The organism is Streptomyces dengpaensis, from assembly GCF_002946835.1.
GTDB lineage: Bacteria > Actinomycetota > Actinomycetes > Streptomycetales > Streptomycetaceae > Streptomyces > Streptomyces dengpaensis.
This window is the reverse complement of sequence record NZ_CP026652.1, coordinates 2,292,716-2,754,088: the sequence shown is the minus strand read 5'-3', so window position 1 is coordinate 2,754,088 and position 461,373 is coordinate 2,292,716. Positions and strand designations below refer to the sequence as shown.

General features: G+C 69.7%; 379 protein-coding genes, 6 tRNA genes, 3 rRNA genes, 11 pseudogenes and 2 riboswitches (2 of these 401 only partly in view). Of the genes and pseudogenes, 249 read left to right on the top strand and 150 right to left on the bottom strand.

The features are described from left to right. Positions 1-188 carry the 3' portion of an ATP/GTP-binding protein gene (locus C4B68_RS12350; RefSeq protein ID WP_099499957.1) on the top strand. 145 nt of this gene lie to the left of the window's left edge, so the window shows 188 of its 333 coding nt (coding positions 146-333); its start codon lies beyond the left edge, outside the window; the stop codon is at positions 186-188. Between the two features lie 159 nt (positions 189-347). Here the strand turns inward: C4B68_RS12350 and C4B68_RS12340 are convergent, their stop codons facing one another. From C4B68_RS12340 to mce, 7 genes are all read right to left on the bottom strand, one after another. Then, on the bottom strand, positions 348-1,196 hold the full coding sequence (locus C4B68_RS12340) for an ABC transporter permease subunit (RefSeq protein ID WP_099499958.1): 849 nt from the start codon (positions 1,194-1,196) through the stop codon (positions 348-350). Then, positions 1,193-2,479, bottom strand: coding sequence for an ABC transporter ATP-binding protein (locus C4B68_RS12335; RefSeq protein WP_099499959.1), 1,287 nt, complete (start codon positions 2,477-2,479; stop codon positions 1,193-1,195). Before C4B68_RS12335 ends, C4B68_RS12340 begins: the two co-directional genes overlap by 4 nt. 638 nt (positions 2,480-3,117) lie before the next feature. Then, positions 3,118-3,888 (bottom strand): ABC transporter permease, encoded by a 771-nt coding sequence (locus C4B68_RS12325; RefSeq protein WP_167459077.1) that lies wholly within the window; start codon positions 3,886-3,888, stop codon positions 3,118-3,120. Between the two features lie 2 nt (positions 3,889-3,890). Further along, positions 3,891-4,847, bottom strand: a complete 957-nt coding sequence (locus C4B68_RS12320; RefSeq protein WP_099499961.1) for an ABC transporter ATP-binding protein — start codon at positions 4,845-4,847, stop codon at positions 3,891-3,893. 122 nt (positions 4,848-4,969) lie between these two features. Beyond that, on the bottom strand, positions 4,970-5,905 hold the full coding sequence (locus C4B68_RS12315) for a coiled-coil domain-containing protein (protein ID WP_099499962.1): 936 nt from the start codon (positions 5,903-5,905) through the stop codon (positions 4,970-4,972). Between the two features lie 183 nt (positions 5,906-6,088). Then, on the bottom strand, positions 6,089-9,937 hold the full coding sequence (scy, locus tag C4B68_RS12310; RefSeq protein WP_099499963.1) for a polarized growth protein Scy: 3,849 nt from the start codon (positions 9,935-9,937) through the stop codon (positions 6,089-6,091). 241 nt (positions 9,938-10,178) lie between these two features. Continuing rightward, positions 10,179-10,619: a methylmalonyl-CoA epimerase gene (gene mce / locus C4B68_RS12305; protein WP_099499964.1), complete on the bottom strand. Its 441-nt coding sequence runs from the start codon at positions 10,617-10,619 to the stop codon at positions 10,179-10,181. A gap of 148 nt (positions 10,620-10,767) precedes the next feature. Here mce and C4B68_RS12300 point away from each other — a divergent pair, with 148 nt between their 5' ends. Both C4B68_RS12300 and meaB read left to right on the top strand, forming a co-directional pair. Then, positions 10,768-11,970 carry an acetyl-CoA C-acetyltransferase gene (locus tag C4B68_RS12300; protein WP_099499965.1) on the top strand — a complete coding sequence of 401 codons (1,203 nt, stop codon included), beginning with the start codon at positions 10,768-10,770 and terminating at the stop codon, positions 11,968-11,970. 120 nt (positions 11,971-12,090) lie between these two features. Continuing rightward, complete coding sequence (gene meaB, locus C4B68_RS12295; protein WP_099499966.1) at positions 12,091-13,047, top strand: methylmalonyl Co-A mutase-associated GTPase MeaB; 957 nt, start codon at positions 12,091-12,093, stop codon at positions 13,045-13,047. Positions 13,048-13,188: 141 nt separating this feature from the next. Here the strand turns inward: meaB and C4B68_RS12290 are convergent, their stop codons facing one another. Further along, positions 13,189-13,623 carry a PepSY domain-containing protein gene (locus C4B68_RS12290; RefSeq protein WP_099500040.1) on the bottom strand — a complete coding sequence of 145 codons (435 nt, stop codon included), beginning with the start codon at positions 13,621-13,623 and terminating at the stop codon, positions 13,189-13,191. A gap of 21 nt (positions 13,624-13,644) precedes the next feature. Here C4B68_RS12290 and C4B68_RS44400 point away from each other — a divergent pair. Both C4B68_RS44400 and C4B68_RS12285 read left to right on the top strand, forming a co-directional pair. Beyond that, a pseudogene (locus C4B68_RS44400) lies at positions 13,645-13,767 on the top strand (ATP-binding protein); the annotation flags it as partial. A gap of 157 nt (positions 13,768-13,924) precedes the next feature. Further along, on the top strand, positions 13,925-15,175 hold the full coding sequence (locus tag C4B68_RS12285; protein ID WP_099499967.1) for an MFS transporter: 1,251 nt from the start codon (positions 13,925-13,927) through the stop codon (positions 15,173-15,175). A 125-nt stretch (positions 15,176-15,300) separates the two neighbouring features. On the opposite strand, the gene C4B68_RS12280 is transcribed toward C4B68_RS12285, so the two are convergent. The 4 genes from C4B68_RS12280 to C4B68_RS12265 form a co-directional block, all read right to left on the bottom strand. After that, positions 15,301-15,777 carry a MarR family winged helix-turn-helix transcriptional regulator gene (locus C4B68_RS12280; protein WP_099499968.1) on the bottom strand — a complete coding sequence of 159 codons (477 nt, stop codon included), beginning with the start codon at positions 15,775-15,777 and terminating at the stop codon, positions 15,301-15,303. A gap of 90 nt (positions 15,778-15,867) precedes the next feature. Next, complete coding sequence (locus C4B68_RS12275; protein ID WP_099499969.1) at positions 15,868-16,668, bottom strand: AIM24 family protein; 801 nt, start codon at positions 16,666-16,668, stop codon at positions 15,868-15,870. Next, complete coding sequence (locus C4B68_RS12270) at positions 16,665-17,315, bottom strand: AIM24 family protein (protein ID WP_099499970.1); 651 nt, start codon at positions 17,313-17,315, stop codon at positions 16,665-16,667. The genes C4B68_RS12275 and C4B68_RS12270 overlap by 4 nt, the downstream gene beginning before the upstream one ends. A 1-nt stretch (position 17,316) precedes the next feature. Then, positions 17,317-17,949 carry an AIM24 family protein gene (locus C4B68_RS12265; protein ID WP_099499971.1) on the bottom strand — a complete coding sequence of 211 codons (633 nt, stop codon included), beginning with the start codon at positions 17,947-17,949 and terminating at the stop codon, positions 17,317-17,319. 263 nt (positions 17,950-18,212) lie between these two features. On the opposite strand from C4B68_RS12265, the gene C4B68_RS12260 reads away from it, so the two are divergent. The 5 genes from C4B68_RS12260 (at position 18,213) to C4B68_RS12240 (ending at position 21,761) form a co-directional block, all read left to right on the top strand. Next, positions 18,213-18,557, top strand: a complete 345-nt coding sequence (locus C4B68_RS12260) for a DUF3817 domain-containing protein (RefSeq protein ID WP_099499972.1) — start codon at positions 18,213-18,215, stop codon at positions 18,555-18,557. Then, a complete protein-coding gene (locus C4B68_RS12255) occupies positions 18,554-18,847 on the top strand; it encodes an MTH1187 family thiamine-binding protein (protein ID WP_099499973.1) in 294 nt (97 codons plus the stop codon). The genes C4B68_RS12260 and C4B68_RS12255 overlap by 4 nt, the downstream gene beginning before the upstream one ends. Before the next feature lie 192 nt (positions 18,848-19,039). Beyond that, a complete protein-coding gene (locus tag C4B68_RS12250) occupies positions 19,040-19,549 on the top strand; it encodes a MarR family winged helix-turn-helix transcriptional regulator (RefSeq protein WP_099499974.1) in 510 nt (169 codons plus the stop codon). A gap of 55 nt (positions 19,550-19,604) precedes the next feature. Beyond that, positions 19,605-19,943, top strand: coding sequence for a DUF3817 domain-containing protein (locus C4B68_RS12245; protein ID WP_099499975.1), 339 nt, complete (start codon positions 19,605-19,607; stop codon positions 19,941-19,943). A gap of 117 nt (positions 19,944-20,060) precedes the next feature. Continuing rightward, entirely contained in the window at positions 20,061-21,761 is a 1,701-nt protein-coding gene (locus C4B68_RS12240; RefSeq protein ID WP_099499976.1) for a coenzyme B12-dependent isobutyryl-CoA mutase large subunit, read from the top strand. A gap of 172 nt (positions 21,762-21,933) precedes the next feature. Here the strand turns inward: C4B68_RS12240 and C4B68_RS12230 are convergent, their stop codons facing one another. Further along, the gene (locus C4B68_RS12230) at positions 21,934-22,560 is read right to left on the bottom strand and encodes a TetR/AcrR family transcriptional regulator (protein WP_099499978.1); all 627 of its coding nucleotides are present in this window, start codon (positions 22,558-22,560) and stop codon (positions 21,934-21,936) included. 283 nt (positions 22,561-22,843) lie between these two features. Here C4B68_RS12230 and C4B68_RS12225 point away from each other — a divergent pair, with 283 nt between their 5' ends. The 4 genes from C4B68_RS12225 (at position 22,844) to C4B68_RS12205 (ending at position 27,144) form a co-directional block, all read left to right on the top strand. Beyond that, on the top strand, positions 22,844-23,827 hold the full coding sequence (locus C4B68_RS12225; protein ID WP_099499979.1) for a tetratricopeptide repeat protein: 984 nt from the start codon (positions 22,844-22,846) through the stop codon (positions 23,825-23,827). A gap of 619 nt (positions 23,828-24,446) precedes the next feature. Next, positions 24,447-25,079: a DUF6230 family protein gene (locus C4B68_RS12215; RefSeq protein ID WP_099499980.1), complete on the top strand. Its 633-nt coding sequence runs from the start codon at positions 24,447-24,449 to the stop codon at positions 25,077-25,079. Positions 25,080-25,199: 120 nt separating this feature from the next. Continuing rightward, positions 25,200-25,820, top strand: a complete 621-nt coding sequence (locus C4B68_RS12210) for a DUF6114 domain-containing protein (protein ID WP_099499981.1) — start codon at positions 25,200-25,202, stop codon at positions 25,818-25,820. Beyond that, positions 25,810-27,144 carry a hypothetical protein gene (locus C4B68_RS12205; RefSeq protein ID WP_099499982.1) on the top strand — a complete coding sequence of 445 codons (1,335 nt, stop codon included), beginning with the start codon at positions 25,810-25,812 and terminating at the stop codon, positions 27,142-27,144. Before C4B68_RS12210 ends, C4B68_RS12205 begins: the two co-directional genes overlap by 11 nt. Positions 27,145-27,240: 96 nt before the next feature. On the opposite strand, the gene pyk is transcribed toward C4B68_RS12205, so the two are convergent. From pyk to pta, 3 genes are all read right to left on the bottom strand, one after another. Continuing rightward, positions 27,241-28,671, bottom strand: a complete 1,431-nt coding sequence (gene pyk / locus C4B68_RS12200) for a pyruvate kinase (protein ID WP_099499983.1) — start codon at positions 28,669-28,671, stop codon at positions 27,241-27,243. 73 nt (positions 28,672-28,744) lie between these two features. Then, a complete protein-coding gene (locus C4B68_RS12195) occupies positions 28,745-29,989 on the bottom strand; it encodes an acetate kinase (RefSeq protein WP_099500041.1) in 1,245 nt (414 codons plus the stop codon). 47 nt (positions 29,990-30,036) lie between these two features. After that, positions 30,037-32,127 (bottom strand): phosphate acetyltransferase, encoded by a 2,091-nt coding sequence (gene pta, locus C4B68_RS12190; RefSeq protein WP_099499984.1) that lies wholly within the window; start codon positions 32,125-32,127, stop codon positions 30,037-30,039. Between the two features lie 399 nt (positions 32,128-32,526). On the opposite strand from pta, the gene C4B68_RS12185 reads away from it, so the two are divergent. After that, on the top strand, positions 32,527-33,552 hold the full coding sequence (locus C4B68_RS12185) for an ATP-dependent 6-phosphofructokinase (protein WP_099499985.1): 1,026 nt from the start codon (positions 32,527-32,529) through the stop codon (positions 33,550-33,552). Between the two features lie 53 nt (positions 33,553-33,605). Beyond that, a complete protein-coding gene (locus C4B68_RS12180) occupies positions 33,606-34,085 on the top strand; it encodes a PPOX class F420-dependent oxidoreductase (protein WP_099499986.1) in 480 nt (159 codons plus the stop codon). Between the two features lie 17 nt (positions 34,086-34,102). Here the strand turns inward: C4B68_RS12180 and C4B68_RS12175 are convergent, their stop codons facing one another. From C4B68_RS12175 to C4B68_RS12155, 5 genes are all read right to left on the bottom strand, one after another. Beyond that, positions 34,103-34,963, bottom strand: coding sequence for a carbohydrate ABC transporter permease (locus tag C4B68_RS12175; protein WP_099500042.1), 861 nt, complete (start codon positions 34,961-34,963; stop codon positions 34,103-34,105). A 58-nt stretch (positions 34,964-35,021) separates the two neighbouring features. After that, positions 35,022-35,828: a carbohydrate ABC transporter permease gene (locus tag C4B68_RS12170; protein ID WP_240634314.1), complete on the bottom strand. Its 807-nt coding sequence runs from the start codon at positions 35,826-35,828 to the stop codon at positions 35,022-35,024. A 131-nt stretch (positions 35,829-35,959) separates the two neighbouring features. Then, positions 35,960-37,321, bottom strand: coding sequence for an extracellular solute-binding protein (locus tag C4B68_RS12165; RefSeq protein WP_240634313.1), 1,362 nt, complete (start codon positions 37,319-37,321; stop codon positions 35,960-35,962). A gap of 458 nt (positions 37,322-37,779) precedes the next feature. Further along, positions 37,780-38,478, bottom strand: coding sequence for a response regulator (locus C4B68_RS12160; protein ID WP_099499988.1), 699 nt, complete (start codon positions 38,476-38,478; stop codon positions 37,780-37,782). Then, entirely contained in the window at positions 38,475-40,232 is a 1,758-nt protein-coding gene (locus C4B68_RS12155) for an ATP-binding protein (protein ID WP_099499989.1), read from the bottom strand. The genes C4B68_RS12160 and C4B68_RS12155 overlap by 4 nt, the downstream gene beginning before the upstream one ends. 300 nt (positions 40,233-40,532) lie before the next feature. Here C4B68_RS12155 and C4B68_RS12150 point away from each other — a divergent pair, with 300 nt between their 5' ends. Next, positions 40,533-41,939, top strand: coding sequence for a cation:dicarboxylate symporter family transporter (locus C4B68_RS12150; protein ID WP_180289187.1), 1,407 nt, complete (start codon positions 40,533-40,535; stop codon positions 41,937-41,939). A 72-nt stretch (positions 41,940-42,011) separates the two neighbouring features. On the opposite strand, the gene C4B68_RS12145 is transcribed toward C4B68_RS12150, so the two are convergent. Continuing rightward, entirely contained in the window at positions 42,012-42,629 is a 618-nt protein-coding gene (locus C4B68_RS12145; RefSeq protein WP_099499990.1) for a TetR/AcrR family transcriptional regulator, read from the bottom strand. Positions 42,630-42,805: 176 nt separating this feature from the next. On the opposite strand from C4B68_RS12145, the gene C4B68_RS12140 reads away from it, so the two are divergent. Next, positions 42,806-44,488 carry an MFS transporter gene (locus C4B68_RS12140; protein WP_099499991.1) on the top strand — a complete coding sequence of 561 codons (1,683 nt, stop codon included), beginning with the start codon at positions 42,806-42,808 and terminating at the stop codon, positions 44,486-44,488. A 26-nt stretch (positions 44,489-44,514) separates the two neighbouring features. Here the strand turns inward: C4B68_RS12140 and C4B68_RS12135 are convergent, their stop codons facing one another. After that, on the bottom strand, positions 44,515-44,955 hold the full coding sequence (locus C4B68_RS12135; protein ID WP_099500045.1) for a MarR family winged helix-turn-helix transcriptional regulator: 441 nt from the start codon (positions 44,953-44,955) through the stop codon (positions 44,515-44,517). A 292-nt stretch (positions 44,956-45,247) separates the two neighbouring features. Between C4B68_RS12135 and C4B68_RS12130 the strand changes: the two genes are divergently transcribed. From C4B68_RS12130 to C4B68_RS12120, 3 genes are all read left to right on the top strand, one after another. After that, complete coding sequence (locus C4B68_RS12130) at positions 45,248-45,889, top strand: maleylpyruvate isomerase family mycothiol-dependent enzyme (protein ID WP_099499992.1); 642 nt, start codon at positions 45,248-45,250, stop codon at positions 45,887-45,889. A gap of 106 nt (positions 45,890-45,995) precedes the next feature. Next, positions 45,996-46,358: a thioredoxin family protein gene (locus C4B68_RS44055; protein ID WP_276311573.1), complete on the top strand. Its 363-nt coding sequence runs from the start codon at positions 45,996-45,998 to the stop codon at positions 46,356-46,358. Between the two features lie 137 nt (positions 46,359-46,495). Beyond that, positions 46,496-48,751 carry a HelD family protein gene (locus tag C4B68_RS12120; protein ID WP_240634312.1) on the top strand — a complete coding sequence of 752 codons (2,256 nt, stop codon included), beginning with the start codon at positions 46,496-46,498 and terminating at the stop codon, positions 48,749-48,751. 176 nt (positions 48,752-48,927) lie between these two features. Here the strand turns inward: C4B68_RS12120 and glgB are convergent, their stop codons facing one another. The 5 genes from glgB to C4B68_RS12095 form a co-directional block, all read right to left on the bottom strand. Further along, the gene (gene glgB / locus C4B68_RS12115) at positions 48,928-51,405 is read right to left on the bottom strand and encodes a 1,4-alpha-glucan branching enzyme (protein WP_099499995.1); all 2,478 of its coding nucleotides are present in this window, start codon (positions 51,403-51,405) and stop codon (positions 48,928-48,930) included. Positions 51,406-51,440: 35 nt separating this feature from the next. Next, positions 51,441-52,841 (bottom strand): maltokinase N-terminal cap-like domain-containing protein, encoded by a 1,401-nt coding sequence (locus tag C4B68_RS12110; protein WP_099499996.1) that lies wholly within the window; start codon positions 52,839-52,841, stop codon positions 51,441-51,443. A gap of 110 nt (positions 52,842-52,951) precedes the next feature. Continuing rightward, on the bottom strand, positions 52,952-54,652 hold the full coding sequence (gene treS, locus C4B68_RS12105) for a maltose alpha-D-glucosyltransferase (RefSeq protein ID WP_104879976.1): 1,701 nt from the start codon (positions 54,650-54,652) through the stop codon (positions 52,952-52,954). Next, positions 54,649-56,790, bottom strand: a complete 2,142-nt coding sequence (locus tag C4B68_RS12100) for an alpha-1,4-glucan--maltose-1-phosphate maltosyltransferase (protein ID WP_099504790.1) — start codon at positions 56,788-56,790, stop codon at positions 54,649-54,651. The genes treS and C4B68_RS12100 overlap by 4 nt, the downstream gene beginning before the upstream one ends. A 198-nt stretch (positions 56,791-56,988) precedes the next feature. Continuing rightward, positions 56,989-58,185: a S8 family peptidase gene (locus C4B68_RS12095; protein ID WP_099504789.1), complete on the bottom strand. Its 1,197-nt coding sequence runs from the start codon at positions 58,183-58,185 to the stop codon at positions 56,989-56,991. Between the two features lie 408 nt (positions 58,186-58,593). Between C4B68_RS12095 and C4B68_RS12090 the strand changes: the two genes are divergently transcribed. Further along, the gene (locus C4B68_RS12090) at positions 58,594-61,215 is read left to right on the top strand and encodes a glycosyltransferase family 1 protein (protein ID WP_099504788.1); all 2,622 of its coding nucleotides are present in this window, start codon (positions 58,594-58,596) and stop codon (positions 61,213-61,215) included. Positions 61,216-61,266: 51 nt separating this feature from the next. On the opposite strand, the pseudogene C4B68_RS43170 reads toward C4B68_RS12090, so the two are convergent. Next, positions 61,267-61,924, bottom strand: a pseudogene (locus tag C4B68_RS43170) (helix-turn-helix domain-containing protein); the annotation flags it as partial. A 225-nt stretch (positions 61,925-62,149) separates the two neighbouring features. Between C4B68_RS43170 and C4B68_RS12080 the strand changes: the two are divergent. Further along, positions 62,150-62,347, top strand: coding sequence for a hypothetical protein (locus tag C4B68_RS12080; RefSeq protein ID WP_099504787.1), 198 nt, complete (start codon positions 62,150-62,152; stop codon positions 62,345-62,347). A 476-nt stretch (positions 62,348-62,823) separates the two neighbouring features. Continuing rightward, positions 62,824-63,411 carry a Uma2 family endonuclease gene (locus C4B68_RS12075; protein ID WP_099504786.1) on the top strand — a complete coding sequence of 196 codons (588 nt, stop codon included), beginning with the start codon at positions 62,824-62,826 and terminating at the stop codon, positions 63,409-63,411. Here the strand turns inward: C4B68_RS12075 and C4B68_RS41845 are convergent. Continuing rightward, positions 63,408-63,710 (bottom strand): hypothetical protein, encoded by a 303-nt coding sequence (locus tag C4B68_RS41845; RefSeq protein WP_167458940.1) that lies wholly within the window; start codon positions 63,708-63,710, stop codon positions 63,408-63,410. The genes C4B68_RS12075 and C4B68_RS41845 overlap by 4 nt on opposite strands. 43 nt (positions 63,711-63,753) lie before the next feature. Here C4B68_RS41845 and C4B68_RS12065 point away from each other — a divergent pair, with 43 nt between their 5' ends. From C4B68_RS12065 to C4B68_RS12015, 9 genes and pseudogenes are all read left to right on the top strand, one after another. Next, on the top strand, positions 63,754-68,079 hold the full coding sequence (locus C4B68_RS12065) for an RHS repeat-associated core domain-containing protein (protein WP_107475414.1): 4,326 nt from the start codon (positions 63,754-63,756) through the stop codon (positions 68,077-68,079). Then, positions 68,076-68,498: an Imm10 family immunity protein gene (locus C4B68_RS12060; protein WP_167459075.1), complete on the top strand. Its 423-nt coding sequence runs from the start codon at positions 68,076-68,078 to the stop codon at positions 68,496-68,498. Before C4B68_RS12065 ends, C4B68_RS12060 begins: the two co-directional genes overlap by 4 nt. Before the next feature lie 1,054 nt (positions 68,499-69,552). Continuing rightward, positions 69,553-70,806 (top strand): helix-turn-helix domain-containing protein, encoded by a 1,254-nt coding sequence (locus C4B68_RS12040; protein WP_240634692.1) that lies wholly within the window; start codon positions 69,553-69,555, stop codon positions 70,804-70,806. Between the two features lie 2 nt (positions 70,807-70,808). Then, positions 70,809-71,108: a 4a-hydroxytetrahydrobiopterin dehydratase gene (locus C4B68_RS12035; protein WP_099504780.1), complete on the top strand. Its 300-nt coding sequence runs from the start codon at positions 70,809-70,811 to the stop codon at positions 71,106-71,108. Between the two features lie 430 nt (positions 71,109-71,538). Continuing rightward, positions 71,539-72,891, top strand: a pseudogene (locus C4B68_RS43155) (RHS repeat-associated core domain-containing protein); the annotation flags it as partial. Between the two features lie 372 nt (positions 72,892-73,263). Continuing rightward, positions 73,264-73,737: a restriction endonuclease fold toxin gene (locus C4B68_RS44705; RefSeq protein ID WP_373682254.1), complete on the top strand. Its 474-nt coding sequence runs from the start codon at positions 73,264-73,266 to the stop codon at positions 73,735-73,737. A gap of 173 nt (positions 73,738-73,910) precedes the next feature. Then, a complete protein-coding gene (locus tag C4B68_RS12025; RefSeq protein WP_240634311.1) occupies positions 73,911-74,210 on the top strand; it encodes a hypothetical protein in 300 nt (99 codons plus the stop codon). 606 nt (positions 74,211-74,816) lie between these two features. Continuing rightward, positions 74,817-75,635 carry a hypothetical protein gene (locus C4B68_RS12020; RefSeq protein ID WP_099504777.1) on the top strand — a complete coding sequence of 273 codons (819 nt, stop codon included), beginning with the start codon at positions 74,817-74,819 and terminating at the stop codon, positions 75,633-75,635. A gap of 44 nt (positions 75,636-75,679) precedes the next feature. Continuing rightward, on the top strand, positions 75,680-76,603 hold the full coding sequence (locus C4B68_RS12015) for a hypothetical protein (RefSeq protein ID WP_099504776.1): 924 nt from the start codon (positions 75,680-75,682) through the stop codon (positions 76,601-76,603). Positions 76,604-76,787: 184 nt separating this feature from the next. On the opposite strand, the gene C4B68_RS12010 is transcribed toward C4B68_RS12015, so the two are convergent. From C4B68_RS12010 to glgX, 5 genes are all read right to left on the bottom strand, one after another. Further along, on the bottom strand, positions 76,788-77,291 hold the full coding sequence (locus C4B68_RS12010) for a DUF1990 family protein (RefSeq protein ID WP_099504775.1): 504 nt from the start codon (positions 77,289-77,291) through the stop codon (positions 76,788-76,790). 99 nt (positions 77,292-77,390) lie between these two features. Further along, positions 77,391-79,451, bottom strand: coding sequence for a M4 family metallopeptidase (locus C4B68_RS12005; RefSeq protein ID WP_240634310.1), 2,061 nt, complete (start codon positions 79,449-79,451; stop codon positions 77,391-77,393). Positions 79,452-79,778: 327 nt separating this feature from the next. Further along, a complete protein-coding gene (locus tag C4B68_RS12000) occupies positions 79,779-81,638 on the bottom strand; it encodes an ABC transporter ATP-binding protein (protein ID WP_099504773.1) in 1,860 nt (619 codons plus the stop codon). Continuing rightward, positions 81,635-83,491: an ABC transporter ATP-binding protein gene (locus C4B68_RS11995; RefSeq protein ID WP_099504772.1), complete on the bottom strand. Its 1,857-nt coding sequence runs from the start codon at positions 83,489-83,491 to the stop codon at positions 81,635-81,637. The genes C4B68_RS12000 and C4B68_RS11995 overlap by 4 nt, the downstream gene beginning before the upstream one ends. Positions 83,492-83,752: 261 nt before the next feature. Next, entirely contained in the window at positions 83,753-86,008 is a 2,256-nt protein-coding gene (glgX, locus tag C4B68_RS11990) for a glycogen debranching protein GlgX (protein WP_099504800.1), read from the bottom strand. A gap of 295 nt (positions 86,009-86,303) precedes the next feature. On the opposite strand from glgX, the gene C4B68_RS11980 reads away from it, so the two are divergent. The 6 genes and pseudogenes from C4B68_RS11980 (at position 86,304) to C4B68_RS11950 (ending at position 93,102) form a co-directional block, all read left to right on the top strand. Beyond that, the gene (locus C4B68_RS11980) at positions 86,304-87,536 is read left to right on the top strand and encodes a L,D-transpeptidase (protein WP_099504770.1); all 1,233 of its coding nucleotides are present in this window, start codon (positions 86,304-86,306) and stop codon (positions 87,534-87,536) included. 293 nt (positions 87,537-87,829) lie between these two features. Further along, a complete protein-coding gene (locus tag C4B68_RS11975; protein ID WP_240634309.1) occupies positions 87,830-89,077 on the top strand; it encodes a L,D-transpeptidase in 1,248 nt (415 codons plus the stop codon). Positions 89,078-89,326: 249 nt separating this feature from the next. Next, a complete protein-coding gene (locus tag C4B68_RS11970) occupies positions 89,327-90,094 on the top strand; it encodes an enoyl-CoA hydratase/isomerase family protein (RefSeq protein WP_099504768.1) in 768 nt (255 codons plus the stop codon). Positions 90,095-90,321: 227 nt separating this feature from the next. Continuing rightward, positions 90,322-90,930 carry an ATP-binding protein gene (locus C4B68_RS11965; protein WP_167459302.1) on the top strand — a complete coding sequence of 203 codons (609 nt, stop codon included), beginning with the start codon at positions 90,322-90,324 and terminating at the stop codon, positions 90,928-90,930. Between the two features lie 790 nt (positions 90,931-91,720). Then, positions 91,721-91,855, top strand: a pseudogene (locus tag C4B68_RS11955) (polysaccharide deacetylase family protein); the annotation flags it as partial. 5 nt (positions 91,856-91,860) lie between these two features. Further along, positions 91,861-93,102, top strand: coding sequence for a YncE family protein (locus C4B68_RS11950; protein ID WP_099504799.1), 1,242 nt, complete (start codon positions 91,861-91,863; stop codon positions 93,100-93,102). A 31-nt stretch (positions 93,103-93,133) separates the two neighbouring features. Here C4B68_RS11950 and C4B68_RS11945 read toward each other — a convergent pair whose 3' ends face one another. Continuing rightward, on the bottom strand, positions 93,134-93,769 hold the full coding sequence (locus tag C4B68_RS11945) for a GNAT family N-acetyltransferase (protein ID WP_099504766.1): 636 nt from the start codon (positions 93,767-93,769) through the stop codon (positions 93,134-93,136). A gap of 46 nt (positions 93,770-93,815) precedes the next feature. On the opposite strand from C4B68_RS11945, the gene C4B68_RS11940 reads away from it, so the two are divergent. From C4B68_RS11940 to C4B68_RS11930, 3 genes are all read left to right on the top strand, one after another. Further along, the gene (locus tag C4B68_RS11940; RefSeq protein WP_099504765.1) at positions 93,816-94,730 is read left to right on the top strand and encodes a helix-turn-helix domain-containing protein; all 915 of its coding nucleotides are present in this window, start codon (positions 93,816-93,818) and stop codon (positions 94,728-94,730) included. 47 nt (positions 94,731-94,777) lie between these two features. Continuing rightward, positions 94,778-94,990, top strand: a complete 213-nt coding sequence (locus tag C4B68_RS11935) for an EF-hand domain-containing protein (RefSeq protein ID WP_099504764.1) — start codon at positions 94,778-94,780, stop codon at positions 94,988-94,990. Between the two features lie 147 nt (positions 94,991-95,137). Further along, the gene (locus C4B68_RS11930; protein WP_257217459.1) at positions 95,138-95,857 is read left to right on the top strand and encodes an NADPH-dependent F420 reductase; all 720 of its coding nucleotides are present in this window, start codon (positions 95,138-95,140) and stop codon (positions 95,855-95,857) included. 3 nt (positions 95,858-95,860) lie between these two features. Here the strand turns inward: C4B68_RS11930 and C4B68_RS11925 are convergent, their stop codons facing one another. From C4B68_RS11925 to C4B68_RS11905, 5 genes are all read right to left on the bottom strand, one after another. Next, positions 95,861-96,400 (bottom strand): MOSC domain-containing protein, encoded by a 540-nt coding sequence (locus tag C4B68_RS11925; RefSeq protein WP_099504762.1) that lies wholly within the window; start codon positions 96,398-96,400, stop codon positions 95,861-95,863. Between the two features lie 79 nt (positions 96,401-96,479). Further along, the gene (locus C4B68_RS11920; RefSeq protein ID WP_099504761.1) at positions 96,480-97,037 is read right to left on the bottom strand and encodes a glycoside hydrolase family 25 protein; all 558 of its coding nucleotides are present in this window, start codon (positions 97,035-97,037) and stop codon (positions 96,480-96,482) included. Between the two features lie 530 nt (positions 97,038-97,567). Next, positions 97,568-98,362 (bottom strand): hypothetical protein, encoded by a 795-nt coding sequence (locus tag C4B68_RS11915; RefSeq protein WP_099504760.1) that lies wholly within the window; start codon positions 98,360-98,362, stop codon positions 97,568-97,570. Next, positions 98,362-100,674 carry an HAD-IB family hydrolase gene (locus tag C4B68_RS11910; RefSeq protein ID WP_240634689.1) on the bottom strand — a complete coding sequence of 771 codons (2,313 nt, stop codon included), beginning with the start codon at positions 100,672-100,674 and terminating at the stop codon, positions 98,362-98,364. Before C4B68_RS11910 ends, C4B68_RS11915 begins: the two co-directional genes overlap by 1 nt. Then, positions 100,674-101,501: a hypothetical protein gene (locus tag C4B68_RS11905; RefSeq protein WP_099504758.1), complete on the bottom strand. Its 828-nt coding sequence runs from the start codon at positions 101,499-101,501 to the stop codon at positions 100,674-100,676. The genes C4B68_RS11910 and C4B68_RS11905 overlap by 1 nt, the downstream gene beginning before the upstream one ends. A gap of 884 nt (positions 101,502-102,385) precedes the next feature. Between C4B68_RS11905 and C4B68_RS11900 the strand changes: the two genes are divergently transcribed. From C4B68_RS11900 to C4B68_RS11890, 3 genes are read left to right on the top strand one after another with little or no spacing between them, the layout of a single operon-like run. Next, positions 102,386-103,177, top strand: coding sequence for an SDR family NAD(P)-dependent oxidoreductase (locus C4B68_RS11900; RefSeq protein ID WP_099504757.1), 792 nt, complete (start codon positions 102,386-102,388; stop codon positions 103,175-103,177). Positions 103,178-103,216: 39 nt separating this feature from the next. Next, the gene (locus C4B68_RS11895) at positions 103,217-103,945 is read left to right on the top strand and encodes a lysophospholipid acyltransferase family protein (RefSeq protein WP_099504756.1); all 729 of its coding nucleotides are present in this window, start codon (positions 103,217-103,219) and stop codon (positions 103,943-103,945) included. Beyond that, on the top strand, positions 103,942-105,642 hold the full coding sequence (locus C4B68_RS11890; RefSeq protein ID WP_206337076.1) for an FAD-binding oxidoreductase: 1,701 nt from the start codon (positions 103,942-103,944) through the stop codon (positions 105,640-105,642). The genes C4B68_RS11895 and C4B68_RS11890 overlap by 4 nt, the downstream gene beginning before the upstream one ends. A 124-nt stretch (positions 105,643-105,766) precedes the next feature. On the opposite strand, the gene C4B68_RS11885 is transcribed toward C4B68_RS11890, so the two are convergent. The 5 genes from C4B68_RS11885 to gcvT form a co-directional block, all read right to left on the bottom strand. Beyond that, entirely contained in the window at positions 105,767-105,961 is a 195-nt protein-coding gene (locus tag C4B68_RS11885) for a hypothetical protein (RefSeq protein ID WP_240634307.1), read from the bottom strand. 98 nt (positions 105,962-106,059) lie between these two features. After that, positions 106,060-107,427 carry an L-serine ammonia-lyase gene (locus C4B68_RS11880; protein WP_099504755.1) on the bottom strand — a complete coding sequence of 456 codons (1,368 nt, stop codon included), beginning with the start codon at positions 107,425-107,427 and terminating at the stop codon, positions 106,060-106,062. A 159-nt stretch (positions 107,428-107,586) separates the two neighbouring features. Next, positions 107,587-108,846 (bottom strand): serine hydroxymethyltransferase, encoded by a 1,260-nt coding sequence (glyA, locus tag C4B68_RS11875; protein WP_099504754.1) that lies wholly within the window; start codon positions 108,844-108,846, stop codon positions 107,587-107,589. 13 nt (positions 108,847-108,859) lie between these two features. After that, positions 108,860-109,237, bottom strand: a complete 378-nt coding sequence (gene gcvH, locus C4B68_RS11870) for a glycine cleavage system protein GcvH (RefSeq protein WP_099504753.1) — start codon at positions 109,235-109,237, stop codon at positions 108,860-108,862. A gap of 189 nt (positions 109,238-109,426) precedes the next feature. Then, positions 109,427-110,545, bottom strand: coding sequence for a glycine cleavage system aminomethyltransferase GcvT (gcvT, locus tag C4B68_RS11865; protein ID WP_099504752.1), 1,119 nt, complete (start codon positions 110,543-110,545; stop codon positions 109,427-109,429). A gap of 34 nt (positions 110,546-110,579) precedes the next feature. Continuing rightward, a riboswitch (glycine riboswitch) is annotated at positions 110,580-110,692 on the bottom strand. Beyond that, positions 110,693-110,793: riboswitch (glycine riboswitch) on the bottom strand. It lies immediately after the preceding riboswitch. Between the two features lie 177 nt (positions 110,794-110,970). On the opposite strand from gcvT, the gene C4B68_RS11860 reads away from it, so the two are divergent. The 10 genes from C4B68_RS11860 to C4B68_RS11815 all read left to right on the top strand — a co-directional run bounded on the left by C4B68_RS11860 (position 110,971) and on the right by C4B68_RS11815 (position 122,131). Then, on the top strand, positions 110,971-111,648 hold the full coding sequence (locus C4B68_RS11860; protein ID WP_099504797.1) for an AAA family ATPase: 678 nt from the start codon (positions 110,971-110,973) through the stop codon (positions 111,646-111,648). 113 nt (positions 111,649-111,761) lie between these two features. Further along, a complete protein-coding gene (locus C4B68_RS11855; RefSeq protein ID WP_099504751.1) occupies positions 111,762-112,529 on the top strand; it encodes an enhanced serine sensitivity protein SseB in 768 nt (255 codons plus the stop codon). Positions 112,530-112,778: 249 nt separating this feature from the next. Next, positions 112,779-113,537 carry an enhanced serine sensitivity protein SseB C-terminal domain-containing protein gene (locus C4B68_RS11850; protein WP_099504796.1) on the top strand — a complete coding sequence of 253 codons (759 nt, stop codon included), beginning with the start codon at positions 112,779-112,781 and terminating at the stop codon, positions 113,535-113,537. Positions 113,538-113,991: 454 nt separating this feature from the next. Further along, positions 113,992-114,990, top strand: a complete 999-nt coding sequence (locus C4B68_RS11845) for an ABC transporter permease (protein ID WP_099504750.1) — start codon at positions 113,992-113,994, stop codon at positions 114,988-114,990. Positions 114,991-115,047: 57 nt separating this feature from the next. Next, positions 115,048-116,799, top strand: a complete 1,752-nt coding sequence (locus C4B68_RS11840) for an ABC transporter substrate-binding protein (protein WP_240634306.1) — start codon at positions 115,048-115,050, stop codon at positions 116,797-116,799. Between the two features lie 72 nt (positions 116,800-116,871). Beyond that, complete coding sequence (locus C4B68_RS11835) at positions 116,872-117,879, top strand: ABC transporter permease (RefSeq protein WP_099504748.1); 1,008 nt, start codon at positions 116,872-116,874, stop codon at positions 117,877-117,879. Beyond that, positions 117,876-118,973, top strand: coding sequence for an ABC transporter ATP-binding protein (locus C4B68_RS11830; protein WP_099504747.1), 1,098 nt, complete (start codon positions 117,876-117,878; stop codon positions 118,971-118,973). Before C4B68_RS11835 ends, C4B68_RS11830 begins: the two co-directional genes overlap by 4 nt. After that, positions 118,970-120,430: an ABC transporter ATP-binding protein gene (locus C4B68_RS11825; protein WP_099504746.1), complete on the top strand. Its 1,461-nt coding sequence runs from the start codon at positions 118,970-118,972 to the stop codon at positions 120,428-120,430. Before C4B68_RS11830 ends, C4B68_RS11825 begins: the two co-directional genes overlap by 4 nt. A gap of 64 nt (positions 120,431-120,494) precedes the next feature. After that, positions 120,495-121,160 (top strand): trimeric intracellular cation channel family protein, encoded by a 666-nt coding sequence (locus tag C4B68_RS11820; RefSeq protein WP_099504745.1) that lies wholly within the window; start codon positions 120,495-120,497, stop codon positions 121,158-121,160. 83 nt (positions 121,161-121,243) lie between these two features. Continuing rightward, entirely contained in the window at positions 121,244-122,131 is an 888-nt protein-coding gene (locus C4B68_RS11815; protein ID WP_099504744.1) for a thioesterase family protein, read from the top strand. On the opposite strand, the gene C4B68_RS11810 is transcribed toward C4B68_RS11815, so the two are convergent. Together C4B68_RS11810 and C4B68_RS11805 are read right to left on the bottom strand one after the other, a co-directional pair. After that, positions 122,124-122,396 (bottom strand): hypothetical protein, encoded by a 273-nt coding sequence (locus C4B68_RS11810; protein ID WP_099504743.1) that lies wholly within the window; start codon positions 122,394-122,396, stop codon positions 122,124-122,126. The genes C4B68_RS11815 and C4B68_RS11810 overlap by 8 nt on opposite strands. Further along, positions 122,393-123,016, bottom strand: a complete 624-nt coding sequence (locus C4B68_RS11805; protein ID WP_099504742.1) for a TetR family transcriptional regulator — start codon at positions 123,014-123,016, stop codon at positions 122,393-122,395. The genes C4B68_RS11810 and C4B68_RS11805 overlap by 4 nt, the downstream gene beginning before the upstream one ends. A gap of 183 nt (positions 123,017-123,199) precedes the next feature. On the opposite strand from C4B68_RS11805, the gene C4B68_RS41840 reads away from it, so the two are divergent. The 4 genes and pseudogenes from C4B68_RS41840 to C4B68_RS44700 all read left to right on the top strand — a co-directional run. Further along, the gene (locus tag C4B68_RS41840; protein ID WP_099504741.1) at positions 123,200-123,367 is read left to right on the top strand and encodes a hypothetical protein; all 168 of its coding nucleotides are present in this window, start codon (positions 123,200-123,202) and stop codon (positions 123,365-123,367) included. A 22-nt stretch (positions 123,368-123,389) separates the two neighbouring features. Continuing rightward, positions 123,390-123,656, top strand: coding sequence for a DUF4190 domain-containing protein (locus C4B68_RS11800; RefSeq protein WP_099504740.1), 267 nt, complete (start codon positions 123,390-123,392; stop codon positions 123,654-123,656). Positions 123,657-123,917: 261 nt separating this feature from the next. Continuing rightward, positions 123,918-125,087: a cysteine desulfurase family protein gene (locus tag C4B68_RS11795; RefSeq protein ID WP_099504739.1), complete on the top strand. Its 1,170-nt coding sequence runs from the start codon at positions 123,918-123,920 to the stop codon at positions 125,085-125,087. Positions 125,088-125,130: 43 nt separating this feature from the next. Next, positions 125,131-125,601, top strand: a pseudogene (locus tag C4B68_RS44700) (PASTA domain-containing protein); the annotation flags it as partial. 135 nt (positions 125,602-125,736) lie between these two features. Here C4B68_RS44700 and C4B68_RS11785 read toward each other — a convergent pair. Beyond that, entirely contained in the window at positions 125,737-126,456 is a 720-nt protein-coding gene (locus tag C4B68_RS11785; protein WP_099504795.1) for an N-acetylmuramoyl-L-alanine amidase, read from the bottom strand. A gap of 60 nt (positions 126,457-126,516) precedes the next feature. Here C4B68_RS11785 and mnmA point away from each other — a divergent pair, with 60 nt between their 5' ends. Next, positions 126,517-127,638 carry a tRNA 2-thiouridine(34) synthase MnmA gene (gene mnmA, locus C4B68_RS11780; protein WP_099504794.1) on the top strand — a complete coding sequence of 374 codons (1,122 nt, stop codon included), beginning with the start codon at positions 126,517-126,519 and terminating at the stop codon, positions 127,636-127,638. A gap of 99 nt (positions 127,639-127,737) precedes the next feature. On the opposite strand, the gene C4B68_RS11775 is transcribed toward mnmA, so the two are convergent. Next, on the bottom strand, positions 127,738-128,061 hold the full coding sequence (locus C4B68_RS11775) for a DUF427 domain-containing protein (RefSeq protein WP_099504738.1): 324 nt from the start codon (positions 128,059-128,061) through the stop codon (positions 127,738-127,740). A gap of 50 nt (positions 128,062-128,111) precedes the next feature. Here C4B68_RS11775 and C4B68_RS11770 point away from each other — a divergent pair, with 50 nt between their 5' ends. The 14 genes from C4B68_RS11770 to C4B68_RS11705 all read left to right on the top strand — a co-directional run bounded on the left by C4B68_RS11770 (position 128,112) and on the right by C4B68_RS11705 (position 144,463). After that, positions 128,112-128,675 (top strand): LOG family protein, encoded by a 564-nt coding sequence (locus C4B68_RS11770; protein WP_099504737.1) that lies wholly within the window; start codon positions 128,112-128,114, stop codon positions 128,673-128,675. Positions 128,676-128,682: 7 nt separating this feature from the next. Continuing rightward, the gene (locus C4B68_RS11765; RefSeq protein ID WP_099504736.1) at positions 128,683-129,381 is read left to right on the top strand and encodes an SDR family oxidoreductase; all 699 of its coding nucleotides are present in this window, start codon (positions 128,683-128,685) and stop codon (positions 129,379-129,381) included. A 91-nt stretch (positions 129,382-129,472) separates the two neighbouring features. Further along, the gene (locus C4B68_RS11760; protein WP_099504735.1) at positions 129,473-130,480 is read left to right on the top strand and encodes a methionine synthase; all 1,008 of its coding nucleotides are present in this window, start codon (positions 129,473-129,475) and stop codon (positions 130,478-130,480) included. A 15-nt stretch (positions 130,481-130,495) separates the two neighbouring features. Continuing rightward, positions 130,496-132,688, top strand: a complete 2,193-nt coding sequence (gene ligA, locus C4B68_RS11755; RefSeq protein WP_099504734.1) for an NAD-dependent DNA ligase LigA — start codon at positions 130,496-130,498, stop codon at positions 132,686-132,688. A 260-nt stretch (positions 132,689-132,948) separates the two neighbouring features. Next, the gene (locus C4B68_RS11750) at positions 132,949-135,189 is read left to right on the top strand and encodes a putative bifunctional diguanylate cyclase/phosphodiesterase (RefSeq protein ID WP_099504733.1); all 2,241 of its coding nucleotides are present in this window, start codon (positions 132,949-132,951) and stop codon (positions 135,187-135,189) included. A gap of 442 nt (positions 135,190-135,631) precedes the next feature. After that, positions 135,632-135,928, top strand: coding sequence for an Asp-tRNA(Asn)/Glu-tRNA(Gln) amidotransferase subunit GatC (gene gatC, locus C4B68_RS11745; protein WP_015036350.1), 297 nt, complete (start codon positions 135,632-135,634; stop codon positions 135,926-135,928). Between the two features lie 5 nt (positions 135,929-135,933). After that, positions 135,934-137,427 carry an Asp-tRNA(Asn)/Glu-tRNA(Gln) amidotransferase subunit GatA gene (gatA, locus tag C4B68_RS11740; RefSeq protein WP_099504732.1) on the top strand — a complete coding sequence of 498 codons (1,494 nt, stop codon included), beginning with the start codon at positions 135,934-135,936 and terminating at the stop codon, positions 137,425-137,427. Positions 137,428-137,432: 5 nt separating this feature from the next. Then, positions 137,433-137,666, top strand: coding sequence for a hypothetical protein (locus C4B68_RS11735; RefSeq protein ID WP_167459301.1), 234 nt, complete (start codon positions 137,433-137,435; stop codon positions 137,664-137,666). Between the two features lie 13 nt (positions 137,667-137,679). Then, a complete protein-coding gene (gene gatB / locus C4B68_RS11730; RefSeq protein WP_099504730.1) occupies positions 137,680-139,194 on the top strand; it encodes an Asp-tRNA(Asn)/Glu-tRNA(Gln) amidotransferase subunit GatB in 1,515 nt (504 codons plus the stop codon). Positions 139,195-139,381: 187 nt separating this feature from the next. After that, positions 139,382-139,957: a GNAT family N-acetyltransferase gene (locus C4B68_RS11725; protein ID WP_099504729.1), complete on the top strand. Its 576-nt coding sequence runs from the start codon at positions 139,382-139,384 to the stop codon at positions 139,955-139,957. 35 nt (positions 139,958-139,992) lie between these two features. Further along, positions 139,993-140,595, top strand: coding sequence for a hypothetical protein (locus C4B68_RS11720; RefSeq protein ID WP_099504728.1), 603 nt, complete (start codon positions 139,993-139,995; stop codon positions 140,593-140,595). Between the two features lie 174 nt (positions 140,596-140,769). Beyond that, positions 140,770-140,967 carry a hypothetical protein gene (locus C4B68_RS11715; protein ID WP_099504727.1) on the top strand — a complete coding sequence of 66 codons (198 nt, stop codon included), beginning with the start codon at positions 140,770-140,772 and terminating at the stop codon, positions 140,965-140,967. Positions 140,968-141,149: 182 nt separating this feature from the next. Then, positions 141,150-144,233, top strand: coding sequence for an ATP-binding protein (locus C4B68_RS11710; protein ID WP_099504726.1), 3,084 nt, complete (start codon positions 141,150-141,152; stop codon positions 144,231-144,233). Positions 144,234-144,271: 38 nt separating this feature from the next. After that, positions 144,272-144,463 (top strand): DUF6191 domain-containing protein, encoded by a 192-nt coding sequence (locus tag C4B68_RS11705; RefSeq protein WP_099504793.1) that lies wholly within the window; start codon positions 144,272-144,274, stop codon positions 144,461-144,463. Between the two features lie 78 nt (positions 144,464-144,541). On the opposite strand, the gene C4B68_RS11700 is transcribed toward C4B68_RS11705, so the two are convergent. Together C4B68_RS11700 and C4B68_RS11695 are read right to left on the bottom strand one after the other, a co-directional pair. Continuing rightward, positions 144,542-145,759 (bottom strand): PQQ-dependent sugar dehydrogenase, encoded by a 1,218-nt coding sequence (locus tag C4B68_RS11700; protein ID WP_099504725.1) that lies wholly within the window; start codon positions 145,757-145,759, stop codon positions 144,542-144,544. Positions 145,760-145,861: 102 nt separating this feature from the next. After that, positions 145,862-146,878: an aldo/keto reductase gene (locus tag C4B68_RS11695; RefSeq protein WP_099504724.1), complete on the bottom strand. Its 1,017-nt coding sequence runs from the start codon at positions 146,876-146,878 to the stop codon at positions 145,862-145,864. 76 nt (positions 146,879-146,954) lie between these two features. On the opposite strand from C4B68_RS11695, the gene C4B68_RS11690 reads away from it, so the two are divergent. The 6 genes from C4B68_RS11690 to serA all read left to right on the top strand — a co-directional run bounded on the left by C4B68_RS11690 (position 146,955) and on the right by serA (position 157,141). Beyond that, entirely contained in the window at positions 146,955-147,905 is a 951-nt protein-coding gene (locus C4B68_RS11690; RefSeq protein WP_099504723.1) for a 2-hydroxyacid dehydrogenase, read from the top strand. A 243-nt stretch (positions 147,906-148,148) separates the two neighbouring features. Beyond that, complete coding sequence (locus C4B68_RS11685; protein ID WP_099504722.1) at positions 148,149-151,481, top strand: putative bifunctional diguanylate cyclase/phosphodiesterase; 3,333 nt, start codon at positions 148,149-148,151, stop codon at positions 151,479-151,481. Positions 151,482-151,707: 226 nt separating this feature from the next. Continuing rightward, on the top strand, positions 151,708-153,564 hold the full coding sequence (locus C4B68_RS11680; RefSeq protein ID WP_099504721.1) for an acetolactate synthase large subunit: 1,857 nt from the start codon (positions 151,708-151,710) through the stop codon (positions 153,562-153,564). 20 nt (positions 153,565-153,584) lie between these two features. Continuing rightward, on the top strand, positions 153,585-154,112 hold the full coding sequence (gene ilvN / locus C4B68_RS11675) for an acetolactate synthase small subunit (RefSeq protein ID WP_099504720.1): 528 nt from the start codon (positions 153,585-153,587) through the stop codon (positions 154,110-154,112). A 149-nt stretch (positions 154,113-154,261) separates the two neighbouring features. Beyond that, a complete protein-coding gene (gene ilvC, locus C4B68_RS11670; RefSeq protein ID WP_099504719.1) occupies positions 154,262-155,263 on the top strand; it encodes a ketol-acid reductoisomerase in 1,002 nt (333 codons plus the stop codon). Between the two features lie 288 nt (positions 155,264-155,551). Continuing rightward, a complete protein-coding gene (gene serA / locus C4B68_RS11665) occupies positions 155,552-157,141 on the top strand; it encodes a phosphoglycerate dehydrogenase (RefSeq protein WP_099504718.1) in 1,590 nt (529 codons plus the stop codon). Between the two features lie 266 nt (positions 157,142-157,407). On the opposite strand, the gene C4B68_RS11660 is transcribed toward serA, so the two are convergent. Then, positions 157,408-160,374 (bottom strand): helix-turn-helix transcriptional regulator, encoded by a 2,967-nt coding sequence (locus C4B68_RS11660; RefSeq protein WP_373682253.1) that lies wholly within the window; start codon positions 160,372-160,374, stop codon positions 157,408-157,410. A gap of 419 nt (positions 160,375-160,793) precedes the next feature. Continuing rightward, the gene (locus C4B68_RS11650; protein WP_099504792.1) at positions 160,794-162,020 is read right to left on the bottom strand and encodes a helix-turn-helix domain-containing protein; all 1,227 of its coding nucleotides are present in this window, start codon (positions 162,018-162,020) and stop codon (positions 160,794-160,796) included. Between the two features lie 164 nt (positions 162,021-162,184). On the opposite strand from C4B68_RS11650, the gene C4B68_RS11645 reads away from it, so the two are divergent. Both C4B68_RS11645 and pruA read left to right on the top strand, forming a co-directional pair. Next, positions 162,185-163,111 (top strand): proline dehydrogenase family protein, encoded by a 927-nt coding sequence (locus C4B68_RS11645; RefSeq protein WP_099504715.1) that lies wholly within the window; start codon positions 162,185-162,187, stop codon positions 163,109-163,111. 237 nt (positions 163,112-163,348) lie between these two features. Further along, entirely contained in the window at positions 163,349-164,980 is a 1,632-nt protein-coding gene (gene pruA / locus C4B68_RS11640) for an L-glutamate gamma-semialdehyde dehydrogenase (RefSeq protein WP_099504714.1), read from the top strand. Between the two features lie 161 nt (positions 164,981-165,141). Here the strand turns inward: pruA and C4B68_RS11635 are convergent, their stop codons facing one another. Next, the gene (locus tag C4B68_RS11635; RefSeq protein ID WP_099504713.1) at positions 165,142-165,348 is read right to left on the bottom strand and encodes a DUF5988 family protein; all 207 of its coding nucleotides are present in this window, start codon (positions 165,346-165,348) and stop codon (positions 165,142-165,144) included. A 347-nt stretch (positions 165,349-165,695) separates the two neighbouring features. On the opposite strand from C4B68_RS11635, the gene C4B68_RS44050 reads away from it, so the two are divergent. Continuing rightward, the gene (locus C4B68_RS44050) at positions 165,696-165,824 is read left to right on the top strand and encodes a hypothetical protein (RefSeq protein WP_099504712.1); all 129 of its coding nucleotides are present in this window, start codon (positions 165,696-165,698) and stop codon (positions 165,822-165,824) included. 65 nt (positions 165,825-165,889) lie between these two features. On the opposite strand, the gene C4B68_RS11625 is transcribed toward C4B68_RS44050, so the two are convergent. Beyond that, entirely contained in the window at positions 165,890-167,449 is a 1,560-nt protein-coding gene (locus C4B68_RS11625; protein WP_099504711.1) for a purple acid phosphatase family protein, read from the bottom strand. Between the two features lie 142 nt (positions 167,450-167,591). Here C4B68_RS11625 and C4B68_RS11620 point away from each other — a divergent pair, with 142 nt between their 5' ends. The 3 genes from C4B68_RS11620 to cimA all read left to right on the top strand — a co-directional run bounded on the left by C4B68_RS11620 (position 167,592) and on the right by cimA (position 172,087). Then, complete coding sequence (locus tag C4B68_RS11620) at positions 167,592-168,635, top strand: 3-isopropylmalate dehydrogenase (RefSeq protein WP_099504710.1); 1,044 nt, start codon at positions 167,592-167,594, stop codon at positions 168,633-168,635. 251 nt (positions 168,636-168,886) lie between these two features. After that, positions 168,887-169,975 carry a branched-chain amino acid aminotransferase gene (locus C4B68_RS11615; RefSeq protein ID WP_099504709.1) on the top strand — a complete coding sequence of 363 codons (1,089 nt, stop codon included), beginning with the start codon at positions 168,887-168,889 and terminating at the stop codon, positions 169,973-169,975. A gap of 507 nt (positions 169,976-170,482) precedes the next feature. Continuing rightward, positions 170,483-172,087: a citramalate synthase gene (gene cimA / locus C4B68_RS11610; RefSeq protein WP_099504708.1), complete on the top strand. Its 1,605-nt coding sequence runs from the start codon at positions 170,483-170,485 to the stop codon at positions 172,085-172,087. A gap of 157 nt (positions 172,088-172,244) precedes the next feature. On the opposite strand, the gene C4B68_RS11600 is transcribed toward cimA, so the two are convergent. Next, on the bottom strand, positions 172,245-174,122 hold the full coding sequence (locus C4B68_RS11600; RefSeq protein ID WP_338059734.1) for a ricin-type beta-trefoil lectin domain protein: 1,878 nt from the start codon (positions 174,120-174,122) through the stop codon (positions 172,245-172,247). A 348-nt stretch (positions 174,123-174,470) separates the two neighbouring features. Here C4B68_RS11600 and C4B68_RS11595 point away from each other — a divergent pair, with 348 nt between their 5' ends. Beyond that, positions 174,471-177,506 (top strand): glycoside hydrolase family 3 protein, encoded by a 3,036-nt coding sequence (locus C4B68_RS11595; protein ID WP_099504707.1) that lies wholly within the window; start codon positions 174,471-174,473, stop codon positions 177,504-177,506. Positions 177,507-177,669: 163 nt separating this feature from the next. After that, positions 177,670-179,013 (top strand): hypothetical protein, encoded by a 1,344-nt coding sequence (locus C4B68_RS11590; protein ID WP_099504706.1) that lies wholly within the window; start codon positions 177,670-177,672, stop codon positions 179,011-179,013. A gap of 573 nt (positions 179,014-179,586) precedes the next feature. Here C4B68_RS11590 and C4B68_RS11580 read toward each other — a convergent pair. Then, positions 179,587-180,201: a YceI family protein gene (locus C4B68_RS11580; protein ID WP_099504705.1), complete on the bottom strand. Its 615-nt coding sequence runs from the start codon at positions 180,199-180,201 to the stop codon at positions 179,587-179,589. A gap of 286 nt (positions 180,202-180,487) precedes the next feature. On the opposite strand from C4B68_RS11580, the gene C4B68_RS11575 reads away from it, so the two are divergent. The 3 genes from C4B68_RS11575 to C4B68_RS11565 all read left to right on the top strand — a co-directional run bounded on the left by C4B68_RS11575 (position 180,488) and on the right by C4B68_RS11565 (position 183,117). Further along, positions 180,488-180,985 (top strand): hypothetical protein, encoded by a 498-nt coding sequence (locus C4B68_RS11575; protein ID WP_099504704.1) that lies wholly within the window; start codon positions 180,488-180,490, stop codon positions 180,983-180,985. Between the two features lie 254 nt (positions 180,986-181,239). After that, positions 181,240-182,868, top strand: a complete 1,629-nt coding sequence (locus tag C4B68_RS11570; RefSeq protein WP_240634304.1) for an acyl-CoA carboxylase subunit beta — start codon at positions 181,240-181,242, stop codon at positions 182,866-182,868. Positions 182,869-182,925: 57 nt separating this feature from the next. Further along, the gene (locus C4B68_RS11565) at positions 182,926-183,117 is read left to right on the top strand and encodes an acyl-CoA carboxylase subunit epsilon (protein WP_099502673.1); all 192 of its coding nucleotides are present in this window, start codon (positions 182,926-182,928) and stop codon (positions 183,115-183,117) included. 146 nt (positions 183,118-183,263) lie between these two features. On the opposite strand, the gene C4B68_RS11560 is transcribed toward C4B68_RS11565, so the two are convergent. The 8 genes from C4B68_RS11560 to C4B68_RS11520 all read right to left on the bottom strand — a co-directional run bounded on the left by C4B68_RS11560 (position 183,264) and on the right by C4B68_RS11520 (position 193,692). Next, positions 183,264-183,845: a GTP-binding protein gene (locus C4B68_RS11560; RefSeq protein ID WP_099502672.1), complete on the bottom strand. Its 582-nt coding sequence runs from the start codon at positions 183,843-183,845 to the stop codon at positions 183,264-183,266. Further along, a complete protein-coding gene (locus C4B68_RS11555; protein WP_099502671.1) occupies positions 183,826-184,407 on the bottom strand; it encodes a DUF742 domain-containing protein in 582 nt (193 codons plus the stop codon). The genes C4B68_RS11560 and C4B68_RS11555 overlap by 20 nt, the downstream gene beginning before the upstream one ends. A gap of 94 nt (positions 184,408-184,501) precedes the next feature. After that, positions 184,502-184,915, bottom strand: coding sequence for a roadblock/LC7 domain-containing protein (locus C4B68_RS11550; RefSeq protein ID WP_005479603.1), 414 nt, complete (start codon positions 184,913-184,915; stop codon positions 184,502-184,504). 10 nt (positions 184,916-184,925) lie between these two features. Further along, complete coding sequence (locus C4B68_RS11545; protein WP_180289286.1) at positions 184,926-188,126, bottom strand: sensor histidine kinase; 3,201 nt, start codon at positions 188,124-188,126, stop codon at positions 184,926-184,928. A gap of 352 nt (positions 188,127-188,478) precedes the next feature. Further along, the gene (locus C4B68_RS11535) at positions 188,479-189,054 is read right to left on the bottom strand and encodes a GTP-binding protein (RefSeq protein WP_099502669.1); all 576 of its coding nucleotides are present in this window, start codon (positions 189,052-189,054) and stop codon (positions 188,479-188,481) included. Further along, positions 189,035-189,436, bottom strand: a complete 402-nt coding sequence (locus C4B68_RS11530) for a DUF742 domain-containing protein (protein WP_099502668.1) — start codon at positions 189,434-189,436, stop codon at positions 189,035-189,037. The genes C4B68_RS11535 and C4B68_RS11530 overlap by 20 nt, the downstream gene beginning before the upstream one ends. A gap of 110 nt (positions 189,437-189,546) precedes the next feature. Beyond that, positions 189,547-189,960: a roadblock/LC7 domain-containing protein gene (locus C4B68_RS11525; protein ID WP_099502667.1), complete on the bottom strand. Its 414-nt coding sequence runs from the start codon at positions 189,958-189,960 to the stop codon at positions 189,547-189,549. A 9-nt stretch (positions 189,961-189,969) separates the two neighbouring features. Then, entirely contained in the window at positions 189,970-193,692 is a 3,723-nt protein-coding gene (locus tag C4B68_RS11520) for a sensor histidine kinase (RefSeq protein ID WP_099502666.1), read from the bottom strand. A 595-nt stretch (positions 193,693-194,287) separates the two neighbouring features. Here C4B68_RS11520 and C4B68_RS11515 point away from each other — a divergent pair. The 10 genes from C4B68_RS11515 to C4B68_RS11470 all read left to right on the top strand — a co-directional run bounded on the left by C4B68_RS11515 (position 194,288) and on the right by C4B68_RS11470 (position 199,045). Beyond that, positions 194,288-194,476 carry a hypothetical protein gene (locus C4B68_RS11515; RefSeq protein WP_167459072.1) on the top strand — a complete coding sequence of 63 codons (189 nt, stop codon included), beginning with the start codon at positions 194,288-194,290 and terminating at the stop codon, positions 194,474-194,476. Between the two features lie 110 nt (positions 194,477-194,586). Beyond that, positions 194,587-195,363, top strand: coding sequence for a fumarylacetoacetate hydrolase family protein (locus C4B68_RS11510; RefSeq protein WP_099502665.1), 777 nt, complete (start codon positions 194,587-194,589; stop codon positions 195,361-195,363). Continuing rightward, entirely contained in the window at positions 195,356-196,831 is a 1,476-nt protein-coding gene (gene gltX / locus C4B68_RS11505) for a glutamate--tRNA ligase (protein ID WP_099502664.1), read from the top strand. The genes C4B68_RS11510 and gltX overlap by 8 nt, the downstream gene beginning before the upstream one ends. A 136-nt stretch (positions 196,832-196,967) precedes the next feature. Then, the gene (locus tag C4B68_RS11500; protein ID WP_099502663.1) at positions 196,968-197,642 is read left to right on the top strand and encodes a DUF4241 domain-containing protein; all 675 of its coding nucleotides are present in this window, start codon (positions 196,968-196,970) and stop codon (positions 197,640-197,642) included. Between the two features lie 50 nt (positions 197,643-197,692). Beyond that, the gene (locus tag C4B68_RS11495) at positions 197,693-198,439 is read left to right on the top strand and encodes an HAD family hydrolase (protein WP_099502662.1); all 747 of its coding nucleotides are present in this window, start codon (positions 197,693-197,695) and stop codon (positions 198,437-198,439) included. 90 nt (positions 198,440-198,529) lie between these two features. Continuing rightward, positions 198,530-198,601: transfer RNA gene (locus tag C4B68_RS11490), tRNA-Gln, on the top strand. Positions 198,602-198,643: 42 nt separating this feature from the next. Then, positions 198,644-198,716 (top strand) — tRNA-Glu (locus tag C4B68_RS11485). 62 nt (positions 198,717-198,778) lie between these two features. Further along, positions 198,779-198,851: transfer RNA gene (locus C4B68_RS11480), tRNA-Glu, on the top strand. A 21-nt stretch (positions 198,852-198,872) separates the two neighbouring features. Beyond that, positions 198,873-198,944, top strand: a tRNA-Gln gene (locus tag C4B68_RS11475). Positions 198,945-198,972: 28 nt separating this feature from the next. Beyond that, positions 198,973-199,045 (top strand) — tRNA-Glu (locus C4B68_RS11470). Between the two features lie 99 nt (positions 199,046-199,144). Here the strand turns inward: C4B68_RS11470 and C4B68_RS11465 are convergent. Together C4B68_RS11465 and ndgR are read right to left on the bottom strand one after the other, a co-directional pair. Continuing rightward, positions 199,145-199,612 (bottom strand): annotated as a pseudogene (locus tag C4B68_RS11465) (MerR family transcriptional regulator); the annotation flags it as partial. A 184-nt stretch (positions 199,613-199,796) separates the two neighbouring features. Further along, the gene (gene ndgR, locus C4B68_RS11460; RefSeq protein WP_015036427.1) at positions 199,797-200,513 is read right to left on the bottom strand and encodes an IclR family transcriptional regulator NdgR; all 717 of its coding nucleotides are present in this window, start codon (positions 200,511-200,513) and stop codon (positions 199,797-199,799) included. A 191-nt stretch (positions 200,514-200,704) separates the two neighbouring features. Here ndgR and leuC point away from each other — a divergent pair, with 191 nt between their 5' ends. From leuC to C4B68_RS11440, 4 genes are all read left to right on the top strand, one after another. Further along, complete coding sequence (gene leuC, locus C4B68_RS11455; RefSeq protein ID WP_099502661.1) at positions 200,705-202,129, top strand: 3-isopropylmalate dehydratase large subunit; 1,425 nt, start codon at positions 200,705-200,707, stop codon at positions 202,127-202,129. Between the two features lie 6 nt (positions 202,130-202,135). Further along, entirely contained in the window at positions 202,136-202,729 is a 594-nt protein-coding gene (leuD, locus tag C4B68_RS11450; RefSeq protein ID WP_099502660.1) for a 3-isopropylmalate dehydratase small subunit, read from the top strand. A 300-nt stretch (positions 202,730-203,029) separates the two neighbouring features. Continuing rightward, positions 203,030-203,260 carry an SCO5555 family protein gene (locus C4B68_RS11445; RefSeq protein WP_099502659.1) on the top strand — a complete coding sequence of 77 codons (231 nt, stop codon included), beginning with the start codon at positions 203,030-203,032 and terminating at the stop codon, positions 203,258-203,260. 138 nt (positions 203,261-203,398) lie between these two features. Next, the gene (locus tag C4B68_RS11440) at positions 203,399-204,031 is read left to right on the top strand and encodes an HU family DNA-binding protein (RefSeq protein WP_099502658.1); all 633 of its coding nucleotides are present in this window, start codon (positions 203,399-203,401) and stop codon (positions 204,029-204,031) included. Positions 204,032-204,163: 132 nt separating this feature from the next. Here C4B68_RS11440 and C4B68_RS11435 read toward each other — a convergent pair whose 3' ends face one another. Together C4B68_RS11435 and cofC are read right to left on the bottom strand one after the other, a co-directional pair. Then, entirely contained in the window at positions 204,164-204,367 is a 204-nt protein-coding gene (locus tag C4B68_RS11435) for a hypothetical protein (RefSeq protein ID WP_099502657.1), read from the bottom strand. A 354-nt stretch (positions 204,368-204,721) separates the two neighbouring features. Continuing rightward, positions 204,722-205,360 (bottom strand): 2-phospho-L-lactate guanylyltransferase, encoded by a 639-nt coding sequence (gene cofC / locus C4B68_RS11425; protein WP_099502656.1) that lies wholly within the window; start codon positions 205,358-205,360, stop codon positions 204,722-204,724. Positions 205,361-205,503: 143 nt separating this feature from the next. Here cofC and C4B68_RS11420 point away from each other — a divergent pair, with 143 nt between their 5' ends. The 3 genes from C4B68_RS11420 (at position 205,504) to C4B68_RS11410 (ending at position 208,664) form a co-directional block, all read left to right on the top strand. Then, positions 205,504-206,295, top strand: a complete 792-nt coding sequence (locus C4B68_RS11420; protein ID WP_099502655.1) for a lysophospholipid acyltransferase family protein — start codon at positions 205,504-205,506, stop codon at positions 206,293-206,295. After that, the gene (locus C4B68_RS11415) at positions 206,292-207,302 is read left to right on the top strand and encodes an NAD(P)H-dependent glycerol-3-phosphate dehydrogenase (RefSeq protein WP_099502654.1); all 1,011 of its coding nucleotides are present in this window, start codon (positions 206,292-206,294) and stop codon (positions 207,300-207,302) included. Before C4B68_RS11420 ends, C4B68_RS11415 begins: the two co-directional genes overlap by 4 nt. Before the next feature lie 204 nt (positions 207,303-207,506). Further along, a complete protein-coding gene (locus tag C4B68_RS11410) occupies positions 207,507-208,664 on the top strand; it encodes a D-alanine--D-alanine ligase family protein (RefSeq protein ID WP_099502653.1) in 1,158 nt (385 codons plus the stop codon). Positions 208,665-208,719: 55 nt separating this feature from the next. On the opposite strand, the gene C4B68_RS11405 is transcribed toward C4B68_RS11410, so the two are convergent. Both C4B68_RS11405 and C4B68_RS11400 read right to left on the bottom strand, forming a co-directional pair. Beyond that, positions 208,720-209,229, bottom strand: a complete 510-nt coding sequence (locus tag C4B68_RS11405; protein ID WP_099502652.1) for a DUF3515 domain-containing protein — start codon at positions 209,227-209,229, stop codon at positions 208,720-208,722. 20 nt (positions 209,230-209,249) lie between these two features. Next, a complete protein-coding gene (locus C4B68_RS11400; RefSeq protein WP_028802415.1) occupies positions 209,250-209,483 on the bottom strand; it encodes an Lrp/AsnC family transcriptional regulator in 234 nt (77 codons plus the stop codon). Positions 209,484-209,689: 206 nt separating this feature from the next. Between C4B68_RS11400 and C4B68_RS11395 the strand changes: the two genes are divergently transcribed. Continuing rightward, positions 209,690-210,655, top strand: coding sequence for a thiamine-phosphate kinase (locus tag C4B68_RS11395; protein WP_099502651.1), 966 nt, complete (start codon positions 209,690-209,692; stop codon positions 210,653-210,655). Between the two features lie 17 nt (positions 210,656-210,672). Continuing rightward, positions 210,673-211,512 carry a bifunctional hydroxymethylpyrimidine kinase/phosphomethylpyrimidine kinase gene (thiD, locus tag C4B68_RS11390; RefSeq protein ID WP_099502650.1) on the top strand — a complete coding sequence of 280 codons (840 nt, stop codon included), beginning with the start codon at positions 210,673-210,675 and terminating at the stop codon, positions 211,510-211,512. 269 nt (positions 211,513-211,781) lie between these two features. Here thiD and rpmB read toward each other — a convergent pair whose 3' ends face one another. Further along, positions 211,782-211,967 (bottom strand): 50S ribosomal protein L28, encoded by a 186-nt coding sequence (rpmB, locus tag C4B68_RS11385; RefSeq protein ID WP_003993230.1) that lies wholly within the window; start codon positions 211,965-211,967, stop codon positions 211,782-211,784. 258 nt (positions 211,968-212,225) lie between these two features. Here rpmB and C4B68_RS11380 point away from each other — a divergent pair, with 258 nt between their 5' ends. Beyond that, positions 212,226-213,974: a DAK2 domain-containing protein gene (locus tag C4B68_RS11380; protein ID WP_099502649.1), complete on the top strand. Its 1,749-nt coding sequence runs from the start codon at positions 212,226-212,228 to the stop codon at positions 213,972-213,974. Positions 213,975-214,105: 131 nt separating this feature from the next. On the opposite strand, the gene C4B68_RS11375 is transcribed toward C4B68_RS11380, so the two are convergent. Continuing rightward, a complete protein-coding gene (locus C4B68_RS11375; protein WP_099502648.1) occupies positions 214,106-217,138 on the bottom strand; it encodes a hypothetical protein in 3,033 nt (1,010 codons plus the stop codon). Then, positions 217,135-218,982, bottom strand: coding sequence for an HSP90 family protein (locus tag C4B68_RS11370; protein ID WP_099502647.1), 1,848 nt, complete (start codon positions 218,980-218,982; stop codon positions 217,135-217,137). The genes C4B68_RS11375 and C4B68_RS11370 overlap by 4 nt, the downstream gene beginning before the upstream one ends. Before the next feature lie 166 nt (positions 218,983-219,148). Between C4B68_RS11370 and recG the strand changes: the two genes are divergently transcribed. The 8 genes and pseudogenes from recG (at position 219,149) to mutM (ending at position 226,667) form a co-directional block, all read left to right on the top strand. Further along, entirely contained in the window at positions 219,149-221,362 is a 2,214-nt protein-coding gene (gene recG, locus C4B68_RS11365) for an ATP-dependent DNA helicase RecG (RefSeq protein WP_099502646.1), read from the top strand. 30 nt (positions 221,363-221,392) lie between these two features. Continuing rightward, a pseudogene (gene rsmD / locus C4B68_RS11360) lies at positions 221,393-221,989 on the top strand (16S rRNA (guanine(966)-N(2))-methyltransferase RsmD); the annotation flags it as partial. A gap of 26 nt (positions 221,990-222,015) precedes the next feature. Continuing rightward, entirely contained in the window at positions 222,016-222,495 is a 480-nt protein-coding gene (coaD, locus tag C4B68_RS11355; RefSeq protein WP_180289289.1) for a pantetheine-phosphate adenylyltransferase, read from the top strand. 99 nt (positions 222,496-222,594) lie between these two features. Continuing rightward, a complete protein-coding gene (locus C4B68_RS11350) occupies positions 222,595-223,698 on the top strand; it encodes an ATP synthase F0 subunit B (protein WP_099502643.1) in 1,104 nt (367 codons plus the stop codon). A 190-nt stretch (positions 223,699-223,888) separates the two neighbouring features. Continuing rightward, a complete protein-coding gene (locus C4B68_RS11345) occupies positions 223,889-224,527 on the top strand; it encodes a YceD family protein (protein WP_099502642.1) in 639 nt (212 codons plus the stop codon). A 2-nt stretch (positions 224,528-224,529) separates the two neighbouring features. Then, entirely contained in the window at positions 224,530-224,703 is a 174-nt protein-coding gene (rpmF, locus tag C4B68_RS11340) for a 50S ribosomal protein L32 (RefSeq protein WP_028802425.1), read from the top strand. Between the two features lie 19 nt (positions 224,704-224,722). After that, positions 224,723-225,553 (top strand): ribonuclease III, encoded by an 831-nt coding sequence (gene rnc / locus C4B68_RS11335; protein WP_099502641.1) that lies wholly within the window; start codon positions 224,723-224,725, stop codon positions 225,551-225,553. A gap of 253 nt (positions 225,554-225,806) precedes the next feature. Further along, on the top strand, positions 225,807-226,667 hold the full coding sequence (mutM, locus tag C4B68_RS11330) for a bifunctional DNA-formamidopyrimidine glycosylase/DNA-(apurinic or apyrimidinic site) lyase (protein WP_099502640.1): 861 nt from the start codon (positions 225,807-225,809) through the stop codon (positions 226,665-226,667). 16 nt (positions 226,668-226,683) lie between these two features. Here mutM and C4B68_RS11325 read toward each other — a convergent pair whose 3' ends face one another. Both C4B68_RS11325 and C4B68_RS11320 read right to left on the bottom strand, forming a co-directional pair. Beyond that, a complete protein-coding gene (locus C4B68_RS11325; protein ID WP_099502639.1) occupies positions 226,684-227,118 on the bottom strand; it encodes a winged helix-turn-helix transcriptional regulator in 435 nt (144 codons plus the stop codon). Between the two features lie 235 nt (positions 227,119-227,353). Beyond that, a complete protein-coding gene (locus C4B68_RS11320; RefSeq protein ID WP_099502638.1) occupies positions 227,354-228,301 on the bottom strand; it encodes a CAP domain-containing protein in 948 nt (315 codons plus the stop codon). A 142-nt stretch (positions 228,302-228,443) separates the two neighbouring features. Between C4B68_RS11320 and C4B68_RS11315 the strand changes: the two genes are divergently transcribed. From C4B68_RS11315 to C4B68_RS11295, 4 genes and pseudogenes are all read left to right on the top strand, one after another. Further along, positions 228,444-228,725: an acylphosphatase gene (locus tag C4B68_RS11315; RefSeq protein WP_099502637.1), complete on the top strand. Its 282-nt coding sequence runs from the start codon at positions 228,444-228,446 to the stop codon at positions 228,723-228,725. A gap of 380 nt (positions 228,726-229,105) precedes the next feature. Continuing rightward, a complete protein-coding gene (locus C4B68_RS11305) occupies positions 229,106-229,309 on the top strand; it encodes a hypothetical protein (RefSeq protein ID WP_028802434.1) in 204 nt (67 codons plus the stop codon). A 219-nt stretch (positions 229,310-229,528) separates the two neighbouring features. Continuing rightward, entirely contained in the window at positions 229,529-233,203 is a 3,675-nt protein-coding gene (locus C4B68_RS11300; protein WP_099502636.1) for an AAA family ATPase, read from the top strand. Between the two features lie 137 nt (positions 233,204-233,340). Then, positions 233,341-233,670: pseudogene (locus C4B68_RS11295) on the top strand (MFS transporter); the annotation flags it as partial. 88 nt (positions 233,671-233,758) lie between these two features. On the opposite strand, the gene C4B68_RS11290 reads toward C4B68_RS11295, so the two are convergent. Both C4B68_RS11290 and C4B68_RS11285 read right to left on the bottom strand, forming a co-directional pair. Beyond that, positions 233,759-234,748: an LLM class flavin-dependent oxidoreductase gene (locus tag C4B68_RS11290; protein WP_099502635.1), complete on the bottom strand. Its 990-nt coding sequence runs from the start codon at positions 234,746-234,748 to the stop codon at positions 233,759-233,761. Between the two features lie 47 nt (positions 234,749-234,795). After that, a complete protein-coding gene (locus C4B68_RS11285; protein WP_099502634.1) occupies positions 234,796-236,280 on the bottom strand; it encodes a cytosine permease in 1,485 nt (494 codons plus the stop codon). A gap of 143 nt (positions 236,281-236,423) precedes the next feature. On the opposite strand from C4B68_RS11285, the gene ftsY reads away from it, so the two are divergent. Continuing rightward, the gene (gene ftsY, locus C4B68_RS11280; RefSeq protein ID WP_099502633.1) at positions 236,424-237,626 is read left to right on the top strand and encodes a signal recognition particle-docking protein FtsY; all 1,203 of its coding nucleotides are present in this window, start codon (positions 236,424-236,426) and stop codon (positions 237,624-237,626) included. A gap of 156 nt (positions 237,627-237,782) precedes the next feature. On the opposite strand, the gene C4B68_RS11275 is transcribed toward ftsY, so the two are convergent. Continuing rightward, positions 237,783-238,445, bottom strand: coding sequence for a bifunctional DNA primase/polymerase (locus C4B68_RS11275; protein ID WP_099502632.1), 663 nt, complete (start codon positions 238,443-238,445; stop codon positions 237,783-237,785). 447 nt (positions 238,446-238,892) lie between these two features. Here C4B68_RS11275 and nsdA point away from each other — a divergent pair, with 447 nt between their 5' ends. Beyond that, complete coding sequence (gene nsdA, locus C4B68_RS11270; RefSeq protein ID WP_099502631.1) at positions 238,893-240,368, top strand: transcriptional repressor NsdA; 1,476 nt, start codon at positions 238,893-238,895, stop codon at positions 240,366-240,368. Between the two features lie 45 nt (positions 240,369-240,413). Here nsdA and C4B68_RS41835 read toward each other — a convergent pair whose 3' ends face one another. Continuing rightward, positions 240,414-240,554: a hypothetical protein gene (locus C4B68_RS41835; protein ID WP_167459071.1), complete on the bottom strand. Its 141-nt coding sequence runs from the start codon at positions 240,552-240,554 to the stop codon at positions 240,414-240,416. Between the two features lie 128 nt (positions 240,555-240,682). On the opposite strand from C4B68_RS41835, the gene C4B68_RS11265 reads away from it, so the two are divergent. The 5 genes from C4B68_RS11265 to ftsH all read left to right on the top strand — a co-directional run bounded on the left by C4B68_RS11265 (position 240,683) and on the right by ftsH (position 248,707). Next, positions 240,683-242,020, top strand: coding sequence for an ammonium transporter (locus C4B68_RS11265; protein WP_099502630.1), 1,338 nt, complete (start codon positions 240,683-240,685; stop codon positions 242,018-242,020). Further along, positions 242,017-242,355 carry a P-II family nitrogen regulator gene (locus C4B68_RS11260; protein WP_099502629.1) on the top strand — a complete coding sequence of 113 codons (339 nt, stop codon included), beginning with the start codon at positions 242,017-242,019 and terminating at the stop codon, positions 242,353-242,355. Before C4B68_RS11265 ends, C4B68_RS11260 begins: the two co-directional genes overlap by 4 nt. A 66-nt stretch (positions 242,356-242,421) precedes the next feature. Next, entirely contained in the window at positions 242,422-244,866 is a 2,445-nt protein-coding gene (locus C4B68_RS11255; RefSeq protein WP_099502628.1) for a [protein-PII] uridylyltransferase, read from the top strand. Between the two features lie 191 nt (positions 244,867-245,057). Further along, the gene (gene ffh / locus C4B68_RS11250; RefSeq protein WP_099502627.1) at positions 245,058-246,608 is read left to right on the top strand and encodes a signal recognition particle protein; all 1,551 of its coding nucleotides are present in this window, start codon (positions 245,058-245,060) and stop codon (positions 246,606-246,608) included. Positions 246,609-246,769: 161 nt separating this feature from the next. Next, the gene (gene ftsH / locus C4B68_RS11245) at positions 246,770-248,707 is read left to right on the top strand and encodes an ATP-dependent zinc metalloprotease FtsH (protein WP_099502626.1); all 1,938 of its coding nucleotides are present in this window, start codon (positions 246,770-246,772) and stop codon (positions 248,705-248,707) included. Between the two features lie 127 nt (positions 248,708-248,834). Here ftsH and C4B68_RS11240 read toward each other — a convergent pair whose 3' ends face one another. Further along, positions 248,835-249,692, bottom strand: coding sequence for an SAM-dependent methyltransferase (locus tag C4B68_RS11240; protein WP_099502625.1), 858 nt, complete (start codon positions 249,690-249,692; stop codon positions 248,835-248,837). 199 nt (positions 249,693-249,891) lie between these two features. Between C4B68_RS11240 and proS the strand changes: the two genes are divergently transcribed. The 13 genes from proS (at position 249,892) to C4B68_RS11175 (ending at position 259,544) form a co-directional block, all read left to right on the top strand. Beyond that, complete coding sequence (gene proS / locus C4B68_RS11235; RefSeq protein ID WP_099502624.1) at positions 249,892-251,337, top strand: proline--tRNA ligase; 1,446 nt, start codon at positions 249,892-249,894, stop codon at positions 251,335-251,337. Positions 251,338-251,597: 260 nt separating this feature from the next. Next, positions 251,598-252,194, top strand: coding sequence for a hypothetical protein (locus C4B68_RS11230; RefSeq protein WP_099502623.1), 597 nt, complete (start codon positions 251,598-251,600; stop codon positions 252,192-252,194). Positions 252,195-252,451: 257 nt separating this feature from the next. Beyond that, a complete protein-coding gene (rpsP, locus tag C4B68_RS11225; protein WP_099502622.1) occupies positions 252,452-252,871 on the top strand; it encodes a 30S ribosomal protein S16 in 420 nt (139 codons plus the stop codon). Between the two features lie 2 nt (positions 252,872-252,873). Further along, a complete protein-coding gene (locus C4B68_RS11220) occupies positions 252,874-253,113 on the top strand; it encodes an RNA-binding protein (protein WP_003973401.1) in 240 nt (79 codons plus the stop codon). 84 nt (positions 253,114-253,197) lie between these two features. Then, positions 253,198-253,785, top strand: a complete 588-nt coding sequence (gene rimM / locus C4B68_RS11215; RefSeq protein ID WP_099502621.1) for a ribosome maturation factor RimM — start codon at positions 253,198-253,200, stop codon at positions 253,783-253,785. Further along, positions 253,785-254,618, top strand: a complete 834-nt coding sequence (gene trmD / locus C4B68_RS11210) for a tRNA (guanosine(37)-N1)-methyltransferase TrmD (protein ID WP_099502620.1) — start codon at positions 253,785-253,787, stop codon at positions 254,616-254,618. The genes rimM and trmD overlap by 1 nt, the downstream gene beginning before the upstream one ends. A 132-nt stretch (positions 254,619-254,750) precedes the next feature. After that, positions 254,751-255,101 carry a 50S ribosomal protein L19 gene (rplS, locus tag C4B68_RS11205; RefSeq protein ID WP_030675924.1) on the top strand — a complete coding sequence of 117 codons (351 nt, stop codon included), beginning with the start codon at positions 254,751-254,753 and terminating at the stop codon, positions 255,099-255,101. Between the two features lie 45 nt (positions 255,102-255,146). After that, positions 255,147-255,878: a signal peptidase I gene (lepB, locus tag C4B68_RS11200; RefSeq protein WP_099502619.1), complete on the top strand. Its 732-nt coding sequence runs from the start codon at positions 255,147-255,149 to the stop codon at positions 255,876-255,878. Continuing rightward, complete coding sequence (gene lepB, locus C4B68_RS11195; protein ID WP_143674359.1) at positions 255,871-256,962, top strand: signal peptidase I; 1,092 nt, start codon at positions 255,871-255,873, stop codon at positions 256,960-256,962. The genes lepB (C4B68_RS11200) and lepB (C4B68_RS11195) overlap by 8 nt, the downstream gene beginning before the upstream one ends. After that, entirely contained in the window at positions 256,847-257,782 is a 936-nt protein-coding gene (lepB, locus tag C4B68_RS11190; protein ID WP_099502618.1) for a signal peptidase I, read from the top strand. Before lepB (C4B68_RS11195) ends, lepB (C4B68_RS11190) begins: the two co-directional genes overlap by 116 nt. Before the next feature lie 104 nt (positions 257,783-257,886). Next, the gene (gene lepB, locus C4B68_RS11185; protein ID WP_099502617.1) at positions 257,887-258,660 is read left to right on the top strand and encodes a signal peptidase I; all 774 of its coding nucleotides are present in this window, start codon (positions 257,887-257,889) and stop codon (positions 258,658-258,660) included. Next, positions 258,650-259,180, top strand: a complete 531-nt coding sequence (locus C4B68_RS11180) for an NUDIX hydrolase (protein ID WP_240634302.1) — start codon at positions 258,650-258,652, stop codon at positions 259,178-259,180. The genes lepB (C4B68_RS11185) and C4B68_RS11180 overlap by 11 nt, the downstream gene beginning before the upstream one ends. A gap of 55 nt (positions 259,181-259,235) precedes the next feature. After that, entirely contained in the window at positions 259,236-259,544 is a 309-nt protein-coding gene (locus C4B68_RS11175; protein WP_003965949.1) for a DUF2469 domain-containing protein, read from the top strand. A 30-nt stretch (positions 259,545-259,574) separates the two neighbouring features. Here the strand turns inward: C4B68_RS11175 and C4B68_RS11170 are convergent, their stop codons facing one another. The 3 genes from C4B68_RS11170 to C4B68_RS11155 all read right to left on the bottom strand — a co-directional run bounded on the left by C4B68_RS11170 (position 259,575) and on the right by C4B68_RS11155 (position 261,686). Continuing rightward, positions 259,575-260,465 (bottom strand): cytochrome c biogenesis CcdA family protein, encoded by an 891-nt coding sequence (locus C4B68_RS11170; protein ID WP_099502616.1) that lies wholly within the window; start codon positions 260,463-260,465, stop codon positions 259,575-259,577. A 7-nt stretch (positions 260,466-260,472) separates the two neighbouring features. Next, the gene (locus C4B68_RS11165) at positions 260,473-261,060 is read right to left on the bottom strand and encodes a redoxin domain-containing protein (protein ID WP_099502615.1); all 588 of its coding nucleotides are present in this window, start codon (positions 261,058-261,060) and stop codon (positions 260,473-260,475) included. 224 nt (positions 261,061-261,284) lie between these two features. Beyond that, entirely contained in the window at positions 261,285-261,686 is a 402-nt protein-coding gene (locus C4B68_RS11155) for a heavy metal-responsive transcriptional regulator (RefSeq protein WP_099502614.1), read from the bottom strand. A gap of 100 nt (positions 261,687-261,786) precedes the next feature. Between C4B68_RS11155 and C4B68_RS11150 the strand changes: the two genes are divergently transcribed. The 6 genes from C4B68_RS11150 (at position 261,787) to C4B68_RS11125 (ending at position 267,963) form a co-directional block, all read left to right on the top strand. After that, entirely contained in the window at positions 261,787-262,791 is a 1,005-nt protein-coding gene (locus C4B68_RS11150) for an alkylmercury lyase family protein (protein ID WP_240634301.1), read from the top strand. 178 nt (positions 262,792-262,969) lie between these two features. Continuing rightward, positions 262,970-263,383, top strand: coding sequence for a YraN family protein (locus C4B68_RS11145; protein WP_099502613.1), 414 nt, complete (start codon positions 262,970-262,972; stop codon positions 263,381-263,383). After that, the gene (locus C4B68_RS11140) at positions 263,383-265,008 is read left to right on the top strand and encodes a YifB family Mg chelatase-like AAA ATPase (protein WP_099502612.1); all 1,626 of its coding nucleotides are present in this window, start codon (positions 263,383-263,385) and stop codon (positions 265,006-265,008) included. The genes C4B68_RS11145 and C4B68_RS11140 overlap by 1 nt, the downstream gene beginning before the upstream one ends. After that, positions 265,005-266,156, top strand: a complete 1,152-nt coding sequence (gene dprA, locus C4B68_RS11135) for a DNA-processing protein DprA (protein ID WP_099502611.1) — start codon at positions 265,005-265,007, stop codon at positions 266,154-266,156. The genes C4B68_RS11140 and dprA overlap by 4 nt, the downstream gene beginning before the upstream one ends. Before the next feature lie 263 nt (positions 266,157-266,419). Next, positions 266,420-267,262 (top strand): RNA polymerase sigma factor WhiG, encoded by an 843-nt coding sequence (gene whiG, locus C4B68_RS11130; RefSeq protein ID WP_099502610.1) that lies wholly within the window; start codon positions 266,420-266,422, stop codon positions 267,260-267,262. Positions 267,263-267,405: 143 nt separating this feature from the next. Then, positions 267,406-267,963, top strand: coding sequence for a TetR/AcrR family transcriptional regulator (locus C4B68_RS11125; RefSeq protein ID WP_099502609.1), 558 nt, complete (start codon positions 267,406-267,408; stop codon positions 267,961-267,963). Between the two features lie 135 nt (positions 267,964-268,098). Here C4B68_RS11125 and C4B68_RS11120 read toward each other — a convergent pair whose 3' ends face one another. Then, positions 268,099-268,770 (bottom strand): murein hydrolase activator EnvC family protein, encoded by a 672-nt coding sequence (locus C4B68_RS11120; RefSeq protein WP_240634300.1) that lies wholly within the window; start codon positions 268,768-268,770, stop codon positions 268,099-268,101. A 269-nt stretch (positions 268,771-269,039) separates the two neighbouring features. Here C4B68_RS11120 and rpsB point away from each other — a divergent pair, with 269 nt between their 5' ends. The 11 genes and pseudogenes from rpsB to C4B68_RS11070 all read left to right on the top strand — a co-directional run. After that, the gene (gene rpsB / locus C4B68_RS11115; protein ID WP_099502608.1) at positions 269,040-269,942 is read left to right on the top strand and encodes a 30S ribosomal protein S2; all 903 of its coding nucleotides are present in this window, start codon (positions 269,040-269,042) and stop codon (positions 269,940-269,942) included. Positions 269,943-270,037: 95 nt separating this feature from the next. Beyond that, a complete protein-coding gene (tsf, locus tag C4B68_RS11110; protein WP_099502607.1) occupies positions 270,038-270,874 on the top strand; it encodes a translation elongation factor Ts in 837 nt (278 codons plus the stop codon). Positions 270,875-271,064: 190 nt separating this feature from the next. Continuing rightward, on the top strand, positions 271,065-271,835 hold the full coding sequence (pyrH, locus tag C4B68_RS11105) for a UMP kinase (RefSeq protein WP_099502606.1): 771 nt from the start codon (positions 271,065-271,067) through the stop codon (positions 271,833-271,835). Positions 271,836-272,007: 172 nt separating this feature from the next. After that, positions 272,008-272,565: a ribosome recycling factor gene (frr, locus tag C4B68_RS11100; RefSeq protein ID WP_028802465.1), complete on the top strand. Its 558-nt coding sequence runs from the start codon at positions 272,008-272,010 to the stop codon at positions 272,563-272,565. Beyond that, on the top strand, positions 272,565-273,704 hold the full coding sequence (locus C4B68_RS11095) for a phosphatidate cytidylyltransferase (protein ID WP_099502605.1): 1,140 nt from the start codon (positions 272,565-272,567) through the stop codon (positions 273,702-273,704). The genes frr and C4B68_RS11095 overlap by 1 nt, the downstream gene beginning before the upstream one ends. 89 nt (positions 273,705-273,793) lie before the next feature. Further along, positions 273,794-273,970, top strand: coding sequence for a hypothetical protein (locus tag C4B68_RS41830; protein ID WP_167459070.1), 177 nt, complete (start codon positions 273,794-273,796; stop codon positions 273,968-273,970). A 43-nt stretch (positions 273,971-274,013) separates the two neighbouring features. Beyond that, positions 274,014-275,120, top strand: a complete 1,107-nt coding sequence (rlmN, locus tag C4B68_RS11090; RefSeq protein ID WP_099502604.1) for a dual-specificity RNA methyltransferase RlmN — start codon at positions 274,014-274,016, stop codon at positions 275,118-275,120. Between the two features lie 239 nt (positions 275,121-275,359). Continuing rightward, entirely contained in the window at positions 275,360-276,445 is a 1,086-nt protein-coding gene (locus C4B68_RS11085; RefSeq protein WP_099502603.1) for a thiamine ABC transporter substrate-binding protein, read from the top strand. Between the two features lie 44 nt (positions 276,446-276,489). After that, positions 276,490-278,091: an ABC transporter permease gene (locus C4B68_RS11080; protein ID WP_099502602.1), complete on the top strand. Its 1,602-nt coding sequence runs from the start codon at positions 276,490-276,492 to the stop codon at positions 278,089-278,091. Further along, complete coding sequence (locus tag C4B68_RS11075; protein WP_099502601.1) at positions 278,092-279,132, top strand: ABC transporter ATP-binding protein; 1,041 nt, start codon at positions 278,092-278,094, stop codon at positions 279,130-279,132. Between the two features lie 10 nt (positions 279,133-279,142). Beyond that, positions 279,143-279,472 (top strand): annotated as a pseudogene (locus C4B68_RS11070) (maleylpyruvate isomerase N-terminal domain-containing protein); the annotation flags it as partial. 82 nt (positions 279,473-279,554) lie between these two features. Here the strand turns inward: C4B68_RS11070 and C4B68_RS41055 are convergent. The 7 genes from C4B68_RS41055 to C4B68_RS11035 all read right to left on the bottom strand — a co-directional run bounded on the left by C4B68_RS41055 (position 279,555) and on the right by C4B68_RS11035 (position 286,700). Beyond that, the gene (locus C4B68_RS41055) at positions 279,555-280,238 is read right to left on the bottom strand and encodes an LAETG motif-containing sortase-dependent surface protein (RefSeq protein WP_107475408.1); all 684 of its coding nucleotides are present in this window, start codon (positions 280,236-280,238) and stop codon (positions 279,555-279,557) included. 168 nt (positions 280,239-280,406) lie between these two features. After that, entirely contained in the window at positions 280,407-281,531 is a 1,125-nt protein-coding gene (locus C4B68_RS11060) for an LOG family protein (RefSeq protein ID WP_099502600.1), read from the bottom strand. A gap of 70 nt (positions 281,532-281,601) precedes the next feature. Then, positions 281,602-282,009, bottom strand: coding sequence for a VOC family protein (locus C4B68_RS11055; protein ID WP_099502599.1), 408 nt, complete (start codon positions 282,007-282,009; stop codon positions 281,602-281,604). Positions 282,010-282,162: 153 nt separating this feature from the next. Next, the gene (locus C4B68_RS11050) at positions 282,163-283,893 is read right to left on the bottom strand and encodes a hypothetical protein (protein ID WP_099502598.1); all 1,731 of its coding nucleotides are present in this window, start codon (positions 283,891-283,893) and stop codon (positions 282,163-282,165) included. Further along, positions 283,875-284,612, bottom strand: a complete 738-nt coding sequence (locus C4B68_RS11045) for an ABC transporter ATP-binding protein (protein WP_099502597.1) — start codon at positions 284,610-284,612, stop codon at positions 283,875-283,877. The genes C4B68_RS11050 and C4B68_RS11045 overlap by 19 nt, the downstream gene beginning before the upstream one ends. A 205-nt stretch (positions 284,613-284,817) precedes the next feature. After that, entirely contained in the window at positions 284,818-286,200 is a 1,383-nt protein-coding gene (locus tag C4B68_RS11040) for an aspartate aminotransferase family protein (protein WP_099502596.1), read from the bottom strand. Beyond that, positions 286,185-286,700, bottom strand: coding sequence for an Lrp/AsnC family transcriptional regulator (locus C4B68_RS11035; protein ID WP_099502595.1), 516 nt, complete (start codon positions 286,698-286,700; stop codon positions 286,185-286,187). Before C4B68_RS11035 ends, C4B68_RS11040 begins: the two co-directional genes overlap by 16 nt. Before the next feature lie 212 nt (positions 286,701-286,912). Here C4B68_RS11035 and C4B68_RS11030 point away from each other — a divergent pair, with 212 nt between their 5' ends. Then, on the top strand, positions 286,913-288,352 hold the full coding sequence (locus C4B68_RS11030; protein WP_099502594.1) for a gamma-aminobutyraldehyde dehydrogenase: 1,440 nt from the start codon (positions 286,913-286,915) through the stop codon (positions 288,350-288,352). Positions 288,353-288,911: 559 nt separating this feature from the next. Continuing rightward, positions 288,912-289,406: a MarR family winged helix-turn-helix transcriptional regulator gene (locus C4B68_RS11025; protein ID WP_099502593.1), complete on the top strand. Its 495-nt coding sequence runs from the start codon at positions 288,912-288,914 to the stop codon at positions 289,404-289,406. A gap of 224 nt (positions 289,407-289,630) precedes the next feature. Here C4B68_RS11025 and C4B68_RS11020 read toward each other — a convergent pair whose 3' ends face one another. Continuing rightward, entirely contained in the window at positions 289,631-290,038 is a 408-nt protein-coding gene (locus tag C4B68_RS11020; RefSeq protein WP_099502592.1) for a winged helix-turn-helix transcriptional regulator, read from the bottom strand. A gap of 84 nt (positions 290,039-290,122) precedes the next feature. Here C4B68_RS11020 and C4B68_RS11015 point away from each other — a divergent pair, with 84 nt between their 5' ends. Continuing rightward, positions 290,123-290,797 carry an NADPH-dependent F420 reductase gene (locus tag C4B68_RS11015; protein WP_099502591.1) on the top strand — a complete coding sequence of 225 codons (675 nt, stop codon included), beginning with the start codon at positions 290,123-290,125 and terminating at the stop codon, positions 290,795-290,797. A gap of 85 nt (positions 290,798-290,882) precedes the next feature. Here the strand turns inward: C4B68_RS11015 and C4B68_RS11010 are convergent, their stop codons facing one another. Next, positions 290,883-291,566 carry a glycerophosphodiester phosphodiesterase gene (locus tag C4B68_RS11010; protein WP_099502590.1) on the bottom strand — a complete coding sequence of 228 codons (684 nt, stop codon included), beginning with the start codon at positions 291,564-291,566 and terminating at the stop codon, positions 290,883-290,885. 35 nt (positions 291,567-291,601) lie between these two features. Further along, a complete protein-coding gene (locus C4B68_RS11005) occupies positions 291,602-292,663 on the bottom strand; it encodes an adenosine deaminase (RefSeq protein WP_180289285.1) in 1,062 nt (353 codons plus the stop codon). Positions 292,664-292,825: 162 nt separating this feature from the next. Between C4B68_RS11005 and C4B68_RS43145 the strand changes: the two genes are divergently transcribed. Further along, positions 292,826-294,109 (top strand): DUF4190 domain-containing protein, encoded by a 1,284-nt coding sequence (locus C4B68_RS43145; protein WP_240634299.1) that lies wholly within the window; start codon positions 292,826-292,828, stop codon positions 294,107-294,109. A gap of 149 nt (positions 294,110-294,258) precedes the next feature. On the opposite strand, the gene C4B68_RS10995 is transcribed toward C4B68_RS43145, so the two are convergent. Further along, positions 294,259-294,840 (bottom strand): NADAR family protein, encoded by a 582-nt coding sequence (locus C4B68_RS10995; protein WP_099502588.1) that lies wholly within the window; start codon positions 294,838-294,840, stop codon positions 294,259-294,261. A gap of 174 nt (positions 294,841-295,014) precedes the next feature. Between C4B68_RS10995 and C4B68_RS10990 the strand changes: the two genes are divergently transcribed. From C4B68_RS10990 to C4B68_RS10955, 8 genes are all read left to right on the top strand, one after another. Next, positions 295,015-296,538, top strand: a complete 1,524-nt coding sequence (locus C4B68_RS10990) for a gamma-aminobutyraldehyde dehydrogenase (protein WP_099502587.1) — start codon at positions 295,015-295,017, stop codon at positions 296,536-296,538. 70 nt (positions 296,539-296,608) lie between these two features. Beyond that, a complete protein-coding gene (locus C4B68_RS10985) occupies positions 296,609-297,856 on the top strand; it encodes a polyamine ABC transporter substrate-binding protein (RefSeq protein WP_099502586.1) in 1,248 nt (415 codons plus the stop codon). A 5-nt stretch (positions 297,857-297,861) separates the two neighbouring features. Next, positions 297,862-299,040, top strand: a complete 1,179-nt coding sequence (locus C4B68_RS10980) for an ABC transporter ATP-binding protein (protein WP_099502681.1) — start codon at positions 297,862-297,864, stop codon at positions 299,038-299,040. Next, positions 299,040-299,963, top strand: coding sequence for an ABC transporter permease (locus tag C4B68_RS10975; protein WP_099502585.1), 924 nt, complete (start codon positions 299,040-299,042; stop codon positions 299,961-299,963). Before C4B68_RS10980 ends, C4B68_RS10975 begins: the two co-directional genes overlap by 1 nt. Then, positions 299,964-300,764 (top strand): ABC transporter permease, encoded by an 801-nt coding sequence (locus C4B68_RS10970; RefSeq protein ID WP_099502584.1) that lies wholly within the window; start codon positions 299,964-299,966, stop codon positions 300,762-300,764. Positions 300,765-300,784: 20 nt separating this feature from the next. Further along, on the top strand, positions 300,785-302,212 hold the full coding sequence (locus tag C4B68_RS10965; protein ID WP_099502583.1) for an NAD(P)/FAD-dependent oxidoreductase: 1,428 nt from the start codon (positions 300,785-300,787) through the stop codon (positions 302,210-302,212). Positions 302,213-302,541: 329 nt separating this feature from the next. Beyond that, the gene (locus C4B68_RS10960) at positions 302,542-302,994 is read left to right on the top strand and encodes a hypothetical protein (protein ID WP_099502582.1); all 453 of its coding nucleotides are present in this window, start codon (positions 302,542-302,544) and stop codon (positions 302,992-302,994) included. 236 nt (positions 302,995-303,230) lie between these two features. Beyond that, positions 303,231-304,961, top strand: a complete 1,731-nt coding sequence (locus C4B68_RS10955; protein WP_099502680.1) for a chitinase — start codon at positions 303,231-303,233, stop codon at positions 304,959-304,961. Positions 304,962-304,989: 28 nt separating this feature from the next. On the opposite strand, the gene C4B68_RS10950 is transcribed toward C4B68_RS10955, so the two are convergent. The 4 genes from C4B68_RS10950 to gabT all read right to left on the bottom strand — a co-directional run bounded on the left by C4B68_RS10950 (position 304,990) and on the right by gabT (position 309,047). Next, entirely contained in the window at positions 304,990-305,496 is a 507-nt protein-coding gene (locus tag C4B68_RS10950; RefSeq protein ID WP_240634298.1) for an McrC family protein, read from the bottom strand. Beyond that, positions 305,493-305,885, bottom strand: a complete 393-nt coding sequence (locus tag C4B68_RS42430; RefSeq protein ID WP_180289284.1) for a hypothetical protein — start codon at positions 305,883-305,885, stop codon at positions 305,493-305,495. Before C4B68_RS42430 ends, C4B68_RS10950 begins: the two co-directional genes overlap by 4 nt. Before the next feature lie 19 nt (positions 305,886-305,904). Then, positions 305,905-306,627, bottom strand: a complete 723-nt coding sequence (locus C4B68_RS10940) for a phosphatase PAP2 family protein (RefSeq protein WP_240634297.1) — start codon at positions 306,625-306,627, stop codon at positions 305,905-305,907. Between the two features lie 1,085 nt (positions 306,628-307,712). Then, positions 307,713-309,047 carry a 4-aminobutyrate--2-oxoglutarate transaminase gene (gabT, locus tag C4B68_RS10930; protein ID WP_099502581.1) on the bottom strand — a complete coding sequence of 445 codons (1,335 nt, stop codon included), beginning with the start codon at positions 309,045-309,047 and terminating at the stop codon, positions 307,713-307,715. Between the two features lie 400 nt (positions 309,048-309,447). Here gabT and C4B68_RS10925 point away from each other — a divergent pair, with 400 nt between their 5' ends. The 13 genes from C4B68_RS10925 to C4B68_RS10860 all read left to right on the top strand — a co-directional run bounded on the left by C4B68_RS10925 (position 309,448) and on the right by C4B68_RS10860 (position 329,671). After that, complete coding sequence (locus tag C4B68_RS10925) at positions 309,448-311,574, top strand: ATP-binding protein (RefSeq protein WP_099502580.1); 2,127 nt, start codon at positions 309,448-309,450, stop codon at positions 311,572-311,574. A gap of 210 nt (positions 311,575-311,784) precedes the next feature. After that, positions 311,785-313,464 carry a PucR family transcriptional regulator gene (locus C4B68_RS10920; RefSeq protein WP_099502579.1) on the top strand — a complete coding sequence of 560 codons (1,680 nt, stop codon included), beginning with the start codon at positions 311,785-311,787 and terminating at the stop codon, positions 313,462-313,464. 259 nt (positions 313,465-313,723) lie between these two features. Continuing rightward, positions 313,724-315,169: an aldehyde dehydrogenase family protein gene (locus C4B68_RS10910; protein ID WP_099502577.1), complete on the top strand. Its 1,446-nt coding sequence runs from the start codon at positions 313,724-313,726 to the stop codon at positions 315,167-315,169. Between the two features lie 689 nt (positions 315,170-315,858). Continuing rightward, the gene (locus C4B68_RS10905; protein WP_099502576.1) at positions 315,859-316,164 is read left to right on the top strand and encodes a hypothetical protein; all 306 of its coding nucleotides are present in this window, start codon (positions 315,859-315,861) and stop codon (positions 316,162-316,164) included. 641 nt (positions 316,165-316,805) lie between these two features. Then, positions 316,806-318,737, top strand: coding sequence for an acyl-CoA dehydrogenase family protein (locus C4B68_RS10900; protein ID WP_099502575.1), 1,932 nt, complete (start codon positions 316,806-316,808; stop codon positions 318,735-318,737). Positions 318,738-318,956: 219 nt separating this feature from the next. Then, a complete protein-coding gene (locus C4B68_RS10895; RefSeq protein ID WP_206337075.1) occupies positions 318,957-319,325 on the top strand; it encodes a hypothetical protein in 369 nt (122 codons plus the stop codon). 35 nt (positions 319,326-319,360) lie between these two features. Continuing rightward, positions 319,361-322,102 (top strand): preprotein translocase subunit SecA, encoded by a 2,742-nt coding sequence (gene secA, locus C4B68_RS10890; RefSeq protein WP_099502573.1) that lies wholly within the window; start codon positions 319,361-319,363, stop codon positions 322,100-322,102. A 205-nt stretch (positions 322,103-322,307) separates the two neighbouring features. After that, positions 322,308-323,564 carry a 1-deoxy-D-xylulose-5-phosphate reductoisomerase gene (gene dxr / locus C4B68_RS10885; protein WP_099502572.1) on the top strand — a complete coding sequence of 419 codons (1,257 nt, stop codon included), beginning with the start codon at positions 322,308-322,310 and terminating at the stop codon, positions 323,562-323,564. A gap of 8 nt (positions 323,565-323,572) precedes the next feature. Then, entirely contained in the window at positions 323,573-324,865 is a 1,293-nt protein-coding gene (locus tag C4B68_RS10880) for a M50 family metallopeptidase (RefSeq protein ID WP_180289287.1), read from the top strand. 163 nt (positions 324,866-325,028) lie between these two features. Continuing rightward, the gene (gene ispG / locus C4B68_RS10875; RefSeq protein ID WP_099502570.1) at positions 325,029-326,186 is read left to right on the top strand and encodes a flavodoxin-dependent (E)-4-hydroxy-3-methylbut-2-enyl-diphosphate synthase; all 1,158 of its coding nucleotides are present in this window, start codon (positions 325,029-325,031) and stop codon (positions 326,184-326,186) included. Between the two features lie 237 nt (positions 326,187-326,423). After that, positions 326,424-327,272 (top strand): GNAT family N-acetyltransferase, encoded by an 849-nt coding sequence (locus C4B68_RS10870; RefSeq protein WP_167459068.1) that lies wholly within the window; start codon positions 326,424-326,426, stop codon positions 327,270-327,272. Between the two features lie 63 nt (positions 327,273-327,335). Further along, the gene (locus C4B68_RS10865; protein ID WP_099502569.1) at positions 327,336-327,905 is read left to right on the top strand and encodes a GNAT family N-acetyltransferase; all 570 of its coding nucleotides are present in this window, start codon (positions 327,336-327,338) and stop codon (positions 327,903-327,905) included. A gap of 71 nt (positions 327,906-327,976) precedes the next feature. Next, positions 327,977-329,671 (top strand): proline--tRNA ligase, encoded by a 1,695-nt coding sequence (locus C4B68_RS10860; RefSeq protein WP_099502568.1) that lies wholly within the window; start codon positions 327,977-327,979, stop codon positions 329,669-329,671. A gap of 128 nt (positions 329,672-329,799) precedes the next feature. Here the strand turns inward: C4B68_RS10860 and C4B68_RS10855 are convergent, their stop codons facing one another. The 3 genes from C4B68_RS10855 to C4B68_RS10845 are packed head-to-tail and all read right to left on the bottom strand — an operon-like array spanning position 329,800 to position 331,811. After that, positions 329,800-330,711, bottom strand: coding sequence for an aminoglycoside phosphotransferase family protein (locus tag C4B68_RS10855; RefSeq protein ID WP_099502567.1), 912 nt, complete (start codon positions 330,709-330,711; stop codon positions 329,800-329,802). A 27-nt stretch (positions 330,712-330,738) separates the two neighbouring features. Next, positions 330,739-331,230, bottom strand: coding sequence for a ferritin-like domain-containing protein (locus C4B68_RS10850; RefSeq protein WP_099502566.1), 492 nt, complete (start codon positions 331,228-331,230; stop codon positions 330,739-330,741). Next, positions 331,227-331,811 (bottom strand): hypothetical protein, encoded by a 585-nt coding sequence (locus C4B68_RS10845; protein ID WP_099502565.1) that lies wholly within the window; start codon positions 331,809-331,811, stop codon positions 331,227-331,229. Before C4B68_RS10845 ends, C4B68_RS10850 begins: the two co-directional genes overlap by 4 nt. 320 nt (positions 331,812-332,131) lie before the next feature. Here C4B68_RS10845 and rimP point away from each other — a divergent pair, with 320 nt between their 5' ends. The 9 genes and pseudogenes from rimP to C4B68_RS10800 all read left to right on the top strand — a co-directional run bounded on the left by rimP (position 332,132) and on the right by C4B68_RS10800 (position 343,978). Next, entirely contained in the window at positions 332,132-332,647 is a 516-nt protein-coding gene (rimP, locus tag C4B68_RS10840) for a ribosome maturation factor RimP (protein WP_099502564.1), read from the top strand. Between the two features lie 2 nt (positions 332,648-332,649). Continuing rightward, positions 332,650-333,636, top strand: coding sequence for a transcription termination factor NusA (gene nusA, locus C4B68_RS10835; protein WP_099502563.1), 987 nt, complete (start codon positions 332,650-332,652; stop codon positions 333,634-333,636). A 113-nt stretch (positions 333,637-333,749) separates the two neighbouring features. Beyond that, on the top strand, positions 333,750-334,028 hold the full coding sequence (locus C4B68_RS10830) for a YlxR family protein (protein ID WP_099502562.1): 279 nt from the start codon (positions 333,750-333,752) through the stop codon (positions 334,026-334,028). Between the two features lie 147 nt (positions 334,029-334,175). Next, complete coding sequence (gene infB / locus C4B68_RS10825; protein WP_099502561.1) at positions 334,176-337,307, top strand: translation initiation factor IF-2; 3,132 nt, start codon at positions 334,176-334,178, stop codon at positions 337,305-337,307. A 272-nt stretch (positions 337,308-337,579) separates the two neighbouring features. Further along, the gene (locus C4B68_RS10820) at positions 337,580-337,873 is read left to right on the top strand and encodes a DUF503 domain-containing protein (protein WP_099502560.1); all 294 of its coding nucleotides are present in this window, start codon (positions 337,580-337,582) and stop codon (positions 337,871-337,873) included. A 33-nt stretch (positions 337,874-337,906) separates the two neighbouring features. Beyond that, positions 337,907-338,356: a 30S ribosome-binding factor RbfA gene (gene rbfA, locus C4B68_RS10815; protein ID WP_099502559.1), complete on the top strand. Its 450-nt coding sequence runs from the start codon at positions 337,907-337,909 to the stop codon at positions 338,354-338,356. After that, on the top strand, positions 338,353-339,258 hold the full coding sequence (gene truB / locus C4B68_RS10810; protein WP_099502558.1) for a tRNA pseudouridine(55) synthase TruB: 906 nt from the start codon (positions 338,353-338,355) through the stop codon (positions 339,256-339,258). Before rbfA ends, truB begins: the two co-directional genes overlap by 4 nt. Before the next feature lie 259 nt (positions 339,259-339,517). Then, a pseudogene (locus tag C4B68_RS10805) lies at positions 339,518-342,905 on the top strand (trypsin-like peptidase domain-containing protein). 113 nt (positions 342,906-343,018) lie between these two features. Beyond that, positions 343,019-343,978: a bifunctional riboflavin kinase/FAD synthetase gene (locus tag C4B68_RS10800; protein ID WP_099502557.1), complete on the top strand. Its 960-nt coding sequence runs from the start codon at positions 343,019-343,021 to the stop codon at positions 343,976-343,978. Between the two features lie 67 nt (positions 343,979-344,045). On the opposite strand, the gene C4B68_RS10795 is transcribed toward C4B68_RS10800, so the two are convergent. From C4B68_RS10795 to eccE, 8 genes are all read right to left on the bottom strand, one after another. Further along, complete coding sequence (locus tag C4B68_RS10795) at positions 344,046-345,032, bottom strand: ABC transporter ATP-binding protein (RefSeq protein WP_099502556.1); 987 nt, start codon at positions 345,030-345,032, stop codon at positions 344,046-344,048. Next, positions 345,029-346,060 (bottom strand): ABC transporter ATP-binding protein, encoded by a 1,032-nt coding sequence (locus C4B68_RS10790; RefSeq protein WP_099502555.1) that lies wholly within the window; start codon positions 346,058-346,060, stop codon positions 345,029-345,031. The genes C4B68_RS10795 and C4B68_RS10790 overlap by 4 nt, the downstream gene beginning before the upstream one ends. Beyond that, positions 346,057-346,980 (bottom strand): ABC transporter permease, encoded by a 924-nt coding sequence (locus tag C4B68_RS10785; protein ID WP_240634687.1) that lies wholly within the window; start codon positions 346,978-346,980, stop codon positions 346,057-346,059. Before C4B68_RS10785 ends, C4B68_RS10790 begins: the two co-directional genes overlap by 4 nt. A 23-nt stretch (positions 346,981-347,003) precedes the next feature. Beyond that, positions 347,004-348,071: an ABC transporter permease gene (locus tag C4B68_RS10780; RefSeq protein WP_180289283.1), complete on the bottom strand. Its 1,068-nt coding sequence runs from the start codon at positions 348,069-348,071 to the stop codon at positions 347,004-347,006. 66 nt (positions 348,072-348,137) lie between these two features. Next, entirely contained in the window at positions 348,138-349,991 is a 1,854-nt protein-coding gene (locus C4B68_RS10775) for an ABC transporter substrate-binding protein (protein WP_099502553.1), read from the bottom strand. A 307-nt stretch (positions 349,992-350,298) separates the two neighbouring features. After that, positions 350,299-353,700, bottom strand: coding sequence for an SCO5717 family growth-regulating ATPase (locus C4B68_RS10770; RefSeq protein WP_099502552.1), 3,402 nt, complete (start codon positions 353,698-353,700; stop codon positions 350,299-350,301). A 366-nt stretch (positions 353,701-354,066) separates the two neighbouring features. Beyond that, positions 354,067-354,894 (bottom strand): hypothetical protein, encoded by an 828-nt coding sequence (locus C4B68_RS10765; RefSeq protein WP_373682233.1) that lies wholly within the window; start codon positions 354,892-354,894, stop codon positions 354,067-354,069. Further along, positions 354,894-356,165: a type VII secretion protein EccE gene (eccE, locus tag C4B68_RS10760; RefSeq protein WP_099502551.1), complete on the bottom strand. Its 1,272-nt coding sequence runs from the start codon at positions 356,163-356,165 to the stop codon at positions 354,894-354,896. Before eccE ends, C4B68_RS10765 begins: the two co-directional genes overlap by 1 nt. A gap of 254 nt (positions 356,166-356,419) precedes the next feature. Here eccE and eccB point away from each other — a divergent pair, with 254 nt between their 5' ends. From eccB to C4B68_RS10715, 9 genes are all read left to right on the top strand, one after another. Then, positions 356,420-357,949: a type VII secretion protein EccB gene (eccB, locus tag C4B68_RS10755; RefSeq protein ID WP_099502550.1), complete on the top strand. Its 1,530-nt coding sequence runs from the start codon at positions 356,420-356,422 to the stop codon at positions 357,947-357,949. Positions 357,950-357,961: 12 nt separating this feature from the next. Beyond that, positions 357,962-359,212, top strand: coding sequence for a type VII secretion-associated serine protease mycosin (gene mycP / locus C4B68_RS10750; RefSeq protein ID WP_099502549.1), 1,251 nt, complete (start codon positions 357,962-357,964; stop codon positions 359,210-359,212). 229 nt (positions 359,213-359,441) lie between these two features. Continuing rightward, the gene (locus tag C4B68_RS10745) at positions 359,442-359,843 is read left to right on the top strand and encodes a hypothetical protein (RefSeq protein WP_099502675.1); all 402 of its coding nucleotides are present in this window, start codon (positions 359,442-359,444) and stop codon (positions 359,841-359,843) included. Positions 359,844-360,104: 261 nt separating this feature from the next. Next, a complete protein-coding gene (locus tag C4B68_RS10740) occupies positions 360,105-360,575 on the top strand; it encodes a hypothetical protein (RefSeq protein ID WP_240634296.1) in 471 nt (156 codons plus the stop codon). Beyond that, positions 360,575-362,317 (top strand): mediator complex subunit 15 domain-containing protein, encoded by a 1,743-nt coding sequence (locus C4B68_RS41825; protein ID WP_167459066.1) that lies wholly within the window; start codon positions 360,575-360,577, stop codon positions 362,315-362,317. The genes C4B68_RS10740 and C4B68_RS41825 overlap by 1 nt, the downstream gene beginning before the upstream one ends. Before the next feature lie 222 nt (positions 362,318-362,539). Then, positions 362,540-363,619 (top strand): S8 family serine peptidase, encoded by a 1,080-nt coding sequence (locus C4B68_RS10730; protein WP_240634295.1) that lies wholly within the window; start codon positions 362,540-362,542, stop codon positions 363,617-363,619. Positions 363,620-363,732: 113 nt separating this feature from the next. Next, positions 363,733-364,071 (top strand): WXG100 family type VII secretion target, encoded by a 339-nt coding sequence (locus C4B68_RS10725; protein WP_099502546.1) that lies wholly within the window; start codon positions 363,733-363,735, stop codon positions 364,069-364,071. Between the two features lie 59 nt (positions 364,072-364,130). Next, entirely contained in the window at positions 364,131-364,433 is a 303-nt protein-coding gene (locus C4B68_RS10720) for a WXG100 family type VII secretion target (protein ID WP_099502545.1), read from the top strand. Positions 364,434-364,785: 352 nt separating this feature from the next. Continuing rightward, positions 364,786-365,811, top strand: a complete 1,026-nt coding sequence (locus C4B68_RS10715; protein ID WP_099502544.1) for a hypothetical protein — start codon at positions 364,786-364,788, stop codon at positions 365,809-365,811. Positions 365,812-366,056: 245 nt separating this feature from the next. Here C4B68_RS10715 and C4B68_RS10710 read toward each other — a convergent pair whose 3' ends face one another. Next, positions 366,057-366,251 carry a DUF397 domain-containing protein gene (locus C4B68_RS10710; RefSeq protein ID WP_099502543.1) on the bottom strand — a complete coding sequence of 65 codons (195 nt, stop codon included), beginning with the start codon at positions 366,249-366,251 and terminating at the stop codon, positions 366,057-366,059. Positions 366,252-366,263: 12 nt separating this feature from the next. After that, a complete protein-coding gene (locus C4B68_RS10705; RefSeq protein ID WP_099502542.1) occupies positions 366,264-367,115 on the bottom strand; it encodes a helix-turn-helix domain-containing protein in 852 nt (283 codons plus the stop codon). 163 nt (positions 367,116-367,278) lie between these two features. On the opposite strand from C4B68_RS10705, the gene C4B68_RS41050 reads away from it, so the two are divergent. Next, complete coding sequence (locus C4B68_RS41050; RefSeq protein WP_107475407.1) at positions 367,279-367,749, top strand: ATP-binding protein; 471 nt, start codon at positions 367,279-367,281, stop codon at positions 367,747-367,749. A 206-nt stretch (positions 367,750-367,955) separates the two neighbouring features. On the opposite strand, the gene C4B68_RS10695 is transcribed toward C4B68_RS41050, so the two are convergent. The 4 genes from C4B68_RS10695 to C4B68_RS10680 are packed head-to-tail and all read right to left on the bottom strand — an operon-like array spanning position 367,956 to position 370,820. Further along, positions 367,956-368,468, bottom strand: a complete 513-nt coding sequence (locus tag C4B68_RS10695) for a hypothetical protein (protein ID WP_099502540.1) — start codon at positions 368,466-368,468, stop codon at positions 367,956-367,958. 60 nt (positions 368,469-368,528) lie between these two features. Then, complete coding sequence (locus tag C4B68_RS10690) at positions 368,529-369,026, bottom strand: hypothetical protein (RefSeq protein ID WP_099502539.1); 498 nt, start codon at positions 369,024-369,026, stop codon at positions 368,529-368,531. A gap of 44 nt (positions 369,027-369,070) precedes the next feature. Continuing rightward, positions 369,071-370,405 carry a hypothetical protein gene (locus C4B68_RS10685; RefSeq protein ID WP_099502538.1) on the bottom strand — a complete coding sequence of 445 codons (1,335 nt, stop codon included), beginning with the start codon at positions 370,403-370,405 and terminating at the stop codon, positions 369,071-369,073. A gap of 10 nt (positions 370,406-370,415) precedes the next feature. Then, positions 370,416-370,820, bottom strand: a complete 405-nt coding sequence (locus C4B68_RS10680) for a hypothetical protein (protein WP_099502537.1) — start codon at positions 370,818-370,820, stop codon at positions 370,416-370,418. Positions 370,821-371,042: 222 nt separating this feature from the next. Between C4B68_RS10680 and C4B68_RS44695 the strand changes: the two are divergent. After that, positions 371,043-371,135, top strand: a pseudogene (locus C4B68_RS44695) (MurR/RpiR family transcriptional regulator); the annotation flags it as partial. A 76-nt stretch (positions 371,136-371,211) separates the two neighbouring features. On the opposite strand, the gene C4B68_RS10675 reads toward C4B68_RS44695, so the two are convergent. The 3 genes from C4B68_RS10675 to eccCa all read right to left on the bottom strand — a co-directional run bounded on the left by C4B68_RS10675 (position 371,212) and on the right by eccCa (position 376,050). Next, positions 371,212-371,562, bottom strand: coding sequence for a DUF4333 domain-containing protein (locus C4B68_RS10675; RefSeq protein ID WP_099502536.1), 351 nt, complete (start codon positions 371,560-371,562; stop codon positions 371,212-371,214). Between the two features lie 262 nt (positions 371,563-371,824). After that, complete coding sequence (locus C4B68_RS10670; RefSeq protein WP_099502535.1) at positions 371,825-372,076, bottom strand: hypothetical protein; 252 nt, start codon at positions 372,074-372,076, stop codon at positions 371,825-371,827. After that, a complete protein-coding gene (eccCa, locus tag C4B68_RS10665; protein ID WP_099502534.1) occupies positions 372,076-376,050 on the bottom strand; it encodes a type VII secretion protein EccCa in 3,975 nt (1,324 codons plus the stop codon). Before eccCa ends, C4B68_RS10670 begins: the two co-directional genes overlap by 1 nt. Before the next feature lie 322 nt (positions 376,051-376,372). Between eccCa and eccD the strand changes: the two genes are divergently transcribed. Beyond that, positions 376,373-377,881, top strand: coding sequence for a type VII secretion integral membrane protein EccD (eccD, locus tag C4B68_RS10660; RefSeq protein WP_373682234.1), 1,509 nt, complete (start codon positions 376,373-376,375; stop codon positions 377,879-377,881). Between the two features lie 66 nt (positions 377,882-377,947). On the opposite strand, the gene C4B68_RS10655 is transcribed toward eccD, so the two are convergent. Then, positions 377,948-378,244, bottom strand: coding sequence for a DUF397 domain-containing protein (locus C4B68_RS10655; RefSeq protein WP_099502532.1), 297 nt, complete (start codon positions 378,242-378,244; stop codon positions 377,948-377,950). A gap of 295 nt (positions 378,245-378,539) precedes the next feature. Here C4B68_RS10655 and rpsO point away from each other — a divergent pair, with 295 nt between their 5' ends. From rpsO to C4B68_RS10630, 5 genes are all read left to right on the top strand, one after another. Next, complete coding sequence (rpsO, locus tag C4B68_RS10650) at positions 378,540-378,827, top strand: 30S ribosomal protein S15 (RefSeq protein WP_033529274.1); 288 nt, start codon at positions 378,540-378,542, stop codon at positions 378,825-378,827. A gap of 385 nt (positions 378,828-379,212) precedes the next feature. Continuing rightward, entirely contained in the window at positions 379,213-381,429 is a 2,217-nt protein-coding gene (locus C4B68_RS10645) for a polyribonucleotide nucleotidyltransferase (RefSeq protein WP_099502531.1), read from the top strand. Next, positions 381,426-382,805 carry a M16 family metallopeptidase gene (locus C4B68_RS10640; protein WP_099502530.1) on the top strand — a complete coding sequence of 460 codons (1,380 nt, stop codon included), beginning with the start codon at positions 381,426-381,428 and terminating at the stop codon, positions 382,803-382,805. Before C4B68_RS10645 ends, C4B68_RS10640 begins: the two co-directional genes overlap by 4 nt. Before the next feature lie 26 nt (positions 382,806-382,831). Beyond that, complete coding sequence (gene dapB, locus C4B68_RS10635; RefSeq protein WP_099502529.1) at positions 382,832-383,584, top strand: 4-hydroxy-tetrahydrodipicolinate reductase; 753 nt, start codon at positions 382,832-382,834, stop codon at positions 383,582-383,584. 31 nt (positions 383,585-383,615) lie between these two features. Continuing rightward, positions 383,616-384,068, top strand: coding sequence for a hypothetical protein (locus tag C4B68_RS10630; protein WP_099502528.1), 453 nt, complete (start codon positions 383,616-383,618; stop codon positions 384,066-384,068). 121 nt (positions 384,069-384,189) lie between these two features. Here C4B68_RS10630 and C4B68_RS10625 read toward each other — a convergent pair whose 3' ends face one another. Next, positions 384,190-384,747, bottom strand: a complete 558-nt coding sequence (locus C4B68_RS10625; protein WP_099502527.1) for a hypothetical protein — start codon at positions 384,745-384,747, stop codon at positions 384,190-384,192. Between the two features lie 90 nt (positions 384,748-384,837). Continuing rightward, positions 384,838-385,077 carry a hypothetical protein gene (locus tag C4B68_RS10620; RefSeq protein WP_099502526.1) on the bottom strand — a complete coding sequence of 80 codons (240 nt, stop codon included), beginning with the start codon at positions 385,075-385,077 and terminating at the stop codon, positions 384,838-384,840. A gap of 256 nt (positions 385,078-385,333) precedes the next feature. Between C4B68_RS10620 and thyX the strand changes: the two genes are divergently transcribed. The 8 genes from thyX to C4B68_RS10575 all read left to right on the top strand — a co-directional run bounded on the left by thyX (position 385,334) and on the right by C4B68_RS10575 (position 395,886). Then, positions 385,334-386,074 (top strand): FAD-dependent thymidylate synthase, encoded by a 741-nt coding sequence (gene thyX / locus C4B68_RS10615; protein ID WP_099502525.1) that lies wholly within the window; start codon positions 385,334-385,336, stop codon positions 386,072-386,074. Positions 386,075-386,308: 234 nt separating this feature from the next. Next, complete coding sequence (gene dapA, locus C4B68_RS10610; protein WP_099502524.1) at positions 386,309-387,208, top strand: 4-hydroxy-tetrahydrodipicolinate synthase; 900 nt, start codon at positions 386,309-386,311, stop codon at positions 387,206-387,208. A gap of 137 nt (positions 387,209-387,345) precedes the next feature. Next, complete coding sequence (locus tag C4B68_RS10605; RefSeq protein ID WP_099502523.1) at positions 387,346-389,031, top strand: ribonuclease J; 1,686 nt, start codon at positions 387,346-387,348, stop codon at positions 389,029-389,031. 728 nt (positions 389,032-389,759) lie between these two features. Further along, positions 389,760-391,285 (top strand): 16S ribosomal RNA (locus C4B68_RS10595). A gap of 318 nt (positions 391,286-391,603) precedes the next feature. Continuing rightward, a 23S ribosomal RNA gene (locus tag C4B68_RS10590) occupies positions 391,604-394,722 on the top strand. Positions 394,723-394,814: 92 nt separating this feature from the next. Continuing rightward, positions 394,815-394,931: ribosomal RNA gene (rrf, locus tag C4B68_RS10585) — 5S ribosomal RNA — on the top strand. Together the 16S, 23S and 5S rRNA genes form the textbook arrangement of a ribosomal RNA operon. Before the next feature lie 114 nt (positions 394,932-395,045). Next, complete coding sequence (locus C4B68_RS10580; protein WP_099504007.1) at positions 395,046-395,708, top strand: DegT/DnrJ/EryC1/StrS family aminotransferase; 663 nt, start codon at positions 395,046-395,048, stop codon at positions 395,706-395,708. A 105-nt stretch (positions 395,709-395,813) separates the two neighbouring features. Continuing rightward, positions 395,814-395,886, top strand: a tRNA-Thr gene (locus C4B68_RS10575). 86 nt (positions 395,887-395,972) lie between these two features. Here the strand turns inward: C4B68_RS10575 and C4B68_RS10570 are convergent. Next, positions 395,973-398,720: a SpoIIE family protein phosphatase gene (locus C4B68_RS10570; protein WP_099504005.1), complete on the bottom strand. Its 2,748-nt coding sequence runs from the start codon at positions 398,718-398,720 to the stop codon at positions 395,973-395,975. Between the two features lie 343 nt (positions 398,721-399,063). On the opposite strand from C4B68_RS10570, the gene C4B68_RS10560 reads away from it, so the two are divergent. The 10 genes from C4B68_RS10560 (at position 399,064) to C4B68_RS43135 (ending at position 414,150) form a co-directional block, all read left to right on the top strand. Continuing rightward, positions 399,064-404,565 carry a HAMP domain-containing protein gene (locus tag C4B68_RS10560; RefSeq protein ID WP_099504003.1) on the top strand — a complete coding sequence of 1,834 codons (5,502 nt, stop codon included), beginning with the start codon at positions 399,064-399,066 and terminating at the stop codon, positions 404,563-404,565. A 398-nt stretch (positions 404,566-404,963) separates the two neighbouring features. After that, the gene (locus tag C4B68_RS10555; protein WP_099504001.1) at positions 404,964-405,647 is read left to right on the top strand and encodes a response regulator; all 684 of its coding nucleotides are present in this window, start codon (positions 404,964-404,966) and stop codon (positions 405,645-405,647) included. A gap of 124 nt (positions 405,648-405,771) precedes the next feature. After that, positions 405,772-408,504, top strand: coding sequence for a DNA translocase FtsK (locus C4B68_RS10550; RefSeq protein WP_240634293.1), 2,733 nt, complete (start codon positions 405,772-405,774; stop codon positions 408,502-408,504). Positions 408,505-408,806: 302 nt separating this feature from the next. After that, positions 408,807-409,661 (top strand): helix-turn-helix domain-containing protein, encoded by an 855-nt coding sequence (locus tag C4B68_RS10545; protein ID WP_099503999.1) that lies wholly within the window; start codon positions 408,807-408,809, stop codon positions 409,659-409,661. Positions 409,662-409,753: 92 nt separating this feature from the next. Continuing rightward, the gene (gene rimO / locus C4B68_RS10540) at positions 409,754-411,229 is read left to right on the top strand and encodes a 30S ribosomal protein S12 methylthiotransferase RimO (RefSeq protein WP_099503997.1); all 1,476 of its coding nucleotides are present in this window, start codon (positions 409,754-409,756) and stop codon (positions 411,227-411,229) included. Then, positions 411,226-411,939 carry a CDP-diacylglycerol--glycerol-3-phosphate 3-phosphatidyltransferase gene (gene pgsA, locus C4B68_RS10535; protein ID WP_099503995.1) on the top strand — a complete coding sequence of 238 codons (714 nt, stop codon included), beginning with the start codon at positions 411,226-411,228 and terminating at the stop codon, positions 411,937-411,939. The genes rimO and pgsA overlap by 4 nt, the downstream gene beginning before the upstream one ends. Then, positions 411,936-412,481, top strand: a complete 546-nt coding sequence (locus tag C4B68_RS10530; protein WP_099503993.1) for a CinA family protein — start codon at positions 411,936-411,938, stop codon at positions 412,479-412,481. Before pgsA ends, C4B68_RS10530 begins: the two co-directional genes overlap by 4 nt. 109 nt (positions 412,482-412,590) lie before the next feature. Then, complete coding sequence (locus C4B68_RS10525; protein WP_028802355.1) at positions 412,591-412,968, top strand: helix-turn-helix domain-containing protein; 378 nt, start codon at positions 412,591-412,593, stop codon at positions 412,966-412,968. 388 nt (positions 412,969-413,356) lie between these two features. After that, positions 413,357-413,827 (top strand): Dps family protein, encoded by a 471-nt coding sequence (locus C4B68_RS10520; protein ID WP_099503991.1) that lies wholly within the window; start codon positions 413,357-413,359, stop codon positions 413,825-413,827. A gap of 110 nt (positions 413,828-413,937) precedes the next feature. Further along, a complete protein-coding gene (locus C4B68_RS43135; RefSeq protein ID WP_099503989.1) occupies positions 413,938-414,150 on the top strand; it encodes a hypothetical protein in 213 nt (70 codons plus the stop codon). A gap of 533 nt (positions 414,151-414,683) precedes the next feature. Here C4B68_RS43135 and C4B68_RS10510 read toward each other — a convergent pair. From C4B68_RS10510 to C4B68_RS10500, 3 genes are all read right to left on the bottom strand, one after another. Further along, a complete protein-coding gene (locus C4B68_RS10510) occupies positions 414,684-415,445 on the bottom strand; it encodes an SDR family NAD(P)-dependent oxidoreductase (protein WP_099503987.1) in 762 nt (253 codons plus the stop codon). 32 nt (positions 415,446-415,477) lie between these two features. Continuing rightward, positions 415,478-416,338 carry an Fpg/Nei family DNA glycosylase gene (locus C4B68_RS10505; protein ID WP_099503985.1) on the bottom strand — a complete coding sequence of 287 codons (861 nt, stop codon included), beginning with the start codon at positions 416,336-416,338 and terminating at the stop codon, positions 415,478-415,480. A gap of 171 nt (positions 416,339-416,509) precedes the next feature. Next, complete coding sequence (locus C4B68_RS10500; RefSeq protein WP_099503983.1) at positions 416,510-421,534, bottom strand: ATP-dependent helicase; 5,025 nt, start codon at positions 421,532-421,534, stop codon at positions 416,510-416,512. A 207-nt stretch (positions 421,535-421,741) separates the two neighbouring features. Between C4B68_RS10500 and C4B68_RS10495 the strand changes: the two genes are divergently transcribed. From C4B68_RS10495 to C4B68_RS10485, 3 genes are read left to right on the top strand one after another with little or no spacing between them, the layout of a single operon-like run. Next, complete coding sequence (locus tag C4B68_RS10495; RefSeq protein WP_099503981.1) at positions 421,742-422,704, top strand: AraC family transcriptional regulator; 963 nt, start codon at positions 421,742-421,744, stop codon at positions 422,702-422,704. Beyond that, the gene (locus C4B68_RS10490) at positions 422,623-423,369 is read left to right on the top strand and encodes an AzlC family ABC transporter permease (RefSeq protein WP_099503979.1); all 747 of its coding nucleotides are present in this window, start codon (positions 422,623-422,625) and stop codon (positions 423,367-423,369) included. The genes C4B68_RS10495 and C4B68_RS10490 overlap by 82 nt, the downstream gene beginning before the upstream one ends. Beyond that, positions 423,366-423,674: an AzlD domain-containing protein gene (locus tag C4B68_RS10485; RefSeq protein ID WP_099503977.1), complete on the top strand. Its 309-nt coding sequence runs from the start codon at positions 423,366-423,368 to the stop codon at positions 423,672-423,674. The genes C4B68_RS10490 and C4B68_RS10485 overlap by 4 nt, the downstream gene beginning before the upstream one ends. An 85-nt stretch (positions 423,675-423,759) precedes the next feature. Here C4B68_RS10485 and C4B68_RS10480 read toward each other — a convergent pair whose 3' ends face one another. Beyond that, a complete protein-coding gene (locus C4B68_RS10480) occupies positions 423,760-424,701 on the bottom strand; it encodes a hypothetical protein (protein WP_099503975.1) in 942 nt (313 codons plus the stop codon). A gap of 80 nt (positions 424,702-424,781) precedes the next feature. Here C4B68_RS10480 and C4B68_RS10475 point away from each other — a divergent pair, with 80 nt between their 5' ends. Together C4B68_RS10475 and C4B68_RS10470 are read left to right on the top strand one after the other, a co-directional pair. Then, positions 424,782-424,976 (top strand): DUF3046 domain-containing protein, encoded by a 195-nt coding sequence (locus tag C4B68_RS10475; protein ID WP_099503974.1) that lies wholly within the window; start codon positions 424,782-424,784, stop codon positions 424,974-424,976. Between the two features lie 82 nt (positions 424,977-425,058). Continuing rightward, positions 425,059-426,273 carry an AI-2E family transporter gene (locus C4B68_RS10470; protein ID WP_099503972.1) on the top strand — a complete coding sequence of 405 codons (1,215 nt, stop codon included), beginning with the start codon at positions 425,059-425,061 and terminating at the stop codon, positions 426,271-426,273. A 45-nt stretch (positions 426,274-426,318) separates the two neighbouring features. Here C4B68_RS10470 and C4B68_RS10465 read toward each other — a convergent pair whose 3' ends face one another. Then, the gene (locus C4B68_RS10465; protein WP_180289323.1) at positions 426,319-427,113 is read right to left on the bottom strand and encodes a hypothetical protein; all 795 of its coding nucleotides are present in this window, start codon (positions 427,111-427,113) and stop codon (positions 426,319-426,321) included. Positions 427,114-427,487: 374 nt separating this feature from the next. On the opposite strand from C4B68_RS10465, the gene recA reads away from it, so the two are divergent. Together recA and recX are read left to right on the top strand one after the other, a co-directional pair. Then, positions 427,488-428,612, top strand: a complete 1,125-nt coding sequence (recA, locus tag C4B68_RS10460; protein ID WP_099503970.1) for a recombinase RecA — start codon at positions 427,488-427,490, stop codon at positions 428,610-428,612. A 3-nt stretch (positions 428,613-428,615) separates the two neighbouring features. After that, positions 428,616-429,572 (top strand): recombination regulator RecX, encoded by a 957-nt coding sequence (recX, locus tag C4B68_RS10455; RefSeq protein ID WP_099503968.1) that lies wholly within the window; start codon positions 428,616-428,618, stop codon positions 429,570-429,572. Between the two features lie 209 nt (positions 429,573-429,781). Here recX and C4B68_RS10450 read toward each other — a convergent pair whose 3' ends face one another. From C4B68_RS10450 to C4B68_RS10420, 8 genes are all read right to left on the bottom strand, one after another. Then, positions 429,782-430,180 (bottom strand): rhodanese-like domain-containing protein, encoded by a 399-nt coding sequence (locus tag C4B68_RS10450; RefSeq protein ID WP_373682245.1) that lies wholly within the window; start codon positions 430,178-430,180, stop codon positions 429,782-429,784. Beyond that, positions 430,177-430,713, bottom strand: coding sequence for a cupin domain-containing protein (locus tag C4B68_RS10445; protein ID WP_240634291.1), 537 nt, complete (start codon positions 430,711-430,713; stop codon positions 430,177-430,179). The genes C4B68_RS10450 and C4B68_RS10445 overlap by 4 nt, the downstream gene beginning before the upstream one ends. Before the next feature lie 76 nt (positions 430,714-430,789). Further along, entirely contained in the window at positions 430,790-430,876 is an 87-nt protein-coding gene (locus tag C4B68_RS44390; RefSeq protein WP_313960178.1) for a putative leader peptide, read from the bottom strand. Between the two features lie 362 nt (positions 430,877-431,238). Next, on the bottom strand, positions 431,239-432,945 hold the full coding sequence (locus C4B68_RS10440) for an FAD-dependent monooxygenase (protein ID WP_099503962.1): 1,707 nt from the start codon (positions 432,943-432,945) through the stop codon (positions 431,239-431,241). 197 nt (positions 432,946-433,142) lie between these two features. Beyond that, entirely contained in the window at positions 433,143-434,036 is an 894-nt protein-coding gene (locus C4B68_RS10435) for an amino acid ABC transporter permease (RefSeq protein ID WP_099503960.1), read from the bottom strand. Further along, positions 434,033-434,701 carry an amino acid ABC transporter permease gene (locus C4B68_RS10430; RefSeq protein WP_099503958.1) on the bottom strand — a complete coding sequence of 223 codons (669 nt, stop codon included), beginning with the start codon at positions 434,699-434,701 and terminating at the stop codon, positions 434,033-434,035. Before C4B68_RS10430 ends, C4B68_RS10435 begins: the two co-directional genes overlap by 4 nt. Positions 434,702-434,833: 132 nt before the next feature. Beyond that, on the bottom strand, positions 434,834-435,679 hold the full coding sequence (locus tag C4B68_RS10425) for a glutamate ABC transporter substrate-binding protein (protein ID WP_099503956.1): 846 nt from the start codon (positions 435,677-435,679) through the stop codon (positions 434,834-434,836). Positions 435,680-435,825: 146 nt separating this feature from the next. Beyond that, complete coding sequence (locus tag C4B68_RS10420; RefSeq protein ID WP_099503955.1) at positions 435,826-436,602, bottom strand: amino acid ABC transporter ATP-binding protein; 777 nt, start codon at positions 436,600-436,602, stop codon at positions 435,826-435,828. A 285-nt stretch (positions 436,603-436,887) separates the two neighbouring features. Between C4B68_RS10420 and C4B68_RS10415 the strand changes: the two genes are divergently transcribed. Further along, positions 436,888-437,574 carry a response regulator transcription factor gene (locus C4B68_RS10415; RefSeq protein WP_099503953.1) on the top strand — a complete coding sequence of 229 codons (687 nt, stop codon included), beginning with the start codon at positions 436,888-436,890 and terminating at the stop codon, positions 437,572-437,574. A 9-nt stretch (positions 437,575-437,583) separates the two neighbouring features. Then, positions 437,584-438,981, top strand: a complete 1,398-nt coding sequence (locus tag C4B68_RS10410) for a sensor histidine kinase (protein WP_099503951.1) — start codon at positions 437,584-437,586, stop codon at positions 438,979-438,981. 95 nt (positions 438,982-439,076) lie between these two features. Here the strand turns inward: C4B68_RS10410 and C4B68_RS10405 are convergent, their stop codons facing one another. Beyond that, positions 439,077-440,075: a TAXI family TRAP transporter solute-binding subunit gene (locus C4B68_RS10405; protein ID WP_099503949.1), complete on the bottom strand. Its 999-nt coding sequence runs from the start codon at positions 440,073-440,075 to the stop codon at positions 439,077-439,079. A 93-nt stretch (positions 440,076-440,168) separates the two neighbouring features. Here C4B68_RS10405 and C4B68_RS10400 point away from each other — a divergent pair, with 93 nt between their 5' ends. From C4B68_RS10400 to C4B68_RS10385, 4 genes are read left to right on the top strand one after another with little or no spacing between them, the layout of a single operon-like run. After that, on the top strand, positions 440,169-440,573 hold the full coding sequence (locus C4B68_RS10400) for a pyrophosphohydrolase domain-containing protein (protein ID WP_099503947.1): 405 nt from the start codon (positions 440,169-440,171) through the stop codon (positions 440,571-440,573). 40 nt (positions 440,574-440,613) lie between these two features. Next, a complete protein-coding gene (miaB, locus tag C4B68_RS10395) occupies positions 440,614-442,137 on the top strand; it encodes a tRNA (N6-isopentenyl adenosine(37)-C2)-methylthiotransferase MiaB (protein ID WP_099503945.1) in 1,524 nt (507 codons plus the stop codon). Between the two features lie 36 nt (positions 442,138-442,173). Next, positions 442,174-442,443 carry a hypothetical protein gene (locus C4B68_RS10390; protein WP_099503944.1) on the top strand — a complete coding sequence of 90 codons (270 nt, stop codon included), beginning with the start codon at positions 442,174-442,176 and terminating at the stop codon, positions 442,441-442,443. A gap of 34 nt (positions 442,444-442,477) precedes the next feature. Beyond that, the gene (locus C4B68_RS10385) at positions 442,478-443,221 is read left to right on the top strand and encodes a class III extradiol dioxygenase subunit B-like domain-containing protein (protein ID WP_099503942.1); all 744 of its coding nucleotides are present in this window, start codon (positions 442,478-442,480) and stop codon (positions 443,219-443,221) included. A gap of 99 nt (positions 443,222-443,320) precedes the next feature. Here the strand turns inward: C4B68_RS10385 and C4B68_RS10380 are convergent, their stop codons facing one another. Both C4B68_RS10380 and C4B68_RS44690 read right to left on the bottom strand, forming a co-directional pair. Beyond that, positions 443,321-443,584 (bottom strand): antitoxin, encoded by a 264-nt coding sequence (locus tag C4B68_RS10380; protein WP_099503940.1) that lies wholly within the window; start codon positions 443,582-443,584, stop codon positions 443,321-443,323. 24 nt (positions 443,585-443,608) lie between these two features. Further along, on the bottom strand, positions 443,609-443,866 hold the full coding sequence (locus C4B68_RS44690; protein WP_099503938.1) for a hypothetical protein: 258 nt from the start codon (positions 443,864-443,866) through the stop codon (positions 443,609-443,611). 183 nt (positions 443,867-444,049) lie between these two features. On the opposite strand from C4B68_RS44690, the gene miaA reads away from it, so the two are divergent. The 6 genes from miaA to hflX all read left to right on the top strand — a co-directional run bounded on the left by miaA (position 444,050) and on the right by hflX (position 452,598). After that, on the top strand, positions 444,050-444,988 hold the full coding sequence (miaA, locus tag C4B68_RS10370; protein ID WP_099503937.1) for a tRNA (adenosine(37)-N6)-dimethylallyltransferase MiaA: 939 nt from the start codon (positions 444,050-444,052) through the stop codon (positions 444,986-444,988). Between the two features lie 107 nt (positions 444,989-445,095). Next, positions 445,096-445,605: a hypothetical protein gene (locus C4B68_RS10365; protein ID WP_099503935.1), complete on the top strand. Its 510-nt coding sequence runs from the start codon at positions 445,096-445,098 to the stop codon at positions 445,603-445,605. A 129-nt stretch (positions 445,606-445,734) separates the two neighbouring features. Beyond that, positions 445,735-446,604, top strand: coding sequence for a diaminopimelate epimerase (dapF, locus tag C4B68_RS10360; protein ID WP_099503933.1), 870 nt, complete (start codon positions 445,735-445,737; stop codon positions 446,602-446,604). Positions 446,605-447,012: 408 nt separating this feature from the next. Next, the gene (locus C4B68_RS10355) at positions 447,013-449,247 is read left to right on the top strand and encodes a RelA/SpoT family protein (protein ID WP_099503931.1); all 2,235 of its coding nucleotides are present in this window, start codon (positions 447,013-447,015) and stop codon (positions 449,245-449,247) included. Between the two features lie 189 nt (positions 449,248-449,436). Then, positions 449,437-450,933 carry a M1 family metallopeptidase gene (locus tag C4B68_RS10350; RefSeq protein WP_099503929.1) on the top strand — a complete coding sequence of 499 codons (1,497 nt, stop codon included), beginning with the start codon at positions 449,437-449,439 and terminating at the stop codon, positions 450,931-450,933. 171 nt (positions 450,934-451,104) lie between these two features. Next, positions 451,105-452,598 carry a GTPase HflX gene (gene hflX, locus C4B68_RS10345; RefSeq protein WP_099503927.1) on the top strand — a complete coding sequence of 498 codons (1,494 nt, stop codon included), beginning with the start codon at positions 451,105-451,107 and terminating at the stop codon, positions 452,596-452,598. Positions 452,599-452,742: 144 nt separating this feature from the next. On the opposite strand, the gene C4B68_RS10340 is transcribed toward hflX, so the two are convergent. From C4B68_RS10340 to C4B68_RS43130, 3 genes are all read right to left on the bottom strand, one after another. Beyond that, on the bottom strand, positions 452,743-453,936 hold the full coding sequence (locus tag C4B68_RS10340; RefSeq protein ID WP_099503925.1) for a trypsin-like serine peptidase: 1,194 nt from the start codon (positions 453,934-453,936) through the stop codon (positions 452,743-452,745). A gap of 188 nt (positions 453,937-454,124) precedes the next feature. Then, positions 454,125-455,354 carry a trypsin-like serine peptidase gene (locus C4B68_RS10335; protein WP_099503923.1) on the bottom strand — a complete coding sequence of 410 codons (1,230 nt, stop codon included), beginning with the start codon at positions 455,352-455,354 and terminating at the stop codon, positions 454,125-454,127. Between the two features lie 231 nt (positions 455,355-455,585). Then, positions 455,586-455,789: an SDR family oxidoreductase gene (locus C4B68_RS43130; RefSeq protein WP_240634289.1), complete on the bottom strand. Its 204-nt coding sequence runs from the start codon at positions 455,787-455,789 to the stop codon at positions 455,586-455,588. Between the two features lie 13 nt (positions 455,790-455,802). Here C4B68_RS43130 and C4B68_RS43125 point away from each other — a divergent pair, with 13 nt between their 5' ends. Then, positions 455,803-455,955 carry an aldehyde dehydrogenase family protein gene (locus C4B68_RS43125; RefSeq protein ID WP_240634288.1) on the top strand — a complete coding sequence of 51 codons (153 nt, stop codon included), beginning with the start codon at positions 455,803-455,805 and terminating at the stop codon, positions 455,953-455,955. A gap of 153 nt (positions 455,956-456,108) precedes the next feature. Here the strand turns inward: C4B68_RS43125 and C4B68_RS10325 are convergent, their stop codons facing one another. From C4B68_RS10325 to C4B68_RS10305, 6 genes are all read right to left on the bottom strand, one after another. Continuing rightward, positions 456,109-456,708 carry an antibiotic biosynthesis monooxygenase gene (locus tag C4B68_RS10325; protein WP_099503919.1) on the bottom strand — a complete coding sequence of 200 codons (600 nt, stop codon included), beginning with the start codon at positions 456,706-456,708 and terminating at the stop codon, positions 456,109-456,111. Positions 456,709-456,724: 16 nt separating this feature from the next. After that, a complete protein-coding gene (locus C4B68_RS10320) occupies positions 456,725-458,206 on the bottom strand; it encodes an aldehyde dehydrogenase family protein (RefSeq protein ID WP_099503917.1) in 1,482 nt (493 codons plus the stop codon). Positions 458,207-458,297: 91 nt separating this feature from the next. Then, entirely contained in the window at positions 458,298-458,633 is a 336-nt protein-coding gene (locus C4B68_RS41305; protein ID WP_143674376.1) for a hypothetical protein, read from the bottom strand. Between the two features lie 45 nt (positions 458,634-458,678). Continuing rightward, the gene (locus C4B68_RS10315; protein WP_099504032.1) at positions 458,679-459,947 is read right to left on the bottom strand and encodes an FAD-dependent monooxygenase; all 1,269 of its coding nucleotides are present in this window, start codon (positions 459,945-459,947) and stop codon (positions 458,679-458,681) included. A 47-nt stretch (positions 459,948-459,994) separates the two neighbouring features. Next, entirely contained in the window at positions 459,995-460,639 is a 645-nt protein-coding gene (locus C4B68_RS10310) for a maleylpyruvate isomerase family mycothiol-dependent enzyme (RefSeq protein WP_099503915.1), read from the bottom strand. Continuing rightward, positions 460,636-461,373: the 3' portion of a fumarylacetoacetate hydrolase family protein gene (locus C4B68_RS10305; RefSeq protein ID WP_099503914.1), read on the bottom strand. Its footprint extends 99 nt past the window's final position; the window shows 738 of its 837 coding nt (coding positions 100-837); the start codon falls outside the window, past its right edge; the stop codon is at positions 460,636-460,638. Before C4B68_RS10305 ends, C4B68_RS10310 begins: the two co-directional genes overlap by 4 nt.

Genomic DNA, 461,373 nt, shown 5'->3' with positions numbered 1-461,373 from the left:
GCGCCGAGGGCAAGACCTACCGCTGCCCCGGCTGCGACCAGATGATTCCCTCCGGCGTCCCGCACGTGGTGGCCTGGCCGGAGCACGCGGGCGTCGACGACCGGCGCCACTGGCACAAGGCCTGCTGGAACGCGAAGGACCGCCGCACCTCAAGGGTGCGGCGGTCCCGTAATGCTCCCAGGTCCTAAGGCCTGTTGGGCGGATCAGACGCCGGCCTGCCGGACGGATCAGACGTCGGCCCGTCGGACGGATCAGACGTCGGCCCGTCGGACGGATCAGACGTCGGCCCGTCGGACGGATCAGACGTCGGCCCGTCGGACGGATCAGACGTCGGCCCGTCGGACGGATCAGACGTCCCGGCGCTCCAGCAGCACGAACGCGCCGACGATCGCCGCCGCTGTGATGCCGGCGAGCAGACCGAGCTGCGCGCCGCCGTTCCCGGCCTCGCTGTCCAGCTGGAAGATCTTGGCGAGGGCGCTGGGAGCGTTGTACTCCTGCATCTTCTCGCCGGCGGTGCGCATGCTCTCGGACAACATCAGGAAGGCGGGCATGATCGCGGGCACCAGTACGACGCCGAGCATCGTGGTGATCGCGCCTGCCGAATGACGCAGCATCGAGCCCACCGCGAGCGCGAGCACGCCGAGCAGCGAGACGTACAGCGACCCCCTCAGCACCGTGCCGCCCCACGGGACGGCCGAGGAGCCGTCGCCGTGCATCCCCTCGGTGACCATGCCGACCAGTCCGATCGCGAAGGCCGACACGGCGAACGCCACCACGAAGAAGATGATCAGCTTCGCGGCGAGCACCCGGTGACGTTGCGGTGAGGCCGTGAACGTCGTACGGATCATGCCGGTGCCGTACTCGGAGGAGACCACCAGGACGCCCAGCGTGATCAGGCAGATCTGGCCGAGCATCAGCCCGAAGAAGGCCGGGATCGTGTACGGGGTTTCGGTGTAGTCGGCGTTCGTGGTCTGCGCCGCGACCAGGAAGCCGATGCCGATCACCAGGAGCAGGAAGATGCCGAGCGTCCACATCGTGGAGCGCACCGACTTGATCTTGGTCCACTCGGAGGAGAGCGCGTGACCGAGGTGGGTGCGCACGACCGGGATCGGCGAGGTGTACGAAGTGCCGGGCGCCGCCTGCCAGTTGGGGGCAGGGGCGGCCTGCTGCGGCATCGGGGGCTGGGGCGTGCTCATCGGGCGTCCTCGGGCTTGGTCAGGTCGGGGGCGGCGGCGGGTGCGGCAGGTGCGGCGGGCGGCTGCGCGGGGGCCTGGGGTGCGCCCTGGGCGTACGGGTTGGCGGCCGCGGCACCCGGAGCGGCCGGGGCGCCGTACGGGCCCGGCTGGCCCGCGCCCGGAGCCGCGGCACCGTAGGCGCCGGGGGCGCCCGGAGCGCCGTACGGCCCCGCCTGCGGCGCTCCCTGCGGCATCGCGAACGGCTGCCCGCCCTGCTGGGGCGGCGGCGGTGCGTACCAGCCCGGCTGGCCCTGGCCCGGGACCGGCATCTGGGGCGGCGGCATGGCGCCCGGCGGCAGCTCCTGCTGGAGCCCGGCCCTCTGGTCGATGGTCGAGCGGTAGTCGACGGCGCCCTGCGTCATCCGCATGTACGCCTCCTCCAGCGAGGCCTGGTGCGGCGACAGCTCCCACAGACGTACGTCGTGGGAGTGCGCCAGGTCACTGATGCGAGGCAGCGGCAGACCGGTGACGCGCAGCGCGCCGTCCTGCTCGGGCAGCACCTGGCCGCCCGCCTCGGTCAGCGCGGCCGTGAGCTTCTCGCGCTGCTGCGGCTCGGTGTCCGGGGTGCGGACCCGTGCGAAGTCGGCCGAGTTGTGGGAGATGAAGTCCTTGATGTTCATGTCGGCCAGCAGCTGGCCGCGGCCGATCACGATCAGGTGGTCGGCGGTCAGCGCCATCTCGCTCATCAGGTGCGAGGAGACGAAGACCGTACGGCCCTCGGCCGCGAGGGACTTCATCAGGTTGCGGACCCAGAGGATGCCCTCGGGGTCGAGGCCGTTGACCGGCTCGTCGAACAGCAGCACCTGCGGGTCGCCGAGGAGCGCGGCGGCGATGCCGAGCCGCTGGCCCATGCCGAGCGAGAAGCCCTTGGAGCGCTTCCTGGCCACGTCCTGGAGTCCGACGACGCCGAGCACCTCGTCCACGCGGCGGGCCGGGATGCCCGACAGCTGCGCCAGGCACAGCAGGTGGTGGCGGGCGTGCCGGCCACCGTGCACGGCCTTGGCGTCGAGGAGCGCGCCGACCTGGCGGGGCGCGTTCGGCAGCTTGCGGTACGGGAAGCCGCCGATGGTCACCTGCCCCGATGTGGGGTTGTCCAGTCCGAGGATCATGCGCATCGTCGTCGACTTGCCCGAGCCGTTGGGCCCCAGGAAGCCGGTGACGGCGCCGGGCCGCACCTGGAAGGAAAGGTTGTACACGGCCGTCTTGGCGCCGTAGCGCTTCGTCAGGCCGACTGCCTCGATCATGCTCCGCACCCATCGAAAGGTTCAGGACGTCGGGGCGCACGCCCCCGTAAGGGTTAGGAGGATATCCGGGCGCTGACGGTTCCACTCAAGAGAAAGTAAAAGCGCGCAGGTCACACGACCCGAATTGTCAGGTACGCCTCCTGTCTGGTCAGACGCGGAACGAAATTTTTTCGCCGGAACATCGAATGGCGTACGGAACCCTCGCGCCCACGACCGGCCCTCGCGGGCGCCCCCGGACGAGGACGCCGAGGCTCCCGAGTTTCCTTAGGTATCCGTGATGATGTGTCATGGGGATGTGCCGTGCCGTGTGTTCGGTGCCGGCTTCGGTTTCGTCTGTGGGTGCGGGGATCGAATGCGTGACCTTTTCGCGGGTGTGTCGTTGATCGGATGACAGCACCGCGGGTGGGAAGGGGGGCCGGTGAGCCGGAGAGTGCCGCTCGGTGAGAGCGAGACGGCCCGTGCTGCGTGTGCCCGTGGTCTGCTGCGGGCGGGTGTGGTGGAGAAGACGGGCGAGGTTTTGTCGGCCGCTGTGCTGGCGCAGCGGGTCGGCTGGGTGGCTGAACGCCACCCCCACCCGGTGGAGAATCCCACCGCCAGACACCATGTCTGGCACAGGATCACCAAGCTGATCAGAGACGCTACGCGTCCCGTTTCTTGAGCACCGCGTACCCCCCGATGAGCGCCGCGACCACCCACAGCACCATGATCGCGAGGCCGCCCCAGGGACCGTACGGGGTGTCGTCGTCGATCGGGGTCACGACCTGCAGGATCTTGCTGCTGGCCTGGTCGGGCAGATAGCGGCCGACCTTCTGGGTCGCGGAGACCGCGCCCAGGACGTTGGAGATCAGAAAGAAGAACGGCATCAGGATGCCCAGCGACAGCATGGGGCTGCGCAGCATCGCCGCGACGCCCATCGAGAAGACGGCGATGAGCGTCATGTAGAGCCCGCCGCCGATCACCGCGCGCAGCGCCCCGGGATCGCCGATCGACGCACCGTGCGGGCCGAGCATGGCCTGGCCCAGGAAGAAGGTGACGAAGCTGGTGACGATGCCGACCGCGAAGGCGAGGCCCGTCGCGACCGCGATCTTGCTGAAGAGGAACTCGGCGCGCTGCGGCACCGCGGCGAGCGAGCTGCGGATCATGCCGGTGCTGTACTCGTTGCCGACGACCAGCACCCCGAACACGATCATCGCGAGCTGACCGAGGCTCATGCCCGCGAAGCTGATGTACGTCGGGTCGAAGGCGAGCCGGTCCCGCACGTCCATCGTGTCGAACTCGTTCCTGGACAGCAGCGAGATCACGATGCCGAGGGCGATGGTGACGACCGCGGCGAGACCGAGTGTCCAGACCGTGGACGAGACGGACCGGATCTTGGTCCACTCGGACCTGAGGACCTGGGTGGCCGCCATGGTCAGCCCCTCTTCCAGTCGCCGCCCCAGGGCGCGGCCTGCGGATGCGGGGTGTCCGCGTGCGCGTGGTACTCGACCGACTCCGCGGTCAGCCGCATGAACGCATCCTCCAGGGAGGCCTGCTGGGGGCTGAGCTCGTGCAGCACGATCTGGTGCCGCGCGGCCAGCTCCCCGATGAGCTCGGGCTTCCCGCCGTCCACTTCGAGCGTGCCGCTGCCCGTCTCGACGACGGTGATGCCCGCACCGTGCAGCACGTCGAGGAGCCGCTCGCGCTGGGGGCAGCGGATACGGACGTACGACCGCGAGTTGCGCTGGATGAAGTCGGCCATCGAGGTGTCGGCGAGGAGCCGTCCCTGGCCGATGACGACGATGTGGCCGGCGGTCAGCGCCATCTCGCTCATCAGGTGGGAGGAGACGAAGACCGTACGGCCCTGCGCGGCGAGGGATTTCATCAGGTTGCGGATCCAGTGGATGCCCTCGGGGTCGAGACCGTTGACCGGCTCGTCGAACATCAGGATCCGCGGGTCGCCGAGCAGCGCGCCTGCGATGCCCAGCCGCTGGCCCATGCCGAACGAGAACCCCTTGGCCTTCTTCCTCGCGACCGGGGTGAGCCCCACCGTGTCGAGGACCTCGTGCACCCGGGCCTTCGGGATGCCGTTGCTCTGCGCGAGGCACAGCAGGTGGTTGAAGGCGCTGCGCCCGCCATGCATGGCCTTCGCGTCCAGCAGGGCGCCGATGTACTTCAGCGGGTCCTTGAGGTGGTCGTAGTGCCGCCCGTCGATGCGTACGTCACCGGTGGTGGGGTGGTCGAGCCCGAGGATCATCCGCATGGTCGTGGACTTGCCGGCGCCGTTGGGGCCGAGGAACCCCGTGACGATCCCCGGTCTGACGGCGAAGGTGAGGTTGTTGACCGCCACCTTCTCGCCATACCGCTTGGTCAGCCCCTCGAGCTCGATCATGCCGCAACGCTAAAACGGGACAAAGCCCCCCGCCACCGGAGTGACAGGGGGCTTCGCCGTTGTTCGGCCGGCGTACGTCCCGCGTTACCGCGTACGTCCCGCGTTCTCGCGTACGTCGTGTGTTACCGGGACTGCTGGGCCGGAACCCCGCGCGAGATCGGCTCGTCCTCGGCCGGCGTGCCGGTGGCGGCCACCGCGGCGCCCGTGAGCGTCGCGAGCATCTCGCGGACGTTCGTGAGCTGGGCGTTGATCGAGTCGCGGCGGTTGGTGAGGGCCGCGAGCTCGCGCTCGGATTCCGAACGGATCCGGTCGGCCTTGGCGTTCGCGTCGGCCACGATGTCCTCGGCCTGGCGCTGAGCCGTCTCCACCGTCTGGCGGGCGCGGCGCTCGGCGTCCGTGCGCAGCTTCTCGGCCTCCAGGCGCAGCTGCTCGGCGCGGTGCTCGATCTCCGCGAGGCGCTTCTCGGCCTTGGCCTGACGCGAGGCCAGGTCGCGCTCGGACTGCTCGCGGCGCTTGGCGAGGTTCGTCTCGAAGTCGGCGGCGGCCTGGGCGGCCTTGGCGCGGGTCTCCTCGAAGAGGGCGTCCGCCTCCTCGCGCTTGGACTGCGCGTCCTTCTGCGCGTCGGAACGCAGCTGGGAGGCGTCGCTCTTGGCCTTCTCGACGATCCGGACGCCCTCGTCCTCCGCCTTGGCCTTGCGCTCAGCGGCGAACGACTCCGCGTCGTTGCGCACCTGCTGGGCGGCCGACTCGGCGAGCTCACGGTGCTGCTCGGCGGCGCGACGGGCCTCCTCGCGCAGGTCCTTCGCCTCCTCCTCGGCGAGGCGGAGGATCTTCTCGACGCGCGCGCCGAGACCCGCGTACGACGGCTCTGCGTCGTTGACCTGGGCCTGGGCGTTCTGCGTCTCGAGGTGGAGTTCCTCGATGCGCTTTTCCAGAGCAGTGATGCGGGCCAGAGCGCTGTCACGGTCGGAGACGAGCTTCGAAATGCGTTCGTCCACCTGAGCGCGGTCGTATCCACGCCGCACAAGCTCGAAGCCGTAGGGGGAAGTGTCGCTCATGGGGTTCCTGTCGAATGAGACCGGTGAGGTGATAGGGGGAATCCTAGGGGTCAAAGCGGTGTGTCATCGAGCGGATACGTGTTTGATCTGGAGAATGACACTCCTTTCGGGTGGCTAACGGTCGGAGGGCTTGCCAGAGGCTGTACCAAAGGTCCCGGCAAAGCATGGAATCCGTGCTTCTGGCTAGCCCTCTGACGACTTGCCACTCGAACGAGTCGCGCCCGCGGCCGCGCCCGCCTTGACCCCGCCGTCCTTGCTTCCGGACGGGGCCTCAAAGGACTCCAACGCCTCCAGGACGTCCTGGACACGGGAGATCTCCGCATTGATGTCCTCCCGGCGGCGCACCAGGACCTCCAGGTCGCGCTTGCCCTCCTCGACCGCCGCCTTCGCCTCGCGGATCGCCTCCGCGCGGATCTTCTCCGCCTCGCCGACGAGCGAGTTCTTCTTCTGCTCGGCCTCCTTGAGGAGCCCCTCCGCCTTCTTGACCGCGGCGATGCGCACCTTGCTCGCCTCGGAGTTGGCCTCCGACACCAGCTCCTTCGCCTTCGCCTCGGCGTCGGCGAGCTGCTCCTCGGCCGCCTTGACGAGCGCGTCACAGCGCTCGCCGGCCGTCTTCATCGCCTCGGCCGACTCACGGCGGGCCCGCTCGTGCAGCTCCTCGATCTCCGTGGTGATGCGGTCGCGCAGCTCCTCCGCGCGGTCCCGGATCGCCGTCGCGTCCCGGCGCGCGCCGACCAGCAGCTCGTCCGCGTCCGTACGGGCCCGCTCCACCAGGGAGTTGCCCTCCACGGTCGCCTCGGAGACGAGCCGCTCGGCCTCGTTGCGCGCCGCGCCGACCATCGTGTCGGCCTGCGCCTCGGCGTCCGCCGTCGTCTTCTGCGCGGACTGCTGCGATTCGGAGAGCAGCTTGTCCGCCTCGGCGGCCGTCTCCGTGATGAGCGTGTCGACCTGCTCGGCCGCCTCGGAACGCCGCTTGTTGGCGTCCTTGCGGGCCTCGTCCAGCATCCGCTCGGCCTCTTCGCGCGCCGACGACGTGAGCCGCTCGGCCTCCGCCGCCGCCTCGTCCTTGACCCGCTCCGCCTCGGTGCGGATCCGCTCGGCGTGCTGCTGCGCGGAGCCGATCGTCTCGGCGGCCTCGGCACGCAGCCGCTCCGCGTCCCCGGTCGCGTCCGCGATGAGCCGCTCGGCCTTGGCCACGGATTCGGACCGTACGCGCTCGGCCTCGGCGGCGGTCTCCTCGGCGAGCCGCTCGGCCTCCGCGGCCGCCTCGGTGATGAGGGTGTCCGCCTGCGTGGCCGCGTCCGAACGGATCCGGTTCGCGTCGTCCCTGGCTTCCGCACGGCTGCGCCCGGCGTCCTGTTCGGCGGTCGCGATGACGTCGGACGCCTCGGTGCGGACGCGCTGGGCGTGCTCGGCCGCGTCCGAGCGCAGCCGCTCCGACTCGGCGATCGCCTCCGAAACCGTGCGCTCCGCGAGGGACTTGGCGGCCTCCGACTCCTGGGCCGCCTCCCGCCGGATCCGGCTCGCGTCCTCGGCGGCCCGCTCCCGCTCCGCGTATGCGTCGGCGCGGACGCGGTCCGCCTCCTCCTGCGCCTCGGTCCGCGTACGCTCCGCGGCGTGCTCGGCGGCCGAGCGCAGCCCGGCGACCTCCTCCTGAGCCTGCTCGTGCAGCCCCGCCACGGAGTCGCGCACCTGCTGCGCGGTCTGCTCGGCGCTCGACACCATCTCGGTCGCGCGCCGGTCGGCCTCCTCGACCAGGCGTACGGCCTCGGTCTGGGCCTCCTCGACACGGTTGCGCGCCGAGGCGAGGAGCTCCTCGCTCTGCTCGCGGGCCCGCTCCCGCTCCTGGTCGGCCTCCTGGCGCGCGGAGCCGAGGAGTTCCTCGGCCTCGCGGCGGCGCCGGGCGGCCTCCTCCTGCGCGGCCGCCAGCGTCTCGGCGCCTTCGGTCGCCAGACGCTCGGCCGCGGCCTGCGCCTCCGCGCGGACCCGGTCGGCGCTGTCCTGGGCCTCCGACTTCAGCCGCTCGGCCTCCGCCGAGGCCTCCGAACGCAGCCGTACGGCGATGGCCTCGCCCTCGGCCCGGGACGCGGAGGCGTCCGCCGCGGCCTCGTTGCGCAGCCGCTCGGCCTCGGCCTCCGCCTGCGCCTGCAGCGTACGGATCCGCTCGGCGGACTCGGAACGCAGCCGCTCGGACTCCTCGGCAGCCTCACGGCGGATGCGCTCGGCCTCCGCGCGGGCGTCGGTCAGCGCCTGCTCGGCGGTGGTGAGGCGGTCCTCGGCCTCCGTGTGCAGCCGGGTCAGTTCCTCGGCGGCCTCGTCCTTGCGGGCCGCTATGGCGCGCTCGGTCTCCTCGCGCAGCTGCTCGGCGGCCCGCTCGGCCTCCGCCTTGATCGTCTCGGACTGCTCGAGAGCCTCTTCGCGATGCCGCTCGGCCTCGGCGCGGGTGCGCTCCAGGGTCTCCTCGGCCTGACGGCGCAGCGTCGTGGCGCGCTCGATGGCCTCGGTGCGGACCTTCTCGCTGTCCGTCGTCGCCGTCGTGCGCAGCTCGTCCGCGTCCGCCCTCGCCTTGGCGAGCAGCTCCTCGGCGGTCCTGGCCGCCTCCTCGATCTGCTGGACCGCCTCGCGCCGGGCCTCGGCGCGGATCTTCTCGCCCTCGTCGACCGCGTCGGCGCGCAACTGCTCGGCCTCGCCGCGCAAACGGCGAGCCTCCTCCTGCAGTTCGACCGTCTTGGCGCGGTACTCCTTGGTGTCGTCCTTCGCCGTGCCCTTGAGCTGCTCGGCGATGTCGTGCGCCTCGGCGCGCAGCCGGTCCGCCTCGGCCTCCGCCTCGGTGCGGATCCGCTCGGCCTCCTCGGCGGCGGCCCTGGTGGTCGTCTTGGCTTCCTCGGACGCCTTGTTGAGCACGTTCTCGGCCGTACGGGCCGCCTTGGCGAGCTGGGACGCGGTCTCCTCGGCGGTGAGGCTGCGGGCGTTCTCCTCGGCCTCCGCGATGATCGTCTCGGCCTTGGCGCGGGCGTCCGCGATGACCTGCTCGGCCTCGGACTTGGTGGCTTCGGCCTCCTGGTTGGCCTCGGTGACCAGCCGGGCGACCTGCTCCTTCGCCGTACGCGTGCGCTGCTCGTTCGCCGACTCCGCGCCGGAGAGCGTCTTGGCCGCGGACTCCTTCGCCTCGGCGACCACCTTGTCGGCCTCGGCCCGCGCCTCGCGCAGCGCCGTCTCGGCCTGCGCCATGCGCTGCTCGGCTGCCCGGCTCACCTCGGTCGCCTGGCGGCGGGCGGCCTCCGACTCGCTCGCCGTGGAGCTGCGCAGCTGCTCGGCGTGGTCGGTGGCCTCCTGCGCCTGTGTGGACGCGGCGTTCAGCAGCCGTTCGGCGTCCGTGCGGGCCCGGCGCAGCAGCGCCTCGGCCTCCGCGCGGGCCGCCTCGGCGTCGTTGGTGAGCCGCTGGCGGGCCTCGGCGGCGATCCGCTCGGCCTCGGCGCGGGCGACGGCCAGCGCCTGGTCGGCCTCGGCGCGCGACTCATCCAGCAGACGGCGGGCCTGCGACTCGGAGCGGGCGCGCAGCTGCTCCGCCCACGCCACGTTCTCGTTGACGTGCGCCTCGACCGTCTGCCGGCGCTCGGCCAGCTCCTGGTCGAGCTGCTGGCGGCGGGTGACCGCCTCCTGGTGCAGTTCCGCCTGGAGCCGGGCGGCCTGCTCCGCGTGCTCCTGGAGGATGCGCTGCGTCTGCGCGCGGGCCTGGCTCATCTCGCGCTCGGCGTCGGCGCGCAGCTGGTCGGCCTGGATCTGGGCATTACGAAGGAGCTGCTCGGCCTGATAGCCGATGTCGCCGCCGTCGTAGGCAGGACGGGTCGCCAGACTGCGCCGAGCCTCGTGCAGCTTGGCGCGCAGCACCTCGACCTGATAGCCGAGGTCCTCGGCGTGCTGGACGGCCTTCTCCCGCTCGGTCTTCAGCCGCTCCATCTCGGCCTCGAACCGAGAGAGGTGGTCGACGTCAGCCGCCGGCTCTCGCTCCTGGCGTTCGTAGCCCCGCACTGCGCGGTCCCATCCGTCCCCTGGTCGCAACTCTCTCCAAACGGGCTCCGTCCATCCGCCGAACGGTGCCCCCGGGGAATGGTGTCAGATCCACGGCGGAGCATGGGCTGCCCCGACGCTTGTCCCCCGAAACCTGGACCCCGGCCCTCGGTCCTGGCGCGCTGAAAAGCGGCAGGACCTCGACCGTCCCCGTGTGAAGGCGACGGCCGACCCCAACCCTACCGGCCCAGATATACGGAGGTCAGTGCTCAGGTGACTCAACCGCCGCCGAAGTGACCAGTTCTGTCAGAACACCATGGCAGTCCTTCGGATGCAGGAAGGTGATCCGGGACCCCATGGACCCGATCCGGGGCTCTTCGTAGAGCACCCGTACGCCCTTGTCCCTGATGGCGGCGGCGTCACCGTCGACGTCCGCCGTGCCGAAGGCGATGTGGTGCACTCCCTCGCCGTTCTTGGCCAGCCACTTCCCGACGGCGGAGTCCTCACGGGTGGGTTCGAGCAGCTGGAGGTAGGAGGCGCCGCCGTCGGACGTCTCGTTGATCTTGAGCATGGCCTCCCGTACGCCCTGCTCCTCGTTGACCTCGGAGTGGAAGACCTCGAAGCCGTACGTCGCCCGGTAGAACTCGACGGTCTTGTCGAGGTCGAAACAGGCGATCCCGATGTGGTCGATTCGCGTCAGCATGGAGTCAGTGCAGCGCTCCCGGCGTGGTTACGCAACGTGCGCGCCGTCACACTGACAGCCGGATGACGCGGTGGACTACCGGTCAGTACATTCGAAGTAAACCCTCGTTCACTCCTCGGCTGTGCAGCCGGTAAGGGGATCGCACCTCATGTCTGGAACGAACAGCAGTACTTCGGTGATCGTCGCGGGCGCGCGTACGCCCATGGGCCGGTTGCTGGGCTCGCTGAAGTCCTTCTCCGGAGCCGACCTCGGAGGCTTCGCGATCAAGGCGGCCCTCGACCGTGCGGGGATCGGCGGCGACCAGGTCCAGTACGTGATCATGGGCCAGGTGCTCCAGGCCGGCGCGGGGCAGATCCCGGCACGCCAGGCCGCGGTCAAGGCGGGCATCCCGATGAGCGTCCCGGCGCTCACGATCAACAAGGTGTGCCTGTCGGGCCTGGACGCGATCGCGCTGGCCGACCAGCTGATCCGCGCGGGCGAGTTCGACGTGATCGTGGCGGGCGGCCAGGAGTCCATGACCAACGCCCCCCACCTGCTGCCGAAGTCCCGCGAGGGCTTCAAGTACGGCGCGATCGAGATGCTCGACGCCATGGCGTACGACGGCCTGACCGACTCCTTCGAGGGCATCGCCATGGGCGAGTCGACGGAGAAGCACAACACGCGGCTCGGCATCGCGCGCCCCGAGCAGGACGAGATCGCCGCCCTGTCCCACCAGCGCGCCGCCGCCGCCCAGAAGAACGGCATCTTCGAGGCCGAGATCACCCCGGTCGAGATCCCGCAGCGCAAGGGCGAGCCCGTCGTCTTCAGCAAGGACGAGGGCATCCGCGCGGAGACGACGGCGGAGTCGCTGGGCAGGCTGCGCCCCGCGTTCACGAAGGACGGCACGATCACGGCGGGTACGTCGTCGCAGATCTCGGACGGCGCGGCGGCCGTGGTGGTCATGAGCAAGGCCAAGGCGCAGGAACTGGGCCTGGAGTGGATCGCGGAGATCGGCGCCCACGGGAACGTGGCCGGACCGGACAACTCTTTGCAGTCGCAGCCGTCGAACGCGATCCTGCACGCCCTGAAGAAGGAGGGTCTGGAGGTCTCCGATCTGGATCTCATCGAGATCAACGAGGCGTTCGCGGCGGTCGCGGTCCAGTCAACGAAGGACCTCGGGGTGTCCACGGAAAAGGTGAACGTCAACGGCGGCGCCATTGCCCTGGGTCACCCGATCGGTATGTCGGGCGCCCGGCTCGTCCTGCACCTGGCCCTTGAGCTGAAGCGGCGGGGCGGCGGGGTCGGCGCTGCGGCGCTGTGCGGTGGCGGCGGGCAGGGTGACGCGCTGATCGTGCGGGTATCCAAGGCCTGAAGCACCTGATCATTTCCGTACGGCTCGGATTCCGTACGGCTCGGATTCCGTACGGCTCGGATTCCGTACGGCTTTGATCCCGTTCGACACTGATTCTGTACGACTCTGAACGGAGCTGTGATGCAGGACGTCTCCTCGCTGGTGGCCCAGGCCAGGGAAGGACGGCCGCGGGCGGTGGCCCGGCTGATCTCCCTGGTGGAGGGGGCGGCACCACAGCTCCGTGAGGTCATGGCGGCGCTGGCGCCCCTGACCGGCAACGCGTACGTGGTCGGGCTCACCGGCTCCCCGGGCGTGGGCAAGTCGACGTCGACCTCGGCGCTGGTGACGGCGTACCGGCGCCAGGGCAAGCGCGTCGGCGTGCTGGCCGTGGACCCGTCGTCCCCCTTCTCCGGGGGCGCGCTGCTCGGCGACCGCGTCCGCATGTCCGAGCACGCCTCGGACCCCGGCGTCTACATCCGCTCGATGGCGACCCGAGGACACCTCGGCGGACTCGCCTGGGCGGCGCCCCAGGCGATCCGCGTCCTGGACGCGGCGGGCTGCGACGTGATCCTCGTCGAGACGGTCGGTGTCGGCCAGTCCGAGGTCGAGATCGCGTCCCAGGCGGACACGTCGGTGGTGCTGCTGGCCCCAGGCATGGGCGACGGCATCCAGGCGGCCAAGGCCGGGATCCTGGAGATCGGCGACGTGTACGTGGTCAACAAGGCAGACCGGGACGGTGCCGACGCCACCGCCCGCGAGCTCAACCACATGCTGGGCCTGGGCGAATCCCGGGCGCCGGGGGACTGGCGGCCGCCGATCGTGAAGACCGTCGCATCCCGGGGCGAGGGGATCGACGAGGTTGTCGAGGCCCTGGAGAAGCACCGGGCGTGGATGGAAGAACACGGCGTCCTCGCCGAACGCCGCCTGGCCCGTGCCTCCCGAGAGGTGGAGACCATCGCGGTCACGGCCCTGCGCGAACGGATCGGCGACCTGCACGGCGACCGCCATCTGGACGCCCTGGCCGAGCGCATCGTGTCCGGCGACCTGGACCCGTACCGAGCGGCGGACGAACTGGTGGCGAGCCTGACAGAGGGCTGACGCGCAGTCTCCTTGGCCAACTCCCGGACCGCGTTGGTCCGGAGCGGCCGTGCTGCTGACGGCGGCCCTGGCCGTGGGGAGGGTCGCCCCTCCCCACGGCTCCACGGCTCAGGAGGCCGTGCCTGACGTGCGACGGCTTCGTCAGTCGTCGTCGCGGTCGTCGCGGTCGTCGCGGTCGTCGTGGTCGGCGTCGTCACCGCCGCGCTGGTCGTCCGCGTCGTCGTGGTCCTGGGTGACCTTGCCCGTGCGGACGTCGACCTTCCACTCGCCCTTCGTGGTCTCCACGTTCCAGGCCAGGGCGCGGCTGTCGTCATCGTCGTCGAGGCCGACCTCGGTGACCGTGCCCTTGGCCGCGCCGGCCAGCGCGGCCTCGCGGGCGTCGACACGGGCATCCCTCAGCGCGGAGCGCTCGTCGCGGTCGTCGTCATCGTCGTCGTCACGGTGGGCGCCGAGCACCTTTCCGGTGTCCGGGGCGACCTTGACGGCGTACTCGGCGCCGTCGCCCTTCACGACGTCCACCTCCCACACTTCAGCGTCTTCGTCCTCCCGGTCGTCGGAGACGGCGGTGCTCGGCATGTGCTTCAGCACGGCGGCGATGGCCTCGGCAGCGGCCTCTCCATCGCCCGCGATGTCGCCGTACGCCACGGCGGCACGCTCACGGTCCGGGACGCGCCGGCAGGCGGAGCCGAGTTCGAACTCCGCCTGCCGCTCGCCCAATAGGCGCCACGTGGTCGATCCCCCGCTGGTAGGTTGAGCCGCATGTTCCTCCTCTTGGCATAGGGCCCGCCCAGGCCCGCGACGGCCAGGCAGCACTCGGCTGCACCGTCGCGGCACTCAGGCGTCCCCTGACCCGCCTCGCTGTTGAGGAGCCCTTTCCATGTCTGCGTCACCTTCGCGGCCCTCGTACGCCGCGCTCTTCCGCATCCCCCATACCCGCCGCACCTTCATCGCCGCCCTGACCGGCCGGCTGTCGTACGGCATCGTCTCCCTGGCCATGATGCTGACGGTGACCCGGGCCACCGGGTCGTACGCGGTGGCCGGCACGGTCATGGCGCTGTTCGGCGCCATGAGCGTGTTCCTGTCGCCCGCGCGGGCGGCCCTGATCGACCGGTACGGCCCCCGCCGTGCCCTCCTCCCGATGGCCTCGCTCTACGCGGGCCTGCTCGCGGCCTTCGCGGCGGCGGCCTGGCGGCCGGGAGCGCCGGCGGCGGCGCTCGGCGCGCTGGCGGTCACCGCGGGCACCTGCACACCGCCCCTCGGCCCCACGATGCGTGCCGTGTGGGGCGAAGTCGTCGAGGACAAGCTGCTGTTGCAGCGCGCGTACAGCCTGGACGGCGTCGCGGAGGAGATCCTCTTCGTCTCGGGGCCGCTGCTGGTGGGCGCGGTCGTGCAGTGGGCGCCCCCGGCCGCCGCAGTCGCGCTCAGCGCCCTGCTGGTGTGGACCGGAACCGTCGCGTTCGTCCTGTCGCCGGTCGTGGCGGGCGTATGCCCGACCGGCGCTCAGCGTCGCACCCGCGCCGGACGCCGGCTGCGGGGAGGGCGCGCGCTCGTGCAGCCCGTCGTCGTCGCGGCGGGCGTCGGCCTGTCCCTGGGGGCCATCGACCTCCTGGTGATGGCCTTCGCCGAGCAGCGCCGTCACGGGGACGACGTGGTGGCCTGGGTGCTCGCCGCACTGTCGGTGGGCAGCGCGCTGGGCGGCCTGCTGAACGGCGCGGTCGACTGGCGCACCTCCGCGCGGGTACGGCTCCCCCTGCTGGCCGGCGGCCTGGGCCTCGCCCTGTTCGCCGCGGGCCTCGCGCCCGGCCTCGGCACGCTGATCGTCGCCGTGGCCTGCGCGGGCTTCTTCGTCGCCCCGGCCCTGACGACGTCCTACCTGATCGCCGACGAGGCGGCCCCGCCCGGCTTCCGCACCCAGGCGGGTGCCTGGGTCAACACCGCCGTGAACGCGGGGAATTCGGGTGGCGCCGCGGCGGTGGGGATCCTCGTGGGCCACCTGTCCCTGGGGCTGTGCTTCGCGATCGCGGGGGCGGTGGCGATGACGGCGGGCCTGCTCTCCGTACGCGTCGGACGCACCGCGCACGCGGAGCGCGAAGCCCCCGAGAAGACCGCGGAACCGAGCCGCGTCTGATCAGCTGCCCCGCGCCCCGGCAGGGGCGCGGGGCAGTGACACTCGCTCCCGAACCGCGAACCGCGAGCGAACGGCGAACCGCGAGCGAACGGCGAACCGCGAACGGCGAAAAAAACCGCGAACCGCTACGCCTTGCCTCGCTGCCCCCGCAAATGATCGGCGATCGGCGTCAACGACTTGTGCAGGTCCTCCAAGGCCTCCGGCGACAGCAGATCGATGAAGTGTCTCCGCACCGACTCCACATGGTGCGGCGCGACCTTCTTCATCGTCTCCAGGCCGTGATCGGTGAGGACGGCGTACAGTCCCCGCCGGTCGGACTCGCAGTTCTCGCGGCGCACCAGATTCGCGTTCTCCATGCGCGTGATCTGGTGCGAGAGGCGACTCTTGGACTGGAGGGTGGCGGACGCGAGGTCGCTCATGCGCATCCGTACGCCCTCCGATTCGGAGAGGTTCACCAGGATCTCGTAGTCGTTCATCGTCAGTCCGAACGGCTGCAGGTCCCTCTCGAGCTGGTACGTCAACAGCCTGTTGACCTCCAGGTGGGTGCGCCAAGCGCACTGCTCCGCATCGGTCAGCCAGCGCGTGGCCGTCTCGGTCTCCATGAATGAAGTCTACCTAAAATGTTGAAAGGCGAACTAGTGAGTGGTGTGACTGTGCGCACGCGTTCGATGTCACACTCCGCAGACTACCGCTCACAGCCCGAAGCGACGCTGGAGGTCCCCCAGCTGTCCGGGAAGGCGCGGTGTGCCGGACTGCTGTCCGTACTGACTGGGTACCCCGCCCGGGCCGGGTACTCCCGCCTGCTGCGGGACCGCTCCCGTGGCCTGCTCGGCCATCAGGGTTTCGGTGGACTGGAGCAGCACCGTGCCGGCCCCCACGAACTCGAACTGGTGCTCCTCTCCGGAGGCCCCGCCGAGGCCCGTCATCGCACGTAGACCGCCCATGACACCTGTCATGTAGCCGTGGTCGTAGTGATGGCACGGAGAGGGGCAGTCGGCCCAGCCGACCAGGGCCTGTGGGTCCACCCGGATCGGGGGTTCCATGAACACCACCGGACCGTTGGACGTGGCCACGAACTTGCCGGTTCCGATCAGGGTCAGAAAGCCCGGCACGATCGACTGCTTGAGCGAAAGACTTGGCTGAAAAGCGAGCAGGTTGCCCGAGCGAATGGTCAGGTTGCCGTTGTCCAGGTCGTACGAATTCACGTCGAAGGCCCGGTCGGCGAGGAGCATCTTGCCCGTGCCCTCCGCCACGACCCAGTCGCTCGCGTGCAGAGGCGAATGGAACGACGTACGGACGAGGCGGTCGAGCCGGCCGTGTCCGATGCCGTTGAAATCCATCGACCCGTAGTAGGCGATCATCTTGCCCTTCTGCAGGAACCACTGGCTGCCCCTGAGCTCCACGCAGAAGGTGTAGTTGTTGACGTTGTCGTCGACCGGCAGCGTCATCGGGTCGTAGATCACCGGGCCGCCGGGAGTTCCGTACGCGCTCACAGCTTCTCCTCCGAGGCCTGGACGTACACCGCGCCACTGCCGCTCAGCTCCAGCTGGAACGCCTCGCCCGAGCCGCGGCCCACCATGTCGCGCCAGCCCAGCGCCGTGGACAGCTTGTTGCGTACGTCGCCGTGGTGGGCGACGTACGCCTGCGGGTCGACATGGACCGGGCGCTGCGGGGCGATCGGGACCTCGATCACACCCCCGTGCGCCATGACGGCGACCGCGCCATGACCCTTCAAGGTGGTCGTGAAGAGCCCCTGACCGGTCACCTGGCCGCGCACCATGCCCATCACGCCGCCCTGCGCGCCCAGGAACATCGTGCCCTGCTGGAGTGTGCCGTCGAAGGCGAGCAGCCGGTCCGCCTCGACGTACAAGGTGTCGCCCGTGAGGTTGATCACCTGGACGTGATGGCCGCCGTGCCCGAAGAGCACCGTGCCGGAGCCCTCGACAGTCATCAGCGGGGTGGCCTCGTTGGCAAGGCGGCGGCCGATCATGGACATCACGCCGCCCTGGCCGCCGTGGATGTCGGGTGTGAAGGAGACCTCGCCCTTGTAGGCGAGCATCGCGCCGCGCTGGCTGAACATCCGCTGGCCCGGCAGCACCGTGGCCTCGACCATCTTCGAGTTCACCTCACGGAACGGCATGTCAGACATCCCCCGCGATCGTGTTGCGCTCACTGGGCTGCACGTAGACCAGGCCGTCGCCCTCGAAGCGGATCTGGAACGCTTCGCCGCCGCCCTCCCCGAGCAGCGTGCGGAACGTCACACCGGACTGGAAGGACTGCCGCACATTGCCCTGGTGCGCGATGTACGCGCCCGGATCGACCGTCAGGGGGTACTCGGAGCTCACCCGCAGCACCACCGCCGGGCCGTCGGACGTGATCGCGGCCTGGCCGTGCCCCTCGACGGTGGTGGTGAACAGCCCGTTGCCCTGCGAGGCGCCCCGCAGACCCGTGAAGGTCGTGCCCGTCCGCAGTCCCGCGTCCGTCGCGAGCAGATTGCTGGACTCCACGTAGAGCTTGTCCCCTTGCAGACTGACGAGGTTGATCTCGGAGGCCCGGTCCGCGAACCAGCAGGTCCCGTGCCCCTTCACCTCCATCACCGTCATCTGCTCGCCGGTGATGCGCCGGGTCACCATCCCCCGTATGCCCTCACCGCCCCCGCTCAGCTTCTTGAAGGCCATCTGGCCGTCGTACGCGACCATCGAGCCGTTCTTCGCCTTCACGGCGTCCCCGGTCATCTCGACGGCCAGCACCTTGCTGCCTTGAAGTCGGAACATCGCCACGCTTGCGAAGGTAGCCGCCGACCGGGGTCACCAACAGAGCCTTCGGGATGATCCGGACCCTTAGGACACCCTGAGACGCGCTGCGGGAACCCCGGGAGGACATGCGGACAACCTGAGACGCCCTGCAGGGGGCCTTGCGACACCCTGAGACCCCCTGCCCGGGTGGCAGGACCTCAAGTGCCACAATGGCCCGACGCTTGTGCTTGTGTTCACAAAGCGGCATCCCCCGACAGCGAAACTCTCACCGAAGGTGACCCGTGGACATAAAGACCGCCGCCGCGCTCCGCCGCCTCCGCCTGGTCTCGGCCCCCGAGGCCGTCTCCTTCCTGCTGCTGCTCGTCTGCTCGGTCCTGAAGCGGACCACGGACTTCAACGCGGTGCCCGTCATGGGCGCGATCCACGGCGTCCTCTTCATCCTGTACGTGATCTTCTGGGCGGACGCCTGGAACCGCGCCAAGTGGAGCGCGGGCACCGGCATCCTCTACCTCGTCCTCTCCGTCCTGCCGACCGGCGGCTTCTTCGCCGACCGCAAGCTCAAGCGCGAGGCCGAGAACGCGGTCATCGCGTCCCGCGCCCGCAAGGAAGGGATCGTGAACGCGTGATCGTCGCCTTCTCCGTGACGCCGCTGGGCGTCGGCGAGGACGTGGGCGAGTACGTCGCCGACGCCGTCCGAGTCGTCCGCGAGTCGGGCCTGCCCAACCGCACGGACGCGATGTTCACCTCGATCGAGGGCGAGTGGGACGAGGTGATGGACGTGGTCAAGCGTGCCGTCGCCGCCGTCGAGAGGCGCGCGCCGCGCGTCTCGGTCGTCCTGAAGGCGGACATCCGCCCCGGGGTGACGGACGGTCTGACCTCCAAGGTCGAGACGGTGGAGCGGCACCTGTCGGCCTGATTTCCAGCCCGTCCGGCGTTTGAGGACGAGCGCGAAGCGCGGTACGGGGGTCTGGGGGGCGGGGCCCCCGGGTACGGGACGGGCAGGGGCGGAGGGGGCGAAAAACGTCCGCAGCCGCCCCCGGCCCGGCGGTCGGGACCGAAAGGCGAGACAGGGCTGACCGCGATATGACCGGCCGGTAAGGTCGTTGCCGTGCCGAAGCCGCTCAGTCTTGCCTTCGATCCGATCGCCCGCGCCGACGAACACTGGAAGCAGCGCTGGGGATCCGTGCCGTCCATGGCCGCGATCACCTCGATCATGCGCGCGCACCAGATCCTGCTCGCCGAGGTCGACGCGGTCGTCAAACCGTACGGACTGACCTTCGCGCGATACGAGGCGCTGGTCCTGCTCACCTTCTCCAAGGCGGGCGAGCTGCCGATGTCCAAGATCGGCGAGCGGCTCATGGTGCACCCGACGTCGGTCACCAACACCGTGGACCGGCTGGCGAAGTCCGGGCTCGTCGCCAGGCGGCCCAACCCCAACGACGGGCGCGGCACGCTCGCCTCCATCACCGAGAAGGGCCGCGAGGTCTGCGACGCGGCCACCCGCGACCTGATGGCCATGGACTTCGGACTCGGGGTGTACGACGCGGAGGAGTGCGCGGAGATCTTCGCGATGCTGCGGCCGTTGCGGATCGCCGCGCAGGACTTCGAGGACGAGTAGCCGAGAGGCGGGGGCGCGCGAAGATCGCGCATAAGGGGTCGATACGCTCGTTTCCATGAAACGAAGCGTGCTGACCCGCTACCGCGTCCTGGCCTACGTCACCGGCGTTCTGCTGGTCCTGCTGTGCCTCGGCATGATCGCCAAGTACGGGCTGGATGTGAACGGCGCCGCCGACGTCACCCGTGTCGTGGCCATCGCGCACGGCTGGCTGTACGTCGTCTACCTGGTCTTCGCCTTCGATCTGGGCTCCAAGGCGAAGTGGCCGGTCGGCAAGCAGCTGTGGGTGCTCCTGGCCGGGACCATTCCCACGGCCGCCTTCTTCGTGGAGCGCAAGATCTCCCGGGAGCTGGAGTCCAAGGTCGCGGACACCTCTCCCGCGGTCGCCAAGGCGTAATCACCGCCGTAGCGCCGGGTACCACCGGGGTACCGCCCTCGTACCACCGCCGCCGTACGGCAACGTACGGCGGTTTGCCATCGACATTTACTAGGACGTCCTAGTAAATTCATGGGTATGGACGCTGACGCCATCGAAGAGGGCCGCCGACGCTGGCAGGCCCGCTACGACGCCTCGCGCAAGCGCGAGGCCGACTTCACCACGCTCTCCGGCGACCCCGTGGAGCCGGTGTACGGTCCCCGGCCCGGGGACACCTATGAGGGCTTCGAACGGATCGGCTGGCCCGGGGAATACCCCTTCACCCGCGGGCTCTACCCGACCGGCTACCGAGGGCGTACGTGGACCATCCGGCAGTTCGCCGGGTTCGGCAACGCCGAGCAGACCAACGAGCGCTACAAGATGATCCTCGCCAACGGCGGCGGCGGACTGTCCGTCGCCTTCGACATGCCCACGCTCATGGGGCGCGACTCCGACGATCCCCGCTCGCTCGGCGAGGTCGGCCACTGCGGCGTCGCGATCGACTCGGCGGCCGACATGGAGGTCCTGTTCAAGGACATCCCGCTGGGTGACGTCACGACGTCGATGACCATTAGCGGGCCGGCCGTTCCGGTCTTCTGCATGTACCTGGTCGCGGCCGAGCGGCAGGGTGTCGATCCGTCCGTGCTCAACGGCACGCTCCAGACCGACATCTTCAAGGAGTACATCGCGCAGAAGGAGTGGCTCTTCCAGCCCGAGCCGCACCTCAGGCTCATCGGGGACCTGATGGAGCACTGCGCGTCCGAGATCCCCGCGTACAAGCCGCTGTCCGTCTCCGGCTACCACATCCGGGAGGCCGGGGCCACGGCCGCGCAGGAGCTGGCGTACACGCTGGCGGACGGTTTCGGGTACGTGGAGCTGGGTCTGTCGCGCGGCCTGGACGTGGACGTCTTCGCCCCGGGGCTGTCCTTCTTCTTCGACGCGCACGTCGACTTCTTCGAGGAGATCGCCAAGTTCCGGGCGGCGCGGCGGATCTGGGCCCGCTGGATGCGGGATGTGTACGGGGCACGGTCCGAGAAGGCGCAGTGGCTGCGGTTCCACACGCAGACGGCGGGTGTCTCGCTGACCGCCCAGCAGCCGTACAACAACGTCGTCCGTACGGCCGTGGAGGCGCTCGCGGCGGTCCTCGGAGGTACGAACTCGCTGCACACCAACGCGCTGGACGAGACCCTCGCCCTGCCGTCCGAGCAGGCCGCCGAGATCGCCCTCCGTACGCAGCAGGTGCTGATGGAGGAGACCGGCGTCGCCAACGTCGCCGATCCGCTGGGCGGATCCTGGTACGTCGAGCAGCTCACCGACCGGATCGAGGCCGACGCGGAGAGGATCTTCGAGCAGATCAAGGAGCGGGGGCTGCGGGCGCATCCCGACGGGCGGCACCCGATCGGGCCGATCACCTCCGGGATCCTGCGGGGGATCGAGGACGGGTGGTTCACCGGGGAGATCGCGGAGTCGGCGTTCCAGTACCAGCGGTCCCTTGAGAAGGGGGACAAGCGGGTGGTGGGGGTCAATGTCCACCATGGCTCGGTGACCGGGGATCTGGAGATTCTCCGGGTCAGTCACGAGGTGGAGCGGGAGCAGGTGCGGGTGCTCTCCGGCCGCAAGGCCGGGCGGGAGGAGGCGGTCGTTCGCGCCGCCCTCGATGCGATGCTCGTGGCTGCGCGCGACGGGTCCAACATGATCGGGCCCATGCTGGACGCCGTGCGGGCCGAGGCCACGCTCGGCGAGATCTGTGATGCCCTCCGGGAGGAGTGGGGGGTGTACACGGAGCCGGCGGGCTTCTGAGGGCTTTCTTCGCCCCCTCCGCCCCTGCCCTCCCCCACTCTCGGCTTCTCCCCCAGTGCCTTAAGGGCCTGGGAGGTACCCCCAGAGCGGGGGGACCCCCATCGTTCCTGGGGGCTGCCGCCCCCAGACCCCGCATCGGCCTGAACGGCCTCGTCCTCAAACGCCGGACGGGCTAAGAATCAGCGCCCGCCCCCGTCAGGCCCACCAGCAGCACCCTGGTGAAGCTGCGGACCCACTCCTCGTCCGCGGGTTCGGCGCTGACGAGGGTGCGGTGGACCACCGTGCCGGCGACCACGTCGAAGATCAGGTCGACGGTGCGGGCGGCGGCCGCCGGGTCGGGCTCCGGGGGGAGTTCGCCGCGGGCTGTGGCGCGGGCGCGGCCCTCCAGGACGAGGCGCTTCTGACGGTCGACGACCGACGTGCGGATGCGTTCGCGCAGCGGCTCGTCGCGGGTCGACTCGGCCACCACCGCCATCAGGGCCGTTTTCGCCTCGGGCCGGCTCAGGATCGCCGCGAACTGCAGCACCACGCCCTCGATGTCGGCGGCCAGGCTGCCCCGGTCGGGGAGCTCCAGCTCGTCGAAGAGGACGGCCACCGCGTCGACCACGAGTTCGTTCTTGCCCGCCCAGCGGCGGTAGAGGGTCGTTTTGGCGACCCCGGCGCGGGTCGCCACGTCGCCCAACGTCAGCTTGGACCAGCCCAGTTCGACCAGTGCCGCGCGCGTCGCCTCCAGGATCGCGGCGTCCGCGGCGGCGCTGCGCGGGCGCCCGGTACGGGGGGCGGTAGTGCGACTCTGCATGTCAGGACCCTATCCGGCGGGGTGGTGCGCGGCGGTGGGGTGGCTCTGTGAGGGAGATCACCGGGAGGTGGCGTCCATCGGTGCCCCCCGGCAGTTACGCTACGGGTCGTAGCGAAAGCTGGCGCACCCTCTGTGTGCGTGAGCGACAACCACTGGCGCCAGGTGGGGACCCGGCGCCTGGCATGGCTTTTGTCCTGCTTCACGGCCTTGACGGCCGGGGGTCCGGGGGGCGCCCCCGGGGTGATGCCGCCACGCGTGCGCGCGAAAGGGGGAGTATGTACTCATGCAGCCACGGAACATGTCCATGAGCGGAGTCGTCGACCTCGCCGCGGTGAAGGCGGCCCAGGAGGCCAAGGCGAAGGCGGAGCAGGCGCGCGCCGAAGCGGCCAGGCGGGGCGGCGGGAGTGGGAGCGGGGCCGTGTCCCCCGCCAGTCTCGTCATCGACGTCGACGAGGCGGGTTTTGAGCGCGACGTCCTGCAGCGTTCCAACGAGGTGCCGGTCGTCATCGACTTCTGGGCCGAGTGGTGCGAGCCCTGCAAGCAGCTGAGCCCGGTCCTCGAGCGGCTGGCCGTCGAGTACAACGGGCGCTTCGTCCTCGCCAAGATCGACGTCGACGCCAACCAGATGCTGATGCAGCAGTTCGGGATCCAGGGGATTCCGGCTGTGTTCGCCGTCGTTGCCGGGCAGGCGCTGCCGCTCTTCCAGGGGGCGGCCGGCGAGGCCCAGATCCGCGGAACCCTCGATCAGCTCGTGCAGGTCGCCGAGCAGCGCTTCGGCCTCACCGGCCTGACCGTCGACCCGGACGCCGAGCCCGGCGCCGCGCAGGCGGCGCCCGAGGTGCCGGCGGGACCGTACGACGCGCTCCTCGAAGCCGCCGTACAGGCCCTGGACGCGGGCGACTTCGGCGGTGCCGTCCAGGCGTACAAGAACGTACTGGGCGACGACCCGGGCAATACGGAGGCCAAACTGGGCCTCGCCCAGGCCGAGTTGCTCCAGCGGGTGCAGAGCCTCGACCCGCAGCAGGTGCGCAAGGACGCCGCCGGCAAGCCCCGTGACGTACAGGCGCAGATCGCCGCCGCCGACCTGGACTTGGTGGGCGGGCATGTCGAAGACGCCTTCGGGCGGCTCATCGACACGGTGCGGCAAACGGCGGGCGACGACCGTGATGCCGTACGGCTGCGGCTGCTCGAACTGTTCGAGGTGGTCGGGGCCGAGGACCCGCGCGTGGCCACGGCGCGGCGGGCGTTGGCGCGGGCGTTGTTCTGACCTGTCGCTAAACGCCGGGGCCTGTGATGCCCGGGTGAAACATTGGCCGAGGGAGCGACATGCGGCCGCGCTTTGCCAAATCTTGGTAAACGCGGCCGCTGTTACTGGGAGTAAGTCGAGGGCGTTGATCTGTCGGATTCCGTCCAAGGATCAATGGTTTTGTTCCGCACCAGGTGACACCCTCCGTCGTCGACCGATACCGATGGGTCGTTGTTCGGTTATCCGGTCGTTACTAGTCGGTAACGAACCCCCTTGTGCGGGCGGCGAGAATGCACCACGATCGGCGACGCTCGGTCCATTCCCGTCCCCCGACAACCAGTTGGGCCAACGGGTTTTCAGGGTCCCCACCGAGTAGAGCCGGCGGCAGTGGCGGCGGCTCTTGGACAGGGGGGTCTTTGCCGTTCGGCAGAGCCTGTCCAGCAGGTTGTGCGTGATGTGTGTCAGGCGCGACCAGTGGTTGTCGCTCGGGGGTGATCGCCGGTGACTCGGGCGCTGTTCGCGCCTCCGAGTACGGGCGCTCTCCTTCCCGAGGACGTAGCACTTCTCCCATCCCTGCCCGGCTGAGCCGTCGACATGGGGCAGTCAGGGCCAGGAGATGTACGTCCGAGAAGGAGGAAATATGGAGTCCCAGGTGCGTGGCGGGACCAGATGGAAGCGGTTCGCGGTCGTGATGGTGCCCAGCGTGGCCGCCACGGCAGCGATAGGTGTCGCCCTCGCGCAGGGCGCTCTCGCCGCGTCGTTCAGCGTTTCCGGCCAGTCGTTCAAGGTGACGGCGGACCGGCTCGACGGTACGGGCTTCTCTCAGTACGGAGCCATTGACTCGGGTTACACCCTCAAGGGCGAGAAGACGGCGCACCCGGTGGCCGTCTCCGCGTTCAAGTCGGCCAGTATCCAGGGCATGTGCCAGTCCGTGGTCACCCCTGACGTCCCGTTCATCGGGTCCGTCAGCCTGATGCTGAAGGCCGGCGGTGGCAGCACCCCGGTCAAGGCCGAGAACCTGTACATCGACGTCGAGGAGCTCGAGGCCGACGCGACGTTCCGCAACATCGACATCGGTGTTGCCGCCAAGGACGCCAGCAAGGGCCCGGGCATCGCCAAGGGCGACACGGCGAACCCGTACGGCTTCGCGCAGCAGGCCGACTCGGCCACGCTGACCGACGTCAAGCAGACGGCGTGGGCGACCACCGCCGGCACGTTCAAGCTCAGCGGCCTGAAGATGTCGCTGTCCAAGGGCGTCAAGGAGTGCTACTAGGCACTCCAGGGGCGGGCGAGGAGGCCCCGGCTGCCTTGCCCGCCCCGCTCTTTCCCCTGTGACGCGTGCTCGCGTCACGCGTACTTCTCACAGCAAAGCCGTTCCAGGGAGCCTTTTTCCATGAGCGCCGCATCACCCGGGCAGAACGAGCACTACCTCACAGTCTTCCGGCGGCACTTCCGCACCTGGAGGGGTGATCGCCCGTTCTGGGCCGGCCTGTTCGTCCTGCTCGGCGGATTCCCCATCGCCTACTTCCCGTACGCGAACCTCCAGCTCGGCCATCTGACGCTGGCCATGTCGACCACCGCGGGCGCGGGCTCCCTGATCATCGGCGTCCTGCTCGTCGTGCTGGGCGTCAGCCTCTGGTTCCAGAAGCACGTGCGGACGTTCGCCGGTGTGGCGGCGATCCTCCTCGCGCTGGTGTCCATCCCGGTGTCCAACCTGGGCGGCTTCCTCATCGGCTTCCTGTTCGCCATGATCGGCGGCGCGATGGCGGTCTCCTGGGTTCCGGGAGAGCCCGCCGAGGAGCAGCGGCCCGCGCCGGCTCCCCGCAGCGAGGCGCCGGAGCCCGTCAGCGACGTGCCGGCCCCCCACGGCGATGCGTCGGATCCCCTCAGCAAGGGTGAGGCCTCCGAGAGCGCGGCCGCCGGGCCCGCGGCGGCGAACGGTGTGGGCGAGCCGAACGATCTGTCAGGAACGAGCCCGAGCAACGGGGCGAACGGGAGGCAAAGTGCCGGCTGACGAGGTGACCCACGGGACTGAAGTGGATGAGTCCCGTGTGAGAACCGGGCCGCGCCACGCGGCCCCCAGGAAGCCGCTGTTCACCAGGTTCCACGTGCCGGCCGGCAAGGCGATCGCGCTGGCCGCGATGCCGACAGCGGTCCTCATGGGGATGGGGCTCACACCGACGCTCGCGCAGGCCAAGGACCAGCCGACCTCGAAGAGCCTCACGGCCGACGAGTACCAGGCGTGCGTCGAGGCCATCGAGGGTGCGGAGGACGGCAAGGACGCGTCGGACACGGCGTCGCCCTCCGCCTCCGCGTCGGCCGACGCGAGCGAGCCCGCGGACCAGCCGACGCCGGCCCCCTCGGCGTCCTCGGGCGCGTCCTCTTCGCCGGATTCAGGTTCCGACGACGAGGCGACGCCCGCGCCGTCCGCGTCCTCCTCGTCCTCCGCGCCGTCCGCGGGTACGTCGAACCAGCCGTCGGGCGGCGGTACGTCGAGCGGTACGTCGGCCACCCCGGCCCCCTCGGCGTCCGCGAGCGACGGCAACGTGCTGGAGGACATCGGCAACGCGATCGGCGACGTCCTCACCGGCGGCGAGTCCTCCGCGAGTCCCAGCCCCACGCCGTCCGCTTCCGCGTCCGCGTCCCCCTCGGAGAGCGCGAGCAAGGACACGCCCGACAGCGGCTCCGGCACCGTCGAGGACACGGCCGACAAGGTCACCGAGACGGTCGAGGACACCGTCAAGGACGCCACCGACACGGCGTCCGAGGCAGCCTCGGACGCCCAGGACGCGGTCACGAAGGCGGCCGAGGAGGCGGCCACCGCGTCCCCCAGCCCCTCCGCGAGCTCCACCGTGGACCCGTCGGACTGCCCTGTCGCGACCGACGAAAAGGGCGGCATCGACAACCCGGTGACCCTGCCCGACGACCCCTGGTACCTGGACGCCAGCTCCCTGCTCCTCAAGGGCGCCGACTACCAGGGCATCGTGAAGGTGAAGACCGCCAACGGCACGGTCAAAGACGTCCTGAAGTACGTGATATCCGACGGCACGGACATCGGCGATCTGCACCAGACGGTGAAGGACAAGCAGTCCGGCAAGACGTACCACGTGCAGGCGGCGAGCGGCTCGACGTCGACGATCCGCGACGGCGAGACGGTCATGTACACCGAGAGCATCTCGGGCAACCTGCTCGGTCTGGTCCCGGTCACGTTCAGCCCGGAAAACCCTCCGCCGCTGAACATCCCGCTGATCTACTTCACCAAGGTGAAGGTCGTCCAGGCCGGCCAGTTCGGCGGAACGCTGACCGTACCCGGGCTGCACTCGTACCAGACGGACTGAGCGCCCACCGGAGCCCGTCCGGGAGCCGCAACAAGCTGAGGGCGCCCCCTGCGAACAGGGGGCGCCCTCAGCGGCGTATCAGGGCGTCCTGGCGTATCAGTCGCGCTCTCCGCCGCCCAGGTGGTGCACCCGGACCATGTTGGTGGTGCCGGGGACGCCGGGGGGCGAGCCGGCGGTGATGATGACGATGTCGCCGTCGTTGAACCGCTTGAGCTTGACCAGCTCCTGGTCGACCAGGTCGACCATCTCGTCGGTGCTGTTCACGAACGGCACGATGTGCGACTCCACGCCCCAGCTCAGCGTCAGCTGGTTGCGGGTGCCCTCGTCCGTGGTGAAGGCGAGGATCGGCTGGGACGCGCGGTAGCGGGACAGCCGACGGGCGGTGTCACCGGACTGGGTGAAGGCGATCAGGCCCTTGCCGCCGAGGAAGTCGGCGATCTCGCAGGCGGCGCGGGCGACCGAACCGCCCTGCGTGCGCGGCTTCTTGCCGGGGACCAGCGGCTGCAGGCCCTTCGACAGAAGCTCCTGCTCGGCCGCGACGACGATCTTCGACATCGTCTTCACGGTCTCGATCGGGTACGCGCCCACGCTCGACTCGGCCGACAGCATGACCGCGTCCGCACCGTCCAGGATCGCGTTGGCGACGTCGGACGCCTCGGCGCGCGTCGGGCGGGAGTTGGTGATCATCGACTCCATCATCTGGGTCGCGACGATCACCGGCTTGGCGTTACGGCGGCACATCTCCACGAGGCGCTTCTGCACCATCGGGACCTTCTCGAGCGGGTACTCGACGGCCAGGTCGCCACGGGCCACCATGACGGCGTCGAACGCGGCGACGACGCCCTCCATGTTCTCGACCGCCTGCGGCTTCTCCACCTTGGCGATGACGGGGACCCGGCGGCCCTCCTCGTCCATCACCTTGTGGACGTCCTTCACGTCGTTGGCGTCGCGCACGAAGGAGAGGGCGACCATGTCGCAGCCCATCCGCAGGGCGAAGCGCAGGTCCTCGATGTCCTTCTCGGACAGCGCCGGTACGTTCACGGCCGCGCCGGGCAGGTTGATGCCCTTGTGGTCGGAGATCACGCCGCCCTCGATGACGACCGTCTTGACCCGCTGACCGTCGACCTCGACGACCCGCAGCTCGACGTTGCCGTCGTTGATGAGGACCTGGTCGCCCTTGGAGACGTCACCGGGCAGGCCCTTGTAGGTCGTGCCGCAGATGCTCTTGTCGCCGGGTACGTCCTCGGTGGTGATGGTGAACTCGTCACCGCGCACCAGCTCGACGGGACCCTCGGCGAAGGTCTCCAGCCGGATCTTCGGGCCCTGGAGGTCGGCGAGCACACCGACGGCCTTGCCGGTCTGGGCCGAGGCGGCCCGGACGCGGTCGTACCGCCCCTGGTGCTCGGCTTGCGTGCCGTGGCTGAAGTTGAAGCGGGCGACATTCATGCCGGCTTCGATCAGCGCGACGAGTTTCTCGTGGGAGTCGACCGCGGGGCCGAGAGTACAGACGATTTTCGAACGGCGCATGGGGCGATCCTATCGGTTTGTTTCGCTACGGAATATTCCGTCTGGCGGAAGATACGAATGAGCGCCCATGGGCTCAGTCGTCGCTCTTTCCGACCAGCGCATACGTCTGTGTGGCGATCTCCAGTTCCTCGTCCGTCGGCACCACGGCGACCGCGACCCGCGCGGACCGCGGCGAGATGAGCCGCGACTCGTCACCGCGTACGGCGTTCAGGTCGCTGTCGACCGCGAGCCCCAGCCCCTCCAGGCCCGCGATCGCGGCCTCGCGCACCGGGGCGGCGTTCTCGCCGACCCCGGCGGTGAAGGCGATGGCGTCCACCCGGCCGAGGACCGCGTAGTAGGCGCCGATGTATTTCTTCAGCCGGTGGATGTAGATGTCGAAGGCGAGCCGGGCCTGCTCGTCACCCTCGTCGATACGGCGGCGGATCTCCCGCATGTCGTTGTCGCCGCACAGACCGATCAGGCCGCTCTTCTTGTTGAGCAGAGTGTCGATCTCGTCCGTGGACATCCCGCCGACGCGCATCAAATGGAAAATGACCGCGGGATCCATGTCACCGGACCGTGTTCCCATCACGAGCCCCTCCAAGGGCGTGAGCCCCATGGAGGTGTCGACGCAGCGGCCGCCCTGTACGGCGGACGCGGAGGCGCCGTTGCCGAGGTGCAGCACGATGACGTTGACGTCCTCCGGCGCCTTGCCGAGGAGCTTCGCGGTCTCCCGGGACACGTACGCGTGCGAGGTGCCGTGGAAGCCGTACCGGCGGATGCGGTGCTCGTCGGCGGTCTTCACGTCGATCGCGTAGCGCGCCGCCGACTCCGGCATCGTCGTGTGGAACGCGGTGTCGAAGACGGCGACCTGGGGGAGGTCGGGGCGCAGCGCCATGGCGGTGCGGATGCCGGTGAGGTTCGCCGGGTTGTGCAGCGGGGCGACCGGGATGAGCCGCTTGATCTCCGCGAGGACGGCGTCGTCGATGACGATCGGGTCGGTGAAGTGCATCCCGCCGTGCACCACCCGGTGGCCGATCGCGGCCAGCTCGGGGGAGTCCAGGCCGAGCCCGTCCTGGGCCAGCTCCTCGGCGACGGCCTTGAGGGCGGCGTCGTGGTCGGCGATGGGGGCGATCTGCTCGCGGGACTCCCCGCCGGTCAGCGGCGTGTGCTTGAGCCGGGAGGTCTCCTCGCCGATCCGCTCCACCAGGCCGACCGCGAGGCGAGTGCTGTCCCGCATGTCGAGCAGCTGGTACTTCACCGACGAGGAGCCGGAGTTGAGGACGAGGATGCGACTGGCAAGGGGGGCCGAGCGATGGGGGTCCCCCCAGGCGTCCAGCTCTGAGGGATCGTCGGGCAGGGCGGAGGTGGGAGACGGGTGGGCGCTCACTGCTGGGAAGCCTTCTGCTCGTGGGTCTGGGCCTGGATCGCCGTGATGGCGACGGTGTTGACGATGTCCTGGACGAGCGCGCCGCGGGACAGGTCGTTGACGGGCTTGCGCAGGCCCTGCAGGACCGGGCCGACGGCGATCGCGCCGGCCGAGCGCTGCACGGCCTTGTAGGTGTTGTTGCCGGTGTTGAGGTCCGGGAAGATCAGCACGGACGCCTGCCCGGCGACCTCGGAGCCCGGCAGCTTGGTCGCCGCGACCGTCGGCTCGACGGCGGCGTCGTACTGGATCGGCCCCTCGATCCTGAGGTCGCCGCGGCGCTGCCGCACCGATTCGGTCGCTTCGCGCACCTTGTCGACGTCGGCGCCGGAACCGGACGTACCCGTCGAGTACGACAGCATCGCGATCCGCGGCTCGACGCCGAACTGCTCGGCGGTGGCGGCCGACTGGATGGCGATGTCGGCGAGCTGCTCGGCGTTCGGGTCGGGGTTCACGGCGCAGTCGCCGTAGACGAGGACCTTGTCGGCCAGGCACATGAAGAAGACGGACGACACGATCTTGGCGTCCGGCTTGGTCTTGATGATCTCGAAGGCGGGCCGGATGGTCGCGGCCGTGGAGTGCACCGAACCAGACACCATGCCGTCGGCGAGGCCCTCCTGGACCATCAGCGTCCCGAAGTAGTTCACGTCCGAGACGACGTCGTACGCCAGCTCCTCGGTGACGCCCTTGTGGGCGCGCAGCAGGGCGTACTTCTCGGCGAAGGAATCCCGCAGCTCGGAGGTCTGCGGGTCGATGAGCTGGGCGTCGCCGAGGTCGATGCCGAGGTCGGCGGCCTTCTTGCGGATCTGTTCGACGGGCCCCAGCAGCGTCAGGTCACAGACACCGCGGCGCAGCAGCACCTCGGCGGCGTGCAGGACGCGCTCCTCGGTGCCCTCGGGCAGCACCACGCGGCGCTTGTCGGAGCGGGCCTGCTCCAGGAGCTTGTGCTCGAACATCATCGGGGTGAGCCGGTCGCTGCTCGGCGCCGAGACCCGGTCGAGGAGGTCGCTGGTGTCCACGTACCGCTCGAAGAGGCCGAGCGCGGTCTCCGCCTTGCGGGGCGTGGCCGCGTTCAACTTTCCCTCCAGGCCGAAGAGTTCGGCCGCGGTCGGGAAGGAGTTCCCGGCCACCGAGACGACCGGGGTGCCGGGCGCGAGGCGGGCCGCGAGGGTGAGGATCTCCTCGCTGGGCCGCTCGTTCAGGGTGAGCAGCACGCCGGCTATCGGGGGAGTGCCGGCGCTGTGCGCGGCGAGCGAGCCGACGACCAGGTCGGCGCGGTCGCCGGGGGTGACCACCAGGCATCCGGGGGTCAGCGCGTTCAGGAGTTTCGGCAGCATCGCGCCGCCGAAGACGAAGTCGAGCGCGTCACGGGCGAGCCCCGAGTCGTCGCCGAGGAGCACCTTGCCGCCGAGGGCGTGGGTGATCTGCGCGACCGTGGGCGCGGAGAGCGCGGGCTCGTCGGGCAGGACGTAGCAGGGCACGGGCAGGCGCGCGTCGAGCCGCTCGCGCAGCTCCGCCCGGTCGGCCGGTGTCACCCGGTTCACGACCATGGCGAGGACGTCGCAGCCGAGGCCGTCGTACGCGCGGTAGGCGTTGCGCGTCTCGGCCCGTACGGACTCGGCGGTCTGGCCCCGGCCGCCGACGACCGGGATGACCGAGGCGCCGAACTCGTTCGCGAGGCGGGCGTTCAGCGCGAGCTCGTCGGGGAACTGGGTGTCGGCGTAGTCGGTGCCGAGGACGAGGACGACGTCGTAGTCCCGCGCGACCGCGTGGAAGCGGTTCACCAGGGAGGAGACCAGCTCGTCCGTGCCCTGCTCGGCCTGGAGCGTGGACGCCTCGTGGTAGTCCAGGCCGTATACCGTCGACGGGTCCTGCGCCAGCCGGTAGCGGGAGCGGAGCAGCTCGAACAGCCGGTCCGGGCCGTCGTGCACGAGCGGACGGAACACCCCCACCCGGTCGACCTGTCGGGTCAGAAGCTCCATGACCCCCAGCTCGACGACCTGGCGGCCGTCGCCGCGGTCGATCCCGGTCACGTACACGCTGCGGGTCACGCGTGCTCTCCGTTTCCTCGCTCTGGATGGCTTTTATACTTTTTGGGGCGCGGAAAAATAGCCCGCCTAGGTGGGCGGAACGCTCTTGACAATACCTCTGCGGGTGGATAAGGCGCCCGTCAGTGTCAAGGCCCCGAGCGTAGACCGGGGCGGGGCTCCGAGGGCAGACCGGGACGGGCCCCGCGCGCGGGCCGGGCGGGGCGTCGAGGGCAGACCGGGGCATTCCTCGCGCGCCGGCCGGGGCGTCCTCGCGGGCAGACAGGGGCGGTCCCCGCAGGCGGACAGGGGCGGTCCTCGCGGGCGGAAGGGGGCGGACGGTGCGGAAGCGACGCTCCCGATGAGCCGTGAAACAATCGGATCGGCTCACCGGTACCAACAGCGAGCAGGAGACACAGCACGATGCGCATCGGAGTTCTCACCGCAGGCGGCGACTGCCCGGGCCTGAACGCAGTGATCCGGTCGATCGTGCATCGAGCGGTCACCAACTTCGGGGACGAGGTCATCGGCTTCGAGGACGGCTACGCCGGCCTGCTCGACGGCCGCTTCCGCAACCTCGACCTGAACGCTGTCAGCGGCATCCTCGCCCACGGCGGCACCATCCTCGGCTCCTCGCGGCTGCAGCGCGACCGGCTCCGCGAGGCCTGCGAGAACGCGCAGGACATGGCGCGCGAATTCGGCATCGACGTGCTGATCCCGATCGGCGGCGAGGGCACCCTGACCGCCGCCAGCATGCTCTCGGACGCGGGCCTGCCGGTCGTCGGCGTCCCCAAGACGATCGACAACGACATCTCCTCGACCGACCGCACCTTCGGCTTCGACACCGCGGTGGGCGTGGCCACGGAGGCCATGGACCGGCTGAAGACGACGGCCGAGTCCCACCAGCGTGTGATGGTCGTCGAGGTCATGGGCCGGCACGCCGGCTGGATCGCCCTGGAGTCCGGCATGGCGGCCGGTGCCCACGGCATCTGCCTGCCCGAGCGCCCCTTCGACCCGGCCGACCTGGTGGCGATGGTCGAGGACCGCTTCGCGCGCGGCAAGAAGTTCGCGGTCGTCTGCGTCGCCGAGGGCGCCCACCCCGTCGAGAGCACCATGGACTACGGCCACGGCGAGATCGACCAGTTCGGCCACGAGCGCTTCCGGGGCATCGGCACGGCCCTCGCGTACGAACTGGAGCGCCGCCTCGGCAAGGAGGCCAAGCCGGTCATTCTCGGCCACATCCAGCGTGGCGGCACGCCGACGGCGTACGACCGCGTGCTCGCCACCCGCTTCGGCTGGCACGCCGTCGAGGCCGCGCACCGCGGCGAGTTCGGCAAGATGACGGCGCTGCGCGGCACGGACATCGTGATGGTGCCGCTCGCGGAGGCGACCACGGAGCTGAAGACGGTCCCGAAGGACCGGATGGACGAGGCGGAGTCGGTCTTCTGACCACCTGGTGCGTCCCTCTGGTGGGAGGCGGTACGGGACGCCAGGATGGGCGCATGTATCAGGTGGACCGTACGGGCAAGCTGGACGAGCACATCCGCGAGCGTCTTCTGGCGCCGAACTTCTGGCACTTGGCCACCGTCGGACCGGACGGGGCGCCCCAAGTCTCCCCGATGTGGGCCGACATCGAGTACGACGACGGCTCCGGCCGCGAGTACGTCATGGTCAACACGTCCATCGGGCGAGTCAAGGAGCAGAACCTGCGGCACAACCCGTACGTCTCGCTCTCCCATCACGATCCCGGGAACCCGTACGACCGCGCGGAGATCCGGGGACGGGTGGCGCGGTTCGTGGAGGGGGAGCAGGCCGGGCAGGCCATGGACCGGCTCACCCGGAAGTACATCGGGGAGGAACGGTATCCGTGGCTCCTGCCGGGCGAGCGGCGCGTGATGCTGCTGATCGAACCGGTGACGGTGCGGCGGGTGGTGGGTGTTGAGCCGTTCCGGCCGGGGGTGTTGCCGGAGGCTTCTTCCTGAGGTGAAGGTGACCGCCTTCAGCCCTTGACGGCCCCGCCCAAAGCAAACCCCCCACCCAGCCGCCGGGCGACCAGCACGTACAGCAAAATCACCGGCGTCGAGTAAATAATCGAGAACGCGGCCAACTGCCCATAAACCACGGTCCCTCGATTCCCGAAGAAGTCATTGATGCTCACCGACGCGGGCATCTGGTCCGGTGTGAGCAGCAGCATGAACGGCACAAAGAAGTTGCCCCACATCATCACGAACGAGAACACCGTCACCACTGCCACGCCCGGCCCCATCAGCGGCAGCACGATCCGCACCAGTGACTGAAGCGGCGAAGCCCCGTCCGTCCAGGCGGCCTCCTCCAGCTCCTTCGGCACCCCGTCCATGAAGTTCTTCATCAGCCAGATGGCGAAAGGGAGTTGAGAGGCCGCGAAGAAGAAGATCGTCCCCTGCATGGTGTCGATCAGATTCACCTGGACGAAGAGCGCGTACACCGGAACCATGATCGCCGTGATCGGCAGACATGTCGCGAACAGGATCGTCAGGAGGAACGGCCGGTTGAGACGCGACCGGAACCGGGACAGCGGATACGCCGCGAGCGCCGCGCACACCACCGTCAGCAGCGTCGCGCCACCGCACAGGATGAGGCTGTTGAGCAACGGCGTGAACGTGATGTCCGGCTTCAGGACCGCGTCGAAGTTGTCCAGCGTCAGGCCGTCCGGCACCTTCACCTGGAGGTTAGCCTGCGGGTCGAGCGCGGACAGGACCACCCAGGCCAGCGGCAGCGCGAACGCGGCCGCGACGAAGAGGAGGCCGGCGTCCGCGGCCAGACGCCGGTTGGTACGGCGGGACTTGGGGGACGCGGAAGGGAACTTGAGGCCAGTGGGGATCGACTTGAGGCCAGTAGGGCGCGACTTGAGGGGCGTACGAGCGCTGTGAAGTGCCACCTCAGACCTCCATCCGCAGCAGCCGCATATACACGAGCGAAAACAGCGAGCCGACCACCAGAAGCAGCAACGCCACCGCCGTTCCGTACCCGATCATGCTCTTCTGGAAGGCCTGTTCGTACATGAAGAGGGGGAGCGTCTGACTCCGGCCGCCGGGACCGCCCCTCGTCATCACCCAGATCAGCCCGAACACCGACAACGTCTGCAGCGTATTGAGCATGAGATTCGTACCGATCGAACGGCGAATCATCGGCAACGTGATGTGCCACATGCGGCGCCAGCCGCCCGCCCCGTCCACCTCAGCCGCCTCCGTGATCTCCTTCGGGATTTCGTTCAGCGCCGCCGAATAGACGAGCATCGAGAACGCGGTACCCCGCCACACATTCGCGAACGACACCGCCAGAATCGGCAGCGTGAACAGCCAGTTCTGAGACGGCAGATGAAGCCAGTCCAGAATGGCGTTCAGCGTCCCCTCCCGCCGGAAGAAGGCGTACAGCAGAAACCCGGCGACGACCTCTGGCAGCACCCACGCCGTGATCACGACTCCGCCCACCAGCGTGCGAACCGGCTTCGAAGCCCGCTGCATCAGCGAAGCCAGCGCCAGCCCCAGCGTGTTCTGGCCGACCAAGGACGACAGCACCGTGAAGACCAGCGTCAGCCAGACCGCGTTCAGGAACGCCTCGTCCCCGAACGCCGTCCGGAAGTTGTCGAACCCGACGAACGACGACTGCGCCTGGCCCGTCAACTGCAGGTCCGTGAAGGCGATATAGGCGCAGTAGCCGATCGGGCCCGCGAGGAAGAGACCCATGAGGACGACGGCGGGCGAGACCGGAAGAGCCCTTACGAGGGAGCGGAGGAGGCTTCCCCGGCGCGGGGCGGCGACCTTCGTACCCACCGACGGGTGGGCCGGGGGCGCGGCCCCGGCCCGCGTGCCGACACTCACTTCGTGATCACTTGGTTGTCGGTCGCCGTCTTCAACTCCTGGTCGTAGCCGCTCGCCGCCTCCTCGACCGAACTGTCACCCGTCGTCACGCCCTCCATGGCCTCCTGGATCGCGGTCGAGACCTTCGGATACGCCGGGTACGCCGGCCGGTAGTGCGTGCTCGCCACCAGATCCGTGAAGAACTTGATGCCGGGCTGCGCCTGCGCGTACGCGGGGTCCTCCGCGACGTCCTTGCGTACCGCGATGCCTGAGTTGGCGATGTACCACTTCTGGGCGTTGGCCTTGGTCTGCATGGTCTTGATGAACTCGAAGGCCAGGTCGGGGTTGGCCGCCTTGGACGGGATCGCCCAGGTCCAGCCGCCGGACATGCTCACCTTGCCGGGGGCCTGCCCGTTCTGGGTGGGCATAGGGGCGAGGCCGAGCTTCTCGGACCACTCGGGCCATTCGTGGCCGGCACCCTTCAGCCAGTCCTGCGGGAGCCAGCTGCCGTCGAGGTCGATGCCGAGCTTGCCCTTGGGCAGCAGCTCACCGCGGACGGTGGTCCCGAAGTTCGGGTCGAGGGCGTCGGAGACATCGGGGCCGAGCTTCTCCTTGTAGACCGTCTCCACGAAGGTGAGGGCGTCCTTGAATTCCCGGCTCCCGGCGATCCACTTCTTGGAGGCCGTGTCGTACAGGGGGTCCGTCTTCCCGTCGCCCGTCCCGTACAGCAGCATCTCGAAGCCCTGCATGGTGGCCGCCTCGCCGGCGGGCTTGCCCGTGTAGACGTTCAGCGGGGTGACGCCCGGGACCTTCTTCTTGATGGTCCGCGCGGCGGCGAGCACGTCGTCCCACGTCTTCGGCTGCCAGTCACCGGGCAGCCCCGCCTTCTCGAATATGCCCTTGTCGAACCAGAGCCCCCGGGTGTCCGTCCCGTCCGGAACGCCGTACGTCTTCCCGTCCTGGCCCTTGGCCGCCGCCTTCGCCGTGTCGATGAACTGGTCCCAGTCCGACCACTTGTCGAGATACGGGTCGAGGGGCTTCAAGTACCCGCTCGTGATGTCCGAGTTGATGAGAAAGGTGTCCTCGTAGACCAGATCGGGGGCCGTCTTGGGCGACCTCAGCATCTGCTGGAGCTTCGTGTAGTACTCGGAGTCCGGGGCCTTGATCGGGACGAGTTCGACCTTCTTTCCCGGGTTGGCCTTCTCGAACTCCTTCTTCATCTCGCCCAGGAAGGTGTCCATCACCCTGATCGAGTTGTCCGTCGACTGCTTGAAGGAGACCTTGAGGGTGTCCGGATCATCCCCGGATCCGGATCCGCATGCGGTGAGCGTTGTCGCGGCGAGCAGCGTTGCGAGGAGCAGTGGAGCGGTGGAGCGCACGGGCACGACCTCCTACTGGCCGACGTCGTCGGTGGCCGAGATTGTCTGCCGGTGAACGTAAGAGGTGTTCGTATGTCAGGTCAATGACCTTGCAGCGGCCAGGGCTTGGGCGGCTTCCTTTGTGGCATCGGCTCGCGTGAAGTCATCTGCGGGCGGTCGACCTCCCCATCGGATGCCTTGCTCGCTACGGAACTTGGCGGGTTCGCATCGCCGGTACGGCACTAGAGTGAAACGGTGCGGTGGCACGCCGGGTGAGTTTGGCGACTTGGGGCCGGTGGGCAGGGGGCGGCCGGGTGGAGGCGGGGTGGGGCTACTGGGTGGACGCGGAATCCGGCCGGGGGAGCCAAGGCCTCCACCCCCAGCTGTCACACCAGCCCCACCGCACCGCACATGGCACCCGTGGCCGAATGATCACCCACGGCGGTTGCCTCGAAGACCCCTCGGCTTGCCACAACGCACTAACGCCCCCGCCCAACCCCCCGCACCCACCGATAAACCAACTCCGGCCTCCCCACCTGCCCGTACTGCGGGCTCCGTTCCGCGCGCCCCGCGTCCACCAGGTGTTCCAGATACCGCCGGGCGGTGATCCGCGAGATGCCCACGCCCTCTGCGGCCTCCGCGGCCGTGAGCCCCTCCGCGGTCTCCCGCAGTGCCCGGGTCACCCGCTCCAGGGTCGGGGCGCTCAGGCCCTTGGGCAGGGCGGCCGGGCCCGGGGCGCGGAGGGTGGCCAGGGCGCGGTCCACCTCGTCCTGGCCGCTGGCCTCGCCCGCCGCCGCGTGGAACTCGGCGTACCGGATGAGCCGGTCCCTCAACGTCGCGAAGGTGAACGGCTTCAGGACGTACTGGACGACCCCGAGCGAGACCCCTTCCCGTACGACCGCCAGATCCCGCGCGGACGTCACCGCTATCACGTCCGCGTGGTAGCCGGCAGCGCGCAGGGAGCGGGCGAGCTGCAGTCCGTGCACGTCCGGCAGGTGCAGGTCGAGCAGCAGCAGGTCCACGGGCGTACGGTCCAGCGCGCGGCGCGCCTCGGCGCCCGTATGGGCCTTGCCGACCGCCGTGAAGCCGGGCACCCGGCCGACGTACATGACGTGCGCGTCGGCGGCGACCGGGTCGTCCTCGACGACGAGTACGCGGATGGGCTCGCGGTCGGTCATACGTCGCCTCCAGGCACGGCGGGGTGGGCCGGCTCGGCGTCCCTGCGCGAGGGGGACTCCGCGGGGTCGTGATCGGCGTCCCCGCCGGCTGCCGTGGCCGAGGACACCGTAGGCAACGGCAGCCGCACCTCGAACTCCGCCCCGCCGGAGGCCGCTTCCCGTACCGTCAGGGTGCCGCCGTGACGGCTCACGGTCTGCCGTACGAGGGCCAGGCCGAGGCCCCGGCCGCCGGGTCCCGCCGGTTTGGTGGACCAGCCGCGCTGGAAGACGCGCTCGGCGTGGGCCGGGTCCACCCCGGCGCCGGTGTCGGCGACGCGCAGCACGAGGACGGGCGCCTCCCTCCGTACGTCCTCGTCTCTCGGTACGTCCTCGTCCGTCCGTACGCCCTCGTCCGTATACGCCGTCACCGTCACCCGCGCCCCGACCGTGCCGACCGCCGCGTCCACCGCGTTGTCGATCAGGTTGCCCAGGACGGTGACCAGGTCGCGGGCGGAGACGGAAGCCGGAAGCAGGCCATCGTCGATGGCGCTGTCGTCGGACACCACCAGCTCCACGCCCCGCTCGTTCGCCTGCGCCGTCTTGCCGAGGAGCAGCGCGGCGAGGACCGGCTCGCTGACCGCCGCGATCACCTGGTCGGTGAGCGCCTGGGCCAGTTCCAGTTCCGCCGTGGCGAAGTCGACGGCCTCCTCGGCGCGGCCCAGCTCGATGAGGGAGACCACGGTGTGCAGCCGGTTCGCGGCCTCGTGCGCCTGCGAGCGCAGCGCCTGGGTGAAGCCGCGCTCCGAGTCCAACTCGCCCATCAGAGCCTGGAGTTGGGTCACGTCGCGCAACGTCACCACCGTGCCGCGGTGTTCGCCGCCCGAGACCGGGGACGTGTTCACGACCAGGACGCGTGACGCCGTCAGGTGCACCTCGTCCACCCTCGGCTCCGCCGACACCAGCGCGCCCGTCAGCGGCGCGGGCAGCCCGAGTTCGGCGACGGAACGGCCGACCACGTCGTCCGTCACGTCCAGCAGCTCCCGCCCGCCGTCGTTGATCAGCGCCACCCGGAACTGCCCGTCGAGCATCAGCAGCCCCTCGCGTACGGCGTGCAGAGCGGCCTGGTGGTAGTCGTGCATCCGGCTGAGCTCGGTCGCGTTCATGCCGTGGGTGGAGCGGCGCAGCCGGGCGTTGATGACGTACGTGCCGATGCCGCCGATGACCAGGGCGCCGCCCGCCACCCCGATGAGGGTCGTGACCTGCTCCTGGGCGCGCTTGGTGATCGCCTCGACCTTGATGCCGGAGCTGACCAGGCCGACGATCTCGCCGTTGTCCCGGATCGGGGCGACGGCGCGTACGGACGGGCCGAGGGTGCCCGTGTACGTCTCCGTGAAGGGCCTGCCGTTCTGGGCGGGACCGATGTGGCCGATGAAGTGCTTGCCGATCTGGGTCTTGTCGGGGTGGGTCCAGCGGATGCCCCGCGGGTTCATGATCGTCACAAAGTCCACGTCGGTGTCGCGCTCCACCTGGAGGGCGTACGGCTGAAGGGTCTTCGTGGGGTCGGCGGTGCGGATCGCCTGCCGCACCGAGGGCGCGTCCGCGATCGTACGGGCGACCGACATCGCCTGGCGGCCCGCCGCCTGCTCGGCCTGGCTGCGGTCGCCGGCGTAGGAGAACAGCGCGTACCCGGCGACGAGCACCGCGATCAGCACGGCCTGCATGGCGAACAGGTGGCCGGCCAGGCTGCGGGGTCGCGGGACGCGGGGGAAGCGCATGTCGTCAGTCTGCCTCTCCTGATCAGGCTCCTTCTGATCAGCTCTTTCAGGCCAGTGTGCTTGTAAGTGTGAACTAAATGAACGGAAGGGTGACCGCCCTCACAGGCCGGGAGATAGTCACCCCATCCCCCGGGAGCGCCCAAGGCTCCCGGATCTCCCCGGGCGTGAGCCGCACACCTGGGTCCACCGGACGTGAGCCGCACGCCGGGTGCCGCCGGACGTGCGTCACACGCCTGGTTCCACCGGGTGCGTGCCGCACGCCTGGGCCACCGGACGTGAGCCGCACGCCGGATGATGCCGATGACGTCGTCAAGGAGGGCAGCCGTGGCCAGCACACCCGACATGGCACCTGCCGCGCCCGCAGTGAAGCGGGACCGCACGCACTATCTGTACATCGCCGTGATCGGGGCGGTGATCCTCGGCATCGCCGTGGGCCTGATCGCCCCCGACTTCGCGGTCGAGCTCAAGCCGATCGGCACGGGGTTCGTCAACCTGATCAAGATGATGATCTCGCCGATCATCTTCTGCACGATCGTCCTGGGCATCGGCTCGGTGCGGAAGGCAGCCAAGGTCGGAGCCGTCGGCGGTATCGCGCTCGGCTACTTCCTGGTCATGTCGCTGGTCGCGCTCGCCATCGGTCTGGTCGTCGGCAACGTCCTGGACCCGGGCAGCGGCCTGGCCGTGACCGACGCGGTCAAGGAGGCCGGACAGGGGCAGGTCGCGGCGGAGGCGCTGCCGCCGGTCGAGTTCGTGCTCTCGATCATCCCGACCACGATGGTCTCCGCCTTCACCGAGGGCGAGGTCCTGCAGACCCTGCTCGTCGCCCTCCTCGCCGGCTTCGCGCTCCAGGCCATGGGATCGGCGGGGCAGCCCATCCTCCGTGGCATCGATCACATCCAGCGGCTCGTCTTCCGCATCCTCGCCATGGTGATGTGGGCGGCCCCGATCGGTGCCTTCGGCGCCATCGCCGCGGTCACCGGTTCGGCCGGTCTGGACGCGCTCAAGAGCCTCGCCGTTCTGATGCTGGGTTTCTACATCACCTGCTTCCTGTTCGTCTTCATCGTGCTCGGCGCGCTGCTGCGCGCGGTCACGGGCCTGAACATCTTCACGTTCTTCAAGTACCTGGGCCGTGAGTTCCTGCTGATCCTGTCGACCTCGTCCTCCGAGTCCGCCCTGCCGCGGCTCATCGCGAAGATGGAGCACCTGGGCGTCGGCAAGCCGGTCGTCGGCATCACCGTCCCGACCGGCTACTCCTTCAACCTCGACGGCACCATGATCTACATGACCATGGCCTCGCTCTACATCGCCGACGCGATGGGCACGCCGATGTCGATCGGGGAGCAGATCCCGCTGCTGCTCTTCCTCCTCATCGCGTCGAAGGGCGCGGCGGGCGTCAGCGGGGCGGGTCTCGCCACCCTGGCCGGTGGTCTGCAGTCGCACAAGCCCGCCCTGGTGGACGGCGTCGGCCTCATCGTCGGCATCGACCGCTTCATGAGCGAGGCGCGCGCCCTGACGAACTTCGCGGGCAACGCCGTGGCGACGGTCCTGATCGGTACGTGGACGAAGGAGATCGACAAGGACCGGGTCGCGCAGGTACTCGCGGGTCAGCTGCCGTTCGACGAGAAGACCCTGCTGGACGACCACCAGGACGGCGTCCCCGCGGAGGTGCCGGAACAGGGCGGCGAGAAGGAGCTGGCGAAGGCCTAGACCTGGGGCCTGTCCGGCATGATCCGCCGGACAGGCCCCAGCCTCGCCGCCCGGTCACTCGGGCTTTCTCCCTCAATCGCTCAGCTTCGCCACCAGTTCGGTGGCACGAGAGGCGGGTACGCCCGCCGCGGTCAGCATGGTGACCGCGGCGGAGCGGCCCGCCTCTTCCGCTGCCAGCAGGCCGTCGTTCACCGCCTCCATCAGGGCGAACAGCATCTGCTCGTGTACGTACGCCAGTGCCGGCGCCGGCAGCGGGGACTCGAACACGCCCTGGTCCAGACCGCGTTGGAGCAGCTCCACGCAGGCCTCGCGCACGGGAGTGAGCCGTTCACGGATGCCCTGGACCGTGACGCTGCGCTGGGCGAGCCCGACCAGCAGCCGGTAGCGGTCGGCGATCTCCCATACGGACAGCACCGAGCGGACGACGGACTCGGCCGGGTCCTCGACGCCTTCGCGGCCCTCCGCGTGCGCCGCCGCCACCGTCGCCACCGCCTCGTCGACCAGAACGCTGATCAGGGCGTCACGGTTCTGGAAGTGCCCGTACACCGTGCGCCGTACGACGCCCGCGGCCCGCGCGATCTGGTCCATCGACGCGTCGGGGTCGCGCAGCAGCTCGGCGAGCGCGACGTCGAGTATGCGGCGGCGGTTCACATCCGCGCGGCTGGGGTTACCCGTGGTCATGGCTGCCATTGTGCACGCCCTTCGCCGACGGCCGGGGCGCGACCGCATGGCGCACCGGGCGCCCGAGTGTCCTCACCGCCACCATCTCCTTCATTTGCACAGCGCTGTGCAACCACGTACATTGCACATGGTTGTGCAATTGCACGCCGCTGTGCAAATCGAGCGAGGAGAGGGCGACCGTACCCATGCGTCTCGTCATGAACGAACCGGTCGAGAGGATGGACCGGCCCTACGCCCGGCGCTGGTGGGCGCTGCTGGTGCTGTGCCTGAGCCTGCTGATCATCGTGATGGCGAACACCGCCCTCACGGTCGCGGCCCCCGACATGACCCAGGACCTGGGCCTGTCCAGCGCCGACCTGCAATGGGTCATCGACGGCTACACCGTCCCGTACGCCGCGCTCATGCTGCTGCTCGGCGCGGTCGGCGACACATACAGCCGCCGTGGCGCGCTCGTGCTCGGGCTCGTCGTCTTCGGCGGCGGTGCGGTCGCGGGCTCGCTCGTCGACAGTTCCACGGGGGTGATCGCGGCCCGCGCGGTGATGGGCGTCGGCGCCGCCCTGATCATGCCCGCGACGCTCTCCCTGCTCGCCGCGACCTTTCCGCGCGCGGAGCGGGCGAAGGCGATCACCCTGTGGACCGCCACCGCCGGACTCGCGATCGCGGCGGGGCCGCTGGTCGCGGGCGCGCTCCTGGAGCACCACGGCTGGTCGTCCACATTCCTGATCAACGTGCCGATCGCCTTCGTGGCCGTCATCGGTGCCTTCGTCCTCGTGCCGCCGTCCAGGGCCGCGCACCACCACCGCATCGATTACGTGGGCGGCCTGCTGTCCGTCGCCTGGATCGGTTCGCTGGTCTACATGATCATCGAGGGCCCGCACTTCGGCTGGGGCGTGAAGGCGGTGACCGCCGCGGTCGTCGCGGGCGTCGGTCTCGCGCTCTTCGTGGTCTGGGAGCTGCGCCACCCGCGCCCGGTCGTCGACGTACGCCGCTTCGCGAACCGCCGCTTCGCCGGCTCGAACCTCGCCGTCGCGCTCTTCTTTCTGGCCGTCTTCGGTGCCTTCTACTACCTCACCCAGCACCTGCAGTTCGTCCTCGGATACGACGCGCTGGACACCGGGGTGCGCATGCTGCCGATCGCCGGGGCGGTCTTCGCCGGCTCGGCGCTCACCGGCTACCTCACCCCGCGCATCGGCATGAAGATCACGGTCACCGCGGGGATGGCCGGCGGCACGGCCGCGCTGGCGCTCCTGACCCAGGTGGACCATTCGTCCTCGTACGGCGACTTCGTCCTGCCCCTCGTCATCCTGGGCCTCGCGATCGGGCTCGCGCTGTCGCCCTGCACGGACGCGATCATGGGCGCGTTCCCCGAGCCCGAACTGGGCGTCGGCGGCGCGGTGAACGACACCTCGATCGAACTCGGCGGCTCGCTCGGCATCGCGATCCTCGGCTCGGTGCTCGCGAGTTCGTACTCCTCCCACCTCGCGGACGCGACAGCGGGCAGCAAGCTCCCCGCCGGCGCCCTCTCCACGGCCCAGGACTCGGTCGGCGCCGGATATGCCGTCGCCCAGGGCATCGGCGACAAGGCCCGGCGGCTCGGCGAGCAGGCCGCGCAGGCGGGGAGCGGCGAGCAGGCGGCCCAGCTGAAGGCCCAGGCCGGCCAATTAGCCCACGGTGCCGGGCAGATGGCGGACGCGGTCGGTTCGTCCTTCGCCGACGCGGTGGCGCACACGAGCCTCATCGGCGCGGTGATCCTGGGCGTCGGCACGGTGCTGGTGGCTGTGCTGCTGCCGTGGAAGGAGCGTACGTCCTCGGGGGCCGCCGAGGCGCCGGTGGAGGAACCGGCGGAACTCCAGTCGTCCCACGCGTAGCGCCCGACCCGGGCCCTGCCCCTGGCCTACGCGTACGGATCCGTAATCTCCCGCAACATCGTCAGCGCCTGCCGCATCTGCGTCATCCGCCGCTTGCCGAGGTGGGCTTCCCACTCCCTCTCGACCTCGGCGACCACCGCGGCGGCGACGGGCTGTGCCGCCAGCGCCCGTTCGGCGAGGCACACCAGCCGGGCCCGCTTGTCCGTCGGGTCCGGCACGCGTCGTACATAGCCCGCCTTCTCCAGCTGGTCGACCAGGAAGCCCGCGGTCTGCTTGGTGACCTGGGCCTGTTCGGCGAGGTCGGTCAGGCGCGTGCCGTACGGGCCGATGCGCTGCAGGACCCGGGCCTGGGCGGGCGTGAAGTCGTCGAAGCCCGCTGCGGCGAGCGCGGCGAAGACACGGTTCTCCAGGGCCCGGTACGGGATGAACAGGAGCAGCCCCGTGTTGAGCTCGCTCTCCGCCACCATGGTCGCCACCTCTTGAGCCATTCCTTTGACGGTCAGTCCTGACGGCAGTCCTTGACGGCAGTCCTTGACGGCAGTCCCTGACGGTCAGTCCCTGACGGTCAGTCCCTGACGGTCAGTCCCTGACGGTCAGTCCCTGACGGTCAGTCCCTGACGGTCAGTCCCTGACGGTCAGTCCCTGACGGTCAGTCCCTGACGGTCAGTCCCCGACGGTCAGTCCTTGACGGTCAGTCCTTGACAGTAGTCAGAGTCTCTGACTACTTTTGTCAGGGAAGCTTACCACTTTGAGTAGGTGGTGATCCCTGTGAGCGGTGTTGTGCTGGGCGTGGACGAGCGCTGGCAGATCATCGACCGTGAGCGCGCCGGTCTCGCCGAACTCCTGGCGAGTCTCGGCCCCGACGAGTGGGAGCTGCCGACGCAGTGCGGCGACTGGCGCGTCCGGGACGTCGCCGCGCATCTGACGATCGCCCCGCGCATCACCTACGGGACCGCCGTACGGGAATTCGTCCGCGCCCGCGGCAACCTGGACGGGATGATCCACGACACCGCCGTCCGCGCGGCCGAGCGCCCCGTCGCGGAGATCGTGTCGAACCTCCGCTCGGTCATCGGCTCCCGCCGCCTCGCCCCGGGCACCACCCGCCGCGAACCCCTCCTGGACATCCTCGTCCACGGCCAGGACATCGCCCTCGCGCTCGGCCGGGAGCGCACCATGCCCGCCGAGGCGGCCCGCGACGCCGCCGACCGGGTGTGGACCATGCGCTTCCCGCCCCGGCCCTGGCCGCTCCCGCGCCATCGGCTCGTCGCCACGGACGTGGAGTGGACGCGGGGTGAGGGGGAGGAGATCAGCGGCCCGATTTTCGCGCTGCTGCTCCTGCTGACGGGACGTACGGCGGCGGCGCTTCCCCGGCTCAACGGAGCCCTGGCCAGGGACGAGTAGGCGTCAGTGCCCGCTTCGGCGGGCCCAGCGGCGCCTGGGGGAGGCGCCACGGGGGAGCGAGGCGGCGGGCCCGGTCAACGGGCCCGCCCCGCGCTCGCCGAACCCAGTGACCTTGTGGCGCTACCAGCCGCCGTCGGCGAGCGGCCAGCGACCTGCGGCAGCCGCGTCCAACCGCGTCAGTTCCTCCCCGTCCAGCACCAGATCCGCCGCCCTCGCCGAGTCACGGATCGTCTCCGGACGGCTGGCGCCCGGGATCGGGATGACGACGGGGGCTTTGGCGGGACCGTCTAAGGGCGACCGGCTCAAGATCGTGCAGCTGGACGTGGACAGGAATCCGGGGACCACCGTCGCGTACGGCGTGCTCTCGACGCCCACGCTCATGGTGTTCCAGGGCGGCGAGCCCGTGAAGTCGATGGTGGGCGCCCGGCCCAAGCGGCGGCTGCTGGAGGAGCTGTCCGACGTGCTGTGAGCCGCCGTAGACCGAAGAAATCCCCCGAGCAATTGCGCTCGGGGGATTTCTTTGCGTATATTCGATGATTCGCGACTTCAAGAGGATTGGGTCGTGAAAAAGTTCACTGAGCAAAGCATATCCGGGCGGGAGCGGAATTGTCAAACATCGATTTTCCGGACGATGAATTGCGCCAGGAGCAGGAATTCATCGACGGACTGTATGCGCGCGTGGACGCCCTGCGCGGCGACACCGAGACCTCCGTGACCGACGCGCTCGCGCAGGGCAACACGCCCATGCAGGCCAGGCTGGAGCGGGACATCCTCGTCGCCGAGCGCTCGGGTCTGCTCGCCGCGCTGAACGCCGTGGACGGCTCGCTGTGCTTCGGCCGGATCGACCCGACCTCGGGCGCCCGCCACCACATCGGCCGCATCGGCATCCGTGCCGGCGACGCCGACCGCACTCCGATCCTGATCGACTGGCGGGCCGACGTCGCCCGCCCCTTCTACCTGGCCACCGGCCACACCCCGATGGGACTGCGCAGGCGCCGGCACATCACCACCGACGGGCGCCGGGTCACCGCCCTGCACGACGAGATCCTCGACCTCGGCGACCACGAACGCACCGGTCACGAGGACCCGACCGGCGACGCCGTGCTGCTCGCCGCGCTCAACTCCGCGCGCACCGGCCGCATGGGCGACATCGTGCAGACCATCCAGGCCGAACAGGACCGCATCATCCGGGCCCCGCACCGGGGAGTGCTGGTGGTGGAGGGCGGCCCCGGCACCGGCAAGACGGCCGTCGCCCTGCACCGCGCCGCGTATCTGCTCTACGAGCACCGCGAGCTGCTGGCCAAGCGCGCCGTGCTGATCGTCGGCCCGAACCCCGCCTTCCTCGGCTACATCGGCGAGGTGCTGCCCTCCCTCGGCGAGACGGGCGTCCTGCTCGCGACGGTCGGCGAACTGTTCCCCGGAGTGAAGGCGACGGCGAGCGACACCCCCGAGGCGGCCGCCGTGAAGGGCCGCGCCGACATGGCGGAGGTGCTCGCCGCCGTGATCCGTGACCGCCAGGCCCTGCCCGACCCGGTGATCGCGATCGCGCACGACCGGGACATCCTGATGCTCGACGCCGGGCTCGTCCAGGTCGCCCGCCAACGCACCCGCGAGGCCAGGCTCCCGCACAACGTGGCCCGCGAGCACTTCGAGGGCCACATCCTCAACACCCTCACCGACATGCTCGCCGAACGCATCGGCACCGACCCCTTCGACGGCTCGAACCTCCTCGACGCGAGCGACATCACGCAGATGCGGGACGAGCTGGCCGACAACCCCGAGGTGTGGGACGCGATCGACCAGCTGTGGCCCCGGCTGACCCCACAGCGCCTGGTCGCGGACTTCCTCGCCGATCCGGAAGGCTATGTGTCCGACGAGGACGCGGACGCGATCCGTCGTCCCCTCACGCGCGAGTGGACCACGGCGGACGTGCCCCTCCTCGACGAGGCCGCCGAACTGCTCGGCGAGGACGACCGGGTGGTCAGGGTGCTGGCGGACCAGGAGCGCCGCACCCAAGTCGCGTACGCGCAGGGCGTACTGGACGTCTCGTACGCCTCCCGGACGTACGAGTTCGAGGACAAGGACGAGGAGGACTCCGAGGTCCTCTCCGCCCACGACATCATCGATGCCGAGCGGATGGCCGAACGGCACAAGGAGGAGGACCACCGCAGCGCCGCCGAGCGGGCCGCGGCCGACCGGACCTGGGCCTTCGGCCACATCATCGTCGACGAGGCGCAGGAGCTGTCGCCGATGGCGTGGCGACTGCTCATGCGGCGCAGTCCCACGCGCTCGATGACGCTCGTCGGAGACCCGGCGCAGACCGCCGAGGCGGCGGGGGTGGGATCGTGGTCGGAGATCCTTTCCCCCTACGTCGAGGACCGCTGGGAGCACACGCGTCTGGGCGTGAACTACCGCACCCCGTCCGAGATCATGGACGTGGCGGCCGCCGTCGTCCGCGCGGAGCATCCGGACTTCGAGCCGCCGAGTTCGGTGCGGTCGACGGGTGTACGGCCCTGGGCGCGCGCCACCGACGATCTGCCCGGTGCCGTGGCTAAGGCGGTGGAGGAGCTGACCCCTGCGGAGGGCCGGTTGGCCGTGATCGCCCCGCGCGAGCTACACCGCAGGCTGGCGGCGCGGCTGGACGGCGTCACGGCCGGGGCCGAACCCGACCTGACGCGGACCGTCGTCCTGCTCGCTCCGCGCCAGGCGAAGGGGCTGGAGTTCGACTCCGTACTGGTGGTGGAACCGGGCGGCTACGGCACGAGCGACCTGTATGTCGCCCTGACCCGGGCCACGCAGGTGCTCGGGATCCTGCGCACAGGGGAGTTGCCGGAGTCGTTGCGGGGGGCCGGGCTGGCATAAGGCGGGTTTTCGCCCCCTCCGCCCCTACCCGTCCCGACCTGGGGCTCCGCCCCAGACCCCGCTCCTCAAACGCCGGAGAGGCTAATTCCAGCCTCTCCGGCGTTTGAGGAGCGGGGGTTTGGGGGCGGAGCCCCCAAGTGACGGGAATGGGTAGGGGCGGCGGGGGCGAGAACGTCTTACGCGGGTCGCAGCCACACGGTGGCGAGGGGAGGCAGGGTCAGCTGGATGCTGGCCGGCCGGCCGTGGGCGGCGGTCGGTTCCGGTTTCACCGGGTCAGGATTGAGGACGTCGCTACCCCCGTAGCGAAGGGAGTCGGTGTTGAGGACCTCGTGCCAGGCGGTGATGTCCTCGGGCACGCCCAGCCGGTAGCCGTGCCGGACCGCGGGGGAGAAGTGCGAGACGGCAAGCAGCGGCGTGCCGTCGGCGGCATGGCGGAGGAAGGCGAAGACGTTGTCCTCGGCGGCGTCCCCGACGACCCACGCGAACCCGGCGGGATCGGTGTCGCGCTGCCACAGGGCGGGTTCCCGCCGGTAGACGGCGTTGAGGTCGTGGACCAGATCGCGCACACCCCGGTGATCGGCCTCGGCCCCGTACGAGGGATCCAGCAGCCACCAGTCGGGCCCGTGCGCCTCGGACCACTCGGCCCCCTGGGCGAACTCCTGCCCCATGAAGAGGAGTTGTTTGCCGGGGTGGGCCCACATGAAGCCCAAGTACGCCCGTACGTTGGCCCGTTGCTGCCACCAGTCACCCGGCATCTTCGACACCAGCGACCGCTTCCCGTGGACGACTTCGTCGTGGGAGATCGGCAGGACGTAGTTCTCGCTGTAGGCGTACACCATCGAGAACGTCATCTCGTCGTGGTGGTACTTGCGGTGGATGGGATCGTGGGTCACGTAGCCCAGCGAGTCATGCATCCACCCCATGTTCCACTTCAGCCCGAAGCCGAGACCGCCGAAGCCGCCGGGACCGTGGTGATGGGTGGCCCGGGTGACGCCGTCCCACGCCGTGGACTCCTCGGCGATCGTCACGACACCGGGGCTGCGGCGGTACACGGTGGCGTTCATCTCCTGGAGGAACGCGACCGCGTCCAGGTTCTCCCGGCCGCCGTGGACGTTCGGGACCCACTGCCCCGGCTCCCGCGAGTAGTCCAGGTACAGCATCGAGGCGACCGCGTCGACACGCAGCCCGTCGATGTGGAACTCCTCGCACCAGTAAACGGCGTTGGCGACCAGGAAGTTGCGCACCTCACGGCGCCCGAAGTCGAACTCCAGGGTGCCCCAGTCGGGGTGCGCGGCCCGCAGTGGATCCTCGTGCTCGTACAGCGGCCTCCCGTCGAACTCGGCCAACGCCCAGTCGTCGCGCGGGAAGTGCGCGGGCACCCAGTCCATCAGGACGCCGATCCCGGCCTGGTGCAGCGCGTCCACCAGATACCGGAAGTCGTCCGGACCGCCGAGGCGTGCGGTCGGCGCGTAGAAGCCCGTCACCTGGTAGCCCCACGACCCGCCGAAGGGATGCTCGGCCACCGGCATCAGCTCCACATGAGTGAAGCCCAAGTCGGCGACGTACGCCGGAAGTTGGTCTGCTAACTGGCGGTACGTCAGACCTGGCCGCCAGGACGGCAGATGCACCTCATAGACCGACAACGGCGCCGCATGAACCGCCGGCCGCTCCGCCCGCCCGGCCATCCACACCGCATCGCTCCACTCATACGACGACGACGTCACGATCGAGGCCGTCGCCGGAGGCACCTCGGTGCGGCGGGCCATCGGGTCGGCGCGCAGCGTGCGCGTACCGTCGGGGCGGGTGATCTCGAACTTGTACAGTTCGCCCTCGCCGAGTGCCGGCACGAACAGCTCCCACACCCCGGAGGAGCCCAGCGACCGCATCGGAAATCCGGTGCCGTCCCAGAAGTTGAAGGTTCCGGCGAGGCGCACGCCGCGTGCGTTCGGGGCCCACACCGTGAAGCGGGTTCCGGCCACGCCCTGGTGCACCATCGGCTCCGCACCCAGCGCCTGCCACAACTGCTCGTGGCGGCCCTCGCCGAGCAGATGCAGATCGAACTCGCCCAGCGCGGGCAGGAAACGGTACGCGTCCTCGGTCTCGTGCTCCGTCCCCTCGTACGCCACGATCAGGCGGTACGACGCCGGGACCGCGCGCAGCGGCAGCAGTCCCGAGAAGAAACCGTCCCCGTCGTCGTGCAGCTCGGCGCGCAGGTCGTCCGTCACGACGGTCACCGCCAGCGCGTACGGGCGGAAGGCGCGGAAGGCCACCCCGCCCGGCACCGGATGGGCGCCCAGCACCCCGTGCGGATCGTGATGCGTGCCGTCGAGCAGCCGCTCCCGGTCACCGGGGCCGACACCGGCGAAGACAGCGGGCGCGCTGACGGCGACGGGCTCCGGCGCCTTCTTCGCAACCGCGTCCTCCGGACCCGACTGCTTCGGCACGGTCGTCCTGCCGACCGCCTTCTTCGCGACGGCCTTCTTCGAAGCCTTCGCGGCAGCCTTCTTGGCCGCCGCCTTCCCCTCGGCGGCCTTCTTCTCCGCAGTCTTCTTCTCCGCTGTCTTCTTCACAGCCGTCTTCTTCGCACCGGTCTTCTTCGGACTGCCGTCGGACGTCGTCTTCGGACTGTCGTCGGACGGTGGGCGGGGCGTCACGGGCGGGGCCTCCTCGGGGGGTGAGGTCGGGAACGTCAGGCGGATGCGGCGGCGAGTCGACGTGTCGCCGCCAGCGGTACCGACAGCCAGTCGGGCCGGTGCCGGGCCTCGTACAGGACTTCGTAGACCGCCTTGTCCGTCTCGTAGGCACGCAGCAGTACGGGGTCGGCGCGCGGATCGCGGCCCACGACCTCGGCGTACCCGGCGCAGTACGCGGCCCGGCAGGCGTCGGCCCAGCCGGGTGTGGGCGGGCTGTGCGAGTGGGCCGCGTAGTCGAAGGACCGGAACATGCCCGCGATGTCCCGTGCCGGAGGCTGCGGCAGGCGGCGTTCGGTGAGCGGTTTCGAGGGCTCGCCCTCGAAGTCGATGAGGGACCACTCCCCGGACGGGGAGCGCAGGCACTGGCCGAGATGCAGATCGCCGTGGATGCGCTGCGCGGTCCAGGTGTGGCCCGAGGCAGCCAGATCGGCCAGCGCCCCGAAGGCGGTACGCAGCCCGGGAGCGTACGGGCGCAGCGCGGGCACCGCCTGCGCGGCCGCCTCCAGACGCTCGGTCATGCCGTCGACGAGCAGCTCCATCTGGGCGTGCCCAAGCGTGACCGTGGGCAGCGCGCGGGCGAGCACCGTGTGCACCTCGGCGGTGGCCCGGCCCAGCGCCCGCGCCTCGCCGTCGAAGCCCTCACCCTTGGCCGGCGCGCGCAGCGCCAGCTCCCAGCCGTCCGCGGCGCCCCGCACGAAGGGCTGCAGCACACCGAGTACGTACGACTCGTCGCCGAGGTCCGCCATCATCCACGCAGCCGGAGCCGGGACGCGCGGGCAGCTCTCCCGGGACAGCATCAGCGGAAGCTCCAGGTCCGGGTTGATCCCCGGCACGATCCGGCGCAACAGCTTGAGAATGAACGTATCTCCGTACACGATCGACGAGTTGGACTGTTCCGACGTCACCAGGCGTGGCACGAGATCGTCCCGGATCGCGTGCCGCCGGTCGCGCTCGAAGCGCAGCTCGCCGATGCGGGCCCGCGTACGCAGGGCTTCGAGGAGTACGCCCGCGGGGCGCGGGTCGTACAGCGCCTCATACACCGTACGACCGGCGAGTGGCCCCTCCTCCAGATGCCCGATGAGCGCGGGCGCGAGCCGTGGCGGCAGCGCCTCGCGTACGCCGATCAGCAGCTGGTAGCAGTCCCCGGGGTGTGCGGTGGCACCCTGGGCCGGGGTGAGCGGCTGATGAGCGCGTACGAGGAGATGGAGCAGGCCCAAGTGAGCCGTGAGCGGCAGTAGTTCCACCGCCCCGACCAGCGAGAAGCCCGCCACCGGACGCCCTTTGCCCGCGAACCAGCGCTGCCGGGGCAGCCATTCCCGCAGCAGTGGATCGAGCGACGCGAGCAGTTCGGGGCGTGCGACGTGGGCCGTGGAAGAGTGCGTTGCGGCTTCCGACATGGCGTCGCGTCCTTTCCCCAGAGACCCGGAAGACCGGGCAGATCGGGGTGTTACTGATGCGTGCCCAGGGCGGGGCGGGAGAAACCGCCCCGCCGGAGTTCTCCGCGGTTCTATGCGACGTCCTTGCGGAGCCTGAACCAGTAGAAGCCGTGGCCTGCGAGGGTGAGCAGGTAGGGGAGTTCGCCGATGGCGGGGAAGCGGACTCCGCCGATCAGTTCGACCGGATGCCTGCCGCTGAACGCCCGTAGGTCCAGTTCGGTGGGCTGGGCGAAGCGGGAGAAGTTGTGGACGCACAGGACGAGGTCGTCCTTGTACTCGCGCAGGAACGCGATCACCGCCGGGTTCGAGGACTGGAGTTCCGTGTAGGAGCCCAGTCCGAAGGCCATGTTCTGCTTGCGGATCTCGATCATGCGGCGGGTCCAGTGCAGCAGCGACGACGGGGACGACATCGACGCCTCTACGTTCGCCACTTGATACCCGTAGACGGGGTCCATGATCGTGGGCAGGAACAGGCGGCCCGGGTCGCAGGAGGAGAAGCCCGCGTTGCGGTCCGGCGTCCACTGCATCGGGGTGCGGACCGCGTCGCGGTCGCCGAGCCAGATGTTGTCGCCCATGCCGATCTCGTCGCCGTAGTACAGGATCGGCGAGCCGGGCAGTGACAGCAGCAGGGCTGTGAACAGCTCGATCTGGTTGCGGTCGTTGTCCAGCAGGGGCGCGAGACGCCGGCGGATACCGATGTTGGCGCGCATGCGCGGATCTTTGGCGTACTCCGCGTACATGTAGTCGCGTTCCTCGTCGGTGACCATTTCCAGGGTCAGCTCGTCGTGGTTGCGCAGGAAGATGCCCCACTGGCAGCCGGACGGGATGGCGGGGGTCTTCGCGAGGATCTCCGACACCGGATAGCGCGATTCACGGCGTACGGCCATGAAGATGCGCGGCATGACGGGGAAGTGGAACGCCATGTGGCACTCGTCGCCGCCGGAGGGGAAGTCGCCGAAGTAGTCGACGACGTCTTCCGGCCACTGGTTGGCTTCCGCCAGCAGCACCGTGTCGGGATAGTGCGTGTCGATCTCCTTGCGCACCCGCTTCAGGAACTCGTGCGTAGCCGGAAGGTTTTCGCAGTTGGTTCCCTCCACCTGGTAGAGGTACGGCACCGCGTCCAGCCGGAAGCCGTCGATTCCCAGGTCAAGCCAGAACCGCAGCGCGGAGATCATCTCCTCCTGCACCGACGGGTTCTCGTAGTTGAGGTCGGGTTGGTGGGAGAAGAAGCGGTGCCAGTAGTACTGCTTGCGGACGGGGTCGAAGGTCCAGTTGGAGGCTTCGGTGTCGACGAAGATGATGCGGGCGTCCTGGTACTGCTTGTCGTCGTCGGCCCAGACGTAGTAGTCGCCGTAGGGGCCGTCGGGGTGGGCGCGGGACTCCTGGAACCACGGGTGCTGGTCGCTGGTGTGGTTCATGACGAAGTCGATGATCACGCGCATGCCGCGCTGGTGGGCGGCGTCGACGAACTCGACGAAGTCGGCGAGGTCGCCGAACTCGGGCAGCACGGCGGTGTAGTCGGAGACGTCGTAACCGCCGTCACGCAGGGGCGACTTGAAGAACGGGGGCAGCCACAGGCAGTCGACGCCCAGCCACTGGAGGTAGTCCAGCTTGGCGGTCAGGCCCTTGAGGTCGCCGACTCCGTCACCGTTGCTGTCCTGGAAGGAGCGGACCAGCACCTCGTAGAAGACGGCGCGTTTGAACCATTCCGGATCGCGGTCCTTGGCCGGGGTGTCCTCGAACGTATCCGGGACGGGCTCGTTGACGATCATGTTGTGGGTGACCCTCCGATCTGCGGTGAGGACGGTCGCAGGACGGTGAGGATGTGCGCGGGACTATACCCAGGCTCGAGACGCACATAGTTGGCCCTGCCCCAGTTGTAGGTCTCGCCGGTGAGCTCGTCGCGCACCGGCACGGACTCGTGCCAGTCCAGGCCGAGTTGCGGCATGTCCAACGAGACCGTGGCCTCCTGGGTGTGGTGAGGATCGAGGTTCGCCACCACCACAACCGTGTTCGAACCGCGTGCGTCGGTGACCGTTTTCGAGTAGGCGATCACCGCCTCCTTGTCCGCGTGATGGAAATGGAGGTTGCGCAACTGGCGCAGCGCGGGACTGCGCCGCCTGATCGCGTTGAGCGCACCCACCAAGGGCGCGATGCTCCGTCCGTCGCGCTCGGCCGACTCCCAGTCGCGCGGCCGCAGTTGGTACTTCTCGGAGTTCAGATACTCCTCGCTTCCCGCGCGCAGCGGGGTGTTCTCGCAGAGTTCGTACCCGCTGTAGATCCCCCATGTCGGAGACAGCGTCGCGGCGAGCACCGCCCGCAGTTCGAAGGCCGGACGGCCGCCGTGCTGGAGGAACTCGTGCAGGATGTCGGGGGTGTTGGCGAAGAAGTTCGGCCGCATGTACGAGGCGGCCTCGCCCGACAGCTCGGTCAGGTACTCGGTGAGCTCCGCCTTGGTGTTGCGCCAGGTGAAATAGGTGTACGACTGCTGGAAGCCGATCTTCGCGAGCGTGTGCATCATCGCCGGGCGGGTGAACGCCTCCGCCAGGAAGATCACGTCGGGGTCGGTGCGGTTGATGTCCGCGATGACCTGTTCCCAGAACACCACCGGTTTCGTATGCGGATTGTCGACGCGGAAGATCCGTACGCCGTGGTCCATCCAGTACCGCAGCACGCGCAGCGTCTCCTGGACCAGGCCCGGCATGTCCCTGTCGAAGGCGATCGGGTAGATGTCCTGGTACTTCTTCGGCGGGTTCTCGGCGTACGCGATCGTGCCGTCGGGACGGTGATGGAACCACTCGGGGTGTTTGTCCACCCACGGGTGGTCCGGGGAGCACTGGAGGGCGAAGTCGAGGGCCACCTCCAGGCCTTCGCGCGCGGCCCGGCGTACGAACGCGTCGAAGTCGTCGATCGTGCCCAGGTCCGGATGGACCGCGTCGTGCCCGCCCTCCGGGGAGCCGATCGCCCACGGCACGCCGACGTCGTCCGGGCCCGCGGAGAGCGTGTTGTCGGGGCCCTTGCGGAACGTGCTGCCGATGGGGTGGACCGGCGGGAGGTAGACGACGTCGAAGCCCATCTCCGCGATGGCGGGCAGGCGTTCGGCGGCCGTACGGAACGTGCCATGAGGCCGCTCCCGGGTTCCCTCCGAGCGTGGGAAGAACTCGTACCAGGAGCCGTACAGCGCCCGCTCGCGCTCGACCAGGAGCGTCAACGGCTCGGAGGACGACACGAGTTCGCGCAGCGGATGCCGCGCGAGGATCTTGTCCACCTCGGGGGTGAGGGCGGCGGCGAGGCGGGCCGCGGCGGGCCGGGCGGCGTCGCGCAGCGCGTCGGCGGCGGCGAGCATTGTGTCCCGGCGCCCCTTGCTCCTCGGCACCCCGGAGGCCGCCCGCTCGTAGAGGCGCGCGCCCTCCTCCAGGACGAGTTCCGTGTCGATACCGGCCGGGATCTTGATCCCCGCGTGGTGCCGCCAGGTGCGGATCGGATCGCCCCACGCCTCCACCGTGTACGTCCAGCGGCCCTCCCGCCCGGCGGAGACCGTGGCGCCCCAGCGGTCGGTGCCGGGGGCGAGTTCGCGCATGGGGGTCCAGGGGCCGGTGCGGCCTTCGGGATCGCGCAGGACGACGTTGGCGGCGACCGCGTCATGACCCTCACGGAAGACCGTGGCCGAGACCTCGAAGGACTCACCGACCACCGCCTTCGCGGGCCGTCGCCCGTGATCGACGACCGGGCGGACGTCGAGGACGGGAATGCGGCCGATGGCCGTGACGGCCGGGTAAGCCGCGTCGGTGCTGGTGCCGGTCGTGGCGGAGGGTTTCTCCTGGGTGCGGGAACCGGTGTCGGTCCTGGGGAAGGGGGCCGCTTCGGAGGTGGTCGTCGGGGGTGGCGACGTGTGGTGCGTGGCGGGCATGGCCGCTCCTGTCCGCGTCAACTCGGTGGGCGGATGAGGGTGTGGGAGGCAGGGCCTGCGGGGCGTACCGGGGGAGCCTTCCCACCCTATGCGGGTGGGCATTCCGGTACTTTGTTAACTACTCACGCGTATGTCTACACGGAAGACCGGCCTCGTCCGTGAGGTCGAGGCCGGTCCCGTGTGGCCCGTTCGGCCGAGTCAGCCGACTTGCAGGAGTTTGTTCGGCGAGCCCAGTCCCGCGCCCGAAATCCTGCCGCTCACCGCCTGGTTCACCAGTGCATTGCCCACTTCGGCGGGCGTCGCGTTGCGGTGGTCGGCCAGATAGAGCGCGGCCGCGCCCGCGACATGCGGGCCCGCCATCGACGTACCGGAGAAGGTCGCCTTCCCGGTGTCACTCACGTACGACGCCGAGGTGATCGCCACGCCGGGCGCGAACAGGTCGAGCGAGAAACCGAAGTTCGAGAAGCTCGCCCGCCGGTCCGTCCTGTCGCTCGCGCCGACCGTGAGGGCCGGGCGGACCCGGGCCGGAGAGTACAGCCCTGCCGGAAGTCCGTCATTGCCCGCCGCCACCGCGTAGGTCACGCCGGAGGCGATGGAGTTGCGTACGGCGGCGTCCAGTTGGGCGTTCGCGTAACCCCCCAGACTCATGTTCGCCACGGCCGGTTTCTGTGCGTGCTTGGTCACCCAGTCGATGCCCGCGATGACCTGCGCGGTGGTGCCGGAGCCGGCGTTGTCGAGAACGCGGACGGCGACGACCTTGGCCTGCTTGGCGACGCCGTACTGCGTGCCCACGATGGTTCCGGCGACGTGCGTGCCGTGACCGTTGCCGTCCCCCGCGGTCTTGTCGTTGCCGACGAAGTCCCAGCCGTAGCTCGCCCGGCCGCCGAAGTCCTTGTGCGAGATGCGGATGCCGGTGTCGATGACGTACGTGGTCACGCCGGCGCCCGCCGACTCGGGCCAGGTGTAGCCCTTGTCGAGCGGCAGGTCCGGCTGGTCGATCCGGTCCAGACCCCAGGACGGCGGGTTCTTCTGGTAGTGGCCGGCCGTCATCCGGGTGTCCTGTACGACCGAGGCCACGCGGGAGTCCGCCGCGAGCCGCCGGGCCTGCTTCTCGTTGACCTTCACGGCGTAGCCGTTGAGGGCCGTGCCGTAGGTGTGGCTGATTTTCGCCCCGTACTTCTCGGCGATGCTCTTTCCGGCCGAGGACGGAGCCTTGGTGCCCCCCTTGAGTGTCACGATGTAACTTCCGCTGACGGAGCCGGGGTCGCCGGCGCCGAGTATCTGCCCCTCCGGGGCGGCGTGCGCGGGCAGGGCGGTGGCCGAAAGCACCGCGGCCGTCGTGACCGCGGCGAGACCCCCCGCCCAGCGCAGACGCCTCTCTCTCGTCTGTGCCATGACCTGAGTTCCCCTCCTCAACACGGCGTACGGAGGCCGGAGCCGGCCGACGCGGGCCGGGACCGGCCGTACGCCACATGGCGAGATGCCGGGACCGGCGGTACGCCACGTGGGTGAGCCTCTCGTGTGGTGTGAAGCACCACAAGGCCGCCCAGGAGGGCGGAATCGGCCATATCGTCCGTGGGGTACACGTGAAGGTTGCGGCGATTTTCCGCCTACGTCACGTGGGCGGCCCGATCGTTCGGCGGGCCGCGATGCCCTGTAGTTCCCGAGGCGCTCGTGCCGCTACCGTCGAGGGCGAGTGGTCGTTGAAGGACCACTCGGCGCAACCACCCATTGAGGTACCCCGACGGCGATCAGCCAGGTCCGCGAGAGCGGCGCCGGCTCAGGCGCAAAGAGGTGTGCACCGTGAAGGCCATCCGCCGATTCACCGTACGACCCGTCCTCCCCGAAGCCCTTCACCCGCTCAGCGAACTGGCGCGCAACCTCCGCTGGTCCTGGCACGCCGAGACCCGCGACCTCTTCCAGTCCGTCGACCCCGAGCGCTGGGCCGCCTCGGACGGTGACCCCGTACGCCTGCTCGGCAGCGTGTCGGCCGAACGCCTCGCGGAACTCGGCGAGGACCGCCGCTTCCTGCGCCGCCTCGCCGCGGTCACCGACGATCTGCGCGACTACGTGACCGGCGACCGCTGGTACCAGGCCCAGACGGCCTCCGAACCGCCCGCCGCCATCGCCTACTTCTCGCCCGAGTTCGGCATCACGGCCGCGCTGCCGCAGTACTCCGGAGGCCTCGGCATCCTCGCCGGCGACCATCTGAAGGCCGCCAGCGACCTGGGCGTCCCGCTGATCGGCGTGGGCCTGCTCTACCGGCACGGCTACTTCCGCCAGACCCTGTCCCGCGACGGCTGGCAGCAGGAGCACTATCCGGTCCTGGACCCGCACGAACTCCCGCTGGTGCCCCTGCGCGAGGACGACGGCACCCCCGCCCAGGTCTCGCTGGCCCTCCCCGGCGGGCGGGCGCTGCGGGCCCGGATCTGGCTGGCCCAGGTGGGCCGGGTCCCGCTGCTCCTGCTCGACTCCGACGTCGAGGAGAACGACCTCGGCGAACGCGGGGTGACCGACCGGCTGTACGGCGGAGGCAGCGAGCACCGGCTGCTGCAGGAGATGCTGCTGGGCATAGGAGGGGTGCGCGCGGCACGGACGTACTGCCGTCTCACCGGCCACGCACAGCCCGAGGTGTTCCACACGAACGAGGGACACGCGGGCTTTCTCGGCCTGGAGCGGATCGCCGAACTCGGTGACGAGGGACTGGACTTCGCGGCGGCGCTGGAGACGGTCAGGGCCGGCACGGTCTTCACGACCCACACGCCCGTGCCCGCCGGAATCGACCGCTTCGACCGTGAGCTGGTCGCCCGCCACTTCGGGCCGGACGCCGAACTCCCGCGCATCGACGTGGAACGCATCCTCGGCCTCGGCATGGAGACCTACCCGGGCGGCGAACCGAACCTCTTCAACATGGCCGTGATGGGCCTCAGGCTGGGCCAGCGGGCCAACGGCGTCTCGCTGCTGCACGGCCAGGTCAGCCGGGAGATGTTCTCAGGACTCTGGCCGGGCTTCGACCCCGAAGAGGTCCCGATCACCTCGGTGACCAACGGCGTGCACGCGCCGACCTGGGTGGCACCGGAGGTCATCCGGCTCGGGTCCCGCCAGCTCGGCCCGCAGCGCACCGAGGACGCGCTCGCGGTCGGCGGCACGGAGCGCTGGGACGGCGTGGCCGAGATCGCGGACCAGGAGATCTGGGATCTGCGCCGGGTGCTCAGGGAGCAGCTGGTCCTGGAGGTACGGTCGCGGCTGTACGCGTCCTGGCGTCAGCGCGGCGCCGGCACGGCGGAACTGGGCTGGATCGACGGCGTCCTGGACCCGGACGTCCTGACCATCGGCTTCGCGCGCCGCGTCCCCTCGTACAAACGCCTGACCCTGATGCTGCGCGACCGGGACCGGCTGATGGATCTGCTCCTGCACCCCGAGCGCCCGATCCAGATCGTGCTCGCGGGTAAGGCGCACCCGGCGGACGACGGCGGCAAACGCCTGGTCCAGGAACTGGTCCGCTTCGCGGACGACCCCCGCGTCCGCCACCGCATCGTCTTCCTCCCCGACTACGGCATGGCGATGGCGCAGAAGCTGTACCCCGGCTGCGACATCTGGCTCAACAACCCGCTGCGCCCGCTGGAGGCGTGCGGGACGAGTGGCATGAAGGCGGCGCTCAACGGCTGTTTGAATTTGTCGGTCCTGGACGGCTGGTGGGACGAGTGGTTCCAGCCGGACTTCGGCTGGGCGATCCCGACGGCGGACGGCACGGCGACCGACGACGACCGCCGTGACGACCTGGAGGCGGCGGCGCTGTACGACCTGCTGGAGCAGCGCGTGACCCCCCGCTTCTACGAGCGCGGCCAGGACGGCCTGCCCGACCGCTGGATCGAGATGGTCCGCCAGACGCTGACGCATCTGGGCCCGAAGGTGCTGGCCGGCCGGATGGTCCGCGAGTACGTGGAGCGCCTGTACACGCCCGCGGCGCACGCCCACCGCTCCCTCACCGCGGACGCGGCCCGCGAACTGGCCGCCTGGAAGTCCCGCGTCCGCGCCGCCTGGCCCCAGGTCACCGTCGACCACGTCGAGGCCTCCTCCGCCACGACCACCGCCGAACTCGGCACCACCCTGTCCCTCCGCGTCCGCGTCGGCCTCGGCGCCCTCGCCCCCGACGACGTCGAGGTCCAGGCCGTCGCCGGCCGCGTCGACTCCGACGACCGCATCGAGGACGCGACGTGCGTCCCGCTGAAACCGGCGGGGGGCCCGGACGTGGAGGGGCAGTGGGTGTACGAGGGCCCCCTGTCCCTGGACCGCACGGGCCCGTTCGGCTACACGGTGCGGATTCTGCCCACGCATCGGCTGCTGGCGTCCAGCGCGGAGGTGGGGGTGGTGGCGGTGCCTTCGGAGGATGGGCGGGAGGGGGCGGGGGTTTTGCTGCGGTGAGGTGGGGTGAGGTGGGGTGGGATTCGGCGGGGGCGCCCGGCAGTGAAGTCTCAGCCGGAGGAACATCGTGGCGGTGTTCATCAGGCCATGAGGGCCCGCGCTGGACGGCAGCACGTGGAGCGTGATGTTCGGTCGCTCCGCCGCCTCCGCCAGATACTCCCAGCTGCCCCGCCACTCCTGCGGGTCGCGCAGCCGCGTACGCAGGACGGCCTCGGAGAGGATGACGCGGAACGGCGGCGGGTCGTTCCCCTCCAGCAGTTTGCGCCGCCCCAGGCGTGCTTCGACCTGCTGGTCCCGCTCCTCACCTCTGAGGCCGCCCGCCGCGAGCGCCTCGTGCGCGTACCCGGCCGTCTGGAGCAGGCCCGGCGGCGCGCTCACGGCGTAGTGCCACAGGCTCACCGCCTCGGCCTCCAGCATCATGTACCGCCGGTACTGTTCGCGGAACTGCGCCGGATCGCTGACGGCCAACTCCCAGAGTGCCAGCAGCAGTCCCGGCGTCCCGTAGTACGTGTCCAGCGCCTGTACGACCTCCGGGCCGCCCAGCGTCTGCCCGCTCTCCAATTTGCCGAACTGGGACGGGTCCCACCCCACCACCTTCGCGAGCTCCCGCAGGCTCACACCCCCGCGCGGTACGTAGTAACCGCAGCTCCTCCGCGAACCGCCGGCGCGGTTCCTGGCTGCGTCCCGTGATCACGCGTCTCGGCGGCATCGCGCTCCTCCGCGAGGGTTGTGAGGGGGCATGAGAGCCGTGAAGGCCGTGAAGCCCCTGAGGCGTGGAAGGTGTGGAATGTGCGTCGCGTTGCCGAGAACGTCGGCTCGCCTGCCGTGTTCGCCCTCAAGTCCGGGGCCATTCTCGTAATGGTCAGAACACGCAGAGTAGTCCAACCCTCGCCGTACGAGCAGGGGTTCTGCGGACGGGGACGGAGGCGGAGCCTTGAGTACGCAGCACCGGACGGCGACGGCGGCCCACACGATCAGGGATGCCGAGGACGCGCTGCCGGGCCCGGCGTACTGCGGGATGGTCGTCGCGGGCAAGGGCGGCTCGGGTGGTGATGGCGCAAGGGTCGTGATGGGCATCGAGGTCACGGCCCGGCTGTCATCGGGGCGGCCGTCCATCTTGCGTTCCGCGTAGCGCGAGATGGGGGACCTAACCTTGCGGGTGCTGACGCGGAGGCGGCGCCCGGGCAGCAGGGCCGACAGGAGTCGGTGGCCGATCTCCCCGAGCCGCTGCTCGGTGATTCCTTCCGCACGAATGAGCAGGTCACGGGCGCTCTGGAAGGCGATGGTGAAGCCGCAGCGATCGGGGTTGGTGCCCGGCCGGGACTCCGCTGCCTCTACTATCGTGCGGCGCAGGAGCTGGTAGAGGGTGAGCAGGGACCACATCTCCTGCTCGACGCCGGCCGGGTCGTGACGGCACGCACCCGAACGCGAGCGGCGAACACAAGATCGCGGAAGGCTTCGCGGAGGCGATGTACCAGGCGTGGCACCTGGGCGAGCCGTACCCGGCCGGAACCGCCTGACCGAATCTGGGCGTACCCCGGTCACCATACGTATCGTTGAACTGCGCGGCTGCACTCGACCGAGTCGCGGCCGGGGAGGAGCGCCACGATGACCGTCCTTGAAGACAGGATCGAGATGGCCGAGGAAAGCGGCGAGCTGACTCTGGACGTCATGTTCGAGTGGCTCGAGAAGATGCCCGTCCCCGAGGGAACGAAGGTCGAGATCGTCGGGGGGAACATCTTCATGTCACCACAGCGGCAAACGCACTGGGAGATCATCCTCGGCATCGCGGAGCAACTCCGCGGCAGGTACGACCGCAAGCGGCTGGCGTCGGACGTGCGGATCGACTTTCCCGGGCACCTGAACGGTTTCGCCTGCGACGTGGCGGCGATGGCCGATCAGTCGGTGAAGGACAGCAAGGGCCGCTGGCGCTACCAGGATGTCGAGTTCGTGGCCGAGGTCATCTCCAAGGACACCGCCGCCAATGACTACGGCACCAAGAAACTCACGTACGCGCTCGCTGAAGTCCCCGTCTACCTCATCGTCGATCCCTACCAGGCCCGGTGCCGCCTTTTCACTCAGCCCAAGGACGGCGACTACACCACCGAGACGAAGATCGCGTTCGGCGACCCGGTGGACCTCACTGACCAGGTGGTCGGCCTCACCCTCAAGACGGACGAGTTCCCTCGCGACTAGTGTCTCGTGATCCGGTTCGTGTCACCTTCCGCGATCCCCGTCCCGGCGACCCACCGCGTGGACACTGCGGCCGGGCGCGAAGAGGCCACGTCCTGCAGGTAGTTGGTGGTGCCCTGGGAGCTCAGCAGCTGCCCGGTGGCGTTGTACTTGTAGCTGACCATCTCGGTGGCCAGCCCGCCGACGGCGGGCTCAGTGGCCCCGCCGAGGGTGCCGTCCAGGTTGTAGTCGCTCGGTCGGCGAACAGGACTTCGGCGTTCTCCGCCTTTGCCCTGGCCAGATCGTCGGCCAAGTCTCCTCACACCAGACGCGGACGGCTTCCGGGTCCTGTTCGACGGGGAAGCGGTGCAGCACACCTACCTGTACTCCGGCGGTGGAGCCTGGCACTACAACGAGGACCCGCTCACTCCGGAGAAGGAGCGCACCTGGTCGGTATGGCGAGGCTTCGGCGAGGTCACCCACATCACCGGCGCACCGAACGGCACACAGTCCAAGGCCGTCACCGTCTACCTGCGCGGTATGAACGGCGACCGCGTCCTGGGGCCGGACGGCAAGACCCCGGACAAGGACCAGCGCAAAACCGCCACCGTGACCGGTATCAAGGCCGGCGAGATCACCGACTCCGACCAGTACGCCGGTTTCACCCGGGAGTCCGTCACCTACAACGGCGCGGACGAAGTCTCCGGCACGGTCAACGACCCCTGGTCACAGAAAACGGCCACCCAGCACAAGTCGTACGCGGATACCGAGGCGTACTACGTGCGCACGGGCGCCACCCACACGCGTACCAACATCACGAGCGGCATCACTCCGCGGGATCGCGTCCGCACCATCGTGACCACGTATGACAGCTACGGGATGGCGTCCAGGGTCGATGACAGCGGCGACGACGCTGTCGACGGGGACGAGAAGTGCACCCGTAACACCTACGCCCGCAACGACACGGTCGGCATCAACGGGCTGATCTCCCGTGTCCGCGTGGTGGCCAAGCCCTGCGCGACGCTGAACGCGGACCTGGATCTGCCGACCGACTCCACTCGCGCCGGCGACGTCATCTCGGACACGGCGACCGCCTACGACTCCAAGACCTATACGACCACCCAGACCCCGACCAAGGGCGAGGCCCAGTGGGCGGGCCGGGTGAAGTCCTACGCGGCCGATGGCACCCCGAGCTGGCAGAGGATTGCCACCACCGACTACGACACCCTGGGCCGTCCCACGGTGGTCAAGGACACCAACGACCTGACGGTGGCCACCACCGCCTACACCCCGGCGGCTGTCGGCCCACTGACCTCCACGACCGTCACCGACGCCAAGACCTACCAGACGACAACGCTGGTGGACTTCGCGACCGGCTCTCCGACCAAGGTCACCGACCCCAACAACAAGGTCACCGAGACCACGTACGACAGCCTCGGGCGCACCACCCAGGTCTGGCTGCCCAATCGGCTGCGCGTCCTGAACGCCACGCCCAACTACGTCTACGGCTACCACGTCACGAGCAACGCCACTGACATCTCCTGGGTGTCGACGGGTGCCATCAAGGGTGACGGGTCGGGCTACAACACGACCTACGAGCTCTACGACTCCCTGCTGCGACCCCGACAGGTCCAGACCCCCACACCACGTGGCGGACGGCTCGTCTCCCTGACGCTCTACGACTCGCGCGGCCTCGTCGTCGGCACCCGCAGCGACATCTGGGACTCGACCACGGCGCCCAACGGCCAGTTCGTGGAGACCGACGGGGGCCAGGCGCCGATCGAGACCAACACCACGTACGACGCGGCGGGCCGTGTCAGCCAGACGGTCACCAGCGGTCGGGACCTCTCCACCAACGGCGACCCGCTCGTGCGCCGGGTGACGATCAACAACACGTACACCGGTGACATAGTGTCCACCTCGGCCGCCACAGGCGGCCAGGCCACCTCGGTCATCACCAACGCGCTCGGCCAGACCACGCAGCGCCGTGAGTACGCCGGCCCGCAGCCCACGGGCACCTCGTACACCGCGACTGACTACACATACACCCCGGCCGGTCAGCAGAAGACCATCACGGGTCCGGACGACGCCCAGTGGTCATACGCGTATGACCTTTTCGGTCGCCAGGTGGATGCCGTTGACCCAGACAAGGGTGCGTCGCACACGGCGTACGACAGTCTCGACCGGGTCGACTGGACGACGGACGCGGCGGGCAAGAAGCTGCTCTACGGCTACGACGAACTCAGTCGCAAGACTGCCAAGTGGCAGACCGAGCGGACGGACGCCAACAAGCTGGCGTTCTGGGGCTACGACGCCGTGGCCAAGGGCCAGCAGGACACGGCCGTACGCTACGACGGCAGCCTCACCAAGGCGTACACCCAGAAGGTCAAGACCTTCGACAGCCTCTACCGCGCCACCGCCAGTGAACTACAGCTCCCCGACAGTGAACCGCTGGTCGCGGCGGGCGTGGCCAAGATGCTGTCCTTCAGCGGCAACTACAACCTGGACGGCACTCTGAAGGGGGCCACCGAGCCAGCCGTCGGCGGCCTGGCAACCGAGACGGTCAGCTACAAGTACAACGCCACCGGGCAGGTGCTGAGCTCCCAGGGCACCACCAACTACCGGCAGGACGTGGCCTATTCACCGCAGGGCGACCTGACCCAGCTCATCCTCGGCACCGACCCGACCAGCTCGGCGAAGAAGGCGTACGTCAACTACACGTACGAGCCCGGCTTCCGTCGCCTGACCCGCGCGTACGTCACCGACGACGTCCACGCCTACATGCCCCAGGACCTGAACTTCACCCAGGACGACGCGGGCAATGTGACGTCGGTCTTCGACGGCACGACCCAGGGCGGCACGACCAAGGCCGACTACCAGTGCTTCACCTACGACGGGTACCGGCGCCTGACGGAGTCCTGGACCCCGAAGACGGCGGACTGCGCGGCCTCGGGCCGCGCCGTGGGGAACATTGACGGTCAGGCTCCGTACTGGACTTCGTACACGTACAACGACGCGGGACAGCGCAAGACCGAGACCAAGCACGCCGCCTCGGGCGACAGCACCACGACATACGAGTACGGCACAACCGCGGGGCAGCCGCACCCGCTGGCCAGGACCACCGGCGCCACGGCGGGAACGTACACATACGACCCGACCGGCAACACCACCGGGCGCCCGGGTACGGCGGCTCAGCAGACCCTGAACTGGAACAGCGAGGGCAAGCTCGCCACAACCACCGAGGGCGCGAAGGAGGCGGGCTACCTCTACGACGCCGGCGGTGAACTCCTCATCCGCCGCGCGAAGGGCGACGGCGACACGATCCTCTACCTCGGCGGCACGGAAGTCCGCCTGACGGTCAAGGGCACCGCCAAGACCCTGTCCGGCACCCGCTACTACACGGCCGCGGGCCAGACCATCGCCGTCCGCACCGCCGTGTCGGGCACTCCGGGCACCAAGCTGAACTTCCTGGCCGCCGACCACCACGGCACCTCCAGCATCGCCCTGGACGCCACGACGTACGCGGTCACGAAGCGCTACACGACACCGTTCGGCGCCTCACGCGGCCCGAAGGCCACCAACTGGCCCGACGACAAAGCCTTCCTGGGCAAGCCCGCCGACGAAGCAACAGGACTGACCCACATCGGAGCCCGCGAATACGACCCGGGAATCGGCCAGTTCATCAACGTCGACCCGGTCCTGTCGGTCGACCAGCACCAGTCGCTCAACGGCTACAGCTATGCCGGCAACTCGCCTATCACCCAGTCCGACCCCACCGGTCTGTGCTTCGCAGACGTCTGCGGAGTCGGCACCCCCAAGGGCGACGGATCAGGCGAGATCATCACGGACGGCCCCATCGACCCGAACAACCCGGGCGGCGGCAGCTGCCACCACGGCTCATGCTCGACTGTCTACGCAGACCCTGATAGCAGCGGCACAGCTTCCACCAGCAGTTCAGGAAACACCAGCAGTGGTGGCGGCGGGCTCAAAAAGGGGCCTGGGGATTCAAAAGGGTGTGGATCCTGGGGATTTCTCGCCAGCTTTTGCTCAGGTACCGGCGAGCTGTTTTACGGCGCGGTCAGCAACGTTCCGCATATGGCGGAATACGCCGGATGGATTTTCGACAGTGACTGCCGCGGATACGGCGGCCCAGGAATGCCCGGCTGCGATTACGGAAACCAGTTCGACAACTGGGTAGCGAGCGAGGCCGGATATGACCTCAACAGTGATTACTATCGAGTCCCCAGCGCGCTCGCAGCGATCTTCGGGCACAGGCCCAGTTATGGGCGCCCAAACAAGCCTTACGCTGGCAGTATCGTCGGGCCGACATCGAAGACCACTCACTGGGCAGGGGTGGAGGTCCGAAGCGCGGAGGGCAAGTTGACGAACTCATACTCCCTTCGGAGCGGGACCCAGACGCCAGAGGAGAAGGCCCTCGGGTTCCCCAACAATTCACAAGCCAGTCATACCGAGAGTCGTGTGACGCGCATGTCGGGTGCAAGTCCACACGTCAAGATCTCGGGAGATCGCTACGCGAACCTGGCCCCGGTGAAACCTGGTGACATCGTGACGATCGCGGGCACCAATCCGCCATGCACGCAGTGCCAAGGCTCCATGAGGCGCGCGGCCGCCGAAACAGGAGCAACGTTCGTGTACGTTTGGGAGCAAGAAACCTGGAGCAGTGCGGGGTGAGCAACGCGGTGAACCGTCCTGAGTGGCTCGTCAGAGTCGTGGCCGTACAGGAGAATGTGCCGGATTCCTGCTTTATTGTAGGAATCGCCGAGGATGAATACGGCGAGGGGCGCTATCTCACCCTCCAGAGCGGCTTGGAAGAACCTGGCGAGCAGGAGCGAAGGCTAGGCCTGGACAGCTACTGCGTCGTCAACGAGACAGGGGGAGTCCACTACGGAGGAATCGAAAGTGTCGCCCTGTCGGCAGATCAAATCTCCTTCCGCTTCACCTCTGAGGCAGTTGGCGCACTCTCCCTTCCGGACCAGGAAATGACTCTCGATATCGCACCCGGTTCTGATGTACAGAACCTCCGCGATGGGCTGCGCAGAGTGCTAACTTACGGAAACCCGGATAAGTTTCCGGCGGAACTGCATATTTGAGAATTGGAAATGGCCAACATGAGGTCCCAGGAGCCCGCTCCTGGGACCTCATGTGTTCTGTCTATCGTAGATCGCGCTCCCGCCTGGCAGCAGGACGCGGGGCGGACGGCCGATCAGGGCGGTTACCGGGCGCGGGGCCCGTTCCCGGTGCGGCAGCGCGGGCACTGGCACGCAGGCCATGTGAGAGGGGTGGCGAGCCGTTCCGGGTCTGGGTCGGCCGTGACCGTGATCCGCTTCGACGGCATGGTGTGTTCCCCATCGGGGCCGATCCGGTACGTGACGATGGTCATGCGTGAGGCACCCGGCTCGGGCCGCTTCCCCGCGTTCACCGGCCGTCTCCCGGTGTGTGGCAGGAGCACGGACAGCGCCGCACCAGCAGCACGCCGACCGTGTGGGGCAACGGCACATCCGCCGTCCGGCGGCACTCTTCGTGTAGATCTTCATAGCCCGGCCGCGTGGCCACCGTGCATTCCGCCGACCGCCACCCCGGCTCCTCGACCTGGCCCCCGGTCCGCTGTGGCCGCATTCCCGTCGACCCCATCACGCCACTCCTTCAGCGCCGACCACATGCTGGTCAAGGTCCACGCCGAAGTCCGCTGCGAGGACCAAGGCAACACGGCGCCGGTGCTGCCGCGCCGGCTCCCGCTCGACCTCAAGCACATACGGCCGCAGGGCCGCAGCACGGCCGTCGAGCGGCGCATCCTCCCCGGACGGAGAAACGCGGGGTGGGAAGTCGCGAAATCGGGAAGTCGGGATACGGGGTGCCTCTGGGCGGGTGGCGGGGGCGGATGCGGCGGGGCGGGAGTCGGCCCGGCGCTTGCCCCTGCCAGTCGCGAACACGCCCAGCACCCACCGCACGTACGTGTGGATAATGCTCACTGTCGTCAGCTCCTCGATAGCTGGTGGCCACGCCCACGGACCGGTCGCACGGTCGCGGGGGTCTTGTGGGTTTAGCCCTCTGTCCAGGAAAGCCGGGCAGTTGGTTTTGGGGAGGAGCCTGTCTACGGGCCAATTGGGGGGCCAGAATGGGGGCCAGGACGGAGGCACCGTGGTGATGGAGACCATTGGCCAACTGCTCAAGCGGCTACGCAACGAGCGCGGTTGGACGCAGCAGCAGACCGCTGATGATTATTGCCGGGTGTCCGGTACGGTCACGAAGGACGCACGCGAGGTCGGACGCTGGGAGCGCGACAGGCGCATCCCGACCCCGGAAACCCGCAGACATCTTGCGATCGTGTTCGGTGTCCCGCTGGCGATGCTGGATCGAGCGGCGGCAGTCGCCCGGCAGACACGGCGGGAAGCGCATGCCGAAGTGAGCAGGTCACCCCGCGAGGAGGTGGCCGACGTGGACCGCCGGATGTTCGTCGGCACCGCTGCAGCCATGGTGCTGACCACGAGAGTGATCGCTCCCCGGCACGTCGACCCTGCGTTGATCCCGTACTTCGAACAGCAACTGGATGGCCACTACCGCGCGGACATGCTGCTCGGACCACGTGCTCTTATCGGCACGATCGTCGCTCAGTGCGACCTGATCTGCCAGCTCGTCAACACGGCGGAGTGGCCGACTCGTCAGCGAATGGCGCGCGTCGGGGTGGCGTACGCAACGTTCGCCGCTTGGCTCCATCTCGACGCAGGCGATCCGGTAACGGCGCTGCGCTGGCACGACGTCGCACAGGAACTCGCGCACAGATCCCGCGACCGGGAAGCGGTCGCCTGTGCCCTGGTGGACCGTGCCATGGCGCGCACCGATCAGGGCATGGGCACGGCCGTGATGGATCTCTGTGAGAGCGCGCTGATGGACGCCCGGAACCTGTCGCCGGAAGTGCAGGTGTTCGCGCTACAGCAGCAGGCGCACGGTGCCTCCCTCATCAACGACCGGCGCCAGGTCGACGAGCTGCTCGACAAGGCCGCGCGGCTGCTCGGCAGGGTCGACGTCGAGGTGTGGGGTACAGCTTGCCTGCGTACTCCGCACTACGTCGAGGTGCAGCGCGCTACGTGCTACGGACGGCTTGGCCTGGCCCACGAAGCTGAGCATGTGTGGCAACAGGTCATCCCGTCAGCTCCGCCGACGTCCCGGCGGGATGTCGGCGTATGGACGGGGCGACAGGCTATGGCTGCCGCTGCGATGCGGGAGCCGGAGCGCGCGGTAGAGCTTGCGCGGCACGCGGCCGGAATCGTGGTGGAAACGGGTTCGGAACGGGCCCGGCGGGAGTTGGCGGCGCTGGAGGTGGCCATGGCGCCGTGGCAAGCTGAGCGGATCGGCCAGGACCTGGCGGAGGTGCTGGCGCCCATCGGAAAGGGGGTTTGACCGTGGCTGAGGCTCTGTCGACGGAACAGATCGAAGAGCGCATCAGTAACCTGAACGGTTGGTCTACAGACGGCCGCAAGATTGTGCGCTCGTACTCGATCCCGCACATCCAGGGCGCGGCGTTCATCGTTCACATCGCGGCCATTCAGGATGACCTCGGGCACCACTCGGACGCGACTCTCGGGTACAAGACCGTGCGCGTCTCCATTAGCTCAAGCGACCTTGGCGGGTACGTAGCCGAGCACGACATCGAATTGGCCCGGCGCATCGAAGCTGCCGCAGCAGCACACGGCGCAACCTGATACCAGCAGCACCGCACGTCTGCCCCGGCACGGACTCGCCGCTGGGGGCTTGGCACGCTTCCAGCCGGTGAGGGCATGGTGCTGACCTGCAACTGCCCGGCTGCGTCCTCACCAACCAGTCCGCCTCGATGTGCCGTACCTGCGAGCCCCTCGACTTCACCAACGACCGTTCCGCGCACGAGCTTTCGGCGCCCGTCACCTTCTCCGGCCGGTGGCGCGCCGACCGTTCTTGCGGTGGCCGCGGGCACCAAGTCGGGTGGCGGCGACTACAAGGCGACTCCGCTGTCGTCGTCAGCGACCTGGGATGTCGGTGGCTCGTCAGGCAACTTCACCTGGTGGTACCCGCTGCGGGTGCCGCCGTCGGCTGCGGGTCCCTGGCCCGACCTGACGATCTCGTACGACTCCGGCACCAGCGACGGCCAGACGGCCAGCAGGCGTGGCCAAGACGCTGTCCTTCAGCGGCAACTACAACCTGGACGGCACTCTGAAGGGGGCCACCGAGCCAGCCGTCGGCGGCCTGGCAACCGAGACGGTCAGCTACAAGTACAACGCCACCGGGCAGGTGCTGAGCTCCCAGGGCACCACCAACTACCGGCAGGACGTGGCCTATTCACCGCAGGGCGACCTGACCCAGCTCATCCTGGGCACCGACCCGACCAGCTCGGCGAAGAAGGCGTACGTCAACTACACGTACGAGCCCGGCTTCCGTCGCCTGACCCGCGCGTACGTCACCGACGACGTCCACGCCTACATGCCGCAGGACCTGAACTTCACCCAGAACGACGCGGGCAACGTGACGTCGGTCTTCGACGGCACGACCCAGGGCGGCACGACCAAGGCCGACTACCAGTGCTTCACCTACGACGGGTACCGGCGCCTGACGGAGTCCTGGACCCCGAAGACGGCGGACTGCGGGGCCTCGGGCCGCACCGTGGGGAACATCGACGGCCAGGCCCCGTACTGGACCTCGTACACGTACAACAACGCGGGACAGCGCAAGACCGAGACCCAGCACGCAGGCTCAGGCGACAGCACCACGACGTACGAGTACGGCACAACCGCGGGGCAGCCGCACCCGCTGGCCAGGACCACCGGCGCCACGGCGGGAACGTACACATACGACCCGACCGGCAACACCACCGGGCGCCCGGGTACGGCGGCTCAGCAGACCCTGAACTGGAACAGCGAGGGCAAGCTCGCCGCAACCACCGAGGGTGCGAAGGAGGCGGGCTATCTCTATGACGCCGGGGGTGAACTCCTCATCCGCCGCGCGAAGGGCGACGGCGACACGGTCCTGTACCTCGGCGGTACGGAAGTCCGTCTGACGGTCAGGGGCACCGCCAAGACCCTGTCCGGCACTCGCTACTACACGGCCGCGGGCCAGACCATGGCCGTCCGCACCGCCGTGTCGGGCACCTCGGGCACCAAGCTGAACTTCCTGGCCGCCGACCACCACGGCACTTCCAGCATCGCCCTGGACGCCACGACGTACGCGGTCACGAAGCGCTACACGACACCGTTCGGCGCCTCACGCGGCCCGAAGGCCACCAACTGGCCCGACGACAAAGCCTTCCTGGGCAAGCCCGCCGACGAAGCAACAGGACTGACCCACATCGGAGCCCGCGAATACGACCCCGGAATCGGTCAGTTCATCAGCGTCGACCCGCTGCTGGAAGTCGACAAGCACCAAACCCTCAATGGCTACAGCTACGCCGCCCAAAACCCCCTCACCTACTCCGACCCCACCGGTATGGGGCTCGCGTGCGGAGGAGCCGGCGGTTCCCAGGAAGGCTGTCCGACACGCCCGGACGGACAACCAGGCAATGGGCGACCCAACGAAGCCGTCGACGATTCCAAACCGGCTCCGGATCATCCCTGCAACAGCAACTGCGGCACCTCGAATACGAGCAGTGGCCCCTACTACTCATGCTCTGGCACGGGCCCAGCCGAGATCTGCAGGCCGATCACTGGCCCCGGAGATTCGAACACCAACGCTGGCAACTATCTCGGCAGCTTGTTGTCGAACGGAGACTTCTGGTCGGGGCTTATTGAGACGATCGGGGGTGCCTTCAGCGGAGGCGCAGGGCTTGTCCTCGTCGGCTCCGGAGCCGTCGAATGCGGGACCGGGGTCCTGTGCCCTGTGGGCGCACCATCAATGGCAGTCGGCGCGGGCCTCGTCGCCGCCGGCGTGCCTTGGATCCAATCAGGTTCGGACAAGCTGGGGCAGGCCTTTCGGGAGGCAGACGGGGCGGCTGCCGGAGACGGTTCAGCCAATGCCGGTATGGGTTCCTTGGTAAAGGTGAATAAACCCGACCCATCAGCAGATGCCTTGGCGGAGCGCCTCCGGGGCGAATCGCGGGTCAAATTCGAAAACGATCCTGCGGGGCGGGAGTTCGACGCCGTCAGTGATACGTACGTCGCGCAGGCGAAACCCGCGAATTTTCAACTCGGGAAGGCGTTCCGGCGGCAGGCCCAGGCAACCTTCAAGATGGCTGGGGCCACTGGCCGAGTTCCTTACTTCCAGTTCGACGGTGCCCCGGGGCCCGGGGTGGTCGATGCGATCAGGAGATACTCTCAGCGCTATCGCTTGCCAGCGGTAATCGACACGGAACCGATTATCCTGCCTTAAGGCCTCACGGACAGGGACCAGTAGGGGGTACTGTATGGTTGTTTGCCCCGGTACCCATTGGGGTGCCGGGGCAATATTGTTCCTTAGCGGATCGGAATGATGCTGTGGCCGTGTATGTGTCTATCAGGGGATGGATCGAGTGCGACCGAGAGCAATTGACTCATATTGAGAGCGTGATCTCGAAGAATGTTGACGGTCACTACTCTGGTGGGTGGGGATTCCCTGATCGCCCGTTTAACTGGACGTCATTTGTCTTTTATGGTGGCGATATTCAAGAGGGCGATGTTCCTTGGCTGTATGATCAATTGAAAGAGATTGCTCGCCTTTCTGTCTCGGATGTAGATGGCCCCGGCATTCAGGGCCTATTTGTTGCAACGTCTGAAGTTAAAGGTGCAGTCGAGTGGCAGATTCGCGATGGTGGTGTCCATATCGTGCCCATCGGTGAAGAACTCCGTTACCTGGGTCCTGAATGAGTTGCCATTGAACCCTTCTCCGTAACGTGTCGTGGTGGTTCGTGATTTTTTGGTGCACTCCCCGTTCCGGGTTGTCTGACTGCCTATGGACGAGTCACCAGCCGTGACACCGAAGTGAACCTGCTCTGAGCCTGGAGCCACCGATCGGTGTCGTCGTCAGCGTGTAACTGGCCCAACCTTGCTGATCAGTTGGGCCCATGCTGTCTTGCCTCTTCGGTCAGTGGCGGGAATGGTTCCCCGGTTCGCCGCGAGCGCCGCGACCAGGGTCAGGCCGCGCCCATGGTGAAATCCCCGCCGAAAAATCCCGGTTTCGATCACCTCCGTACGCAAGCTTCCCTTTTGCGTGACCAGTTGACACGCCGTGATGGCCCTGACTAGAAATCCGCACGCCACACAGGCAGATCACGGCGAGGACGGGGCGAAGGCGCCTGGTCGGCGTGCCTGCGCGTGGCACGGGTCGCGGCAGTGCTCGGTCGGGAATTCCCGGCTCGTCAACCTACCTTTGGGGGAATGATGAATTTGCGCGTGCGGTTAGGCGCATTCACCCGGCTGCCCAGAACCATCGGGGCATCCCTGGTCGTCGGGGCGGCGGCCATGGGATTGCTGGTGAGTTCGCCGGCGAATGCCGTCGAAGTGGAATCCGGGACGCTCGATGTCGTCAGCGAAGTCGGGGACCCCGTCGGCGGTGGATACTCGTATGCGTACAGCGACGGTGAAAGTTCGGCCGACGCCATGTACGCAGGCTGGGACAACGACGGGAACAAGGTCACCGTCATCGTCCAAGGCGCCAACGGCGATCGCTGGAGTGTCGTCATGGGAGCCGAGTACGGGGAGCAGTTGGTCCCGGGTACTTACACCGGCGCCTCCGACACGCCGGCGCTCGGTGCGCCGAGGCTCTCCGTCAGCGGCACGTTCTACGGCTGTGAGTCCGAGGGATCCTTCACCATCGACCGCATGGTGCTCGGACCGCGCGGCTATGTGGAGTCGCTGGACGCGAGCTTCGAGCAGAACTGCGTGGGCGTGGCCCCCGGGCTCACCGGCCAGGTCCACCTCACCAACCCGCCGCCCCCCGCGGAGCTGACGCTCGGCGTCGACATCGCCGCGTCCGGCACCGTCGGAGCGGACGGGAAACCCGCCGTGCACGGCACCGTGACCTGCACCGAGCCGGTCAACGTGCTGGTGAACGGCAGCCTCAGTCAAGTAGTGGCCAAGGGCAGCCTTGCGACTGCCTCGTACCACACCCGGGTCGACTGCACACCGGGCACGCCCGCCGCCTGGGCGGCGGACGGGACCGTCACCGGCGGCGTTCCCTTCGAAAAGGGCGATGCCGCGGTCGAGTTCAAGGCACAGGCAACTGACCCGGTGTACGGGCACACAGTCGTCACCGACCTCGGGACAGCCAGCGTGTCCCTCAGTAAGAGCTGAACGGCCGCCGTACTTCACCACCCCTCTTCACATTTGGAGTTTTCTTGAGATTCCTTGCACGCAAAAGCACGTACACGCGCATCACCCCCGGCGTCGCTGCGACGCTGGCCCTTACGGCGGTTGTGTCGGGCCTGCTGGGCGGCACGGCACAGGCGTATGAGGTCGAGTCCGGAACCTTCGCCTTCAGCGGGGATGCGGGCGAATACATCAGCGCCGGACAGTCGTACTCGTACACCGATGGCGATGGCTCCCAGGACGGAATGACCGTCCAGGGCTTCACCACCAGCGACGGTGTCGGAACCGGCGTCGGTGTGTTTGTCGACAGTGCCAACGGCGACACGTGGTCCTTGCATCTCGAGGCGCCGTGGGGCCCGTCCCAGCCGCTGGTGCCCGGCACCTACACCGGAGCCAAGGCCAATCCGGCCCCCGGTGAGCCCCGGATCGAGCTCCGGGGCAACGGCCGGGACTGTCTTGCCGAGGGCTCCTTCACCATCCGCTCCGTGGAGTTCGCGACCCGCGGTTATGTGAAGGCTCTCGACGCTTCCTTCGAACAGCGGTGTCCGGGAGCCACGGAATCGGTGCGCGGCGAAGTCCGCCTGACCAATCCGGAGCCGCCCGCCGAGACCGCGGTGGGGCTGCAGGTCGCCGCCGATGCCGTCGCCGACAGGGACACCGGGAAGGCCGTCGTCCACGGCACGGTCACCTGCAATGCGCCTGTCACGGTCCAGTCGTACGGCACCGTGAGCCAGACCGTCGAGGGCGCCACCGTCCGCGGCTCGTACAGCACACCGGTGGCATGTGTGCCGGGCGAACCCACGCCGTGGACCGCGCAGGCCACGCCCACGGGCAGCGTGCCCTTCCAGCGCGGCGAGGCCAGCGTGCTCGCCCGCACCACCGGTACGGACCCGTTCTACGGCCACACGATCACGGCTGACTACAGCGGCTTGCTCCAAATCGACAAGAAGTAACGGCTGGAAACACCAGATCAGAGGTCCTCCCGTCCAGCGGACGGGAGGACCTCTGCGCTCGCACGGAATCCGCGGTGCGAAGGACACGGGGCGGCAGCCTGTGACAGGCCCGGCGGCAACTTGGGAGGCGCTCGTCGCTCACGTCCGGCGGCCGGTAGGGGACGTCAGGCCCCTGCCGTTCACGTCACATCGGGTCCAGCCCCGCGCACAACCGCCGCAGCACCTTCCCGCACCGTTGGGCGTACGCGTGCTGCAGCCCCCTCGTCGCGGCGCCGCCCGCGCGGGCGTACCACTTGGCCGGGCGGCTGAAGGCGGTGATGGTGAGCCAGACGGTGCCGTCGCCGGTGCGGGTGATGATGAAGGCCTCCTCGCCGGACTCGGGATGGCCGGAAAGGGTGCCGTAGGCCCAGGCCGTGCGGCGGTATTCCTCGGCTGTCCAGACCACGCGGCAGGGGGCCTTGATGGGGCCGAGGGTTACGGTGACGTCGACTCCGGGGGCCGCCTTGTCCGCGGTCGCGGAGATGCCGACGCCCATGGCCCGGTGCAGCTCCCAGGTCATCAGGGCCTCGGAGGCGCGGCGGAAGACGGCCTCGCCCTCGCCTATGCGGGTGCGGACGTGCAGTCGGTGGAAGCCCGGCGGGCAGCGGTCCTCGCGGGTCGCGCCCACGTCCTCGTACGTGTAGGGCATGGGGCAAGAGTAGGGCGGCACCCGGAGCTGCCTCTTTCCGGGTGCCGCCTTCGTTCGTCTACCGGGACGTCAGCCCTTGAGCTCGGGCCGGCAGACGGTCTACGGGAACGTCAGCTTCCAGCTGTTGATGGTGCCGACGTCCTGCGCCGCCTGGTCCTGGACCCTCAACTTCCAGGTTCCGTTGGCGACTTCGGAGGACGCGTTGACCGTGTAGGTCTCGTTGACGTTGTCCGCCGAGTCGGAGGAGCTGAAGTTCTTCAGGCGGTACGCCGTCCCGTCCGGGGCCAGCAGGTCGATGACGAGGTCGCCGCGCCAGGTGTGGGTGATGTCCACGGCGACCGCGAGGTTCGACGGGGCGTTGCCGGTGCGGCCGGTGACGTTGATCGACGAGGTCACCGCCGCTCCGTTGTCCGGAATCGCCACGTCGGCCGTGTTCTCGAAGGACGTACCGCCACCGCCGCCCCCGGAGCGCGAACCGACGGCGACGGCCGCCCACGCGTCCTGCACCGCCTTGTACTCGGCGCTCGTCGTGCCGTACAGCTCACCGGCCACCGCGAGGGTGCCGGTGCGGGCGCCCGCGTAGTTGGTGGTCGAGGTGAACTTCGTGGTGAGCGCCTTGAACCAGATCTGCTCTGCCTTGGCGCGGCCGATCCCGGTGACCGGAAGGCCGTCCGAGGTGGGCGAGTCGTAGGTGACACCGTTGATGGTCTTGGTGCCACTGCCCTCGCTCAGCAGGTAGAAGAAGTGGTTCGCGGGACCCGACGAGTAGTGCACGTCGATCGAGCCGATGCCCGAGTACCAGCTGTCCTTGGACGCGCCGTCCTTGCTCGGCTTGTCCATGTAGCGCAGCGGCGTGCCGTCACCGTTGATGTCGATCTCCTCGCCGATGAGGTAGTCACCGACGTCGGAGGAGTTCGCCGCGTAGAACTCGACCGTCGAGCCGAAGATGTCGGACGTCGCCTCGTTCAGGCCACCGGACTCGCCGCTGTAGTTGAGGCCCGCGGTGACCGAGGTGAGGCCGTGCGTCATCTCGTGGGCGGCCACGTCGATCGACGTGAGCGGGTTGGCGTTGCCCGAGCCGTCGCCGTACGTCATGCAGAAGCAGCTGTCCGACCAGAAGGCGTTGACGTAGTTGTTGCCGTAGTGGACGCGCGAGTACGCGCCCACGCCGTCGCCGCGGATGCCGCTGCGGCCGTGCACGTTCTTGTAGTAGTCCCAGGTCAGCGCCGCGCCGTAGTGCGCGTCGGCGGCGGCCGACTCCAGGTTGGAGGGGCTGCCGTTGCCCCACACGTCATCGGGGCCCGAGAAGAGCGTGCCGGTGCCGGAGGTGCCGCGGTTCAGGTTGTACGTCTTGTGACCGCCGCGCGCGCCGTCGGTGAGGTTGTACGTCGACCCGGACTGCGTGGTGCCGAGCGTGACCGTGCCGCTGTACACCGTGTTGCCGGTGCCGGTCTCGATCGCCTCCCACTCGTACAGCTTCTTGCCGGTGGTGGCGTCCGTGATGACGTGCAGCTCCTGCGGGGTGCCGTCGTGCTGGAAGCCGCCGACGACCGTCTCGTACGCGAGCACGGGCGTGCCGCTCGCCGCCCAGACGACCTTGCGGGGCGCGCGGTTGACGCCGGGGCTCTCGGCCTCCTCGGCCTTCGCGGCGCCCAGGGCCTGCTGTTCGGCCTTCGCGGCGGCGACCGCCGGCTTCAGCGACGCCACCTTGATGGTGGACTTGCCGGCCTTGGTGATGGCCTCGGTCGCACCCGACTTGGCCGTCTCGACCACCAAGTCGCCGCCGAGGACCGGGAGTCCGTCGTAGGTGCGCTCGTAGCGGGTGTGGAGGGTGCCGTCGGCGTCCTTGACGACGTCACGGACGACGAGCTTCTCCTTGGCGCCGAGGCCCAGGTCCCTGGCGGTCTCCGCCTTGGTGGCCTCGGCCTGGCGTATCAGCTCGGCGCGCTGGGCGGGGGAGAGCTTGACGGGCACAGCGCCCGGGTTGGCCTTGCCCGCCGCCGACGGTGCCTTCTCCGGTGCGGCGGCAGCGGCGCCCGACTGGACGGCCGCGGCCAGCAGGGCGGACACGCCGACGAGGGCGACGCCCGCGATACGGCGCTTGGTGATGGCAGACGTGGGTCTGTGGGAGGTGCGTCTGTCGGAGGAACTGCTGTTCAACACTGACTCCTTCTGCGTGGCCACGGGTCGCGCGGCCAGTGGGGATCCGGACGGTGGGTTCCCTGTCCGGGCAGAACGGGGTGAACGCGGAACCAGGTGCATGGGGGGAGCACGGCGAACACAGCGATGGTGCTGTGGGGTTGCTGTGATGCAGCCGTGGGAAGAGTCGCAGGTGATCTGGCTCTCTGTCAGGAGCGCATCAACAACTTGGCTGGAAATGGTCCGTTGTCCGGACGGTCATGTTCGGTATACGGATCGTTCGGCGGCCGTACACGGAGATCGTCGGGGCGCCGGTCACGTCCTCTGCCACTTGCCCGCCGTCCGCCGCTAAACGAGGCTGTCGCGCCACGCCCGGTGCAGGTCCGCGAATCTGCCGGTGCCCGCGACGAGTTCGGCCGGTGTGCCGTCCTCGACGATCCGTCCGTGCTCCATCACCAGGACGCGGTCGGCGATCTCCACCGTCGACAGCCGGTGTGCGATGACCACCGCCGTACGGCCGCGCAGAACCGTCGACATGGCGCGCTGGACGGCCCGTTCGCCGGGGATGTCCAGGGAGCTGGTCGCCTCGTCGAGGACGAGGACCGCCGGATCGGCGAGCAACGCCCGTGCGAAAGCAACCAGTTGGCGCTGGCCTGCCGAGATGCGGCCGCCCCGTTTGCGTACGTCCGTGTCGTAGCCGTCGGGCAGGGCGCTGATGAAGTCGTGGGCGCCGATCGCCTTCGCGGCCCGCTCGATCTCCTCGCGGGAGGCGTCGGGGCGGCCGATCGCGATGTTCTCGGCGACCGTGCCGGAGAACAGGAAGGCCTCCTGGGTCACCATCACCACACCGCGCCGCAGTTCGGGCACGGAGAGGTCGCGCAGATCGACGCCGTCGAGCAGGACCCGGCCGTCCGAGGGGTCGTAGAAACGGGCCAGGAGCTTGGCCAGGGTCGACTTGCCCGCTCCCGTCGAGCCGACGACGGCCACCGTCTGTCCGGCCGGGAGCGTGAGGTCGAAGCGGGGCAGCACTTCGCCGCCGGTGCGGTAGGCGAACCGCACGCCGTCGAAGACGACCTCGCGGCCCGGGTGTTCCGACCGGAGGTCCGGAAACCGCTGGGGGGCTGACGGCTCCGGCACGGACGGCGTCTGGGCCAGCAGGCCGGCGATCTTCTCCAGCGAAGCCGCCGCGGACTGGTACGAGTTGAGGAACATGCCGAGGCGGTCGATCGGGTCGTACAGGCGGCGCAGATAGAGCACCGCCGCCGCCAGGACACCCAGCGCCAGCGAGCCCGAGGCCACCCGGTAGGCGCCCCACAGGACGATTCCCGCGACCGCCGTGTTGGCGACGATCCGGGAGCTGACGACATAGCGGGCCATCTCCAGCAGGGCGTCGCCGTTCGTCCGCTCGTGTCGCTCGTTGAGCACCCGGAAGGCGGCGTCGTTGGCGGCCTCGCGGCGGAAGGCGCGCACCGGGCGGATGCCGTTCATGGTCTCGACGAACTTGACGATCACGGCGGCGATGGCGGTCGACCGGATCCGGTACACCCGCCCCGCGCGCCGCTGGTAGATCCGTACGAGCAGATAGAGCGGCACGAACGACGCCACCGCGAGCGCGCCGAGTCCCAGGTCCAGCCAGAGCAGCATCGCCGAGATGTACACGAAGGACAGGACGACGGTCACCAGCTCCTGCAGGCCTTCGTTGAGCAGCTCGCGCAGCGACTCGACATCCGTCGTGGAGCGGGAGATGAGCCGGCCCGAGGTGTAGCGCTCGTGGAAGTCGATGCTCAGCGCCTGCGCGTGCCGGAAGATCCGCCCGCGCAGATCGAGCAGCACGTCCTGGTTGACGCGGGCGGCGGCGATGACGAACGCGTACTGGAGTCCGCCCGAGGCGAGCGCGCACACCAGGTAGGCGACGCCCACGGCGATGAGCGGACCGAGGTCGTCGCGGCGGAACGCGGGTACGGCGCCGTCGATGGCGTACGCCACCAGCAGCGGGCCCGCCTGCACGGCCGCCTGCTGGAGCAGCAGCAGGAGCGTGGTGAAGGCGACCCGGGATTTCATCGGGGCGAGCAGGGAGCGCAGCAGGGTGGTCGTCGCACCCGGGGGAGTGGGCAGGACATCGCGGTCGAACGGGTCACCCGGGCCGCTGGGCTGGGAGGGCTCCTGCTGGTCGTCGGCGCCGGGCACGGATGTGGTGGGCGCCGTCATCGCGGGTTCTCCCCTTCTTCTCCGGACATCAGGTGGGCGTACTCGGCGTTGGTGCGCAGGAGTTCGTGGTGGGTGCCCACGGCGGTGATACGGCCGCCGGAGAGCAGGGCGACACGGTCGGCGAGCAGGACCGTGGACGGTCGGTGGGCGACGATCAGGGCGGTGGTGTCCGCGAGCACGTGCCGCAGGGCGGCCTCGACGGCGGCCTCCGTGTGGACGTCGAGGGCGGACAGGGGATCGTCGAGCACCAGGAAGCGGGGCCGGCCGACGACGGCCCGCGCCAGGGCGAGCCGCTGCCGCTGGCCACCGGAGAGGCTGAGTCCTTGCTCGCCGACCTGGGTGTCCGTGGCCTGCGGAAGCGCGTGCGCGAACCCGGCCTGGGCGACGGCGAGCGCCCGCTCGAGCTCATCGGCCCGGGCGTCGTCGCCGGCGCCCATGAGCACGTTGTCGCCGACGCTCGCCGAGAAGAGGGTCGGCTCCTCGAAGGCGACGGCGACGAGGGTGCGCAGCGTTTCTCTGGGCAGCGCCGCGACGTCCTGGCCGTCGAGGGTGATCCGCCCCGAAGTCACCTCGTGGAGGCGGGGGATGAGCGCGGTGAGGGTGGTCTTCCCGCTTCCGGTGGCACCGACGAGGGCCATGGACTCGCCGGGGCGAATGTGGAGGTCCACGCGGTCGAGGGTGGGAGGGGAGCCGGACGGGGCGTCGGGGTACCGGAAGGTGACGGCGTCGAACCGAAGCCCGCTGTCCTTGACGCCGGCCGCGGCAGCCGTCGTCACCGCGCGGTCCGGGGACGCGTCCTCCGGCTCCGCGTCCATCACCTCGAAGTACCGCTCCGTCGCCGTCGCCGCCTCCTGACTCATCGCCAGCAGGAAGCCGATGGAGTCGACGGGCCACCGCAGCGCGAGTGCCGTCGACAGAAACGCCACCAACGTCCCCGCCGACAACTCCCCGTCAGCCACCCGCACGGTCCCCAGCACCAGCGCCGCCCCGATCGCCACCTCCGGCAACGTCACGATGACGCCCCAGATCGTCGCCAGCAGCCGTGCCTTCCGCAGCTCCGTTCCCCGCAGCGTGCGCGACAGCTCACGGAACGCCCGTGCCTGACTCCGGTGCCGCCCGAACCCCTTGATGATCCGGATGCCGAGCACGCTCTCCTCGACGACGGTCGTCAGATCCCCGACCTGGTCCTGCGCCCGCCGCGCGACCTCGGAGTACCGCCGCTCGAAAATCACGCAGGTGATCATCACGGGCACGGCGGGCCCCAGGATCACCAGCCCGAGCGTCCAGTCCTGCATCAGCATGATGGCCATGCCGACGAGGATCGCCACCCCGTTGACCAGCAGGAATGTCAGCGGAAACGCGAGGAACATGCGCAAGAGCATCAGGTCCGTCGTGGCCCGGGACAGCAACTGCCCCGAGGCCCACCGGTCGTGGAAGGCGACCGGCAGCCGCTGCAGATGCCGGTACAGATCCGCCCGCATCTCCGCCTCGACATGCGACAGCGGCCGCGCCACCAGCCACCGCCGCAGCCCGAACAGCAACGCCTCGGCGAACCCGAGCAACAGCAGATACAGCGCCCCGAGCCACACCCCGGCCGGATCCCGGCCGGCGACCGGCCCGTCGACCATCCACTTCAGGACGAGCGGAATCACCAGCCCCACGCATGACGCGATGATCGCGATGCCGGCGGCGGTGAACAGCCGCACCCGTACCGGCCGCACGTACGGCCACAGCCGCAGCAGGCTCCGTACGGTCGCATGCCCGCCACGGCCTTCGACAGTGGCACGGCTCTCGCTGTCAGTGCACTTCTCGTTCCCGGCCCGGTTCTTGGTCACCGCGTCTGTAGTGGACATCACCGGCGAGCCTACGGTTCGCCACTGACAGCGCCCACCGAGTTTTGGCCGGACGTGAATCGTTCGATGGCCCTGGGCCTGCGGATGGTTTTCGCCCCCTCCGCCCCTACCCTCCCCCACTCTCGGCTTCTCCCCCCAGTGCCTCAAGGGCCTGGGAGGTACCCCCAGAGCGGGGGGACCCCATCGTCCCTGGGGGCTGCCGCCCCCAGACCCCGCATCGGCCTGAACGGCCTCGTCCTCAAACGCCGGACGGGCTGAGAATCACCCCACCACCCGCAGCAGCAGAACAGCCCGACCCGGCACCGTGACCGCCACCCCCGCCCGGTGCACCACGCCCGGCGCCTCCCCCTGCTCCTCCCGCGAGGTGTCGACGACCACCTCGTACCGCTCGGCCCACGGCGACCCGGGCAGTACGAAACTCACCGGCCGGTCCCCGGCGTGCAGCACGGCGAGGAAGCTGTCGTCCACGACGGGCACCCCTCGCGCGTCGCGCCCGGGAATGTCCCGCCCGGACAGATACATCCCCAGCGTCGCGGCGGGCGCGTACCAGTCCCGCTCCGTCATCTCGGTGCCCCGCGCGGTGAACCACGCCAGGTCCCGCAGTCCGTCGGCCGAATGGGCCCGCCCGGAGAAGAACGCCCGCCGCCGCAGGACGGGATGCTCGTGCCGCAGGGCGATCAGCCGGGACGTCAGCTCGAACAGCGCCCGGCACCCGGGGTCGTCGAGATACGACCAGTCGACCCAACTGATCTCGTTGTCCTGGCAGTACGCGTTGTTGTTCCCGCGCTGGGTCCGCCCGAACTCGTCCCCGGCGACCAGCATCGGCACCCCGGTGGACAGCAGCAGCGTGGTCAGGAGATTCCTCAACTGACGCCGCCTCAGGGCCCGTACGCGCTCGTCGGTCGTCTCTCCCTCCGCCCCGCAGTTCCATGCCCGGTTGTCGTCGGAACCGTCCCGGTTCCCTTCCCCGTTCGCCTCGTTGTGCTTGCGCTCGTACGACACGAGGTCCCGCAGCGTGAACCCGTCATGGGCGGTCACGAAATTCACCGAGGCGTACGGCCGCCGCCCACCCCAGGCGTACAGGTCACTCGACCCCGAAAGCCGGTACCCCAGATCCCGTACGTCGGGCAGTGCCCCGCGCCAGAAGTCCCGTACGGCGTTGCGGTACCGGTCGTTCCACTCCGTCCACAGGGGCGGGAAGGACCCCACCTGGTACCCGCCGGACCCGACGTCCCAGGGTTCCGCGATCAGCTTCACCCGCCGCAGCACCGGATCCTGGGCGATGACCGCGAGGAACGGCGAGAGCATGTCGACGTCGTGCATGGAGCGGGCCAGCGCGGCGGCCAGATCGAAACGGAAGCCGTCCACCCCCATCTCCGTCACCCAGTACCGCAGCGAATCGGTGATCAGCCGCAGCACATGCGGCTGCACCACGTGCAGCGTGTTCCCGCACCCCGTGTAGTCCGCGTACCGGCGGGCGTCCGACTGGAGCCGGTAGTAGCCACGGTTGTCGATGCCGCGCAGCGACAGCATCGGGCCCAGCTCGCTCGCCTCCGCCGTGTGGTTGTAGACGACGTCGAGGATGACCTCGATGCCGGCCGCGTGCAGCGCGCGCACCATCCGCTTGAACTCGCCGACCTGCTGCCCGGTCGTACCGGAGGCGGCGTAGCCGGCGTGCGGCGCGAAATAGCCGATCGAGTTGTAGCCCCAGTAGTTCCGCAGGCCCTTGCTCAGCAGATGGTCCTCGTGCGCGAACTGGTGCACCGGCAGCAGCTCCACGGCCGTCACGCCGAGCCGGACCAGGTGCTCGATCGCGGCCGGGTGGGCGAGCCCCGCGTACGTGCCCCGCAGCTCCTCCGGAATCCCGGGGTGCAGGCGCGTGAACCCCCGTACATGCAGCTCGTAGATCACCGAGTCCGCCCACGGGGTCTTCGGGCGGTGGTCGTCCGACCAGTCGTCGTCATCGTGGACGACGACACCCTTCGGAACGTACGGCGCCGAGTCCCGGTCGTCGCGCACGGTGTCGGCGACCTGCTGCTGGGGCCAGTCCCGGACGTGCCCGTACACCTCGGGCGGCAGGCTGCTGTGTTTGATTTTTATGGCGCCGTCGACGGCACGGGCGTACGGGTCGAGGAGCAGCTTCGCCGGGTTCCAGCGGGCGCCGGTCCACGGGTCCCAGCGACCGTGCACGCGGTAGCCGTAGCGGCGGCCCGGCAGCACGCCGGGGACGAAGCCGTGCCAGATCTCATGGGTGAGTTCGGCGAGCGGGACACGGGTCTCGGCGCCCCGCTCGTCGAAGAGGCACAGGTCCACGGCTTCCGCGCCGCCCGCCCAGAGGGCGAAGTTGGTACCCGCGGCGCCGTCGGGGCCGACGCGGAAGCGCGCCCCGAGCGGGGTGGGGGCGCCCGGCCACACGGACACGGCGGGCGCCGCGCTCCGCTGGGCGCCGTTCAGCGCGGAGCCCGGCTGCGCGGGCAGCGCGTCGCCCGCGGCGGGGATGGTCTCCTGCTCGGGCAGGCCGCCCCCCGTGGCGAGGATCGTGTCCTGCTCGGCCGGCCCGCCGTCCGCGGCCGGGGCCGCCTGTTGCCCGGGCAGCCCGCGGCCCGCGGCCCGTCCCTCCTGGGCTGCCTCGACTGCCTCCTGCTCGGGTGCGCTCGACACCGGTCAGCCTCCCGCGGCTCGTGGAACCACGCGCAAGGGGGCCCAGAGCGTCCCGGCCACGGCTCCCCGTCACGTCGTCCTCCCCACTGTTCTGCCCAGAGGGTGGCTCGCACTCACGTTTCCCCAGCGGGGCACAGTCGTTGGGCGTGGTGTGAAGCACGCACAGACGCGCGCGCGGCGCGCAGGGGCCGCGTTGGCCGCCGTACTGACCTGGACCGGCCTGCTGGCCGGAGCCTCCGGCTGCACCGCGGGCGGATTCGACGACGTATTCGGCAAACCACCGTCGGCCGAGGACGTCATCCGCGTCTCGCCGGACGACAACAGCAAGGACGTAAGCCCCCAGAAGAGACTCGAAGTACGGGTGCCCAGCGGGCGCCTGGAGTCCGTGAGGGTTGTCAGATCCCAGGACGCCGAGGAGTTCGACGTGCCCGGGCGCATCAGCGCCGACGGCCTGCGGTGGACGCCCGACGCCAAGCGGCTCGCCCATGCAGCCAAGTACACCGTCGACGCGGTGGCCCTCGACGGACGCGGGCGCCGCTCGGCGCGGCACACGACGTTCACGACGTCGGTCCCCGAGGAGCGGTTCATCGCCTACGTCGCCCCGGAGAACCGGTCCACCGTCGGCACCGGAATGATCGTTTCGCTCGAGTTCAACCGGGAGATCGAGAACCGGGCCGCCGTCGAGCGGGCCATCCAGGTGACGTCCCAGCCCCCCGTCGAGGTCCGCCCGCACTGGTTCGGCAACGGCCGTGTCGACTTCCGCCCCCGGAAGTACTGGAAGCCGGGCACGAAGATCACGGTCTCGCTGCGGCTGCGGGACGTCGAGGCGGCACCTGACGTGTACGGACTCCAGCACAAGACCTACTCGTTCACCGTCGGCCGCAGCCAGGTCTCCACCGTCGACGTCGCCGCGCACACCATGGAGGTACACCGCGACGGTGACCTCTTCGCCAGCCTTCCGATCACCGCGGGCGCCGCCAAGACCCCCACGTACAACGGGAAGATGGTGGTCAGCGAGATGCTTGAGATGACCCGGATGAACGGCGCCACGGTCGGCTTCAAGAAGTCCGACGGCAAGAGCGAGTACGACGTCCCGGACGTCCCGCACGCCATGCGGCTCACCACCTCCGGCACCTTCCTGCACGGCAACTACTGGATTTCCAAGGCCTTCGGCGCCTCGAACGTCACGCACGGGTGCATCGGGCTGCGCGATGTGAAGGGCGGCAAGGAGGACACCCAGGCCGCTTGGTTCTTCGACCGGAGCCTCGTCGGCGACGTCATCGAGGTCGTCAACAGCAAAGACAAAACGGTGGCTCCCGACAACGGGCTCGGAGGGTGGAATATGACCTGGAAGGAGTGGAAAGCGGGTGGGGCGGTGTACTAGCCGGACATAGGGGTACGCACACAGTGCACTCCAGCGGCGCCCCGCACGACCGAAGTTGGAACGGAACGGTGACAATCTTGGGGGAGCCATTTCCCCAGGTCGTGTGATTGATTAGCGCGATACGCGCGTGGGACACGCCGTGAGCAGCAGGGGTGCCAGTGGCGGGACGCCGAGCGCGCGGAGGCCCGCAGGGCCGAGCACGGTCGGGCTCTCGCCACTGGCTCGGGTGCCCCGGCGGCGGACAATTGATGGGGAGTGCGGGCCTGATCAGGCCGTGCGAGGGGAGAACGAACTTGAACGGGCGACCGATATCGGGGGCGTCGGTTGGCGCGCGGACACGCGGGAAGCGGGGAGCTCTGGCACTGCTCCTTGCCGCCCTGCTGCTCGCCGTGACCGCCTGCGGCGGGGGAGGGGACTCGGACTCCGGGTCCGGTTCGGGTGACGGCAAGGGCAAGGGCTCCGCCACGGCGGACACGAAGGCCTCGCAGGCCGTCGTGACCATCGCCCCCAAGGACGGCACCGGCGACGTGAAGACCAGCGGCGCCCTCAAGGTGACCGCCGCCAAGGGCAAGCTGACCGAGGTCACGGTCGAGGACACCAAGGGCAACCCGGTCGACGGCGAGATAACGGACGGGGGCGCCACCTGGACGCCCTCGACCCACCTCTCCTCGGCCACCAAGTACAAGGTCCACGCGGTGGCCAAGGACTCCGCCGGCCGCGAGGCCGCCGAGGAATCCGCGTTCACCACGCTCACCCCGAAGAACACCTTCGTCGGCATCTACACGCCGGAGGACGGTTCCAAGGTCGGCGTGGGGATGCCCTTCTCCATCAACTTCACGCGGGGCATCACGAAGCCCGACGACGTCGAGAAGGCCATCAAGATCAAGACCGAGCCGGCGGTCGACGTCGAGGGTCACTGGTTCGGCAACGACCGCCTCGACTTCCGTCCCGAGCAGTACTGGAAGGCCGGGACGAAGGTCACCGTCACCCTCAACCTCGACGGCGTCGAGGGCCGCCCCGGCGTCTACGGCAAGCAGTCCAAGACCGTGAAGTTCACGATCGGCCGCAGCCAGGTCACCACCGTCGACGCCAAGACCCACAAGATGGTCGTCAAGCGCGACGGCAAGGTCCTCAAGACCATCCCGATCACCACGGGCAAGCCGGGTTACGACACCTGGAACGGCCAGATGGTCATCACCGAGCGCCTCCCGGTGACCCGCATGAACGGTGAGACGGTCGGCTACGGCGGCGAGTACGACATCAAGGACGTTCCGCACGCCCAGCGCCTGACCCAGTCGGGCACCTTCATCCACGGCAACTACTGGGGCGGCGGTGCCTTCGGCAACTACAACGCCAGCCACGGCTGCATCGGCGTACGCGACGTCCGCGGCGGCTACGACCGCAAGGTGCCGGCGGCCTGGTTCTACGACAACTCGATCATCGGCGACGTGGTGATCGTGAAGAACTCCAAGGACAAGACGGTGGCTCCGGACAACGGCCTGAACGGCTGGAACATGTCCTGGTCGGAGTGGACCGCCTAAGCGACCCCAGGGAAGTTCAGGCACGCACCCACGCCGCCCGGCACGCACTCTCGCCGCACCGGGCGAAGGCCCAAGTAGCTCCGCTACGAGGACCTTCGCCCGGCACGCCGAGAGCACGCACCGAACGACGCGGGAACGCACCCGCACTTCCCCGGCGCCGCTTAGATCCTCCTGACCGCGGGCCCGGTGTGCGTGTTGTGACCGACCACACCGGGCCCGTTGTCGTTAACGCCCACTAACCTGCTGTCCATGACTGTGCATCTCGAAGTGGCCGAAGGTGTGGGCACCATCCGTCTGGACCGCCCGCCCATGAACGCGCTGGACGTCGCTACCCAGGACCGCCTCAAGGAACTCGCCGAGGAGGCCTCGGGCCGGGCGGACGTGCGGGCGGTGGTGCTGTACGGCGGGGAGAAGGTGTTCGCGGCGGGCGCGGACATCAAGGAGATGCAGGCCATGGACCACGCCGCGATGGTCGTACGGTCCCGGGCCCTGCAGGACTCCTTCACCGCCGTCGCCCGCATCCCCAAGCCGGTCGTCGCCGCCGTCACCGGCTACGCGCTCGGCGGCGGCTGCGAACTGGCCCTCTGTGCCGACTACCGCATCGCCGCGGACAACGCCAAGCTGGGCCAGCCGGAGATCCTCCTCGGTCTGATCCCCGGCGCGGGCGGCACCCAGCGGCTGTCCCGCCTGATCGGCCCCTCCAAGGCCAAGGACCTCATCTTCACCGGCCGCATGGTCAAGGCCGACGAGGCGCTGTCGCTCGGCCTGGTGGACCAGATCGTCCCGGCCGACGAGGTGTACACCGCCGCGCACGCCTGGGCCGCGAAGCTCGCACAGGGCCCGGCGATCGCGCTGCGCGCCGCCAAGGAGTCCATCGACGCGGGCCTGGAAACGGACATCGAGACCGGGCTGGCCATTGAACGGAACTGGTTCGCGGGCCTGTTCGCGACGGAGGACCGTGAGCGGGGGATGCGGAGCTTCGTGGAGGAGGGGCCGGGGAAGGCGAAGTTCGTCTGACGGTGGCCTCGGGCGAGGGGGCGTGACGCCTTCACCGCTACGGCGAGAATCACTCCCGAAGTTCCGCTGAACCACTTGCAGTTGACGCGATGTATTACCCGCGTCCCCCGAAGGGGCGGTTTATGCGAGCCTTAAGGCAACCTTAAGCCTGACCCCTGGGGGGACGGCGGCGATTGCCTCCAAGTGGCCGGAAAGGGCAGGTCGGACGGGCTCCGAGGCGCTCCGACCTGCCTGCGGCATATGCCTACCGAATGGTGCGGAATGGCGCGTTCCGGGGGGCTTATTCCTGCGGAACGGCCCCGAAGGGGGCTCTGGGCGGCCATGATGGGGGCATGGCGGGGCTGGAGGGTATCGAACAGCCGCGGCGGCACGGGAGTGCGACCGCGGCGCGCTGGACGCCTGCGGTCGAGGACGAACGGGCTCTGAAGGCCTTGGAGTTGTTCGGCAATCCGACAGAGGCGGAGGTGCCGTTGCCGTCCCGCCCGGAGTCCGCGGCCACTGCGCGGCGGCTCACGCAGGTCGTGGTCCTGCGGCACTGGGGGCTGTCGCCGAAGCTGACGGAGGACGCCGTCTTACTCGTCTCGGAGCTCGTCGGCAACGCCGTGCGGCACACCGGCGCCCGCGTCTTCGGGCTCCGTATGCTGCACCGCCGGGGCTGGATCCGCATCGAGGTCCGTGACCCCTCGCGGGGTCTTCCCTGTCTGATGCCGGTCCAGGAGCTGGACCTGAGCGGGCGCGGCCTCTTCCTCGTCGACAAGCTCTCCGACCGCTGGGGCGTCGACCTGCTGCCGCGCGGCAAGACGACGTGGTTCGAGATGCGGGTCGCCGACCGCTGACCCCCTCGCACGCGGAAACCCCGACCGCTGAGCGGCCGGGGGTTCCGGGGCACCGTGGAACGAGTTGGGGTGTGAACCACGGCACCGGCGACAACCATGGCCCGGGTCAATGGGTGGAGGTCGCACCGCCGACTATCGCAGACGACCCTGCGTGATCCAAAAGATCCGCCCCTCCGGCCGTTTCCCTATGCACGACCTTCGCCCCGGGTACCCCCCCCGGCGCGGGCGCGTCCAGAACGTCTTTCGCCCCCGCCGCCCCTACCCATTCCCATCCCTGGGGGCTGCCGCCCCCAGCCCCCCGCTTCGGCCTGAACGGCCTCGTCCGCGAACGCCGGACGGGCTGAAAGATCTGGACGCCCGCCCCCACGCACCCGCACCCGCCAGCGCGCGGGAGGGGCCGTGCCGGTACATCACATGCCCGTCGCCCCGTTCGGATCTGGAGACGGTTCCTGTATTCCCACGTCTGATCCACCGGCCACGACGGGCGGATGTACCGGCACGGACCCGACCCACCACCGGCGGAAAGCGAACCGACGGCAGCCGCGCCCGCCTCGCCCCCCAAGAGGACTAATCGCCCCTATCGGGCCCGACTCACCCTTAAATGGTTCGGGTGACCACGCCCCCAACCCGCCGCACCGCACTCCGCACAGGCATCGCCCTGGCCACCGCAACCCTGGCCACCGCAACCCTGGCCACCGGCTGCTCCCCCACAGGTGCGGTCGCACCCCCAGCCACCCACACCGCATCCCCCCGCCAGGTGGGGGCGCCCCCGCCATCACCCGAGATCATCGGCGAGATCCGCAACGGATCCGTGGTGAGCCTGCACTTCGGATACGCGGACACGGTCGCCGCGCTCCCCGCCGTCCTGGAAGAACTAGCCCACCGCGGCCTGCGCGCGGTCACCACCACGGAGCTGCTGAGCTGATGCAGATGCCCCCGACGCCCCCTGCGCCCCCCACCACCAAGCGCGTACTGATCGCCCTCGCTGCCCTCGCCGCTCTCGCGGCCTGCGGCACCGAACCCGCCTCCGACCCCCAGCACAAGCCCAAGGACCACGCGAACGAAGCCCACGGCAGCAAGGTAGCCCCACCCGCTACACCCGCCCCGCCGAGGAAGCACCCGCCGAAGAAGCAGACGATCCGGGGCCTGCCCGGCATGCCCCCCGTGCTGGACCCGAAGGACGTCTACGCCGCCGACCGCCCGAACCGGCTCTCCCCCGTGGTCAAAGACTTCCCGTCCCGGGTCTACGTCCCCAACACCGAGTCGAACACCATCACGGTCATCGACTCGAAGACGTACAAGGTCATCGAGACGATCCCGGTCGGCGCCCAGCCCCAACACGTCGTCCCCTCCTGGGACATGAAGACGCTGTGGGTCAACAACAACAAGGGCAACACCCTCACCCCCATCGACCCGAAGACCGGCAAGCCGGGCAAGAGCGTCGACGTGCACGACCCGTACAACCTCTACTTCACGCCCAACGGCAAGCACGCCGTCGTCATGGCCTCCCTCGACCGCGAACTGGTCTTCCGCGACGCGCGCACCATGAAGCACGTCAAGACCGAACCGGTCAGCTGCTACGGCGTCAACCACGCCGACTTCTCCCTCGACGGCCGCTACTTCGTCGTCTCCTGCGAGTTCAGCGGCGACATCCTCAAGGTCGACACGGAGAACATGAAGGTCGTCGGCCAAATGAGGCTGCCCTTCGGCGAATCCATGCCGCAGGACGTCAAGATCTCCCCCGACGGCAAGAGGTTCTACATCGCCGACATGATGGCGGGCGGCATGTGGGTCCTGGACGGCGACAAGTTCACCAAGCCGACGCTGCTCCCCACCGGCGCGGGCTGCCACGGCCTGTACGTCAGCCGCGACTCGCGCGAGATGTACATCTCCAACCGCGGCGAAGGCAGCATCTCCATCTTCGACTTCACCCGGAACAGGCTCACCAAGAAGTGGCACCTGCCCGGCGGCGGCAGCCCCGACATGGGCGGCGTCTCCGCCGACGGCAAGGTTCTGTGGCTCTCCGGCCGTTACGGCAACGAGGTGTACGCCATCGACACCCGCACCGGCGCCCAGCTCGCCCGCATCCCGGTCGGCGGCGGCCCGCACGGCCTCGCGGTCTATCCACAGCCGGGCCGCTACTCGCTCGGCCACACGGGCATCTTCCGCTAGGGCCTGTCCGGACAACGGGCACTGACCTCGGTCACGGGGCGATGAGCAGCGCCTCCGCCCCCACGGGAACGTAACCGGCCGCCTGGAACGCCCGCAGACTGCGGGCGTTCCCCGGCGAGACCTGCGCCCACACCGGCTCGCCCGCGCTCAGCTGCCGCGCCGCCGAGGCGAGCGCCCGCCCCAGCCCCCGCTGCCGTACGCCGTCGTCGACTTCGACCGCGACCTCCAGCCGCCCGGCGATCCCGCGCCCGAGGACGAGTACGCCGCCGTCCGCGGTCCACACCCGCACGTCGTCCCGCCGCCTGCGGGAACTGACGACCCGGGGATGGCCGGGGTCGTCGATCTCCGTGAGCGCGAGCGGCGGCTCGCCCGGAAGCGGGGAACCCACCGTCATCACGTCGATGGTGTCCGTCGTGCGTCCCGTGCGCTCCATGAAGGCCGCGAGGAACCGCGCGTTCATGGTGGCGGCGAGCGCGTCGCAGCCGACGGCGCTCAGCGTCGTGCGTACCCAGCGGGGATCCTCGTCCGTGAAGACCACGGAGTGCGCGGTGAAGGCCAGGACGCCGGCGTCCCGGGGGGAGGCCTGGGGCACGATCGTCGTGCCGCCGTCCGCCGGCGGGAAGACGCCTTGTGCCGCCGCGTCGAGAATGTCCCGCAAGCTCTCCATCGCGCTCCTTGAGTCTCCACCCACTGGAAGGCCCACACTCGCAGACATGATCGAAGACAGCACCGGACTTTTCACCATTGGCGAGCTGTCCCGGAGCACCGGCCTGTCCGTCCGCACCATCCGCTACTGGTCGGACGAGGGCGCCCTGCCCCCGGTGACCCGCTCCCCGGGCGGCTACCGCCTGTACGACGCCGCGTCCGTCGCCCGCCTTGAACTGATCCGTACCCTGCGCGAGTTGGGCCTGGGCCTGGACGACGTACGCAAGGTGCTGGCCGGCGAGACGACGGTCGCGGAGGTGGCCGCGGCCCATGTCACGGCCCTGGACGCGCACATCGCCTCGCTGAAGGTGACCCGGGCGGTGCTGTCGACCGTGGCGCGACGCGGCTCGACCGCAGAGGAGATGACACTCATGAACAAACTGGCGCGGCTGTCGGCCGCCGAGCGGAAGCGGATCATCGACGACTTCATGGAGGAGACCTTCGGAGGCCTCGACACCGCGGACCCCGACATCCGCACCCGGATGCGGTTCGGTCTCGCCGAGCTGCCCGACGATCCCACGCCCGAGCAGGTGGACGCCTGGGTGGAGATGGCCGAGTTGATACAGGACCGGGGCTTCCGCGCGCGGATGCGGAAGATGGTCGAGTTCAACGCGGCGGACCGGGGGCCGGACGTGCCGGCAGGTACGTCCCTCTGGTTCATGAGCCGCCTGGTGCAGCTCGCGGGCGAGGCGCTGGAACGGGGCATCGCCCCCGAGTCGCCCGAGGCGGACGAAGTGCTGGGCCAGTTGCTCGGCAACGCCGACAGGGCCGCCGTACTGGAACGCATGGAGTCCGCGGCGCACGTCGAGGTGGCCCGCTTCCGGGAGCTGAACACGCTGATGCGCGGCACGGAGCCGCTGCCGGCGCACCGTGAGGAGTTCACCTGGGTGGTCGCCGCACTGCGCGCTCAGCTCGCCAGATAATCTGACCTTCGCACACATGGCGTAATGCACTACGAAGGGGCGGACCGGTGGCGGACATCGACGAGGCACGCAAGCAGTTCGAGCGGATCGACACGGACGGTGACGGATTCGTCACCGCTGCCGAGTTCAAGACCGCCCTCGCCCAGGAGGGCGACTGGAACGTCACCGAGACGGTGGCGCAGGCCATCATCGACAGCCGTGACGTCAACGGCGACAAGCTCCTCTCGTTCGACGAGTTCTGGTCCCACCTGAACAAGTAGCACCACCGAAGGGCGCCCACCGGGGAACCGGTGGGCTCCCTTCGTTTTCTGGCCCAGACGGCGGCGCTGGCGGCGGCCCGGCGGCGGTCTTGACCGCGGCCCTGGCGGCGGTCTCCCGGATGCCGTACATGCCGGAATAGTGATGCCGTGCCCGGGGTTGGTAAACCGCATCAGGAGCATCAATCCCGGAAGGGCCTGGAACTCATGAAGATCGGCATCATCGGCGCGGGCAACATCGGCGGCAACCTCACGCGGCGGCTCACCGCCCTCGGACACGACGTCTCCGTCGCCAACTCCCGCGGGCCCCACACGCTCACCACGCTCGCCGAGGAGACCGGCGCGACGCCCGTCAGGGCCGAGGAGGCGGCGCGCGGCGCCGAGCTAGTGATCGTCACGATCCCTGTGAAGGCGGTACCGAACCTGCCGTCCGGGCTGTTCGACGAGGCGGCGGACGGCGTCGCCGTCATCGACACCGGCAACTACTACCCCCGGGAGCGCGACGGCAGGATCGCCGCGATCGAGGACGAGGGCCTCACCGAGAGCCGCTGGACGGCCCAGCAGATCGGCCACACCGTCATCAAGGCCTTCAACGGCACCTACGCCCAGGACATCCTGGACCGCCCCCGCCCGGCCGGCGCCCCGGACCGTATGGCCCTCCCGGTCGCCGGCGACGACGAGGCCGCCAAGCGTGTCGTCCGCGCCCTGATCGACGACCTCGGCTTCGACACCGTGGACGCGGGCAGCCTGGACGACTCCTGGCGCCAGCAGCCCGGCACCCCGGTCTACGGCCTCCAGGAGGGCCTCGACGCCGTGACGAAGGCCCTGGCGGAGGCGTCCCCGGAGCGCCCGGCGGACTTCCGGGCGTAGCCCTCAGACGATGTCCAGCGGCCGGTGCGGCCCGTCCGGCAACTCGACGTCGACCGAGTCCCCGGGCCGCACCACACCGCCTTCCCGTACGACACTCATGACACCGGACTTGTAGACGATGCCGCTGTCGTCCCTCCCCACCACCTGCTTGAGCAGCCCCTCCTGGAAGTTGTCGATCTGCGCGCAGGGATTGCGCAATCCGGTGATCTCGACCACGGCCTCGTCGCCGAGGCGCAAGAGCGCCCCGACCGGCAGCCCCAGCAGGTCGATCCCCCGGGTGGTGACGTTCTCCCCGAGCTCCCCGGGAGCGACGGCGAACCCAGCCTCCCGAAGCTCGTCGAACAACTCCTCGTGCATGAGGTGCACCTGACGCGGATTCACCTGCGAGGGATCCTTCTCCATCCGGAACCGGTGCTTCACCGTCGTCCCGGCATGCACATCCCCCTCCACCCCGAGCCCGGCGAGCAGCCGGATGCTCTCGCGGTTCGGCTTGGTGAACGAATACGTCCCGTTGCTGCTGACCGCCGTGACCTTCCCACCCATGACAGAAGCTCCGCTCTTCCCTGCGGTCGCCGTTGAACCGCAGGCCAGAGCCTAGTCGGAGGCCAGCCGAGCCTTGTCGTCAGGCGCTCTCGGCCCACTCCCGCAATGCGGCCTTGCTTGCGAAGTCGGCCACGTCCTTGTCCAGCGGCTCGTCGGTGTACTGGTGGAAGCGCCACTTTGCCTTGATGCGCGGCTTGCCTGCGGTCACGTAGTCGGCGATCCAGAGGCCGTCGCCGCTGTATGACGTGGTGTCGATGTTCAGCCAAAAGTGCCGGTTCGAGTACAGCACGACCCGGTTGTCCGGCCGCAGCTCCTTCACCTTGCGGATGAAGCGGTCCTTCTCCGCGTTGCTCGCATGCGTGCCGTCGCCGGTCGTCTCCCAGTCGACGGCCAGCAAGTCGCCCGCTCTTTCCGGGGCCCTGCTCACGAAGTACTCCGCCTGGGCCGTGATGTTGCCGGGCCACAGGAAGTGGTAGAAGCCGACGACGCAGTCGGCGTCACGAGCCGTCTTCACCTGGGCGGCGAGTTTCGGGTTGACGTACGAACGGCCCTCCGTCGCCTTGATGAAGACGAAGGAGAGGCCGTCGGTGTCGTAGGCGGACGACTGGTAGGCACTGACGTCGATGCCGCGCAGCATGGGGGACTCCCTCAAGTGCTTGTGGGGTGACAGGAGTTGTACCTGGTTTCTGCCCCGACTTCGCACGGTTGATCCCCGTGCGTCAGCACTCGATGATGTTCACCGCAAGGCCGCCCCGGGCCGTCTCCTTGTACTTGACGGTCATGTCGGCCGCTTTTGATCATGATGTTGACCTGGTGTTCTGGCGCGGCAAACGCGGCTCGCGTGGCGCCGGGGATTTTTCGGGGACTTCTTGCGGATGCTTACCTACAAGGTATCCGGCGGCGCTCGACATCCGTTGTGCAGGGCTCCTGTGGGCCCTGGTCCGTGACCGACGGCGGTACCACGTCACGCCCTCAGTGACTAAGCGGCCCCGGGGAAGTTCAGGCACGCCCCCACGCCGCCCGGCACGCCCTCTCGGCGCACCGGACGAAGACCCAAGTAGCTCCGCTACGAGGGCCTTCGTCCGGCACGCCGAGAGCACGCACCGAACGACGCGGGAACGCACCCGCACTTCCCCGGAGCCGCTTAGAGCCGCTTCGACAACAGCATCAGGAGGCGATGCCGCGCTTGTCCATGGAGTCCTCGACTATGCGCAGCCCGTCCATGCCCGGCAGCTTCGCGATGTGCGAGTCGATGTCGCGGATGAGTCTGCGGCCCTCGGCGCCTGCGAAGAGGTGGGTCATGACGTGCGTGACCTCGCTCTCGGACATGACGCCCGAGCCGACCGGGCCCCAGGCCTTTTCGAGCGCGAACCGGGCGAGCACGCGGGCCTTGTTGCTCGCCGCGAGCCGTTCACGCGCCTGCGACGCGTAGAACGCGACGTGCTTCGTCTCCTGCTGCGCGATCCGCTTCAGCAGCGGTACCAGCACCGGGTGGTTCTCCAGCGCGGCAAGCCGGTGGTACGCCGCGGTCGCCGACCACTCGTTCGCCGCGCCCCACGCCATGTGCACGGCGACGAAGTCATTTCCGATGAGCCGGCTCATCGCCGTCTGCTTCACCGTCCCCAAGCGGTCCCTCCAGCCGAGCTTCAGACGAGTCGCCTTGAGCTCGTCGAAGTCGATTCGGACGCCGTGGCGCTCGAGCACGGCCGCGAGCGCTTCGCCGTGCCAGAACTCCTCGCGGTTCCACATCGTCATGAAAGCGCCCACCGCGGGCTCGTTGTGAGACGGGGTCGTCAGCAGATCACGCATGTAGCAGACCGTGTGGTATTCGATGTCGCACATGTAGCGCAGCGTGCGCAGCGTCTCCTCGGGCAGCGGGTTGCGCTCGAACTCGTCGAAGTCGAGGTCGGCCCACTGCACCCCGGTGGAGTTCTGCGTGTACTTGTCTATGTCGAAAGCCATCAGTCACTCTTCTCGTCGATGCGCGCCGGAATCGTCGCCCGTGCAGCGATGACCTCGCGGCGCACACCCGAACCGCCGCTCTTCCATCGGTAGATGTCCCAGTTCCTCTTGTGCGACTCGCGCGCCAGTTCGGCGTCGGGGTTGATCGCCGAGGGCTTGCCCAGCAGCGACAGCCACGGCAGGTCGGAGTGGCTGTCGCCGTATCCGTAGGAGGCCGCGAGGTCGTAGCCGCCCTCCTCGGCGTACCGCCGAAGCCACGCGGCCCTCGCCTCGTCGACGAGCGGCGGCTTCGCGAGGTAGCCGGTGAGCACACCGTCCTTCACGTGCATGGAGCTCCCGACGACCTCGTCGAACAGGCCGGCCAGCGGAGCGGCGAGCAGGCCGATGGAGCCGGTGACCAGGACGGTGCGGTGACCCGCCGCACGGTGCTCGCGGATGCGCGCCAGGGCATCCGCGCTCGTGTGCCGCAGCATCGTGTCGGCGTAGCCGCGCCGCACGACCTCCTCGAGACGGGCGACGGGCATTCCGCGGTAGCGGCGCAGGAACGCACGGATGAACTCGCCGCGGTCGCGCTTCTCGGCGCGGAGGTAGCCGGGCAGCGAGGCGAGCAGGTCCGCGACCTCCTTCGGCCAGGCCGCCTTGCGGAAGCCCGAGGTACGCACCCAGAGGTACTGCTCGACGATGTTGGAGTCGACGACGGTCCGTTCGAGGTCGAAGACGGCGAGCACGTCGGTACGCTGCGGCAGCTCGGGTTTCAGGCGGGCGTTCGCCGGCTGGGCGGCCGCGGCCTTCCGGCGACGGTAGGCCGCTGTCAGCTCGCTCATGGAGGGGAGGTGCACCTTCTGCAGGTACACCTCCCAGTCGATCCGCTCCACATCGAAGCCACGGTCCTCGCGCACCTCGGCCGGAAGGGCGTTGTTCAGCGCGCGGGCGTTGCGGTCGTCGAAGATGATCTGGGTCTGCACATACGCGCGGTAGAGGTCGGTGAAGTTGCGGAGGGTGGCGATGCCGGCGCGCAGCTTGGCGTTCTCGGCCGTGAGAGCGCGCTTACGCTCGTCGTTCGGCATCAGCCGCAGCCCGGCGTCCCACAGGTCGGCCTTTTTCTTCGCCAGCAGAAGACGTCGGTTGAACTTGCGCTCGCCCGCGAACTTCCAGGTCGGTACCTTGACGAAACCGTCGTCCTTGGGCAGCGGGTGCTGCATGTAGTAGTCGCGTACGTTCTCGTACATGCGGTGGAAAGGCAGCGGATTCGACGCGCCCGAGGCGATGTGGAAGTACTTCGGCTCGTCGACAGGGGTCGGGTTGGCCGCCGCGGCGAGGATGGCGTTGACGACGAAGTCGACGGGGATGACATCGACGATCGAGTCGGGCAGCCCCGGGAAGTCCGGCAGCTGGCCGCGGCCGTAGGCGAAGATCAGCGGATCGGCGACCTTGAAGCCGTCGATCCAGCCGGGGAACGGATGCTGGAGGGCGCTCTCGATGATCGCGGGCCGGACCACCGAAAGCCGGTGTCCGGCCTCGCCCCAGAGGTCTTCCGCGGCACGTTCGGCGAGTGCCTTCGTCAGTGTGTAGACGTCGGTCCACCCCAGGCTCTGGGCGCGCCGCCGGCCGGCGTCGACGAGGTGGGAACGCACCCACTCGCGCCGCGCGTTCTCGCTCGCGCGGGCCGCCGCGATCGGGCCCTCCTTGCCGTGGTTGCCGCGGGCGCGGGACATGAACCGCTCGAGCTGCGCCGGTTCCCGCGAGGTGAGCTCGGTGCGCTCGTGGGCCTGCGTTGCCGAGGCCCACTCGGTGCGCCAGTCGACGTCGTGCTCGAGCTTGGCCTCGGGCACCACACCGCGACGGAGTCCCCCGACGTAGCAGGTCGACACGTGGACGACGTGCGGGTCCGATCCGGAGGAGAGCAGGGCCTGGTAGAGGCTTACGGCGCCGTTGACGTTCGTGTCGAACGCCTCGTGGATGGGAGGGTCGAACGAGACGGTCGACGCCGAGTGGATGACGACGTCAAGGTGTGAGGGCAGCTCAGGAATGCTGGTCATGCTGCCGTCGAGCACCGTGATCCGCTCACGGACGATGCGCTCGGCCTCTTCGGCCCCCACAGCATCCCGCCAGCGCTCGAACACGGGCTTGCGCAGAAGTTGCCGGAGCCGGTCCTGCCCGGTCTGTCTGCCCTTCCCGCGCACGAGGAGCGAGATGTGGGTGGCGGGGTGATCGGTGAGCAGCCGCTCAAGAACGGCCTGCCCGACGAAGCCGGTCGCGCCGGTGAGCAGGACGTGCGCGTTGCCGAGTTCGGTCTTCGCACTGTGCGGCATCACGGAAGGAGCCTCGATTCCACGGTGGATGCGACACCGGGACCGATGCCGGGGAGCGCGGCGACCATCGCGCGGATACGGCCCGCCTCGGCCCGTCCGCTCTGGTCGCCGAAGACATGGCGTTCGAAGAAGGTGCGCTCGTGCTTGGAGCGATCGACCGAGCCGAGCGGCCAGGCGGAGTGCCGGAGGGCGCGACGGGTGATGCGCTGGGCGCGGACCGAGCGCCCGAGCCGCCGCTCCGACTCCTCGGCGAGGAAGCGGATGTGGCGCTGCTTGATCTCCACCACGGGGTTGATGATCGACGCCACGGCGGGGGACACTCCGGCCAGACGCCGGTAGGCCGCCTGCGTGATCCATTCGTCCACGAGGCTCGTCGTCACGTGTTCGGCGACGATCTGCGTGCCGGTGATGTTGGCGATGAGGGAGCGACGGATCGGGCCACGGCGCTCGCGGCGCTCCGCCAGTACCCACCGTGCCGGGCCGGCGCTCGAAGGGAGGTCGCGGGCGGCGGGAGAAGCATCCAGGACGGCATCGAGGGCGTCGGCGATCCAGAATCTCTCGAACATCCACGTGGTGAGGAACGCGGTGACCCGGGCGTCCTTGTGTGTCGCCGTGACGAGGACGTCGCGCACGCGGGGCAGCGTCGCACGTTCCATGTCGCGCAGCGCGCGAACGAGCCGGACGGATTCGGTGTCGAGCGGCTCTTCGGCGAACGACCCGAGGTCGAGCGTTCCGCGGTGGCTGCCGTGTGCAGTACGGGCGAACTCACGCACGTCGAAGCCCGCTGTCTCGGGCGGCGCGGTCGTCGCCTCGTCGTTTGAGTTCATGCACGGGCTTTCTGGGGCGGGAGCGGGGGGTAACTCTGCAGAGGCCCCGGAACGTGCGAAAGCTGTCGGGGGCTATCACGTGAGACCGGGCAACCGGCGGATCTGTGACACGTGGCCCGGTTCCGCATGGAGGCGGATGGTGCTGCTGCAGGGACGATTCGGGGCAGACCGACCGATCATGACGGCGCCTGGTGTCGGTGTCGAGGCCTTTCACACTGATGGGCGGGGCAGTGCCGCGATCACGAGGGCCGGCCTGCAACCGGGGCGTTGCCGGATACAGCGCAGGTGGATCCAGTCGGCTGCCGGGTTCGACACCTCTGGCAACGGCGCCGACCGCCGCAACGTGAGCCCTGCATTTACCGGCCCCTGCCGGGAAGAACGGGAGATCCTGCGGTATCGGAGCAGCGTCTCGGCGTGTCAGTGCAGGCAGCGTGCGCCGGGCCTTGCTGGGCATCGCTCAGCTGCGCGGCCTCGTCCCATCGGAGAACTGCGCACTTTCGGCGGGACACCCACGCCGGCACAGCGCGCGATGAGGGCCTGTGGTCATAGGGCGATTCCTGAGTCCGCATGAGCATGTGCGGAAACTCGTGTCACAGGATCGATGCCTGCCCGGTCTAACGGCATGAGCCGAGAAAAGAAGGGTGTGTCATGCGCGAGGAGTCAGCCATCGGCTGCTGCACGACCGTAGCGATTCACCTGGGTTGGCTCGTCGGACATCGCACACGGAAGCTTTCTCGGATCTTCGAGTTCCCGTGCAGAAGCGGGTTGTTGACCAGGTGGCTCGGAAGGCCGGTGTCGGGCTCGACGGCGTGGACCCCGCTCGCCACCCCATGCAATAGCTACGAGCGGGGAATTCGGATGTCGAGTAGATGTCGTATGAAACTATGCTGAACCGTACGGGAGTCGCACTTGTCACCGGTGCTACGTCGGGTATAGGAGCAGCGTTCGCGCGCGCTCTGGCAGACCGGGGATGGGACCTTGTCCTGGTGGCGCGCGACAGGGAGCGGCTCGGCCGGATGGCGGTCGAGCTCGAATCCCGGGGCCGTGCCGTCGAGGTGCTGTCCGCCGACCTGTCCGATCGCGCCGACGTCGAGCGTGTCGCCGCCCGGCTGGAGGACCCCGCCCGTCCGGTGGACATGCTCGTGAACAACGCCGGTTTCGGCGTGCACGCACCGATGACCTCGGCCGACACCGCTCCGCACGACCGGGCGATCGAGGTCATGGGGCGCGTGGTGCTGGTGCTCGCCGGCGCCGCTGGGCGGGCCATGCGCGAACGCGGGCACGGTGCGATCGTCAATGTGTCGAGCACGGCTGGGTTCGTCACGATGGGGAGCTATTCGGCCGTCAAGGCCTTCGTGACCTCGCTCACAGAGGGACTGGCGAACGAGCTGCATGGAACGGGCGTCACCGTGACGGCACTTTGTCCGGGCTGGGTCCGCACGGAATTCCACACGCGTGCCGGAATCCGGTCGTCGAGCATTCCGAACTTCCTCTGGCTCGACGCCGAGCGACTCGTCGAGACGAGTCTGCGCGACGTGCGGCGCGGACGGGTGATCTCCATGCCGAGTTTCCGGTACCGGTTGCTCATCTGGTTCACGCGTCATCTTCCGCGCCGCACGGTGCGGTGGATCTCGCGACGGATCTCGTCCAGCCGCAACGACAGTCGCACTCACTGAAGGAATCAGTGCGGGCGAGCCCGCACGGGAAGGAAGCGGATGCCCGCGACGATGCGCGACCGTTTCACCTCACGCCCTCACGCCGCGGCGCGTTTCGTCGCGCAGCGGGGGCTGCTGAAGCCCGTCGTCTGGAGGGTGACCAGCGTCACGGTACTTGGGCGCGAGCGCTTGGAGAACGTCGAGGGCGTGTATGTCGTCGTCGCCAATCACACTTCGCACCTCGACACGCCACTCATCATGGGCGCGCTGCCCCGCCGATTGGCGCGCTACCTCGCGGTGGGAGCCGCCGCCGACTACTTTTTCGACGTGTGGCGGCGGCGCGGCCTCACGGCTCTCTTCTTCAACGCCTTCCCGGTCGACCGCACCGGAAAGAACGCGCGCAGAGTGAGCGCCAAGGCTTTGCTGAACCGGGGAGTGCCGCTCCTGATCTTTCCCGAGGGAACCCGCTCGCGCGACGGATCACTCGGGACGTTCAAGCCGGGGGCGGCGGCGCTCGCCTCGTCGGCCGAGGTGCCGGTGCTCCCCGTCGCGGTCATCGGCGCGCACGCGGCGCATCCTCGCGGATCGAAGTGGCCAAAACCGGGCCGCCTTCCCGTCGGGGTTGTCTTCGGTGAACCGCTCACTGCCTTTCCCGGAGAGTCGGTGAGCGAGTTCACCGAACGCATCCGCACGGCGATTGTCACCCTGACCGAGGAGAACTCCGACCGCATCCTCGGCGCGATTGCCGCCTCACCCCACGTCGTCATACCTGAAGGAGACCGTCCGTGACCGAACCCACCCGCCGCACCGACGCAATTCGCACGGGCGATGTGAAACACATGAAGTGGTGGGGCTGGGGCGTGGAAGGCGTCGGCTTCCATCACGAGGACAAGCCCGGTTTCGCACCGTTCGTACAGAAGGCCGTCGGTCTCGATCTCTGGGCGGGCGAGCGCACCGAACGGCCCGACTTCTCGGAGTTGAAGGTGCCGGCCTCAAGGGCACCGGAGGAGTTCGTCACGGTCCTGAGCGGCATCGTCGGAGCCGGGAACACCGTCGTCGACGACCTGTCCCGGGTCGTCCACACGTACGGCAAGAGCCTGCGTGACCTGGTTCGCATCCGAGCCGGCGAGATCGCGCGCAGTCCCGATGTGATCGTCTACCCGGCCGACGAGGCGGAGGTGCAAAGCGTCGTCGACGCGGCCGTCGAGGCGGACGCCGTGATCATCCCCTTTGGGGGCGGCAGCAATATCGCGGGCAGCCTCGAGCCGCACCCGGACGAGTCGCGGGTGGTCGTTTCACTCGACCTCGGCCGCCTGGGCCGGGTGCTGGAGATCGACGCCGACTCCGGCCTGGCGCGCATCCAGGCCGGGGCGCTGGGCCCTGATCTTGAGGCTCAACTCAACCGGGACGGCTGGACGATGGGGCACTTCCCCGACTCGTTCACCCACTCGACGCTCGGCGGGTGGGTCGCCACGCGCTCGTCCGGCATGCAGTCGGACAAGTACGGCGACATCGCGGACATCGTCAAGGGACTGCGTGTCGTGCGGGCCGGCGGAGTCCTCGTGATCCGTGCCGTTCCGAGCGCGTCAACCGGGCCGAGCGTGCGGGAGATGGTAGTGGGCTCGGAGGGGCGGCTCGGCGTCATCACCGAGGTCACGGTGCAGGTGCACCGGCTCCCCGAGAGGCGTGGCATCTACGCCTACTTCTTCAAGAACCTCGACCACGGCCTCGCCGCGATGCAGGAGATCGCCGAGAGCGACGTCTCGCCCTCGGTCACCCGTATTTCGGACGCGCACGAGACGGGCTTCTCCCTGGCGACGAGCAAGGAGTCGAAGGGCATCCAGAAGAAGGCACAGGCCGGCCTCATGGCGTATCTCAAGAGGCGTGGCTGGAACCTCGACGAGATGTGCCTCTCCTTCATCGGCTTCGAGGGCGGCGAGGCGCACGCGAAGCGGCAGAAGTCGCTCGCTGACCGGATCGTGCGCAAGCATCACGGCATCGGCGTCGGTAAGGGACCCGGTGCGCTCTACGACCAGAAGAAGTTCGACACGCCGTACATCCGCGACTTCCTGCTCGACCGCGGTGCCGCCGGCGACGTGAGCGAGACCGCCGGTCCGTGGTCGAAGCTGCGCGGCATCCACGCGGCGGTCTACGAGGCGGCCGACCGCGCCTACGAGAAGATCGGCCGCAAGGGCTGGACGATGTCGCATATGTCGCACTCGTACCACTCTGGAGCCTGCCTCTACTTCACTTTCGCCTTTGTGTTCGGTGACGACCCGCTCGGCGAGTACGACACGGTCAAGCGCGCGATCCAGCAGGCGTTCCTCGATGCCGGCGGCACAATCTCGCACCACCACGGGGTGGGCCTGGAGCACGCGCCGTGGCTGGAGGAGGACATCTCGACGCAGGGCGTCGCGATCATGTCGGGCCTCTTCGGCGCCGCCGACCCGGGCGGCAACTTCAACCCGCGCAAGATCGTGGTCTGAGCGCGGCGGTCCATGGGCCCGCGCGCGTGGGCGGTTCCCGATCACGACCAGGTCGGCGCCGCGGTCGCGGCGTGGCCGCGCCGATGCCCGCTGCCGGTGGTGGTGTCGCGGGTGGGGTTGGCCATCAGGCGAGCACCGCCTCCACGGCGGGGCGGACGACGGAGAGAGAGCGCAACTCGCGTGCGATGTACTGGAGTTCGCTGACCCCGCCGCGTCCGCTCCGGCGCAGGTGGCGGCCGAGCGCGGACAGGGCGATGGTCTCGCCGATGCGGCTGCGGTGGCGCATCGCGTCGACGACGCTACGGGCTGCGTTGTACACGGGGATGGTCTCTAGATTCCAGGGACTTTCCGCCGCGTGAGCAGGGAAGGCCCTGACAGCGCCGAAAGACTCGAACACGCAGGTCAGGGCCCATCTCCTCAGCACTCGATGATGTTCACCGCCAGCCCGCCCCGCGCCGTCTCCTTGTACTTGACGCTCATGTCCGCGCCCGTGTCCTTCATGGTCTTGATGACCTTGTCCAGGGACACCTTGTGGGAGCCGTCGCCGCGCATGGCCATCCTGGCGGCCGTGACGGCCTTCACCGCGGCCATGCCGTTGCGCTCGATGCAGGGGATCTGGACGAGGCCGCCGACCGGGTCGCAGGTCAGGCCGAGGTTGTGTTCCATGCCGATCTCGGCGGCGTTCTCGACCTGTTCGGGGCTGCCGCCCAGGACTTCGGCGAGCGCGCCCGCCGCCATCGAGCAGGCCGAACCGACCTCGCCCTGGCAGCCGACCTCGGCGCCCGAGATGGACGCGTTCTCCTTGAAGAGCATGCCGATCGCGCCCGCCGCCAGCAGGAAGCGGACCACCCCGTCCTCGTCGGCGCCCGGCACGAAGTTGATGTAGTAGTGCAGGACCGCGGGGATGATGCCGGCAGCACCGTTCGTCGGGGCCGTCACGACCCGGCCGCCCGCCGCGTTCTCCTCGTTCACCGCCATCGCGTAGAGCGTGATCCACTCCATGGCGTGGGCCAACGGGTCGCCCTCCGCCCGGAGTTGGCGGGCCGAGACGGCGGCCCTGCGCCGGACCTTCAGGCCGCCCGGCAGGATGCCCTCGCGGGACATGCCGCGCGCGACGCAGGACTGCATCACGCGCCAGATGTCCAGCAGACCCGACCTGATCTCGTCCTCGGTGCGCCAGGCCCGCTCGTTCTCCAGCATTAGGGCGGAGATCGACAGGCCCGTCTCGCGGGTCAGCCGCAGCAGCTCGTCGCCCGTGCGGAAGGGGTACTTCAGGACCGTGTCGTCCAGCTTGATGCGGTCCTCGCCGACCGCGTCCTCGTCGACCACGAAGCCGCCGCCCACGGAGTAGTACGTCTTCTCCAGGACCAGCTCGCCCGCGGCGTCGTACGCGAAGACCGTCATGCCGTTCGCGTGGTACGGCAGGGCCTTGCGGCGGTGCAGGATCAGGTCGTCGGAGAAGGAGAACGCGATCTCGTGCTCGCCGAGCAGGCTGAGGCGGCCCGACGACTTGATCCGCTCGACGCGGTCGTCGGCTCCCTCCACGTCGACCGTCCGCGGTGAGGCGCCCTCCAGGCCGAGCAGCACCGCCTTCGGGGTGCCGTGGCCGTGGCCCGTCGCGCCCAGGGAGCCGTACAGCTCGGCGCGGACGGAGGCCACCGACGGCAGCAGGTCCTCATTGCGCAGACGGCGGGCGAACATCCGCGCAGCGCGCATCGGCCCCACCGTGTGGGAGCTCGACGGGCCTATGCCGACCGAGAACAGGTCGAAGACCGAGATGGCCACGGGACTCCTCACAGCGGGGGTGGCGCGGGGGGTGGTGCAGGGGGCGGGCGCCGCGCACGGATCCAGTGTGCGTGGCGATCCGGGCGCGGCGCCCCGTACATTCGTACATTTCGTACGAATGTACGTACGGAATGCTCGTATACGTACGGAATGTATGAACTACTTCAGGCCGGGGTACAGCGGGTGCTTGTCCGCCAGGGCGGACACCCGGGCCTTCAGGGCTTCCGCGTCGTAGGACGGCTTCAGCGCTTCGGCGATGATGTCCGCGACCTCGGTGAAGTCCTCGGCCGTGAAGCCGCGGGTGGCGAGGGCGGGCGTGCCGATGCGCAGGCCGGAGGTGACCATCGGCGGGCGCGGGTCGTTCGGGATGGCGTTGCGGTTGACCGTGATGCCGACCTCGTGGAGGCGGTCCTCGGCCTGCTGCCCGTCCAGCTCGGAGTTGCGCAGGTCGACCAGGACCAGGTGCACGTCCGTGCCGCCGGACAGGACCGACACGCCGTGCTCGGCGACGTCGGCCTTCACCAGGCGCTCGGCCAGGATCCGCGCGCCGTCCAGCGTGCGCTGCTGGCGCTCCTTGAAGTCGTCCGAGGCGGCGACCTTGAAGGAGACGGCCTTGGCGGCGATCACATGCTCCAGCGGACCGCCCTGCTGACCCGGGAAGACGGCGGAGTTGATCTTCTTCGCCAGCTCGGCCGTCGAAAGGATCACGCCACCGCGCGGGCCACCGAGCGTCTTGTGGGTGGTGGTCGTGACGACGTGGGCGTGCGGCACCGGGTTCGGGTGCAGGCCCGCCGCCACCAGGCCGGCGAAGTGCGCCATGTCGACCATCAGGTACGCGCCGACCTCGTCCGCGATGCGACGGAACGCCGCGAAGTCCAGCCGGCGCGGGTACGCCGACCAGCCGGCGACGATCAGCTTCGGCTTGGACTCCTTGGCGAGGCGCTCGACCTCGTCCATGTCGACGACGCCGGAGTCGTTCACGTGGTAGGCCACCACGTTGTAGAGCTTGCCGGAGAAGTTGATCTTCATGCCGTGGGTCAGGTGCCCGCCGTGCGCGAGGTTCAGACCCATGATCGTGTCGCCCGGCTTGAGCAGCGCGAACATCGCGGCCGCGTTGGCCTGGGCGCCCGAGTGCGGCTGCACGTTGGCGTGCTCGGCGCCGAAGAGCGCCTTGACGCGGTCGATGGCCATCTGCTCGACCACGTCGACGTGCTCGCAGCCGCCGTAGTAGCGGCGGCCCGGGTAGCCCTCGGCGTACTTGTTGGTCAGGACCGAGCCCTGGGCCTCCATGACCGCGACCGGAGCGAAGTTCTCCGAGGCGATCATCTCGAGGGTGGACTGCTGGCGGTGCAGCTCGGCGTCGACCGCGGCGGCCACGTCCGGGTCGAGGTCATGCAGGGGCGTATTCAGAAGCGACATGTTCTACGACTCCTCAGCCGGCGGAAAAGGCGGTGTACTCGTCGGCGGAGAGCAGGTCCTCCGGCTCGTCCGTGACGCGTACCTTGAACAGCCAGCCACCCTCGAACGGGGCGGAGTTCACCAGCGACGGGTCGTTGACCACGTCCTCGTTGATCTCGGTCACCTCGCCCGTGACCGGGGCGTACAGGTCGCTCACCGACTTGGTCGACTCCAGCTCACCGCAGGACTCGCCCGCGGTCACCGTGTCACCGACCTCCGGAAGCTGGGCGTAGACGACATCGCCGAGCGCGTTGGCCGCGAACTCGGTGATGCCGACCGTCGAGACGCCGTCCTCGGCGACCGACAGCCACTCGTGCTCCTTGCTGTAGCGCAGCTGCTGGGGGTTGCTCATGGCCTGAATTCTCCTGTACGCGGTGGAGTGGTGATGAACGGGCGGTCTTGGGATACGAGACCCGGCGCGGCGATCTACGTCACGTCGACTCGCCTGTACGGCGTGAGCCGTGTCTGCTTCCGATGCTTGTGGACGTGCCCGCCTCGTGCACCGGCGGACGTGTCTGCTTCGGGCGCTTGCCGGAGGTGTCTACTTCTGGCGCTTGTAGAAGGGCAGCGCCACGACCTCGTACGGCTCGTGGCTGCCCCGGATGTCCACACCGACCCCGGCCGTGCCCGGCGCGGCGTGCGCGGCGTCGACGTACGCCATCGCGATCGGCTTGCCCAGCGTCGGGGAGGGCGCGCCGGAGGTGACCTCGCCGATCACCGTGCCGCCGGCGACGACGGCGTACCCGGCGCGCGGGACGCGACGGCCCTCGGCGACCAGGCCGACGAGGACGCGCGGAGGGTTCTCCTGAGCGCGGGAAGCGGCCTCCCGCAGGGCCTCGCGCCCCACGAAATCGCCCTCCTTCTCGAACTTCACGACCCGCCCGAGCCCCGCGTCGAAGGGCGTGAGGGACGTCGAGAGTTCGTGCCCGTACAGCGGCATGCCCGCCTCCAGGCGCAGCGTGTCGCGGCAGGACAGACCGCAGGGGACGAGCCCGGCCGGGGCGCCCGCCTCGGTCAGCGCCTGCCACAGCTTCTCGGCGTCGGAGGGGGACACGAACAGCTCGAAGCCGTCCTCGCCGGTGTAGCCCGTGCGGGCGATGAGGGCCGGGACGCCCGCGACCGTGCCGGGCAGACCCGCGTAGTACTTGAGGCCGTCCAGGTCGGCGTCGGTGAGCGACTTGAGGATGCCGGGGGACTCGGGGCCCTGCACCGCGATCAGCGCGTACGCGTCACGGTCGTCGCGGACCTCGGCGTCGAAACCGGCCGCGCGCTCGGTCAGCGCGTCGAGGACGACCTGGGCGTTGGACGCGTTGGCGACGACCATGTACTCGGTCTCGGCCAGCCGGTACACGATCAGGTCGTCGAGGATGCCGCCGTCCGCCCGGCAGATCATGGTGTAGCGGGCGCGGCCGACGCCGACGGAGGCGATGTTGCCGACCAGCGCGTAGTTCAGGAGCTCGGCCGCCTGATGGCCGGTGACCGTGATCTCGCCCATGTGCGAGAGGTCGAAGAGACCGGCCTTCGTACGGACGGCGAGGTGCTCGTCGCGCTCGGAGCCGTACCGCAGGGGCATGTCCCAGCCCGCGAAGTCGGTCATGGTCGCGCCGAGCGAGCGATGCAGGGCATCGAGCGCGGTGTGACGGGGTGCGTTGCTGCTCATCGGTGGTGCTCCCAAGGCATGACGGCGAGGTCGTTCCTCCCCATCTGTCATCGGAACCTGAGAGGTTCGTCACGACCCCGGCAAACGGTGGTCCTGACTTGCACCTTGGGTGGAGCCACCGGTCAGCGGCCCGCTTTTCAGATGTGCCTCGCCCGCGCGGTAACGGTGCCTGAGAGATTCAAGGGAGGGACTTGCTCCTTCGGCGCCCGGGTACGCGTACGTCCCCGGAACTCTCCCGCGCGGATTCAAGCGGCCGGTATGCAGTTGGCGGGCACATCATTGCACGCATCCGTCCGGCGCGGCAGGGGCACCCTCGGGGACCTGTAACCGGCCTGTGGCAGTCCACGTACCGAAACGAGAAGCGAAGGTCATTACCTTCTCTTTACACTCAACGGGGATGGGACTCCACACCCAAGGGGAGGACGATCACGGTGAACAGGACCACGGCGTACGCGACGACCTCGGGCATCGCGCTGCCCAAGCCGCCCGGCGCCGCCCGCGCCCGGGAGGCGTGCGGACCGCTGCCGACGGCTGTCGTCCGCGACCTCCGAGCCCGCGCGGGACGCAGCCCGCACGGGCTCCACTTCGGCGCGTCGGACCTCGTCGTGGTCACCGGGCTGCCCGGCAGCGGCAAGTCGACGCTGATGCGCCGGGCCGTCACGGGCGCGCGCATCGACTCGCAGGACACCCGCGACCGCTGGGACGGCCGGATGGTCCACTGGCTGCCGTACGCGGTCTACCGCCCCCTCGTCCGTCTCGCGCACTACGCGGGGCTGCGCCGCGCGCTGCGCTCCGGCGCCGGAGTCGTCGTGCACGACTGCGGTACGCAGGCCTGGGTGCGCCGCTGGCTCGCCCGCGAGGCCCGGCGCCGGGGCGGCGCGCTGCACCTGCTGCTGCTCGACGTCCCGCCCCGCACCGCCTTGGAGGGCCAGCGCGAGCGCGGCCGGGGCGTCTCGCGGTACGCGTTCGCGCGCCACCGCGGCGCGGTCGCACGGCTGCTGCGCTCCGTCGAGCGGGGCGACCTGCCAGAGGGCTGCGGCTCGGCGGTCCTCATCGACCGCGACGCGGCGGACGTGCTGCGCCGGATCGACTTCGGCGGCTGAGCGGTCGTACGAGACCGGCTTGGCCGTCGTGCGAGCTCAGCCCCGCCGCGCCGGTCTCGTGAGCCCATTAACCTTGCGAGCCGGAACAGCGGTTCGGAGCAGGCGGTAGAGAGATGGACTTCCCGGCACAGGCGCACCCCCATCCGCACGGCGGATGGCCCGGCAACGAGCTGGAGGAGGTGCTGTCCGCGTCCCTCGGCGTGCCCTCCGCCGGTGGCCGCATCGTCGAGGTCCTCGGCCGCAGCTTCGTCTGGGTGCCCCTGCCGAACGGCGGCGGTCCGCAGAGCGGCCCGCTCGACCTGCCCATGCTGGAGATCGAGGGCCAGGCGTACGTTCCCGTCTTCAGCTCCGAGGAACAGTTCCGCCAGGTCGTCGGCGGCCACATGTCGTACACGATCGCGCCCGCCGTCGAGTTCGCCCGCGGTCTGCCTCCGCAGGTGGGCATCGCGGTCAACCCGGACGGCGTGGTCGGCGTCCCGCTGCCGCCGCCCGCCGTGGCCGAGCTGTGCCGCGCCGGGCGGACCCCGCTGGACGGGCCCGCGAGCGGCGGCCGGGTGCGGCTGTTCGAGCCCGACTGGCAGGACGACCCGGTGGACTTCCTGTCCGCGGCCTCGGCCGAGTTCGCCGAGACCGGCGTCGTGGTGACCGCCCGCCGCTGCCTGGCCAGCATCGAGGGCGGCGACCCCGTCATGTTCATCGGCGTCGAACTCTCCCTGTGGGAGGGCGATGCCCGTACCCTCCCGCTCGACGCGCTCGGCCGCGCGCTCGGCCGGGTCCCGGTCGACCGCCCCGTGAACCTGGTCCTCCTCGACGTGGCCCAGGATCCGGTGGGCGAGTGGATGCGCGCCAAGGTGCGGCCCTTCTACCAGCAGGGCCACTGAGCTCGGCCGACAGGGCTGCTGAGCCCGTGCCCGAAGGGGGGCGCGGGGTGGTGACAGCGTGCGGCTCCGCCGCGTGGGCGCGACCGGCCACGAACACGACGCACGCGCGCAACAGCGGTAAGCCCACGAGCTCTTGGGCGCTGCTGTGGGCAGAGCCACCTAAGCTGGTTTCATATCCGGGGTCCAGGTTTCACGAAGGGGCGGTTAAAAGTGAGCGCAGGCACGGCCGCGGCCGGGCAGGTCGAGCACATGCTCCGCCAGGTGACGCCGGGGCGTTACGACGCCTATGAGGCGCTCCTGCGCGCGCTCGCGACCCCGTCGTCCGGCCAGGTCTGGATGCTGCTCTGGCACGGCCAGGCCGGCGCCCCGGACGCCCAGTACGGGAACATGGAGGTGGACGGCTTCGGCTACGCGCCCTGCGTCACCTCCGCCCAGGAACTGTCGGCCAGCGGCTGGAACCGCTCGTACGAGGTCGTCGACGGCCTCGACGTCGCCCGCACCCTGTACCCCGACCACTTCGGCCTGTGGCTCAATCCGCACGCCCCGGGCGGCGGTGTCGGCATCCCGTGGCTGGATCTGCGCCGCATCGCGACGGGCCTGGAGCGCCAGCCCGCGGGCCCGCTCCGGCTCTCCGAACCGGGCATCGCGATCCCGCAGTTCTACGCCCTGCTCACGCAGAACGCGCACCGCACCCCCGCCGTACGCTCGCTGCGCCGCGCCTGGGTGCAGCCCTCGCTCGGGGCGCCCTATCTGGCCATCGGCCTTGACGTGTACGACACCTCGCCGCCGGCCGTCGACTCGGTGCGCGCGATGATGCAGCAGTCCATCGGCGCGGTCCCGGACGGGCTGCCCGTATCGACCGTCGCGATGTCCGACGAGTACGACCCGGTGGCGATGTGGCTGCGGGCCAACGCCCGGCCGTTCTACGACCGTGAGGCCCACGCGGCCCCGGCCCAGGCGCCGTTGGCGGGCGGCTACGGCTATCCGCCGGCCGGCGGCGGCTACTGACGGCCCACTCAAGGCGGCCTCCCGCCCGGCCCTGTCGTGCACCCCTGTCGTGCGGCCGTGTCATGCTGTCCGCGCCTTCCGCCTGACCTGCGCGTCCGCGGACGTAAGGGCCGGATGTCCCGCTTGGGGGCGAAAGCGGCCACCATGGCCCCTTCCGGCCCAACTGCCCCCGTCCGCCTCGCGTTACCCAGTGTTCGGATAACGGAATCCCCCTACAAGCATCACGGTTGCGCATACTTTCTCCATCAGGCCTGGCACGTGATCGTGGCGGCACTGAAGACTCGCCCATCAGACATGGGGTCATCGATCCTGTGAGCGAGCGCAAGTCGAAGGACCAGCCGGGTCATCGGGCCGCACCATCTGCGGCCGGCTTCCTGGCGTGCAAGTGAACCAAGCCGCAGACAGCGGCGGGCGTAGGCCGGTCACCACCGGCGAGAGAAGGGGTCGGGTCACTGTGACCGCACCGATCGAGACCACCGGGGCGACATCGGAAGCGCAGCCTGAGGCCGTGCTTGCCGGTGTCGACAAGGGCCAGATCGAGGGCCGTTCCCTGGGACAGATCGCCTGGACGCGCTTCAAGCGTGACAAGGTGGCGGTCGCCGGCGGTGTCATCGTCGTGCTGCTGATCCTGATGGCCGTGCTCTCCCGGCCCATCCAGGCCCTGTTCGGGCTCGACCCGAACGCCTTCAACCAGGATCTGATCGACCCCAACACCTCGCTGCCCACCGGCGGCATGGGCGGTATGAGCGCGGACCACCCGCTCGGTGTGGAGCCGAAGTTCGGGCGCGACATCGCCACCCGTATCCTCGAGGGCTCCTGGGTGTCCCTGGTGGTCGCCTTCGGGGCCACCGTCCTGTCGAACGCGATCGGCGCGATCCTGGGCGTCGTCGCGGGTTACTACGGCGGACGGGTCGACTCGATCATCAGCCGCCTGATGGACACCTTCCTCGCCTTCCCCCTCCTGCTCTTCGCCATCGCCATCTCCGCCACTCTCCAGGGTGGCGCCTTCGGCCTCGAAGGGCTTCCGCTCCACCTGAGCGTGCTCATCTTCGTCATCGGCTTCTTCAACTGGCCGTACCTGGGCCGCATCGTCCGAGGCCAGACGCTCGCCCTGCGCGAGCGGGAATTCGTGGACGCCTCCCGGGGCATGGGCGCCAAGGGCCCGTACATTCTCTTCCGGGAGCTGCTGCCCAACCTGGTCGGCCCGATCATCGTCTACTCGACGCTGCTCATCCCGACCAACATCCTCTTCGAGGCGTCCCTGAGCTTCCTCGGGGTCGGCATCCAGCCCCCGCAGGCATCGTGGGGCGGGATGCTCAGGGAAGCGGTCACCTACTACGAGGTGGACCCGCAGTTCATGATCGTTCCTGGTCTCGCCATCTTTGTGACCGTGCTGGCGTTCAACTTGCTCGGCGACGGTCTCCGCGACGCTCTGGATCCGCGCAGCCGCTGACGACGGCGCGACGAAGAGCCCATCAAGTTTCCGACAATGGAGGGGAACCCGCTCATCATGCGAAGGTCAGCGCTGGCCGCTGTAGCGGCCATCGGCTCCGCGAGTCTGCTTCTCGCAGGCTGCAGCAAGGCCGATGACAACAAGAACGACGACACCACCCAATCAGCTGGAGCCAACGCAGCGACCAAGGACGTCGTCAACGCCTCGACGAAGAAGGGCGGGACGGTCACCTTCGAGTACTCCGACGTCCCGGACTCCTTCGACCCCGGCAACACGTACTACGGGTACATGTACAACTTCAGCCGGCTGTACGCCCGCCCGCTGATGACCTTCAAGCCCGCCGCGGGCGACAAGGGCAACGAGCTGGTCCCGGACCTCGCCGCGAGCCCCGGTGTGCCGAGCGACGGCGGCAAGACCTGGACGTACAAGCTGCGTCCGGGCCTGGAGTACCAGGACGGCACGGCGATCACGTCCAAGGACGTCAAGTACGCCGTCGAGCGCTCCAACTTCGCGCGTGACGTGCTCTCCCTCGGCCCGAACTACTTCCAGCAGTTCATGGAGGGCGGCGACAAGTACAAGGGCCCCTACAAGGACAAGAGCGACAAGGGCCTGGCGTCCATCGAGACGCCGGACGACACCACGGTCGTCTTCCACCTGAACCGCGCCTTCCAGGAGTTCGACTACCTGGTCGCGACGCCGCAGACGGCTCCGGTGCCCAAGGCCAAGGACAAGGGCATCGACTACGTCAAGAACATCGTGTCCTCGGGCTCGTACAAGTTCCAGAGCTACGAGGACGGCAAGGGCGCCGTCCTCGTCCGCAACGAGAACTGGGACGCGAAGACCGACCCGCTGCGCAAGCAGTACCCGGACAAGATCGTCGTCAACCTGAAGGTCAACGCCGCCACGATCGACAAGAACGTCCAGGCCGGCGACTCGATCGACCTCGGCGGTTCGGGTGTCCAGGCCGCGACCCAGGCGCAGCTGCTCAGCTCCGCCGCGAAGAAGGCCAACACGGACAACACCTTCGGTGGGCGTCTCGTCTACATGGCGATCAACACCAAGGTGAAGCCGTTCGACAAGGTCGAGTGCCGCAAGGCCGTGCAGTACGCGATCGACAAGGCCTCGGTGCAGACCGCCGAGGGCGGCCCGATCCGCGGTGACATCGCCTCCACCGTCCTCCCGCCGGACATCCCCGGCTACGAGAAGTCGGATGTCTACGCGACCCCTGGCAACAAGGGCGACGCGGCCAAGGCCAAGGAGCAGCTGAAGGCCTGCGGCACGTCGTCGATCAAGACGAACATCTCGGCGCGCAGCGACCGCCAGCCGGAGATCGACGCGGCCACCGCGATCATCGACTCGCTGAAGAAGGTCGGCATCGACGCCAGCCTGAAGCAGTACCCGTCGGGCAAGTACTTCACCGACTACGCGGGTGTCCCGAAGTTCACCGAGAAGCAGAAGATCGGCCTGATCATGATGCAGTGGGGTGCCGACTGGCCGTCCGGCTACGGCTTCCTGCAGCAGATCCTGCACGGCAAGGCGATCGGTGACTCCGGTAACACCAACCTGTCGCAGTACAACAACAAGGATGTCAACGCCCTCCTGGAGAAGGCGATCGGCACCGAGGACATGACTGCGCGCAACGCCCTGTACACCGAGATCGACAAGAAGACCATGGACGACGCCGTCCTGGTCCCGCTGACCTACTTCAAGGTGCTGCTGGCCCGCCCGACGAACTACACCAACCTGGTGTCGACGGCGGCCTTCAGCGGTCAGTACGACTACCTCAACATCGGCACCACGAAGAAGTAGCAGCCCCGGAAGGCAGGTGAAGGCATTGGTGCCCGCGGGCTTCGCGGCCCGCGGGCACCAGCGCCGATCCCCGTGATCTCGTACATCCTCCGTCGGACGGTCGCAGCGGTGATCCTGCTGCTGGTCGTCTCCGCGGTCACCTTCGGCATCTTCTTCCTGCTGCCACGGATGGCCGGTCAGACCGCCGACCAGCTGGCCCAGCAGTACATCGGAAAGAGCCCGTCGGCAGCGGACATCGCCGCGGTCAAGCACAACCTCGGTCTGGACCAGCCCCTGTATGTCCAGTACTGGCACTTCATCAAGGGGATCGTGGCCGGCGCCACCTATGACATCGGCCCCACCACGGTGCAGTGCAACGCGCCGTGCTTCGGCTACTCCTTCAAGACCCACGTGGAGGTCTGGCCGCAGCTCACCTCGCGCCTTCCGGTGACCATCTCGCTGGCCGCGGGTGCCGCCGTGCTGTGGCTGGTGTCCGGTGTGGCGGCCGGTGTGATCTCCGCGCTCAAGCCGCGCTCGGTCTTCGACCGGACCTTCATGGGCGTCGCGCTCGCCGGTGTGTCGCTGCCCATGTTCTTCACGGGCAACCTGGCGATCCTGCTCTTCACCTACCAGTGGCCCATCTTCGGCCGCACCTATGTCCCGTTCGCCGAGAATCCGGCGCAATGGGCCAACACGCTCTTCCCGGCGTGGTGTTCACTCGCGCTCCTGTACTCCGCCATCTACGCGCGGCTCACCCGCTCGGGCATGCTGGAGACGATGAACGAGGACTTCATCCGCACGGCCCGCGCCAAGGGCCTGCGCGAGCGCAGGGTCGTGGTCCGGCACGGGCTGCGGGCCGCCCTCACTCCGATCATCACCGTCTTCGGCATGGACCTGGGCCTGCTGCTCGGCGGTGCCCTGATCACCGAGACGGTGTTCTCGCTGCACGGCGTCGGCGAGTACGCGGTGCAGGGCATCAAGGACAACGACCTTCCCCCGATCCTCGGCGTCACTCTGCTCGCCGCCTTCTTCGTCGTGATCGCAAATCTTCTGGTGGACCTGCTGTACGCCGCCGCCGACCCGCGGGTGAGGCTCTCGTGACCGAACTGTCAAAGACCGGCGCCGCGGTGGGCGAGCCGGTCAACGCTCCCTCGGACGCGCCGAGTGCCTTCCTCGAAGTCCGCGACCTCAAGGTGCACTTCCCGACCGACGACGGCCTGGTCAAGTCCGTCGACGGGCTCAGCTTCGCGCTGGAGAAGGGCAAGACCCTCAGCATCGTGGGCGAGTCGGGCTCCGGTAAGTCCGTCACCTCGCTGGCGATCATGGGCCTGCACCGGCTCGGCGCGCGCGGCAAGAACGTCCAGATGTCCGGCGAGATCTGGCTCGACGGCCAGGAACTGGTCGCCGCCGAACCGGACGAGGTGCGCAAGCTCCGCGGCCGCGAGATGGCGATGATCTTCCAGGACCCGCTCTCGGCGATGCACCCGTACTACACGGTCGGCAGCCAGATCGTCGAGGCGTACCGCGTCCACCACAAGGTCGACAAGAAGACCGCGCGCAAGCGGGCCATCGAGATGCTCGACCGGGTCGGCATCCCCGAGCCGGCCAAGCGCGCCGACAGCTACCCGCACGAGTTCTCCGGCGGTATGCGCCAGCGCGCGATGATCGCGATGGCGCTGGTCAACAACCCCGAGCTGCTCATCGCGGACGAGCCGACGACCGCCCTCGACGTGACCGTCCAGGCGCAGATCCTCGACCTCATCCGGGATCTGCAGAAGGAGTTCGGCTCCGCCGTGATCCTCATCACCCACGACCTGGGCGTCGTCGCCGAGATCGCCGACGAAGTCCTGGTGATGTACGGCGGCCGGTGCGTGGAGCGCGGCAGCGTCGACACGATCTTCGAGCAGCCGCAGCACCCGTACACCTGGGGGCTGCTCGGCTCGATGCCCCGCATCGACCGCGAGACGTCCGACCGGCTCATCCCGGTCAAGGGCCAGCCGCCGAGCCTCATCAACGTCCCCTCGGGCTGCGCCTTCCACCCGCGTTGCCCGTACGCGGACCTGCCCAAGGGCGATGTCACCCGTACCGTGCGCCCCGAACTGCAGCTGGTCGGCAGCGGGCACTACACCGCCTGCCACCTCTCGCAGGAGGACCGTACGCGGATCTGGACCGAAGAGATTGCGCCGAAGCTGTGAGTGAGACGAAGAAAACGGACGCCGCCGACGCGGTGGTCCCGCAGCAGGCAGCGGCCGCCGAGGACCGTGCGGACGTGACCCCCGAGGGCCGCGCGGACAGGGCGAAGGGCTCGGACGACCGCGAGGTTCTGCTCAGGGTCCAGGGGCTGCAGAAGCACTTCCCCATCCGGAAGGGTGTCCTCCAGCGCCAGGTCGCCGCGGTCAAGGCGGTCGACGGCATCGACTTCGAGGTGCGCAAGGGCGAGACCCTCGGCGTCGTGGGCGAGTCCGGCTGCGGCAAGTCGACCATGGGCCGCGTCATCACCCGGCTCCAGGACCCGACCGGCGGCACCATCGAGTTCGAGGGCAAGGACATCACCTCGCTCAGCGCGGGGAAGCTGCGTCCGCTGCGCCGCGACATCCAGATGATCTTCCAGGACCCGTACGGGTCGCTGAACCCCCGGCACACCATCGGCTCGATCGTCTCGGCGCCCTTCCGGCTCCAGGGAGTTGAGCCCGAGGGCGGGGTGAAGAAGGAGGTCCAGCGGCTGCTCGAGCTGGTGGGCCTGAGCCCCGAGCACTACAACCGCTACCCGCACGAGTTCTCCGGCGGCCAGCGCCAGCGCATCGGCATCGCCCGCGCGCTCGCCCTGAAGCCGAAGCTGGTCGTCGCGGACGAGCCGGTCTCCGCGCTCGACGTGTCGATCCAGGCGCAGGTCGTCAACCTGATGGACGACCTCCAGTCCGAGCTCGGCCTGACGTACGTGATCATCGCGCACGACCTGTCCGTCGTACGCCATGTCTCGGACCGCATCGCGGTGATGTACCTCGGCAAGATCGTCGAACTCGCCGACCGCACCTCGCTGTACGAGGCGCCGATGCACCCGTACACCAAGGCCCTGATGTCGGCCGTGCCGGTGCCGGACCCCAAGCGCCGGGGCACCAAGAGCGAGCGGATCCTGCTCCGCGGCGACGTGCCCTCGCCGATCTCGCCGCCGAGCGGCTGCCGCTTCCACACGCGGTGCTGGAAGGCGACGGAGATCTGCAAGACGGCCGAGCCCCCGCTGCTGGAGCTGAAGCCCGGCCAGCAGGTGGCCTGCCACCACCCGGAGAACGCGGAGGACCAGGCACCGCAGGACACGGTGCTGCTGTCGGTGGCGAAGGCCGCGGTGGAGTTGGTGACTTCGGAGGAGACGCCGGCTGAGACCGAGGGCTCCGCCGAGGTCGAGGAAGCCGAGGCCGAAGCTGCCGCTGTGGCTGAGGCTGACGCGCCCGAAGCTGAGGTCGAGGCCGAGGTCGAGGACGCCGAAGCCTCTGGTGAGGCCGAGGCCGATGAGTCTGAGGCCGCCGCCGAGGGCGACGAGCCCGAGGCCTCCGGTGAGGCCGAGGCCGCGAAGCCCGAGGCCTCCGCTGAGGCTGAGACTGCGGCAGAGGCCGATGAGCCCGAAGCCGATCGGCAGAAGTCGACCGGCAAGTAGGCCGTAGCCGGGCGTGGGCCTTGCTTTGTAAGGTTCACGCCCGTCGGCGGGTGAGAATGTTCGGGTGCTCCAGGAACTGTTCACCCCCTCCGTCCAGCATGTGCTCGACCTCGTCGGGATCTTCGTCTTCGCGATCTCCGGCGCGCTGCTGGCCGTCCGCAAGAACTTCGACGTCTTCGGCATCGCCGTCCTCGCCGAGGTCACGGCGCTGGGCGGAGGGCTGTTCAGGGACCTCATCATCGGGGCCGTGCCCCCGGCCGCGTTCACCGACCTCGGCTACTTCAGCACCCCGCTGCTCGCCGCCCTGCTCGTCTTGTTCCTCCACCCGGAGGTGGAGCGGATCCAGGGCGGCGTCAATGTCTTCGACGCGGCTGGGCTCGGCCTCTTCTCCGTCACGGGCACGACGAAGGCGTACGAGTACGGGCTCGGCCTGACCCAGTCGGCCGCCCTCGGTCTCGCCACCGCGGTGGGCGGCGGTGTGCTGCGCGACGTCCTCGCCAACGAGGTGCCCTCGCTGCTGCGCTGGGACCGGGACCTTTACGCGGTCCCCGCGATGGTCGGCGCCACCATGGTCGTGGTGTGCATCCGCTACGACGCGCTGTCCCCGTTCACCAGCGGACTCGCGGCCGTCACCGCCTTCGTCCTGCGGCTGCTCGCGATGCGGTTCCACTGGCGAGCGCCGCGTGCGTGGCACCGCCGCTCGTCGGCGACGGAGCCGGAGACCCCGTAGCGCCAGGCGCGCTCGCGCAGATGACACAGGGGCCGAAACGCTCAAAGCTACCGCTTAGTAATTTCCTGTTGTACCGTTCATCCATGCCAGAAGCAGCTTCGGTACAGGCCGCACGGGCCACGATCGGCGACAGCGAGTTCGACCGCGACACCGCGGTCACCCTGCGCAAACCCGGCGTCTACGACATCGACCTCTCCGCCGGGTGGACGATCATCAACGCGGTCAACGGCGGCTATCTGCTGGCCGTCCTGGGGCGCGCCCTCGCGGACGCCCTGCCGCACTCCGACCCGTTCAGCATCTCCGCGCACTACCTGACCGCCTCCCGGCCGGGCCCGGCGGTCGTCCGCACGGACGTCGTCCGCTCCGGCCGGACGCTCTCCACCGGCCAGGCGTCCCTCTTCCAGTACGACGACGAGGGCCACGAGGTCGAGCGGATCCGCGTGCTCGCCTCGTACGGCGACCTCGACGCCCTCCCCGACGACGTCCGTACGACCGCGACACCGCCCGCGATCCCGCCGATGGACCAGTGCTTCGGCCCCGAGACTGCACCTGATATCCGACTTCCGTCGGGTGGCCCGGCTCCCGTGCAGGGCAGCTCGGCGATCACCGACCGGCTGTTCCTCAAGCTCGACCCGTCGACCCTGGGCTGGGCGCTCGGGGCGCCGTCCGGGAAGGGCGAGATGCGGTCCTGGTTCGGGCTCGCCGACGGCCGCGACGCCGACCCCTTCTCTCTGCTCCTCGCGGTCGACGCGCTGCCGCCGACCGCCTTCGAGCTCGGGCTGTCCGGCTGGGTGCCGACTGTCGAGCTGACGGTGCATGTGCGTTGCCGTCCGGCGCCCGGCCCGCTGCGCGTGTCGATCACCACCCGCAACCTCGCCGGCGGCTTCCTGGAGGAGGACGCCGAGGTATGGGACAGCGCGGACCGGCTGGTCGCCCAGTCCCGGCAGCTCGCGCGGGCCCGGCTCAGCTGAGCGGACGCCTGCCGAGGCGGGCCGCCAACCGCCCGTAGACGCCGGCCCTTTCGGGGGCCGGCCGGCCCGGTTCGCACGGGCGCCCGTCGCACGGCACGCGCAGCGTCGCCGCCATGTGCTCGTCGCCCTCCCGGGCCTTCAGCGCCCTCGCTCCGACTTCGTTGTACGCCACAGCCCTCGCGTCGCCTTCGACGGTGTCGGCGAGGAGCGTCCTTGAACCGCGGGCCTTCCCGGGGATGCCGCACACGGTGAACGGCGGCGTCACCCCATCCAGTTGCGGCGGCCGATGCTGATCAGGCGCATCTGCCGGCTGGTCACGCGGGCCACACGCGCCCGCTCCTCCTCCGGTGCGTCCAGCGTCTCCAGGAACGCCGATGCCGCCGCCAGCATCTGGTCGACGTACAGGCTCGCGAGCATCATCAGGTCGTCGTCGCTCCACCCTCGCGACTCCGGGCCTTCGGCCAGCGCGACCTTCACCTCCGAGGCGAACCGGGCCAGTTGTTCGCTGATCGCCTCCCGCACCGGCTGGACGCCGCCGTGCCGCTCGCGCGCGACGAAACGGACGTGCGCCGGGTGCGCCTGGACGTGGTGGCGAATCAGATCGACGGCGCGCGTGATGCGTTCTTCGTCCCCGGCCGCGGCCACCGTGTCCTCGATCATCGGGTGCAGGCTGCCGAGCGCCTCCTCGACCAGCGCCACGCCGAGATCCGCCGTCGAGCGGAAGTGCCGGTAGAAGGCGGTCGGGGCGACACCGACGGCACGGGTGACCTCACGCAGCCCCAGGCTGCTCAGGCTCTGCTCCTCCAGGAGCCCCAACGCCGCGTCGAGGAGCGCCTGTCGGGTTTTCTGCTTCTGTGCCTGCCGGATGCCGAGCGTGTGACTCATGCCATGCAGTTAACAACTGTTCTCCGTAATGGAAAAGCCGGAGGAGCGCGCTAGACTGATGAGTCAGTGAACAACTGTAACTACAATCGTTCACTGAGTCGTCGAGCACCGGAACAGTCGGGCCTCACCGTCGAGGAGCGGACTTCCGGGGCTGGACTTCGAGACTTCTTCGAGAGGCACCTCATGCTGTTCCTCGTCGCCGCACTCCTGCTCCTGGGTGTCGTCATGGGCACCGTGGCCCACGCGCCGCTGCCCGTCACCCTCGCCGCCGCCGCCGTCATCGCCATCTGGCTCGCCGTCTTCGCGGTCCGCGAGCGCACCGCCCGCCGACGCCACACCTCCACCAACTGACCGTCGGGAGCTGACTCACAGCATGGACATCACCGCTGTCCCCGCCCGCCGCGCCGCCTCCCGGGACGCCGACGGCATGGCCGTCGCTTCCTTCATCCTCGGCCTCCTCGGCCTCCTGGTCCTCAACCTCGTCCTGGGCCCCATCGCCATCGCCCTCGCCTCGGCCGCCCTCTTCCGCGGCACAACCCGCCGGGGCCGCGCCTTCCTGGGCCTGGGCCTGGGCATCGCGGACCTCGTGGTACTGCTGGCGTTCATGCAGTGGGACGGCACGGTGTCCTGGGACTTCTAGGGGATACCGCTGTGGGCAGTCGTTCCGCAGGGCGATGGGGGTCCCCCCGCTCTGGGGGTACCTCCCAGGCCCTTAAGGCACTGGGGGAGAAGCCGAGAGTGGGGGAGGGTGGGCACAGCCTGCAGCGCCGGTTGCGTCGCACAGGGGTCCGGCCCCAGCGCCGGTAAGGCGCAAACGAACCCCGGGCACGGGCCAGGCCAACGACCGCCGAAGCAGGGGGCGAAGGCCGGTGGAGAGCGGGCCCGTAGAATCGGGCCCACCATGGCTTACCTCGACCACGCCGCGACCACCCCCATGCTCCCCGAGGCGGTAGAGGCACTGACCGCCCAGCTGAGCATCACGGGCAACGCCTCCTCCCTGCACGCCGCCGGCCGCCGCGCCAGGCGGACGGTCGAGGAAGCCCGCGAAACCCTGGCGGAAGCCCTCGGCGCACGCCCCAGCGAGGTGGTCTTCACCTCCGGCGGCACCGAGGCCGACAACCTCGCGGTGAAGGGCCTGTACTGGTCCCGCAGAGACGCCGACCCGGCCCGCACCCGCGTCCTGGCGAGCCCCGTCGAGCACCACGCCGTCCTCGACGCCGTCCACTGGCTCGGCGAACACGAGGGCGCCACGGTCGAGTACCTGCCCGTCGACTCGTGCGGCCGCGTCCACCCGGACGCCCTGCGTGAGGCCATCGCCCGCAACCCCGACGACGTCGCCCTCGCCACGGTCATGTGGGCCAACAACGAGATCGGCACGGTGATGCCGGTCCGCGAACTGGTCGACACCGCCGCCGAGTTCGACGTCCCGCTGCACGCCGACGCGGTCCAGGCCTTCGGCCAGATCCCGGTCGACTTCGGCACGTCGGGGCTCGCCGCGATGACGGTGTCCGGCCACAAGATCGGCGGCCCGTACGGCATCGGCGCGCTGCTCCTGGGCCGCGAGTACAGCCCCGTACCCGTCCTGCACGGCGGCGGCCAGGAGCGCCATGTCCGCTCCGGGACGCTCGATGTGCCCGCGATCGCCTCCTTCGCCGTCGCCGGGCGGCTCGCCGCCGAGCGGCGCGAATGGTTCGCCCGCGAGATCGGCGCCCTGCGCGACGACCTGGTCGAGGCCGTACGCAAGGCCGTGCCCGACGCGATCCTCGGCGGCGACCCGGCGAGTGCTGGCCGGCTGCCCGCCAACGCGCACTTCATGTTCCCGGGCTGTGAGGGCGACTCCCTGCTGCTCCTCCTGGACGCGCAGGGCATCGAGTGCTCCACGGGCTCCGCGTGCACGGCGGGCGTGGCCCAGCCCAGCCACGTCCTCCTCGCGACCGGCACCGACCCCGACCTCGCCCGCGGCACCCTCCGCTTCTCGCTCGGTCACACCTCCACGGACGCGGACGTCGAGGCGGTGGCCCAGGCGATCGGCCCGGCGGTGGAACGGGCGCGCACGGCGGGGCTCACGTAGGGGACGCACGGACCCGGAGGACGCGGGCACGTCCATCGTCGTCGTGGACGTGTACGACCCCGAGGTCGAGATCGAGCTGCCCGAAGCACCCGAGACGACCGACCCCGAGAACCCGGGCAGCGCGGAGCCGGCCACCGTGCCCGAGGTCAGGGGCCAGTCCGAGGAGACGGCGACCCAGGCGCTGACCGACGCGGGCTTCACCGTGGAGACCAAGGAGGCCGACGACCCCGATGTGGCTCCCGGCGCCGCCGCCGGGACCGAACCGGAAGGCGGCAGCACAGCCCCCGGGGGCTCCACCGTGACCCTGTTGATCGCGGCCGACTCCTCCACGGGAGCCGTCCTGGTGGACGTGCCCTCGGTGGTGGGTCAGCCCCTGCCCGACGCGGAACAAGCCATCCGCGATGCCGGACTGGTCCCCGAGACCACCTCCCAGCAGGTGTCCGCCGAACAGCAAGGCCTCGTCATCAGCCAGGACCCGCCCAGCGGCCGGCTGGAGCCCGGCAGCACAGTGACCCTGGTGGTCGGCGAGGAAACGGTGGGCAACGAGCTGACCGGGGCACCGACGCGGGCACCGACAGCGGTGGCACCGTCACCGGGGCGGACGGCACCTGAGCAGAAGAGCCTGGCTCAGGTCCCCATGCGCACCCGGCTAGGCCGTGCTCGTGGCCGCCTCGGCTACGCCGCGGCTCGTGGACGCCTCGGCTGCCTCACGCACCAGCCGCAGGTACCGGTCCCAGTCCCAGTGCGGACCGGGATCGGTGTGGTCGGTCCCGGGGATCTCCACGTGCCCGATGATGTGCTCGCGGTCCACGGGTATGCCGTACCGCTCGCATATCCGGGCCGTCAGCCGTGCGGAGGCGGCGTACATCGCGTCCGTGAAGTCCTCCGGCCGGTCCACGAATCCAGCGTGCTCGATGCCGACGCTCCGCTCGTTGAACTCGCGGTTGCCCGCGTGGAACGCCACGTCCAGCTCGCGGATCATCTGGGTGATGTGCCCGTCCTTGCGGACGATGTAGTGAGCGGCCGCGCCGTGCCCCGGGTCCTGGAAGACCCTCACGGCGCTGGCGAAGCTGCCCTGGGTGACATGGATGATCACCCGGTCTATGCCGTAGTCGTCGGGCCGGTCCGCGCGTCGCCAGTTCGCCGCCGAGGCGGCCACCCACGTGGCACCCCGGAAGTCGACGGCACCGTCCACCCGCGGCTTCTCCATCCCCGGCATCCGCCACCACAGCCGCCGGAGCTCGTCCCGTGCCAGCACGGCGGTGCCCACCGCGGCCGCCGCACCGCCGATGAGCAGCGTCCGACGCCCCATACGCCGGTCCGCGTCCTTGGCCCTACGGCCGCGCGGCTTCGCCTTTTCGTCCTTCATGCGATCTTCAACGGATACGCGCGGGCTTCCGTTCCCCCGGCCCCGTACTCTGGAGGGGTTATGACTGAGACCTCGCAGCGCCCCCTCCGCGTCCTCGCCGCCATGTCGGGCGGAGTGGACTCCGCCGTAGCCGCCGCCCGCGCGGCGGAAGCAGGCCACGACGTGACGGGCGTACACCTCGCGCTCTCCGCCAACCCTCAATCGTTCCGGACCGGCGCGCGCGGCTGTTGCACCATCGAGGACTCGCGCGACGCCCGCCGCGCGGCCGACGTCATCGGCATCCCCTTCTACGTGTGGGACCTCGCCGAGCGCTTCCGCGAGGACGTGGTCGAGGACTTCATCGCCGAGTACGAGGCGGGACGCACCCCGAACCCGTGCCTGCGCTGCAACGAGAAGATCAAGTTCGCCGCCCTGCTCGACAAGGCGCTCGCGCTCGGCTTCGACGCGGTCTGCACGGGCCACTACGCCAAGGTGATCGTGAACGAGGACGGTACGCGCGAGCTGCACCGAGCCTCCGACATGGCCAAGGACCAGTCGTACGTCCTCGGGGTGCTCGACGACCGCCAGCTCGCCCACGCGATGTTCCCGCTCGGCGACACGGTCACCACGAAGGACGAGATCCGCGCCGAAGCCGAGCGCCGGGGCCTCGCCGTCGCCAGGAAGCCGGACTCGCACGACATCTGCTTCATCGCCGACGGTGACACCCAGGGCTTCCTGGCGAACCGCCTCGGCAAGTCCGAGGGCGACATCGTCGACGAGGTCGGCGCGAAGGTGGGCACCCACGAGGGCGCCTACGGCTTCACGATCGGCCAGCGCAAGGGGCTGCGGATCGGCACCCCGGCCGCCGACGGCAAGCCGCGCTACGTCCTGGACATCTCGCCGGTCGACAACACGGTGACGGTCGGCCCGGCCGCCTCCCTCGACGTCTCCGCCCTGACCGCGATCAAGCCCCGCTGGTGCGGCGCCGCCCCGACAGGGCCGGGCACGTACACCGCCCAACTCCGCGCCCACGGCGGCGAGACGACGGTCACCGCCGAACTCGTCGACGGATCGCTCGACGTCGCCTTCACCGAGCCGGTCCGCGGGGTCGCCCCCGGCCAGGCGATCGTCCTGTACGACGGCACGCGCGTGGTCGGCTCGGCGACGATCGCGACGACCACGCGCGCGACGGCGTCCGTTTAGACCACGCGCGCGACGGCATACGCCACGCCGCGCGCGACGGCGTCGGTTTCACCGTCCGCGTCAACCGTCCGTGCCGGCGCGGGCACGGAACTCATCGGGTCACACCACCTCCACGTCGTAGAAGCAGAGGTGGTCCTTGAGCGCGGAGACGTCGGGCTTGGGGTCGGGGTACGCCCAGACCAGGTCGGGCGCGTCCGGGAGTGACCAGTAGGCCGCGGTTCCCTTGAAGGGGCAGTAGGTGTGCGTCTCGGAGGGGGTCAGCAGGTCGAGCCGTACGTCCTCCGCCGGCAGGTAGTAGCGATCCGGACAGCCCGTCTCGCGCATGACGAGGGGTCGGTCGCTCTCCGCCAACACCTGGCCGCCGTGGGTGACCCGCACATGCTGGGTGCCCTGCTCGATGGTGATCGTGTGTCCTTCAGCCATACCCGAAAAGCACTCGCGAAGCCCGGGTTCTTCCCGCGTACGGTGCCCGCATGAATATCTGCGTCTTCCTCTCCGCCGCCGACCTCGACGACCTCTACACGCACCCCGCCCGGGACTTCGCGAAGCTGCTTGGCAAGGGCGGCCACACGCTCGTGTGGGGCGGTTCGGACGTCGGTCTGATGAAGGTGGTCGCCGACGGGGTCCAGGAGGCGGGAGGGCGGCTGCTGGGCGTCTCCGTGGACTTCCTCGCCGCCAAGGCGCGGCCGGGTGCCGACGAGATGGTGATCGCCCGTGACCTCGCCGAGCGCAAGAGGCTGCTCCTGGAGAAGGCCGACGCCGTCGTGATCATGGTCGGCGGGACCGGGACGCTCGACGAGGCGACCGAGATCCTGGAGCTGAAGAAGCACGGGAAGACGGACAAGCCGGTGGTGCTCCTCAACACCGCGGGTTTCTACGACGGCCTGAAGCAGCAGTTCCGGCGCATGGAGGACGAGGGCTTCCTGCCGCGTCCCCTCAGCGACCTGGTGTTCTTCGCGGAGGAGCCGGCGGGTGCGCTGGCCTACCTCGAGGCGGTGACATCAGCGGCTCCGGCCGCGGGCCAGGGCGCCCAGTGATGCGAGCATGGCGTGCATGGCTACACATGTGATCACCGGGGCGGGTTCCGGCATCGGCGCGGCCGTCGCCCGCCGCCTTCACGCGCGCGGGGACGAACTCGTGCTGCACGCGCGCGACGCCGGCCGCGCCAAGGAGCTGGCGGCCGCGTTCCCCGGCGCGAAGACCCTGGTCGGCGACCTGGCGGACCCGGACAAGCTCTCCTGGGCGTTCTCGCACCAGACCCTGCCCGACCGTGTCGACTCGCTCCTGCACATCGCGGGCGTCGTCGACCTGGGCCCGGTCGGCGAGCTGACCCCCAAGTCCTGGCGCCACCAGCTCAACGTCAACCTGATCGCCCCCGCCGAGCTGACCCGCCACTTCCTGCCCCAACTCCGCGTCGCCCAGGGCCATGTGGTGTTCGTGAACTCCGGCGCGGGCCTCAGCGCGCACGCCGACTGGTCCGCGTACGCCGCCTCCAAGCACGGCCTGAAGGCCCTGGCGGACTCCCTGCGCCACGAGGAACACGCCAACGGGGTGCGGGTGACCTCCGTCTACCCGGGCCGCACCGCGAGCCCCATGCAGGCCAAGGTCCACCAGCAGGAGGGCAAGGACTACGACGCGTCGAAGTGGATCGACCCCGAGTCGGTGGCGACCACGATCCTGATGGCCCTCGACCTGCCCCGGGACGCGGAGGTCAACGACCTGACGGTGCGCCCGGGCCGCTGATCTCTCGAAGCCGGGCCGAGGGACAACCAGCCCGTGCCGGAGGGCGCCCCTGAGTCGGACGCACCCCCAGAGGGTTCCGTAGGCTTCCGGGGTGAGCGAAAACAGCGAGTTCAGGTTCGGTCCCGCGACCGGGGTCGGATCCATGCCGGGCGGCGATGCCCGGGAGGCCGCCAAGACGGTGACCGGATCCTTGGAGGACTTCCCGTTCCTCGCGGAACTGCCCGCGCGAGGGCCCGGCGCCGACATGATCGGGCGGACCGCCGGGATGCTGGTCGAGCTGTACGCGCGCGTGGAGCCCAGCGGCTGGCGGATCGGGGACCGGCCAGGGCGGGACACCAAGAGGGCCAGGTCGTGGCTGCGGGAGGACCTCGACGCCCTCGAGGAGTTCACCCAGGGGTACGAGGGTCCGCTGAAGGTGCAGGCCGTCGGCCCCTGGACCCTCGCCGCCGCGCTGGAGCTGAAGAACGGCGAGGCGGTCCTCTCCGACACGGGCGCGTGCCGGGACCTCGCGGGGTCGCTCGCCGAGGGGCTGCGCCTCCACCTCGACGAGGTCCGGCGGCGCGTTCCGGGCGCTCAGGTCGTCCTCCAGCTCGACGAGCCGTCGCTCATCGCCGTGCTGCGCGGGCAGGTCAGGACCGCCAGCGGCTACCGGACCCACCGCGCCGTGGACCGGCAGGTCGTCGAGGCCACGCTCCGGAACGTCATCGGGGTTCACGAAGGCGGCCAGAACGTGGTCCACTCATGCGCACCGGACGTCCCGTTCGCGCTCCTGCGCCGTGCGGGCGCGACGGCGATCTCCTTCGACTTCTCCCTCCTCACCGAGCGTGACGACGACGTGATCGGGGAAGCCGTGGAAGGCGGTACGCGACTCTTCACCGGTGTCGTCCCCGGCGTGGACGGCCCGTTGTCAGACCCTGCCGGTAGCGTCATGGGTGTCAGGACGCTGTGGCGCAGGCTGGGGCTGCAACCGGGTCTTCTCGCGAAGGCGGTCACGGTCACTCCGTCATGCGGGCTCGCGGGGGCTTCCCCCGACTATGCGCGCAAGGCGCTCGCCCAGTGCGTCCGGGCGGCGAGATCCCTCGCGGACAACCCTGAGTAACGGGAGGACAACACGGTGGCCGGCGACAAGCAAGCGGAGACGACGGTGCCCGCCGAGGCACGGGAGAAGCACGCGCAGCTCGCTGAGCAGATCGAGGAGCACCGCTTCCGGTACTACGTGAAGGACGCTCCCGTCATCAGTGACGCGGAGTTCGACAAGCTGCTGCGTTCCCTGGAGGCACTGGAGGAGGAGTACGCCGAGCTGCGTACACCCGACTCGCCGACCCAGAAGGTCGCAGGGGCGTACGAGACGGAGTTCACGGCGGTCGAGCACCGCCAGCGCATGCTCTCCCTCGACAACGCCTTCTCGGACCTGGAGCTCGCCGCCTGGGCCGAGCGCGTCGCCAAGGACGTGGGCACCTCCGACTATCACTTCCTGTGCGAGCTGAAGGTCGACGGCCTCGCGGTCAACCTCACCTATGAGCACGGCCGTCTCACGCGCGCGGCGACCCGAGGCGACGGCCGCACGGGCGAGGACATCACTCCCAACGTCCGTACGATCGCGGAGATCCCGGACCGCCTGAAGGGCGAAAGCGTCCCGGACCTCGTGGAGATCCGCGGCGAGGTCTACTTCCCGATGGAGAAGTTCGAGGAGCTCAACGCCCGCTTGGTGGAGGCCGGCGACAAGCCCTTCGCCAACCCGCGCAACGCGGCGGCGGGTTCGCTGCGCCAGAAGGACCCACGCGTCACCGCCACCCGCCCCTTGCACATGGTCGTCCACGGCATCGGCGCCCTGGAGGGCTTCGAGGGCCTGAACCGCCTCTCCCAGGCGTACGACCTGCTGAAGACCTGGGGGCTGCCCACCGCCCAGCACAACAAAGTGGTCGACGACCTCGACGGCGTACGGGAGTTCATCGCGTACTACGGGGAGAACCGCCACTCCGTGGAGCACGAGATCGACGGCGTCGTCGTCAAGCTCGACGAGATCCCCCTGCAGGGGCGGCTCGGCTCCACCTCGCGCGCGCCGCGCTGGGCGATTGCGTACAAGTACGCGCCCGAGGAAGTCAACACCAAGCTCATCAACATCCGTGTCGGCGTGGGGCGTACGGGCCGGATCACGCCGTACGCCCAGGTCGAACCGGTCACGGTCGCGGGCTCCGAGGTCGAGTTCGCCACGCTGCACAACCAGGACGTGGTGAAGGCCAAGGGCGTCCTCATCGGGGACACGGTCGTCCTACGCAAGGCCGGTGACGTCATCCCGGAGATCCTCGGCCCGGTCGTCGACCTGCGCGACGGCACGGAGCGGGAGTTCGTGATGCCGGCCGAGTGCCCCGAGTGCGGTACGGCGCTGCGGCCGATGAAGGAGGGCGACGTCGACCTGCGCTGCCCGAACGCGCGCACATGCCCGGCCCAGTTGCGTGAGCGGCTCTTCTACCTCGCGGGCCGCAAGGCGCTGGACATCGAGCACTTCGGCTACGTCGCCGCGGCGGCCCTCACCAAGCCGCTGGAGCCGTCCGAGCCGCCGCTGGTGGACGAGGGCGACCTCTTCGACCTGACCATCGAGCAGTTGCTGCCCATCAAGGCGTACGTCCTCGACCAGGACAGCGGCCTGCCAAAGCGCGACCCGAAGACGGGCGAGGAGAAGATCGCCACGGTCTTCGCCAACCAGCAGGGCGAGCCCAAGAAGAACGCGATCGCCATGCTGGACAACATCGCGGCCGCCAAGGACCGCCCGCTCGCCCGTGTCCTCACGGGTCTGTCGATCCGTCATGTCGGGCCGGTCGCGGCCGAGGCGCTGGCGCGCGAGTTCCGCTCGGTCGACCGGATCGACCAGGCCACCGAGGAGGAACTCGCCACCACCGAAGGCGTCGGACCGATCATCGCCGCCTCGCTCAAGGAGTGGTTCACCGAGGACTGGCACCGCGACATCATCCGCAAGTGGCGTGCAGCCGGGGTCCGGATGGAGGAGGAGGGCTCCGGCGAGGACGAGGGGCCGCGCCCGCTCGAAGGGCTCACCGTCGTCGTGACCGGCACGCTCGAACATCACACGCGGGACGGCGCGAAGGAGGCCCTGCAGACCCGGGGAGCGAAAGTGACCGGTTCTGTCTCGAAGAAGACGTCCTTCGTCGTCGTGGGTGAAAACCCTGGGTCGAAGTACGACAAGGCGATGCAGCTGAAGGTTCCGGTTCTGAACGAGGACGGCTTCGCCGTCCTGCTCGAACAAGGGCCGGACGCAGCGGCCGAAGTCGCGCTTCCGATCGAGGAGTAGCGGTTGAAGGCCACCCGTTCGGCGCATATCAGATGCATACGGGTGGCCGGGTCGCATTCGGGCAACCGTCCACGACCGCTGCCCGTAGAAGCCTTCTGCCGCCTACTGTTGAGGTGTGCGCCTGCCGTGCCCAGCTGCGGTTGGGGCATCCCCTGCTCTTCGAGAGCCTGGGGAAGGGTTTTCAGACGCGGCGCCGTTGGCAGTTGTCGTCGGCGACGGACCGCGTGGCGTGGGCACCGCCGGCTGTGAGAGGGACGGGAATGGAACCGACCGAGAGCGCCGCCCCCGGTTCACGGCTGCGCCTGCGCCGGATGGCCGGCGCGTGGCTGGCCGGCATCCGGACGGGGCGCTCCCCGGAGCGCCCCGCCGCGAGCGGGCTCGGTACCGCCCCACTCACCGCGCCGACCGCCCCGGGCGTGGACCGGCTCGGCACCGACCGCGGCACCGGCCCGCCCGGCCAGGATCCCGAACGGCACGTCTCCTGGCCCGCACTGCCCGCGGTGCTCATCGCGGCGGCCGGGTTCGTCCTGGGCGCCGGCTTCTACCGGGCGTTCAGCGGTGGCCACGCGCTCTTCCCGTCCGGCACCGTCGGCTGGTCGCTGGCCGTGCTGACCGGCGTCATCGTCGGCCATCTGGTCGCTCTCGGCCGGGCCCGCGGGTTGGGCGGTACGGGCTCCGGCTCGGCGCTCACCCTCGCGGTCCTGCTGCTGTACGGCTGGGTGCCCGCCGGAATGGTCAGCCTGACCGTCGTCGTGCTGGTCGGCGTCGCGCGCCGCAACCGCTGGCGCCAGGGCGTGCTGCACGGCGCGGCCGACATCCTCGGCATCGGCGCCGGGGCGCTGGTCCTGGCCGCGTGTCGCCGGTTCCCGAGCGTCGAGTCGCCCTGGAACCCGGAGACCTGGACCTTCTCCGCCGCCCCCCAGGTGGCGCTGGTCGCGGCCGTCTATCTCGCGGTTCCCCGCGCCCTGCTCTGGTACCTGCACGCGCCGCGCACCACGGGCCTGCCCACCGTCGCCCGTACGGCCCTGGTCAGACAGGGGCTCCTCGCGGTCGCGCTGCTCGGGATCGCGCCGCTGATCTGCGTGGTCGCGGTCGCGCAGCCGCTCCTGCTGCCGCTGTTCTCGATCCCGCTGATCGCCCTCGACTCCACTTTGTGGATCGCCCGCGCGCGGGCAGAGGAGCAGCTGCGCGATCCGCTGACGGGGCTGCCCAACCGGCAGTGGCTGCTGGAACGCACCTGGGCGGCTCTGGACGATGCCGAGCGCATCGGTGCGCGTTCCGCTCTGATGCTGATCGACCTCGACCGTTTCCGTTCGGTGAATGACACGTTGGGGCATCTCGCCGGGGACCGGCTGCTCCTTCAGATAGCCGACCGGCTGCGGCTCGCACTGCCGCGCGGGGCGGAGGCCGCGCGGCTCGGCGGCGACGAGTTCGCCGTGTTACTGCCGGTCGCCGACTCCACCACGTCGGCCACGCGGGTCGCCCGCAACCTCGTCGCCGCGCTCGGCTCACCGCTCGACCTCGACGGGCTCACCCTCGTCCTGGAGGCCAGTGCCGGGCTCGCCGTCTTCCCCGACCACGCGCTCGACGCGGAGGGGCTGCTGCGGCGCGCGGACGTGGCGATGTACCAGGCGAAGCGGGACCGTACGGGGGTGGAGGTGTACGAGTCCAAGCGGGACTCCAACACGCCGGACCGGCTCGGTCTGCTGGGCGATCTGCGCCGCGCCCTCGACGCGCACGAGGTGCAGCTGCACTACCAGCCCAAGGTCCGCTTCGACGGACAGGTGGCCGGACTCGAGGCGCTGGTGCGCTGGGTGCATCCCGAGCGCGGGAAGGTGCCGCCGGACGAGTTCATCGCCATAGCCGAGTCGTCCGGGCTGATGCCGCATCTCACCGAGTACGTGCTGGAGACGGCGCTCGGGCAGGTCGCGCGGTGGCGCGCGCAGGGCCTGCACGTGCCGGTCGCGGTGAACGTCTCGCCGCGCGATGTGCACACCCCCGGGTTCGCCGGTGCGGTCGCCGCGCGACTCGCCCGGCACGGGGTCCCGGCGGGGGCGCTGCAGCTGGAGATAACGGAGCACGTGCTCCTGGAGGATCCGCAGCGGGCCGCGGACACCCTGGCCGCGCTGACCGGGCACGGGGTGAAGATGTCGCTGGACGACTTCGGTACGGGCTACTCGTCGCTGGTTCACCTGCGCCGGCTGCCGGTGAGCGAACTGAAGATCGACCGGTCGTTCGTCGCGCGGCTCGCGGTGGACACGGAGGACGCGGAGATCGTGCGCTGCACGGTCGATCTCGCGCACTCCCTGGGCCTGCTCGTCGTCGCCGAGGGCGTCGAGGACGACGAGACGTGGGAGCGGCTGCGGGACCTGGGCTGCGACGCCGTCCAGGGGTGGCTCGTCGCGGCCGCGATGCCCGCCAAGGAGGCAACGGCGTGGCTGCGCGCCCGGGGCTCCCGGGGCTGGCAGCGGCCGCGCGCCGCGCTGCCCGCCGCGGAGTAACCTCCGGTTCGCAGCCGAGTGGCCTCCGGTTCGCCGCCGGGTGCGGGCCCGTGGGGGTTCCGCCTTGTTCTCCCACCCGCGCACCGCCCGTTACCGTCACCCGACAAGCCGAGGTCGCCCGTGGGGGTGCCTCGCCGTCGGCGCCCGTCCGTAACAGGCGGGTCCGCAGCGCCCCGTCAGGGGCGCGGAGCTGTGACATATGCGGCTCCGCCGCGTGGATGCCACCAGCCACTGACGTCCCGCGGGTTTTGGACGATGGTGTCAGTCCCCGGACGGACTGGGGCCGACGGCGAGAACCTCCACGGGAGACGTGGACCTCTTCAGCGGACCGTCACGGGTGGTGCTGGTGGGAGACCCCCGAAAGAAACCCTGGCGCAGGCACCACCCCCGGCGCCATAGGATTGGGCCCAAACCACACACACTCACCCCAGAGGATCGCTGCATGCCTGGCATCACGCGCGAGGAGGTCGCCCACCTCGCACGGCTGGCGCGTCTGGAGCTGAAGGGCGAAGAGCTCGACCACTTCGCAGGCCAGCTCGACGACATCATCGGCGCGGTCGCCCGCGTCAGCGAGGTCGCCGACCAAGACGTACCGCCGACCTCTCATCCGCTGCCGCTGACGAACGTCATGCGCGCGGACGAGGTTCGTCCGTCGCTCACCCCCGAGCAGGCGCTCTCCGGCGCCCCGGCCCAGGAGCAGCAGCGTTTCAAGGTGCCGCAGATCCTGGGGGAGGACTAATCAGCATGACGGACATCATCAAGCTCACCGCGGCCGAGACCGCCGAGAAGATCGCCTCCGGCGAGCTCACGGCCGTCGAGGTCACCGAGGCCCACCTTGCCCGGATCGAGGCCATCGACGAGAAGGTGCACGCCTTCCTGCACGTCGACCGCGAGGGCGCCCTCGCCCAGGCCCGCGCCGTCGACGAGAAGCGGGCCCGCGGGGAGAAGCTCGGCCCGCTGGCCGGCGTTCCCCTCGCGCTCAAGGACATCTTCACCACCGAGGGCGTTCCGACGACCGTCGGTTCGAAGATCCTCGAGGGCTGGATCCCGCCGTACGACGCGACGCTCACCAAGCGGCTGAAGGCCGCCGATGTCGTCATCCTCGGCAAGACCAACATGGACGAGTTCGCCATGGGGTCCTCCACCGAGAACAGCGCCTACGGGCCCACCGGCAACCCCTGGGACCTCACCAAGATCCCCGGCGGCTCGGGTGGCGGTTCGTCCGCCGCGCTCGCCTCCTTCCAGGCGCCGCTCGCCATCGGCACCGACACCGGCGGCTCCATCCGCCAGCCCGCGGCCGTCACCGGCACGGTCGGCGTCAAGCCGACGTACGGCGCGGTCTCCCGCTACGGCATGGTGGCGTTCTCGTCCTCCCTCGACCAGGGCGGCCCCTGCGCCCGTACGGTCCTGGACGCGGCTCTCCTGCACGAGGTCATCGCCGGGCACGACCCGCTCGACTCGACCTCCATCGACGCCCCGGTCCCGCCGGTCGTCGAGGCCGCCCGCAACGGCAGCGTGGCGGGCATGCGTGTCGGCGTCGTCAAGCAGTTCCGCGGCGAGGGCTACCAGGCCGGTGTCATCCAGCGCTTCGACGAGTCCGTCGCCCTCCTCAAGGAGCTGGGCGCCGAGATTGTCGAGCTGGACTGCCCGTCCTTCGACCTGGCGCTCTCCGCGTACTACCTGATCGCCCCGTCCGAGTGCTCGAGCAACCTCGCCCGTTTCGACGGCCTGCGCTACGGACTCCGTACCGGCGACGACGGCACCCGTTCCGCCGAGGAGGTCACCTCCCTAACCCGTGAGGAGGGCTTCGGCCCCGAGGTGAAGCGCCGCATCATGCTCGGAACCTACGCGCTCAGCTCCGGCTACTACGACGCGTACTACGGCTCGGCGCAGAAGGTCCGTACGCTCATCACGCGCGACTTCGAGAAGGCGTTCGAGCAGGTGGACGTGATCGTCTCCCCGACCACGCCCACCACCGCCTTCGCGATCGGCGAGCGTGCCGACGACCCGATGGCGATGTACCTCGCGGACCTGTGCACCATCCCGACCAACCTGGCCGGCAACTCCGCCATGTCGCTGCCCTGCGGTCTCGCCCCCGAGGACAACCTCCCGGTCGGTCTGCAGATCATCGCTCCGGCGCTCAGGGACGACCGGCTGTACAAGGTCGGAGCCGCCGTCGAGGCCGCTTTCGTGGAACGCTGGGGTCACCCGCTGCTGGAGGAGGCTCCGTCGCTGTGAGTGCCATGGCAAAAAAGGCCAAGAACTTCAAGAAGTCCAAGACCGGGCTGTACGTGTCGCTGGGCAGCACCGCCTTCGGTGCGATCAGCGTGGCCAAGCAGGCCAAGCTGGCCCGCGAGGACGGTGACTTCCTGCGGCTGGTCGACGCGGCCGTGTCCGCCGCCGCCATCGTCACCGGCCTGGCGATCCTCTACCGCGAGCTGAAGCGGCTCGGCGACGACGACGTCCTGCTGGGCTGAGAGGGAAAGTTTCATCGTGACCGTCACTGAACTGGAGTCGTACGAGGACGCCCTCGCGTCCTACGACCCCGTCATGGGCCTGGAGGTCCATGTCGAGCTCGGCACCAAGACCAAGATGTTCTGCGGGTGCTCCACGGAGCTGGGCGCCGAGCCCAACGCGCAGACCTGCCCGATCTGTCTCGGCATGCCCGGCTCGCTCCCGGTCGTCAACGCGACCGGCGTCGAGTCCGCGATCAAGATCGGTCTCGCGCTGCACTGCGAGATCGCCGAGTGGTGCCGCTTCGCCCGGAAGAACTACTTCTATCCGGACATGCCGAAGAACTTCCAGACCTCTCAGTACGACGAGCCGATCGCCTTCAACGGCTACCTCGACGTACAGCTGGAGGACGGCGAGGTCTTCCGCGTGGAGATCGAGCGCGCCCACATGGAGGAGGACACCGGCAAGTCGACGCACGTCGGCGGTGCCACCGGCCGCATCCACGGCGCGCAGCACTCCCTGCTCGACTACAACCGCGCGGGCATCCCGCTCATCGAGATCGTCACCAAGCCGATCACCGGCGCGGGCGAGCGCGCTCCCGAGGTCGCCCGGGCGTACGTCGCCGAGCTGCGCGAGCTCATCAAGGCGCTCGGTGTCTCGGAAGCCCGCATGGAGATGGGCCAGATGCGCTGCGACGTGAACCTCTCGCTGATGCCCAAGGGCGGCGAGAAGTTCGGCACGCGCTCCGAGACGAAGAACGTCAACTCGCTGCGCTCCGTGGAGCGTGCCGCCCGCTACGAGATCATGCGCCACGCCGCGGTGCTGAGCTCGGGCGGCACGATCATTCAGGAGACCCGCCACTTCCACGAGGACACCGGGTCCACGACCTCGGGCCGCGTGAAGGAAGAGGCCGAGGACTACCGGTACTTCCCGGAGCCCGACCTCGTCCCCGTCGCCCCGTCCCGTGAGTGGGTCGAGGAGCTGCGCGCCGGTCTGCCCGAGCAGCCGCTGGCCCGCCGTAACCGGCTGCGCGAGCAGTGGGGCGTCAGCGCCCACGACATGCAGTCGATCCTCAACGCCGGTGCCATCGACCCGATCGTCGCCACGATCGAGGCCGGTGCCGACGCCGCCTCCGCCCGCAAGTGGTGGATGGGCGAACTGGCCCGCAGCGCCAACGAGTCGGGCAAGGCCCTGGAGTACCTGCCGATCACCCCGGCGCAGGTCGCCCGGGTCGCCGAGCTCGTCACGTCCGGTGATCTGAACGACAAGATGGCCCGTCAGGTCATCGAGGGCGTCCTCGCGGGAGAAGGCACCCCGGACGAGGTCGTCGAGAAGCGCGGCCTGAAGGTCGTCTCGGACGAGGGCGCGCTGACCGCCGCCGTCGACGAGGCCATCGCCGGGAACCCGGGCGTCGCCGACAAGATCCGCGGCGGCAAGGTCCAGGCCGCGGGCGCGCTGGTCGGCGCGGTCATGAAGGCCACCCGTGGCCAGGCCGACGCGGCCCGCGTGAAGGAACTGATCCTGGAGAAGCTGGGCGTCAGCGAGGGCTGAGTTCCGCGCTTTCCTACGCCCTAGGGGGATGCATCGGTTGCGATGCATCCCCCTAAGGCTTGCGGCAGTGATTCCGAGGCGCAGGCTACGGGTGCCGTGCGACGATTCCGGGGCGGCGGCGCGCGGACGACGCGCTGGTGGACGTAATCAACGCTGGTGGACGTAATCGACAAGGAGCGGCAGCAGGATGTACGCGATATCCCTGGGCGACGACGGCGCGGAACTGCGGCCCCTGGAGCCCTGGCACGCCGAGGAGTTCCTGTCGCACCTCGACCGGGGACGCGAGTTCATCACCCAGCACATCCCCTTCGGGACCAACGCCACGGACGCCGGCTCGGCGCGGGCGGTGCTCCAGAAGTACGCCGACATGCGCGCCGCCGACACCGGATCGCTGCACGGCCTGTGGCTGGACGGGAAGCTCGTTGGCGGCGTGCTCTTCCTGAACTTCGACGCGGAGCGCGGCAACTGCGAGGTCGGGTGCTGGCTGGAACCCGCCGGTACCGGGCGCGGGTTGGTCACGCGCGCGATGCGGGTGCTCATCGACTGGGCCGTCGGCGCACGCGGCATCCACCGTGTGGAGTGGCACGCGTCGTCCGCCAACGAACCGAGCATCAACGTGGCGCGACGGCTGGGCATGAGCCGCGACGGCGTACTCCGGGAGAATTATCCGCACCGGGGCGTCCGCGCGGACACCGAGGTGTGGTCGGTGCTCGCGCCCGAGTGGCGCGAGGCACGCGCGCGTGACGCTCACAAGGATCATTAAGGAACTTCTCAGAGAGCATCCGTACGGTGCGGGGCATGGGAACCAAGACTGTTGACGAGGCCGGGGTCGAGACCGGCACCGAGGCGAAGAGCGACGAGACGGCCGTGGACGTCACGAAGACCGCGACCGAGGCCGAGACCGAGACCGGGGCCGGGGCCGCGGTCGCGGAGCAGACGGAGACCAAGGCCGACGCACAGGCTCAGGAGGGCGACAACGCCCCCGAAGCCGAGGCCGAGACGGATGCCACCGGAGTCGGGCAGGGCGCCGCCGCCGTCGTCTCCGCGGGACTCGGCATCGTGTCGCTCACCGGCAGCTGGGTCGCCACCGTGGCCGCCGCGCGCGAGACGCTTGTCGGCCAGCTCGAGACCTCGTCGACCGCGAGCGTCGCCCAGCAGGTCAAGGCGGTCTACGGCGACGCCTGGGCGACCACCGCGCTGGTGGGCGGCCTCTTCGCGCTGGCCGCGCTGATCGTCGGCGTCGTCGTGCTCGTCCGGCCTGCCTTCGGGGCGCCCGGCAAGCCGCAGGCCGCCTGGATCAAGTCGGTCGCCTGGGCGGGCGTCTCGCTCGGCGTCATCGGCCTGGTGCTCGCGGTCGCCAAGTACTCCGACATCCTGTTCGGACTGCCCTCCACCAGCTGAATCCCCGTACCTCTGAGGGGCCTTAGGGCCGGCGTAAGTCACTTACGGCGGGCCTAAGGCCCTTCCTGCGCGCAAGATGCGGAATTCTCCCGATGTGGCGCACCCCCCTGGGAGACGAAGGTTGAGGCATCGCAACGAGCGAGGCCGAAACCGGCTCTTCACGAGGGGTACCAGATGTTCCAGTACGAGCTTCACCAGATCCGATCCGCCGAACTGATCCGCCAGGCCGAGAACCACCGACTGGTGCGGGAGGCGCTCCGCGCCCGCCGTGCCGCCCGCCGCGCCGCGGCGCGCGCGTCCGCGGCACACGACATGGAGGGGCGGGGCCATACCGACCGTCCCCGCCGACACTGGTTCGCCCGCGCCGCGTGAGCGGCGGGCCGCGGGAGGACGGCCGTACGGGACCGAACGGCCGTACGGGAGCGAACGGCCGTACGGGACCGAACGGCCGTACGGGGGAGGACGGCCGGAGCGGTGCCGGCCGTCTCCCGGAGGCCGCCGGAGTCACGGTCGCCCTCCCGATAACCGGTGCCGCGGTGTCAGACCCCTGTGCGATGCTCTGGCTCGTGGAAACCAGGTCCGTCAGCCCGGTGTTCGTCGGACGCACCGACGAACTGGGGGTGTTGAAAGACGCGCTCGCCCGCGCTGCCGCGGGCGAGCCGCAGGCGTTGCTGCTCGGCGGCGAGGCGGGGGTCGGAAAGACCCGCCTCATCGAGGAGTTCGCCACGGCGGCCGCGCGCGAGGGCGCCGTCATGGCCTGCGGCGGCTGCGTCGAGATCGGCGCCGACGGGCTCCCCTTCGCACCGTTCTCCACCGCCCTGCGCGCCCTGCGCCGCCACCTCCCGGACGAACTGGCCGCCGCTGCCGCCGGACAGGAGGAGGAGCTGGCCCGGCTGCTGCCCGAACTGGGCGAGGCCACCCGAGGACGGCGATACGACGAGGAGGGCATGGCCCGCCTCTTCGAACTCACCGCCCGTCTCCTGGAGCGCGTCGCCGCGGACCGCACGGTCGTCGTCGCCCTCGAAGACCTGCACTGGGCGGACGCCTCCACCCGCCATCTGCTCGCCTACCTCTTCCGCACCCTGCGCACCGGCCGCCTGGTCGTCCTCGCCAGCTACCGCGCCGACGACATCCACCGCCGCCACCCGCTGCGCCCCCTCCTCGCCGAGCTCGACCGCCTCCGCACGGTCCGCCGCATCGAACTAGGCCGCTTCAGCCGCACCGAGGTCGGCCGTCAGATCGCCGGAATCCTCGCCCGCGAACCCGAGCCGGCCCAGGTCGACGACATCTTCGCCCGCTCCGACGGCAACGCGTTCTTCGTCGAGGAGCTCGCCGTCGCCGCCCACGTGGGCTGTCGTACCGGGCTCACGGACTCCCTCCGCGATCTGCTCCTCGTACGCGTCGAAGGGCTGCCGGAGAGCGCCCAGCGGGTCGCCCGGATCGTCGCCGAGGGCGGCTCCACCGTCGAGTACCCGCTGCTGGCCGCCGTGGCCCGGCTCGCCGAGGACGACCTCATCGAGGCGCTGCGGGCCGCCGTCGGCGCCAACATCCTGCTCGCCTCGCCCGGCGGCGACGGCTACCGCTTCCGCCACTCCCTGGTCCGCGAGGCCGTCAGCGACGACCTGCTGCCCGGCGAGCGGTCCCGCTTCAACCGCCGGTACGCCGAGGCCCTGGAGACCGACCCCACACTCGTACCGGCCGACGAGCGCATCACCCGCCTGGCCAGCTACTGGTATCACGCGCATGACGCCGCCAAGGCCCTCCCCGCCGTCCTGGACGCCGCCGTCGAGGCCCGCAGCCGCCACGCCCACTCCGAGCAACTACGGCTCCTGGAGCGGGCGATGGAGCTGTGGGACGTCGCCCCCGAGGCCGTACGGGACGAACTGCGCCCCATCGACTACGTCGAGGTCTACCCTCCCCCACTGCCTGAAGGGCGTGGGGGGACCCCCAGCGGCTGCGACCCGGCGACGACACCCCTGCGCTATCTCGACCTGATGGCCGAGGCCGCCGTGGCGGGCCGGCTGTGCGGGGAGCGCGAGCGCGCCCTGAAGATCACCAAGCGGGCACTGCACCTCCTGGAGGAGGAGGGCGACCCCCTGCGCGCTGCCTGGTTCTGGATCCAGCGCTCCCGCCTGACGCAGGCGATGGCGCGCGGCGACGGCTGGAAGGAACTGGGCACCGCCCAGGACCTGGTCCGCGGCCTGCCGCCGTCCGAGGTGCACGCCGAGGTGCTCTCCATGGCCGCCGCCTGGTGCATGCTGCACGAACCGGGCCCCGGCGCTCTCGCGGCCGCCGAGCAGGCCGTGGAGTACGCGCGCATGGTCGGCGCCCGCCACATCGAGCTGAACGCCCGGCTCACGCTCGGCGGGCTCATGGTCGACGCGGGAGACGTCGAGGCCGGACTCGCGGAGATGTACGAGGTCAAGGAGCGGGTGAACCGGCACGGCGCCTCCCAGCTCCTGGGCCGCGTGCACATCAACCTGCCGTCCCACCTGGAATCCGTCGGCCGCTCCCGCGAGGCCGTCACGGTCCTGCGGGAGGGCGTCGAACTCGCCCGCCGGAACGGCCTGTTGGAAACCGAGGCCTGGATCTGGGGCAACCTCTCCGACTCGCTCTACGCCCTCGGCCAGTGGGACGAGGCCGTCCAGGCCGCGGCGAACGGGCTGCGCGTCGGGCTCAGCGGCAAGCCGTCGGGCAGCGCCGCCACGCGCCTGGCGGATCTCGCCCTCGCCCGCGGCGACCTCGCCGACGCCGGGCGCCAACTGGCCGCCGCCCGTGACCACTTCGGCACCCACGACCCCATGCCGCAGCACTCCCTCCCGCTGATGCGCACCACGATCGCCATCGCCGCGGGCGAGGCCCGCCTCCTCGACGCCCGCGCCGCCCTGGAGCAGGCCCTGGACGCGGGCTTCCCACCCGGCACCCAGCGCTACGGCTGGCCCCTGCTGCTCGAAGCAGCCACCGCGGAGGCCGATGCCCGCGGGCTGCCCGCCGCCGAGGCGGGCCGCGCCGGGACGGTGGCCCGCATCCGCACGGCCGCCAAGTCCCTGGCCACCGGCGCACCCCTCTGGCTCGCGTACCAGGAATGGGTACGCGCCGAACTCCTGCGCGCAGAGGGCGTGACCACCCCGCACGACTGGTCCGAGGTGGTCACCGCCTTCGAACTCCTGGAGCGCCCCTACGACCTCGCCCGCGTCCGTCACCGCCTCGCCGAGGCCCTGCTGACCTCGGGCACGGACGACGACGGCCGCGCCCGCGCCACCGAACTCCTCCGGCTGGCCCGGGCGGCCGCCGACCACCTCGGCGCGCGCCCGCTCGCCGACGCCGTCTCGCTGCTCGCCCAGCGCGCCCGTCTCGCCCTGACCCACGCCCCCGAGCCGCCCGCCCTGGCCCACGCCGACCCGGCGGTGGCGCTCGGCCTCACCAGCCGCGAGCGCGACGTCCTCCGCCTGGTCGCCGCCGGCCGCAGCAACCGCCAGATCGCCGAGGAACTCTTCATCTCCCCGAAGACGGCCAGCGTCCACGTCTCGAACATCCTGGCCAAGCTCGACGTCTCAGGCCGGGGAGAGGCGTCGGCGCTGGCACACCGGCTGCGGCTGTTCCCACCGGAGACCCCTGCCGCCCAGGCAGCGGGCTGAGACCTATGCTCCCGGAGATCCGGGCCGAAGGAGGCACCGTGTTCAACATGTTCGAGGAGCTCTTCGCCCCAGGCCGCAAACACACCAACGACGAACGCAAACGCCTGGAACTGACCCGAGTCGACATCAACGACGGCGACCCGAGCCGCGGTCCCATAGACCTGTCCTCGGGCAGGGTGGTCGTACGGGTGCCGAAGCAGGAGCCGACGGCGGAGCCCGACGAGTCCTGAGGCGCCGCGCGTCCACGCCGCGCTGGTTCCCCCCTACTTCACTTCCGGCTACTTCACTTCCGGCTACTTCACCTCGGGCTACTTCACCTCCAGCTCCAGAATCCTGTCGTCCCCGTCCCCGGGGCTCCCGCGGCCGTCCGTCTCGCTCGTCGTCAGCCAGAGTCTGTCGCCGCCCGCGGAGACGACCGTGCGCAGGCGGCCGTACTCGCCCTCCAGGAAGGCCTCGGGGGCTGCGGAGGCCTTCGTGCCGTTCAGGGGGATGCGCCAGAGGCGCTGACCGCGGAGGCCTGCCATCCAGATGGAGCCCTCGGCGTAGGCGATGCCGCTGGGGGAGGCCTCGTCGGTGTGCCACTGGGCGATCGGGTTGTGGTACTTGGCGTTGTCGCCCTTGCCCTCGACCACCGGCCAGCCGTAGTTGTCGCCGGGCTTGATCTGGTTGAGCTCGTCCCAGGTTTTCTGGCCGAACTCGGCCGCCCACAGCCGCTGTTTGTCGTCCCAGGCGAGCCCCTGGACATTGCGATGCCCGTACGAATAGACGACCGAGTCTCCGAACGGATTGCCCGGCGCGGGCTCGCCCTCCGGTGTCATCCGCAGGATCTTGCCGCCCACTTCCTTCTTGTCCTGGGCCAGCCCCGGGTCACCCGCCTCGCCCGTGCCCGCGTACAGCATCTTGTCGGGGCCGAACGCGATCCGGCCGCCGTTGTGGATCATTCCCTTGGGGATGCCCTTGAAGATCGTGTCCGGGGCGCCCAGTTGCTCCCCGGCCGGCTTCTTCTCGTCGTACAGCATGCGGACGATGCGGTTGTCCGAGGCCGTCGTGAAGTACGCGTAGATCATGTGGTCGGACGCGTAGTCGGGGGAGAGCGCGAGGCCCATGAGGCCGCCCTCGCCCGCGGGGGCCACCCCTGGCACCTGCCCCAGCTCCGTCTTCTTGCCGGTCTTCTCGTCGACCCGTGTGATCGTCCCTTCGTCCCGCGAGGACACCAGCAGGCCGCCCTCGGGCAGCGGGGTGAGACCCCAGGGGGTCTCGAGGTCCTCGGTGACCGTGCGCACGACCTTCACCGAGCCCTTGGCGGGCGGTGTCTCCTCGGCGGCCCCCGCCGGCGAGGGTGTCCCCGTCCCCGCACCACTCGACGTACCACTCGACGGCGGGCCTGTGTCACCGAACGGCGGTCCTTCGCCGTCGTCGGAGGAACAACCGGCCGTCACCACCAGCGCTGCCGCGGCCAATACGGCCGTCACCACTCGACGTTGCACGATCACAGTTCCCTTCGACGCGGCGGTCCTACTGTTCATACACCGCTCGCGTCCCACGGGTTCCCGATCACGAACATCCCATCCACGAGCACCCCATCCACGTGTACGTAATCCACGAACACGCGATGCGGTGCGCGTGCGTCAGTCCCAGGACCCCTGCGCCACCGGCAGCCCCGCCACCTCCGCGAGGTCCTCCGGCGTGAGCCGCAGGTCGGCCGCCCCCGCGTTCTCCGTGACCCAGCGCTCCCGCTTGGCCCCCGGCACCGGGACCACGTGCGCCCCCTGCGCCAGGACCCACGCCAGTGCCACCTGCGCGGGCGTGACGGCGTTCTCGGCGTCCTCGGGGTCCCCGTGCCGTCGGGCGATGCGCCGCAGCCCGGCGACGATGGGCTGGTTCGCGGCCATCATCTCCGCCGTGAAGCGGGGGTGGCGGGCGCGCACGTCGTCGGGTTCGAAGCCCTCGCCAGGGGTCAGCGTGCCGGTCAGGAAACCGTTGCCGAGCGGCATCGCGGCCAGGAAGCCGACCCCGCGCGCCGCGCACCACGGCAGCAGCGCGTCCAGCGCCTCCGTCGACCACACCGACAGCTCGGCCTCCACGGCGCTCACCGGGAAGACCTGCTGCACCCGCTCCAACTGTCGGATCGTCCCGTCATGCAGTCGCGCTCCCGAGCGGCGGGCCGAGCGGGCACCCACCGCGCACAGCCCGAGCGACCGCACCTTTCCGGCCGACACGAGTTCGGCCATCGCGCCCCAGGTCTCCTCGACCGGAACCTCCGGGTCCGGGCGATGCAGCTGATAGAGGTCGATCACGTCTGTCTGCAGCCGCCGCAGCGACGCGTCGCACGCCCGCTTCACATAGCCGGGGCGCCCGTTGGCCACGATGTGCTGCTCGCCGACCAGCAGGCCGACCTTGGTCGACACGAAGGCCTCGGAGCGCCGCTCCTTGAGCACCCGCCCCACGAGGAGCTCGTTGGTGAAGGGCCCGTACATGTCGGCCGTGTCGAGCAGCGTCGAACCCCGGTCGAGCGCCGTGTGCACCGCGCGGAGCGACTCCTCACCGCGCTGCCGTGAACCGGTGTACGCCCAGCTCATCGGCATGCATCCGAGCCCGACCGCCCCCACATCGAGCGCCGCAGCCCCGATCGTCCTGCGCTCCACCTGGCCGCACCCTCCCTTTCCTGGCACACCAAAACTAACCTCTGCGCGCCGCGGGGCTTCGCATAGCCTCCTGACCATGACTTCCGATGTGTGGCTTCCGTTTCACGCCGACGAGATCGACGGCCTCCCCGAGGGCCTCAACTACCACTTTTGGGACGGCGACCAGGAGTTTCCCGCGGATCCGGCCGACTGCGCGTTCTATGTGGTCCCCTATATGAAGCCGCCCGCCGTCTCGCAGCGGCCGATGGCCGAAATGACGTCCGTACAGGTCGTGCAGACGCTCTCCGCCGGGGTCGACCACGTGCTGCCGAGCCTGAGGTTCCTGCGCCCGGGCGTGCGGTTGTGCAACGCCCAGGGGGTGCACGAGGCGAGCACCGGCGAGCTCACCCTCGCCCTGATCCTCGCCGCGCTGCGCGGCATCCCCGACTTCGTACGGGGCCAGGACAAGGGGGAGTGGCGCTCGGGCTTCTATCCCGCGCTGGCCGACAAGTCCGTCCTCATCGTGGGGTACGGGTCGATCGGGTCCGCCATCGAGGACCGGCTCGCACCGTTCGAACTCGCGCGGGTGGCGCGCGTCGCGCGCTCCGAGCGCACCACTCCGCGCGGTCCGGTGCATCCGCTCACCGAACTGCCTTCTCTGCTGCCCGAGGCCGACGTCGTAGTGCTGTCGACGCCCCTCACGGACAGCACGCGGGGCCTGGTGAACGCCGATTTCCTGTCCCGGATGAAGGACGGCGCGCTCCTCGTGAACGTCGCGCGCGGCCCCGTTGTCGACACCAAGGCGCTCCTCGCCGAGCTGGAGAGCGGGCGCATCACCGCGGCCCTCGACGTCACCGATCCCGAGCCGCTGCCGAAGGGACATCCCTTGTGGCACGCGCCCGGCGTGCTCATCAGCCCCCATGTCGGCGGGCCCACCTCGGCGTTCTGGCCGCGCGCCAAGCGGCTCCTGGCGGACCAGTTGAACCGCTATGTGAACCAGGAGCCGCTGCGGAACGTGGTCCTTACCACCGGTACAACCGGCGCTTAACACCGTCCCGTTCGCTCCCCCCGTCCACGTCCCGTTCGCTCCTCGTCCGCTTCGAGCACCCTCCGCAGTTCCCTGAATGCGGGCAGTGCCGACATCCTCCCTGATCGTCACGGAGCGTAGAGGAACTATGTCCCTGAGTGACGAGACTGGTGTATCGTCCCGACAGGGGCTGCGCCGCGCACCGTTCGGCGCCGGGGATGGACATTTCAGACTGCGAGGGGGGCGACGGGCGATGCACGGCCTATGGACGAACGATCCGACGCGGCGGGGCCGCCGACGACCCTGGCGCGCGGCCACGCGCAGACGCGGCCACGGCGGCCATGGTGGCCACGGTGGTCATCACCACCGCAGGCACACCGGCCGCCGGAGGCATGCGCACCCAGCGCACGGGGACCAGCGGGACCCCAGGGCGCGGACCGGGTGGGCCCGGTGAGTTCCCCAGGGGCGCTGCTGACCCGTTGGCCGGTCCTCGGTACCGGCACGGGCCTGCTCTCGCAACTCGTACTGGCCCTGGTGTGCGCGGCATACGCCATCGGTTCCGCTCTCGGCTGGGGCTCCACGGGTCTCGCGCTGATCATGGGCGACTTCGGGCTGAGCGCCGCCGCGGCCACCGCCGCGGTCTCCTGCTTCCGCTACGCGCGCAGCCGCCGCAGCCGCTTTCGACCCGCGTGGCTGCTGTTCGCGTTCTCCTCCGCCATGGCCTCGCTCGGCAATCTGGTCTGGGGGTGGTACGAGGTCGTCCTCGACCGCCCAGTTCCCAGCCCGAGCTACGCCGACCTGTTCTTCCTGTGCTTCGCCCCGCCCGCCATCGTAGGACTGCTCGTGCTCGCCAAGAGGCCCGTCACCAAGGCGGGTTGGGTGTGCCTCGTGCTGGACGCCTGGCTGATCGGCGGCTCGCTGCTCACGCTGTCCTGGAGCCTCGCGCTCGCCCAGGCCGCGAAGTTCGACGGGTCGAGCGTTGCGCACACCGCGCTGTCGCTCGCCTACCCGCTGCTGGACATCGCGCTGGTCAGCATGGTGCTGGCGCTGCACTTCCGGCGCTCGTCGCTGAACAGATCGGCAGTGAACACGGCGATCGGGGCACTCGCCCTGACCGTGATGTGCGACGCCCTGTTCACCTCGCCCCTCCTGCACAACAACTACCGCTCGGGGCAGCTCCTCGACGCGGGCTGGTTCGCCGGCTCGCTGCTCCTCGCGTACGCCCCCTGGGTCGGCACCCGGCTCGGCCGGCCGGACGCCGACCGGCACGGCACGGACAGCCACGGAGTGGACGGGCACACGCGCGTGGTGCACGAACACATCCCGGGACAGCGCCAAGAAGGGCCGCAGGGACAGCACGGACCACAGGCGCACCAAGGGCCCCAAGCGCAGGAGGAACCACCACTACAACCACAACCGCATCACGGACACCAGACGCAACGACAGGAAGAACAGCAGGGAGGACCCATGCACGTCCTCCAGGAAGTTGGTCACAACAGTCGCAGCAACCACAGCAGTTACCGCGGCAGTCACAGCAATCACAGCAGTCACAGTCGGTATCAGGCCACGCGCCCGATCGCCGGATCGCTGACCGCGCTCACCCCCTACCTGGCCGCCGCCGTCTGCACGCTGGGGATCCTCTACAACGTCCTCAACGGCCGCAACGTAGACCGCGTGGTGCTCATCACCGCAGGCCTCGTCGTGCTCGCCCTCGTCGTGCGCCAGGGCATCATGCTGCTCGACAACATCACCCTCACCCAGGAGCTGGCCCAGAAGGAGAACCACTTCCGCTCCCTGGTGCAGGGCTCCAGCGACGTCATCATGATCGCCGCGCCGAACGGCATCCTGAGGTACGTCAGCCCGGCCGCCGCCGGGGTGTACGGACGCGACGCCGACGAACTGGTCGGCTCCGAGCTCGCCTCGCTCATCCACCCCGAAGACCTCGGCTGCGTAGTTCACGAAGTGCGACGTTTCCTGGCCGCCAGTCACGTCGAGGAGCCCACCACCCGGATCGAGTGCCGCTTCAGGTCGGGCGACGGCGGCTGGCTCAATGTGGAGTCCACCGTCAACCGCCACCAAGGCGGCCTCATCTTCAACAGTCGTGACGTGACCGAACGGGTGCGCCTGCAGGCACAGCTGCAGCACAACGCCGAGCACGACCCGCTCACCGACCTGCCCAACCGCGCGCTGTTCACCCGGCGCGTCCAGCAGGCGCTGTCCGGCCGCCGCTCCTCCGACCGCGGTGCCGCCCTCCGTGGCACGGCGGTTCTCTTCATCGACCTCGACGGCTTCAAGGCCGTCAACGACACGATCGGACACCAGGCCGGCGACGAGCTCCTCGTCCAGGCCGCCCGCAGACTCCAGGACTCGGTGCGGCAGGGCGACACCGCCGCGCGCCTCGGCGGTGACGAGTTCGCGGCCCTGATCGTCGGCGACGGCACCCGTGACCGCACCGCGCGCGAACACCACATCCTGGAGCTTGCCGACCGGCTCAGAATCCGGCTCTCGCAGCCGTACGTCATCGACGGCAACGACGTCCGGGTCGCCGCGTCCATCGGCGTCGCCTTCGCCGAACCGGGCCTGGGCGCGGGCGAGTTGCAGCGCAACGCCGACCTCGCCATGTACCGCGCCAAGGCGGCCGGCAAGGGCCGCGTCGAGCTGTACGCGCCCCAGATGCAGCAGGACGTCGTGCGGAAGGCCGAGCTGGCCACCCGGCTGCGCTCGGCCCTGCAGGACGGCGAGTTCACCCTGCTGCACCAGCCCGTGGTGTCGCTCGAAAACGGCCGGATCACATCGGTCACCGCGCAGGCCCGCTGGCGATCCTCCCAAGGTGTACTGTTCACGCCCGCCGAATTCCTGCGCGTCGCCGAGGACAACGACAAGACCGCCGAGCTGAGCCGATGGATGCTCGAAGAAGCCATCGAGCAGGCCGCGCAGCGCGCGTCCGCGGGTATCACCGTGCCCGTCGCCGTCCGGATGAGCGCCCGCCTGCTGCTGGACCGCTCGCTGCCCCTCGGCTCGGTGGAAGCCCTGCTGACCCGGCACGGGCTCCCGTCGGGCGCCCTGATCGTCGAGCTGTCCGACACCGACCCCCGGGTCTCCCTGGACGAGCTGGAGCGGAGGCTGAGCGCGCTCAGACGCCTCGGCGTCCGGGTCGCCCTGGACGGCCTCGGCAGCGGCTGTGCCGCCATCACGGCACTCAGGCGGCTCCCCGTCGACGTACTCAAGCTCGACAGGAGTCTCGTCGAGGGAGTCGTCGAGTCCGCCCGGCTGCACAAGATCACCAGAGGGCTGCTGCGGATCGCCACCGACCTGGGGCTGCAGTCCGTGGCCGACGGGGTGGACCTTCCGGAGCAGGTCATCGTGTTGCGCGGGATGGGCTGCACCCACGGGCAGGGCATGGCGTTCTCCGGCCCCCTGGACGAGTACCGGCTCCGCAGAGCGCTGTCTTCCGGCCACTATCCGGTGCCGCACGAACCGGTGGCCTCGGCGTTCGCGGGCGGCGGCGCGGGGGTGTATACGAGTGGCGTGTCCGCTGCTTTCGGTGGTGGGACGGCCCTCCGCTCACATAATGAGACTCCCGTCCCACCCACTTGACAGTCGGTGCGTGCCGGGGGGAGGGTCAATGCCATGCGCACCCGAATTCTCGTACTTGGAAAGCGCGTCGGCTGAAGCTGGTGACTACCGGATGGACCCGGAACACCCAGCGACCGCACCCGGCGCGCTCCCCTCGCTTGCCTCACGGCACGAGGGGTTTTTTGTTGCACAGGCACCAGTCGAACACCGCACAAAACTCGCAAAAACCCTCAGCATCGAGAAGAGAATGCCGATGACCGAGCAGGCCACCGGGGCCCACCATCCGCAGCCGCGGCCCCGTTCCGGAGGACAGCAGCCCGTCCCCGAGCACGTCACGGGCGCGCAGTCCCTCATCCGCTCGCTTGAGGAGGTCGGGGCCGAGACCGTATTCGGCATTCCCGGCGGTGCGATCCTTCCGGCCTACGACCCGCTGATGGACTCGAAGCGCGTGCGGCACGTGCTCGTCCGTCATGAGCAGGGCGCGGGTCACGCGGCCACCGGTTACGCGCAGGCCACCGGCAAGGTCGGCGTCTGCATGGCCACCAGCGGCCCCGGCGCCACCAACCTGGTGACGCCGATCGCCGACGCGCACATGGACTCGGTGCCGCTCGTGGCGATCACCGGGCAGGTCGCGTCCAAGGCGATCGGTACGGACGCCTTCCAGGAGGCGGACATCGTCGGCATCACGATGCCGATCACCAAGCACAACTTCCTGGTGACGAAGGCGGAGGACATCCCGCGGACGATCGCGGAGGCCTTCCACATCGCCTCCACAGGCCGCCCCGGGCCGGTCCTCGTCGACATCGCCAAGGACGCCCTCCAGGCGCAGACCACCTTCTCCTGGCCGCCCACCCAGGACCTGCCCGGCTACCGCCCGGTGACCAAGCCGCACGCCAAGCAGATCCGCGAGGCCGCCAAGCTGATCACCCAGGCCAGGCGGCCCGTCCTCTACGTCGGCGGCGGCGTCCTCAAGGCACAGGCCACCGCCGAGCTGAAGGTCCTCGCAGAACTCACCGGAGCGCCCGTCACCACCACCCTGATGGCGCTCGGCGCATTCCCCGACAGCCACCCGCTGCACGTGGGAATGCCGGGCATGCACGGTGCGGTCACCGCCGTCACCGCGCTGCAGAAGGCCGACCTGATCGTCGCCCTCGGAGCCCGCTTCGACGACCGCGTCACCGGCAAGCTGGACAGCTTCGCCCCGTACGCCAAGATCGTCCACGCCGACATCGACCCGGCGGAGATCGGCAAGAACCGCGCCGCGGACGTGCCGATCGTCGGTGACGCCCGCGAGGTCATCGCCGACCTGATCCAGTCCGTGCAGAAGGAGCACAGCGAGGGCCACCAGGGCGACTACACCACATGGTGGAAGGACCTGAACCGCTGGCGGGACACCTACCCGCTCGGCTACGACCAGCCCGAGGACGGCTCGCTCTCCCCGCAGCAGGTCATCGAGCGCATCGGGCAGCTCGCGCCGGAGGGCACGATCTTCGCCGCGGGCGTCGGCCAGCACCAGATGTGGGCCGCGCACTTCATCCAGTACGAGAAGCCCGCGACCTGGCTGAACTCCGGCGGCGCCGGAACGATGGGGTACGCGGTCCCGGCCGCGATGGGTGCCAAGGCGGGCGCCCCGGACCAGACGGTCTGGGCGATCGACGGCGACGGCTGCTTCCAGATGACCAATCAGGAGCTCACCACCTGCGCCCTGAACAACATCCCGATCAAGGTCGCCATCATCAACAACGGCGCCCTCGGGATGGTCCGCCAGTGGCAGACCCTCTTCTACAACCAGCGCTACTCCAACACCGTGCTGCACTCGGGTCCCGAGGCGACCGGCAAGGAGCCGAGCGCCGGCACCCGCGTCCCCGACTTCGTGAAGCTGTCGGAGGCCATGGGCTGCCACGCGATCCGCTGCGAGTCCCCGGACGACCTCGACAAGGTCATCGAAGAGGCGAACTCGATCAACGACCGCCCCGTCGTGGTCGACTTCATCGTCCACGAGGACGCGATGGTGTGGCCGATGGTCGCCGCCGGCACCTCGAACGACGAGATCATGGCCGCCCGGGACGTCCGCCCCGACTTCGGCGACAACGAAGACGACTGAGAGAGAGCCGAGTCAGAACCATGAGCAAACACACCCTCTCCGTCCTCGTCGAGAACAAGCCCGGCATCCTCGCCCGGATCGCCGCCCTGTTCTCCCGGCGCGGCTTCAACATCGACTCGCTCGCCGTCGGTGTCACCGAGCACCCCGACATCTCGCGCATCACCATCGTGGTGAACGTGATCGAGGAACTGCCGCTCGAGCAGGTCACCAAGCAGCTCAACAAGCTCGTCAACGTCCTGAAGATCGTCGAGCTGGAGCCGTCGGCGGCCGTGCAGCGTGAACTCGTTCTGGTGAAGGTGCGCGCCGACAACGAGACGCGCTCCCAGATCGTCGAGATCGTCCAGCTGTTCCGCGCCAAGACCGTGGACGTCTCCCCGGAGGCCGTCACGATCGAGGCCACCGGCGGCAGCGACAAGCTGGAGGCCATGCTCAAGATGCTGGAACCGTTCGGCATCAAGGAGCTCGTCCAGTCCGGCACGATCGCGATCGGACGCGGGGCGCGTTCGATCACCGACCGGTCGCTGCGCGCTCTGGACCGGTCCGCCTAAGTCCGGAACCGGTCCGCCTGACTCCGGAAAACCGTCTCGATACGGGCGGACGGCGTACACAGTCCGCCCGTATACCGAGACCAGAGAACTTCCCTTCCCCCGCCCGCCGTACGGTGGGACGCGACACCAGCACACCAAGGAGAACTCCAGTGGCCGAGCTGTTCTACGACGACGACGCCGACCTGTCCATCATCCAGGGCCGCAAGGTCGCGGTCATCGGCTACGGCAGCCAGGGCCACGCCCACGCGCTGTCGCTGCGCGACTCGGGTGTCGACGTCCGCGTCGGTCTGCACGAGGGCTCGAAGTCCAAGGCGAAGGCCGAGGAGCAGGGCCTGCGCGTGGTGACGCCGTCGGAGGCCGCCGCCGAGGCCGACGTCATCATGATCCTGGTGCCGGACCCGATCCAGGCCCAGGTCTACGAGGAGCACATCGCCCCGAACCTGAAGGACGGCGACGCCCTCTTCTTCGGCCACGGGCTGAACATCCGCTACGGCTTCATCAAGCCCCCGGCCGGTGTCGACGTCGCCATGGTCGCCCCCAAGGGCCCGGGCCACCTGGTCCGCCGTCAGTACGAGGAGGGCCGCGGCGTTCCCTGCATCGCGGCCGTCGAGCAGGACGCGACCGGCAATGCCTTCGCGCTGGCCCTCTCGTACGCCAAGGGCATCGGCGGCACCCGCGCCGGCGTCATCAAGACGACCTTCACCGAGGAGACCGAGACCGACCTGTTCGGTGAGCAGGCCGTCCTCTGCGGCGGTACGGCCGCGCTGGTCAAGGCGGGCTTCGAGACCCTGACCGAGGCCGGCTACCAGCCGGAGATCGCGTACTTCGAGTGCCTGCACGAGCTGAAGCTCATCGTCGACCTCATGTACGAGGGCGGCCTGGAGAAGATGCGCTGGTCCGTCTCCGAGACCGCCGAGTGGGGCGACTACGTCACCGGCCCGCGCATCATCACCGACGCCACCAAGGCCGAGATGAAGAAGGTCCTCGCGGAGATCCAGGACGGCACGTTCGCCAAGAACTGGATGGAGGAGTACCACTCCGGCCTGAAGAAGTACAACGAGTACAAGACCCAGGACGAGAACCACCTCCTGGAGACCACCGGCAAGGAGCTGCGCAAGCTCATGTCGTGGGTCAACGACGACGAGGCGTAAGCCCGCACGACGCGGGGGCCGGGGCATGCCGCCCCGGCCCCCGCGTCGTACGCCTGGTAGCGTCGAAGAACCCTCGGAAATACCTGACAACACGACGTTGTCCACCCCGTCCAGCCACGGACGGGTGATCATTCCGCAGCGGCGTAAGACGACCGCCGCGACGCCACTACACTGCTGCACAACATACGCGTCAGGCCCACAGCGTCGTGCGTCTTCCACGCGGCTAGCAAACCTCCACCGCCTGCGGCCGTCGGGACGGCCGTCCGCATTGGACTTGTGAGGACTCACGTGAGCTCGAAACCTGTCGTACTCATCGCTGAAGAGCTGTCGCCCGCGACCGTCGACGCCCTGGGCCCGGACTTCGAGATCCGGCAGTGCAATGGCGCGGACCGCGCCGAGCTGCTGCCCGCGATCGCCGACGTCGACGCGATCCTGATCCGCTCGGCCACCAAGGTCGACGCCGAGGCCGTCGCCGCCGCCAGGAAGCTGAAGGTCGTCGCGCGAGCCGGCGTCGGCCTGGACAACGTGGACGTCTCCGCCGCCACCAAGGCCGGCGTGATGGTCGTCAACGCCCCCACCTCGAACATCGTGACCGCCGCCGAGCTGGCCTGCGGTCTCCTCGTCGCCAGCGCGCGCAACATTCCGCAGGCCAACTCGGCACTGAAGAACGGCGAGTGGAAGCGCAGCAAGTACACCGGTGTCGAGCTCGCCGAGAAGACCCTCGGCGTCGTCGGCCTCGGCCGCATCGGCGCGCTGGTCGCTCAGCGCATGTCGGCGTTCGGCATGAAGGTCGTCGCCTACGACCCGTACGTCCAGCCCGCGCGCGCCGCGCAGATGGGCGTCAAGGTGCTGTCCCTCGACGAGCTGCTCGAGGTCTCCGACTTCATCACCGTGCACCTGCCGAAGACCCCCGAGACCCTCGGTCTCATCGGCGACGAGGCGCTGCACAAGGTCAAGCCGTCGGTGCGCATCGTGAACGCCGCGCGCGGCGGGATCGTCGACGAGGAGGCGCTCTACTCGGCGCTCAAGGAGGGCCGCGTCGCCGGCGCCGGCCTCGACGTGTACGCGAAGGAGCCCTGCACGGACTCCCCGCTCTTCGAGCTCGACCAGGTCGTGTGCACCCCGCACCTCGGCGCCTCCACCGACGAGGCGCAGGAGAAGGCCGGTATCTCCGTCGCCCGCTCGGTGCGCCTCGCCCTCGCCGGCGAGCTGGTTCCGGACGCGGTGAACGTCCAGGGCGGTGTCATCGCCGAGGACGTCAAGCCGGGCCTGCCGCTCGCCGAGAACCTCGGCCGTATCTTCACCGCCCTCGCGGGCGAGGTCGCGGTCCGTCTCGACGTCGAGGTGTACGGCGAGGTCACCCAGCACGACGTCAAGGTGCTCGAACTCTCCGCGCTCAAGGGCGTGTTCGAGGACGTCGTCGACGAGACCGTGTCGTACGTCAACGCCCCGCTGTTCGCGCAGGAGCGCGGCGTCGAGGTCCGCCTGACGACCAGCTCGGAGTCCCCGGACCACCGCAACGTGGTCACCGTGCGCGGCACGCTCGGCGACGGCCAGGAGGTCTCGGTCTCCGGCACGCTCGCGGGCCCGAAGCACCTGCAGAAGATCGTCGCCGTCGGCGAGTACGACGTGGACCTCGCGCTCGCCGACCACATGGTCGTGCTGGGCTACGAGGACCGTCCCGGTGTCGTCGGCACAGTCGGCCGCATCCTCGGCGAGGCGGGCATCAACATCGCCGGCATGCAGGTCGCCCGCGCGGCCGCCGGCGGCGAGGCCCTCGCGGTCCTCACCGTCGACGACACGGTCTCGCAGGCCGTGCTCACCGAGCTCGCGGAGGCAATCGGCGCGACGTCGGCCCGTTCGGTCAACCTCGTCTGAGGCTGCCCGACCCCCTGGGGGCTCTGCCCCCAGCCCCCCCGTATCGGCCCGTCCGGCGTTGTCATCTGTGGCTGCAAGGCTCTGGGGGCTCTGCCTCCAGCCCCCCGTATCGGCCTGGGCGGCTTCGTCCTCGATCGCCGGACGGGCTGAACCGTCAGCTCGTCCGGCGTTGTCATCTGTGGCTGCCCGACCCCCTGGGGGCTCTGCCCCGGCTCCCCGTATCGGCCTGGGCGGCTTCGTCCTCGATCGCCGGACGGGCTGAGACCTCAGCTCGTCCGGTGTTTTGCCGTCTCGGGCGCGATCAGACCCTCGCGGTAGGCGATGGCCACGGCTTCCGTGCGGCTTGCGGCGCCCAGCTTCGCGAGGATGTTGGAGACGTGGACGCTGGCCGTCTTGCCGGTGATGAACAGCTCCTCGCCGATCTGGCGGTTGGTGCGGCCCCGGGCCAGCAGCCGCAGGACGTCGCCCTCCCGGGCGGTCAGCACGGCGATACGGTCCACGCCGGACGCCGACTCGGCGAGGCGCCCGCGCCGGACGAGGGCGTCCACCGCCTCGCGCAGCGGTACGGCACCGAGGCGCACGGCGGTGTCGAGGGCCGCGCGCGCCTGCTCGGCGGCCTCCTCGCGGCGGTCCGCCGTCAGCAGTGCCTCGGCGAGCCGCCGTCTGCAGCGGGCCAGCTCGTACGGATCGCCGTACCCGAACGCGGCCACGGCCTTCTCCCACGCCGCGACGTCCGGCCCGGCGTGCGCACGCAGCCACTCGGCCTCGGCGCGGGCCAGCCACGCCACCCCTTCCGGGCCCTGCGGGGAACCGTCCTTGCCCTGGGCGGCCGTGGCCCGGGCCACCTCCACCATCTCGGTGGCGGTGCCTGCCCACCGGCGCGCCCCCGTCATGTCGTCGGTCAGCCGCAACTCGGCCGCCGTGTCGGCGACGGCGGACAGGGCGAGCGCGGCCAGCCGCACGGCGACGTCGGGCCGCTCGGTGACGGCGTCGTCGGTGAGCGCCGCGATCGTGGCGTGCACCCGCTCGACGGCGGCCTCGGCGTCCCCTCGTACGGCGGCGGCGTCGGTCAGCACGACGCCCGCGATGAGCGTGGCCATCCAGTCGAACCGCCCGTCGAGGAAGGCGCGGGCACGGTCGGCGGCATCCTCGTCGCCGCGCGCCAGGGCGACGTACAGTGCGGGCCCCGTCGCGAAACCGCCCGCCGCAGGCAGCCGCTCGGCGTCCTCGGCCGCCGCTCGCGCGCACTCGTCCCAACGGCCCAGGGTGTAGAGCACCAACGACTGGAGGTAGCGCAGCTCCAGGGCGTACGGCGAGGAGAGGAGGCCGGCGCGGCGGGCGCGGTCGAGGCCGCCGGCGACCCAGGTCAGGCACTCGTCGAGGTCACCGGATTCGTAGCACCCGATGGCGAGATTGAAGAGCGCGCGCATCTCGACCGGTATGTTGCCGACGGCCCGGGCCAGCTCGCGGGCCTGACCCAACCGCTCCCGGCCTTGCGGCGTACGCCGGTTGTGCGCTTCCAGGCCCACCAGGGAGATCATCAAGTCGGCCTGCGCGTCGGCCAGCCGAAGCTCCTCGGCGGTGCGCAGCGCCTGGCGGGCGACCCGCTCGGCGTCCTCGTCCCGCCCCACGTAGCGCGCCGCCATGACGTGGGTCGCCGCCGCCCACACCCAGGTGTACGACGGCGGCTCGGCCGGTATCAGGTCGAGCGCCTCGCTGCTGTACGTGAACGCGGCCGTCAGGCTGTCGATGCGCATCAGGTTGCCCGCGAGCGTGTAGCGGACGCGGGCGGCGAGTTCGGAGTCGGCGTCCGAGCCCGCCCTGGCGAGCGCGGCGCGGGTCAGGTGGACCGCCCGGTGGGCCTCGCCCGCGTGCGCGGCGGCAGCGGACGCGCGCAGGGTGAGGGTCACCGAGTCGCCGCCCTGGGGGCGGGCGCCGGCGGCCACCGCGGGCCACAGTTCGAGCGCGGTCTCCAGGTGACGCAGCTCCTCGGCGGGCGCGCCGACCCGCTGGGCGTGGTCGGCGGCTTCGAGTGAGGCCGCGAGCGCGTCGGCGAGGTCGTGACTCTCGCGCGAGTGATGCGCCCGCTCCGCCGCGCTCTCCGCGGAACGGCCATGCCCCGCAAGGAGTTTGGCGAACGTGCCGTGCAGTCTGACCCGCTCGCCGGGCAGCAGATCGGCGTACACGGCCTCGCGGGTGAGGGCGTGCCGGAACGAGTACGTCGCATCGTCGCCCGGAACCAGCAGCTGGCGGCCGACGGCTTCGCGCAGCGCCGACTCCAGCTCGTCCTGCGGCAGTTGTACGGCGTCACGCAGCAGGTCGTGCTCGACGCGGCGCCCGGCGACGGCGGCCGTGCGCAGCACCTGCTGGGCGGTGTCGGAGAGCTGCTCGATCCGGATGAGGAGGACATCGGCCAGGCCGCTCGGCATGCCGGGCGACGCCGGGTCGAAGTCGCCGGGCAGGGCGGCGAGCAGCTCCTCCGCGTAGAAGGCGTTGCCCTCCGCGCGGTCGACGATACGGCGGACCGCGGCGTCCGGAAGGGGGTCGGTGCGCAACGCCCGTACGAGACGGGCCACTTCGGCGTCGGCCATCGGCCGCAGCTCAAGGCGGTCGACGACGGGCAGCCGGATCAGCTCGGCGAGGAGGGGGCGCAGGGGGTGGCGGCGGTGCAGGTCGTCGGCGCGGTACGAGGCGAAGACGGCCAGGCGGTGCGCGCCGGGCGCTCCGCTTTGCAGGAGCCCGCGGCTGAGCAGGAAACGGAGGAGATCGCGGGAGGACTGGTCCGCCCAGTGGAGGTCTTCGAGGACCAGGAGCAGCGGGGTGATGTCGGCGAGGTCGGCGAGAAGCGCTGCCATTCCCTCGAACAGGTGCAGGCGGCTGCCCGCGTCCGGGGCGGTGCCGGAGCCGGTACCGAGCAGTCGGTCCACCGCGGGGTGTGACGCGAAGGCGGGGGCGAAGCGGTCGTCGGCGGCGAGTACCCCGAGGATCTCCGTGAACGGCAGGTACGGCAGGCCCACGTCGCCCAGGTCCACGCAGTGGCCGGTGAGGACGGTCATGCCGGTGGCGGCGGCGTGCGCCGAGGCCTCCGCGAGAGTCCGGGTCTTGCCGACGCCGGCGTCGCCCGCCACCAGGACGGCCCGGGGGTCGCCGGCCCTGGCCCGGTCCAGCACGCCGGTGAGCCGGGCGAGTTCGTCCTCCCGGCCGATGAACGGCGTACCGAATGTCCGTGCCACGGGGGACATCCTGGCACGCGCCACTGACAGCGTCAGGTGGCCGTCCAGGGGCGCGGGGAACCGCGCAATCTTTTAGGGGGTCTGGGGGCAAAGCCCCCAGGTACGGAGGGAGCGCGGGGAACTGCGCGATCTTGCATCATCGCCACGCGTATGCGCTTGCCCTCGGCGGAGCTCGCGTCGGAACCGGTCGCGGAGAAGCAGCCGGTGAGCAGGGCGGAGCCCGCGGCGAGAGCAGCGGCGGGGAGAAGGCGGGCGGGCAGGCGCACGGAACCCTCCGGTAAAGGGGTGGTCAAGGGAGCAGCGTGCGCCGACCGTAGCATGATGATAATCGTTTTCAACAATCCTTGATCTTCGTCAATCCCGCATCGGGGCGCTCGTCCGTCAGTCGCCGAGAGCCGCCGGGTCCCGCCCGGCGTGGCTCAGAGCCGCGCCGCCTTCAACGCCATGTGCAGCAGGAGCCGGTCCTCGCCGTCGTCCAGTTCCAGGCCCGTCAGCTGCTCGACCCGAGACAGCCGGTAGTACAGCGTCTGGCGGTGGATCCCCAACTCCGCTGCCGTGCGCCCGGCTTGGCCGGCGCGGTCGAGGAACGCCTCGGCCGTGCGGGCGAGTTCGTGGTGGGCGGGGGACAGCAGGGTTCGTACGGCGGGGTCGTGGGCGGCGTCCGGAGGCAGGGACGTCAGGAGGCGGAAGGGGCCGATGGACGCCCATTCGGCGACCGGGCCGAGGCGTGGTTCGGCCAGCGCGGCGCGCGCGGCGGCGGACGCCTCCTGCCAGGCGGCGCCCAGCTCGGCGAGGCCCACCCGGGCGCCGGCGACCCCGGCGGCGGCCGCTGCCCCCACGCGCGCCCCCGCCGCGTCCCGCGCGAATCGCGAAGCCGCCGTCAGTGCCGGAGTCAGTACGTCCGCCGACCGGAGCCGTACGAGCAGCGCGAGGCTCTGGCCGGTGGTGCCCCACGGCACCGTGCACAGCGCGGTCGCCCCCGGCACCGTACGGGCGGACGGGGCGTCGTCCGGGTCGGCCGAGGGCCAGGGGGCGACACAGACGACGGTGTGCAGTCCGTCGCCGCGGGGGCCGAGCGCCGTGCGCAGCTCGGCGACCGCCATGTCGCGCTGCCAGCCGCGCTCGGCGGTGAGGACGGCGCGCAGCTCGCGGGTGAGGTCCGCGCCGGCCTGGGCCTCGTCCGCGAGCAGGGCGCCGATGCGGGAGGCGACGTCCAGGGCGGCGGCCAGCTGGGCGTCGGAGGGGCCGGGATCGTCGTCGAGCAGCCAGACGTAGCCCAGGACGACACCCCGATGGCGTACGGGGAGACAGATCCGTCCCCGGTACACCCCCGCCTCCGGGGTCGGCGGAATGCGGACCGGGCCTGTGGCGCGGGTGATGCCGAAGCCCTCGAACCAGGTGCGGACCGCCGTGGTGGAGCGGCGCGTGAGGATCGAGCGGGTGCGCACGGGGTCGAGGGCCGACGGGTCGAGGTCGCCCTCGCTGTCGTACGCGCCGAAGGCGATCAGCTCGAAGTCACGGTTCTCCAGGGTCGCGGGGACGCCGAGGAGTGCCGAGATCTCGTCGACCAGTTCTTGGTAGTCGCCCCTGTGTTCGCCTCGGTGCTCGCCTCTGTATTCACCCTTCACCCGGGCATTCTCTCCCATTTCCGCGAGGCCTTCATACATCTGTCTGAGATCCAGGGCACGGATGCGTGACAGCTGTCGATGGCCGACGATCGGAGGGATCCTTAGGTTTCACGGTGGTTCTCCGTGCCGTACCCGAACCGTCGGGATTCGGCCTCCTGTTGGCTTTGTTGTGGAGGTGCCCCGTGCTGGGTCCCGTGATTCTCGCCGCCTCGCGCAGCGACAAAATGCGCCGTGTGATCTCGGCGGCCCCGGTGACCAAGCAGGTCGTCGACCGCTTCATCCCCGGCGAGACCGTCGACCAGGTCGTCCCGATCATCCGGGACCTCACGGGCAAGGGCCTGGAGGTCACGATGGACGTCGTCGGCGAGGACATCACGACCCCGGAGCAGGCCACGGCCGCCCGAGACGCGTACCTGGAGCTCATCGACCGCCTCAAGGAACTGGACCTCGGTACCAAGGCCGAGATGTCCGTCAAGCTGTCGATGTTCGGGCAGGCGCTGCCCGGCGGCCACGAGCTGGCCCTCGCCAACGTCCGCCCGGTCGTCGAGGCCGCCGCGGCGATCGGCACGACGGTCACGCTGGACGCGGAGGACCACACCACCCTCGACTCGATGTTCGCCATCCACGAGGAGCTGCGGAAGGACTTCCCGCAGACCGGCTGCGTCATCCAGGCCTACCTGTTCCGCACCGAGGCCGACGCCCGCCGCCTCGCCGCGAGCGGCAGCCGCGTACGCCTCGTGAAGGGCGCCTACAAGGAGCCCGCCGAGGTCGCGTACCAGCAGAAGGCCGAGACCGACAAGGCGTACGTCCGCATCCTGAAGATTCTGATGGAGGGCGAGGGGTATCCGATGATCGGGTCCCACGACCCGCGGCTCATCTCCATCGCGCAGGAGCTCGCGCGGCGCGCCGGGCGCAAGCTGGACGAGTACGAGTTCCAGATGCTCTACGGCATCCGCGGCGAGGAGCACCTGCGGCTCGCCGCCGAAGGACACCGCATGCGCGTGTACACCGCGTACGGCACCGACTGGTACGGCTACTTCATGCGGCGCCTGGCGGAGAAGCCGGCCAACCTCATGTTCTTCGCTCGCTCGATCCTCACCAAGGGCTGAGCCGCAGCTGTCGTGATCCACGATGCATCCTGGATGACAACAGCTGCCGCCCGCTGGTCGGCTGAGCCGACCGGTTTCCCGAAAGGAGTTACGGAAAACGTGACTCCGCCCCGAAGGGCTTCTCACGAGCTCGCCGGACGAACTCGTGACGGTCAAGCCCTGACCGCCGCCCAACATACGTACACGACTTCGGCTCCTGTCCGCTGAAGCCAGGGATTCACTCGGAAGAGGTAGCTCATGGACGCTGTGACCCAGGTTCCCACCCCCGTCAACGAGCCGGTGCACGGCTACGCCCCCGGCTCGCCCGAGCGCGCCCGTCTGGAGGTCAAGCTCAAGGAGCTGGCCGAGAACCCGATCGACCTGCCGATGACCATCGGCGGCGAGAGGCGCATGGGCGGCGGCGAGCGTTTCGACGTCGTGCAGCCGCACAACCACAAGGCGCGCATCGGCACGTACGCCAACGCGACGCAGCAGGACGCCCAGGACGCCATCGACGCGGCCCTGGCCGCCGCGCCCGCCTGGCGCGCGATGTCCTTCGACGACCGCGCGGCGATCATCCTGCGCGCCGCCGAGCTGCTGGCCGGCCCCTGGCGCGAGACCCTCGCGGCCTCCACCATGCTCGGCCAGTCGAAGACCGCCCAGCAGGCCGAGATCGACACCCCCTGTGAGCTCATCGACTTCTGGCGCTTCAACGTCGCCTACGCCCGTCAGATCCTGGCCGAGCAGCCCCCGGCCAACTCGCCGGGCGTCTGGAACCGCCTCGACCACCGCCCGCTCGAGGGCTTCGTCTACGCGATCACCCCGTTCAACTTCACGGCGATCGCGGGCAACCTGCCGACGGCCCCGGCCCTCATGGGCAACGTCGTCGTCTGGAAGCCGTCCCCGACGCAGACCCACGCCGCCGTGCTGCTGATGCAGCTCCTGGAGGAGGCGGGCCTGCCCAAGGGCGTCATCAACCTCGTCACCGGCGACGGCATCGAGGTCTCCAAGGTCGCCCTGGAGCACCGCGACCTCGCCGGCATCCACTTCACCGGCTCGACCAAGACCTTCCAGCACCTGTGGAAGACGATCGGCAACAACATCGAGAAGTACCGCTCCTACCCGCGTCTGATCGGCGAGACCGGCGGCAAGGACTTCGTCGTCGCCCACCCGAGCGCCGACCGCGCGATCCTCAAGACCGCCCTGACCCGCGGTGCCTTCGAGTACCAGGGCCAGAAGTGCTCCGCGACCTCCCGCGCGTACATCCCGGCCTCCATCTGGAACTCCGGCTTCAAGGAGGAGTTCGCGGCCGAGGTCGACTACCTGACCATGGGTGACGTCACCGACCTGTCGAACTTCATCGGCGCGGTCATCGACGAGCGCGCGTTCGCCAAGAGCAAGGCGGCCATCGACCGCGCCAAGGCGGACGAGGCCTGCACGATCGTCGCGGGCGGTACGTACGACGACTCGGTCGGCTACTTCGTGCGCCCGACCGTCGTCGAGTGCTCGGACCCGGAGAACGAGGTCTTCACGACCGAGTACTTCGGTCCCTTCCTCGCCGTGCACGTCTACGAGGACGAGAAGTACGACGAGATGCTGACCCAGATGGAGTCGGCCTCGGACTACGCGCTCACCGGCTCGGTCATCTCCGGCGACCGCGCGGCGACGGCGTACACGATGGACAAGCTCCGCTATGCGGCGGGCAACTTCTACATCAACGACAAGTCGACCGGCGCCGTCGTCGGCCAGCAGCCCTTCGGCGGCGGCCGCGCCTCCGGCACCAACGACAAGGCGGGCGCCCCGCAGAACCTGATGCGCTGGACGCTGACCCGCGCCATCAAGGAGACGCTGGTTCCGCCGACCGACTACGGATACCCGCACATGGGCTGACAAGCCCCCTGAGTCCGGGCCGGGAAGCCTGACCCCCCGAGCGGGCTTCCCGGCCCGTTTCCACGTCCGCACGGGCACACTGTCCCCGTGACGGGGAGCGAACCGGTGGAGACGGACGACGGCGTACGACGGTGCGGTGATCGTCGTCGTCAGGCGTGGGGTTACCCGGGCATCTCCGTCCTCTCCCACCACTCGTACACGGGCAGCCTGCCCTCCGGCGTGTCCTGGTGCCGTGGGGTCCGCCTGAAATGCTCGTATCCGTTCCGGAGCTCGATCTTCAGTTCCTCTTGCGAGGGCGTGATCGTGACGATCCGTTCCGGCAGGTCGTTCGGGCCGCCTTCGAGCAGCGCTTTGGCCGTGTCGTTCATGACTTCACCGTTCCCCCTGTCGGAAGCCGATGTCGGGCGTGGGGGAGAGGATCAGCCCTGCGGGCGACCCGGGTCCGGCGAAAGCGGAGCCCGCGGCGCTGTGACCGGCGCTCCGTCGTCTCAGATAGTAGGACGTCCGACTAATTGTAGAGACAGAAGCGCGCTCCTCGTTTAGCTTTGTAGAAGCCGAACGTCTCGCTCGACCCAGCGAATGGCGGTCGTAAGCCGGAGCCCTAGGCAGGCAATCCCTGCGGCACCGTGCTTCCCGCCCCCTCCGGCGTCTCGTATCCCTCACCGCACTTCTGGCCGCCCTTCCTGGGCCCCCGGAGGCAAGGAGTCGATTCATCATGGCCGAGACGACCGTCCGCCGAGTCCGTCACGTTTCCCGTACGAGTGAGTCCGACCGCAGGAATGCCGCCGCCGCGCTGCAGCGCGCCCTCGACCGAAGGGACAACGGCGGCGCGACGGGGCACTGACCCGTCCGCGCCCGCCCCACAGTCCGGGAGCCGCGCCCGCGAGAGGTGCGGTGCGGGGCCTACGCCTACGCCCCGCGCCGCACCTCGAAGTAGTCGATGCGCTTGCCGCTCTCGGCGAGCGCCGACACCTTGAGCCGGGGAGCCGTGCCCGCCTCCGCCTCCACCGAGAGGAAGGAGTAGCCGGTGTAGCGGACCCGCGACCACTCCACGGTGTCGTCGTTCCGCTGCTGCGACTTCGTCCAGTGGAAGGTGTCCACGGCCTCGTGGCCGGTGACCTTCCCCTCGTAGCTGTCCTTGACCCCGTCGGGGAAGCCGTACAGGCTCTTGCCCGCGCCGCCCGCCGTGACGTACACGATCCCGTCCCGCGTCGGATCGGTGGACGCGCCGACCGGCACCGGCCTGCCCACCTTGCCGCCCCTGATGGCGTCGGTCCGCTCGTACACGTGGTTGTGCCCGTTGATCACCAGGTCCACCTGGTGCTTGGCGAACAGCGGCACCCAGGCGTCGCGTACACCCCCGTCGGAGGCGTGGGTCGAGGTCGAGTAGGCGCAGTGGTGGAAGAAGACCACGACGAAGTCGGCCGTCTTGCGCAGCTCACCGAGCCGCTTGTCGAGCCAGGCCGTCTGCCTGCCGTCCGTGTAGCCCTTGTTGGCGGGAATCTCGTACGACACGTCGTTCGCGTCCAGCGCGACGATGCCGACATTGCCGTACGTGAAGGAGTAGACGCCCGGGGCGTTGCGTGCGTCGAAGCCGTTGTCCGGGAGCGTCCAGCGGGCGGACTGGCCCCCGTACCCGTTCGGCGAGTACCAGGCCTCCATGTCGTGGTTGCCGGTCGTCACCATCCACGGCACCGACTTGGCCACCGTCTCGGTCTGCTTGAGGAACAGGTCCCAGGCGCCGGGGTCGTAGCCGTCCGACTTCTTGCCGACGCCTTTGCCGTCCGCGTAGCAGATGTCGCCCGCGTGCAGATGGAACGACGGGTGACGGCCGAGGAGCGTACGGTCGGTGCCGAGCGCGTCGGGGGTGACGCCCTGGTCGCCGAAGGCGGTGAACACGAACTTCTCGGGGCCGGCCGGCGCCGTGCGGAAGTGGCCCACCGTGGCGTGCCGTTCCCGGGACGCGGGGTCGAATCCCTCGTGGCCGACGCCGTAGTAGTACGTCGTGCCGGGGCGCAGGCCGTCCAGCGCCGCGTGCAGGTAGTACTGGTCGAGGGCGAGCCGCACGCCGGTCACCCCCGGCGTGTGCAGGGCGCGGACCTCGGCCTCGATCTTCCGGCCGAGGGCCCAGGGCTTCAGCCCGACGCGGACGTATGGCTTCTTGACCGCGAACGGCACCTGCCAGGAGATCCGCATCTGGGTCTTCGGGTCCGCGCCGAAGGCGAGGTGGCGGCCGAAGGGGGTGACGACCGAGCCGGGCACCCGCCCGGTCGCGGTGCCGCTCGGCGACGGGGTGGATGCGCTCTTCGCGTCCGACCCACAGCCCGCCAGCAGCCCGCCGCTCGCGAACGCGCCCGCCGTCACCAGCGCACGGCGCCGGGTGAGCTTCGTCCGCACGTACTCGTGCTGCTCCGCCATGCTCATCCGGCGTGCAAGCTGGGGCGGAATACCGACGTCAGGGGTCTCCATGTCGGGAAACTTCCCAGCAAGCCCCAACGCCCGCCATACGTACGGGTGAACGTACGTCGAAGGGTGGACGTGCTCCGGCGTCAGCCTGTCCGTATGGCGGACATGCCGTGTCATCCCATGGGACAAGGAGTACGGTGCCGTCATGTCTCGCAGCATCAATCTCGCAGTGATCCCCGGTGACGGCATCGGCCAGGAAGTCGTGGCCCAGGGGCTCAAGGTCCTCTCCGCCGTGCTCCCGCAGGATGTGAAGCTGGAGACCACGGAGTTCGACTTCGGCGCCCGGCGCTACCACGCCACCGGTGAGACCCTCACCGACGCCGACCTCGACGCCCTGAAGCGGCACGACGCCATCCTGCTCGGCGCGATCGGCGACCCCTCGGTCCCGTCCGGCGTCCTGGAGCGCGGCTTCCTGCTCAAGCTCCGCTTCGCCTTCGACCACCACGTCAACCTGCGTCCGTCGAAGCTCCTCCCGGGTGTCGCCACCCCGCTCGCCGGACAGCCGGAGATCGACTTCGTCGTGGTCCGCGAGGGCACCGAGGGCCCGTACACCGGCAATGGCGGCACCATCAGGAAGGGCACCCCGCACGAGGTCGCCACCGAGGTCTCCGTCAACACGGCCTTCGGTGTCGAGCGTGTCGTCCGTGACGCGTTCGCCCGCGCGCAGGCCCGCCCGCGCAAGAAGCTGACGCTGGTCCACAAGAACAACGTGCTGACGTTCGCCGGTCACCTGTGGACCAACATCTTCAACAAGGTGGCCGAGGAGTTCCCCGAGGTCACCATCGACTACATCCACGTCGACGCCGCGACGATCTACCTCGTCACGGACCCCGGGCGCTTCGACGTGATCGTCACCGACAACCTCTTCGGCGACATCATCACCGACCTCGCCGCGGCCGTCTCCGGCGGCATCGGCGTCGCCGCCTCCGGCAACATCAACCCGAGCGGCGAGTTCCCCTCGATGTTCGAGCCCGTGCACGGCTCGGCGCCCGACATCGCGGGCCAGGGCAAGGCCGACCCCAGCGCCACCGTCCTGTCCGTCGCCCTCCTGCTGCGCCACCTCGGCTACGAGACCGAGGCCGCCCGCATCGAGGAGGCCGTTTCCGCCGACCTCGCCGAACGGGTCGGACAGCCCGCCCGTACGACCGACGAAATCGGCGACGCGCTCGCCGTACGAGTAGCGGGCTGACCCGCCGCGCACTTGAAGTAAACAAGTAGCCGCCGGGTCGCATCCGCACCCGGCGGCTTTTGCTGTGCCTCGCCGGGTGCCACCATCAACCTCTGGGCCGCATTCACCCCGTTTCTTCCGCCGCTGCCCCCGCGCGATAATCGAACGCGGAGCCGCGCCAAGAGGGAATGCTCGGACGTCCTAACACTGGCCACTGGCGGTAGGGGCGTGAGCGCGGTCCGTCACACACAACCGGTGAAGGACAACCACTCATGACGCAGCCCACGATCGAGCTCAAGCCCTCGGCCTCGCCACTCTCCGACGCGGAGCGCGAGGCGCTTCTGGCCAACCCCGGGTTCGGCCGCCACTTCACCGACCACATGGTGACGATCAAGTGGACGGAGGGCCGCGGTTGGCACGACGGCCAGCTCGTTCCGTACGCTCCGCTCTCCCTCGACCCGGCGACCATGGTCCTGCACTACGCGCAGGAGATCTTCGAGGGCCTCAAGGCCTACCGCCAGCCCGACGGCTCCGTCGCGACGTTCCGCCCGGACAAGAACGCCCAGCGCTTCCAGTCCTCCGCCCGCCGGCTCGGCATGCCGGAGCTTCCGGTCGAGACCTTCATCGAGGCGTGCGACGCGCTGATCCAGCAGGACCGCGCCTGGGTCCCGGCGCACGGTGGCGAGGAGTCCCTCTACCTCCGCCCGTTCATGATCGCGACCGAGGTCGGCCTGGGCGTGAAGCCGGCGAACGAGTACCTGTTCATCGTCATCGCCTCCCCGGCCGGCGCCTACTTCGCGGGCGGCGTGAAGCCCGTCTCCATCTGGGTCTCCGAGGACCGCGTCCGCGCCGTCCCCGGCGGCATGGGCGACGCCAAGACCGGCGGCAACTACGCCGCCTCCCTCCTGGCCCAGGCCGAGGCCGCCGCCAAGGGCTGCGACCAGGTCTGCTACCTCGACGCGGTCGAGCACCGGTGGATCGAGGAACTCGGCGGCATGAACCTGTACTTCGTGTACGGCGACAAGATCGTCACGCCGGCCCTCACCGGCTCCATCCTGGAGGGCGTCACGCGCGACTCGCTGCTGACGGTCGCCCGCGACCTCGGCTACGAGTCCGTGGAGGGCCGCGTCTCCATCGACCAGTGGCAGCGCGACACCGAGAACGGCACCCTGACCGAGGTCTTCGCCTGCGGCACCGCCGCCGTCATCACCCCCGTCGGCACGGTCAAGCGCAACAGCGCCGAGTGGAAGCAGTCGAACGGCGAGCTCGGCGAGGTCACCCAGAAGCTGCGCGAGGCGCTGCTGGACATCCAGCGTGGCGTCTCGGAGGACAAGCACGGCTGGATGCATCCGCTGGGCTGAGCCTCACCGTTTCCTTGCCAGGGCCGCCTCGGACTCCGCGTCCGCGGCGGCCCTGCCGTATACCGGGGCGGATTCCCGGCCACGTACGGGATTTCCTGGACGAGGTGGTCCTCGCGGACGCCTGATATCGCGCCCGGGTTGTAAGCAATTCGGGGGATTGACCCTGTGCTCCGTGGCTGAACCAGGGGCTGAACCAGGGGCTGAACCAGGGGTTCGCATCCTGAGACGGCGGTGAGCGTGGGGGCGGTTTGTGCCAGACTGCCCCCGTGCTCTCGTTCGCCATGATTATTGGCAGCAGGCGCGCCGGTCCGCAGTGACCGCCACGTACGACCAGGTACGGGCGGACACCGTCGTCCTCGACCCGCGCGCAGACCTCTCGCACCCGCGAGAGGTTTTTCGTATTTCTGGCCCACCTTCAGCCGGAAGCGCAGCGCGAGGGATCATTGGGGGACGGTGGAGCCGGTCATTCCGGTAAAGACCGAGATCCAACACAGGAGCCTTGACACCATGACGGCAACCAGCGAACTCGACGATACGTTCCACGTCTTCGACACGACCCTGCGCGACGGCGCGCAGCGTGAGGGCATCAACCTCACGGTCGCGGACAAGCTGGCGATCGCACGGCACCTGGACGACTTCGGCGTGGGCTTCATCGAGGGCGGCTGGCCCGGGGCCAATCCGCGGGACACCGAGTTCTTCGCCCGCGCCCAGCAGGAGATCCACTTCAGGCACGCTCAGCTGGTGGCGTTCGGCGCGACGCGCCGGGCGGGCGGCAAGGCGTCGGAAGACCCGCAGGTCAACGCGCTCCTGGCCTCCGGTGCCCCGGTGATCACCCTGGTCGCCAAGTCCCATGACCGGCATGTCGAGTTGGCCCTGCGCACCACCCTCGACGAGAACCTGGAGATGGTCCGCGACACGGTCTCGTACCTCCGTTCCCAGGGCCGCCGCGTCTTCGTCGACTGCGAGCACTTCTTCGACGGCTACCGCGCGAACCCCGAGTACGCGAAGGCGGTCGTCCGCGCGGCGTCGGAGGCCGGCGCGGACGTCGTCGTCCTGTGCGACACCAACGGCGGCATGCTCCCCGCCCAGGTCCAGGCAGTCGTCGCCACTGTCCTCGCCGACACCGGCGCCCGGCTCGGCATCCACGCCCAGGACGACACGGGCTGCGCGGTCGCCAACACGCTCGCCGCCGTGGACGCGGGCGCGACCCACGTCCAGTGCACGGCGAACGGCTATGGCGAGCGGGTCGGCAACTCGAACCTGTTCCCGGTAGTGGCCGCCCTGGAGCTCAAGTACGGCAAGAAGGTGCTCCCCGAGGGAGCCCTGCGCGAGATGACGCGCATCTCCCACGCGATCGCCGAGGTCGTGAACCTCACCCCGTCCACGCACCAGCCGTACGTAGGCGTCTCGGCCTTCGCGCACAAGGCGGGCCTGCACGCCTCCGCGATCAAGGTCGACCCCGATCTCTACCAGCACATCGACCCCGAGCAGGTCGGCAACACCATGCGGATGCTCGTCTCCGACATGGCGGGCCGCGCCTCGATCGAGCTCAAGGGCAAGGAGCTCGGCATCGACCTCGGCGGCGACCGCGAGCTGGTCGGCCGCGTCGTGGAGCGGGTGAAGGAACGCGAGCTCAGGGGCTACACGTACGAGGCGGCCGACGCGTCCTTCGAACTCCTGCTCAGGGCGGAGGCCGAGGGCAAGGCCCTCACGTACTTCGAGGTCGAGTCCTGGCGCGCCATCGTCGAGGACCGCCCCGACGGCAGCCACGCCAACGAGGCCACGGTGAAGCTCTTCGCCAAGGGCGAGCGCATCGTCGCCACGGCGGAGGGCAACGGTCCGGTGAACGCCCTCGACCGCGCGCTCCGGGTCGCCCTCGAGAAGATCTACCCCCAGCTCGCCAAGCTGGACCTCGTCGACTACAAGGTCCGCATCCTGGAGGGCAAGCACGGCACCCAGTCCACCACGAGGGTCCTGATCTCCACCTCCGACGGCGAGGGTGAGTGGTCGACGGTGGGCGTCGCCGAAAACGTCATCGCCGCGTCCTGGCAGGCGCTGGAGGATGCGTACACGTACGGGCTGCTGCGGGCTGGGGTGGAACCGGCGGCGTAGCTGCCCGCGGGCTCCGCCCCGACCCCGCTCCTCAAACGCCGGAGGGGCTGATCTCAGCCCGTCCGGCGTTTGAGGACGAGCGCGAAGCGCGACGGCGGGGGTCTGGGGGCGGCAGCCCCCAGGTACGGGACGGGCAGGGGCGGAGGGGGCGAAAAACCTACTGCAGCCGCCACTTCTGGTTGGCCGCCCCGGTGCAGGACCAGATCTGTGCCCGCGCCCCATTGGCCGACGAGTTGTCCGTCACGTCAAGGCACTTGTTCGCGGCAGTGTTGACGACGTCCCCGGTCGCGGAATTGTACGACCAGCGTTGCGCACCGGTCCCATTGCAGTCGTACAGCTGCACCTTCGCACCGTCCGCCGTAGCCCCCGACGTGACATCAAGGCACTTCCCCAGCGCCTGAATGGACCCGTCCGCCTTCACGGTCCAGCCCTGCGCAGCAGACCCGTTGCAGTCGTACAACTGAACAGCCGTCCCATTCGCACTGGAACCCCCCGCCACATCAAGACACTTGCCCGCGAGCCCGACGAACGCCCCGGACTGCTCCCCCTCACCCGCCTGCGTCCCCGACCAGGTGAACGTGGCCGACGTCTTGCCCGGCAGGGAGTAAGTCGCGTGCTGCGACCCCCAGTTGATGGTCACGGTCTTCGCGGACGACGCGTCGTTGTACGCGATCAGCGCCTTCGACCCGTCCGGGTTCCGCCACGCGACGTTCGGCACGGCCGACGACGCCGTCGAGGCGATCCGCTGCGCTCCCGGCCGTACGAACTTCGTCAGATGCCCCATCGTGTAGTACTCGATCGTGTAGTCGACGGTCCCGCTGGCACCGTCCCCGTTGTGCACCGTGATCAGCCCGCTGCACGTCCCGCACCCACCGTTGTGCGGCCCCCGGTTCTGGTCCACGGCCAGCGACCACTTCGTCACCGACTTCGCCCAGTTCCGGGTGTAGTCCACGATGTTGAGCATGTCCTCGCGCTGCTGGTTAACGATCCAGGTGCCACCGGAGTGCTCGGTGCCGAAGGCGTCGAGGCCGGGGTACTGGTTGTGCACGGCGGTCTGCTTCGCCACGTCGCCGCCGTAGCCGTGCCAGGCGATCCCGCCGAAGTTCGGGTGGGAGCGCACCGCCGCGTCGTCGACGGTCTGGGCGGCGTACGCGTCGTACACGTCCCAGTTCCAGTCGTGCGCGAGGACCTTCGTGGACAGCCCCGCCGCCTGGAGTTCGGGCAGCAGTTCGTTCTTCGTGAAGTAGGCGAGCCCGGATGCGTTCCAGCTCATCGACGGATAGCCCGAGCAGCACGTCGGCTCGTTCTGGGCCGTCACATACGACACCGGCACACCCTGGTCCCGGTAGGCCTGAAGGTACTTCACGAAGTACGACGCGTACGCGCCGTAGTACTCCGCCTTCAGCCAGCCGCCGTTGAGCTGCCCGCTGTCCTTCATCCAGGCCGGCGCGGTCCACGGCGAGGCCATCACGGTCAGCGAGGGGTTCAGCTGGAGCGCCTGCTTGGTCAGCGGCGCCACGTCCGCCAGGTCGTGCGCGATGGAGAACCGCGTCAGGCCCGGGTCCGTCTGGCCGGCCGGCACGTCGTCGTACGTGTACCCGAACCGGGCGAGATCCGAGCCGCCCATCGGATTCCGCAGGAAGGACAGCCCGATCCCGTCCGTCGGCGAGAACAGCTTCCGCATCGTCGCGTCCCGCGTGGCCTGCGTCAGCGCCCCGCTGCTGTTCATCAGCCAGGCGGCAGTGTCGGTGAAGGAGGCGCCGCCCCCGGTGAAGGTCTGATAGCGGGTGTTCTCGTCGACGGTGATGTTCTCACCGCTTCCGCCGCTGCCCGGCTGGAAGGCGAACGGCGTCTGCGCCTGGAGCCCGCGGACGACATGGCGTCCGCCGCTGTCGTCCGTCGTGGTCAGCCAGGCGGTGACCGGTTCGCCCGCGGCGTGCGCGGGCGCCGCCGGCACGGCGGTCAGACCGACCGCCGTCAGCATCCCGGCGACGAGCAGCCGGGCCGCATGGGTGCGTCTTCTCAGGAAGCTCATGGTGCGCCGCCCTTCTGGGGGGTGGGGGAGTGGGGCGTGCGAGCCGTGAGTAAATGACGGCTTCGTAGGCGCGTCAAGGGGGTGCGCGTTCATATTCCGAAAGGACAACGTCCTTGATCCGGACGGGACTTGAGTGCGTACCGGTTCTGGCGTGAAGTCTTGACGGCTTACCGGGACGCCAGTTAACTCACGCCATGATCTAAGTCGTAAGAAGACCGTACGAGTCCAGGGAAACGGGACGGTACGAGTCCAGGAGAACCGGACTGTACGAGTCGAGGACCACAGGACCACAGGACCACAGGACCACAGGAGTTCAAGAGACCGCACGAGAGAGTCGAGGGAAGGTCCATGCGAAGAACCGCCCTGCTCGCCTCCGCCGCCTTGCTCACCGGGCTGCTGCCGCTGGCCTCCGCGGGTGCAGCCGCCGGGGCCGATGAACCGGCCCCGGTACCCGTCGACGCCTTCGAGGGCGAGGTCCCGTTCGCGAACCCGCCCGCCGACGGCATCTTCCCCTGGGGGAGCGACGCCGACGACCCGCCCGCGCTGGCCCTGACCGCCCGGTCCGACGCCCCCGAGGGCGCCAAGGTCCTCACCGGCAGCTACGACATCAGCGGCTACGGCGGCTTCACCCACGACTTCGCCTTCGACGGGCCCGCCCACGACTGGTCCGCCCACAAGGGCATCCGCTTCTGGTGGGACGGCCAGAACAACGCCAAGAAGATCAGCTTCGAGATCAAGGACGGCGGCGCCAACGGGGAGGCCTCCGAACTCTGGACGATGTCCTTCACCGACGACTTCACCGGCTGGAAGCAGGTCGAGATCCCCTTCACCGACTTCGCCTATCGAACGGATTACCAGCCCGTCGGCGGCATCGACCAGGTCCTCGGACTCACCCAGATGTGGGGGTACGCGGTCACGCTCCCGGTCGGCGTCAAGGGCCAGTTCGCCATGGACGACGTCGAGCTGTACGGCAAGGCCGACCCGGCCCTGCGGGCCTCCGTCGTCGCCGACTCCGCCGTTCACCCGGTGAAGGAGGGCGGCACGGCCGCCGTGAAGATCTCCGTGGCGACCACGGGCTCGGTCCCGATCGAGGAGCCGGTGACCGTGGCGTACGAGAGCGCGGGCGGCACCGCCGAGTCCGGCAGGGACTACACCCCCGTCAAGGGCGAGATCACCTTCCCGGCGGGCACGGCGTCCGGCACGTCACACACCGTCTCCGTGACCACCCGCAAGGACAAGGCCGCGGAATCCGCCGAGACGATCCCCCTGAAGCTGACGGTCAGCGGAGCCAAGGCCCCCGCCGAGACCCCACAGGTCGTCGTCGACGCCCACGGACTGCCTTACCTCGACCCGAAGTTGCCCGTGCGGAAGCGGGTCGCCGACCTCGTCTCGCGCATGTCCCTGGAGGAGAAGGCCGGGCAGATGACCCAGGCCGAGCGCGGCGCGCTCACCGCGCAGGGTGACATCGCGGCGTACGACCTCGGCTCGCTCCTGTCCGGCGGCGGCTCGACCCCGACGCCCAACACCCCCGAGGCGTGGGCGAAGATGATCGACGGCTTCCAGCTCCGGGCGCAGGCAACCCGGTTCCAGATCCCGCTGATCTACGGCGTGGACGCGGTGCACGGCCACAACAACCTCGTCCGCTCGACGATCATGCCGCACAACATCGGCATCGGTGCCACCCGCGATCCTCAACTGGCCTACGAGACGGGCTCGGTGACGGCTGCCGAGGTCCGCGCCACCGGCATTCCCTGGGACTTCGCCCCCTGCCTCTGTGTCACCCGCGACGAGCGCTGGGGCCGCTCGTACGAGGCCTTCGGCGAGGACCCGGCCCTCGTCGAGTCGATGGAGACGGTCATCCAGGGACTCCAAGGAGCCCGCGACGGCCGGGACTTGAAGGACGACGACAAGGTGCTGGCCACCGCGAAGCACTTCGTGGGCGACGGAGGCACGGAGTACGGCTCGTCCACGACGGGCTCGTACACCATCGACCAGGGCGTCACCAAGGTCACCCGGCAGCAGCTGGAGGCCGTGCACCTGGCCCCGTACGGGACGGCGGTCGACCGCGGCATCGGCTCGGTCATGCCCTCCTACTCCTCGCTCGACATCCTCGGCGACGGCCAGGGGCCGGTGAAGATGCACGCCCGCGCGGACATGATCAACGGCGTGCTCAAGGGCCGTATGGACTTCGACGGCTTCGTCATCAGCGACTGGGCGGCCATCGACCAGATCCCCGGCGACTACGCGTCCGACGTCCGTACGTCCGTCAACGCGGGCCTCGACATGATCATGGTCCCGCACGCGTACAAGGACTTCCGTACAACACTGATCGACGAGGTGAAGGCGGGGCGCGTCAGTGAGAAGCGCGTCACCGACGCGGTCTCCCGCATCCTCACGCAGAAGTTCAGACTGGGCCTCTTCGAGAAGCCTTACGCGGACACGAGCGGGGCGTCGCGGATCGGCTCGCCGGCGCACCGGGCGGTGGCGCGCGAGGCGGCGGCCGCGTCGCAGGTCCTGCTGAAGAACGCGAACGGCGCGCTGCCGCTGAAGACGTCCCAGAAGGTGTACGTCGCCGGATCGAACGCCGACGACATCGGCAACCAGACCGGCGGCTGGACGATCACCTGGCAGGGCTCGTCCGGAAAGATCACGGACGGCACGACGATCCTGGAGGGGATGCGGAAGGCGGGCGGTGACGTCACCTACTCGAAGGACGCCTCGGCGCCCACCGGCGGGTACGACGTGGGCGTGGTCGTCGTCGGCGAGACCCCGTACGCCGAGGGTGTGGGCGACGTCGGCAACGGCAACGACCTGGAGCTGACGGCCGCGGACCAGGCCGCCGTGGACAAGGTGTGCGGCGCGATGAAGTGCGCGGTGCTGATCGTCTCGGGCCGCCCGCAGCTGATCGGCGACCGGCTCGCCGACGTCGACGCCCTGGTCGCCTCCTGGCTTCCCGGCACGGAGGGCGACGGCGTGGCCGACGTCCTCTACGGAAAGCGCGCCTTCACCGGTCAGCTCCCGGTCACCTGGCCGAAGTCCGAGGCCCAACTGCCGATCAACGTCGGTGACACGTCGTACGATCCGCAGTTCCCGTACGGCTGGGGCCTCACGACCCTGACGAAGGTTCCGACGGGCGGCGCCTCGGCCCTGAGGGGCCTGGCCGTGCTGGCCCGGGCGGCCGACCGGACCGGATCGTCCGAAACCGGCCGCACCGCCGTGACCAAGGCCCGCCTCCTCGTCCAGCAGAAGCTCGCCTCGACGATCACCCCCGCGACGGCGAAGCCGTTCGCCGAGGCGGACCACCTCCTGCTGACGGGCCGGTACGGGGACGCCGTGGAGAAGCTGACGGAGGCGTACCGGAACTTCAGCCCGTCCGGCGTTTGAGGACGAGCGCGAAGCGTGACGCCGGGGGTCTGGGGGCGGTAGCCCCCAGGTAGGGGAATGGGCAGGGGCGGCTGGGGTGGAAAACCCACCCCAGCCGCCCACCCGCACCCACCCCACCAGCCCAGATGTTCCCTTTACCCCACATTCGGGTAGCTTCGAAGACATGAAGGCCTCACTCATCCGAGGACTGACAGGCCTGCTGATCGCGCTGGCGCTCGCCGCCCTGGCGGCCTTCGCTGCCCCCGCTCCCCAAGCCCACGCAGCCACCGACATCGACACGATCGCCGCAGCCCTCCGCGAGAGCCCGGTCTACGTCGACCCTGCCGCCTCCGCCCAGCTGTCCACCTCGGCGGCAGACGACCTCACCCAGAAGATAGAGAAGGCGGACAAGCCCATCCTCGTGGCCGTCCTGCCCGCCGACTTCCCCTCCGAGAACCTCTTCCAGAACCTGCGCACCGCCACCGGCATCACCGGCCTGTACGCCATCAGGCTCGGCGACAGCTTCGACGCCCGGGCCGACTCCGCGGTGATGTCCCGCACCGCCGTGCAGAACCTCGTCACCAGCGTCCAGGGCGAGAACGCGACGACCCAGCTGAACGACTTCACCGACCGCGCCGTCACCAATATCGGCGGCTCGGGCCCCGCGAGCTGGAGCGGCGGCGACACGGGAGGCGGCGTCTCCACGGCGGCCCTGATCACGGCCGGCGCGGTGATCGTGGCCGGCGGCGCCGGCGCGTACACGCTCGTACGCCGCAACCGCCACCGCAGGGAGCAGGAGCAGCAGGAAGCGCTCGACAAGCTCCGTGTGGTCGTGGACGAGGACATCACGGCCTTCGGCGAGGAGCTCGACCGGCTCGACTTCCACCCCGGGGAGGCGGGCGCGAACGACGTGATGCGCGCGGACTACGAGCGCGCGCTGGACGCCTACGAGCAGGCGAAGTCGCGTATGGCGGAGGCCCGGCACCCCGAGGACGTACGAGCCGTCACCGAGGCCCTGGAGGACGGCCGCTTCTCGCTCGCGGTACTGGCCGCGCGCCGCGAGGGCCGCGCGCTCCCGGAGCGCCGCGCCCCGTGCTTCTTCGACCCGCGGCACGGCCCGTCGGTCGCCGATGCTCCCTGGACGCCCGCCGGCGGCGCGTCCCGCGAGGTCCCGGTCTGCGCGGCGGACCGGGCCCGCCTCGCCGACGGCGCCGACCCGGCGATCCGCGAGGTCGAGACGGACTACGGCCGCCGCCCGTACTGGGAGGCCGGCCCGGCATACGGCCCGTACGCGGGCGGCTACTTCGGCGGCGGCATCCTGCCCGGCCTCCTCGTCGGCACGCTGCTCGGCAGCATGATGTCCAGCCCCTCGTACGCGGCTGACTACGGCTCCGGCTACGGCGACTTCGGCGGCGGTTACGCCGGCGGCGACGTCTCGGGCTCCGACTTCGACCCGGGCGACTTCGGCGGCGGCTTCGGCGGGGGCGGCGACTTCGGCGGGGGAGGAGACTTCGGCGGAGGCTTCTGACGAAGGACCCGCGCGAAGGGCGCTGCGTGAACGGTGCTGCGTGAACGGTGCTGCGTGAACGGTGCTGCGTGAGTGGGGCGGCGTGAGCTGCTGGGTAATCGGAGCGCCGTGTGACCGGCGCCGCCCCGGCATCGCGCGATCGGCCCCGCGTGAACGGGGCCGCGTGAACGGGGCCGCGTGAACGGGGCCGCGCGAAGGGCGCCGCCCTCTCGACCGGTTGCGACACGCCGAGTCGCTGCTCGCGGGACACGGCCGGCGCGGACACGTCGGTGGTGCGGCTCGCCTGCTACGGCGGGGCGGGATTCACGGACGAGCTGCGGGCCGCGGGGGATCGGGGCGAGGTGGTTCTCGTGGATCTGCGGAGGCTGTACGGGGGTGAGTGAGCGCGGGACCTTCCCGTGTGACTCGAATCTCTTGTCCTGCTCGCAGGATTCCCCTGACCTCCGAGGCACGTACACGCCGAAGCGCCCGCCTTCCGGACACGGGGGAATCGGAAGGCGGGCGTGCTTCGGGAGCCGACGGGGGAGGGGTTCGGCCGGTGCCGTACCGGTCTACCGGCTGAGGAACATCGGGTTAGCCGGCGTTCTTGATCGCCGAGATGTCGAGGACCAGCTTGATCTTGTCGGAGACGAGGACGCCGCCGGTCTCCAGCGCCGCGTTCCAGGTGAGGCCCCACTCGGAGCGCAGGATCTCGGCCTTGCCCTCGAAGCCGACGCGCACGTTGCCGTACGGGTCCTGCGCGGCGCCGTGGCACTCCAGGTCGATGGTGATCGGCTTGGTGGTGCCCATGATCGACAGGTCGCCGGTGATCCGGTAGCCGTCGCCGCCCAGGGCCTCGGCCTTGGTCGAGCGGAACGTCATCTTCGGGTGCTCGTCGGTCTTGAAGAAGTCGGCGCTCTTCAGGTGCCCGTCACGGTCGGCATTGCCGGTCTCGACGCTCGTCATCGTGACGTCGATCGAGGCGGTGGACCGGGACGGGTCCGTGCCGTCCAGGTTCAGGGTGCCCTCGAACTCCGTGAAGCCGCCCTTGACGTTCGTCACCATCGCGTGACGGGCGACGAAGCCGATCGCCGAGTGCGACGGGTCGAGGGTGTAGGTGCCGGTCAGTGCCGCGAGGTCGGGGCTCACCGCGGTGGCGGCCTTGGCGGCGGAGGCGTCGGTCGTGCTCTTGCGGTTGAAGATGCCCATGAGGTGCTCCTGGGGGAGGGGTCGCGGTTCCGTGCGGAACCAGCGGCCGTTGATGTTGAATATTCAACGAGGTCAACGTCAGAGACCGTAAACCTATTCCATTCAATTTTCAACATCATCCGCAACGTGTTGGCGGCGCTACTTTGAGTCGATCGCGTTCGCCCTCTGGTCGACGGGCGTAGACCTCGGGCACCATCGCCGTGCACCGCCTGCACCGCCTGCACATCCGCCTCACAGGAAGCATGGCCGTCCGGCCGTTCGCCGGTCTCTTGCAGGAAGGGTCCTCATGAAGTTCCGCTCCGCCCTGACCGCCCTCGCTCTCGTCGTCGCCCCCGGTGCCGCCGTCGTCGGCACCGCCACCGACGCCTTCGCCGTCACCAAGATCAGCCATGCCACGGCGACGTCGATGTTCCGCTCGGTCGGCATCACCTGGTCGTCGTCCGGCAACTGCTCCGACCGCAACAACCCCACCTGTACGTCGTTCGAGCAGCTCAACCTCGCCACCGCAAAGGGCGCCCAGACGCTCAAGCAGGCCAGCGGCTGCGCGCTCAACATCACCGGCGGCACCGAGACCGGCCACGCCAGTGGCACATACTCGCACTGGAACGGCTACAAGCTCGACTACAGCAAGTACACGTGCATCGGCAACTACATCAAGAACAACTTCACCTACATCGGCCTGCGCGGCGACGGCGCCCCGCAGTGGCGGTCCGGATCCGGCAACATCTACGCCGACGAGGGCAACCACTGGGACGTCCTCTACTACAACTGCGGCGGCTGCTGACCCGCACGCGCGCGCCGCGTGAGCGAGCCGCCGATCGAGGGTCCGTGTCACCCCATGGATGGCATGTGCTACTCATGAATGTGAGGTGACTCTCGGCTGACGGCTTTGTGTGACCTCTACAAGCCGAAGCGCCCCTGAACAGTCAGATCGCCTGCATGAGGTCATGGTTCTGTTCAGGGGTACCAGGAAAACGGGCCGGAGACTGTACGGAGTCGACGGCTCGCTTTCCTTGGTGGGCTTCGTAAGGTCGCTACATGACCGTTTTGGACGAAGCTGGATCCGCAGACGCCGCGAGCGCCACGGCAGGCGACGTGAGCTCCGCGGGCGAACCCACGGACGCGCGCGGGCGTGTGGCCGAACTGCACGCCATCCGTGCGGAGGCACTGAGCGGCCCCAGTGAGCGGGCGACCGAGGCGCAGCATGCCAAGGGCAAGCTGACCGCGCGGGAGCGCATCGAGCTGCTGCTGGACGCCGGCTCGTTCCAGGAGGTCGAGCAGCTGCGGCGGCACCGGGCGACCGGGTTCGGGCTGGAGGCGAAGAAGCCGTACACCGACGGTGTCGTCACCGGCTGGGGCACGGTGGAGGGCCGTACGGTCTTCGTGTACGCCCATGACTTCCGGATCTTCGGCGGCGCGCTCGGCGAGGCGCATGCCACGAAGATCCACAAGATCATGGACATGGCCATCGCGGCCGGTGCGCCACTGGTGTCGCTGAACGACGGCGCGGGCGCCCGGATCCAGGAGGGCGTGTCCGCCCTGGCCGGCTACGGCGGCATCTTCCAGCGCAACACCAAGGCGTCCGGTGTCATCCCGCAGATCAGCGTGATGCTCGGCCCGTGCGCGGGCGGCGCGGCCTACAGCCCCGCCCTGACCGACTTCGTGTTCATGGTCCGCGACACCTCGCAGATGTTCATCACCGGCCCGGACGTCGTCAAGGCGGTCACCGGCGAGGAGATCACCCAGAACGGCCTGGGCGGCGCCGACGTGCACGCCGAGACGTCCGGCGTCTGCCACTTCGCCTACGACGACGAGGAGACCTGCATCGCCGAGGTGCGCTACCTCCTGTCGATGCTCCCGCAGAACAACCGCGAGAACCCCCCGCGCGTCGGCTCCGAGGACCCGGCCGACCGCCGCTCGGACGTCCTGCTCGACCTGGTCCCCGCGGACGGCAACCGCCCCTACGACATGGCCAAGGTCATCGAGGAACTCGTCGACGACGGCGACTACCTGGAAGTCCACGAACGCTGGGCCCGCAACATCATCTGCGCACTGGCCCGCCTCGACGGCCAGGTCGTCGGCATCGTCGCCAACCAGCCGCAGACCCTCGCCGGCGTCCTCGACATCGAGGCCTCCGAAAAAGCTGCGCGCTTTGTCCAGATGTGTGACGCTTTTAATATTCCGATCATCACCCTCCTGGATGTTCCGGGATTCCTCCCCGGTGTCGACCAGGAACACGGCGGGATCATCCGGCACGGCGCGAAGCTGCTGTACGCCTACTGCAACGCGACCGTGCCGAGGATTTCGCTGATCCTGCGCAAGGCGTACGGAGGTGCCTACATCGTCATGGACAGCCAGTCCATCGGAGCGGACCTCACGTACGCGTGGCCGACGAACGAGATCGCCGTCATGGGCGCGGAAGGCGCGGCCAACGTCATCTTCCGCCGCCAGATCGCCGAGGCCGAGGACCCCGAGGCCATGCGGGTCCGCATGGTCAAGGAGTACAAGTCCGAGCTGATGCACCCCTACTACGCGGCGGAGCGTGGTCTGGTCGACGACGTCATCGACCCGGCGGAAACCCGCGAGGTCCTGATCAAGTCGCTCGCGATGCTGCACACCAAGCACGCGGACCTGCCCTCCCGTAAGCACGGCAACCCCCCGCAGTAACCCAGCGGATCTTCCGCGGTACCCCTGCGGAAACCTCTCTCACGGAGACTGAGACCTATGGACACCCCTGACATCCGCGTCGAGAAGGGCCACGCCGAGCCCGAGGAAGTCGCCGCCATCACGGCCGTCCTCCTGGCTCGCGCGGCCGCCCAGCCGGACACCACCCCGACCCACCGCGGCCGCGCCAAGGCAGGCTGGCGGCGGCTGGAGCGCGAGCCCGGCTTCCGGGCGCCGCACAGCTGGCACTGAGCCCGCACGACGTACGAAGGCCCCGGCGCCCCCAAGGGCGGCCGGGGCCTTCGCGCGCAGGCCGGGCAGGCGACGGCGACAGGACCGGGACAGCAGACGGCCCCCGTCCCTCCCTCGGGAGGTACGGGGGCCGTTCGAGCCTCGGGCTAGCGCAGGCGCGCCATGAGCGCGTGCTCCACCAGTGTGATCAGCGTCGACTTGGCATCCGCGCGGTGGCGGGCGTCCGTCGTGATGATCGGGGCGTCGGGGCCGATCTGCAGCGCCTCGCGGACCTCTTCGGGGTTGTACGGCTGGTTGCCGTCGAAGCCGTTGAGGGCGATGACGAACGGGAGACCCGAGTTCTCGAAGTAGTCGACCGCGGGGAAGCAGTCGGCGAGACGGCGGGTGTCCACCAGGACGACGGCACCGATGGCGCCGCGCACCAGGTCGTCCCACATGAACCAGAAGCGGTCCTGTCCGGGGGTGCCGAACAGGTAGAGGATCAGGTCCTGGTCCAGGGTGATGCGGCCGAAGTCCATGGCGACGGTGGTCGTCGTCTTGTCTCCGGTGTGCGTGAGGTCGTCGATGCCCGCGGAAGCGGATGTCATGACGGCCTCGGTGCGCAGCGGGTTGATCTCCGAGACGGCGCCGACGAACGTGGTCTTGCCCACGCCGAAGCCGCCCGCCACCACGATCTTCGCGGACGTGGTGGAGCGGGAAGGCCCTCCGCTAGAGCTTGCGAAGTCCACTGAGCACCCTTTCGAGCAAAGTCACGTCTGGCTGGCCACCGGCGTTTTCGTCGCCGCCGGGCTGATGGATGGCGACCAGGCCCGCCTCCGCCAAGTCGGCGACGAGGATCCTGGCCACGCCGAGAGGGATCGTCAGAAGGGCCGAGACTTCGGCCACCGACTTGATCTCCCGGCAGAGGTTGCAGATCCGCTGATGCTCGGGCAGCTGGCCCTGCATCTGGTGCGGCTGCGCGGTGGTGTGCACCAGCGCCTCGATGGCGAGCTGGTAGCGAGGCCTGGTGCGGCCGCCCGTCATGGCGTACGGGCGCACCAGGGGGTTGTTCGACGCCCTCGCGGGCGACGGCTCGCGTGTGCGTCGCGGCGGCTGCACAGGCTGGATGCGGGGCGCCTGCGGCTGGTCGTACGGCGACGGACCGGGGCCCTGAGGCGCGTACGGCTGGCGCTGGCTCGGCGCGGAGGGGAAGTTGTACGGGTTCTGCGAACCGTCGCCCTGGCCGCCCTGCCCCTGGCCGGGGCCGTACGACCAGTTGCCCGAAGACGAACCGCCTGGGGGTGTTGCCACTTTCTCCTCCTCCGACTGTGCCGGGCACCCATCACTGTGGGACCGCGTCCCGAAACCTTACGGCCACGGGACGCGAATACGCACCGTCTGTCTGCTAGTTGAGAAGGCTCCCCTGGAGCTCTGCTCGAAGGTCCGGGGTCAGAACCGTGCCCGCACGGTCCACCAGAAGCGCCATCTCGTACCCAATGAGACCGATATCGGCCTCCGGGTGTGCGAGGACGGCGAGCGATGAACCATCAGATACGGACATGATGAAGAGGAATCCCCGCTCCATCTCCACAACTGTCTGGTTCACACTGCCGCCCTCGAAGATGCGGGAGGCACCCGCGGTCAACGAGGTCAGACCGGACGCGACGGCCGCCAACTGGTCGGCGCGGTCACGGGGAAAGCCTTCGGACATCGCCAGAAGGAGTCCATCGGCGGAGACCACCACCGTGTGGGACACCCCGGGGGTGTTGTCCACGAAGTTGGTGATCAACCAGTTCAGGTTCTGTGCCGCCTGGCTCATCGGGCTCACACTAACGCTCCTGGTTGTAGGTGCTGTCAGGACCGAAGCCCTGGCCGTTCGTGTCACTACCTGCATTGCGTCCCCGCTGTACGCCGCGGCGCAGGTTGCTCAGCCTGCCCCGGACGTCGGCGGGGTCGCGGGAGACCTGCGGGCCGCCCTGGGGGGTCGATTCAGCGGTTCCCTCGACCAGGTTGGCCTTGGGCACCCGCCGGGGCAGACCGGACGAGGTGACCCCGCCCGCCTTGGGCTTGCGGAGCTGCTCGGCGCGCTGCCACCGGTCGTCGTTGTTCGAGCGCCAGTCGGCGTCGCCGTCCGTGGCCGGGGTCGCCGGCGCGGCCTGCTCCCTCGGGTTCACGGGGTGCTGGCCATTGCCGTTGACGTTGCCGCTCGCGGTGGATCCGCGGCGGGGCAGCCCGGCGTCGGTCACCGCGTGGGGTGCGGAGGGAGCCGGTCCCGGACGGTTGAAGCCTACGCGGTCCTGCTCACTCACGTCAGCGGCCTGCGAGGATTCCGCTTCCGCAGCGTACTCGGAGCGGTAGGAGCCCTGGTAGGTGTCCCGCTGCGGCCAGTCGTCCTGGTAGGACGGCTCCTGGAACGCCGAGAACGTCTCCGGGGCGCCGCCCCGGCCCATGGAGCGCTCGTCCTGCACCGGCTCCGGATAAGTGGGCTCAGGGTAGCCGCCGTTGGACGGGTAGTACGACTCCTCATACGACGGCCGCCCCGGCTCGTCATATCCAGTCTGCTGCGGTTCGTTGTACGCCGTCTGCTGGTCGTACGTCGCCTGCTGGTCCTCGTATCCGCCCTGTCCGTTGCCGTACGCGGGCTGCTGGGCGTCGAACTCGTCCTCGTAGCGCTGCGGAGCCTCGATGGCCTCCGGGCCGTGCGCCTGGGCCTCCAGGGCCGCGCGGCGCTCCTCGCGCATCAGCGAGCGGCCCACGGGGTCCAACTCACGGATGTCGTCGGGGACTTCGGTGTAGCGGCTGTCGTCGAAGCCGAGCTCCGCGGCCGTACGCATCGGCTGCTGCTGGGCCTGGAAGTCCTCGCCCACGAACGAGCGCTGCTCCGGAATGATCTGCGAGACGGTGAACTCGTCGCGCTGCATCTGCTGCTCGCCGCCACCACCGTGGGTGATCGCGTCGGGAAGCATGACCAGGGAGGTCGTACCCGCCTGCTCGCCCGAAGGGCGCAGCTGGACGCGGATGCCGTGCCGGTCGGACAGCCGGCCGACCACGAAGAGGCCCATGCGCTGCGAGATCGCAGCGTCCACGCTCGGCGGGTTGGCCAGCTTGTGGTTGATCTCCGCGAAGTCCTCGGCCGTCAGGCCGATGCCCTTGTCGTGGATCTCGATCATCACGCGGCCGTCGGGGAGACGGGTGGCGGTGACGCGGACCTTCGTCTGCGGGGAGGAGAACGTGGTGGCGTTCTCCAGCAGCTCGGCGAGCAGGTGCACGAGGTCGGTCACGGCACGGCCGTGGATCTCGGCCTCCGGGACGCCGGAGAGCTCGATGCGCTCGTACTGCTCCACCTCGGAGGAGGCGGCGCGCAGGACGTCGACCAGCGGGACCGGCTGGTCCCAGCGGCGGCCGGGCTCCTCGCCGGCGAGGACGAGGAGGTTCTCGCCGTTGCGGCGCATACGGGTCGCGAGGTGGTCCAGGCGGAAGAGGTTCTCCAGCTGGTCCGGGTCGGCCTCGTTGTTCTCCAGGTCGGTGATCAGGGTCAGCTGGCCCTCGATCAGCGACTGGTTGCGGCGCGAGAGGTTGGTGAAGATCGCGTTGATGTTGCCACGGAGCAGGGCCTGCTCGGCGGCGAGCCGGACGGCCTCGCGGTGGACCTGGTCGAAGGCGCGGGCGACTTCGCCGATCTCGTCCGTGCTGGTGATCGGGATGGGCTGTACGCGGGTGTCCACGCGGCCCGGATCAGTGCGCGAGAGCTGGTCGACCAGCATCGGCAGACGCTGCTCGGCGACGCTGAAGGCCGCGTTGCGCAGCTGGCGCATGCGGGTGCTCATCTGGCGCGCCATCAGCCCGGCGATGATGAACGCGGCGAGCAGGGCTACGACGACGATGGCGCCGTTGACGTAGGCGTCGGTCTGGGCGTCGGAGGCGATGGCCGCGGCGTCGTCGACCGCTCGGTCGACGAGTTCCCTCTCGACCTCGCTGAAGCCCTCGAACTTGAGGGTGGCGGCCCCCATCCACGTCTCGGGGGTGATGCCCTGCTGGGCGAGCTGAGTGGGCGTGGCGCCGCTGCCGATCGCCTTGATCATGTCGTCCATCGAGGGCGGCGCGACGAAGGGCCGGCCCGCGGCCTCGGCCTTGCTCTTGGCCTCGGCGAGCCGGCTCTTGCCCTCCGCGGTCTTCTGCGCCATCACGGCCTTGAGCCGGGCGGCGTCGTCCTCGGTGGAACCGGAGATGAACTCCGCGAGAGCGACGTTCTCCAGGTACGCGTACGACGTGAAGGCGGTGACCTGCCCCGCGAGGTTCTTCTCGCTGGTGCTGGGCTTGACGAGCAGGTGGGTACCGATCGAGCGCTCCAGCGACGCGGCGCCCTTGGCCAGCCCGATGGCGTACACGGAACGGCCATAGGACGTGACGTTGCCGGTACCGAGGCTCAACTCGTTCGAGAACTCCATGAGCAGGTGCTCGACCGTGACGTAAGCCTCTTCGGTCCTCACCGGCTCCATGGACTTCGTGAACGCCGCTTTGCGGATCTGCTCGAGTTGGGGCTCGGCCTTCTCCACCAGGCCCAGCCGCCGCTCGAGCCCCGGCTTGTCCGGCCTTCCGATGACCTCTTGGTGGAAGGCGTCGGCCTTCTCATCGGTGACGGCACGAGCCTTCTTGACCGTCGTGCTGTCCCGGTCGCCCAGCAGCAGAGGCTCGGCGGACAAGTCGCGCTCGTTCAGCAGTGCCTCGGCGTACTCGTCGGCGGCCGCCACGATCTTCGCCACCTTCTCGGCGTCCCGCGCCTCGTTCCAGGTGTCGATCGAGCCCTTCACCTGGAAGCCGCCCATGACGAGGCCGACCAGCACGGGTATGAGCAGGATCGCGTTCAGCCTGGTGGGCACCCGCCAGTTCTGGGGTGACAGCCGGCTGCCGCTCGCCGCGGGCGCCGGAGTGGGCTCCGGGCCGGGCACTTGTGCGGGCGCCGCTCCGCGCGGCGGCGGGGTGAAGTTGCCCCGTGCCGACGGCTCGGGACCGTTCTTGCTTCGCCTCACTCGACCAACAACCTCTCGGCGTCGGCACCTTCTTTGTGCCGCGGTATGTCTCCAGCGCCCTTGACTAATGGGCAGTTCAGCGCATTCCAGCACGTCAGGCGGCGCCGTTCCAAACAGTCGGAACCAACGATTCCGAGTGCTGTGAGCGCCTGAAAAAACGGTCATAAAGAGCGAGCCCCGCCAAAAGGCGGGGCTTTTGTGAGCACAGCGGTACCGGGTGACCGCGAGGCGTGTCGGTGGCAGCAAAATTCTCTGTCGAAACGTTATGAACACTATTGCCGACCGTGTCAAACGACACAGTCGGCTCCAGTGCTTCTACGACAACTGCCTTATGGAACTGTCGACTTGGCGACTACCGCAGCCGTGCCATGAGCGCGTGCTCGACCAGCGTGATCAGAGCACCCTTCGCATCCGCACGGTGCCGGGCGTCCGTCGTGATGATCGGGGCGTCCGGACCGATCTGCAGCGCCTCGCGGACCTCTTCGGGCCTGTACGGCTGGTGCCCGTCGAAGCCGTTGAGGGCGACGACGAACGGCAGACCGCTGTTCTCGAAGTAGTCGACCGCGGGGAAGCAGTCGGCGAGCCGGCGGGTGTCCACCAGGACCACCGCGCCGATGGCGCCGCGGACCAGGTCGTCCCACATGAACCAGAACCGGTCCTGACCCGGCGTACCGAAGAGGTACAGGATCAGGTCCTGGTCCAGGGTGATGCGGCCGAAGTCCATGGCCACCGTGGTGGTGGTCTTGTCCCCGGTGTGGGTGAGGTCGTCGATGCCCGCGGAAGCGGACGTCATGACGGCCTCCGTGCGCAGCGGGTTGATCTCGGAGACGGCGCCCACGAACGTGGTCTTGCCGACACCGAAACCACCCGCCACCACGATCTTGGCGGAGGTGGTTGCCCGGCCTCCGTCAGAGCTTGCGAAGTCCACTGAGCACCCTTTCGAGCAAAGTCACGTCTGGCGCGCCGCCGTTGTTCTCGTCGCCGCCAGGCTGGTGGATGGCGACGAGTCCGGCTTCCGCGAGGTCCGCGACGAGGATCCTGGCCACACCGAGCGGCATGGACAGGAGGGCCGACACCTCGGCCACCGACTTGACCTCACGGCAGAGGTGGCAGATCCGCTGGTGCTCCGGCAGCAGCCCCATCAGCTGCGCCGGGTCGGCCGTTGTGCTGATCAGTGCCTCGATGGCGAGTTGGTACCGCGGCCGGGTCCGGCCGCCGGTCATCGCGTAAGGGCGTACCAGCGGCTGGTCGCCCTCGTCGTCCCCGTACGAATCTGAATACGCATCATGAGGTGCGGTGGGCGGGGTCATGAATCCTCCGGGCGGACAGCAAGTTGGTCAGTCGTGCCGTCGATGGGGGCCGGTGGGGGGATTGTGGCGGCCGGACGGTGATGTTGTGCAGTCGGTAGAACCAGAGCGGGTCAGTGGAGCAGACTGCCTTGGAGTTCGGCGCGCAGGTCCGGTGTGAGGACGGCGCCCGCACGGTCGACGAGCAGGGCCATCTCGTAGCCGACAAGGCCGATGTCGCATTCCGGGTGGGAGAGGACCGCCAGGGACGATCCGTCCGAGACGGACATCAGGAAGAGAAAGCCGCGCTCCATTTCCACGACCGTCTGGGCCACCGATCCGCCCTCGAAGATCCGGGATGCCCCGGCCGTCAACGAGGTGAGACCGGAGGCGACGGCCGCGAGCTGGTCGGCGCGGTCGCGCGGGAAACCTTCGGACAGCGCCAGAAGGAGTCCGTCGGCGGACACGACGACGGTGTGGGACACCCCAGGGGTGTTGTCCACGAAGTTGGTGATCAACCAGTTGAGGTTCTGTGCCGCCTGGCTCATCGGGCTCAACTAACGCTCCTGCTGGTGAGTGGGGCTGGGGAAGCTGCCGGTCTGGCCGCTGCCGGCCTGTCGACCCTGCTGAATGCCCCGACGGAGATTGGTCAGCCGACCGCGCACGTCATCGGGCGCGCGCGAGACCTGCGGACCGCTTTGGTGCGGTTGCTGCTGTGCCGTGCCCGCGACGAGGTTCGCCCGCGGGACGCGGCGCGGCAGGCCCGAGGTGGTGACCCCGCCTGCCGACGGTTGACGGACGCGTTCTGCCTGCCGGACGAGGTCGTCGTTCGGCGAGGTGCGCCATGCGGCGGGGGCCGGTGCGGCGGCCGGCCGTTGCTGCGGAGCCGAGGGAGCCTGCGACTGCTGTGGTGCGGCCTGCGGGGAACCCTGGGAGCCGTTGGGGTACGCGCCGTTCGGGTGGGCACCGTTCCCGTTCGCCTGACCGTGGAACCAGTTGGTCTCCAGCGTGTCGAACAGCGGCGTACGTCCGTCGCCGGGGCCCGTCGCCGGCGGCAGTGCCTCGGGCTCCTGCCGGTGCGCGGGCCGCTGCGGCGGCTGCGGCCGCTCGAACTGCCCGGTGGACGACGGGTCCTGGCGGTTGCCGTACCCGGGCGTCGCGAACTGCCCGGTGGACGACGGGTCCTGGCCGTAGCCCGGCCGGGCGAACTGCCCGGTGGACGACGCGTCCTGGGGGGCGCCGTAGCCCGGAGCGGCGAACTGGCCCGTGGTGGACGGGTTCTGGTGCCCGGGAGCCGGGTTGGACGGACCGAACACATCCGGGCGGACGAACTGCCCGGTGTTCTGCGGCGCACCCGCACCGGGGCGCGGTGCGTCGAAGTCGGGACGGGCGAACTCGGACGTCGAGCCGGGGCCCTGACGGTCGTCGATCCGCGGCATACGCGAGGTGGCGTCGGGCTCCTCGTGGCCACGCGGGGTGTCGAGGGACGCGCGCGGCACGGGCGGCTGCGCGTTGTCGTCGCTCCAACTCGGCGTGCGGGGCGCCGGGTTGGCACCGGGAAGCTCGGCGCGTGCGCCACCGCGGCCGCGAAGCTGCGGCTTGCGGCGGCTGCCCTTGCCGCCGGACTGCTGCTGCGGGGGCGCGGCGGGCGCGGCCGCGGGGCCGCTGTCACCGAAGCTGCTCTGACGAGTATCGGAGCCACCCTGGCGGGCAGCGGATCCGTCACCGAAGCCCTGCGGCGCGCCACCGGACCCGGCGGAATGCAGGCCCTGCGGGGAACCCTGCGCGCCCTGCCCGAAGGCGCCGGCACCGGCCGGAGCCTGCCTGCCCTGCTGCGAGTCCCCCGGACCCTGCGGCCCACGCGCTCCGCCCGGCGCACCCGGGCGACCGCCCTGGTTGCCGCCCGGCAGCGCGGAACCGCCCTGGTTGCTTCCGGGCAGCGCTGCCCGCGGACCCTGGCCCGCGCCGACCTGTCCGCGCTGCGGCGGGGCGCTGATGCGTCCGCCGCCACCGGCGGGGGCACCCGCGCCGAGCGAGGGGCCGCCCTGAGCGCCGCCGCGGCGGGCAGCGGCCAGACCGGCCGAGGCCTGCGCGGCGGCCGGACCACCGGAGCCCGGGCCGCCCTGGCCCGGCTTGGCCGGAGCCTTCTTGCCGCCCTGGGCGACATCGACGGGGAGCATGACGAGCGCGGTCGTACCACCGGAGTCGGAGGGACGCAGCTGGATGCGGATGCCGTGGCGCTGCGACAGACGACCGACCACGAAGAGGCCCATGCGGCGGGAGACGGAGACGTCCACGGTGGGCGGCGAGGCGAGCCGCTCGTTGATCGCCGCGAGGTCCTCGGGGGACAGGCCGATGCCGGTGTCGTGGATCTCGATCAGGACGCGGCCGTCGGGCAGCGCGTGACCGGTGACCTTGACCTTGGTCTGCGGCGAGGAGAACGAGGTGGCGTTCTCGAGCAGCTCGGCGAGCAGGTGCACGAGGTCGTTGACGACCCGGCCGGCGACCTGGGTGGCCGGGACCGCGGCCAGCTCGATGCGCTCGTACTGCTCCACCTCGGAGGCGGCGGCACGGAGCACGTCGACCAGCGGAACCGGGCGGGTCCAGCGGCGGCCGGGCTCTTCACCGGCGAGAACGAGGAGGTTCTCACCGTTACGGCGCATGCGGGTCGCGAGGTGGTCGAGCTTGAACAGCGAGGACAGCTGGTCCGGGTCGGCCTCGCGGGACTCCAGTTCGGAGATGAGCGAGAGCTGACGCTGGATGAGGCCCTGGGAGCGGCGCGAGAGGTTGGTGAACATCGCGTTGACGTTGCCCCGCAGCAGGGCCTGCTCGGCGGCCAGTCGTACGGCCTCGCGGTGCACGTCGTCGAAGGCCGCGGCGACCTGGCCGATCTCGTCCCGGGAGTGCACACCGACCGACTCGACGGAGGTGTCCACGTCCTGCGGGTCCGACTCCGACAGCTGCTTGACCAGCTCGGGCAGCCGGTCCTGGGCGACCTTGGTCGCGGTGTCCTGGAGGCGGCGCAGCGAGCGGATCATGGAGCGGGCCACGACGAAGGCGCCGACGAGCGAGACACCGAGCACCAGGAGGATCAGCGCACCCGAGATGAGCGCTTCGCTCTCGGCCTCGTTGCGCAGCTCACGGGCCTTCTGCTCCATCTGGCTGAGCAGCGTGGTCTCGATGTTCGACATCTGCTGGATCTTGGCGGAGTCGTCGTCCACCCAGTCCTTGTACGAGCGCTTGTTCTGCGTCTTGAGTCCGTCCGGGCCGCCCAGCACACGCTTCGCGTACTGGTCGGCGGACTCGATCGTCGGGTTGGTGCCCTCGATGGGCTCGAGCAGGTCGGCGAAGCCGTCGCCGTAGATGGTCTTGAAGCCGTTGAGCTCGGAATCCTGGCTCTCCTGTGCGGAGAGCGCGTACTGCCGGTCGTTCTCGGAGAGCTTGCCGAAGACGTCGTCGCTCTCGGGCAGCGCGGCGGCGATGACGGCACGCTGGACGGAGGCGTACTCCTTCGCCGAGGAGAAGGCGGACAGGGCTCGGGTGCGCTGGATCATCTCCGGGTTGCTGGTGGCCTCGGCCATGTCCTGCGAGAGGTCGAGGAGCTGGGTGACCAGCCGGTGGTACGCCTCGACCGTCTGCGTCGCGTTCTGGGGATCGTCGTAGGCCCCCTTGCGGATGCTGCTGAGCTTGTACAGCTCACTCGCGATGCCGACGAGGCTTTCCCGGACGCCGGAGAGCTGTCCGTTCGCAGCGGCGTCCTCGATCTCCTTGGTGCCCTCGAGGAAGTTCCTCTTGGCGACGTCCGTGGCGTCACGGACTCCCTTGACGGTGTAGTCGGTGGCCGGGCGGCTGTGCGCGAGCGGACCCGCCGACTGGTCGCGCTCCTTCTGGAGCGCGGCGGCGAGCTCGGTCGCCTGCTTGGTCATGTCGGTCAGCAGCTTCATGTTCTCGAGCTGCTGGATGTCGTCCATCGACTGGTTGATGCGCAGCGCGCCGAGCGAGGTCGCGGCGACCACGGGGAGCGCGAGCAGCGAGACCAGACGCGTGGAGATGCGCCAGTTGCGCAGGGCTATTCGCGTGCCGGGGCTCGTCGAGCCCTTCGGCTTCGCGGCCGGTGTGCCGACACCCTTGGGCTTCGCGCCGGGGCGTGCGGAGTCGCCGCCGCCGACCTCTGCCGGTCCCGGGTTCTGGGCGTGCTGGGGCGAGGAACCACGGTCGGTCCCGCCGTGCGGCTCCGGCTCCGCCGAAGCGCTGCCATCCCTCTTGAAACGTCCCTGCACTAGCGTCGCAACCTCTGGACCAGGCGCCTCTCCGCGAGAACGGCGAGGCGGTGTCGGCGTCGTTCAGGGGCGCCGATGCGCCCCCTGGTGGTCGTGAAGTGACCGGCGCTGGCTCCCCCTTTTCGCCGCCACAAGGCGCTGCGTCGCGCCCCTGCGCCGGTTCGATCCCGCGGCGGTCCGTGGAATTCCAGCACAGTGCCGGATCTCCAACAAGGCCCGAGGGCCAGGCTGTGACCTCCGTGACAGCTTGTGAGGGGTGCGTCACCAGGCGTAGAAAGTGATCTCACATATAACGGACGTATGCCCACGAGGTGTTGAGGTGTGCGGGGTGTCTGAGTCGCCATGATCGGGAGCGGAATGTTGGCTTCAGTGGGGCAATGTCCCTTTCGCTGGGCGCAGTTGGGGAGTCGAATTGCCCGTTTCGCCTGCTAGTAAGTGAGGAAACTCACATGGGGATCATGGCCTCTTCACGCCTTGGCCCGGGAATTGAATGTTTAGCCTGACGCTTTACAGGGATGGCGAATCCGACAATCCGCGCCGACGCGGGGCCTTTTGAGCTCACCCGGCGCCCATCACGACAAGGTCGAGTACAACGGTGAAGACGACGATGATGTTCCGCAACATAGCCAATCCGCGACGCACCACGCTGGCGCACCTCGAAGACGCCGACGCGCTGGAGACGCCGGAGCAGCCGGAGCACTCGGTCGACCTTCCCGCCCAGACCGCCAACCCGCGGCGGACCATCCTGATGGAGGCCCCGGCCGCGGTCACCGTCGCGGAGTGAGCACGGTCTCGCTCACCGTGGCGGGCGTATATACGCGAAGCTCGTACCCTTTGCCGCGCTAGCCTGGAGCGTCAGACTCCAGTCAGCTCAGTGAGGGGCGCGAGGTTCCCGTGCGCATCGCCAGGTTCTCCATCGACGGTAATGTCGCTTTCGGCGCGGTCGAGGGCGACAAGCCGGACGAGCTCGTCCTCGACATCATCAAGGGCATCCCGTTCGCGGAATTCGAGCTCTCCGGTACGAAGGTCCCGCTGAGCAAGGTCCGGCTGCTGCCGCCCGTGCTCCCGAACAAGGTCGTGGCCTTCGGCCGCAACTACGCGGAGCACGCGAAGGAGCTCGGCAACGAGGTGCCCGAGGCCCCGTTCGCCTTCTTCAAGCCGTCGACCTCCGTGATCGGCTCCGGCGACGAGATCCAGTACCCCTCCTTCACGAACGAGCTGCACTACGAGGCCGAGCTGGCCGTGGTGATCGGCCGCTTGTGCCGCGAGGTCCCGCGCGAGCGCGTCAAGGACGTCATCCTCGGCTACACCTGCGCCAACGACATCACCGCGCGCGATGTCCAGCAGCGTGAGAAGCAGTGGGCGCGGGCCAAGGGCTTCGACAGCGCCTGCCCGCTCGGCCCCTGGGTGGAGACGGATCTGGACGCCGCTGACCTCACCATCCAGTGCACGGTCAACGGCCAGCAGCGCCAGCTCGGCCGCACCAGCGAGATGGTCCACCCCATCGAGGATCTGATCGTCAACATCACCGAGGCCATGACGCTGCTCCCCGGCGACGTGATCCTCACGGGCACCCCGGCTGGGGTCGGCCCCCTGAACGTCGGCGACGAGGTCGCCGTCACCATCGAAGGCATCGGCACTCTCACCAACAAGGTGATCAAGCGTGGCTAACGCGAACGTCCGCGTACGTTTCTGTCCCTCCCCGACCGGCAACCCCCACGTGGGCCTGGTCCGCACCGCCCTGTTCAACTGGGCGTTCGCCCGGCACAACGAAGGCACCCTGGTCTTCCGCATCGAGGACACCGACGCGGCCCGTGACTCCGAGGAGTCGTACAACCAGCTGCTCGACGCCATGCGCTGGCTGGGCTTCGACTGGGACGAGGGCCCGGAGATCGGCGGCCCCCACGCGCCGTACCGTCAGTCGCAGCGCATGGACATCTACAAGGACGTCGCGCAGAAGCTCCTGGACGCGGGCCACGCGTACTACTGCTATTGCTCGACGGAGGAGCTGGACCTCCGCCGCGAGGCCGCCCGCGCCGCCGGCAAGCCCTCCGGGTACGACGGCCACTGCCGCGACCTGACCGCCGAGCATAAGGCCGCGTACGAGGCCGAGGGGCGGACCCCGATCGTCCGCTTCCGCATGCCCGACGAGACGATCACCTTCACGGACCTGGTCCGCGGCGAGATCTCCTACCTCCCGGAGAACGTGCCGGACTACGGCATCATCCGGGCGAACGGCGCGCCGCTCTACACCCTGGTGAACCCGGTCGACGACGCCCTGATGGAGATCACCCACGTCCTGCGCGGCGAGGACCTGCTCTCCTCCACCCCGCGCCAGATCGCCCTCTACAAGGCGCTGATCGACCTGGGCATCGCCAAGGAGATCCCGGCTTTCGGCCACCTCCCGTACGTGATGGGCGAGGGCAACAAGAAGCTCTCCAAGCGCGACCCGCAGTCCTCGCTGAACCTCTACAGGGAGCGCGGTTTCCTCCCCGAAGGCCTGCTGAACTACCTCTCCCTCCTTGGCTGGTCGCTCTCGGCGGACCGCGACATCTTCAGCATCGACGAGATGATCGCCGCCTTCGACGTCGTGGACGTGAACCCCAACCCGGCCCGCTTCGATCTGAAGAAGTGCGAAGCCATCAACGCCGACCACATCCGCCTGCTCGACGTGAAGGACTTCACCGAGCGGTGCGCTCCCTGGCTGCGGGCCCCCTTCGCCCCGTGGGCGCCCGAGGACTTCGACGAGACCAAGTGGCAGGCGATCGCCCCGCACGCCCAGTCCCGCCTCAAGGTCCTCTCCGAGATCACGGACAACGTCGACTTCCTGTTCCTGCCGGAGCCGGTCTTCGACGAGGCCTCCTGGACGAAGGCGATGAAGGAGGGCTCCGACGCGTTGCTCGGTACGGCCCGCGAGAAGCTGGACACCGCCGACTGGTCCTCGCCCGAGTCCCTCAAGGAGGCCGTCCTGGCCGCCGGCGAGGAGCACGGCCTCAAGCTCGGCAAGGCCCAGGCCCCGGTCCGCGTCGCCGTCACCGGCCGCACCGTCGGCCTGCCTCTCTTCGAGTCCCTGGAGATCCTGGGCAAGGAGAAGACGCTGGCCCGCATCGACGCGGCGCTGGCGAAGCTGAGCGCGTAACGCACGCACGCGTGAGCGTGCAAGGCACGCGCGCGTGAGGGGCGGCAGCCACGACGGCTGCCGCCCCTTCGGCGTTGTCAGCGCCGGGGGTACTGTTCCGGGACGACTGAAGATCGTCCCGGAAAGGCGCCCTCTCATGCCGATGACCGCTCGTGACTACGCCTGGCTGTTCACGCCCGGAAGCACGTTCACGTACGAGTCCGGAGATACCGGCGTGATCCATGTCGCGGACGGCGGCGAGCTGTGGCTGCCCACCGGCCACGTCGTGGCCTGCGACCCGTTCGTCTGCCTGGGCCGGGGGGACAACGAGCCCTTCACGGTCGCCGTGGAGCCCGGCCGCTACCGCGTCGAGGCGGCCGTGGCGACCCTCACCCGGCCCGGCGAGGCCCCGTCCGGCGATCCCCACCTGCGCGTGGCCGCCGCCCGCCTCGTCATACGCGACGCGCCCACCGCCACCTGGGAGCTCGCCGTCCAGCCCGGCCAGGACCTCGCCGAGCTCGGCGACGACGAGTTCTACGGCTACGGGGTCGACGCCGGCACCGGCGCTTTCTACGACGCGGCCGCCGACGCCTCCTTCCCCGAGTGCGAGGGCGACGAAGGGCCGCTGTGGGACGCCTTCGAGAACAGCGCGTGGGCGCCCGGCCCGCACCTCGTCACCGCCCCGGACACCGGGCACAACCTGGTCGCTTTCAGCTCGGGCTGGGGCGACGGCGCCTACCCGACGTGGATCGGCCGCACGGCGTCCGGCGAGGTCACCTGCTTCGTCACGGACTTCTTCGTCGCCCCGGACCCGTCCGACGACCCGGCCTGACAACCGTCAATCCGCCGACGCGCTCCTGGAGACCGCGTTACCGTCGGATCATGAGCATTCGCGCCGTGGTCTGGGACATCGACGACACGATCTTCGACTACACGGCCGCTGACCGGGCGGGGATGCGCGTACACCTGGCGGCCGAGGGCCTCCTGGAGGCGTACGACTCCGTCGAGGAGGCTCTCGCGCGCTGGCGGGAGGTCACCGACGCGCAGTGGGCGAGGTTCTCCGCGGGGGAGTCGGACTGGGAGGGCCAGCGCCGGGACCGGGTCAGGGCGTTCCTGGAGGAACCGCTGAGCGATGCGGCGGCCGACGCCTGGTTCCAGCGGTACGCCGGGCACTACGAGGCGTCCTGGGCCCTGTTCCCGGACGTACTGCCCGTCCTGGACACCCTCGCCGTCAGCCACCGGCACGGGATCCTCTCCAACTCCAGCCTCCACAACCAGGACCGCAAGCTCCGCGTCCTCGGCGTGCGCGACCGCTTCGAAGCGGTCCTGTGCGCGGCCGAGCTCGGCGTCTCCAAGCCCGCGGCGGAAGCCTTCCACGCCGCCTGCGAGGCCCTCGGCCTGCCTTCGCGGCAGGTCGCGTACGTCGGCGACCACCCGGAGATCGACGGACGCGGCGCCGCCGACGCGGGGCTGCTCTCCGTCTGGATCGACCGCGGCGGCGCCCACACCGGCACCGGCATCGGCAGCGGCACCGGACCGTCAGGCCCGCGCCGGATCGGCTCGCTGGCCGAACTCCCCGCGATCCTCGGCGCGGATACCCGTTTTGGAGCGCCGTCCACCTTCGGGTAATGTTCTTCCTGCGCCGCCGAGAGCGGGCCGAAAGGCCGGGGCTCGGAGGCGCAACCTAAAACAAGATCCCCACGGGGGGTTGCGTTTCAGTGGCCTATGGTGTAATTGGCAGCACGACTGATTCTGGTTCAGTTAGTCTAGGTTCGAGTCCTGGTAGGCCAGCTCGCAGAGCTCATCTGCACACGCGGAGATCTACTCCGCAAAGCCCCCGTTGTGTAGCGGCCTAGCACGCTGCCCTCTCAAGGCAGTAGCGCCGGTTCGAATCCGGTCGGGGGTACAGATCCTTCCCAGGGAGACAGTCCGGGTCGCACCCGCTGACTCTCATGCAGGATCGCTAGGGCCCCCGTTGTGTAGCGGCCTAGCACGCCGCCCTCTCAAGGCGGTAGCGCCGGTTCGAATCCGGTCGGGGGTACGCAGTTGGTCTAAACCACATTGGTCTATGGTGTAATTGGCAGCACGACTGATTCTGGTTCAGTTAGTCTAGGTTCGAGTCCTGGTAGACCAGCTCGGATCTGCGGAAACGTAAGATCCACGCCCCCGTTGTGTAGCGGCCTAGCACGCCGCCCTCTCAAGGCGGTAGCGCCGGTTCGAATCCGGTCGGGGGTACGTAGTCCGATGGGCCTCCACTTCGGTGGGGGCCTATCGGCGTTCCCGGGCCGCGGGCCCCGGGGTTCGCGCGATGTTCCCGGGCCGCCGGCCCCGGGTTCACGCGATGCCGTACCGCCGCGCCGACTCCTCCTCCTGTGCCAGTCGGTGCAGCGCCTTCAAGACCGGCTCGAAGAGAACCGCCGCCGCGACCGCCGCCTCCATTTCCTCCTCGGACGGCGGCGTCTCCACGAAGTCCAGGTCGCGGACGGCCGCCTGGTGCATCAACTCCGCGTAGGGTTCCATCAGTTCGGCATCGATGGGCCCGCCGAACCGCAGCAGCGTGGCCACCGCCGACACCAGCGCGCGGTGCGTGGGGGAGATGGTGCTCAACTCCCGTGCGGTTTCCCAGCCCAGGGACCGCAGCATCCGGTCCACCTCGTCACGCGCGGCCTGCACGGAGGGGTCCTGTTCGTCGGGTGCGGGTGGCTGCGGCAGCGCCCACAGGGCTGCGCCGAGCCGGATCGTACGGCCGAGGGAGATGTCGTCGATGTGCCCGAGGACCTCCCGGATGCTGGCCACCGGAACCCCGGCCTTCAGCGGTGCACCAGTGGGTTCCGGTGCTCCTCGCCATGCCGCGCATGATCCGGGAGCTGTCCAAGGACAAGAGCCGGCCGGTGCGGGGGACCGGCACACCCCGCACACGCGTCTCGTGCGGATTCCGTCAGGGGAGGGCCCGCCGTGGCGTTGAGGCGGCCTCGCCCGGTGCGGGTCAGCCCGTGCGGCGCAGGGCCTCGGAGAGACGGGCGGCGGCGTCTATGACCGCCTGTGCGTGCATACGACCCGGGTGGCGCGTCAGGCGCTCGATGGGTCCGGAGACGGATACGGCGGCCACCACGCGGTTGGAGGGGCCGCGTACGGGCGCGGAGACGGACGCGACGCCCGGCTCGCGCTCGCCGATGGACTGGGCCCAGCCCCGGCGTCGTACGCCCGAGAGCGCTGTGGCGGTGAAGCGGGCGCCCTGGAGGCCGCGGTGCAGGCGCTCCGGCTCTTCCCAGGCCATCAGGATCTGCGCGGAGGAGCCCGCCTTCATCGTGAGCGTCGAGCCGACCGGGACCGTGTCCCGAAGGCCGGACAGGCGCTCGGCCGCGGCGACGCAGATGCGCATGTCGCCCTGGCGGCGGTAGAGCTGCGCGCTCTCGCCCGTGACGTCCCGCAGATGCGTGAGCACCGGGCCCGCCGTCGCGAGGAGACGGTCCTCGCCCGCGGCCGCGGCCAGCTCGGCAAGGCGGGGGCCAAGAATGAAACGGCCCTGCATGTCGCGCGCCACCATGCGGTGGTGTTCGAGTGCCACGGCGAGGCGATGTGCCGTGGGTCGTGCCAGTCCGGTCGCCGCGACCAGGCCCGCGAGGGTGGCCGGACCGGACTCCAGAGCGCTCAGGACAAGGGCTGCCTTGTCCAGAACGCCGACGCCGCTACTGTTGTCCATGCAACGATACTCGCGTCTCACTCTGTGAAACGCAAGTTCAATTTTCCGTGGAAAGCGCCACCCTTGTACACACAGCGGCCCGCCGACCAACGGGCCCGGTGGCACGCGTCCGGTACGAGGGGTACGAACGTTCGCCGCCCCCGAAATCTCTAGTTGGGCCGGCGCCGCACAGGCCGGCCGGAGGGAAAGCGATGGGTAGGACACTCGCGGAGAAGGTCTGGGACGACCATGTCGTCCGGCGCGCCGAGGGCGAGCCCGACCTCCTCTTCATCGATCTGCACCTGCTGCACGAGGTGACCAGCCCGCAGGCCTTCGACGGTCTGCGTCAGGCGGGGCGCCCGGTGCGCCGCCTCGACCTCACCATCGCCACCGAGGATCACAACACCCCGACCCTCGACATCGACAAGCCCATCGCGGACCCGGTCTCCCGGGCCCAGCTGGAGACGCTGCGCAAGAACTGCGCCGAGTTCGGTGTACGGCTGCACTCGCTGGGTGACGTCGAGCAGGGCGTCGTCCACGTGGTGGGACCGCAGCTGGGCCTGACCCAGCCGGGCACCACCGTGGTCTGCGGTGACTCCCACACCTCCACGCACGGTGCCTTCGGCGCGCTGGCGTTCGGCATCGGCACCTCGCAGGTCGAGCATGTGCTGGCCACCCAGACGCTGCCGCTGGCCCGACCGAAGACCATGGCCATCACGGTCGACGGCGAACTGCCCGAGGGCGTCACGGCCAAGGACCTGATCCTGGCGATCATCGCCAAGATCGGTACGGGCGGCGGCCAGGGCTACATCCTGGAGTACCGCGGCTCCGCCATCGAGAAGCTCTCGATGGAGGCCCGCATGACCATCTGCAACATGTCGATCGAGGCCGGCGCCCGCGCGGGCATGATCGCCCCCGACGAGACCACCTTCGCGTACCTGAAGGGCCGTGCCCACGCCCCCGAGGGCGAGGACTGGGACGCCGCGGTCGCGTACTGGAAGACCCTGAAGTCCGACGACGACGCGGAATTCGACGCGGAGGTCGTCATCGACGCCGCCTCCCTGTCGCCGTTCGTCACCTGGGGCACCAACCCCGGCCAGGGCGCGCCGCTTTCGGCGTCCGTCCCCGACCCTGCTTCGTACGAGGACGCTTCGGAGCGCCTGGCCGCCGAAAAGGCCCTGGAATACATGGGGTTGACCGCCGGACAGGCGCTGCGCGACATCAAGGTCGACACCGTCTTCGTAGGGTCGTGCACCAACGGCCGCATCGAGGACCTGCGTGCCGCCGCGGAGATCGTCGGGGGCCGCAAAGTCGCCGACGGCGTACGGATGCTGGTCGTTCCGGGTTCCGCGCGGGTCGGTCTGCAGGCCGTCTCCGAGGGGCTGGACGTGGTCTTCAAGGAGGCCGGCGCCGAGTGGCGGCACGCGGGCTGCTCGATGTGTCTGGGCATGAACCCCGACCAGCTGGCCCCCGGTGAGCGCTCCGCGTCCACCTCCAACCGCAACTTCGAGGGCAGGCAGGGCAAGGGCGGCCGTACGCACCTGGTCTCGCCGCAGGTCGCCGCCGCCACCGCCGTGCTCGGCCACCTCGCCTCTCCGGCCGACCTGTCCGACGCCCGTACGCCCGCTGGAGTCTGAGAAGTCATGGAAGCATTCACCACGCACACCGGCCGGGCCGTCCCGCTGCGCCGCGGCAACGTCGACACCGACCAGATCATCCCCGCCCACTGGCTCAAGAAGGTGACCAGGGACGGCTTCGAGGACGGGCTGTTCGAGGCCTGGCGCAAGGACACGTCCTTCGTCCTCAACCAGCCGGAGCGCAAGGGCGCCACGGTCCTGGTCGCGGGACCCGACTTCGGTACCGGCTCCTCGCGCGAGCACGCCGTCTGGGCGCTGCAGAACTACGGCTTCAAGGCCGTCATCTCCTCGCGCTTCGCGGACATCTTCCGCGGCAACTCGCTCAAGAACGGCCTGCTCACGGTGGTACTGGAGCAGAAGATCGTGGACGCCCTGTGGGAGATCACCGAGCAGGACCCGCAGGCCGAGATCACGGTCGACCTTGAGGCCCGCGAGGTGCGCGCCGAGGGCATCACCGCCGCCTTCGAACTCGATGAGAACGCCCGTTGGCGGCTGCTGAACGGCCTCGACGACATCTCCATCACCCTCCAGAACGAAGGCGACATCGCGGCGTACGAGGCCAAGCGGCCGTCGTACAAGCCGAAGACGCTCCACGTCTGACGCGCGAGCCGCACGCACAGCCGGCGCACGGACTGGATTCGTGGCTGGCGCAAGGCTGATTTCAGCCACGTAAAACCCTCTGTACCCCCAATCGTGGACGGTTGGGGGTACAGCCGTTTCTGCCCTCGGACGGCTTCGGTGCGCCGCCTTGGAGGGCTCCAACTGGCCTGGTAACAAAGGAAATTGCCTGGTTACGCGCGCCTTGGCCCCGCGTTGCGCCGAGACGCTCGGAACCCCCTCCATGGGCGGCAGTTGCCCCCTGCGCAGGCGACAACTCGCCCCAGATGGCACAATCTGTGCATGGAACACGACGGCCAACTCGAGCTCTACGTGGCAGTCGCGGCCCAACTGAAGGAAGCGCACGCAAGAGTGCGCGCACTGCAAGTCCCGGAGGGCGTACGGATGGCGCTGACCCGGAAGCTGCTGGTCATTACGGCCGTGGCCAAGCACGATCTCGCCGATGCGACAAGGCGTCTGGAGCGGTTCAACAAGGATCTTGACGAGGGTCGATTCCTCGAAGGGGATCGCTGAGGAACTCCGTGACAGCCCGAGTTCGTTGCGGCACTAGGGTGATTAGCCCGTTTCGTGTTTGATTTGCGGTATATATCTGCCTAACGTGCGAAAAAGCTTGAACGCATTCGTTCGGGCAATGTCTCCGAAGGGGAAGACGTGAACAAGGCGCAGCTCGTAGAAGCGATTGCCGACAAGGTCGGCGGGCGTCAGCAGGCCGCCGACGCGGTCGACGCCGTACTGGACGCCATCGTCCGTGCTGTTGTCGGCGGGGACCGGGTCTCGGTCACCGGCTTCGGTTCCTTCGAGAAGGTGGACCGTCCGGCCCGTTACGCGCGCAACCCGCAGACCGGTGAACGTGTTCGGGTCAAGAAGACCTCCGTGCCGCGCTTCCGTGCGGGTCAGGGCTTCAAAGACCTGGTGAGCGGTTCGAAGAAGCTTCCGCGCGGTGGCGAGGTCGCCGTCAAGAAGGCGCCCAAGGGCAGCCTGACCGGCGGTGCCGGCGTCACGGTCAAGAAGGCCGCGGCCAAGAAGGTCACCGCAAAGAAGGCGGCGGCCAAGAAGGCGGTGGCCAAGAAGGCGGCCGTCAAGAAGGCCCCCGCCAAGAAGGTCACGGCGAAGAAGGCGGCCGCCAAGAAGACCACGGCCGCCAAGAAGACCGCGGCCAAGAAGACGACCGCCAAGAAGGCGGCGGCCAAGAAGGCCCCGGCGAAGAAGGCGGCGGCCAAGAAGGCCCCCGCCAGGAAGTCGACGGCTCGCAAGACCACCGCCAAGAAGACCACCGCCCGCTAGTAGGCAGGGGCGCAAGGGCAACTCACGCGCCGGGCCGGGCTCCCCAGGGAGCCCGGCCCGCGGCGTGTACAGGGGGCCTTCGGAGGGTCTGCGGGCTGGTATGCGGCTTCTAGAGGGTCCGCAGGCTGACTTCTAGAAGGTCTGCAGGGTGATGAGGGTGATCCGGAGCGCCTCGCCCTCACCCTCGGTCTCGATCCGCACGCGCTGCCCGGGGCGCAGCAGCCGCAGCCCGCCGGCATCGAAGGCCGGCCCGTCGAAGGGCACCGGTGTGCCGTCGTCGAGCAGCACCTGTCCGCTGCGGGTCTCCGGGTCGAACGTGTACGAGGTTGCCTGCATGGGGGCAGCCTACTTACCGTTCCTGAAGGCCGAGTGGAAGCAAGTCCCATCAGCCGCACGCCCCGAACGGTCTTGGGCGCACTGGTCCCCGGCGTACTCGGCCCCGGGGCGGCGAGACGCATCCTGTGCGTGGTCCGATCCCGGGAGGCCAGTTCCCTGTGCGACCTGGCCAGATGGAGACGGCCGGAGGCGACGGGGAGGCCCCACACCATCTCTGGTGGAGCAGGGGCCCCGCACGCTGGCACCGTCTCCGTTGTCCCAGATCGCACGGCCACGTTAACCCGGCTGGCCCAAGGCTCCGCAAGCCTACGAGTGGACCATCACACGATCGAGCTAACTCGACCTGCCTGCGGCTTACGGCCCGGTGATGAGAAGGCGTGCGGCCGCCGCGGCCGTACGGGGCCCCACCCCGAGCGCCAGCGCCGCCCGCAGATCGTCCCCGGTGTCCACGTCCTGCCGTACGGAATCCACGGAGTCGAGGCGCAGTTCCACGGCGCCCGAGGCGCGATGGCGAGCCCGGGAATCCGTGCCGAAAGCCGGGAGCAATTCCCGGCCGGGGGCGGCGGCCAGCAGAGTGGTGCCCATTGCGGCCGCATCGGAAAGGAAAGCACGGGGGAATTCGGCGGCTGCGTCGAGTACGCGGGTCAATTCCAGGGGCCGCAGCGCGGGCAGATCGGCATTGAGGGCCGCCACCGCGCCGTCGGGGCACCAGGAACGTACGACCGCGGCTCCGTGCGCCAGCGCGGCGTTGAGGCCCCCTCCCGGCTCGTCCGTGACGATCCGCGCACCCAGGGCGGCCAGCTGCCGGCCGGCCAGCGGGTCGTTCGTGACGACCGCCACATCTCGGACCGCGGCGCTGGCCTGCGCCGCGGCTACCGTGTCCTGCGCGAACGCGAGGGCCAGCCCGGGCCGCAGCCCGTCGGCGGCCGTGTCCGCCAGTCTGCTCTTGGCCCGCGCCAGGGGTTTGAGGGGTACGACCACAGTCCACCGCACGAGCGCTCCGCCCTCTCTTGTCGCGCCCCATTGTGACCCGAGCACCCTTGCGGCCCCAACGCCGGGCGTACGGTGTTCTCGACAGACAGGCGGCCTGGGGCGACACTTGTGCGGCCCCCCAGGTCTTAGAGGAAGGTGTCCGCGTGCCCCGCCGCAGAATCGGCTTCTGGTACCGCTTCGCTGCGGTTCTCTGCAAACCGCCACTGGTGGTTCTGATCAAGCGGGACTGGCGTGGAATGGAGAACATTCCGGCCGCGGGCGGATTTATTACCGCGGTGAACCACAATTCCCATGTGGACCCCTTCGCGTATGCGCACTATCAGTACAACACTGGGCGTGTTCCGCGATTCCTGGCGAAGGCGGGCCTTTTCAAGAAGGGATTCCTCGGTGCCGCGATGCGCGGCACCGGACAGATCCCCGTCTACCGCGAGAGCACCGACGCGCTGAGTGCTTTCCGCGCCGCGATCGACGCCGTGGAGCGCGGTGAGTGCGTCGCGTTCTATCCCGAGGGCACCCTCACCCGCGATCCCGACGGCTGGCCGATGACCGGCAAGACCGGCGCCGCCCGTGTCGCGCTGCAGACCAAGTGCCCGGTGATTCCGGTCGCCCAGTGGGGCGCCAACGAACTGCTGCCGCCGTACGCCAAGAAGCCCAACATCCTTCCGCGCAAGACCCACCACGTGCTGGCGGGCCCGCCGGTGGACCTCTCGCGCTTCTACGACAAGGAGATGACCCCGGACCTCCTGAAGGAGGCCACCGAGGTCATCATGGCCGCCATCACCGCGCAACTCGAGGAGATCCGCGGCGAGCGGGCGCCCGAGAAGCCGTACGACCCGCGCGAGGTGCGCATCGCCCAGCGGCGCAGGGCCGAGGCCAAGGCAAAGACGCAGCGGGCAAGGGAAAAAGCACAGCAGGAAGAGGGGCAGAGCACGTGAGCAAGCCGGTCAAGGCGGCCGTCTTCGGGACCGGATCGTGGGGGACGGCCTTCGGCATGGTGCTCGCCGACGCGGGGTGCGAGGTCACGCTGTGGGCCCGTCGCGCCGAGCTCGTCGAGGCGGTCAACTCCACGCGGACGAACCCGGACTACCTGCCGGGCGTCGAACTCCCCGAGAACCTGCGGGCCACGACCGACCCCGCCGAGGCGGCCGCCGGCGCCGACTTCACGATACTCGCGGTGCCGTCGCAGACGATGCGCGGAAACCTCGCGGAATGGGTGCCGCTGCTCGCGCCCGACACCGTCCTCGTCTCCCTCATGAAGGGCGTCGAACTCGGCTCCTCCATGCGGATGAGCGAGGTGATCGAGGACGTCGCCAAGGTCGGCGCGGACCGCGTCGCCGTGGTCACCGGGCCCAACCTCGCCCGGGAGATCGCCGCGCGGATGCCGGCCGCCGCCGTGGTCGCCTGCCGCTCCGAAGCGGTCGCCCAGCGCCTCCAGTCTGCCTGCCACACGCCGTACTTCCGCCCGTACACCAACACCGACGTGGTGGGCTGCGAACTCGGCGGCGCCGTCAAGAACGTGATCGGTCTCGCCGTCGGCATCGCGGACGGCATGGGCCTCGGCGACAACGCCAAGGGCTCGCTCATCACGCGCGGGCTCGCGGAGACCACCCGGCTCGGACTCGCCATGGGCGCCGACCCGATGACGTTCTCCGGGCTCGCCGGCCTCGGCGACCTGGTGGCCACCTGCTCCTCACCGCTGTCGCGCAACCACACCTTCGGCATCAACCTCGGCAAGGGCATGACCCTCCAGGAGACCATCGCGGTCACCAAGCAGACCGCCGAGGGCGTCAAGTCCTGTGAGTCCGTGCTGGATCTGGCCCGGAGGCACGGCGTCGATATGCCCATCACGGAGACGGTCGTCGGCATCGTCCACGAGGGCAAGCCGCCGGTCGTCGCGCTCAAGGAACTGATGTCGCGCAGCGCCAAGCCCGAACGCCGCTGAACCATCAGGCGGGGATCGGCTGAACCGCCGGGCGGAGCACCGGGACAACGCTCCGCGACGGCACGTACGACGCCGGGACCAACGCTTCCGCGACGGCGTGTACGACACCGGGATCAACGCTCTGCGACCGGTCGTACGACGCTGAGCAACGGTCGCCGTGGGACGCTGACTCACCGCGCTACCAACGGGTACTCTCATCGCGATATGAGCACCGAGAACCTCCCCCAGAGCCCTGAGCAGCCGCCTCGCAAGCCGCGCGTGGCCGTCGTCTTCGGCGGCCGCAGCTCCGAACACGGGATCTCCGTGGTCACGGCCGGCGCCGTCCTGAGCGCCATCGACCGTACGAAGTACGACGTCCTGCCGATCGGCATCACCCAGGACGGCCGTTGGGCGCTCACCGCCGACGCGCCGGAGCGGATGGCCATCATCGACCGGCAGCAGCCGAGCGTCGAGCAACTCGCCGAGTCGAGCGAGGGCGGCGTCGTGCTCCCCGTCGACCCGGCCAACCGCGAAGTGGTCTACAGCGAGCCCGGATCGGTCCCCAAGGCCCTCGGCGAGGTCGACGTCGTCTTCCCCATGCTGCACGGCCCCTACGGCGAGGACGGCACCCTCCAGGGCCTCCTGGAGCTCTCCGGAGTCCCGTACGTCGGTTCGGGCGTGCTCGCCTCGGCCGTCGGCCAGGACAAGGAGTACATGAAGCGGGTGTTCACGTCGTTCGGGCTGAAGGTCGGCCCGTACGTGGTGATCCGGCCCCGTGAGTGGGAACTCGACCCGTCCGCCGCCCGTAAGAAGATCATCGACTTCGCGGGCGACCACGGCTGGCCGCTGTTCGTGAAGCCCGCGCGCGCGGGGTCGTCGTTCGGTATCACCAAGGTCGACGAGCTCTCCGGCCTCGACGAGGCGATCGAGGAGGCCCAGCGGCACGACCCGAAGATCATCGTGGAGGCGGCGCTGCGCGGCCGCGAGATCGAGTGCGGGGTCCTGGAGTTCGAGGACGGGCCGCGCGCCAGTGTGCCCGCCGAGATCCCGCCGGTGCAGTCCCACTCGTTCTACGACTTCGAGGCCAAGTACATCGACTCGGCCTCCGGGATCGTGCCCGCGCCGCTCACCGAGGAGCAGACCGCCGAGGTGCGGCGCCTCGCCGTCGAGGCCTTCGACGCGGCCTCCTGCGAGGGCCTCGTCCGCGCGGACTTCTTCCTCACGGAGGACGGTGAGTTCGTGATCAACGAGATCAACACGATGCCGGGCTTCACGCCGATCTCCATGTACCCGCGGATGTGGCAGGAGACGGGCGTCAGCTACCCGGAGCTGGTCGACCGCCTGGTGCAGGCGGCGCTGCGGCGCTCGACCGGGCTGCGCTGAGCACGACGTACGGCCCTGGGGTCAGTTGGACTGAGCACGACGTATGGCCCCGGTATCAGTTGGCGATCCCCTTGGGGATCGCCTTCTTGATGGAGGCGGCCATGTCGACGAGCATGCCGGAGGTGTCCCGCCCCTTGGGGACGGTCACCTCGACGTACGCGCTGCGGTTCGCGGTGGTGAAGCGGGTCGATCCGTCGTCCTGCTTCTCCATCAGCCAGTCGACGCCGTTCACGCCGCCGGCGACCGCCTCCGGGTCGTTGCCGAGGGCAACCTGCGGGTCAGCCATCTTCGGAGGCCGCTCGACACCGCAGCGCAGTATGATCGCCGGGCTTCCCCAGCCCGCGGTCATCGCGGACCGGGGCTCGGGGTCCTCGCGGCCGAGGCCGTCCACCTTCCGCGGCAGCGCCTTGTCCAGGTTCTGGCACAGCTTGGTGACCTTCGCGTCCGGACTCGGAACCGGGACCGAGGCGTTGTCGTCTGCTGAGGAGCAGCCCGCGATCGCGATCAGCAGCGCGAGGGCGGGCAGCCCGAAGAGAGCGGTGTGCCGGTGACGGAAGGAGTTCACCGGCCAAGGGTAGACGGGGGCTAGAGGTGTACGACCGGGCAGGTCAGGGTGCGGGTGATGCCGTCCACTTGCTGGACTTTCGCGACCACCATGCGGCCGAGTTCATCGACCGTGTCAGCCTGGGCGCGCACGATCACGTCGTACGGTCCTGTCACGTCCTCGGCCTGGATCACCCCCGGGATCTTGCTGATCGTCTCGGCGACGGTCGACGCTTTGCCGACCTCCGTCTGGATCAGGATGTACGCCTGTACCACGGAACCTCCAGGGCGGCCACGAGGATCATGTGGGGAAAAGGAACGCCACGGTATCGCGTTGCCGCTCGCCGCGGGGAGACCCACGGTGGCTGGGGCGTGCGCGCCGGGGTGTACAGACTGCACGAGTTGACGGTCAACTCGACCGTACCGAGTACGGAGACGGCTCGCGACCGGGCACGGGTAGCGACAGAGGGAGCACGACGATCATGAAGGGCACCGTGGGCGAGTTGGGGGAGTTCGGGCTCATCCGAGAGCTCACCTCGCGTCTCACCACCACGCCGGCGGTCCGGGTCGGCCCCGGCGACGACGCCGCCGTGGTGGCCGCGCCGGACCGCAGGGTCGTGGCGAGTACCGACATCCTCCTGGAGGGACGGCACTTCCGCCGCGACTGGTCCACGGCGTACGACGTCGGGCGCAAGGCGGCCGCGCAGAACCTCGCGGACATCGCGGCGATGGGTGCCGTACCGACGGCGCTGCTGCTCGGCCTGGTCGTCCCGGCCGAACTCCCGGCCACCTGGCCGTCCGAGCTGATGGACGGGCTGCGCGACGAATGTCAGGTCGCGGGCGCGGCCGTGGTCGGGGGCGATGTCGTACGAGGCGACACCATCACTGTCGCGATCACCGCGCTCGGTGATCTGCGCAACCACGAGCCGGTCACCCGGGCCGGCGCCCAGCCCGGTGACGTGGTCGCCGTGACGGGCTGGCTGGGCTGGTCGGCGGCCGGATACGCGGTGCTCTCACGGGGGTTCCGCTCGCCGCGCGCCTTCGTCGAGGCCCACCGGCGGCCCGAACCGCCGTATCACGCGGGCCCCGCGGCGGCCGGGCTCGGCGCGACCTCGATGACGGACGTCAGCGACGGGCTGATCGCCGACCTCGGGCACATTGCCGAGGCCAGCAAGGTACGCATCGACGTCCGCTCCGGCGACATCGACGTCCCCTCCCAGATGAACGACATCGGTCAGGCCGTCGGCGTCGATCCCCTCCAGTGGGTGCTGACCGGCGGCGAGGACCATGCGATCGTCGCGACCTTCCCGCCCGACGTGAAGCTGCCCGCCCGCTGGAAGGTGATCGGAGAGGTGCTCAACCCCTCGGCATTGCCCCAGGTCACCGTGGACGGGGCGGCCTGGACGAACAAGGGCGGTTGGGACCACTTCGGGGACATCAAGTCATGAATGGTGAGGTAGCCGTCATGAGTGGTGTGAGAGCTGTGCCGCCCAGGGTGCTGACGGTCGCGGGGTCCGACTCCGGTGGCGGGGCCGGGATCCAGGCCGACCTGAAGACGATGCTCGCGCTCGGTGTGCACGGCATGAGCGTGATCACCGCCGTCACCGCGCAGAACTCCCTGGGTGTCCAGGGCGCTTGGGAACTGCCGGTGGAGGCCGTACGCGCCCAGTACCGCAGCGTCGTCGACGACATCGGCGTCCAGGCGGTCAAGACCGGCATGCTCGCCTCGGCCGAACTCGTCGAGGCGGTCGCCGAATTGATCATGGATACGGACGCGCCGGTCGTCGTCGATCCGGTCGGCGTCTCCAAGCACGGGGACTCGCTGCTCGCCGAGTCCGCGCTGGACTCCGTACGGACCAAGCTGCTGCCGGTCGCGACCGTGGCGACGCCGAACCTCGACGAGGTGGCCCAACTCACGGGCGTGCACGTCGATTCGGAGTCCCAGATGCGCCGGGCCGCCGCCGCTGTCCTGTCGTACGGGCCGCGTTGGGTGCTGATCAAGGGTGGTCATCTGCCCGCGGACGCCGGACGGGTGGGCGGGGACCAGGCTGTCGACCTGCTGACGGACGGTTCGGACGAACACTGGCTCCGCGCCCCTCGCCTCGACAGCCGGCACACCCACGGCACGGGCTGCACCCTCGCGTCGGCGATCGCTTCCGGGCTGGCGAAGGGCCAGACGGTGCCGGAGGCGGTGGCGACGGCCAAGGAGTACGTCACCGGGGCGATCGCCGCCGGGTTCCCGCTGGGGGGCGGGATCGGGCCGGTGGATCATGGGTGGCGGTTCAGGCCGGGGGGCGGCGCGTAAGCGGGCCGCGTAAGCCTTTACGTAAGCGCTTGCGTAAGCGTTTACGTAAAGGCTTACGCGGGGTCTGCGGAAAGGTCTACGGCGGGGTTTGCGGAAAGGCGTACGTAAGCGCTTGCTTAAACGCTTACGCGGGCGCAGCACAAGGACGTGGCTTTGCGCGGGCCCAGCGCGAGGACGTTGGTTTGCGCGCGGGCAGCAAAAAACCGGCCCACCGTGAGGTGGACCGGCTCAGTGCAGGCGAACCAGCAGTGGCCGCGCGCTAGCGATTGTCAGCGCGAGACCTTGCCGGCCTTGATGCACGAGGTGCAAGCGTTCACGCGCTTCGGCGTCCCGCCCACCACGGTACGGACGCGCTGGATGTTGGGGTTCCAGCGACGGGACGTACGGCGGTGCGAGTGCGAGATGTTGTTGCCGAAGCCCGGCCCCTTGCCGCAGACGTCGCAGTTGGCAGCCACGGGTCACTCCAAAGACTTCAGATGCACTTACGGTTGATCCCGGCATGCCGGGATCAGGATCTAGGATCTGAGTGGCGGTGCCAGGGGGAAGGCCCGATCGGATCGGGCAACTGGAGCAGCATACAACGACTGCGTCCGGAGAACGAAACTACCATGGCTGCTCCGGGCTCCGCCCCGCCCCTCCTCAGGGCCCCCTACCGTCAGTAACCCGTCCTGGGTCTACGCTGCGTCCCAGTCCAGCAGCTCAAGGAGGCGCAGGTGCCGCAGGTGCCGCAGACATTGGATGCTCTCGCGGTGCGCACCTGGTGCGGGCTCGCGCTGGAGGCGCTGGGACGGGCGCGCGAGGAGATCGACGCCATCAATGTCTACCCGGTGGCGGACGGGGACACCGGGACGAACCTGTATCTGACGGTGGAGTCGGCCGCTACGGCGGTCGAGGCGGTTTTCGCGGGCTACGAGACGCTGGCCGCGACGGGCGGTGGGGACCCGGCGGCTAATACGGGCCACCCCGTGGCGGGCGGGCAGCCCGGGCTCGCCGACGCCGTGCGCGCGATGGCGCACGGGGCGCTGATCGGGGCCCGCGGCAACTCCGGGACCATCCTCGCGCAGCTGCTGCGCGGCATGGCTCAGGTACTCGCCACCGAAAGTGAGAGCGCTCACACCGACGGCCAGTGGCTGCGGCTGGCCCTGAAGCGCGCCGCGGACTCCGCGCGCCAGGCCGTCGCGCACCCCGTCGAGGGCACGGTCCTCACGGTCGCCTCGGCTGCCGCCGACGCGGCCATAGGGGCCGAGGGCGACTGCGGCTCGGTCGCGCGCGCGGCGTACGAGGGGGCGCGAGCGGCCCTCGCCGCGACCCCCGGGCAGCTGGCCGTCCTGGAGCGCGCGGGTGTCGTCGATGCGGGCGGACGAGGGCTGGTGGTGGTGCTGGCGGCGCTGGTGGAGACGTTCACGGGGGAGGCGCCGGGGGTGCTCGGGGCCCCGGTGGAGGTCCACGCGCGCGTGGACGAGTCCGTGACGGACCTCGTGGTCGCCGGGGACGCCCATGCCGAGGGATGCGTGGACCGGCCGTCGGAGGATGGCGGCCCCGCCTTCGAGGTGATCTATCTGCTGGAGGCGGACGACGCGGCCGTGGCCCGCCTGCGGGACCGGCTCGACCAGCTCGGGGACTCGCTCGTCGTGGTCGGCGGGGACGGGCTGTGGAACGTCCATGTGCACATGGACGACGCGGGCGCCGCCGTGGAGGCGGGTGTCGAGGCCGGGCGACCGTACCGGATCAGGATCACCCACTTCGGGCTCGGGGACGTTCACACCGCAGGCGCGGCGGGGCGGCCGCCGCGGGAGCGGGCGCAGCGCGCCGTCGTGGCCGTCGTGCCCGGCGAGGGGCTGGCCGGGCTGTACACCGAGGCCGGGGCCACCACCGTGCTCGCGCGGCCAGGGGAACCGCCCGCCAGCGGCGAGCTCGTCGAGGCCGTACGACGGGCCCACGCGCGCGAGGTGGTGCTGCTGCCGAATGACGCGGACCTGCGCCACACGGCGGCCGCGGCGGCCGAACAGGCACGCGCCGAGGGCGTCCGGGTCGCGCTGATCCCCACCCGGTCCGCCGTGCAGGGCATCGCCGCGCTCGCCGTGCACGAGCCGGAGCGCCGCTTCGACGAGGACGTCGTCGCCATGACCTCGGCGGCCGGCGCCACCCGCTACGCCGAGGTCGCCGTCGCCGAGCGGCAGTCCTGGACCATGGCCGGCATCTGCCAGGCCGGTGACGTCCTCGGTCTCATCGACGGCGATGTCGCCGTGATCGGCTCCGACATCACCGCCACCGCCGAGACCGTCCTCGACCGCATGCTCGCCGCCGGCGGCGAAATGGTCACCCTCGTCCTCGGCGACGCGGCCCCCGACGCCATCGCCGCCCACCTCGAATCCCGGGTACGGGAGTCGCACTTGGCGGTCGACACGGTGGTGTACCGGGGCGGGCGGCAGGGGGCGTTGCTGCTGATCGGGGTGGAGTAGCCGGAGGGGATCAGCCCCTCCGGCGTTTGAGGAGCGGGGTCTGGGGCGCGGCGTCCATGAGCGGCTCCGCCGCGGGCCCAGGTACGGGACGAGTAGGGGCCGAGGGGGCGAAAAACACCCCGTCGGCCCGGTCACCCCTCAGGCCGCGTCCCCACCACCCTCAACATGTTCTCCGCCTCGGCTCGCCGCGCCTCCGCGGTCTCCGTCTCCGCCCCGGCGTACGCGGAAAGCACCGCACGCGCGCGGGCCGACGCGGCCTCGGGGCGCTCCAGATCGGCCTCCAGCCACCCGGCGGCGAGCTCGGCCGCGGTCCGGGCGTCGAGGAAGTCGTACCCCAGGGAGTCGAACACGGAGACCGCCCGCGTGATGTGGACCAAGGCTTCCTCGAACGCGGCCCGGGCGGAAGCCTCCTCCGCGTCGTCGGACATGGAACGGGCCACAAGGTCCCCGAACTGGCGAAAGGTGTGGCCGAGTTCGGCGACGAGGCGATGACGCGCGTCCTCGTCTTCCGGCGAACGACCCGGCGAGTCCGACGGTGAGTCCGAAGGCGACCCTGACGCGACGGGCGCGCCCTCGATCGCCGACTCGCACTCCCGCACCGCCACCTGCATCAACTCCCGAGCCCCATCGAGCCCCGCGTCCGTACGGACCACGGCCCACGCGCGCGCCCGCAGCGACCGGACCAGCCCGTGCACGTTGCCGAGCTCGCGCCAGAGGTCGCCGGCCCGGGCGTACGCCTGGTCCGCCTGGGCGGTCAGCCCGGCGTGCCCGAGGGCCTCGGCGGCGAGATGCGCGAGCATCGCGTGGTCGCGCTGCTCGGGCCAGTGCCGGGCGATGTCCGCGGCCCGCAGCCAGTGTTCGGCGGCCTCACGGTGCTCGCCGAGTTCGGTGAGACAGTCACCGAGCCACCACCGCGTCTGCACGATCGCACCGTCGCCGTGCATGTCGGTGGTCAGATCGGGCAGCGCCGACTCCAGCACCTCCGCGGCCTCCGCCCACCGCCCCTGACGGAGCAGGAAGCCACCGAGCTGGTGCCGGGCCCAGGCGCCGAGCGTGGCGGCCTCGCCCGCCTCGTCGGCCCAGTGCGCGGCCTCCAGGGCATGCTCCGCGGCGGGCCGGAACCGCCCGCTGCCGCTGAGGATGCCGGCGAGCTGGAGGTGCAGTTGGGCCTGGCCCGTGGGCTCCAGGTAAGACCCTCCGTGGTCCAGTGCCGCGCGCGCCGCCTGTTCGGCCCTTTCGGTGTCGCCGAGGTGCAGGGCGATTCCGGCGAGCCGGGAGTCGTACTCGACGGCGAACCACGGCAGCCCGGCCGCCACGAACGTCTCCACGGCCCGCGACAACGTCTCCACGGCCGCCTCGGCGTCCCCGGAACGCGCCGCGAGCTCCCCGAGCATCGCCTGCGCCTCCGCCGCCCGTGAGGCCAGCGGCACGTCGTCCCCGGCCTGCGGCTCGGCAAGCGCCAGCAACTCCCGCGCGGCCTCCTCGGCGGCGGTCACGAGACCCGTACCGGTACGTGTACCCGTACCCGCCTCTGCCGAGCCGTCCTCCGCATCACCTCCGGCCTCATCCACGCAGTGCATCAAGATCCGCGCCCGCCCCACCAGCACGGACGCCGTCTGCGACACCCCCGTCCCGCCCGCCGCGAAGAGGGCGAGCACCTCCTGGCGCAGCTCCGAGGCGACCGTCAGAGCCTCCTCGGTGCCGCCCGACAGGGCGTGGACGTACGTGGCGCGGGCGCGGGCCGCGAGGGCCTCGCCGGGGTCGTCCGCCTCGGCGTACAACTCGGCCGCGCGATGAAAGAGCTCGATGCCTTGGGGGCCGCGGCCCATCGCCGCGTGGTCGGCGATCTCCGCGCGGGCGCGGGCGTCCAGCTCGTGGCCCTCGGCGGCGCGCGACACCTCGGCCCATGCCTCGACGGCGTCCGGGCTCCGGAGGCCCGAGAGCCGCCGGGCCTCCGCGAGCAGCGCGGACAGATCCGGCTCGGCGGCTTCCGTGACGGCGCGCGGCACGGGGGCGGGCGCCGGAGCGGAATGTCCGGCGTGGGCAGTGCGCGCGGTGCGCACGCCCAGCGGCAGCCGGTCCACGAGCGGCGGCCGATCCATCCGCGCGCGGGCGCGCTCACTCACGCGCGACGTGCCGTTGCGCGCGTCGAAGCGCGCGGCCAGCGAAAGCGCGTCCCCGCGCGCGTGGGTGCCGAGTTCGCGGGCGGTCCAGGCGCGGCCGGCCGGCCCGGGCACCGTCTGCTCGCCGAGTCCGAGCGACGTCAGCCGGTCCATCAGGAGGGTCACCACCGACAGGAAGTCCAGCTTGCTGCGCGGGTCCCCGGAGTCCGTGAAGTACGCGGGCCGCTCCGCGAGCAGCTCCAGGGCGCGCGCCTCGTTGCCGGAGAGGGCGCAGAACTCCACGTGGTCCGCGTACGCGCCGCGCATGCTCTCCATGGGGCGCACCAGCCGGAACCCGCGCAGGTGATGGGCGCGCGCCTCTTCCACGTGCCCCAGGCGCAGCAGGGGCACCAGGGAGGACGCGAGGACGGTGTGCGGCTCGTGGGCGCATGTGTACTCGCCCTCCAGGACCGGGCTCCACAGCTCCAGTGCTTCGGCGTCCGCGCCGCGCTCCGCCCGCCACCAGCCCTGGCCGTGCAGCTCGCACGCGTGGCAGTCGGCCATGGTGTCCCGGTCGGCGGCCAGCCAGGCGGCGTAGGCCCGCTCGGCGCGCTCCACGTCGCCCAGGTGGGCGGCGACGCTGAACTCGGCGCTGCGCACGGCCCGCTCGGAGTGCCCGGCCAGCCGGTAGCGGTGCTCCATCTCGCCGAGCCACTTCTCGATGGAGGCCAGCGGAATGTGCGGCTGGTCGAGCATTCCCGCCGACATCCACTTGAAGACCCAGTGCAGCGAGTGGATCTCGTACTCGTCGAAGTCCTCGGGGCGCTCGTCCCACATGCGCAGCAGGCGCGCGAAGGGAACGAACATCTTGTCCTTCTCGGAGCTGTAGTTGTAGACCTTCAGCTGGTGTCCGAGCGCCTCGATCACCGCGAGCGGGATGTTGAGCTTCTCGGCCTCGACGAGCAGCTGCTCCGCGCGCGCGTTGCGGGCGGGTCCCTCCGGCTGCTCGTAGTTGTCCGCCATCGCCTGGCGCAGCGCGTCGAAGTCCATGGCCTGGCTCATCGGCGGTCGTCCTTCCCGGGGTCGGTGTGGGTGGCCCACTCCAGGAGGCCGATGAACGCGCGGTTGAGGAGCGCGGAGTCCGCGGGCCGCAGCGGGCGCTGGGCCATCAGCAGGGCCTGCCCGTAGAGGGACTCCGTGGCGGTGCCTATCAGCTCCGGGTCGCTGAGTGAACTGATCCTTCGGATCAGCGGGTTGAGGTGGTTGAGCACCAGGCGCGCGCGTGGCGCGCTGCCGTGCAGCGAGCCGAGGATGCCGGCCCACAGGTCGTCGGCCTGTTCCTCGGCCTCCGCGCGGGCCTGCTCGTGGCGGGCGGCGCGGTCGTCCAGGTGCAGCGCCGGGACCGACAGCGGGTGGAAGGCACGCAGGGCCACATCGCAGCCCAGGGGGTCCAGTGTGGCCCGCGCGGCCGCCAGGAACGCCGACAGGGCCAGCTCCTCGGCCGGGTCGACCGCGTCCAGGTGAGCCGTCACGGTGTCGGCGTCGAGCTCCGACACGACCGTCCCCGGGCGCACCGACGGCAGCGCTTCGATCAGCTCGCTGTCGTACGTGTAGCCGCCGTTGATCACCCCGACGCCCTGCGCGGAGGCGATCGGCGCGACCTGGCGGTACTCCTCAACGGTCCGCGTGAAGTGCACCACCGGGTGCCGCTGCGCGAACTCCTCCAGGGACAGCCGCCCGTCGGTCGTCTCGAAGGGCAGCCACGGCAGCATCGTGCGCAGCATCTCCTTGTCGTGCCGCGCGAGGGACTTCACCCCCAGGTAGTGCACCGACAGGAAGGCGGCCAGCCGCTCGGGATCCCCGGCGGCGAGCCCGGTCAGCCAGGAGCGGATGCGCTCGCCCAGCGCCTCCCGTACTGCCGCGAGGGTCTCGTCCTCGTACAGCGACTCCCGTGACGCGGTGGGCCGCAGGCTGTCCGTGTCGAGGACGCAGCGCACGAAGAACGCCCAGTCGGGCAGCAGCTGTTCGGCCCGCTCGGTGAGCAGCATCCCCTTCAGGTGCACGCGGTGGCTCGCGCGCTGGGCCGGGCTGACCGCGGTCGGCAGGACGTACGCCACGCCCCGGATCCCGGCGAGCGGCACGTCCAGGTCGATCGAGTCCAGCGGCGTGAACCCGAACAGGTTGTGGCAGTGCCGTGCCAGGGCCACCCTTCGGGTGGCGGGGCTCGGATGGGCGCGGTCCCAGGGCGCCGGAAGGTCCGTGATCACCTCGTCGCCGACCCGCACGTCGTACGGCAGCAGCGACCCGAAGTCCCGTGCCAGCGACCGCACCCGCACCTTGCTCAGCCACTCGCCGGCCCCGGCGCGCGCCACCAGGTGCACGGTGGTGCCCGGTTCGGTGCGCGCCTCATGCGGCAGCGTGCGCACGGTGTACGAGCCGTCGTCGGTCGCCGTCCACTCCACGGGCGCCGCGTCGGGCGTACGCGCGCTGCGGCTGACGACCCGGATGCGCTCGGCGACGACGAAGCACGCCAGCAAGCCGATGCCGAACTGCCCCAGGAAGTCCGAACGCGCCGACTCCAGACCGTCGTTCCGCTTGGAGCTGCGGCCGATGGTCGCGAGGAGGCTGTGTACGTCGGACTCGGTGAGGCCCACACCGGAGTCCTCCACCCGCAGGGCGCCGCCCTCGGCGTACAGACGCACGGTGGCCGGGGCACCGGGCTGCTCGGCCCGCCGCGCGGTGATCGCGTCCACGGCGTTCTGCAGCAGTTCGCGCAGATAGACCTTGGGACTGGAGTACAGGTGATGGGAGAGGAGGTCCACCAAACCGCGCAGGTCGACCTGGAACGTATGAGGTGACTGAGGTGGCTGAGGTGCCTGGGATGACTGTGAGGTCTGGGAGTCCATCGTCGCAGCGCCGTGGGTGGGGGAACGGGCGACGGCGCGGGGTCGGGCGGTCCCGGTGGACGGTGACCGCGAAGCGTGCCGGAGCGCGTCATCCTAGGCCCGGAACGACCGGCCTGACCAGCGGATTTCCGGGACGTATGCGGCATTGTCAGTGCTGTGGTGTGCAATGGATCTCGTGCCCGTGCTCGAAGAACCGCTGAAGAAGACGCTCGGCCCCGCCACCGCGAAGGTGATGGCCGAGCACCTCGACCTGCACACCGTCGGTGACCTGCTCCACCACTACCCCCGCAGATACGAGGAGCGCGGGCAGCTCACCCACCTCGCCGACCTGCCCATGGACGAGCATGTGACGGTGGTCGCCCAGGTCGCCGACGCGCGCCTGCACACCTTCGCCTCCTCCAAGGCCCCCCGCGGCAAGGGCCAGCGTCTCGAAGTGACCATCACGGACGGCAGCGGCCGCCTCCAACTGGTCTTCTTCGGCAACGGCGTGCACAAGCCCCACAAGGAACTCCTGCCCGGCACTCGCGCGATGTTCTCCGGCAAGGTCTCCGTCTTCAACCGCCGCCTCCAGCTGGCCCACCCGGCGTACGAGCCGCTGCGCGGCGACAGCGACGACGCCGCCGAGACCGTCGACTCCTGGGCCGGGGCGCTCATCCCGATCTACCCGGCCACCGCGAAGCTGGAGTCCTGGAAGATCGCCAAGTCCGTGCAGACGGTGCTGGCGAGCGCCCAGGAGGCCGTCGACCCCCTCCCGGACTCCCTCCGGGACGGCCGCGGCCTGCTCCCCCTTCCCGAGGCCCTGCACAAAATCCACCGCCCGCAGACCAAGGCGGACATCCACGACGCCCGCGCCCGCCTCAAGTGGGACGAGGCCTTCGTCCTCCAGGTCGCCCTGGCCCGCCGACGCTACGCCGACGCCCACCTCCCTGCCGTGGCCCGCGCCCCCAAGCCCGACGGCCTGCTCACCGCCTTCGACGCCAGGCTGCCCTTCACCCTCACCGAGGGCCAGCAGAAGGTCTCCAAGGAGATCTTCGACGACCTCGCGACCGAGCACCCGATGCACCGGCTGCTCCAGGGAGAGGTGGGTTCGGGCAAGACCATGGTCGCCCTGCGCGCCATGCTCGCCGTCGTCGACGCGGGCGGGCAGGCCGCGATGCTCGCGCCCACCGAGGTGCTCGCCCAGCAGCACCACCGGTCGATCACGGAGATGATGGGGGAGTTGGCCGAGGGCGGCATGCTCGGCGGGGCCGAGCACTCCACCAAGGTGGTGCTCCTCACCGGTTCCATGGGCACGGCCGCCCGGAGGCAGGCGCTGCTCGATCTGGTCACCGGCGAGGCCGGAATCGTCATCGGCACGCACGCGCTGATCGAGGACAAGGTGCAGTTCCACGACCTGGGCCTGGTCGTCGTCGACGAGCAGCACCGCTTCGGCGTCGAGCAGCGCGACGCCCTGCGCGGCAAGGGCAAGCAGCCCCCGCACCTGCTGGTCATGACCGCCACGCCCATCCCGCGCACGGTCGCGATGACCGTCTTCGGCGACCTGGAGACCTCCGTCCTCGACCAACTCCCCGCCGGACGCTCGCCGATCGCCAGCCATGTCGTCCCCGCCGCGGACAAGCCGCACTTCCTCACGCGCGCGTGGGAGCGCGTGCGCGAGGAAGTAGAGAACGGCCATCAGGCGTACGTGGTCTGCCCCCGCATCGGAGACGAGGAGGACGACCCGAAGAAGACCAAGAAGAAGTCCCCCGAGGACGAGGCCGAGAAGCGCCCGCCGCTCGCCGTCCTCGATGTCGCCGACCAGCTCGCCAAGGGCCCCCTCCAGGGCCTCAAGGTCGAAGTCCTGCACGGCCGTATGCAGCCCGACGACAAGGACGCCGTCATGCGCCGCTTCGCCGCGGGCGAGACCGACGTCCTGGTCGCGACCACCGTCATCGAGGTCGGGGTGAACGTGCCGAATGCCACCGCGATGGTGATCATGGACGCCGACCGGTTCGGCGTCTCCCAGCTCCACCAGCTGCGCGGTCGCGTCGGCCGGGGCTCGGCCGCCGGGCTCTGCCTCCTGGTCTCCGAGATGCCGGAGGCCAGCCCGGCACGCCAGCGGCTGAACGCCGTGGCGTCCACGCTCGACGGGTTCGAGCTCTCCCGGATCGACCTCGAACAGCGCCGCGAGGGCGACGTCCTCGGCCAGGCCCAGTCCGGCGTCCGCTCCTCGCTGCGCATGCTCGCCGTCATCGACGACGAGGAGATCATCGCCGAGGCTCGCGAGGAGGCGGCCGCCGTCGTCGCCGCGGACCCGGAGCTGGAGCGCCTCCCCGGCCTGCGCACCGCCCTGGACGCCCTCCTCGACGAGGAGCGCGAGCAGTACCTGGACAAGGGCTGAGAGACTGGACCCGACACACCCTCAGCGCAAAGGACCCTCATGACCCGCGTGATCGCCGGCCGGGCCGGCGGACGCCGTCTGGCCGTCCCGCCGGGCACCGGCACCCGCCCCACGTCCGACCGGGCGCGTGAGGGCCTCTTCTCCACCTGGCAGTCCCTGCTGGGCGGCCCGTTGGAAGGGGAGCGCGTGCTCGACCTGTACGCCGGTTCGGGCGCCGTCGGCCTGGAGGCACTCAGCCGCGGCGCCGGACACGCCCTGCTCGTCGAGGCCGACGCCCGCGCGGCCAGGGTCATCCGGGAGAACGTGAAGGCACTGGGCCTCCCGGGCGCCGAGGTCAGGTCGGGCAAAGCGGAGCAGATCATCCAGACGGCGGCGCCGGCAGCGCCGTACGACCTGGTCTTCCTTGACCCCCCCTATGCCGTTTCGGACGACGATCTTCGCGAGATTCTGCTCACACTCCGGGCGGAGGGCTGGCTCGCGGACGAAGCGCTCGTCACCGTGGAGCGGAGCACCAGAGGCGGCGCATTCGGTTGGCCGGACGACTTCGAAGGAGTCAGGGCCCGTCGTTACGGCGAGGGGACCTTTTGGTACGGTCGCGCCGCCTCTACGTGCGAAGACCCACGATGACCGGACCGGAGAGCGAGGGACCACAGTTGCGCCGCGCCGTCTGTCCGGGGTCATTCGACCCCATCACCAATGGACACCTCGACATCATCGCCCGCGCCTCCAGGCTGTACGACGTCGTGCATGTCGTCGTGATGATCAATCAGGCGAAAAAGGGCCTGTTCACGGTCGACGAGCGGATCGAGCTGATCCGCGAGGTCACCGCCGAGTACGGCAACGTCGAGGTCGAGGCCTACCACGGCCTGCTCGTCGACTACTGCAAGCAGCGCGACATCCCCGCCATCGTCAAGGGGCTGCGCGCGGTCAGCGACTTCGACTACGAACTCCAGATGGCCCAGATGAACAACGGTCTCTCGGGCGTCGAAACGCTGTTCATCCCGACCAGCCCCACCTACAGCTTCCTCTCCTCCTCGCTGGTCAAGGAGGTCGCGACCTGGGGCGGCGACATCTCGCACCTGGTGCCGCAGGTGGTCCTGGAGGCGCTCCAGGAGCGGCTCGGCAAGGACTGAGCCCCTGACAGCCCGTCACCCGGTGTCGGGCGGGGCGGGAGTGGCCGTACAGTCGACCCGTCCGTCTCCATCACAGCTGTAGAGAGTGGCGAGCACACGGTGGACGTGCAGAAGAAGCTCGATGAGATCGTCGCGGCGGTTGGCGGTGCCCGGTCCATGCCCATGTCGGCCTCGTGCGTGGTCAACCGCGCCGAGCTGCTCTCGATGCTCGAAGAGGTGCGCCAGGCGCTGCCCGGCTCCCTCGCCCAGGCCCAGGAACTGATCGGCGGCCGCGAGCAGATGGTCGAGCAGGCCCGCCAGGAGGCCGAGCGGATCATCGACTCCGCGCACGCCGAGCGCGGCTCCCTGATCTCCGACACCGAGGTCGCCCGCCGCTCCCAGAACGAGGCCGAGCGCATCCTCGCCGAGGCCCGCAAGGAGGCAGAGGAGGTCCGCGCGGAAGCCGACGACTACGTCGACTCCAAGCTCGCCAACTTCGAGGTCGTCCTCACCAAGACCCTCGGCTCCGTCGGCCGTGGCCGCGAGAAGCTCCTCGGCACCGGACCCGGCGTCGACGAGCAGGGATACGAGGACGAGGACGCTCCCGAGCGCAGCCATGACCCCGAGACCCTGCGGCGCAGCGCCGATGAATACGTCGACGTCAAGCTCGGCGCCTTCGAGGCCGTCCTCGCCAAGACCCTGCAGGCCGTCGGACGCGGCCGGCAGAAGCTGCACGGCCGCATCGCCAGCGACGACCTCGGCGATCTGAGCGCCTTCGCCGACGACGGCACGCCCGCCCAGCACACGAGTGACGCCGACTACCTGGCCGGCCTCGCCGAGCTCGCGGACGCCCCCGAGCAGCCCGCCCAGCCCCCCGCGCAGCCCGCCCAAGCCCCCGAGGTCCCGGCCCAGCCGTCGTACGGGCAGCAGGATGCCTACGCGTACCAGCAGCAGGCCGACCCGTACGGGTATCAACAGCAGTACGCCCAGCAGGACGCGTACGGCTACCAGCAGGCCGACCCGTATGCCGCCTACCCGCAGCAGCAGGGCTACGGCCAGCAGCCGGCGTACGACCAGAGCGGGCAGCAGGCCTACGCCCAGCCGCAGACGGCGCACGCCCTGGACGCGCAGGCGCACGCCCTCGACGAGACCAGCCTCTTCGACACCAGCATGATCAGCGCGGAGCAGCTGCGGGCGTACGAGCAGGGGCGCGGCGGCCACTGAGGCGCTCGCCGTTGCGCCGGCGGCGACGGCGGAGACCGGCGCACGGGCCGGGAGCGCACACCGGATTGGGCCGAGAGCGAAAGGTCCAGTATCCTGGCTGTTCGGTCGCGCGTACGTCCGCGATCACCGCTGCCCGGGAAACACCAGGGGCAGCGTCTCTGAGCTTCGAAGATCGAAAGCAGGAACGGCTCTGAACACCCACCTCGACCACCGCAACCCTCTCGTGTTCGACACACACGAGCTGGGACGGCGTCCTGGTGCTCTGCAGCGCTTGACCCGCACAATCGACGCTCCCGTGGATCTCGGGATCCAGGGAGTCATCGGAGTGCCGGAAGGCGCCCTGGTGGAGCTCGACCTCCGCCTTGAGTCGGTCATGGAAGGGGTGCTTGTCACAGGCACCGCCCGTGCACAGGCCAAGGGGGAGTGCGTAAGGTGTCTGGAGCCGCTTGAGCAGGAGCTCGAAGCGGACTTCCAGGAGATGTTCTCGTACCCTGATGCCGATGACCGGGGCCGCATGAAAGCGGAACCGGCCGACGACGCCGAGGAAGACGAGGACAGGCTCTTCGTCGAGGACGGCCTGTTCGACCTCGAACCCGTGCTGCGTGATGCGGTGGTGCTCGCACTGCCGATGCAGCCGGTGTGCCAGGACGACTGCCCCGGCCTGTGCTCCGAGTGCGGAGCCCGGCTCGCGGACGACCCGGACCACCACCATGACGCCGTCGACATCCGTTGGGCGGCACTGCAGGGACTCGCCGGTTCACTCGAAGATGGCGAGAAGGACGAGTTGAGCGGCGCCGAACCGGGCGTCGACGAGAAGCAGGAGAAGTAGCCGTGGCTGTTCCGAAGCGGAAGATGTCGCGCAGCAACACGCGCCACCGCCGGTCGCAGTGGAAGGCTGCGGTCCCCACCCTGGTTGCGTGCGAGCGCTGCCACGAGCCCAAGCAGCAGCACATCGCCTGCCCTGCTTGCGGCACCTACAACAAGCGCCAGGTCCTCGAGGTCTGAGCGGCTGGTGAGAGGCCTAATGTCTGACGCCAAGGCGGACACAAACGCCAAGAAAAAGGCGGACAACACAGCCTCGTCCCACACGCTTCTGGAAGGGCGGCTCGGCTACAAGGTCGAGTCCGCCCTTCTGGTGCGTGCGCTGACCCACCGTTCCTACGCGTACGAGAACGGCGGTCTGCCGACCAACGAGCGCCTGGAGTTCCTCGGGGACTCCGTGCTCGGCCTCGTGGTCACGGACACGCTGTACCGCGCCCACCCCGACCTGCCCGAAGGCCAGCTGGCCAAGCTGCGGGCCGCGGTGGTCAACTCGCGTGCGCTGGCGGAAGTGGGCCGCGGCCTCGAACTCGGCTCCTTCGTCCGGCTCGGCCGGGGCGAGGAAGGCACGGGAGGCAGGGACAAGGCATCCATCCTCGCCGACACCCTCGAAGCGGTGATCGGCGCGGTCTATCTCGACCAGGGTCTGGACGCGGCGGGCGAGCTCGTCCACCGGCTCTTCGACCCGCTGATCGAGAAGTCATCGAATCTGGGCGCGGGCCTGGACTGGAAGACCAGTCTCCAGGAGCTCACCGCGACCGAGGGGCTCGGCGTTCCCGAGTACCTGGTCTCGGAGACCGGCCCGGACCACGAGAAGACCTTTACTGCTGCCGCCCGCGTCGGAGGCGTCTCGTACGGCACCGGCACCGGCCGCAGCAAGAAGGAGGCGGAGCAGCAGGCCGCGGAGTCCGCGTGGCGTGCGATCCGCTCCGCCGCGGACGAACGCGCGAAGTCGGCCAGGGTCGCCGCCGAAAAGGTGGCCCAGGTGACTGCCGACGCCCCCTCGGCCGCGACGAGCGGTCCGGCCACGGCCTGAATCCTTCACAGGTAAACGTCTGTACGCGAACCCCGTCGCAGCGCCCCCGCCGCGACGGGGTTCGCGTACAGACAGGACCTGGCCGTCGTCCTTGTACGGGGCATCGTGGACGCACTCATGCCAGCCGGCGACGAGGCCCGGACCGAACGGCTGACCTGGGGGCTCACGCCCGAAGACCACCTCGCCGATCCCCGTTGACCAAGAGGTACTCTTCGGGCGTCGTCCCCGTACCGCGCCCCTCCGGAGGAGCCCCGTGCCCGAGTTGCCCGAGGTCGAAGTCGTGCGGCGGGGCCTGGCGCGCTGGGTCAGCGGGCGGGTCGTGAAGACGGTCGAGGTGGGTCATCCCCGGGCCGTGCGGCGGCATCTGGCCGGGCCTGAGGGCTTCGCTCAGGCGCTCGCCGGGCAGCGGTTCGGGGAGGCCATGCGGCGCGGCAAGTATCTGTGGCTGCTCCTGGACGACTCCCCGTTCTCCGTGCTCGCGCACCTCGGTATGAGCGGCCAGCTCCTGGTGCGGCCGGAGGACGCTCCGGACGAGAAGCATCTGCGCATCCGTGTGCGCTTCGAGGACGGGCAGGGCACCGAGCTGCGCTTCGTCGACCAGCGCACCTTCGGCGGGCTCTCCCTGCATGAGAACACCCCCGAGGGGCTGCCGGAGGTCATCGCGCACATCGCCCGCGACCCGCTCGACCCCCTCTTCGACGACGCCGCGTTCCACACGGCCCTGCGCGCCCGTCGTACGACGATCAAGCGCGCCCTGCTCGACCAGTCACTGATCAGCGGGGTCGGCAACATCTACGCGGACGAGGCGCTCTGGCGTTCCAAGCTGCACTACGAACGCCCCACGGGATCCTTCACCCGGCCGCGCACCGCCGAACTCCTCGGCCACATCCGCGACGTCATGAACGACGCCCTCGCCGCCGGCGGCACCAGCTTCGACAGCCTGTACGTCAACGTCAACGGGGAGTCCGGCTACTTCGACCGCTCGCTCGACGCGTACGGGCGTGAGGGCGAGCCCTGCCGGCGCTGCGGGACACCGATGCGGCGGCGCGCCTGGATGAACCGGTCCAGCTACTTCTGCCCGCGCTGCCAGCGGCCACCCCGCCCGTCGGCCTGACGGCCGGCGCCGGCAGTCAGCGCTCGCGCGTCTCGTCGTAGCGCTCACGAGCCTCCAGGACGTCGTCCATGTGGCCCTCGACGAAGTTGATCAGGGTCAGCAGACGCCCGGAGACCTCGCGGCCGAGCGGCGTGAGCCGGTAGTCGACGCGCGGCGGGTTCGTGGGCTGGGCCTCGCGGTGCACCAGACCGTCGCGCTCCAGCGCCTGCAGAGTCTGGGACAGCATCTTCTCGCTGACGCCGTCGACACGGCGGCGCAGCTCGTTGAAGCGGAACGAGCCGTCGTGCAGCGCTCCGAGCGTGAGCGCGCCCCAGCGTCCGGTGACGTGCTCGAGCGTGCCCCGGGACGGGCAGCTCTTTGCGAACACGTTGTACGCCTGGTCCTCGCCGTCGGCCCGCGCGGTGCTCCCGCCACCTTCGGTGCGCTCGACGGTCTGCGCGAAGGTTTCCATGGCAGCAGCATACTCAGGGAGCGCGCTAACCGTGAGGTTGCACTAACTTGCAGTTAGTGTCTGCTGTGGTGCCGCTGAGGCCGTAAGCGTTTACGTAAACGCTTACGCAAGCGTTTACGCGTCGGCATCGTTTAGGCGTGCATCGCTTACGCGCCGGGATCGTTTACGCGTCGGCATCGTTTACGCGTCGGCCGCGCCCACCATCCCCCGGTGGGCGCGGCCGACGCGTACGCGTTCAGTAGCCGAAGTTCTGCGTCCACCAGGGCCCGCCCGAACCGAAGTGGGTTCCGACGCCGAGGGTCTTGAAGTCACAGTTCAGGATGTTGGCGCGGTGGCCGGGGCTGTTCATCCAGGCTTCCATCACCGCCGCGGCGGTGGCCTGGCCGCGGGCTATGTTCTCGCCGCCCAGGTTGGCTATCCCGGCCTTCGCCGCCCGGTCCCAGGGGCTGAGCCCGCTCGGGTCGGAGTGGTCGAAGAAACCGCGCAGATCCATGTCCTCGCTGAAGGCCTGGGCAAGGTCCGACAGGGCGCTGTTCGCCGCCACCGGGCTGCAACCGACCTTGGCCCGCTCCTCGTTGACCAGCTTGAGCACCTCGGCCTCGGCCGCGGTCTCGGGGGACAGCTGAACCGGGGGAGTGGTCTTCGGTGCCTTCGTGGGCTTCTTGCTGGGCTGCTCGGGCTTCGTGGTCTTGCTGGGCTCGGTGGCGGGCTTCTTCGGAGGCGCCGTCGTCGGGGCGGCGGGCGACGTCGAGGGCGGGGCCGAGGCGGAGCGCTCCGCGTCATGGCTCGTCGACGTGTCCTCGCGGGAGTCCGAGGTGCCCGATGCGCCGCCCTGCTGGGTCTCGAGGCCGGACGGGGTGCCCGCGGACTGCACGTCGTCGGAGCCGCCGCTGCCGCCGCCGAGCGAGTAGTTGTCACTGCCCGGCAGCACGCCGGTGGCGACGGCGGCGGTGCCCAGCGCCACGGCTGCCGAGACACCGAGCAGCCCCGTACGTACGGGGGTCGCGGCCTTCCGCTTGCGGTGCGAGCGGGCAGCGGAACTGTGCGGCAGGTCCGCGACCGCGGCGTAGCCGTACAGGTTCTCCGGGCCGTAACTGTCCGTGCGGAGCTCGCGGGTATTCGTAACCTCGGTGGCGCGGCCTCTGGCGGCGCGGCCGGCGGCGGAGCGTCGGTGGCGTCCCAATCTCCTGGCCTTCCTGATCTTGCGGTCAGCAATCCTCACCCGAAAGAGTGAGTTTCATATGAGACTCACTGGGTCGGGACGGTACCCCATGCCGCAAGGGGAGGAAGTGCTCCTTGGGACATTGTCCGGATAGCGTGCACCCATGAGTGAGGTTGCACGGCTGGTCGTCTGGGTACGCGGCAGGGTTCAGGGTGTGGGTTTCCGCTGGTTCACGCGCGCCAAGGCGCTGGAGATCGGCGGGCTGCGTGGCTTTGCTGTCAATTTGGAGGACGGACGGGTCCAGGTCGTCGCGGAGGGCTCCCGGGTCGAATGCCAGAGCCTGCTCGACTGGCTCCAGGGCGACGACACACCCGGGCGTGTAGACGGAGTGACTGAGATCTGGGACACGCCCCGGGGGATGTACGAGGACTTCGCCATCCGCTGACGGCGACGGCGGCAACGGCCCAGGCGGAAGCGGTATGGCATGCCACTGGCACCTGCCGGAAGCAGAAATGACCTGGTGGTTGCCAAGAACGGCCAGTCGTGGCAGGCTCGCCGGATAAGGATGATCTCCACGCCCTGAGGGCCCCGCAGGAGTCGCAGCGCAGCCGTTCGAAGGCCGCGCGACAGCGGGTTGCCCGCCGATACAGGGCGTGATCGTGTTGACCGTCAAACTTTTTGGTGAGACGCTGAAAGCCCCGCGCACCTTAGCTGTTTGGCATGTGGAACGGCAGCAGGACATCAGCAGTGTCAAGCATCGCGGGTGCGATTCCCTCACGACCCACACCGCTTCGGTCGGTCACTCAGTGTGGAGGACCATCCATCATGGCAAAGGCGCTTCTCGGTTACGTCGGCGGTTCCGACCCGCGGCTCATTGCCGAGATGCGACGGCTCCAGCAGCGCGTACAGGACCTCGAATCCGAGCTCGTACGGATCCAGGCCGAGAACGACGCGCTCGCGGCTGCCGCTTCTCACGACTCGCTTCTCGAGAGCATCGACGTACCCCAGGCGGAGCCTGCGCTCACCTGATCACTGCACCGCACTACGACAGCAGTGGTTGGGCCGCCCGTATCAACCGCTAAGTTGTCAGATTTGCAAGGGACGCCTCCTTGGCGTCCCTTCTGTCTTTCCCCCGCGCTTTCCCCCGCGCGTTGTACCAGTCTTTAACGTCTGGTGTGCCCTGCACGTTCGTGGGTGAAACCGCGGGTTCATGGAGTGAGACCGGCCCGAAAGGTAGAGTCCAGTGGCGTGCACCTCAAGGCCCTGACCCTGCGCGGGTTCAAATCCTTCGCCTCGGCGACCACGCTGCGGTTCGAGCCGGGCATCACCTGCGTCGTGGGCCCGAACGGTTCGGGCAAGTCCAATGTCGTGGACGCCCTGAGCTGGGTCATGGGCGAGCAGGGGGCCAAGTCGCTGCGCGGCGGCAAGATGGAGGACGTCATCTTCGCCGGCACCACCGGTCGTCCGCCGCTGGGGCGCGCCGAGGTGTCCCTCACCATCGACAACTCCGACGGGGCGCTGCCCATCGAGTACGCCGAGGTCACCATCACACGGATCATGTTCCGCAACGGCGGCAGCGAGTACCAGATCAATGGCGATACCTGCCGATTGCTGGACATTCAGGACCTGTTGTCCGACTCCGGCATCGGACGCGAGATGCACGTCATCGTCGGCCAGGGCCAGCTCGACTCCGTCCTGCACGCCGATCCGATGGGCCGCCGTGCCTTCATCGAAGAGGCGGCCGGCGTACTCAAGCACCGCAAGCGCAAGGAGAAGGCGCTGCGGAAGCTGGACGCGATGCAGGCGAACCTGGCCCGGGTCCAGGACCTCACGGACGAACTGCGCCGCCAGCTCAAGCCGTTGGGCCGGCAGGCCGCCGTCGCCCGCCGCGCCGCCGTCATCCAGGCGGACCTGCGCGATGCCCGGCTGCGCCTGCTCGCCGACGATCTCGTACGGCTGCGGGGGGCGCTCCAGGCCGAGATCGCCGACGAGGCCGCGCTCAAGGAGCGCAAGGAAGCCGCCGAGGCCGAGCTGAAGAAGGCGCTCCAGCGGGAGGCGCTCCTGGAGGACGAGGTACGGCAGCTGACGCCGCGTCTCCAGCGGGCGCAGCAGACCTGGTACGAACTCTCGCAGCTCGCCGAGCGGGTGCGCGGCACGATCTCGCTGGCCGACGCGCGCGTGAAGAGCGCCACGTCGGTGCCCGCCGAGGAACGGCGCGGGCGTGACCCCGAGGACATGGAGCGCGAGGCCGCGCGGATCCGGGAGCAGGAGGCCGAGCTCGAAGCGGCCCTGGAGGCGGCCGAGCGCGCCCTGGAGGACACGGTCGCGCACCGCGCCGAGCTGGAGCGCGAGCTCGCCATCGAGGAGCGTCGCCTCAAGGACGTGGCCCGCGCCATCGCCGACCGTCGCGAGGGCCTCGCCCGCCTCAACGGCCAGGTCAACGCCGCCCGTTCCCGCGCCGCCTCCGCGCAGGCCGAGATCGACCGGCTGGCCTCCGCGCGGGACGAGGCCCAGGAGCGGGCGGTCGCGGCTCAGGAGGAGTACGAGGCACTCAAGGCCGAGGTCGATGGACTCGACGCCGGCGACCAGGAACTTGCCGAGCGGCACCAGGCGGCCAAGGCCGCGCTCGCCGAGGCCGAGTCTGCGCTGAGCGCCGCCCGCGAGGCGGCCACGGCAGCCGAACGCAAGCGCGCCGCGACTCAGGCCCGGCACGAAGCCCTGGCGCTGGGCCTGCGCCGCAAGGACGGCACCGGGGCGCTGCTGGGTGCGCAGGACCGGCTCGAGGGCTTGCTGGGCCCGGCCGCCGAACTGCTGACCGTGACCCCCGGGTACGAGGTCGCCCTCGCCGCGGCCTTCGGCGCGGCGGCCGACGCGATCGCGGTCACCACCCCCGCCTCGGCGGCCGACGCCATCCGCCTTCTGCGCAAGCAGGACGCGGGGCGGGCGGCGCTGTTGCTGGCGGGGTCGCCCGAAGAACCGAGCGCGGACAGGCCCGAGGCCGGGTTCGGCAGGTCCGCCGACGCACCGCAACCCCCCGGCTCCGAAGCCGAGCCCCAGCCGCCGGTGGCGCTTTCAGGCAACGGTGCCCCCGGCGACGTACCCCTTCAGGGACGTCAGGACGGTCGCCCATGTGCCGCCGATCTCGTCCGAGGTCCGGTCGAGCTCATGCCCGCCGTACGGCGGCTGCTGCGGGGCATCGTCGTCGTCGAGACCCTCGAAGACGCCGAGGATCTCGTCTACGCGCGGCCGGAGTTGACCGCGGTCACCGCCGAAGGGGACCTGCTGGGTGCGCACTTCGCGCACGGCGGGTCGGCCGGGGCGCCCAGTCTGCTGGAGGTGCAGGCGTCGGTCGACGAGGCGGCGGCCGAGCTCGAGGAACTCGCCGTACGCTGCGAGGAGTTGACCGAGGCCCAGCATCTGGCGACCGAACTGCGCAAGGAACGCGCCGGACTCGTCGAGGAGTTGGGCGAGCGGCAGCGGGCCGCCGAGCGGGAGAAGTCGTCCGTGGCGCAGCAGTTGGGGCGGCTGGCCGGGCAGGCGCGAGGGGCGGCGGGAGAGGCCGAGCGGAGTACCGCCGCCGCCGCGCGGGCGCAGGAGGCGCTCGACCGGGCCGTGGAGGAAGCCGAGGTACTGGCGGAACGGCTCGCCGTGGCCGAGGAGATGCCCGTCGAGGAGGAGCCCGACACCTCCGTACGCGACCGGCTCGCCGCCGACGGCGCCAACGCACGGCAGACCGAGATGGAGGCCCGGCTCCAGGTGCGTACGCACGAGGAACGGGTCAAGGGGCTCGCCGGGCGGGCCGACGGACTCGACCGGGCCGCCCGCGCCGAACGCGAGGCACGCGCGCGTGCCGAGCAGCGGCGGGCCCGGCTGCGCCACGAGGCGGCGGTCGCCGAGGCCGTCGCCTCCGGCGCGCGCCAGCTCCTCGCGCATGTCGAGGTGTCGCTGAGCCGGGCCGAGGAGGAGCGCACGGCGGCCGACAGCGCCAAGACGCGCCGCGAGCAGGACCTTGCCACCGCGCGCACCGAAGGCCGCGACCTCAAGGCGGAGCTCGACAAACTCACGGATTCGGTGCACCGCGGCGAGGTACTCGGCGCCGAGAAGCGGCTGCGCATAGAGCAGCTGGAGTCGAAGGCGCTGGAGGAGCTCGGTGTCGAGCCGGCGGGGCTCGTCGCGGACTACGGTCCCGATCAGCTCGTGCCGCCCTCGCTCCCCGCCGAGGGCGAGGAACTGCCCGAGGACCCGGAGCACCCGCGCAACCGGCCCCGGCCGTTCCACCGGGCCGAGCAGGAGAAGCGGCTCAGGTCGGCCGAACGCGCGTACCAGCAGCTCGGCAAGGTCAACCCGCTCGCCCTGGAGGAGTTCGCGGCGCTGGAGGAGCGCCACAAGTTCCTCAGCGAACAGCTCGAGGACCTCAAGAAGACGCGCGCCGATCTGCTTCAGGTGGTGAAGGAGGTCGACGAGCGCGTCGAGCAGGTCTTCACCGAGGCGTACCGGGACACGGCCCGGGAGTTCGAGGGGGTCTTCAGCCGGCTGTTCCCGGGAGGGGAGGGGCGGCTGATCCTGACCGATCCCGAGAACATGCTCACCACGGGTGTGGATGTGGAGGCCCGGCCCCCGGGCAAGAAGGTCAAGCGGCTCTCCCTGCTCTCCGGCGGCGAGCGCTCGCTGACGGCCGTCGCCCTGCTGGTGTCGATCTTCAAGGCGCGCCCCAGTCCGTTCTATGTGATGGACGAGGTCGAGGCGGCGCTCGACGACACCAACCTGCAGCGGCTGATCCGCATCATGCAGGAGCTGCAGGAGGCCTCGCAGCTGATCGTGATCACGCACCAGAAGCGGACGATGGAGGTCGCCGACGCGCTGTACGGCGTCTCCATGCAGGGCGACGGTGTGTCGAAGGTCATCAGCCAGCGGTTGCGCTAGAAACGCGTGTAGTCCACACCGGTCATGACCTGGGCTTCCCCTTGGATTCAAGTAGTGAACGCAACTCCTTTACTCGAGGGGTGAAAACTCACAGGTTACGAAGTATTGACTTGAAATTTGAAGACATAGTCTCTTCAGTCGACGGCAGGCTTCCGGCCACGCAGGGCTGGGTCGCGCTGATCGCCGCCCACGTGTTCGTCCTCTTCTTCGCCCTCTCCTGGGGTGTCGTGGTCTGGGTCTTCCTCGGCGAGATGTTCCCGAACAAGATCCGCGCCGCCGCCCTGGGCGTGGCCGCGGCCGCGCAGTGGATCGCCAACTGGGCCGTCACCGCGAGCTTCCCGTCGCTGGCCGACTGGAACCTCTCCACGACCTACGTGATCTACACGATCTTCGCCGCGCTCTCCATCCCCTTCGTGCTCAAGTACGTGAAGGAGACCAAGGGCAAGGCCCTGGAGGAGATGGGGTAACCCCCGTCACTCCCCGTAGGAACTCGGGAGAAGGGCCAAGTCCCCGCTGCCCCTCTCCCCGTACTCGTCAGAGACGTACTGCCCCGGCTCACTCGTCGATGCCTTCGAGGTCCTTGAGCCGGGGCAGTACGTTTTCGCAGAACAGGTGCAGGCTGCGCCATCCCTCGTCCACCGGCATCCCGCCGGACAGCGGGTGCAGGACGTACGTGTCGAGCCCCTGGGCCACGCACGCGTCGGGCGTGAGGATCCGGTACACGCCCTCGGCGCGCAGCTCGTCGACCGTCGTGGCCGCCGACTTCACCGCCGAGCGGATGTCGCCGGTCTGCCAGGAGGCGTACGTCCGCGCCTCGTGCAGGAAGTGCCGGCCGTACTGGGCCCACGCCCGGTCCGGGTCCTCGGCGATGTGCAGCAGCGGGGTCTCGGCGGCGGGCATCATGGTCCAGCCCTCGGTGCCGTACTCGACGAGCCGCTCCTTGTAGTACGCCTCCAGCTCGGGGAGGTGCGCGCTGGGGAAGAACGGCAGCCCGAGCCGGGCGGCGCGCCGGGCCGCGGCCTGGGACGAACCGCCGACCAGCAGCAGGGGGTGCGGGTCCGAGAAGGGGCGCGGGGTGACGCGTACCGTGCGGCCCCGGTAGGCGAACTCCTCGCCGGTCCAGGCCTGGAGAACCGTCTCCAGGAGTTCGTCCTGAAGCCTGCCCCGCCGCTTCCACTCCACGTCGAACAGGGCGTACTCCTTTGGCCGGTAGCCGATTCCGGCCACCGTCACGAGCCGTCCGCCGCTGAGCAGATCGAGTACGGCGATGTCCTCGGCGAGGCGCAGCGGATCGTGCAGCGGTCCGATGACCGCCGACACCGTGACCGCGATGTGGCGGGTCGCCCCGAAGACGGCGCCCGCGAACGTGAACGGCGAGGGCAGCCAGTTGTCGGCGACGCCGTGGTGCTCCTCGGTCTGCACGGTGGTCAGGCCGTGGTCGTCGGCGTACGCGGACATCTCGACCGCGGCCTGGTAGCGGGCGCTCAGCGATGCCGGGGTGGCATCGGGGTCAACGAGGTTGAAGCGTACGACGGTTACGGGCATGGGGAGTCCCCCTTCGAGTGTGAAGGGGGACGGTAGCTGACGGTGTGTCAGACGGCCATAGCGGCGGGCTCATCGGCCCGCTCAACGGCGGGCCCGGGCTGCCGGGCCGCAGCCACCGCGGGCTTCGGCAGGACGGCGTACAGCAGGAAGGAGACCACGATGGTGGCCACCCAGCCGAGGCCGTACTCGCCGACGGGGTTGCCGGTCGCCAGCGGGCCCGTGAACCAGTCGGACGTCGTGAACAGCAGTCCGCTGCCCAGACCCACTGCCCACGCCGCGACCGCGGCCGGGCTGAAGCCGCCCCGGTACCAGTACGCGCGGGTGCGCGTGGTGTCGAGCAGCGCCTCGGCGTCGTACTCCCGGCGGCGCAGCATGTCCGCGCCGAAGACGCCGACCCAGGCCGAGAACGCGACGGCGAGCATCGACAGGAAGGCGATGAACGAGCCCATGAAGCTGGTCGCGACCAGCATCAGGACGCCGCCGAAGACCAGCGAGATCACGGCGTTGACCGAGACCGCCCAGTGCCGCGGCACCTTGAAGCCGAGGGTCTGTGCGGTGAAGCCCGCGGAGTACATCGACATCGCGTTGATCAGCAGCATGCCGACCAGGGCGATGAGCAGATACGGCACCGCGATCCACAGCGGCAGGATCTCACCGAGGAAGGAGACCGGGTCGGCGGCCGAGGCCAGATCCGGCGTGCCGGCCGCCATGACGGCGCCCATCAGCACCATGGGGAGTACGACGATGCCGGCGCCGCCGATGGTGTTGCGCACGATCGCGGGAGATGACGCGGTACGCGGCAGATAGCGGGTGAAGTCGGGGGAGGAGGGCACCCAGCTGATGCCGCCCGCCGCGATCATGCCGATGCCCGTGATCATCAAGGGCGTCGGGCCCGCACCCTGCCCGAAGACCTTGCCCCAGTCCGTGTCCACGACCAGATGGCCGAGGACGAGCACGGAGAAGCCGCCGAAGAGGTACGTCGCCCACTTGTTGCACTTCTGGACGGCGTTGATGCCGAGCCCCGAGATCGCGAACGTCGCGATGACGAAGAGCAGCAGCGTCCCGACGATCAGGAGCGTGCTGCTCTCGATGCCGAAGACGATGTCCAGCACGGTGAGCAGCGCGTAGGCGCCGGTCACCGCGTTGATCGTCTCCCAGCCCCAGCGGGCGATCCAGATCAGCGAGCCGGGCAGCAGATTTCCGCGCTGCCCGAAGACCGCGCGCGACAGGGCCATGCCCGGGGCACCGCCCCGCTTGCCCGCGATGCCGATCAGGCCGACCAGGCCGTACGACACGATCGGCGCCGCCACGCCGACGACCAGGGTCTGCCAGAAGTTGAGTCCGTACGAGACGGCCAGGCTCGCGCCCATGGTCAGCAGCAGGACGCTGATGTTGGCGGCGACCCAGGTGGGAAACAGCTGGCGGGTCTTCGCGGTGCGCTCGGAGTGGGGGACGGGCTCGATGCCACGGGTTTCCAGGGCACTGGGGGTGTGCGCGTGGGAGGCGCCATCGGTCGGTGCGGTGGTGCTCATGGCGAATCATCATAAGTTAATCCGAGTAGTGTCCATTCGCGGCTTTTGGTAGAAAGTGCGAAGTCCTGCGCCGGGAGGGATTCCGGCTCCCGTGGCAGGGGTCCCGCCTCCCACGGCAGGGATGGCTGATACTGGGGAGCGTTATGGACATCGTCATCCTTGCTGTAGTCATCGCCGTGGTCGTCATCGGCGCGCTCGGCGGGCTCGTCATCGGCAGCCGCAAGCGGAAGCAGCTGCCCCCGCCGCCCCCGGCCGCTCCGGACATCACCGCCCCTCCGGCCGAGCCGCACGTCGGCGACGAGGCCGAGACGCCGCGCGACGAACCGCGCCGCACGATAGAGGAAGTGGATCTTCCGGAGTCCTCGGCTCCCGTCGCCGTCGAGGAACCGCCGGTCGTCGAAGTTCCCGAGATCGAGATCCCCGAGCCGACCGCCGGACGCCTCGTCCGGCTGCGCGCCCGGCTCTCCCGCTCACAGAACGCGCTCGGCAAGGGGCTGCTCACGCTCCTGTCGCGCGAGCACCTCGACGAGGACACCTGGGAGGAGATCGAGGACACGCTGCTCACCGCCGACGTCGGCGTGCAGCCCACCCAGGAGCTGGTCGAGCGGCTGCGTGAGCGGGTGAAGGTGCTCGGCACGCGGACGCCGGAGCAGCTGCGCGGCCTGCTGCGCGAGGAGCTGCTCCAGCTGGTCGGCACCGATTTCGACCGCACGGTGAAGACCGAGCCGGAGGACCGCAAGCCCGGCATCGTGATGGTCGTCGGCGTCAACGGCACCGGCAAGACCACCACCACCGGCAAGCTCGCCCGCGTTCTCGTCGCCGACGGCAACAGCGTCGTCCTCGGCGCCGCCGACACCTTCCGCGCGGCCGCCGCCGAGCAGCTGCAGACCTGGGGCGAGCGGGTGGGCGCGCACACCGTCCGCGGCCCCGAGGCCGGTGACCCCGCCTCCGTCGCCTTCGACGCGGTCAAGGAGGGCAAGGAGATCGGCGCCGACGTCGTCCTCATCGACACGGCCGGCCGCCTGCACACCAAGACCGGCCTCATGGACGAGCTCGGCAAGGTCAAGCGCGTGATCGAGAAGCACGCGCCGCTGGACGAGATCCTGCTCGTCCTCGACGCGACCACCGGCCAGAACGGCCTGGTCCAGGCGCGCGTCTTCGCCGAGGTCGTCGACATCACCGGCATCGCGCTGACGAAGCTCGACGGCACCGCCAAGGGCGGCATCGTCATCGCCGTGCAGCGCGAGCTGGGCGTACCGGTCAAGCTGGTGGGTCTGGGCGAGGGCGCGGACGATCTGGCGCCGTTCGAGCCGGAGGCGTTCGTGGATGCGCTTATCGGAGAGTGACTGTTTTTGCGCCTGAACCTGCGCCGCTCTCGCGGACCTGGTTGCCCGCCGTCGTGGTTCCTCAATTGATGGTTGCGGCGGTCGGGTGGTGAAAAGAAGGGCCCCACCCCATGGTGCAGATGTGGTGGGGCCCCTCGCTTCAGTCGCCCAGGAGGCCTATGCCCGCGACCGGTGCGCCACGTAAGCCAGCGTCCCCAGCAGCAGACGAGCCGCCGGTGGCCTTGTCGCCGAGTCCAGGGCCGGGGAGCGGAGCCAGCGGACCGGGCCGAGGCCGCCACGGTCGGAGGGCGGGGCCGTGACATACGTACCGGGACCCAGGCCGTGCAGGTCGAGGGACGCGTCGTCCCAGCCCATGCGGTAGAGCAGGTCGGGCAGCTCGGCCGCGGAGCCGGGGGCGACGAAGAAGTGGGCGCGGCCGTCCGGGGTGACCGTGACCGGTCCGAGGGGGAGCCCCATGCGTTCGAGGCGGACCAGCGCGCGGCGCCCGGCGGGCTCGGCGACCTCGAGCACGTCGAAGGCGCGGCCGACCGGCAGCATGACGGCGGCACCCGGGAAGTCGGCCCAGGCCTCGGTCACTGCGTCGAGTGTGGCGCCGGCCGGGATCGCCGGGGCGAAATCCAGCGGATGCGCACCCGGTGCGCGGCAGTCGGCCTTGCCGCACGAGCACGCCCCGCCTGCGGCCCGCGCGCCCGGGACCGCGTCCCAGCCCCACAGTCCGGTGAACTCGGCCACGGCGGTGCACTCCGACGAGCGGCCGCGGCGCCGCGAGCCGGGCCGGATTTCGCGCATCCCCCGACTGCTGCCGATCGTGAAGCCCATGCCCCCTCCAACGGGTCCGATGCACCGATGGTTACGTGATGGAAGCGGAATGTGACCCTGTGTTCCCGACTTCCCCGTGCCGCGCGGTCCAGGCGGCGCTTTGTGGCGCCCGGGGTGGTGTGCTCGGCATCGCGCGCCCCGGCGCACACCGCTCCACCCACGCCCGGCCGTTCACTGTCAAGTGAATCGCGCACAGGCGACCCGGAGTTCATTCGAAGGGGTGGCGAATGGTGGCGTTTCCGCAATCGCCATGGCTGGACGGGTGATCGTAGGATTACTTTGAGTGCACGAGTCCTGGGAGCGTGTGCACTCGTGGGTATGTCAAGGGCAAGTCGGCTTCCCGTTCGAAGAGTGAGAACTGCCGGACATGCAGCCGTATTTACCGGCACTCTGATAGGGCTTGGCACACGCGGCGCAGCAAGTGGTCTCAGGGATGGGGGCGTTCCAGTGGGCGGCAACGGCGGAAGCGGGACGAACGCTGACAAGCGCCCCAATGACATGCTCGGCTCGTGGTTTGTGCGCAGCGGCTGGTCGAAGGGCGAGCTCGCACGTCAAGTAAACCGCAGGGCCCGCCAGTTGGGGGCCAATCACATCTCGACGGACACCTCCCGGGTGCGCCGCTGGCTGGACGGGGAGAACCCGCGCGAGCCGATCCCGCGGATCCTGTCCGAGCTGTTCTCCGAGCGGTTCGGCTGTGTCGTCGCCGTCGAGGACCTCGGCCTGCGCGCCGCCCACCAGTCACCGTCCGTGTCGGGCGTCGACCTGCCCTGGACGGGCCCGCAGACCGTGGCGCTGATCAGCGAGTACTCGCGCAGCGACCTGATGCTGGCCCGCCGCGGCTTCCTCGGCAGCTCCCTCGCCCTGTCAGCGGGCCCGGCCCTCATCGAGCCCCTGCAGCGCTGGCTCGTGCCCTCACCCGCATCGGCCCCCGACGAGCCCGAGCCGCCGGCCTCCGTGCGCCGCGGCGGCCGGCTCTCCCAGCCCGAGCTGGACCTCCTGGAGACCACCACCGTGATGTTCCGGCAGTGGGACGCCCAGTGCGGCGGGGGCCTGCGCCGCAAGGCGGTGGTCGGGCAGCTGCACGAGGTGACGGACCTGCTCCAGGAACCCCAGCCCGCCGCGACCAATAAGCGTCTGTTCAAGGTCGCCGCCGAACTGGCCGAGCTGGCGGGCTGGATGAGCTACGACGTGGGGCTCCAGCCGACCGCGCAGAAGTACTTCGTACTCGCCCTGCACGCCGCCAAGGAAGCGGGCGACAAGCCGCTCGGCTCGTACATCCTCTCCAGCATGAGCCGTCAGATGATCCACCTCGGGCGGCCCGACGACGCCCTGGAACTCATCCACCTCGCGCAGTACGGCAGCCGCGACTGCGCGAGCCCGCGCACCCAGTCGATGCTGTATGCGATGGAGGCCCGCGCCTACGCCAACGTGGGCCAGCCCGGAAAGTGCAAGCGGGCCGTCCGGATGGCCGAGGACGCCTTCGCCGACGTCCATGAGTGGGACGACCCGGACCCCGACTGGATCCGCTTCTTCTCCCGCGCCGAGCTGCACGGCGAGAACTCCCACTCCTTCCGCGACCTCGCCTACGTCGCGGGCCGCAGCCCCACCTACGCCTCGCTGGCCGAGCCCTTGATGCAGCAGGCCGTCGACCTCTTCGCCAAGGACGACGAGCACCAGCGTTCGTACGCACTCAACCTCATCGGCATGGCCACCGTGCACCTCCTGGAGCGCGAGCCCGAGCAGAGCGCGGTCCTGGCCAGGAAGGCGATGGCGATCGCCAAAAAGGTGCGCTCCGAGCGCGTCAACACTCGTATCCGAAAGACGGTCGACACGGCGGCCCGCGACTTCGGGGACCTCGCCGAGATCATCGACCTTACCGACCAGCTCGCCGTCGACCTGCCCGAGACTGCCTTTTGCGCCTGAACCGGCGCCGCTCTCCCGGACCTGGCTGGTCGCCGTGTGGGTTCCTCAATTGATGGTTGCGGTGCGCTTCGGCGGCGTGAAGTGGTGGTCGCCGTGATCTTCGTCGAAGATTGCGTCACGATAACGATCGACTCGGCCGCCATCCGGCAGTTCATGGACGCGTAACACGCAGGCTGCCTTCGTCACGGGCGCGAAACATCGAGGGGCGTCGACGGAAACCGTGCTGCGCCAATCTCATGGCGCATAACCGGCCCACCCCTCAATCCGCTCAGGCTTCGCCCGCACGGGGCCGTACCAACGACGAGGAGACGCCGATGGCACCAGCCATCACCCTTGCCGCAGAGGCACCCACGCTGTCTGCCGCCAACACAGGGTTCATGCTCATCTGTTCCGCCCTGGTGATGCTCATGACCCCGGGCCTGGCCTTCTTCTACGGAGGCATGGTCCGCGTCAAGAGCACCCTGAACATGCTGATGATGAGCTTCATCAGCCTCGGGATCGTCACCATCCTGTGGGTGCTGTACGGCTTCTCCCTCGCCTTCGGCACCGACTCCGGCAGCCTCATCGGATGGAACTCCGACTGGGTCGGCCTCAGCAACATCGGCCTGACGGAGCTGTGGGACGGATACACCATCCCGATCTTCGTCTTCATGGTCTTCCAGCTGATGTTCGCGATCATCACGCCCGCCCTGATAAGCGGTGCCCTCGCGGACCGAGTGAAGTTCACCGCATGGGCGCTGTTCATCGCCCTGTGGGCCACGGTCGTCTACTTCCCGGTCGCCCACTGGGTCTGGGGCGCCGGCGGCTGGGCCTTCGAGCTGGGCGTGATCGACTTCGCCGGTGGCACGGCGGTGCACATCAACGCCGGTGCCGCGGCGCTCGGCGTGATCCTGGTCATCGGCAAGCGCGTCGGCTTCAAGAAGGACCCGATGCGTCCGCACAGCCTCCCGCTGGTCATGCTCGGCGCCGGTCTCCTGTGGTTCGGCTGGTTCGGATTCAACGCCGGTTCGTGGCTCGGCAACGACGACGGCGTCGGCGCGCTGATGTTCGTCAACACGCAGATCGCCACCGCCGCCGCCATGCTCGCCTGGCTCATCTACGAGAAGATCCGCCACGGCGCGTTCACCACGCTGGGTGCCGCCTCCGGTGCGGTCTCGGGCCTCGTCGCCATCACTCCGTCGGGTGGTGCGGTCTCCCCGCTCGGCGCGATCGCCGTCGGCGCCATCGCCGGTCTGCTGTGCGCCATGGCCGTCGGCCTGAAGTACAAGTTCGGCTACGACGACTCCCTCGACGTGGTCGGCGTCCACCTCGTCGGCGGTGTCGTCGGCTCCCTGCTCGTCGGCCTCTTCGCCAGCGGCAAGGGCCAGTCCACCGTCGAGGGTCTCTTCTACGGCGGCGGCATGACCCAGTTCTGGAAGCAGTGCGCCGGTGTCTTCGCCGTCCTCGCCTACTCCCTCATCGTCTCCGCGATCCTCGCCTTCGTCATCGACAAGACGATGGGCATGCGCGTCACCGAGGACGATGAGATCGCGGGCATCGACCAGGCGGAGCACGCCGAGACCGCATACGACTTCAGCGGTGCCGGCGGCGGCGCGGCCCGCACCGCCGTCCCGGCCGCCGCGGGCACCGAGAGCAAGAAGGTGGACGCATGAAGCTCATCACCGCCGTCGTGAAGCCGCACCGGCTCGACGAGATCAAGGAAGCCCTTCAGGCGTTCGGGGTGCAGGGTCTGACGGTCACCGAGGCCAGTGGCTACGGTCGGCAGCGGGGCCACACCGAGGTCTACCGTGGCGCTGAGTACACGGTCGACCTGGTTCCCAAGATCCGCATCGAGGTGCTGGTCGAGGACGAGGACGCCGAACAGCTCATCGATGTCGTCGTGAAGGCGGCCCGCACCGGCAAGATCGGTGACGGCAAGGTCTGGTCCATCCCGGTCGAGACCGCCGTCCGGGTCCGGACGGGCGAGCGCGGCCCGGACGCGCTGTAACCGGACCCGGCCAGACGCGCTCTGACCGGACCCGGTCAAAGGAAGAAGAAAGACAGGAGTCGCTGGGTGACGAGTACGGAAACGCGTACGGAAGCAGAGGACTCGGGACCCAGCGGCTACGCGGCGGCCCGGCTGCGCCTCCTCCAGGAGGGGGCGCGGTCCGGGCCGCCGCGCCGTTCCGCCCTGGCGGAACTGACCGACGACTGGCTGACCGGCCTGTTCACCGCGGGCTCGGACGGCCTGCGCGGACTCTCCCTGGTCGCCGTCGGCGGCTACGGCCGCGGTGAACTCTCCCCCCGCAGCGACCTTGACCTGCTCCTCCTGCACGACGGCGGCGACTCCGGCGCGGTCTCCACGCTCGCCGACCGCATCTGGTACCCCGTCTGGGACCTCGGCCTGGCCCTCGACCACTCCGTCCGTACGCCCGCCGAGGCCCGCAAGACCGCCGGCGAGGACCTCAAGGCGCAGCTCGGCCTGCTGGACGCCCGGCACATCGCGGGCGACCTCGGCCTCACCGCCGGACTGCGTACGGCCGTCCTCGCCGACTGGCGCAACCAGGCGCCGAAACGCCTCCCCGAACTCCAGGAGCTCTGCGCCGAGCGGGCCGAGCGCCAGGGTGAGCTGCAGTACCTCCTCGAACCGGACCTCAAGGAGGCGCGCGGCGGGTTGCGCGACGCCACCGCCCTGCGCGCCGTCGCCGCCTCCTGGCTCGCGGACGCGCCCCGCGAGGGCCTCGCCGACGCCCGGCGACGCCTTCTGGACGTCCGTGACGCGCTGCACCTCACCACCGGACGCGCCACCGACCGTCTCTCGCTCCAGGAGCAGGACCAGGTCGCCGCGGAACTGGGTCTGCTGGACGCCGACACCCTGCTGCGCCAGGTGTACGAGGCCGCGCGCGTCGTCTCGTACGCCAGTGATGTGACGTGGCGCGAAGTGGGGCGCGTGCTGCGATCGCGTTCCGCGCGCCCGCGCCTGCGCTCCATGCTGGGCGGCGGCAAGCCAGTCGCCGAGCGCTCGCCCCTCGCGGAGGGCGTGGTCGAGCAGGACGGCGAGGCAGTGCTCGCGCGTGCCGCGCGCCCCGAACGCGACCCCGTGCTTCCGCTGCGGGCGGCGGCCGCCGCCGCGGAGGCGGGCCTCCCGCTCTCCCTGCACGCCGTACGGCGCATGGCCGCCGCCGCGCGCCCCCTGCCCACGCCCTGGCCCGCCGAGGCGCGCGAACAGCTCGTCACGCTCCTCGGCTCGGGCCGCCCGACCGTCGATGTCTGGGAGGCGCTGGAAGCGGAGGGGCTGATCACGCGGCTGCTGCCCGACTGGGAGCGGGTGCGCTGCCGGCCGCAGCGCAACGCTGTGCACATCTGGACCGTCGACCGTCACCTCATCGAGACGGCCGTCCGCGCCTCCGCGCTGACCCGCCGCGTAGGACGGCCCGACCTGCTGCTCGTCGCCTCCCTGCTGCACGACATCGGCAAGGGCTGGCCCGGCGACCACTCCGTGGCGGGCGAGATCATCGCGCGGGACGTGGCCGCCCGGATCGGCTTCGACCGCGCCGACGTGGCCGTGCTCGCCACCCTCGTACGCCACCATCTGCTGCTCATCGACACGGCGACCCGGCGCGACCTGGAGGACCCGGCGACCGTCCGCTCGGTCGCCGAGGCGGTCGGCTCGCAGGGCACCCTGGAGCTGCTGCACGCGCTGACCGAGGCGGACGCGCTGGCCACGGGGCCCGCCGCCTGGTCCTCATGGCGCGGCTCCCTCGTCGCCGACCTCGTCAAGCGCGTCTCGGCGGTGCTCGCCGGGGACGTCCCCGAGGAGCCCGAGGCCGCGGCCCCCACGGCCGAGCAGGAGCGGCTCGCGATCGAGGCCTTCCGGACCGGCGGACCCGTACTGGCGCTGCGCGCGCAGACGGAGCCGCCGGCCGAGGAGGGCTCCGGCGACCCGGAGCCGCTGGGCGTGGAGCTCCTCATCGCCGTGCGCGACCAGCCCGGCGTGCTCCCCGCCGTCGCGGGCGTCCTCGCCATGCACCGGCTGACCGTCCGCACCGCCGAGCTGCGCGCCCTCGACCTGCCCGACGGCGTCGAGGGCTCGGTGCTGCTGCTCAACTGGCGGGTGGCCGCCGAGTACGGTTCCCTGCCGCAGGCCGCCCGTCTGCGCGCCGACCTCGTACGCGCCCTGGACGGCTCGCTCGACATCACGGCCCGGCTCGCCGAACGCGATGCCGCCTACCCGCGCCGCCGGGGGACGATCGCGCCGCCGCCCCGTGTGACGGTCGCCTCGGCCGCCTCGCGCCATGCCACGGTCATCGAGGTCCGCGCCCATGACGCCCCCGGCCTGCTGCACCGCATCGGGCGGGCCCTGGAGGACGCGAACGTCCGGGTGCGGAGCATGCACGTCTCGACGCTCGGCGCCAACGCCGTGGACGCCTTCTACGTGACCGGCACGAAGGGCGCGCCCCTGCCGGGGGAGGATGCGGCTTCGGTGGCGCGTGCGCTGGAGGAGACGTTGCGGGGGTGACCTTGCGGTCACTGGTCCCCGCGTGCGCGGAGGTGGTCCGGTGGCAAAGAGCGCCTCCAGCCAGGCCCCGCCTGCGCGGATGTCACGGTCCGTGTCAGGTATTCACACCAGGCAGGGGCCACCAACCCTTTTCGGGCAGATACCCTGGAGGGCAACCCAAACCGCCCCCGACTACGAGGACCGACGCCACCGTGTTCGATACCCTCTCAGACCGCCTCAGCGCGACTTTCAAAAACCTCCGCGGGAAAGGCCGGCTCTCCGAGGCGGACATCGACGCCACGGCCCGCGAGATCCGTATCGCACTCCTCGAAGCGGATGTGGCCCTGCCGGTTGTCCGGGCCTTCATCAAGAACGTGAAGGACAGGGCACTCGGGAGCGATGTCTCCAAGGCGCTGAACCCCGCCCAGCAGGTCCTGAAGATCGTCAACGACGAGCTCGTCACGATCCTCGGCGGTGAGACCCGCCGCCTCCGCTTCGCCAAGCAGCCGCCCACCGTGATCATGCTCGCGGGTCTGCAGGGTGCCGGTAAGACCACGCTCGCCGGAAAGCTCGCCAAGTGGCTCAAGGACCAGGGCCACTCCCCGCTCCTGGTCGCCGCCGACCTCCAGCGCCCGAACGCCGTGAACCAGCTCAGCGTCGTCGCCGAGCGCGCGGGCGTCGCTGTCTACGCGCCGGAGCCGGGCAACGGCGCCGGCGACCCGGTCAAGGTCGCCAAGGACTCCATCGAGTTCGCGAAGGCGAAGGTCCACGACATCGTGATCGTGGACACCGCGGGCCGCCTCGGCATCGACCAGGAGATGATGCAGCAGGCCGCGCACATCCGCGACGTCGTCTCCCCGGACGAGATCCTCTTCGTCGTCGACGCGATGATCGGTCAGGACGCGGTGAACACTGCCGAGGCCTTCCGCGACGGCGTCGGCTTCGACGGTGTGGTGCTCTCCAAGCTCGACGGTGACGCCCGCGGTGGTGCGGCCCTGTCGATCCGCCACATGACCGGCAAGCCGATCATGTTCGCGTCGAACGGCGAGAAGCTCGACGACTTCGACGCCTTCCACCCTGACCGGATGGCTTCCCGCATCCTCGACATGGGTGACCTGCTCACCCTGATCGAGCAGGCGGAGAAGACGTTCAGCCAGGAAGAGGCCGAGAAGATGGCCTCCAAGTTGGCGTCCAAGAAGGGCCAGGACTTCACCCTGGACGACTTCCTGGCCCAGATGGAGCAGGTCCGGAAGATGGGCAGCATCAGCAAGCTGCTCGGCATGCTCCCGGGCATGGGCCAGATCAAGGACCAGATCAACGACCTCGACGAGCGCGACGTCGACCGCACGGCCGCCATCATCAAGTCGATGACCCCGGCCGAGCGCCAGGAGCCGACGATCATCAACGGCTCGCGCCGCGCCCGTATCGCCCGCGGTTCGGGTGTCGAGGTCAGCGCCGTCAAGAACCTCGTCGAGCGCTTCTTCGAGGCCCGCAAGATGATGTCCCGCATGGCCCAGGGCGGCGGTATGCCGGGGATGCCCGGGATGCCGGGCATGGGCGGCGGTCCCGGCCGGACCAAGAAGAAGCAGAAGCAGGCCAAGGGCAAGCAGCGCTCCGGCAACCCGATGAAGCGCAAGCAGCAGGAGCTGGAGGAGGCGCAGCGCCGCGAGGCCGGCGCTCAGCCGGGTGGGGCCTTCGGCCTGCCGCAGCAGGGCGGCCAGGACTTCGAGCTGCCGGACGAGTTCAAGAAGTTCATGGGCTGACGTTCAAGAAGTTCAGGGGCTGACGGTCCTTCTCGTGCGGGACCGAGGGCTCGTACGGCACGGACGGCGTCGTACGTCACTGGGGGCGCCCCTCGCCTGAGGGGCGCCCCCGGCGTTCGACCGCAGGTGCCGGTGCCCGCTGTATGGCGTAACGTCCGAATATGAGCAATGCTGCGCCGCCGCGCAAGGCTCCTGACCAGCCGTGGCGTACCGAGGGGACTCCGCCCGAGCCGACGCCGCCGCCTTCTGGCAGGTGGAAGGTGCCCGGCGGCCGCTGGGGCGGCTTGGTCCTGGCCGCCCTCGTCGTGTTCGTGATCGCCAACCTGGCGTTGTCCTTCTTCAACCAGGGCAACGAGCCGACGGTCTCGTACACCGAGTTCAGCAGGCAGGTCGACGACAACAACGTCAGCAAGATCTACTCCAAGGGTGACGCGATCCAGGGTCAGCTCAAGAACGCCCAGGACAACCCGGAGGGCGACGGCAAGTACACCAAGTTCAAGACCCAGCGCCCGTCCTTCGCGGACGACCAGATCTGGGCGGACCTGGCCAAGAACAACGTCACGGTGACCGCATCGCCGGTGGTCCAGCAGCGCAGCTTCCTGTCCAACCTCCTGATCTCGCTCGCCCCGATCGTGCTCCTGGTCCTCGTGTGGGTCTTCGTCGCCCGCCGGATGAGATCGGGTTTGGGCGGTGCCGGCGGCATGCTCGGCCGCAAGGCACCCCCGAAGCCGGTCGAACTGGTGCCCGGCGCCAAGCGCACCTGCTTCAAAGACGTCGCCGGTATCGAAGAGGTCAAGGGCGAGCTGAACGACGTCGTGGACTTCCTCAAGAACCCGGACGCGTACCGCAGGATGGGCGCGAAGATGCCCCGGGGCGTGCTGCTGACCGGCCCGCCCGGCACGGGAAAGACCCTGCTCGCGCGGGCGGTCGCGGGGGAGGCGGGAGTTCCGTTCTTCTCGGCCTCGGCATCGGAGTTCATCGAGATGATCGTGGGCGTGGGCGCCTCCCGCGTCCGCGAACTCTTCGCCGAAGCCCGCAAAGTGGCCCCCTCTATCATCTTCATCGACGAGATCGACACCATCGGCCGCGCCCGTGGCGGCGGCGCCGCCATGGGCGGCCACGACGAGCGCGAGCAGACGCTGAACCAGATCCTCACCGAGATGGACGGCTTCTCGGGCGAGGAGGGCGTCATCGTCATCGCCGCGACGAACCGCGCGGACGTCCTGGACCCGGCGCTCACCCGCCCCGGCCGCTTCGACCGCATCGTCAACGTCTCACCCCCCGACCGCGGCGGCCGCGAGGCGATCCTGCAGATCCACACGCGTGACATCCCGCTCGCGCCGGATGTGGACCTGGCGCAGGTGGCCCGTACGACGCCGGGCATGACCGGCGCGGATCTGGCCAACCTCGCCAACGAGGCGGCCCTGCTCGCGGTCAAGCGCCAGCAGAACCAGGTGACGCGGACGGATCTCTCCGAGGCGTTGGAGAAGGTACAGCTGGGCGCCGAACGGCCTCTGGTGATGCCCGCGGAGGAACGCCGCCGAACCGCCTACCACGAGAGCGGCCACGCCCTCCTCGGCATGCTCCAGCCGGGCGCCGACCCGGTCCGCAAGGTCACGATCGTCCCGCGCGGTCGTGCCCTGGGCGTCACACTCTCCACCCCGGAGGCCGACAGGTACTCGTACACGGAGGAATACCTGCGCGGCCGCATCATCGGCGCCCTGGGCGGCATGGCCGCCGAACACGTCGTCTTCGAAGTCATCACCACCGGCTCCGAGAACGACCTCGAACAGGTCACCAACATCGTCCGCGGCATGGTCGGCCGCTGGGGCATGAGCGAACGAGTCGGCCGCCTCTCCGCCCTCCCCAACGACGCCCAGCAGGCCTACGGCCTCGCCGCGGCGCCCGGAACCCTCGACTCGATCGACCACGAAATGCGCCGCATCGTCGACGAGTGCTACGAGGAGGCCTGCCTGAAGCTCCGCGAACACCGCCACCAACTGGACGCCCTGGCGGAAGCACTGCTGGCGAGCGAGACGCTAGAGGAGGCGGAGGCGTACAGGATCGCGGGAATCCCGCGCATGACGAAGGAGGAGTGAGGAGGAGGGCTTTTCAGCCCGTCCGGCGTTTGAGGACGAGCGCGCAGCGCGATACGGGGGGTCTGGGGGGCGGAGCCCCCAGGTACGGGACGGGCAGGGGCGGAGGGGGCGAAAAGGCCCCGTACCCTCACCCCGTACGAGCGATCAGATACCGAAAGACATTCGGCATCCACACGGTCCCGTCCCCCCGCAGATACGGATGCAACGCCTCGCTCAGCTCCTTCTCCACCTGGGCCTGATCGGTGGCGTCGACCGCCGCGTCGAAGCCCCCGGTGGACACCAACCCCCGCACCGCACTGTCCACATCGGCGTACCCGAACGGACAGGCAACCCGCCCCGACCCGTCCGGCCGCAACCCGGCCCGCTGGGCGACCTCCTCCAAGTCGTCACGGCACGCGGCCCGCCAACTCCCGCCCCCGCGCAGGGGATCGGCCAGCTTGCCGGCGATCCGCAGCACGGCGGACGTGGTGCACCGCTCCGGCGGCCCCCACCCCACCAGCACCACCGGCGACCCCCGCTCGGCAAGCGGCACCGCGGCGTCGAGCAGCGAACCCAGCCCTTCGGAGTCCCCGGCCACACATCCGATCGGCTCGAACGCGGTCACCAGGTTGTACGCCGGTGCCTCCGCGACGGCCGCGTCCGCGGGGGACCCGTCCACGAGCCGGGCGTCGCCACGCGCGCGCGTGCCCCACGTCTCCGGCAGCAACCGCTCCCGGGCGAGGGCCATCCGTTCGGGCGACGCGGAGTCGACACCGGTGACCGCGGCACCCCGGGCGGCCGCCATCAGGAGGGCCAGCCCCGACCCGCAGCCGAGGCCGAGCAGCCGCGTCCCGCGGCCCACGTCGAGTCGCTCGTAGACGGCCTCGTAGAGCGGTACCAGCATCCGCTCCTGGATCTCGGCCCAGTCACGCGCGCGTGCAGACTGATTCACCTGGGGCGAGGCCCCCGTATGAGGTAGCTGCTGCCGCACGAGCGTAGGTGTCATCGAAAGTGCCCCAATCCGCCGAGAGTTGCCGCTGTGCCCTGTTTCCCTGGCCCCCGTGCAGTGCGGTCGCACTCCCCCCGTATGTCAGGAAACTCCGCGCTCGACGCGGCGTCCAGGGGTTGCGGCGCCCTGCTTGCGCGCTCTCTGCGCACGCCGAAAAAATTCACATTCCGGCAACGTCGCCCCGTACCATCGCCGCATGGCAAAGGCACCCGTTCTCACGCCCCAGGCGGATGATTTCCCGCGCTGGTACCAGGACTTGATCAACAAGGCGGAGCTGGCCGACAACGGGCCGGTGCGCGGCACCATGGTCATCCGACCGTATGGGTACGGGCTGTGGGAGCGGATGCAGGCGGACATGGACGCCCGCATCAAGGAGACGGGGACCCAGAACGCGTACTTCCCGCTGCTGATCCCGCAGTCCTACCTCACGAAGGAAGCCGATCACGTCGAGGGCTTCGCGCCCGAGCTCGCCGTGGTCACGCACGGCGGCGGCAAGGAACTCGAAGAGCCCGCCGTCGTGCGCCCCACCTCCGAGATGATCATCAACGACTACTTCTCGAAGTGGGTGCAGAGCTACCGCGACCTGCCTCTCCTGATCAACCAGTGGGCGAACGTGGTGCGTTGGGAGCTCAGGCCGCGGCTCTTCCTCCGTACGACGGAATTCCTGTGGCAGGAGGGCCACACCGCGCACGCCACGTACGAGGAAGCCCGGGACTTCGCGGCGCGCATCCACCGCCACGTCTACGCGGACTTCATGGAGAACACCCTCGCGATGGACGTCGTCCTGGGCCGCAAGACCGCCCGGGAGCGATTCGCGGGCGCCATCAACACCCTCACGCTCGAGGGCATGATGGGCGACGGCAAGGCGCTGCAGATGGGTACGAGCCACGAGCTCGGCCAGAACTTCGCCAAGGCGTTCAACACCCGGTACCTGTCGAAGGACGGCAAGCAGGAACTCGTCTGGCAGACCTCCTGGGGTGCCACGACCCGCATGATCGGCGCCCTGGTGATGATGCACGGCGACGACAACGGCCTGCGCGTCCCGCCCCGTCTCGCGCCCACTCAGGTGGTCGTCCTCGCGATCAAGGGCGACGAAGCGGTTCTGGCCAAGGTCCGCGAAATCGGCGATCAGCTGAAGGCGGCGGGCCTGCGCGTCCAGGTGGACGACCGCACCGACACCCCCTTCGGGCGCCGCGCCGTCGACTGGGAACTCAAGGGCGTCCCCGTACGCATCGAGGTCGGCCCCCGTGACCTGGAGAACGGCACCGCGATGCTGGCCCGCCGCATCCCTGGGGGTACCTCCCAGGCTTTCGGCTCTGGGGGAGGCAAGGAGCCGGTGGCCATCGACGCACTCGTGGGGTTGCTCCCCACGGTCCTCGAAGAGGACCAGGCGCTGCTTCTGCGGCAGTCGCGCGAGCGCCGTGAGTCGCGTACGGCGGACGTGTCGACGATCGAGGAGGCAGCCGAGGCGGCCGCCGCCGGATGCTGGGCGCGCATTCCGTGGGCCGACCTCGGCGAAGAGGGCGAGGCCAAGCTGGCCGAGCACTCCGTGACCGTACGGTGTCTGGTCACCGAGGACGGGTCGGTGCCCGACGCCGACGACGCACCCGGTAACGTCGCGATCGTCGCGCGCGCTTACTAGGCAGCCCTCAGAGCGACCGAAACGCCTCTTGCGCATCTGCCGGCCACAGGCGCCCCGGCGCCTGTGGCCGGGTCTACGCGCCGGAATAGAGAGGGCGTACGTCGGACTACGCACCAGCTTGGTACGAGCTGCGAGGCTTCTCCGCAGATCAGCGCACCCGCCCTCGTCCGGACGCATCAGCGGCAACTGACGGGTACGTGCAAATTATTTGGGATGCCCCGGAATAGGAACACAGAGGCACCCCGGCTCGTTGTCATTACGTGAGCACGACACCACCTGTTCTCGCCGCAGAGCTGGCGCAGGCGTGGGCCGACATTCAACGGCACCACCCCGAGCTGCCAGATCTTGCCGCGCCGGAGTCCCTGATCGGAGAGTCGTCGTCCGCCTGCGGGCACGAACTCTCTTTCGAGCGACTGCTTCATGAGGCAGTCCACGGCATCGCCGCCGCCCGCGGAGTCCGCGACACCTCGCGCGCCGGCCGCTATCACAACCGCAGATTTCTCGCGATCGCCGAGGAGCTGGGCCTCGACCACCCGGAGGAGCCGCATCCCAGCAGTGGCTTCTCGCTGGTCACGCTCAACCCCGAGGCGAAGCGGCGCTACCGCCCGACGATCGAGCGCCTGCAGCGCGCGCTCAAGGCCCACACGGCCGCGACCGCCGCCGACACCGCCCGCTCGTTCCGCGGCCCGGCCGCCCGCCACGGCTCCTCCGGAGGAGGCGTCCGCGTCAAGGCGGTATGCGAGTGCGGCCGCAACGTTCGCGTCGTCCCATCGGTCCTGGCCCAGGCGCCGATCATGTGCGGGGGCTGCGGCAAACCGTTCCGGATTCCGGACGTGGTGGGCGCGGCGGCGGGTTGAGCCTCCTGGCCCGCGGGCACGCGTGACGCGGCGGACATCGGGCCCGGCCCGGCGCCGGGTGCCGGTCAGGCCTGCGCGAGTGCGGGACGCCCGGTCAGGCGCCCCGCCAAGATGTGGCAGAATGGCTAGCTGTACTCGACAGCCGCACAGGACCCCTCTCTCCTCCGGCTGACGCGTCCATCGGGCACTCGGGTACCGCAACCCCACGCGGCCATCTCGCCGTGCCCAACCACGTCAATCCAGGAGAACCCACTCCCGTGGCAGTCAAGATCAAGCTGAAGCGTCTGGGCAAGATCCGTTCGCCTCACTACCGCATCGTCGTCGCCGACTCCCGTACCCGCCGTGACGGCCGGGCCATCGAGGAAATCGGTCTGTACCACCCGGTGCAGAACCCGTCGCGCATGGAGGTCGACTCCGAGCGCGTCGCCTACTGGCTGGGTGTCGGCGCGCAGCCGACCGAGCCCGTTCTCGCGATCCTGAAGAAGACCGGCGACTGGCAGAAGTTCAAGGGCGAGCCCGCCCCGGCTCCGCTGCTCGTCGCCGAGCCGAAGGCCGCGCGCCCGTCGTTCGACGCCCTGGGCGGCGACGACGAGGGCAAGGGTGAGGCCATCACCCAGAAGAAGAAGGCTGAGAAGAAGGACGAGGCTGCCGCCGAGTCCGAGTCGACCGAGGCCTGAGCATGCTCGAGGAGGCTCTCGAGCACCTCGTGAAGGGCATCGTCGACAACCCCGACGATGTGCAGGTCGCCTCGCGCAACCTGCGCCGCGGGCGCGTTCTCGAGGTCCGGGTCCACCCCGACGACCTCGGCAAGGTGATCGGCCGCAACGGCCGCACCGCACGCGCTCTGCGCACCGTCGTGGGCGCCATCGGCGGCCGCGGTGTCCGTGTCGACCTCGTCGACGTGGACCACGTCCGCTGACGTAACAGGCAGCACCGGCTCGGGCCGGGGAGGGCTTACGAGCCTTTCCCGGCCCGTAGTCGTATCGACAGGAGATCAAGCACAGTGCAGCTGGTAGTCGCTCGCGTCGGCCGCGCCCACGGCATCAAGGGCGAGGTCACCGTAGAGGTCCGTACGGACGAGCCGGAGCTCAGGCTCGCCCCCGGCGCCGTCCTGCTCACCGACCCGGCCTCCGCAGGACCGCTGACCATCGAGACCGGCCGCGTCCACAGCGGCCGTCTCCTGCTGCGCTTCGAAGGCGTACGCGACCGGAACGCCGCCGAGGCGCTGCGCAACACCCTCCTGATCTCCGAGGTCGACCCGGACGAGACGCCGGAGGACCCGGACGAGTACTACGACCACCAGCTGATGGACCTGGACGTGGTCACCAAGGACGGTGTGGAGATCGGACGGATCACGGAGATCTCACACCTGCCGTCGCAGGACCTGTTCGTGGTCGAGCGGCCCGACGGCACCGAGGTCATGATCCCCTTCGTCGAGGAGATCGTCGTCGAGATCGACCTGGATGAGCAGCGGGCCGTCATCGACCCGCCGCCGGGCCTGATCGACGACCGGGCGGAAGTCGCCTCCTCCAGGGACGCGGAAAACGCCTCTTCCAGGGACGTCGAGGACTCCGCGGGGGCCGACGCCTGATGCGGCTCGACGTTGTCACGATCTTCCCCGAGTACCTGGAGCCCCTGAACGTCTCCCTGGTCGGCAAGGCACGCGCGCGTGGACAGCTGAACGTGCACGTGCATGATCTTCGGCAGTGGACGTACGACCGTCACCACACGGTCGACGACACCCCGTACGGCGGCGGCCCCGGCATGGTCATGAAGACCGAACCCTGGGGTGACGCCCTGGACTCGGTTCTGGCCGACGGCTACGAGACGGGCTCCCACGGGCCCGTCCTGGTGGTCCCCACGCCGAGCGGACGCCCCTTCACCCAGGAACTCGCCGTCGAGCTCTCCGAACGCCCCTGGCTGGTCTTCACGCCCGCCCGCTACGAGGGCATCGACCGCCGCGTCATCGACGAGTACGCGACCCGGATGCCCGTCTACGAGGTGTCCATCGGCGACTACGTCCTCGCCGGCGGCGAGGCGGCCGTCCTGGTCGTCACGGAGGCCGTGGCGCGGCTGCTGCCGGGTGTCCTCGGCAACGCCGAGTCCCACCGGGACGACTCCTTCGCGCTCGGGGCCATGGCCAACCTTCTGGAGGGGCCCGTTTACACCAAGCCCCCGGCGTGGCGCGGCCGCGAGATCCCCGAGGTGCTGCTCAGCGGCCACCACGGGAAGATCGCCCGCTGGCGCCGCGACGAGGCTCTGCGCCGTACGACGGCGAACCGGCCCGACCTCATCGAGCGCTGCGACCCTTCCGTCTTCGACAAGAAGGACCGCGAAATGCTCTCCATCCTGGGCTGGGCCCCGGATCCCGAAGGGGAACCCCACGGCCGATTTTGGCGCGGGCCCGAGGCCGTGGAAGAATAGGCCGCTGCTCTACGTCGTCCGGCGTGCGCCCCTGCCACAGGGGGATACGACGCCCGCCCCGACGCGGCAGCACCCTCTTGGAAAACTAGCTCCCGTTGATGACCTGTGGCATCAGCGAAGAAAGCAGACGAAATGTCTCACCTGCTCGACTCCGTCGACAGCGCGTCGCTGCGCAGCGACATCCCGGCCTTCCGCCCGGGTGACACCGTCAACGTCCACGTCCGCGTCATCGAGGGCAACCGCTCCCGTGTGCAGCAGTTCAAGGGCGTAGTCATCCGCCGCCAGGGCGCCGGTGTCCGCGAGACCTTCACGGTCCGCAAGGTCTCCTTCTCCGTCGGCGTCGAGCGCACCTTCCCGGTGCACACCCCGATCGTCGAGAAGATCGAGCTCGTCACCCGCGGTGACGTACGTCGCGCCAAGCTGTACTACCTGCGCGACCTGCGCGGCAAGGCCGCGAAGATCAAGGAGAAGCGCGAGAGCTGAGCTCGCGCCGGGGTTCATACAGGGGCCGGATAACATCTGGCGTCGATGGACACCGAAGCACAGCCTGTGGAGCGCGACCGCTCCTCCCGCCCTTCCGAATCCGAGGAGACCTCATCCGAGGAGACCTCGGACACAGAGGGTCCGGAGGGGCGGTCGCGTTTCGCGTTGGTGGCCCGGGCCGCCAACTGGCTCCCAGGCGGGCGGATCTCTCTGACCGTGCTGACCTGCCTGGTCTTTCTGCTGATCGTCAGCAGGTTCGTGATGCAGCCGTTCCAAATTCCCAGCGGCTCGATGGAGCCGGGATTGAGGATCGGGGACCGCGTTCTCGTAAATAAGTTGGCGTACCGTTTCGGTGCCGAGCCGCAGCGGGGTGATGTCGTTGTGTTCGACGGCACTGGGTATTTCGGGAACGCCGACTACATCAAGCGCGTCGTCGGTGCGGGGGGAGACCATGTGGTCTGCTGCGACAAGGACGGGAGGCTCGAAGTGAACGGCCGGTCGGTCGACGAGTCGACGTTTCTGTATCCAGGGGACAGCCCGTCCGACGCGCCCTTCGACGTCGTCGTGCCCGACGGCACCCTCTTCGTCCTCGGCGACCACCGCAGCGCCTCCCGCGACTCCCGTGACCACCTGGGTTCGCCCGGCGGCGGCATGGTCCCCGTCGCCGACGTCATCGGCAGAGCCGACGGGATCGCCTGGCCCGCCGGCCACTGGACCCGGCTGACGCGTCCCGACGTCTACGCGCGCGTACCCGCCGTGGGCGGTGCCCATGGGTAACCGTGGCAAACCGCGCGGAGCCCCCGTCAGCGCCGCCGACAACCTGTTGCCCACCGGCAGTCGGCGCGCCTCAGGAGGTGCGGCCCGGCCCAGCCGCGTCGAGCGGCGCAAGCTCGCCCGCAAGATCAAGCGGCGCAGGCGGCGTTCGGCGATCAAGGAGATCCCCCTCCTCGCCGGCGTCGCGGTGCTCATAGCCCTGGTGCTCAAGACCTTCCTCGTCCAGGCCTTCGTGATCCCGTCGGGCTCCATGGAGAACACGATCCAGATCGGCGACCGCGTCCTCGTGGACAAGCTCACCCCCTGGTTCGGCTCCAAGCCCGAGCGCGGTGACGTCGTCGTCTTCAAGGACCCCGGAGGCTGGCTCACGGCCGAGGAGACCCAGAAGAAGGAAGACCCCGTCGTCGTCAAGCAGATCAAGGAAGGGCTGACCTTCATCGGCCTGCTGCCGTCCGACAACGAGAAGGACCTCATCAAGCGAGTCGTCGGCGTCGGCGGCGACACGGTCAAGTGCTGTGACACGCAAGGCCGGGTGACGGTCAACGGCACACCGCTGACCGAGCCCTACATCCAGCCCGGCAACAAGCCGTCGGACTTCCCCTTCGAGGTGAAGGTGCCCCAGGGCCGCCTGTTCGTCCTGGGCGACCACCGGGCCAACTCCGCCGACTCCCGCTATCACCGCACCGACAAGTTCAGCGGTACCGTCTCCGAGGAGTCGGTCGTCGGCCGGGCCGTGGTCATCGCCTGGCCCATCGGCAACTGGACCCGCCTGGAGGAGCCGGGCACGTACGCGTCCGTAGCCGACGCGCCTGGAGGGTCGAGCTCCGCTCTCGCCCTGTCGCATAGGGTGGCCCCTGCGGATCCAGACGGATTGATCCCGCTCCCGACCCCTGCGGAACTCCCGCTCGTTATGGGAGTGGTGGGCCTGCGCCGAATACGGCGCGGGCGGCGGCACGGAGTGAGGAGTGGATGTGGGGGATGTGGCGGTCGGCGCACGGTCCGGACACGATGGTCCCGAAGGGCGGCCGGAGCGGCCCGACGATGCGGCTGCCCCGGCCGTAGAGCACGCATCCGGCTCCGGGAGTGACTCCGAGGACGGCGGCGCCGAGGCCGAGCGCGCCGGGCAGGGTGCGAAGCCCCAGAAGCAGCAGCGCTCCTTCTGGAAGGAGCTGCCGATCCTGATCGGCATCGCGCTGGTCCTCGCGCTGCTGATCAAGACCTTCCTGGTGCAGGCGTTCTCGATCCCCTCGGACTCGATGCAGAACACCCTCCAGCAGGGCGACCGTGTCCTGGTCGACAAGCTGACCCCGTGGTTCGGCTCCGAGCCGGAGCGCGGCGAGGTCGTCGTCTTCCACGACCCCGACAACTGGCTCGCGGGCGAGCCCACGGTCGACCCGAACGCCCTTCAGACGGTCCTCAGCTGGATCGGCCTGATGCCGTCCGCCGAAGAGAAGGACCTCATCAAGCGGGTCGTCGGCGTCGGCGGCGACACCGTCCAGTGCAAGGGCACGGGCCCGCTGACCGTCAACGGCCTCGCGCTGAACGAGCCGTACGTGTACCCGGGGAACACCCCATGCAGCGTCGACGACGAGGGCGGCCAGTTCAAGGTCCAGGTGCCCAAGGGCATGATCTGGGTGATGGGTGACCACCGCCAGAACTCGCGCGACTCGCGCTACAACCAGACGGACGCGAACAACGGCATGGTCCCCGTGGACAAGGTCGTCGGGCGCGCCATCGTCAAGGCCTGGCCCATCAACCGCTGGGGCACCCTCCCGGTGCCGGACACCTTCGACCAGACCGGCCTGAGCAACCAGGCGGTGGCCGCGGTCACCTCGCCGGGCGCCGCGGCACTCGTGGGCGCGGTACCGCTGGTGCTGGTACGGCGCCGACGGAAGACAGCCAAGTAGGAACTGAAGCGACGACGCCCCATGAACGGCTCCCTCCCAAGGCGTGATCGCGATCCAGGCCATGGGCTGACCCCGGAGCGTACCCCCGGGTAAGGTGCGGACCCATGGGTGGCGAGAGCACGACACGTACGGCCCCGCGCGGCGGTGGCACGAACAAGGGCCCGGCAGGCAGCCGGACCGGACAGGTGCTGTCCGGACTGGCCGTCGCGCTGGGCCTTGTGCTGTTCCTCGGAGGGTTCGCCTGGGGGGCGGTGATCTACCGGCCGTACACCGTGCCCACCAGCTCGATGACGCCCTCGATCGACGCGGGTGACCGCGTACTGGCGGAGCGCGTCGACGGCAGCGGCATCCGGCGTGGCGATGTCGTCGTCTTCAAGGAGAAGAGCTGGGGCGACGCGCTGATCCTCAAGCGCGTGGTCGCCGTCGGCGGCGACAAGGTCGCCTGCTGCACGAACGGGAAGCTGACCGTCAACGGACAGCAGATCGAGGAGCCGTATCTCCCCAAGGGCTCGGCGGCCGAGCTGGTCGGCATCCCGACCGTCACGGTCCCGGAGGACAACCTCTTCCTGCTCGGTGACGAACGCAGCGGCTCCCTGGACTCCACCGCCCACCTCACGGACGCCGCCGGCGGCACCGTGCCGCGCACCGCCGTCAAGGCCCGGGTCGACGCCGTCGTCTGGCCCATGAACGGCATGCTCGAGCGGCCGACCGGCTTCGAGGCGCTGGGCAGCCTCTCCCAGCCCGGACCGCTGCGCCTGATCGTCGGCGCGGTGATCGCCGGCGCGGTGCTCATCCTGGGCGGCGCGGCGTACGGTCCGATCGCCCAGCTCGTGGGCCGGCGCGGCCGGGCCCGGACGGAGCCCGCCGGTGCCCGCTGAGGTGTCGTACGACGGAGATCGGCACGACGAGTACCGAGGCGGGCTGCGCAAGGTCGCTCGCGTGGTGCTCCTCGACCCCGAGGAACGCATTCTGCTGCTGCACGGGCACGAGCCGGACGATCCCGCGGACGACTGGTGGTTCACACCCGGCGGCGGCCTGGAGGGCGACGAGACCCGCGAGCAGGCCGCGCTGCGGGAGCTCGCGGAGGAGACCGGAATCACCGAGGTCGAGCTGGGCCCAGTGCTGTGGCGGCGGATGTGTTCGTTCCCCTTCGCGGGGCGACGCTGGGATCAGGACGAGTGGTACTACCTGGCCCGTACGACCCAGACGGTCACGGCGGCCGCAGGGCTGACGGACCTGGAGCGGCGCAGTGTCGCCGGAGCGCGTTGGTGGACGTGCCAAGAACTGACCGAGGCACATGAGACGGTGTATCCGACCAGACTCGCCGAGCTGCTGCGCAGGGTGCTCGACGAGGGTCCCCCGGCCACGCCCGAGGTCCTTGACACGGAAATTGTCTAGGGGCTCGCGGGGCTGGCGCACAATAGGGGGACGCACGGCTGAAGGGGAACATGCCATGAGCGCCGAGGACCTCGAGAAGTACGAGACCGAGATGGAGCTGAAGCTCTATCGGGAGTATCGCGATGTCGTCGGTCTGTTCAAATATGTGATCGAGACCGAACGGCGCTTCTACCTCACCAATGACTACGAGATGCAGGTGCACTCGGTCCAGGGCGAGGTGTTTTTCGAGGTGTCCATGGCGGACGCCTGGGTGTGGGACATGTACCGACCGGCTCGCTTCGTCAAGCAGGTGCGGGTGCTCACGTTCAAGGACGTGAATATCGAGGAGCTGAACAAGAGCGATCTGGAGCTTCCGGGCGGCTGATGACGCGCGGAGCCATCGGGCCGGGCCGGTTCACCCACTGTGCCCGGGGGCGGGCCCCGGCCCGGGTTCGGTGCGGGAGGGTCGCTGTGCTCGCCGGCGGCGGATCGCCAGGGCCGCGAGGAGCAGTACGGCGAGGAGGGCGGCGATCGCCGCGGGCCCGATGGTGTCCAGGGTGTCGGCGAGGGCGCGTTGGGCGGTACCGGCCGCGTCGATGACCGGGTCGGTGGTGGCCGGGTCCTGCTGGACGCGGATCTCGTACCAGCCGTAGTACGCGACGTAGGCGCCGACGAGGAGCAGCAGCGCGCCGCCGACGCGGGGCGCGAGCGCGCCCGCCCGGCGCAGGCCGGCGACGGCGGCGCTGCGGGTGAGCGCGACGGTGAGCGAGGCCACGCCGACGATCAGGCCCATTCCGGCGGCGTACGCGGCGAACAGCGCGATGCCCTCGCCGGTGGAGCCGGCGCGGAAGGCGGAGACCACGATGGCGAGGAAGGGGGCGATGGTGCAGCCGAGGGAGGCGGCGGCGTACGCCATGCCGAACAGCGCCATCGAAGGCAGGGAGCGGGCGATCTTGGGCGCCCGGCGCATCTTCGGGGCCAGGGCGGGGAGTTGGCGACCGGCGAGCAGCCACGCTCCGGCCACGGCGATGAGCAGGCCGAAGGTGATGGTGAACCAGGGCAGGTGCTGCTGGAGTTGTCCGGCGACGGGCTGGATGGCGAGGCCGAAGACGCCGAAGAGGGCGGCGAATCCGGCGGTCATGGCGGCGGTGGCGGTCAGGGCGCGTCCGACGGCGACGGTGCGGCTGGGGGTGTCGTCGCCGAGGACGAGCAGGGACAGGTAGGCGGGCAGCAGGGCGAAGCCGCACGGGTTGACGGCGGCGAGGATGCCGGCGCCGAGCGCTAGGGCGAGGGGCAGGTCGGCCATGGCGGGTTCAGCCGGTGAGGGCGGCGACCTTCTCGGCCAGCCCCTCGCCGCCGGGCAGGACGCCTTCGTAGGCGGTGGCGCCGTCCTTGTCGAGGATCACGTAGTGGCTCTGCTGGGTGACCTCGAAGCGCTTCCATACGTCCCCGGCCTCGTCGGACAGGTGGGGGAAGGAGCCGGTGCCCGTGTCGGAGACGAAGTCGCGCATGGCGGCGTTCTTGTCGAGGCCGGCGACGCCGACGACGTTCGCCCTGCCCTGGTAGTCGGTGGCGACCTTGGCGGTCTCGGCGGCCTGGGCCTTGCAGGTGGGGCACCAGGGCGCCCAGAACCACAGAACGGTGGGCTTGCCCGCGAGGCTCTTCGCGTCGAAGGGCTTGCCGTCGACGGTGGTGGCGGTGAAGTTCAGCGTCTCGGGCACCTCGGCGCCGTCGGCCCCGTCTGCCTTGGTGCCGCTCCCGCCGGAGCCGGCGGACGGCTGGGCGGACGCCGCCTTCGACGGGGAGGCCGCCCCCGCGTCGCCGGCGGAATCGGTGCCGCAGCCGGCGATGGTGAGCAGGGCGGCGGCCAGTGCGGCCGGGGCGAGGGTGCGGGCGCGCATGGAGGACTCCTGATGTCGGGACCGGTGCGAGCGTACGTCCGGCGGAGGGAGTAGGCAGGTAGGAGCGGCCTTACGGTTGGGTGACGTCAGCCCGCTGCGCCTGCGAGGCGCTCCGTGTCGAGGACGGTGATGCGGCCCCGGGCGAGGCGGATCAGGCCCTGGTCGGCGTGGTCGCGCAGCACTTTGGGGACGGCCGGGTGGGCGAGTGGCAGCCGTTCGGCGTTTCATTCCTCCGCGGTGAGGATGCGGCAGATGTCGCGGTCGGTGCAGTCGGCAGGATCGGTGGTGGCGGCCCTCTCGGCGAGGGTGCGCAGGGCTGTTCTGGTGGTGCGGAGTTCCGCCATGCGGCGGTCGATGTCGGCGAGATGGTGGCCGATGAGGGCCGTGACGTGCGTGCAGGGGGATGCTCCGGCGTCGCGCAGGGCGAGCACGGAGCGGATCTCGGCGAGGGTCAGGCCAGCGCTCTGCGCCTGGCGGATGAACGCCAGCCGCTTCGCTGTGTGCTCCGGATAGTCGCGGTAGCCGCCCCCGGTACGGGGCGGCGCGGGCAGGAGCCCGGCAGCCTCGTAGAAACGGATGGCCTTCGTGGTCAGCCCGCTCGCGGCGGCGAGAACACCGATGCGCATGCCTCCACGCTATCGCTTGACCTTCCAGTGCGCTGGAAGGTCTACGGTCGCCACGGATCCAACGGTCGTCACAGATCCAGAGGAATCGGAGGGCCCCGTCATGAGCGAGCCGGAAGCGGACGTGCGGATCACGGTGCTGGCGGTTCCGGACTGCCCGAACGCCCCGGTCGTACGGGAGCGGCTCCGGGCCGTCCTCGGCGGCAGGGACGTGCCGGTGAACGCGGTCGAGGTCTCCGGCGAAGCCGAGGCAGCCCGGTGGGGGATGGCCGGCTCACCCACTGTTCTGCTCGACGGCGCCGACCCGTTCGCGCCCGTCGGCGACGCCCGGCCGAGCGTGTCCTGCCGTCTGTACCGCCACGCGGACGGCACGACCGACGGCGCACCGAGCGTGGCGGAGCTGCGCCGCGCGCTGATGGAGGCTGGTCTGCCCGAAGTGGCGGGGCAGGAGTGCTGCGAGGCGGACGTCCTCGATCTTCTGGGCCGGGCGGGCCGGGGCCGCCGCGCCCCCGCCGAACGCGGGCTGCGCGCGGTCCACCAAGCCGTGCTGCGGCACTTCGCCACGACCGGAACCGCACCCGGCCCGGCGGCGCTGGATCCGGTCGCCGCCGCCGTCGGCCGCACCGCTCGTGATGTCCTGGCCGAGCTGGCCGCCGGGGACTTCCTGACCCTGGACGAGCGGGGGTGGATCGGCGCGGCGTACCCGTTCTCCGCCACACCGACCCCGCACCGCGTGCGCATCGAAGGCGGCGGCCCGCAGGTGTGGGCGATGTGCGCGATCGACGCGCTCGGCATGCCGGCGATGCTCGGCCAAGGCGTGGTCATCTCCTCCACGGACCCGGTCACGGGCGAACCGGTCACCGTCACCACGACGGGCGACGGCTCGGTGTGGGAGCCGGCGGGTGCCGTGGTGTTCGTCGGCCGCCGTGCCTGCTCCGGGCCCGCTGCCTCGGTCTGCTGCGACGCGCTGAACTTCTTCACCGGCGCCGCCTCCGCCCAGTCGTGGGAGGGCGAACACCCGGACGTGCGGGGCGAGATCGTCGACCAAGTGCGGGCGGAGGAGATCGGACGGCAGATCTTCGGGCCGCTCCTCGCCGAATCCACATGACGGCTCGTACGGCCGGCGGTGGTCAACGTGTTGGTCTCCCGGGCCCGCACCGGCCGTCGGCCATTCTCGTGAGGGTGACGGAGTTTTCCACAAGCGCCCGCTTGTCCACCAAGATCCAATAGCAAGCCGAAGTGGCCTCATTGTTGGCGCCGGAGGTGGTGCAGACATGAGGACACCCATGGCACGCAATGCAGGTAACGCAGGTAACGCACGCAACGCACGCAACGCACGCAACGCACGCAACGCACTCGGCAAGTACGGCGAGGATCTGGCCGCGCGGCGGCTGACCGAGACCGGGATGACGGTCCTGGCGCGCAACTGGCGCTGCGGCAGGAGCGGCGAGATCGACATCGTGGCGCGCGACGGCGAGGCGGTGGTCGTCTGCGAGGTCAAGACCCGCAAGGCGGGTGCCTTCGAACACCCGATGGCGGCCGTCACGCCGGCCAAGGCCCAGCGCCTGCGTGGCCTCGCCGAACGCTGGCTCCAGGAACATGGCGGAGCGCCACCCGGCGGCGTCCGCATCGACCTGATCGGCGTCCTCCTCCCCGACCGCGGCGCGCCCGTGGTCGAGCATGCGCGGGGGGTGGCCTGATGGGATTCGCGCGTACGTGTTCGGTGGCCCTGGTCGGCGTCGAGGGCGTCGTGGTCGAGGTCCAGGCCGACCTGGAGCCCGGCGTCGCGGCCTTCACGCTGGTCGGCCTTCCGGACAAGAGCCTGACCGAGAGCAGGGATCGGGTGCGGGCGGCGGTGGTGAACTCCGGCGCCGAGTGGCCCCAGAAGAAGCTGACGGTCGGCTTGAGCCCGGCGTCCGTCCCGAAGGGCGGTTCAGGTTTCGATCTCGCTGTTGCCTGCGCTGTCCTGGGCGCTTCGGAGCGGATCGATCCACGCGTGCTCGCCGACATCGTGATGATCGGCGAACTGGGACTGGACGGCCGGGTGCGGCCGGTGCGGGGTGTTCTGCCGGCGGTGCTGGCCGCCGCGGACGCGGGATACGAGCAGGTGGTGGTGCCGGAGTGCGCCGCGGCCGAAGCCTCGTTGGTGCCCGGCGTCTCGGTGCTCGGGGTCCGCAGTCTGCGCCAGCTGATCGCGGTGCTCACGGACGAGGCGGTGCCCGAGGAGGATCCCGACGAGCAGGGCCGCCCGGATCCCTTGCTGGCGGGCCTGCGTGTGCCCGGCACGGGCGAGGCCACCGGGCTGTGCGGGGTCGCCGCACCCGAGCACGACCAGGGGAACGATCTCGCCGACGTGGTCGGCCAGATGTCGGCGCGCACCGCGATGGAGGTCGCGGCGGCCGGCGGTCACCATGTCTTCCTGCAAGGGCCACCCGGCGCGGGCAAGACGATGCTCGCCGAGCGGATGCCCTCCCTCCTGCCACGCCTCTCCCGGCAGGAGTCCCTGGAGGTGACGGCGATCCACTCGGTGGCGGGCCTGCTGCCGCCGGGCAGGCCGATGGTGGACATCCCGCCGTACTGCGCGCCGCACCACTCGGCGACGATGCAGGCACTGGTCGGCGGGGGCAAGGGGCTCGCGCGGCCCGGCGCGGTGTCGTTGTCGCATCGTGGAGTGCTCTTTTTGGACGAGGCGCCAGAATTCAGCGGCTTCGCGCTCGACGCTCTGCGACAGCCCCTGGAGGCGGGGCACGTGGTGATCGCGCGCAGCGCCGGTGTCGTGCGGTTCCCGGCGAAGTTTCTGATGGTGCTGGCGGCCAACCCCTGTCCGTGCGGGCGCTTCAGCGCGATGAACGACCTCTGCGAGTGCCCGCCCTCCGCCATCCGTCGCTACCAGGCCAGGCTTTCCGGGCCCCTGCTCGACCGGGTCGACCTGAGGGTGGACGTCGAGCCGGTCACCCGGTCCGAGCTGACGGCGCGCGGCGCCCAGGGCGAGTCGACGCGGACGGTGGCCGACCGGGTGAGCGCTGCCCGGGAGCGCTCTGCCGCACGGTTGACCGGCACCCCGTGGCACACCAACAGCGAAGTGCCAGGACGCGAACTGCGCGGGCGCTGGCAGGCGCGGCCGGGAGCGATGGACGAGGCGGAGCGCGGCCTGGAGCGCGGTGTGCTGACCGCCCGGGGCCTGGACCGGGTGCTCCGCGTGGCGTGGACCGTCGCGGACCTGGCGGGACACGACCGGCCCGACGCCCATGACGTGGCCCTGGCTCTGCAGCTCCGCACCGGAGTCCCGCGAGGGGTGCCGATGTTGATCGGCTCGCCGGCATGACGGACGACGACGAACCCCTGGCGCGCGCCGCCCTCGCCCGAGTCATCGAACCCGGGGACGAGGTCGGTGGGCGATGGCTGCGGGAGTTCGGGGCCGTGGAGGTGGCGCGGCGGCTGGCGGAGGGAGGCGAGCCGCTGCCGGGGGTGAGTGAGAAGCGGTGGGAGGGGCTGCGCGGGCGGGCCGGGCGCGTGCGGCCGGAGTTGGATCTGGCTCGGGCGCGGGGTGCCGGGGTGAGGTTCATCTGCCCCGGAGAGCCCGAGTGGCCCACGCAGCTCGACGACCTCGGGGACGCCCGCCCCACCGGGCTGTGGGTACGGGGGCGGCCCAGCCTGCGGATATGGGCCCTGCGCTCCGTCGCCGTGGTCGGAGCCCGGGCCTGCACGGAGTACGGCGCCCACATGGCGGCCACCCTCGGCGCCGGTCTCGCGGAGCGGGGCTGGGTGGTGGTGTCCGGCGGTGCCTATGGCGTCGACGGCGCCGCGCACCGGGGCGCCCTCGGGGCGGGCGGCGCCACCGTCGCCGTACTCGCCTGCGGCGTCGACCGGCCCTATCCGCGCGGGCACACCGAACTGATCACCAGGATCGCGGAACAGGGGCTGGTGGTGGGGGAGTTACCGCCCGGCGACCACCCGACGCCGAGCAGATTCATCCTCAGGAACAGGGTCATCGCGGCGCTCACCCGGGGCACCGTGGTCGTCGAGGCCGCCTACCGCAGTGGCGCGCTGGTCACGGCGCGTGCGGCGCAGCGGCTCGGGCGGTTCACGATGGGGGTGCCGGGCCCGGCCACGAGCGGGCTGTCGGCGGGGGTGCACGAACTGCTGCGCGGCGGGGACGCGGTGCTGGTCTCCGACGCCGCGGACGTCACCGAACTGGTGGGTGACATGGGTGAGCTGGCTCCCGACCGCCGCGGGCCCGTGCTGCCGCGCGATCTGCTGGCCCCGGGCGCCGAACGAGTGCTGGCCGCGCTGCCGGCGCGCGGCCCGGCGGGGGCGGAGGAGATCGCCCGGGGTGCGGGCACCACCGCGGACGACGCGGTCGGGAGACTGTACGAACTCCGAGCACTCGGTTTCGTCGAACGACACGGCGATGGCTGGAAGTTGACACGCCAGGCGATGATCTCCGTCCGCGATGATCGGGGGCGGTGCTGACCGAGCGTGTTCGGCCGTCCGGGCGAATGCCGACACCCTTGGGAATTCCCGCAGTTGGCCCCCCTCAACGGTCACGCACGGCGACGGCTGTGACTTCGAGGGGCGGCCAGGGGAACGTCTCTGCGTGCGGGTAACCCGTCGCCCTTCGCTCACTGCGACACTCCAGTCACGCTACGCTCACGAGGATTCCAGGCAATCTCGACATCAGACCGACAGCTCACTCAGGTAACCCCAGTTCACGGCAGAACGGCACAAGGCGACGAATGCCCCAGCACACCTCCGGGTCCGACCGGGCGGCGATCCCGCCAGCCGCCCGCGGCGGCGGTAGCGTGCGCCCGCCCGCTCCCTCGACGCTCGACGAGCTGTGGCGGTCGTACAAGACGACGGGTGACGAGCGGCTACGGGAACAGCTGATCCTGCACTACTCGCCGTTGGTGAAGTACGTCGCCGGGCGCGTGAGCGTGGGTCTGCCGGCCAATGTCGAGCAGGCCGACTTCGTCTCGTCGGGGGTGTTCGGGCTGATCGACGCGATCGAGAAGTTCGACATCGAGCGGGAGATCAAGTTCGAGACGTACGCGATCACGCGGATCCGGGGCGCGATGATCGACGAGTTGCGGGCGCTGGACTGGATTCCGCGGTCGGTACGGCAGAAGGCGCGCAACGTGGAGCGGGCGTACGCGACGCTGGAGGCCCGGCTGCGACGCACCCCGTCGGAGGGCGAGGTGGCCTCCGAGATGGGCATCGGGGTGGACGAACTCCACGCCGTGTTCAGCCAGTTGTCGCTGGCGAACGTGGTGGCCCTGGAGGAACTGCTGCATGTCGGCGGCGAGGGCGGCGACCGGCTGAGCCTGATGGACACCCTGGAGGACACCGCGGCCGACAACCCGGTCGAGGTGGCCGAGGACCGGGAGCTGCGGAGGTTTCTGGCGCGGGCGATCAACACCCTGCCCGAGCGGGAGAAGACCGTCGTCACGCTCTACTACTACGAGGGCCTCACGCTCGCGGAGATCGGCAATGTGCTGGGGGTGACCGAGAGCCGGGTGAGTCAGATCCACACCAAGTCGGTGCTCCAGCTACGCGCCAAGCTGGCGAGTTTCGGGCGCTGAGTTCGGTGGTGGCACGGAGCCGAATCGTCCCTGCCGGGTCGGTGCCCCCGCACTGACTCGCTCGGTCGGGTGGGTGGAGTGGCTGCAGTCCTGGGCGCTTCCTCCGTACAGTGGTTGACGTGCCAAGGATTCGAGCGGCCTCCGTGGCCGAGCACCGGTCGATGCAGCGAGCCGCCCTGCTGGACGCGGCGCGGTCCCTGTTGTCCGAGGGCGGGACGGAGGCGCTGACCTTCCCGGCTCTCGCCGAGCGCACGGGGCTCGCGCGGTCTTCCGTGTACGAGTACTTCCGGTCGCGGGCGGCTGTCGTCGAGGAGCTGTGCGAGGTCGACTTTCCCGTCTGGGCGGCGGAAGTGTCGGCGGCGATGGAGCGGGCCTCCTCTGCGGAGGGGAAGGTCGAGGCCTACATTCGGCAGCAGCTGTCGCTGGTCGGGGACCGGCGGCACCGGGCGGTGGTGGCCATCTCGGCGAGCGAGCTCGATGCGGGCGCCCGGGAGAAGATCCGTGCTGCGCACGGTGGGCTTGTCGCGATGATCGTCGAGGCGCTCGGGGAGATGGGGCATGCGGAGCCGCGGCTTGCCGCGATGCTTCTTCAGGGTGTGGTCGATGCCGCTGTGCGGCGCATTGAGCTGGGGGCTGCGGAGTCGCCCTCCGCGATCACCGATGCGGCCGTGGCTATGGCTCTGCGGGGGGTTCGGGGCTGAGCCTGCTGTCGCTTGGCGCCCGGCGTTGGGGCTGGGCTTGGGCTTGGTGCGTTGGCCGGCGCTGCCGGGTGCCGCTGTGCCCACCCGTGCCGCCCCAGCGGCACGATTGCCCACAGCTACGAACTGCTGCTGTCCCTAGCGGCACGCCTGCCCACAGCTACGGACCGGAAGCAAACGCGACGGGCCCCTGCGCAGTAGCCACGGTGGGAGCAAGGACAGCGGGTTGAGGTAGGTCTTGCCTCTCAGCAGGCCCCAGTGCAGGCAGGAACTCGCGCAGTGGGAGGCGCTTGGTTCCACCGTGCCCAGTACGTCGCCTGCCGCCACCTCGTCGCCTTTGCGCACCGTCGCCTTTACGGGGCCGTACGTCGTGCGGAGTGGTGGCGTCCCCGTGTTCGACAGTTCCACCGAGACGATGCCGCGGCCCGCGACGCGGCCGGCGAAGGAGACGCGGCCCGGTGCCACGGTGCGTACCGGGGCGCCAGGGGGCGCGGCCAGGTCCACGCCGCGGTGGCCCCGGGCGTAGGGCGTCGCCGGGGGTTCCCAGCCCCGTACCACCGGTGGGCGTACACCCACCGGCCACACGCCGGCGACCGCCGGGACAGTCGGGGCCGCCGGATCGGGGCCCGGCGGCACCGCGGGTCCCGACGGTCCTGTCGGGGCCGGAGGGGCCGGAGGGGCCGGACGGGCCGGTGGGCCCGGGTCGTTCGGGCGGGCGGCCAGGGCCGAGGGGGAAACGGTCCCCAGGACCGTCAGCGTGAAGCCCAGCAGCAGCCCCAGCCACGTACGGACACGTCGTTTCGCTCGCATGCGAGAACCGTCCCGCATCGGACGGATCACGGCCGGGATCTGTGGAGTACCCGCCGGTTGTGGACAGCGGCGTCACCCGGTGCCTCTCGGGTCCCGTACACTTCTGATGGCGATCCGGGTCACCGGGTCGACTTCGCACGCCCCGACATCTGGTGATCACACACCGGTGTCAGCGCCCCTCGGTCCCTAGTGGCAAGGCGCACGCGGGCGTCAGGCGCGAGTGCCGTCCGGCACGCGCGGCACAACCGAGAACACCAAGGAGAACGGCCATGGCCGTCGTCACGATGCGGGAGCTGCTGGAGAGCGGCGTCCACTTCGGTCACCAGACCCGTCGCTGGAACCCGAAGATGAAGCGCTTCATCTTCACCGAGCGCAACGGCATCTACATCATCGACCTGCTCCAGTCGCTGTCGTACATCGACCGCGCCTACGAGTTCGTCAAGGAGACCGTCGCCCACGGCGGCACGGTCATGTTCGTCGGCACCAAGAAGCAGGCGCAGGAGGCCATCGCCGAGCAGGCCACCCGCGTCGGCATGCCCTACGTCAACCAGCGCTGGCTGGGCGGCATGCTCACCAACTTCTCCACCGTCTACAAGCGTCTGCAGCGCCTCAAGGAGCTTGAGCAGATCGACTTCGAGGACGTCGCCGCTTCCGGTCTGACCAAGAAGGAGCTTCTCGTGCTCTCGCGCGAGAAGGCCAAGCTGGAGAAGACCCTCGGTGGTATCCGCGAGATGCAGAAGGTGCCCAGCGCCGTCTGGATCGTGGACACCAAGAAGGAGCACATCGCGGTCGGTGAGGCCCGGAAGCTCAACATCCCGGTCGTCGCCATCCTCGACACCAACTGCGACCCCGACGAGGTCGACTACAAGATCCCGGGCAACGACGACGCGATCCGCTCCGTCACCCTGCTCACCCGCGTGATCGCCGACGCCGTCGCCGAGGGCCTCATCGCCCGTTCCGGCGTCGCCGCCGAGGCGAAGGGTGAGAAGGCCGCGGGCGAGCCGCTCGCCGAGTGGGAGCGCGACCTGCTCGAGGGCGAGAAGAAGGCCGACGAGGCCGAGGTCCAGACCTCCGCCGAGACCGAGAAGGTCGCCGACGCCGAGCAGGCCGAGGCTCCGGCCGCCGAGGCTCCGGCCGCCGAGGGCCCGGCCGCGGACACCGAGCAGGCCTGACCCCTCACCCCTTTGGGTTGTGAACGGCGGGGGCCCACAAAGCCCCCGCCGTTCGGCCCGTAGATCTTCAGACTCCGAGAGAGACTCCAGGAATCATGGCGAACTACACCGCCGCTGACGTCAAGAAGCTCCGTGAGCTCACCGGCGCCGGCATGATGGACTGCAAGAAGGCGCTGGACGAGGCCGACGGCAACGTCGACAAGGCCGTCGAGGCGCTGCGCATCAAGGGCCAGAAGGGCGTCGCCAAGCGCGAGGGCCGCTCCGCCGAGAACGGCGCCGTGGTCTCCGTCATCGCCGACGACAACACCTCCGGTGTCCTGGTCGAGCTGAAGTGCGAGACGGACTTCGTCGCCAAGGGTGAGAAGTTCCAGGCCGTCGCCCACAAGATCGCCCAGCACGTCGCCGCGACCTCTCCGGCTGACCTCGAGGCGCTGCTCGGCTCCGAGATCGAGCCCGGCAAGACGGTTCAGGCGTTCGTCGACGAGGCCAACGCCAACCTGGGCGAGAAGATCGTCCTGGACCGCTTCGCTCAGTTCTCCGGCCCGTACGTCACCGCGTACATGCACCGCACCATGCCTGACCTGCCCCCGCAGATCGGTGTCCTGGTCGAGCTGGACAAGGCCGACGCCGACCTTGCCAAGGGTGTCGCCCAGCACATCGCCGCCTTCTCGCCGAAGTACCTCTCCAAGGACGACGTCCCGGCCGAGGTCGTCGAGTCCGAGCGCCGCGTCGCCGAGGAGACCACCCGCGCCGAGGGCAAGCCCGAGGCCGCCCTGCCGAAGATCGTTGAGGGTCGCGTCAACGGCTTCTTCAAGGAGGTCACCCTTCTGGGTCAGCCCTACGCGCTGGACCAGAAGAAGTCCGTCCAGCAGATCCTGGACGAGGCCGGTGTCGCCCTGAAGCGCTTCACGCGCATCAAGGTCGGCATCTGAGTCCGTACCGCGATCGACGCGCGACCCCTATAGGGTCGACAGCAGTCGGCCGTTCCGTCCGCGTATGCGGCCCCGCACACGCGCGCGGCGGACGACAGCAGATCTGACGAGGAGGCCATTGCCGAGCATGGGATGCGCACAACACCCCAGCGGCAATGGCCTTCTTCGTATGCACCATGAGGAGATCTCCATGACCACCACCCAGGCCGACAAAGGCGAGAAGAGCGACGACGGCAAAGGCGCGGGACGCTTTCTGCTGAAGCTTTCCGGCGAGGCGTTCGCCGGTGGCGGCGGACTGGGCGTCGACCCCGACGTGGTGCACAAGATCGCCCGCGAGATCGCGGCCGTCGTGCGCGGCGGAGCCCAGATCGCGGTCGTCATCGGCGGCGGCAACTTCTTCCGCGGCGCCGAACTCCAGCAGCGCGGCATGGACCGTGCCCGCTCCGACTACATGGGCATGCTCGGCACGGTCATGAACTGCCTCGCCCTCCAGGACTTCCTGGAGAAGGAAGGCATCGACAGCCGCGTCCAGACCGCCATCACCATGGGCCAGGTCGCCGAGCCGTACATCCCGCTGCGCGCCGTGCGCCACCTGGAGAAGGGCCGTGTGGTCATCTTCGGCGCCGGTATGGGCATGCCCTACTTCTCCACCGACACCACCGCCGCCCAGCGCGCCCTGGAGATCGACGCCGAGGCGCTTCTCATGGGCAAGAACGGCGTGGACGGGGTCTACGACTCCGACCCGAAGACCAATTCCGAGGCCGTCAAGTTCGACGCGCTCAGCTACAGCGAGGTCATCACCCGCGACCTCAAGGTCGCCGACATGACCGCCATCACGCTGTGCCGGGACAACAAGCTGCCGATCCTGGTCTTCGAGCTCCTGGCGGAGGGCAATATCGCGCGGGCCGTCAAGGGTGAGAAGATCGGCACACTCGTGGGCGACCAGAGCGGCCGAGCCTGACGGGGAACGCCCCGGACCGGGGACGAACCCCCGCCCGGGACGGACCCTGACCGGGGGATGGACAATGTCCTGCCGGTCCGGAACCGTGCAGGAATAAGACGCGACGCAGCCGGCCGCCGACCCCGACGAGGAAACAGCTGCCGGGCCTACTCAAGACACGCAGGAGCAAGTGGTGATCGAAGAGACCCTCCTCGAGGCCGAGGAGAAGATGGAGAAGGCCGTCGTGGTCGCCAAGGAGGACTTCGCCGCGATCCGCACCGGCCGTGCGCACCCGGCGATGTTCAACAAGATCGTGGCCGACTACTACGGCGCACTGACGCCGATCAACCAGCTGGCCTCGTTCGCGGTGCCCGAGCCGCGCATGGCCGTGGTGACCCCGTTCGACAAGAGCGCGCTGCGCAACATCGAGCAGGCGATCCGCGACTCGGACCTGGGGGTCAACCCCAGCAACGACGGCAGCATCATCCGGGTGGTGTTCCCCGAGCTGACCGAGGAGCGCCGCAAGGACTACATCAAGGTCGCCAAGACCAAGGGCGAGGACGCCAAGGTCTCGATCCGCTCCGTACGCCGCAAGGCCAAGGACGCCATCGACAAGCTGATCAAGGATGGCGAGGTCGGCGAGGACGAGGGCCGCCGTGCGGAGAAGGAGCTCGACGACACCACCGCGAAGTACGTCGCTCAGGTGGACGAGCTCCTCAAGCACAAGGAAGCGGAGCTGCTCGAGGTCTGATGAACGACTCTTCCTGGGGGGCGCCGCCACAAGCCGGGTACTGGGGGCCGTCCGAGCAGGGGCCTGTCCAGGGGGCAGGCCCGGCGGGTCCCGCATACGATGCGTTTGACGCGCAGCAGACTCGCCCCATGCCCACCGTGCCCGACGTACCCGCACATGGCGGAGACCAGGATCACGACCGGGGGGCCGCTCGGCTGAGTGGCCCCCTGTTCCGCGACGACACACCGTCGGCGGCGCCCTACGCGGTGCCGTCGCACCATCCGCAGAGTCCACAGGAGCCCATGCCCAGCGCCGCCCCCGAGCCCGCCCCCGCACCGCAGAAGAAGAGCGCGGGTCGCGACCTGGGCGCAGCCATAGGAGTGGGCGTCGGGCTCGGTGCGGTGATCGTCGCGTCGTTGTTCATCGTCAAGGCCGTGTTCGTCGGAGTGATAGCGGTCGCCGTGGTGGTGGGGCTGTGGGAGCTCACCTCACGGCTGGAGGAGCGCAAGGGCATCAAGGCGCCCCTCGTTCCGCTGGCACTCGGCGGGGCCGCGATGGTCGTCGCCGGATACGTCCGGGGCGCCGAGGGCGCGTGGGTGGCGATGGCGCTCACCGCGCTGGCCGTCCTCGTCTGGCGGATGACAGAACCGCCCGAGGGCTACCTCAAGGACGTCACGGCAGGGGTCTTCGCGGCCTTCTACATCCCGTTCCTCGCCACGTTCGTGGCCATGATGCTCACCGCGGACGACGGTGCGCGGCGGGTCCTCACGTTCCTGCTGCTGGCCGTGGTCAGCGACACGGGCGCGTACGCCGTCGGCTGGCGCTTCGGCAAGCACAAGCTGGCGCCGCGCATCAGCCCCGGCAAGACCCGCGAGGGGCTGCTCGGAGCGGTCACCTTCGCGATGGCGGCGGGTGCGCTGTGCATGCAGTTCCTGATCGACGACGGCACCTGGTGGCAGGGTCTGCTCCTCGGCCTCGCGGTCGCGGCCAGCGCCACGCTCGGCGACCTCGGCGAGTCCATGATCAAGCGGGACCTGGGCATCAAGGACATGGGCACGCTGCTGCCGGGGCACGGCGGCATCATGGACCGGCTGGACTCGCTGCTGCCCACGGCGCCGGTGGTGTGGTTGCTGATGGTGGTGTTCGTAGGGTCCGGCTGAGCGGCCAGCACGCGGCTTGAGCGAGCCCCCGCCCTGTTCCGGGCGGGGGCTCGCTCGCTGCTGTACGGGCCAGTCGGTAGGGTCCACCCATGGGGCAGGCGCGGCTGGGGGACGACGGCACATATCACGGTGATCTGCCGTGCCGGTGGTGCGGGGCGCTCCTCGCACAGGAAAGACGCCGCAGGCCCAGGCTGTACTGCGGTGGATGGCACCGGACGAAGACCTACGTCACCTGGGTCTTCACCGCGATCGCCGGCCTCTTCTGAGCCGACTGGGGCACGCTAGTGGATCTGCGACACTGGAACAGCCATGCCTAAGCCCGGAGAACTCATTTTCGTCGCCCCGCGCGGAGCCAAGAAGCCGCCGCGGCATCTCGCCGATCTCACGCCCGTCGAGCGCAAGGAGGCGGTTGCCGCGATCGGTGAGAAGCCGTTTCGCGCCAAGCAACTCTCGCAGCACTACTTCGCGCGGTACGCGCACGACCCCGCGGAGTGGACGGACATCCCGGCCGCCTCGCGCGGCAAGCTCCAGGAGGCGCTGCTCCCCGAGCTGATGACGGTCGTGCGGCATCTGTCCACCGACCAGGACACCACCCGCAAGACCCTGTGGCGGCTCTTCGACGGCACGCTCGTCGAGTCCGTGCTGATGCGGTACCCGGACCGGGTGACCATGTGCATCAGCTCGCAGGCGGGCTGCGGGATGAACTGTCCGTTCTGCGCCACCGGACAGGCCGGCCTGGACCGGAACCTGTCCACCGGCGAGATCGTGCACCAGATCGTCGACGGCATGCGGGCCCTCAGGGACGGCGAGATCCCGGGCGGTCCGGCACGGCTGAGCAACATCGTCTTCATGGGCATGGGCGAGCCGTTCGCCAACTACAAGCGGGTGGTCGGAGCGATCCGCGCGCTCACCGATCCCGAGCCGGACGGGCTCGGGCTCTCGCAGCGCGGTATCACCGTGTCGACGGTAGGACTGGTCCCCGCCATCCACCGGTTCTCCGACGAGGGCTTCAAGTGCCGCCTCGCCATCTCGCTGCACGCGCCGGACGACGAGTTGCGCGACACCCTCGTCCCCGTGAACACGCGGTGGAAGGTGCGCGAGGTGCTGGACGCCGGCTGGGAGTATGCGGCCAAGTCCGGGCGGCGGCTCTCCATCGAGTACGCCCTCATCCGGGACATCAACGACCAGGCGTGGCGCGGTGACCGGCTCGGACGGTTGCTCAAGGGCAAGCCGGTGCACGTCAATCTCATCCCGCTGAACCCGACTCCGGGTTCGAAGTGGACCGCCTCCCGTCCTGAGGACGAGAAGGCGTTCGTCGAGGCCATCGCTGCCCATGGGGTACCCGTGACCATCCGGGACACCCGGGGTCAGGAGATTGACGGGGCGTGCGGTCAGCTCGCGGCCACCGAGCGGTAACCTGTCCTGCGTTCGTACATCTTCATAGTTCGTACATCTTCATATTCCGACAGGGGAGCGCCACAGCGCTGAGAGTGCGGCAGCCAGATCATCGGTGGGCCGCAGACCCTCTGAACCTCGCCCAGGTCATTCTGGGTAGGAAGTTCGGTCATTACTCCAGCTGTTGCGCCCTGCCCGGGAACTTTCGGAGGTTCCCGGGCAGGGCCGCGTCTCTTCCTGGTCAACCCAGGAGGAATTCAGTGAGCACCACCAAGAAGTTCGCGGTCGTGGCCGTCGGCCTCGGCCTTGTCACGCTGCCCGTACTGACCGCGTGCGGGGCCTCCGGCGACAACGGCTCGGCGGACCCCAAGACCGTGACGCTCGTCAGCCACGACTCGTGGGCCGTGTCGAAGAGCGTACTCAAGGACTTCGAGAAGCGGTCCGGCTACAAGGTCAAGGTCCTCGAGGACGGCGACGCCGGACAGGCCGTCAACAAGGCGATCCTCACGAAGGACAACCCGCAGGGCGACGTCTTCTTCGGCGTCGACAACACGCTGCTGTCCCGCGCGCTCGACAACGGGCTGTTCCAGCCGTACGAGCCGAAGGGCTCCGGCCTGATCCTGCCCGAGTACCGGGTCGACCAGGACAAGCACCGCGTCACGCCCATCGACTCCGGCGACATCTGCGTCAACTACGACAAGAAGTACTTCGCCGACCACAAGCTGGCGCCGCCGTCCTCCTTCGACGACCTGATCAAGCCCGCGTACAAGAACCTCCTCGTCACGGAGAACGCGTCCACCTCGTCGCCCGGTCTCGGCTTCTTGCTGGGCACCGCCGCGCGGTACGGCGACGACAACTGGCAGGACTACTGGAAGAAGCTCAAGGCGAACGGCGTGAAGGTCGTCGACGGCTGGGAGCAGGCCTACAACGAGGAGTTCTCCGGCTCCGCGGGCGGCAAGAAGGCCAAGGCCGACCGGCCGCTCGTCGTCTCGTACGCCTCCTCGCCGCCCGTCGAGGTCATCTACGCTGACCCGAAGCCGGCCGACGCGCCCACAGGTGTCGCGACCGGCACCTGCTTCCGGCAGGTCGAGTACGCGGGGCTGCTGAGCAACGCGAAGAACACCGAGGGCGGCAAGGCCTTCATCGACTTCTTGCTCACCAAGGAGTTCCAGGACGACATGCCGCTCAACATGTTCGTCTACCCCGTGCGTGAGGCCGCGCAGGTGCCCGAGGAGTTCACGAAGTACGGCCCGCAGGCCGAGGACCCCGAGACCATGGACCCGGCGAAGATCGCCGCCAACCGCGACCAGTGGGTCAATTCGTGGACCTCACTCGTACTGAAGTAGTCCCTCGAAGGACCCGCGGGAAGTACGCGGCGCGGCTCGGTCTCATGGCCCTGCCCGTCGCGTTCTTCGGCGTCTTCTTCGCCTACCCCGTCGCCGCGATCGTGGCCCGTGGCCTCAAGGCCGACGGGGGCTGGCAGTTCGGGCGGATCTGGGACGTGGTCGCCCAGCCCGGCATCGGGCACGTTCTGTGGTTCACCACCTGGCAGGCGCTCGCGTCGACGGCGCTCACGCTGCTGATCGCGCTCCCCGGCGCGTATGTCTTCGCGCGCTTCGATTTCAGGGGCAAGCAGATCCTGCGCGCCGTCGTGACCGTCCCCTTCGTGCTGCCGACCGTTGTCGTGGGTACGGCGTTCCTCGCCCTCGTCGGTCGCGGCGGGCTCCTCGACGAGTGGTGGGGTGTGCGGCTCGACACCACCGTCTGGGCGATCCTGCTCGCGCATGTCTTCTTCAACTACGCGGTCGTCGTCCGCACCGTCGGCGGGCTCTGGTCGCAGCTCGATCCGCGTCAGGAGGAGGCCGCGCGGATGCTCGGCGCGTCTCAGCTGAGGGCCTGGCGGCAGGTCACTCTCCCGGCGCTCGCCCCCGCGGTCGCCGCCGCCGCGCTGATGGTCTTCCTCTTCACGTTCACCTCGTTCGGTGTGGTGCAGATCCTCGGCGGCCCCACGTTCTCGACGCTCGAGGTCGAGATCTACCGGCAGACCTCGGAGATCTTCGACCTCGCGACGGCGGCGGTGCTGACGGTCATCCAGTTCATGGCGGTGGGCGCGATCCTCGCCGTGCACGCCTGGACCGTACGCCGCCGGGAAACCGCACTGCGCCTGGTGGCCCCGGAGGTGACCGCGCGCCGGCCGCGCGGGGCCGGGCAGTGGGCCCTGCTGGCGGGCGTCCTCGCCAGCGTCGTCGTGCTGCTCCTGCTGCCCCTGGCCGTGCTTGTGCAGCGGTCGTTCGACGCCCCCGGCTTCGGCTACTACCGGGCGCTGACCAGCGACGACAGCGGGGTCTTCCTGGTCGCGCCGATCGAGGCGATCGGCAATTCGCTGGAGTACGCCCTCGCCGCCACCGCCATCGCCGTGGTGATCGGCGGTCTCGCCGCCGCGGCCCTGACCCGGCGCGACGCGGGCCGTCTCGTCCGCGGATTCGACGCGCTGCTGATGCTGCCGCTCGGCATCTCCGCCGTGACCGTCGGCTTCGGCTTCCTGATCGCGCTGGACGAGCCCCCGCTGAACCTCCGCGGCAGCTGGATCCTGGTGCCGCTCGCGCAGGCACTGGTGGGCGTCCCCTTTGTCGTACGGACGATGCTGCCCGTGCTGCGGGCGGTGGACGCACGGCTGCGGGAGGCGGCGGCCGTGCTCGGGGCGTCGCCGTGGCGGGTGTGGCGCGAGGTCGATCTGCCGATGGTGCGGCGGGCGTTGCTGATCGCGGCCGGGTTCGCGTTCGCCGTGTCGCTCGGCGAGTTCGGGGCGACCGTGTTCATCGCGCGGCCCGACAACCCGACGCTGCCGGTCGCCGTGGCCCGGCTGCTTGGGCGGGCGGGCGAGCTCAACTACGGCCAGGCGATGGCCCTTTCGACGATCTTGATGGTGGTGTGCGCGGTGGCGCTGCTGCTGTTGGAGCGCGTACGAACCGACCGGACCGGGGAGTTCTAGATGCTGCTGAGCCTCGAAGGCGCGACCGTACGCTTCGGCGGGCGGCCGGTGCTCGACGCCGTCGGCCTCGATGTCGCCGAGCACGAGATCGTCTGCGTGCTCGGGCCGAGCGGCAGCGGAAAGTCCACGCTGCTGCGGGCGGTGGCCGGATTGCAGGCGCTCGACGCGGGCCGTGTGATGCTGAGCGGACGCGACCAGGCGGGGGTGCCCGCGCACAAGCGGGGCGTGGGCCTGATGTTCCAGGACCATCAGCTCTTCCCGCAGCGGGACGTGGGCGGCAATGTGGCCTTCGGGTTGCGGATGCGCGGAAGCGGGGCGTCGAAGGCCCAACAGGACGCTCACGTACGGGAGTTGCTGGACCTCGTGGGGCTGCCCGGGGCGCAGGGGCGGGCCGTGGCCGCTCTCTCCGGTGGCGAGCAGCAGCGCGTCGCGCTGGCCCGTGCCCTGGCGCCCCGCCCCCGGCTGCTGATGCTCGACGAACCGCTCGGCCAGCTGGACCGCTCACTGCGCGAACGGCTCGTGGTCGAACTCCGCGAGCTCTTCGGCGAGTTGGGCACGACCGTGCTCGCCGTCACGCACGACCAGGGGGAGGCCTTCGCGCTCGCCGACCGGGTCGTCGTGATGCGCGACGGAAAGATCGCCCAGTCCGGTACGCCTCTTGAGGTCTGGCAGCACCCCGCGGACGCGTTCGTGGCCCGTTTCCTCGGTTTCGACAACGTGGTCGGGGCGACGGTGAGCGGTGAGGCCGCGGACACCCCGTGGGGGAAGCTCCCGGTGCCGGAGGGCACCCCGCAGGGCCCACGCACCCTCCTCGTACGGCCCGCCGGCGTACGGCTCGTCGACGCGGCCGAAGGGCTGCGCTGCACCGTCGCCGCGCGCACCTTCCGGGGCACCCATGTCGCCGTACAGCTGCAACCGGAGGGCGCGCCCCGGCTCGAAGCGGCGTGCGCGCTGCGGGACGCGCCGGAGCCCGGGGACGAGGTCGGCGTGGAGTTCGACGCGGCAGACATTGTCGTCCTCGGGGAGCCCTCCGCCGCATAAGGTGCGGATCATGACGCTACTCGGGCATGACCGCTATGGCGACGCGATCGAGCTGCAGGTACGGCAGTTGCGGGACGTGGTGACCTCCGACGGTGCCGATCTGTCCGCCACCGTGCCGACCTGCCCCGACTGGACGCTGGAGCAGCTCGTACGGCACACGGGCGGTGTGCTGCGCTGGGTCGAGACCATCGTCCGTACGCGGGCGCAGGAGCCCGTGCCCGAGGAGGAGATTCCTCTGGTCCGGGGGCCGAAGGCCGAGGGCGACCCCGCGGAGCTGGACGCCTGGCTCGCGAAGACCGGGGAGGATGCGCGTGTCGCCCAAGCCCCGCGGCCAGGCGGCGGTGGCGGATACGCGGGTGGCCCGCCCCTCACCGAGGGACGGGCCACACGTTCACGCGAACGAAGTGACGAAGTGGCGCAGTTCAGTTGGTCTTCGACGCGCCACGGCGGCGCATGCCGAAGAACACCGCTCCGCCGCCGACCACGACGAGCGCACCGGCGATACCGGCGATCATCGGCGTGTTGGAGTTCGCACCGGTCTCGGCGAGGTTGGAGCCACCGCCCGCGGGCGAGGGAACGCTGCTCGCGGTCTCCGCGGGCGCGGAGGTGCTCTCGGAGGCCGACGGGGTCGGCGAGTCCGCGGGGGTCTCCGACGGAGAGGGGGTCTCCGACGGCGTCGGCGTGGCCGACGGGACCGGGGTCTCCTCGGTCTTGCACGCCGTGGACGGGGTGGTCAGGTTCGGCTTGATGTCCTCGTCGACCACGTTGCCGGCCTTGACGTGGATGCGGTAGGTCGCGTTCGGCTTCCAGTCCTCGGCGAAGGTGATGGTGACGCCTTCGCGAGAGCCCTTGACCGTCTGCTCGCCGACCATCTTCTCGTCGGCGCCGTTGTTCTCGAGGTAGACGGTGACGACGGCCGGGAGGCCCGAGGGGTCCTTGTCGGTGACGGCGATGACGCCCTTGGTGCCGTCGCACTTGGCCTCGGCGGAGAACTCACTGATGTTGCAGGCGAGCGCGTTGCCCGCGAGACCGAGCGTGAGCGCGGCCGAAGCGGCGGTGACACCGAGTATGCGCGCGGAGCGCGCGGTACGGCGGGAAATGGACAGATTGGCCACGATTGCCCTTCAAGGGATGCACAAGTGCGGGGGGTTGGGGAGCGATGAGGCACCGATGAGGTGAGGCATCACCACTCCCAGGAGAATCACAGGTTTATAAGCGCGCCATAAGGAGTGTCAACGCGTAGGCCTGTCACGCCTGTTGCCTTTGCCTGCTTATTAACCGCCGAGGCGTTTCAAGGCCTCCGGAGCCTCCTCGATCCGGTCAACCAGCGCGATTCGGGACTCCATGGAGCGTTCGCGCGCAAGTGACTGCAACAGCGGCCAGGTGGGCAGCTTCTCCGTCCAGTGCGCGCGGTTCACGAGGACCATGGGTGTGGGCTCGCCACGGGACTCGTAATAGTTCGGGGTCGCGTTGTCGAAGATCTCCTGTACGGTCCCGGCGGCGCCCGGCAGGAAGACAACGCCCGCGTTCGAGCGGGCCAGCAGGCCGTCTTCGCGGGTCGCGTTGGCGAAGTACTTGGCGATGTGCCCGGCGAAGGCGTTCGGCGGTTCGTGGCCGTAGAACCAGGTGGGGATGCCGACCGAGGGGCCGCCGGAGGGCCAGCGCTCCCGTACGGCGAAGGCGGCGCGCGCCCAGTCCGTCACGGAGGGGGCGAACAACGGTGTCCTGGCGAGGAGTTGGAGGACCTCGGTGAGCATGCCGTCGTCGAAGGGGGCCGCGTACGCGCCGAGGTTCGCCGCCTCCATCGCGCCGGGGCCGCCGCCGGTGGCGACCGTGAAGCCGGCGCGCGCCAGCTCGCGGCCGAGGCGCGCCGCGCCCTCGTACGGCAGGGTGCCGCGCGCCATCGCGTGGCCGCCCATCACGCCCACCACGCGTGCGCCGGCGAGGAGTTCGTCGAGCGCGTCCGAGACGGAGTCGTCGTGGATCGCGCGCAGCATCGACGCGAAGACGTCGCCGTCGGCCTTGGTCCGCTGGAACCAGGCGTACGCGCGGGCGTCCGGCGTCGCTTCATAGCCCTCGTCGAGGGAGGCGAACAACTCGTCGGGGGAGTAGACGATACCGCGGTACGGGTCGAAGGGCAGGCCCGGGACGGGCGGGAAGACCAGGGCCCCGGCGGCGCGCACCTTGGCGGCCGCCTCGGGGGCCATCGGGCAGCCGAGGAAGACGGCGCCCGCGGAGTCCACGGTCAGCAGGACGTCCGTACGGTCCGTCAGATCGACGGCCTGAACGCGGTAATGGGCGAGCGAGCCGACCGCTGCGACCACCTCGTCGAACTCGGCGAGGGACTCGATCTCGCGGTCGTGGGAGCCGTCGAGCGGCTGGGCGGGTGTCGGATGCACCCGCCCATGCTAGGCACGCCAGTGGGCAGCCGGGCGTCAGCCCGTGAACAGCCGGTGGCCGGCCGGTTCGTCAGCCCTGGACCGCGGCCGGGTCCATCCACATGACCTCCCAGGTGTGGCCGTCCGGGTCGTCGAAGGCGCGGCCGTACATGTGGCCGTAGTCCTGTGTCTCGCCGCTGGCCGTGCCGCCCGCCGCGAGGGCCCTGTCCACGAGTTCGTCGACCTTCTCGCGGCTCTCGGCGCTCAGACACAGCAGCACCTCGCTGGTCTTGGCCGAGTCCGCGATCTGCTTCTTCGTGAAGGTCGCGTAGTGCTGCTTGCTCAGCATCATCGCGATGATCGTGTCGCTGATCACCACGCAGGCGCAGTCGTCCGTCGTGAACTGCGGGTTGATCGTGTAGCCGAGCTCCGTGAAGAACTTCTTCGTGGTGTCGACGTCGGCCACGGGCAGGTTCACGAAGATCATCTGCTGGTACATGCGAGGTCTCCCGTCGGTGGTGTGCCGTTCGGAGAGGTAGACCCGGGGCCCGCGCGGAACTCATCGCTCGGCGCGGACCCTTTCGTACGGGCCTTTCGTACGGGCCTTTCGTACGGCCTGCCATACGTGCCCTCCCCTACGGCCGTAGAACGATCAGTGGACCAGCGGGAACGCGGCCAGCTCGGCGACCACCCAGGTCAGCGGGCCGAACAGGGCGAGCAGCGCGCCGACGCGCAGGGCCGCGGCGCCGCGGAGCATCGTGACGGGCGCCCCGAGCCGCAGCAGCGCCGCCGTGGTGTCCGCGCGCGCCTGCTTCGCCTCGACGGCGGCCGTCGCCAGGGTCAGCAGCGTGCACCCGGCGACCAGCAGAGCGCCGAGGGTGGTCAGCGGGCCGAACTCGGGGCGGGAGCCCGTGTACAGCGTCGCCATGGCGTACCCGCCCGACGCCACCGCGCACACCACGCCGAGCGGCTGCCCGATGCGCCGCGACTCCGCCTGCAGCACCCGCCCGGCGAGCAGGCGCAGCGCCCCAGGCCGCACCGCCTGCAGCAGCCGCCCGCACTGGTACGTGATCGCCGGCCCCGCCAGCGCCAGACCGACCGCGGTCAGCACCCAGCCGACCAGCAACCCCACCGGACCGCCCGCGAAACCACCGGGCAGCGCGAGCCCGGGTGCCGCGTCCGAACGACTCGCGTACGTCTCCACGGCGAGGCCCGCGGCAAGCGCGGCGGCACCCCAGGGAAGGCCACCAGGGGTGGACTGCGGGGGCGGGAGCCGGCGGGGGTCCAGCTCCGGGGTCGGCTGGCGACGCGGGTGGTCGGGGTGCGCGGGGCCGCTGGGCGCGTCGGAGTCGTCGTACGGGGTCAGGGTGCCGGGGCGATCGTAGTCGGCGGCGTCAGGGCGGGCGCCGGAACGGCGTCGCGCACCCGCGTCGTGGTGGACGTCCCCCGCGGCGTACGCCTCCGCCGTCCAGTGGAAGTCGGAGTCGGCGTCCGCGTCCAGCGGGTCCCCGGTGCGTCGGTGCGCGTCCTCACCGGCGTATGCCGCCGTGTCCTCGCCGATGCCGGAGCCATGGTGCCGGCCCGGCTTCGGGTGGGTGTCTCCCGGGAGGTGCGCGGCCGTGTCCCGAGGGTCCCCGGTGCGTCGGTGCGCGTCCTCACCCGCGTACGCCGCCGTGCTGCCGTCGGAACCGTCGTCCCCGCCCTGATCCCCGTGGGTGCCCGTGCTGCCGTACGCCCCCGTGTCCTCGTACGCACCGGACGTGCCGGAGTGCCGCCCCCCGCGCCGGGCCACCCGCGCGCCGCTGCCGTTCGCGGCCTGCCGTGCGGCGAGCCATGTCCTGCCGTACGCCTCTGCCAGCCGCTGTGGCCTGCCGCCCCGTGGGCGCAGGGACAGCGCCGTGGCCACGGACGCCGTGATCGGGACCAGGGTCAGGAGGGTGAGGGCAGCGGGCAGGGGGAGAGGCGTGCCGGCGGCGAGGAACTCCGCCGCGGCGCCGTCGAACGGCATGCCCGTCAGGTCGCCGCGCAGGTGGAGGAAGAAGAGCAGGGCGAGCAGGGAGCCGAGGGTGGTGGCGAGGGCCGTGGTGACGACGGAGATGGCCATCAGGCGGCCCGGGCCGAGGCCGATGGCCGAGAGGCCGGGGCGGGGGCGGGTGCCGGGGTCGGTGCGGGCGACCGCGACCGCGAAGTACACGGTGGCGGCGAGCGGGACGACACACCAGGCGAGGCGCAGCGCCGAGGCCGCCGAGGCGTCCGGATGCGTCAGCGCGTACCCCAGGGTGCACAGCAGCAGGAACCCGGTGCCCGCCGAGGCGGCGGCGACCAGGAGGCGGCGGAGCTGGACGAGGGGCTGGGCCCCGCGGGCTAGACGGAGAGCGAGCACGCGGCCCGGCCTTCCGTCTCGGCGACGGGCGGCAGGTGGACGGTGTTCACCCGCCGTCCGTCGAGCAGCGACACCGTGCGGTCGGCGAGCGCCGCGGTCTCCGCGTCGTGCGTGGCGAGGACGACCGTGATGCCGTGCGAGCGGGCCGCCGTGGTGAGTGTGCGCAGCACATGGGCGCGGTCGGCGCGGTGCAGCGGGGCGGTCGGCTCGTCGGCGAAGAGCACGGTCGGGGAGGGGGCCAGCGCGCGGGCGATCGCGACGCGTTGCCGCTCGGCCTGGAGCAGGGCGTGCGGGCGTTTGCGGGCGCAGCCGCCGATGTCGAGGCGCTCCAGCCACTCCAGGGCGGCGGTCTTGGCGGCCCGGCGTACGCAGCCGCGCAGCATCAGGGGGAGCGCGGCGTTCTCCCAGGCGTTCAGCTCGGGGACCAGGACGGGCACCGGGTCGATCCAGCCGAAACGGTCGCGGCGCAGCCGTTCGCGGGTGAGCGGGCCCATGGTGTGCACGGGCGCGCTGTTGAACCACACCTCGCCCTGCTGGGGCAGCAGTTGGCCCGACAGGCACCGGAGCAGAGTCGTCTTGCCGCTGCCGCGCGGGCCGCCCACGGCGAGGATCTCGCCCTCGCGGACTCCGAGCGAAACACCGCTGAGCGCGGGCGAGCCGTTGTACTTGACGTTCAGGGCGCGTGCCCAGAGCACGTCGTTGTCCGGCGGGGCCACCATCGCGTACACCTCGGTTCAGATCTGATTTGCGCTGCCACGTCCCCCGGTCGGGGGAACGAAGGCAGGGCCGATCGGTCACTGGGCACGCTAGGGATTCGGGGCCCGCAGGCCGGACAGCACGCGGCCCCGGGGCGCCCATTCTCACTCGAACGGGCGTCACCGGGGCCGGTGTTGATCACAGATTCAGCTCATCGGAGCGTACGGCTCAGAGCTTGGTCCACGCCTCCGTCAGCACCTGACGGACGATCCCCTCGATCTCGTCGAAGGTCGACTGGTCGGAGATCAGCGGCGGCGACAGCTGGATGACCGGGTCACCGCGGTCGTCGGCGCGGCAGTAGAGGCCGTACTCGAAGAGCTTCTTCGAGACGAAGCCGTAGAGCACGCGCTCCGACTCCTCGTCCGTGAAGGTCTCCTTGGTGGCCTTGTCCTTCACCAGCTCGATGCCGTAGAAGAAGCCGTTGCCGCGGACGTCGCCGACGATCGGCAGGTCGTGCAGCTTCTGGAGCGTGGAGAGGAACGCGCTCTCGTTGTCGAGCACATGCTGGTTGAGGCTCTCGCGCTCGAACAGGTCGAGGTTCGCCAGACCCACCGCGGCCGAGACCGGGTGGCCGCCGAAGGTGTAGCCGTGCAGGAAGGTGTTGTCGCCCTTGTAGAACGGCTCGGCGATCCGGTCCGAGACGATGCACGCGCCGATCGGGGAGTAGCCCGAGGTCATGCCCTTGGCGCAGGTGATCATGTCCGGTATGTAGCCGAACTTGTCGCAGGCGAACATCGTGCCGAGGCGGCCGAAGGCGCAGATGACCTCGTCCGAGACGAGCAGCACGTCGTACTGGTCGCAGATCTCGCGCACCCGCTGGAAGTAGCCGGGCGGCGGCGGGAAGCAGCCGCCGGCGTTCTGCACCGGCTCCAGGAAGACGGCGGCGACCGTCTCCGGGCCCTCGAAGAGGATCTGCTGCTCGATCTGGTCGGCGGCCCAGCGGCCGAAGGCCTCGGGGTCGTCGCCGTGGATCGACGCGCGGTAGATGTTGGTGTTCGGGACCTTGTGGGCGCCCGGGACCAGCGGCTCGAAGGGAGCCTTCAGGGCCGGCAGGCCGGTGATGGACAGGGCGCCCTGCGGGGTGCCGTGGTAGGCGACCGCGCGCGAGATGACCTTGTACTTGGTGTGCTTGCCGCGCAGCTTCCAGTACTGCTTGGCGAGCTTCCAGGCGGTCTCGACGGCCTCGCCGCCACCGGTGGTGAAGAAGACCTTGTTCAGGTCGCCGGGCGCATAGTCGGCGAGGCGCTCCGCCAGCTCGACGGCCTTCGGGTGGGCGTAGGACCAGATCGGGAAGAAGGCCAGCTCCTGCGCCTGCTTGAAGGCGGTCTCGGCCAGCTCGGTGCGGCCGTGCCCGGCCTGGACCACGAACAGGCCCGCGAGACCGTCGAGGTAGCGCTTGCCCTGGTCGTCGTAGATGTAGGTGCCCTCACCACGGACGATCGTGGGAACAGGCGCGTTCTCGTACGAGGACATGCGGGTGAAGTGCATCCACAGGTGGTCGTACGCGGTCTTGCTGAGGTCCTTGGTGCTCACGGCTATCGGGTCCCCCACATGTAGGTCTGTTTCTTGAGTTTCAGGTAGACGAAACTCTCGGTGGAGCGCACGCCGGGCAGGGCCCGGATGCGTTTGTTGATGACGTCCAGCAGGTGGTCGTCGTCCTCGCAGACGACTTCTACGAGGAGATCGAACGAGCCCGCGGTCATCACCACGTACTCGACTTCCGGCATGGCGGTCAGGGCGTCGGCCACAGGGTCGAGGTCGCCCTCGACGTTGATGCCCACCATCGCCTGCCGGCGGAATCCCACGGTGAGCGGGTCCGTGACGGCGACGATCTGCATCACGCCCTGGTCGAGCAGCTTCTGGACGCGTTGGCGCACGGCGGCCTCGGAGAGGCCGACGGCCTTGCCGATCGCGGCGTACGGACGGCGTCCGTCCTGCTGCAACTGCTCGATGATGGCGAGGGAGACGGCGTCCAACTGCGGACTGCCGTTCCTGGACTCGCGGGAGTCCCTGGGATCTGCGCTTCGACTGGCCACGAGCTCACTGTGCACGACGTCTCGACAGAACCGCAAGGCCGCAGCGATGAAATTCGTTGTTCGGGAGGGTCTGCCGTGCGGATTTCGCAGTTCTGAGGCGACCGGGGGTGTTGAAAACGTCGGGGCACGGATTAGGGTGGTGCCTCAGACATCTCAGGTGGTGGACACCTGGGACACTCAGGTCGTCGACACCTGAGTCGTTGGACATCCGACAGGAGGGCCGGGCAGTGAGCACCGAGCTGCGTCGTCTGCGCAATTACATCGACGGAGAGTTCCGCGATGCCGCCGATGGACGGACCACGGAGGTGGTCAACCCCGCGACCGGCGAGGCGTACGCGACCGCGCCGCTCTCCGGGCAGGCGGACGTCGACGCCGCGATGGCGGCCGCCGCCGCGGCCTTCCCGGCCTGGCGCGACCAGACCCCGGCCGAGCGCCAGAAGGCCCTCCTGAAGATCGCGGACGCGTTCGAGGAGCGGGCCGAGGAGCTCATCGCTGCCGAGGTGGAGAACACCGGCAAGCCGGTCGGGCTGACGCGGTCCGAGGAAATCCCGCCGATGGTGGACCAGATCCGCTTCTTCGCGGGTGCCGCCCGCATGCTGGAGGGGCGCAGCGCCGGCGAGTACATGGAGGGCCTGACCTCGATCGTCCGCCGCGAGCCGATCGGCGTCTGCGCCCAGGTCGCGCCGTGGAACTACCCGATGATGATGGCGGTGTGGAAGTTCGCCCCGGCTCTCGCCGCCGGTAACACGGTGGTTCTGAAGCCGTCGGACACGACTCCCGCCTCCACGGTCCTGATCGCCGACATCATCGGCGGCATCCTGCCCAAGGGCGTCTTCAACGTCATCACCGGCGACCGCGAGACGGGCCGCATGATGGTCGAGCACCCCGTACCGGCCATGGCGTCCATCACCGGTTCCGTACGCGCCGGTATGCAGGTCGCCGAGTCGGCGTCCAAGGACCTCAAGCGCGTCCACCTGGAGCTCGGCGGCAAGGCCCCGGTCGTCGTCTTCGAGGACACCGACATCGCCAAGGCCGTCGAGGACATCTCGGTGGCGGGCTTCTTCAATGCGGGGCAGGACTGCACGGCCGCCACCCGCGTCCTCGTCCAGGAGTCCATCCACGACGAGTTCGTCGCCGCGCTCGCCAAGGCCGCCGCGGAGACGAAGACCGGGCAGCCGGACGACGAGGACGTGCTCTTCGGCCCGCTCAACAACCCGAACCAGCTCAAGCAGGTCTCCGGCTTCATCGAGCGCCTCCCCGCCCACGCCAAGGTCGAGGCGGGCGGCCACCGGGTCGGCGACAAGGGCTACTTCTACGCCCCGACCGTCGTCTCCGGCCTGAAGCAGGACGACGAGATCATCCAGAACGAGGTCTTCGGCCCGGTCATCACCGTCCAGTCCTTCTCGGACGAGGCCCAGGCCATCGAGTGGGCCAACGGCGTCGAGTACGCCCTCGCCTCCTCGGTCTGGACGAAGGACCACGGGCGCGCGATGCGCCTGTCGAAGTCGCTCGACTTCGGCTGCGTGTGGATCAACACCCATATCCCGCTGGTCGCCGAGATGCCCCACGGCGGCTTCAAGAAGTCCGGCTACGGCAAGGACCTGTCGGCGTACGGCTTCGACGACTACACGCGGATCAAGCACGTGATGACGTCGCTCGACAGCTGATCGCTCGACAGCTGCTGGTGTGAACTGTGCGGCTCCGGACGGGAGTTGATCCCGTCCGGGGCCGTGGTGTTCCCCCTCCGCGGTGGTGGGCGCTCCCCTGGGTGCTTGCCACGACGTGATCGTCGCCGTACGACGTCATCGACAGGGTGTCGGGTCGCCGGGCGACAGCTCGACGCGGCGTCCATTGTCCGGACTTCGGCGGGGGCGCCATGCTGCCCGGGTGCGCCTGGTCCCCATCCCCTGAGAGCGGGGGCCGGCCGCGCCATCGCGGCGCGCCCCCCATCCCCGCGGCCCCGGCCGTGAACAGGGGCCCCGGTCCTCCCCTGATCCGACACCTGATCAACGCCGCGGATCCTGTACCAATGTGCCAACGAACTTTCTTGTCTCAACTCACTGGCCATGTGGGCGGGTCGGCATCACTGCAGGTCAGGGGCGTCAGCTAGTGCCGACCAGTAGTCGTGGTCGCAACTCCATTGGCTGGCCAATACAATGGTGGCTGAAACAATTCCTGGGCTGGGCCGCCAGGGATGTGACGTGTCCGCGAGGAGGATCGACAGCCATGCCGCGGGAATCCGATTCGGTAGAGGGCAGAGAAGATGCGGTACCGACCGTCGCGGACGCTCCGATGAGTGAGGCCCTCTTCCGTGCGGCCCGTGTGCACCGGATCATGGCCGGCAGTCTGCTGCGCGACACCGGCCTCTATCCGGGCCAGGAAGTGCTGATGATGCAGCTGTGGGAACGCGGCGAGCAGCGCCAGGCGGACCTGATCAAGACGCTCGGCCTGGATCCGTCGACCGTCACCAAGATGCTGCAGCGCCTGGAACAGTCCGGCTTCGTCACCCGCAAACCCTTCCCGGACGACCGCCGGGCCGTCGTCGTGAGCGCCACCCGCGCGGGCCAGGCCCTGTGCGACCAGGTCAGGCGGGCGTGGCGCGAACTGGAACAGCTCACCGCGGCCGGCTTCACCGAAGCGGAGTACCGCGAGGCCATGCGCGTACTGAGCCGGATCGAGGCAAACCTCACGACCCCGCCGCCCGCCGCCGGTGGTTCATAGTCGGGGATCTCACCCGCCGCAAGCACGGCACCCATCCGTACGTGATGTCGGTCAGGGTGGCCTGGATCTCCTTGTCGATGGTCAGCTGGGCGGCGCGCAGGGCAGGGATCAGTGTGCCCTCGAAGTCCCTGGTAAGACCCCGAGCAACTGCCTCCCACGGCAAGGGTGTTGCAAGGGATCGCCCCTGCGGGCGCGGGTACTGGGCGCGCCGGTGCCCAGGTACATCACCCGCGCGACTCCGGCCGACCCCGCGACGGCGGCTCGACGCTCGCGGGTGCAGCGGCCACCTCGGCCCGCTCCTGAGCGGCCATGACCTCGTCGCCGTGGACATGGGCCCAGAGCCCGAACGCCTCGACCGGTTCGAGGAACGTCCGCCCCAGCGCGGTCAGTTCGTACTCGACCCGCGGCGGCGCCCCACCGTACGACTGCCGCTCGACGAGTCCGTTGAACTCCAGCCGCCGCACTGTCTCCGTCAGCACCTTCGCGCTGATCCCGCCGATCCGCGCACGCAACTCACCGGGCCGCAGCGGGCCCTTCCGCAGCGCCCACATCACCACCGCGTTCCATGTGTTGGAGACCAGATCGAAGGCGAGCCGGGCCCGGCAGTCGGCGAGGAAGTCGTCGGTGTTCACTTACCGAATGGTGCCTGAGCGGATTCCTACCGTCGTCCTGGACCGGTCGTTGCAAGGGACGGGATGGGAAGGGACACGGGACGGATGAGGATCGGGATTCTCGGTACGGGGAACATGGCGGACGCGCTGGGGACGCAGTGGCTGCGGGCCGGCCACGACGTGCTGGTCGGTGGACGGGACGTGGACCGAGCCGCCGCGCTCGCCACGCGCATGGGAGCCGCCGCGCCCGCCGCGCGCGGGGGCCTCGCCCGCTCGGGTGCGCTGCGCGAGGCGGCGGAGTTCGGTGCGGACGCGGTGTTGGTGGCGTTGCCGTGGGCGGCGGCGGCCGAGGTCGCCGCGGATCTCCAAGACGTCCTGCGGGGACGCGCGTTGATCGACTGCACGAACCCGGTCGGCCCGGGTTTCACCCTGGAGACGACGGGCGGCCCCTCCGCGGCCCAGCGCCTCGCTGCCGCCGCCCCCGGCGCCCACGTCGTCAAGGCGTTCAACCTCTGCCACGAGGACATCTGGCGCCTGACCCCTCCGGTCTTCGCCGGCCGCCCCCTCGCGGTCCCGCTGTGCGGCGACGACGTGAACGCCCTGGACGTCGTACGACATCTCGTACGCGACCTGGGCTGCGAGCCGCTGAACGCGGGCGCGCTGACCCGAGCGGGCCTGCTGGAGGCGACGGCCGCGCTGCTGATCGGGCTATGGGTGGGCGAGGGAGCGGACGCCCAGGCGATCGCCCCGCCGGCTAGCTCCAGCCCGTCCGGCGTTTGAGGACGAGCGCGAAGCGCGATACGGGGGTCTGAGGGGGGCGGAGCCCCCCCCAGGTACGGCACGAGACGGGCGAGCGAAAATCTCCCTACCCCTCGCGCAGGGCGCACAACGCATCGATGCGATTAGTCGTCAACGAGTCAACCCCCAGGTCGAGAAGCCGTCGCATCGCGCGCCGCGTGTCCGGCGTCCATGCGGACAGCAGATACCCGTCGCGGTGGACCCGCGCGGTGAGCCCCCGGTCGACCAGCGAGAAGCGGTAGTTGAGCCAACGCGGCCGCACGGCGGCGAGCAGGGCCGGCCGCGGCGGCGCGAGCGTCGTCCAGGTGAGCGCGATCTCCGCCCCGTGATCCACGGCCCGCACGGCGAGCATGGCGGGCGCGCCCGCGCAGTAGTACACCCGCTCCTCCGCCCCACACGCACGCACCACATCGACCACCCGTCGCACGACGCCGACATCGACCGCCCCCGGCAGGTCGATCATGACCCGGCTGTCCCCGGTCGCGGCCAACGCGTCCGCCAGCGTCGGCACCCCACCCTCCGTCAGCTCGAACACCTCGTCGGCGGTGAGCGACCGAAGCGGCCGGTTCCGCTCCCACAACCGCTTCAGCGACTCGTCGTGCAGGAGCACGGGTACCCCGTCACGGGTCAGTCGTACGTCGATCTCGACCGCGTCCGCGCCCAGGTCGAGCGCGGCACGCAGCGAGTCGATCGTGTTCTCGCGGTCACGGTAGGGGGCGCCGCGATGGGCGACGGCAGTCACGGTGCGCATGGGCCCATTGTGCTGGGGGCCGGCCGCTGCCCGGGTCAGGGCGCGAGCCACGTCGAGGCGTACGTGTCGATCTCGGCGGTGAGCTTCGCCTTGCCGGCCTCGTCGAGAAAGGAGGCGTCGACCGCGTTCTTGGCGAGCGCGGCGAGACCCAGCTCGTCGAGATCGAGAAGGCGGGCGGCGACCGCGTACTCGTTGTTGAGGTCGGTGCCGAACATCGGCGGGTCGTCGGAGTTGATGGTGACGGGCACCCCGGCCTCTACGAACGTGCCTATGGGGTGCTCGTCGAGGGTGCGCACCGCGCGGGTGGCGATGTTGGAGGTCGGGCAGACCTCCAGGGCGACGCGGTGCTCGGCGAGGTGGGCGAGCAGCTTCGGGTCCTGCGCGGAACTGGTGCCGTGCCCGATGCGCTCGGCCCGCAGGTGGTGCAGCGCGTCCCAGACCGTCTCGGGGCCGGTCGTCTCCCCGGCGTGCGGCACCGATCGCAGCCCGGCCGCGAGCGCCCGGTCGAAGTACGGCTTGAACTGCAGCCGCGGTACGCCGATTTCGGGCCCGCCGAGCCCGAAGGAGACCAGCCCCTCGGGCCGCAGCCGGTCGTCGGTGGCGAGCCGCGCGGTCTCCTGCGCCGCCTCGAGCCCCGCCTCTCCCGGAATGTCGAAGCACCAGCGCAGTATGACGCCGAGCTCGGACTCCGCCGCCTTGCGGGCGTCCTCGATCGCGTCCATGAAGGCGAGTTCGTTGATGCCTCGACGGGTGGAGGACCACGGAGTGATGGTCAGCTCGGCGTAACGGATCTGCTGCCGGGCCATGTCCCGCGCGACCTCGTAGGTCAGCAGCCGTACGTCCTCCGGAGTGCGGACGAGGTCGACGACGGACAGGTACACCTGGATGAAGTGGGCGAAGTCCGTGAACGTGAAGTAGTCCGCGAGGGCCTCGGGGTCGGTCGGCACCTTGGAGTCGGGGTGCCGGGCGGCGAGGGCGGAGACGATGCGCGGGGAGGCGGAGCCGACGTGGTGCACGTGCAGTTCGGCCTTGGGCAGTCCGGCGATGAAGGCGTGCAGGTCGCGGGCGTCATCACGTGCGGTGCGATGGTCGGTCAAGGGTTCCTCCCCGGAACGGCGCCCCCGGGGACCTTGGTCCGGTCGTCGAGGGGCGCGGTGATCGGCTGATCGGTGACTCAGGGGTCATCGTAGGCGGCGGCTCCACGCGCCCCGGGCTCGGGCCGTAGGCTGACGGAACGCACGACAGAGGGGAGCCCGCGCATGTCCGACGACGCCGACGACGCGCCGAGGCCGGAAGCGCCGCACGGCGGCGCCGCGTGGACTTCCCCTGGCCAGGGGGCTCCGGCGTCTTCGGGCGAGGGGGCTCCGGCCTCTGCCGCCGACGCGGCGCGGAGGGGCGACCGCGTGGGCCACGGAGGGTGGGCCCGCGTGCAGGATGCCTGGCCCGCGGACCCGACGCCCGAGGGCGCGGTAACCGCGAACTGGACGCCCGAGGACGCGGTAACCGCGAACTGGACGCCCGAGGACGCGGTAACCGCGAACTGGACGCCCGAGGGCGCGGTAACCGCGAACTGGACGCCCGAGGGCGCGGTACCAGCGAACCGGACGCCCGAGGACGCGGTACCAGCGAACCGGACGCCCGAGAACGCGGTACCAGCGAACCGGACGCCCGAGAACGCGGTACCAGCGAACCGGACGCCCGAGAACGCGGTACCAGCGAACCAGACGCCCGAAGACGCGGCACCCGCGGAACGCCGCGCCCCGAAGGTCCCGTTGGACAAGCCCGGCGCCGAACCGCACAGGTCCTCCGCCGAGCCAACGCCCGAGCCGAACCCCTGGGCTCCGCCCGAGGCCAGGACGCCCTTCCACAGTCCCTGGCGCGAGAGTGCCGCCCCCACACCCCCTTCCGTGCACGACCGGCCGACGGTCACCTCGGTACCCGGCGCGGGCGCACCAGCCGCCCCCGGGACGGCCGACCCTGGCCCGCACCCGTGGAACGCCCCCTTCCCGCCGCCCTCTCCCGCCGGGTCAGGCAATCCCTTCGCACCCCCGACAACCCACACCCCCTACCCGCAGCAGCCCGGCCCCGGCGACCTCGTCCCCCCGCCGCCCATCGCCCCGGAAGGCCCGGGCCCGCTCCCGTACGGATATGGCCACCCGCAGTACGCCCCCGCCCCGCCCGGCTACCAAGGCGTCCCCGACTACGGCTGGACCGGGGCGCCGTTCATGCCGAGCAACGGCATGGGCACGGCCGGCCTGGTGCTCGGCATCATCGCGGCGGCCGTGTTCTGTCTGTGGCCGCTCGCCATCGTGCTGGGCATCCTCGCTGTGATCTTCGGCGTGATCGGCCGCGGCAAGGTGCGCCATGGAGAGGCGACGAACCCGGGGCAGGCGCTGGCCGGAATCATCTGCGGAGCGGTCGGTATTGCCCTGGGGATCGCGATGCTGGTGTTCCTCATCGTCGCCCCGGACAACACCGGGACCGACGACGGCTCGACCGACGACGGCTTCTCCACGTCACTCGTCATGGAGCGCCTCCCGTAGAACCGTGCGGCACCTGCCGCTTGGTACCCCCTGTAGAACCGTGCAGCACCCGCCACTTGGTACCCCCCTTAGAACGGTGCAACACCCGCCACTTGGTCCCCCCTTAGAACCGTGCGGCACCCGCCACTTGGTACCCCCCTGAAACCCGCCTACCCCAGCCGCTCCCGCGCCTCCATCAACGCGAACCCCAGCAGATTCGCCCCCCGCCACCGCTCGGGATCAGCCGCCCGCTCGTCATCCGCCGCGAGCCCGATGCCCCACACGCGGTCCATCGGACTGGCCTCGACCAGCACCCGGTCACCCGTGCCCAGCAGGAACTTCCGCAGATCGGCGTGCGCGGTGAACTTGTGGACGCTGCCGTCGACGACGATCCCGAACCGCTCGCGCTCCCATATGGCCTCATCGAAGCCGCGCACCAGCCGCCCCGCCTTCTTGGCGAGCGCGGGGTTGGGTGCGGCGACAGCGCGCCGCTCCGCCTCCTCGTCGCCGAAGAGCCGTGCCTTCGACGCCATCATCCGGTGCTCGGCCGTCGCGTACGAGGCACCGTCCACCACGAATGGTGAGGGCCACCACTGGCTCAGACAGCTCGCGCTCACCTGACCGTCCGGTCGCGGGCGGTGCCCCCAGAAGTGCAGGTACTTGACCCTCGCCCCCGAGTTGACCGCGCCGACCAGCGCTTCCCAAGAATCGATCTTCCCCATGCATGCCACTGTGGCACGCACCACTGACATTCCGTCCCGCCTTTTCCAGCGGGACTCGACAGCTGGTCGACAGATTCCGTCGCGTAACCAAAAGGCAACAACGGAATCACTTGTTGGACTCCCTCTCCTCTGTCAGGATCGGCACTCAAATCGAGCTGGAGCTACGCCGACCCGGGTCAACGGAGGGCGGCGGAGGAGAGCGACATGCACAATCCGGGCCATCGCTTCCAGGCACAGGACCGCTTCGCGGACGGTGCCCAGTTCATCGCGGGCCGACTGACCAAGGGCACCTCCGGCCGCACGCACGCGGTCGTCGACCCCGCCACCGGCGACGAGGTCTTCACGTACGAGCTCGCGGGCACGGACGACGTCGATCGCGCCGTCGCGGCCGCACGCGCGGCCTTTCCCGGCTGGGCCGGCGCCACCCCCGGCGAGCGCTCCGACGCGCTGCACCGCTTCGCCGCCGTACTCGCCGACCGCGCCGAGGAGTTGGCGCAGGCCGAGTCGCTCCAGTGCGGCAAGCCCCTCAAGCTGACGCGCGAGTTCGATGTGCCGGGCACCATCGACAACACCGCCTTCTTCGCGGGCGCCGCCCGGCACTTGCAGGGCCAGTCCGCGGGCGAGTACTCCGGTGACCACACCTCGTACGTACGCCGTGAACCCATCGGCGTCGTCGGCTCCATCGCGCCCTGGAACTACCCCCTCCAGATGGCCGCTTGGAAGATCCTCCCGGCCGTCGCCGCGGGCAACACGATCGTCCTGAAGCCCGCCGAGCTGACCCCGCTCACCTCCCTCCTGTTCGCCGAGGCGGCGACGGCGGCGGGGATCCCGGACGGTGTCATCAATATCGTCACGGGGCTCGGCAAGGAGGCCGGTGAGCATCTCGTCGGTCACCCCGACGTCGCGATGACCTCCTTCACCGGATCCACCGCCGTCGGCAAGCGTGTTGCGGAGATCGCCACCTCCACCGTCAAGCGGCTCCACCTGGAGCTGGGCGGCAAGGCTCCCTTCGTCGTCTTCGACGACGCGGATCTCGACGCCGCCGTCAACGGCGCGGTCGCCGGGGCGCTCATCAACACCGGGCAGGACTGCACGGCCGCCACGCGCGCGTACGTGCAAAGGCCTCTCTACGAAGAGTTCGTCTCGAAGACGGCCACCCTCATGGAGAGCGTGCGGCTCGGCGACCCCTTCGCGCCCGGCACCGACCTCGGACCGCTTATCTCGCACGCCCAGCGCGACCGCGTCGCCGGATTCGTCGACCGGGCCCGCGGCCACGCGCGCGTGGTGACCGGCGGCGGGGTTCCTCAGGGCGATCTCAAGAGCGGCGCGTACTACCGCCCCACCCTGATCGCCGACGCCGCCCAGGACAGCGAGATCGTCCAGTCCGAGATCTTCGGGCCCGTCCTCGTCGTCCTGCCCTTCGACAGCGACGACGAGGGCCTCCGGCTGGCCAACGACACCCCGTACGGCCTGGCCGCCTCCGCCTGGACCCGCGACGTCTACCGCGCGAACCGCGCGACCCGCGAGATCAAGGCCGGCTGCGTGTGGGTCAACGACCACATTCCGATCATCAGCGAGATGCCGCACGGCGGTTACCGGGCCTCCGGCTTCGGCAAGGACATGTCCGCGTACTCGTTCGATGAGTACACCCAGATCAAGCACGTCATGTTGGACAACACGGCGGTCGCCAGGAAGGACTGGCACCGCACGATCTTCGGGGACCGATAGCAAGCGCTCGACCCTGGCAAGCAGGCCGCCCACCCGCGGCCGCCCACCCTCCCGAAAGGGCACCACGCGCATGGAGCAGTACGAGCCCGAACCGCTGACTCCGGTCCAGCTGGCCGCCATGCGGCGCAGCCTCCGGAACGGCAGGGCCTCCCTCAGCCGCCGTTCGTTGCTGCGCGCATCCGCGGGCGGCGCGCTCGCCGCCGGCGGTCTCGGGGCGCTGAGCGCCTGCGGGATCCCCGCGGCCGGCAAGACCCAGGGCGGGGTCACGGCCGAGGATCACTCGGCCAAGGAGAAGAGGATCAACTTCTCCAACTGGACCGAGTACATGGACATCGACGAGAGCGAGAAGCGCCACCCCACGCTCGACGCGTTCACGAAGCGGACCGGCATCAAGGTCAGCTACACCGAGGACATCAACGACAACAACGAGTTCTTCGGCAAGGTCAAGCCGCAGCTCGCGGCGGGCCAGGACACCGGCCGCGACATCATCGTCCTCACCGACTGGCTGGCGGGCCGGCTGATCCGCCTGGGGTGGGTCCAGAAACTGGACCCGGCGAACCTGCCGCACGCGTACGCCAACCTCTCCTCGCAGTTCCGCAGCCCCGACTGGGACCCGGGCCGCGCCTACTCGTACCCCTGGCAGGGCATCTCGACCGTCATCGCCTACAACAAGAAGGCGCTCGACGGCATAGAGGTCACATCGGTCTCCGACATGCTCGACAACCCCAAGCTCAAGGGCCGCATCGGCTTCCTCACCGAGATGCGCGACAGCGTCGGCATGACCTTGCTGGACATGGGCAAGGACCCGGCGAAGTTCACGGACGACGACTACGACGCGGCGATCGCCCGTCTCCAGAAGGCCGTGGACAAGGGCCAGATCCGCCGCTTCACCGGCAACGACTACACGTCGGACATCACCAAGGGCGACTTCGCGGCCTGCATCGCGTGGGCCGGTGACGTCGTCCAGCTCAAGGCGGACAGCCCCGACGTCGACTTCATCATCCCGGACAGCGGCTACATCACGTCGACCGACAACATGCTGATCCCCAACAAGGCGCGTCACAAGACGAACGCCGAGCGGCTCATGGACTACTACTACGAGCCCGCGGTCGCCGCCGAACTGGCCGCCTACATCAACTACGTCTGCCCGGTCGACGGAGTGAAGCCCCACCTCGCGAAAATCGACGAGGACGCGGCGAACAACCCGCTGATCATCCCAGACAAGGACATGGCCGCGAAGTCGCACTCCTTCCGCCTGCTCAGCGGCAAGGAAGAGACGGCCTACGAAGAGAAGTTCGCGAAGCTCACAGGGGCGTGACGATGATGACGACAGACAACAGCGGCGACGTCCGCCTCTCCGGGATAACCAAGACGTACGGCTCCTTCACCGCCGTACACCCGCTCGACCTGACCGTGCCGCAGGGCTCCTTCTTCGCCCTGCTCGGCGCCTCCGGCTGCGGCAAGACCACCACCCTGCGGATGATCGCCGGCCTGGAGGAGCCCACCTCGGGCACCGTCTCGCTCGGCGAGCAGGAGGTCACGCACCTGCCGCCGTACAAGCGGCCGGTGAACACGGTCTTCCAGTCGTACGCACTCTTCCCGCATCTCGACATCTTCGAGAACGTCGCCTTCGGCCTGCGCCGGCGCGGCATCAAGTCGGTGAAGAAGCAGGTCGAGGAGATGCTCGACCTGGTCCAGCTCGGCGAACAGGCCCGCAAGAAGCCGCACCAGCTCTCCGGCGGCCAGCAGCAGCGCGTCGCCGTGGCCCGCGCGCTGATCAACCACCCCAAGGTGCTGCTCCTCGACGAGCCGCTCGGCGCCCTCGACCTCAAACTGCGCCGCCAGATGCAGCTGGAGCTCAAGCGCATCCAGACCGAGGTCGGCATCACGTTCATCCACGTCACCCACGACCAGGAGGAGGCCATGACCATGGCCGACACGGTCGCCGTGATGAACGCGGGCCGCGTCGAGCAACTCGGCTCGCCCGCCGACCTCTACGAGAACCCGCGGACGACGTTCGTCGCCAACTTCCTGGGCACCTCCAACCTCATAGAGGCCGAGGTCGAGTCCCGGAGCGGCGACGAGATCGCCCTGAAGGCGGCCGGCGGCAAGCTCGTGCTGCCCGCGGCGCGGTGTTCGGCGCCCACGACGACCGGCGGCAAGGTGCTGCTCGGGGTCCGCCCCGAGAAGATCTCGCTCACCCACGCCGACGACGCGGGCGACATACCGGTGGGCCGCAACCGCATCACCGGCACGATCGCCGACTCCAGTTTCATCGGCGTCTCCACGCAGTACGTCATCGACAGCGCCGTCTGCCCGGAGTTCGAGGTCTACGCCCAGAACATCGACCGCGACCCCCGGCTCGTGCCCGGCGCCGACGTCGTCCTGCACTGGAGCCCCTCGCACACCTTTGGCCTCGATGCCGCCCAGTCCCTGCTTGCTGGGACGACGGGCTCCGCGGGCGTGGAGACGGTGGCCCCGGAAGAGGGGGTGGCGGCCTGATGGCGGCCGTCACCGAGGCGCCGCCCCTCGCGCCCACTCCCGAGAAGAAGCCCCCGCGCAAGCGCGGCCGCTGGACGCCGTACTGGCTGCTCCTGCCCGGCATCCTCTGGCTGCTGGTCTTCTTCGCGCTGCCGATGGTCTACCAGGCCTCCACGTCCGTGCAGACGGGCTCCCTGGAGGAGGGCTACAAGGTCACCTGGCACTTCGCGACCTACTGGGACGCGCTGTCCGAGTACTGGCCGCAGTTCCTGCGCTCGGTGCTGTACGCCGGCGCCGCGACCATCCTGTGCCTGGCGCTGGGCTACCCGCTCGCGTACCTGATCGCCTTCCGCGCGGGCCGCTGGCGCAACCTGATCATGATCCTGGTGATCGCGCCGTTCTTCACCAGCTTCCTGATCCGTACGCTCGCCTGGAAGACGATCCTCGCGGACAGCGGACCGGTCGTCAGCACCCTCAACTCGCTGCACGTCCTGGACGTCACCAGCTGGCTCGGCATGACGTCCGGCGACCGCGTCCTGGCCACGCCGCTCGCGGTGATCTGCGGTCTGACGTACAACTTCCTGCCGTTCATGATCCTGCCGCTCTACTCCTCGCTGGAGCGCATCGACGGACGCCTCCACGAGGCGGCGGGCGACCTGTACGCGAAGCCCATCACGACCTTCCGCAAGGTCACCTTCCCGCTGTCGATGCCGGGTGTCGTCTCCGGCACGCTGCTGACCTTCATCCCGGCGGCAGGCGACTACGTGAACGCCGAACTCCTCGGCTCCACGGACACCCGCATGATCGGAAACGTCATCCAGACGCAGTTCCTGCGGATTCTCGACTATCCGACGGCCGCTGCGCTTTCGTTCATCCTCATGGCCGGAATCCTCTTCATGGTCACTTTCTACATCCGCCGGTCCGGGACGGAGGACCTGGTCTAAATGCCCTTCGTCACCTGGTTCAAGCGCCATCTCGTCGTCATCGCGGGACTGCTGACGCTCGGATATCTGCTGCTGCCGAACATCGTCGTCACGGTGTTCTCCTTCAACAATCCGAAGGGGCGCTTCAACTACGCATGGCAGCAGTTCTCCCTGGACGCCTGGAAGGACCCGTGCGGCGTCGCCGACCTGTGCGGCTCGCTGTCGGTCAGCCTGCAGATCGCGTTCTGGGCGACGCTCGGCGCCACCGTCCTCGGCACGATGATCGCCTTCGCGCTGGTCCGCTACCGCTTCCGCGCGCGCGGGGCGGTCAACTCGCTGATCTTCCTGCCGATGGCGATGCCCGAGGTCGTCATGGCGGCCTCGCTGCTCACCCTGTTCCTCAACATGGGTGCTCAGTTGGGATTCTGGACGGTCCTGATCGCCCACATCATGTTCTGCCTCAGCTTCGTCGTCACCGCGGTCAAGGCGCGCGTGATGTCGATGGACCCGCACCTGGAGCAGGCGGCCCAGGACCTCTACGCCGGACCGGTGCAGACCTTCCTGCGCATCACCCTGCCCATCGCGGCCCCCGGAATCGCGGCGGGCGCGCTGCTCTCCTTCGCGCTCTCCTTCGACGATTTCATCATCACCAATTTCAACGCGGGCTCGACCGTCACCTTCCCCATGTTCGTCTGGGGTTCGGCGCAGCGCGGAACACCCGTCCAGATCAACGTCATCGGTACGGCCATGTTCCTGATCGCCGTACTGTTCGTCCTGGCCTCCATGGTCATCGGAAATCGCCGCACCAAGCAAAAGGCATGACTTCGTAGGGAGTTGAAATCATGGCCCCAAGCGCCATGAGCCGTCGCCAGACATGGACTGAATCCCTTTCCGACGCCCAGCCGGTCCCGTACTGGCTGGACGACCCCGGCAAGCCCCGCCCCGAGCCCGCCCTCACCGGCGCCGAGACCTGCGACCTGCTGGTCGTCGGCGGCGGCTACAGCGGACTGTGGACCGCGCTGCTCGCCAAGGAGCGCGACCCCGGGCGCGACGTGGTCCTCGTGGAAGGCCGGGAGGCGGGCTGGGCCGCCTCCGGCCGCAACGGCGGCTTCTGCGCCGCCTCCCTCACCCACGGCCTGGCCAACGGGCTCGCCCGCTGGCCGGACGAGATCAAGAAGCTGGAGGAGCTGGGCGCCCGCAACCTCGACGAGATCGAGGCGGCGGCCGCCCGCTACTCCCTCGACTGCGACTTCGAGCGCACCGGCGAGATCGACGTCGCCACCGAACCGCACCAGGCGGCCGAACTCCGCGCATGGCACGAGGAGCTGGAGCGCGAGGGCCTGGCGGACGGCATCGAGTTCCTCGACACCGACGCCGTACGGGAACAAGTCGACTCACCGACATTCCTGGCCGGCCTGCACGACCGCCGCGGCGTCGCCATGCTGCACCCCGCCAAGCTGGCCTGGGGCCTGAAGCGGGCGTGCCTGGGCCTCGGCGTCCGGGTGTACGAGCACACACCCGCGCTCACGCTGAAGCCGTACGGCGCCGGCATGGCCGTACGCACCCCGTACGGCTCGGTCCGCACCCGCAGGGTCGCCCTCGGCACCAACGTCTTCCCGAACCTGGTCAAGCGCGTGCGCGCGTTCACCGTGCCCGTCTACGACTACGCGCTGATGACCGAGCCGCTGACAGCCGACCAGCTGGCGTCCATCGGCTGGAAGAACCGCCAGGGCCTGGGGGACAGCGCCAACCGGTTCCACTACTTCCGCCTGTCCGCGGACAACCGCATCCTGTGGGGCGGTTACGACGCCGTCTACCCGTACGGCGGCCAGGTGCGCGCCGAGTACGACGACCGCCCGGAGACGTACGCCAAGCTCGCCGGGCACTTCTTCACCTGCTTCCCGCAGTTGGAGGGCCTGCGCTTCACCCACGCCTGGGGCGGCGCGATCGACACCTGCTCGCGCTTCTCGGCCTTCTTCGGCACCGCGCATCAAGGGAAGGTGGCGTACGCGGCCGGCTTCACGGGCCTGGGGGTCGGCGCGACCCGCTTCGGCGCGGACGTGATGCTGGACCTGCTGGCGGGGGAGCGCACGGAGCGCACGGAGCTCGGCATGGTCCGCAAAAAGCCGCTGCCGTTCCCGCCCGAGCCCTTCGCGTGGACCGGCATCGCACTGACCAAGTGGTCGCTGGCGCGGGCGGACGCGCACGGCGGCCGGCGCAATCTGTGGCTGAAGACGATGGACAGGCTGGGGCTGGGGTTCGACAGCTGAGGCCTGGCGCGTGGCGCGTGGCGCGTGGCGCGTGGCGCGTGGCGCGTGGCGCGTGGCGCGTGGCGCGTGGCGCGTGGCGCGTGGCGCGTGGCGCGTGGCGCGTGGTGCGTGGTGCCTGGTGCTTGAGTCTTGGTGACTGATGTCTGAGGCCTGAGGGCTCAGGACTGGGGGCGCGCGAGCACGAAAGTGATCCACTGGCGTACGCCCAGCTCAGCCACCGTGACCTGATTCACCACCAACAAGTAGCCGGAACCCGCGTAATGCCCCGCCCGAACCTCCCTCTCCCCTGTGGCGCGACCACGCCGACACGAGGAAAGGGAGGTTCCGCCATGACAGCGGCCAAGACGGCGGTTGAGTGGCTGGCATCCGTGGCTCCGGACCCCGAGGCCTGCCGGTGGGAGTGGGAGCGCAACCCGATGGGGGTCGCGCTGCTGCCGGCGGGCAAGGCCTGGGACGTACTCATCCTGCCGGGCGAGCTCGGCTATCCGACGCTCGACGTGCTCACCCGGGTGATCGACCAACCCGGGCCTGTGCTGGTCGACTTCGGCGACGCCCGGATGGGGTTCTTCGTCCCCGCGGGCACCGCGGCCCGCTGGCTCGGCACAGGGGTGCGCACAGCGGGTCGCGGTACGTGGATCGTGGTGCCGTACCCGGGAAGGGCGACCGGCGGGGTCCGCTGGCTGATCCCGCCGGACGGCTCCGGCACGCTCACCGATCCGGGGCTGCTGGAGCTGGCCATGCACGAGGCGGCGGCGGGTCTCGCCCGTGGGGAGGAGGGGTGAGCCCGCGGAGAGAACGGACAGCCGGGAAGGGCGCTGAGGCCTGGTAACCGGCAGCGCTCTTGACAACGCAATTGGTCTGGACCAAGTTGGGCGCGCTCCACCCTCCTATTCCCCCATGCCCGGAGGCAGTTGTGGATCGCGCCAGACGCAACGGACCCTGCGTACGTCGTCATCTCGTACCTCGTCATCGAAGGCTTCTCGCCGTGTGCACGGCCATCGTCCTGGCCGTGCCCGGCATGACCGCGCTCTCGTCGGCCGCCCGTGCGGCCGACGCGGACCTCGCCAGGAACGGTGGATTCGAGTCGGGTCTGGACGGCTGGACGTGTACGGCGGGTGACACGGTCAATTCACCGGTGAGGAGCGGCAGTTCGGCGCTGCGGGCGACCCCGGCCGGCAGTGACCACGCGCAGTGCTCCCAGACGGTGACCGTCAAACCGGACTCCCAGTACACCCTCTCCGGCTACGTCCGGGGCAACTACGTCTACCTCGGCGCGAGCGGCACCGGCACCACCGACGTCTCCACCTGGACCCAGTCCGCGACCGACTGGCAGCAGCTCACCACCACCTTCCGCACCGGCGCGTCCACCACCAAGGTCACGATCTACACGCACGGCTGGTACGGCACCGGCACCTACTACGCCGACGACGTCTCCCTGGTCGGCCCTGGCGTCGACGTGGGCCAGCCCCCGGCACCGCCCACCGGTCTGAGGGTCGGCACGGTCACGTCGTCGGCGGTCGCCCTGTCCTGGTCGGCGGTGACCGGCGCGACCGGCTACGCCGTCTACCGCGACGGGGTGAAAGTCCAGACAGCCAGCGGGACTTCCGCGACCGTCAGCGGCCTGTCACCGTCCACGGCGTACTCCTTCCAGGTCGCCGCGACGAACGACGCGGGCGAGTCCGCGAAGTCGGCGACGGTGAGCGCGACCACGTCCCCGGGCGGCGGCTCCTCGGACCTGCCCACTCACGCCCTCGTCGGCTACCTCCACGCGAGCTTCGCCAACGGCTCCGGCTACACCCGCATGGCCGACGTCCCCGACAGCTGGGACGTCATCGACCTGGCCTTCGGCGAACCGACCTCCGTCACCTCCGGCGACATCCGCTTCACCCGCTGCCCGGTCACCGAGTGCCCGACGGTCGAGAGCGACGCCGACTTCAAGGCGGCGATCAAGGCGAAGCAGGCGGCGGGCAAGAAGGTCCTGATCTCGATCGGCGGCCAGAACGGCCAGGTGCAGCTGACGACGACGGCCGCCCGGGACGCCTTCGTGTCATCCGTGTCGAAGATCATCGACACCTACGGCCTGGACGGCGTGGACATCGACTTCGAGGGCCACTCGCTCTCCCTGGACGTGAGTGACACCAATTTCAAGAACCCGACCACGCCGGTGATCGTCAACCTCATCTCGGCGCTGAAGACCCTGAAGGCGAAGTACGGCGCGCGGTTCGTCCTGTCGATGGCCCCGGAGACCTTCTTCGTCCAACTCGGCTACCAGTACTACGGCACCGGCCAGTGGGGCGGCCAGGACCCGCGCGCGGGCGCCTACCTCCCGGTCATCCACGCCCTGCGCGACGACCTGACCCTCCTCCACGTCCAGGACTACAACTCGGGCCCGATCATGGGCCTCGACAACCAGTACCACTCCATGGGCGGCGCCGACTTCCACATCGCCATGACCGACATGCTCCTGACGGGCTTCCCGGTCGCGGGCGACGCGAACAACGTCTTCCCGCCCCTGCGCCCCGACCAGATCGCCATCGGCATGCCGGCCTCGGTGAACGCCGGCAACGGCCACGTACCCCCGGCCGAGGTGAACAAGGCTCTCGACTGCCTCACGAAGAAGACCAACTGCGGCTCGTACGCCACCCACGGCACTTGGCCGGGCATGCGTGGCCTGATGACCTGGTCGATCAACTGGGACCGGTACGCGAACTGGGAGTTCTCGAAGAACTTCGACGGCTACTTCGGCTGAGACTTCAGGGCTGCAGGGCTGCAGGGCTTTAGGGCTTCGGGGCTTCAGTCGAGCACCGCTGCCCACACCCGGCCGAGCACCGCCCCCGCTCGGCGCCCCCGAGGGCGCCGAGCACCGACGGCAGGTCGAGGGACACCGACCGCACGCGGGCCGCGGTCGTCCCGTCCCAGCGGCGTACGGCGACACTCTCGCGCGGCGCCGATGTCCCTCCGGGATGCAGCAGTACGCCGGTCGGGACGGAGCCCGAGGGCTCCTGAGCCAGCGCGTGCGCGTAGAGAAAAGCCTGGTAGAGGTCGGGAACGGCGAGCTTTCTGCCCTCGAACAGCTTGTACTTGATGTCGACGGGGCGCCGCAGCGGCGCCCCGTCGCGGCTTCCCGAGACCAGTACATCGGGGCCTACTTCGCTGTCGTGGCGCCCGGTGCGCTCGTCGCGCAGCACTCCGCGGTGGCGCGACTGGTCCCGGACGGTGAAACCGGTTCCGGTCGCGGCCTCCCGCAGCAGTCGCGTGGCGAAGGACACGAACAGGACGTTCATGTCGTTGGGGAACGCCCGGGAAGCGACGGGGCCGGGCGAGAGGAGGTCCGCGAATCGATCAGCCGGCGCCACACGAGCCGGTCCGGGGCGGGGAACCGGGGCAGCTCACGGGAATCGGTGAGGTGGAGGCAGGCCGGATCGTGATGGATCATGCGGCCGTGCGCGGGAAGGATCACCTCGCCGGGTGACGGGGTGAGCGCGTAGTCGCGGCGCTCGAAGGTGACGACTACGGCCTTCGGCTCGTCGAAGACTCCGTGCTGCGGCCGGTCGGCGGTGACGGCTACGTGCTGCGGCCGGTCGGCGGTGACGACCCCCTGGTGTTCGTCTGCGGTGACGACCCCCTGCCGCCCGTCTGCCGTGACGGCCGACTTCCCCTGCCCGTCCGCCATCGCGTACCCCTCGCTCCGCTCACCGGCCCGCGACCGGTTGCCCCTCCGATGCTCCCCGACCGTAGTGCGCCACGACCAGCCGCATGACCTGAAGCAGGATCAGGGACAGGCACCAGCTCGCCAGCACGTCGAGGGGCCAGTGGTAGCCGCGGATGATCAGGCCCACGGCGACGGCGAGGTTGAGGGTGAGGCAGGCGAGGAGCAGGGTGCGGCGGGCGAACGCGCCGCGCAGCCAGGGCAGGAGGAGCAGGGCTGCGGTGCCATAGGCGATGGTGGCCGTGGCGGTGTGGCCCGAGGGGTAGAAGCCGGTGCCCGGGCCCATGACCGGGGGGCCGGGGCGGGCGATCAGTTCCTTCAGGGGGACGATCAGTGCCGGGACGGCCGCCATGAGTACGGCGGCGGCCAGGGACGGCAGCCACCACCGGTACGTGCCGGTTCGGCGGGCGCGGACGGCGACGTACACGAGGACGGTGGCGAGGACCGGGACGGCGACCGGGATGTTGCCGAGGTCGGCGAGGAGATCCCAGGCGCGGTTCGGGTGGACCAGGGAGCCGCTGAGGTGTTCGTCCGCGCGGGCGAGGGGGCCGTGGGCGGCGACCTGCCAGGTGATCAGCGCGAAGAGGAGAGCCGGCAGAGCCGGGAGACCCAGGCTCAGGAGGAAGTTCGGCCGTCCCGGAACAGGGGGCCTTCTGCCTTGAGCGGCACGCGCGTACTTGGGGACTGGTTCCGGGGAGGTCGACACGGTGCACAGCTTCGCAGGGATGGACGGCGCGCGTACTTCAGGGTCTCGGCACGGGGCGAACGCAGCATCGCCGAGTAGCACGACGCCCCAGGACCGCGGGCCGAACCGCAGCGCCCCGTCCCACCCCTCCGGGCGTAGGCCACGTATCCATGGATCAGGCCGCCGGGGCCCGGGGAGGCGTATGCGACGATCACGTCCAGGCAGGCCCAGGTTCAGGGGGAATCAACCCGCCAGAAGCTGTCGAGCAGTGGATCGCCCGCCCTCGGTCGGCGCGGAGTCCGCTCGGCCCAGGACGTGCGGCTGGTGCCCGCCAGGCTTGCCGTGCCGAGGGACCGAGCTGTGCGCTGGGCCCCCGGCGTAGGGAAGCTATGGGGAGACGGTGGCGGGCCGGAGCCGGAGGTGGGCCGTGCGGTTCACCTCCGGGCTGGAGCTGGCCCGATGCTACGACCTGCGTCGGGAGGCCGCGGCCGTCCTGGTGCATCTTCAACGAAGGACGGACAGCGGTGACCGAGATGCGTTCACCGGCCGACCGGTGCCGTTCAGTAGTGGCCCAGGACCGCATAACGGTGCGGGTGCGATGTAAGGCGTAACCATGGCGTCCCGAGCGGGAAACCAAGGCCGGGCATGTCGAAGGGCCAGCGCAAGGGGGGGTATGCGCTGGCCCTTCGGGAACGGCCGACTTGGCGACCTCCGTAGACCTACTTGCGAAGGAACTACGGGGGTGGTTCCGAGACGGCCGAGCGGATCGGAATGCCGCGCGCCCCGGGGGGTTTGGGGCGGGCGACTGTCCGATCGGTGAGGAGATCCGGAGCCGGAAGGTCCGGTGGTGTGCGCGAGGGCACGACCAGGGCGAAGCTGGGGAAGCCTCGACCCGGTGCCACCCACAGTCCCCTGTGGGCGGGGTGTATCTCTCATCTGGGTAAAACCTACGGCAGGGGGTGCGGGTCCGACAGACGGAATCGCGTCCCGTCATGCACCTCGCACACGTTCTTCACAGGGTCCGACGCGGGCCGCCGCAGCACCGGAACCAAGCGGAATCCGGCGTGGCCGTGCGGCCGGATTCCGGCGCTGGGGCAGGTGGGACGTCAGATGCGGGTGAAGGCCTGCTCGATGATGTCGAGGCCCTCGTTCAGGAGGTCCTCACCGATGACCAGCGGGGGCAGGAAGCGGAGGACGTTGCCGTACGTGCCACAGGTCAGGACCAGCAGGCCCTCCTGGTGGCAGGCCTTGGCCAGCGCGGCGGTCGCCTCCGGGTTCGGCTCCTTGGTGGCGCGGTCCTTGACCAGCTCGATGGCGATCATGGCGCCACGGCCGCGGACCTCGCCGATGATGTCGAACTTCTCCTGCATGGCGGTCAGACGGGACTTCATCGTCGCCTCGATCGCCTTCGCCTTGGCGTTGAGGTCGAGCTCCTTCATCGTCTCGATCGCGCCGAGCGCGCCCGCGCAGGCCACCGGGTTGCCGCCGTAGGTGCCGCCGAGGCCACCCGCGTGCGCGGCGTCCATGATCTCGGCGCGGCCGGTCACAGCGGCGAGCGGGAGGCCGCCGGCGATGCCCTTGGCCGTCGTGATCAGGTCGGGGACGATGCCCTCGTCCTCGCAGGCGAACCACTGGCCGGTGCGGCAGAAGCCGGACTGGATCTCGTCCGCGACGAAGACGATGCCGTTGTCCTGGGCGAACTTGCTGATGGCCGGAAGGAAGCCCTTCGCGGGCTCGATGAAGCCGCCCTCGCCGAGGACCGGCTCGATGATGATCGCGGCGACGTTGTCGGCGCCGATCTGCTTGTTGATCATGTCGATGGCCTGGGCGGAGGCCTCGGCGCCCGCGTTCTCCGGGCCGGTCAGCCAGCGGTAGCCGTACGCCACCGGCACGCGGTAGACCTCGGGCGCGAACGGGCCGAAGCCGTGCTTGTACGGCATGTTCTTGGCGGTCAGCGCCATCGTGAGGTTCGTGCGGCCGTGGTAGCCGTGGTCGAAGACGACGACGGCCTGGCGCTTGGTGTACGCACGCGCGATCTTGACGGCGTTCTCGACCGCCTCGGCGCCCGAGTTGAAAAGCGCCGACTTCTTGGCGTGGTCACCCGGGGTCAGCTCGGCCAGCGCCTCGGCGACGGCGACGTACCCCTCGTACGGCGTGACCATGAAACAGGTGTGGGTGAAGTCCTGCAGCTGGGCGGAGGCCCGGCGTACGACGGCCTCGGCGGACGCGCCGACCGACGTCACGGCGATGCCGGAGCCGAAGTCGATCAGACGGTTGCCGTCGACGTCCTCGATGATGCCGCCGCCGGCGCGCGTGGTGAAGACGGGGAGCACCGAGCCCACACCGGCCGCGACCGCGGCGGTACGGCGGGCCTGCAGCTCCTGCGACTTCGGGCCGGGGATGGCGGTGACGACGCGGCGCTCCTGCGGAAGTGCGGTCATGAGGGGCTCCCTGAGATCTTGCGAATGGCGGTGGCTGCGGGCGGTGGCGACGGATGAGTGCCGTCAGCTGCCGTGGCGGACGCTGGGCCTTCTTTCTTCGCAGGCTAGAGCCGGTGACGGGGGGTGGGCATGCTCCATGTGGGAGTTGTCAGCCACTTGGGTTGTCCGTGGTGGACATAGAAGCAGTCCGTGGTGGACATGGAGGTAGCCCGTGGTGGACATCGAGCGGGGCCCGGGGGTCCCGTAGCGACCTCGCACGACCCGGGGCGCGCCTCGGTACGGGCCGGGGCGCGCCTCGGTACGGCACCCGACCCGGCCCTGTAAACAGTGAACTCGCCCCGCAGGGGCACTAGATTGACCCGCGGACGACGCACGGAGCGGCTGGTCAGGGGGCAGGGCGATGGACAGCGACGGGACGCAGGACGCGCGGGGCACGCATGCCCATCAGGTGCCGCGTCCGGCGGGGCCACCGGACATGCCGGTGGCGCCACCACGGCCCCCGGGGGCTCCTGGCGTGCCGCCGTTGCCGGACGGGTCCGCGTTCCTGGCGTGGCTGCGGGCTCCCCGGCCGGAGGCGGCGCCCGGGGTGTGGCGGTTCGGGCACCGGCCGCGGCCGGAGGAGGAGCCGGAGCGGATCCCGGCCAGGCAGCTGCTGAGCGGCGCGCTGATCGCGTTCCTCGTGGGATGGCTCATCTGGTCGCTGCTGTGGAACGGGTATCTGGGCGGCTGGTGGGTGCTGCCACTGGAACTGTTCACCCCGGACTCCTGGCGGCACAGCGGCGATCGCGTCGGGAACGCCTTCCTCTGGTACGGCTACTACACGCTGATCGCCCTCGTCATCCTGATCGGCGTCGGCCGGCTGGGCCGGTGGGGTGAGGTCTGGCGGCGCTACGGGCTCCCCGCCTGGCGGCGGGCCGCTCCCGCGAGTGAGCGTCCGCCCGCGCCCGAGGAGGACCCCGCCCAGTGGAACCACCTCCGCGCCGCCGGTGCGGGCGACGCCGCCGACCGGCTCGCCGCCGAGGCCCGCGCCGGGCTGATGCGCGACGTCGACCATGCCCGGATCGCCCGCGCCTGGCAGGGCGTCCGCAGCGGGCGGCACAGTCTCGCCACGTTCACGGGGGCGGTGCTGAAGGACGGGTCCGCCGCCTGTCTGCATCCCTCGGGTGAGCGCGATCTGCCCGGGCGGCTCGCGCGGCACGACCTCGTGACCGGGCAGGTGCGGCTCGGCACGACCGCGGATGATCCGCGCAATCCGTACGCCTATCGTGGCACCGGTCTCGCCCTCGGCCCCGAACTGCTCGCCACCTCCCTGCTCGCCGTAGGACCCGCCGGGTCGGGCAAGAGCGGCGGTGTCGTCTGGCCGCTCGCCGAGTCGTTGTGCCTGCACGCGCTCGCCGGGCGGGCCGCCGTCGTCGTGGTGGGGGCCGCGGGCGCCGGGCTCGGGCCCGTCGACGCGTACGACGTCGTCGTACGGATCGGGAATCCCGAATCCGTGTACGACCTCGACCTGTACGGCGGGACCACGGACCCCGACGAAGCCGCGGCCGTGCTCGCCGAGGCGCTGGTCGGGGACCTCGCCGATCCGCATCCGGGGGGTGACAGCCGCCGGTCGACCACTGTGCTCGCGCAGTTGCTCGGGCCCTTCCAGGCTGTCCACGGCCGGTTCCCGTCCGTACCCGAGCTGCGGCAGCTGCTCGACGGCGCTCCCGGACCGCTCGGCGCGCTGCGCAAGGGCCTGGAGGACACCGGGCAGGAGTCGCTGCTACGGGAACTCGACGCGCGTGAGCGGCAGTTGGGAAACCCGGGGGATGTCGGCGATGTGCTGGCGGACCGGATCGCCCTGCTCGACCGGCCCGCGTTCGCGGGGTTCTTCGACACGGCGGGGCGATCGCGGCCGTTCTCACTGCGCGCCCTCGACCATCCGGTGCGCGTACGGATCGACCTGCCGCAGCGCGGGCACGCCGACGCCTCGCGGATCCTCGCGCGGCTGATGCTCGCGCAGTTCACGGCGAGCGTCGCGGTACGGGAGGACCGGTCGCTGTTCGCCTGTCTGGTGCTCGACGACGCGACGGGGGTCGTCACACCCGAGGCCGTACGCGGAATTCAGCGGCTGCGGTCCGGCAACGCCGGGGCCGTCCTGACGCTCCGCACGCTCGACGACGCACCGCGCCCGCTGCGCGGCCCGCTGCTCGGCGCCATCGGGTGCCGTATGGCGCTGTCCGGGCTCACCCCCTGGGACGGCCAGGACTTCGCCGAGGTCTGGGGCAAGGAGTGGACCGAGGCGCGGGACGTCACCGACCGGCAGATCATCGCGGAGACCCCGGCGGGCAAGGCGGTGCACATGCTGCGCCGGGTGATCACCGGGCATGCGCCGACCGCGCGGGCCGTCACCGTGCGACAGGTCGAGCGGGAGCGGTGGTCCGCCTCGGAACTGGCGCACGGAGTGCCGCCGGGGCACGCGGTGCTCTCGCTGACCAGTGTTGAGGGGGAGCACGCGCCACCGCTCCTGGTGGATCTGCGGAGTTGACCGGGAGCGGACCGGAAGCCGAGCGGGAGCCGAGCGCCCCGTCTGAGCAGGACGTCTGGACATACGGTCACGAGCCGACCGTACGGTGAGGCAGAATCGACACAGGTCGTTCATACGTTGCGGCCAAAAGATCCAAATGATCACATCTTCCGTGATCAAAGATCACACCGTCCACGACCGCCGAACATCCTGTGAAGACCTGAAGGTCCCATGCCCCCCACGCTCGCCTCGCTCGTCCACCACTCCGCGCTCAAGCTGAACGTGCGCGCGGGCGAGGACCGTCTGGACGTTCCCGTCCGCTGGGCGCACGTCAGCGAGCTCGCCGACCCCGTGCCGTACATGGAGGGCGGGGAACTGCTGCTGATCACCGCACTCAAGCTGGACGCGGAGAATCCGGAGGAGATGCGGCGGTATGTGAAGCGGCTGGTGGGAGCGGGCGTGGTTGGGCTCGGCTTCGCCGTCGGCGTCAACTACGAGGAGATCCCCAAGGCCCTCGTCGATGCGGCCGAGGAGGCCGGGCTGCCGCTCCTCGAGGTGCCCCGGCGCACGCCCTTCCTCGCCATCAGCAAGGCCGTCTCGGCCGCGATCGCCGCGGATCAGTACCGGGCCGTCACGGCTGGCTTCGCCGCGCAGCGCGAACTCACCAAGCAGACCCTGACCGACGGGCCCGAGGGGCTGCTGTCCGCGCTCGCCGGGCAGGTCGACGGGTGGGCGGCACTGTACGACGCGTCCGGCGCCGTCGTCGCCGCCGCGCCCGAGTGGGCGGGGCGCCGGGCCGCGCGGCTCACGCCCGACGTGGAACGGCTGCGGGAGCGGGCCGCGCCCGCCAGCTCCGTCGTCGGCGGCGACGACCGGGTGGAACTGCACACCCTCGGCACCGGGCGCCGTCCGCGCGCCGCGCTCGCCGTGGGAACCGCCGCCGCCCTCGGCACCGCCGAGCGGTACGCCCTGCACTCGGCGATCGCCCTGCTGACGCTCACCACCGAGCGGTCGCGGTCGCTGCACGCGGCCGAGCAGCGGATCGGCTCGGCGGTGCTGCGGATGCTGCTGGCGGGCGAGCCCGACCATGCCAGGACCGTCGCGGGGGAGCTGTACGGGGACCTGCTGGATGCCCCGTTCCGGCTGATCCTCGCCGAGTCGGCCTCCGCGTCGGCCGCGCGGGCGCACGCCGACGGGCACGCGCGCGTGGCCACCGCCGCGGTGTCCGCCGTCTCCGTCGCGGTGGCCGACACGAACGGCGATCCGCTCGGCGGGCTCGCCGAGGTCGTCGAGTCCGCCGCCGCGCGCTCCGGCGAGTCCGTGCTCGTCGTCCCCTACGGGGAGCGGCTCGTCGTGCTCGCCGCCGACGGGGGTGCGGCGGTCGCCGCCTGCGGGGAGTACGCGATGGCTCAGGAGGTCGCGCGGGCTGCCGTACGGGAGCAGCCGCCCGCCACAGGCGACGGGGACGAGCTCGTCGTGGGGATGTCGGCGCCCGCCGGGCCGATCGCTGCCGCCGCAGCGTACAAGCAGGCCGAGCAGGCCTTGTCCGTGGCCCGGCGCCGGGGGCGTTTCCTCGTCGAGCACGAGGAACTGGCCGCGGGGTCCGTGCTGCCGCTGCTCGCGGATGACGCGGTGCGGGCGTTCGCGGACGGGTTGCTGCGGGCGCTGCGCGAGCATGACGCCACCGGGCGGGGGGATCTGGTGGCCTCGCTGCGGGCGTGGCTGTCGCGGCACGGCCAGTGGGATGCGGCGGCCGCCGATCTGGGAGTTCACCGGCACACGCTGCGCTATCGGATGCGGAGGGTCGAGGAGATCCTCGGGCGGTCGCTGGATGACCCCGATGTACGGATGGAACTGTGGCTGGCGCTGAAGGCGACGGCCGGGGGCGACTCCAGCCCGTCCGGCGCTTGAGGATGAGTGCGAAGCGCGATACGGGGGTCTGGGGACGCTGTACCCATCAGCGGCTCCGCCGCGGGCCCCAGGTTCGGGACGGGTAGGGGCGGAGGGGGCGAAACAACCTGCGGCCCGCACCAGCCGCCCACCGTGCCAAAGCGGCGCACCCCACCCCCCGACTGCTACGACTCGGACAAGCGACCCCCTGCCTCAACGGCCCTACCGTGGACCGAGAACACCACGTACACCCCCAACGCGGAAGGGCCGGGACTCGCACATGACTTCCACCCACGCTTTCTGGCTCGCCGGCCGCCAGGCCACCGGTGAGACCACCTTCGACGTCACCTCCCCGTGGGACGGACGTCTCGTCGGCAAGGTCAGCGTGCCGACCGAGGCGCAGGTCGAGGAGGCCGTGGCCACCGCCTACGCCGTGCGGGACGAGTTCGCCGCCACGCCGGCCCACGTACGTGCCGACGCCCTCGACCACGTGTCGCGCCGGCTCGTCGAGCGCACCGAGGAGATCGCCCAGCTGATCTCCGCCGAGAACGGCAAGCCGATCAAGTGGGCCCGCGGCGAGGTCGGCCGCGCGGTGTCCGTGTTCCGGTTCGCCGCCGAGGAGGCCCGTCGCTTCAACGGCGGCGAGGCCCAGCGCCTCGACACCGACCCGGGCGGTCAGGGACGGCTCTCGCTGACCCGCCGCTTCCCAAAGGGCGTCGTCCTGGGCATCGCGCCGTTCAACTTCCCGCTGAACCTGTGCGCCCACAAGGTCGCCCCGGCCATCGCCGCCGGTGCGCCGATCATCCTGAAGCCCGCGCCCGCGACCCCGCTGTCCGGCCTCATCATCGGCGACCTGCTGGCCGAGACCGAGCTGCCCGCCGGGTCATGGAGCATCCTGCCCGTCTCCAACGAGCGGATGCCCGCGCTCGTGCAGGACGAGCGGCTGCCCGTCATCTCCTTCACCGGGTCCGAGAAGGTCGGTTACTCGATCATGGACTCGGTGCCGCGCAAGCACTGCACCCTGGAGCTGGGCGGCAACGGCGCGGCCGTGGTGCTGGCCGACTTCGCGAGCGACGCCGACCTCGACTGGGCCGCGACCCGCATCGCGACCTTCTCCAACTCCCAGGGCGGCCAGTCCTGCATCTCCGTGCAGCGGGTGATCGCGGACGCGTCCGTGTACGAGCGGCTGCTGCCCCGTGTCGTCGCCGCCGTCGAGGCCCAGGTCACGGGTGACCCGTCCGACGACGCGACGGAGGTCGGCCCGCTGGTCAGCGAGGACGCCGCCGTGCGCGTCGAGTCGTGGGTGGACGAGGCCGTGCGGGCCGGTGCCACGCTCCTCACGGGCGGCAAGCGCGACGGTGCCTCCTACGCGCCGACCGTCCTCACCGACGTACCGGCCGGTGTGACCCTCGCCAGCGAGGAGGTCTTCGGACCCGTCCTCTCCGTGCAGAAGGTGGAGGGGGAGGCCGCCGCCTTCGCCGCCGCCAACGACTCCAAGTACGGCCTCCAGGCGGGCGTGTTCACGCATGACCTGCAGACCGCCTTCCGCGCCCACCGCGCGCTGGAGGTGGGCGGCGTCGTGATCGGCGACGTGCCGTCCTACCGCGCCGACCAGATGCCGTACGGCGGTGTGAAGCAGTCCGGTGTCGGCCGCGAGGGCGTGAAGTTCGCGATGGACGACTACACCTACGAGCGAGTGATGGTGCTGACGGGCCTCGCCCTCTGATCCCACTCCTCACACCGACGGCCGGAGCCCGCTGTGCGGGGGCTCCGGCCGTCGGTGCGTCACGGCCTGTTCGGCAGCCGTGGTGCCGCCATGCGTGGCCGAAGCTCTCTGGCCAGTGAAAATCGTTTTCAGGTAAGGTCTCCGACGCAGGGGTCCGGCACCGATGCCTTCCGGTGCCGGACCCCTGCACCAGCTTGTGCGAGTACTCGCGCGTGACCGCGTGGTATCCCCTGGAGCTCGGGCAGCCGCATGCCCGACGGGCAAGGCGGACCGACGGCGTGTCAACGTGCTGCCGTGCGAACCGTTTCCGCAGATCGTGCGGGCACGGTCACGCCCCGGATGTAGATGTGTGCCCGCCGTGGAGGCAGCGCCCGCGGGGGCGATCGCCGCAGCGCGAGGCGCCCGCGCGCACGGGGAGTCGTAAGCGCACGGTAACCGCCGGGGGGTTCGTTTTGTGCAACTCGCCCTATTTTGCGGGGAGTTGAAGGCGGGAAGCGTCAGTCACGCACCGTCACCCGTATGGGTGTATTCGGTCGCGTCGACGTAACTCGCTGGTGCGGCCTCCGTTTGGATGCACGGAGACACAACCGCTTCCGGCGGCGCTCGAGGCTCAACTTGCCGGCTGATCCCCCGAGCGCCGCCGCCGACCGTAGATACATCAGGCGACCCTCTCGAAAAGGAACTACCTCATGCCCCACGGGGACTTTGATGATCGCGACCGTCCTCCGGAGCGAGAACACCGCGATTACCTAGAGATCATCTCGCTCATCCTGCAGTTCACCGGCCTGATCGCGGATTTGCTCGGCCTGGACCACGCGGTGAAGCTCGCCGCCGAGCTGATCGGCGTCACGCTCACTGCCGTACGACGCCGCCGCACAGCAACACTTTCCCTGCGGATCGCTCCCGCTGTGGCGAGACTGCGCGGCCTGAGCGGCGCTCGCCACCGTCTTGCTGGTGCCTCCCGTGCGATCCGTGGGTGGTGGAACAGGCGGTAGAGACGGGGGCGGCTCGGGCGAGTCGCCCCTCCTCTAGGAGTGTTCAGTTGTCCGCGCAGCTCCCAGGTCTTCGTGGTGCTGCGCGTCGCACTTCTTGGTGTAGGTCTGGTGGTCGTTCGGAACGCTGATCCCGTAATGGGACTTTGAGCAATTCCCGGGACACAGTGTGAACTGATCAAAGCCCAAGAGGTTCCCGTTTCCAGGGCCGTATTCACCCTTACGGGTGATTAAAACACGCCGAGAGTGACTATCTGTCCCTGGTCGAGAAGGGCTACAGATCAACGCGGCCTCATACGGACCATCTCGGATTGCGGGCCTTGGAGATCGGTCCGTGGGCTCGTCGGGCTCGTCGCGCGGCGCCAGCATCGGTTTCGGGTCTCCGCGGAGCGGGACGCTTGCCCCCCGAGGCCATGGCCCCGGGTCTGGACCGCGTCGGCTGAGGTGTCCCCCGAATGGCGGGTATGACCGGCGTGCGTCCGTGACCGCCGGAGGGCCGTGATTGCCGTACTGCCGGGCGCGACCGGTTGAACCGAAGGGCGCGCGAGGACTGGTGGGCGCACCCCGAATGGGGTAAATACGATCGAGTAGCACTGGTCGGTAACGAACACCCCCAAGATCCCTATTCGCGGCGAGGTGACCTCATGTCCGCCACACCCCACCAGCCCACCGTCACGGAACGTGAGGCCCGTCAGGTCGCCGAGGCCGCGCGCGAACAGGACTGGCGCAAGCCGAGCTTCGCCAAGGAGCTGTTCCTCGGCCGCTTCCGGCTCGACCTGATCCACCCGCACCCCATGCCGGCCGACGAGGCAGCGCAGCGCGGCGAGGAGTTCCTCGCCAAGCTGCGCGACTTCTGCGAGACGAAGATCGACTCGGCCCGCATCGAGCGCGAGGCGCAGATCCCCGACGAGACCATCGACGGGCTCAAGGACATCGGCGCCTTCGGCATGAAGATCGACACCAAGTACGGCGGCCTCGGCCTCACCCAGGTGTACTACAACAAGGCGCTCGCCATGGTCGGCTCCGCGAGCCCCGCTATCGGCGCGCTCCTGTCCGCGCACCAGTCGATCGGCGTACCGCAGCCGCTGAAGCTGTTCGGCACCCAGGAGCAGAAGGAAACCTTCCTGCCGCGCTGCGCCCGCACCGACATCTCCGCCTTCCTGCTGACCGAGCCAGACGTGGGATCCGACCCGGCGCGGCTCGCCACGTCGGCCGTCCCGGACGGCGACGACTACATCGTCGACGGAGTGAAGCTCTGGACGACCAACGGCGTCGTTGCCGACCTCCTCGTCGTCATGGCGCGCGTACCGAAGTCCGAGGGCCACAAGGGCGGCATCACGGCGTTCGTGGTCGAGGCCGGCTCCGAGGGCATCACCGTCGAGAACCGCAACGCCTTCATGGGCCTGCGCGGCCTGGAGAACGGCGTCACCCGCTTCCACCGGGTCCGCGTGCCGGCCGTGAACCGTATCGGCCCGGAGGGCGCGGGCCTGAAGATCGCCCTGACCACCCTCAACACCGGCCGCCTCTCGCTGCCCGCCATGTGCGTGGGCGCGGGCAAGTGGTGTCTGAAGATCGCCCGCGAGTGGTCGGCGGCGCGCGAGCAGTGGGGCAAGCCGGTCGCCTTCCACGAGGCCGTCGGCGCCAAGATCTCCTTCATCGCGGCCACGACCTTCGCGCTGGAGGCCGTCCTCGACCTGTCGTCCCAGATGGCCGACGAGGACCGCAACGACATCCGCATCGAGGCCGCCCTCGCCAAGCTGTACGGCTCCGAGATGGCCTGGCTGATGGCCGACGAACTGGTCCAGATCCGCGGCGGCCGCGGCTTCGAGACCGCCGAGTCGCTCGCCGCCCGCGGGGAGCGCGCCGTCCCGGCCGAGCAGATCCTGCGCGACTTGCGCATCAACCGCATCTTCGAGGGCTCCACGGAGATCATGCACCTGCTGATCGCCCGCGAGGCCGTCGACGCCCACCTGTCGGTCGCGGGCGACCTCATCGACCCCGACAAGACCCTCTCGGACAAGGCGAAGGCAGGCGCGAACGCCGGTGTCTTCTACGCCAAGTGGCTGCCGAAGCTGGTGGCGGGACCCGGTCAACTCCCGCGCTCCTACGGCGACTTCCGGCACCAGGTGGATCTGTCGCCGCACCTGCGCTACGTCGAGCGCAGCGCCCGCAAGCTCGCCCGCTCCACCTTCTACGCCATGTCCCGCTGGCAGGGCCGCATGGAGACCAAGCAGGGCTTCCTGGGCCGGATCGTCGACATCGGCGCCGAGCTCTTCGCGATGAGCGCGGCCTGCGTCCGCGCAGAACACCTCCGCACCACGGGCGAGCACGGCCGCGAGGCCTACCAACTCGCCGACGCCTTCTGCCGCCAGTCCCGCATCCGCGTCGACGAACTCTTCGACCGTCTGTGGACCAACACCGACGACCTCGACCGCAAGGTGGTCAAGGGCGTCCTGTCGGGCACGTACGAATGGCTGGAGCAGGGCGTCATCGACCCCTCCGGCGAGGGCCCGTGGATCGCCGACGCGACGCCCGGCCCGAGCCGGAGGGAAAACGTCCACCGACCCATTCGCTGACCCTTTCCCCAGGAATGCACACCCTCCCCGTCCGCCATTCCGCCGCTTGCCGCACGGAAGTTGTGCGTCAACAATGAAGGGAATGGCGAACGGGGACAGCGGATGCGCCAAGGAGTCGGGGAAGAATACAGCCACGGTATTTCCGTACAGCTGACGCGTGGCCGCGGGGACGCGTGGCGGCAGCTGCATGAGATGGATCTCGTACGGGCCCTGCGGACCGTGCGCAATGAGGTGCAGCCGCTGGCGCAGAAACTGCGCGAGGCCGCGCCGGAGACCTTCGATGCGCACCGGGACGCGCTCGCGGTGCTGCTGAACGACTGCGCGTTGTCCGTGCTCGACGAGGAGCCACGACCGCCCGTGGCCTCCCTCGACGCGGTACGGATCCGGAGAATCGACCTCCGGGACATCGATGGCCTGCTCGACGCCGGCCGGCCAGGTGAACGGCCCGTCATCCAGCAGCTCTTCCGCGCCGCGCTCGACGTGGTCGACGACCCCGTACTGCGCGAAGTGATCACCGCCAATCAACAGGGCGTCCATATTCTCCAGCGGGCCAATCGCTGGATACGAATGCTCGCCGACGCCGTTTAGTAGTGCCGAGTTGTGCTGAGTTGTGGGGGAATTCCATGCCAGGGAAAGGTCTGGACGCCATCACCGGCAGGATCATGCGGGCCGGCGAGGGACGGATGCTGCGCCGACTCGAACGCATCGCAGCGCAGGTGGGCTCCCTCGAGGAGGAGTTCAAGGGGCTGGCCGACGACGAACTCAAGGCGCTGACCCCGGAGTTCAAGGAGCGGTACGCCGCGGGGGAGAGCCTCGACGACCTGCTGCCGGAGGCCTTCGCGGCGATGCGCGAGGCGGCCCGGCGCACCCTCGGCATGCGCCATTTCGACGTCCAGATCATGGGCGGCGCGGCGCTGCATTTCGGCAATATCGCCGAAATGCAGACCGGCGAGGGGAAAACCCTGGTCGGCACCCTGCCCGTGTATCTGAACGCGCTGGCCGGCAAGGGAGTTCACCTCGTCACGGTCAACGACTATCTGGCCGAGCGGGACGCGGAGTGGATGGGGCGCGCGTACCGGTTCATGGGACTGACCGTCGGCGTGATCAAAACACAGTCGGCCCCGGCCGAACGACGCGCGCAGTACGCCTGCGACATCACCTACGGCACCAATACCGAATTCGGCTTCGACTATCTGCGCGACAACATGGCGTGGTCACAGGACGAACTCGTCCAGCGCGGCCACCATTTCGCGATCGTCGACGAGGCCGACTCGATCCTCATCGACGAGGCGCGCACCCCGCTGATCATCTCCGGCCCGGCCGATCAGCCCACGCACTGGTACGACGCCTTCGCCACGTTCGCCCTGCGGATGAAGGGCGTGCAGGTGCAGGAGGAGCAGTTCACCACGCAGGCCGACAAGGACCGCCTCGCCGAACTGCGCACCCGGTACCACTACGAGTACGACCCGAAGAAACGCACGGTGGCGATCCTGGACGCCGGAGTGGAGTACGTCCAGGACCAGCTCGGCATCGACAGCCTCTACGAGTCCGACCACACCCCGCTCATCGGCCACCTCAACAACGCCCTCAAGGCCAAGGAACACTTCAAGCGGGACAAGGACTACGTCGTCGTGGACGGCGAGGTGCTCATCGTCGACGAGCACACCGGCCGCATCCTCGCGGGCCGCCGCTACAACGAGGGCCTGCACCAGGCCATCGAGGCCAAGGAAGGCGTGACGGTCAAGGACGAGAACCAGACGCTCGCCACGGTCACCCTGCAGAACTTCTTCCGCCTCTACGAGAAACTCGCCGGCATGACCGGCACCGCCATGACCGAGGCGGCCGAGTTCCACCAGATCTACAAGCTGCACGTCATCCCGATCCCCCCCAACCGGCCGATGGTCCGCCGCGACGACCCCGACCAGATCTACCGCACCGAGGAGGCGAAGTACGCCGCGATCCTCGCGGACATCGCGGAGAAGCACGCGCAGGGCCAGCCGATCCTGGTGGGCACGACCTCCGTCGAGAAGTCCGAGGTGCTGTCCGCGCGGCTCAGGAAACAGGGCATCCGGCACGAGGTGCTCAACGCCAAGAACCACCGGCGCGAGGCCCAGATCGTCGCGCAGGCCGGGCGCAAGGGTGCGGTCACCGTGGCCACGAACATGGCGGGCCGCGGCACCGACATCATGCTCGGCGGCAACCCGGAAGCCATGGCGCTCGCCGCGACCGGAGAGGACGCGGACGCCGAGGAGCGGCAGCAGGTGCTCGGCCGGATCACCTCCGCGGTCGCGGCCGAGCACGACGAGGTCAAGAAGCTCGGCGGCCTCTACGTCCTCGGCACCGAACGCCACGAGTCACGCCGCATCGACAACCAGCTGCGCGGCCGCTCGGGCCGCCAGGGCGACCCCGGCGCCTCCCGCTTCTACCTCTCGCTCCAGGACGACCTGATGCGGCTGTTCCGCGCCAACGTCGTCGACCGGGTGATGGCCATGGCGAACGTCCCCGACGACGTACCCATCGAGAACAAGATGGTCACCCGCGCCATCGCCTCCGCCCAGGCCCAGCTGGAACAGCAGCACTTCGAGTCCCGCAAGGATGTCCTGAAGTTCGACGAGGTCCTCAACCGGCAGCGCACCCTCATCTACGCCGAGCGCCGCCGCGTCCTCGCGGGCGAGGACCTGCGCGAACAGATCCTGCACTTCATGGACGACACGGTCCGGGCGTATATCGAGCAGGAGACCGCCGAGGGCTTCCCCGAGGACTGGGACCTCGACCGGCTGTGGGGCGCGCTGAAGCAGCTGTACCCGGTGGGGATCACGGTCGAGGACCTTGAGGACGAGGCCGGGGACCGTGCGAGCCTGACCGCCGAGGGCCTGATCGAAGCGGTGACGGCGGACATCCACGCCCGGTACGAGGAGCGCGAGGCCGAACTCGGTGCCGAGTCCCTGCGCGACCTGGAACGGCTCGTCGTTCTCTCCGTGCTCGACCGCAAATGGCGCGAGCACCTCTACGAGATGGACTACCTCCGCGACGGCATCGGCCTGCGCTGGACCCTCGGCCGGGAGCCGATCGTCGAGTACGAGCGGGAGGGCTTCGACATGTACGGCGCGATGACCGACGCCATCAAGGAGGAGTCCGTCGGCTACGTCTTCAACCTCGACGCCGCCGCCCCGGGGGCCGAGACGGGGCGTGCGCCCACCGACGGGCTGCACTTCACCGCGCCGACGCTGGACACCGCCGAGGGTGTGGTCGAGGGCGACTTCGCCTTGGCGGAGGCACCGGTGGATCGTCCCGCCGAGCCGGTGCGCGAGCGGCGCGCCGCCACGCGCTCCGGCAGGTCCAAGGCGCGCCGCCGCAAGCGGTGACCGGCTGAGTTTTTTTCGCCCCCTCCACCCCTACCCGTCCCGTACCTGGGGGCTACCGCCCCCAGACCCCCGCTATCGGCCTGAACGGCCTCGTCCTCAAACGCCGGACGGGCTGGGTGAGCCTGAACGGCCTTGTCCTCAAAGGCCGAGGCGAAAAGAGGGGCGCCCTGTCCTGTGGGGGACGCGTTGCGGCCACAATAGGGGGATGAGCGACAGTCCAGCCCCCCTCGCCGATCCGCATCTCGTCTTCGACCCCGTCGACGGAGTCCGGGATGTCGTGATCCTCGGCTCCACCGGCTCGATCGGCACCCAGGCCATCGACCTCGTGCTGCGCAACCCCGACCGGTTCCGGGTCACCGGACTCTCCGCCGCGGGCGGCAGGGTCGCCCTGCTCGCGGAGCAGGCCCACCGGCTGAGGGTGCGGACGGTCGCCGTCGCGCGCGAGGACGTCGTGCCGGCGCTGCGCGAGGCCCTCGCGGCGCAGTACGCCCCCGGAGAGCCCCTTCCCGAGATCCTGGCCGGCGCGCACGCCGCCACCCAGCTCGCCGCCTCCGACTGCCACACCGTGCTCAACGGCATCACCGGCTCCATCGGCCTCGCCCCGACCCTCGCCGCCCTGGAGGCGGGCCGCACCCTCGCGCTCGCCAACAAGGAGTCGCTCATCGTCGGCGGCCCGCTGGTCAAGGCGCTCGCCAAGCCGGGTCAGATCATCCCCGTCGACTCCGAGCACGCGGCCCTCTTCCAGGCCCTCGCCTCCGGCACCAGGGCGGACGTACGCAAGCTGGTCGTGACCGCCTCCGGGGGCCCGTTCCGTGGCCGTACGAAGGCGGAGCTGGCGGACGTCACCCCGGCCGACGCCCTCGCCCACCCCACCTGGGCCATGGGGCCGGTCATCACGATCAACTCCGCGACCCTGGTCAACAAGGGCCTGGAAGTCATCGAGGCGCACCTTCTCTACGACATTCCCTTCGATCGCATTGAGGTGGTCGTACACCCGCAGTCGTATGTCCACTCGATGGTGGAATTCACGGACGGATCGACGATCGCCCAGGCGACGCCCCCGGACATGCGGGGGCCGATCGCCATCGGGCTCGGCTGGCCCGAGCGCGTCCCGGACGCCGCGCCCGCCTTCGACTGGACCAAGGCGTCGAGCTGGGAGTTCTTCCCGCTCGACACCGACGCGTTCCCGTCGGTCGGGCTCGCCCGGCACGTCGGGGAGCTCGCGGGCACGGCCCCGGCGGTGTTCAATGCCGCCAACGAGGAGTGCGTGGACGCGTTCCTGAACGGCACACTGCCGTTCAACGGGATCATGGAGACCGTCACGAGGGTGGTCGAGGAACACGGCACGCCTCGTACGGGAACTTCCCTGACCGTCGCGGACGTCCTCGAAGCGGAGACCTGGGCGCGCGCCCGGGCCCGTGAACTGACGGCAGTGTCGACAACCGCGGAGGCTCGTGCATGACGACTTTGATGTTCATCCTCGGCATAGTCGTCTTCGCGATCGGCCTGCTCATCTCCATCGCCTGGCACGAGCTGGGACATCTGTCGACGGCCAAGCTCTTCGGGATTCGTGTGCCGCAGTACATGGTCGGCTTCGGCCCGACCATCTGGTCGCGGAAGAAGGGCGAGACCGAGTACGGCATCAAGGCGGTGCCGCTCGGCGGCTATATCCGCATGATCGGGATGTTCCCGCCGGGTCCCGACGGCCGGGTCGAGGCCCGTTCGACGTCTCCCTTCCGCGGCATGATCGAGGACGCCAGGTCGGCGGCCTTCGAGGAACTCAGGCCCGGCGACGAGACCCGCCTCTTCTACACGCGCAAGCCGTGGAAGCGCGTCATCGTGATGTTCGCGGGCCCCTTCATGAACCTCGTCCTGGCCGTCGCGATCTTCCTCGGCGTGATGATGACGTTCGGCATCCAGACCCAGACCACCACGGTCGGCAAGGTCTCGGACTGTGTCATCGAGCAGAGCGAGAACCGGTCGAAGTGCGAGAAGGGCGACCAGGCCGCGCCCGCCAAGGCCGCCGGGCTCCAGGGCGGCGACAAGATCGTCGCGTTCGACGGCAAGGCGGTCGCCGACTGGTCGACCCTGCAGTCCGACATCCGCGCCAACCCCGGCAAGGACGTCACGATCACCGTCGAGCGCAAGGGTGAGAAGGTCGATCTGACCGCCCACCTGATCAAGAACCAGGTCAGCAAGACCGACGGCGACGGCGGCTATGTCGAGGGCAAGTACGTGTACGCCGGGTTCCTCGGCTTCACGCCGGCCACCGGCATCGTCGAGCAGTCCTTCGGGCAGTCCGTGGACCGCATGGGCGACATGATGGAGAACGGCGTCGAGTCGCTGATCTCCCTGCCCGCCAAGATCCCCGCCCTGTGGGACGCGGCCTTCGGCGACGGACCGCGCGAGCCCGACTCCCCGATGGGCGTGGTCGGCGCGGCCCGCGTCGGCGGCGAGATCTTCACGCTCGACATCCCCGCCACCCAGCAGCTCGCCTTCTTCCTGATGCTGGTCGCCGGCTTCAACCTCTCCCTGTTCCTGTTCAACATGCTCCCGCTGCTCCCGCTCGACGGCGGGCACATCGCGGGCGCCCTGTGGGAGGCGCTGCGCCGGAACACGGCGAAGGTGCTGCGCCGCCCGGACCCGGGCCCGTTCGATGTCGCGAAGCTGATGCCGGTGGCGTACGTCGTCGCCGGGATCTTCGTCTGCTTCACGGTTCTGGTGCTCATCGCGGACCTCGTTAACCCGGTGAGAATCTCCTAGTCGCGCGGCGTTTGTGGCGGTCGGGCACCCTGTGTGCCCGGCCGCCTTCCATTGAGTGGGTTTAAGGGGCGTGATGTGCTCGGGCGTGCGCCCGTGCCGTAATCTCGAAGCCTGGAGCCCACGATTCCGGGACCTTGATCCATAACTTGGGGTTGCACAGCAGATGACTGCGATTTCTCTCGGCATGCCGTCCGTTCCGACCAAGCTGGCCGAGCGCCGGAAGAGCCGGCAGATCCAGGTCGGATCCGTGGCCGTGGGCGGCGACGCACCGGTGTCGGTGCAGTCGATGACGACGACGCGTACGTCGGACATCGGCGCCACGCTGCAGCAGATCGCCGAGCTGACCGCGTCCGGCTGCCAGATCGTGCGCGTCGCCTGCCCCACGCAGGACGACGCCGACGCCCTCGCGACCATCGCCCGCAAGTCCCAGATCCCCGTCATCGCGGACATCCACTTCCAGCCGAAGTACGTCTTCGCGGCGATCAAGGCCGGCTGCGCCGCGGTGCGTGTGAACCCCGGCAACATCAAGCAGTTCGACGACCAGGTCAAGGAGATCGCGCGGGCCGCCAAGGACACGGGCACCCCGATCCGGATCGGCGTCAACGCGGGCTCGCTCGACAAGCGCCTGCTCCAGAAGTACGGCAAGGCGACGCCGGAGGCGCTCGTCGAGTCGGCCCTCTGGGAGGCCTCGCTCTTCGAGGAGCACGACTTCCGGGACATCAAGATCTCGGTCAAGCACAACGACCCGGTGGTCATGGTCAACGCGTACCGGCAGCTGGCCGCCGCGTGCGACTACCCGCTGCACCTCGGCGTGACCGAGGCGGGCCCCGCCTTCCAGGGCACGATCAAGTCGGCGGTGGCTTTCGGAGCCCTCCTGTCGGAGGGCATCGGCGACACCATCCGCGTGTCCCTGTCGGCGCCGCCCGCCGAGGAGGTCAAGGTCGGCCTCCAGATCCTGGAGTCCCTCAACCTCAAGCAGCGCGGCCTGGAGATCGTCTCCTGCCCGTCCTGCGGCCGCGCCCAGGTCGACGTCTACAAGCTGGCCGAGGAAGTCACCGCCGGTCTGACCGGCATGGAGGTCCCGCTGCGCGTCGCCGTCATGGGCTGTGTGGTGAACGGCCCGGGCGAGGCCCGCGAGGCCGACCTCGGCGTCGCCTCCGGCAACGGCAAGGGGCAGATCTTCGTCAAGGGCGAGGTCATCAAGACCGTGCCCGAGTCGAAGATCGTCGAGACCCTCATCGAGGAGGCGATGAAGCTCGCCGAGCAGATGGAGGCCGACGGAATCGCCTCCGGCGAGCCTTCGGTGTCGGTGGCGGGCTGAGGGAAGGTTTCAGCCCGTCCGGCAGTTCTCAGCCCGACGGGCCATTCTCAGCCCGTCCGGCGTTTGAGGACGAGCGCGAAGCGCGATGAGGGGGGTCTGGGGGGCGGAGCTCCCCAGGTACGGGACGGGTAGGGGCGGAGGGGCGAAGAACCCCAAGCCCCAGCCAACGGGCGGCGCCGCACAACCCCGCCAGGTACAGTGCGGAGATCAGCAGACCATATGATGAGGCCCCCGCACGTGTTGACCCAGACCACCACCAGGGTCCTCGAACCGAGTGACCTGGACGCCGCACTCGCCGTCCTCGACAACGAGCCGGTCGCGAACGCTTTCGTCGCGTCCCGCGTCCAGATCGCGGGCCTCGACCCCTGGCGGCTCGGCGGCGAGATGTGGGGCTGGTACGAGGACGGCATGCTGCGGTCCCTGTGCTACGCGGGCGCCAACCTGGTTCCGATCTGCGCCACCCCCCGAGCCGTCCGTGCCTTCGCCGACCGGGCGAGACGGGCCGGCCGCCGCTGCTCCTCGATCGTCGGCCCCGCCGAGCCCACCGCCCAGCTGTGGCGGCTGCTCGAACCGAGCTGGGGCCCCGCCCGCGAGGTCCGCCCCCACCAGCCCCTGATGGTCACCGACCGGCTCCCCGCCGACATCACCCCGGATCCGTACGTCCGTCGCATCCGCAAGGACGAGATGGAGACGATCATGCCGGCGTGCGTGGCCATGTTCACCGAGGAGGTCGGCGTCTCGCCGCTCTCCGGTGACGGCGGCCTGCTCTACCAGGCACGCGTGGCCGAACTCGTCGGCTCCGGACGGTCGTTCGCCCGCCTCGACCAGAACGGCAAGGTCGTCTTCAAGGCCGAGATCGGCGCCGCGACCGCACTGGCCTGCCAGATCCAGGGCGTCTGGGTCGCGCCCGAATACCGCGGCCGGGGACTCGCCGCCCCGGGCATGGCGGCCGTCCTCCGCTTCGCCCTGGCGGACGTCGCCCCGGTCGTGAGCCTGTACGTGAACGACTACAACACGGCGGCGCGGGCGACGTACCGCCGCGTGGGCTTCCAGGAGGTCGGCGCCTTCATGAGCGTCCTGTTCTGACGCTCCAGGTCGGGCCTTACCGCACCTCACACGCCTCACTGATAGCCGGGTAGTCTCGCCGCCATGCTGCGCATCCCCGGTCAGGGCCCCCGCAACCCCGACGACGTGGTCATCGGCCCGCTGGATCTCGCCGCGCGCGTCGACGAGGCGCTCGCCGTGCAGGCCCTCGCCTTCGGGCTCGGCCCCGACGAGATCGCCGTACGACGTCAGATCGTGCTGCGCCACCTCACCCACCCGGGAGCCCGCGCGCTCGGCGCGACGACGCGCGGCGGACGGCTCGTCGGCTTCGTCTACGGCATGCCCAACGACCGTACGCACTGGTGGTCCACCGTTGTGGAGCCCTACCTCCGCGCCCAGGGGTACGACGACTGGCTCGACAACTCCTTCGTGATCACCGAGCTGCACGTCCACCCGCACTACCAGAACCGCGGCATCGGCCGCGCCCTGATCACCCGCATCACGGACACCGCAGCCGAACCCCGCTCGATCCTCTCCGCGATCGACACGGACAGCCCCGCCCGCGGCCTGTACCACTCCCTCGGCTACGAGGACCTCGCCCGCCAGGTCTTCTTCCCCAGCGCCCCCAAGCCGTACGCCGTGATGGGCGCCCATCTGCCGCTCCGCAGGCGTTAGCCGATTTCCACCGTCCCGTACCGCCCGGCTAACCTCCTGGCATCACCCTTGAGCAGCAGGAGTAAAGAATCATGGCCCAGGTCCAGCGCATGTCCCGGTTGATGGTCAAGACACTGCGCGACGACCCGGCGGACGCCGAGGTGCTCAGCCACAAGCTGCTGGTGCGCGCCGGCTATGTGCGCCGCACCGCCGCGGGCGTGTGGTCCTGGCTGCCGCTCGGCAAGAAGGTCCTGGCCAACGTCGAGCGGATCGTCCGCGAGGAGATGGACGCCATCGGCGCGCAGGAGGTCTCGCTGCCCGCTCTGCTGCCCAAGGAGCCCTACGAGGCGACCGGCCGCTGGGAGGAGTACGGCCCCGAGCTGTTCCGCCTGAACGACCGCAAGGGCGGTGACTACCTCCTCGGCCCGACCCACGAGGAGATCTTCACGCTCCTGGTCAAGGACCAGTGCACGTCCTACAAGGACCTGCCGGTGATCCTCTACCAGATCCAGAACAAGTACCGCGACGAGGCCCGCCCGCGCGCCGGCATCCTGCGCGGCCGCGAGTTCCTGATGAAGGACTCGTACTCCTTCGACCTGGAGGACGAGGGCCTCGCCCGGTCCTACGCCCTGCACCGTGCGGCGTACCAGAAGATCTTCGCGCGCCTCGGCCTGGACTACCGCATCTGCGCAGCCACCGCGGGCGCCATGGGCGGCTCCAAGTCCGAGGAGTTCCTCGCCCCGGCCGCCGCCGGCGAGGACACCTTCGCCGACTGCCCCAACTGCGACTACGCCGCCAACACCGAGGCGATCACGTACGCGCTGCAGCCGGTGGACGCCGACGGCGTGCCCGCCCTCGAAGAGATCCCGACCCCGGACACCCCGACGATCGAGACGCTCGCCGCGCACCTGAACGTCCCGGCCTCCGCCACCCTGAAGAACCTCCTCATCAAGGTGGACGGCGAGATCGTCGCGATCGGCGTCCCCGGCGACCGCGAGGTCGACATGGGCAAGGTCGAGGCGCACTTCGCCCCGGCCCCCGTCGAACTCGTCACCGCCGAGGACTTCGTGGGCCGCGACGACCTCGTACGCGGCTACGTCGGCCCGCAGGGCCTGGAGAAGGTCCGCTACCTCGCCGACCCGCGCGTCGCCCCCGGCACCTCCTGGATCACCGGCGCCAACAAGGAGGGCGTGCACGCGAAGAACGTCGTCGCGGGCCGTGACTTCGAGGTCGACGAGTACGTCGACTCCGTGGTCGTGCAGGAAGGCGACCCCTGCCCGAACTGCGGCACCGGCCTCAAGCTGGACCGCGCGATCGAGATCGGCCACATCTTCCAGCTCGGCCGCAAGTACGCCGACGCCCTCCAGCTCGACGTCCTCGGCCAGCAGGGCAAGCCGGTCCGCGTGACCATGGGCTCGTACGGCATCGGCGTCTCCCGCGCGGTCGCGGCCCTCGCCGAGCAGCACGCCGACGAGCAGGGCCTGTGCTGGCCGAAGGAGGTCGCCCCGGCCGATGTCCACGTGGTCGCCGCGGGCAAGGCCCTGCAGACGGAGCTGGCTCTCGACGTCTCCGACAAGCTGGCCGCGGCCGGCGTCCGCGTCCTGGTCGACGACCGCGCCGGCGTCTCCCCGGGCGTGAAGTTCACGGACGCCGAGCTCATCGGCGTACCGAAGATCCTGGTGGCGGGCCGCCGCTCCGCCGAGGGTGTCCTGGAGCTCAAGGACCGCCGCACCGGCGAGCGCGAGGAGCTGACGGTGGACGAGGCGATCGCCCGCCTGACCGCGTGACGGACGCCTCTCGGAGGCTTCTTCTGAGGTGCCTGGGTGCTGTTCCCCGGCCGTGGAACGTGACAGAGCGTGCTACGGCCGGGGACGGTCATGAACGTCAGGCAGCGAGCGATCGACCGACCGACCGGTCAGAGCCAGCCGGCGAACTCCAGCAGCAGCTCCGCGTCCTGCGGACGCCCGACCCGCCGCGCCCGCACCCCCGACTCGACCGCCCGGAACAGGGTCCAGCCCCGCAGCCGTTCCTGGTCCACGTCCAGGGACTCGGCGAGGCGCTTCACCCGCCGCCGTGTGATCGTCGATCCGGACGGAGACGCGATCAGGTCCTCGACCCGGTCGCGGACCAGCCGGGCCAGGTCGAAGGCACACTCGCCGACCACCGGGTCGGGGCCCACGGCCAGCCAGGGCATGCGGTCACCCGCGAGTACCTTGCTCTGCCGGAAGGTGCCGTGCAGCAGCCGTTCCTCGGGCGGTTCGGCGAGCAGTTCATCGCGGGCCGCGAGCGCCGCGTCCACCAGGGGCGCGACCTCCTCGTCGGTGCGCGCCGTCGCACGCATCGCCTCGGCCTGCCGCCCGGTCCGCTCGGCGACGGTCTCGAAGACATGGGCCGCCGGCGGCTCGATCCACAGCCGCCGCAGCGTCCCCGCCGCCTCCAGCAAGGCCTTCGCCTCGGGCAGCGATCGCACGCTCATCTCCGGATGCAGCCGCTCCAGCAGCAGTACGCCGTGGGTGTCGCCGGGGTTGAGGAGCCGGACCGCGCCGCGTCCGTCCCAGTGGGCGAGCGCGGCCCGCTCGCTCTCCGGACGGGCCCGCTCGGGCGCCAGCTTCAGCACGGCGGGCGTCCCGTCGACCAGCCGCACCAGGACGACGAGGCTGCTGCGCCCGCCGGGCGCCTGCACCCGCTCCACCGTCAACTCGCGTAGATCGACGGCCTGTTGGGCCAGCTCGGGCAGCTTGTCCAGCCACTCGCCGGTCCCGTCGGCGCCGTTGCGCTGGGTCTCGCCGAGTGCCCGTACGAGGCGCTGCGGCGGTTCGAAAGCCATGCGCGAGTTGTTCCCTTCCAGGTCGCGTTACGTCTGCGAGGGTGCCGACGCGGACGGGGTGGCCGCCCGCTCGGCGAGACCAGGGAAGGCTACGCTCTCGCCGCGCCAGCGCACCGCGCGCACCGCCGCCTCGCGCAGCGCCTCGGCGGCCCTGCGCCGCGCGTCCCCCGTGGAGGCGCGGACGAGGTCGGAATACACCCCGGCCACGCGTTCTTCCAGTTCGGCCGCGAACCGCACCGCCGTGTCGGGGTCCTTCACGGCGAAGGGCAGCGCATACGCCGCCGCGGAGGCGTCGGGCTTGCCGCCCAGGTCCCGCACGGCCCGCGTCAACTCGTCGCGCCGGGCGCGATGGGCGTCGTACGCCGCCCGCGCCGCGTCCCGCCGGGCCTCGCTGATCTTGCCGCCGACGACGCCGTATCCGTAGACGACGGCGTGCTCGGCCCCCAGCGCGGCCTGCAGCGCCTTCAGCTGGGCTTCCCTGGCGGCCTTGGTTTCCTTCGTTCTCTTGGTCTCGCTCACTTCGTCCCCTCCGTCAGCAGAAACGCGTGTGCGGCTCCGGCGGCCGCCACCGAGGCCAGCAGCCTGGCCAGCTCTCCCGGTACATCCAGCAGGGCCTTCGTGCGCTCGTCCGCGAGGGTGCGCTCGGCGGCGGCGAGGTCGCTGAGGGCGTCTTTCGGGTCGGTCGGTACGGCGGGGGAGGCGTCGGCGGCTGCGGATGCGGAGGCCGAGACCGATGCGGAGGCCGAGACCGAGGGGGACGTCGACGACCGGGGCGCCGACGACGGGGGCGTCGACGGGCGGCTCCCGGTGGTCCCGAAGGCCTCCGCGTGCCGTACGACCTCCGCCCGCAGGGGGCGCAGCCGCTCCGCCAGCGCGGGGTGCGCGGTGATCACGGCGGTGTACCGCGCGGCCAGCGTCTCGCTGTCGCGGGCCGCACGCGCGCGTGCTCGGTCCGCGGCCGAGGGGCTGCCGCCGTCCGTGGTGTCCTTGGACGACTCGGGGGCGGAGCAGCCCACGAGCACGAGGGCGCCCGCGGCCGAGGCGAGCAGGCGCCTTCGGCGCGGGCCCAACGGGGGGCGCGACGGCAGGGTGAACGGCACGACAGACGTCCTCGGAGGGCTCGTACGAAAGGGAGGGCGATCCGCCCGTGATCACGGTACCCGCGCCAGAGGCGATCACTCGCCAGCGCCTCTCCCGCATGGACGCCCAGGCTTGTTCTTCGCCCCCTCCGCCCCTACCCGTCCCGTATGCCGCCCCCAGACCCCCGCTGTCGCGCTGACGCGCTCGTCCTCAAACGCCGGACGGGCTGCCCCCCCATACGCCCCGCCCCGATGGACGGCAACACCCCCCGCGACCGGATACCCTTTGACCTGACACGCGACCAACCCACAACAGCACACGCGGCCGAGGAGTCACCCGGATGAGCACCACCCAGAGCGAGAGGCTGCGAGAACTGCTGGAACCGCTCGTGAGCTCCCAGGGCCTCGACTTCGAAGAGGTCGAAGTGGAATCCGTCGGCCGCAAGCGTGTACTGCGCGTCGTCGTCGACTCCGACACCGGGGCGGATCTGGACGCGATCGCCGATGTGAGCCGCGCGCTCTCGGCGAAGCTCGACGAGACGGACGCGATGGGCGAGGGCGAGTACACCCTCGAGGTCGGAACCCCCGGTGCCGAGCGTGAGCTCAAGGAGCACCGTCACTACGTACGCGCCACCGACCGCCTGGTGAAGTTCCAACTGGCGGAAGGCGGCGACCTGGTCGCCCGGATCATGAAGGTCGAGGACGACGGTCTCGACGTCGAAGTGCCCGGAGTGAAGGGACGCAAGGCCACCGCCCGGCGTCTCGCCTTCGAGGACATCGCCAAGGCGCGCGTCCAGGTCGAGTTCAGCCGTAAGAACAAGAACGAACAGCACGAAGAGAACGTGGAGGAGGCGTAGCCGTGGACATCGACATGAGTGCCCTGCGGGGCTTGGTACGGGAGAAGGAGATCTCCTTCGACCTGCTGGTCGAGGCGATCGAGGCGGCCCTCCTCATCGCCTACCACCGCACCGAGGGAAGCCGCCGCCACGCGCGCGTGGAGCTCAACCGGGAGACCGGCCATGTGACCGTGTGGGCGAAGGAGGACCCCGAGGACCTGGAGGAGGGGCAGGAGGCGCGCGAGTTCGACGACACCCCGTCCGGGTTCGGCCGGATCGCCGCGACCACCGCCAAGCAGGTCATCCTCCAGCGCCTGCGGGACGCGCAGGACGACGCGACCCTCGGCGAGTACGCCGGACGTGAGGGCGACATCGTCACGGGTGTGGTCCAGCAGGGCCGCGACCCCAAGAACGTCCTCGTCGACATCGGCAAGCTGGAGGCCATCCTGCCGGTGCAGGAGCAGGTCCCCGGCGAGAACTACGAGCACGGCCTGCGCCTGCGCTCATACGTCGTCCGAGTGGCGAAGGGCGTCCGCGGCCCGTCCGTGACGCTGTCCCGTACGCACCCCAATCTGGTGAAGAAGCTCTTCGCCCTGGAGGTGCCGGAGATCGCCGACGGATCCGTCGAGATCGCCGCCATCGCGCGCGAGGCCGGTCACCGTACGAAGATCGCCGTCCGGTCCACCCGGTCGGGGCTCAACGCCAAGGGCGCCTGCATCGGCCCCATGGGCGGCCGCGTGCGCAATGTCATGGCCGAGCTGAACGGCGAGAAGATCGACATCGTCGACTGGTCGGACGATCCGGCCGAGATGGTGGCGAACGCGCTCTCCCCGGCCCGTGTGTCCAAGGTAGAGGTCGTCGACCTCGCGGCCCGCTCCGCGCGCGTCACGGTCCCGGACTACCAGCTGTCGCTGGCGATCGGCAAGGAAGGGCAGAATGCCCGGCTTGCCGCCCGGCTCACGGGCTGGCGGATCGACATCCGTCCGGACACCGAGCAGCCCGCCGAGTAGGTCCGGGAATAGATCCAAGCCGCGGCTGGCTGTGATCACGACAGATCTGGCGCGGCAACTGTTCGATTCTTGCCCCAAAGGGGTGAGGTCGGCACGGGGAGGTAGACTTAGGAGTGTCTGGCCGGACGCGAGCCTGCGCATGCCCTGAACGCACCTGTGTGGGGTGCCGGGAGCGAGCGGCCAAGGCGGATCTGCTGCGGATCGTGGCGGTCGAGGGCGAATGCGTCCCCGATCATCGCGGTACGCTGCCCGGCCGGGGTGCGTATGTACACCCCGCCCTGGTCTGTCTCGACCTGGCGGTACGCCGCCGGGCGTTCCCACGGGCGCTGCGTGCCCCGGGAGCGCTCGACACAGCGGCGTTGCGCCTCTACGTCGAGCAGACAACCCCGTAAGACGTGTCGTGCGGAACCCCCGTGCGGCCCTGGTACCCCGCGAGTTGGAAGTAGGTCGAGATTGCGATGAGCACTCGATGAGCACGCGATGAGTACGCCCATGAAGTAGCGACGGTCCGGACGCAACCCGGACCTAAAAGGAGCGAAGTGGCTAAGGTCCGGGTATACGAACTCGCCAAGGAGTTCGGGGTTGAGAGCAAGGTCGTCATGGCCAAGCTCCAAGAGCTCGGTGAATTCGTCCGTTCGGCGTCCTCGACGATCGAGGCGCCCGTTGTACGCAAACTGACTGACGCCCTCCAGCAGGGCAGCGGTGGCGGCAAGCCCGCCTCCGCCCGTAAGGCTGCCCCGGCCAAGCCGGCGGCCCCCTCTCCCGCGCAGGCCGCCCGTCCGGCTGCCCCGCGCCCGCCGGCCCCGAAGCCGGCCGCGGCCGAGCGCCCCTCGGCGCCGGTCACTCCGGTCACTCCGGTCACTCCGGCGACTCCGGGCCCGCGCCCCACGCCGGGTCCCAAGCCTGCTCCGAAGCCCGCTCCGGCGGCTCCGGCTCCGGTCGCGCCCGAGTTCACCGCGCCCCCGTCGGCCCCCGCGGCTCCGGCCACCGGCGCCCGTCCGGGCGCCCGTCCCGGTGCTCCCAAGCCCGGTGCCCGTCCGGCCGGTCCCGGCCAGGGTGGTCCCCGCGGCGACCGTCCCGAGCGTGGCGACCGTCAGGGCGCCCCGCGTCAGGGCGGCCAGGCCCCGCGTCCCGGCGCTCGTCCGGCCGGCCCGCGTCCGGGCAACAACCCCTTCACCTCTGGTGGCTCCACTGGCATGGCGCGCCCGCAGGCGCCCCGTCCCGGCGGCGCCCCGCGTCCCGGTGGCGGAGGTGCCCCGGGCGGTCCGCGTCCGCAGGGCGCGGGTCAGGGTGGTCCCCGTCCGCAGGGCGGTCCCGGTGGCGCTCCGCGTCCCCAGGGCGGTCCGGGCGGTTCCCGTCCCACTCCGGGCGGCATGCCCCGTCCGCAGGCGCCCCGTCCTGGTGGCGGCCCCGGCGGTCCCGGTGGTAACCGTCCGAACCCCGGCATGATGCCGCAGCGTCCCGCTGCGGGTCCGCGTCCCGGTGGCGGTGGCCCCGGCGGCCGTGGTCCCGGCGGCGGCGGCGGTCGTCCCGGTCCCGGTGGCGGCGGTCGTCCGGGCGGCGGAGGCGGCGGCGGCTTCGCCGGCCGTCCCGGTGGCGGCGGCGGTGGCGGCTTCGCGGGTCGTCCCGGCGGTCCTGGTGGCGGTGGCGGCGGTTTCGCCGGTCGTCCCGGTGGTCCCGGTGGCGGCGGCGGTGGCCGTCCCGGCTTCGGCGGTCGTCCGGGTGGTCCCGGTGGCCGTGGTGGCACGCAGGGTGCCTTCGGCCGTCCCGGTGGTCCGGCGCGTCGTGGTCGCAAGTCGAAGCGGCAGAGGCGCCAGGAGTACGAGGCCATGCAGGCCCCGTCGGTCGGCGGCGTGATGCTGCCTCGCGGCAACGGACAGGCCGTCCGACTGTCGCGCGGTGCGTCCCTCACCGACTTCGCGGAGAAGATCAACGCCAACCCGGCGTCGCTCGTCGCCGTGATGATGAACCTGGGCGAGATGGTCACGGCCACGCAGTCCGTCTCGGACGAGACGCTGCTGCTGCTCGGCCAGGAGATGAACTACGAAGTCCAGATCGTCAGCCCGGAGGAGGAGGACCGCGAGCTTCTCGAGTCCTTCGACATCGAGTTCGGCGAGGACGAGGGTGGCGAGGAGTTCCTCGTCGCGCGTCCGCCGGTCGTGACCGTCATGGGTCACGTCGACCACGGTAAGACCCGACTGCTGGACACCATCCGCAAGACGAACGTCGTCGCGGGCGAGGCCGGCGGTATTACGCAGCACATCGGTGCGTACCAGGTCGCGACCGAGGTCAACGACGAACAGCGTCGCATCACCTTCATCGACACCCCGGGTCACGAGGCGTTCACCGCTATGCGTGCCCGTGGTGCGAAGTCGACCGACATCGCGATCCTCGTGGTGGCGGCCAACGACGGTGTGATGCCCCAGACGATCGAGGCGCTGAACCACGCCAAGGCGGCCGACGTGCCGATCGTGGTCGCGGTCAACAAGATCGACGTCGAGGGTGCCGACCCGACGAAGGTGCGCGGTCAGCTCACCGAGTTCGGTCTGGTGGCCGAGGAGTACGGCGGCGACACGATGTTCGTCGACATCTCCGCCAAGCAGGGTCTGAACATCGACCAGCTGCTCGAGGCCGTGGTCCTGACCGCGGACGCCTCGCTCGACCTGCGGGCCAACCCGGAGCAGGACGCGCAGGGCATCGCGATCGAGTCCCACCTCGACCGTGGCCGTGGCGCCGTCGCGACCGTCCTGGTCCAGCGAGGCACCCTGCGGGTCGGCGACACCATGGTGGTCGGCGACGCGTACGGCCGTGTCCGCGCGATGCTCGACGACAAGGGCGAGAACGTGGAAGAGGCGGGTCCCTCGACCCCGGTCCTCGTCCTCGGTCTCACCAACGTCCCGGGCGCCGGCGACAACTTCCTGGTTGTCGACGAGGACCGCACGGCGCGTCAGATCGCAGAGAAGCGCGCGGCGCGCGAGCGCAACGCCAACTTCGCCCGCCGGGGTGTCCGGTTCTCCCTGGAGAACCTGGACGAGGCCCTCAAGGCCGGTCTGGTGCAGGAACTCAACCTCATCATCAAGGGCGACGCGTCCGGTTCGGTGGAGGCTCTCGAGTCCTCGCTGCTCCAGCTCGACGTCGGCGACGAGGTCGACATCCGTGTCCTGCACCGCGGTGTGGGTGCGGTCACCGAGTCCGACATCAACCTGGCGACCGGCTCCGACGCCATCGTCATCGGCTTCAACGTCCGCGCCGCGGGCCGCGCGGCGCAGATGGCGGAGCGCGAGGGTGTCGACGTCCGGTACTACTCGGTGATCTACCAGGCCATCGAGGAGATCGAGGCGGCCCTCAAGGGCATGCTCAAGCCGGAGTACGAGGAGGTCGAGCTCGGCACGGCGGAGATCCGCGAGGTCTTCAAGTCGTCCAAGCTGGGCAACATCGCCGGTGTCCTGGTCCGCTCGGGCGAGGTCAAGCGCAACACCAAGGCGCGCCTCATCCGCGACGGCAAGGTCATCGCGGAGAACCTCACCATCTCCGGCCTGCGTCGCTTCAAGGACGACGTCACCGAGATCCGCGAAGGCTTCGAGGGTGGTATCAACCTCGGAAACTTCAACGACATCAAGGTCGACGACGTCATCGCGACGTACGAGATGCGCGAGAAGCCGCGGTCGTAACGCGGTTGTCTGAGCTGGCCGGCGGTGACAAGTCACCGCCGGCCAGCTTGCCGTCTGCCCCCGGGTTCCTTCGGCTGCGGGCCGGTGGGGGCTGGTCGCGCTCACGCGGCGGAGCCGCACAATGTCAGCGACCCGCGCCCCTGACCCCGGTAAGGACGGCGGGGGCGAAAAACCCCATCGAGCGCCCCCGGCGTTCGATGTACGGTTCTGATGTCCCTGCCAAGCGCATTGGCAGGTCATCTATCCCGTACCGGCGGGACATCCGGTTACACATGTATGTGGGGACTCTGTCCTTCGACCTGCTCCTCGGCGACGTTCGCTCGCTGAAGGAGAAACGCTCAGTCGTCCGCCCCATCGTGGCCGAGCTCCAGCGCAAATACGCGGTGAGCGTGGCGGAGACGGGCAACCAGGACCTGCACCGCAGGGCCGAGATCGGTCTCGCGGTGGTCTCCGGAAACACCGAGCACCTCCGCGACGTACTGGACCGGTGCGAACGGCTCGTCGCGGCGCGACCGGAGGTGGAGCTGCTCTCGGTGCGGCGCAGGCTCCACACAGACGAAGATTGACGAAACAAGCAAGGCGAAGAAGGAGACGGACCAGTGGCCGACAACGCGCGGGCGAAGAGGCTGGCGGACCTCATCCGAGAGGTGGTGGCCCAGAAGCTGCAGCGCGGGATCAAGGACCCGCGGCTCGGCACACACGTCACGATCACGGACACCCGGGTCACCGGGGATCTCCGGGAGGCGACCGTCTTCTACACGGTGTACGGGGACGACGGGAAGCGCGCGGCGGCCGCCGCGGGCCTGGAGAGCGCCAAGGGCGTGCTTCGCTCGGCGGTCGGCGCGGCGGCGGGTGTGAAGTTCACGCCGACGCTGACCTTCGTCGCCGACGCCCTGCCGGACACCGCCAAGACCATCGAGGACCTGCTCGACAAGGCGCGGGCCTCCGACGCCAAGGTGCGCGAGGTCTCGGCCGGCGCCACCTTCGCCGGTGACGCGGACCCGTACAAGAAGCCGGGCGAGGACGACGAGGACGACGCCACCGAATGACCCAGAAGCACCGGACGCCCGACGGGCTTGTCATCGTCGACAAGCCGTCGGGGTTCACTTCGCACGACGTGGTCGCCAAGATGCGCGGGATCGCCAGGACCCGCCGCGTCGGACACGCCGGCACCCTCGACCCCATGGCGACGGGCGTGCTCGTCCTCGGCGTCGAGAAGGCGACCAAGCTCCTCGGACACCTCGCGCTGACCGAGAAGGAGTACCTGGGCACCATCAGGCTCGGCCAGAGCACGCTCACCGACGACGCCGAGGGTGACATCACGTCGTCCACCGACGCCTCCGGCGTGAAGCGGGATGCCGTCGACGCCGGGATCGCCAAGCTGACCGGCGACATCATGCAGGTGCCGTCCAAGGTCAGCGCCATCAAGATCGACGGCGTGCGCTCGTACAAGCGGGCGCGCGAGGGCGAGGACTTCGAGATCCCGGCCCGTCCGGTGACCATCTCGTCGTTCGCGGTGTACGACGTCCGTGACGCCGTCGCCGAGGACGGGACCCCGGTACTCGACCTGGTCGTCTCCGTCGTCTGCTCGTCCGGGACGTACATCCGGGCGCTGGCTCGCGACCTGGGCGCGGACCTGGGCGTCGGCGGTCATCTCACCGCCCTGCGCCGCACCCGCGTCGGCCCGTACAAGCTCGACTCCGCGCGCACCCTCGGTCAGCTCCAGGAGGAGCTGACCGTGATGCCGATCGCGGAGGCGGCCGCCGCCGCGTTCCCGCGCTGGGACGTGGACGCCAAGCGGGCGCGGCTGCTGCTGAACGGCGTACGCCTGGAGATGCCCGAGGAGTACGCGGGCAAGGGCCCCGTCGGGGTCTTCGATCCCGAGGGGCGGTTCCTCGCGCTGGTGGAGGAGCAGAAGGGGAAGGCGAAGAGCCTGGCCGTGTTCGGCTGACGTTCTTCGGCGTTCTCGCGCGCTGTGCCCCGTTCTGCCGTGTCCTTGCGCGGTCTTGCGCGTTCTTCCCGTAGCGGTGCGGCGGTCCTGTGGGCCGCCGCCCGTGGAGCGGCGATCACAGGGTCTCGTGCCCGCCGCTCCACGGTCCCCCCTCGGTTCCCCCACACAAGGGTGTATCCATCCGTCCTCACCTATTCACCCCTTCGGGCAGGCGCTCGGAGTGAACCGGGGGGAGCGGAAGGGGCGCGTTCGCCGCGCGATCTGTCCCGCTGATCACCTCGCACCTACCGTCGGAAAAGGAGCACGGCGGGGAGGTCGAGCATGGCGGGACGGGGCCCGCGGGCCGGGAGCCGGCAGGCACCCGACGATACCCGGGACACACGGGACGAGACCCTGGTCCGCGTCTGCGACCTCGCGGGCCGCCCGCGCGGCACGGGTTTCGCCGCCGACCACCACGGCACGGTGATCACCAGTCACGAGGCCGTCGACGGCCTGGCCTGCCTTGTCCTGCACGCCCACGGCGACCGCACGTGTGTGGTCACCGCCGACGCCGTCACGCCCCTGCCCGACGCCGATCTGGCTCTCGTACGCACCGAAGGTCTCGGACTCGACCCGCTCCCCGTCACCGTGCGGGACCGAGTCGCGACCGGCACGTACGTACGGATTGCCGCGGGCGGCTGGCGCGAGGCGCGCGTGCTCGGTACGTCCGCCGCCACGTACACGGCGACCGACCGCTTCCATCTCCTGGACGGCGCCCTGGAGTTGGCGATCGGCACGGCGGGCGCGGACGCGCTCCGGCTGGGCGGCGGCGCGGCCGGGGGACCGGTCCTCGACGCCGCGACCGGCGCGGTGGTGGGGGTGCTCGGCACGGCGCTGCACACCGCGCACCGGGCAACGGGGTTCGCCGTCCCCCTGCGGGGTGTGGAGGGTCCCCTCGCCGAGGTGCTGGAGCGCAACGCGGCGACAGTGGCCGCGTACGGGGCCGATCTGAATCCGGCGGGGGTGCTGGAGCTCACCGCGACCTCGGTGGGGTCGGACGGGCCGGGGGCGGCGACGTCGGTGGGTTCCGGCGGCGCGGAGTCCGGGCCGGTCGAACGGGCCGACGTGGTCAGGGAGTTCGCCGCCTTCGAGGACGGCCCGGCCCTCGTGCTCGGGCTCGTCGGCCCGCCCGGCAGCGGCCGTACGACGGAACTGGCGGCCCTCGCCGCCCGCCGCACCCACGGCACGGCACCGGCCCCCACCCTGTGGCTGCGCGGCGCCGACCTCCTTGCCGCCGACACCTCCGTGGCGGACGCGGCGACCCGGGCGCTGGCGCGGGCCGGGCGGATCGTGGCGGCCTCACGGTGTACGGGCGCGGAGGGCGACGGGCAGACCGCCGGCCTCACGCCCTCCGAGGTGCTGCCTCCAGGCGCGTACGGCGGTGAACTGGGCGACATCGGGCCCAAGCGGCTGGCCCGGTCGGCACGGGACGCGGGGCGGCCGCTGCTGCTGCTCCTCGACGGCCCCGAGGAGATGCCGCCCGCCCTGGCCCAGCGGCTGCCCGAGTGGACCGCCGGGACGGTCGCGTGGCTGCGGGAGACCGGGGCGCGGCTCGTCGTGGGGTGCCGGGCCGAGTACTGGGAGCAGGCGGGGGCGGAGTTTCCGGGGGAGTTGCTGCACCGGGGCGCGGCGGGCCCGGACCCGCTGTTTCCGGCCTGCGTACGGCTGGGGGACCTGACCGAGGGGGAGGCCCGGACGGCCCGGTGGCGCGCCGGGATCCCCGAGGGCGTGCTGGTGGACGCCGACGCGCGGCACCCCCTGACGCTGCGGCTTCTCTCGGAGGTGCGGGCCGCGCTGCCGTCCGCCCCGGCCGGGCGGCTAGGGCCTGTGTCGGAAGTGGCGCCTGCCGGGCGATGCCTGGCACGCCCTCTCGCCGCACCGGGCGAAAGCCCGAGTACGTCCAGTACGAGGGCTTTCGCCCGGCACGCCGAGAGCACGCACCAGACGCCGCCCGGCCCGCCCTTCGGGCGAACGACGCCACTTCCGACACAGGCCCTAGACCGGGACGACGTCTTCACCGCGTACCTGGACCTGATGTGCCTGCGCATCGCGGTCCGCCTCGCCACGGCCAACGGGCTGCGCGGGACCGCCGTACGACGGCTCGCCGCCCATGTCTCCGGCCAGGTGCACGAGGCCGCGCGGCGCTGTCTGGGCCCCGGGCAGGGCGAGCTGGACCGCGCGTCCTTCGAGGCCGTCTTCCCGTGGGGACCCGCCCCGGGACGCCGCCTCGCCGGCACCACCGGCTGGGCCTCCGCCGTCCTCACCGAGGGCCTCCTCGCCCCCGCCGGCAACGGCTACCGCTTCGCCCACGAGGAGCCCCTGGCCCGCCTCGGGTCCCTGAATCCCGGACGCCGGGGCCGCGGGAGCACGGCGCCACGCCCGATGCCCCCACCGCCCCTCGCTACCTCGACGCCGTATCCCGCCTCCTGGCCGCCGACCCCGGCGCCGTACAGCCCCACCTCGCCCACTGGTTCGACGACGAGCGCCCGCTCCCGGCGACCCCGCACGCGACCGTCGCGACCGCCGCGCAGGCCTTGCTGTACGCGCATCGGCGCAGGGCGCTGGACGATCTGGCCGAGGTGCTGGTCGAGCGTGCGCACCGGCGCGGTGACGAGCTGCTCGCCGTACTCGCCGAGGAGGAGCCGTCGGCCGTGTGCCGGGCCGTGGACCGGTGGGCGCATGACGAGCGGCCGGCGCGGCGGGTGGCGGCGGTGGCGTACGGCTTGCGGGCCGCGCCGTTCGTGCGCACGGAGGCCGACCGCGACCTGCTGCGGTACGCGGCGCTCGCCCTGCTGGCCCGCCCCTCCGACGCGGCGCTGCACGGCGGAGCCCTCGGCCTCCTCGTACGCGATCCGCGGACGCGATCCCGGTATCTGCCGCCGGCCCTGGAGCGTTTCACGGCCGGTGATCCCCAGCTGCCCCCGAGCGCGCTGGTCGCCGCGCTCACCACCCACCCGGACCCGGTGCTCGCCGCCTTCCGGAACCGGCTGCGGCAGTCAGGGCCTGGCACGGGCGAGGTGCTGCGAGCCCTCGGCGACGTCACCACGCCCGCTCTCGCCCGCCGTGTCGCCGCGATGGTGCGGGAGGTCGTGGAGCTGCGTCCCGAGGTCGCCGCGCAGGTGGCCTCGTATGTCGATCGGCGCCTGGCCTACGGACCCACCGCACGCGCGGTGCTGTTTCCGCTGGTCAGCGGTCTGCTGGACGGTTACCCCGCCTCGGTGCGGGCGGCGCTCGCGGCCGTCCTGGCGGCGCCGGGGAGCCCCGCGTCACGCCCGCTGCGGCGCGAACTGCTGGATCTGCTGCTCGCCCACGAGCGGGACCCGGCCGTCCTCGACACCCTTCTCAAGGCCGCCGCGGACGGAGCGGACCGCAGGGGCGAAGAGCCCACCCGCGAGCTGGTCCACCGCGCGGGCCTGCTCCTCGTCCGCACCCCGGCCGGCGCCACCGGCTTCGACCGCGGCCTCGTCGACCTGGCCCGCCAGTTTCCGGGCTTCGCCACCCTGGTGGCCCGCTGGCTGACCGGCTCCCCCGAGGAGTGGGCCGCGGTGGTCGGCCCGAGTACCCGCCGCATGATCGAGAACCTGGCCGGGGTCCGGGTCCCCGCCTGACCTGTGCGCGATGCGTCACACGATGCCGGTGCTGGCCGAGCGCGCTCGGCATGGCACCCTTAGAGCTGCGAATGAGGCCATCACGGATACAGGTTCGACAAGGAGCGGTCACAGTGCAGCGCTGGCGTGGCTTGGAGGACATCCCCGAGGACTGGGGGCGCAGCGTCGTCACCATCGGTTCCTACGACGGGGTGCACCGTGGGCACCAGCTGATCATCCGGCATGCCGTGGAACGCGCCCGGGAGCTGGGCGTGCCCTCCGTCGTCGTCACCTTCGACCCGCACCCCAGCGAGGTCGTGCGCCCCGGCAGCCACCCCCCGCTGCTCGCCCCGCACCACCGCCGCGCCGAGCTGATGGCCGAGCTGGGCGTGGACGCGCTGCTCATCCTTCCCTTCACCACCGAGTTCTCGAAGCTGTCGCCCGCCGACTTCGTGGTGAAGGTCCTGGTCGACAAGCTGCAGGCCAAGGCCGTCGTCGAGGGCCCCAACTTCCGCTTCGGCCACAAGGCCGCGGGTCATGTCGGCTTCCTGCGCGAGCAGGGGGAGACGTACGACTTCGAGGTCGAGGTCGTCGATCTGTACGTGACGGGTGCGGCGGGCGGTGGCGAGCCCTTCTCCTCGACCCTCACCCGGCGGCTCGTGGCCGAGGGCGATGTCGAGGGCGCGCGCGAGATCCTCGGACGTCCGCACCGCGTCGAGGGCATCGTCGTCCGCGGCGCCCAGCGCGGCCGCGAGCTCGGCTTCCCGACGGCGAACGTCGAGACCCTCCCGCACACCGCCATCCCCGCGGACGGCGTTTACGCCGGCTGGCTGCAGGTCGAGGGCGAGGCGATGCCCGCGGCGATCTCCGTCGGCACGAACCCGCAGTTCGACGGCACCGAGCGCACCGTCGAGGCCTATGCCATCGACCGCGTCGGCCTCGACCTGTACGGCCTGCACGTCGCCGTCGACTTCCTGGCCTTCGTCCGCGGCCAGGCCAGGTTCGAAAGCATCGAGGCGCTCCTTGAGACCATGGCCGAGGACGTGAAGCGCTGCCGCGAGCTGGTCGAGGCGTACGACGCCGACTCCGCGTAGACGTCCTGCGTACGGCGACGGGGGCGGCCGGTGCTCATGAACGCACCGGCCGCCCCCGTCTTCGTACTCAGGACGTGAGCGCCGCCCTCGCCCAGTGGCACGCCACCTGCGCCCCGCCGCTCCCGTCGAGCACCTCCAGGTCCTGTCCCCGGCACGCGTCCGCGACGCCCGCCCGCTCCGCCTCGCCGCTCGCCAGGATCTGGCAGCGGGCGTGGAAGCGGCAGCCGGACGGGATGCGGGACGGGTCCGGGGGTTCGCCGGTCAGCACGACCGGATCGCCCGGTGCCTCCGGCAGGACGGACAACAGGGCCTGGGTGTACGGATGCCGAGGAGCCGTCAGGACCTGTTCGACGTCGCCGGTCTCCACGACCCGGCCGAGGTACATCACGGCGACCCGGTCGGCGATGTTCCAGGCCAGGCCCAGATCGTGGGTCACCACTAGGGCGGACAGGCCGAGTTCGGAGCGCAGCCGGAGCAGCAGGGCCAGGATCTCGCCGCGTACCGACGCGTCGAGGGAGGCCACCGGCTCGTCGGCGACGATGAGTTCGGGTTCCAGGACGAGCGCGCCCGCGATGACGACGCGCTGGCGCTGGCCGCCGGACAGCTCGTGCGGGTAGCGGAGGAAGAAGCGCTCCGGAGGGCGCAGCCCGGCCCGGGAGAGGGCTTGTGCCACCGCGGCCTGCTCGTCGCCGCCGTACCCGTGGATGCGCAGGCCCTCGGCCACCGCGTCGTACACCGTGTGCCGGGGGTTGAGCGAGCCGCTCGGGTCCTGAAGGACCAGCTGGACGCGCTTGCGGTACGCCTTCAGCGCGCGTGAGGAGTAGTCGAGCGGCTTGCCGTCGAAGGTGACGCCGCCGCCGGTCGGCGGGACGAGCCCGAGGAGCGAGCGCGCCAGCGTCGTCTTGCCGCAGCCCGACTCGCCGACCAGGGCGACGATCTCGCCGGGCCGGATGTCGAGGTCGACGCCGTCGACGGCACGGGCGTGGGCGGCTCCGTGGCGACCGGGAAAGGTGACGTGCAGGCCCTGGGCGCTCAGGAGAGGCGGAGTGGTCATGATGTGCTGCTCCTCGCTTCTTCCGCTTCTCCGGTGGCCTCAGGGGCTGTTGGTGCTGCTGGTGCTCCCACGTGCACGCAGGCCGCCCACCGTCCCGTCCCCGCGTCCCGCAGCGCCTGGTCCTGCGTGACGCAGGCGTCCAGTGCCACCGCACACCGGGGGTGGAACGTACAGCCGGTGGGCAGCGCCGACGGGTCCGGTGGATCGCCCGGCAGTCCGCGAGGCGCGAAGCGCGACGCCGTGTCGCCGATGCGCGGGAAGGCGGCCGACAGGGCCTTGCCGTACGGGTGCCGGGCGTCGTCGTAGACCTGCCGGGCGGGGCCCTCCTCGACGACGCGGCCCGCGTACATCACCGCGAGCCGGTCGCAGGTGTCGGCCAGGACAGCGAGGTCATGGCTGATCATCACGAGGCCCAACTCCTGCTCGCTGACGAGCTGTTCGATCAGGCGGAGGATCTGCGCCTGGATCATCACGTCGAGCGCCGTGGTCGGTTCGTCGGCGATGACGAGCCGGGGGTCGCAGGCCAACGCCATGGCGATCATGACGCGCTGGCGCTGGCCGCCGGAGAGTTCGTGCGGGTACGCGTCCGCGCGGGCGGCCGGCAGCCCGACGTGTTCGAGCAGCTCGCCCGTCTTCTTCTTCGCGCCCGCCGGAGTCGCCTTCCTGTGCAGCAGGATCGGCTCGGCGATCTGGTCGCCGATCCGGTGCACGGCGTTCAGCGAGTGCATCGCGCCCTGGAAGACGATCGACGCGCCCGCCCAGCGGACCGCCCGCACGCGCCCCCACTTCATCCTCAGCACGTCCTCGCCGTCGAGCAGGATCTCCCCGCTCGTGCGCGTGCCCGCGGGCAGCAGCCGCAGCAGCGCCAGCGCCAGCGTCGACTTGCCGCAGCCGGACTCGCCCGCGATACCGAGCTTCTGTCCCGCGTCGAGCGAGAGGTCCACACCGCGTACGGCGGCGGCCCCACTCGCGTACGTCACTTCGAGGTTTCTGACCTCCAGAAGGCGTTGCTTGGTCGTCGTACTCAACGTGCCACCCCCAGCTTGGGGTTGAGAACCGACTCCACCGCGCGCCCGCACAGCGTGAACGCCAGCGCGACCACCGCGATCGCGATACCCGGGGGCACGAGATACCACCACTTGCCCGCGCTGACCGCGCCCGCCTCCCGCGCGTCCTGGAGCAGCCCGCCCCACGACACCACCGTCGGATCACCGAGCCCGAGGAACGCGAGCGTCGCCTCCGCGAGGATCGCCGAGGAGATGATGAGCGTCGTCTGGGCCAGCACGAGCGGCATGACGTTGGGCAGGACGTGCCGGGACATGATGTGCCCGTGCCCGCCGCCGAGCGCCTTGGCCCGCTCGATGTACGGCCGCGACTCCACGGCGAGGGTCTGCGCCCGCACCAGCCGGGCCGTGGTCGGCCAGGTCGTGACCCCGATCGCCAGGATGATCGTGCCGATCGACCGGCTCATGACGGTCGCCAGCGCGATCGCGAGGACCAGCGTCGGCATGACCAGGAACCAGTCCGTGATCCGCATCATCACCGTCGCGTACCAGCCGCGGAAGTGCCCCGCGGTGATCCCGATGAGCGCGCCGATCGCGACGGACAGCACGGCCGCGAGCAGCCCCACGAGCAGCGAGACCCGGGCGCCCCACACCAGGAGCCCGAGCAGATTGCGCCCGAACTGGTCGGTGCCCAGCGGGAATTCGGCGCTCGGGCTCTCCATCGGCCGGCCGGGCGCGTTCGTCACGCTCTGCACGTCGGAGCCGACGATCAGCGGCGCGGCCAGCGCGACGAGCGCGAAGAGGCCGAGCGCGGTGAGTCCGAAGACGCCCGCCCGGTGGCTGCGGTACTGCTTCCAGAAACGGGCGGCAGAGTGGCGGCGGCGCTGCCAGGCGAGCGTGCGCGGACTCGCCTTCGCCACCTGCGGGGTCGCTTCGGTCGTCATCGGCCCGTCCGACTCGGTCGTGGTCATCGGCCCACCCGGGGGTCCAGCAGCGGATAGATCAGATCGGCCAGCGTGTTCATCACGATCACCGCCGCCGCGAAGACGAAGAACAGCCCCTGCACCAGCGGCAGATCGGGCACGCTCAGCGCCTGGTAGAAGAGGCCGCCGAGGCCCGGCCAGGAGAAGACGGTCTCGACGAGGATCACACCGGCGACCGTACGGCCGAGGTTGATGAAGATCAGCGTGACCGTCGGCAGCAGGGCGTTCGGAACGGCGTGCCGGCGGCGTACGAGATCGTCCCGCAGGCCCTTCGCCCGGGCCGTCGTCAGATAGTCGCTGCCCATCTCGTCGAGCAGCGCCGAGCGCGTCACCAGCAGCGTCTGCCCGTACTCGACCGCGACCAGTGTCACCACCGGAAGGATGAGGTGGTGGGCGACATCGATGACGTAGGCGAGGCCCTCCTTGCCCCCCGACTCCATGCCGCCGGTGGGGAAGAGCCCGGGGATCGGCCCCATGCCCACCGAGAAGACGATGATGAGCAGCAGCCCGAGCCAGAAGGACGGGATGGAGTAGAGGGTCAGCGCCAGACCGGTGTTGAGCCGGTCGCTCGGCCCGCCGTTGCGCCACGCGGAGCGCGTGCCGATGAAGATGCCGAGCGCGGTGTAGAGGAGGAACGCCGTGCCGGTGAGCAGCAAGGTGTTCGGCAGCGCTTCGGTGATCTTGTCGATGACGGGAGCGCGGAACTGGTACGAGGTGCCGAGATCGCCGGTGAGCGCCTTGCCGCAGTAGTTCGTGAACTGCTCCCACAGCGGCAGGTCGAGCCCGAACTCCTTGCGGTAGTTGGCGAGTTGCTCGGCGGACACCTGGCGCCCGCCCGTCATGTACTTGACCGGGTCGCCGGGGATGAGACGGAAGAGGAAGAAGCTGGTGACGAGGACGGCGAGCAGCGAGACGGCCGCGCCGCCCACCTTGCCCGCCACATAGCGCAGATACGCGGACCTGGTGCGCGCCCGCGGCCCGCGGACCGACGGCCCGGCCTCAGCCGGACCGCCGGTCACCTCGACCAGCGAGGGTGTTGCCTCAGCGGTCATGAACTACTCATTCGTTCGTACGTTCATGGGGTGCCCGTGTGGGGGATGCCCGTGTGGGTGGGGGCTCTACTCGCGGTCCTCGGCCGTGGAGCGGCGGCGCATCGCGAAGAACGCCCCGGCACCCGCGAGGACAACGACGCCCGCGACGATGCCGATGATGACGCCCGTCGAGCTCGAACCGTCGGAGGACTCACCGGAGGCCCCCGCCGGAACCGCCGACCACCAGCTCCAGTAACCGTCCTGGCCGTAGATGTTGCCCGCGGCCTTGGGCATCGTCTGGATCGACTTGATCTGGTCGGTGCGGTAGGCCTCGACCGCGTTCGGGTACGCCATGACGTTCATGTACCCGGTGTCGTACAGCCGCGACTCCATCTGCTTGACGACGTCCGCCCGCTTGGCGGTGTCGTACTCGGCGAGCTGCTGGTCGTACAGCTCGTCGTACTTCTTGTCGCAGATGAAGTTGTCCGTCGCGCCCTCATCCTTGGGGGTGGCGGGCAGGGCCGCGCAGGTGTGGATGGACAGCACGAAGTCGGGGTCGGGGTTGACGGACCAGCCGTCGAACGCGAGGTCGTATGTGCCGGCCAGCCACGGGTCGGTCACGTTGTCCAGGCAGTTGAGGGTGACACCGATGCCGAGCTCGCCGAACCACTCCTTCAGGTACTGGCCGACCGCCTTGTCGTTCGGGTCGGTGGCGTGGCACAGGATCCGGTAGTTGATCGGCTTGCCGTTCTTCTCGACACGCTTGCCGTCACCGTTCTTCTTGTAGCCCGCCTCGTCGAGGAGCTGGGCCGCTTTGGCCGGGTCGTACGACAGCTGCTGGCTCGCCGTCGGCTTCCAGAAGTACGTCGAGAAGCGGGGCGGGATGTAGCCCGCGCCCTCGACGGCGTGGCCCTGGAACACCTTGTCGATGAGGGTCTTGCGGTCGATCGCCATGAAGAGCGCCTGGCGCACCTTCTGGTTGAGCAGCGACTCGGCTCCGTCACCGAAGCGCTTGCCGTTCTTGGCCTGGGCGCCGGGGTTGGTGGCCAGGGCGTAGAAGCGCCGGCCGGGGGCGTCGTTGACCTTGATGTTCGGCTCGCCCTTGAGGGACGCGGCCTGAGCGGGCGTCAGCGACGGCGAGCCCGAGACGAAGGAGACCTCGCCCTTGCGCAGGGCGGCGACCGCGGCGTCCTGGTCCTTGTAGTACTTGAAGACCAGCTCGTCGAACTTCGGAGCCCCGCGCCAGAAGTTCTTGTTGGGCTTCAGGCGTACGTAGCTGTCGGCCTTGTAGTCCGTGAGGATGAACGGGCCGTTGCCGACGATCGGGAAGTTCTTGTCGTTGTTGAACTTCGAGAAGTCCCCGACCTTCTCCCAGACGTGCTTGGGCACGATCGGTACGTCGAGCGCGGCCATCGTGGCCTGCGGCTTCTTCAGTTCGATGACGAGCTGGGTGGCGCTGGGGGCCGTGACCTTCTTGAAGTTGGCGACGAAGCTGCCGTTGGCGGTGGCCGCGCCCGCGTCGGTCATCATCTTGTTGAACGTCCACGCCGCGTCCTCGGCGGTGGCCTGTCGGCCGTCCGACCACTTGGAGTTGGAGCGGATCGTGTAGGTCCAGGTGAGCTTGTCGGCGGACGGCTCCCACTTGGTGGCGAGGCCCGGGATGGCGTGGTTGTCCGCGGCGTCGTAGTTGGTCAGATACTCGTACGTGAGCCGGTGAATGCTCGTACTGAGCAGGCGCGACGCCAGGAACGGGCTCAGCGAGTCGACGCTCTGCGCGACCGCGACGGTGAGGACCTTCTTGCTCTCCTCGGCCTGGGCCTGCTGGGGTGCCGGGTTGAGCGGGGTCGCGAGACCGGCGGTGAGGGTGAGCGCGGCGGCGCCGGCGGCGGCGATGAGCCGGGGGCGCGAGCGCCCTCTTTCGGGGTGATCTTGTGTGTTCATGGGTCACTGACCTCGCGTCATCGCTTGCACAGGGATGGCTGGTTGAACTACGTGATCGGGGGCGCCGGCGGGGTTGATGTGTGTGTCTATCAGCGGCGGTCTGCACACGTCAACGGCGCATGGACCCCATGTGGCCTGCGGAAATAACGAGTTGGCGCGAATTTCCCGCCCATTGGTTCAGACCGGTGAAGCCCTCCTGGCCAGGGCATGGCGCCCCTTTCCGTCCCTGCGTACGCGAAGGCCCGCACCGTGACGGAACGGTGCGGGCCTTCGCGGGAATCGGCTCCTCGGAAAGGGGCCGATCGGGTTACTGCTGAGGGGGTGCGGGCGGGGGCGGGGTCTGGCCCTGGTGCGGCGGGTAGGGCTGGCCCGGCTGGGGGTAGGGCTGTCCGGGCTGGGGCCCTGCCTGCGGGGGCTGGTGGGGGTACGCCTGACCGGGGCCGGGCTGCGGGTAGGGAGGCTGGCCCGGGGCGGGGTAGGGCTGCCCGGGCTGGGCGTACGGCTGTCCGGGCTGCGGCTGCTGCGGGGCCTGGCCCGGGACGGGCTGGCCGGGCATCGGCTGTCCAGGGACCGGCTGTCCGGGGACGTACTGCCCCGGCATCGGCGGGGCGGCCACCGGCGGCGGGTTGCCGTCGTTGGTCCACAGTCCGTGCGACTGCTGGTGCCGGGCGATGTCCTCGGCCACCATCGCGGACAGGTTGAAGTACGCCTCCCGCACCCTGGGCCGCATCATGTCGAGGTCGACCTCGGCGCCCGCGGCCAGGTGCTCGTCGAACGGCACGACCACGACACCGCGGCAGCGCGTCTCGAAGTGGCTGACGATGTCCTCCACCTTGATCATCTTGCCGGTGTCGCGCACCCCGGAGATGACGGTGATGGAGCGCGAGACGAGATCCGCGTACCCGTGCGCCGACAGCCAGTCCAGCGTCGTACTGGCGCTGCTCGCACCGTCGACCGACGGCGTCGAGATGATGATGAGCTGGTCGGCGAGGTCGAGCACACCCCGCATGGCGCTGTACAGCAGACCCGTACCGGAGTCGGTCAGGATGATCGGGTACTGCTTGCCCAGCACGTCGATCGCGCGCCGGTAGTCCTGGTCGTTGAAGGTCGTGGAAACGGCCGGGTCGACGTCGTTGGCGATGATCTCGAGGCCGGACGGGGCCTGGGACGTGAACCGCCGGATGTCCATGTACGAGTTGATGTACGGGATCGCCTGGACGAGGTCACGGATGGTGGCACCGGTCTCGCGGCGCACACGGCGGCCGAGCGTGCCCGCGTCCGGGTTGGCGTCGATCGCGAGGATCTTGTCCTGCCGCTCGGTGGCGAGCGTGGAGCCGAGCGCGGTGGTCGTGGTCGTCTTGCCGACGCCGCCCTTGAGGCTGATGACGGCGATCCGGTAGCACGACAGCACCGGCGTCCGGATCAGGTCCAGCTTGCGCTGGCGCTCGGCCTCCTCCTTCTTCCCGCCGAGCTTGAACCGCGACGACGCGGCAGTGGGACGACTGCTCTTGGCCTTCTGCCGCTTGTTGTTGAGCAGCCGGTCCGAGGACAGCTCCACCGCGGCGGTGTACCCCAGAGGCGCGGCACCGGGGTTGGTGGGCTGCCGCTGGTCATGCTGCACGGGCTGCGGCCAGGCCGCTCCGGTGCGGGGGTCTACGGGGGCCGTGGGGGCGTCGGGCTGAAGACGCGTGGGCGGGTACGGCGGGCTCGCCTGCGCCGGGGGGACCGGCGGCTGCGCCTGGGAGGGCGCGGCCGACTGGGCGGGGGCCGGGGGCTGGTTGGGGAAGTCGGGACCGGCCTGCGGCGCGGGGGCGTTGGGCCCCTGCGGCGGGAATCCGTAGCCCTGCTGCGGTACGGGGTTCGCCGTGGGCGCGGACGGCTGGGGGAATCCGTAACCGGGCGCCGGGGCGGGCGGGTTGGCCGGGGGCTGGTGCTGGGCCGGGGCGCTCTGCTGGGGGAATCCGTAACCGGGCGCCGGGGCGGGAGGGTTGGCCGGGGTCGGGGCGGGGGCCGGAGCCCCGGGGCGCGGGAATCCGTAGCCGCCCTGCGGCGCGGGGGTGCCCGGCGCGGGGTTCGGAGCCGGGGCCGGGGCCGGGGTGCCTGGCTGCGGGAAGCCGTAACTGCCTTGCGGCGTGGGGCTCGGGGCCGGGGTGCTGGGCTGCGGGAACCCGTAACTGCCCGGCGCCTGGGGCGGGGCGTCGGCGCGCGAGGCTGGAGCCAGAGCCTGGGGCGGCGTCGGAACCGGGTTCTTCACGGTGGGCGGGTGCACCGGAACGGGGCCCTGTGCGGGCCCCGTCGAGTCGGGCGTGCTGGGAGCGGAGGGCCACGCCGGAGACGCGGGCTGCGGCGCGGGCGGCTGGAACGGCTGCCCCGGCGCGGGCACCGGCGGCTGGAACGGCTGCCCCGGCGCGGGCACCGGCGGCTGAGCCTGGAACGGCTGGCCGGGGGCCGGTGCGGGTGCGGGCGGTTGGAACGGCTGGCCGGGGGCCGGTGCGGGTGCCGGTGGCTGGTACGGCTGGCCCGGTGCCGGTACCGGCGGCTGCGGGGCGGGCGCCTGCGATGGCACCTGCGCCTGTACGGGCTCGGGCTCGGACCCGGCGGCCGAGGGCCCCGCGGCGGCGGGCCACCGTGCCGCGGGAGCGGGCGCCGCGGGCTGATACGCGGGCGGCAACGGCGGCAGCCCACCCCGCGGCAGCGGCGGCGGAGCCCAGGCGGGGGGAGCGTCCTGCACGGCCTCGGGCTCATCCGAGGCGACCTCGGGCACAGCGTCCTGAGGCTCGCTGTCCTGCGGCTCGGCATCCTCCGGCTCGGCGTCCAACGAGTCGCTCTGCGCCGGTACGGCATCGCTGACGTCGTCCTGCGGCTGGGCCTCACCGGCGTCGTTGGCCGCGTCCACGTCGTCGGCGACACGCAGCGCCACGACGTCGGCGACGCTCTCTTCCTCTGAGGAGGCGTCACTCAGGTCATCGGCGGATTCAGTACCGGAGGGGCCCTCATCCTCTCCGCGGACGTCGTCGACGGCGGCGTGGGAGCCGGTGCCGGCGTCGGAGGAACCGTCCACGGACGGGGACCCGGCCTCTTCAACCTGGGCCTCGGCCACAGCCGGAGCCTCGGCCTCCGCCTCGGCCTCCGCTTCTTCCTCGGTCTCCGATGCCGCAGCCGCCCGCTCCGCGATCTCACGCTTCAGAGCGACACTGGAGATCCGCATGGTCGCGCCACTCTCCAAATCCCCGTTCCCGGACTCCGCCTCCTCGGACTCCTCAGAAGAGGCGACCGGCGCAACGGGCGCGACCGGAGGAGCGGGAGCAGTCCACTGCGCCTGAAACCCACCCACGGGAAAGCTCGGCACAGCCGTAGGACTGCCGGCATCGCCGGCAGGCGCGCCCTCAGGCTCCGCAGACTCCGCCGGCTCAGGTTTCGCCCCCTCGGGCTCGAACCCGCTGCCCACCGGCAAGGGCACCGCGACAGGACTCCCGGCCGGAGGCGCGGCAGGCGCCTCCGCAACCGCGGGAGTCTCCGAAGCCGACGTCCCGGAACCCTCCGAAACCCCGGAAGTCTCCGAACCCCCCGAAGCGTTCTGCGTGTACCAGGCGGGCGGCGCGTAGTCGATGGTGAACTCGCCCGTCGTCTCGACGGCGGACTCCGCGTCGGACTGGTCATCGCCGGGTGTGGCCCAGCCCCCGCGGATCCCGTCCCGATCGCTGTTCACAATTCCTCCTGGTGTGGTCGAGCACCCTCAAGCCGTGCCGGGGCGACCGTTTTCGAGTCGTCCGTAGACGCCTGTAGTCGTCCGAAGTCGTTCGAGGTCGTCCGAATGCACCCGGCTCCCCCTGAGACGCGGGCGGCCCGTCCACCGGTTCTGGCGTCCCGCCCGGCCCCAGCCTAATCACCATGACTGTCAGTACGGCAGGCCCGTCCACCCCACCGTGGCCGCCCGCTACGTCACACCCTGCCCAGAAGTGGCGTACGGACGCGCCACGGTGGTGAACAAACCGGGCAATCTCGGTGAACAGGTCGAGCACAAGGAAGGGTGAATCGGTTTCAAATACCCAATGCGGGGCGGGTGTTCCGCCGGTCAGTCCATCCTTCGCGGCGTACCGAACAATCCGGTCTCGGAGTCCGTCGGCTGGGTCATCACATACTGCCGGTCGCGGTCGGCACACCAGAGCGTGACGCCGTCGGCGAGCGTGGGCAGCGAGTCCACATCGCCCCGGGGCAGCGCCAACGTGCGTCCCAGTTCCGCGGCCTCGTCCGGTGAGACCCGCTGGACTCCGACGAGCCGTGCCTGCCGCAGCAGCCGGGGAGCCACCGGGCTCAGATAGGGCAACAGCGTCAGCACGGACTGCCAGGGCCCGGCCACCACGCGCCCGCGCGGCGGCCGCATCCCGCAGTCCCGCACGACCAGCACGGGGTTGCCGGCCGAGGCGCCCTGCGGCGGAACCCGCCCCACGTCGTGCACGCTCAGCCCGTTCTGCCCGCCGCCCATCGCGTGCACCAGCTGCATCCAGGCAGGCGCCCGCCCCGTCTCCACGGCGACGCGCGCACCCGTGGCCGCCGCTCGAAGAGCGAGCACCTGCGCGGTCCACAGCCCGCCGATCAGCACGACGTCGTACGGAGTCGGCCGGACCAGCCCCAGCACGGCGGGCTGGCCCTCGGCATCCACGCCGATGACGACCCCGTCGTCCCCGATCGGCAGCGCGAGCGAGTCCGCCTGCTCAACGGACAGCGCATGCCGTCCGTGCCGCGGCCCGATCAGCCCGAACCCGCTGCGCAGCTGACCCTGCAACCGCTGTGCGGCCGAGGGCTGCGCGCCGTCGGAGGATCCGTAGGCCCCCGAAATCCCGTAGGCCCCCGAAGACCCGTAGGCCCCCGATGCGCCGATCCCGTGTGTGGTCATGGCCATTACCGAACACCCCCGAGAGGCAGCGTGGCGAGCACGCCGGGAAGCTGCTCACGATCAAGCCGGGCCAGCCCCGTCCCGGCCTGGCGTGCGGCGTGCTCCAGTGACCGTCGCGCCGCGACGAGTTCGTCGTCGCTGCGTCCGGTCACGCGCATGTGCCCGCTCAACGAGATCTCCTGACGCTCGCCGCGCCGCAGCGTCAGGCTGAAGGTGGTGGCCAGCGCGGGCACGGCCGTGAGCAGCGCGACGAGTTGCGGCAGCGACGGCCCGCCGCCACCGCCCAAGTGAGGCCAACTCCGCACCCAGTACGTCGTGTGTCTGCGGTTGTCGCAGCGCCAGTTGCGGCTGGTCTCCTCGGTCCGCCGGGCCGGCTGGTCGGTCCGCCCCGCCTCCGCCGTCACCAGGGGGTTGGCGCACGCCGATGTCGCCACCGCGGCGGTCAACTCCTCCTCATTGAGCACGGTCGTACGAAATCCCGCCCCGGTGAGCCGACTTGCGAGGTGGTCCGCTGCGCGCACCACGCACTTCTGTGCCCCGACAAGTCCACCCCCGCGCGCGGCCACGGCCTCCGGGCACAGCTCCGGATCGAGCTTCAGCGCGATCCAGGTGATGCGCACCGCCGGCGCCCCGGTCTGCGCCTGAAGCGGCGCGTAATTGCTGACGGCCACGGACTGCTGCGGCAGATGCAGCGCGGGCGCGGGCTGCGTGTGCAGCACGATCTGCGCCGACTCCAAGTGGATGTCGTCCACGTCCAGCGCGTCCCGCACCAGCCCCAGGGGCAGCGGCTGTCTGCTCCGCTCGGCCCGCAGCGCGGTCGCGTCGGCCTCCACCTGCAGGACGGCGGTGACGAACGTCCCGTCCCCGATCATCCCGACCGGTCGCCGGTCCCGCCCGCCGTACACGGACGTGTGCAGGCTCGGGTCGCACTCGACGGCCGGGGCGAGGCCCGGCTCCGTACCCGGCTGTATCGGTGTACTCGAGGCTCGGCGCTGTCGCGTGCGCAACGCCCGTGCCGTAGCGAGCCATTCGGGCAGTGAGCGGCCTCGGCGGCGTACCACCGCGAGGAGGACGAGGACGACCGCGACGACCGCTGCCGGCATCAGCGCGAGGGGATCGACGACCCATCCGACCAGTAGCGCCGCGGCCGCGATTTCCAGCAGGACGATCCGTTGCAGCCGAAACGACCCCGACTGTCCGGCACGCACCTTGAGGTGAAGCGCCCCCGTCTGCTGCCGAGGCCCCGAGCGTGCCGCGGACCGCTGTGGCTGGGGCACCGAGGAGCCCCGCTCCTGCGACCGGTCACGTGGCCGGGTCCGTGTCCCCGAAGCCGTCACTTCATCTCCCCCGTTTTGCTCACAACTGGCTGGATATCGCTGCCACACAGGGCCCTTGAAGGCCGGGACACCCTACCCGCTCCACAAGTCCCCTCCCGTACCAGGCATAGTAGGGGGCCGGTCTGACAGCGGAGGGCGGGGGACGTCGACTCCCGAGCGCCGCCCAGGCGAGCCACGGGGAGAAACAGGCACACATGGCATCTCGGCGGGACCAGCTCAACGCCTACACCTTCGCGAAGCGCCGCATGCTCGCGTCCTTCGTTCAGTCGTCCCCCGACGGTTCGGAGGAGGGGGCACCGCGCCCGCTGCGCGCCGTGGTTCCTGGCGCCATCGTCGGGGTGATCATCATGGCCGTCTTCGGAGCGTGGGGGATGTTCAAACCGACCGCGCCGAAGGGATGGGACACCGTCGGCGAGAAGGTCATCGTCGCCAGCGACTCCACCACCCGGTACGTGGTCCTCAAGACCGACGGCAAGGTCCAACTCCACCCGGTCCTGAACATGGCGTCCGCGAAGCTCCTCCTCAACACGGGCAAGGGTGAGGTCGTCACCGTCGACGAGTCCATTCTCGACAAGGGCACCATCCCGCGTGGTGTGACCATCGGCATCCCCTACGCCCCCGACCGCCTGCCCGCTGCGTCCGAAGCGGACTCCGCGAAGCGCTGGGCGGTCTGCGAGCGCCCGAGCGCGGGCGGCAGGTCCATCCAGAAGGCCGCGTTCGTCCTCGCGTCCCGCGACATGAGCAAGACCGAGGGAACCAGGCAGAAACTGCACGGCGGTGAGCTGCTGTACGTCGTCGGCCCGGACAAGACCCGGTACATCGTGGACGCGAGCGGCACGTCGTACGAGGTGGACGCGAGCGACGAGTTGCTGCTGCGCACGCTCGTCGGATCCGGCCGTGAACCCCAGCGGGTGTCCACGGAGTGGCTGGAGACCCTGCACCCGGGCGACCCCATCGCCTTCCCGACGATCGAGGGTCAGGTGGGCGCCGAAGCCGGCGTCGCGGGCGACCTGCCCGCCGAGGTGAACAAGGTCGGCATGGTGCTCAAGGCGCCCAACGGCGCGACCGAGCAGCACTACGTCGTCGAGCAGGGCAAGGTGGCTCCGGTCTCGGACTTCACCGCGAAGCTGCTGCTGAACAGCAGGGACCTCGTCAGCCTCGGCCAGGCGGGCAAGGCGCGCGACGTCAGCGCCGGAGCCTTCGTGCCCAGTGCCGCCGAGTTCGCCGCGGACCGCGACTGGCCGAGTCGTGCGCCCGTGCCCGTCAACGAGGCGGAGGCCTCGGACGAACACCGCAACACCATCTGCAACGTCCTGCGCGACGTCGACGAGGACAAGGGCACGACGACGCTCAGCACTTGGGCGGGCACGGACTTCCCCGCCCCCCTCCCGACCGGCTCGTCCAGCGCGTACGTGACTCCCGGTTTCGGTCAGCTCTACCGCCAGTTTCAGGGCGAGGAGACCAAGGCGGGCGGCGTCTTCCTGGTCACCGACACCGGTCTGCGCTACGCGATGCAGTCCAACGACGACAGCGCCACGGACGACGCGGGCATCGGCGTCACGGCGAAGGAGCGCAAGGAACTGCAGCAGGAGGCCCAACTGGCCCAGATCCGCCTGGGCTACTCCGATGTGGACCCGGCCCCCATCCCCGTCGAATGGTCCTCCTTCCTGTCCACGGGCCCCCGTCTGTCGACGTCGGCGGCGCGCCAGCCGCAGGGTTCGTAGGGGGAGCCAGTCATGTCGTACGCGCCTGCCGCAGGGCCCCTCCGCACCGCCGCCGTGACGGCCGCAACGCTGATCATCTCCACGGTCGTCGGCGCACCGCCCGCCACCGCGGACTCGTCCACCGACCAGTGCACGTTCCCGAACAAGAAGTACGCGGGCCGCCCTTGGGCCCTGCAACGCGTCCTCCTGGACGAACTGTGGAGCCAGTCCAAGGGCAAGGGTGTCCGGGTGGCGGTGATCGACACGGGCGTGGACCTGCGGAACCCGCAGCTCACGGACGCGGTGGACACGGAGGCCGGCCGTAACTACCTCCCGAAGAACCTGAAGGACGACAACGGCGACCCGATCGAACGCGGCAAGGAGAACGGCACGACGGACACCGTCGGCCACGGCACGCGCGTGGCGGGCATCATCGCGGCCCGCTCCATGAAGGGGACGGGCTTCGTCGGACTGGCCCCCGAAGCCACGATCATCCCCATCCAACAGAACGACGCGGAGGGCCACGGCACGGCTAAGACACTCGCGGATGCCATCCGCTACGCGATCCAGGCCAAGGCCGACGTCATCAACATCTCCCAGGACACCTCGAACGCGATCGAGCCGGCCCCGGCCCTGAAGGAGGCGGTGGACGCGGCGCTGGCCCAGGAGATCGTGATCGTGGCCTCGGTGGGCAACGACGGCCTGGGCGGCAACGTCAAGGAGACGTACCCGGCGTCGTACGACGGCGTCCTGGCGGTCGCGGCCTCGGACCGCAACAACGAACGCGCCTCCTTCTCCCAGTCAGGCGAGTTCGTGGGCGTGGCGGCCCCGGGCGTGGACATGATCTCCACCGTCCCCCAGGGTGGCCACTGCTCCGACAACGGCACCAGCTTCTCGGCCCCGTACGTGGCCGGAGTCGCCGCCCTGATCAAGGCGAAGCACCCCGACCGGACCCAGCGCGAGATCGTCGCCCAGATCGAGCAGACCGCGGAACGCTCGGTGGCGGGCCACGACCGCCTCGTCGGCTGGGGCGTGGTGGACCCGGTCCGCGCCCTGACGGAGGACGACCACCCGATCGAATCCCCCGACCCACAGGAGGGTTTGTTGAAGGCGGAGGCTCCGATGCCGGCGAAACTCCAGCTCGGGGAGACGGCGGACGAACGCAATGCCCGGCTGGCGACGTACGCGGTGGTCGGCAGCCTCGTCCTGGTGGCAGGCCTGAGCGGGACGGCGGTAGCGATGCGGGATTCCCGGCGCAGACGAGAGCGACGACTGGACGACTGACTACGGACGCGCTGACCAAATGAACGAGCTGAGCCCTGTGTGGGTGACCGAGGGCAATTGGTCATTCTGTCTCACGCCATGACAGGAAAACCTCGGGTGGGTCACGTAGTTGGTGAGACGGATCTACCAATTGCCGTCCGCCGGGAGGCGGAAGAGCCCGTTTGGATGCTGGCGCAGCGAGGCGCTTGGCGGGCACCGCAGCATAGGGCCGCTGCTAGATTCCTCCGCCATGCGATCACGTGAATACGACCTCGACTTTCGCGACCGGGCCAGTCGCATACGCGCCTGGGGCGTCGGGTTGCTGGCCTTGGCGGCGCTCCTGTGGACATGGTGCGCCCTGTTGCTCCTCATGCCGTACGAGGTCAATGAGGAGCCCGACGACCAGTACCCCCAGGAGTGCGAATCACGGTTGTTGACGGAGCGTGGTACGGCCAACGAGGGCCTACAAAGGGGGGATTGGTGTGAGAACGAACGGGACTGGCCCGAGGCCCTTGCCCTGCTTGGGCTGTCCGTGCCGGTGTCGGCCGCCGGCGTGGCACTCTTCACGAGCGGCAGTGTGAGCATCCGGATGAGTGCCCACTCCGAGGCGATGCGTGAACTGGATGCGATCGCCGACGCACGGAAGTCGTAGCCGGCGGGGTCGGCTGTTTGCAGGGGAAGCCCGGAGGAGAGCTCGCAGAGCGATGGGTGGGGAGCGACGGAGACGGGACCAAGATGAAGCGGCGCGAACAAGACATGAAGCGTCGTTGGGCAGTGGCAGAGCTGTCGCATAAGGGAGTTGGGGCTGTCACAGCAGTTGACTAGAGTGGTCTCGTTGCAGACAGGAACGTTCAGGGGACCACATTCACCCAGGACCGGGTGAGCGGAACGGGGAACGGGGAGGGAAGGCATCGTGCTTCCTGCGGACATGGCAGGCGGCGTTTCGGCGTCAAGGGCTGCCAACCTGGAGGCCAGCGGCGAGATGCTGTCGACCTTCCAGAAGCGCGTGACCGCTCTTCTGGCGGAGTTCGAGGGCTCGGCGGGCAGCACGACCAAGGTGGGTTCCCAGAGGATTGCACGAACTTCGTTGCACAGCGGGAGCAGTTGCTTCGCTGAGGCCGAGGATCTCTACGATCAGTACGAGCGCGTCCACGAACGCCTCACCTCGCTCACCAAGACACTCGGCCTGCAGATCGAAGCCATCGGGATCGCCGTGAAGGGCGCGAAGATCGGTTTCAGCAACCTCGAAGAGGACCTCCGGCACCGCTTCTGGGAGATCCAGACGGAGCTGCAGCAAGAGCAGGACAGTGCGCAGCGCGAGAAGGCCGGCAAGCCTGACGACAAGCTTTCCGACAGCACTGGGTCCGGAACGGGGTATCGCTGATGGCCGGTGGCAAGCACACGGACGACCGGCACAAGGCCGATCAGGAGGACGTGGCCGCTCAGGTCTCCGTCACCGACGCCCTTACCGCGGTGTCGAATCTCTTCGACGGCACGTTCCTCGGCGGCGGCTCACTGCGACGAGGCAGGTCGGACTTCGAGAGCTTCGAGCTCAACAGCATGCTCGACCTGGTCCACCAGACGAAGCCGGAGGACCTGGAGAGCGCCGGCAAGGCACTGTGGGATGCCCGCGATGCCATCAAGGCCGCCGCCGATGAGTTGAGCGGTCACATCGACCGTGTCGAGTGGGTGGGCGAGTCCGGCGATGCCTTCCGTAAATGGGGCAAGACTCTCGTCACCAACACGCACAAGCTCTCCACCTTCGCCGAGGTCGCGGGAGACCAGATCACGGCGGCGGGCACGGGCCTGGCTTCCGTGATCAGCGCGCTTCCTCCGCGGGACACTCGGACCGACCCCAAGTCGGTCGCGGACATTCCGGAGTCCAAGCGGGTAGAGAGCAACGACGAGTACGCCGCCGCGCTGAAGACGGAGAAGCACCGGCAAGAGGCGATCAACCAGATGAATCGGTTGTCGTCGTTCTATGCGGTGTCGAGGGACACGCTGGCGGCGCAGGAGCCGCCTACGTTTGAGTCGATGCCTGATGTGGGGGTGCCTAAGCCGGATTACTCGACTGGCCCTGGCACCGACACAGGCCGTGCTGCAGGGGACGGGCAACACGGAGGGGTCCTTTCAGCGGTCTCTGAGTCGGGGGCAACCAGCCACCACTCCACAGACTCCCGTTCGGGCGACACCACGCCGCCGCGCAAGGACGTCGACGGCTCAATTACGTACCCGGATCGCAACGTTGGTACGGAGATCGACAGCGTCGAGACTCTGTCGCCCCAGACCGCGACCCCGCCGACTACTGGTACCCCTCCGTCCACGCAGGGCACACTGGGGCCGGGGACTGGAGGCGGGTCAACTCCACCCTATGCCAATGGCGCTGTGAACCCAGTAAAGGCTGGGCCTGCCGGTCGCACTTCAGGGTTCAGCGGTGGCAGCAGGACGCCATTGCAGGCGCAAGGCCGATCCGGTACCCAGGGCGGCACCTCTCAGGCGCCCATGGGGCGCGGGCCCATGAGTCCCATGGGACGTGCCGCTGCCACAGGACAAGGCGGAGCCCGCGGGGGTCCTACGACGGTAGGCAGGGCACCGCTGGGCCGTGGCGTCATTGGCGGAACACCTCGGCTCAGCGGCCCGGCAGGCGGGCGTACTGCTGGCCTGGGTGCCACCGGCGCAGGCCGTGGTAATGGCGTTGTCGGTGGAAGGCCCACAACCGGACCGTCGGCCGGAGCAACCGGCCCCAAGGTGCAGCGCGGCACGGTCGTCGGGGGCGAGGCCGCCAGCGGCTCGCGTGCTGCGGGTGGAACCATCGGGCAGCGCGGGGTCATTGGCGCGCCCAACTCGACGTCTGGCGCCGGTGGTACGGGGCAGCTATCTCGGCGGTCTGTGGGCAACTCCGACGGTGTGGTCGGCGCCCCCAAGGGCCGAGTCTCCGGGACCAGGAACAACGGGCTCACGCCCGGTGGCACCGGTCTCGTTCGAGGTCCCGGCGGTAGTAACAACCAGCAAGCACCTGACCAGCGAGGCGCCAGGGGAGCACAGCGGCCCGACTCCCGGGGCACGAACGACGAGACCGACCTGCCCGACCAGCAGCGGCGCAATAGGCCGCCAGCGACCGACTGACCACGGACGAGGATGTACATAGGCATGCTGTCAGCAACCAGCCAGCGTGGCAGGTGGACTGCCCCCTTCACCGGCCCCACCGGAAGGCGGGTTTCCACTGCGTGCTCGGCACTCGGTGCTTTGGTCATCGCGTCCGCGGGGCTGGCTCCGAGTGCGGTGGCCGACGACGTTCAGTCACAGCAGTGGTACTTGGACGCGATGGCGGCTGATGACCTTTGGAAGGTGAGCACCGGCGAAGGCGTCAAAATTGCTGTCATCGACTCGGGAGTGAATCCTTCGACTCCTTCCCTGAAGGGTCAAGTACTTGTCGACGAGGTACCGAAGAGTGTCGCTTACCACGCCACCAAAGACTATGCAGGCCACGGAACAAGCATGGCGGAGCTGATCGCTGGTACCGGCGCCGGTGGTGGTTTGAAGGGTCTTGCTCCGGGCGCGAAAATTGTCCCGTACCGAGTTGCCCTCAAGCAGCTGACGGACGAGGCCGAGAGGAAGAAGACCTCTGTAGCGGCGGAAGCGATCAGGGCTGCTGCTGACAGCGACGCCAAAATCATCAACATGTCCTTCGGCGGGAACATCATTTACCCGGAGGAGAAGGCGGCAGTCAAGTATGCGGCATCCAAGGGTAAGTTGATGTTTGCCAGCGTGGGAAATGATGCGCAGACGAAGGATTTCATCGGCTATCCGGCCGCATATCCGTATGTAGTCGGTGTTTCCGCGGCGGACAAATCCGGCAACGTGGGCAAGTTTTCGGAGACCGGTGCCTACGTAGATCTGGCCGCACCGGGTCTTGACGCCCCAACTTGGTGCGACGCGACGTTTCGTTCCTACTGTGAAAACGAGGGAACTAGTATCGCCACCGCCATCACCTCCGCCTCCGCAGCCCTAATCTGGTCCGCCCACCCCGACTGGACAGCTAATCAGGTCCTCCGGGTCATGCTCGACACCGCGGGCCGGGAGTGGCCGAAGGACACCCCCAGCAAGTACCTCGGGTACGGCCTGATCCGGCCGGGTCAGAGTCTCCTGGATGGCAAGGGAAATCCAGGAGCCGCTGATGTCGACCCCATCACGAATAGGAAGGTGCCCGGCGCGTCAGGCGCAGCGGACGCCTCCCCGTCCGCTTCTGTCCCAGCGTCGTCACAGCCCTCGAAGAACACTTCAGGTGGCCAGACTTCAGCGGCAGGATCAAGCTCGAACTCCTCTGACGACAACGCCCAGTTGTGGGTGGTCCTCGGTGCCGTCTCGGCAGTGGTCGTGATCGGCGGCGGTGGCCTCGCCGTGCTGCGTTCGCGCCGTAGCGGTTGACAGACACCTCTCGACAGCACAGCCCCTCCCACCGAGTCAGGTTCTCGTCTCACCATCAGGCCGGGACATGACGGTGCACGTTCTCACGACAGCTAAGGAAGGAAAGCCCAGACATGGCACAACGTCAGCGGGTAGATGACAAGGATCTGATCCTTCTCGAGAAGGACCTCCTGCACAGGTTCGAGAACATCAAGGGGCAGCTCAGGGACCTGCAGGCCACCATCGACGGCCTCGAAGGGCACTGGAAGGGCATCGGTGCCGGCGCGTTCAACGCGAAGCAGACGGAAATCAACGAGCGCATGGTCAAGATCGGCAACATCCTCGTGAAATTCGTTGAAGCCATGAGCGCCACCCGGAAGATCAAGGACGGAACTGAAGACGAGGTTCGTGCTCAGGTCCAGAGCATCGACGTGGACCTCGGCGGCTCGAAGTCGGCTCTCAGCGGCTACTGAGATAGCCGGTCTCAGGCCCTCCGCCACTCAGTCGAAAACTTCAAGGAGATAGGGACACCATGGGCGTCAACAACCCAGGCGAAACCTTTGTTGCGTACGACGGCCTCGACCTTACGGCCACCACGCTCGCGAACCAGGCCAAGAAACTCGAGGAGGATCTTGAGGCCATCCAACAGAAGGTGGCCAGCGTCTCCAGCCTGTGGGAAGGCGAAGCGCACACGACCTACGCCGAGCAGCAGGCTGCCTGGGACAGGGAGGCCAAGGGTATTCACCAGGCCCTCGTCGCCATTGCCCGCGTTGTGCATTCAGCCGGCGGTGACTACATGGGCGGCGACAAGAAAGCTGCCAGCTACTACCTGTAGGGCTGGTCGGTACGGAAGACCGGGGTGGGCACGCGCGGGAGGTGCCCACCCTGTGTTTTGTGAGCACCGACGGAACGGCGCACATCACGCCGACAGAACTCGATACCAGTTCTGTGAGGCAGGAACCCGGTCCACGCAGCACCGGAAGATCGTCTTCGAGGTCGAGAAGTCAAGGGTCACGCAGTCCCATTGGTTCCCCAGTGACCGCGTCCGCGCGGTCTTGGGAGGGGCGGTCAGGGTCTCGGTCGTGTGGGAAGGCCGTAACTCGTGTACCGGGCATGCACCCTTGATCCAGCCATGCCTACGGCCTCGGTAGGTCTCCCTCGCAGCGTGAGCAAGGAAGAGCGGACAGATGAAGGTCATACGCAGGGCGGCGCTGTATGTCGTAACGCCGCTGGCACTCGTCCTCGCCGCGAGCTACAGCTGGTACAGGCTGAGCGACACCGGCAAGGGCTGGCGCTACGAGGACAAGCTGGCGACGTACTGCGACGGCTTGATCCCCTACGAGGAGTCCGCCGCCTTCACTGGCCTGAACACGGAGGTCGGCCTGTCATACGACACACGGCGTGGCTTCGGTGACGACGCCTTCAGCTACTGCCGAGTCGCCGACATGTACGTGACCATCGGTCTGATAGCCGACGATGCGGTTGGATCCGACACAGTCGCCGACGACGTGTTCGACGAGCTGGACTCGGTCACGACGGACACCCTTCCTGCGGCTCTCGGCGGCGGCTGGTACGGCTATACGGACATGAGTAACACCGGCATCGTGCTGCCTTGCGACAACAAGCCTGCGTCCGTCGTCGTATCCATCGCCGGTGACGCATCGCACGACAATCCGAGCGAGGCCCGTGCCATGGGGGAACTGGCTGCGGCCACCGCACAGAAGGCTGCCGACCGCTGGTCGTGCGAGGTCGAGCAGGGAGGGCGAATCCCAGTTGTGGCGGCGCAGGCCGAGCAGGGCTCCTCGTACGTGGCCACGGGTACATGTCGGGGCATCCCGATTCGCGAGAACGAGGAGATCCACTGGATCCAGGAGACGAAGGCGACCGGCACTGCCCCGCTGGAAGAGTGCGTGCTGGGCGAGACCAAGGCGCGTTCTGAGGAGCTGTACTACCTGGAGGCCGCGTTCGGCCCCTATGCGCAGCGCCTGCGGTCAGAGACCGATGAACCGGGCACACCGAACGTTGACGCGGCCATCGGGCCCAACAGTGCGAGGGCGACCGCCGCATGCCCCGGCGCCGGACGGGCGATCTTCAGTATCTACGCGACGGAGTACGCGTATCCGCAGAAGAAATTCCTCCTCGCGTCCTTGCGTGCGTACGCCGAACGTTCGGCGAAGCAACACGGCTGCACGGACCTGAAGCTGCCGGACTGATCGCCAGGACTCGCTTCCAGCCCTGATGGATCACCGCTGGCAAACCAGCGTGCCGGGCGAGGGTGGATCCTGACATCCCGCCCACATGGCGGACACGCGGGGCGCCAACGAAACTCTCGTGCCACGTGGCCGATTTGACGGCCAAGCCGCTCAGGCCGTGTGCGGGACGCTGCGTGCCACGGGAAACGATCTCCAGCAGTGCGGCACGTGATCTCGCCGCCGGGACGCGTCCTCAGAGTTCGGCGTCAGGTCCCGGGAAATCGCCCTGCGGCCACAGCGCCGGTGAACCGCACCCACGCCTCACGCCCCACGGAGGCATGCGGCTGTTCCAGATTCTTTGAATCGCGTACGGCGATGACGTGCCAGCTCTTTGCTATCTCGACGCAGGCGTTGCCGGCCGCCTCGGAATACGAGGACTTGTGCCATCTCAACTCGGACAAAGGGGGCACCTCTTACAGTTCGCCGGCGATTTCGAGGATGAGATCCCTCGACTCACTCGGATTTAATGCCACCCGTTCGACCAAGTCCAGCCGTCGGCCGAAGTTGGCCAGTTGCGTAGGTGAGTCGAAGAATACGGCGCCGATGGGCGAGTCCACCTCAACCGTGTCGAGGCGCGAGCTGGCCGCAGAGACGTACATCATCGTGTCGCCGGCCATGGGGAAGCCCTCGGCGCTGAACGGGACTACGAGCAGGCTGACATTGGGGCGCTCGCTCTCTTCGAGTAGGCGCTCCAACTGGGCTTTGGCCACTTGGCGACCTCCCGTACGCAGCCGCAGCGCGGCTTCGTGGATCAACCCCACGTACGGTACGCCCGGATCACTTGCCACCACGGTGTGCCGGGCTAGGCGATGGGCGACCCTCAGTTCAACTTCCAGCCGCGGCAGCGCTGGTACGAAGAGGTCAAAGAGGGCTCGGGCGTGATCCTCGGTCTGAAAGACACCTGGGATATGTGCCGTTTGGAGCGTGCGCAGCCCTGCTGCGTAGTGTTCCAATTCTGCGACGTCCAGGAAGTCTGTGGGGATCTTCCCTTGGTACTCGTTCCACCACCCCTTGGAGCGGCCTCCAGTCATTGCCGCGAGGGCGTCGATCAGTTCGGAATTGTCACACTCATAGATGCTGGCCAGTAGGCGGAGGCGCTCCTCGCTGATGCCGAACCGTCCCGACTCGATGTTGGAGATCATCGTCCGGTCTACCCCGAGTCGCTCGGCGGCACTGGGGGCGGACATGCCGACAGCCTCGCGCAGCCGCCGGAGTTCGGTACCGAATCGGCGCTGGCGGACAGTAGGGGTATGCCGTGGGGCCATGGGTCAACTCCTCGCTCGCGCGCACAGTTTGCCGATCTGACGTGGAAAGCTTCTACCGGATCGAGAGATGAACACCCGTTTTAGTGAAGTTGGTAGCACGCGTTTTAGTAGCGGCGCTAGCCTGTGATTCAGGCCACCGCCAACTCCCCTTGCGAGGTGCACGATGGACGACCTGGCCCCCTCGACTCCCACTCCCTTCGACGCGACGCCGACCCGAGTCGGCTGGGACGCTTCCGCGCTTGACTCGCACCGTCCCATTGCTGAAGCCCGGCACCGCAGCCGGGTATGGGTCCAACAGCACTGGAAGCTAGCCAACTTGGCAGACCCCGTGGAGCTTGCTGTTGCGGAACTGTGCACGAATGCCGTACGACATGGAGGCGGGCTCGCCGGGTTGGAGTTGATCCTGGGGAAGAACCGGCACTTCGCGCCGCCTGTACTGCGAGTGATGGTTATCGACCGCCGACCGGATCGGGCCCCCGAACTGTCGGGATACGGCAATCTGTTAAGTGAGGCCGGTCGTGGGCTGAACCTGGTCGCGGCGCTGTCGTGCCGGTGGGGATGGCATCGTACGGGCTTCGATGAGAAGCAGGTCTGGTGCACCTTCATCATCGAGCCCGGGGCGCGCGAAGGCTGACGGTGTGCTGTGCGCTGCACCTGGCCACGCCCCAAGCCACGTCCCACCGCTTAGTTTGGGCGTCTGGCCGGTTGAGGCGGAGCAGCGCAGGCCAGACCTCGTGAGCGGGGAGTGGGGCGACGCTTGCCTCAGGGTGCTGCGTGCCGGTCAGCTTGTCGATGAGTTCCATTCTCGCGCCGAGGCGGCGAGTCACGGGCCCGTCGGCCTCACAGCTTGCCGAAGACCACTCCGCGCCAGGTCCAGCCCGACTTGAGGACGGCGTCCTGCAGGGGGTTGCGCAGATCCGCGCCGTTGAAGCGGAAAGTCTCCGTCGCTTCGAGGCTGCCGCTTTCCCCGCGTTCGACCGTGTAGTGGCGGGAGACGGTCCTGTCGGGCCCGCGCGAGTACGCCCCTGAAATCTTGAGCTTTGGCGGATTCCCGACCCGGGTAACCTCCCACCCTTCCTCAAGGGCGCGCACTGCATGGGTCTCCTGGACCAGGCGCATCCGGATCCGGACGGCGCGAGTCAGCTGCGACTCGATGAAGATGGCCTGCCAGGCGGGCTCCGCCATCCGCCACTCCGCGACCAGGTCGGCGCCCTCCGCGGCGCCGCTACGGATGATGTACGGGACGTCGGGCCGGTTGAGGCCGAGCAAGGCTGTCCGCACCTCCTCGGCTGGGCGCGGTGCGACACCGTCGTCGGGGTGCTTGGTTCCGGTCAGCTTGTCGAAGAGGCCCATGAAGTCAATCTATGACGGGGTGGGTTGCAGCTGCAAGATTTGCCGCTTGCGCGGGACGCGTTACGAAGCCGCGTCGGTCTCCGGGCGGACTGTGCGCACGAAGTCCTGGAAGTCGCCCACGGCGTCGGGGTATTGGGACGCGGTGGCCGTCAGGATCAGGCGGATCACCGACCGCTTGCGCGGATCAGCGACGTCGAGCATGGACAGGTACACCTGGGACTGGACGAGGTCGCGGGCCACGCCGCCAACGACGGCCGAGACGGCCAGCGTCTGCGTGAAGCCGGGCGCATCCGCTGAGCCGATCTCGCGGTGGCTGGTGACTTCGACGGACGTGGCGGCCTGGCTCAAGCGCTCCACGGACTCGTGGGCGATCTCGGACAGAGTCGCCGCGTCCGGGCGGTACTCGCCGTCGATCGTGATGTTCGCGGTGAATCCGGCATCCGGTTGCGGATGCCGCGCGACGAACGCGGCACCCGGTGCACCGGCTTCATCCGGCGGTGCGGCGCGCCAGCCTTCCGGCAGTTCGAACTGGACCGGTACGGGCAGGGTCGTGGGCATCTCGGGCCATCCTTACTACGGCAGTGGGTCTGCGGGGACGCGCATCAGAACAGGCTGCCTACCCCGTCGACAGCCCACCCGGCTGCATCCCCCAAGGCGTCGGCCGCAGAGCCTGCGGTGTCGGCGATCTTCCCCGGGTCGATGGTGACTTCGAAGCCCACGGCGCCACCGACGATAGGGGAGACGCCCACTTTGGGGGCCCAGTGCCACGTGCCGTTGGCGTCCTTGTTGAAGTTCAGGGTTGCCTCCGCGCCAGGACCGGCCCATCCCTCGGCAGTGGCACCCACTCCGATTCCCCCGATGTCCGCGCCCCCGGAGACGCCCGCCTTCGCACCCGCGAACGCCTCGCCACCCAACTGCACGCCATCGAGACCGGCCCCCGCGTTGGCACTTGCCTCGGCGCCCGCCATGCTCTCCGCCCGCCCGTACACCCCGACGGGGCCGAGGTCGGCGCGCCCCTTAGCCGAGGCTTCGCCGCCCGCGAAGGCGCCGGCCTCATCCTGTATGCCCTCGTTGGTGATGACGCCGGCCGCGGAGACCTTGGCGCCCGCGTAAGCTTCGGCCCCCCCGGCGAGCTTCATCGGCCCGTTGGTGAGCGAGCCCTCCGCGCTCGCGCGGCCGAGGTCCGCATGCGCCTCGGCTTCGCCCAGCTTGCCGGCCCCGGTGTCGGGCCCGGCGACCGACGTCCCGACACCAGGGCCGGAGGCCGAGGTCTCACCGTCGGAGACCCACCCGTCGGTCTTCGTGCCGGTCTTGGGGTCAGGCTTACCGGCCTTCGCCAGGCCGCCCTCGGCCTGCGCGTTGAACCCGCCGATCCCGATACCGTTCGTCGAAACATCGCTCGTCGCGCGGGCCAGCGCCCGCTTCACGCTCTGGTCGGCCTCGTCGACGGCCTTGACCGCCTTGGCGATGTCATCGGTCCAGCCCTGTGCCTTCTCGCGGGCGTCGGCCAGCAGTTGGGGGTAGTCGGGGTCGTGATGGAGGGCGTACTTCTCCTGTTCGGAGAGGTTTTCGTACCCGACGTAGGTCGCCTTGCCGGAGCTGTCGACCTTGTAGTCCTTCTCCTCGGCATCGTGGACCAGGTCCTTGACCGCTTTCTGCAGGCGGGTCAGCTCGGTGTGCGCATCCATGAGAAGACTGGCGATGGCCAGCGCCTCTGCCTTGGCCGCTCCGAACTCGAAGGCCGTGGCTGAGGCGTACTGCTGCTGCGTGCCGTAGGCGAGCCCCTGCCAGTTTCCGTTGCCCAGCACGCCCTGCACGTGCTTCTCATAGTCGGTTTTCAGCTCACCGAAGCGCTCACCCATCTTCTTCCATGCCTCGGACACGTCCGCGAGGGGAGACAGGTCGGTCGTCATCACGTCGTGATGGTTCAGCGTCATGGCCGCGCCGTCACATCCCGTCGAAACTGCTGGGGGGCCGTACCGAGGCTGCTTGCGCGCCGACGGCAGCGTCCTGGTTCTGGAAGAGGGTCTTCGTGCCGTGCAGCGCGTTCAACTCCTGCTGCAACCGTCCCATCAGCCGGTTCGCCTGCCCCTGCCAGACGATCAGTGCGTCGGAGACACCCTGGTCCGAGGCCCAGCCGGAGAGCCCTTTGAGTCCGGTGTCCTGCTTCATCATTGGGCTCAGGGGGGCCACCGGGGTGACGAGGGGCGGCCGCACCACTCCACCGCCGGCCGCCATGCGGGCGGCTGCCTGGGTGTCCGGCATCAGGTGCGCTTCTACGAACTTTGCCGCGCGCTTCTTGTCGCTCGCCGAGCTCGCAAGCGTCTGCTCGCCACCGTTTCCGGATCCCATGGGCAACCCCCGTTGCATTCATGCCTCGTCCGTGTCATGTCCAACAGGTGCATCACGGAAGCTCGTTGAGCACATTACCGGCCGCTCCCGAACCTTGGCGCCCCGCCCTCGGCCTGAACAAGCTCATGCACAAAACCTCAACAAGCTCATGCACAAAAGAGACCCGTTGAACGGACCGACGGGGAGACGTGAACGACTGCACGGAAAGCGGCGGCCAGGCACATCCCCGCCGCGCGCCTCCAACACCGCTTCGAGGGAAGTCGGCTCACGCCCACCCAGCGACGATTCGCGCACTGCATGGTGCAGCTCCTCGCCCTAACCCGGCCAAGGCGGACCGCCAGTTTCCTCGACACCAGAGCCGGATGAGTCCTGGCGCAGAACGGCGCGGTGGTCAGTTCGCAGCCGGCGAAGCCGTCTTGTCGGCCTCAATGTCGAAGTTGATCTGGTCCCCTTCGACAGAGGTCACCTTGACCGATACACCCAAGGTGCTGCCGTCGTTCGCTGTGAGCTTGCACCGGGTGGTGGTATCGACCTCGGCGGCGAGGTCCTCGGGACAGGTGATGTTCGGCTTTGGCTGGCCCGTCGTGGCGGCGAGCTTCTCGGCGACGATGGTGGCCAGCTTCTCCGAAGACATTTTCGGCGGCGTTCCGACGTGGGCCGAGGCTGAGCAGCCGACGAGCAGCATGCCGGCGGCTACGGCCGAGAGGATCGAAGTCGCTGCGGACAACCGGCTTGTGGTCATGGTGGGCTCCGGTCTGGGGGATCATGACAGGAAGAGGCAGGAAGCATACTTGGCAGTGGTGTTCCGGGCAGGATGGAGGGGCGGCTTGGCATGAGCCGGAGTGGTCAGCGCTTCCCACAGCCAGGCTCCGTGCGCACGACCACTCGCTTGGACGATCGGGCTCCGGCCACCGTAGCCAGACGCGCTCACGCCATGGATCCGCTGCTCAGACTCTTCACAACAGCCCGCGGTCTGCGGCCTCGTGAGAGCCCTCGAAATCCACTCAGTCCCTGAGCCCGCCAGACTCGAAGTAGTCGATGTCGGTGAACCACCACACGGCCATCGCCACCATCACCGCCGCGCACGACAGCAGCAGAATGCGGCGGCCCCGATAGCCCGCCTCGGACGGCTCGTTCGCCTCCGGGTCGCTGAAGCGGCGGGCCTGGAAGCGCCACCACAGCGCCTTCTGGTCGGCCAGCCCCATCCCGCCGAGCCACAAGGCGATCAGAAGCATGAAGATCCCGATGCCGATCATCAGTACGTCCCCTCCGGTACAAGTCCCGTCTGAACCAACGGCTTCCCTCGCTTACGCGACACAAAGACCCCTCGCCCCGCGGGCATGGGCCGAGGCCGGACCCCGCCCAGGACGTCGCCCTCGCCTGGATCGCCGGCGAGCACCACACCCTGCGCTCCCAGCTCCTTCATCCGCTGCATGAACGGCTCGTACGAAGCCCGTCCCGCACCGGCCGTGGACCGCGCGATGATGAAACGGACCCCCACATCCCGGGCGAACGGGAGCATCTCCGTAAGTCCTCCCAGCGGGTTCCCGCTCGACGTGGACACCAGGTCGTAGTCGTCCACGACGACGTACACCGTCGGTCCTCGCCACCAACTCCGCTCCCGCAGTTGCTGCGCGGTGACGTCGGCCGTAGGCGTCCGCCGCTGCATCAAGTCCGCCAGCGCCGCCATGTGGTGCTCCATGGCGTTGGACATGGGGATGTACTCGGCGAGATGCGAGGCCGGCGTGACGTCCAGCAGCGACCGCCGGTTGTCGACGACGAAGAGCTTGCACTCGTCGCCGGAGTACCGCTCCGTCAGCTGCTTGACCAGCAGCCGCAGCAGGTTCGACTTGCCCGACTCGCTCTCTCCGAAGACCAGGAAGAACGGGTCCTGCTCGAAGTCGACGAAGACGGGTTCGAGGTTGTCCTCGTCGAGGGCGAAGGAGACGCCACGGCGGGGGAAGCGGTCGCCCGGAGGCAGCTGCTCGGCAGGGAACTCGCGGGGCAGCAGGCGGACTTCCGGGGCACCGGGCGCCTGCCAGTGCCGGAAGACCTCCGTGGCCAGCGCCGCCGTCGCATCGGCGAGGTCCGTGTCCGACGTCAGTCCGTCGATCCGCGGAACCGCGCCCATGAAGTGCAGCTTCTGCGGCGCCTGTCCGCGGCCTGGCACGCCCGCCGGGACGTTCGCGGCCACCTTGCGGTCCAGCTCGGAGTCCATCGTGTCGCCGAGCCGCAGCTCCAGGCGGTTCATCAGGTGGTCCTTGAGGGCGGCCCTGACCTCCATGGAACGCGAGGCCGTCAGGATCAGGTGGATGCCGTAACCGAGGCCACGCGCCGCGATGTCGTTGACCACCTGGTCCATCGCCTCGTAGTCCGCACGGAAGTTGCCCCAGCCGTCGATGACCAGGAACACGTCGCCCCACGGCTGATCCGTGACCGAGATCTCTCCCCGGGCCCGCCGCGCCCGGAAGTCCGCGATGGACGCGATGCCGGCGGAGCGGAAGTACTCCTCGCGGCGGGTCAGCACGCCGTACACCTCGGCGACCGTGCGCCGCACCCGCTCCGGATCCAGACGTGAGGCCACGCCGCCGACGTGCGGCAGTCCGGCGACGGCAGCCATACCGCCACCGCCGAAGTCCAGGCCGTAGAACTGCACTTCGTGCGGAGTGTGGGTGAGGGCGAAGGAAGCGATCAGGGAGCGCAGCAGCGTCGACTTGCCGGACTGCGGACCACCGATGATCTGCATATGGCCCGCCGCACCCGAGAAGTCGACCCACAGCGGGTCGCGGCGCTGTTCGTACGGTTTGTCGACGAGGCCGACGGGGACGACGAGCCGGCCGGCTCCCTCGTAACCGGGCTGGGTGAGCCCGCGCCCCTGCACCGGGGTCGGTCCCGGCAGCAGCCCGTCCAGCGACGGCGGGCTGTCCAGCGGCGGAAGCCACACCTGGTGGGCCGCCGGTCCCTGCGCCTCCAGTCGGCGCACGATCACATCGAGCACGGTGTCGGCGAGGGCGTCATCGGTGTCCGCAGAGGGCTCCGGACGCTGCTGGGGCACGGCCGCCACGTACTGCACCGGTACCTCCGCCGCCGTGAACAGCACCGGTCGCCGGTCCACCGGCAGCGGCCCGCCGAGCGCGGCGGCCTGCGTCGACGACCCCGAGCGGTACACCCCGGAGACGTACGCCGCCTTGAAGCGCACCATTTCGTCCGTGCCGAACTTCAAGAAGCCCGAACCGGGGACGTTCGGCAGCTCGTACGCGTCGGGAACGCCCAGCGCCGCACGGGACTCCGCGGCCGAGAACGTCCGCAGACCGATCCGGTACGACAGATACGTCTCCAGCCCTCGTAGCCGGCCTTCCTCCAGTCGCTGCGAGGCCAGCAGCAGATGCACGCCCAGCGAACGGCCGATGCGGCCGATCTGCACGAACATCTCGATGAAGTCCGGCTTCGCCGTCAGCAACTCGCTGAACTCGTCGATCACCAGGACCAGCGAGGGGATCGGCTGCAGCGGAGCACCCGCTGCGCGCGCCTTCTCGTAGTCGTGGATGTTCGCGTAGTTGCCCGCGTCGCGCAGCATCTCCTGGCGGCGGTTGAGCTCGCCGCGGATGGAGTCGCCCATCCGGTCCACCAGCGTCAAGTCGTCCGCGAGGTTGGTGATCACGGCCGCGACGTGCGGCATCTGCGCCATACCGGCGAAGGTCGCGCCGCCCTTGAAGTCCGCCAGGACGAAGTTCAGCGTCTCCGAGGAATGCGTCACCGCCAGGCCGAGGACCAGTGTGCGCAGCAGCTCCGACTTGCCCGAACCCGTGGCGCCCACGCACAGTCCGTGCGGCCCCATGCCCTCCTGCGCGGCCTCCTTGAGGTCCAGCATCACGGCACGGCCGTCCTCGCCGACACCGATCGGCACGCGCAAACGTTCGGCCAGCGAACGCGGCCGCCAGGTGCGCTTGGTGTCCACGGAGGCGGCGTCCCCGAGGTTCAGCAGATCCGTGAACTCGAGGTTGGCGAGCAGCGGTTCGTCGTCGTCCCCGCCCGAGGCCATGCGCAGCGGGGCCAGCTGCCGCGCCAGGGCCTCCGCGGATTCGTACGAGAGGACGTCCGGCGTCCCCTCGTAGACGATGCCGTGCCCCGACTCCAGGTGCAGTGCCTGCGGCTGTACGACGATGGAGAGGTCCCCGCGGGCTCCGGAGAGCTCGCCGGGAACGACCTCGACGACCGTCACACCCTGCAGCCCCTCGGGCGTGGCCAGGACGGAGTCGGGCGGCAGTGACAGGCCATCGAGTACGACGACGATGTGCGGTTCGTCCGGGAGCGGGGCGGCGTTCGGGTGGAAGCGAGGACGTCCGGTCAGGCGGGTGGCCAGCAGGTCTTCCAGCTCGCGCGCGTCACTGCCGATCAACCGGCGGCTGCCCGCGCCGTCCACCGTGCCGGGCGCCTGCACGTGCGGCAGCCACTTGGCCCACTCCCAGCGCGGCAGGGCCTCGCGCCCGGCCGCCACCACGATCATCAGGTCCTCGGGCGAGTGCAGCGAGGCCAGCGAGCCGGCCAGGGCGCGCGCCGAGGCGCGTACCGACTGCGGCTCACCGCTGACCGTGACGTGGTAGAAGGCGCGCAGCGAAACCGCCATCGGCAGGTCGTCCAGGACGCTGTGGGTGGCCACGAAGCGCTGCATCGCACCCGCGGTCAGCGGCTCGAGCTGTTCGACCGGCCCGGTCTCGGGGGAGACCAGCGGGGTGGCCAAGCCCTGCGGGCCGAGGCCGATACGCACTTGGGCGAAGTCCTCGTCGCCCGGCCGCCGTTCCCACACCCGGCTGCCCTCGGCGACCAGTGCCCACAGCTGCTCGGGGGAGGGGTGAAGGTAGTACTGCGCGTCACGCTGGGCCCTCGCGGTGTCCAGTGCGGAGCGCCGGGTCTGTGACAGATAGCTCAGGTAGTCGCGGCGCATGTCGGCGAGTTGCCCCTGCGAGCCGCGCCGGAAGCGGACCACCATCGCGATGGACATGGCCACCGTCGACGCGATCATCACCATGCCCATGATCCTCATGAACGGATGGCCGCTCGTGAAGAAGAAGACCACCGAACCGCCCATGCCGAGCGTCGGCAGCAATTGCATGAGGACGCTCTCCTGGTGCCCGCGCGGAAGCTCCGGCGGTGGTTGCAGGACGAGCTCTTGCGTGGGCACTTCGGACGGCAGCGTCCGAGGCGGGCGCTTCACGATGATGTGGCTCACTGCTCACCAATTCCCTTGCCGGCCCCGGAATCTTCCGTCCGCCACCCCGTGTCAGGCGGACGCAGGCCGCCGCGTGATCCTACTGACTTCATAAGAGACTGGTGGGCGGTAGTGTGCCGGATGTTCGCGTGAGCACACGCGAACAGAGCTGAAGAATCAGGGAATTTCGCGCGATGTGAAGGTGCGCGGAGCCTGCGGATCGGCTGAACGGGCCCTTCTCCGCGCCCTTGTCGCACACCAGACGGCGCGGGCCAGGAACTGAGGCGCGGGCCCTTCACACCGCAGACGCAGGATCACCACTGAGGGGGAGTAGCAGGTGAGCATGACGGCCGCCGCGACAGTCACCGGAGCCGGCGGGCCCGGACCCGGGGCCCCTTCCGGGGCGGGCGCGGGGCTCGGCTTCTGCCGGGTCACCATCGTCGCGCCCGACAGCCGGATCGACGTGGCACTGCCCGACGACATCCCGGTCGCCGACATCTACCCGGAGATCCTGAGGCTCTCCCGGCAGAGCCCCGCCGAGGGTGCTCCGGTCGGCTATCACCTCGTACGCCGGGACGGCACCGTCCTCGACAGTTCCCGCTCGTTCGCGGCGCAGCGCATTCTCGACGGCGAACTCCTCACCCTGCGCCCCTTCTCGGAGTCGCTGCCTCCCGCTGTCTTCGACGACGTGTCCGAGGCCGTCGCCTCCGCGGTGACCCGCGATCGCACGCAGTGGACCGGCGAACTGACCCGCGGCGCGGGCCTCGTCGGTGGCGGGGTCCTGCCGGTGCTGCTCGCGTTCGTGGCCTGGACCGCCGACCCGCGCCACGACATGCACGGCCTGCCCGGCATCCTCGCGGGCGTCACCGGCGTACTCCTGGTCGTCCTCGCCGCAGTACGCGCGCGGATCTACGACGACAGGGCCTCGGCCGTCGCGCTGGGACTCGGCGCGCTGCCGAACATGGGCGTGGCGGGCTCCGGGCTGCTCGCCCTGTCGGACGGTCAGGGTGTCGGCAAGCTGCAGTTCCTGCTGGCCTGCGGTGCGGTGCTGGTCGCCTCGGTCATTCTTACCCTGTGCTCCCCGCGCGGGGACGGCCCGTTCGTCGCGTTCGTGTTCGCCTCCGCCATCGGCCTGGTCACGGTGTTCGTGGCCCTCCTCGCGCACTGGACGCCCACGGAGATCGCCGCGTTCTGCGCCCCGGTCGCGGTGGGCGCCCTGGCCTTCCTGCCCGGCCTGTCCATGCGCTTCGCCCGGCTGCCGATCGGATTCGACCCCCCGAGCACCACCACGCGCAGCGCGTACGGCGCCGAACCCGCCGCGCCGGAACCAGTCGACGCCGCACGCATCGAGGCGCAGGCCCGCCGTGGCCACGAACTCCTCGTCGGTCTCGTAGGAGGCTGCGCGCTGCTCGGCGTCGGAGCCTCGGCGGTGCTCGGCTTCTCCGACGACGTCTGGGGACAGCTGCTCGCCTTCGCCACCGGCGTCGCGATGCTGATGCGCGCCCACCTCTTCCGCTACACCGCCCAGGTCGCGCCCGTCCTGGGCGCCGGCCTCGGCGCCCTCGTCCTGCTCGGCCTCGGGCTGGCGCTCAACCCGCCGCACTCCTTGATGCGCGAGGCCCTCACCGGCGACCGCACGGACCTCGACATCCGCACGATCTGGCTCGTCGCGGCGATCGCGGCGGCGGCCGCACTGGTCACCTCGCTCGGCCTGCTCCTCCCGCGCGGCGGCCTCACCCCGTTCTGGGGCCGCTTCCTGGAGATCGCCGAGGGCTTCGTGCTCCTCACGCTGGTACCGCTGGCGCTTGCCGTCTTCGACGTGTACAGCGCGGCTCGGGCCATGACCAGCTGAATCGGCGACCCGGCTCGTCGAGGCGCACGCGCACGCGTGCGCCTCGACGCTTCTTCCGCCTCGGCGCTACTCGGCGGCAAGCCCCCCGTTGTGCGGCATCGGCTCCAGATCGAACTCTCCGTCCCGGGCCCCCAGCACGAACGCCCGCCACTCGGCCTCCGTGTACCGCAGCACGGTGTCCGGGTCGAGCGACGACCGCATGGCCACCGCGCCCCCGGGCAGATACGCGATCTCGACCCGCTCCTCGTGCTCCTCGGTACCCGGCGCGCTGTGCCACTCGACGTCCGAGATGTCGAGGGCGTAGAGCTCGTCCTTCTCCCGCTCCTTGCGTGCCCTGACGTCCTGGTCTTCTGTCCCGGCCATATTCAAGCGGCCCCTTCCCCACTTACCGGTCTGCCTAGGAGGTCACCTTATGGGGGCACCCCTGGCACGCACCGGGAAACAAACCCGGCCCACCCGCCCGTGCAAGGCTTCTCGGGCCCTGGTCGGCGCATGCTGCCAGGCTGGTACGCTGTGTGACGGCCGTTTGTGTACGCACCCCCGGAGCCCCGCTCTGGAGGCCGCGCCCAGCGGATCCCCGCCTCCCGAGTTACGGAAGCTCCCCTGAGATGTGGACCAGGGGCACTCGGTGGCTACTCAGAGACTACGAGGAGTACGCGTGTCGCTCGACGCCGCTACGAAGAAGCAGATCATCAGCGAGTTCGGTACCAAGGAGGGCGACACCGGCTCCCCCGAGGTCCAGGTCGCCATGCTCTCGCGCCGGATCTCGGACCTGACCGAGCACCTCAAGACCCACAAGCACGACCACCACTCCCGCCGTGGTCTGCTGATCCTGGTCGGTCAGCGTCGCCGCCTGCTGCAGTACCTGGCCAAGAAGGACATCCAGCGCTTCCGTACGCTGGTCGACCGCCTGGGCATCCGCCGCGGTGCGGCGGGCGCCAAGTAAGACGCCGTGAAGGGAGCGGTTCCCAGATCCTGGGGAGCCGCTCCCTTTGCCGTACGTGCTGCTGCTGTACGTGCTGCCGTACCTGCTCTGTACGTGCGGAGTGTCACTGACGCTTTGTAGTGTGGTAGCACAACGGAAACGCACCACGCAGCACACAGCACGTACGACACAGCGTGACGCCGCCGTACCCGCCGGGTAGGGCGGTGCCACAACACCGAACGAGGAGAAGCGCACCTCGCCGCCGCCGGTCCTCGGTAGTGGCCCCCGGGGGATTGCGAGCCCCGGGTGCTTCGATCGAAGACCGGCCCGCACCAGAAGGAGCGCTCTCCGCCACCGTCCCCCTGCCACACGGGCAGGACGGGACGAAGACGAGGAGATATCGCTAGTGGAGAACGAGACCCACTACGCCGAGGCCGTTATCGACAACGGATCCTTCGGCACCCGCACCATCCGCTTCGAGACGGGCCGCCTGGCCAAGCAGGCCGCCGGCTCCGCCGTGGCGTACCTGGACGACGACACCATGGTGCTGTCGGCCACCAGCGCTTCCAAGAAGCCCAAGGACCAGCTCGACTTCTTCCCCCTCACGGTGGACGTCGAGGAGCGGATGTACGCCGCCGGCAAGATCCCCGGCAGCTTCTTCCGCCGCGAGGGCCGTCCTTCCGAGGACGCCGTCCTCACCTGCCGGCTGATCGACCGCCCGCTGCGCCCGTCCTTCAAGAAGGGCCTGCGCAACGAGATCCAGGTCGTCGCCACGATCATGGCCCTCAACCCCGACCACCTGTACGACGTCGTGGCGATCAACGCCGCCTCCGCGTCCACGCAGCTGGCCGGTCTGCCCTTCTCCGGCCCGGTCGGCGGCGTCCGCGTCGCGCTGATCAACGGCCAGTGGGTCGCGTTCCCGACGCACACCGAGCTCGAGGACGCCGTCTTCGACATGGTGGTCGCCGGTCGCGTCCTGGAGGACGGCGACGTCGCGATCATGATGGTCGAGGCCGAGGCCACCGACAAGACCATCCAGCTGGTCCAGGGCGGCGCCGAGGCGCCGACCGAGGAAGTCGTCGCCGCCGGTCTCGAGGCCGCGAAGCCCTTCATCAAGGTCCTGTGCAAGGCGCAGTCGGACCTCGCCGCGAAGGCCGCCAAGCCGACCGCCGAGTTCCCGATCTTCCTCGACTACGAGGACGACGTCCTGGAGGCCCTGACCGCCGCGGTCAAGAGCGAGCTCGCCCAGGCGCTCACCATCGCCGGCAAGCAGGACCGCGAGGCCGAGCTGGACCGCGTCAAGGAGATCGCCGCCGAGAAGCTGCTCCCGCAGTTCGAGGGCCGCGAGAAGGAGATCTCCGCCGCGTACCGTGCGCTGACCAAGAAGCTGGTCCGCGAGCGCGTCATCAAGGACAAGGTCCGCATCGACGGCCGCGGCGTCACGGACATCCGTACGCTCGCCGCCGAGGTCGAGGCCATCCCGCGCGTGCACGGCTCCGCGCTGTTCGAGCGTGGCGAGACCCAGATCCTGGGCGTCACCACCCTCAACATGCTCCGCATGGAGCAGCAGCTGGACACCCTCTCCCCGGTGACCCGCAAGCGCTACATGCACAACTACAACTTCCCGCCCTACTCCGTCGGTGAGACCGGCCGCGTCGGCTCCCCGAAGCGCCGCGAGATCGGCCACGGCGCGCTCGCCGAGCGCGCGATCGTGCCGGTCCTGCCGACCCGCGAGGAGTTCCCGTACGCGATCCGTCAGGTGTCCGAGGCCCTCGGCTCCAACGGCTCGACGTCCATGGGCTCGGTCTGCGCCTCGACCATGTCGCTGATGAACGCCGGTGTGCCGCTGAAGGCTCCCGTCGCCGGTATCGCGATGGGTCTGATCTCCCAGGAGATCGACGGCCAGACGCACTACGTCGCCCTTACCGACATCCTCGGTGCGGAGGACGCCTTCGGCGACATGGACTTCAAGGTCGCCGGTACGAAGGACTTCGTGACCGCCCTCCAGCTCGACACCAAGCTGGACGGCATCCCGGCCTCCGTCCTGGCCGCGGCCCTCAAGCAGGCCCGTGACGCCCGCCTCCACATCCTCGATGTGATGACCGAGGCCATCGACCGGCCCGACGAGATGTCCCCGAACGCCCCGCGGATCATCACCGTCAAGATCCCCGTGGACAAGATCGGTGAGGTCATCGGCCCCAAGGGCAAGATGATCAACCAGATCCAGGAGGACACCGGCGCCGAGATCACGATCGAGGACGACGGCACCATCTACATCGGTGCCCAGGTCGGCTCGCAGGCCGAGGCCGCCCGCGCCACGATCAACGGCATCGCCAACCCGACCATGCCGGAGGTCGGCGAGCGCTACCTGGGCACCGTCGTGAAGACGACGACCTTCGGCGCGTTCGTGTCGCTGCTCCCGGGCAAGGACGGTCTGCTGCACATCTCGCAGATCCGCAAGCTCGCCGGCGGCAAGCGCGTGGAGAACGTCGAGGACGTGCTCGGTGTGGGCGCCAAGGTCCAGGTCGAGATCGCCGAGATCGACTCCCGCGGCAAGCTCTCCCTCATCCCCGTGATCGAGGGCGAAGGCGACGATGACACGAAGGACGACACCGACAAGTGACGTCAAGTAGCTCCATGGCGACGGCCCGCACCTCTTCGGAGGCGCGGGCCGTCGCCCGTACCCAAACCCTCATCAAGGGCGTCAACGGCATCGGTACGGTCCGCAAGACCACCCTCCCGGGTGGTCTGCGCATCGTGACCGAGACCCTGCCCTCCGTGCGCTCCGCCACCTTCGGCATCTGGGCGCACGTCGGCTCGCGCGACGAGACGCCGTCCCTGAACGGCGCCACGCACTACCTGGAGCACCTGCTCTTCAAGGGCACCCACAAGCGCAGCGCCCTGGACATCTCCGCCGCCCTCGACGCGGTCGGCGGCGAGATGAACGCGTTCACGGCGAAGGAGTACACGTGTTACTACGCGCGCGTGCTCGACACCGACCTGCCGCTCGCCATCGACGTCGTCTGCGACATGCTGACCGGCTCGCTCATCCTCGAAGAGGACGTCAACGTCGAGCGCGGCGCGATCCTCGAAGAGATCGCGATGACGGAGGACGACCCGGGCGACTGCGTGCACGACCTGTTCGCGCACACCATGTTCGGCGACAACGCCCTGGGCCGCCCGGTCCTCGGCACGGTCGACACGGTCAACGCCCTCACCGCGGACCGCATCCGCCGCTTCTACAAGAAGCACTACGACCCGACGCACCTGGTCGTGGCCTGCGCGGGCAACGTCGACCACAACAAGGTCGTACGCCAGGTCCGCGCCGCCTTCGAGAAGGCGGGCGCCCTCAGGGAGACCGCCGCCGAGCCGATCGCCCCGCGCGACGGCCGCCGCGCCATCCGCACCGCGGGCCGCGTCGAACTGCTCGGCCGCAAGACCGAGCAGGCCCATGTCGTCCTCGGCATGCCGGGCCTCGCCCGCACGGACGACCGCCGCTGGGCCCTGAGCGTCCTGAACACCGCCCTCGGCGGCGGCATGTCCTCCCGCCTCTTCCAGGAGGTCCGCGAGAAGCGCGGCCTGTGCTACAGCGTGTACTCGTACACCTCGGGCTTCGCCGACTGCGGCCTCTTCGGCGTCTACGCGGGCTGCCGTCCCAGCCAGGTCCACGACGTGCTCAAGCTCTGCCGCGACGAGCTGGACCAGGTCGCCGAGCACGGTCTGTCAGACGACGAGATCGGCCGCGCCATCGGCCAGCTCCAGGGCTCCACCGTCCTCGGCCTCGAGGACACCGGTGCGCTGATGAACCGTATCGGCAAGAGTGAGCTGTGCTGGAGCGAGCAGATGTCGGTCGACGACATGCTGGCCCGGATAGCGTCGGTGACCCCGGACGAGGTCCGCTCGGTCGCCCGCGACATCCTGGGACAGCGACCCTCGCTGTCGGTCATCGGCCCGCTCAAGGACAAGCAGGCGAGCCGTCTGCACGACGCGGTCGCCTGACACCCTCCGTCAAGGAAGCAAGAGACATGAGCAAGCTGCGCGTGGCGGTCCTCGGTGCCAAGGGCCGTATCGGGGCCGAAGCGGTACGAGCGGTCGAGGCCGCCGACGACATGGAGCTGGTGGCCGCGCTCGGCCGGGGCGACGAACTGGAGACGCTGGTTGAGACCGGCGCCCAGGTCGCCGTCGAACTGACCACGCCGGCCTCGGTGATGGCCAACCTCGACTTCTGCGTACGACATGGCATCAACGCCGTGGTCGGCACGACGGGCTGGACCGACGAGCGCCTCGCGCAGCTCAAGGACTGGCTGGCCCAGTCCCCGGAGACGGGCGTGCTCATCGCGCCCAACTTCTCCATCGGGGCCGTCCTGACGATGAAGTTCGCGCAGATCGCCGCGCCCTACTTCGAGTCGGTCGAGGTCATCGAGCTCCACCACCCGAACAAGGTGGACGCCCCCAGCGGCACCGCCACGCGCACGGCTCAGCTCATCGCCGAGGCGCGGGCCAAGGCGGGCTCCGCCCCGGCCCCGGACGCCACGGTCACCGCCCTGGAGGGCGCCCGCGGCGCAAACGTCGACGGTGTCCCGGTGCACGCGGTCCGCCTGCGCGGTCTGCTCGCCCACCAGGAGGTCCTGCTCGGCGGCGAGGGCGAGACCCTCACCATCCGCCACGACTCCCTCCACCACAGCAGCTTCATGCCGGGCATCCTGCTCGGCGCCCGCCGCGTGGTGACCACACCGGGCCTCACCTTCGGCCTGGAACACTTCCTGGACCTCGGCTGAGCCGGGGGACGGACAACAGAAGCCGGCAGACATGCGCGCGAAGATCACCTACGCCCTCACGGCCGCCGCCCTGGTCGTCTATTTCGTCCTGGTCGGCAGCCGAGGCGTGCTGCTCATCCAGAACGGCACCCTGATCACCGTCACCTTCGGTGTCGCGGTGCTGATCCTGCCGGTCATCGGCCTCTGGTTCCTCTGGAAGAACACCCAGTTCGTCCAGAAAGCCAACCGGCTCGCCGCCGAGCTCGACGCCGAAGGCGGCCTGCCCGTCGACGAGTTGAGGCGGACCGCGGGCGGCCGCATCGACCGCGACTCGGCCGACGAGGTCTTCGCCAAGCGCAAGGCCGAGACCGAGGACGCCCCGGACGACTGGCGCAGCTGGTTCCGCCTCGCCGTCGCCTACCACGACGCCCGGGACACCCCGCGCGCCCGCAAGGCGATGCAGAGGGCCATCGCCCTGCACGAGGGCAGGTCGGTCGCGGCCTGAAGGCCATACGCACCTCGGCGCCGTACGCACCTCAGCGGTGACACGAAGCGAAAGGGGCCGTCCGCGCACTGCGGAGGGCCCCTTCGTCGTGCCTGAGGAGGCGTACTTGGCCTACTCGGCCTCAGCCCCGCCGATACTCGTCCGCCCACACCTCGACGGAGTCCGCAGCGCGGTCGAAGGCCTCCGCACGCGCCAGGAAGTCGGCGTTGTGCGAGGTCAGCAGCGGCGGCACGTCCTCGGGTGCACGATCCTTGCGTACGAGGATCAGCGCCTGCCCCTGAACGGTGCGCGGCAGCCCGAGCCAGCGCACCGGCTGCTGCACCGTCCGCACCGCGACGACGTGCTCCCACCGCGCCGTACTCGTCAGGAAGAAGCCCGTCCGGCGCAGCCCCTGCGCACTCACCCACACGCCCATGCGCAGCAGCCGCAGCGCGCACAGAATGGCGAGCGCGGCTACGACGAAACAGGCCGCGGCCCCGGCCAGGGTCCCGGTGAGCGCGATGATCACCGCGGCGATGAGCACGTACGAGGCGAGCAGCAGGATGAGCGCGGCCGCGCCCACCCGCCACGGCCCGGGCCGGTAGGGGCGCCGCCAGCGGTCGCGGTCGTCGAAGGGCAGCGTGACATCGTCCGCCGCCTCGTCAAAGGCACGGTCCGCCGTCAGGAAGGGCAGGGGCACGACTGAACCTCACTCGATCCATGCTTGGGCTGTGCCCGGTGAGGCTATCGAGCCGGGTGGCTGCTCACCACCCTTGGGGGGCCGGAAGAGTCAGCGGCCGTCCGTCGCCTGGGAGTGCTGCGTCGTCGCAGGTGACTGATCCTGTGACAGGGCGGGCATTCCGATGATCAGGGACCCGACGAGCCCGGCGACCACGGTGAGCCCGATGAGCGTCCGGCCGGCTATCTGTCCGGCGGTCGCCCGCTCGCGTGGTGGGGGCGTCACCTTGCTGCGGAACCTGTCGGCTTCGGCGATGAAGGCGAGCGGTACGGGCTCGCGCCGACGGAACATGGGAGCTGCTTCTCCTCTGGAGACTCGAAGGGATGCGGGTGCTGGTGTCCGGGACCCAAACGCGATCGCTGTCACTGAAACTCGCGACCGCTGTCACCGATTCAGACGAGCGAGCGTCCCAAGAGGTGCCCGCTTTCACCAAATTCGCAGAAGTTCGGCGACGAATGTCGCGGCCCGGCACCGAACGCCCCGTTGTCAGTGCCGGGCCGTAGAGTGGGCGCCGCCCGAGCTTGTGATGGGAAGGACCCTCCGCACCGTGACCGACACCCCCGCCGACGACCTCAAGCCCAGCTTCCGCAGCGATGTCACCGTCGAGCTGATCAAGCACACGGCGTCCGACGCCGACGTGCTGTTCGCCGCCCGTGTCTCGACCGCCGGGGAGCAGTCCCTGGACGAGCTGAAGAAAGACCCGGAGCGTTCCAAGGGCCTGATCAACTTCCTGATGCGGGACCGGCACGGCAGCCCCTTCGAGCACAACTCGATGACGTTCTTCATCAGCGCCCCGATCTTCGTCTTCCGCGAGTTCATGCGGCACCGCGTGGGCTGGTCGTACAACGAGGAATCGGGCCGGTACCGGGAGCTCCAGCCGGTCTTCTACGTCCCGGACGAGTCCCGCAAGCTGGTCCAGGAGGGCCGCCCCGGCAAGTACGTCTTCGTCGAGGGCACCAAGGCGCAGCAGGAGCTCACGGGCCGCGTGATGGAGGACTCGTACCGTCAGGCGTACGAGGCCTACCAGGAGATGCTCGCGGCCGGTGTGGCCCGCGAGGTGGCCCGCGCGGTCCTCCCGGTCGGCCTCTTCTCCTCGATGTACGCCACGTGCAACGCCCGCTCGCTGATGCACTTCCTCGGCCTGCGTACTCAGCACGAGATGGCGAAGGTCCCGTCCTTCCCGCAGCGCGAGATCGAGATGGTCGGCGAGCTGATGGAGGCGGAGTGGGCCAAGCTCATGCCGCTCACGCACGGGGCCTTCAACGCCAACGGGCGTGTGGCGCCGTAACGCGCTTCCACACGTCCAGCACAGATGGCTTCCGCGCGCCAGCCGGTACTGATGTACGGATCAACCGAGCGAAGTGTCCGTATTGCGGCATTTCGAGAAGTTCATCTAGCCTGATCAAACGGACCCGGCACTGCTTGAACCCCCGAGCAGGCAGTGCCGGGCTCCACCTTTGTCGCACTTTGTCGTGTCCCCCGAGGGCAGACCCCGCGTTGAGCAGCGAGTAGCGTGTTACCCATGGCTCCGACCTCCACTCCGCAGACCCCCTTCGGGAGGGTCCTCACCGCCATGGTCACGCCCTTCACGGCGGACGGCGCACTCGACCTCGACGGCGCGCAGCGGCTCGCTGCCCACTTGGTGGACGCAGGCAACGACGGCCTGATCATCAACGGCACCACCGGCGAGTCCCCGACCACCAGCGACGCGGAGAAATCGGACCTCGTACGAGCCGTACTGGAGGCGGTGGGCGATCGGGCCCACATCGTCGCCGGCGTCGGCACGAACGACACCCACCACAGCATCGAGCTGGCCCGCGCAGTCGAGAAGGCCGGCGCGCACGGCCTGCTGATCGTGACGCCGTACTACAACAAGCCCCCGCAGGAGGGCCTCTACCGGCACTTCACGGCCATCGCCGACGCGACCGAGCTGCCGGTGATGCTCTACGACATCCCCGGGCGCAGCGGCGTACCGATCAACACCGAAACGATCGTGCGGCTCGCCGAGCACCCGCGTATCGTCGCGAACAAGGACGCCAAGGGAGACCTCGGCCGGGCCAGCTGGGCCATCGCCCGCTCCGGCCTCGCCTGGTACTCCGGCGACGACATGCTGAACCTGCCGCTGCTCTCCGTGGGCGCGGTCGGCTTTGTCTCCGTCGTCGGCCATGTCGTCACCCCGGAGCTGCGCGCCATGCTCGACGCGTACATCTCGGGCGACGTCCAGAAGGCCACCGAGATCCACCAGAAGCTGCTCCCCGTCTTCACCGGCATGTTCCGCACCCAGGGCGTCATGACCACCAAGGCCGCACTCGCCCTCCAGGGCCTGCCCGCCGGACCGCTGCGCGCTCCGATGGTCGAGCTGTCGCCCGAGGAGACCGCCCAGCTCAAGATCGATCTTGCCGCCGGCGGGGTAGAGCTCTGACCACAGACTTCACAACTGAATAGGCAGAACCCGCAGGCCACCGCGCCTGCATCCCACACAGACAACTGCTACTGCACGAACGTCACGCGCGCCACGTGCCCTGCCAGGTACGTGGCGCGCGTGGTGAGGAGAGTCTTTTGAGTCATCCGCATCCTGAACTCGGCGCTCCGCCGGTGCTCCCGAAGGGTGGCATGCGCGTCACCCCGCTCGGAGGCCTCGGTGAAATCGGCCGAAACATGACGGTCTTCGAGTACGACGGCCGCTTGCTGATCGTCGACTGCGGAGTGCTCTTCCCTGAGGAGGAGCAGCCCGGAATCGACCTGATCCTGCCGGACTTCACGTCCATCAGGGACCGCCTCGACGACATCGCGGGCATCGTCCTCACCCATGGCCACGAGGACCACATCGGTGGCGTCCCGTACCTCCTGCGCGAGAAGCCGGACATCCCGCTGATCGGCTCCAAGCTGACCCTCGCGCTGATCGAGGCGAAGCTCCAGGAGCACCGCATCCGCCCGTACACGCTCGAGGTGGAGGCGGGCGATCGCGAGCAGATCGGCCCCTTCAACTGCGAGTTCGTCGCGGTCAACCACTCCATCCCGGACGCCCTCGCGGTCGCCATCCGTACGCCCGCCGGCATGGTGGTCCACACCGGTGACTTCAAGATGGACCAGCTCCCGCTGGACGGTCGCCTCACGGACCTGCACGCGTTCGCCCGCCTGAGCCACGAGGGCATCGACCTCCTCCTCTCGGACTCCACGAACGCCGAGGTACCGGGCTTCGTCCCGCCCGAGCGCGACATCGCGAATGTGCTGGACCAGGTCTTCGCCGGCGCACACAAGCGCATCATCGTGGCGAGCTTCGCCAGCCACGTCCACCGCATCCAGCAGATCCTGGACACGGCACAGAAGTACGGCCGCAAGATCGCCTTCGTCGGCCGCTCGATGGTCCGCAACATGGGCATCGCCCGGGACCTCGGCTACCTGAAGGTCCCGCCCGGCCTGGTGGTCGACGTCAAGACGCTGGACGACCTGCCGGACAACGAGGTCGTGCTCGTCTGTACGGGTTCTCAGGGTGAGCCGATGGCGGCCCTGTCCAGGATGGCCAACCGGGATCACCAGATCCGGATCGTCCCGGGCGACACGGTCATCCTGGCGTCGTCCCTGATCCCCGGCAACGAGAACGCGGTCTACCGCGTCATCAACGGCCTGACCCGCTGGGGCGCGAACGTAATCCACAAGGGCAACGCCAAGGTGCACGTCTCCGGCCACGCGTCGGCGGGCGAGCTCCTGTACTTCTACAACATCTGCAAGCCGCGGAACCTGATGCCGGTCCACGGCGAATGGCGGCACCTGCGCGCCAACGCCGAGCTGGGCGCCCTCACCGGCGTCCCGCACGACCGCGTCGTGATCGCCGAGGACGGCGTCGTCGTCGACCTCGTCGAGGGCAAGGCCAAGATCTCCGGCAAGGTGCCGGCGGGATACGTGTACGTCGACGGCCTCTCGGTCGGCGACGTCGGCGAGCCCGCGCTCAAGGACCGCAAGATCCTCGGCGACGAGGGCATCATCTCCGTCTTCCTGGTGGTGGACTCCAACACCGGAAAGATCACCGGTGGCCCGCACATCCAGGCCCGGGGCTCCGGCATTGACGACTCCGTCTTTGCCGAGGTCATCCCGAAGATCACGGAGGTCCTGGAGCGCTCGGCCCAGGACGGCGTGGTCGAGCCCCACCAACTGCAGCAGCTCATCCGCCGCACGCTGGGCAAGTGGGTCTCCGACACCTACCGCCGGCGCCCGATGATCCTCCCGGTCGTCGTCGAGGTCTGACCTCCAGCGCGCTGACCAGGAGCGGGGCCCCTCGACACACGTCGACGGGCCCCGCTCTAGACCTCGCCTAAAAAATCTTGACAGCGGGGATTGACACCCCCTGTGCCGATCCGTACTGTTCTTGGTCTGCCCCGGAGCCATAACGGTTCCGCGGTGGCACCTTGGCCGCTGATGCGGCACCCAACCACCAGCACGGTCACCCATCCGGGATTGCATTCGGCGCGTCCGAAAGTAATTCGATTGGGGCTCGGCGGCCCGATTAGGCGCCGCCCGGGAGGATCCGCTAATGTTTGGGACGTCGGAACGGTCCGAGGGCCGGGAAGACAATCCCCGCTGACTGGGAATCAGGCCCGAAAGGATCTGATAGAGTCGGATCCGCCGGAAAGGGAAACGCGAAAGCGGAAACCTGGAAAGTGTCGAGGAAATCGGATCGGGAAGATCTGGTAGAGTCGGAAACGCAAGATCGAAGGGAAGCGCCCGGAGGAAAGCCTGAGAGAGTCTCTCGGGTGAGTACAAAGGAAGCGTCCGTTCCTTGAGAACTCAACAGCGTGCCAAAAATCAACGCCAGATATGTTGATACCCCGTCTCCGGCCGATCGGCTGGGGCGAGGTTCCTTTGAAAAAGTCCTGCCCTTCGGGGCAGGCGCACAGCGAGGACGCTGTGAACGATCGGTCTTATTCCGGCTGATCGTTCCGCTCTCGTGGTGTCGTCCCGATTACGGGAAAACATTCACGGAGAGTTTGATCCTGGCTCAGGACGAACGCTGGCGGCGTGCTTAACACATGCAAGTCGAACGATGAAGCCCTTCGGGGTGGATTAGTGGCGAACGGGTGAGTAACACGTGGGCAATCTGCCCTTCACTCTGGGACAAGCCCTGGAAACGGGGTCTAATACCGGATACGACCCGGGAGCGCATGCTCCTGGGTGGAAAGCTCCGGCGGTGAAGGATGAGCCCGCGGCCTATCAGCTTGTTGGTGAGGTAGTGGCTCACCAAGGCGACGACGGGTAGCCGGCCTGAGAGGGCGACCGGCCACACTGGGACTGAGACACGGCCCAGACTCCTACGGGAGGCAGCAGTGGGGAATATTGCACAATGGGCGAAAGCCTGATGCAGCGACGCCGCGTGAGGGATGACGGCCTTCGGGTTGTAAACCTCTTTCAGCAGGGAAGAAGCGAAAGTGACGGTACCTGCAGAAGAAGCGCCGGCTAACTACGTGCCAGCAGCCGCGGTAATACGTAGGGCGCAAGCGTTGTCCGGAATTATTGGGCGTAAAGAGCTCGTAGGCGGCTTGTCGCGTCGGTTGTGAAAGCCCGGGGCTTAACCCCGGGTCTGCAGTCGATACGGGCAGGCTAGAGTGTGGTAGGGGAGATCGGAATTCCTGGTGTAGCGGTGAAATGCGCAGATATCAGGAGGAACACCGGTGGCGAAGGCGGATCTCTGGGCCATTACTGACGCTGAGGAGCGAAAGCGTGGGGAGCGAACAGGATTAGATACCCTGGTAGTCCACGCCGTAAACGGTGGGCACTAGGTGTTGGCGACATTCCACGTCGTCGGTGCCGCAGCTAACGCATTAAGTGCCCCGCCTGGGGAGTACGGCCGCAAGGCTAAAACTCAAAGGAATTGACGGGGGCCCGCACAAGCAGCGGAGCATGTGGCTTAATTCGACGCAACGCGAAGAACCTTACCAAGGCTTGACATACACCGGAAACATCCAGAGATGGGTGCCCCCTTGTGGTCGGTGTACAGGTGGTGCATGGCTGTCGTCAGCTCGTGTCGTGAGATGTTGGGTTAAGTCCCGCAACGAGCGCAACCCTTGTTCTGTGTTGCCAGCATGCCCTTCGGGGTGATGGGGACTCACAGGAGACTGCCGGGGTCAACTCGGAGGAAGGTGGGGACGACGTCAAGTCATCATGCCCCTTATGTCTTGGGCTGCACACGTGCTACAATGGCAGGTACAATGAGCTGCGAAGCCGTGAGGCGGAGCGAATCTCAAAAAGCCTGTCTCAGTTCGGATTGGGGTCTGCAACTCGACCCCATGAAGTCGGAGTTGCTAGTAATCGCAGATCAGCATTGCTGCGGTGAATACGTTCCCGGGCCTTGTACACACCGCCCGTCACGTCACGAAAGTCGGTAACACCCGAAGCCGGTGGCCCAACCCCTTGTGGGAGGGAGCTGTCGAAGGTGGGACTGGCGATTGGGACGAAGTCGTAACAAGGTAGCCGTACCGGAAGGTGCGGCTGGATCACCTCCTTTCTAAGGAGCACTTCTCACCAACGACCTTCGGGGACTTGGTCAGAGGCCAGTACATCGGCGAACGTCCGATGCTGGTTGCTCATGGGTGGAACGTTGATTATTCGGCATCTTCAGCCAACTCGGCTTGCTAGTACTGCTCTTCGGAGTGTGGAACGCGGATCATGGGTGGTAGGGGTGTCGGGCACGCTGTTGGGTGTCTGAGGGTACGGCCGAATGTGGCTGCCTTCAGTGCCGGCCCCAGTGCACTCGGACTACTGGTTCGGGGTGATGGGTGGTTGGTCGTTGTTTGAGAACTGCACAGTGGACGCGAGCATCTGTGGCCAAGTTTTTAAGGGCGCACGGTGGATGCCTTGGCACCAGGAACCGATGAAGGACGTGGGAGGCCACGATAGTCCCCGGGGAGTCGTCAACCAGGCTTTGATCCGGGGGTTTCCGAATGGGGAAACCCGGCAGTCGTCATGGGCTGTCACCCGCTGCTGAACACATAGGCAGTGTGGAGGGAACGCGGGGAAGTGAAACATCTCAGTACCCGCAGGAAGAGAAAACAACCGTGATTCCGGGAGTAGTGGCGAGCGAAACTGGATGAGGCCAAACCTCAAGTGTGTGAGACCCGGCAGGGGTTGCGCTTGGGGGGTTGTGGGATCTCTCTTCTGTTGTCTGCCGGCGACAGGACGAGTCAGAAACCGTTGATGTAGGCGAAGGACATGCGAAAGGTCCGGCGTAGAGGGTAAGACCCCCGTAGTCGAAACGTCAGCGGCTCGTTTGAGAGACACCCAAGTAGCACGGGGCCCGAGAAATCCCGTGTGAATCTGGCGGGACCACCCGCTAAGCCTAAATATTCCCTGGTGACCGATAGCGGATAGTACCGTGAGGGAATGGTGAAAAGTACCGCGGGAGCGGAGTGAAATAGTACCTGAAACCGTGTGCCTACAAGCCGTGGGAGCGTCGGAACGTGCTTGCACGTTCTCGTGACTGCGTGCCTTTTGAAGAATGAGCCTGCGAGTTTGCGGTGTGTTGCGAGGTTAACCCGTGTGGGGAAGCCGTAGCGAAAGCGAGTCCGAATAGGGCGGTTTAGTAGCGCGCTCAAGACCCGAAGCGGAGTGATCTAGCCATGGGCAGGTTGAAGCGGCTGTAAGAGGTCGTGGAGGACCGAACCCACCAGGGTTGAAAACCTGGGGGATGACCTGTGGTTAGGGGTGAAAGGCCAATCAAACTCCGTGATAGCTGGTTCTCCCCGAAATGCATTTAGGTGCAGCGTCGTGTGTTTCTTGCCGGAGGTAGAGCACTGGATAGGCGATGGGCCCTACCGGGTTACTGACCTTAACCAAACTCCGAATGCCGGTAAGTGAGAGCGCGGCAGTGAGACTGTGGGGGATAAGCTCCATGGTCGAGAGGGAAACAGCCCAGAGCATCGACTAAGGCCCCTAAGCGTACGCTAAGTGGGAAAGGATGTGGAGTCGCAGAGACAACCAGGAGGTTGGCTTAGAAGCAGCCACCCTTGAAAGAGTGCGTAATAGCTCACTGGTCTAGTGATTCCGCGCCGACAATGTAGCGGGGCTCAAGCGTACCGCCGAAGTCGTGTCATTGCAGCAATACTCCCAACGGAGGCTGTGATGGGTAGGGGAGCGTCGTGTGCCGGGTGAAGCCGCGCCGGAAGGCAGTGGTGGACGGTTCACGAGTGAGAATGCAGGCATGAGTAGCGATACACACGTGAGAAACGTGTGCGCCGATTGACTAAGGGTTCCTGGGTCAAGCTGATCTGCCCAGGGTAAGTCGGGACCTAAGGCGAGGCCGACAGGCGTAGTCGATGGATAACCGGTTGATATTCCGGTACCCGCTGTGAAGCGTCAAACATCGAATCCAGTGATGCTAAGCCCGTGAAGCCGTTCCGGACCCTTCGGGGAAAGGAAAGTGGTGGAGCCGGTGACCCGAGCTGGTAGTAGGTGAGTGATGGGGTGACGCAGGAAGGTAGTCCATCCCGGGCGGTGGTTGTCCCGGGGTAAGGGTGTAGGACGTCAGGTAGGTAAATCCGCCTGGCAATTGTCTGAGACCTGATGCCGAGCCGATTGTGGTGAAGTGGATGATCCTATGCTGTCGAGAAAAGCCTCTAGCGAGTTTCATGGCGGCCCGTACCCTAAACCGACTCAGGTGGTCAGGTAGAGAATACCGAGGCGTTCGGGTGAACTATGGTTAAGGAACTCGGCAAAATGCCCCCGTAACTTCGGGAGAAGGGGGGCCATCACTGGTGAGGGGACGTGCTCCTCGAGCTGGGGGTGGCCGCAGAGACCAGCGAGAAGCGACTGTTTACTAAAAACACAGGTCCGTGCGAAGCCGTAAGGCGATGTATACGGACTGACGCCTGCCCGGTGCTGGAACGTTAAGGGGACCGGTTAGTCAGGATTCGTCTTGGCGAAGCTGAGAACTTAAGCGCCAGTAAACGGCGGTGGTAACTATAACCATCCTAAGGTAGCGAAATTCCTTGTCGGGTAAGTTCCGACCTGCACGAATGGCGTAACGACTTCTCGACTGTCTCAACCATAGGCCCGGTGAAATTGCACTACGAGTAAAGATGCTCGTTTCGCGCAGCAGGACGGAAAGACCCCGGGACCTTTACTACAGTTTGATATTGGTGTTCGGTTCGGCTTGTGTAGGATAGCTGGGAGACTGTGAAGCAGGCACGCCAGTGTTTGTGGAGTCGTCGTTGAAATACCAGTCTGGTCGTGCTGGATGTCTAACCTGGGTCCGTGATCCGGATCAGGGACAGTGTCTGATGGGTAGTTTAACTGGGGCGGTTGCCTCCCAAAGGGTAACGGAGGCGCCCAAAGGTTCCCTCAGCCTGGTTGGCAATCAGGTGTTGAGTGTAAGTGCACAAGGGAGCTTGACTGTGAGACCGACGGGTCGAGCAGGGACGAAAGTCGGGACTAGTGATCCGGCGGTGGCTTGTGGAAGCGCCGTCGCTCAACGGATAAAAGGTACCCCGGGGATAACAGGCTGATCTTCCCCAAGAGTCCATATCGACGGGATGGTTTGGCACCTCGATGTCGGCTCGTCGCATCCTGGGGCTGGAGTCGGTCCCAAGGGTTGGGCTGTTCGCCCATTAAAGCGGTACGCGAGCTGGGTTTAGAACGTCGTGAGACAGTTCGGTCCCTATCCGCTGTGCGCGTAGGAGTCTTGAGAAGGGCTGTCCCTAGTACGAGAGGACCGGGACGGACGAACCTCTGGTGTGCCAGTTGTCCTGCCAAGGGCATGGCTGGTTGGCTACGTTCGGGAGGGATAACCGCTGAAAGCATCTAAGCGGGAAGCCTGCTTCGAGATGAGGACTCCCACCCCCTATGAGGGGTTAAGGCTCCCAGTAGACGACTGGGTTGATAGGCCAGATCTGGAAGCGCCGTAAGGTGTGGAGGTGACTGGTACTAATAGGCCGAGGGCTTGTCCTCAGTTGCTCGCGTCCACTGTGTTGGTTCTGAAACCACGAACAACCCCGTTGTCGGGCCACGGCGATGGTGCGGTATTCACAGTTTCATAGTGTTTCGGTGGTCATAGCGTGAGGGAAACGCCCGGTTACATTCCGAACCCGGAAGCTAAGCCTTACAGCGCCGATGGTACTGCAGGGGGGACCCTGTGGGAGAGTAGGACGCCGCCGAACAATCATTCAAAGAGCTGGTCCCCGAACTTCGGTTCGGGGACCAGCTCTTTTTCATTGTGTGTCACTTCGCGTTCACATTGCGCGACAAATATCCGCGGCATGGGTACTGCTGCAATGCTCAGGGCCGCGGGTGTCGGAGCCGGTGACGAGGTCATCGTGCCGGCGTTCGGGAACGTCGAGGTCGCCGAGGCCGTGACGCAGGCTGGTGCGACGGTCGTCTTCGCCGACATAGACCCTGTGACGTACTGCCTCGACGCCGGCGCCGTCGAGTCCGTCGTAACTCCCCAGTCGGCGGCTCTGGTTGTCGTGCACCGCTTCGGTCGGTCGGCCGACATGGTGCGGCTGCGTGAGGTCGGACAGCGGCACGGGTTCCTGGTGTTGGAGCAGGGCGAGTCCGAGGCGCCGTACGACGAGGTCGCGCAGCGCAGGGAGCGGGCCGCGTACCTCGATGTGCGGTTGAGCGGCGTTCAGACGCCGGTCGGCGGCGACGGGCACACGTACCAGCAGTACGTCGTGCGGGTGCCGGGCAATGGGCGGCCGGACCGGGACGCCTTCGCACGGGCCGTACGGGCCAGGGGAGTTGAGTGCCGGGTGCCCGTGAAGACGCCTGTGCACCGCATGCCCGGGTTCCGTCGGGACATACATCTTCCGGAGACCGAGCGGGCCGCCGACGAGACCCTCGCGCTGCCTGTCGACGGGGAGTTGACGAAGCGGGAGATGCAGCGGATCGTCTCCGCGTGCAACGCGCTCGGCGGGTTGTTGCAGCCCGCCTTCTGATCCGACGTGATCCAACGAGGCCCCAACGGGACTGATTAGGAGCACGCTTCTGTTCAGGGTATGATCTATTCCGTTGCCGCGGGGGAAACCTCAACAAGGCGACAGGCCCCCATAGCTCAGTCGGCAGAGCGTCTCCATGGTAAGGAGAAGGTCAACGGTTCGATTCCGTTTGGGGGCTCCGAAACGAAAAGGCCTCCGCCCTTACGGGCGGGGGCCTTTCTCGTATCCCGAAGCGAAGCTGAGCCTCACTCCTTGTGCCGAGCATCAGTCCTTGTGGAGGCCGGGAACCCGCATCGCCAGAATCGCCATGTCGTCAGACGGTGCGTCGGACGCGAAGCGTTCGACCGCGCGCATGATGCGGGCCGCGACCGCTCCGGCCGTCAGACCCGTGCACGTCGTCAGGACGTCCGTCAGGCCGTCGTCGCCCAGCATGCGTGTGCCCTCGCGGCGCTCCGTGACGCCGTCCGTGACGCACAGCAGGACGTCGCCCGGGTCCAGCGTGATGGTCTGCTCGTACAGCTCCAGGTCGTCCATGACGCCGAGGAGCGGCTGCGGTTCGGCGGCGGGTTCGACCGTGCCGTCCTGGCGCAGGCGGAGCGGGAGCGGGTGGCCGGCGCAGACCACCTTCAGCACGGCGCTGCCGTCCTCCTGGGGCCACAACTCGCCGTACAGGAGCGTCAGGAAGCGGCTGCGGGCGCCCTCGTCGAGGATCGCGGAGTTCAGGCGCTCCAGGACGGCCGGGCCGCCGTAGCCCTCGCGGGCCAGGAGCCTGAGCGCGTGCCGGGCCAGGCCGGTGACCGCGGCCGCCTCCGGGCCCGTACCGCAGACGTCGCCGATGGCGAAGCCGTACGCGCCGTCGCGGATCGGGAAGAGGTCGTAGAAGTCGCCGCCGACCTCGTTGCCCTCGCCGGCCGCGCGGTAGATGACCTCGACCTCGACGCCCTCGATGTCGGGGAGTTCCGGGGGCAGGAGGCTGCGCTGGAGGGACTGGCTGATGGCCATGCGCTCCGAGTACAGGCGGGCGTTGTCCAACGCCAGGGCGGCCCTGCGGGAAAGGTCTTCGGCCAACTCCAGGATCTCCTGGCGGAAGTGTTCGTCCGACGGCTTGCCGAGGGTCAGCATGCCGATGACGCGGTTGCGGGCCACCAGGGGGAGGACGACCGTCTCGCCACCGACCGTCGAGGCGGTCGCCAGGGTCGTACCGATGCCGGAACTCATCCAAGAGTGCTCGCCCAGGCCCAGGCTGCGCATGGAGGTGCGCAGGGCCGCCTCGTGGGCGGCCTCGGCCGGCGCGGACCAGACGCGGGCGCCGGGGGTGGGGACCGGGTCCGGTGGGGCGATCTTCGAGAGCAACGCCTTGAGGCCGTCGATGCGTTCCTCGTCCTCGTGCAGGACATACGAGAGATACGGGTCCGAGGCCTGGTCGGCGATCGTGTAGACGGCGCACCAAGTGGCCAGGGTCGGGACTGTCATCTGGGCCATGAGGGCCAGCGTCTGGTCACGGTCCAGGGTGCCGGCGAGGAGATCCGAGGCCTCTACGAGGAAGGACAGCGAGCCGCGGCGCAGGCGTTCCAGCTCGCCCAGGCGGGCCGATTCCACCGCCAGCGCGATGCGGTCGGCGGCGAACTGGAGGCGCAGAGCCTCCTCGTTGGAGTATCTGCCGGGTGCCTCGGCCGCGACCCCCAGCGAGCCGGTGAGGCGGCCCTCGACCTTCAACGGGACCGTGACGACCGAGCGCATGCCGGTGCCGCCCAGCAGGGGTACGGCGCCGGGGACGACCGTCAGGTCCTCGTGCACGGCGGGCATACGGGCCGAGCCGTAGCGCCCGGAGCCCGCCTCGACGGGGACGCGGGCGAATCGCTGGCGGGCGGAGGGGAGGCCCGTCGAGGCTCGTACCTCCAACTCCGTTTCGTCGTCGGTCGCGAGGAGCAGGAAGGCGGAGTCGCCGTCGAGCATGTCGCGGGCGCGCTCCACCGTGCGCTGGAGGAGACCGTCGAGGTCGTCCGGGGGCGGAGAGCCGATGAAGACCTCGAAGGGGTCGGAGGCCTGCCCCTCGGAGCTGGTGGTCGTGTCGGTGGCCGAGACGCGCAACGGGGTCTGGAGGACGGCGCGTTCGTGGTCGCGTACGAGAAGGCAGACCGTGGAGGGTTCGCCGCTCGTGTCGCGTACCCGAAGGTGTGAGGCGTAGACGGGTGTGACGCGGCCGTTGGCGCCCCGGATGCCGTAACTGCCCTCCCAGCGCGAGAGCTGGAGGGCCTCGGCGATGCCGGTGCTGGTGCCGGGCGTGTGCGGCCAGGCCGCGAAGTCGGTGAGCGGCTTGCCGGTGACCTGCTCGGCGGCGTAACCGAAAAGTTCCTCCGCGTCCTCGTTCCACGCGTTGACGGCGCCGGCGCGGTCGATCTGGACGACCGCGACGCGGACGCGGCCGTCGGCGAGCGGGAGGAGGTCGGAGGGAAGGGAGGGGCCCGCGGTGCGGGTTCCGACCGAACGCTCGGGGAGGTCGAGTTGGAACCAGACCTGTTTGTGCGTGGGCGTGTACTCGACGCCCCAGCGGCCCGCCAGTGCCGCGCACAGCTGGAGGCCGCGGCCGCCCTCGCGGTCGGGGCTGCCCATGTTCACAGCCGTCGCCTGGAGTGGAATCTCTCGTTCCGGGTAGCGGTCCGCCACCTCGATGCGTACGCCGTCGTCGCTGCGCAGACACAGGACATCCGCGGAGGTGCCCGCATGAACCACGGCGTTGGTGACGAGTTCGCTGGTCAGGACCACGGCGTCGTCGATGATGTCGGCGAAGCCCCAGCCCTGGAGGGTGTCCCGGACAAAGGAGCGGGCGGTCGCGACGGATCGCCCCACGGGCTCGAAATTGGCGGCCGCGCGCGCGGTGATCACAGAACTCCTTGTCCGGTTGTCGGCGTGCAGGGCTCCGTAGCCGATCCGCTCCTGCCGGGGCAGAGCGTGGTTCCCCCTCGGCCGGGGATCCTGGGGCGGTTCCCCAGGATGCAGTCCGGTGGTCATGGTGCGGCGCCCCTCCGATGCCTGCCCGCTCGTGCTCGTGCCACCGTCCAGGCCGGACGCGACCGGCACGGCTGGACAGCCGCATGCAAGGTTACTTACCTTCGCCGTCCATGCGGATGCCGGTCACCAGTGTTTCCGTCCGGAAGAGGGCCCCTTGCTTTTCGTCCGGTCGGTGTGCGGACGATGTGCGAAGCTGCCGAACTGTTATGGCCTGGTTCAGCCGGGGTGAAACACTGGGCAGGCTCCAGGAGAAGGTCCGGGCAGGCTAGTGCCTTCCAGCACGCCGAGCCGAAGTACCCGAGTACGCCGAGCAAAAATGGTCGACCCTTGCAGGAGGGACACAGTGGAGTCTGGCGCAGCGACGCGGGGCACTAAGACGCGCGCGAAAGGCGGACAGTCCCTGAACAACCGGCGGGCGCCAAGGGGTGGCACCACCGCGGTGGACACGGCTGCCCTGGACCGGCTGCTGGCGGCCCTGGTGTCGATGCGGGACGGCAACTTCCGCAAGCGGCTCACGGTCTCCGGCGACGGCGTGATGTCCGAGATTGCGGCGGTTTTCAACGAAGTGGCCGACCGTAATCTGCATCTCACGGGCGAGCTGTCGCGCGTTCGGCGCATGGTGGGGCGTGAGGGGAAGCTCACAGAGCGGCTGGAGACGGGCGCCTGCGAGGGCTCCTGGGGGGCCGCGATCGACGCGTCCAACGCGCTCGTCGACGACCTCGTACGGCCCGTCTCCGAGGTCGGCAGGGTGCTGTCCGCGGTCGCGGAGGGCGACTTGTCGCCGCGCATGGAACTGCGGGCGCAGGCCGCGGACGGCAACGGGCACCCGCTGCGCGGGGAGTTCCTCAAGGTCGGGCGGACGGTCAACAATCTGGTCGACCAGCTGTCGACGTTCACCGACGAGGTCACGCGTGTGGCCAGCGAGGTGGGCACCGAGGGCAAGCTGGGCGGTCAGGCCCGGGTGCGCGGAATGTCCGGTTCGTGGAAGGACCTCACGGATTCGGTCAACACCATGGCGTACCGGCTGACGGCTCAGGTACGTGACATCGCTCTCGTGACGACGGCGGTCGCCAAGGGTGACTTGTCCCGGAAGGTCACGGTTCATGTGGCCGGCGAGATGCTGGAGCTGAAGAACACCGTCAACACGATGGTGGACCAGCTGTCCTCGTTCTCCTCCGAGGTGACGCGCGTCGCGCGTGAGGTGGGCACCGAGGGCGAGCTCGGTGGCCAGGCGCAGGTGCCCGGTGTGGCCGGTGTGTGGAAGGACCTCACCGATTCGGTGAACCTCATGGCCGGCAACCTCACGGCCCAGGTGCGCGGGATCGCCCAGGTGACGACGGCGGTCGCCAGCGGTGACCTGTCGCAGAAGGTCACGGTCAGCGCGCGCGGCGAGGTCGCGCAACTGGCCGAGACCATCAACCAGATGACCGAGACGCTGCGGACCTTTGCCGACGAGGTCACGCGCGTGGCCAACGAAGTCGGTGGCGAAGGACGGCTCGGCGGGCAGGCGAACGTGCCGGGCGCGGCGGGGACGTGGAAGGACCTGACGGATTCCGTCAACACGGTCTTCCGGAATCTCACGACCCAGGTGCGCGACATCGCCGCGGTGACGACGGCCGTGGCCAACGGTGACCTCTCCCAGAAGGTCACTGTCGACGTCGCCGGCGAGATGCTGGAGCTGAAGAACACCGTCAACACGATGGTCGACCAGCTGTCGTCGTTTGGTGTCGAGGTCACGCGCGTGGCGCGCGAGGTCGGTGTCGAGGGCGAACTGGGCGGCCAGGCGCAGGTCCCGGGCGTGGCCGGTACGTGGAAGGACCTCACCGACTCCGTCAACACGGCGTTCCAGAACCTGACGGGTCAGGTGCGCAACATCGCGCAGGTGACCACGGCGGTCGCCAACGGCGATCTGTCGCAGAAGGTCACCGTGGACGTCTCCGGCGAAATGCTCCAGCTGAAGAACACCGTGAACACCATGGTGGACCAGCTGTCGAGCTTCGCCGACCAGGTGACCCGTATGGCCCGTGACGTGGGCACGGAGGGCCGCCTCGGCGGTCAGGCCCGCGTCGACGGCGTATCCGGTACGTGGAAGGAACTCACCGACTCCGTCAACTTCATGGCGGGGAACCTGACGTCACAGGTGCGGCAGATCGCCCAGGTCACCACAGCCGTGGCCCGGGGAGACCTGTCGCAGAAGATCGACGTGGACGCGCGCGGCGAGATCCTGGAGCTGAAGAACACCATCAACACGATGGTGGACCAGCTCTCCGCGTTCGCCGACCAGGTGACGCGGGTCGCCCGTGAGGTGGGTACCGAGGGCCGCCTCGGCGGTCAGGCGCAGGTGCCCGGCGTCGCCGGTGTGTGGCGCGACCTGACCGACTCCGTGAACGGCATGGCCGGCAACCTCACCGCGCAGGTGCGGAACATCGCGCAGGTCGCGACTGCGGTGGCCCGTGGTGACCTGTCGCAGAAGATCGACGTGGACGCGCGCGGCGAGATCCTGGAGCTGAAGAACACCCTCAACACGATGGTGGACCAGCTCTCGAACTTCGCCGAGCAGGTCACGCGGGTGGCCCGCGAGGTGGGTACCGAGGGCATGCTCGGCGGACAGGCCGAGGTGCAGGGTGTCTCCGGCACCTGGAAGGACCTCACGCAGTCCGTGAACTTCATGGCGAACAACCTGACCATTCAGGTGCGGAACATCGCCGAGGTCACGACCGCGGTCGCCAAGGGTGACCTGTCGAAGAAGATCACCGTCGACGCGAAGGGCGAGATCCTCGAACTCGTCACCACCGTCAACACGATGGTCGACCAGCTGTCCAACTTCGCCGAGCAGGTGACCCGGGTGGCCCGCGAGGTGGGCACCGAGGGCAACCTGGGCGGGCAGGCTCGGGTGCCGGGTGTCACGGGCATCTGGAAGGACCTGAGCGACAACGTCAACGTGATGGCCAACAACCTGACCAATCAGGTGCGGAACATCTCGCAGGTCGCGACGGCGGTGGCCAACGGCGACCTCACCAAGAAGGTCACGGTCGAGGCGAGCGGCGAGGTCGCCCAGCTCGCCGACACCGTCAACACCATGGTGAAGACGCTGAGTTCGTTCGCCGACCAGGTCACCCGGGTGGCCCGCGAGGTGGGTACGGACGGCATCCTCGGCGGGCAGGCGCGCGTACCGGGCGTGTCCGGTACGTGGAAGGACCTCACCGAGTCCGTGAACGGGATGGCGTCCAACCTGACCGGCCAGGTGCGCAACATCGCGATGGTCACCACGGCCATCGCCAAGGGCGACCTGACCAAGAAGATCGACATCGACGCGCGCGGCGAGATCCTGGAGCTGAAGACCACCATCAACACGATGGTCGACCAGCTCTCGTCCTTCGCCGAGGAAGTCACCCGAGTCGCCCGCGAGGTGGGCACCGAGGGGCAGTTGGGCGGCCAGGCACGCGTGCGTGACGTCGACGGCACCTGGCGCGACCTCACCGAGTCGGTGAACGAGATGGCCGGGAACCTGACCCGTCAGGTGCGGGCCATCGCGCGCGTGGCGACCGCGGTGACCCGCGGCGACCTCAACCTGAAGATCGACGTGGACGCCTCCGGCGAGATCCAGGAACTTCAGGACTACATCAACAAGATGATCGCCAACCTGCGCGACACCACGATCGCCAACAAGGAGCAGGACTGGCTCAAGGGCAACCTCGCCCGCATCTCCGCGTTGATGCAGGGGCGGCGCGACCTCGACGACGTGGCCTCGCTCATCATGAGCGAGCTGACGCCGGTCGTCTCGGCGCAGCACGGCGCGTTCTTCCTGTCGATGCCGCTGGTCGACGGCAAGGACGCGCGTGCCGAGGACGAGGAGGCGTACGAGCTGCGCATGCTCGGGTCGTACGGCTACTCGATGGGCTCCATGCCGACGTCGTTCCGGCCCGGCGAGGCGCTGATCGGGACGGCGGCCAAGGAGAAGCGCACGATCCTGGTGGAGAACGCGCCGAGCGGCTACCTGAAGATCTCCTCCGGGCTCGGCGAGGCGCCTCCGGCGCAGGTGATCGTGCTTCCGGTGCTCTTCGAAGGGACGGTGCTCGGTGTCATCGAGCTGGCGTCCTTCACGCCGTTCACGCAGATCCAGAAGGACTTCCTGAACCAGATCGCCGAGATGATCGCGACGAGCGTGAACACCATCTCCGTCAACACCAAGACGGAGGTGCTGCTGAAGCAGTCGCAGGAGCTCACCGAGCAACTCCGTGAGCGGTCCGCCGAGCTGGAGAACCGGCAGAAGGCGCTCCAGGACTCCAACGCCGAACTGGAGGAGAAGGCCGAGCTGCTGGCCCAGCAGAACCGCGACATCGAGGTCAAGAACACCGAGATCGAGGAGGCCCGCCAGGTCCTGGAGGAGCGCGCCGAGCAGCTCGCGGTCTCCATGCGCTACAAGAGCGAGTTCCTGGCGAACATGTCCCACGAGCTGCGTACGCCGCTCAACTCCCTGCTGATCCTCGCCAAGTTGCTCGCCGACAACGCGGACTCGAACCTCACTCCGAAGCAGGTCGAGTTCGCCGAGACGATCCACGGCGCGGGTTCCGACCTGCTCCAGCTGATCAACGACATCCTCGACCTGTCGAAGGTCGAGGCGGGCAAGATGGACGTGTCGCCGACCCGTATCGCGCTCGTCCAGCTCGTCGACTACGTAGAGGCCACTTTCCGCCCGCTGACCGCAGAGAAGGGCCTCGATTTCTCCGTACGCGTGTCGCCGGAACTGCCCGCCACGCTGCACACCGACGAGCAGCGGCTCCTTCAGGTGCTGCGCAACCTGCTGTCCAACGCGGTGAAGTTCACCGACTCCGGAGCGGTCGAATTGGTGATCCGGCCCGCCGGGGCGGATGTTCCGGTGGCCATCCGGGAGCAGCTCCTGGAGGCCGGCTCGCTGCGGGACGCGGACGCCGATCTGATCGCGTTCTCCGTGACGGACACCGGCATCGGTATCGCGGCCAGCAAGATGCGGGTCATTTTCGAGGCCTTCAAGCAGGCGGACGGCACGACGAGCAGGAAGTACGGCGGTACGGGTCTGGGGCTGTCGATCTCGCGGGAGATCGCGCGGCTGCTGGGCGGCGAGATCCACGCGCAGAGCGAACCGGGACGCGGCTCCACGTTCACGCTGTATTTGCCGCTGCACCCGAGCGAACTGCCGCCGCAGGGCTATGGGCAGCTCGCGCCGGCGATGGGGGCCGGGGAGTTGCTGGCCTCCGAGGCGGAGCTGTCCGAGGCCGACATCGAGACGCCGGCCGAGGTGAAGTCGTACCAGGAGACGCAGAACGGGCCCGCCGCGCTCTTCAGGAGGCGCCGCAGGGCGGTCTCCGCGGTCGAACAGCGCAGCGCGCTGCCGGGGCAGCCGAACGGCGCTACGGGCCCGGCTCAGGAGCAGTGGGCGGCTCGGGGGCAGCAGGACACGGCGCCGCAGCAGAGTCGGGGCATCCGGTTCGAGGGCGAGAAGGTCCTGATCGTCGACGACGACATCCGTAACGTGTTCGCGCTGACCAGTGTCCTGGAGCAGCACGGACTGTCGGTGCTGTACGCCGAGAACGGCCGCGAGGGGATCGAAGTCCTGGAGCAGCACGACGATGTGACGGTCGTCCTGATGGACATCATGATGCCCGAGATGGACGGATACGCCACGACGACGGCGATTCGCCGGATGCCGCAGTTCGCCGGGCTGCCGATCATCGCGCTCACGGCGAAGGCGATGAAGGGCGACCGTGAGAAGGCCATCGAGTCGGGCGCTTCCGACTATGTGACGAAACCGGTCGATCCTGATCATCTGCTCTCCGTGATGGAGCAGTGGATGCGTGAGGAGTGATCGGCTCTTGTGCGGCGAGTTCAGCCGGCGCGTGGTGTCGAGCCCGGTCGCCACGCGGTGCCGGCGACCGGAACGCCGGGCCGTTCGCGCCGGACCGGCGGCGCGGCGGACCGGCGGTGCGGCGGACCGGCGGCGCGGCGGACCCGGCGTCGCATAACTCACTGTGCCCGAAGCCGTGTAGAAGTCCGGGATTCGGGGAACCTTCTGGTCTCCCACTACGTTTCTGCTACGTGCACAGTGACATCGCGGTGACAGGGTGTGGCGACGGTCGGGGTGCGGCTACCATGACCGGCACAAGGACGGACGGCGCAAGGAAGCCGTCCCCTGGGGCGGCCCCCGGTGCTTCCCCAAGTCCTGCGGACAGGGGAGGCCCCATGCCGGGGCGAGGAGGGCGGGCCATGGTGCAGAAGGCCAAGATCCTCCTGGTCGATGACCGGCCGGAGAATCTGCTGGCGCTGGAGGCAATTCTCTCCGCGCTCGATCAGACACTGGTGCGGGCATCGTCCGGGGAGGAAGCGCTCAAAGCACTACTCACGGACGACTTCGCGGTCATTCTGCTGGACGTCCAGATGCCGGGCATGGACGGTTTCGAAACCGCCGCGCACATCAAGCGGCGAGAACGGACCCGGGACATCCCGATCATCTTTCTCACCGCCATCAACCACGGCCCGCACCACACCTTCCGGGGGTACGCGGCGGGTGCGGTGGACTACATCTCCAAGCCGTTCGACCCATGGGTGCTGCGCGCGAAGGTCTCCGTCTTCGTCGAGCTCTACATGAAGAACTGCCAACTGAGGGAGCAGGCGGCCCTGCTGCGGCTCCAGCTGGAGGGCGGCGGCAAGGCGGCGCTCGGCGACGCCAAAGAGCCCGCCGGCCTCCTCGCCGAACTGTCCGCGCGGCTCGCGGCCGTTGAGGAGCAGGCCGAGGCGCTGTCCAAGCAGCTCGACGACGACTCGGCGGACGCGGCGGCAGTGGCGACCGCGGCCCATCTCGAACGCAAACTCACGGGCCTGCGCAGGGCGCTGGACGCGTTGGAACCGGGCACGGGGAGCGGGGCACCCGCGGTGCCGTCGCAGAACTGAACGCTCCCGGGCTCCGCGGCCTGAGTGAGTCGACGTCAGTTTCCGTCCTCGGTAAGGGCGACACGAACGGGTGAAGCACGAGGCACACGTGTCCGCTGTCGTCTCCACCGGTAACCTCACACACATGGCCTCACGTCAGTCCGCAGCCAAGAAGCCGCCCGTGAAGAAGGCGGCCGCTCCGACGAAGGCTCCGGCGAAGAAGGCCCCCGCGAAGAAGGCAGCCGCCAAGAAGGCGCCCGCCAAGAAAGCCGCGGCGAAGAAGCCCGCTCCCGCGCCGGCGCCCAACCCGACCTCCGGCGTGTACAGACTCGTACGCGTCGTGTGGCTGGGCCTCGCGCATGCCGTCGGAGCGATGTTCCGCGGCATAGGGAGGGGCGCGAAAGGGCTCGACCCGGCGCACCGCAAGGACGGTGTCGCGCTCCTGCTGCTCGGCCTCGCGCTGATCGTCGCGGCGGGTACGTGGTCCAATCTGCGCGGCCCCGTGGGCGACCTCGTCGAGATGCTGGTGACCGGCGCCTTCGGCCGCCTCGACCTGCTCGTCCCGATACTGCTGGGCGCCATCGCGGCCCGGCTCATCCGTCACCCCGAGCAGCCCGAGGCCAACGGCCGCATCGTGATCGGCCTGTCCGCGCTCGTCATCGGCGTGCTCGGCCAGGTCCACATCGCCTGCGGTGCGCCCGCGCGCGGCGACGGCATGCAGGCGATAAGAGATGCCGGGGGGCTCATCGGCTGGGGCGCGTCCACCCCGCTGACGTACGCGATGGGCGAGGTCCTGGCCGTACCGCTCCTCGTGCTGCTCACGATCTTCGGGCTGCTGGTCGTGACGGCGACCCCGGTCAACGCGATTCCGCAGCGGCTGCGTCTGCTGGGCCAGAAGCTGGGCATCGTCCAGGCCGACGTCGACGAGGCCGACTTCGGCGAGGACGACGAGCGCTACGACGAGCAGTGGCGCGAGGCGCTCCCCACGCGCTCCCGGAGGCGCTCGCGCGTCCCTGAGGCATACGACCCCCAGGACGCCGAGCAGGTGGCGCTCAGCAAGCGCAGGAGCCGCCCCCGGCGGCCCGCCGTGCAGCAGCCCGACATGAACCGGCCGATGGACGCGGTGGACATCGCCGCGGCCGCCGCTGCCGCGCTCGACGGAGCCGTGCTGCACGGGATGCCGCCCTCGCCGCTGGTCGCCGATCTGACGCAGGGCGTCGCCGTGGAGCGGGACGGGTACGAGGAGACGACGCCCGTACCGGCCGCGCGCGGCAGTAAGGGCGGCAAGCCGCCCAAGCAGGAGGCCCTGCCGGTCGAGTCGGTCGTGCCCGACCTCACCAAGGCCGCGCCCGACGCGCCGCGCGACCTGCCCCCGCGCGCGGAGCAGCTGCAGCTCTCCGGCGACATCACCTACGCCTTGCCGCCGCTCGACCTCCTGGAGCGCGGCGGCCCCGGCAAGACGCGCAGCGCCGCCAATGACGCGATCGTCGCCTCGCTGCAGAACGTCTTCATGGAGTTCAAGGTCGACGCCGCCGTCACCGGGTTCACGCGCGGTCCGACGGTCACGCGCTACGAGGTCGAGCTCGGCCCCGCCGTGAAGGTCGAGCGGATCACCGCGCTCACGAAGAACATCGCGTACGCCGTCGCCAGCCCCGACGTACGGATCATCAGCCCCATCCCCGGCAAGTCCGCGGTCGGTATCGAGATCCCGAACTCCGACCGCGAGATGGTCAACCTCGGTGACGTGCTGCGCCTCGCGGACGCGGCCGAGGACGACCACCCGATGCTCGTCGCGCTGGGCAAGGACGTGGAGGGCGGCTATGTGATGGCCAACCTCGCGAAGATGCCACACGTGCTGGTCGCCGGAGCCACCGGTTCCGGTAAATCCTCGTGCATTAACTGCCTGATTACGTCCGTGATGGTCCGCGCCACTCCCGAGGACGTGCGGATGGTCCTCGTCGACCCCAAGCGGGTCGAGCTGACCGCGTACGAGGGCATTCCGCACCTGATCACGCCGATCATCACCAACCCGAAGCGGGCCGCCGAGGCGCTGCAATGGGTCGTACGGGAGATGGATCTGCGCTACGACGACCTCGCGGCGTTCGGCTTCCGGCACATCGACGACTTCAACGAGGCCATCAGGAACGGCAAGGTGAAGCTGCCCGAGGGCAGTGAGCGCGAGCTCCAGCCGTACCCGTACCTGCTGGTGATCGTCGACGAGCTGGCGGACCTGATGATGGTCGCGCCGCGCGACGTCGAGGACGCGATCGTGCGCATCACACAACTCGCGCGCGCGGCCGGCATCCACCTGGTGCTCGCCACACAGCGGCCGTCCGTGGACGTCGTCACCGGCCTGATCAAGGCGAACGTGCCGTCGCGGCTTGCCTTCGCGACATCGTCCCTGGCGGACTCGCGCGTCATCCTCGACCAGCCGGGCGCCGAGAAGCTGATCGGCAAGGGCGACGGGCTCTTCCTGCCGATGGGGGCCAACAAACCGACCCGTATGCAGGGCGCCTTCGTCACCGAGGACGAGGTCGCGGCGATCGTGCAGCACTGCAAGGATCAGATGGCGCCGGTCTTCCGGGACGACGTCACCGTGGGCACCAAGCAGAAGAAGGAGATCGACGAGGACATCGGCGACGACCTCGACCTGCTGTGCGCCGCCGCCGAACTGGTCGTCTCCACGCAGTTCGGGTCGACCTCGATGCTCCAGCGCAAGCTGCGCGTCGGCTTCGCCAAGGCGGGGCGGCTGATGGACCTCATGGAGTCGCGCGGCATCGTCGGCCCCAGCGAGGGCTCCAAGGCGCGTGACGTTCTTGTGAAGGCCGACGAACTGGATGGAGTGCTCGCGGTGATTCGTGGGGAAGCTGAAGCGTAAGGCCTCTGATGGAGGAAAACGGGCCAGGCCGGTCGCCGTGCGGACGGGTTCACGGCACGTACCGCGATACGTTTCGCGGTACGTGGATATTCGAACGTGACTCACCCGTAAGCGAGCGGCGAGCAACCGTTTCCCTTCGGCGAACGTCAAGTTGAGCGAGGGGACACGTTCATGTCCCAGCATCAGGATGACCGGCCATTCTGATGGCGTACAAAGTCCTACCGCCCGGTTGCCCCACCCTTTCGTACCCCCCCTAGACTGAACCTCCAGCACAGGTGGCTACACGCTCGAAAGGCGCCCCCGTGTCCATCGGCAACTCCCCTGACGGCAACTCCCCAGAAGACGAGCGTCCGTTCGAAGACGACCACGAGCCCGAGCAGCTCTCGATCGGCCATGCCTTGCGGCAGGCACGCATCGACGCCGGGCTGACGGTCGACGACATCAGCAACGCCACCCGGGTCCGCGTCGCCATCGTCCACGCCATCGAGCAGGACGACTTCGCCCCTTGTGGCGGCGACGTCTACGCGCGCGGGCACATCCGGACCCTGGCACGCGCCGTGGACCTCGATCCCGCCCCGCTGCTCGCCCGGTACGACGCCGAGCGCGGTGGCCGCCCCACACCGACGCCGGCGGCCCCGCTCTTCGAGGCGGAACGTATCCGCCCCGAGCGGCGCGGGCCGAACTGGACGGCCGCCATGGTCGCCGCGATCGTCGCGGTGATCGGCTTCGTCGGGTTCACCGTGGCTCAGGGCAGCGACAGCGGGGACGACACCAAGAACCAGGTCGCCGAAGGGGCAACGCCGACCACCAGCAAGCCCGCGGCCAAGCCGACCGGGACCAAGCCCACCGACCCGAAGCCGGACCCGTCCGACAGCGCCATCGCGGCCGCCCCGCAGGACAAGGTGACCGTGCAGGTCAGCGCCGTGGACGGGCGCAGCTGGATCTCGGCCAAGGACCACAACGGCCGGATGCTCTTCGACGGGCTGCTCAAGCAGGGCGACTCCAAGACCTTCCAGGACAGCTCGAAGATCAACCTCATCCTCGGTGACGCCGGAGCGATCCAGCTGTACGTGAACGGCAAGAAGATCGAGAACGACTTCCAGCCCGGCGCGGTCGAGCGCCTCACGTACACGAAGGGCGACCCCGAGGTCGGATAAACGACCGCATGGGGTGAGCGGGTACGGGGTTGGCCAAGATCGGCCAACCCCGTCGACGTGGGCTGTCAGCGGGACGAAGTAGTCTTGAGCCCATGCCTGAACGCCGTACCGTCGCACTCGTCACCCTTGGCTGCGCCCGTAACGAGGTGGACTCGGAGGAGCTCGCAGGCCGCTTGGAGGCGGACGGCTGGCAACTCGTGGAGGACGCCGAGGAAGCGGACGTCGCCGTCGTCAACACCTGTGGCTTCGTCGAGGCCGCCAAGAAGGACTCCGTCGACGCCCTCCTAGAAGCCAATGATCTCAAGGGACGTGGCAGAACCCAGGCCGTCGTGGCGGTGGGCTGCATGGCCGAGCGGTACGGCAAGGAGCTCGCCGAGGCGCTGCCCGAGGCCGACGGCGTACTCGGCTTCGACGACTACGCCGACATCTCCGACCGCCTCCAGACCATCCTGAACGGCGGCATCCACGCCTCCCACACCCCGCGCGACCGGCGCAAGCTGCTGCCGATCAGCCCGGCCGAGCGGCAGAGCGCCGGTGAGGAAGTGGCCCTTCCCGGCCATGGCGCCCCCTCGGACCTCCCCCAGGGCGTGGCCCCGGTGTCGGGGCCCCGCGCGCCCCTGCGCCGCCGCCTCGACGGCGCGCCCGTCGCCTCGGTGAAGCTCGCCTCCGGCTGCGACCGGCGCTGCTCCTTCTGCGCCATCCCGTCTTTCCGGGGTTCGTTCATCTCGCGCCGCCCCAGCGACGTAGTGAACGAGGCGCGCTGGCTGGCCGATCAAGGCGTCAAGGAGATCATGCTGGTCTCCGAGAACAACACCTCGTACGGCAAGGACCTGGGCGACATCCGCCTCCTGGAGACCCTGCTGCCCGAGCTCGCCGAGATCGAGGGCCTGGAGCGTGTGCGGGTCAGCTACCTGCAGCCCGCCGAGATGCGTCCTGGACTCATCGACGTCCTGACCTCGACGCCGAACATCGCGTCCTACTTCGACCTGTCCTTCCAGCACTCCGCGCCCGACGTGCTGCGCGCGATGCGGCGCTTCGGCGACACCGACCGCTTCCTGGAACTGCTCGACACCATCCGCGCCAAGGCCCCGCAGGCCGGTGTGCGGTCCAACTTCATCGTGGGCTTCCCCGGCGAGACCGAGGCCGACCTCGCGGAGCTGGAGCGGTTCCTCACGGGCGCCCGCCTCGACGCGATCGGTGTCTTCGGGTATTCCGACGAGGAGGGCACCGAGGCGGCGACGTACGAGAACAAGCTGCACGAGGACGTCGTCGCCGAGCGCCTCGCGCGCGTGTCCCGGCTCGCCGAGGAACTGGTCGCGCAGCGCGCCGAGGAGCGCGTCGGCGAGACCGTCTACGTGCTCGTGGAGTCCCTCGACGGCGACGAGGGCGCGTATGGCCGTGCCGCGCACCAGGCGCCCGAGACGGACGGCCAGGTGCTGTTCACGAGCGGCGAAGGTCTGACCGTCGGCCGTATCGTCGAGGCCAAGGTGGTCGGTACGGAAGGTGTAGACCTGGTGGCCGAGCCTCTCCTGGGCTCACTCCCGTGTACTGAGGAGGCGGGCAGATGACCGGAGTCCCGGCATCCGCGGCGGGCGGCTCTCCCAGCGCCAAAGGTGCGGCCGGCGCATCTGGTGCTCCGGGTGGCGCGAAGCCGGTGCGAGGCGGGAAGCTGGGCGCTGCGGCCGTCAACCAGGCCAGCCTCTGGAACATCGCGAACATCCTGACCATGATCCGGCTCGTCCTGGTGCCGGGCTTCGTGGTGCTGATGCTGGCCGACGGCGGGTACGACCCCGCCTGGCGCGCCTGGGCCTGGGCGGCCTTCGCCGTCGCCATGATCACCGACATCTTCGACGGTCATCTGGCCCGCAGCTACAACCTCGTCACCGACTTCGGCAAGATCGCCGACCCCATAGCGGACAAGGCGATCATGGGGGCGGCGCTGATCTGCCTGTCCTCGCTCGGCGATCTGCCGTGGTGGGTGACGGGAGTGATCCTCGGGCGGGAGCTCGGCATCACCCTGCTGCGCTTCGTGGTGATCCGTTACGGGGTCATCCCCGCGAGCCGCGGCGGCAAGATGAAGACGCTGGCCCAGGGCACGGCGGTCGGGATGTACATCCTGGCGCTGACGGGGCCGCTGGCCACCCTGAGGTTCTGGGTGATGGCCGTGGCGGTCGTCCTGACCGTGGTCACCGGGCTCGACTACGTGAGACAGGCCATTGTGCTGCGCAAGCGCGGAATCGCTGAGCGGCAGGCGGCGGCCGAGGAGGCGGAGCGGTGAATTCCGTGGCCACTGAAGTGCTGCGACTACTCACGGTGAGGGGCGAGACGCTCGCCGTCGCCGAGTCGCTCACCGGTGGTCTGGTGGCGGCGGAGATCACCGCGACGCCGGGCGCGTCCAAGGCCTTCCGGGGCTCCGTGACCGCGTACGCCACCGAGCTCAAGCATGAGCTGCTGGGCGTCGACGCCACTCTGCTGGCCCAGCGCGGTGCGGTGGATCCGCAGGTCGCGGCCCAGATGGCAGTCGGCGTGCGCAAGGCGCTCGGTGCGGACTGGGGGATCGCGACCACGGGCGTCGCCGGTCCCGAGCCCCAGGACGGACACCCGGTCGGCACCGTCTTCGTGGCCGTCGACGGGCCGTCATCGTCGTCATTTGATGCCGCTGGTGGCGGGAAAGTGATACCGCTGCGGTTGAACGGCGACCGGGCGGAAATCCGTATGGAGAGTGTACGGAGCGTACTCGCACTGCTCCTGAAGGAGCTTGCGGGCGAACAGACTGGGAATGAGCGGGCACAGGATACGGAACAGAACGGGGGGTTTTGATGTTTGCAGCCCTGAGTGAACACGACATCGCTCCCCGCACGGCCGCAGCGCAAGGCGGTACGGTGGGGCGTGAAGGATGCGGCTACGCGGTCCGAGGAGGGAGCCACCGATGATTCTGCTCCGTCGCCTGCTGGGTGACGTGCTGCGTCGGCAGCGCCAGCGCCAGGGCCGTACTCTGCGCGAAGTCTCCTCGTCCGCCCGAGTTTCACTCGGCTATCTTTCCGAGGTGGAGCGGGGGCAGAAGGAGGCGTCCTCCGAGCTGCTCTCCGCGATCTGCGACGCGCTGGACGTACGGATGTCCGAGCTCATGCGGGAAGTGAGCGACGAGCTCGCCCTCGCGGAGCTGGCACAGTCGGCTGCGGCCACCGAGCCGGTGCCCGCACCGGTGCGTCGCCCGATGCTCAATTCCGTATCGGTGACCGGTGTGCCACCGGAACGGGTCACGATCAAGGCGCCTACCGAGGCGGTCGACGTCGTCGCTGCCTGACGCTCACGAGCTCGTGCTCATGAGCTGAGGATGTGTGTGTGAAGCCCCGGCCGGGGCTTCTCCGGGGAGACCCGGAGGAGTACGGCCGGGGTTTTTTCGCGTTGTACGGGTGTTCTGTATGCGTCCATTTGCCGGTATGCGGTGGGGCGGCGATGGTGGAAGGGCGGGGTGGGACAGGGTCCAGCCGGCGGTTGCGGGTTGGACGTTGGGAGTGTCCTCGTCCCTCGTCGGTCTAGTCGTTCCGGTTGCGCGGTCGTCTTGGTCCGGTTGATCCCGTCGTCCGGTAGTCCGGTAGTCCGATTGCCGGGTCGTCCGGTCGTTCGGTCGCTCTGGTTGTTCTGGTCGTCATGATCCTGATCATCTTGGTCGTCGTCATCGGAGGATATGGATGTATGTCGTGAAGAGTCCGTTGTCCGACGCGGACCTCAAGACCGTGTCCGTGGCGCTGCAGGGCGCGCTGGTCGACCTGGTGGACCTCGCCCTTGTGGCGAAGCAGGTCCACTGGAACGTGGTGGGCCCGCGCTTCCGCTCCATCCATCTGCAGCTCGACGAGGTCGTGGACTCCGCGCGTCGGTACTCCGACATCGTGGCGGAGCGCCTCTCGACGCTGGGTGTGCCGCCGGACGGGCGGGCCGGGACGGTGGCCGCCAGCAGCGGCATCGGGGCTACGCCCGAGGGCTGGGTCAAGGACACGGCCGCCGTGAAGACGCTCGTGGACGCGTTGGGCGTGGTGATCACGCGGATGCGTGAGCGGCTGGAGGCGACCGGGGAGGCGGATCCGGTGAGCCAGGACGTCTTCATCGGGGTCACGGCCGACCTCGAGAAGCATCACTGGATGTTCCAGGCGGAGAACGGGTGACTGTCCTCGGCCTCGTCCTCGGCGCCCGCCCGGGGCGTGCCTGTGTGCCGTAGGTGCGCCCTGCCGGCGCGTGCGGACCGCGGTCTAGCGTCGGGCGGGAGGTGGGCGCCATGGCGCGGCGGATAGTGCGCTGGGGGGCTGCACTGGGGTTGGGTGCGCTGTGGTGGTGGAGTGTGCTCCGGCTCGCGCTCGTGCCCGACGCCGGGGTGCTCGAGGGTGCGGTCGCGGCCGGGGGGTGGGGGTTGAGCCTGCTGCCGGTGCACTGCGTGCCGAGGGCTCGTGTGGCGGAGGGTGCGGGGGCGGATCGCTGGCGGGGGGTGTGAGGGAAGGCGTGGCGGCGGTGGGGGGATCGTCGGGCCGTGTAGGGGTGTGCGGTAGAGGGTGGGGTGCCGGGGAGCGGCGCAGGCGGAAGGGGCTGGGGCGTGTTGCGGGGCGCTTGGGGCGGGATCTGGCGGGTGGCGGGGCCGGGGAGTGTGGGGATGTGTGCGTGGTGCGGGAGCGTGCGTGTTGTGGGTGGGCGTGCGGATGGGGAGCGTGCGCCGTTGGGCGGGTGTGGGCGTGGCGGTGAGGGGCGTGCGTGTTGAGTGGTGGCTGGCGGTCGGTGGGGCGTGTGTGTCCTGCGCGGGCGTGCGGGTGAGGGGTGTGCGGGTGAGGGGTGTGCGTGTTGTGCGCTGGCGGGCGGGTGAGGGGCGTGCCCGTCGTGCGTGGGCCTGGCGGTGAGGGGCGTGCATGTTATGTGGTGCCTGCCGGTCGGGTCGGTGGGGCGTGTGTGTCCTGCGCGGGCGTACGGGTGACGGGCGTGCGCGTCGTGCTCGGGGGTGGATGGCGTGAATGGGGCGTGCGCTGCGGTGCGGGGCTACCAGGGCATCGCGACGCCGCCGTTGGGGCGGAGGATCTGGCCCGTGGTGAACGTCGAGGCGTCGGAGGCCAGATGCAGCACGGCGTGGGCGATGTCCTCCGGTTCGCCGACCCGGCCCAGCGGTGACAGCCGGGCCATGAACGCCTCCGTGTGCGCCTGCGCCTCCCCTTGACGGTCGGTCATCGGCGTCCGGGTCCAGCCGGGCGCGACCGCGTTGACGCGGATGCCGTACTGGCCGACCTCGGCTGCCAAGGTCTTCGTCAGCTGTACGACGGCCGCCTTGGCCGCTCCGTAGCAGAACAGGCCCGGACCGCCGGTGTCTATGGCGCCCGACGCCATCGTGATGACGCTGCCTCGGATGCTCTGCGCGATCATGCGACGGGCGGCCTCCTGGCAGGCGTACAGAACTCCCTTGAAGTTGACGCTCAGTACTCGGTCGAGGTCCTCGTCACGGGTCTCCAGGACGGGGCTGCTGTGCATGATCCCGGCGACCGCCGCCATGACGTCGAGGCGTTCGCAGGATGCCACCGCCTGCTGGAGCTGGGTGCGGTCGGTGACGTCGAGCGGGTGGGTGTGCGCGGTGCCGCCCCGGTCCTTGATGAGGGTCGCCGTCTCGTGCAGGCCCTGCGCGTCGCGGTCCGCGCAGTGGACGGTCGCGCCCGCCTCCGCGAGCAGGACGGCGGAGGCGCGGCCGATGCCGCTGGCGGCGCCGGTGACGAACGCCGTGCGTCCGGAGAGGTCGTACGCCTTGAGGGGCATGAACGGACGGTACGAGGGATTCTGACGGGTCGTCAATTAGTCGTACGTCGCGGGCTTGTACGGGATCGGACGGCGCCCGGTGGCGGGGTGGGGCGCGGCGGCGGCGTCGGGCCCTTCTGGCAGGTCGGGCACCAGTAAGTGGGGCGCTCGCGCGAACCGTCGCCCTGGTCCGCCGCTCGGATCGGGGTGCGGCAGCGTAGACAGGGGCGGGGTGTGCGGCCGTACGCGAAGAGGTTCTGGTCGCGGCGGCCCGTGGTGCTGCGGGCCGGACGGTCTCGGTTGGCTTCGAGGAGCTTCTTGGCGAGGGCCGGCAGTTGGGCAGCCCGGTCGGCGGGCAGGTCGCCGATGGGGAGCCAGGGGGTGGCGCCGAGGAGAAAGCACAGTTCGCTCTTGTAGACGTTGCCGATGCCGGCGAGATTGCGTTGGTCGAGCAGGGCTTCGCCGAGGGGGCGGGCCGAGTCGCGCAGGAGGTTTTCGAGGGCCTTGTCCGGGTCCCAGTCCGGGCCGAGGAGGTCGGGGCCGAGGTGGCCGACCGCGCGGTCCTCGTCGGTGGTGCGCAGCAGCTCGAGTACCGGGAGGCGGTAACCGACCGCCGTGCGGTCCGCGGTGCCGAGGATGGCCCTGATCTGGTGCGTGGGACCGCCGCTCCAGCGCTGGCCGCTCGCGTACACCTTCCACGAACCGTCCATCCGCAGATGCGAGTGCAGGGTCAGCCCGCCCTCGATCCGGGTGAGGAGGTGCTTGCCGCGCGGGGTGACGTCCAGCACGGTGCGACCGGTGAGGTCGGCGGTGGCGTACTTGGGCACCCGTAGGTCGGAACGGGTCAGCACCTTTCCCGCGAGGGCGATGTGCAGGCGCCTCGCGGTCTGCCAGACGGTGTCTCCTTCGGGCATGGGTCCAGGGTTGCATGGGTCGAGGGTTTGCCGGGGGCGATGATCCGGGGTGCTGATGCGGGGGTTGGTTGCCGGGCGCCTGTGCGGTGCCGGCGTGGGTGGCCGTGTGCGGCGTTGGGTCTCCGTTCGGGTGTCCGTGTGCGGCGCCTGTGCGGGCATCTGCCAGGGGGCTCAGGCGCGGAGGCGCAGTCCGCGGGGGGTTGCGATGAAGCCTGCTCCTTCCAGGAGGGTGCCGACGGGGGAAGTGAGCGCGGACGCGCCGTTGACGCGCTCTACCGTGACCGTGCCGAGGGAGCCCGCGCGGGCCGCCGCGGCGAGGGCTTCGGCGGCGGCGCGCAGGCGTATGTCCTCCAAGACCGCGCCGTGCGGGTCGGCGGGCCAGGCCAGCAGGGTCTTGCCGCCGCGCTCCATGTACAGGGTCAGCTCGCCGTCGACGAGCACGACCAGGGAGCCCGCCTTTCGGCCCGGCTTGTGCCCGGCGCCGGTCGGGGGCTCGGGCCAGGGGAGGGCCGCGCCGAAGGCGTTGGCGGGGTCGGCGGCGGCCAGGACCACGGCCGACGACGTCGCGCGGGTGCGGGCACGGTTGTTCGAGAAGGCCGGGCTGTTGGCGTAGGCGGAGCTGTTGGAGTACGTGGAACCGTTGGTGTGGGGCGAGCGGGCCGCAAAGGTCGAGTCTGCCGAGAAGCTGTGGTCGTCGGCGAAGCCTGGGTCGTCCAGGAACCCGGAGCTGTCAGGGAACCCGGAGCCGTCGGGGAAGCCAGAGGCGTTCGCCGTGTCGAGGTCGGCTGGGTAGCCGAGGGTGTCCTCCGGATCTGGGTCCCCGGGGAAACCTGGGGTGTGCGCGGAGGCACGGTCGCCGGGGAACCCCGGGGCGTTCGCGCCGCTTCGGCCGCCGGGGAATCCGTGAGCGCCCGGGAAACCGTTCGGGAGGGGCGGCTCGGACAGGGTTTCGCCCCGGTCCCGAGCGTTCGCCGCCGCGCGCAGGCGGTCCACCGCTCCGTCCATCGCGAACTGGGCGGCGCCGAGACCTTCGACCACATAGCCGCGGCGTGCCTGGCCGCTGTCCTCGAAGGCGGACAGGATGCGGTACACCGCGGAGAAGCCGCCCTCGACGCCCTCCGCGGCGACGGCGCCCCGGGTCACCACCCCGTGCCGGTCGAGCAGCGTGCGGGCCAGGGCATGGCCGCGCACCGTGGGGTCGGGCTCGCGCTCGGGGAGCAGCGACCAGCGTCCGGCCACGGTCGGCGGGCCGGTACGGGACTGGGGGCGGGCGGCGCCGGTCAGGGAGCCGTAGCGCCCGCGCGGGAGCGAGCGCTTGGCGCGGTGGGCGGTGGACCCGGCGGTGCGGCCCGAGCCCAGGAGGGCGCGCATCGGCGCGAGCGTGTCGTTCGTGAGGCGTCCGGACCAGGCCAGGTCCCAGACGGCGTCCGCCAGTTGGGGATCGGTGGCGTCGGGATGCGTGGTGGCGCGCACCTGGTCGGCGATCTGGCGGAAGAAGAGGCCGTAGCCACCGGACAGGGCGTCCAGGACCGACTGGTGGAGCGCGGTCAGCTCCAGGGGGTGCGGGGCCGGCAGGAGCAGGGGAGCCGCGTCCGCCAGATACAGCGAGACCCAGCCGTCCTTGCCGGGCAGTGATCCCGCCCCGGCCCAGACGACCTCCCCAGCGGCCGTGAGTTCATCGAGCATCGCCGGGGTGTAACCGGCGACCCGGGACGGCAGGACGAGCTTCTCCAGCGCGGACGCGGGGACAGACGCACCCTGCAACTGCTCGATGGCGCGCACCAGTCCATCGATTCCGCGCAGTCCGTGCCCGCTGCCCACGTGTTGCCACTGCGGCAGGAACTGCGCGAGCGCGGCGGGCGGCACTGGCTCCAGTTCGTGGCGCAGGGCCGCGAGCGAACGGCGCCGCAACCTGCGCAGCACCGCCGCATCACACCACTCCTGGCCGATGCCCGCCGGATGGAACTCCCCTTGTACGACACGGCCGCTCGCGGCCAGTCGCTGCAGCGCTCCGTCCGTGACGGCCGTACCGAGACCGAAGCGGGCGGCGGCCGTCGTCGAGGTGAACGGGCCATGGGTGCGCGCGTACCGCGCGAGGAGGTCGCCGAGCGGGTCCTTGACCGGCTCGGTGAAGGCCTCCGGGACGCCGACGGGCAGCGCCGTACCGAGTGCGTCCCGCAGCCGGCCGGCGTCCTCGATCGCCGCCCAGTGGTCGGCCCCGGCGATCCGGACCCGGATGGCGCGGCGGGCGGCGGCCAACTCCTGGGCCCATTGCGGTTCGGCACCCCGCTCGGCCAGCTCGGCGTCGCTGAGCGGGCCCAGCAGCCGCAACAGGTCGGCGACACCTTCGGTGTCCTTGACGCGCCGGTCCTCCGTGAGCCACTGGAGCTCCCGCTCCAGCTCGGTCAGGACGTCGGCGTCGAGGAGCTCGCGCAGCTCGGCCTGGCCGAGGAGCTCGGCAAGGAGTCGCGAGTCCAGAGAAAGAGCCGCCGCACGCCGTTCGGCGAGCGGCGAGTCACCCTCGTACAGGAACTGGGCGACGTACCCGAAGAGCAAGGAGCGGGCGAACGGTGACGGCTCCGGTGTGGTGACCTCGACGAGGCGCACCTTGCGGGACTCGATGTCGCCCATCAGCTCCGTGAGGCCCGGGACGTCGAAAACGTCCTGGAGGCATTCACGGACCGCCTCGAGAACGATCGGGAACGAACCGAACTCGCTGGCCACCTGAAGCAGTTGGGCCGCGCGCTGCCGCTGCTGCCACAGCGGGGTGCGCTTGCCGGGGTTGCGGCGCGGCAGCAGCAGTGCGCGGGCGGCGCACTCGCGGAAGCGCGACGCGAACAGAGCCGAGCTGCCCACCTGGTCGGTGACGATCTGGTCGACCTCGCCCTTGTCGAAGGCGACGTCCGCCGCGCCGACGGGCGCCTGATCCGCGTCGTACTCCGTGCCCGCCTTCATGGGCGTCTGGTCGAGCAGGTCCAGGCCCATCAGGTCCGCGTCGGGCAGGCGCAGCACGATGCCGTCGTCGGCGTGCATGACCTGGGCGTCCATGCCGTACCGCTCGGAGAGCTTGGCGCCCAGCGCGAGGGCCCAGGGGGCGTGGACCTGGGCGCCGAAGGGGGAGTGCACGACAACCCGCCAGTCGCCCAGCTCGTCGCGGAACCGCTCGACGACGATGGTCCGGTCGTCCGGGATGTGCCCGCATGCCTCGCGCTGTTCGGCGAGATACGAGAGCACATTGTCCGCCGCCCAGGCGTCGAGTCCCGCGGCGAGCAGACGGAGCCGGGCGTCGTCCTTCGGGAGCGAGCCGACCTCGCGGAGGAACGCGCCGACCGCACGGCCCAGTTCGAGCGGACGTCCCAGCTGGTCTCCCTTCCAGAAGGGGAGCCTGCCGGGGACGCCGGGCGCGGGGGAGACCAGGACGCGGTCGCGGGTGATGTCCTCGATGCGCCAGGAGCTTGTGCCGAGCGTGAAGACATCGCCGACGCGCGACTCGTAGACCATTTCCTCATCGAGTTCGCCGACCCGGCCGCCGCCCTTCTTGGGATCGGCTCCGGCGAGGAAGACCCCGAAGAGTCCTCGGTCGGGGATCGTGCCCCCGGAGGTCACGGCGAGACGCTGCGCACCGGGGCGGCCGGTGACCGTACCGGCGACGCGGTCCCACACCACGCGGGGCCTGAGCTCCGCGAAGGCGTCGGACGGATAGCGGCCCGCGAGCATGTCGAGCACGGCGGTGAACGCCGACTCCGGGAGCGAGGCGAACGGCGCCGCCCGCCGGACCGTGGCGAGCAGGTCGTCAACTTGCCAGGTGTCGAGCGCGGTCATGGCGACGAGCTGCTGGGCCAGCACGTCCAGGGGATTGGCGGGGACCCGGAGGGACTCGATGGAGCCGGTGCGCATCCGCTCGGTGACCACGGCCGCCTGCACCAGGTCACCCCGGTACTTCGGGAACACCACGCCGGTGGAGACCGCGCCCACCTGGTGGCCCGCGCGCCCCACGCGCTGGAGCCCGGAGGCCACGGAGGGCGGCGACTCCACCTGGATGACGAGGTCCACCGCGCCCATGTCGATGCCCAGTTCGAGGCTGGAGGTGGCGACCACCGCGGGCAGGCGACCCGCCTTCAGGTCCTCCTCGACGAGCGCCCGCTGCTCCTTGGAGACGGAGCCGTGGTGGGCGCGGGCGATGACGGGCGGAGCACCCTGGGCCGCGCCCGAGCCGCCCATCAGCTGGGCCGGCGCATGGGCCACCTCAAGAGGCTCGCCGGTCGCCCTCTCGTACGCGATCTCGTTGAGCCGGTTGCACAGGCGCTCGGCCAGGCGGCGGGAGTTGGCGAACACGATCGTGGAACGGTGGGACTGGACGAGGTCGGTGATCCGCTCCTCGACATGTGGCCAGATGGAGGGCTTCTCGGCGCCCTCATTGGCATCGGCGACCGGGGAGCCGCCCAATTCGCCCAAGTCCTCCACCGGGACGACCACGGAGAGGTCGAACTCCTTGCCGGACTTCGGCTGGACGATCTCCACCTTGCGGCGCGGCGAGAGATAGCGGGCGACCTCGTCCACCGGGCGCACGGTGGCGGACAGGCCGATGCGGCGCGCAGGCTTCGGCAGCAACTCGTCGAGGCGCTCCAGGGTGAGCGCGAGATGGGCGCCGCGCTTCGTGCCCGCCACTGCGTGCACCTCGTCCAGGATCACCGTCTCGATGCCTGTCAACGCGTCGCGCGTGGCCGACGTCAGCATCAGGAACAGTGACTCGGGGGTCGTGATCAGGATGTCCGGCGGGCGCGTGGCCAGTGCTCGGCGCTCGGCGGCAGGGGTGTCGCCCGAGCGGATGCCCACCTTGACCTCGGGCTCGGGCAGCCCGCGCCGCACGGCCTCCTGCCGGATGCCGGTCAGCGGGCTGCGCAGATTCCGCTCCACGTCCACCGCGAGGGCCTTCAACGGTGAGACGTACAGCACCCGGCAGCGCTTCTTGGGGTCGGCCGGCGGCGGGGTCGAGGCCAGCTGGTCGAGCGCGGCGAGGAACGCGGCCAGAGTCTTGCCCGAGCCCGTCGGGGCGACCACGAGGACGTCCGACCCCGCACCGATGGCCGACCACGCCCCGGCCTGGGCCGCGGTGGGCGCGGAGAAGGCCCCCGTGAACCAGCCGCGGGTCGCGAGGGAGAAGCCGTCGAGGGCTCGGTGCGTGGAACTGACCATGCGTCCATCCTGCACCCGCCCACTGACAATGGACCTGACCTGCGCAAATGCCGTGGCGGTGAGCGAGTGGCGGTCGTGCGGCGGGGGCGCGAGGGATGGGGCGGCGGTCGTGCCGCGAGGGAATGAGGTGCGGCAGTGCGGGCCGATCCCGCGGGCTGCCGGACGCCGGCCGCGAGGTGCCTTCGGCCGCTGACGCAAAATGGGGGCATGGCGGCTTGGGCGGAACGGGCACGGCACTGGCAGTACGCGGAACTGCCCGGCGTCGACCTGCTGCGGGCCAGCTACGTCGAAAAGATCTTCGTGCGGCACACCCACGAAAACTTCGTCATCGCCGCCATCGCCGACGGTGTCGAGGTCTTCCACCACGGCGGTGCCGACCAGTACGTGGGCCCGGGTGCCCTGGCACTCGTCAACCCGGACACTCCGCACACGGGCCGCGCGGGCGTCCCCGAGGGCTGGCGGTACGGGGCGGTGTACCCGTCGCCGGAACTGGTGGCCGGGATCGCCGCCGAGACCACCACCATCCGCGGCACCCCCGGATTCACTAGTCCGGTGCTCGACGACCCGTATGCGGCGGGCCTGGTCCACCAGGTGCTGCGGGCCACGGAGGAGGGCAACGCGCTCGCCGCCGACACCCTGCTGCGGGTGGCCGTGACCCGGCTGCTGCGCCTGAACGGAGGCCCGCTCCCGCAGCGGGCCGTGCACACCGCGGGCGCCCGCATCGCCGCACGCGCGCGTGCCGTGCTGGAGGAGCGGATGGCCGAGCCGCCGACCCTGGAGAGGCTCGCCGCCGATCTCGGCACCAGCCCGTTCGCGCTGCTGCGCGCGTTCCGGGACGCCTACGGCATGCCGCCGCACACCTGGCTGACCGACGCTCGCGTACGCCGGGCACGCCACCTCCTGGACGCAGGTTCCGCGCCTGCCGAGGTGGCCGTCGCCGTCGGCTTCACCGACCAGCCGCACCTCCATCGGCACTTCACCCGGATCGTGGGCGTGCCCCCGGGCGCCTACCAGCGCGAGCGCAGGAACGTACGCGAGCGCAAGAACGTACAAGACGGTGACCAGCGGCTGCGCCTACGGTCCAGGGCGTGGCAGAACAGACAGCTCTCGCAGACATACGCAGTGAAGAAGGCGGAAAACCCGACGCCGCCGTCGTCCGGGACGCCCTAGGTGTCGGCGTCGCCGTCGGACTGTCCGGGTTCGCCTTCGGGGTGACCTCGGCCGGCAGCGGGCTCACGCTGCTGCAGACCTGCGCGCTCAGCCTCCTGGTGTTCACCGGCGCCTCGCAGTTCGCGCTCGTGGGCGCGCTCGCGGCCGGGGGCAACCCCCTCACGGCGGCCGCGGGCGCCTTCTTCCTCGGGGTCCGCAACGCCTTCTACGGGCTGCGCCTGTCGCAACTGCTCGCCCTCCCGCGCGCGGTGCGTCCGTTCGCCGCGCAGTGGGTCATCGACGAGACCACGGCGGTCGCGCTCGCCCAGCCCACCCGCCGCAGCGTCCGCATCGGCTTCACCGTCACCGGGCTCTCCCTGTACGTGCTGTGGAACCTCACCACCCTGCTCGGCGCCCTCGGAGCCGAAGCCATCGGCGACACCGACGCATGGGGCCTGGACGCCGCCGGGCCCGCCGTCTTCCTGGCCCTGCTCGCGCCGATGCTGAAGACCACAACGGAGCGCGCGGTCGCGGGTGTCGCCGTCCTCCTGGGGCTCGGTCTGCTGCCCGTGCTGCCCGCCGGAGTTCCCGTACTCGTGGCCGCGCTGGCCGCTCCAGCCGCCCTCTACGTAGCGGGGCGGCGCAGTGTGAAGACCGCCAACGACGCACCAAGGGAAGACCGTTGAACATCTGGATCGCCATCGGCGTGACCGCCGTCGGCTGCTACGCCGTCAAACTCATCGGGCTGCTGGTTCCCGCAGGCGTACTGGAGCGGCCGTTCGTGCAGCGCCTCGCCGCCCTGGTGCCCGTCGCCCTCCTCGCCGCCCTCACGGCACAGCAGACCTTCGCCGACGGGCGTGTCCTGGTCCTGGACGCGAAGGCCGCGGGACTCGCGGCGGCTGCCGTCGCACTGATCCTGCGGGCCCCCTTCCTGCTCGTGGTCGCCGCGGCGGTGGTGGTGACGGCAGGGGTGCGGGCGATGACCGGCTGACGTCCGGTCCTTCGAGGGCTCGCCGACTGCATGGAGCTTCCGGCGAGTCACGCCGTTCGTCGGCCCGTACGCGCGCCCCCTGACGTCAGCCGATGGACCGTCCGTACGCCCGTAGCGTGCGCAGCGCCTCGATCGTCACCATGGGGCGGCACTCCAGGGCGGTGCCCGGCGCCCACTGACGCCACAGGACCGGCCAGCCGCCGTCCTCCTCCTGCTCGTCCGCCAGGTGGTCGAGCGAGCGCGTCATCTCCTCGTCGGTGAACCACGCGCGCGCGAGAGAGTCGGGAGTCTTCGCGTAGTCGTGCGGGAAGTGGTGCTCGCACGGCGCGTAACCGGACGCGACGGGAAACCTCTCAAGGCGCTCGGGGTCCAGCACAGCGAGCCGGTGCTCGCGCACCAGGCGGCCCAGACGGTCGGCCGCCGCCTCCGCGCGCGGGCGGTCGGGCGCGGAGTCCAGGAAGGCGACGGCCGCCTCGATCTCGTAGGGGTGGGACTTGGCCAGGGACTCGACCGCGTGCCAGCAGAAGTCGGTGGCCCGGAACAGCCAGGCGTGCCACACCTCGTTGCGGTGCAGCAGGCCCACCACCGGCCCGGTGGCGAGGAGCTCGCTCGGCGGGTCGTCGACGATCGGTACGAAGGGAGCCGCCGGATAGCCGCGTTGGCTGGGACGGATCGCCGGCAGCGCGCCCTCCGCCGTCGACACGGACGTCAGATAGCGGCACACGCGCTCCACGCGCTGTCCGCCGCAGCGCCCGATCGAGTCCAGCACGCGCAGCGCGTGCCCGGTGTGCAGCGGCTGGCTGACCGGGCCGCGCAGATCGGGTTCGAGCGCGTGACCGTACCCTTCGTCGTCGTTGCGGTAGGCGGCCAGCGCGGTCTCCACGGCGTCGGCGCCGCCGCCGAGGAAGTGGTAGGCGAAGCGGCGCTGCTCCAGCACGCGCGCGGTGAGCCAGATGAAGTGCTCGGCGCGGGACAGCGGGGAGTGTGCCGGCGTCGGGGGGAGTGGGGATGCTCCTGTTTCGGCCATGCGTCAGACCGTAGGACGGAAAGCGGTCTCGGCAAGCGCTCCCGGCTCGGGCCCACTCTCAGGGGCGGGATACTGGAGGCATGCGGTTGACGGTCTTTTGGCAGCGGATGGCAGATCACTTCGGTGAGGGGTACGCCGACACCTTCGCGCGCGATCACGTGATGACGGAGCTCGGCGGGCGCACCGTCCACGAGGCGCTGAACGCTGGCTGGGAGGCCAAGGACGTGTGGCGCGCGGTGTGCACGACCATGAACATTCCGTACGAAAAACGCTGACAGGTCACGAAGATCCGGGGGCGGGAACCAGAAGATCCGGGGGCGGGGGCCAATTGTCGGTGGCGTCGGGGAGACTTGCACCGTGGCCCCGACAGACGAGACCGCGCAGGTCGCCCAGCAGGCATCACCGCTCGGCACGACGCCGCCCACCGGCCCTCCGACCGGGGACGCGGCCGTGCCCGGCGGGCGCATGCCCCGCTGGCTGCCGCGCGCGATGGTGCTCGCCCTGGCACTCATTGCCGTTTTCCAGCTGGGTAGCTGGGCGTTCCATCAGCTCACCGGTCTGCTGATCAACATCCTCATCGCGTTCTTCCTGGCGCTCGCCGTCGAGCCCGCGGTGAGCTGGATGGCCTCGCGCGGTCTGCGCAGGGGACTGGCCACCTTCCTCGTCTTTCTCGGCTCGACGATCGCGATCGCCGGGTTCTTCGCGCTGCTCGGTTCGATGCTCGCGGGCCAGATCATCAAGTTGGTCGAGGGGTTCCCCGGCTACCTCGACTCGGTCATCAACTGGATCAACGCACATTTCCGCACCGACCTGAAACGGGTGGATATCCAGGACAGCCTGCTCAAATCCGACTGGCTGCGGAAGTATGTGCAGAACAGCGCCACGGGCGTCCTGGACGTCTCCGCGCAGGTGCTGGGCGGCCTCTTCCAGCTGCTGACGATCGCGCTGTTCTCGTTCTACTTCGCCGCCGACGGGCCGCGGCTGCGGCGCGCGCTGTGCTCGGTGCTGCCGCCCGCCCGGCAGGCCGAGGTGCTGCGCGCGTGGGAGATAGCCGTCGACAAGACCGGCGGCTATCTGTACTCACGCGGTCTGATGGCGCTGATCTCAGGCGTAGCCCACTACATCCTGCTGGAGTTCCTGGGCGTGCCCTACGCGCCCGTGCTCGGCGTCTGGGTCGGTCTGGTCTCGCAGTTCATCCCCACCATCGGCACCTATCTCGCGGGTGCCCTGCCGATGCTGATCGCCTTCACGATCGACCCCTGGTACGCGCTGTGGGTGCTCATCTTCGTGTTGGTCTACCAGCAGTTCGAGAACTATGTGCTGCAGCCCAAGCTGACCGCCAAGGCCGTCAACATCCACCCCGCGGTCGCCTTCGGGTCGGTCGTCGCGGGCGCTGCGCTCCTCGGCGCTGTCGGCGCGTTGATCGCGATCCCCGCCGTCGCCACCCTGCAGGCCTTCCTGGGGGCGTACGTGAAGCGGTACGACGTCACGGACGACCCTCGGGTGCAGGGGCACCGGCCGCGGAAGTCGGTCACCCTCCGCGCGCGCGTGCGGCGGCTCTTCAGCAGGTGAGGCTCACTGGGTGAGATTCATCAGGTGCATGCACCAGGTGCATGCTCACCAGGTGAGGACCGCCCACACGCCGGCGCCGGCGACGGCCGCCGCGTAGCAGCCGACCGCCGTGTACATCACCCGCTGCTTGGTCCTGTCGCTCCAGGAGGCGCGCGACAGCAGCCAGGACAGCGCGGGCAGCACCAGCACGGCGTGCAGGCTCACTCCGTGCAGTGGCTTGAGCGGGGCCGTCGAGTAGTATGCCGCCTCCTGGTGGCCGGTCCGGGTGAGGACGACCCCGCGCGCGATCATCGCGGCGCCCAACAGCAGGGCGACGAGCAGGACCGCGAACCCGGAGCGCAGCGCGAGCGGCATCCCCAGGGGGCCCGTGGGGCGGCTCCGGAACGAGGCGATCGCGAACACGGTGAGCAGCACCACGAGAACCCCGCCGCCCACCGCGAGCATCATGGACACCGCCGTGTCGAAGCCGGTCTCCATGTTGAGATGCGAGGGCACCCGGCGCCACGCCTGCAGAGTGATCCCGCCGACCTCCACGACGCAGTCGGCCGCGAACACGACGAGCAGCGTGGTGCGCAGCCGCGTTCCGACGCGCAGATACGACGTGACCCAGGTGACCGCGATCAGCGTCAGCCCGAAGGAGAGCCCGAAGGTGACGGGCTTGCGCCAGGAGACGGGCCCGTCCCAGGGGCCGCCGTCGACGGCGAAAACCACCAGATGCACGCATCCCGAGAGAACGAGCAGGGCGCCCGTCGCGTAGCAGAGCCGCTCGGCCGGACGGACCGAGCGCTTCAAGGGCGTCGGCGTGAGGTGCGCAGGTGACCGTGCGGGCTTCAAGGGCATCAGGGACCGGGACCTCGTGGTTTCCATGGCTCAAGACTCGCGGTCAGGCCCCACCGCGTCGTCGTACGGCCGAAGGCACCCGCCGTACGCCCGGGAGAGTAGCCCGGGGGCCGGACCCCGTCCTGATGGGAATCCGGGGGACTGTCGGACCGTGCCCGTACTCTCGGAGAGCCGTGGGGTGCGCTTGACACAAAAATCGAACATCCATTCTTATGGAGGCTCCGGCGGAGCTCTCGACGGGGATTTCGGCAGGGTTTTCATGGAGATGTGCCCGAGTTATCCACAGGCCGGACGGGCGTCGGGGCGCATTGTCAGTGGCAGGCGTTAGCGTCTTTGACGTGAAGCGATCGACTCAAGCAAACCGGGTGGAACCCATGGCAGGAACCGACCGCGAGAAGGCGCTCGACGCCGCGCTCGCACAGATTGAACGGCAATTCGGCAAGGGCGCCGTGATGCGCCTGGGCGAGCGGCCGAATGAGCCCATCGAGGTCATCCCCACCGGGTCGACCGCGCTCGACGTCGCCCTCGGTGTCGGCGGCCTGCCGCGCGGCCGAGTGGTGGAGGTGTACGGCCCGGAGTCCTCCGGTAAGACGACCCTGACCCTGCACGCGGTGGCCAACGCGCAGAAGGCCGGCGGCCAGGTGGCCTTCGTGGACGCCGAGCACGCCCTCGACCCCGAGTACGCCAAGAAGCTCGGCGTCGACATCGACAACCTGATCCTGTCGCAGCCGGACAACGGCGAGCAGGCACTGGAAATCGTGGACATGCTGGTCCGCTCCGGCGCACTCGACCTCATCGTCATCGACTCCGTCGCCGCCCTGGTGCCGCGCGCGGAGATCGAGGGCGAGATGGGCGACTCGCACGTGGGTCTGCAGGCCCGTCTGATGAGCCAGGCCCTGCGGAAGATCACCAGCGCGCTCAACCAGTCGAAGACCACCGCGATCTTCATCAACCAGCTCCGCGAGAAGATCGGCGTGATGTTCGGCTCCCCGGAGACCACCACGGGTGGCCGGGCGCTGAAGTTCTACGCTTCGGTGCGGCTCGACATCCGTCGCATCGAGACGCTGAAGGACGGCACCGACGCGGTCGGCAACCGCACCCGCGTCAAGGTCGTGAAGAACAAGGTCGCGCCGCCTTTCAAGCAGGCCGAGTTCGACATCCTCTACGGGCAGGGCATCAGCCGCGAGGGCGGCCTGATCGACATGGGCGTGGAGCACGGCTTCGTGCGCAAGGCCGGCGCCTGGTACACGTACGAGGGCGACCAGCTCGGTCAGGGCAAGGAGAACGCGCGCAACTTCCTGAAGGACAACCCCGACCTCGCCAACGAGATCGAGAAGAAGATCAAGGAGAAGCTGGGCGTCGGTGTGAGGCCCCAGGAGCCCACCGCCGAGCCGGGCGCGGACGCGGCGGTCTCGGCCGCCCCGGACGACGCCGCGAAGACGGTGCCCGCTCCGGCGGCCAAGGCCACCAAGTCCAAGGCCACGGCGGCCAAGAGCTAGTCCATGACGCGACGAACCGACTGGGCCGAGTACGCCTACCCTGGCGCCCCGGAGGGGGCAGGGCAGGGGTACCACGACGGGAGTGACGGCGGCTCGGCCGGAGAGGGTGACAGGGCGTACGGCGGCGCGATGGCGTACGGCGGTGGGACGTACGGCGCCGACGACGGGCTTGATGGTGCCGAGCGGTTCTACGGCGGCGATCCGGACGCCGATGCCGGCGGCGAAGGCTCGTCCGGCGGCGGCTCGCGGCGCAGTGCCGGTCTGCCGGGCGGTCACGCTTCGCCGGGTAGTGCCTCGCGCCGTGGCGGCGGTCGGCGTGGTGATGGCGGACCGCGTGGTGACGGCGGACCGCGTGGTGGACGAGGGCGTCGGAGGCGTGGCGGTTTCGGTGAGCCGTCCGGCGACCCACAGGACGGAGGCGCCCCTTCCTCGTCGAGGGCCGAGAAGGGGGAGCTCCCAGGGGACCCGGCTGAGCGGGCGCGGGCGATCTGTCTGCGTCTGCTCACCGGGACCCCGCGCACGCGCAAGCAACTGGCCGACGCACTGCGCAAGCGCGAGATCCCGGACGACGTGGCGGACGAGGTGCTGTCACGGTTCGAGGAGGTCGGCCTGATCAACGACAGCGCCTTCGCGGACGCCTGGGTGGAGTCCCGGCACCACGGCCGGGGTCTGGCCAGACGGGCGCTCGCGCGGGAGCTGCGGACCAAGGGTGTGGACTCGACGCTGATCGACGAGGCCGTCGGGCAGCTCGACTCCGAGCAGGAGGAGGCGACCGCGCGCGAGCTGGTCACCCGCAAGCTGCACTCCACACGCGGCCTCGACCGCGACAAGCGCCTGCGGCGCCTTGCGGGCATGCTCGCCCGCAAGGGCTACTCGGAGGGCATGGCCCTGCGTGTGGTCCGCCAGGCGCTGGAAGAAGAGGGCGAGGACACGGAGGGGCTCGGGGACGAGGGCTTCTGAGCCGCGCCGTTGTACGATCCCGGGCCCTGAACACGGTAGACGCGCGGGGGCGCCGATCGCGTTCAGGGCCCGGACGTTTGCCCGGCGATGCGCGCGGCCCTACGTGCGGACGCTTGCCCGGCCCTACGTGCGGACGCTTGCCGGTCCTGTGCCCGGACATGTGGCGGAGCCGCTCAACTCCCGGTGGTCGCAGTGGGGTTGATCCAGGCCTAGGCGGCAGTCACCGGGAACCCGGCCGCCTTCCAGGCCTGGAAGCCTCCGACCAGATCGGTGGCCCGGCGCAGACCCAACTGCCGCAGGGACACGGCCGCGAGGCTCGACGCGTACCCCTCGTCGCAGAACACGACGACCCGCAGATCGTGGCTCGTGGCTTCCGGGGCGCGGTGGCTGCCCTGCGGGTCGAGTCGCCACTCCAGTTCGTTGCGTTCGACGACGAGGGCGCCGGGGATCAGCCCGTCGCGCTCGCGCAGGGCGGCGTACCGGGTGTCGACCAGGAGCACCTCTCCCGCCCGCGTGGCTGCGTACGCTTCCTCGGCCTCCACGCGGTCCAGGCCCGCGCGGACCTGCTCCAGCAACTCGTCGATTCCCACCGGGCGTTGGGCGCTCACTGCCAGTCCTCCGGGCGCTCGACGTGCTCCAGACGCAGCATCCGGCCCGTACGGCTGTAGCGGCGGATCTGCGGGAGGGGCGGGTAGTAGGCATGGACCGAGATCGCGTGCTCTTCAGTGGACTCGTTGAGCACCTCGTGCACATGGTCGCGGCCGAAGGAGCGGCCCTTGCCAGCGGGCAACGTCCGCTCCCTGTCCATGCCTTCGGCCAGTTCCAGGGTCTTCCAGCCGTCGGCGGGCAGCCGGGCGGCGAGGGAGTTCTCCTTGAGTCGGCCCGACGCCGTGATGAAGGCGCCGACCGATTCGGCGTGGTCGTGCCAGCCGGTTCCGGTTCCAGGAGGCCAGCCGATCAGCCAGGCCTCACTGCCGCCCGGGCCTTCGAGACGCACCCACGTACGGCCCTCGGGGTCGAGCGGGAGCGAGGCGATCAACTCGGCGTCGGCGGCGGTGCGGCGGACGAAGTCGAGCAGGTCGGCCTGGGTGGGGGTGTGCGGTGGTGCGGAGACAGAGGGTGCAGAGGGGGACACAGACACTCGTACCGTCCTGAGGGTTCGCGTGGGAGCGCGCGGTAGCGCAAAGGCGGCGCGCGGAAGAGGGGAGGATGCGAATTCAGCAGGACGGACGACACACGCAGCCCGCATAGCGGACGAGGTCCATATGGACCCTCCGCCACAGGCGCACACAGGTGTCGGTCATGATCCGGAGTACACCATGCCGGTGCAGGCCGGTCAACTCAGCGTCGCTATGTGGACACATGGTGGGTGCGGGCGATGGCTTGCGGCTCGGCCGGCACGGCGGTGCGACATCCCAGGTCGCGGGCGGTCTGGACGGCGGTCTGAGGACTAGGACTAGCACCAAGAGTCCGGGTCCACGGCTACCCGGACCGTCACCACGGGCTCGGAAGTCCTCGAGCCCGGCGGTCCGAGCCCGCCATCGGCGGCCCGAGCCCGCCGCCGTTGGCCCGAGCCGTCACCTCCGGCCCAGCGCGCACTCCGGCACAGCACCCTCACCCCGTACTCCGGCACGGCAGGCCCAGCCCGCTTTCCGGCACCGCCGCCTCAGGCCGTGCCCGCCGTGGCCTCCGCCTTCGCCGGTCCACCCAGCGTCGCCTCGGCCGCCGCGTACAGGTCGGCCGGGCGCACCCCGCTGAGCGCGGTGACCAGATGGCCGTCGGGGCGGACGAGGAGCACGGTGTGCGCGGCGGCGCCGGGGTAGTTCTCGGCGACCAGCAGCTCGGCGGGGTGCGGCAGCGCGGTCACGGCGGCCGCGAGCCGGGGCATGATCCCGGCGGTCACCCAGTGCTTCCGCTCCCAGACGCCCGTCCCCGGGGCGATCAGCACCACGAGCAGCACGCCGCGCCCGAGCCGGTCCCGCAGGCGTACGAACGAGCCGTCCTCCGCGGTCACCCGCACATCGATGACGGGCGCTCCGGGTGCCGTGTCCACGGGAGCCTCCGACTCGGCGCGTGGAGGCGCGAGTGGGGACGTGGCGTACGCCCCCGGCGCGCCCAGTGGGCCGCGCCCCAGGTGGCCGTCCGTGAGCAGCGCGTCGTGGCCGCGGGCCGAGCCGGGGACGTAAGAGCGCAGGCCCCCGCCGCCGCGCAGCAGCGGCAGCGCATGGTCGGCGGCGCGCAGCCGGGCGGCGACGACGGCGCGCCGCTCCACCTGGTAGCTGTCGAGCAGAGCCTCGTGCGGCCCGTGGTGCCAGGCGAGGGCCAGCTTCCAGGCGAGGTTGTCCGCGTCCCGCAGGCCCTCGTCCAGGCCCTGGGTGCCGACCGCGCCGAGCAGGTGCGCGGCGTCCCCCGCGAGGAAGACACGGCCGGCCCGCCACCGGCGGGCGAGCCGGTGGTGGACGGTGTGGACTCCGGTGTCGAGCAGTTCGTACGCGGGTGTGGAGCCCCCGCTCCAGCCCGCGAGGGTCTCCCGGACGCGCGCCATCAGCAGGTCGGGCGTGACCAGGTCCTTGCCCGGGGGCAGCAGCCAGTCCAGGCGCCACGCGTCGTCGGCGAGGGGGCGCGCGGTCACCTCCCCGGCCGAGGGGCCCAAGGTCCGCCACGGCGGCATCCGATGCAACAACGCCTCACCGGGCCACGGAAGTTCCGTACGCAGCGCCGCCACGGCGTGTCGCTCGACGGCCGTGCGTCCAGGGAAGCGGATGTCCTGGAGTTTGCGCACCGTCGAACGCGGTCCGTCGCAGCCGACGAGATAACTGCCGTGCCACCACGTGCCGTTGGGGCCCCGTGTGTGCGCGCTGACGCCCGACGTCTCCTGCTCGATGGAGTCGAGGCGGCTGTTCACGGCGACCTTGATCAGCCGCTCGTGGACGATGGCCTCGCGCAGGGCGCCGGTCAGCGCGTGCTGGGCGATGTGCAGTGGGGAGACGTACTCCTCGGCCTCCGCGGAGCCGTCCGCGCCCCGGGAGCCTTCCGCGGCCCTGGAACCGCTCCTGGAAACGCTCCCACTCCCGGAACCGACAGCGCCCCTGGAACCGGAATCCCCCGCGCCGAGCGAGATCTCGCGCATCACCTGCTTGCGCCGCATCGACCGCCATCCGGCCCAACGGAAGCCGGCCTCGGAGACGGGAAAACCGGCCAGCCGGTCGACGAGCGCGGCCGTGTCCTCGCGCAGCACCACGGTCCGCGCGGACCGCTGTTCGTCCTTGCCCGGGCCCTCGTCGAGGACCATGGAGGGGACCTCCTGGCGGGCGAGCGCGAGGGCGAGCGTCAGCCCCACGGGGCCCGCTCCGACGATGATCACCGGGTCCACGGCGCGGTGCCCCCTGCCCGGAGCGGTGTCCTGAGGGACGTAGGGGAACAGGCAGTTGGAGCGGGGTGCACGATCACAGAACGTATGCAACCCACTGCCGGTCCTTGCGTCAAGCGAAGGGGGCAGCGGCGACCTCGCCACTGCCCCCGTGTGCTCGCCACTGCCCCACCGTGCGGGTCAGGCCACGTGACCGTTCGTCAGATGCCGCCGCCACCGCCGCCGGTCGCCGCGGTGCCCGCGATCGTGGCGTCGTCCGCGTGGAGCACCGCACCGGTCGACTTCTTGCCGCGCCGCAGCCTGCCCTCGAGCCAGGAGGCGAAGCTCGTGAGGGCGAAGTTCAGCACGATGAAGATGGCGGCCACCACGAGGAAGCTCGGGATGACGTTGGCGTAGTTGGCCGCGAGCGTGCTGCGCGAGTTGAGGAGCTCGGGGAACGCGAGCATCACGCCGCCCAGCGCGGTGTCCTTCACGATGACGACGAGCTGGCTGACGATGGCCGGGAGCATGGCGGTGACGGCCTGCGGGAGCAGGATGCTGGCCATCGTCTGGCCCTTGCGCAGACCGACCGCGTAGGCGGCCTCCGTCTGTCCCTTGGGCAGGGCCAGGATGCCCGCCCGTACGATCTCGGCGAGGACCGAGGCGTTGTAGAGCACCAGGCCGGTGACGACCGCGTAGAGGGGCCGTTCCTCGCTGCTGAGGCCCGTGGAGCGGACGTAGAACTCGTTGGCGAACAGCATCAGAAGCAGTACGGGAATCGCCCGGAAGAACTCGACCACCGCACCGGCCGAACCCCGGACCCACCGGTGGTCGGACAGACGCGCGATGCCGAAGACCGCGCCCAGCGGAAGGGCGATCACCATGGCGAGCGCCGCGGCCTTCAAGGTGTTGCCGAGACCCGGCAGCAGATACGTCGTCCAGGCCTGGGCCGTGGTGAACGGCTCCCACAGGGACGCCGTGAGCTGGCCCTTGTCGTCCATCGTCTGCCAGATCCACCACAGGAGCAGAGCCAGCAGGACGAAGAAGACGACCGAGAAGATCACATTGCGCCGCTTGGCCCGGGGGCCGGGGGCGTCGTAGAGAACGGAGGTCACCGCTTCACCGCCAGTCGCTTGCCCAGCCAGCCGAGGAGCAGGCCGGTGGGGAGGGTCAGGACCACGAAGCCGAAGGCGAAGACCGCGCCGATGAGCACCGTCTGTGCCTCGTTCTCGATCATTTCCTTCATCAGGGTGGCCGCTTCGGCCACGCCGATGGCGGCAGCCACGGTCGTGTTCTTGGTCAGCGCGATCAGTACGTTGGCCAGGGGGGCGATGACGGAACGGAACGCCTGCGGAAGCACGATGAGCCGGAGGGTCTGGCTGAAGCTCAGCCCGATCGCGCGGGCCGCCTCGGCCTGCCCGAGCGACACGGTGTTGATGCCGGAGCGCAGCGCCTCGCAGACGAAGGCAGCGGTGTAGGCGACGAGGGAGAGCGCCGCCAGCCGGAAGCCCTGAAGCTCGAAGTCGTCGGACGCCCCCAACGTCACGCCGAAGATGTCGGCGAGGCCGAGCGAGCTGAAGACGATGATGACGGTCAGGGGGATGTTCCGGACGATGTTCACATAGGCGGTGCCGAATCCGCGCATGAGCGGGACCGGGCTGACCCGCATTCCGGCCAGCAGGGTGCCCCAGACCAGGGAGCCCAGGGCGGAGAGGACGGTGAGCTGCACCGTCGTCCAGAACGCCCCGAGGACGTCATAACCTTCAAGAAAGTCGAACACGATCTCCCGCGCTTCCGGGTGTGTGGCGTACGTGGAGGACGCGGCGCGCCGCCGCCGTGATCGCGGCGGGCGGCGGCGCGCCTGCGGAACTGTGCGTTGCCGACGGGATTCCTGCGTCGGCGGAGTTCCGCGTTACTTGACGATCGCGCCGATCTTCGGGGCGGGCTCGTTCTTGTAGCTGGCCGGGCCGAAGTTGTCGTCGACCGCCTTCTGCCAGGCGCCGTCGCTGACCATCTTCTCCAGAGCGGCGTTGATCTTGTCGGCAGTCTCCTTGTCGCCCTTCTTGACACCGACGCCGTAGTTCTCGTTGCTCAGCTTGAGCCCCGCGAGCTTGAACTGGCCCTCGTACTTGTCCTGGGCGGCGAAGCCCGCGAGGATCGAGTCGTCGGTGGTCAACGCGTCCACGGCGCCGCTCTGCAGACCGGCGAGGCACTCCGAGTAGCCGCCGTACTGACGCAGGTTGGCCTTCGGGGCGATGGTGTCCTTGACGTTCTGCGCCGAGGTGGAGCCGGTCACGGAACACAGCTTCTTGCCGTTGAGGTCCGTGCCCTGGGAGATGTCGGAGTCCGCCTTGACCAGCAGGTCCTGGTGGGCCAGCAGGTACGGGCCGGCGAAGTCGACCTTCTGCTTGCGCTCGTCGTTGATCGAGTAGGTGGCCGCGATGAACTTCACGTCGCCGCGGGCGAGCGCGTTCTCACGGTCGGCGCTCTTGGTCTCGACGAACTCGATCTGGTCGGGCTTGTAGCCGAGTTCCTTGGCCACGTAGGTCGCGACGTCCACGTCGAAGCCGGAGAAGGAACCGTCCGGCTCCTTCAGGCCGAGTCCCGGCTGGTCGTACTTGATGCCGATCTTGATCTTGTCGCCACCGCCGGAGCCCGAGCCGCTGTCATTCTTGTCGTTGTCGCCTCCACAGGCCGTCGCGGTCAGGGAGAGGACGACCGCGGCGGCGGCCGCGGCGGTGACCTTGCGAAGCTTCATGGTGAACATCCTTTGCGTGGTGAAGAGATGCGGGCCCTCAGTGCGGGGTGACGACGTTTCGTCAGTCAGTGCGGGTGACGAAGTCTCGTCAGTGTTTCGGAATCCGTCCATCGTGGTTTCGGAATCCGTCCATCGTGCGGATCGCGTCAGTGGTGAAGGATCTTCGACAGGAAGTCCTTGGCCCGGTCGCTGCGGGGGTTGCTGAAGAACTGATCCGGCACGGCCTCTTCGACGATGCGGCCGTCCGCCATGAAGACCACTCGGTTGGCAGCCGAGCGGGCGAAGCCCATCTCATGGGTGACAACGATCATGGTCATGCCGTCGCGTGCGAGCTGCTGCATGACCTCGAGGACCTCGTTGATCATCTCGGGGTCCAGCGCGGAGGTCGGCTCGTCGAAGAGCATGACCTTGGGGTCCATCGCCAGCGCCCGCGCGATCGCGACGCGCTGCTGCTGGCCGCCTGACAGCTGTGCGGGGTACTTGTCCGCCTGGGTGCCGACGCCGACGCGGTCGAGCAGCGCGCGGGCCTTCTCCTCGGCGGCCTTCTTGTCGGCCTTGCGGACCTTGATCTGGCCCAGCATCACGTTATCGAGCACCGTCTTGTGCGCGAAGAGGTTGAAGGACTGGAAGACCATGCCCACGTCGGCCCGCAGCCGGGCAAGCGCCTTGCCCTCCGCGGGCAGCGGCTTGCCGTCGATCGAGATGTCGCCCGAATCGATCGTCTCCAGGCGGTTGATGGTGCGGCACAGCGTGGACTTCCCGGACCCGGAGGGTCCGATGACCACGACGACCTCGCCGCGGGCGATCGTCAGGTCGATGTCCTGGAGCACGTGCAACGCGCCGAAGTGCTTGTTGACGCTCTTCAGGACGACCAGTTCCTCGGTCGCGGCCACGGCGTCCTTGGCCACCGATACTTCGGTCATCGCTAGGGGGCTCCGTCCTCCTCGGTTTGGGAGGACAGTAGTAACACCGTACGACCTGCGTCATTACATCTGAGGGGAACTTGAGCATCACGATCCGGTAGCAATCGGACACGTGTCGTGTTGGTCGTACGCGGGGCGCGTACCGGCTGGATAACGGAAGGCGTCCGTAACCCGAAGGCCCTTGACGCCGTCCTTGTCCATCGGCGTGACTTCCTTGGTGCACGCGCGCGTGCACTGTGTTCTATGTGCCGAGATCGTACGACCGATGAACCGGAGGGGGCTGGAATGAGACTGCTTCTCGTCGAGGACGACAACCACGTCGCCGCCGCCCTGTCCGCGGTGCTGGCGCGGCACGGCTTCGACGTCATGCACGCCCGCAGCGGCGAGGAGGCGCTGCAGGCGCTGGTCCCGGAGAGCGACCGGTTCGGTGTGATCCTGCTCGACCTGGGCCTGCCCGACCAGGACGGTTACGAGGTCTGCGGCAAGATCCGCAAGCGGACCAGCACTCCGGTGATCATGGTCACCGCGCGCGCGGACGTACGCTCCCGGATCCACGGCCTCAACCTCGGAGCCGACGACTACGTAGTGAAGCCGTACGACACGGGGGAGCTGCTCGCCCGTATCCACGCCGTCAGCCGGCGCAGCGTCCCCGACGACTCCTCGGCCCCCGGCGACAGCGCGCTGCGGCTCGGCCCTGTGCACATCGAACTCCTCAACCGTCAGGTCACCGTCGACGGTTTGGCTGTCCAACTGACCCGCAAGGAGTTCGACCTTCTCGCGCTGCTGGCCCAGCGCCCCGGAGTGGTGTTCCGGCGGGAACAGATCATCAGCGAAGTGTGGCGCACCAGTTGGGAGGGGACCGGACGCACCCTGGAGGTGCATGTCGCGTCCCTGCGCTCCAAACTGCGTATGCCGGCGCTGATCGAGACCGTGCGCGGCGTCGGGTACCGGCTCGTCGCCCCGGCGTCCTAGCGAGCACGGGTGCACACCCGCCTTCTCCCGCTGCTCATCGTCCTGATGGCCGCCGTGCTGCTCGCCCTCGGCATCCCGCTCGCGGCGAGTGTCGCCGCCGCCCATCAGCAACGGGTGGTCGTCGACCGCATCGACGACACGGCGCGCTTCGCGGCCCTCGCGCAGTTCGTCACCGACGCGCCCGGCTCCCAGGGAAGCTTCACGGACGAACGCCGCGAGACCCTGCGCAAGGAACTCGCCCGCTACTACGGCGTGTACGGCATCAGGGCCGGTGTCTTCTACCGCAACGACACCCCCATGGCCAACGCCCCGGACAACTGGCTGCTGCCCAAGACCGGCGAGGGGCGCGACGCGTTCAACGAGGCGCTCCTGAGCCGGCGCAGCCACGACCCCGAGCAGGTCTGGCCGTGGCAGCGGCACCGTCTCGTCGTGGCCTCCCCGGTCATCAGGGACGGCGACGTCATGGCCGTCGTGGTCACCGACTCGCCCACCGGACAGATGCGTTCGAAGACCCTGCACGGCTGGCTGGTCATCGGCGCGGGCGAAATCGCCGCGATGCTGCTCGCCGTCGGCGCCGCGCTGCGCCTCACCGGGTGGGTGCTCAGACCCGTACGTGTCCTCGACGCCACCACCCACGCTGTCGCGAGCGGCCGCCTGAAGTCACGGGTGGCCGCCGCCGGAGGCCCGCCGGAACTCAGACGCCTGGCCCGCTCGTTCAACGAGATGGCGGACAACGTCGAGGACGTGCTGGAGCAGCAGCGCGCCTTCGTCGCCGACGCCTCGCACCAGCTGCGCAACCCGCTCTCGGCGCTGCTGCTGCGCATCGAGCTGCTCGCCCTCGAACTGCCCGAGGGCAATGAGGAGATCGCCTCGGTCCGCACCGAGGGCAAGCGCCTCGCCCAGGTCCTCGACGGACTCCTCGACCTGGCGCTCGCCGAGCACGCCGAGGCCGACCTGCGCCTGACCGACATCGGCGAGCTGACCGCGGAGCGCGTGTCGTCCTGGCAGCCGGTCGCCCAGAACAAGGGCGTACGGCTGGCGGGGACCTGCCCGGCCACCACCGCCTGGGTGGATCCGGTCACGCTGTCCAGCGCTCTGGACGCGGTCATCGACAACGCGCTGAAGTTCACGCCCGAGGGGGAGAGCGTCGAGGTGACGGTCGCCGCGAACGGCGAGGTCTCGACCATCGTGGTCACCGACGCCGGCCCCGGCCTCAGCGACGAGGACCTGGCCCGTATCGGCGACCGCTTCTGGCGCAGCACCGGGCACCAGAACATCAAGGGCTCGGGCCTCGGCCTGTCCATCTCCCGCGCGCTGCTCGCGGCGGGCGGCGGCTCCATCGCGTACGCCCATCACGAGCCGCACGGCCTGCGGGTGACGGTGACGGTGCCGCGGTCGGCCTCCTGAGAGACCTGGCGGGAGCGGGCGGCAGCTACGACCGGACAGCAGTCAGGGCTTGGACAGTGGCCAGGACTTGGACGCCAGCTCGGGCTTGGACGGTGCTACGGCTTGACCGACCGGTAGTAGCGTCGCGCGCCCTCGTGCAGCGGCAGCGGATCCGTGTAGATGGCCGTGCGTACGTCCACCAGCTGCGCCGCGTGCACCCGGGCGCCGATGTAGTCGCGGCTGGCGATCACCGTGCGGGTGAGCTCCTCGGTGAGCTGCGCGTCCGCGTCCTCCCGTGTGATCAGAAAGTTGGCCACGGCCAGCGTCTGCACGGACGAGCGCCGCTGCGCCTCGGGGTAGGCGTCGGCGGGCATCACCGCGGCCCGGTAGTAGCGGGAGGGGCCGCCCTGCTCGTGCAGCTTCTCGATGATGTCGCTGCCGATCGGCACCAGCCGGATGCCGTAGCTCTGCGAGAGTTCCAGCACGGCGCTCGTCGGGAGGCCGCCCGACCAGAAGAAGGCGTCGATCTTGTGCTGTTTCAGCAGGTCGGGCATGGTCGCTATGCCGTCGGCCAGCGGCTCGATGTCCTCGTCGGGGTCGAGCCCGGCCGCCTGGAGCACATGGTCCGCTATCAGCCGCACACCGGAACCACTCGGCCCCACGGCGACCTTCTTGCCGCGCAGGTCCGCCACGGACCGCACCGACGACGAGCGCGGGACCACCAGGTGGACATAGTCGTCGTAGAGCCGGGCGCAGCCGCGCAGCCGGCCCGATCCCGGCTTGTTCTGCAGGATGTACGTCTCCACCGCGTCGGCCGCCGCGACAGTGAAGTCGGCCTGGCCCGTGGCCACGCGCCGGACGTTCTCCTGCGACCCGTCGCTGTTCAGCAGCTGTACGTCCAGGTCCGGCATGTCCTTGGCGATGGCGCCCCGAAGGAGCTTGCCGTACTTCTGGTAGACCCCGGTCGGCGTGCCCGTGCTGAACGTCATCCTCCCGCTCGGCGACTCCTCGCCCAGCGGCAGCAGCCACCACAGCAGCAGCCCGAAGACCGTGAACGCGGCCGCCGAGCCGAGCAGCGCGCGGCGCCGGCCGATACGGGGGAGTGCCTGGAACATGCGCGCGATCCTGCCAGCCCGGGGCGGTCCTGACCAGGACGGGCGCCACAAGGGGACCACATCGATCCCGGCCCTCCTCGATAAAGTCGTCGGATGCACCCCTCTCCCGCCTCCCTGGTCCGCGCATTCCACGCCGCCTTCGGCCTCGACGCCCGCAGCACGCCGACGGAGGTCTCCCCGCATCTCGCCGCCCACCGCGGAGAACTGCTCGCCGAGGAGGCCGCCGAAGTCGCCGAGGTATCGGTCAGCGGCCCGCTCGACCGGCTGGCGCACGAGCTGGCCGACGTCGTGTACGTGGCCTACGGCACGGCCCTCGTCCACGGGATCGACCTCGACGCGGTGATCGCCGAGGTCCACCGCTCCAACATGACGAAACTGGGTCCTGACGGCCGGGTCGCCCGCAGGGCCGACGGCAAGGTCCTCAAGGGGGAGCACTACCGTGCCCCGGACGTCTCGGAGATCCTCCGCCGCCAGGGCTGGACGGCCGCCGGGGCATAGAGCGACAGGAGGTACTCCAGGCACCGCCTACCCTTGTCACATGAGCAGCAGCGACCGGAGCCAGGCAGTGGACGTTCAGGAACCGAAGACCTACGAAGTACGCACTTACGGGTGCCAGATGAACGTCCATGACTCCGAACGGCTCTCCGGCCTCCTGGAGGACGCCGGTTACGTGCGCGCGCCCGAGGGCTCGGACGGCGACGCGGACGTGGTCGTCTTCAACACCTGCGCCGTACGGGAGAACGCCGACAACCGGCTGTACGGCAACCTCGGCCGCCTCGCCCCGATGAAGACGAAGCGCCCCGGGATGCAGATCGCCGTCGGCGGCTGTCTCGCGCAGAAGGACCGCGACACCATCGTGAAGAAGGCGCCCTGGGTGGACGTCGTCTTCGGGACGCACAACATCGGCAAGCTGCCGGTCCTCCTGGAGCGCGCCCGCGTCCTGGAAGAGGCGCAGGTCGAGATCGCCGAGTCGCTCGAAGCGTTCCCCTCCACGCTGCCGACCCGCCGCGAGAGCGCGTACGCCGCCTGGGTCTCCATCTCGGTCGGCTGCAACAACACCTGCACCTTCTGCATCGTCCCGGCGCTGCGCGGCAAGGAGAAGGACCGCAGGACCGGCGACATCCTCGCCGAGATCGAGGCCCTGGTCGGCGAGGGCGTCTCCGAGATCACGCTGCTCGGGCAGAACGTAAACGCTTACGGGAGCGACATCGGCGACCGCGAGGCCTTCAGCAAGCTGCTGCGGGCCTGCGGTCAGATCGAGGGCCTGGAGCGCGTGCGCTTCACCTCGCCGCACCCGCGCGACTTCACCGACGACGTGATCGCCGCCATGGCGGAGACGCCGAACGTGATGCCGCAGCTGCACATGCCGCTCCAGTCCGGCTCGGACACCGTCCTGAAGGCGATGCGCCGCTCCTACCGCCAGGACCGCTACCTGGGGATCATCGAGAAGGTACGGGCCGCCATCCCGCACGCGGCGATCACCACCGACATCATCGTGGGCTTCCCCGGCGAGACCGAGGAGGACTTCGAGCAGACCCTGCACGTGGTCCGCGAGGCCCGCTTCACGCAGGCGTTCACCTTCCAGTACTCCAAGCGCCCCGGGACCCCGGCGGCCACCATGGAGGGGCAGATCCCCAAGGAGGTCGTCCAGGCGCGCTACGAGCGTCTTGTCGCCCTCCAGGAGGAGATCTCCTGGGAGGAGAACAAGAAGCAGGTCGGCCGCACCCTGGAGCTGATGGTCGCCGAGGGCGAGGGCCGCAAGGACGGCGCCACGCACCGCCTCTCCGGCCGCGCCCCCGACAACCGCCTGGTCCACTTCACCAAGCCCGACGAAGAGGTCCGCCCCGGCGACGTGGTCACCGTCGAGATCACGTATGCCGCCCCGCACCACCTCCTCGCCGAGGGCGCCGTCCTGAACGTGCGCCGCACGAGCGCGGGGGACGCGTGGGAGAAGCGCAATGCCGCCGAGGCCGCGAAGCCGGCGGGCGTCATGCTGGGGCTGCCGAAGATCGGCGCTCCGGAGCCGCTGCCGGTGGCGACGAGTGGATGCGGGTGCGACTGACTTCCTGGCACACTGCGTGACGGGAAGGAGCACCAGATGTTGCCGTACAGCGTTGAGTTCACCGAGCGGGCCGCCCAGGTGCGTGACGGTCTGCCCGCTGAGCGGCGAGACCTTTTGGAGCGAGGTCTCGCCATACTGGTGACCGACCCACGCCACAAGCTCTCGCACCCCGTCAGCGGCGACGAGAAGACCCGCGAGATCGCCCTGTCGCGGAACCTGTTCATCGAGTACGTGATCAGCGACGGCAAGCTCGTGGTGCTCGTCCTCACGGTCATCGACCTCACGGACGTGCTGATCGAGGAGTGACGCCCGGCTGCCGCGCGGGGATACGCTGCTGATCATGCTTGTTGCCGCCGCAGTCTGCCCCTGTCCGCCGCTGCTCGTCCCCGACGTCGCCGCCGGTGCGGCGCCCGAGCTGGACGCCGCGCGCGCGGCGTGCACGGACGCGCTGGGCGTACTGGCCGCTTCCCGCCCCGACCTGCTGGTCGTCGTAGGCCCCGCCGAGCAGAGCGGGCGCGGCAGGCACCCCCAGGGGGCGCGGGGCTCGTTCCGCGGATTCGGTGTCGATCTCGACGTACGCCTCGGGGGAGCAAAGCCGGCTTCAGGGACGGGGGAACCTCTGGCCTCCGGGGTGTCGGAGCGGGAACTGCCGCCCTCGCTCGCCGTCGCCGCGTGGCTGCTGGAGCGCACGGGCTGGTCGGACGCTCCCATCGAGGGTCTCGGTGTGGGGGAACCTCTCGCGGCCGAGCGGTGTATCCAAGTCGGAGAGGAAATCGTCGCGCAGGCCGAGAGGGTGGCACTGCTGGTGATGGGCGACGCCAGCGCGTGCCGGACGCTCAAGGCGCCGGGCTACCTCGACGAGCGCGCGGAGGGCTTCGACGCGGAGGTCGCGCGTGCGCTGGGGACGGCGGACGTGGCGGCCCTCAAGGCGCTGGACGCCGATCTCGCGTACGAGCTGAAGGCATCCGGGCGAGCCCCCTGGCAGGTCCTCGCGGGCGCGGCCGAAGGCGCGGGACTGGGCGGCGCGCTGCTCTACGACGATGTGCCGTACGGGGTGGGGTATCTGGTGGCGGCCTGGTCGTAGCGGGCCCCCAACACGACGGGCAGGGCGCCGTACGGGCCCGAACACGGCGGACGGCCGCGAGCGCTGGGTGCTCCGCGGCCGTCCGCCGATGTGTGGTGCTCAGGAAGCCGGAGGCGGGGGTGGCGCGTCCGGCGGAGGCGTGGCACCGCCACTGTCCTTGTGCGCGAGCCGGTCCACGGCGCCCTTCGCCTTGCCTGTGCCTGTCTGGATCTTGTCGCTGTACTTGTGCTTGGTCTTGTCGTCGACCACCTTCGCGGCCTTGTCGAGCCGTTGACCGATCTGGTCCCCGTGCTGCTGCGCGAAGTCAGAGACCTTGTCCTTGGCAGGCGCCAGCTTGGATTTCAGGTTGTTGAGGAGACTCATGGTTCACCTTCCCTCGCGGAGCGACTACTTGCGGGCGCCCTCACCGGCCTCGTTGTCGGCGGCCTGCTCGGCGGTCTGCTGCTGGGGGATCTCGACGTCCTCCGCGGTGGCGGCCTCGGCGGTCTCCTTCGCCGTCGCCTCGCCCTCGGCCGGGGACGAACCCTTCGCCTGCTCCGCCACCTCCGCCTCCGTTTCGGCCGTCTGTGTGCCGGCCTGCGCCTCGGCGGTTGACGCCTCCTCCGTAGCCTTCGACCTCCGGAGAAGTCGCGCAAAAACGCCCATATCCACTCCATACGTTACTCGTGAGAGCGAAATCCCGCGTTGCCCGGTGCGTGCCATTGCGTCGCCCGGGTCACCGGTCCTCGAAAACCGGCGGCTGGAACCTCGCAACAGGCAACGACCCCGGACTCGTGGCGTCACGTAACTCGTTCGAGGCGGGGTCCTGAGGTTTGCGAGACTGGGACAGTGATTAGCGCACCCCTCGCCCCCCGGGTCATCGCCGTCGTCGGACCGACCGCGGCAGGAAAGTCCGATCTGGGCGTTTTCCTCGCCCAACGCCTCGGAGGCGAGGTCGTCAACGCCGACTCCATGCAGTTGTACCGAGGGATGGACATCGGCACCGCCAAGCTGACGCCCGAGGAGCGCGGAGGGATCCCGCACCACCTCCTGGACATCTGGGACGTGACGGTCACGGCCAGCGTCGCCGAGTACCAGCGGCTCGCCCGCGCCCGCATCGACGCGCTGCTCGCCGAGGGCCGCTGGCCGATCCTGGTGGGCGGCTCCGGGCTGTACGTCCGCGGCGCCGTCGACAACCTGGAGTTCCCCGGCACCGACCCCGAGGTGCGGGCCCTCCTGGAGGAGGAGCTCACGCTGCGCGGCTCCGGCGCGCTGCACGCACGGCTGGCCGCGGCGGACCCCGAGGCCGCCCACGCGATCCTGCCCAGCAACGGCCGCCGTATCGTCCGCGCCCTCGAAGTCATCGAGATCACCGGCAAGCCCTTCACCGCCAACCTTCCAGGTCACGACTCGGTGTACGACACCCTTCAGGTCGGCGTCGACGTGGCGCGCCCCGAGCTCGACGAACGCATCGCGCGCCGGGTCGACCGGATGTGGGCACAGGGGCTCGTGGATGAAGTGCGCGCCCTCGAGGCCCAGGGCTTGAGGGAGGGGCGCACGGCACCGCGCGCGCTCGGGTACCAGCAGGTGCTCGCGGCGCTCGCGGGGGAGTGCACTGAGGAAGAGGCGCGCGCAGAGACCGTGCGCGCCACCAAACGCTTCGCGCGCCGTCAGGATTCGTGGTTCCGGCGCGACCCTCGGGTGCATTGGCTCAGTGGGGCTGCGGCGGATCTCACAGAACTCCCAGAGCTCGCACTGGCGTTGGTCGAACGACCGGTTACAGCCTGATCACGTCATGGCATCGGGACGCTCCGGCCGTCATCGCGGCCTCTGGCGCCGTGCCATCATCGAGCTTCGATCGACCAGTGAAGTCCGAGTTGGGAGGGCGCGTGGCGATGGAGGCCGGCCCTCGCGACACTGCACGAGACACTGAGCACGGTGCCGATTCGGACGAAGATCGTCTGAATATCGATCCGGACGGACACCGTCTGAGTTCCGACGGCCCCGAGGACACCCCGGGCGGGGTGACCGCCGATGGGCCCGGGCCCGACGAGATGTCCCCGGAGCCCGAGGTCGAGGTCGAGCTGCGCCCGCAGCGCCGGCTGCGCATCTGGCAGCTCGCGCCCATCGTGACGCTGGCCGCGATCGGCTCGCTGATGTTCGCCTTCCCGCTGGCCTTCGAGTTCGGTGACGGCGGCGCCGTGGTGGCCATGCTCGGCCTGCTGATCTGCTCGTGCGCGGCGGGCTGGGGCATGATGGCCGCCCGCCGGGTCGGGTACACGTGGCCGGGGTTCCCGCAGCGCGGCTCCGGCAGCCGTCTGGACTGGCGCGTGGTGATCGCGTACGTCGTGGTGGTCGCGGCGGTGGCGGTGCTCGCCGTGTGGCGCGTGGCCCGGCTGCGCTGAGCCCACGGCGTGACCCGGCCGGCACTCAGCCACGGCAAGGCCCGGCCGCGTTTACCTCACCATGCGGCCCGGCTGCGCTGACGCCCCCGCGCACGCCCGGGTGTCGTACGGACCCCGTACGATCGAGGAATGAGCACGCGGATCGCCTTCCTCAAGGGCCACGGGACCGAGAACGACTTCGTGATCATCCCGGACCCGGAGAACGTCATCGACCTTCCCCCGGCAGCCGTAACCACCCTGTGCGACCGCCGAGCGGGCATCGGCGGTGACGGTCTGCTGCATGTCGTACGGTCCGCCGCGCACCCCGAGGCGCAGGGGATGGCGGCCGAGGCGGAGTGGTTCATGGACTACCGCAACGGCGACGGCTCGATCGCGGAGATGTGCGGCAACGGAGTCCGTGTCTTCGTGCGCTACCTCCAGCACGCCGGACATGTGACCGAAGGGGACATCGCGGTCGCCACGCGCGGGGGCGTGAAGACCGTGCACCTGGCCAAGGACGGCGACATCACCGTCGGCATGGGCAAGGCGATCCTCCCCGAAGGGGACGTCACCGTGAGCGTCGGCGAGCGCAGCTGGCCCGCGCGCAACGTCAACATGGGCAACCCGCACGCCGTCGCCTTCGTGGACGACCTCGCGCACGCGGGCAACCTGTTCACGCCGCCGTCCTTCAGCCCGGCGTCGGCGTACCCGGACGGGGTCAATGCCGAGTTCGTGGCCGACCGCGGCCCGCGCCACGTCGCCCTGCGCGTCCATGAGCGCGGCGCCGGAGAGACCCGCTCGTGCGGCACGGGCGCGTGCGCCGTGGCCGTCGCCGCGGCTCGCCGCGACGGCGCCGACCCGGCCGTGACCGGGACCCCGGCGACGTACACCGTGGACGTGCCCGGCGGACGCCTGGTGATCACCGTGCGCCCGGACGGCGAGATCGAGATGACGGGCCCAGCGGTGATCGTCGCCGAGGGCGAGATCGACGCGGACTGGTGGGCCGCGTCACGGCGCTGAGACCTCGCATCGCTGGGGCCGCGCAGCGCTGAGGCCCCGGAGCGGTGAGCGCGTCGCCTTGGGCGCGCACCGTGCACGCGGGCGTACCGCGCGTCGCGCAGGACGCCGGACAACGCTCTCCACGCGCGCGTGCGCGACGCACTCATCGCCAGTGAGCGCATCCGCCCGGACGCGTACGCCTCCGGGTTTTCCGCGCCATAACCCCCGCTCCTTCCAAGAGTTCGAAACCATAAACCCCCAAACCGTCGCTCGAATGGGTGATCCGTTTCACGCTCGGCGAGAGGCGGTCAGCCGAGCGTGGTGGGCTCGGTAGCATCAAGCACCGGCCCGGGCGGGGGATCGAGCCATCCCCTGAGCCGCGTACGCCCTGGGGCACCCGTCCGCCGGTCTACGCAGCCGGAGGTGCCCATGAGTGCGGAGGCGACGAATCCCGCGACGCCAGGCCCTGCAACGCCCTCCTCCAAGCTCTCGGCCCCTCCTCCTCTCCCGACTTCGCACGAGCGGGGGGACTCCGAGCAGGGAGCACCCCCATCGCACCGCAGGAAGAGCCGTCCCCGCATCGATCTGCGCCGCCTGGGCCGGGCCGCGCTGCTCGGCCCGGCGGCCCGCGACCGGCTGCCCGACGCGATCGGCCACGTGGCCGAGGCCCACCGCGCCCACCACCCCGACGCCGACCTGGAGCCACTGCGCCGGGCGTACGTCCTCGCCGAGTCCTCGCACCGAGGCCAGATGCGCAAGAGCGGCGAGCCGTACATCACGCACCCGCTCGCCGTGACCCTGATCCTCGCCGAACTCGGCGCGGAGACCACGACGTTGACCGCGTCCCTGCTCCACGACACCGTCGAGGACACGGAGGTGACGCTCAATCAGGTGCGCAAGGAGTTCGGCGACGAAGTCTGTTACCTGGTCGACGGCGTCACCAAGCTGGAGAAGGTCGACTACGGGGCCGCCGCCGAGCCCGAGACGTTCCGCAAGATGCTGGTCGCGACCGGCAACGACGTCCGCGTGATGTCGATCAAGCTCGCGGACCGGCTGCACAACATGCGCACCCTCGGCGTGATGCGCCCCGAGAAACAGGCGCGCATCGCCAAAGTGACCCGGGACGTGCTGATCCCGCTCGCCGAACGGCTCGGCGTGCAGGCGCTCAAGACCGAACTGGAAGACCTCGTCTTCGCGATCCTGCACCCCGAGGAGTACGAGCACACCCGCGAGCTGATCGCCGCCAACGCGGCCCGCGACGACGATCCGCTCGCGGAGATCGCCGAGGAGGTACGCACGGTCCTGCGCGATGCCGGGATCCAGGCCGAAGTCCTCATAAGGCCACGGCACTTCGTCTCCGTGCACCGGGTGTCGCGCAAGCGCGGCCCCCTGCGCGGCGCCGACTTCGGACGGCTCCTGGTGCTCGTGAACGAGGACGCCGACTGTTACGGGGTCCTCGGCGAACTGCACACCTGTCTCACCCCGGTGGTCTCGGAGTTCAAGGACTTCATCGCCGTACCCAAGTTCAACCTGTACCAGTCGCTGCACACGGCGGTCGCACGCGGAGACGGCCAGGTCACCGAAGTCCTCATCCGCACCCACCAGATGCACAAGGTCGCCGAAGCCGGGGTCATCGCACTCGGCAATCCCTACGCTCCTCCTTCGGAGGAGCAGGCGGACGGCGCCGGGGACCGTCCCTTCGACGGCGAGCGCGCAGACCCCACCCGCCCCGGCTGGCTCTCCCGGCTGCTCGACTGGCAGGAAGGCGCCCCGGACCCGGACACGTTCTGGTCCACGTTGCGCGAGGACCTCGCCCAGGACCGCGAGATCACCGTCTTCCGCGCCGACGGCGGCTCGTTGGGACTCCCCGAGGGCGCCAGTTGCGTGGACGCGGCCTACGCGCAGTACGGCGAGGACGCACACGCCTGCATCGGCGCCCGCGTCAACGGCCGCCTGGCGACGCTGAGTACGCTCCTGCGGGACGGCGACACCGTGCAGCTCCTCATGGGGCAGGACCCCGCGTCCGAGCCCTCCAGGGAGTGGCTGGAGCACGCGCACACGCCCGCCGCGCGGATCGCCATCCAGCGCTGGCTCGCCGCGCATCCCTCGCCCAGCGGCACCGCGCATCCCTCATCCGGCGAGACGGAGCCCCCGGAGCAGCCCGCGGCGACCCCCCGGCCTGCCGCCGACGCGCGCGCCGCACGGCCCGCCGCGAACGCCGTCGTCGACCAGCCCGGCGCGTCTGTACGGCTCGCGGGCTGCTGCACTCCGGTACCGCCCGACGAGGTGACCGGCTTCGCCGTGCGCGGGGGTGTGGTGACGGTCCACCGCGTGGAGTGCGCCGGCGTGGCGCGCATGAAGAGCACGGGGCGCGCTGAAGTCGGCGTGCGCTGGGGCGACACCACCGAGTGCCGGGTCGCGCTGGTCGCCGAGTCCTTCGGGCGACCGCATCTGCTCGCCGACCTCACCGAAGCCATCGCCCAGGAGGGCGTCGCCATCGTCTCGGCGACCGTCGAACCGCCCAGCCAGCAGCGCGTACGGCACACGTACACGCTGCAACTCCCGGACGCGGCGCGCCTGCCCGCGCTGATGCGGGCGATGCGCAACGTAGCGGGGGTGTACGACGTGAGCCGGGCGCAGCACCAGGCGGCAGGCGCGCAGTAGGCCTTCAGTGCAGGTGCGCAGTAGGCCTTCAGTACGGAACAAGCGGTCGGCCTCCAGCGGGGAACAGGCCCCCAGCGCACGACGCGCCCCGACGCCCCGCGCGCAATGAGCCTCCGTACCGCTACTCATTCGGGTGGGCCCGGCGCGCGTCGTCACCGTCGGACGCGTGTGCGCTGGTAGCGGTGGTCCATGCCGCTGACCCCCCGCTCCAGAGTCCCCCGTCCCCGAACCCGCCGCGTCAAGGCGGCCCTGCTCTCCTCGGCCGTCTCCGTCTGCCTGATCGCCGCGAGCGCCCCCTCACCCGCCACGCCGCTCGGTATCGGCGACCGGCTCTTCCCGAACCTGGGCAACCCCGGATACGACGTCACGTCGTACGACCTTGCCTTCACCTATCCCGGCACCAACAGCAAGCCGCTCACGGCCGTCACCACGATCGACGCCGTGACGTCCTCCCGGCTCGAGCGCGTCAACCTCGACTTCGCGCGCGGAACGGTGGGGTCGGTCGAGGTCAACGGAGCGCGAGCGACGTTCACGAGCGCCGGAGAGGACCTGGTCGTGACGCCGGCGGAGCCGGTGGGCGAAGGCCGCTGGATGCGCGTCACCGTGCACCACACGAGCGACCCGGTTCCCGCGACGGGCCAGGAGGGCGGCTGGGTGCGGACCAAGGACGGGCTCGCGATGGCCAACCAGGCCGATGCGGGGCACCTGGTCTTCCCGTCCAACGACCATCCCTCCGACAAGGCGATGTTCACGATCCACGTGACCGCGCCCAACGAGTACACGGCCGTGGCCAACGGTGTCCCGGCCGGAGCGGACCGTGCCGGCGGGTCGACCACCTGGACGTACCGTACCCGGCACCCCATGGCCACCGAGCTGGCCCAGGTGTCCATCGGCCGTTCCACGGTGCCGCACCGGGCGGGGCCGCACGGCCTGCCCCTCCGCGATGTCGTGCCCGCCAAGGACAGCGAGCGGCTCGAACCGTGGCTCAAGAAGACCCCCGACCACGTCGCCTGGATGGAGGGGAAGGTCGGGCGGTACCCCTTCGAGACGTACGGGCTGCTCGTGGCCGACGCGCAGACCGGCTTCGAATTGGAGACACAAACGCTCTCTCTCTTCGAGAGAGAGCTCTTCACCGATCCCGCGTTCCCGAAGTGGTACGTCGAGTCGATCATGGTGCATGAGCTGGCGCACCAGTGGTTCGGCGACAGCGTCAGCCCTCGCACCTGGTCCGACCTGTGGCTCAACGAGGGGCACGCCACCTGGTACCAGGCCCTCTATGCCGAGGAGAAGGCGCACAAGCCCCTGGAGGACCGGATGAGGGCGGCCTACCGGGCGTCCGACTCCTGGCGGGATGCCGGCGGGCCGCCCGCGGCTCCGAAGGCACCCAAGCCCGGCCAGAAGATCAGCATCTTCCGGCCGAACGTCTACGACGGCGCGGCCTTGGCCCTGTACGCGCTGCGCCAGGAGATCGGGCGTCCCGCCTTCGAGCGCCTGGAGCGCGTCTGGGTGAGCGCGCACCGCGATGACGTCGCGTCGACGGCCGACTTCGTGGAGCTCGCCTCCGGCCTCACCGGCCGCGACCTGAGCGGATTCTTCAAGGCGTGGCTCTACAACAAGAAGACACCGCCGATGCCCGGCCACCCGGACTGGAAGAGCGACGCCCCGCAGGAGCGCAAGGGCGCCTGATAACCGCGTGACGAGACGGGCCGTGCCGTGCGACCATCTTCGAGTCGGCGGCGCGGCCCCCTGGACGGTTGCCCCGGCAGAAACCGGGAATCTCCCAGTGGCCGCGGACGTTGTCCCTGTGACGGGCGGCGTCCGTCGCCGTATCGCTGTCCCCATCGACGTAAGGATCCAATGACCTCCTCTTCTTCCCCTTCCCAGGACGCGCAGAGCTTCGAGCAGAACTACCCCGAGGGTCTTCGGGCCGATGCCCTGATGGAAGAGGACGTCGCCTGGAGCCACGAGATCGACGGCGAGCGGGACGGTGATCAGTTCGACCGCTCCGAGCGCGCGGCCCTGCGCCGCGTGGTGGGCCTTTCCACCGAGCTCGAGGACGTCACCGAGGTCGAGTACCGACAGCTCCGTCTGGAGCGTGTGGTGCTCGTCGGTGTGTGGACCACGGGGACCATTCAGGACGCGGAGAATTCGCTTGCCGAGCTGGCGGCCCTCGCGGAGACCGCGGGCGCGCTCGTGCTCGACGGCGTGGTCCAGCGCCGTGACAAGCCGGACGCGGCCACGTACATCGGTTCCGGCAAGGCCTATGAGCTGCGGGACATCGTCCTGGAGACCGGTGCCGACACCGTGATCTGCGACGGTGAGCTGAGCCCCGGCCAGCTGATCCACCTCGAAGACGTCGTCAAGGTCAAGGTCATCGACCGTACGGCCCTGATCCTGGACATCTTCGCCCAGCACGCCAAGTCCCGAGAGGGCAAGTCGCAGGTCGCTCTCGCGCAGATGCAGTACATGCTGCCGAGGCTGCGCGGCTGGGGTCAGTCGCTGTCCCGTCAGATGGGCGGCGGCAAGGGCGGCGGCCTCGCCACCCGTGGTCCCGGTGAGACCAAGATCGAGACGGACCGGCGCCGTATCCGCGAGAAGATGGCGAAGATGCGCCGGGAGATCGCGGACATGAAGACGGGCCGCGAGATCAAGCGCCAGGAGCGCCGCCGCCACAAGGTGCCCTCGGTCGCCATCGCCGGATACACCAACGCGGGCAAGTCCTCGCTGCTCAACCGCCTCACGGGCGCGGGCGTGCTGGTCGAGAACGCGCTGTTCGCGACCCTCGACCCGACCGTGCGCCGGGCCGAGACCCCGAGCGGGCGGCTGTACACGCTGGCCGACACGGTCGGCTTCGTACGCCACCTGCCGCACCACCTGGTCGAGGCCTTCCGCTCCACCATGGAGGAGGTCGGCGAGTCCGACCTGATCCTGCACGTGGTGGACGGTTCACACCCGGATCCGGAGGAGCAGCTGGCCGCCGTACGCGAGGTGGTCAGGGACGTCGGCGCGACGGACGTGCCCGAGATCGTCGTGATCAACAAGGCGGACGCGGCCGACCCGCTGGTGCTCCAGCGGCTGATGCGGATCGAGAAGCGCTCCATCGCGGTCTCCGCCCGTACCGGCCAGGGCATCGCCGAGCTGCGCGCACTCATCGACAACGAGCTGCCGCGCCCCTCGGTCGAGATCGAGGCGCTCGTGCCGTACACGCACGGCAAGCTGGTCGCCCGCGCCCACACCGAGGGCGAGGTGATCTCCGAGGAGCACACCCCGGAGGGCACGCTGCTCAAGGTGCGGGTGCACGAGGAGCTGGCGGCTGATCTGGCGCCGTACGTTCCGGCATCGGCGCTCTGAGTCCAGCGGCGCCGGCGTTCTGGCGCCAACGGCACCGGCGCTCTGAGCCCAGCGGCGCCGGCGTTCTGGCGCCAACGGCACCAAGGCCCGCCCCCTCGCCCCTTCAGGGGGCGGGCCTTCGTCATGCCTTGAAGTGGACGGCGTCTACTGGCCGCCGTACTCCTCGCTCATGGTCTCGTAGAGCTTCTCGGCGCCCGGGCCCAGCTGCGGTCCCGCCAGCCAGGTGTTGTCGGCGGGGCCGATCGACGTGTTCGAGACGAGCTTCGTCTTGCCGTCGACGACACGGAACCAGCCGCCGCCGGACGAACCGCCGGTCATGGTGCAGCCGATGCGGTACATCGTCGGCAGGGTCGGGTCCAGCGAGAGGCGGCCCGGCTTGTCGACGCACTTGAACATGGTGAGACCGTTGTACGGCGGTGCCGCCGGGTAGCCCCAGGCTCCCATCGCGCTGACGTCCTGGGTGGACGGCGCGGAGAAGTCCACGTCCAGCGCGTTGCCGACCGTCTCCTCAAGGGACTTGGTGCCCTGCTGCGGCTTCACGTGCAGCACGGCGTAGTCGTACGGAGCGCCCGCGCCGCCCGCCTCGTCGCCGCCCGAGATCCACTCGTTGGAGGTCGAGGCCCAGTCCGCCCACCACTGGCCGTACGGGGCGATCTCCGGCGCCGTGGCGCCGCCCAGCTCGGACTCCGACTTGCCGAGGTCGTTGTAGGACGGGACGAACGCGATGTTGCGGTACCAGCCGCCGCTGCCGCCGGCGTGCACGCAGTGGCCCGCGGTCCACACGAGGTTGGACTTGCCGGGGTGGTTGACGTCCTTGACGACCGTGCCCGAGCAGACCATCGAGCCCTCGGGGGAGTCGAAGAAGACCTTGCCGACGGGAGCGGCGTGGTCGTGGTAAGGCGTCTTCTCGGCCTTGGCCTCGACCGGCGCCGGAGCCGGGTCGCTGACGCCCTGGTCGGCCGCCGCGTCCTGCGCCGAGATCGTCTTGTCCGGGTCCTTGGCGGACTTCATCCGCTCGGGCTTCCACAGCCCCTCGATCACCGGGTTGACGAAGTCCTTGGCCTCACTGAGCCACTTGCCTTTGTCCCAGTTCTTCCAGCCGCCGTTCGCCCACTGATCGACATCTATGCCGTGGTCTTTGAGCTTGTCCTTGATGTCGTCCGGGACCTCGATCTTGTCGTCGCCGTTCTGCGACGACGAAGCGGCGGACTCGCCGCTCGCCTTGTCGTCCCCGGAGCCGCCGGAGTCGCCGGAGCCGCAGGCGGTCGCAGTGAGCGCCAAGGCCGCGACGAGGCCGGCCGAGGCGAGGAAGGTGCGACGCCTTCGTGAGGAACGCATCGTGTGGTAACCCCCGTTGGAGCTTGTCTGTCATGTGCTTGTCAGGCGCGGGCCAGCTCTCCGGGGAGCCCGTCCGAACGCGACACCCCACTATGCCCGCGCACTTGGGGACGAACGGCGGTGGGCCGGTGAAGGTTCCTGTGAACCGGCCAACCGCCGTCTGTCCGAACCCTGTTACGTTCCGCGCGTCACTGCCCGGCGAACTTCCCGCTCACCGAGTCGTACACACCCTTGGCCACATCACCCAGCCGCGGGCCCGCCAGCCAGCCGGTCTTGACCGGTCCGATCGAGGTGTTGGACACCAGCGCGGGCTTGCCGTCCGACCCCGCGGCCACCCAGCCGCCGCCGGACGAGCCGCCGGTCATGGTGCATCCGATGCGGTACATCGTCGGGTCGGGCTTCGCGATCGACAGCCGTCCCGGCTTGTCCGCGCACTGGTACAGCGTCTGGCCGTCGAACGGCGCCGCCGCCGGGTAGCCGGTCGCCGTGATGCTCGACACCTCCGTGACCGCGGGAGCGCTGAAGTTCACCGGGAGGGCCGAACCGACCGTCTCCTCCAGGGACTTGCCGCCGCTGCCCTTCTCCGGCGTCACATGCAGCACGGCGAAGTCGTACGGGGCTCCCTGGCCGCCGGTGGAACCGCCCTGCTCGATCCACTGGTCCGAGGTCTGTGCCCAGTCGCTCCACCAGACACCGTACGGAGCGACCTCTTCGCGCTTGGCGCTCTCCAGCTGCGCGGCGGTCTTGCCGGAGTCGTTGTACGAGGGCACGAAGGCGATGTTGCGGTACCAGCCGCCCTTCTTGCCGGCGTGTACGCAGTGGCCCGCGGTCCACACGAGGTTGGACTTGCCCGGGTGCGCCGGGTCCTGCACCACGGTCGCCGAGCAGACCATCGTGCCCTCGGGGGAGTCGAAGAACACCTTGCCGGCCTCAGGGACGCTGTCGTGGTACGCGGCCTTCACCGCCTGCGCGGTCACGGGAGCCGGAGTCGGGTCCGTGACTCCCTGGTCACCGGAGAGGTCGCTCTCGTCGACGCCCTTGTCCTTGTGCGGGTCGTCGGCCTCACGCATCCGGTCCGGGTCCCACAGATCCTTGATGATGGGGTTGATGAAATCGTCGGCCTCGCGCAGCCAGTCGTCCTTGTCCCAGTTCTTCCAGGCGCCGTTCTTCCACTTGTCGATGTCGATCCCGTGGTCTTTGAGCTTGTCCTTGATGTCGTCCGGGATCTGGATCTTGTCGTCGCCGTTCTGGGCGGCGGACGCGGTGGCCCCGCCACCGGCCGTGTCGTCGCCCGAGTTGCAGGCGGTCGCCGTCAGCGCCAGCGCCGCGGCGAGGCCGACTGCGGCGAGTACGGGGGAGGTTCTGCCGCGCGCGCTCCTCCCTCGACGGGCGGCGAAAGGCGGGCGTATCGATCGCATGGTGTAACTCCCCCTGGCTGAACGGGTCATTGACGGCACCTCAGACTATGCGGTCGCTGTGGGGGACATCCGATGGAACGGCAACGGTTCGGCTACAAGCCGTCTGAGCTGGCCAACCATCAAGGACTCTGCCAATGTGACGGCCCCTCACTTCGCGCGGAGGACGGATGGCCCGGTGAAGCACCTGTCCCCGCCCCTCGGTGACAGGGGCGGGGACGGGCTCGCGGCCGCTCAGTTGCTGGAGCCGCCGTTCATGAGGATCTCCTCGCCGGTGATGAAGAAAGACTCATCCGAGGCGAGGAATCCGGCGACGTCGGCCACGTCGGTGGGCGTGGCCAGGCGTCCGAGGGGGACGCTGTCGGCCAGGATCTTCTTGTGCGGGTCGTCGTCGGCGACCCCGGTGAAGATGCCCGCGCCGTCGATGGGCCCAGGCATCAGGGAGTTCACGGTGACCTTGCGGTGCGTCAACGAGGTCTCCCGGCATGTGCCGGGCACCGCCTTCGGCGGATTCAAGGACAGCGGACTCGGGCGCGAGGAGGACATCGAGGAACTCGAGTCGTACACGCAGACCAAGGGCGTCCACATCCGATACGGCGGGTGAGACGTGTCGTACGAGGCATGTCGCGCCGGCCCGGGGTGCCGCACCGCTCCCAGGCGCCGGCACCCCGGCGTGTCATGCCTGACCGGTGTCGATCAGGCGCAGTACTGCCGCCGCCGCGCCGGGCAGACCAGCTGACCACGCACCGCGCGTGATTCACCGCCGGGTGTGCGGGGCAGGACGGGCGGGCGGCCGTGTGTACAGCCAGCGCCGCAGCACGCGCGTCACGACGGGGAGCGCCAGGTAGGTCATGAGAAAACTGAGCAGGGGTGCGGTGACCAGCGAGCGCAGCGCGGGAGCCATCGCCAGGTGAGGCGACAGCCACAGGGTGGCGGCGAGGCTGAGCGGGGCGATCGACAGAGTGCCGGCGACCGCCATCTTCCACCGGGAGGGCGGCTGTCGCCCCGAGCCGGCCGGCGTGGTGGCGAACCAGCCTTCCATGCCGTGCAGTTCGCGGCGTGTGTCCTCGGCATGGTGACGGCCGGCGCGGGCGAACCAGTCGGCCCGCTCGGCGGACTCGTTCCAGGCACGGTACGAGGCGGGATCCTCGAATCGCAGCAGGATGTTCCAGGGGCCGCCCGGCTGTTCGGGCCGCAGCAGACCGGTGCCGAGGCTTCCGGGGAAGCGGGATGCCGCGCCCAGGATGCCGCGGGCCCACTCCTCGAACGCTTCCTCGTGGCCGGGGTCGACGCACCGGGTGACCATGACCGTGACCTCCTGGTCCGGCGCACCCGTACTGCCAGACAGTGGTGTCATCCCTCCTCGCCCCGTCTCACGTCGCAGGGGCCCCGGGCTGGGTGCGTGGCAGGGTGCCCGGGCTGATCGTGATGTGCTTGTACTCGAGGAAGTCGTCCATCACCGCGATGCCGTTCATCCGGCCCAGCCCGGAATCCTTGACCCCGCCTTCTTCGAACTCGTCGTAGATCTTCGCCCAGTCGTTGATCCAGATCGTGCCCGCCTGAACGTCTCGGGCCACGCGGAGCGGGCGGTCGATGTCCCGGGTCCAGATGCTCGCGGCCAGCCCGTACTTGTTGTCGTTGGCCAGCGCGACGGCCTCGGCCTCGGTGTCGAAGACCTGCAGGGTCATCACCGGTCCGAAGGTCTCCTCCTGCACGATGTCCAGCGAGTTGTCCGCCACTTCCAGGAGCGAGGCCCGGTAGAAGGAACCGGCGGCGAGCGGACCGTCGAGGACCGGGCCGCCGCGGACGAGGGGCTCGGCGCCGGCCGCGATCGCCTCCTCCACCGTCTTGTCGATGCGCTCCATGTTCGGCTTGTCGATGACGGGACCGAGCTCGCTGGCCGGATCGGCCGCGGGGCCGACCCGCAGCGCTTCGATGTGGGCGATGAGCCGGCGGCGCAGTTCGCCGGCGATCCCGCTCTGGACCAGCAGGCGGCTGCCGGTCATGCAGAACTGCCCGTTGAACACCACCAGGGAGTTGACCAGCGCGGGCACCGCGGCATCGAGGTCGGCGTCATCGAAGACGATCATCGGGGTCTTGCCGCCCAGTTCCAGCCCGAAGCGCTTGAGGTGCTCCGCGCCGCTCGCGGAGATCGCCTTGCCCACGCCGGTGCTGCCGGTGAAGCTGATGCACGGCACGTCCGGGGAAGCCACGAGAAGGCGGGCGCCCTCGCTGTGCTGCTCGGTGAAGGCGTTGATCACCCCGCGCGGCAGGGACTCGACCTCGGAGAGGATCCGGTACACCAGCGAATTGGTCTGTGCGGTCTGGCTCGGCATCTTGACCACGGTCGTGCAGCCGGCCGCCAGCGCGGGCGCGAGGGAGCGGATCAGCAGCACGACCGGCGAGTTCCAGGGGACGATGATGCCGGCCACGCCGCGGGCCTGGCTGAGCACCATGGAGAACACACCTGGCGCCACCTCGAGGGCACGCCCGTAGTCGGTGCGTACGACGGACGCGGCGAAGCGCAGCTTGGACGGCACCATCTCGACTTCGAAACGGGCGTGCTGCTTGAGCTTGCCGTTTTCCAGGGCCAGGGTCTCGACCAGCTCGTCCGTGCTGCGGGCGAAGGCATCGGCCGTCTCGAGCAGGACACGAGCCCGCAGCTGCCGGTCGTCCTTCCACGAGGTCTCGTCGAAGGCGCGCTTGGCCGCGGCGATGGCTTGTGCGGCGATCTCGGTGCTGCCCTCGGCGTACTGGCCGATGACCTTGCCCGTAGCGGGGTCAAAGCTGTCGTGATACGTGCCGGAGTCGACCCACTCTCCGTCGATCCAGTGCAGGGCGGGTGAGGTGGTCATAAGTACTCCAGAAGCGAGGCTGGGCAGGATGGGGCCGATGTGGGCCCGTTCCGGTCCGCACCCGATGAGGTGCGGACCGGAACGGCGGGCGTCAGCGCGTGGTGAAGCCGCCGTTGACGAAGACGGCCTTGCCTTCGATGGTGTTGGGGACGGCGGTTGTCGTGGGTGCGCTCCTCGCTCGGGGTTCGTGGGGGAGTGCCAGGAGACGATCGGGTCTGGAATCAGGGAATTCCGCTGACATCGACGACCAGATGTTCACCTTCTCGATGCCGGCAACGGCGACGACGCAGCAATTGATGACGCGGCCATCGATGACGACATCCGCGGCACTTTCAGCGAAACGAGGCCCAATCGTCCTGCGGATAACCTCTTGTCTGTCAAGGTTCTCCCATTCTGCGACCTGGGCCGGGCGGCGGCAAACAGTCATCTCCGAGGGGTGCCACAGCGGACTCTTGTGACGCCCGGATGTGCGTTATCGGAAATCGCCGGGAGAATTCTGTTCGGCGACGACTGCGGCCGATTCCAGGGGAATGGCTCGGTAGAGCTCCGGCTCCTGTTCGGGAGTCAGCGCCGTGGGGCCGTAGACCCAGTCGGTGAAGGAATAGTCGTGGGGGTCGCGGGCGCGCAGCAGCGCGTTGCGCTGGAGTCGCTTGACGCCGTCGTGGTGCCACAGCGCGCCCCAGGAGCGTGCGGTGGTCATCACCCGGCGGCAGTGTTCGGGACGTACGGCCTCGTACGCGGCGAGTGCCGCCTCCCAGTCGACGCCGGAGCCTTCCTCCGACCGCTCGGTCCGCAGGGCGCCGACGCGTTCGGCGAGCACCCAGCCGTCCTCGATGGCCATGACGGCGCCCTGGGCCATGTACTGCAGCGGAGGGTGGGCGGCGTCGCCGAGCAGGGCGATGCGGCCGGTCACCCAGTTCGCGATGGGCTCGCGGTCGTACATACGCCACCAGCGGTCGCGCCACATCAGCGGCAGGCCGGCCTTGATCTGTGGGCACATGCCGTCGAAGGCCCGGTCGAGTTCGTCCGGTGTGCCCCAGTCCTCCTTGCCGGCCAGGGCCTTGGGCGACTCGAAGACGGCGACCTGGTTGAACATCTGGCCGCCGCGCAGCGGGTACTGCACGAAGTGGCAGCGCGGCCCGACGTAGACGACGACGGCGCTCTCGTGGACATCGTTGGCGCGCACCTGGTCGAACGGGACCGCGCCGCGGTAGGCGACGTAGGCGGAGCTGACGGGTTCGTCGTGCACGAGCAGCCTGCGAGCGACGGAGTGGAGCCCGTCGGCGGCGATGACGACCTCGGCCCGGTCGCTGCGGCCGTCGGCGAAGGTGACGCGCGCGCCGCCCGGGGTGTTCTCGTACGCCACGCAGTGCGCGTCCGTGACCAGCTCGACGCCCGCCCGCTCGCAGGCACGGAGGAAGATGCCGTGCAGGTCGCTGCGGTGGATCACCAGGTACGGGAAGCCGTAGCGGCGCTCCAGGTCCTTCAGGTCGAGGTGGGTGAGCTCGCCGCCGTCGACGGCGTCCTTCATGATCATGCGCTCGGGCAGGACGCCGAGCGTGGTGGCCTCGTCGAGCAGGCCGTAGTCGTTCAGGATCCGGGTGCAGTTGGGGGCGATCTGGAGGCCGGCGCCGACTTCGCCGAACTCCGACGCACGCTCATACAGGCGCACCTTCAGTCCCTTGCGGGTGAGGGCCAGCGCCGCCGAGAGGCCGCCTATGCCGCCGCCGATGACGATCACGTCGGGGCGGTCCGTGTCAAGTGTGGTCAACTTCTTCTCCCGTGTGGTCACAGCCAGGGCGTGAGGGGCTGGGCGGGAGCGCCGTCAGCGGTCGCCACACCCGTGTACGGGCGGCCGGCGAGGTAGGCGGTGATCTCTGCCGGGCTGCCATGGACCGCGGGGACGCTGTCGCGGCCGCGTCTGGCCAGGATGTCCTCGCGCAGCTCGGCGAGGAACGCCTCGGGCAGATCCGCGAACCGCAGTCCGGTGCCGAGGTCCACGGCGTGCACCATGACCTCCCGGCTGCGCATCCACGGCGTCTCGCTCACGGGCACCGTCCGGCCCTGAGCGGTCACCACCTCCGCCTTCCACTGCTCCTCGGCCAGCTGGGCCATGGCGTGGGACAGCTTCTCCGCGGATTCCTCGAACCACGCGGTGAGCCGGCTGCCGGGCAGCTGCGCTCCCGCCTCGATGGAGGCGGTGCGCTGCTCCGGCGAGCTGTACATCGGTGTCGGCTCGCCGGTGCGGGCCCAGTGGACGAGGTTGCCGATCGCCTCGGCGTTGCCGGCGAGATGGGCGACGACGTGCTTGCGGGTCCAGCCGGGCAGCGGCGAGGGCGCGCCGTACGACTCCTCGTCGAGGACGGCGAGCGCCTTGCGGACCAGCGCCGTGCCCTCGGAGGCGAAGCCCAGCGTCGTTTCCAGGGTTCTCATCGCGCACCGTTCAGGACCACGCGGTTCTCCAGGCGGCCCAGCCCCTCGATCTCGGTGACCACGGTGTCGCCCTCGTTGAGGAAGACCTGCGGGGTGCGGGCGTGGCCGACGCCGCCCGGGGTGCCGGTGGCGATGATGTCGCCGGGGTTGAGGCGGATCATCGTGGAGACGTAGCGGACCAGGTCGACCGGGCCGAACAGCAGGTCACCCGTGTTGTCCTGCTGCATCACCTGGCCGTTGACCTCGCACCGGATGTCCAGGGCGGGGCGCAGGCCGCCCACCTCGTCCGGCGTGACGAGGTACGGGCCGACCGGGGTGGTGGCGTCCCAGTTCTTGCCCTGCAGCCACTCACGGGTACGGAACTGCCAGTCGCGGCACGTGATGTCGTTGAGCACCGTGAAACCCGCGATGGCCTGCTCGGCCGCCGCCTCGTTGGCGCGCCGTACCTGACGGCCGACGACGACCGCCAGTTCGGCCTCCCAGTCGAACTGCTCGGTTTCGACAGGGCGGTGGATCTCGTCCCGGGCACCGATGAGCGTGTCGGCGAACTTGGAGAAGAGGGTGGGGAATTCGGGCAGGTCGCGGCCCATCTCCTTGATGTGCGTCTGGTAGTTCAGGCCGACGCAGACCACCTTGCCAGGGCGCGGGACGAGCGATGCGAACAGCGCGCCGTCGGCGTCGCGGCGCGGGCCGTCGGCGGTCGCCGCGGCCTCCAGAGCGCCCGGGGCTGCCAG

What these genes read in the sequence shown, in the direction of transcription:
- whiG (WP_099502610.1), top strand. Translation starts at nt 266,420, where the DNA reads ATGCCCCAGCACACCTCCGGGTCCGACCGGGCGGCGATCCCGCCAGCC.
- C4B68_RS11595 (WP_099504707.1), top strand. Translation starts at nt 174,471, where the DNA reads ATGCGAAGAACCGCCCTGCTCGCCTCCGCCGCCTTGCTCACCGGGCTG.
- C4B68_RS11370 (WP_099502647.1), bottom strand. Translation starts at nt 218,982, where the DNA reads ATGGACTCCCAGACCTCACAGTCATCCCAGGCACCTCAGCCACCTCAG.
- C4B68_RS11785 (WP_099504795.1), bottom strand. Translation starts at nt 126,456, where the DNA reads ATGAAGGACGAAAAGGCGAAGCCGCGCGGCCGTAGGGCCAAGGACGCG.
- C4B68_RS12300 (WP_099499965.1), top strand. Translation starts at nt 10,768, where the DNA reads ATGTCTGGAACGAACAGCAGTACTTCGGTGATCGTCGCGGGCGCGCGT.
- glyA (WP_099504754.1), bottom strand. Translation starts at nt 108,846, where the DNA reads ATGTCGCTTCTGAATACGCCCCTGCATGACCTCGACCCGGACGTGGCC.
- rlmN (WP_099502604.1), top strand. Translation starts at nt 274,014, where the DNA reads ATGCCTAAGCCCGGAGAACTCATTTTCGTCGCCCCGCGCGGAGCCAAG.
- C4B68_RS12110 (WP_099499996.1), bottom strand. Translation starts at nt 52,841, where the DNA reads ATGTCGGAAGCCGCAACGCACTCTTCCACGGCCCACGTCGCACGCCCC.
- C4B68_RS10965 (WP_099502583.1), top strand. Translation starts at nt 300,785, where the DNA reads ATGGCCCCAAGCGCCATGAGCCGTCGCCAGACATGGACTGAATCCCTT.
- ispG (WP_099502570.1), top strand. Translation starts at nt 325,029, where the DNA reads ATGACTGCGATTTCTCTCGGCATGCCGTCCGTTCCGACCAAGCTGGCC.
- C4B68_RS10675 (WP_099502536.1), bottom strand. Translation starts at nt 371,562, where the DNA reads ATGACCACAAGCCGGTTGTCCGCAGCGACTTCGATCCTCTCGGCCGTA.
- C4B68_RS11015 (WP_099502591.1), top strand. Translation starts at nt 290,123, where the DNA reads ATGAGGATCGGGATTCTCGGTACGGGGAACATGGCGGACGCGCTGGGG.
- C4B68_RS12335 (WP_099499959.1), bottom strand. Translation starts at nt 2,479, where the DNA reads ATGATCGAGGCAGTCGGCCTGACGAAGCGCTACGGCGCCAAGACGGCC.
- treS (WP_104879976.1), bottom strand. Translation starts at nt 54,652, where the DNA reads ATGATCGTCAACGAGCCCGTCCCGGATACGTTCGAGGACACCCCGGCC.
- C4B68_RS11530 (WP_099502668.1), bottom strand. Translation starts at nt 189,436, where the DNA reads ATGACCCCGCCCACCGCACCTCATGATGCGTATTCAGATTCGTACGGG.
- C4B68_RS10905 (WP_099502576.1), top strand. Translation starts at nt 315,859, where the DNA reads ATGCCCCACGGGGACTTTGATGATCGCGACCGTCCTCCGGAGCGAGAA.
- C4B68_RS10510 (WP_099503987.1), bottom strand. Translation starts at nt 415,445, where the DNA reads ATGCCCCTCAAGGCGTACGACCTCTCCGGACGCACGGCGTTCGTCACC.
- C4B68_RS10570 (WP_099504005.1), bottom strand. Translation starts at nt 398,720, where the DNA reads ATGACCACCGGACTGCATCCTGGGGAACCGCCCCAGGATCCCCGGCCG.
- C4B68_RS12285 (WP_099499967.1), top strand. Translation starts at nt 13,925, where the DNA reads ATGTCTGCGTCACCTTCGCGGCCCTCGTACGCCGCGCTCTTCCGCATC.
- lepB (WP_143674359.1), top strand. Translation starts at nt 255,871, where the DNA reads ATGGGTAACCGTGGCAAACCGCGCGGAGCCCCCGTCAGCGCCGCCGAC.
- C4B68_RS12215 (WP_099499980.1), top strand. Translation starts at nt 24,447, where the DNA reads ATGGAGTCCCAGGTGCGTGGCGGGACCAGATGGAAGCGGTTCGCGGTC.
- C4B68_RS12150 (WP_180289187.1), top strand. Translation starts at nt 40,533, where the DNA reads ATGACGTCGTCAAGGAGGGCAGCCGTGGCCAGCACACCCGACATGGCA.
- C4B68_RS10860 (WP_099502568.1), top strand. Translation starts at nt 327,977, where the DNA reads ATGGCCCAGGTCCAGCGCATGTCCCGGTTGATGGTCAAGACACTGCGC.
- C4B68_RS11680 (WP_099504721.1), top strand. Translation starts at nt 151,708, where the DNA reads ATGCCGATGACCGAGCAGGCCACCGGGGCCCACCATCCGCAGCCGCGG.
- C4B68_RS10325 (WP_099503919.1), bottom strand. Translation starts at nt 456,708, where the DNA reads ATGACACCACTGTCTGGCAGTACGGGTGCGCCGGACCAGGAGGTCACG.
- C4B68_RS41825 (WP_167459066.1), top strand. Translation starts at nt 360,575, where the DNA reads ATGGCCGGTGGCAAGCACACGGACGACCGGCACAAGGCCGATCAGGAG.
- C4B68_RS10415 (WP_099503953.1), top strand. Translation starts at nt 436,888, where the DNA reads ATGAGACTGCTTCTCGTCGAGGACGACAACCACGTCGCCGCCGCCCTG.
- C4B68_RS10960 (WP_099502582.1), top strand. Translation starts at nt 302,542, where the DNA reads ATGACAGCGGCCAAGACGGCGGTTGAGTGGCTGGCATCCGTGGCTCCG.
- C4B68_RS10580 (WP_099504007.1), top strand. Translation starts at nt 395,046, where the DNA reads ATGCTCAGGGCCGCGGGTGTCGGAGCCGGTGACGAGGTCATCGTGCCG.
- tsf (WP_099502607.1), top strand. Translation starts at nt 270,038, where the DNA reads ATGGCGAACTACACCGCCGCTGACGTCAAGAAGCTCCGTGAGCTCACC.
- C4B68_RS11260 (WP_099502629.1), top strand. Translation starts at nt 242,017, where the DNA reads ATGAAGCTCATCACCGCCGTCGTGAAGCCGCACCGGCTCGACGAGATC.
- C4B68_RS10990 (WP_099502587.1), top strand. Translation starts at nt 295,015, where the DNA reads ATGCACAATCCGGGCCATCGCTTCCAGGCACAGGACCGCTTCGCGGAC.
- C4B68_RS11290 (WP_099502635.1), bottom strand. Translation starts at nt 234,748, where the DNA reads ATGCCCGTAACCGTCGTACGCTTCAACCTCGTTGACCCCGATGCCACC.
- recG (WP_099502646.1), top strand. Translation starts at nt 219,149, where the DNA reads ATGGATCTCGTGCCCGTGCTCGAAGAACCGCTGAAGAAGACGCTCGGC.
- C4B68_RS11240 (WP_099502625.1), bottom strand. Translation starts at nt 249,692, where the DNA reads ATGACACCTACGCTCGTGCGGCAGCAGCTACCTCATACGGGGGCCTCG.
- C4B68_RS11765 (WP_099504736.1), top strand. Translation starts at nt 128,683, where the DNA reads ATGGCGTGCATGGCTACACATGTGATCACCGGGGCGGGTTCCGGCATC.
- C4B68_RS11850 (WP_099504796.1), top strand. Translation starts at nt 112,779, where the DNA reads ATGCTCCGCCAGGTGACGCCGGGGCGTTACGACGCCTATGAGGCGCTC.
- C4B68_RS10745 (WP_099502675.1), top strand. Translation starts at nt 359,442, where the DNA reads ATGCGATCACGTGAATACGACCTCGACTTTCGCGACCGGGCCAGTCGC.
- C4B68_RS42430 (WP_180289284.1), bottom strand. Translation starts at nt 305,885, where the DNA reads ATGGCGGACGGGCAGGGGAAGTCGGCCGTCACGGCAGACGGGCGGCAG.
- C4B68_RS11600 (WP_338059734.1), bottom strand. Translation starts at nt 174,122, where the DNA reads ATGAGCTTCCTGAGAAGACGCACCCATGCGGCCCGGCTGCTCGTCGCC.
- C4B68_RS11635 (WP_099504713.1), bottom strand. Translation starts at nt 165,348, where the DNA reads ATGAACGACACGGCCAAAGCGCTGCTCGAAGGCGGCCCGAACGACCTG.
- C4B68_RS12140 (WP_099499991.1), top strand. Translation starts at nt 42,806, where the DNA reads ATGCGTCTCGTCATGAACGAACCGGTCGAGAGGATGGACCGGCCCTAC.
- C4B68_RS10765 (WP_373682233.1), bottom strand. Translation starts at nt 354,894, where the DNA reads ATGGCCATGACCACACACGGGATCGGCGCATCGGGGGCCTACGGGTCT.
- C4B68_RS12325 (WP_167459077.1), bottom strand. Translation starts at nt 3,888, where the DNA reads ATGGCGGCCACCCAGGTCCTCAGGTCCGAGTGGACCAAGATCCGGTCC.
- C4B68_RS12270 (WP_099499970.1), bottom strand. Translation starts at nt 17,315, where the DNA reads ATGCCGTTCCGTGAGGTGAACTCGAAGATGGTCGAGGCCACGGTGCTG.
- C4B68_RS12000 (WP_099504773.1), bottom strand. Translation starts at nt 81,638, where the DNA reads ATGACGGCGCCCACCACATCCGTGCCCGGCGCCGACGACCAGCAGGAG.
- C4B68_RS43145 (WP_240634299.1), top strand. Translation starts at nt 292,826, where the DNA reads ATGTCCGACGACGCCGACGACGCGCCGAGGCCGGAAGCGCCGCACGGC.
- C4B68_RS10920 (WP_099502579.1), top strand. Translation starts at nt 311,785, where the DNA reads ATGCCCCCCACGCTCGCCTCGCTCGTCCACCACTCCGCGCTCAAGCTG.
- miaB (WP_099503945.1), top strand. Translation starts at nt 440,614, where the DNA reads ATGAGCAGCAGCGACCGGAGCCAGGCAGTGGACGTTCAGGAACCGAAG.
- C4B68_RS11570 (WP_240634304.1), top strand. Translation starts at nt 181,240, where the DNA reads ATGACCGTTTTGGACGAAGCTGGATCCGCAGACGCCGCGAGCGCCACG.
- trmD (WP_099502620.1), top strand. Translation starts at nt 253,785, where the DNA reads ATGCGGCTCGACGTTGTCACGATCTTCCCCGAGTACCTGGAGCCCCTG.
- C4B68_RS10385 (WP_099503942.1), top strand. Translation starts at nt 442,478, where the DNA reads ATGCTTGTTGCCGCCGCAGTCTGCCCCTGTCCGCCGCTGCTCGTCCCC.
- C4B68_RS11315 (WP_099502637.1), top strand. Translation starts at nt 228,444, where the DNA reads ATGAGTGAGGTTGCACGGCTGGTCGTCTGGGTACGCGGCAGGGTTCAG.
- C4B68_RS10520 (WP_099503991.1), top strand. Translation starts at nt 413,357, where the DNA reads ATGTATGTCGTGAAGAGTCCGTTGTCCGACGCGGACCTCAAGACCGTG.
- mycP (WP_099502549.1), top strand. Translation starts at nt 357,962, where the DNA reads ATGTCGTACGCGCCTGCCGCAGGGCCCCTCCGCACCGCCGCCGTGACG.
- C4B68_RS11750 (WP_099504733.1), top strand. Translation starts at nt 132,949, where the DNA reads ATGGAACCGACCGAGAGCGCCGCCCCCGGTTCACGGCTGCGCCTGCGC.
- C4B68_RS12290 (WP_099500040.1), bottom strand. Translation starts at nt 13,623, where the DNA reads ATGCCGAGCACCGCCGTCTCCGACGACCGGGAGGACGAAGACGCTGAA.
- C4B68_RS11795 (WP_099504739.1), top strand. Translation starts at nt 123,918, where the DNA reads ATGGCTTACCTCGACCACGCCGCGACCACCCCCATGCTCCCCGAGGCG.
- C4B68_RS10335 (WP_099503923.1), bottom strand. Translation starts at nt 455,354, where the DNA reads ATGCGATCGATACGCCCGCCTTTCGCCGCCCGTCGAGGGAGGAGCGCG.
- C4B68_RS11120 (WP_240634300.1), bottom strand. Translation starts at nt 268,770, where the DNA reads ATGCGAGCGAAACGACGTGTCCGTACGTGGCTGGGGCTGCTGCTGGGC.
- C4B68_RS10355 (WP_099503931.1), top strand. Translation starts at nt 447,013, where the DNA reads ATGAGTGCGGAGGCGACGAATCCCGCGACGCCAGGCCCTGCAACGCCC.
- ftsY (WP_099502633.1), top strand. Translation starts at nt 236,424, where the DNA reads ATGGACATCGTCATCCTTGCTGTAGTCATCGCCGTGGTCGTCATCGGC.
- C4B68_RS11045 (WP_099502597.1), bottom strand. Translation starts at nt 284,612, where the DNA reads ATGGTGGCCCCGCCGGACAACGACGTGCTCTGGGCACGCGCCCTGAAC.
- C4B68_RS11905 (WP_099504758.1), bottom strand. Translation starts at nt 101,501, where the DNA reads ATGAACTCAAACGACGAGGCGACGACCGCGCCGCCCGAGACAGCGGGC.
- C4B68_RS12160 (WP_099499988.1), bottom strand. Translation starts at nt 38,478, where the DNA reads ATGACCGACCGCGAGCCCATCCGCGTACTCGTCGTCGAGGACGACCCG.
- C4B68_RS10855 (WP_099502567.1), bottom strand. Translation starts at nt 330,711, where the DNA reads ATGGCTTTCGAACCGCCGCAGCGCCTCGTACGGGCACTCGGCGAGACC.
- C4B68_RS12040 (WP_240634692.1), top strand. Translation starts at nt 69,553, where the DNA reads ATGGAGACCATTGGCCAACTGCTCAAGCGGCTACGCAACGAGCGCGGT.
- C4B68_RS10865 (WP_099502569.1), top strand. Translation starts at nt 327,336, where the DNA reads ATGCTGCGCATCCCCGGTCAGGGCCCCCGCAACCCCGACGACGTGGTC.
- C4B68_RS10995 (WP_099502588.1), bottom strand. Translation starts at nt 294,840, where the DNA reads ATGTCAGTGGTGCGTGCCACAGTGGCATGCATGGGGAAGATCGATTCT.
- rpsB (WP_099502608.1), top strand. Translation starts at nt 269,040, where the DNA reads ATGGCCGTCGTCACGATGCGGGAGCTGCTGGAGAGCGGCGTCCACTTC.
- secA (WP_099502573.1), top strand. Translation starts at nt 319,361, where the DNA reads ATGCCAGGGAAAGGTCTGGACGCCATCACCGGCAGGATCATGCGGGCC.
- C4B68_RS11685 (WP_099504722.1), top strand. Translation starts at nt 148,149, where the DNA reads ATGGACGAACGATCCGACGCGGCGGGGCCGCCGACGACCCTGGCGCGC.
- C4B68_RS10480 (WP_099503975.1), bottom strand. Translation starts at nt 424,701, where the DNA reads ATGGCCGAAACAGGAGCATCCCCACTCCCCCCGACGCCGGCACACTCC.
- C4B68_RS12135 (WP_099500045.1), bottom strand. Translation starts at nt 44,955, where the DNA reads ATGGTGGCGGAGAGCGAGCTCAACACGGGGCTGCTCCTGTTCATCCCG.
- C4B68_RS11720 (WP_099504728.1), top strand. Translation starts at nt 139,993, where the DNA reads ATGGGAACCAAGACTGTTGACGAGGCCGGGGTCGAGACCGGCACCGAG.
- C4B68_RS44705 (WP_373682254.1), top strand. Translation starts at nt 73,264, where the DNA reads ATGGCAGTCGGCGCGGGCCTCGTCGCCGCCGGCGTGCCTTGGATCCAA.
- C4B68_RS10365 (WP_099503935.1), top strand. Translation starts at nt 445,096, where the DNA reads ATGGAGGCCGGCCCTCGCGACACTGCACGAGACACTGAGCACGGTGCC.
- C4B68_RS10955 (WP_099502680.1), top strand. Translation starts at nt 303,231, where the DNA reads ATGACCGCGCTCTCGTCGGCCGCCCGTGCGGCCGACGCGGACCTCGCC.
- C4B68_RS10680 (WP_099502537.1), bottom strand. Translation starts at nt 370,820, where the DNA reads ATGGGATCCGGAAACGGTGGCGAGCAGACGCTTGCGAGCTCGGCGAGC.
- C4B68_RS11285 (WP_099502634.1), bottom strand. Translation starts at nt 236,280, where the DNA reads ATGAGCACCACCGCACCGACCGATGGCGCCTCCCACGCGCACACCCCC.
- C4B68_RS10880 (WP_180289287.1), top strand. Translation starts at nt 323,573, where the DNA reads ATGTTCATCCTCGGCATAGTCGTCTTCGCGATCGGCCTGCTCATCTCC.
- C4B68_RS10925 (WP_099502580.1), top strand. Translation starts at nt 309,448, where the DNA reads ATGGACAGCGACGGGACGCAGGACGCGCGGGGCACGCATGCCCATCAG.
- C4B68_RS11995 (WP_099504772.1), bottom strand. Translation starts at nt 83,491, where the DNA reads ATGTCCACTACAGACGCGGTGACCAAGAACCGGGCCGGGAACGAGAAG.
- C4B68_RS41830 (WP_167459070.1), top strand. Translation starts at nt 273,794, where the DNA reads ATGGGGCAGGCGCGGCTGGGGGACGACGGCACATATCACGGTGATCTG.
- C4B68_RS11815 (WP_099504744.1), top strand. Translation starts at nt 121,244, where the DNA reads ATGCCAGAAGCAGCTTCGGTACAGGCCGCACGGGCCACGATCGGCGAC.
- thiD (WP_099502650.1), top strand. Translation starts at nt 210,673, where the DNA reads ATGAGTGGTGTGAGAGCTGTGCCGCCCAGGGTGCTGACGGTCGCGGGG.
- gcvT (WP_099504752.1), bottom strand. Translation starts at nt 110,545, where the DNA reads ATGAGCAGCAACGCACCCCGTCACACCGCGCTCGATGCCCTGCATCGC.
- recX (WP_099503968.1), top strand. Translation starts at nt 428,616, where the DNA reads ATGACGCGACGAACCGACTGGGCCGAGTACGCCTACCCTGGCGCCCCG.
- C4B68_RS12180 (WP_099499986.1), top strand. Translation starts at nt 33,606, where the DNA reads ATGTATCAGGTGGACCGTACGGGCAAGCTGGACGAGCACATCCGCGAG.
- C4B68_RS10900 (WP_099502575.1), top strand. Translation starts at nt 316,806, where the DNA reads ATGTCCGCCACACCCCACCAGCCCACCGTCACGGAACGTGAGGCCCGT.
- C4B68_RS11650 (WP_099504792.1), bottom strand. Translation starts at nt 162,020, where the DNA reads ATGGGAGAGAATGCCCGGGTGAAGGGTGAATACAGAGGCGAGCACCGA.
- C4B68_RS10620 (WP_099502526.1), bottom strand. Translation starts at nt 385,077, where the DNA reads ATGTTCCGTCGGCGCGAGCCCGTACCGCTCGCCTTCATCGCCGAAGCC.
- C4B68_RS12155 (WP_099499989.1), bottom strand. Translation starts at nt 40,232, where the DNA reads ATGCGCTTCCCCCGCGTCCCGCGACCCCGCAGCCTGGCCGGCCACCTG.
- C4B68_RS11550 (WP_005479603.1), bottom strand. Translation starts at nt 184,915, where the DNA reads ATGAGCCAGGCGGCACAGAACCTGAACTGGTTGATCACCAACTTCGTG.
- C4B68_RS10975 (WP_099502585.1), top strand. Translation starts at nt 299,040, where the DNA reads ATGGCGGCCGTCACCGAGGCGCCGCCCCTCGCGCCCACTCCCGAGAAG.
- C4B68_RS10465 (WP_180289323.1), bottom strand. Translation starts at nt 427,113, where the DNA reads ATGCCCTTGAAGCCCGCACGGTCACCTGCGCACCTCACGCCGACGCCC.
- gcvH (WP_099504753.1), bottom strand. Translation starts at nt 109,237, where the DNA reads ATGAGCAACCCCCAGCAGCTGCGCTACAGCAAGGAGCACGAGTGGCTG.
- C4B68_RS10340 (WP_099503925.1), bottom strand. Translation starts at nt 453,936, where the DNA reads ATGCGTTCCTCACGAAGGCGTCGCACCTTCCTCGCCTCGGCCGGCCTC.
- pgsA (WP_099503995.1), top strand. Translation starts at nt 411,226, where the DNA reads ATGACCGGAGTCCCGGCATCCGCGGCGGGCGGCTCTCCCAGCGCCAAA.
- rnc (WP_099502641.1), top strand. Translation starts at nt 224,723, where the DNA reads ATGTCTGACGCCAAGGCGGACACAAACGCCAAGAAAAAGGCGGACAAC.
- gatA (WP_099504732.1), top strand. Translation starts at nt 135,934, where the DNA reads ATGACGGACATCATCAAGCTCACCGCGGCCGAGACCGCCGAGAAGATC.
- ndgR (WP_015036427.1), bottom strand. Translation starts at nt 200,513, where the DNA reads ATGGACAACAGTAGCGGCGTCGGCGTTCTGGACAAGGCAGCCCTTGTC.
- C4B68_RS11055 (WP_099502599.1), bottom strand. Translation starts at nt 282,009, where the DNA reads ATGTACCAGCAGATGATCTTCGTGAACCTGCCCGTGGCCGACGTCGAC.
- pyrH (WP_099502606.1), top strand. Translation starts at nt 271,065, where the DNA reads ATGACCACCACCCAGGCCGACAAAGGCGAGAAGAGCGACGACGGCAAA.
- C4B68_RS11710 (WP_099504726.1), top strand. Translation starts at nt 141,150, where the DNA reads ATGCTCTGGCTCGTGGAAACCAGGTCCGTCAGCCCGGTGTTCGTCGGA.
- C4B68_RS10500 (WP_099503983.1), bottom strand. Translation starts at nt 421,534, where the DNA reads ATGGTCAGTTCCACGCACCGAGCCCTCGACGGCTTCTCCCTCGCGACC.
- C4B68_RS10380 (WP_099503940.1), bottom strand. Translation starts at nt 443,584, where the DNA reads ATGAGTCTCCTCAACAACCTGAAATCCAAGCTGGCGCCTGCCAAGGAC.
- truB (WP_099502558.1), top strand. Translation starts at nt 338,353, where the DNA reads ATGACCCAGAAGCACCGGACGCCCGACGGGCTTGTCATCGTCGACAAG.
- C4B68_RS10400 (WP_099503947.1), top strand. Translation starts at nt 440,169, where the DNA reads ATGCACCCCTCTCCCGCCTCCCTGGTCCGCGCATTCCACGCCGCCTTC.
- mce (WP_099499964.1), bottom strand. Translation starts at nt 10,619, where the DNA reads ATGCTGACGCGAATCGACCACATCGGGATCGCCTGTTTCGACCTCGAC.
- C4B68_RS11495 (WP_099502662.1), top strand. Translation starts at nt 197,693, where the DNA reads ATGAGCATTCGCGCCGTGGTCTGGGACATCGACGACACGATCTTCGAC.
- C4B68_RS11700 (WP_099504725.1), bottom strand. Translation starts at nt 145,759, where the DNA reads ATGAACAGTAGGACCGCCGCGTCGAAGGGAACTGTGATCGTGCAACGT.
- C4B68_RS11620 (WP_099504710.1), top strand. Translation starts at nt 167,592, where the DNA reads ATGTCTCGCAGCATCAATCTCGCAGTGATCCCCGGTGACGGCATCGGC.
- C4B68_RS11175 (WP_003965949.1), top strand. Translation starts at nt 259,236, where the DNA reads ATGAGCGCCGAGGACCTCGAGAAGTACGAGACCGAGATGGAGCTGAAG.
- C4B68_RS11395 (WP_099502651.1), top strand. Translation starts at nt 209,690, where the DNA reads ATGAAGGGCACCGTGGGCGAGTTGGGGGAGTTCGGGCTCATCCGAGAG.
- gatC (WP_015036350.1), top strand. Translation starts at nt 135,632, where the DNA reads ATGCCTGGCATCACGCGCGAGGAGGTCGCCCACCTCGCACGGCTGGCG.
- C4B68_RS41305 (WP_143674376.1), bottom strand. Translation starts at nt 458,633, where the DNA reads ATGACTGTTTGCCGCCGCCCGGCCCAGGTCGCAGAATGGGAGAACCTT.
- C4B68_RS10320 (WP_099503917.1), bottom strand. Translation starts at nt 458,206, where the DNA reads ATGACCACCTCACCCGCCCTGCACTGGATCGACGGAGAGTGGGTCGAC.
- C4B68_RS11500 (WP_099502663.1), top strand. Translation starts at nt 196,968, where the DNA reads ATGCCGATGACCGCTCGTGACTACGCCTGGCTGTTCACGCCCGGAAGC.
- C4B68_RS11275 (WP_099502632.1), bottom strand. Translation starts at nt 238,445, where the DNA reads ATGGGCTTCACGATCGGCAGCAGTCGGGGGATGCGCGAAATCCGGCCC.
- C4B68_RS41840 (WP_099504741.1), top strand. Translation starts at nt 123,200, where the DNA reads ATGCTGTTCCTCGTCGCCGCACTCCTGCTCCTGGGTGTCGTCATGGGC.
- pruA (WP_099504714.1), top strand. Translation starts at nt 163,349, where the DNA reads ATGGACGCTGTGACCCAGGTTCCCACCCCCGTCAACGAGCCGGTGCAC.
- leuC (WP_099502661.1), top strand. Translation starts at nt 200,705, where the DNA reads ATGGGTAGGACACTCGCGGAGAAGGTCTGGGACGACCATGTCGTCCGG.
- C4B68_RS11220 (WP_003973401.1), top strand. Translation starts at nt 252,874, where the DNA reads ATGCTCGAGGAGGCTCTCGAGCACCTCGTGAAGGGCATCGTCGACAAC.
- C4B68_RS10525 (WP_028802355.1), top strand. Translation starts at nt 412,591, where the DNA reads ATGATTCTGCTCCGTCGCCTGCTGGGTGACGTGCTGCGTCGGCAGCGC.
- C4B68_RS43130 (WP_240634289.1), bottom strand. Translation starts at nt 455,789, where the DNA reads ATGCCTGGGCCCATCGACGGCGCGGGCATCTTCACCGGGGTCGCCGAC.
- C4B68_RS10780 (WP_180289283.1), bottom strand. Translation starts at nt 348,071, where the DNA reads ATGACCGCTGAGGCAACACCCTCGCTGGTCGAGGTGACCGGCGGTCCG.
- C4B68_RS12280 (WP_099499968.1), bottom strand. Translation starts at nt 15,777, where the DNA reads ATGGAGACCGAGACGGCCACGCGCTGGCTGACCGATGCGGAGCAGTGC.
- C4B68_RS11590 (WP_099504706.1), top strand. Translation starts at nt 177,670, where the DNA reads ATGAAGGCCTCACTCATCCGAGGACTGACAGGCCTGCTGATCGCGCTG.
- C4B68_RS11150 (WP_240634301.1), top strand. Translation starts at nt 261,787, where the DNA reads ATGAGCGAGCCGGAAGCGGACGTGCGGATCACGGTGCTGGCGGTTCCG.
- C4B68_RS11945 (WP_099504766.1), bottom strand. Translation starts at nt 93,769, where the DNA reads ATGGAGAGCTTGCGGGACATTCTCGACGCGGCGGCACAAGGCGTCTTC.
- C4B68_RS11410 (WP_099502653.1), top strand. Translation starts at nt 207,507, where the DNA reads ATGAGCACCGAGAACCTCCCCCAGAGCCCTGAGCAGCCGCCTCGCAAG.
- C4B68_RS12100 (WP_099504790.1), bottom strand. Translation starts at nt 56,790, where the DNA reads ATGCCCGCCACGCACCACACGTCGCCACCCCCGACGACCACCTCCGAA.
- C4B68_RS10720 (WP_099502545.1), top strand. Translation starts at nt 364,131, where the DNA reads ATGGGCGTCAACAACCCAGGCGAAACCTTTGTTGCGTACGACGGCCTC.
- ilvN (WP_099504720.1), top strand. Translation starts at nt 153,585, where the DNA reads ATGAGCAAACACACCCTCTCCGTCCTCGTCGAGAACAAGCCCGGCATC.
- C4B68_RS12210 (WP_099499981.1), top strand. Translation starts at nt 25,200, where the DNA reads ATGAGCGCCGCATCACCCGGGCAGAACGAGCACTACCTCACAGTCTTC.
- rplS (WP_030675924.1), top strand. Translation starts at nt 254,751, where the DNA reads ATGTCTCACCTGCTCGACTCCGTCGACAGCGCGTCGCTGCGCAGCGAC.
- C4B68_RS12340 (WP_099499958.1), bottom strand. Translation starts at nt 1,196, where the DNA reads ATGAGCACGCCCCAGCCCCCGATGCCGCAGCAGGCCGCCCCTGCCCCC.
- C4B68_RS10910 (WP_099502577.1), top strand. Translation starts at nt 313,724, where the DNA reads ATGACTTCCACCCACGCTTTCTGGCTCGCCGGCCGCCAGGCCACCGGT.
- C4B68_RS43135 (WP_099503989.1), top strand. Translation starts at nt 413,938, where the DNA reads ATGGCGCGGCGGATAGTGCGCTGGGGGGCTGCACTGGGGTTGGGTGCG.
- lepB (WP_099502619.1), top strand. Translation starts at nt 255,147, where the DNA reads ATGGACACCGAAGCACAGCCTGTGGAGCGCGACCGCTCCTCCCGCCCT.
- lepB (WP_099502617.1), top strand. Translation starts at nt 257,887, where the DNA reads ATGGGTGGCGAGAGCACGACACGTACGGCCCCGCGCGGCGGTGGCACG.
- C4B68_RS12265 (WP_099499971.1), bottom strand. Translation starts at nt 17,949, where the DNA reads ATGTTCCGACTTCAAGGCAGCAAGGTGCTGGCCGTCGAGATGACCGGG.
- C4B68_RS10985 (WP_099502586.1), top strand. Translation starts at nt 296,609, where the DNA reads ATGGAGCAGTACGAGCCCGAACCGCTGACTCCGGTCCAGCTGGCCGCC.
- C4B68_RS11775 (WP_099504738.1), bottom strand. Translation starts at nt 128,061, where the DNA reads ATGGCTGAAGGACACACGATCACCATCGAGCAGGGCACCCAGCATGTG.
- C4B68_RS11095 (WP_099502605.1), top strand. Translation starts at nt 272,565, where the DNA reads ATGAACGACTCTTCCTGGGGGGCGCCGCCACAAGCCGGGTACTGGGGG.
- C4B68_RS11895 (WP_099504756.1), top strand. Translation starts at nt 103,217, where the DNA reads ATGCCCGCGACGATGCGCGACCGTTTCACCTCACGCCCTCACGCCGCG.
- C4B68_RS10685 (WP_099502538.1), bottom strand. Translation starts at nt 370,405, where the DNA reads ATGACGCTGAACCATCACGACGTGATGACGACCGACCTGTCTCCCCTC.
- C4B68_RS11970 (WP_099504768.1), top strand. Translation starts at nt 89,327, where the DNA reads ATGACTGTGCATCTCGAAGTGGCCGAAGGTGTGGGCACCATCCGTCTG.
- C4B68_RS10550 (WP_240634293.1), top strand. Translation starts at nt 405,772, where the DNA reads ATGGCCTCACGTCAGTCCGCAGCCAAGAAGCCGCCCGTGAAGAAGGCG.
- C4B68_RS10655 (WP_099502532.1), bottom strand. Translation starts at nt 378,244, where the DNA reads ATGGCCGGGACAGAAGACCAGGACGTCAGGGCACGCAAGGAGCGGGAG.
- C4B68_RS10350 (WP_099503929.1), top strand. Translation starts at nt 449,437, where the DNA reads ATGCCGCTGACCCCCCGCTCCAGAGTCCCCCGTCCCCGAACCCGCCGC.
- dprA (WP_099502611.1), top strand. Translation starts at nt 265,005, where the DNA reads ATGACGGACGACGACGAACCCCTGGCGCGCGCCGCCCTCGCCCGAGTC.
- leuD (WP_099502660.1), top strand. Translation starts at nt 202,136, where the DNA reads ATGGAAGCATTCACCACGCACACCGGCCGGGCCGTCCCGCTGCGCCGC.
- C4B68_RS12225 (WP_099499979.1), top strand. Translation starts at nt 22,844, where the DNA reads ATGCAGCCACGGAACATGTCCATGAGCGGAGTCGTCGACCTCGCCGCG.
- C4B68_RS11445 (WP_099502659.1), top strand. Translation starts at nt 203,030, where the DNA reads ATGGAACACGACGGCCAACTCGAGCTCTACGTGGCAGTCGCGGCCCAA.
- gabT (WP_099502581.1), bottom strand. Translation starts at nt 309,047, where the DNA reads ATGACCGCACTTCCGCAGGAGCGCCGCGTCGTCACCGCCATCCCCGGC.
- C4B68_RS11305 (WP_028802434.1), top strand. Translation starts at nt 229,106, where the DNA reads ATGGCAAAGGCGCTTCTCGGTTACGTCGGCGGTTCCGACCCGCGGCTC.
- dapF (WP_099503933.1), top strand. Translation starts at nt 445,735, where the DNA reads ATGAGCACGCGGATCGCCTTCCTCAAGGGCCACGGGACCGAGAACGAC.
- pyk (WP_099499983.1), bottom strand. Translation starts at nt 28,671, where the DNA reads ATGCGCCGTTCGAAAATCGTCTGTACTCTCGGCCCCGCGGTCGACTCC.
- C4B68_RS10495 (WP_099503981.1), top strand. Translation starts at nt 421,742, where the DNA reads ATGGCGGCTTGGGCGGAACGGGCACGGCACTGGCAGTACGCGGAACTG.
- C4B68_RS12185 (WP_099499985.1), top strand. Translation starts at nt 32,527, where the DNA reads ATGCGCATCGGAGTTCTCACCGCAGGCGGCGACTGCCCGGGCCTGAAC.
- dapA (WP_099502524.1), top strand. Translation starts at nt 386,309, where the DNA reads ATGGCTCCGACCTCCACTCCGCAGACCCCCTTCGGGAGGGTCCTCACC.
- mnmA (WP_099504794.1), top strand. Translation starts at nt 126,517, where the DNA reads ATGACTGAGACCTCGCAGCGCCCCCTCCGCGTCCTCGCCGCCATGTCG.
- cimA (WP_099504708.1), top strand. Translation starts at nt 170,483, where the DNA reads ATGACGGCAACCAGCGAACTCGACGATACGTTCCACGTCTTCGACACG.
- C4B68_RS11155 (WP_099502614.1), bottom strand. Translation starts at nt 261,686, where the DNA reads ATGCGCATCGGTGTTCTCGCCGCCGCGAGCGGGCTGACCACGAAGGCC.
- C4B68_RS11145 (WP_099502613.1), top strand. Translation starts at nt 262,970, where the DNA reads ATGGCACGCAATGCAGGTAACGCAGGTAACGCACGCAACGCACGCAAC.
- C4B68_RS11435 (WP_099502657.1), bottom strand. Translation starts at nt 204,367, where the DNA reads ATGCAGGCAACCTCGTACACGTTCGACCCGGAGACCCGCAGCGGACAG.
- C4B68_RS10420 (WP_099503955.1), bottom strand. Translation starts at nt 436,602, where the DNA reads ATGACCGAAGTATCGGTGGCCAAGGACGCCGTGGCCGCGACCGAGGAA.
- C4B68_RS10630 (WP_099502528.1), top strand. Translation starts at nt 383,616, where the DNA reads ATGCGCGCGAAGATCACCTACGCCCTCACGGCCGCCGCCCTGGTCGTC.
- C4B68_RS11715 (WP_099504727.1), top strand. Translation starts at nt 140,770, where the DNA reads ATGTTCCAGTACGAGCTTCACCAGATCCGATCCGCCGAACTGATCCGC.
- meaB (WP_099499966.1), top strand. Translation starts at nt 12,091, where the DNA reads ATGCAGGACGTCTCCTCGCTGGTGGCCCAGGCCAGGGAAGGACGGCCG.
- C4B68_RS11010 (WP_099502590.1), bottom strand. Translation starts at nt 291,566, where the DNA reads ATGCGCACCGTGACTGCCGTCGCCCATCGCGGCGCCCCCTACCGTGAC.
- C4B68_RS10405 (WP_099503949.1), bottom strand. Translation starts at nt 440,075, where the DNA reads ATGTTCCAGGCACTCCCCCGTATCGGCCGGCGCCGCGCGCTGCTCGGC.
- C4B68_RS11565 (WP_099502673.1), top strand. Translation starts at nt 182,926, where the DNA reads ATGGACACCCCTGACATCCGCGTCGAGAAGGGCCACGCCGAGCCCGAG.
- C4B68_RS12245 (WP_099499975.1), top strand. Translation starts at nt 19,605, where the DNA reads ATGAAACGAAGCGTGCTGACCCGCTACCGCGTCCTGGCCTACGTCACC.
- C4B68_RS10970 (WP_099502584.1), top strand. Translation starts at nt 299,964, where the DNA reads ATGCCCTTCGTCACCTGGTTCAAGCGCCATCTCGTCGTCATCGCGGGA.
- C4B68_RS10785 (WP_240634687.1), bottom strand. Translation starts at nt 346,980, where the DNA reads ATGACGACCGAAGCGACCCCGCAGGTGGCGAAGGCGAGTCCGCGCACG.
- eccB (WP_099502550.1), top strand. Translation starts at nt 356,420, where the DNA reads ATGGCATCTCGGCGGGACCAGCTCAACGCCTACACCTTCGCGAAGCGC.
- C4B68_RS44050 (WP_099504712.1), top strand. Translation starts at nt 165,696, where the DNA reads ATGGCCGAGACGACCGTCCGCCGAGTCCGTCACGTTTCCCGTACGAGT.
- C4B68_RS11140 (WP_099502612.1), top strand. Translation starts at nt 263,383, where the DNA reads ATGGGATTCGCGCGTACGTGTTCGGTGGCCCTGGTCGGCGTCGAGGGC.
- C4B68_RS10390 (WP_099503944.1), top strand. Translation starts at nt 442,174, where the DNA reads ATGTTGCCGTACAGCGTTGAGTTCACCGAGCGGGCCGCCCAGGTGCGT.
- rimO (WP_099503997.1), top strand. Translation starts at nt 409,754, where the DNA reads ATGCCTGAACGCCGTACCGTCGCACTCGTCACCCTTGGCTGCGCCCGT.
- C4B68_RS11910 (WP_240634689.1), bottom strand. Translation starts at nt 100,674, where the DNA reads ATGCCGCACAGTGCGAAGACCGAACTCGGCAACGCGCACGTCCTGCTC.
- recA (WP_099503970.1), top strand. Translation starts at nt 427,488, where the DNA reads ATGGCAGGAACCGACCGCGAGAAGGCGCTCGACGCCGCGCTCGCACAG.
- C4B68_RS12230 (WP_099499978.1), bottom strand. Translation starts at nt 22,560, where the DNA reads ATGCAGAGTCGCACTACCGCCCCCCGTACCGGGCGCCCGCGCAGCGCC.
- C4B68_RS44390 (WP_313960178.1), bottom strand. Translation starts at nt 430,876, where the DNA reads ATGACCGACACCTGTGTGCGCCTGTGGCGGAGGGTCCATATGGACCTC.
- dapB (WP_099502529.1), top strand. Translation starts at nt 382,832, where the DNA reads ATGAGCAAGCTGCGCGTGGCGGTCCTCGGTGCCAAGGGCCGTATCGGG.
- C4B68_RS11915 (WP_099504760.1), bottom strand. Translation starts at nt 98,362, where the DNA reads ATGGCTTTCGACATAGACAAGTACACGCAGAACTCCACCGGGGTGCAG.
- eccD (WP_373682234.1), top strand. Translation starts at nt 376,373, where the DNA reads ATGACGGCCGCCGCGACAGTCACCGGAGCCGGCGGGCCCGGACCCGGG.
- C4B68_RS10820 (WP_099502560.1), top strand. Translation starts at nt 337,580, where the DNA reads ATGTATGTGGGGACTCTGTCCTTCGACCTGCTCCTCGGCGACGTTCGC.
- C4B68_RS10795 (WP_099502556.1), bottom strand. Translation starts at nt 345,032, where the DNA reads ATGACCACTCCGCCTCTCCTGAGCGCCCAGGGCCTGCACGTCACCTTT.
- C4B68_RS11170 (WP_099502616.1), bottom strand. Translation starts at nt 260,465, where the DNA reads ATGGCCGACCTGCCCCTCGCCCTAGCGCTCGGCGCCGGCATCCTCGCC.
- C4B68_RS12170 (WP_240634314.1), bottom strand. Translation starts at nt 35,828, where the DNA reads ATGGGTCTCTTCCTCGCGGGCCCGATCGGCTACTGCGCCTATATCGCC.
- C4B68_RS11805 (WP_099504742.1), bottom strand. Translation starts at nt 123,016, where the DNA reads ATGAGTCACACGCTCGGCATCCGGCAGGCACAGAAGCAGAAAACCCGA.
- C4B68_RS10950 (WP_240634298.1), bottom strand. Translation starts at nt 305,496, where the DNA reads ATGAACGTCCTGTTCGTGTCCTTCGCCACGCGACTGCTGCGGGAGGCC.
- ftsH (WP_099502626.1), top strand. Translation starts at nt 246,770, where the DNA reads ATGAGCAATGCTGCGCCGCCGCGCAAGGCTCCTGACCAGCCGTGGCGT.
- C4B68_RS44690 (WP_099503938.1), bottom strand. Translation starts at nt 443,866, where the DNA reads ATGGGCGTTTTTGCGCGACTTCTCCGGAGGTCGAAGGCTACGGAGGAG.
- C4B68_RS10725 (WP_099502546.1), top strand. Translation starts at nt 363,733, where the DNA reads ATGGCACAACGTCAGCGGGTAGATGACAAGGATCTGATCCTTCTCGAG.
- C4B68_RS11265 (WP_099502630.1), top strand. Translation starts at nt 240,683, where the DNA reads ATGGCACCAGCCATCACCCTTGCCGCAGAGGCACCCACGCTGTCTGCC.
- C4B68_RS11925 (WP_099504762.1), bottom strand. Translation starts at nt 96,400, where the DNA reads ATGGGTGGGAAGGTCACGGCGGTCAGCAGCAACGGGACGTATTCGTTC.
- C4B68_RS10980 (WP_099502681.1), top strand. Translation starts at nt 297,862, where the DNA reads ATGACGACAGACAACAGCGGCGACGTCCGCCTCTCCGGGATAACCAAG.
- dxr (WP_099502572.1), top strand. Translation starts at nt 322,308, where the DNA reads ATGAGCGACAGTCCAGCCCCCCTCGCCGATCCGCATCTCGTCTTCGAC.
- C4B68_RS11770 (WP_099504737.1), top strand. Translation starts at nt 128,112, where the DNA reads ATGAATATCTGCGTCTTCCTCTCCGCCGCCGACCTCGACGACCTCTAC.
- C4B68_RS11165 (WP_099502615.1), bottom strand. Translation starts at nt 261,060, where the DNA reads ATGCGCGCCCGCACCCTCGCCCCGGCCGCACTGGCCGCCGCCCTGCTC.
- C4B68_RS12320 (WP_099499961.1), bottom strand. Translation starts at nt 4,847, where the DNA reads ATGATCGAGCTCGAGGGGCTGACCAAGCGGTATGGCGAGAAGGTGGCG.
- C4B68_RS11625 (WP_099504711.1), bottom strand. Translation starts at nt 167,449, where the DNA reads ATGGAGACCCCTGACGTCGGTATTCCGCCCCAGCTTGCACGCCGGATG.
- C4B68_RS10670 (WP_099502535.1), bottom strand. Translation starts at nt 372,076, where the DNA reads ATGATCGGCATCGGGATCTTCATGCTTCTGATCGCCTTGTGGCTCGGC.
- proS (WP_099502624.1), top strand. Translation starts at nt 249,892, where the DNA reads ATGGCAAAGGCACCCGTTCTCACGCCCCAGGCGGATGATTTCCCGCGC.
- C4B68_RS11735 (WP_167459301.1), top strand. Translation starts at nt 137,433, where the DNA reads ATGGCAAAAAAGGCCAAGAACTTCAAGAAGTCCAAGACCGGGCTGTAC.
- C4B68_RS10475 (WP_099503974.1), top strand. Translation starts at nt 424,782, where the DNA reads ATGCGGTTGACGGTCTTTTGGCAGCGGATGGCAGATCACTTCGGTGAG.
- C4B68_RS12145 (WP_099499990.1), bottom strand. Translation starts at nt 42,629, where the DNA reads ATGGCAGCCATGACCACGGGTAACCCCAGCCGCGCGGATGTGAACCGC.
- C4B68_RS11075 (WP_099502601.1), top strand. Translation starts at nt 278,092, where the DNA reads ATGCTGCTGAGCCTCGAAGGCGCGACCGTACGCTTCGGCGGGCGGCCG.
- C4B68_RS11375 (WP_099502648.1), bottom strand. Translation starts at nt 217,138, where the DNA reads ATGAGCCAGGCCATGGACTTCGACGCGCTGCGCCAGGCGATGGCGGAC.
- C4B68_RS10715 (WP_099502544.1), top strand. Translation starts at nt 364,786, where the DNA reads ATGAAGGTCATACGCAGGGCGGCGCTGTATGTCGTAACGCCGCTGGCA.
- C4B68_RS10505 (WP_099503985.1), bottom strand. Translation starts at nt 416,338, where the DNA reads ATGCCCGAAGGAGACACCGTCTGGCAGACCGCGAGGCGCCTGCACATC.
- C4B68_RS11855 (WP_099504751.1), top strand. Translation starts at nt 111,762, where the DNA reads ATGGACTTCCCGGCACAGGCGCACCCCCATCCGCACGGCGGATGGCCC.
- C4B68_RS10555 (WP_099504001.1), top strand. Translation starts at nt 404,964, where the DNA reads ATGGTGCAGAAGGCCAAGATCCTCCTGGTCGATGACCGGCCGGAGAAT.
- C4B68_RS11690 (WP_099504723.1), top strand. Translation starts at nt 146,955, where the DNA reads ATGACTTCCGATGTGTGGCTTCCGTTTCACGCCGACGAGATCGACGGC.
- C4B68_RS11950 (WP_099504799.1), top strand. Translation starts at nt 91,861, where the DNA reads ATGCCCCCGACGCCCCCTGCGCCCCCCACCACCAAGCGCGTACTGATC.
- C4B68_RS12075 (WP_099504786.1), top strand. Translation starts at nt 62,824, where the DNA reads ATGACCGTCCTTGAAGACAGGATCGAGATGGCCGAGGAAAGCGGCGAG.
- C4B68_RS11580 (WP_099504705.1), bottom strand. Translation starts at nt 180,201, where the DNA reads ATGGGCATCTTCAACCGCAAGAGCACGACCGACGCCTCCGCCGCCAAG.
- C4B68_RS11525 (WP_099502667.1), bottom strand. Translation starts at nt 189,960, where the DNA reads ATGAGCCAGGCGGCACAGAACCTCAACTGGTTGATCACCAACTTCGTG.
- C4B68_RS10705 (WP_099502542.1), bottom strand. Translation starts at nt 367,115, where the DNA reads ATGGCCCCACGGCATACCCCTACTGTCCGCCAGCGCCGATTCGGTACC.
- C4B68_RS11615 (WP_099504709.1), top strand. Translation starts at nt 168,887, where the DNA reads ATGACGCAGCCCACGATCGAGCTCAAGCCCTCGGCCTCGCCACTCTCC.
- C4B68_RS10690 (WP_099502539.1), bottom strand. Translation starts at nt 369,026, where the DNA reads ATGCCCACGACCCTGCCCGTACCGGTCCAGTTCGAACTGCCGGAAGGC.
- C4B68_RS12095 (WP_099504789.1), bottom strand. Translation starts at nt 58,185, where the DNA reads ATGGCACAGACGAGAGAGAGGCGTCTGCGCTGGGCGGGGGGTCTCGCC.
- C4B68_RS12240 (WP_099499976.1), top strand. Translation starts at nt 20,061, where the DNA reads ATGGACGCTGACGCCATCGAAGAGGGCCGCCGACGCTGGCAGGCCCGC.
- C4B68_RS10775 (WP_099502553.1), bottom strand. Translation starts at nt 349,991, where the DNA reads ATGAACACACAAGATCACCCCGAAAGAGGGCGCTCGCGCCCCCGGCTC.
- C4B68_RS11840 (WP_240634306.1), top strand. Translation starts at nt 115,048, where the DNA reads ATGCGAAGGTCAGCGCTGGCCGCTGTAGCGGCCATCGGCTCCGCGAGT.
- C4B68_RS11080 (WP_099502602.1), top strand. Translation starts at nt 276,490, where the DNA reads ATGGCCCTGCCCGTCGCGTTCTTCGGCGTCTTCTTCGCCTACCCCGTC.
- rimP (WP_099502564.1), top strand. Translation starts at nt 332,132, where the DNA reads ATGAGCACCACCCAGAGCGAGAGGCTGCGAGAACTGCTGGAACCGCTC.
- C4B68_RS41050 (WP_107475407.1), top strand. Translation starts at nt 367,279, where the DNA reads ATGGACGACCTGGCCCCCTCGACTCCCACTCCCTTCGACGCGACGCCG.
- C4B68_RS11800 (WP_099504740.1), top strand. Translation starts at nt 123,390, where the DNA reads ATGGACATCACCGCTGTCCCCGCCCGCCGCGCCGCCTCCCGGGACGCC.
- C4B68_RS11725 (WP_099504729.1), top strand. Translation starts at nt 139,382, where the DNA reads ATGTACGCGATATCCCTGGGCGACGACGGCGCGGAACTGCGGCCCCTG.
- C4B68_RS12010 (WP_099504775.1), bottom strand. Translation starts at nt 77,291, where the DNA reads ATGCCCTACACGTACGAGGACGTGGGCGCGACCCGCGAGGACCGCTGC.
- C4B68_RS11325 (WP_099502639.1), bottom strand. Translation starts at nt 227,118, where the DNA reads ATGGAAACCTTCGCGCAGACCGTCGAGCGCACCGAAGGTGGCGGGAGC.
- C4B68_RS11575 (WP_099504704.1), top strand. Translation starts at nt 180,488, where the DNA reads ATGAAGTTCCGCTCCGCCCTGACCGCCCTCGCTCTCGTCGTCGCCCCC.
- C4B68_RS11900 (WP_099504757.1), top strand. Translation starts at nt 102,386, where the DNA reads ATGCTGAACCGTACGGGAGTCGCACTTGTCACCGGTGCTACGTCGGGT.
- C4B68_RS10310 (WP_099503915.1), bottom strand. Translation starts at nt 460,639, where the DNA reads ATGAGAACCCTGGAAACGACGCTGGGCTTCGCCTCCGAGGGCACGGCG.
- C4B68_RS11025 (WP_099502593.1), top strand. Translation starts at nt 288,912, where the DNA reads ATGCCGCGGGAATCCGATTCGGTAGAGGGCAGAGAAGATGCGGTACCG.
- hflX (WP_099503927.1), top strand. Translation starts at nt 451,105, where the DNA reads ATGACCTCCTCTTCTTCCCCTTCCCAGGACGCGCAGAGCTTCGAGCAG.
- C4B68_RS12315 (WP_099499962.1), bottom strand. Translation starts at nt 5,905, where the DNA reads ATGAGCGACACTTCCCCCTACGGCTTCGAGCTTGTGCGGCGTGGATAC.
- C4B68_RS10425 (WP_099503956.1), bottom strand. Translation starts at nt 435,679, where the DNA reads ATGAAGCTTCGCAAGGTCACCGCCGCGGCCGCCGCCGCGGTCGTCCTC.
- C4B68_RS11940 (WP_099504765.1), top strand. Translation starts at nt 93,816, where the DNA reads ATGATCGAAGACAGCACCGGACTTTTCACCATTGGCGAGCTGTCCCGG.
- C4B68_RS10695 (WP_099502540.1), bottom strand. Translation starts at nt 368,468, where the DNA reads ATGGGCCTCTTCGACAAGCTGACCGGAACCAAGCACCCCGACGACGGT.
- C4B68_RS11920 (WP_099504761.1), bottom strand. Translation starts at nt 97,037, where the DNA reads ATGCTGCGCGGCATCGACGTCAGTGCCTACCAGTCGTCCGCCTACGAC.